This window comes from Georgenia sp. Z1491 (assembly GCF_057652395.1).
The window spans coordinates 1,530,934-1,987,564 of record NZ_CM172729.1 but is presented as its reverse complement, the minus strand read 5'-3'; the positions used below and the strand labels follow the sequence as shown (position 1 = coordinate 1,987,564).

402 protein-coding genes, 7 tRNA genes, 1 other RNA gene and 4 pseudogenes (2 of these 414 running past the window's edge) are annotated in these 456,631 nt (G+C 72.9%); 161 read left to right on the top strand and 253 right to left on the bottom strand.

All coding sequences use genetic code 11. The annotated features are described in order from the left end of the window. The 7 genes from AC24HA_RS09275 to AC24HA_RS09245 all read right to left on the bottom strand — a co-directional run. Positions 1-74: the 5' end (the start) of a cytochrome c oxidase subunit 4 gene (locus tag AC24HA_RS09275; RefSeq protein WP_425708893.1), read on the bottom strand. It extends 406 nt beyond the left edge of the window; 74 of the gene's 480 nt are visible here — the first part of the coding sequence; it begins with the start codon at positions 72-74; its stop codon lies beyond the left edge, outside the window. Then, complete coding sequence (gene ctaD, locus AC24HA_RS09270) at positions 71-1,822, bottom strand: aa3-type cytochrome oxidase subunit I (protein WP_425708894.1); 1,752 nt, start codon at positions 1,820-1,822, stop codon at positions 71-73. Before ctaD ends, AC24HA_RS09275 begins: the two co-directional genes overlap by 4 nt. Continuing rightward, complete coding sequence (ctaC, locus tag AC24HA_RS09265) at positions 1,822-2,718, bottom strand: aa3-type cytochrome oxidase subunit II (protein WP_425708895.1); 897 nt, start codon at positions 2,716-2,718, stop codon at positions 1,822-1,824. The genes ctaD and ctaC overlap by 1 nt, the downstream gene beginning before the upstream one ends. Positions 2,719-2,918: 200 nt before the next feature. Continuing rightward, a complete protein-coding gene (locus AC24HA_RS09260) occupies positions 2,919-3,944 on the bottom strand; it encodes an FKBP-type peptidyl-prolyl cis-trans isomerase (RefSeq protein ID WP_425708896.1) in 1,026 nt (341 codons plus the stop codon). Between the two features lie 86 nt (positions 3,945-4,030). Beyond that, positions 4,031-4,381: a HesB/IscA family protein gene (locus AC24HA_RS09255; RefSeq protein ID WP_425708897.1), complete on the bottom strand. Its 351-nt coding sequence runs from the start codon at positions 4,379-4,381 to the stop codon at positions 4,031-4,033. 167 nt (positions 4,382-4,548) lie between these two features. After that, positions 4,549-5,736 carry a glycerate kinase gene (locus tag AC24HA_RS09250; protein ID WP_425708898.1) on the bottom strand — a complete coding sequence of 396 codons (1,188 nt, stop codon included), beginning with the start codon at positions 5,734-5,736 and terminating at the stop codon, positions 4,549-4,551. 2 nt (positions 5,737-5,738) lie between these two features. After that, positions 5,739-7,100, bottom strand: coding sequence for a dipeptidase (locus tag AC24HA_RS09245; RefSeq protein ID WP_425708899.1), 1,362 nt, complete (start codon positions 7,098-7,100; stop codon positions 5,739-5,741). Between the two features lie 230 nt (positions 7,101-7,330). Between AC24HA_RS09245 and AC24HA_RS09240 the strand changes: the two genes are divergently transcribed. Continuing rightward, entirely contained in the window at positions 7,331-7,963 is a 633-nt protein-coding gene (locus tag AC24HA_RS09240; protein WP_425708900.1) for a DUF3043 domain-containing protein, read from the top strand. 9 nt (positions 7,964-7,972) lie between these two features. Here AC24HA_RS09240 and AC24HA_RS09235 read toward each other — a convergent pair whose 3' ends face one another. Both AC24HA_RS09235 and AC24HA_RS09230 read right to left on the bottom strand, forming a co-directional pair. Further along, entirely contained in the window at positions 7,973-8,890 is a 918-nt protein-coding gene (locus AC24HA_RS09235) for an AEC family transporter (protein ID WP_425708901.1), read from the bottom strand. Beyond that, positions 8,887-9,921: a quinone-dependent dihydroorotate dehydrogenase gene (locus tag AC24HA_RS09230; RefSeq protein WP_463648725.1), complete on the bottom strand. Its 1,035-nt coding sequence runs from the start codon at positions 9,919-9,921 to the stop codon at positions 8,887-8,889. The genes AC24HA_RS09235 and AC24HA_RS09230 overlap by 4 nt, the downstream gene beginning before the upstream one ends. Before the next feature lie 56 nt (positions 9,922-9,977). Between AC24HA_RS09230 and AC24HA_RS09225 the strand changes: the two genes are divergently transcribed. From AC24HA_RS09225 to AC24HA_RS09200, 6 genes and pseudogenes are all read left to right on the top strand, one after another. Continuing rightward, positions 9,978-11,441, top strand: coding sequence for a leucyl aminopeptidase (locus AC24HA_RS09225; RefSeq protein ID WP_425708902.1), 1,464 nt, complete (start codon positions 9,978-9,980; stop codon positions 11,439-11,441). Positions 11,442-11,621: 180 nt separating this feature from the next. Next, positions 11,622-12,998, top strand: a complete 1,377-nt coding sequence (gene lpdA / locus AC24HA_RS09220; protein ID WP_425708903.1) for a dihydrolipoyl dehydrogenase — start codon at positions 11,622-11,624, stop codon at positions 12,996-12,998. 28 nt (positions 12,999-13,026) lie between these two features. Continuing rightward, complete coding sequence (gene sucB, locus AC24HA_RS09215; RefSeq protein WP_425708904.1) at positions 13,027-14,868, top strand: 2-oxoglutarate dehydrogenase, E2 component, dihydrolipoamide succinyltransferase; 1,842 nt, start codon at positions 13,027-13,029, stop codon at positions 14,866-14,868. Positions 14,869-14,994: 126 nt separating this feature from the next. After that, positions 14,995-15,567: pseudogene (gene lipB / locus AC24HA_RS09210) on the top strand (lipoyl(octanoyl) transferase LipB); the annotation flags it as partial. Between the two features lie 357 nt (positions 15,568-15,924). After that, positions 15,925-16,905 (top strand): lipoyl synthase, encoded by a 981-nt coding sequence (locus tag AC24HA_RS09205; RefSeq protein WP_425708971.1) that lies wholly within the window; start codon positions 15,925-15,927, stop codon positions 16,903-16,905. A gap of 1 nt (position 16,906) precedes the next feature. Then, complete coding sequence (locus tag AC24HA_RS09200; protein ID WP_425708905.1) at positions 16,907-17,866, top strand: TIGR01777 family oxidoreductase; 960 nt, start codon at positions 16,907-16,909, stop codon at positions 17,864-17,866. A 10-nt stretch (positions 17,867-17,876) separates the two neighbouring features. Here AC24HA_RS09200 and AC24HA_RS09195 read toward each other — a convergent pair whose 3' ends face one another. From AC24HA_RS09195 to AC24HA_RS09185, 3 genes are all read right to left on the bottom strand, one after another. After that, positions 17,877-19,238, bottom strand: a complete 1,362-nt coding sequence (locus tag AC24HA_RS09195; RefSeq protein WP_487563626.1) for an MFS transporter — start codon at positions 19,236-19,238, stop codon at positions 17,877-17,879. A 75-nt stretch (positions 19,239-19,313) separates the two neighbouring features. Then, complete coding sequence (locus AC24HA_RS09190) at positions 19,314-20,864, bottom strand: protein kinase domain-containing protein (RefSeq protein WP_425708907.1); 1,551 nt, start codon at positions 20,862-20,864, stop codon at positions 19,314-19,316. A gap of 22 nt (positions 20,865-20,886) precedes the next feature. Next, a complete protein-coding gene (locus AC24HA_RS09185) occupies positions 20,887-23,268 on the bottom strand; it encodes an MMPL family transporter (protein ID WP_463648728.1) in 2,382 nt (793 codons plus the stop codon). A 110-nt stretch (positions 23,269-23,378) separates the two neighbouring features. Here AC24HA_RS09185 and AC24HA_RS09180 point away from each other — a divergent pair, with 110 nt between their 5' ends. The 4 genes from AC24HA_RS09180 (at position 23,379) to AC24HA_RS09165 (ending at position 26,204) form a co-directional block, all read left to right on the top strand. Next, positions 23,379-23,870, top strand: a complete 492-nt coding sequence (locus AC24HA_RS09180; protein ID WP_425708909.1) for a MarR family winged helix-turn-helix transcriptional regulator — start codon at positions 23,379-23,381, stop codon at positions 23,868-23,870. Between the two features lie 33 nt (positions 23,871-23,903). Next, on the top strand, positions 23,904-24,632 hold the full coding sequence (locus AC24HA_RS09175) for a DUF4191 domain-containing protein (RefSeq protein WP_425708910.1): 729 nt from the start codon (positions 23,904-23,906) through the stop codon (positions 24,630-24,632). Positions 24,633-24,783: 151 nt separating this feature from the next. Further along, complete coding sequence (locus AC24HA_RS09170; protein WP_425708911.1) at positions 24,784-25,338, top strand: ArsR/SmtB family transcription factor; 555 nt, start codon at positions 24,784-24,786, stop codon at positions 25,336-25,338. Continuing rightward, positions 25,335-26,204, top strand: coding sequence for a M23 family metallopeptidase (locus AC24HA_RS09165; RefSeq protein WP_425708912.1), 870 nt, complete (start codon positions 25,335-25,337; stop codon positions 26,202-26,204). The genes AC24HA_RS09170 and AC24HA_RS09165 overlap by 4 nt, the downstream gene beginning before the upstream one ends. A gap of 19 nt (positions 26,205-26,223) precedes the next feature. On the opposite strand, the gene AC24HA_RS09160 is transcribed toward AC24HA_RS09165, so the two are convergent. Continuing rightward, positions 26,224-26,691, bottom strand: coding sequence for an RDD family protein (locus AC24HA_RS09160; RefSeq protein ID WP_425708913.1), 468 nt, complete (start codon positions 26,689-26,691; stop codon positions 26,224-26,226). Between the two features lie 147 nt (positions 26,692-26,838). Here AC24HA_RS09160 and glnA (AC24HA_RS09155) point away from each other — a divergent pair, with 147 nt between their 5' ends. The 3 genes from glnA (AC24HA_RS09155) (at position 26,839) to AC24HA_RS09145 (ending at position 30,720) form a co-directional block, all read left to right on the top strand. Beyond that, positions 26,839-28,263, top strand: a complete 1,425-nt coding sequence (gene glnA, locus AC24HA_RS09155; protein ID WP_425708914.1) for a type I glutamate--ammonia ligase — start codon at positions 26,839-26,841, stop codon at positions 28,261-28,263. A 280-nt stretch (positions 28,264-28,543) separates the two neighbouring features. Continuing rightward, positions 28,544-29,377 (top strand): restriction endonuclease, encoded by an 834-nt coding sequence (locus tag AC24HA_RS09150; protein ID WP_463648732.1) that lies wholly within the window; start codon positions 28,544-28,546, stop codon positions 29,375-29,377. A 311-nt stretch (positions 29,378-29,688) separates the two neighbouring features. Then, positions 29,689-30,720 (top strand): NAD(P)-dependent alcohol dehydrogenase, encoded by a 1,032-nt coding sequence (locus AC24HA_RS09145; RefSeq protein ID WP_425708916.1) that lies wholly within the window; start codon positions 29,689-29,691, stop codon positions 30,718-30,720. 73 nt (positions 30,721-30,793) lie between these two features. On the opposite strand, the gene AC24HA_RS09140 is transcribed toward AC24HA_RS09145, so the two are convergent. The 3 genes from AC24HA_RS09140 to AC24HA_RS09130 all read right to left on the bottom strand — a co-directional run bounded on the left by AC24HA_RS09140 (position 30,794) and on the right by AC24HA_RS09130 (position 32,716). Beyond that, positions 30,794-31,483, bottom strand: a complete 690-nt coding sequence (locus AC24HA_RS09140; RefSeq protein WP_425708917.1) for a DUF981 family protein — start codon at positions 31,481-31,483, stop codon at positions 30,794-30,796. A 148-nt stretch (positions 31,484-31,631) separates the two neighbouring features. Beyond that, positions 31,632-31,967, bottom strand: coding sequence for a hypothetical protein (locus AC24HA_RS09135; protein ID WP_425708918.1), 336 nt, complete (start codon positions 31,965-31,967; stop codon positions 31,632-31,634). Positions 31,968-32,020: 53 nt separating this feature from the next. After that, complete coding sequence (locus tag AC24HA_RS09130; RefSeq protein ID WP_425708919.1) at positions 32,021-32,716, bottom strand: histidine phosphatase family protein; 696 nt, start codon at positions 32,714-32,716, stop codon at positions 32,021-32,023. A 60-nt stretch (positions 32,717-32,776) separates the two neighbouring features. On the opposite strand from AC24HA_RS09130, the gene AC24HA_RS09125 reads away from it, so the two are divergent. Beyond that, the gene (locus tag AC24HA_RS09125; protein ID WP_425708920.1) at positions 32,777-32,929 is read left to right on the top strand and encodes a hypothetical protein; all 153 of its coding nucleotides are present in this window, start codon (positions 32,777-32,779) and stop codon (positions 32,927-32,929) included. A gap of 27 nt (positions 32,930-32,956) precedes the next feature. On the opposite strand, the gene AC24HA_RS09120 is transcribed toward AC24HA_RS09125, so the two are convergent. Both AC24HA_RS09120 and glnA (AC24HA_RS09115) read right to left on the bottom strand, forming a co-directional pair. Then, on the bottom strand, positions 32,957-36,022 hold the full coding sequence (locus tag AC24HA_RS09120) for a bifunctional [glutamine synthetase] adenylyltransferase/[glutamine synthetase]-adenylyl-L-tyrosine phosphorylase (protein WP_425708921.1): 3,066 nt from the start codon (positions 36,020-36,022) through the stop codon (positions 32,957-32,959). Then, positions 36,022-37,359 carry a type I glutamate--ammonia ligase gene (gene glnA, locus AC24HA_RS09115; RefSeq protein WP_425708922.1) on the bottom strand — a complete coding sequence of 446 codons (1,338 nt, stop codon included), beginning with the start codon at positions 37,357-37,359 and terminating at the stop codon, positions 36,022-36,024. The genes AC24HA_RS09120 and glnA (AC24HA_RS09115) overlap by 1 nt, the downstream gene beginning before the upstream one ends. 67 nt (positions 37,360-37,426) lie before the next feature. Between glnA (AC24HA_RS09115) and AC24HA_RS09110 the strand changes: the two genes are divergently transcribed. Together AC24HA_RS09110 and panB are read left to right on the top strand one after the other, a co-directional pair. Continuing rightward, positions 37,427-39,094, top strand: coding sequence for an NAD+ synthase (locus AC24HA_RS09110; RefSeq protein WP_425708923.1), 1,668 nt, complete (start codon positions 37,427-37,429; stop codon positions 39,092-39,094). Positions 39,095-39,144: 50 nt separating this feature from the next. Continuing rightward, the gene (panB, locus tag AC24HA_RS09105) at positions 39,145-39,912 is read left to right on the top strand and encodes a 3-methyl-2-oxobutanoate hydroxymethyltransferase (RefSeq protein WP_425708972.1); all 768 of its coding nucleotides are present in this window, start codon (positions 39,145-39,147) and stop codon (positions 39,910-39,912) included. Positions 39,913-40,009: 97 nt separating this feature from the next. Here the strand turns inward: panB and AC24HA_RS09100 are convergent, their stop codons facing one another. Beyond that, complete coding sequence (locus AC24HA_RS09100; protein ID WP_425708924.1) at positions 40,010-40,213, bottom strand: hypothetical protein; 204 nt, start codon at positions 40,211-40,213, stop codon at positions 40,010-40,012. A 52-nt stretch (positions 40,214-40,265) separates the two neighbouring features. Between AC24HA_RS09100 and map (AC24HA_RS09095) the strand changes: the two genes are divergently transcribed. The 3 genes from map (AC24HA_RS09095) (at position 40,266) to AC24HA_RS09085 (ending at position 43,511) form a co-directional block, all read left to right on the top strand. Beyond that, a complete protein-coding gene (gene map / locus AC24HA_RS09095) occupies positions 40,266-41,138 on the top strand; it encodes a type I methionyl aminopeptidase (RefSeq protein WP_425708925.1) in 873 nt (290 codons plus the stop codon). Positions 41,139-41,180: 42 nt separating this feature from the next. Further along, on the top strand, positions 41,181-41,942 hold the full coding sequence (gene ppgK, locus AC24HA_RS09090) for a polyphosphate--glucose phosphotransferase (protein ID WP_425708926.1): 762 nt from the start codon (positions 41,181-41,183) through the stop codon (positions 41,940-41,942). 297 nt (positions 41,943-42,239) lie between these two features. Beyond that, complete coding sequence (locus AC24HA_RS09085; protein WP_425708927.1) at positions 42,240-43,511, top strand: hypothetical protein; 1,272 nt, start codon at positions 42,240-42,242, stop codon at positions 43,509-43,511. A 16-nt stretch (positions 43,512-43,527) separates the two neighbouring features. Here AC24HA_RS09085 and AC24HA_RS09080 read toward each other — a convergent pair whose 3' ends face one another. Both AC24HA_RS09080 and rnpB read right to left on the bottom strand, forming a co-directional pair. Next, positions 43,528-43,806 (bottom strand): hypothetical protein, encoded by a 279-nt coding sequence (locus tag AC24HA_RS09080; protein WP_425708928.1) that lies wholly within the window; start codon positions 43,804-43,806, stop codon positions 43,528-43,530. Between the two features lie 57 nt (positions 43,807-43,863). Then, positions 43,864-44,223: RNase P RNA component class A (gene rnpB / locus AC24HA_RS09075), an RNA gene on the bottom strand. 69 nt (positions 44,224-44,292) lie between these two features. Here rnpB and AC24HA_RS09070 point away from each other — a divergent pair. Next, complete coding sequence (locus tag AC24HA_RS09070) at positions 44,293-45,135, top strand: YaaA family protein (RefSeq protein WP_425708929.1); 843 nt, start codon at positions 44,293-44,295, stop codon at positions 45,133-45,135. A gap of 4 nt (positions 45,136-45,139) precedes the next feature. Here the strand turns inward: AC24HA_RS09070 and AC24HA_RS09065 are convergent, their stop codons facing one another. From AC24HA_RS09065 to AC24HA_RS09040, 6 genes are read right to left on the bottom strand one after another with little or no spacing between them, the layout of a single operon-like run. Beyond that, positions 45,140-46,387: a histidine phosphatase family protein gene (locus AC24HA_RS09065; protein ID WP_425708930.1), complete on the bottom strand. Its 1,248-nt coding sequence runs from the start codon at positions 46,385-46,387 to the stop codon at positions 45,140-45,142. Next, positions 46,384-47,124, bottom strand: a complete 741-nt coding sequence (locus tag AC24HA_RS09060; RefSeq protein ID WP_425708931.1) for a zinc ribbon domain-containing protein — start codon at positions 47,122-47,124, stop codon at positions 46,384-46,386. The genes AC24HA_RS09065 and AC24HA_RS09060 overlap by 4 nt, the downstream gene beginning before the upstream one ends. A gap of 1 nt (position 47,125) precedes the next feature. Further along, positions 47,126-48,283 (bottom strand): Nif3-like dinuclear metal center hexameric protein, encoded by a 1,158-nt coding sequence (locus AC24HA_RS09055; RefSeq protein WP_425708932.1) that lies wholly within the window; start codon positions 48,281-48,283, stop codon positions 47,126-47,128. 41 nt (positions 48,284-48,324) lie between these two features. Continuing rightward, the gene (locus AC24HA_RS09050; protein ID WP_425708933.1) at positions 48,325-48,897 is read right to left on the bottom strand and encodes a thymidine kinase; all 573 of its coding nucleotides are present in this window, start codon (positions 48,895-48,897) and stop codon (positions 48,325-48,327) included. 10 nt (positions 48,898-48,907) lie between these two features. Beyond that, positions 48,908-49,819 carry a GNAT family N-acetyltransferase gene (locus tag AC24HA_RS09045; RefSeq protein WP_425708934.1) on the bottom strand — a complete coding sequence of 304 codons (912 nt, stop codon included), beginning with the start codon at positions 49,817-49,819 and terminating at the stop codon, positions 48,908-48,910. 46 nt (positions 49,820-49,865) lie between these two features. Then, positions 49,866-50,636 (bottom strand): IclR family transcriptional regulator, encoded by a 771-nt coding sequence (locus AC24HA_RS09040; protein ID WP_425708935.1) that lies wholly within the window; start codon positions 50,634-50,636, stop codon positions 49,866-49,868. A 116-nt stretch (positions 50,637-50,752) separates the two neighbouring features. Between AC24HA_RS09040 and AC24HA_RS09035 the strand changes: the two genes are divergently transcribed. The 5 genes from AC24HA_RS09035 to AC24HA_RS09015 all read left to right on the top strand — a co-directional run bounded on the left by AC24HA_RS09035 (position 50,753) and on the right by AC24HA_RS09015 (position 55,205). Then, a complete protein-coding gene (locus AC24HA_RS09035) occupies positions 50,753-51,457 on the top strand; it encodes a class II aldolase/adducin family protein (protein WP_425708936.1) in 705 nt (234 codons plus the stop codon). A 31-nt stretch (positions 51,458-51,488) separates the two neighbouring features. Beyond that, positions 51,489-52,454 carry an ABC transporter substrate-binding protein gene (locus tag AC24HA_RS09030; protein ID WP_425708937.1) on the top strand — a complete coding sequence of 322 codons (966 nt, stop codon included), beginning with the start codon at positions 51,489-51,491 and terminating at the stop codon, positions 52,452-52,454. Beyond that, on the top strand, positions 52,451-53,437 hold the full coding sequence (locus AC24HA_RS09025; protein WP_425708938.1) for a substrate-binding domain-containing protein: 987 nt from the start codon (positions 52,451-52,453) through the stop codon (positions 53,435-53,437). Before AC24HA_RS09030 ends, AC24HA_RS09025 begins: the two co-directional genes overlap by 4 nt. Positions 53,438-53,494: 57 nt before the next feature. Next, positions 53,495-53,860, top strand: coding sequence for a DoxX family protein (locus AC24HA_RS09020; RefSeq protein ID WP_425708939.1), 366 nt, complete (start codon positions 53,495-53,497; stop codon positions 53,858-53,860). A gap of 115 nt (positions 53,861-53,975) precedes the next feature. Further along, on the top strand, positions 53,976-55,205 hold the full coding sequence (locus AC24HA_RS09015) for a YibE/F family protein (RefSeq protein ID WP_487563492.1): 1,230 nt from the start codon (positions 53,976-53,978) through the stop codon (positions 55,203-55,205). Here the strand turns inward: AC24HA_RS09015 and AC24HA_RS09010 are convergent. After that, on the bottom strand, positions 55,162-56,007 hold the full coding sequence (locus AC24HA_RS09010; protein WP_425708941.1) for an HAD-IIB family hydrolase: 846 nt from the start codon (positions 56,005-56,007) through the stop codon (positions 55,162-55,164). The genes AC24HA_RS09015 and AC24HA_RS09010 overlap by 44 nt on opposite strands. A gap of 134 nt (positions 56,008-56,141) precedes the next feature. Between AC24HA_RS09010 and AC24HA_RS09005 the strand changes: the two genes are divergently transcribed. The 3 genes and pseudogenes from AC24HA_RS09005 to AC24HA_RS08995 all read left to right on the top strand — a co-directional run. Then, positions 56,142-56,726, top strand: a complete 585-nt coding sequence (locus AC24HA_RS09005; RefSeq protein WP_425708942.1) for an ArsR/SmtB family transcription factor — start codon at positions 56,142-56,144, stop codon at positions 56,724-56,726. A 10-nt stretch (positions 56,727-56,736) separates the two neighbouring features. Continuing rightward, positions 56,737-57,453 (top strand): SRPBCC family protein, encoded by a 717-nt coding sequence (locus tag AC24HA_RS09000; RefSeq protein WP_425708943.1) that lies wholly within the window; start codon positions 56,737-56,739, stop codon positions 57,451-57,453. 11 nt (positions 57,454-57,464) lie between these two features. Further along, positions 57,465-57,557 (top strand): annotated as a pseudogene (locus AC24HA_RS08995) (AAA family ATPase); the annotation flags it as partial. A gap of 174 nt (positions 57,558-57,731) precedes the next feature. Here AC24HA_RS08995 and AC24HA_RS08990 read toward each other — a convergent pair. The 4 genes from AC24HA_RS08990 to AC24HA_RS08975 all read right to left on the bottom strand — a co-directional run bounded on the left by AC24HA_RS08990 (position 57,732) and on the right by AC24HA_RS08975 (position 62,575). Continuing rightward, positions 57,732-58,166, bottom strand: a complete 435-nt coding sequence (locus AC24HA_RS08990; RefSeq protein WP_425708944.1) for a VOC family protein — start codon at positions 58,164-58,166, stop codon at positions 57,732-57,734. A gap of 239 nt (positions 58,167-58,405) precedes the next feature. Continuing rightward, a complete protein-coding gene (locus AC24HA_RS08985; RefSeq protein ID WP_425708945.1) occupies positions 58,406-59,419 on the bottom strand; it encodes an ABC transporter substrate-binding protein in 1,014 nt (337 codons plus the stop codon). 70 nt (positions 59,420-59,489) lie between these two features. Beyond that, complete coding sequence (locus AC24HA_RS08980; RefSeq protein ID WP_425708946.1) at positions 59,490-61,097, bottom strand: phytoene desaturase family protein; 1,608 nt, start codon at positions 61,095-61,097, stop codon at positions 59,490-59,492. Between the two features lie 5 nt (positions 61,098-61,102). Further along, positions 61,103-62,575 (bottom strand): aldehyde dehydrogenase family protein, encoded by a 1,473-nt coding sequence (locus tag AC24HA_RS08975; RefSeq protein WP_425708947.1) that lies wholly within the window; start codon positions 62,573-62,575, stop codon positions 61,103-61,105. A gap of 153 nt (positions 62,576-62,728) precedes the next feature. Between AC24HA_RS08975 and AC24HA_RS08970 the strand changes: the two genes are divergently transcribed. Together AC24HA_RS08970 and AC24HA_RS08965 are read left to right on the top strand one after the other, a co-directional pair. Beyond that, positions 62,729-63,547, top strand: a complete 819-nt coding sequence (locus AC24HA_RS08970) for an SDR family NAD(P)-dependent oxidoreductase (RefSeq protein WP_425708948.1) — start codon at positions 62,729-62,731, stop codon at positions 63,545-63,547. Next, complete coding sequence (locus AC24HA_RS08965) at positions 63,544-64,545, top strand: substrate-binding domain-containing protein (protein WP_425708949.1); 1,002 nt, start codon at positions 63,544-63,546, stop codon at positions 64,543-64,545. The genes AC24HA_RS08970 and AC24HA_RS08965 overlap by 4 nt, the downstream gene beginning before the upstream one ends. A gap of 1 nt (position 64,546) precedes the next feature. On the opposite strand, the gene AC24HA_RS08960 is transcribed toward AC24HA_RS08965, so the two are convergent. Next, positions 64,547-65,341, bottom strand: a complete 795-nt coding sequence (locus AC24HA_RS08960; protein ID WP_425708950.1) for an IclR family transcriptional regulator — start codon at positions 65,339-65,341, stop codon at positions 64,547-64,549. 388 nt (positions 65,342-65,729) lie between these two features. Between AC24HA_RS08960 and AC24HA_RS08955 the strand changes: the two genes are divergently transcribed. Beyond that, positions 65,730-66,104: a nuclear transport factor 2 family protein gene (locus AC24HA_RS08955; protein WP_425708951.1), complete on the top strand. Its 375-nt coding sequence runs from the start codon at positions 65,730-65,732 to the stop codon at positions 66,102-66,104. Between the two features lie 73 nt (positions 66,105-66,177). Here the strand turns inward: AC24HA_RS08955 and AC24HA_RS08950 are convergent, their stop codons facing one another. Both AC24HA_RS08950 and AC24HA_RS08945 read right to left on the bottom strand, forming a co-directional pair. Beyond that, positions 66,178-67,410 (bottom strand): RuBisCO large subunit C-terminal-like domain-containing protein, encoded by a 1,233-nt coding sequence (locus AC24HA_RS08950; RefSeq protein ID WP_425708952.1) that lies wholly within the window; start codon positions 67,408-67,410, stop codon positions 66,178-66,180. Next, complete coding sequence (locus tag AC24HA_RS08945) at positions 67,407-68,243, bottom strand: HAD hydrolase family protein (protein ID WP_425708953.1); 837 nt, start codon at positions 68,241-68,243, stop codon at positions 67,407-67,409. Before AC24HA_RS08945 ends, AC24HA_RS08950 begins: the two co-directional genes overlap by 4 nt. A gap of 153 nt (positions 68,244-68,396) precedes the next feature. Between AC24HA_RS08945 and glpK (AC24HA_RS08940) the strand changes: the two genes are divergently transcribed. Further along, on the top strand, positions 68,397-69,893 hold the full coding sequence (gene glpK / locus AC24HA_RS08940) for a glycerol kinase GlpK (RefSeq protein WP_425708954.1): 1,497 nt from the start codon (positions 68,397-68,399) through the stop codon (positions 69,891-69,893). 31 nt (positions 69,894-69,924) lie between these two features. Further along, positions 69,925-70,953 (top strand): alcohol dehydrogenase catalytic domain-containing protein, encoded by a 1,029-nt coding sequence (locus AC24HA_RS08935; RefSeq protein ID WP_425708955.1) that lies wholly within the window; start codon positions 69,925-69,927, stop codon positions 70,951-70,953. Between the two features lie 73 nt (positions 70,954-71,026). On the opposite strand, the gene AC24HA_RS08930 is transcribed toward AC24HA_RS08935, so the two are convergent. Together AC24HA_RS08930 and AC24HA_RS08925 are read right to left on the bottom strand one after the other, a co-directional pair. Then, positions 71,027-72,460, bottom strand: coding sequence for a 2-oxo acid dehydrogenase subunit E2 (locus AC24HA_RS08930; protein WP_425708956.1), 1,434 nt, complete (start codon positions 72,458-72,460; stop codon positions 71,027-71,029). 30 nt (positions 72,461-72,490) lie between these two features. Continuing rightward, on the bottom strand, positions 72,491-74,662 hold the full coding sequence (locus tag AC24HA_RS08925; RefSeq protein WP_425708957.1) for an alpha-ketoacid dehydrogenase subunit alpha/beta: 2,172 nt from the start codon (positions 74,660-74,662) through the stop codon (positions 72,491-72,493). A 246-nt stretch (positions 74,663-74,908) separates the two neighbouring features. On the opposite strand from AC24HA_RS08925, the gene AC24HA_RS08920 reads away from it, so the two are divergent. Then, positions 74,909-75,643, top strand: a complete 735-nt coding sequence (locus AC24HA_RS08920; RefSeq protein ID WP_425708958.1) for a GntR family transcriptional regulator — start codon at positions 74,909-74,911, stop codon at positions 75,641-75,643. A gap of 21 nt (positions 75,644-75,664) precedes the next feature. On the opposite strand, the gene AC24HA_RS08915 is transcribed toward AC24HA_RS08920, so the two are convergent. The 8 genes from AC24HA_RS08915 to AC24HA_RS08880 form a co-directional block, all read right to left on the bottom strand. Then, positions 75,665-76,429, bottom strand: a complete 765-nt coding sequence (locus tag AC24HA_RS08915) for an HAD-IA family hydrolase (RefSeq protein WP_425708959.1) — start codon at positions 76,427-76,429, stop codon at positions 75,665-75,667. After that, the gene (locus AC24HA_RS08910; RefSeq protein ID WP_425708960.1) at positions 76,429-77,289 is read right to left on the bottom strand and encodes a class II fructose-bisphosphate aldolase; all 861 of its coding nucleotides are present in this window, start codon (positions 77,287-77,289) and stop codon (positions 76,429-76,431) included. Before AC24HA_RS08910 ends, AC24HA_RS08915 begins: the two co-directional genes overlap by 1 nt. Positions 77,290-77,407: 118 nt before the next feature. Then, the gene (locus tag AC24HA_RS08905; protein WP_425708961.1) at positions 77,408-78,175 is read right to left on the bottom strand and encodes a triose-phosphate isomerase family protein; all 768 of its coding nucleotides are present in this window, start codon (positions 78,173-78,175) and stop codon (positions 77,408-77,410) included. Positions 78,176-78,224: 49 nt separating this feature from the next. Further along, positions 78,225-79,940, bottom strand: a complete 1,716-nt coding sequence (locus tag AC24HA_RS08900; protein ID WP_425708962.1) for a dihydroxyacetone kinase family protein — start codon at positions 79,938-79,940, stop codon at positions 78,225-78,227. Between the two features lie 119 nt (positions 79,941-80,059). Beyond that, positions 80,060-81,406, bottom strand: a complete 1,347-nt coding sequence (locus AC24HA_RS08895) for an iron-containing alcohol dehydrogenase (RefSeq protein ID WP_425708963.1) — start codon at positions 81,404-81,406, stop codon at positions 80,060-80,062. Beyond that, entirely contained in the window at positions 81,403-82,947 is a 1,545-nt protein-coding gene (locus tag AC24HA_RS08890; RefSeq protein WP_425708964.1) for an FGGY family carbohydrate kinase, read from the bottom strand. Before AC24HA_RS08890 ends, AC24HA_RS08895 begins: the two co-directional genes overlap by 4 nt. A gap of 104 nt (positions 82,948-83,051) precedes the next feature. Continuing rightward, entirely contained in the window at positions 83,052-83,492 is a 441-nt protein-coding gene (locus AC24HA_RS08885) for a VOC family protein (RefSeq protein WP_425708965.1), read from the bottom strand. Positions 83,493-83,612: 120 nt separating this feature from the next. Continuing rightward, complete coding sequence (locus AC24HA_RS08880) at positions 83,613-83,924, bottom strand: hypothetical protein (protein WP_425708966.1); 312 nt, start codon at positions 83,922-83,924, stop codon at positions 83,613-83,615. 192 nt (positions 83,925-84,116) lie between these two features. On the opposite strand from AC24HA_RS08880, the gene AC24HA_RS08875 reads away from it, so the two are divergent. Next, positions 84,117-85,466: an IS256 family transposase gene (locus AC24HA_RS08875; protein ID WP_463649307.1), complete on the top strand. Its 1,350-nt coding sequence runs from the start codon at positions 84,117-84,119 to the stop codon at positions 85,464-85,466. Here the strand turns inward: AC24HA_RS08875 and AC24HA_RS08870 are convergent. Both AC24HA_RS08870 and AC24HA_RS08865 read right to left on the bottom strand, forming a co-directional pair. Beyond that, the gene (locus AC24HA_RS08870; protein WP_425710240.1) at positions 85,436-85,756 is read right to left on the bottom strand and encodes a MerR family transcriptional regulator; all 321 of its coding nucleotides are present in this window, start codon (positions 85,754-85,756) and stop codon (positions 85,436-85,438) included. The genes AC24HA_RS08875 and AC24HA_RS08870 overlap by 31 nt on opposite strands. Then, on the bottom strand, positions 85,756-86,985 hold the full coding sequence (locus AC24HA_RS08865; protein WP_425710239.1) for an MFS transporter: 1,230 nt from the start codon (positions 86,983-86,985) through the stop codon (positions 85,756-85,758). The genes AC24HA_RS08870 and AC24HA_RS08865 overlap by 1 nt, the downstream gene beginning before the upstream one ends. A gap of 302 nt (positions 86,986-87,287) precedes the next feature. Here AC24HA_RS08865 and AC24HA_RS08860 point away from each other — a divergent pair, with 302 nt between their 5' ends. The 5 genes from AC24HA_RS08860 (at position 87,288) to AC24HA_RS08840 (ending at position 89,747) form a co-directional block, all read left to right on the top strand. Next, a complete protein-coding gene (locus AC24HA_RS08860) occupies positions 87,288-87,515 on the top strand; it encodes an SDR family oxidoreductase (RefSeq protein WP_425710238.1) in 228 nt (75 codons plus the stop codon). After that, positions 87,512-88,117, top strand: coding sequence for a hypothetical protein (locus AC24HA_RS08855; RefSeq protein ID WP_425710237.1), 606 nt, complete (start codon positions 87,512-87,514; stop codon positions 88,115-88,117). Before AC24HA_RS08860 ends, AC24HA_RS08855 begins: the two co-directional genes overlap by 4 nt. 133 nt (positions 88,118-88,250) lie before the next feature. Then, positions 88,251-88,670 (top strand): hypothetical protein, encoded by a 420-nt coding sequence (locus tag AC24HA_RS08850; RefSeq protein WP_425710236.1) that lies wholly within the window; start codon positions 88,251-88,253, stop codon positions 88,668-88,670. Positions 88,671-88,775: 105 nt separating this feature from the next. Next, positions 88,776-89,342 (top strand): hypothetical protein, encoded by a 567-nt coding sequence (locus AC24HA_RS08845; RefSeq protein WP_425710235.1) that lies wholly within the window; start codon positions 88,776-88,778, stop codon positions 89,340-89,342. Between the two features lie 240 nt (positions 89,343-89,582). After that, positions 89,583-89,747 carry an SDR family oxidoreductase gene (locus AC24HA_RS08840; protein WP_425710234.1) on the top strand — a complete coding sequence of 55 codons (165 nt, stop codon included), beginning with the start codon at positions 89,583-89,585 and terminating at the stop codon, positions 89,745-89,747. 39 nt (positions 89,748-89,786) lie between these two features. Here the strand turns inward: AC24HA_RS08840 and AC24HA_RS08835 are convergent. Next, positions 89,787-89,860, bottom strand: a tRNA-Val gene (locus tag AC24HA_RS08835). Positions 89,861-89,910: 50 nt separating this feature from the next. Here AC24HA_RS08835 and AC24HA_RS08830 point away from each other — a divergent pair. The 4 genes from AC24HA_RS08830 (at position 89,911) to AC24HA_RS08815 (ending at position 93,070) form a co-directional block, all read left to right on the top strand. After that, positions 89,911-90,627: an IclR family transcriptional regulator gene (locus AC24HA_RS08830; RefSeq protein WP_425710233.1), complete on the top strand. Its 717-nt coding sequence runs from the start codon at positions 89,911-89,913 to the stop codon at positions 90,625-90,627. 228 nt (positions 90,628-90,855) lie between these two features. After that, positions 90,856-91,806 (top strand): thiamine pyrophosphate-dependent dehydrogenase E1 component subunit alpha, encoded by a 951-nt coding sequence (locus AC24HA_RS08825; RefSeq protein ID WP_463648784.1) that lies wholly within the window; start codon positions 90,856-90,858, stop codon positions 91,804-91,806. Further along, complete coding sequence (locus tag AC24HA_RS08820; RefSeq protein WP_425710231.1) at positions 91,803-92,837, top strand: alpha-ketoacid dehydrogenase subunit beta; 1,035 nt, start codon at positions 91,803-91,805, stop codon at positions 92,835-92,837. The genes AC24HA_RS08825 and AC24HA_RS08820 overlap by 4 nt, the downstream gene beginning before the upstream one ends. After that, the gene (locus AC24HA_RS08815) at positions 92,834-93,070 is read left to right on the top strand and encodes a biotin/lipoyl-containing protein (protein ID WP_425710230.1); all 237 of its coding nucleotides are present in this window, start codon (positions 92,834-92,836) and stop codon (positions 93,068-93,070) included. The genes AC24HA_RS08820 and AC24HA_RS08815 overlap by 4 nt, the downstream gene beginning before the upstream one ends. Positions 93,071-93,166: 96 nt before the next feature. Here AC24HA_RS08815 and AC24HA_RS08810 read toward each other — a convergent pair whose 3' ends face one another. Beyond that, a complete protein-coding gene (locus AC24HA_RS08810) occupies positions 93,167-93,583 on the bottom strand; it encodes a DUF3052 domain-containing protein (protein WP_425710229.1) in 417 nt (138 codons plus the stop codon). A 230-nt stretch (positions 93,584-93,813) separates the two neighbouring features. Between AC24HA_RS08810 and aceE the strand changes: the two genes are divergently transcribed. The 3 genes from aceE (at position 93,814) to AC24HA_RS08795 (ending at position 98,108) form a co-directional block, all read left to right on the top strand. Continuing rightward, positions 93,814-96,555, top strand: a complete 2,742-nt coding sequence (gene aceE, locus AC24HA_RS08805; protein WP_425710228.1) for a pyruvate dehydrogenase (acetyl-transferring), homodimeric type — start codon at positions 93,814-93,816, stop codon at positions 96,553-96,555. A gap of 482 nt (positions 96,556-97,037) precedes the next feature. Then, positions 97,038-97,385, top strand: a complete 348-nt coding sequence (locus AC24HA_RS08800) for a TlpA family protein disulfide reductase (RefSeq protein WP_425710227.1) — start codon at positions 97,038-97,040, stop codon at positions 97,383-97,385. 105 nt (positions 97,386-97,490) lie between these two features. Continuing rightward, positions 97,491-98,108 (top strand): hypothetical protein, encoded by a 618-nt coding sequence (locus AC24HA_RS08795; protein ID WP_425710226.1) that lies wholly within the window; start codon positions 97,491-97,493, stop codon positions 98,106-98,108. Positions 98,109-98,316: 208 nt separating this feature from the next. Here AC24HA_RS08795 and AC24HA_RS08790 read toward each other — a convergent pair whose 3' ends face one another. From AC24HA_RS08790 to AC24HA_RS08780, 3 genes are all read right to left on the bottom strand, one after another. After that, the gene (locus AC24HA_RS08790) at positions 98,317-99,180 is read right to left on the bottom strand and encodes a hypothetical protein (protein WP_425710225.1); all 864 of its coding nucleotides are present in this window, start codon (positions 99,178-99,180) and stop codon (positions 98,317-98,319) included. 11 nt (positions 99,181-99,191) lie between these two features. Continuing rightward, on the bottom strand, positions 99,192-99,896 hold the full coding sequence (locus AC24HA_RS08785) for a DUF6318 family protein (protein ID WP_487563491.1): 705 nt from the start codon (positions 99,894-99,896) through the stop codon (positions 99,192-99,194). Positions 99,897-100,117: 221 nt separating this feature from the next. Beyond that, the gene (locus AC24HA_RS08780; RefSeq protein ID WP_425708974.1) at positions 100,118-100,777 is read right to left on the bottom strand and encodes a hypothetical protein; all 660 of its coding nucleotides are present in this window, start codon (positions 100,775-100,777) and stop codon (positions 100,118-100,120) included. A gap of 176 nt (positions 100,778-100,953) precedes the next feature. Between AC24HA_RS08780 and AC24HA_RS08775 the strand changes: the two genes are divergently transcribed. From AC24HA_RS08775 to AC24HA_RS08760, 4 genes are all read left to right on the top strand, one after another. Further along, positions 100,954-101,886, top strand: coding sequence for an ACP S-malonyltransferase (locus tag AC24HA_RS08775; RefSeq protein ID WP_425708975.1), 933 nt, complete (start codon positions 100,954-100,956; stop codon positions 101,884-101,886). Then, positions 101,883-102,899 (top strand): beta-ketoacyl-ACP synthase III, encoded by a 1,017-nt coding sequence (locus tag AC24HA_RS08770; protein ID WP_425708976.1) that lies wholly within the window; start codon positions 101,883-101,885, stop codon positions 102,897-102,899. Before AC24HA_RS08775 ends, AC24HA_RS08770 begins: the two co-directional genes overlap by 4 nt. A gap of 61 nt (positions 102,900-102,960) precedes the next feature. Then, positions 102,961-103,209 (top strand): acyl carrier protein, encoded by a 249-nt coding sequence (locus AC24HA_RS08765; RefSeq protein WP_425708977.1) that lies wholly within the window; start codon positions 102,961-102,963, stop codon positions 103,207-103,209. 140 nt (positions 103,210-103,349) lie between these two features. Beyond that, entirely contained in the window at positions 103,350-104,555 is a 1,206-nt protein-coding gene (locus tag AC24HA_RS08760; RefSeq protein ID WP_487563625.1) for a beta-ketoacyl-[acyl-carrier-protein] synthase family protein, read from the top strand. 10 nt (positions 104,556-104,565) lie between these two features. Here the strand turns inward: AC24HA_RS08760 and AC24HA_RS08755 are convergent, their stop codons facing one another. Next, positions 104,566-104,856 (bottom strand): hypothetical protein, encoded by a 291-nt coding sequence (locus tag AC24HA_RS08755; RefSeq protein ID WP_425708979.1) that lies wholly within the window; start codon positions 104,854-104,856, stop codon positions 104,566-104,568. A 15-nt stretch (positions 104,857-104,871) separates the two neighbouring features. Here AC24HA_RS08755 and AC24HA_RS08750 point away from each other — a divergent pair, with 15 nt between their 5' ends. After that, positions 104,872-105,246, top strand: a complete 375-nt coding sequence (locus tag AC24HA_RS08750; RefSeq protein ID WP_425708980.1) for a VOC family protein — start codon at positions 104,872-104,874, stop codon at positions 105,244-105,246. Positions 105,247-105,307: 61 nt separating this feature from the next. Here the strand turns inward: AC24HA_RS08750 and AC24HA_RS08745 are convergent, their stop codons facing one another. The 5 genes from AC24HA_RS08745 to def form a co-directional block, all read right to left on the bottom strand. Next, positions 105,308-106,141, bottom strand: a complete 834-nt coding sequence (locus tag AC24HA_RS08745; protein WP_425708981.1) for a mycofactocin-coupled SDR family oxidoreductase — start codon at positions 106,139-106,141, stop codon at positions 105,308-105,310. Between the two features lie 155 nt (positions 106,142-106,296). Then, positions 106,297-106,797, bottom strand: a complete 501-nt coding sequence (locus tag AC24HA_RS08740; protein ID WP_425708982.1) for a DUF3145 domain-containing protein — start codon at positions 106,795-106,797, stop codon at positions 106,297-106,299. A 173-nt stretch (positions 106,798-106,970) separates the two neighbouring features. Then, positions 106,971-107,633, bottom strand: coding sequence for a TetR family transcriptional regulator (locus tag AC24HA_RS08735; protein ID WP_425708983.1), 663 nt, complete (start codon positions 107,631-107,633; stop codon positions 106,971-106,973). After that, positions 107,633-109,147: an MFS transporter gene (locus AC24HA_RS08730; RefSeq protein WP_425709123.1), complete on the bottom strand. Its 1,515-nt coding sequence runs from the start codon at positions 109,145-109,147 to the stop codon at positions 107,633-107,635. Before AC24HA_RS08730 ends, AC24HA_RS08735 begins: the two co-directional genes overlap by 1 nt. 95 nt (positions 109,148-109,242) lie before the next feature. Continuing rightward, entirely contained in the window at positions 109,243-109,734 is a 492-nt protein-coding gene (def, locus tag AC24HA_RS08725; RefSeq protein WP_425708984.1) for a peptide deformylase, read from the bottom strand. 152 nt (positions 109,735-109,886) lie between these two features. On the opposite strand from def, the gene AC24HA_RS08720 reads away from it, so the two are divergent. Both AC24HA_RS08720 and AC24HA_RS08715 read left to right on the top strand, forming a co-directional pair. Further along, positions 109,887-109,958 (top strand) — tRNA-Asn (locus AC24HA_RS08720). A gap of 243 nt (positions 109,959-110,201) precedes the next feature. Further along, on the top strand, positions 110,202-111,857 hold the full coding sequence (locus AC24HA_RS08715) for an MDR family MFS transporter (RefSeq protein ID WP_425708985.1): 1,656 nt from the start codon (positions 110,202-110,204) through the stop codon (positions 111,855-111,857). 100 nt (positions 111,858-111,957) lie between these two features. Here AC24HA_RS08715 and add read toward each other — a convergent pair whose 3' ends face one another. The 3 genes from add to AC24HA_RS08700 form a co-directional block, all read right to left on the bottom strand. Continuing rightward, complete coding sequence (gene add / locus AC24HA_RS08710) at positions 111,958-112,962, bottom strand: adenosine deaminase (RefSeq protein ID WP_425708986.1); 1,005 nt, start codon at positions 112,960-112,962, stop codon at positions 111,958-111,960. A 58-nt stretch (positions 112,963-113,020) separates the two neighbouring features. After that, the gene (locus AC24HA_RS08705) at positions 113,021-113,521 is read right to left on the bottom strand and encodes a hypothetical protein (RefSeq protein WP_425708987.1); all 501 of its coding nucleotides are present in this window, start codon (positions 113,519-113,521) and stop codon (positions 113,021-113,023) included. 66 nt (positions 113,522-113,587) lie between these two features. Continuing rightward, complete coding sequence (locus AC24HA_RS08700; RefSeq protein ID WP_425708988.1) at positions 113,588-114,058, bottom strand: SRPBCC family protein; 471 nt, start codon at positions 114,056-114,058, stop codon at positions 113,588-113,590. A 288-nt stretch (positions 114,059-114,346) separates the two neighbouring features. On the opposite strand from AC24HA_RS08700, the gene AC24HA_RS08695 reads away from it, so the two are divergent. Continuing rightward, positions 114,347-114,420: transfer RNA gene (locus AC24HA_RS08695), tRNA-Ile, on the top strand. Positions 114,421-114,497: 77 nt separating this feature from the next. On the opposite strand, the gene rbsK is transcribed toward AC24HA_RS08695, so the two are convergent. Further along, entirely contained in the window at positions 114,498-115,424 is a 927-nt protein-coding gene (gene rbsK / locus AC24HA_RS08690) for a ribokinase (RefSeq protein WP_425708989.1), read from the bottom strand. Positions 115,425-115,638: 214 nt separating this feature from the next. On the opposite strand from rbsK, the gene AC24HA_RS08685 reads away from it, so the two are divergent. The 4 genes from AC24HA_RS08685 (at position 115,639) to AC24HA_RS08670 (ending at position 120,246) form a co-directional block, all read left to right on the top strand. Beyond that, on the top strand, positions 115,639-116,667 hold the full coding sequence (locus AC24HA_RS08685; protein WP_425708990.1) for a septum formation family protein: 1,029 nt from the start codon (positions 115,639-115,641) through the stop codon (positions 116,665-116,667). Between the two features lie 206 nt (positions 116,668-116,873). Then, on the top strand, positions 116,874-117,848 hold the full coding sequence (locus AC24HA_RS08680; RefSeq protein WP_425708991.1) for a hypothetical protein: 975 nt from the start codon (positions 116,874-116,876) through the stop codon (positions 117,846-117,848). Between the two features lie 166 nt (positions 117,849-118,014). Further along, positions 118,015-118,998, top strand: coding sequence for a hypothetical protein (locus tag AC24HA_RS08675; RefSeq protein ID WP_425708992.1), 984 nt, complete (start codon positions 118,015-118,017; stop codon positions 118,996-118,998). Between the two features lie 120 nt (positions 118,999-119,118). Beyond that, a complete protein-coding gene (locus AC24HA_RS08670; RefSeq protein WP_425708993.1) occupies positions 119,119-120,246 on the top strand; it encodes a hypothetical protein in 1,128 nt (375 codons plus the stop codon). Positions 120,247-120,296: 50 nt separating this feature from the next. On the opposite strand, the gene dnaG is transcribed toward AC24HA_RS08670, so the two are convergent. The 3 genes from dnaG to AC24HA_RS08655 all read right to left on the bottom strand — a co-directional run bounded on the left by dnaG (position 120,297) and on the right by AC24HA_RS08655 (position 127,155). Beyond that, on the bottom strand, positions 120,297-122,402 hold the full coding sequence (dnaG, locus tag AC24HA_RS08665) for a DNA primase (protein WP_425708994.1): 2,106 nt from the start codon (positions 122,400-122,402) through the stop codon (positions 120,297-120,299). Then, positions 122,403-123,707, bottom strand: a complete 1,305-nt coding sequence (locus tag AC24HA_RS08660; protein ID WP_425708995.1) for a deoxyguanosinetriphosphate triphosphohydrolase — start codon at positions 123,705-123,707, stop codon at positions 122,403-122,405. 448 nt (positions 123,708-124,155) lie between these two features. After that, positions 124,156-127,155, bottom strand: coding sequence for a metallophosphoesterase (locus AC24HA_RS08655; RefSeq protein ID WP_425708996.1), 3,000 nt, complete (start codon positions 127,153-127,155; stop codon positions 124,156-124,158). 313 nt (positions 127,156-127,468) lie between these two features. On the opposite strand from AC24HA_RS08655, the gene AC24HA_RS08650 reads away from it, so the two are divergent. Further along, positions 127,469-128,713, top strand: a complete 1,245-nt coding sequence (locus tag AC24HA_RS08650; RefSeq protein ID WP_425708997.1) for an alpha-amylase family protein — start codon at positions 127,469-127,471, stop codon at positions 128,711-128,713. Positions 128,714-128,889: 176 nt separating this feature from the next. Here the strand turns inward: AC24HA_RS08650 and AC24HA_RS08645 are convergent, their stop codons facing one another. Then, positions 128,890-129,651, bottom strand: coding sequence for a transglycosylase family protein (locus AC24HA_RS08645; protein WP_425708998.1), 762 nt, complete (start codon positions 129,649-129,651; stop codon positions 128,890-128,892). A gap of 613 nt (positions 129,652-130,264) precedes the next feature. On the opposite strand from AC24HA_RS08645, the gene AC24HA_RS08640 reads away from it, so the two are divergent. Further along, positions 130,265-131,263, top strand: coding sequence for a dihydroxyacetone kinase subunit DhaK (locus AC24HA_RS08640; RefSeq protein WP_425708999.1), 999 nt, complete (start codon positions 130,265-130,267; stop codon positions 131,261-131,263). Positions 131,264-131,266: 3 nt separating this feature from the next. After that, positions 131,267-131,899, top strand: coding sequence for a dihydroxyacetone kinase subunit DhaL (gene dhaL, locus AC24HA_RS08635; RefSeq protein WP_425709000.1), 633 nt, complete (start codon positions 131,267-131,269; stop codon positions 131,897-131,899). 86 nt (positions 131,900-131,985) lie between these two features. Here the strand turns inward: dhaL (AC24HA_RS08635) and map (AC24HA_RS08630) are convergent, their stop codons facing one another. From map (AC24HA_RS08630) to AC24HA_RS08590, 9 genes are all read right to left on the bottom strand, one after another. Continuing rightward, a complete protein-coding gene (map, locus tag AC24HA_RS08630; protein WP_425709001.1) occupies positions 131,986-132,753 on the bottom strand; it encodes a type I methionyl aminopeptidase in 768 nt (255 codons plus the stop codon). A 12-nt stretch (positions 132,754-132,765) separates the two neighbouring features. Then, positions 132,766-133,809 (bottom strand): zinc-binding dehydrogenase, encoded by a 1,044-nt coding sequence (locus tag AC24HA_RS08625; RefSeq protein ID WP_425709002.1) that lies wholly within the window; start codon positions 133,807-133,809, stop codon positions 132,766-132,768. 185 nt (positions 133,810-133,994) lie between these two features. Further along, positions 133,995-134,654, bottom strand: a complete 660-nt coding sequence (gene deoC / locus AC24HA_RS08620; protein WP_425709003.1) for a deoxyribose-phosphate aldolase — start codon at positions 134,652-134,654, stop codon at positions 133,995-133,997. Beyond that, complete coding sequence (locus AC24HA_RS08615; RefSeq protein WP_425709004.1) at positions 134,651-135,649, bottom strand: sugar-binding transcriptional regulator; 999 nt, start codon at positions 135,647-135,649, stop codon at positions 134,651-134,653. Before AC24HA_RS08615 ends, deoC begins: the two co-directional genes overlap by 4 nt. 51 nt (positions 135,650-135,700) lie before the next feature. Next, positions 135,701-136,747 (bottom strand): galactitol-1-phosphate 5-dehydrogenase, encoded by a 1,047-nt coding sequence (locus AC24HA_RS08610; protein WP_425709005.1) that lies wholly within the window; start codon positions 136,745-136,747, stop codon positions 135,701-135,703. A 74-nt stretch (positions 136,748-136,821) separates the two neighbouring features. Further along, positions 136,822-138,372, bottom strand: a complete 1,551-nt coding sequence (locus AC24HA_RS08605) for an FGGY-family carbohydrate kinase (protein ID WP_425709006.1) — start codon at positions 138,370-138,372, stop codon at positions 136,822-136,824. A 178-nt stretch (positions 138,373-138,550) separates the two neighbouring features. Next, positions 138,551-139,477, bottom strand: coding sequence for a sugar ABC transporter permease (locus AC24HA_RS08600; protein WP_425709007.1), 927 nt, complete (start codon positions 139,475-139,477; stop codon positions 138,551-138,553). Continuing rightward, the gene (locus AC24HA_RS08595) at positions 139,477-141,102 is read right to left on the bottom strand and encodes an ABC transporter permease subunit (protein WP_425709008.1); all 1,626 of its coding nucleotides are present in this window, start codon (positions 141,100-141,102) and stop codon (positions 139,477-139,479) included. The genes AC24HA_RS08600 and AC24HA_RS08595 overlap by 1 nt, the downstream gene beginning before the upstream one ends. 274 nt (positions 141,103-141,376) lie before the next feature. Beyond that, positions 141,377-142,735, bottom strand: coding sequence for a sugar ABC transporter substrate-binding protein (locus tag AC24HA_RS08590; RefSeq protein ID WP_425709009.1), 1,359 nt, complete (start codon positions 142,733-142,735; stop codon positions 141,377-141,379). A 258-nt stretch (positions 142,736-142,993) separates the two neighbouring features. Here AC24HA_RS08590 and AC24HA_RS08585 point away from each other — a divergent pair, with 258 nt between their 5' ends. After that, the gene (locus tag AC24HA_RS08585) at positions 142,994-144,115 is read left to right on the top strand and encodes a LacI family DNA-binding transcriptional regulator (protein ID WP_425709010.1); all 1,122 of its coding nucleotides are present in this window, start codon (positions 142,994-142,996) and stop codon (positions 144,113-144,115) included. After that, on the top strand, positions 144,112-145,992 hold the full coding sequence (locus AC24HA_RS08580; protein ID WP_425709011.1) for a glycoside hydrolase family 13 protein: 1,881 nt from the start codon (positions 144,112-144,114) through the stop codon (positions 145,990-145,992). Before AC24HA_RS08585 ends, AC24HA_RS08580 begins: the two co-directional genes overlap by 4 nt. Positions 145,993-146,205: 213 nt before the next feature. Here AC24HA_RS08580 and AC24HA_RS08575 read toward each other — a convergent pair whose 3' ends face one another. From AC24HA_RS08575 to AC24HA_RS08510, 14 genes are all read right to left on the bottom strand, one after another. After that, the gene (locus tag AC24HA_RS08575; protein ID WP_425709012.1) at positions 146,206-147,897 is read right to left on the bottom strand and encodes a dihydroxyacetone kinase family protein; all 1,692 of its coding nucleotides are present in this window, start codon (positions 147,895-147,897) and stop codon (positions 146,206-146,208) included. 143 nt (positions 147,898-148,040) lie between these two features. After that, on the bottom strand, positions 148,041-149,096 hold the full coding sequence (locus AC24HA_RS08570) for an alcohol dehydrogenase catalytic domain-containing protein (protein ID WP_425709013.1): 1,056 nt from the start codon (positions 149,094-149,096) through the stop codon (positions 148,041-148,043). A gap of 169 nt (positions 149,097-149,265) precedes the next feature. Beyond that, positions 149,266-150,051, bottom strand: a complete 786-nt coding sequence (locus tag AC24HA_RS08565) for a DeoR/GlpR family DNA-binding transcription regulator (protein ID WP_425709014.1) — start codon at positions 150,049-150,051, stop codon at positions 149,266-149,268. 46 nt (positions 150,052-150,097) lie between these two features. Further along, positions 150,098-151,132 carry an NAD(P)H-dependent glycerol-3-phosphate dehydrogenase gene (locus tag AC24HA_RS08560; protein ID WP_425709015.1) on the bottom strand — a complete coding sequence of 345 codons (1,035 nt, stop codon included), beginning with the start codon at positions 151,130-151,132 and terminating at the stop codon, positions 150,098-150,100. A 162-nt stretch (positions 151,133-151,294) separates the two neighbouring features. Further along, positions 151,295-152,806, bottom strand: coding sequence for a xylulokinase (locus AC24HA_RS08555; RefSeq protein ID WP_425709016.1), 1,512 nt, complete (start codon positions 152,804-152,806; stop codon positions 151,295-151,297). Then, positions 152,803-153,867 (bottom strand): NAD(P)H-dependent glycerol-3-phosphate dehydrogenase, encoded by a 1,065-nt coding sequence (locus AC24HA_RS08550; protein ID WP_425709017.1) that lies wholly within the window; start codon positions 153,865-153,867, stop codon positions 152,803-152,805. The genes AC24HA_RS08555 and AC24HA_RS08550 overlap by 4 nt, the downstream gene beginning before the upstream one ends. 32 nt (positions 153,868-153,899) lie before the next feature. Next, positions 153,900-154,604: an L-ribulose-5-phosphate 4-epimerase gene (locus tag AC24HA_RS08545; RefSeq protein WP_463648221.1), complete on the bottom strand. Its 705-nt coding sequence runs from the start codon at positions 154,602-154,604 to the stop codon at positions 153,900-153,902. A gap of 41 nt (positions 154,605-154,645) precedes the next feature. Beyond that, complete coding sequence (locus AC24HA_RS08540) at positions 154,646-156,331, bottom strand: ribulokinase (protein WP_487563624.1); 1,686 nt, start codon at positions 156,329-156,331, stop codon at positions 154,646-154,648. Between the two features lie 103 nt (positions 156,332-156,434). Then, positions 156,435-157,802: a sn-glycerol-1-phosphate dehydrogenase gene (locus AC24HA_RS08535; RefSeq protein WP_425709020.1), complete on the bottom strand. Its 1,368-nt coding sequence runs from the start codon at positions 157,800-157,802 to the stop codon at positions 156,435-156,437. A 44-nt stretch (positions 157,803-157,846) separates the two neighbouring features. After that, on the bottom strand, positions 157,847-159,412 hold the full coding sequence (locus tag AC24HA_RS08530; protein ID WP_425709021.1) for an FGGY-family carbohydrate kinase: 1,566 nt from the start codon (positions 159,410-159,412) through the stop codon (positions 157,847-157,849). A gap of 98 nt (positions 159,413-159,510) precedes the next feature. Beyond that, entirely contained in the window at positions 159,511-160,365 is an 855-nt protein-coding gene (locus tag AC24HA_RS08525) for an HAD-IIA family hydrolase (protein WP_425709022.1), read from the bottom strand. A 114-nt stretch (positions 160,366-160,479) separates the two neighbouring features. Beyond that, positions 160,480-161,466 (bottom strand): DUF7973 family transport facilitator, encoded by a 987-nt coding sequence (locus AC24HA_RS08520; protein ID WP_425709023.1) that lies wholly within the window; start codon positions 161,464-161,466, stop codon positions 160,480-160,482. A gap of 164 nt (positions 161,467-161,630) precedes the next feature. After that, positions 161,631-162,116 carry a ribose-5-phosphate isomerase gene (locus AC24HA_RS08515; protein ID WP_425709024.1) on the bottom strand — a complete coding sequence of 162 codons (486 nt, stop codon included), beginning with the start codon at positions 162,114-162,116 and terminating at the stop codon, positions 161,631-161,633. 220 nt (positions 162,117-162,336) lie between these two features. Beyond that, complete coding sequence (locus AC24HA_RS08510) at positions 162,337-163,335, bottom strand: sugar-binding transcriptional regulator (protein WP_425709025.1); 999 nt, start codon at positions 163,333-163,335, stop codon at positions 162,337-162,339. 185 nt (positions 163,336-163,520) lie between these two features. Between AC24HA_RS08510 and AC24HA_RS08505 the strand changes: the two genes are divergently transcribed. Next, the gene (locus AC24HA_RS08505) at positions 163,521-165,209 is read left to right on the top strand and encodes a glycerol-3-phosphate dehydrogenase/oxidase (RefSeq protein WP_425709124.1); all 1,689 of its coding nucleotides are present in this window, start codon (positions 163,521-163,523) and stop codon (positions 165,207-165,209) included. 127 nt (positions 165,210-165,336) lie between these two features. Next, positions 165,337-166,857: a glycerol kinase GlpK gene (gene glpK, locus AC24HA_RS08500; RefSeq protein ID WP_425709026.1), complete on the top strand. Its 1,521-nt coding sequence runs from the start codon at positions 165,337-165,339 to the stop codon at positions 166,855-166,857. A gap of 164 nt (positions 166,858-167,021) precedes the next feature. Here the strand turns inward: glpK (AC24HA_RS08500) and dusB are convergent, their stop codons facing one another. Further along, positions 167,022-168,179 carry a tRNA dihydrouridine synthase DusB gene (dusB, locus tag AC24HA_RS08495; protein ID WP_487563623.1) on the bottom strand — a complete coding sequence of 386 codons (1,158 nt, stop codon included), beginning with the start codon at positions 168,177-168,179 and terminating at the stop codon, positions 167,022-167,024. 389 nt (positions 168,180-168,568) lie between these two features. Continuing rightward, positions 168,569-169,234, bottom strand: a complete 666-nt coding sequence (locus AC24HA_RS08490) for a TetR/AcrR family transcriptional regulator (RefSeq protein WP_425709028.1) — start codon at positions 169,232-169,234, stop codon at positions 168,569-168,571. Positions 169,235-169,269: 35 nt separating this feature from the next. Between AC24HA_RS08490 and AC24HA_RS08485 the strand changes: the two genes are divergently transcribed. Then, complete coding sequence (locus AC24HA_RS08485; RefSeq protein WP_425709029.1) at positions 169,270-169,839, top strand: GNAT family N-acetyltransferase; 570 nt, start codon at positions 169,270-169,272, stop codon at positions 169,837-169,839. A gap of 81 nt (positions 169,840-169,920) precedes the next feature. Here AC24HA_RS08485 and AC24HA_RS08480 read toward each other — a convergent pair whose 3' ends face one another. From AC24HA_RS08480 to AC24HA_RS08470, 3 genes are all read right to left on the bottom strand, one after another. Next, positions 169,921-171,309: a glycine--tRNA ligase gene (locus tag AC24HA_RS08480; RefSeq protein WP_425709030.1), complete on the bottom strand. Its 1,389-nt coding sequence runs from the start codon at positions 171,307-171,309 to the stop codon at positions 169,921-169,923. Positions 171,310-171,514: 205 nt separating this feature from the next. After that, a complete protein-coding gene (locus AC24HA_RS08475; protein WP_425709031.1) occupies positions 171,515-173,644 on the bottom strand; it encodes a serine/threonine-protein kinase in 2,130 nt (709 codons plus the stop codon). Between the two features lie 89 nt (positions 173,645-173,733). Next, positions 173,734-175,566, bottom strand: coding sequence for a serine/threonine-protein kinase (locus tag AC24HA_RS08470; protein ID WP_425709032.1), 1,833 nt, complete (start codon positions 175,564-175,566; stop codon positions 173,734-173,736). 235 nt (positions 175,567-175,801) lie between these two features. Here AC24HA_RS08470 and AC24HA_RS08465 point away from each other — a divergent pair, with 235 nt between their 5' ends. From AC24HA_RS08465 to AC24HA_RS08435, 7 genes are all read left to right on the top strand, one after another. Beyond that, positions 175,802-176,851, top strand: a complete 1,050-nt coding sequence (locus AC24HA_RS08465) for a metal ABC transporter substrate-binding protein (protein WP_425709033.1) — start codon at positions 175,802-175,804, stop codon at positions 176,849-176,851. Continuing rightward, the gene (locus AC24HA_RS08460; RefSeq protein WP_425709034.1) at positions 176,844-177,668 is read left to right on the top strand and encodes a metal ABC transporter ATP-binding protein; all 825 of its coding nucleotides are present in this window, start codon (positions 176,844-176,846) and stop codon (positions 177,666-177,668) included. The genes AC24HA_RS08465 and AC24HA_RS08460 overlap by 8 nt, the downstream gene beginning before the upstream one ends. Beyond that, a complete protein-coding gene (locus AC24HA_RS08455) occupies positions 177,668-178,606 on the top strand; it encodes a metal ABC transporter permease (RefSeq protein ID WP_425709035.1) in 939 nt (312 codons plus the stop codon). Before AC24HA_RS08460 ends, AC24HA_RS08455 begins: the two co-directional genes overlap by 1 nt. Before the next feature lie 108 nt (positions 178,607-178,714). After that, positions 178,715-179,395, top strand: coding sequence for a DedA family protein (locus AC24HA_RS08450; RefSeq protein ID WP_425709036.1), 681 nt, complete (start codon positions 178,715-178,717; stop codon positions 179,393-179,395). A gap of 158 nt (positions 179,396-179,553) precedes the next feature. After that, entirely contained in the window at positions 179,554-179,859 is a 306-nt protein-coding gene (locus AC24HA_RS08445; RefSeq protein ID WP_487563622.1) for an ArsR/SmtB family transcription factor, read from the top strand. Beyond that, complete coding sequence (locus AC24HA_RS08440) at positions 179,856-180,350, top strand: SRPBCC family protein (protein ID WP_425709038.1); 495 nt, start codon at positions 179,856-179,858, stop codon at positions 180,348-180,350. The genes AC24HA_RS08445 and AC24HA_RS08440 overlap by 4 nt, the downstream gene beginning before the upstream one ends. Next, positions 180,347-180,934: a TIGR03086 family metal-binding protein gene (locus tag AC24HA_RS08435; protein WP_425709039.1), complete on the top strand. Its 588-nt coding sequence runs from the start codon at positions 180,347-180,349 to the stop codon at positions 180,932-180,934. Before AC24HA_RS08440 ends, AC24HA_RS08435 begins: the two co-directional genes overlap by 4 nt. 116 nt (positions 180,935-181,050) lie before the next feature. Here the strand turns inward: AC24HA_RS08435 and AC24HA_RS08430 are convergent, their stop codons facing one another. The 6 genes and pseudogenes from AC24HA_RS08430 to recO form a co-directional block, all read right to left on the bottom strand. Further along, entirely contained in the window at positions 181,051-181,866 is an 816-nt protein-coding gene (locus tag AC24HA_RS08430; protein ID WP_425709040.1) for an ABC transporter ATP-binding protein, read from the bottom strand. After that, a complete protein-coding gene (locus AC24HA_RS08425) occupies positions 181,863-182,972 on the bottom strand; it encodes a FecCD family ABC transporter permease (RefSeq protein WP_425709041.1) in 1,110 nt (369 codons plus the stop codon). The genes AC24HA_RS08430 and AC24HA_RS08425 overlap by 4 nt, the downstream gene beginning before the upstream one ends. Further along, a pseudogene (locus tag AC24HA_RS08420) lies at positions 182,969-183,933 on the bottom strand (FecCD family ABC transporter permease). Before AC24HA_RS08420 ends, AC24HA_RS08425 begins: the two are co-directional and overlap by 4 nt. A gap of 110 nt (positions 183,934-184,043) precedes the next feature. Beyond that, positions 184,044-185,228, bottom strand: a complete 1,185-nt coding sequence (locus tag AC24HA_RS08415; RefSeq protein WP_425709042.1) for an iron-siderophore ABC transporter substrate-binding protein — start codon at positions 185,226-185,228, stop codon at positions 184,044-184,046. Between the two features lie 220 nt (positions 185,229-185,448). After that, on the bottom strand, positions 185,449-186,237 hold the full coding sequence (locus tag AC24HA_RS08410; protein WP_425709043.1) for an isoprenyl transferase: 789 nt from the start codon (positions 186,235-186,237) through the stop codon (positions 185,449-185,451). Then, positions 186,234-186,965 carry a DNA repair protein RecO gene (recO, locus tag AC24HA_RS08405; RefSeq protein ID WP_425709044.1) on the bottom strand — a complete coding sequence of 244 codons (732 nt, stop codon included), beginning with the start codon at positions 186,963-186,965 and terminating at the stop codon, positions 186,234-186,236. Before recO ends, AC24HA_RS08410 begins: the two co-directional genes overlap by 4 nt. Before the next feature lie 91 nt (positions 186,966-187,056). Here recO and AC24HA_RS08400 point away from each other — a divergent pair, with 91 nt between their 5' ends. Continuing rightward, positions 187,057-187,266, top strand: coding sequence for a type II toxin-antitoxin system VapB family antitoxin (locus AC24HA_RS08400; protein WP_425709045.1), 210 nt, complete (start codon positions 187,057-187,059; stop codon positions 187,264-187,266). Between the two features lie 57 nt (positions 187,267-187,323). On the opposite strand, the gene AC24HA_RS08395 is transcribed toward AC24HA_RS08400, so the two are convergent. Continuing rightward, positions 187,324-187,923: an SDR family NAD(P)-dependent oxidoreductase gene (locus tag AC24HA_RS08395; RefSeq protein WP_425709046.1), complete on the bottom strand. Its 600-nt coding sequence runs from the start codon at positions 187,921-187,923 to the stop codon at positions 187,324-187,326. Between the two features lie 65 nt (positions 187,924-187,988). On the opposite strand from AC24HA_RS08395, the gene AC24HA_RS08390 reads away from it, so the two are divergent. Continuing rightward, complete coding sequence (locus AC24HA_RS08390; RefSeq protein WP_425709047.1) at positions 187,989-188,627, top strand: HD domain-containing protein; 639 nt, start codon at positions 187,989-187,991, stop codon at positions 188,625-188,627. 48 nt (positions 188,628-188,675) lie between these two features. Here the strand turns inward: AC24HA_RS08390 and AC24HA_RS08385 are convergent, their stop codons facing one another. Both AC24HA_RS08385 and leuA read right to left on the bottom strand, forming a co-directional pair. Then, positions 188,676-188,990: a putative quinol monooxygenase gene (locus tag AC24HA_RS08385; RefSeq protein WP_425709048.1), complete on the bottom strand. Its 315-nt coding sequence runs from the start codon at positions 188,988-188,990 to the stop codon at positions 188,676-188,678. Positions 188,991-189,052: 62 nt separating this feature from the next. After that, the gene (leuA, locus tag AC24HA_RS08380; protein WP_425709049.1) at positions 189,053-190,849 is read right to left on the bottom strand and encodes a 2-isopropylmalate synthase; all 1,797 of its coding nucleotides are present in this window, start codon (positions 190,847-190,849) and stop codon (positions 189,053-189,055) included. Positions 190,850-191,135: 286 nt separating this feature from the next. On the opposite strand from leuA, the gene AC24HA_RS08375 reads away from it, so the two are divergent. After that, the gene (locus AC24HA_RS08375) at positions 191,136-191,981 is read left to right on the top strand and encodes an SGNH/GDSL hydrolase family protein (RefSeq protein WP_425709050.1); all 846 of its coding nucleotides are present in this window, start codon (positions 191,136-191,138) and stop codon (positions 191,979-191,981) included. 64 nt (positions 191,982-192,045) lie between these two features. Here AC24HA_RS08375 and AC24HA_RS08370 read toward each other — a convergent pair whose 3' ends face one another. Genes AC24HA_RS08370 through AC24HA_RS08350 form a run of 5 tightly spaced genes read right to left on the bottom strand, consistent with a single transcriptional unit; the run spans position 192,046 to position 195,806 of the window. Beyond that, positions 192,046-192,552 (bottom strand): mycothiol transferase, encoded by a 507-nt coding sequence (locus AC24HA_RS08370; protein WP_425709051.1) that lies wholly within the window; start codon positions 192,550-192,552, stop codon positions 192,046-192,048. Then, entirely contained in the window at positions 192,552-193,508 is a 957-nt protein-coding gene (locus AC24HA_RS08365; RefSeq protein ID WP_425709052.1) for an ABC transporter substrate-binding protein, read from the bottom strand. Before AC24HA_RS08365 ends, AC24HA_RS08370 begins: the two co-directional genes overlap by 1 nt. After that, positions 193,508-194,215, bottom strand: a complete 708-nt coding sequence (locus tag AC24HA_RS08360; protein ID WP_425709053.1) for an ABC transporter permease — start codon at positions 194,213-194,215, stop codon at positions 193,508-193,510. Before AC24HA_RS08360 ends, AC24HA_RS08365 begins: the two co-directional genes overlap by 1 nt. Then, positions 194,212-194,970, bottom strand: a complete 759-nt coding sequence (locus AC24HA_RS08355) for an ABC transporter permease (RefSeq protein WP_425709054.1) — start codon at positions 194,968-194,970, stop codon at positions 194,212-194,214. The genes AC24HA_RS08360 and AC24HA_RS08355 overlap by 4 nt, the downstream gene beginning before the upstream one ends. Further along, entirely contained in the window at positions 194,967-195,806 is an 840-nt protein-coding gene (locus AC24HA_RS08350) for an ABC transporter ATP-binding protein (RefSeq protein WP_425709055.1), read from the bottom strand. The genes AC24HA_RS08355 and AC24HA_RS08350 overlap by 4 nt, the downstream gene beginning before the upstream one ends. Before the next feature lie 174 nt (positions 195,807-195,980). On the opposite strand from AC24HA_RS08350, the gene AC24HA_RS08345 reads away from it, so the two are divergent. Next, positions 195,981-197,405, top strand: a complete 1,425-nt coding sequence (locus tag AC24HA_RS08345) for a dihydrolipoyl dehydrogenase family protein (protein WP_425709125.1) — start codon at positions 195,981-195,983, stop codon at positions 197,403-197,405. Between the two features lie 16 nt (positions 197,406-197,421). On the opposite strand, the gene AC24HA_RS08340 is transcribed toward AC24HA_RS08345, so the two are convergent. From AC24HA_RS08340 to AC24HA_RS08300, 9 genes are all read right to left on the bottom strand, one after another. Next, positions 197,422-199,155 (bottom strand): FHA domain-containing protein, encoded by a 1,734-nt coding sequence (locus tag AC24HA_RS08340; RefSeq protein ID WP_425709056.1) that lies wholly within the window; start codon positions 199,153-199,155, stop codon positions 197,422-197,424. Between the two features lie 35 nt (positions 199,156-199,190). After that, on the bottom strand, positions 199,191-201,818 hold the full coding sequence (locus tag AC24HA_RS08335) for a transglutaminase-like domain-containing protein (protein ID WP_425709057.1): 2,628 nt from the start codon (positions 201,816-201,818) through the stop codon (positions 199,191-199,193). After that, positions 201,815-203,245: a DUF58 domain-containing protein gene (locus AC24HA_RS08330; protein WP_425709058.1), complete on the bottom strand. Its 1,431-nt coding sequence runs from the start codon at positions 203,243-203,245 to the stop codon at positions 201,815-201,817. The genes AC24HA_RS08335 and AC24HA_RS08330 overlap by 4 nt, the downstream gene beginning before the upstream one ends. Further along, positions 203,242-204,249, bottom strand: a complete 1,008-nt coding sequence (locus AC24HA_RS08325) for an AAA family ATPase (RefSeq protein ID WP_425709059.1) — start codon at positions 204,247-204,249, stop codon at positions 203,242-203,244. Before AC24HA_RS08325 ends, AC24HA_RS08330 begins: the two co-directional genes overlap by 4 nt. 87 nt (positions 204,250-204,336) lie before the next feature. Further along, positions 204,337-210,762 carry an Ig-like domain-containing protein gene (locus AC24HA_RS08320; protein WP_425709060.1) on the bottom strand — a complete coding sequence of 2,142 codons (6,426 nt, stop codon included), beginning with the start codon at positions 210,760-210,762 and terminating at the stop codon, positions 204,337-204,339. 377 nt (positions 210,763-211,139) lie between these two features. After that, positions 211,140-211,850, bottom strand: a complete 711-nt coding sequence (locus AC24HA_RS08315) for a hypothetical protein (RefSeq protein WP_425709061.1) — start codon at positions 211,848-211,850, stop codon at positions 211,140-211,142. 3 nt (positions 211,851-211,853) lie between these two features. Continuing rightward, positions 211,854-213,803, bottom strand: a complete 1,950-nt coding sequence (locus AC24HA_RS08310) for a serine/threonine-protein kinase (RefSeq protein ID WP_425709062.1) — start codon at positions 213,801-213,803, stop codon at positions 211,854-211,856. Then, positions 213,800-215,971, bottom strand: a complete 2,172-nt coding sequence (locus AC24HA_RS08305) for an FHA domain-containing protein (protein ID WP_425709063.1) — start codon at positions 215,969-215,971, stop codon at positions 213,800-213,802. The genes AC24HA_RS08310 and AC24HA_RS08305 overlap by 4 nt, the downstream gene beginning before the upstream one ends. A 1-nt stretch (position 215,972) precedes the next feature. Then, entirely contained in the window at positions 215,973-216,914 is a 942-nt protein-coding gene (locus AC24HA_RS08300) for a PP2C family protein-serine/threonine phosphatase (protein ID WP_425709064.1), read from the bottom strand. Between the two features lie 220 nt (positions 216,915-217,134). On the opposite strand from AC24HA_RS08300, the gene AC24HA_RS08295 reads away from it, so the two are divergent. After that, positions 217,135-217,929 (top strand): DeoR/GlpR family DNA-binding transcription regulator, encoded by a 795-nt coding sequence (locus tag AC24HA_RS08295; RefSeq protein WP_425709065.1) that lies wholly within the window; start codon positions 217,135-217,137, stop codon positions 217,927-217,929. 93 nt (positions 217,930-218,022) lie between these two features. Here AC24HA_RS08295 and AC24HA_RS08290 read toward each other — a convergent pair whose 3' ends face one another. From AC24HA_RS08290 to AC24HA_RS08280, 3 genes are all read right to left on the bottom strand, one after another. After that, positions 218,023-219,060 (bottom strand): zinc-dependent dehydrogenase, encoded by a 1,038-nt coding sequence (locus AC24HA_RS08290; RefSeq protein WP_425709066.1) that lies wholly within the window; start codon positions 219,058-219,060, stop codon positions 218,023-218,025. Beyond that, entirely contained in the window at positions 219,057-219,854 is a 798-nt protein-coding gene (locus tag AC24HA_RS08285; protein ID WP_425709067.1) for a class I fructose-bisphosphate aldolase, read from the bottom strand. Before AC24HA_RS08285 ends, AC24HA_RS08290 begins: the two co-directional genes overlap by 4 nt. A gap of 164 nt (positions 219,855-220,018) precedes the next feature. Next, positions 220,019-220,846, bottom strand: a complete 828-nt coding sequence (locus AC24HA_RS08280; protein WP_425709068.1) for an aldo/keto reductase — start codon at positions 220,844-220,846, stop codon at positions 220,019-220,021. Positions 220,847-221,091: 245 nt separating this feature from the next. On the opposite strand from AC24HA_RS08280, the gene AC24HA_RS08275 reads away from it, so the two are divergent. After that, positions 221,092-222,657, top strand: coding sequence for an FGGY-family carbohydrate kinase (locus tag AC24HA_RS08275; protein WP_425709069.1), 1,566 nt, complete (start codon positions 221,092-221,094; stop codon positions 222,655-222,657). Between the two features lie 164 nt (positions 222,658-222,821). On the opposite strand, the gene era is transcribed toward AC24HA_RS08275, so the two are convergent. From era to hrcA, 7 genes are all read right to left on the bottom strand, one after another. Next, positions 222,822-223,835, bottom strand: coding sequence for a GTPase Era (gene era / locus AC24HA_RS08270; RefSeq protein ID WP_425709070.1), 1,014 nt, complete (start codon positions 223,833-223,835; stop codon positions 222,822-222,824). After that, the gene (locus AC24HA_RS08265) at positions 223,832-225,172 is read right to left on the bottom strand and encodes a hemolysin family protein (RefSeq protein ID WP_425709071.1); all 1,341 of its coding nucleotides are present in this window, start codon (positions 225,170-225,172) and stop codon (positions 223,832-223,834) included. Before AC24HA_RS08265 ends, era begins: the two co-directional genes overlap by 4 nt. Positions 225,173-225,179: 7 nt before the next feature. Further along, positions 225,180-225,632 (bottom strand): rRNA maturation RNase YbeY, encoded by a 453-nt coding sequence (ybeY, locus tag AC24HA_RS08260; RefSeq protein WP_425709072.1) that lies wholly within the window; start codon positions 225,630-225,632, stop codon positions 225,180-225,182. Beyond that, positions 225,629-226,726, bottom strand: a complete 1,098-nt coding sequence (locus tag AC24HA_RS08255; protein ID WP_425709073.1) for a PhoH family protein — start codon at positions 226,724-226,726, stop codon at positions 225,629-225,631. The genes ybeY and AC24HA_RS08255 overlap by 4 nt, the downstream gene beginning before the upstream one ends. 74 nt (positions 226,727-226,800) lie before the next feature. Next, positions 226,801-227,730, bottom strand: coding sequence for an RsmE family RNA methyltransferase (locus AC24HA_RS08250; RefSeq protein WP_425709074.1), 930 nt, complete (start codon positions 227,728-227,730; stop codon positions 226,801-226,803). A 16-nt stretch (positions 227,731-227,746) separates the two neighbouring features. Continuing rightward, complete coding sequence (dnaJ, locus tag AC24HA_RS08245; protein ID WP_425709075.1) at positions 227,747-228,880, bottom strand: molecular chaperone DnaJ; 1,134 nt, start codon at positions 228,878-228,880, stop codon at positions 227,747-227,749. A gap of 93 nt (positions 228,881-228,973) precedes the next feature. Continuing rightward, positions 228,974-229,990: a heat-inducible transcriptional repressor HrcA gene (hrcA, locus tag AC24HA_RS08240; RefSeq protein WP_425709076.1), complete on the bottom strand. Its 1,017-nt coding sequence runs from the start codon at positions 229,988-229,990 to the stop codon at positions 228,974-228,976. Positions 229,991-230,308: 318 nt separating this feature from the next. Here hrcA and AC24HA_RS08235 point away from each other — a divergent pair, with 318 nt between their 5' ends. After that, entirely contained in the window at positions 230,309-231,202 is an 894-nt protein-coding gene (locus AC24HA_RS08235; RefSeq protein WP_425709077.1) for a DUF3097 domain-containing protein, read from the top strand. Positions 231,203-231,280: 78 nt separating this feature from the next. Here AC24HA_RS08235 and AC24HA_RS08230 read toward each other — a convergent pair whose 3' ends face one another. Genes AC24HA_RS08230 through AC24HA_RS08220 form a run of 3 tightly spaced genes read right to left on the bottom strand, consistent with a single transcriptional unit; the run spans position 231,281 to position 232,982 of the window. After that, positions 231,281-231,988, bottom strand: a complete 708-nt coding sequence (locus AC24HA_RS08230; RefSeq protein WP_425709078.1) for a VOC family protein — start codon at positions 231,986-231,988, stop codon at positions 231,281-231,283. Positions 231,989-232,026: 38 nt separating this feature from the next. Further along, complete coding sequence (locus tag AC24HA_RS08225; protein ID WP_425709079.1) at positions 232,027-232,602, bottom strand: SRPBCC domain-containing protein; 576 nt, start codon at positions 232,600-232,602, stop codon at positions 232,027-232,029. Next, positions 232,599-232,982, bottom strand: coding sequence for an ArsR/SmtB family transcription factor (locus AC24HA_RS08220; RefSeq protein ID WP_425709080.1), 384 nt, complete (start codon positions 232,980-232,982; stop codon positions 232,599-232,601). The genes AC24HA_RS08225 and AC24HA_RS08220 overlap by 4 nt, the downstream gene beginning before the upstream one ends. Before the next feature lie 356 nt (positions 232,983-233,338). Between AC24HA_RS08220 and AC24HA_RS08215 the strand changes: the two genes are divergently transcribed. Beyond that, the gene (locus AC24HA_RS08215; protein ID WP_425709081.1) at positions 233,339-234,871 is read left to right on the top strand and encodes an HNH endonuclease; all 1,533 of its coding nucleotides are present in this window, start codon (positions 233,339-233,341) and stop codon (positions 234,869-234,871) included. Between the two features lie 118 nt (positions 234,872-234,989). Here AC24HA_RS08215 and hemW read toward each other — a convergent pair whose 3' ends face one another. From hemW to lepA, 4 genes are all read right to left on the bottom strand, one after another. Then, positions 234,990-236,270, bottom strand: a complete 1,281-nt coding sequence (gene hemW, locus AC24HA_RS08210) for a radical SAM family heme chaperone HemW (RefSeq protein ID WP_425709082.1) — start codon at positions 236,268-236,270, stop codon at positions 234,990-234,992. Further along, the gene (gene trmB / locus AC24HA_RS08205; protein ID WP_425709083.1) at positions 236,263-237,066 is read right to left on the bottom strand and encodes a tRNA (guanosine(46)-N7)-methyltransferase TrmB; all 804 of its coding nucleotides are present in this window, start codon (positions 237,064-237,066) and stop codon (positions 236,263-236,265) included. The genes hemW and trmB overlap by 8 nt, the downstream gene beginning before the upstream one ends. A 113-nt stretch (positions 237,067-237,179) precedes the next feature. Then, positions 237,180-237,998 (bottom strand): MOSC domain-containing protein, encoded by an 819-nt coding sequence (locus AC24HA_RS08200; RefSeq protein ID WP_425709084.1) that lies wholly within the window; start codon positions 237,996-237,998, stop codon positions 237,180-237,182. Between the two features lie 3 nt (positions 237,999-238,001). Next, the gene (gene lepA, locus AC24HA_RS08195; RefSeq protein WP_425709085.1) at positions 238,002-239,864 is read right to left on the bottom strand and encodes a translation elongation factor 4; all 1,863 of its coding nucleotides are present in this window, start codon (positions 239,862-239,864) and stop codon (positions 238,002-238,004) included. Between the two features lie 228 nt (positions 239,865-240,092). Here lepA and AC24HA_RS08190 point away from each other — a divergent pair, with 228 nt between their 5' ends. From AC24HA_RS08190 to AC24HA_RS08180, 3 genes are all read left to right on the top strand, one after another. Further along, positions 240,093-241,181, top strand: coding sequence for a YeeE/YedE family protein (locus tag AC24HA_RS08190; RefSeq protein ID WP_425709086.1), 1,089 nt, complete (start codon positions 240,093-240,095; stop codon positions 241,179-241,181). A 181-nt stretch (positions 241,182-241,362) separates the two neighbouring features. After that, on the top strand, positions 241,363-241,587 hold the full coding sequence (locus AC24HA_RS08185; RefSeq protein ID WP_425709087.1) for a sulfurtransferase TusA family protein: 225 nt from the start codon (positions 241,363-241,365) through the stop codon (positions 241,585-241,587). A 257-nt stretch (positions 241,588-241,844) separates the two neighbouring features. After that, positions 241,845-242,531: a hypothetical protein gene (locus AC24HA_RS08180; protein ID WP_425709088.1), complete on the top strand. Its 687-nt coding sequence runs from the start codon at positions 241,845-241,847 to the stop codon at positions 242,529-242,531. Positions 242,532-242,552: 21 nt separating this feature from the next. On the opposite strand, the gene AC24HA_RS08175 is transcribed toward AC24HA_RS08180, so the two are convergent. The 3 genes from AC24HA_RS08175 to AC24HA_RS08165 are packed head-to-tail and all read right to left on the bottom strand — an operon-like array spanning position 242,553 to position 245,895. Next, on the bottom strand, positions 242,553-243,386 hold the full coding sequence (locus AC24HA_RS08175; protein ID WP_425709089.1) for a transglutaminase family protein: 834 nt from the start codon (positions 243,384-243,386) through the stop codon (positions 242,553-242,555). Then, entirely contained in the window at positions 243,383-244,312 is a 930-nt protein-coding gene (locus tag AC24HA_RS08170) for an alpha-E domain-containing protein (protein ID WP_425709090.1), read from the bottom strand. The genes AC24HA_RS08175 and AC24HA_RS08170 overlap by 4 nt, the downstream gene beginning before the upstream one ends. After that, the gene (locus tag AC24HA_RS08165) at positions 244,306-245,895 is read right to left on the bottom strand and encodes a circularly permuted type 2 ATP-grasp protein (protein WP_425709091.1); all 1,590 of its coding nucleotides are present in this window, start codon (positions 245,893-245,895) and stop codon (positions 244,306-244,308) included. Before AC24HA_RS08165 ends, AC24HA_RS08170 begins: the two co-directional genes overlap by 7 nt. Before the next feature lie 51 nt (positions 245,896-245,946). On the opposite strand from AC24HA_RS08165, the gene AC24HA_RS08160 reads away from it, so the two are divergent. Beyond that, positions 245,947-246,657: a type II toxin-antitoxin system PemK/MazF family toxin gene (locus AC24HA_RS08160; protein WP_425709092.1), complete on the top strand. Its 711-nt coding sequence runs from the start codon at positions 245,947-245,949 to the stop codon at positions 246,655-246,657. Positions 246,658-246,828: 171 nt separating this feature from the next. Further along, positions 246,829-247,089, top strand: a complete 261-nt coding sequence (rpsT, locus tag AC24HA_RS08155) for a 30S ribosomal protein S20 (RefSeq protein ID WP_425709093.1) — start codon at positions 246,829-246,831, stop codon at positions 247,087-247,089. A gap of 190 nt (positions 247,090-247,279) precedes the next feature. Here rpsT and AC24HA_RS08150 read toward each other — a convergent pair whose 3' ends face one another. The 8 genes from AC24HA_RS08150 to AC24HA_RS08115 all read right to left on the bottom strand — a co-directional run bounded on the left by AC24HA_RS08150 (position 247,280) and on the right by AC24HA_RS08115 (position 257,351). Continuing rightward, positions 247,280-248,434: a glycosyltransferase family 4 protein gene (locus AC24HA_RS08150; RefSeq protein WP_425709094.1), complete on the bottom strand. Its 1,155-nt coding sequence runs from the start codon at positions 248,432-248,434 to the stop codon at positions 247,280-247,282. 239 nt (positions 248,435-248,673) lie between these two features. After that, positions 248,674-250,071 (bottom strand): MFS transporter, encoded by a 1,398-nt coding sequence (locus AC24HA_RS08145; RefSeq protein WP_425709095.1) that lies wholly within the window; start codon positions 250,069-250,071, stop codon positions 248,674-248,676. Between the two features lie 109 nt (positions 250,072-250,180). Continuing rightward, the gene (holA, locus tag AC24HA_RS08140; RefSeq protein ID WP_425709096.1) at positions 250,181-251,158 is read right to left on the bottom strand and encodes a DNA polymerase III subunit delta; all 978 of its coding nucleotides are present in this window, start codon (positions 251,156-251,158) and stop codon (positions 250,181-250,183) included. A gap of 97 nt (positions 251,159-251,255) precedes the next feature. Continuing rightward, the gene (locus AC24HA_RS08135; protein ID WP_425709097.1) at positions 251,256-251,876 is read right to left on the bottom strand and encodes a septum formation family protein; all 621 of its coding nucleotides are present in this window, start codon (positions 251,874-251,876) and stop codon (positions 251,256-251,258) included. A gap of 328 nt (positions 251,877-252,204) precedes the next feature. Beyond that, entirely contained in the window at positions 252,205-252,906 is a 702-nt protein-coding gene (locus tag AC24HA_RS08130; protein ID WP_425709098.1) for a septum formation family protein, read from the bottom strand. Positions 252,907-253,073: 167 nt separating this feature from the next. After that, positions 253,074-253,661, bottom strand: coding sequence for a septum formation family protein (locus AC24HA_RS08125; protein ID WP_425709099.1), 588 nt, complete (start codon positions 253,659-253,661; stop codon positions 253,074-253,076). A 158-nt stretch (positions 253,662-253,819) separates the two neighbouring features. Continuing rightward, the gene (locus AC24HA_RS08120) at positions 253,820-256,303 is read right to left on the bottom strand and encodes a ComEC/Rec2 family competence protein (protein ID WP_425709100.1); all 2,484 of its coding nucleotides are present in this window, start codon (positions 256,301-256,303) and stop codon (positions 253,820-253,822) included. A gap of 64 nt (positions 256,304-256,367) precedes the next feature. Next, the gene (locus AC24HA_RS08115) at positions 256,368-257,351 is read right to left on the bottom strand and encodes a ComEA family DNA-binding protein (protein ID WP_425709101.1); all 984 of its coding nucleotides are present in this window, start codon (positions 257,349-257,351) and stop codon (positions 256,368-256,370) included. A gap of 106 nt (positions 257,352-257,457) precedes the next feature. Between AC24HA_RS08115 and AC24HA_RS08110 the strand changes: the two genes are divergently transcribed. Next, the gene (locus AC24HA_RS08110; RefSeq protein WP_487563595.1) at positions 257,458-259,431 is read left to right on the top strand and encodes a helicase HerA-like domain-containing protein; all 1,974 of its coding nucleotides are present in this window, start codon (positions 257,458-257,460) and stop codon (positions 259,429-259,431) included. 165 nt (positions 259,432-259,596) lie between these two features. Here the strand turns inward: AC24HA_RS08110 and leuS are convergent, their stop codons facing one another. Together leuS and AC24HA_RS08100 are read right to left on the bottom strand one after the other, a co-directional pair. After that, entirely contained in the window at positions 259,597-262,473 is a 2,877-nt protein-coding gene (leuS, locus tag AC24HA_RS08105; protein WP_425709103.1) for a leucine--tRNA ligase, read from the bottom strand. 155 nt (positions 262,474-262,628) lie between these two features. Continuing rightward, positions 262,629-263,141 carry a MarR family winged helix-turn-helix transcriptional regulator gene (locus AC24HA_RS08100; RefSeq protein ID WP_425709104.1) on the bottom strand — a complete coding sequence of 171 codons (513 nt, stop codon included), beginning with the start codon at positions 263,139-263,141 and terminating at the stop codon, positions 262,629-262,631. 100 nt (positions 263,142-263,241) lie between these two features. Between AC24HA_RS08100 and AC24HA_RS08095 the strand changes: the two genes are divergently transcribed. Further along, positions 263,242-263,691, top strand: coding sequence for an HIT family protein (locus AC24HA_RS08095; protein WP_425709105.1), 450 nt, complete (start codon positions 263,242-263,244; stop codon positions 263,689-263,691). 139 nt (positions 263,692-263,830) lie between these two features. Here the strand turns inward: AC24HA_RS08095 and AC24HA_RS08090 are convergent, their stop codons facing one another. After that, positions 263,831-265,183, bottom strand: coding sequence for a GntP family permease (locus tag AC24HA_RS08090; RefSeq protein WP_425709106.1), 1,353 nt, complete (start codon positions 265,181-265,183; stop codon positions 263,831-263,833). Positions 265,184-265,269: 86 nt separating this feature from the next. On the opposite strand from AC24HA_RS08090, the gene AC24HA_RS08085 reads away from it, so the two are divergent. Next, positions 265,270-266,883, top strand: a complete 1,614-nt coding sequence (locus AC24HA_RS08085) for a sensor histidine kinase (protein WP_425709107.1) — start codon at positions 265,270-265,272, stop codon at positions 266,881-266,883. Then, positions 266,876-267,565, top strand: a complete 690-nt coding sequence (locus tag AC24HA_RS08080; RefSeq protein WP_425709108.1) for a response regulator — start codon at positions 266,876-266,878, stop codon at positions 267,563-267,565. The genes AC24HA_RS08085 and AC24HA_RS08080 overlap by 8 nt, the downstream gene beginning before the upstream one ends. 145 nt (positions 267,566-267,710) lie before the next feature. On the opposite strand, the gene AC24HA_RS08075 is transcribed toward AC24HA_RS08080, so the two are convergent. From AC24HA_RS08075 to AC24HA_RS08060, 4 genes are all read right to left on the bottom strand, one after another. Continuing rightward, positions 267,711-268,592, bottom strand: coding sequence for an anti-sigma factor (locus tag AC24HA_RS08075; RefSeq protein WP_425709109.1), 882 nt, complete (start codon positions 268,590-268,592; stop codon positions 267,711-267,713). Between the two features lie 14 nt (positions 268,593-268,606). Further along, positions 268,607-269,182: an ECF RNA polymerase sigma factor SigK gene (gene sigK / locus AC24HA_RS08070; RefSeq protein WP_425709110.1), complete on the bottom strand. Its 576-nt coding sequence runs from the start codon at positions 269,180-269,182 to the stop codon at positions 268,607-268,609. Between the two features lie 79 nt (positions 269,183-269,261). Continuing rightward, a complete protein-coding gene (locus AC24HA_RS08065) occupies positions 269,262-270,032 on the bottom strand; it encodes a vitamin K epoxide reductase family protein (RefSeq protein ID WP_425709111.1) in 771 nt (256 codons plus the stop codon). Positions 270,033-270,085: 53 nt separating this feature from the next. Beyond that, entirely contained in the window at positions 270,086-271,942 is a 1,857-nt protein-coding gene (locus AC24HA_RS08060) for a metallophosphoesterase family protein (protein ID WP_425709112.1), read from the bottom strand. 137 nt (positions 271,943-272,079) lie between these two features. Between AC24HA_RS08060 and AC24HA_RS08055 the strand changes: the two genes are divergently transcribed. Both AC24HA_RS08055 and AC24HA_RS08050 read left to right on the top strand, forming a co-directional pair. Continuing rightward, positions 272,080-273,561, top strand: coding sequence for a glutamate-cysteine ligase family protein (locus AC24HA_RS08055; RefSeq protein ID WP_425709113.1), 1,482 nt, complete (start codon positions 272,080-272,082; stop codon positions 273,559-273,561). A gap of 80 nt (positions 273,562-273,641) precedes the next feature. After that, the gene (locus tag AC24HA_RS08050; protein WP_425709114.1) at positions 273,642-274,898 is read left to right on the top strand and encodes an amidohydrolase; all 1,257 of its coding nucleotides are present in this window, start codon (positions 273,642-273,644) and stop codon (positions 274,896-274,898) included. A 97-nt stretch (positions 274,899-274,995) separates the two neighbouring features. On the opposite strand, the gene AC24HA_RS08045 is transcribed toward AC24HA_RS08050, so the two are convergent. The 6 genes from AC24HA_RS08045 to uxaC all read right to left on the bottom strand — a co-directional run bounded on the left by AC24HA_RS08045 (position 274,996) and on the right by uxaC (position 284,253). Continuing rightward, positions 274,996-275,937, bottom strand: coding sequence for an NAD-dependent epimerase/dehydratase family protein (locus AC24HA_RS08045; protein ID WP_487563621.1), 942 nt, complete (start codon positions 275,935-275,937; stop codon positions 274,996-274,998). A 29-nt stretch (positions 275,938-275,966) separates the two neighbouring features. Then, complete coding sequence (locus AC24HA_RS08040) at positions 275,967-278,687, bottom strand: alpha/beta fold hydrolase (protein ID WP_425709116.1); 2,721 nt, start codon at positions 278,685-278,687, stop codon at positions 275,967-275,969. Beyond that, complete coding sequence (locus AC24HA_RS08035; protein WP_425709117.1) at positions 278,684-279,718, bottom strand: 3-oxoacyl-ACP synthase III; 1,035 nt, start codon at positions 279,716-279,718, stop codon at positions 278,684-278,686. The genes AC24HA_RS08040 and AC24HA_RS08035 overlap by 4 nt, the downstream gene beginning before the upstream one ends. 118 nt (positions 279,719-279,836) lie before the next feature. Beyond that, positions 279,837-281,420, bottom strand: a complete 1,584-nt coding sequence (locus tag AC24HA_RS08030; RefSeq protein ID WP_425709118.1) for a gluconokinase — start codon at positions 281,418-281,420, stop codon at positions 279,837-279,839. Further along, positions 281,411-282,823: a mannitol dehydrogenase family protein gene (locus AC24HA_RS08025; protein ID WP_425709119.1), complete on the bottom strand. Its 1,413-nt coding sequence runs from the start codon at positions 282,821-282,823 to the stop codon at positions 281,411-281,413. The genes AC24HA_RS08030 and AC24HA_RS08025 overlap by 10 nt, the downstream gene beginning before the upstream one ends. After that, the gene (uxaC, locus tag AC24HA_RS08020) at positions 282,820-284,253 is read right to left on the bottom strand and encodes a glucuronate isomerase (RefSeq protein ID WP_425709120.1); all 1,434 of its coding nucleotides are present in this window, start codon (positions 284,251-284,253) and stop codon (positions 282,820-282,822) included. Before uxaC ends, AC24HA_RS08025 begins: the two co-directional genes overlap by 4 nt. Before the next feature lie 96 nt (positions 284,254-284,349). Here uxaC and AC24HA_RS08015 point away from each other — a divergent pair, with 96 nt between their 5' ends. After that, positions 284,350-285,669, top strand: a complete 1,320-nt coding sequence (locus tag AC24HA_RS08015) for a nickel-dependent putative hexonate epimerase (protein ID WP_425709121.1) — start codon at positions 284,350-284,352, stop codon at positions 285,667-285,669. 280 nt (positions 285,670-285,949) lie between these two features. Here the strand turns inward: AC24HA_RS08015 and AC24HA_RS08010 are convergent, their stop codons facing one another. From AC24HA_RS08010 to AC24HA_RS07995, 4 genes are all read right to left on the bottom strand, one after another. Further along, the gene (locus AC24HA_RS08010) at positions 285,950-287,299 is read right to left on the bottom strand and encodes an IS256 family transposase (protein ID WP_463649307.1); all 1,350 of its coding nucleotides are present in this window, start codon (positions 287,297-287,299) and stop codon (positions 285,950-285,952) included. A gap of 357 nt (positions 287,300-287,656) precedes the next feature. Then, complete coding sequence (locus AC24HA_RS08005) at positions 287,657-290,722, bottom strand: glycoside hydrolase family 3 protein (protein WP_425708435.1); 3,066 nt, start codon at positions 290,720-290,722, stop codon at positions 287,657-287,659. Between the two features lie 352 nt (positions 290,723-291,074). Beyond that, complete coding sequence (gndA, locus tag AC24HA_RS08000) at positions 291,075-292,523, bottom strand: NADP-dependent phosphogluconate dehydrogenase (RefSeq protein ID WP_425708436.1); 1,449 nt, start codon at positions 292,521-292,523, stop codon at positions 291,075-291,077. Between the two features lie 96 nt (positions 292,524-292,619). After that, positions 292,620-293,669: a LacI family DNA-binding transcriptional regulator gene (locus tag AC24HA_RS07995; RefSeq protein ID WP_425708437.1), complete on the bottom strand. Its 1,050-nt coding sequence runs from the start codon at positions 293,667-293,669 to the stop codon at positions 292,620-292,622. A gap of 136 nt (positions 293,670-293,805) precedes the next feature. Between AC24HA_RS07995 and larE the strand changes: the two genes are divergently transcribed. The 8 genes from larE (at position 293,806) to AC24HA_RS07955 (ending at position 302,741) form a co-directional block, all read left to right on the top strand. Then, positions 293,806-294,702, top strand: coding sequence for an ATP-dependent sacrificial sulfur transferase LarE (larE, locus tag AC24HA_RS07990; protein ID WP_425708438.1), 897 nt, complete (start codon positions 293,806-293,808; stop codon positions 294,700-294,702). Further along, the gene (gene larB / locus AC24HA_RS07985) at positions 294,692-295,483 is read left to right on the top strand and encodes a nickel pincer cofactor biosynthesis protein LarB (protein ID WP_425708439.1); all 792 of its coding nucleotides are present in this window, start codon (positions 294,692-294,694) and stop codon (positions 295,481-295,483) included. Before larE ends, larB begins: the two co-directional genes overlap by 11 nt. Positions 295,484-295,717: 234 nt before the next feature. After that, entirely contained in the window at positions 295,718-296,707 is a 990-nt protein-coding gene (locus tag AC24HA_RS07980; protein WP_425708440.1) for a TRAP transporter substrate-binding protein, read from the top strand. Between the two features lie 37 nt (positions 296,708-296,744). Further along, complete coding sequence (locus AC24HA_RS07975) at positions 296,745-297,401, top strand: TRAP transporter small permease (protein ID WP_425708441.1); 657 nt, start codon at positions 296,745-296,747, stop codon at positions 297,399-297,401. Then, positions 297,398-298,708, top strand: coding sequence for a TRAP transporter large permease (locus tag AC24HA_RS07970; RefSeq protein ID WP_487563594.1), 1,311 nt, complete (start codon positions 297,398-297,400; stop codon positions 298,706-298,708). The genes AC24HA_RS07975 and AC24HA_RS07970 overlap by 4 nt, the downstream gene beginning before the upstream one ends. Positions 298,709-298,804: 96 nt before the next feature. Then, positions 298,805-299,863 carry a glutathione S-transferase family protein gene (locus AC24HA_RS07965; RefSeq protein ID WP_425708443.1) on the top strand — a complete coding sequence of 353 codons (1,059 nt, stop codon included), beginning with the start codon at positions 298,805-298,807 and terminating at the stop codon, positions 299,861-299,863. Between the two features lie 606 nt (positions 299,864-300,469). Beyond that, the gene (locus AC24HA_RS07960) at positions 300,470-301,366 is read left to right on the top strand and encodes a sulfurtransferase (protein WP_487563620.1); all 897 of its coding nucleotides are present in this window, start codon (positions 300,470-300,472) and stop codon (positions 301,364-301,366) included. 100 nt (positions 301,367-301,466) lie between these two features. Further along, positions 301,467-302,741: a YeeE/YedE family protein gene (locus AC24HA_RS07955; protein ID WP_425708445.1), complete on the top strand. Its 1,275-nt coding sequence runs from the start codon at positions 301,467-301,469 to the stop codon at positions 302,739-302,741. Between the two features lie 17 nt (positions 302,742-302,758). Here the strand turns inward: AC24HA_RS07955 and AC24HA_RS07950 are convergent, their stop codons facing one another. From AC24HA_RS07950 to AC24HA_RS07935, 4 genes are all read right to left on the bottom strand, one after another. Continuing rightward, positions 302,759-304,738 (bottom strand): prolipoprotein diacylglyceryl transferase, encoded by a 1,980-nt coding sequence (locus AC24HA_RS07950; RefSeq protein ID WP_425708446.1) that lies wholly within the window; start codon positions 304,736-304,738, stop codon positions 302,759-302,761. 65 nt (positions 304,739-304,803) lie between these two features. Beyond that, entirely contained in the window at positions 304,804-305,568 is a 765-nt protein-coding gene (locus AC24HA_RS07945) for an HAD-IIB family hydrolase (RefSeq protein WP_425708610.1), read from the bottom strand. A gap of 130 nt (positions 305,569-305,698) precedes the next feature. Next, a complete protein-coding gene (locus tag AC24HA_RS07940) occupies positions 305,699-306,022 on the bottom strand; it encodes a type II toxin-antitoxin system PemK/MazF family toxin (RefSeq protein WP_463648140.1) in 324 nt (107 codons plus the stop codon). Next, on the bottom strand, positions 306,019-306,240 hold the full coding sequence (locus tag AC24HA_RS07935) for an antitoxin MazE family protein (RefSeq protein WP_425708448.1): 222 nt from the start codon (positions 306,238-306,240) through the stop codon (positions 306,019-306,021). The genes AC24HA_RS07940 and AC24HA_RS07935 overlap by 4 nt, the downstream gene beginning before the upstream one ends. Positions 306,241-306,388: 148 nt before the next feature. Here AC24HA_RS07935 and AC24HA_RS07930 point away from each other — a divergent pair, with 148 nt between their 5' ends. Together AC24HA_RS07930 and AC24HA_RS07925 are read left to right on the top strand one after the other, a co-directional pair. Continuing rightward, positions 306,389-307,213 (top strand): hypothetical protein, encoded by an 825-nt coding sequence (locus tag AC24HA_RS07930; RefSeq protein ID WP_425708449.1) that lies wholly within the window; start codon positions 306,389-306,391, stop codon positions 307,211-307,213. 20 nt (positions 307,214-307,233) lie between these two features. Further along, positions 307,234-308,016, top strand: a complete 783-nt coding sequence (locus AC24HA_RS07925; protein ID WP_425708450.1) for a class F sortase — start codon at positions 307,234-307,236, stop codon at positions 308,014-308,016. Between the two features lie 73 nt (positions 308,017-308,089). Here AC24HA_RS07925 and dhaM read toward each other — a convergent pair whose 3' ends face one another. The 5 genes from dhaM to AC24HA_RS07900 all read right to left on the bottom strand — a co-directional run bounded on the left by dhaM (position 308,090) and on the right by AC24HA_RS07900 (position 313,149). Next, positions 308,090-308,824 carry a dihydroxyacetone kinase phosphoryl donor subunit DhaM gene (dhaM, locus tag AC24HA_RS07920; RefSeq protein ID WP_425708451.1) on the bottom strand — a complete coding sequence of 245 codons (735 nt, stop codon included), beginning with the start codon at positions 308,822-308,824 and terminating at the stop codon, positions 308,090-308,092. Then, positions 308,824-309,462 (bottom strand): dihydroxyacetone kinase subunit DhaL, encoded by a 639-nt coding sequence (gene dhaL / locus AC24HA_RS07915; protein ID WP_425708452.1) that lies wholly within the window; start codon positions 309,460-309,462, stop codon positions 308,824-308,826. Before dhaL (AC24HA_RS07915) ends, dhaM begins: the two co-directional genes overlap by 1 nt. 117 nt (positions 309,463-309,579) lie before the next feature. Further along, entirely contained in the window at positions 309,580-310,572 is a 993-nt protein-coding gene (dhaK, locus tag AC24HA_RS07910) for a dihydroxyacetone kinase subunit DhaK (RefSeq protein ID WP_425708453.1), read from the bottom strand. Positions 310,573-310,657: 85 nt separating this feature from the next. Further along, the gene (locus AC24HA_RS07905; protein WP_425708454.1) at positions 310,658-312,463 is read right to left on the bottom strand and encodes a bifunctional folylpolyglutamate synthase/dihydrofolate synthase; all 1,806 of its coding nucleotides are present in this window, start codon (positions 312,461-312,463) and stop codon (positions 310,658-310,660) included. Positions 312,464-312,627: 164 nt separating this feature from the next. Beyond that, the gene (locus tag AC24HA_RS07900) at positions 312,628-313,149 is read right to left on the bottom strand and encodes a GNAT family N-acetyltransferase (protein ID WP_425708455.1); all 522 of its coding nucleotides are present in this window, start codon (positions 313,147-313,149) and stop codon (positions 312,628-312,630) included. A gap of 49 nt (positions 313,150-313,198) precedes the next feature. Here AC24HA_RS07900 and AC24HA_RS07895 point away from each other — a divergent pair, with 49 nt between their 5' ends. Continuing rightward, entirely contained in the window at positions 313,199-313,417 is a 219-nt protein-coding gene (locus tag AC24HA_RS07895) for a nuclear transport factor 2-like protein (protein WP_425708456.1), read from the top strand. Here the strand turns inward: AC24HA_RS07895 and AC24HA_RS07890 are convergent. After that, positions 313,390-313,917 carry a DUF2087 domain-containing protein gene (locus AC24HA_RS07890; protein ID WP_487563593.1) on the bottom strand — a complete coding sequence of 176 codons (528 nt, stop codon included), beginning with the start codon at positions 313,915-313,917 and terminating at the stop codon, positions 313,390-313,392. The genes AC24HA_RS07895 and AC24HA_RS07890 overlap by 28 nt on opposite strands. 146 nt (positions 313,918-314,063) lie before the next feature. Beyond that, on the bottom strand, positions 314,064-315,332 hold the full coding sequence (locus AC24HA_RS07885) for an alpha-amylase family protein (RefSeq protein WP_425708458.1): 1,269 nt from the start codon (positions 315,330-315,332) through the stop codon (positions 314,064-314,066). Positions 315,333-315,452: 120 nt separating this feature from the next. Here AC24HA_RS07885 and AC24HA_RS07880 point away from each other — a divergent pair, with 120 nt between their 5' ends. After that, on the top strand, positions 315,453-316,349 hold the full coding sequence (locus AC24HA_RS07880) for an NUDIX hydrolase (RefSeq protein ID WP_425708459.1): 897 nt from the start codon (positions 315,453-315,455) through the stop codon (positions 316,347-316,349). An 81-nt stretch (positions 316,350-316,430) separates the two neighbouring features. On the opposite strand, the gene AC24HA_RS07875 is transcribed toward AC24HA_RS07880, so the two are convergent. Beyond that, complete coding sequence (locus AC24HA_RS07875; protein ID WP_487563592.1) at positions 316,431-317,486, bottom strand: hypothetical protein; 1,056 nt, start codon at positions 317,484-317,486, stop codon at positions 316,431-316,433. A gap of 59 nt (positions 317,487-317,545) precedes the next feature. Between AC24HA_RS07875 and nadA the strand changes: the two genes are divergently transcribed. Genes nadA through nadC form a run of 3 tightly spaced genes read left to right on the top strand, consistent with a single transcriptional unit; the run spans position 317,546 to position 320,870 of the window. Next, positions 317,546-318,523 carry a quinolinate synthase NadA gene (nadA, locus tag AC24HA_RS07870; protein WP_425708461.1) on the top strand — a complete coding sequence of 326 codons (978 nt, stop codon included), beginning with the start codon at positions 317,546-317,548 and terminating at the stop codon, positions 318,521-318,523. Next, entirely contained in the window at positions 318,520-320,028 is a 1,509-nt protein-coding gene (locus tag AC24HA_RS07865; protein WP_425708462.1) for an L-aspartate oxidase, read from the top strand. Before nadA ends, AC24HA_RS07865 begins: the two co-directional genes overlap by 4 nt. Then, a complete protein-coding gene (nadC, locus tag AC24HA_RS07860; protein ID WP_425708463.1) occupies positions 320,025-320,870 on the top strand; it encodes a carboxylating nicotinate-nucleotide diphosphorylase in 846 nt (281 codons plus the stop codon). Before AC24HA_RS07865 ends, nadC begins: the two co-directional genes overlap by 4 nt. Before the next feature lie 88 nt (positions 320,871-320,958). Here nadC and ileS read toward each other — a convergent pair whose 3' ends face one another. After that, positions 320,959-324,243, bottom strand: a complete 3,285-nt coding sequence (gene ileS, locus AC24HA_RS07855; protein WP_425708464.1) for an isoleucine--tRNA ligase — start codon at positions 324,241-324,243, stop codon at positions 320,959-320,961. A 422-nt stretch (positions 324,244-324,665) separates the two neighbouring features. Here ileS and AC24HA_RS07850 point away from each other — a divergent pair, with 422 nt between their 5' ends. Beyond that, complete coding sequence (locus AC24HA_RS07850) at positions 324,666-325,424, top strand: hypothetical protein (protein WP_425708465.1); 759 nt, start codon at positions 324,666-324,668, stop codon at positions 325,422-325,424. Positions 325,425-325,546: 122 nt separating this feature from the next. Next, positions 325,547-326,401 (top strand): hypothetical protein, encoded by an 855-nt coding sequence (locus tag AC24HA_RS07845; RefSeq protein WP_425708466.1) that lies wholly within the window; start codon positions 325,547-325,549, stop codon positions 326,399-326,401. 14 nt (positions 326,402-326,415) lie between these two features. Here the strand turns inward: AC24HA_RS07845 and AC24HA_RS07840 are convergent, their stop codons facing one another. Together AC24HA_RS07840 and AC24HA_RS07835 are read right to left on the bottom strand one after the other, a co-directional pair. Further along, positions 326,416-327,111, bottom strand: a complete 696-nt coding sequence (locus tag AC24HA_RS07840) for a response regulator transcription factor (RefSeq protein ID WP_425708467.1) — start codon at positions 327,109-327,111, stop codon at positions 326,416-326,418. Next, the gene (locus tag AC24HA_RS07835) at positions 327,108-328,094 is read right to left on the bottom strand and encodes a sensor histidine kinase (RefSeq protein ID WP_425708468.1); all 987 of its coding nucleotides are present in this window, start codon (positions 328,092-328,094) and stop codon (positions 327,108-327,110) included. Before AC24HA_RS07835 ends, AC24HA_RS07840 begins: the two co-directional genes overlap by 4 nt. A 130-nt stretch (positions 328,095-328,224) precedes the next feature. On the opposite strand from AC24HA_RS07835, the gene AC24HA_RS07830 reads away from it, so the two are divergent. Both AC24HA_RS07830 and AC24HA_RS07825 read left to right on the top strand, forming a co-directional pair. Beyond that, a complete protein-coding gene (locus tag AC24HA_RS07830; protein WP_425708469.1) occupies positions 328,225-328,926 on the top strand; it encodes an ABC transporter ATP-binding protein in 702 nt (233 codons plus the stop codon). After that, positions 328,923-330,323 carry an ABC transporter permease family protein gene (locus tag AC24HA_RS07825; protein ID WP_425708470.1) on the top strand — a complete coding sequence of 467 codons (1,401 nt, stop codon included), beginning with the start codon at positions 328,923-328,925 and terminating at the stop codon, positions 330,321-330,323. The genes AC24HA_RS07830 and AC24HA_RS07825 overlap by 4 nt, the downstream gene beginning before the upstream one ends. Before the next feature lie 159 nt (positions 330,324-330,482). Here the strand turns inward: AC24HA_RS07825 and AC24HA_RS07820 are convergent, their stop codons facing one another. Genes AC24HA_RS07820 through AC24HA_RS07780 form a run of 9 tightly spaced genes read right to left on the bottom strand, consistent with a single transcriptional unit; the run spans position 330,483 to position 340,152 of the window. Beyond that, positions 330,483-331,190 (bottom strand): hypothetical protein, encoded by a 708-nt coding sequence (locus AC24HA_RS07820; protein WP_425708471.1) that lies wholly within the window; start codon positions 331,188-331,190, stop codon positions 330,483-330,485. A gap of 49 nt (positions 331,191-331,239) precedes the next feature. After that, a complete protein-coding gene (locus AC24HA_RS07815; protein ID WP_425708472.1) occupies positions 331,240-332,358 on the bottom strand; it encodes a polyprenyl synthetase family protein in 1,119 nt (372 codons plus the stop codon). After that, positions 332,351-332,914, bottom strand: a complete 564-nt coding sequence (idi, locus tag AC24HA_RS07810) for an isopentenyl-diphosphate Delta-isomerase (protein ID WP_425708473.1) — start codon at positions 332,912-332,914, stop codon at positions 332,351-332,353. Before idi ends, AC24HA_RS07815 begins: the two co-directional genes overlap by 8 nt. Then, the gene (locus AC24HA_RS07805; RefSeq protein WP_425708474.1) at positions 332,911-334,326 is read right to left on the bottom strand and encodes an alkaline phosphatase family protein; all 1,416 of its coding nucleotides are present in this window, start codon (positions 334,324-334,326) and stop codon (positions 332,911-332,913) included. The genes idi and AC24HA_RS07805 overlap by 4 nt, the downstream gene beginning before the upstream one ends. Then, positions 334,323-335,552: a metabolite traffic protein EboE gene (eboE, locus tag AC24HA_RS07800; protein ID WP_425708475.1), complete on the bottom strand. Its 1,230-nt coding sequence runs from the start codon at positions 335,550-335,552 to the stop codon at positions 334,323-334,325. Before eboE ends, AC24HA_RS07805 begins: the two co-directional genes overlap by 4 nt. Beyond that, positions 335,552-336,436 carry a TatD family hydrolase gene (locus tag AC24HA_RS07795; protein ID WP_425708476.1) on the bottom strand — a complete coding sequence of 295 codons (885 nt, stop codon included), beginning with the start codon at positions 336,434-336,436 and terminating at the stop codon, positions 335,552-335,554. Before AC24HA_RS07795 ends, eboE begins: the two co-directional genes overlap by 1 nt. Before the next feature lies 1 nt (position 336,437). Next, positions 336,438-338,021 (bottom strand): EboA domain-containing protein, encoded by a 1,584-nt coding sequence (locus tag AC24HA_RS07790; protein WP_425708477.1) that lies wholly within the window; start codon positions 338,019-338,021, stop codon positions 336,438-336,440. Next, positions 338,018-338,881 (bottom strand): SCO3242 family prenyltransferase, encoded by an 864-nt coding sequence (locus AC24HA_RS07785; RefSeq protein WP_425708478.1) that lies wholly within the window; start codon positions 338,879-338,881, stop codon positions 338,018-338,020. Before AC24HA_RS07785 ends, AC24HA_RS07790 begins: the two co-directional genes overlap by 4 nt. Further along, entirely contained in the window at positions 338,878-340,152 is a 1,275-nt protein-coding gene (locus AC24HA_RS07780; RefSeq protein ID WP_425708479.1) for an inositol-3-phosphate synthase, read from the bottom strand. Before AC24HA_RS07780 ends, AC24HA_RS07785 begins: the two co-directional genes overlap by 4 nt. A gap of 270 nt (positions 340,153-340,422) precedes the next feature. Between AC24HA_RS07780 and AC24HA_RS07775 the strand changes: the two genes are divergently transcribed. Both AC24HA_RS07775 and AC24HA_RS07770 read left to right on the top strand, forming a co-directional pair. Then, positions 340,423-341,109 (top strand): hypothetical protein, encoded by a 687-nt coding sequence (locus tag AC24HA_RS07775; protein ID WP_425708480.1) that lies wholly within the window; start codon positions 340,423-340,425, stop codon positions 341,107-341,109. Positions 341,110-341,252: 143 nt separating this feature from the next. Further along, positions 341,253-342,086: a hypothetical protein gene (locus AC24HA_RS07770; RefSeq protein ID WP_425708481.1), complete on the top strand. Its 834-nt coding sequence runs from the start codon at positions 341,253-341,255 to the stop codon at positions 342,084-342,086. Between the two features lie 37 nt (positions 342,087-342,123). Here the strand turns inward: AC24HA_RS07770 and AC24HA_RS07765 are convergent, their stop codons facing one another. After that, complete coding sequence (locus AC24HA_RS07765; RefSeq protein ID WP_425708482.1) at positions 342,124-342,903, bottom strand: SDR family NAD(P)-dependent oxidoreductase; 780 nt, start codon at positions 342,901-342,903, stop codon at positions 342,124-342,126. Between the two features lie 51 nt (positions 342,904-342,954). On the opposite strand from AC24HA_RS07765, the gene proC reads away from it, so the two are divergent. Then, positions 342,955-343,773 carry a pyrroline-5-carboxylate reductase gene (proC, locus tag AC24HA_RS07760; RefSeq protein WP_425708483.1) on the top strand — a complete coding sequence of 273 codons (819 nt, stop codon included), beginning with the start codon at positions 342,955-342,957 and terminating at the stop codon, positions 343,771-343,773. A gap of 125 nt (positions 343,774-343,898) precedes the next feature. Here the strand turns inward: proC and AC24HA_RS07755 are convergent, their stop codons facing one another. After that, complete coding sequence (locus AC24HA_RS07755; protein ID WP_425708484.1) at positions 343,899-345,866, bottom strand: ABC transporter ATP-binding protein; 1,968 nt, start codon at positions 345,864-345,866, stop codon at positions 343,899-343,901. 123 nt (positions 345,867-345,989) lie between these two features. Between AC24HA_RS07755 and AC24HA_RS07750 the strand changes: the two genes are divergently transcribed. The 5 genes from AC24HA_RS07750 to AC24HA_RS07730 all read left to right on the top strand — a co-directional run bounded on the left by AC24HA_RS07750 (position 345,990) and on the right by AC24HA_RS07730 (position 353,077). Next, a complete protein-coding gene (locus tag AC24HA_RS07750; RefSeq protein WP_425708485.1) occupies positions 345,990-346,556 on the top strand; it encodes a MarR family winged helix-turn-helix transcriptional regulator in 567 nt (188 codons plus the stop codon). Positions 346,557-346,568: 12 nt separating this feature from the next. Further along, positions 346,569-347,474, top strand: coding sequence for a MauE/DoxX family redox-associated membrane protein (locus AC24HA_RS07745; RefSeq protein WP_425708486.1), 906 nt, complete (start codon positions 346,569-346,571; stop codon positions 347,472-347,474). A gap of 162 nt (positions 347,475-347,636) precedes the next feature. After that, positions 347,637-350,291 (top strand): valine--tRNA ligase, encoded by a 2,655-nt coding sequence (gene valS / locus AC24HA_RS07740; RefSeq protein WP_425708487.1) that lies wholly within the window; start codon positions 347,637-347,639, stop codon positions 350,289-350,291. Between the two features lie 87 nt (positions 350,292-350,378). Beyond that, the gene (locus AC24HA_RS07735) at positions 350,379-352,220 is read left to right on the top strand and encodes an AMP-dependent synthetase/ligase (protein ID WP_425708488.1); all 1,842 of its coding nucleotides are present in this window, start codon (positions 350,379-350,381) and stop codon (positions 352,218-352,220) included. Positions 352,221-352,357: 137 nt separating this feature from the next. Then, positions 352,358-353,077 carry a hypothetical protein gene (locus AC24HA_RS07730; RefSeq protein ID WP_425708489.1) on the top strand — a complete coding sequence of 240 codons (720 nt, stop codon included), beginning with the start codon at positions 352,358-352,360 and terminating at the stop codon, positions 353,075-353,077. A gap of 20 nt (positions 353,078-353,097) precedes the next feature. Here AC24HA_RS07730 and AC24HA_RS07725 read toward each other — a convergent pair whose 3' ends face one another. The 8 genes from AC24HA_RS07725 to tig all read right to left on the bottom strand — a co-directional run bounded on the left by AC24HA_RS07725 (position 353,098) and on the right by tig (position 359,964). Further along, the gene (locus tag AC24HA_RS07725; RefSeq protein WP_425708490.1) at positions 353,098-353,712 is read right to left on the bottom strand and encodes a hypothetical protein; all 615 of its coding nucleotides are present in this window, start codon (positions 353,710-353,712) and stop codon (positions 353,098-353,100) included. 67 nt (positions 353,713-353,779) lie between these two features. Continuing rightward, a complete protein-coding gene (locus AC24HA_RS07720) occupies positions 353,780-354,103 on the bottom strand; it encodes a chorismate mutase (RefSeq protein WP_425708491.1) in 324 nt (107 codons plus the stop codon). A gap of 79 nt (positions 354,104-354,182) precedes the next feature. Beyond that, positions 354,183-354,731 carry a Clp protease N-terminal domain-containing protein gene (locus AC24HA_RS07715; RefSeq protein WP_425708492.1) on the bottom strand — a complete coding sequence of 183 codons (549 nt, stop codon included), beginning with the start codon at positions 354,729-354,731 and terminating at the stop codon, positions 354,183-354,185. A 13-nt stretch (positions 354,732-354,744) separates the two neighbouring features. Continuing rightward, positions 354,745-354,954, bottom strand: coding sequence for a helix-turn-helix domain-containing protein (locus AC24HA_RS07710; protein ID WP_425708493.1), 210 nt, complete (start codon positions 354,952-354,954; stop codon positions 354,745-354,747). A gap of 183 nt (positions 354,955-355,137) precedes the next feature. Next, a complete protein-coding gene (clpX, locus tag AC24HA_RS07705) occupies positions 355,138-356,406 on the bottom strand; it encodes an ATP-dependent Clp protease ATP-binding subunit ClpX (RefSeq protein WP_425708494.1) in 1,269 nt (422 codons plus the stop codon). 281 nt (positions 356,407-356,687) lie between these two features. Beyond that, positions 356,688-357,398, bottom strand: coding sequence for an ATP-dependent Clp protease proteolytic subunit (locus AC24HA_RS07700; protein ID WP_425708495.1), 711 nt, complete (start codon positions 357,396-357,398; stop codon positions 356,688-356,690). A 26-nt stretch (positions 357,399-357,424) separates the two neighbouring features. Then, positions 357,425-358,066, bottom strand: a complete 642-nt coding sequence (locus AC24HA_RS07695; RefSeq protein WP_425708496.1) for an ATP-dependent Clp protease proteolytic subunit — start codon at positions 358,064-358,066, stop codon at positions 357,425-357,427. Between the two features lie 284 nt (positions 358,067-358,350). Continuing rightward, complete coding sequence (tig, locus tag AC24HA_RS07690) at positions 358,351-359,964, bottom strand: trigger factor (RefSeq protein ID WP_425708497.1); 1,614 nt, start codon at positions 359,962-359,964, stop codon at positions 358,351-358,353. A gap of 233 nt (positions 359,965-360,197) precedes the next feature. Between tig and AC24HA_RS07685 the strand changes: the two genes are divergently transcribed. From AC24HA_RS07685 to thpD, 3 genes are all read left to right on the top strand, one after another. Next, a complete protein-coding gene (locus AC24HA_RS07685) occupies positions 360,198-360,734 on the top strand; it encodes a hypothetical protein (protein WP_425708498.1) in 537 nt (178 codons plus the stop codon). Between the two features lie 645 nt (positions 360,735-361,379). Beyond that, the gene (locus tag AC24HA_RS07680) at positions 361,380-361,658 is read left to right on the top strand and encodes a DUF1540 domain-containing protein (protein WP_425708499.1); all 279 of its coding nucleotides are present in this window, start codon (positions 361,380-361,382) and stop codon (positions 361,656-361,658) included. Positions 361,659-362,028: 370 nt separating this feature from the next. Continuing rightward, on the top strand, positions 362,029-362,928 hold the full coding sequence (gene thpD, locus AC24HA_RS07675) for an ectoine hydroxylase (protein WP_425708500.1): 900 nt from the start codon (positions 362,029-362,031) through the stop codon (positions 362,926-362,928). 134 nt (positions 362,929-363,062) lie between these two features. Here the strand turns inward: thpD and AC24HA_RS07670 are convergent. After that, a tRNA-Pro gene (locus tag AC24HA_RS07670) sits at positions 363,063-363,135 on the bottom strand. Positions 363,136-363,346: 211 nt separating this feature from the next. Here AC24HA_RS07670 and AC24HA_RS07665 point away from each other — a divergent pair. Continuing rightward, positions 363,347-363,420, top strand: a tRNA-Gly gene (locus AC24HA_RS07665). A 19-nt stretch (positions 363,421-363,439) separates the two neighbouring features. On the opposite strand, the gene AC24HA_RS07660 is transcribed toward AC24HA_RS07665, so the two are convergent. The 3 genes from AC24HA_RS07660 to rpmF form a co-directional block, all read right to left on the bottom strand. Next, positions 363,440-365,929 carry a serine/threonine-protein kinase gene (locus tag AC24HA_RS07660; protein WP_425708501.1) on the bottom strand — a complete coding sequence of 830 codons (2,490 nt, stop codon included), beginning with the start codon at positions 365,927-365,929 and terminating at the stop codon, positions 363,440-363,442. 169 nt (positions 365,930-366,098) lie between these two features. Beyond that, entirely contained in the window at positions 366,099-367,313 is a 1,215-nt protein-coding gene (gene manA / locus AC24HA_RS07655) for a mannose-6-phosphate isomerase, class I (RefSeq protein ID WP_463648214.1), read from the bottom strand. 203 nt (positions 367,314-367,516) lie between these two features. Continuing rightward, entirely contained in the window at positions 367,517-367,684 is a 168-nt protein-coding gene (rpmF, locus tag AC24HA_RS07650) for a 50S ribosomal protein L32 (RefSeq protein WP_425708503.1), read from the bottom strand. A 185-nt stretch (positions 367,685-367,869) separates the two neighbouring features. Here rpmF and AC24HA_RS07645 point away from each other — a divergent pair, with 185 nt between their 5' ends. The 7 genes from AC24HA_RS07645 to epsC all read left to right on the top strand — a co-directional run bounded on the left by AC24HA_RS07645 (position 367,870) and on the right by epsC (position 373,895). Further along, the gene (locus AC24HA_RS07645; RefSeq protein ID WP_425708504.1) at positions 367,870-369,063 is read left to right on the top strand and encodes a sensor histidine kinase; all 1,194 of its coding nucleotides are present in this window, start codon (positions 367,870-367,872) and stop codon (positions 369,061-369,063) included. Continuing rightward, entirely contained in the window at positions 369,060-369,560 is a 501-nt protein-coding gene (locus AC24HA_RS07640) for a response regulator (RefSeq protein ID WP_425708505.1), read from the top strand. Before AC24HA_RS07645 ends, AC24HA_RS07640 begins: the two co-directional genes overlap by 4 nt. Next, on the top strand, positions 369,557-370,291 hold the full coding sequence (locus AC24HA_RS07635; protein WP_425708506.1) for an IMPACT family protein: 735 nt from the start codon (positions 369,557-369,559) through the stop codon (positions 370,289-370,291). Before AC24HA_RS07640 ends, AC24HA_RS07635 begins: the two co-directional genes overlap by 4 nt. A 233-nt stretch (positions 370,292-370,524) precedes the next feature. After that, positions 370,525-370,878 (top strand): GntR family transcriptional regulator, encoded by a 354-nt coding sequence (locus tag AC24HA_RS07630; protein ID WP_425708507.1) that lies wholly within the window; start codon positions 370,525-370,527, stop codon positions 370,876-370,878. Further along, positions 370,875-371,981 (top strand): DUF1648 domain-containing protein, encoded by a 1,107-nt coding sequence (locus tag AC24HA_RS07625; protein ID WP_425708508.1) that lies wholly within the window; start codon positions 370,875-370,877, stop codon positions 371,979-371,981. The genes AC24HA_RS07630 and AC24HA_RS07625 overlap by 4 nt, the downstream gene beginning before the upstream one ends. A 380-nt stretch (positions 371,982-372,361) precedes the next feature. Beyond that, complete coding sequence (gene cysK / locus AC24HA_RS07620; RefSeq protein WP_425708509.1) at positions 372,362-373,297, top strand: cysteine synthase A; 936 nt, start codon at positions 372,362-372,364, stop codon at positions 373,295-373,297. A 16-nt stretch (positions 373,298-373,313) separates the two neighbouring features. Next, on the top strand, positions 373,314-373,895 hold the full coding sequence (gene epsC / locus AC24HA_RS07615) for a serine O-acetyltransferase EpsC (protein ID WP_425708510.1): 582 nt from the start codon (positions 373,314-373,316) through the stop codon (positions 373,893-373,895). Between the two features lie 151 nt (positions 373,896-374,046). Here epsC and ptsP read toward each other — a convergent pair whose 3' ends face one another. The 4 genes from ptsP to AC24HA_RS07595 form a co-directional block, all read right to left on the bottom strand. Further along, complete coding sequence (gene ptsP / locus AC24HA_RS07610) at positions 374,047-375,762, bottom strand: phosphoenolpyruvate--protein phosphotransferase (RefSeq protein ID WP_425708511.1); 1,716 nt, start codon at positions 375,760-375,762, stop codon at positions 374,047-374,049. Then, positions 375,759-376,025 carry an HPr family phosphocarrier protein gene (locus AC24HA_RS07605; RefSeq protein WP_425708512.1) on the bottom strand — a complete coding sequence of 89 codons (267 nt, stop codon included), beginning with the start codon at positions 376,023-376,025 and terminating at the stop codon, positions 375,759-375,761. The genes ptsP and AC24HA_RS07605 overlap by 4 nt, the downstream gene beginning before the upstream one ends. Before the next feature lie 116 nt (positions 376,026-376,141). Next, positions 376,142-377,161: an Fpg/Nei family DNA glycosylase gene (locus tag AC24HA_RS07600; protein ID WP_425708513.1), complete on the bottom strand. Its 1,020-nt coding sequence runs from the start codon at positions 377,159-377,161 to the stop codon at positions 376,142-376,144. Beyond that, positions 377,154-377,522 carry an MGMT family protein gene (locus AC24HA_RS07595; RefSeq protein ID WP_425708514.1) on the bottom strand — a complete coding sequence of 123 codons (369 nt, stop codon included), beginning with the start codon at positions 377,520-377,522 and terminating at the stop codon, positions 377,154-377,156. Before AC24HA_RS07595 ends, AC24HA_RS07600 begins: the two co-directional genes overlap by 8 nt. Positions 377,523-377,543: 21 nt before the next feature. Here AC24HA_RS07595 and AC24HA_RS07590 point away from each other — a divergent pair, with 21 nt between their 5' ends. Continuing rightward, on the top strand, positions 377,544-378,248 hold the full coding sequence (locus AC24HA_RS07590) for a hypothetical protein (RefSeq protein ID WP_425708515.1): 705 nt from the start codon (positions 377,544-377,546) through the stop codon (positions 378,246-378,248). Here AC24HA_RS07590 and AC24HA_RS07585 read toward each other — a convergent pair. The 3 genes from AC24HA_RS07585 to AC24HA_RS07575 are packed head-to-tail and all read right to left on the bottom strand — an operon-like array spanning position 378,217 to position 380,328. Beyond that, on the bottom strand, positions 378,217-379,101 hold the full coding sequence (locus AC24HA_RS07585; protein WP_425708516.1) for an alpha/beta hydrolase: 885 nt from the start codon (positions 379,099-379,101) through the stop codon (positions 378,217-378,219). The genes AC24HA_RS07590 and AC24HA_RS07585 overlap by 32 nt on opposite strands. A gap of 4 nt (positions 379,102-379,105) precedes the next feature. Further along, positions 379,106-379,888: a hypothetical protein gene (locus tag AC24HA_RS07580; protein WP_425708517.1), complete on the bottom strand. Its 783-nt coding sequence runs from the start codon at positions 379,886-379,888 to the stop codon at positions 379,106-379,108. Then, positions 379,885-380,328, bottom strand: a complete 444-nt coding sequence (locus AC24HA_RS07575) for a ribose-5-phosphate isomerase (protein WP_425708518.1) — start codon at positions 380,326-380,328, stop codon at positions 379,885-379,887. Before AC24HA_RS07575 ends, AC24HA_RS07580 begins: the two co-directional genes overlap by 4 nt. A 45-nt stretch (positions 380,329-380,373) precedes the next feature. On the opposite strand from AC24HA_RS07575, the gene AC24HA_RS07570 reads away from it, so the two are divergent. After that, positions 380,374-382,437, top strand: a complete 2,064-nt coding sequence (locus AC24HA_RS07570) for a M13 family metallopeptidase (protein WP_425708519.1) — start codon at positions 380,374-380,376, stop codon at positions 382,435-382,437. A gap of 43 nt (positions 382,438-382,480) precedes the next feature. On the opposite strand, the gene AC24HA_RS07565 is transcribed toward AC24HA_RS07570, so the two are convergent. From AC24HA_RS07565 to AC24HA_RS07530, 8 genes are all read right to left on the bottom strand, one after another. Further along, on the bottom strand, positions 382,481-383,188 hold the full coding sequence (locus tag AC24HA_RS07565) for a hypothetical protein (protein WP_425708520.1): 708 nt from the start codon (positions 383,186-383,188) through the stop codon (positions 382,481-382,483). Positions 383,189-383,346: 158 nt separating this feature from the next. After that, the gene (locus AC24HA_RS07560) at positions 383,347-384,090 is read right to left on the bottom strand and encodes a hypothetical protein (RefSeq protein ID WP_425708521.1); all 744 of its coding nucleotides are present in this window, start codon (positions 384,088-384,090) and stop codon (positions 383,347-383,349) included. A gap of 145 nt (positions 384,091-384,235) precedes the next feature. Next, positions 384,236-384,970, bottom strand: coding sequence for a hypothetical protein (locus AC24HA_RS07555; RefSeq protein ID WP_425708522.1), 735 nt, complete (start codon positions 384,968-384,970; stop codon positions 384,236-384,238). 89 nt (positions 384,971-385,059) lie between these two features. Further along, a complete protein-coding gene (locus AC24HA_RS07550; protein ID WP_425708523.1) occupies positions 385,060-385,677 on the bottom strand; it encodes a hypothetical protein in 618 nt (205 codons plus the stop codon). A 220-nt stretch (positions 385,678-385,897) separates the two neighbouring features. Beyond that, positions 385,898-386,635: a hypothetical protein gene (locus AC24HA_RS07545; RefSeq protein WP_425708524.1), complete on the bottom strand. Its 738-nt coding sequence runs from the start codon at positions 386,633-386,635 to the stop codon at positions 385,898-385,900. 158 nt (positions 386,636-386,793) lie between these two features. Next, complete coding sequence (locus AC24HA_RS07540) at positions 386,794-387,567, bottom strand: hypothetical protein (protein ID WP_425708525.1); 774 nt, start codon at positions 387,565-387,567, stop codon at positions 386,794-386,796. A gap of 117 nt (positions 387,568-387,684) precedes the next feature. Beyond that, positions 387,685-388,437: a hypothetical protein gene (locus AC24HA_RS07535; protein ID WP_425708526.1), complete on the bottom strand. Its 753-nt coding sequence runs from the start codon at positions 388,435-388,437 to the stop codon at positions 387,685-387,687. A gap of 70 nt (positions 388,438-388,507) precedes the next feature. Continuing rightward, the gene (locus AC24HA_RS07530) at positions 388,508-389,134 is read right to left on the bottom strand and encodes a mycothiol-dependent nitroreductase Rv2466c family protein (protein WP_425708527.1); all 627 of its coding nucleotides are present in this window, start codon (positions 389,132-389,134) and stop codon (positions 388,508-388,510) included. A gap of 160 nt (positions 389,135-389,294) precedes the next feature. Here AC24HA_RS07530 and pepN point away from each other — a divergent pair, with 160 nt between their 5' ends. Further along, complete coding sequence (gene pepN / locus AC24HA_RS07525; protein ID WP_425708528.1) at positions 389,295-391,895, top strand: aminopeptidase N; 2,601 nt, start codon at positions 389,295-389,297, stop codon at positions 391,893-391,895. 217 nt (positions 391,896-392,112) lie between these two features. On the opposite strand, the gene malQ is transcribed toward pepN, so the two are convergent. Beyond that, positions 392,113-394,257: a 4-alpha-glucanotransferase gene (gene malQ / locus AC24HA_RS07520; RefSeq protein WP_425708529.1), complete on the bottom strand. Its 2,145-nt coding sequence runs from the start codon at positions 394,255-394,257 to the stop codon at positions 392,113-392,115. 135 nt (positions 394,258-394,392) lie between these two features. Here malQ and AC24HA_RS07515 point away from each other — a divergent pair, with 135 nt between their 5' ends. Beyond that, positions 394,393-394,809 (top strand): globin, encoded by a 417-nt coding sequence (locus AC24HA_RS07515; protein WP_425708530.1) that lies wholly within the window; start codon positions 394,393-394,395, stop codon positions 394,807-394,809. Between the two features lie 98 nt (positions 394,810-394,907). Continuing rightward, complete coding sequence (locus AC24HA_RS07510; protein ID WP_463648213.1) at positions 394,908-395,819, top strand: acyl-CoA thioesterase; 912 nt, start codon at positions 394,908-394,910, stop codon at positions 395,817-395,819. A 19-nt stretch (positions 395,820-395,838) separates the two neighbouring features. Here the strand turns inward: AC24HA_RS07510 and AC24HA_RS07505 are convergent, their stop codons facing one another. From AC24HA_RS07505 to AC24HA_RS07470, 8 genes and pseudogenes are all read right to left on the bottom strand, one after another. Further along, positions 395,839-396,411 (bottom strand): acyl-CoA thioesterase, encoded by a 573-nt coding sequence (locus AC24HA_RS07505; RefSeq protein ID WP_425708532.1) that lies wholly within the window; start codon positions 396,409-396,411, stop codon positions 395,839-395,841. Positions 396,412-396,529: 118 nt separating this feature from the next. Further along, positions 396,530-397,057 (bottom strand): DUF4282 domain-containing protein, encoded by a 528-nt coding sequence (locus tag AC24HA_RS07500; RefSeq protein ID WP_425708533.1) that lies wholly within the window; start codon positions 397,055-397,057, stop codon positions 396,530-396,532. 180 nt (positions 397,058-397,237) lie between these two features. Beyond that, positions 397,238-398,920 carry an energy-dependent translational throttle protein EttA gene (ettA, locus tag AC24HA_RS07495; protein ID WP_425708534.1) on the bottom strand — a complete coding sequence of 561 codons (1,683 nt, stop codon included), beginning with the start codon at positions 398,918-398,920 and terminating at the stop codon, positions 397,238-397,240. A 268-nt stretch (positions 398,921-399,188) separates the two neighbouring features. Then, the gene (locus AC24HA_RS07490; RefSeq protein WP_425708535.1) at positions 399,189-399,761 is read right to left on the bottom strand and encodes a single-stranded DNA-binding protein; all 573 of its coding nucleotides are present in this window, start codon (positions 399,759-399,761) and stop codon (positions 399,189-399,191) included. Positions 399,762-400,011: 250 nt separating this feature from the next. Further along, a complete protein-coding gene (locus AC24HA_RS07485; RefSeq protein ID WP_425708536.1) occupies positions 400,012-401,559 on the bottom strand; it encodes a GTPase in 1,548 nt (515 codons plus the stop codon). Next, the gene (locus AC24HA_RS07480) at positions 401,556-403,196 is read right to left on the bottom strand and encodes a GTPase domain-containing protein (RefSeq protein ID WP_425708537.1); all 1,641 of its coding nucleotides are present in this window, start codon (positions 403,194-403,196) and stop codon (positions 401,556-401,558) included. The genes AC24HA_RS07485 and AC24HA_RS07480 overlap by 4 nt, the downstream gene beginning before the upstream one ends. An 80-nt stretch (positions 403,197-403,276) precedes the next feature. Then, on the bottom strand, positions 403,277-403,894 hold the full coding sequence (locus AC24HA_RS07475) for a glycosyltransferase (RefSeq protein ID WP_425708538.1): 618 nt from the start codon (positions 403,892-403,894) through the stop codon (positions 403,277-403,279). Between the two features lie 143 nt (positions 403,895-404,037). Beyond that, positions 404,038-404,562 (bottom strand): annotated as a pseudogene (locus tag AC24HA_RS07470) (glycosyltransferase); the annotation flags it as partial. A gap of 192 nt (positions 404,563-404,754) precedes the next feature. Between AC24HA_RS07470 and AC24HA_RS07465 the strand changes: the two are divergent. The 4 genes from AC24HA_RS07465 (at position 404,755) to AC24HA_RS07450 (ending at position 409,057) form a co-directional block, all read left to right on the top strand. Beyond that, positions 404,755-405,738: an ABC transporter ATP-binding protein gene (locus AC24HA_RS07465; protein WP_425708539.1), complete on the top strand. Its 984-nt coding sequence runs from the start codon at positions 404,755-404,757 to the stop codon at positions 405,736-405,738. A 19-nt stretch (positions 405,739-405,757) separates the two neighbouring features. Next, complete coding sequence (locus AC24HA_RS07460) at positions 405,758-406,906, top strand: ABC transporter permease (RefSeq protein ID WP_425708540.1); 1,149 nt, start codon at positions 405,758-405,760, stop codon at positions 406,904-406,906. After that, a complete protein-coding gene (locus tag AC24HA_RS07455) occupies positions 406,903-408,066 on the top strand; it encodes an ABC transporter permease (protein ID WP_425708541.1) in 1,164 nt (387 codons plus the stop codon). The genes AC24HA_RS07460 and AC24HA_RS07455 overlap by 4 nt, the downstream gene beginning before the upstream one ends. Positions 408,067-408,199: 133 nt before the next feature. Next, the gene (locus AC24HA_RS07450) at positions 408,200-409,057 is read left to right on the top strand and encodes an HAD family hydrolase (protein ID WP_425708542.1); all 858 of its coding nucleotides are present in this window, start codon (positions 408,200-408,202) and stop codon (positions 409,055-409,057) included. A gap of 48 nt (positions 409,058-409,105) precedes the next feature. On the opposite strand, the gene AC24HA_RS07445 is transcribed toward AC24HA_RS07450, so the two are convergent. Together AC24HA_RS07445 and AC24HA_RS07440 are read right to left on the bottom strand one after the other, a co-directional pair. Further along, positions 409,106-409,531 carry an NUDIX hydrolase gene (locus tag AC24HA_RS07445; protein ID WP_425708543.1) on the bottom strand — a complete coding sequence of 142 codons (426 nt, stop codon included), beginning with the start codon at positions 409,529-409,531 and terminating at the stop codon, positions 409,106-409,108. Positions 409,532-409,668: 137 nt separating this feature from the next. Then, a complete protein-coding gene (locus AC24HA_RS07440; RefSeq protein ID WP_487563591.1) occupies positions 409,669-410,697 on the bottom strand; it encodes an FUSC family protein in 1,029 nt (342 codons plus the stop codon). A gap of 307 nt (positions 410,698-411,004) precedes the next feature. Here AC24HA_RS07440 and AC24HA_RS07435 point away from each other — a divergent pair. Further along, a tRNA-Arg gene (locus AC24HA_RS07435) sits at positions 411,005-411,077 on the top strand. Positions 411,078-411,220: 143 nt separating this feature from the next. Next, entirely contained in the window at positions 411,221-411,556 is a 336-nt protein-coding gene (locus AC24HA_RS07430; protein WP_425708545.1) for a YtxH domain-containing protein, read from the top strand. Between the two features lie 118 nt (positions 411,557-411,674). On the opposite strand, the gene AC24HA_RS07425 is transcribed toward AC24HA_RS07430, so the two are convergent. The 3 genes from AC24HA_RS07425 to AC24HA_RS07415 form a co-directional block, all read right to left on the bottom strand. Continuing rightward, positions 411,675-411,923, bottom strand: coding sequence for a hypothetical protein (locus tag AC24HA_RS07425; protein WP_425708546.1), 249 nt, complete (start codon positions 411,921-411,923; stop codon positions 411,675-411,677). A 385-nt stretch (positions 411,924-412,308) separates the two neighbouring features. Further along, entirely contained in the window at positions 412,309-413,079 is a 771-nt protein-coding gene (locus AC24HA_RS07420) for a response regulator transcription factor (protein ID WP_425708547.1), read from the bottom strand. Continuing rightward, the gene (locus AC24HA_RS07415) at positions 413,076-414,332 is read right to left on the bottom strand and encodes a sensor histidine kinase (protein WP_425708548.1); all 1,257 of its coding nucleotides are present in this window, start codon (positions 414,330-414,332) and stop codon (positions 413,076-413,078) included. Before AC24HA_RS07415 ends, AC24HA_RS07420 begins: the two co-directional genes overlap by 4 nt. 110 nt (positions 414,333-414,442) lie before the next feature. Here AC24HA_RS07415 and AC24HA_RS07410 point away from each other — a divergent pair, with 110 nt between their 5' ends. Further along, positions 414,443-415,288 (top strand): GAP family protein, encoded by an 846-nt coding sequence (locus tag AC24HA_RS07410; protein ID WP_425708549.1) that lies wholly within the window; start codon positions 414,443-414,445, stop codon positions 415,286-415,288. Between the two features lie 38 nt (positions 415,289-415,326). On the opposite strand, the gene AC24HA_RS07405 is transcribed toward AC24HA_RS07410, so the two are convergent. Further along, a complete protein-coding gene (locus tag AC24HA_RS07405) occupies positions 415,327-415,917 on the bottom strand; it encodes a helix-turn-helix domain-containing protein (protein ID WP_425708550.1) in 591 nt (196 codons plus the stop codon). Positions 415,918-416,044: 127 nt separating this feature from the next. Between AC24HA_RS07405 and AC24HA_RS07400 the strand changes: the two genes are divergently transcribed. After that, positions 416,045-417,100, top strand: coding sequence for an NAD(P)/FAD-dependent oxidoreductase (locus AC24HA_RS07400; protein ID WP_425708551.1), 1,056 nt, complete (start codon positions 416,045-416,047; stop codon positions 417,098-417,100). 7 nt (positions 417,101-417,107) lie between these two features. Here AC24HA_RS07400 and AC24HA_RS07395 read toward each other — a convergent pair whose 3' ends face one another. The 4 genes from AC24HA_RS07395 to AC24HA_RS07380 all read right to left on the bottom strand — a co-directional run bounded on the left by AC24HA_RS07395 (position 417,108) and on the right by AC24HA_RS07380 (position 423,770). After that, positions 417,108-418,853 carry a pyruvate dehydrogenase gene (locus AC24HA_RS07395; protein WP_425708552.1) on the bottom strand — a complete coding sequence of 582 codons (1,746 nt, stop codon included), beginning with the start codon at positions 418,851-418,853 and terminating at the stop codon, positions 417,108-417,110. A gap of 142 nt (positions 418,854-418,995) precedes the next feature. Further along, positions 418,996-419,832 carry an HAD hydrolase family protein gene (locus AC24HA_RS07390; RefSeq protein ID WP_425708553.1) on the bottom strand — a complete coding sequence of 279 codons (837 nt, stop codon included), beginning with the start codon at positions 419,830-419,832 and terminating at the stop codon, positions 418,996-418,998. Between the two features lie 56 nt (positions 419,833-419,888). Next, the gene (locus AC24HA_RS07385) at positions 419,889-423,500 is read right to left on the bottom strand and encodes an efflux RND transporter permease subunit (RefSeq protein ID WP_425708554.1); all 3,612 of its coding nucleotides are present in this window, start codon (positions 423,498-423,500) and stop codon (positions 419,889-419,891) included. 132 nt (positions 423,501-423,632) lie between these two features. Next, the gene (locus tag AC24HA_RS07380; RefSeq protein WP_425708555.1) at positions 423,633-423,770 is read right to left on the bottom strand and encodes a hypothetical protein; all 138 of its coding nucleotides are present in this window, start codon (positions 423,768-423,770) and stop codon (positions 423,633-423,635) included. A 129-nt stretch (positions 423,771-423,899) separates the two neighbouring features. Here AC24HA_RS07380 and AC24HA_RS07375 point away from each other — a divergent pair, with 129 nt between their 5' ends. Both AC24HA_RS07375 and orn read left to right on the top strand, forming a co-directional pair. Then, the gene (locus tag AC24HA_RS07375; protein ID WP_425708556.1) at positions 423,900-424,784 is read left to right on the top strand and encodes an NAD(P)H-binding protein; all 885 of its coding nucleotides are present in this window, start codon (positions 423,900-423,902) and stop codon (positions 424,782-424,784) included. Positions 424,785-424,861: 77 nt separating this feature from the next. Next, complete coding sequence (gene orn / locus AC24HA_RS07370) at positions 424,862-425,536, top strand: oligoribonuclease (RefSeq protein WP_425708557.1); 675 nt, start codon at positions 424,862-424,864, stop codon at positions 425,534-425,536. A 20-nt stretch (positions 425,537-425,556) separates the two neighbouring features. Here the strand turns inward: orn and AC24HA_RS07365 are convergent, their stop codons facing one another. Both AC24HA_RS07365 and AC24HA_RS07360 read right to left on the bottom strand, forming a co-directional pair. Beyond that, complete coding sequence (locus tag AC24HA_RS07365) at positions 425,557-426,954, bottom strand: MFS transporter (RefSeq protein ID WP_425708558.1); 1,398 nt, start codon at positions 426,952-426,954, stop codon at positions 425,557-425,559. A 169-nt stretch (positions 426,955-427,123) separates the two neighbouring features. After that, positions 427,124-428,308 (bottom strand): epoxide hydrolase family protein, encoded by a 1,185-nt coding sequence (locus AC24HA_RS07360; protein WP_425708559.1) that lies wholly within the window; start codon positions 428,306-428,308, stop codon positions 427,124-427,126. A gap of 270 nt (positions 428,309-428,578) precedes the next feature. On the opposite strand from AC24HA_RS07360, the gene AC24HA_RS07355 reads away from it, so the two are divergent. From AC24HA_RS07355 to AC24HA_RS07345, 3 genes are all read left to right on the top strand, one after another. Then, a tRNA-His gene (locus tag AC24HA_RS07355) sits at positions 428,579-428,654 on the top strand. Between the two features lie 584 nt (positions 428,655-429,238). Beyond that, complete coding sequence (locus AC24HA_RS07350; RefSeq protein WP_425708560.1) at positions 429,239-429,706, top strand: SRPBCC domain-containing protein; 468 nt, start codon at positions 429,239-429,241, stop codon at positions 429,704-429,706. 151 nt (positions 429,707-429,857) lie between these two features. Beyond that, positions 429,858-431,105 carry an AI-2E family transporter gene (locus AC24HA_RS07345; protein ID WP_425708561.1) on the top strand — a complete coding sequence of 416 codons (1,248 nt, stop codon included), beginning with the start codon at positions 429,858-429,860 and terminating at the stop codon, positions 431,103-431,105. A 31-nt stretch (positions 431,106-431,136) separates the two neighbouring features. On the opposite strand, the gene AC24HA_RS07340 is transcribed toward AC24HA_RS07345, so the two are convergent. From AC24HA_RS07340 to AC24HA_RS07310, 7 genes are all read right to left on the bottom strand, one after another. After that, positions 431,137-432,303, bottom strand: coding sequence for a Gfo/Idh/MocA family protein (locus AC24HA_RS07340; RefSeq protein ID WP_425708562.1), 1,167 nt, complete (start codon positions 432,301-432,303; stop codon positions 431,137-431,139). A 2-nt stretch (positions 432,304-432,305) separates the two neighbouring features. Then, the gene (locus AC24HA_RS07335; RefSeq protein WP_425708563.1) at positions 432,306-433,805 is read right to left on the bottom strand and encodes a tripartite tricarboxylate transporter permease; all 1,500 of its coding nucleotides are present in this window, start codon (positions 433,803-433,805) and stop codon (positions 432,306-432,308) included. 9 nt (positions 433,806-433,814) lie between these two features. Then, positions 433,815-434,294, bottom strand: coding sequence for a tripartite tricarboxylate transporter TctB family protein (locus AC24HA_RS07330; RefSeq protein WP_425708564.1), 480 nt, complete (start codon positions 434,292-434,294; stop codon positions 433,815-433,817). A gap of 90 nt (positions 434,295-434,384) precedes the next feature. Further along, positions 434,385-435,407, bottom strand: coding sequence for a Bug family tripartite tricarboxylate transporter substrate binding protein (locus tag AC24HA_RS07325; RefSeq protein WP_425708565.1), 1,023 nt, complete (start codon positions 435,405-435,407; stop codon positions 434,385-434,387). An 11-nt stretch (positions 435,408-435,418) separates the two neighbouring features. Further along, positions 435,419-436,447: a LacI family DNA-binding transcriptional regulator gene (locus tag AC24HA_RS07320; RefSeq protein ID WP_425708566.1), complete on the bottom strand. Its 1,029-nt coding sequence runs from the start codon at positions 436,445-436,447 to the stop codon at positions 435,419-435,421. Between the two features lie 207 nt (positions 436,448-436,654). Further along, positions 436,655-437,164 (bottom strand): hypothetical protein, encoded by a 510-nt coding sequence (locus tag AC24HA_RS07315; RefSeq protein ID WP_425708567.1) that lies wholly within the window; start codon positions 437,162-437,164, stop codon positions 436,655-436,657. A 79-nt stretch (positions 437,165-437,243) separates the two neighbouring features. Then, on the bottom strand, positions 437,244-438,200 hold the full coding sequence (locus AC24HA_RS07310; RefSeq protein ID WP_425708568.1) for a bile acid:sodium symporter: 957 nt from the start codon (positions 438,198-438,200) through the stop codon (positions 437,244-437,246). A 147-nt stretch (positions 438,201-438,347) separates the two neighbouring features. Between AC24HA_RS07310 and AC24HA_RS07305 the strand changes: the two genes are divergently transcribed. Then, positions 438,348-439,181, top strand: coding sequence for a siderophore-interacting protein (locus AC24HA_RS07305; protein ID WP_425708569.1), 834 nt, complete (start codon positions 438,348-438,350; stop codon positions 439,179-439,181). Positions 439,182-439,303: 122 nt separating this feature from the next. Here the strand turns inward: AC24HA_RS07305 and AC24HA_RS07300 are convergent, their stop codons facing one another. Further along, the gene (locus AC24HA_RS07300; protein ID WP_425708570.1) at positions 439,304-440,113 is read right to left on the bottom strand and encodes an AraC family transcriptional regulator; all 810 of its coding nucleotides are present in this window, start codon (positions 440,111-440,113) and stop codon (positions 439,304-439,306) included. 71 nt (positions 440,114-440,184) lie between these two features. On the opposite strand from AC24HA_RS07300, the gene AC24HA_RS07295 reads away from it, so the two are divergent. The 3 genes from AC24HA_RS07295 (at position 440,185) to AC24HA_RS07285 (ending at position 441,674) form a co-directional block, all read left to right on the top strand. Next, entirely contained in the window at positions 440,185-440,733 is a 549-nt protein-coding gene (locus tag AC24HA_RS07295; protein ID WP_425708571.1) for a VOC family protein, read from the top strand. A gap of 84 nt (positions 440,734-440,817) precedes the next feature. Next, a complete protein-coding gene (locus AC24HA_RS07290; RefSeq protein WP_425708572.1) occupies positions 440,818-441,000 on the top strand; it encodes a hypothetical protein in 183 nt (60 codons plus the stop codon). Between the two features lie 11 nt (positions 441,001-441,011). Next, positions 441,012-441,674 (top strand): class I SAM-dependent methyltransferase, encoded by a 663-nt coding sequence (locus AC24HA_RS07285; protein ID WP_425708573.1) that lies wholly within the window; start codon positions 441,012-441,014, stop codon positions 441,672-441,674. A gap of 77 nt (positions 441,675-441,751) precedes the next feature. Here the strand turns inward: AC24HA_RS07285 and AC24HA_RS07280 are convergent, their stop codons facing one another. Beyond that, positions 441,752-443,113, bottom strand: coding sequence for an MFS transporter (locus AC24HA_RS07280; RefSeq protein ID WP_425708574.1), 1,362 nt, complete (start codon positions 443,111-443,113; stop codon positions 441,752-441,754). Between the two features lie 274 nt (positions 443,114-443,387). On the opposite strand from AC24HA_RS07280, the gene AC24HA_RS07275 reads away from it, so the two are divergent. Continuing rightward, entirely contained in the window at positions 443,388-443,933 is a 546-nt protein-coding gene (locus AC24HA_RS07275) for a winged helix-turn-helix domain-containing protein (protein ID WP_425708575.1), read from the top strand. Positions 443,934-443,977: 44 nt separating this feature from the next. Here the strand turns inward: AC24HA_RS07275 and AC24HA_RS07270 are convergent, their stop codons facing one another. Genes AC24HA_RS07270 through AC24HA_RS07260 form a run of 3 tightly spaced genes read right to left on the bottom strand, consistent with a single transcriptional unit; the run spans position 443,978 to position 446,820 of the window. Further along, positions 443,978-444,940, bottom strand: coding sequence for a 1-phosphofructokinase family hexose kinase (locus AC24HA_RS07270; protein WP_425708576.1), 963 nt, complete (start codon positions 444,938-444,940; stop codon positions 443,978-443,980). After that, complete coding sequence (locus AC24HA_RS07265; RefSeq protein WP_425708577.1) at positions 444,937-445,704, bottom strand: DeoR/GlpR family DNA-binding transcription regulator; 768 nt, start codon at positions 445,702-445,704, stop codon at positions 444,937-444,939. The genes AC24HA_RS07270 and AC24HA_RS07265 overlap by 4 nt, the downstream gene beginning before the upstream one ends. A gap of 57 nt (positions 445,705-445,761) precedes the next feature. After that, complete coding sequence (locus tag AC24HA_RS07260) at positions 445,762-446,820, bottom strand: zinc-dependent dehydrogenase (protein ID WP_425708578.1); 1,059 nt, start codon at positions 446,818-446,820, stop codon at positions 445,762-445,764. Between the two features lie 184 nt (positions 446,821-447,004). Between AC24HA_RS07260 and AC24HA_RS07255 the strand changes: the two genes are divergently transcribed. Together AC24HA_RS07255 and AC24HA_RS07250 are read left to right on the top strand one after the other, a co-directional pair. Next, on the top strand, positions 447,005-449,074 hold the full coding sequence (locus AC24HA_RS07255; protein WP_425708579.1) for a PTS mannitol transporter subunit IICBA: 2,070 nt from the start codon (positions 447,005-447,007) through the stop codon (positions 449,072-449,074). A 97-nt stretch (positions 449,075-449,171) separates the two neighbouring features. After that, positions 449,172-449,705: a putative glycolipid-binding domain-containing protein gene (locus tag AC24HA_RS07250; RefSeq protein ID WP_425708580.1), complete on the top strand. Its 534-nt coding sequence runs from the start codon at positions 449,172-449,174 to the stop codon at positions 449,703-449,705. Between the two features lie 21 nt (positions 449,706-449,726). Here AC24HA_RS07250 and AC24HA_RS07245 read toward each other — a convergent pair whose 3' ends face one another. The 3 genes from AC24HA_RS07245 to AC24HA_RS07235 all read right to left on the bottom strand — a co-directional run bounded on the left by AC24HA_RS07245 (position 449,727) and on the right by AC24HA_RS07235 (position 451,352). Beyond that, entirely contained in the window at positions 449,727-450,179 is a 453-nt protein-coding gene (locus AC24HA_RS07245) for a hypothetical protein (RefSeq protein ID WP_425708581.1), read from the bottom strand. A gap of 201 nt (positions 450,180-450,380) precedes the next feature. Beyond that, on the bottom strand, positions 450,381-450,917 hold the full coding sequence (locus AC24HA_RS07240) for a DUF6506 family protein (protein WP_425708582.1): 537 nt from the start codon (positions 450,915-450,917) through the stop codon (positions 450,381-450,383). Positions 450,918-451,004: 87 nt separating this feature from the next. Then, complete coding sequence (locus AC24HA_RS07235) at positions 451,005-451,352, bottom strand: hypothetical protein (RefSeq protein ID WP_425708583.1); 348 nt, start codon at positions 451,350-451,352, stop codon at positions 451,005-451,007. A 14-nt stretch (positions 451,353-451,366) separates the two neighbouring features. Between AC24HA_RS07235 and AC24HA_RS07230 the strand changes: the two genes are divergently transcribed. Further along, positions 451,367-452,647 (top strand): glutaminase, encoded by a 1,281-nt coding sequence (locus AC24HA_RS07230; protein WP_425708584.1) that lies wholly within the window; start codon positions 451,367-451,369, stop codon positions 452,645-452,647. A 72-nt stretch (positions 452,648-452,719) separates the two neighbouring features. Here the strand turns inward: AC24HA_RS07230 and AC24HA_RS07225 are convergent, their stop codons facing one another. Beyond that, positions 452,720-453,343 carry an SRPBCC domain-containing protein gene (locus tag AC24HA_RS07225; RefSeq protein ID WP_425708585.1) on the bottom strand — a complete coding sequence of 208 codons (624 nt, stop codon included), beginning with the start codon at positions 453,341-453,343 and terminating at the stop codon, positions 452,720-452,722. A gap of 89 nt (positions 453,344-453,432) precedes the next feature. After that, positions 453,433-454,350: an ATP-grasp domain-containing protein gene (locus tag AC24HA_RS07220; protein WP_425708586.1), complete on the bottom strand. Its 918-nt coding sequence runs from the start codon at positions 454,348-454,350 to the stop codon at positions 453,433-453,435. Between the two features lie 198 nt (positions 454,351-454,548). Between AC24HA_RS07220 and AC24HA_RS07215 the strand changes: the two genes are divergently transcribed. After that, on the top strand, positions 454,549-455,454 hold the full coding sequence (locus tag AC24HA_RS07215; protein WP_425708587.1) for a MetQ/NlpA family ABC transporter substrate-binding protein: 906 nt from the start codon (positions 454,549-454,551) through the stop codon (positions 455,452-455,454). 95 nt (positions 455,455-455,549) lie between these two features. Next, a protein-coding gene (locus AC24HA_RS07210) for a methionine ABC transporter ATP-binding protein (RefSeq protein WP_425708588.1) crosses the window boundary here: on the top strand, positions 455,550-456,631 show its 5' portion. 70 nt of this gene lie beyond the right edge of the window; the window shows 1,082 of its 1,152 coding nt (coding positions 1-1,082); its start codon is at positions 455,550-455,552; its stop codon lies off the right edge, out of view.

Sequence of the window (456,631 nt, the reverse complement as noted above, 5' to 3'; positions counted from 1 at the left end):
GGCCGGATCCTCGTCTGCTGCTCCTCGACACCGATCGGATGCGTGTCGCTGCCGTCGGGCATCTGTGCGGTCATCGCCGCTCCTCCAGTCGGGTGGTGGACGGCCCGCCCCTGCCGGCGGCCGCCAGCACGGCCTCGTCGGGAGCGGTGTGCTCCATCGCCGTGACCTCGGGGTGGTGGAGGTCGAACGCCGGCCGCTCGGAGCGGATACGGGGCAGGGACGTGAAGTTGTGCCGCGGCACGGGCGAGCCGGTGGCCCACTCGAGGGAGTTGCCGAAGCCCCACGGGTCGTCGACGAAGACGGTGCGCGGCCCGCGCATCGTCACGTACACGTTGATGAAGAAGAAGATCGTCGAGCTGGCGAGGATGAACGCGCCCACGGTCGAGATCTGGTTGTAGAGCTGGTAGCCGTCCTCGACCATGTAGTCCGCGTAGCGACGCGGCATGCCCTGCGCGCCCAGCCAGTGCTGCACGAGGAACGTCGTGTGGAAGCCGATGAACGTCAGCCAGAACGTGATCTTCCCGAGCGTCTCGTTGAGCATCTTGCCGGTCCACTTGGGGAACCAGAAGTGGATGCCCGCGTACATCGAGAACACGACCGTGCCGAACACGGTGTAGTGGAAGTGCGCGACCACGAAGTACGTGTCGTGGAGGATGAAGTCCAGCGCCGGGGAGGCGAGGATGACGCCGGTGACGCCGCCGAAGACGAAGGTCGTCATGAACCCGAGCGCCCACAGCATCGGCGTCTCGAAGGTGAGCTTCCCGCGCCACATCGTGCCGACCCAGTTGACGAACTTCACGCCCGTGGGCACGGCGATGAGCATCGTCATCAGTGAGAAGAAGTCGAGCATGACGCCGCCGGTCGTGAACATGTGGTGCGCCCACACGGTCATCGACAGGGCGGCGATCGCGATCGTCGCGTAGACGAGGGTCTGGTACCCGAACACCGGCTTGCGGGAGAAGACGGGGATGACCTCGGAGATGATGCCGAAGAACGGCAACGCGATGACGTAGACCTCGGGGTGGCCGAAGAACCAGAACAGGTGCTGCCACAGGAGCGCGCCGCCTGCCTCCGGGTTGAAGATCTGGCCGCCGAGCACGCGGTCGAAGCCGAGGCCGAACAGTGCGGAGGCGAGCACCGGGAACGCCATGAGCACGAGCAGCGAGGTCACCAGCGTCGTCCACGTGAAGATGGGGACGCGCATCATCGTCATACCCGGCGCGCGGTAGCAGATGATCGTCGCGATGAAGTTGACCGACCCGAAGATCGTGCCGAAACCGGTCATCGCGATGCCGACGACCCACAGGTCACCGCCCAGGCCGGGCGAGAAGGCCTCCGTGGACAACGGCGTGTAGGCGGTCCAGCCGAAGCTCGCGGCGCCCTGCGGGGTGAGGAAGCCACCGATCGCGAGGAGCCCCCCGAACAGGAAGAGCCAGTAGGCGAACATGTTGAGCTTGGGGAACGCGACGTCCGCGGCACCGATCTGCAGCGGCACCATGATGTTGCCGAACGCCGTGAACAACGGCGTCGCGAACAGGAACAGCATGATCGTGCCGTGCATGGTGAAGAACTGGTTGTACTGCTCGGCCGACTGCAGCATGAGGCCCGGCGAGAACAGCTCGAGCCGCATCACCAGTGCCAGCAGTCCGCCGATCGCGAAGAACGCGAACGACGTGACGAGGTACATGTAGCCGATGACCTTGTGGTCGGTCGACGTGATCCAGGAGACGAAGAGCTTCCCCATCGACTGCTTCCGCGGCCTCAGGCCGGGGACACCCTCACCCTCGCCGGCGTGGGCCGGCTGCTCGATCGTCGTTGCCATCAGTTGCCCTCGCTCGCGCTCTCGACCGGGTACCGGGGCAGGTCGTAGTTACGTCCCAGCTCCGGGGGCAGGTCGCCCTCCCACCCGTTGTCCCGGTACTCCTGCATCATCGCGTCGTACTCCTCCTGGGGCACGACCGCGACGTTGAACAGCATCTCGCTGTGGAACTCGCCGCACAGCTCGGCGCACTTGCCCGAGTACACGCCCTCACGGGTGGGGGTGACCTCGAAGCTGGCGGTACGGCCCGGGATCATGTCGACCTTGTAGAGGAAGGCCGGGATCCAGATCGAGTGCGCGACGTCGCGCGAGTGGACGACGATCTCGGCCGTCTGGCCCTCGGGCAGGTACAGGGTCGGGAGCGTCTCCTCGACCCCCTCCTCCCCCGTGAGGCTCATCCGGTCCCCGGAGAAGTAGACGCCGTCGGTCGTGTAGACGAAGTCCCAGCTCCACTGCTTGCCGTAGATGTTGACGACGAGGTCCTCCTCGCCGTCCGTGTCCTGCATCGTCGCCGTCGAGGCCTGCGAGAAGTAGAAGAGCGTCCCGACCAGGAACACCGGGATGACCGTGAACATCATCTCGAGCGGCACGTGGTACCGGGTCTGCACCGGGAGGCGGTCGTCGTTCTTGCGCTTGCGGTACACGACGATGCAGACCAGCGTCATGATCCAGACGGCGGCGCCGACGGCGAGCGCGGCCAGCCACGTCCCGTTCCAGAGGCTGATGAGCTGGTCGGTCTTGTCCGTCATGTCCCGTGTGGACGGCAGGAAGCCGACGTCGAGACCCATCCCCTCCTCCGAGGGCCCGCGGTCGCCCGCACAGCCGGCGAGCAGCACGCTCACGAGCACGGCGGCGGCGAGGAGCGGCGTGCGCCGCTTGTGGGACTGAGTACTGCGCACGGTGGACCTTTCCCGACGTCTTGACAGCTGGGCCGGCCGTCCACGCGCAGGTGGGCTGGGCAGCCCTTCGGCGCGTGAAACCTCGGCCCGTAGCCGCCACCTTACCCCGCCGTCACGACGGCGCGTCGCCATCGACCGAATGGTCCGTTCCCGCGTGTTGCACCCGGTGGGAGGGGCCGCCCGGCTCCGCGACGCTCGCGTCAGGAGGCGCTCTCGGACGGGCTCTCGCCGGACCCCGACTCCGAGCCCGACTCGCCGGGCATCCCCTCGATCGGGGGACCCTCGACCGCGCCGACGACGTCGAAGACGAAGGCCGAGGCCGGGACGCCCTGCTCGGCCAGCGCCGGGGCGAGGACGACGACGCGCGAACCGACCGGGACGCCGGTGAGCTGGTCCGCGACGCTGCCCGCGCCGACGGCCTGGGACATGACGGAGCCCAGCTCCCAGGTGGACTCGGTGGTGGTGCCGTCCCACGAGGCGGCCGCGTACTGCATGACCACCGTGCTGCCCGGTGTCTCCGGGACGGGCTCCCCCGTGCCCTCGGCGATGACGTGCGTGGTCATCTCGGAGGGCTCCTCGGCGCCCTCCTCGACCGTGATCGTGGCGGGGCCGCCGAGCTCGCCGTCGATCGTCACCGGCAGGTCGGGCGCCGGCTCCACGGGCGTCGCGTCGGCCTGCCCCTGCGCGTCGGGGGCGAACGTGTCGACGACGTCGACGACGAAGAGCAGCGTGTCGTCACCCTCGATGCCCGCGCCGGGCTGGCCCTGCTCCCCGTAGCCGTCCTCCGGCGGGAGGGAGAGGACCACCCGGTCGCCGACGTGGGTGCCGGTCAGGCCCTCCTTCCAGCCGGGCACGACCTGGTTGAGGGAGAACGCGCTGGGCGCGCCCCGCTCGTAGGAGGAGTCGAACACCTCGCCGTCCCAGATCTGGCCCTGGTAGTGCGCGACGACGACGTCGTCCGTACCGACCTCTGCGCCGTCGCCCTCGACGATCACCTCGGACTGGAGGGTCGCGGGAGCACCGCTGCCCGGGAACTCCACGACCGGGGTCTCGCCGATCTCGGTGCTCACGGTCGGCAGGTCCTCGCCGGGCGGTGTCGCCGCCTCGCCGTCGCTCGCCTGCTCCGACCCGGACTCGTCGGAGCCCTCGTCGGAGCCGGAGCAGCCGGCGAGCACGAGGGACGCCCCGAGCAGGGCTGCGGTCACGAGTCGGGTGGGTCGGCGCACAAGGTCTCCGTCGGGTTCGGTGTCGTGGGGTCGTCCGGGCAGCACGACGGCGCGCCGACCTGTGCGTCGGCGCGCCGTGGCCGTTGTCAGTGGAAGGAGTCGCCGCAGGCGCAGGAGCCGCCCGCGTTGGGGTTGTCGATGGTGAAGCCCTGGCGCTCGATGCTGTCGGCGAAGTCGATCGATGCGCCGTCGAGGTACGGGGACGACATCTTGTCGACGACCACCTCGACACCGTCGAAGTCGCGGAGCAGGTCCCCGTCGAGGACACGCTCGTCGAAGTGCAGCTGGTAGATCAGTCCGGAGCAGCCGCCCGGCTGCACCGCCACGCGCAGGCGCAGGTCGTCCCGGCCCTCCTGGTCGAGCAGGCTCTTGACCTTGGCGGCGGCGCCGTCGGTCAGGATGACCCCGTGGGTGGCGTCGATCGTCGTGTCCGTCATGGCACGTCCTTCCTCAGGTTCTCGTCCCGGGCCCACCGGGGCGTGGCAGGGTCAACGCGGATCGGTCCCGCGCTGTTCCCGCGGTCCCAGGGTACGTCCACGCCTGCCTCCTCCGGGAGAGGCGGATCCGTCACGTCGCGCGCGGCAGCCCCCGCGCGCCGCGGGCCTCAGGGCCGCGACCACGTCCGAGCAAGGCGGGTGCCCCGGTCGACGAGCGCCGACCGCAGGGCCGCCGGGTCGTCCGCGGCGGGCGGCTCGTCCGGGTGCCGGCCCGGGACCAGGGCGGCGCTCGCGGACACGCCGGCAGGCGCGAGCTCCCGACGCGAGGACGTGACGGTGCGCCCGACGGCCACGACCGGGAGCGCCCGGGTCGCGGCGGCGCGTCCGACGGTGGCCATGACCGACCGCCGAGCCTCGTCGGGGCCGACCTCGCCGGCCGAGGTCACCACGAGACCGACGCCCGCCAGCCGGTCGAGCGCCACGCCGAGGCCGAGCTCGCTCGCCACGACGTCGGCGCCGTCGAACGCCCGCGCACCGAGAGCGAGGAGCGCGAGCGCGGTGCCCCCGCCCGCGCCGCCTCCGTCTGTGCGCGTGGTCAGCCGGCTCGCGGGCGCCCCCTCCCCCGTGGTCCCGTGGCCCGCGTGGCCGCCGCCCGCGTGTTCGTGGCCCGCATGGCCGTGCCCGAGCAGCGGCAGGGCGGTGCGCCCGCGACGATCACCGGCGGACCGGAGGATGCGGTCGGCCGTGCGACCGGTGCGTCCGTCGAGCTCCTGCGCCCGGGCGGGATCGATGCCGTGCCGCTCGGCCAGCTGCGCTCCTGTGCCGTGCAGTCCGGTCAGGGGCTCGTCCACGGCGAGGGCGAGGACGACGTCGAGCCCCTCGAGCCGCTCGGCCGCCCGCGGCACGTCGTCAGGGCCGCCGCCGAGCTCGGTGAGCAGCCCGGCACCGGCGTCGTGCACCCCGGCCACGCCGAGCCCGACGACGACCCGGCCCGCTCCCGAGTGTGCGGCGTGCGCGAGCAGTGCCCCGAGCCCCGCGCTCGTCCCCTCCTCCAGGCACTCCGCGACCCGGCCGGGGGCGAGGCGGGCGCCGAGGACGTCGTCGGCGTCGATCCAGACGGTCCGCCCGGCACGGACCAGGCTCGCGGGGACGGGCTCGCCGAGGGGGCCCGGAACCACGACGATCTCCCGCCCACCCGGCGGCAGCACGTCCAGGACACCGGCGGAGCCGTCGGACAGGGCCAGCTCCTCGAGCTCGTCGTCCGGGCGCTCCGCCGCCCAGCCCTGCGTCAGCGCGGCCGCCACCTGCACGGCCGGCAGCGCCCCGACCCGGTCGACGGCGAGCAGCACCCGCACGGCTAGACGACCCCGCCGAGCCGCGCGAGCAGGAGCGCCTCGGCGAGGACCGCCCGCGCGTGCTCGCCCACGTGCAGCGACTCGTCCTCCGAGTGGGCGCGGGACTGCGGGTCCTCCACGCCGGTGACGAGGATCTGCGCCTGCGGGAAGACCTCCTTGAGGTCGGCGATGAAGGGGATCGACCCACCCATGCCCTGGTGGACGGGACGGGTACCCCAGGCGCGGGCGAGCGCCCACTCGGCGGCCTGCAGCGCCGGACCGTCGCCCGCGCCGTCGAACCCGGGTCCCGCCTCCACCACGGTCGTCGTCACCTGAGCGCCGAGCGTGGCGTGGGACTGCAGGTGGTCGGTGAGGGCGCGGGCCGCCTCGGCGGGGGCCTGACCGGGTGCCACCCGCAACGAGATCGCGGCGCGCGCCGCCGGGATGAGGGTGTTCGACGACGTCGCGACGGGCGTGGCGTCGAGGCCGATGACGGCGATCGCCGGCATGTTCCACAGCCGGCCGGCGAGCGGTCCTGAGCCGGCGAGCCGCACCTCGTCGAGCATGCCGGACGAGGCCCGGAAGTCCGCCTCCGGGTAGTCGACGAGCTCCGCGTCCGAGGTCTGCAGCCCGGTGACGGCGACGTTGCCGTCGTCGTCGTGGAGCGTGGCGATCAGGCGGGCCAGGGAGGTGACGGCGTCGAGCGACGGTCCGCCGAAGAGACCGGAGTGGACCGCGTGGTGCGCCACGCGGACCTCGACCTCGACCTGGACGACGCCGCGCAGGCTGGTCGTCAGCGCCGGTGTACCGATCGCCCAGTTCGACGAGTCGGCCACGGCGATGACGTCGGCGGCGAGCGCGTCGCGGTGCTGCTCGAGGAAGTCACGGAAGGTCGGGGAGCCGATCTCCTCCTCGCCCTCGACGAACACGGTGACGTTGACCGGCAGGTCGTCGCCGAGGATCCGCAGCGCCCCGACGTGGGCCATGATCCCTGCCTTGTCGTCGGCCGCGCCCCGGCCGTAGAGGCGGTCGCCGCGGACCTCGGGGACGAACGGGTCCTCCGTCGACCAGGCGGCCGCGTCGCCGGGGGGCTGCACGTCGTGGTGCGCGTACAGCAGCACGGTCGGTGCCCCGGGGACGCCCACCTTGTGCCCGAGGACGGCGGGGCGGGAGACCGCGCCACCGGGCGTGGTCGCCTCGGCGATCCGCACGTCCTGCATCCCGGCACCGCGCAGCAGGCCCGCCACCGCCTCGGCGCTCACGCGCACGGCCGACTGGTCGAACGCGGGGTTGGAGACCGAAGGGATGGTCACGAGCTCCTGTAGCTCGGCGAGCACCCGGGGGTAGTCCTGCTCGGCGCGGGCGATGAGGTCGTCGATGTTCACCCCTCGAGGTTAGCGACCCAGCGCCGGTCCCCCACGCGCCGTGCCTCGAGCAGAGACGTACCCTCCCCGCTCGATCCGTCCCTCGAGCTGCGACCTGCCCTCCCCGCTCGATCCGTTCCTCGAGCTGCGACCTGCCCTCCCCGCTCGATCCGTCCCTCCCGCCCCGAGCTGTGCCTCGGGCCACCGGGCCGCCCGGCCCGGCGCCGGCGGGCGTCCACTATCCTGCTGGGGTGAGAGTCCGCCGCACCGACGCGTCCCCCGAGGCACCCGAGCACAGCGAGGGCGCCGACGACCTGGCCGCGGACGAGCGGTCGGCGCCGGGCGCCACGCCACGCAAGGGCCGCCCCACCCCGACGAAGGCCGAGGCCGCCGCGCGCAACCGCCAGCCGCTGGTCGTCAACGACCGCAAGGCGGCCCGCAAGCGCGCCAAGGAGCAGCGCAACAAGAACTTCGCGCTCCAGCAGCAGGCGATGCGCACCGGCGACGAGCGCTACCTGCCCGCCCGTGACCGCGGCCCCGTGCGCCGCGCCGCGCGCGACTGGATCGACTCCCGCTTCCTGCCCTCGCAGATCTTCCTGCCCGGCGCGTTCGTCATCATGCTCGCGATGCTCGTCGTCGGGCAGTTCCTGCCCGGGTACGAGGCCGCCATCGTCATGGCGATGTACCTCCTGCTCGTCCTGTCGATCATCACGTCCGTCATCGCGGTGCTCATCCTCAAGCGGCGGCTCGTCGCCGAGCACGGCGACCGGTACGTCAAGGGCACGGTCTGGTACGCCTTCATCCGCTCGATGTACCCGCGCTTCCTGCGCCAGCCCAAGCCGCAGGTGCGCATCGGCGGCGGGCCGGTGCAGCCCAGGCAGTAGCGGGCGGGCTCAGCCCAGGATCGCGGCGATCCCGACGATCGCCGGGAACGAGAGCAGGGTCGTCACGACGATCCCGTCGCGCGCGAGGTCCTCGCCGCGGCCGTACTCGCCGGCGATGACGAAGACGTTCTGCGCCGAGGGCAGAGCACTGACGACCGCGACGGCGAGCGTGGCCGAGCGGTCCAGACCGAGGGCGAGAGCGACCCCGACCGCCACCGCGGGCATGGCCACGAGCTTGACGACCGTGATCCAGGCCACCTCGCGCCAGCGGCCCGCACCGATCGACGGGCCGAGCCGCAGCGAGACGCCGAACCCGATGAGGATCGCCGGGATCGTCATCGACCCGATCATCTCGAGCGGGGTGGCCAGGACCGTGGGCAGGTCCCAGCCGGTGGCGGACAGCACCACCCCGAGGGCCGTCCCCAGCAGGAGCGGCTGGACGAGGGTGCGCGCCGCCGCACGCACCGGACCTCCCCCGGTCCCCGGCCGGGACCGCTCGAGGACGGCGATCATCAACGGCTGCACGAACAGCAGCTGGATCAGCACCATCGGCACGATCGCGGACGCGTCACCGAGCGCGAGGATCGCGAGCGGGAGCCCGAGGTTGAGGGCGTTGACGAACCCCACGAGCGAGGAGGCCACGGTGGTGCCCACGAGGCCGTGACCCCACACGAGCCGTGCAGGAACCGCCACGAGGGCCATGCCGATGACGACGGCCAGCAGCTGCGCGAGCGCGCCGACCGAGACGATGTCGGCAAGGTCCGAGTCCCCGACGACCCCCACGAGCAGTGCAGGGGCCGCCACCCAGAACACGACCTTGCCCAGCGCACGCTGGACGGAGACGTCGACGATCCGCAGGTGCGCGAGCAGGAAGCCCGCGCCGATGATGACGCCGATCGTGCCGAAGGCGTTGAGGACCCCGGTCATACGAGTCGGGAGAGCCGTCCCGGCAGCAGCGGTCCCTGCTCGACGAACGCGGAGTAGACCTGGATGAGGTCCGCCCCGGCGCCGAGCATCGCGCGGGCGTCGTCGACCGAGCCGATGCCGCCCGTGCCGATGATCGTGGGCCCCGGTCCCAGGCGGTCGCGCAGCCGCGCGACGACCGCGCGCGACCGGAGCGTGAGCGGCGCTCCCGACAGCCCGCCGGGGCCGAGGTCGTGGTCGATGGTGGTGTTCGTGGCCGAGACGCCCGCGAGGTCGAGGTCCCCGGCGAGGTCGGCGACGGCGTCGACGTCCTGGTCCGCGAGGTCGGGGGCGATCTTCACCAGGAGCGGCACCCGCCGGTCCGCCGCGTCGTCGGCCACCGCCCGGACGCCGCGCAGGATCGGGCGCAGCTGCTCGACGGACTGCAGGCTCCGCAGGCCCGGCGTGTTCGGCGAGGACACGTTGACGACCAGGTAGTCGGCCCAGCGCGCGAGCACCCGGGCGGAGCGCTCGTAGTCGTGGGCCGCGTCGTCGACGGGCACCACCTTGGACTTGCCGATGTTCACCCCGACGACGACGCCACGCCCCCGGCGGGTCGACCGCAGCTCGCGCAGCCGGGCGGCGAGCGCGTCGGCCCCGAGGTTGTTGAAGCCCATGGCGTTGCGCAGCGCGTGCAGCTCGGGGTGGCGCCAGGCGCGGGGCCGCGGGTTGCCCGGCTGCGGGTGCGCGGTGACGGTGCCGACCTCGACGAAGCCGAAGCCGAGCGCGTCGAGGCCGAGCACCGCGCGACCGTCCTTGTCCATGCCGGCGGCCAGTCCCACGACGGAGGGGACCTGGCGCGCGAGCGGGCCGTGCGGTGCCGGGGCGACCGGGACCGCGGGCCGGCGCCCGAGCGTCGCAGCGAGCAGTCGTCGGGCGGGCTCGAGGCGACCGGCGAGTCCGATCGCCCGCACCGCGGCGACGTGGGCGTCCTCGGCGTCGATGCGGGAGATGAGGTGGCGGTAGGCCGCGGGGTACGGGTCGGGCAGGGGCACGCGCGCAGCGTAGGCGCCACGTCACCGGGGGCGCATCGGCGTCCTACCCTGGGGCGGTGACCACACTCGATCTCAGCCACAAGTCCGCGACCTCGATCACGGCCGACGTCGTCGTCGTCGGGGTCGGCACCACCGCCGACGGACCCGCCCTCGTCGGGGGCGACGCGCTCGGCAGGCACGCCGGGGCGCTGACCGGCCGGCTCGCCGCGCTCGGCGTGACCGGCCGAACCGACCAGGTCGTGCGCGTCGCCGCGCCCGACGCGTGGAAGGCGCCCGCGGTCGCCCTGACCGGCGTCGGTCCGGTCGACGACCTCGACGCCGAGGCGCTGCGCCGCGCGGCGGGTGCCGCCGCCCGCTCGCTGACCGGCGTCGCGCACGCCGTGCTCGCCCTGCCCGCCGACGAGCCGTCCCGCGCGGGCGCCGTCGCCGAGGGGGCGCTGCTGGGGGCGTTCGCCGTCGGTTCGTACCGCTCTGAGCCGGAGGCCCCGGTGGCCCGCCTGACGCTCGTCGCGGGCAAGGGCAAGGAGGTCGACGCCGCCGTGTCCCGCGCCGGCGTGGTCGCCGCCCACGTCAACGCCACCCGCGAGCTCGTCAACGCCTCGCCGGGCGAGCTGTTCCCGGCCTCGTTCGCGGACCGCGCCAAGGAGCTCGCGAGGAAGACCTCGATCAAGGTCCAGGTCCTCGACGAGGCCGCGCTCGAGGCGGGCGGCTACGGCGGCCTGGTCGGCGTCGGCAAGGGGTCGCCCCGCGGGCCGCGCCTCGTCACCCTCACGTACTCGCCGAGGCGTCCGAAGGGCCGCTACGCGCTGGTGGGCAAGGGCATCACCTTCGACTCCGGCGGTCTGTCGCTCAAGCCGCCGAAGTCGATGGAGACGATGAAGTCCGACATGGCCGGGGCGGCCGCGGTGCTGCACACGGTGCTGGCTGCCGCCGAGCTCGGGCTGCCCGTCGCCGTCACCGGCTACCTGCCGCTCGCCGAGAACATGCCGAGCGGTACCGCGCAGCGTCCCTCCGACGTGCTCACCCAGCGCGACGGGACGACGGTCGAGGTGACGAACACCGACGCCGAGGGCCGTCTCGTGCTGGCCGACGCCCTCGTTGACGCCGTGGCGGCCTCCCCGGACGCGGTGCTCGACATCGCCACGCTCACCGGCGCCCAGGTCGTCGCGCTCGGCGACCGCACCGCGGGGGTCATGGGGACCGACGCCGCGCGCGAGCAGGTCGTCGCCGCGGCCCGGGCGGCCGGCGAGGACGCCTGGGCGATGCCCCTGCCGCCGGAGCAGCTGGACGGGCTGAAGTCCCCGGTCGCCGACCTCAAGAACTCCGGCGAGCGCGCCGGGGGCATGCTCACCGCGGGCGTGTTCCTCCAGCAGTTCGTCGGCGAGACCCCGTGGGCGCACATCGACATCGCGGGCCCCAGCTACAACTCCGCCGCCGCGTACGGCTACACGCACGTGGGCGGTACGGGGTACGGGGTGCGCACGATGCTGTCCTACCTCGAGGCCCGCTCGGCCGCCTGACTCCGACGCAGCGGGCCCTCGCCGAGCGTCGGGGGCCCGCTCCGTGACACGATCGACCCGAAGGCGCCCCGAGGCCCGGCTCCCGCGTGCGAGGCGGGCCGCGCCGGGCGACTACGGTTGGACCTGTTGACATGGCGGTCCCGTCAGGTGGACCGCCGAGCCTGCGGCAAGGAGAGGCACGTGGCAGACCAGGAGTACGACATCGTCATCCTCGGAGCGGGCAGCGGCGGTTACGCCGCAGCCCTGCGCGGGGCGCAGCTGGGGCTGAGCGTCGCGCTCGTCGAGGCGGACAAGCTCGGGGGCACCTGCCTGCACCGCGGCTGCATCCCGACCAAGGCGCTGCTCCACGCGGCGGAGGTCGCGGACGAGATCCACGGCTCCGAGCACGTGGGCGTGAAGGCCTCCTTCGAGGGCATCGACATGCCCGGCGTCAACGGCTACCGGGACGGGGTCGTCGGGAAGCTCTACAAGGGCCTGCAGGGCCTGGTCTCGGCGTCGTCGATCGAGTACGTCACCGGCTGGGGCACGCTGGTCGCGCCCAACACCGTCGAGGTCGACGGGCGTCGCCTGGTCGGCCGCAACGTCATCCTCGCCTCGGGCTCGTACTCGAAGTCCCTCCCGGGCCTGGAGCTCGGCGGCCGCGTCATCACCTCCGAGCAGGCCCTCACGCTCGACCACGTGCCGAGCTCGGTGGTCGTCCTCGGCGGCGGCGTCATCGGCGTCGAGTTCGCGTCGGTCTGGAAGTCGTTCGGCGCGGACGTCACCATCATCGAGGGGCTGCCCAACCTCGTGCCCAACGAGGACCCCGCGGTCTCCAAGGCCCTCGAGCGCGCCTTCCGCAAGCGCAAGATCGCGTTCCACACCGGCGCCCGCTTCTCCGGCGTCACGCAGACCGACTCCGGCGTCACGGTGACCACCGAGGACGGGAAGTCGATCGAGGCCGACTACCTGCTCGTCGCCGTCGGCCGCGGCCCGGCCACCTCGAACCTCGGCTACGAGGAGCAGGGCGTGGAGATGGACCGTGGTTTCGTCCTCACGAACGAGCGCCTCGCCACGAACCTGCCGAACGTGTACGCCGTCGGCGACATCGTCCCCGGTCTGCAGCTGGCCCACCGCGGATTCCAGCAGGGCATCTTCGTGGCCGAGGAGATCGCCGGGCTCGACCCGGTCGTCATCGACGAGGCGGGCATCCCCAAGGTCACCTACTGCGAGCCGGAGGTCGCCTCCGTGGGGCTCACCCAGCCGCAGGCCGAGGAGACCTACGGCAAGGACAACGTCGAGATCGTCGAGTTCAACCTCGCGGGCAACGGCAAGTCACAGATCCTGCGCACCACCGGGTTCATCAAGCTGGTCCGCGAGAAGGACGGGCCGATCGTCGGCTACCACGCGGTCGGCACCCGGGTCGGTGAGCTCGTCGCCGAGGGCCAGCTCTTGGTCAACTGGGAGGCCTACCCGGAGGACGTCGCCGCGCTCGTGCACGCCCACCCCACCCAGAACGAGGCGGTCGGCGAGGCAGCGCTCGCGCTGGCCGGCAAGCCGCTCCACTCGCACAACTGAGCCCGCGCCCTAGGAGAAAGCACACATCATGTCTGAAGCCGTGAAGATGCCCGCCCTGGGCGAGTCGGTCAGCGAGGGAACGGTCACCCAGTGGCTCAAGGCCGTCGGGGACACCGTCGAGGTCGACGAGCCGCTGCTCGAGGTCTCCACCGACAAGGTCGACACCGAGGTGCCCTCCCCCGTGGCCGGCACGATCGAGAAGATCCTCGTCGAGGAGGACGAGACCGTCGAGGTCGGGACCGACCTCGTGATGATCGGCGACGGCTCCGGCGGCGGGTCGGACGACGCACCCGCCGACGAGGCCCCCGCCGAGACCGACGAGGCCCCCGCCGAGGCTGAGGAGCCTGCCGAGCCGGAGTCCGAGGAGCCTGCCGAGGAGCCCGCTGAGGAGGCGCCCGCCGAGCAGGAGGCCGAGGAGGCCTCGGAGTCCGCTCCGGCGTCCGCGTCCACCGGTGGTGGTGGGGGCCAGGAGGTGACGATGCCCGCGCTGGGCGAGTCGGTCAGCGAGGGAACCGTCACCCAGTGGCTCAAGGCCGTCGGGGACGAGGTCGCCGTCGACGAGCCCCTGCTCGAGGTCTCCACCGACAAGGTCGACACCGAGGTCCCGTCCCCGTTCTCGGGCACGCTCACCGACATCAAGGTCGGCGAGGACGAGACGGTCGAGGTCGGGGCCGTGCTCGCGATCATCGGAGGCGACGCCGACTCGTCCGCCGCCGCGCCGGCCGAGGAGGCCGCCCCGGCACCGTCGAAGCCGGCCGAGGACAAGCCCGCCGAGCAGCCGGAGGACGAGCCCGAGCCCCCGAAGGAGAAGGCCGCTCCGCCGGCCCCGCCGGAGGACAAGCCGGAGCCCCCGAAGGAGAAGGCCGCTCCCCCGGCCCCGCCGGAGGACAAGCCCGAGCCCCCGACGGAGAAGCCAGCCCCGCCCGCGGACGCCGCCGGCGCGACCTCCTACGTGACGCCGCTGGTGCGCAAGCTCGCCCGCGACCTCGGCGTCGACCTCGACACGGTCTCCGGGTCCGGCGTCGGCGGCCGCATCCGCAAGCAGGACGTCGAGGCCGCCGCCGAGGCGGCCAAGGCACCCGCGGCCGCGTCCGCCGCTCCGGCCGGTGCGCCCGCCGCCAAGGCCCCGACGACGGTCCCGCCGGCGTCGACCCTGCGCGGCACCACGGAGAAGATGTCCCGCACCCGCAAGGTCATCGCCAAGCGGATGATGGAGTCGATGCAGACGACCGCGCAGCTGACGACGGTCGTCGAGGTGGACCTCACCCGCATCGCCGACCTGCGCACGCGGGCGAAGTCGACGTTCCAGGCCAACGAGGGCGTCAAGCTCACGTACCTGCCGTTCCTCGTCAAGTCCGCGACGGAGGCGCTCAAGGCGCACCCGAAGCTCAACGCGCAGATCGACGGCGAGAACGTGATCTACCACGACGTGGAGAACGTCGGCATCGCGGTGGACACCGAGAAGGGCCTCATGGTCACGGTCGTCAAGGACGCCGGCGACCTCACGCTCGGCGGCATCGCCAAGCGCATCGCCGAGCAGGCCGACCGGGCCCGCACCGGCAAGGTCACACCGGACGACGTGAGCGGAGCGACCTTCACGGTCACCAACACCGGCTCCGGCGGCGCGCTGTTCGACACGCCGATCGTCAACCAGCCCGGCGTCGCCATCCTCGGCACGGGGACCATCACGCGCCGCCCCGTGGTCGTGAAGGACACCGACGGCAACGAGGCGATCGCCATCCGCTCGATGATGTACCTGGCGATCAGCTACGACCACCAGCTGGTCGACGGCGCCGACGCCGCCCGGTTCCTCCAGACCATGAAGGCACGCCTCGAGGAGGGCTCCTTCGAGGGCGACCTCGGTCTCTGACACCGGCAGCACCGGCGGGCCCCGTCACCCCTGCGCAGGGGGTGACGGGGCCCGCCGTCGTCCGCCCTGCGGCCACGGTCTGTCCAGGTGGACGCGGAGCTTCGCCGCACGGTTAGCATCGAGGGTATGGATCTGCGCAGGCTCGATCTCGGCACCACCCTGACCGACTACGGCACGGCGTGGGACCTGCAGCGCGAGGTGCACGCCCGGGTCGCAGCGGGCGAGTCCCGCGACACGCTGCTCCTGCTCGAGCACGCCCCCGTCTACACCGCCGGCCGGCGCACGGCTCGGTCGGACCGGCCCACCGACGGCACCCCGGTCGTCGACGTCGACCGCGGGGGCCGCATCACCTGGCACGGGCCCGGCCAGCTCGTCGTCTACCCGATCGTCCGCCTCGCCGAGCCCGTCGACGTCGTGGCCTACGTGCGGGCCCTCGAGGACGCCGTCGTCGAGGCGTGCGCCGAGCTCGGGCTGAGCACCACGCGCGTGCCGGGCCGCACCGGCGTGTGGGTGCCGGGCACGGACGGTGGCGTCGACGCGAAGATCTGTGCGATCGGCGTGCGCGTGGCCCGGGCCACGACGATGCACGGCATCGCCCTCAACGTCGCCCCCGATCTCACCTCCTACGACCGGATCGTCCCCTGCGGCATCCCGGACGCCGGCGTCACCTCGCTGAGCGAGGCCCTCGGCCGGTCGTTGACCCTCGCCGAGGTCGCCGACGTCGTGGAACGTGCGCTCGTCCGGCACCTGCTGCCGATGACGGCCGCCCACACCCTGCCCGACGTCGCGGCCGACGCCGTCACCGCCCCGCCCGCACCGGCCCCGGCCGCGTCCCGGTCCGGCGGGAACGGGGAGTACGTCAAGGTCGACCTCGGCCTGCAGGCCGTCGGCGCCACCGGGGGCCCGTGCGGCTCGGGTGGCGGCTCGTGCGGCTGCGGGGGCGGCGGGTCGTGCGGCTGCGGCGGGCACGGCGACGCGAAGGTCGACGCCCAGCCGGCCCCGGCCGCCTCGGCCCCGCCGGTGCGCCCGCGAAGGACCGCGCCGGGCGAGCGCAAGATGCTGCGCGTCGAGAAGCGCAACGCCGAGACGCCCATCGGTGCGAAGCCGGCGTGGATCAAGACGCGCGCGACGATGGGACCGGAGTACAACGAGCTCAAGGACCTCGTGCACGGCCAAGGACTCAACACGGTCTGCGAGGAGGCGGGCTGCCCCAACATCTACGAGTGCTGGGAGGACCGCGAGGCGACGTTCCTCATCGGCGGGTCCCAGTGCACGCGCCGCTGCGACTTCTGCCAGATCGACACCGGCAAGCCGGCCCTGTTCGACCGCGCGGAGCCGCTCAAGGTGGCGAGCTCGGTGCGCCGGATGGGCCTGAGGTACTCGACTATCACCGGCGTGGCCCGCGACGACCTCGACGACGGCGGCGCCTGGCTCTACGCCGAGACCGTGCGGCAGATCCACCGTCTCAACCCGGGCACCGGCGTCGAGCTGCTCATCCCCGACTTCGACGCGGACCCCGACCAGCTCGCCGAGGTCTTCTCCTCGCGCCCGGAGGTGCTCGCGCACAACGTCGAGACCGTGCCGCGCATCTTCCGGCGCATCCGTCCCGGCTTCCGCTACGACCGCTCGCTCTCGGTCCTGCGCGCCGCACGCGACGACGGCTTCGTCACCAAGTCCAACATCATGCTCGGCATGGGTGAGACGTTCGACGAGGTCGTCGAGGCCCTGCGCCTCATCCGCGAGGCAGGCACCGACCTCATCACCATCAACCAGTACATGCGGCCCTCCCTGCGGCACCACCCGGTCGACCGCTGGGTCAAGCCGCAGGAGTTCGTCGAGCTGTCCGACATCGCCACCGAGCTGGGCTACCTCGGCGTCATGGCCGGACCGCTGGTCCGCTCGAGCTACCGGGCCGGGCGCCTGTGGGGCCAGGCGATGACGAGCCGCGGCGAGGAGGTCCCCGAGCAGCTCCGCCACCTCACCGAGGAGGGCAGCTCCCGCCAGGAGGCATCCTCCCTGCTCGCGCGGCTGGGCTGACGTGACCACCCGCCGGGAGGACCAGGACGGCCGGCTCGCCGTCGTCGCCGGTTCGTCCGGGCTCGTGGGGAGCGCCCTCGTCGATGCGCTGGACCGGCGCGGCTGGCGGGTACGTCGGCTGCTGCGGCCGTCGTCGGGACGCGCCGGACGGGACGACGCCACGTGGGACCCGGCGAACGCCCTCCTGGATGTGGCGGCGCTGGACGGCGCGGACCTCGTCGTCAATCTCGCGGGGGCGGGGCTCGGCGACAAACGGTGGACCGAGGCCTACAAGGGCACGGCCCTGCTGTCCCGCACGTCGAGCACCTCGCTGCTGGCGACGACGCTCGCCCGCGCCCTCGAGGCCGGTCGGACGGCCCCGGGGGTGCGCTACCTGCAGGGCAGCGCGGTCGGCTGGTACGGGGACCGCGGTGAGGAGGTCCTCACGGAGGACTCCCCCGCCGGACGCGGGTTCACGGCCGACCTGTCGGCCGCCTGGGAGGCCGCGGCGGCGCCCGCCGTCAAGGCCGGGGTGCCGACCGCGTTCCTGCGCACCGGGATCGTGCTGGCCCCCCGCGGCGGCGCGCTCGGCCGGATGCTGCCCCTGCTCAGGGCCGGCCTGGGCGGGCCGCTCGGCGGCGGGCAGCAGTGGTGGCCGTGGATCACGCTGGAGGACCACGTCCGGGCCCAGCTCCATCTCGCAGGCTCCGCGCGGGTCGGCCCGATCAACCTCGCGGCGCCCGGCGAGGCGCGCCAGCGCGAGGTGCTCGCTGCCCTCGCGCACGAGCTCCGCCGGCCGTTCGGGCTCCCGGTGCCGGGCCTCGCGCTGCGCGCCGTGCTCGGCGAGTTCGCTGCCGACGTCCTCGCCTCCCAGCGCATGCGCCCCGAGACGCTCGTCGCTGACGGCTTCGAGTTCGCGCACCCGGACGTGGCCTCCGCCGCGCGGTGGCTGGTCGGTCCGGGCGGCTCGCGAACGAGCTGACCCCGGCGACCTACCGGCCCTCCGGCATGGACGCGTGCTCGCCGGCGTGGCGGCGCGGGGGCGGGACGAGGCTCGCGAGAACGGCGGAGACCAGGGCGCTGACCAGCCCGAGCACCAGGGCCGCACGGAAGCCGTCGATGCCGGGCGCCTCCACGCCGTCCACGCTGGTCGTGGACCGGGCCAGGACCGCCGCCACGACGGTGGCGGCCGAGGTGGTGCCGAGGCTGCGCATGAACTGGTTGAGGCCGTTGGCCGCGCCGGTCTCCGTCGACGGCACCGCGCTCATGACGAGCGAGGGCATCGCCGCGAAACCGAGGCCGATCCCGACACCGGCGAGCAGATTGACGAGCAGCACGAGGCCGACGTCCAGGGGCGCCACGACGGAGAGGCCGTAGCCGAGCGCGATGACGAGGGCCCCGGAGACCAGCAGCGGCTTGGGGCCGAAGCGGCCCATGAGGCGTCCTGCGACGGGTGACATGACGAGCATGGCCAGACCCAGGGGCATGAGGACCAGCCCCGACTGGATCAACGACAGCCCGAGTCCGCCGCGCTCCCGGGGCAGCTCGAGCAGCTGGGGGAAGACGACGTTGGCGGTGAACAGGGCGAACCCCATCGCGACGGACGCCAGGTTGGTCACGAGCACGGTCCCGCGGGCCGACACCCGAAGGTCGACGAGCGGGTTGGGGACCCGTAGCTCGAACACGCCCCAGGCAAGCAGGACGGCGACGCCACCGAGCGTGAGCCAGATCGTGAGCGGGGACGTCCAGCCCCAGTCGTTCCCGCGTGAGACAGCGAGCAGTACACCGGTCAGCCCGGCGGTGAGCCCGACGATGCCCACGACGTCGAGCCGGCCGCCCGTGCGCAGCGTGCTCGGCGGAACGACCCACGCCACCAGTACGAGCAGGACGAGACCGAGTGCGGAGGCTCCCCAGAACAGCACGTGCCAGTCGGCGTACTGGGTGACGGCCGCGCTGATCGGCAGGCCGAGCGCGGCACCGACGCCGAGGGTGGCGCTGACGAGGGCGATGGCCGACGGCAGACGGTCGGGGTGCAGGACGTCGCGGAGGACGGAGATGCCGAGGGGAATGACGCCGAGACCCGCCCCCTGGAGCGCGCGACCGACGATGAGGGGGACGACCGAGTAGGCCAGCGCGGCGACGACCGAGCCCGCCACGAGCGCACCCACGAGGAGCAGGAGGACGCGCCGCTTGCCGTACATGTCGCCGAGCCGTCCCGAGATCGGCGTGCAGATCGCCCCGGCGAGGAGCGTGCTCGTGATGGCCCAGGCGGTGTCGTCGCGGGTGGCGCCGAGCAGCTCCGGCAGCTCCGACTGGATGGGGATGAGCAGCGTCTGCATGAACGAGGCCGTCATGCCCGCCAGGGCGAGGACCGCGACGACACCTCCGCCGCTCGGCGGCGCCAGTCGTCCTCTCGTCACCGTGGCAGGCTATCCGCCCTGGTCGGCGGGGCCGCACCTGTCCGCATCGGCCACCGCCCAGCGGTCGTCGACCCGCTCGAGCGTGAGGAGCCGGCACGTCTCGGCAGAGGGATAGACGCGTTCCCCCGTGGCGTCCGAGGCGCGCCACTCCTCCTGACGCAGCGAGACCTCCGCCACGAACCTGTCGTCCGTCGCCCCGCCCTCGGTGAGGACGACGGACGTCACGTCGGTCGACAGGTCGGCGATCGTCGTCGTTCCCAGGGCACGGGTCAGAGCGGCGTCGGCGGCCCGCGCGGGCGAGCCGTCGACGGTGGCGTCGGCGAGGGCGGCCGCGTCCCCGGCGAGCAGCGCCCGCTCCCGGGCGTCGACGACCTCGGAGACGACGTCGAACGCGTCCGCCGCGGTGCCGCGCGCGCTCTCGGTCGTGACCTCCGGCGATGTCCCCGTCGTCGACCCCGAGGGCGCCGGGGCCTGCGACTGACCCGCGGAGGGCTCCTGCGTCGCTGCGGGTGTCCCTGCGCCCGTCGCGTCGGGCGCCTCGGCCTGGGAGAGGATCGTCCGCGTCGTGACGAACCCGCCCAGTACGAGGACGACGGCCGCGACGCCGAGCACGGCGACCTTCCCCCCAGCCGTCAGCGCGGGGAGCCGGCCCGCACCGCGTGCCCGCTGCTCGGGCCGCACGGACCGAGCTCGACGCCCGCCCCGGGCACCAGGTCCGCCTCGCGCCCGCCGGCCGGCCCGGCCTCCCGAGCCCGGACGGACCCGGGACCTGCCCGCCGGCACGTGCGCCGTGGCCTCGCGCAGCGCACCCTCGCGAAGGAGGGCGCCCGCCATGTCCGCACCCGCGGGCAGCCGCACGCCCGAGCGCCCGCCCAGCTCGGCGGCACGCGCCGCGAGCGCGCGGGCGGTGGGCCGCACGGCCGGCTCGTCGCTGCACGCCTGGGTGGTCAGCTCCTCGACCTCGAGGTCGCCGGGGGCCAGGCCGCGCACGAGCATGCCGAGGGCGTAGACGTCGGACGCCGTCGACGCCGGACCCCCGGCGATGCGCTCGGGCGCCACGTGCCCCGGCGTCCCCTCCTCGTGCCGCACATCCCCGACGAGGTCGACGAGGACGACGGTCCCCGTGGTGTCCACCACGACGTTGGCCGGAGAGACGTCGCCGTGCACGATGCCGGCGGCCGCCAGGTGGGCCAGCGCGGAGCCGATGTCGGTGAGGACCCCCGCCACCTCCGGCACCGAGAGCGCGCCGCGGGCCACCCGCACGGCCGCGAGGGACGCCCCCGGCACGACCTCGGTGACGAGCGCCGCCCGCCCGTCGGTCAGGTCGACGACGTCGAGCACCCGCGGCAGGTGAGGGTGCGGGGACGTGCGCAGGCCCGCCAGGCGCCGGCGCATCGCGTCGCCGGAGCGCCCCTCGGGCAGGTCGACGACCGAGACGATGACCGGCGAGCCGCGCTCGTCGGACGTCGCGCTGTACACCCGTCCCGATCCGCCGCCCAGCGACCGAGAGATCCGGTAGCCCGGCACCCGCACGCGTCCGTCGTCGTCTGCCCGCCCCATGGACCGAGCGAACCAGGTCCCCTCAGCCCGTCGCGGAGTTCTCCACAGGTGCGGCCACGGCGGTGGTCGCGGGGTCGGGCGTGGCCTCACCGCGCTCCTCGTCGTCGTCGGGGAACCGTCCGTGGCGCGGCCACCAGACGGTCTTCCCGATGTCGTGGACGAGCGCCGGCACGAGGAGGGTGCGGACGACGAGGGTGTCGATGAGTACGCCGAGCGCCACGATGATCGCGAGCTGGAGGAGGAACAGCAGCGGGACCACGCCGAGCGCGGCGAACGTCGCGGCCAGCACCACGCCGGCCGACGTGATGACCCCGCCGGTGACGGACAGGGCCCGGCGCACACCCCTCCGGGTCCCGATGCGCAGCGACTCCTCACGGGCGCGGGTCATGAGGAAGATCGTGTAGTCGATCCCCAGCGCCACGAGGAAGACGAAGCCGAACAGCGGAACGGTCGGATCGGCCCCGGGCAGGTCGAGGACGTGGTTGAACACCACCGCCACGATCCCCATCGCGGTGGCGAAGCTGAGCACGTTCGCGGCGAGCAGCAGCAGCGGTGCGAGGACCGAGCGCAGCAGCACGACGAGCGTGAGCAGGATGACGAGCAGGACGGCGGGGATGATGACCCGCAGGTCGCGCTCGGCCGTGTCCCGGGTGTCGAGCGTCTCGGCCGCGGCGCCGCCGACGAGCGCGGCCGGGTCCACCTCGTGCACCGCTGTCCTCAGGTCGGCGGCCGCGCGGACGGCCTCCTCGGTGTCCGCCGACGCCTCGGTGGTCGCCTCGACGTGGACACGGCCGTCGACCACGAGCGGCGGTGCGTCCTCGGCGGGCGGTCCCCCCGCACCGTTTCCGTCCTCGCTCCGGCCGCCGTCGCCCGGCCCGCCCTGCTGCGACCCGTCCTCGGCAGGCGGGCCACCCGGCTCCTGGCCCCCCTGCGCAGCCTCCGTGACCACGGTGGCGGACGCGATGCCGTCGGTCGCCTCCGCGGCGGCCACGACGTCCTCGGCCAGGTCGGCATCGGCCACGACGTCCAGCGGCTGGACCGCGCCCGCGGGGAAGTGCTGCGTGAGCACCTCCTCGCCGTCCACGGCGTCGGACTGCGCGAGGAAGACCTCGGAGTCGGAGGTGCCATCGGCGTCGAGGGTGGTGACGAGCCCGGCCGCGGCGAGCAGGGCGACAGACGTGATCACCCAGGTGCGCCGGTCCCGCCGTCCCACGAGCCGCGCGATCCGGCCCCAGATCCCGGACGCGTCCTCGGGCGCCCGCCGCACGTCCTCGGCCCCGCCGGCCTCCACCTCCTCGTCGGGCACGCGGGGGATGCGCGGCCAGAACACCGCCCGGGAGCGGCGGCCGCCGAGGAGCAGGAGCGCGGGCAGCAGGGTGAGCGCGGCGACGAATGCGGCGGCGATCCCGACCGCGGCGACCGGTCCGAGCGCGGCGTTGGACCCCAGGTCCGAGAGCAGGAGGCACAGCAGGCCGAGGGCCACGGTTCCGGCGGAGGCCGAGATGGGCGCGAGCGAGGCCCGCCACGCGATCCGCATCGCGTCGAACGGGTCGCGGTGGCGGCCGAGCTCCTCACGGTGCCGGGCGACCAGCAGCAGGCAGTAGTCGGTCGCTGCACCGATGACGAGGATCGACATGATGCCCTGCGTCTGGCCGCTCAGCTGGACGACGCCGGCGTCCGCGAGGAGGTAGACGACCAGGCCCGCCAGCGCCAGCGCGAGCACGGCGGTGAGCAGGACGGTCAGCGGCAGCAGCGGCGAGCGGTAGACGAGCAGCAGGATGACGAGGACCACGACGAGCGCCGTCGCCAGGAGGACCAGGTCGACGGACCCGAACGCCGAGCTGAGGTCGGCCGCGAACCCGCCGGGACCGGTCACCCAGCCCTGCAGCCCGGCCGCCTGGAGCCCGTCGCCGACGGCGGCCCGTACCTCGGTGACCACGGATCCGACGAGGTTCTCGCCGTCGGGCAGCAGTTCGTCGGTGAGCGAGGTGTCGATCCCCAGCACCACCATGGCGGCCTCGCCGTCCTCCGAGGGCACGACGGCGGTCGGGGCCGTGAGCACCTCCTCGACCGCGCGGCCGTCGCTCAGTGTGGCGGAGCCCGCGGACCGGGCGAGCTCGTCGGCCGCCTCGAGGTCCTCGGGGCTCATCGGTCCGCCGTCGGCGGGTCGCAGCACGAGCAGCACGGGAAGGGTCGAGGTGTCGGTGAACCCGGCGACGGCGTCGGACGCCCGGACGGACTCGGCCGAGGTCGGCAGGAACATCGACGCGTCGTTCTCCTGGACCTCGGAGAGTCGACCCAGGAACGGTCCGCCGATCCCACCGATGGCCACCCAGAGGAGAACGACCACGGCGGTCACGAGGCCGCGTCCCCGGTACGCCGTGCGACTGCCGTGCCCTGCCATGCGATACCCCGTCCTCGAGAAAGTACTCAGCATGCTGAGTAACTGGGTCAGTATGGGGGCTCGTCCTGCGAGCCGCAAGAAGGATCGTGGTGCTCTGCCACCATGAGGGGGTGTCCGAGGCCGAGGAGAACCACAGGGCCCTGAGCGGCGCGTCCGGGCAGGGCCCCGGAGTCGCCGAGGATCCCTCCAGGTGGCCGACGGGTCGGCTCCTCTCCTCGGTCGCCCGCCAGGCGGAGCGCGAGCTCGACGAACGGCTCGCCGTGTTCGACCTCAGCCACGCGACGATGCCGGTTCTCGCCGTCCTCGCACCGGGTCCGCGCAGCCAGCGGCAGACGGCGCAGCTCGTCGGGGTCACCGAGCAGACGCTCGCCCGGCACCTCGTCACGCTCGAGCGTCAGGGCCTGCTCGTCCGACGCGCGGACCCGCACGACGGCCGGCGCCGCGTCGTCGCGCTGACGCCGGAGGGCCTGGGCGCCATCGCGTCCGTCGTCGAGTCCCTGAGCGAGCCGACGCCGATCGAGGCCACTCTCGACGCCGAGGAGGAGGCCGCGCTGCGTCGACTGCTGCTGACGATGATCCGTCGCACGCGCGGCGGGACCTAGGCGGGCCACACCGGCCGGTACCCTGACCCCATCATGGCCCGCACCAAGAAGACCGCCGACGACGGCGCACCCACGACCCCGAAGCCCAAGAAGAAGCGCTGGTACCACAGCTTCGCCGAGGCGTACCGGATCACCGCCGAGCACCGTCCGGCGACGCCGGTCATCCTCCTCGGTGTGTTCGTCGCCGTGCTCGGCGTCATGGTCGGCATCGGCTTCGTCATCGGCCACCCGATCTACCTCGGGATCCTCGGGGTGCTCATCGGCATCATCGCCGTGCTCATCGTGCTCGGCAGGCTCACCCGAGTCGCCGCCTACGCGCGGGTCGAGGGCCAGCTGGGGGCCGCGTCCGCCGCACTCGGCCAGCTGGGACGCGGCTGGTACGTCGAGGAGGAGCCCGTCGCCTTCACGCCGAAGCACCAGGACCTCGTGTTCCGGTCGATCGGCAAGCCGGGCATCGTGCTCGTCTCCGAGGGACCACCGCACCGCGTGACGCGCCTGCTGGAGGAGGAGCGCAAGAAGGTCACCCGCGTGGCTCCCGGCGTCCAGGTCCACCTCGTCCAGGCCGGCCGTGCCGAGGGGCAGGTGCCCCTGCCCGACCTCGTCCCCACGATCAAGAAGCTGGGTGGCGCCAAGCTCACGTCGGCCGAGATCGCCGCCGTCACCAAGCGCCTCAACGCCCTGGGCGGCATCCGGCAGTCCGTACCGAAGGGCATCGACCCCAACAAGGCGCGCCCCGACCGCAAGGGCATGCGCGGCCGCTGACCACGCCACCGCCAGCCACCGCGCTCCGCACCTCGCTCCGAGGGCCCCGTCGTCGACGGGGCCCTCGTGCATGACGCCAGGGCCACGGCCCCGCCCACGGAACGACGACTATTCTGTTGGACGCATTTACGTTCTTCCGTATGATCGACGTATGAACGTCATCGACGAGCTCCGCGCCACGGTGGAGGCGCTCGAGGCCCGGGTGGTCGCCCTCGAGGCATCCGCTTCGACCGAGCCACCTGCCACCCCTGACGCCTCCGCCTCCACGAACCCCCAGGGACCGGACCCCGAGACCTTCTGGGCCCTCACCGGCCTGCGCGAGCGGCGCGCCGCGCATCCCGTGACCGAGTCCGGCGCCGTCATGCTCGTCGGGTCGCTCACGCTGCCGGACGGAGCCCCTGTCGAGTGGCAGCAGGCCGGGGCCACCGACGCCCTGCTGGAGTCGGACTGGTCCGAGGTTGCCGAGACGCTCGGTGCGCTCGGCCACCCGGTCCGCCTCGAGCTGCTCCGACTCATCCTCGGCGGCACCGCCACCACGGCCGAGCTCGCCGAGGCCGACGGGCTCGGCACCACCGGACAGCTCCACCACCACCTGCGCCAGCTCGTCTCGGCCGGGTGGGTGCGTCAGGCGGGCCGGGGCCGCTACACGGTCCCGGCCGCACGCGTGGTGCCGCTGCTCGCCACCGTGGTGGGGGCCGAGCGATGACCGCACTCCTGCGCGCCCTGTACCGCGTGCGCGTCCCGTTGTTCTACGCCGCCGTCCTCACGACCACCGGCACCGTCCTGCTGCGACGCCTGCTCCCCGAGGGGCCGGCCGATCCCGCGCTCGCCTGGATCATCCGTGCCGGCCTGGCGGTGATGGCGGTCTGGCTCCTCGTCGTCGTGCTCGGCGGACGCGTCCGCACCGAGCGCGGCCTGCGCGTCGTGCACTCCCCCGTGACCGGGCGCTGGCTGGCGATCAACAGCCCGGCGTCGAAGGTGCCGAGCCACGGGGTGCGCGGCTACGGGCAGGCGTACGCGATCGATCTCGTGGCCGAGCCGGAGGGGGCGCTCCGCCCGCAGTTCGGCGACGGACCCGGGATGCGCCCCAACGCCGACTACCCCGCCTTCGACGAGCCGGTCCGGGCGATGGTCGACGGCGTCGTCGTGGCCGCCACGGACCGGCGCCGAGACCACCTCTCGCGCTCGAGGGCGTGGGCGCTGTACTACATGCTGCTCGAGGGGATGGTCCGCGAGCTCGGCGGGCCGGGCAACGTCGTCGGCAACCACGTGACGATCAGGGCCGACGACGGGACGTACGCCCTCGTCGCCCACCTGAGGCAAGGCTCGGCCACCGTGCGGCGGGGCGACACCGTCCGCGCGGGCGACGTCGTCGGCCGGTGCGGGAACTCCGGCAACAGCTCCGAGCCGCACGTCCACGCCCAGCTCATGGACCGCCGCTCGCTGTGGACCGCCGCCGGAGTGCCCATGGCCTTCGCGCGCATCTCGATCGGCGACGCCGACTCCCCCGTCGACGCACTGCCGGGCAACGAGGAGCACATGACGGCGACCGAGCCGGTGACCTCCGCCTAGCAGCGGCAGGACGCGCGTCCTAGGCACGCACGAGCCTCGTGCGCGCCAGGTCGTCGTGCAGCGGCACGCCCTCGACCGTGCGCCAGAGCGCCGGCAGGACCAGGCACAGCAGGATCGTGCGCACGACGACTGCCACGAACGGGGCGCGGCCGCGGCTCACGTGGACGAGGCGCAGGCCGGTCAGGCGGTGGCCGATCGACGCGCCGGCCAGGCCTCCCACCAGGGCGCGCTCCGCGGCGAAGATCCCGAGGATCGCCATCGCGTCCCCGCCGGCGAACCCGTAGGCGATGGCCATCGCGATCGCCCAGTCGATGAGGAGCGCGCCGAGGCGCCGCCCGAACGGGGCGAGCTCCGAGGCCCGGACGGGACCGCCCGCCGAGCCCGGTCGCGCGGCACCAGGTCGCGTGGCACCGGGCCGTCCCCCCGATCGGGGTCCGCCCGCCCGCGCGGCCGCGGAGCTCGCGGGGGCGGGATCGACGTCGGGCACCGGTCCAGTCTAGGTGGCGTCGCATCCGGCGTAGCACTCGCCCCGTAACATGACCGACACGCCCGGGAGACGGCAGGGAAACTCCGCGGGTCTAGCGTCACACCCGTCCAGCCGGCACCGCCGGTGCACGCGAACGAGGAGCCACGGATGTTCTCAACCCCCGAAGAGGCGATCGCCTACACCCGCAACGAGGACGTCAAGTTCGTCGACGTCAGGTTCTGCGACCTGCCAGGGGTGATGCAGCACTTCAACATCCCGGTCGAGACGTTCGACGAGGACGCCTTCACCGACGGCCTCATGTTCGACGGCTCCTCTATCCGCGGGTTCACCGCCATCCACGAGTCCGACATGAAGCTCGTGCCGGACATCGGGTCGGCCTTCATCGACCCGTTCCGCGCGCAGAAGACGCTCGTGCTCAACTTCGCGATCGTCGACCCCTTCACCTCACAGGCCTACGACCGCGACCCGCGCACCGTCGCCTCGAAGGCCGAGGCCTATCTCCGCTCGACCGGCATCGCCGACACCGCCTTCTTCGGCGCCGAGGCGGAGTTCTACCTCTTCGACGACGTGCGGTTCCAGACCTCGGCCCAGTCGAGCTTCTACCACATCGACTCCGAGGAGGCCGCGTGGAACACCGGCCGCCGGGAGGAGGGCGGCAACCTGGGGTACAAGACCCGGTTCAAGGGCGGCTACTTCCCCGTCCCGCCGAACGACCACTTCGCCGACCTGCGCGACGAGATGGTGCGGGTGATGACCGACGTCGGCCTCAAGGTCGAGCGCGCCCACCACGAGGTCGGCACCGCCGGCCAGCAGGAGATCAACTACCGCTTCGACTCCCTGCGCGCCGCCGCCGACGACGTCATGAAGTTCAAGTACATCGTCAAGAACGTCGCGTGGGAGCACGGCCGGTCGGCGACCTTCATGCCCAAGCCGCTGTTCGGCGACAATGGCTCGGGCATGCACTGCCACCAGTCCCTGTGGAAGGACGGCGAGCCGCTGTTCTACGACGAGCAGGGCTACGGCGGGCTCTCGGACATCGCCCGGTGGTACATCGGTGGTCTCCTCCACCATGCGCCCTCGCTGCTGGCCTTCACCAACCCCTCGCTCAACTCGTACCACCGCCTCGTGCCCGGCTACGAGGCGCCGGTCAACCTCGTCTACTCGGCGCGCAACCGCTCGGCCTGCATCCGCATCCCCGTCACGGGATCCTCGCCGAAGGCCAAGCGCGTGGAGTTCCGCGTGCCGGACCCGAGCTCGAACCCCTACCTCGCCTTCTCGGCGATGCTCATGGCCGGCATCGACGGCGTGAAGAACCGCATCGAGCCGCCGGAGCCCATCGACAAGGACCTCTACGAGCTCCCGCCCGAGGAGCACGCGCAGATCGCCCAGGTCCCCGAGTCGCTCGGTGCGGCGCTGCGCGCGCTCGAGGAGGACAACGACTACCTCACTGAGGGCGACGTCTTCTCCCCCGAGCTCATCGAGACGTGGGTCGACTACAAGCGCACGCACGAGATCGACCCGATCCGCCTGCGCCCGCACCCGCACGAGTTCGAGCTGTACTACGACATCTGAGCCGATTCGCTCTCAAACGAAAGGCCCCTGACCTGCATGTCTGCAGGATCAGGGGCCTTTCGGCTGCCCGCGTCCCCCGCGAGAAGACACTGTTGGGAGGTCAGCTTCCTAGGGAGGCTCTTTTGGTCGTGGCAGGACGACCCACACATCAGTCCGTTCGAATGACGACCTCCCGGTTGGCGCCCACCCACTGATTCCCCACCTAACCTGGAGAGCGACGATCGGCTCGCGAACGATGGCGATCCTCTCGTGGCACTCGCTGGCTACCCCGTGGAGGCGGATGATGACCGTCCCGACGTGGGACCAGTACATGGCACCGTCCCTCCGTGTTCTCCTCGACGGCGGGACCCACCGGTCTCGGAACATCATCGCGGCCGCTGCTGACCTGCTAGGTCTCACCCAGGAGCAGCGCCAGGTCCTCATCCCTTCCGGTCAGGAGCAGTTCCGCAACCGTGGTGCCTGGGCGCTGTCCTACCTGGCGCGAGTAGGCGCGGTCGAACGCCCGAGCCGCGGCAACTATCGGATCACCGAAGTCGGACGCCGACTCCTGTCCGATCACCCGGAAGGTGTGACGGAGAGGCATCTCCGCGCTCTCTCGGGCAATCCTGACGCACCGCACACCTGGAAGGCGTTCCCGACACCCTCGTCACGAACAGCAACTGCCATCGAAGAGGTGTCAGCACTGGATCCCGAGGAGCAGATCGCAGCAGGCGTCGCGAGAATCAACGAGGATGTCGCCGACCAGCTCCTGACGTTAATTCTTGCCCGCGAACCGGTGTTCTTCGAACAAGCGGTGCTCGACCTGCTCATGGCGATGGGATATGGGGGTGCCGAAGGAAACGCGACTCGCACGCAGCTCTCCAGCGACGGAGGGATCGACGGCATCATCGACCAGGACGCCCTCGGCCTCTCCCGCATCTACGTGCAAGCCAAACGCTACGCGCGCGAGAATACTGTCGGCAGAGAGGCGATCCAAGCATTCGTCGGCGCGCTGGCAGGTAATCAGGCGAACCAGGGTGTCTTCATCACCACTAGCCAGTTTGCGCGTACAGCGACCGCGTACGCCGAGTCCGCGTCGCTACCCGCGTCATCCTCGTCGACGGTGAACGTCTGACCCGGCTGATGATCCAGTACGGAGTCGGTGTGCAGGTGAAAACGCGCGTCGAGGTAGTCGAGATCGACGAAGACTTCTTCGAGTAACTATCGGGCCAGCGACTGACTGACAGGGCACTGAGCCTTCCAAACGCGAAAGAGCACCTCGACGAGGACGATTCCGGCCACCGTGCGCTACCACGACCCAGGACTCGACTATCGGCCGTAGGCTTCACCTGCGCAGGCGCCACGCTCGGGCCCCTTGTGCCCCGCATCACCCGGTCATACGGTTAGCGCACGCTGTCCCGTCAACGTCGACGAAGGGTGATCGCCATGAAGGCAGTGCGCGTGCACGCGTACGAGGAGATGCCGAAGCTCGATGACGTCCCGGAACCCGAGATCACGGGCCCGTGGGACGTCATCGTCAAGATCGGGGCGGCCGGCCTGTGCCGCACCGACCTGCACATCATCGAGGGTCAGTGGGACCCGATCCAGAACCCCACGCTGCCGTACACGATCGGGCACGAGAACTCGGGCTGGGTGCACGCCGTCGGCTCGGCCGTGTCGAACGTGGCGGTGGGCGACACGGTGATCATGCACCCGCTCGTCACCTGCGGGCTGTGTACCGAGTGCCGGCGAGGCAACGACTCGCACTGCTCGAACGCCTCCTTCCCGGGCCTCAACGCCGAGGGCGGGATGGCCGAGTACATGAAGACGAACGCGCGGGCCGTCGTCAAGCTCGACCCCTCTCTCCAGCCCAGGGACATCGCCGCCCTCGCTGACGCGGGCCTCACCGCCTACCACGCGGTCCGCAAGGCGGCCCCGCGGCTGCACCCGGGCACGCACGTCGTCGTCATCGGCTCCGGCGGGCTGGGGCACATTGGCATCCAGTCCCTCGTGGCTCTCACCCCTGCGGAGATCACGGTCCTCGACCGCTCCGAGCAGGCCCTCGAGCTCGCGACGTCGATCGGCGCCCACCACACGGCCCTCGCCACCGACGACACCGACGCCGTCACCAAGCAGATCCACGACATCACCGGCGGAGGCGCGCACGTCGTGCTCGACTTCGTCGGCGAGCAGGGCATGGAGCTCCTCGGGCCCAACCTCATCCGCAACCAGGGCGACTACTACGTCATCGGCTACGGCGGCATGGTCCAGCTCGAGACCATCGGGATCATCTCCCGCGAGATCAACGTCATCGGCAACCTCGTGGGCACCTACGAGGACCTCGACCAGCTGATGATCCTCACCGCCCAGGGCAAGATCTCGCTGCACACGTCGGTCTACGACCTCGCCGACTACGCCACCGCGATCGACGACCTCGACAACGGCCGGCTGGTCGGTCGCGGGATCCTCGTCCCGTAGCGACCTCGCGCAGCGACGCACCACCGACGGCGGCGGGCACCCGGTCCGGGTGCCCGCCGTCGTCAGGTCTGGATCACCAGCGGTAGTTCGTGTCGTACGCGAAGTTCGTGTACATCCCGATGTGGGTGTAGAAGTTGATCGCACCGAACAGCAGGAGCGCCACGCCACCGAGCAGGAACGCCCAGGCCGACCACCTCAGCAGGCCGGGCCGGCCTGCCAGGTAGGAGATCGCGAAGAGCAGCGCGCCGAGGGCGATGACGCCCCAGAGCCCGCCGAGGAACAGTGCTTCGATCCAGGGAAGGTGGCCGAACCGACCGGTGATCGGCTCCTCCGGCGGGGCCGCACCGAGCTGGAAGCGGACGAACGTGATCGCCAGCACGCCCATCGCGAGGCCGACCGCACCGACGAAGATGCTCACCGGGCGGAAGGCGCGCAGCGCGGTCTCGCGGGCGATCTCCTGATCGCCGGCGAACAGGCTGCGGCTGCGCCACAGGTAGACGGCGGCGACCAGGAGCAGCGCGCCGAAGGCGGCGGCCGGCTGGCCGAACGCGATGTTGTAGTACTCGAACCCGGGCTCCTGGTAGGGCCAGGTCACGGTGAGGTGCAGGCCGAGCGCGAGCAGCAGGAGCCCGGTGACGCCGAAGAACGCGGCCCACCCCTCGCTGTCGACCGCCTTGCGGCGGAGGAGGACACCCAGGAACTGGGCAAACCCGATGAGACCGGCCCCCGCCGTGATGGCGATGAGCTCGTTGTAGACGACCATGCCGCCCACCCTTCTTCGTCAGCTGGTCCGGGCGCGGGCGGATACGGCGCGCGCACGCGGAGGGAGTGGCACGCGCTCCCTGCGTCACCAACGTCCTGGGCAGTGAGGTATTCCCGACGATGAACGAACGCAATCCGCCGCGGGTGGCTCATCGCACGCGGCGGAACTCCTCGGCGCTCGGGCTCAGCCCCGGGGCCCATCCCGTGGCCGCGATCCGGTCGAGAGCACTCATCTCGAACTCGTACGCCCCGGGCGTGAAACCGTCCGCCACCCGCGCTGCGGTGTCGGCCGTGACGCCGCCGGTGTAGACGACGGTGCGGCAGTCCTCGGTCTCGACGAGCACGCGCCATCCCGCGCTGTGCACCCGCTCTCCCTGCGCAGCGGACGCGCCGACCACCTCGCACCGCACACCGTGCACCCCCACGCGTCCGAGAACGGGCATCGACAGCAGCACGAGGACCACCACCGAGGTGGCGATGATCACGACGCGCCATGCCCGCGTGGACGTGGTCTCTCCCACTCCAGGGCGGCGCGTCCTCACTCCTGGGCGGCGCGTCCCGCCACGCCGAGCGCCTCCGGGTGGTTCGCGTCCGGGTACCCCGTCGGCCCGTCGTGCTCGACGTCGGACACCGACGGTCCGCCCAGCGCGTGGGACTCCCAGCGCACGAGCTGCCAGCCGTCGTCCGGGTTCCCCTCGATGATGACGACCCCGGTGTTCGAGATCGAGCGGCCGAGGAACTCGCGCGGCACCTCGACGGTCGTGGCGGCCCACGAGACGATGACGGCCCCGTGCGAGACGATGACCGCCGTCTCGTGGCCCGTCGCGGCGATCTCGGCCACGACCGCGTCGTAGCGGTCCTTGACCTCGCGGCCCGTCTCGCCTCCGGGGATGCGCGAGTCCGGGTCCGCTACCCAGCCCATGATGCCCGCGAGGTACGTGCGCACGGCCGCCTCGCTGGTGGCCATCTCGAGGTCGCCGGCGCGGATCTCGCGCAGCCCCTCGCGCTCGATCGGGGTGAGCCCCGTGGCCTGGGCGAGCGGCTCCGCGGTCTGGTGCGTGCGCACGAGGTTGGACACCCAGATGGACTCCACGTCCTCGTACGCGAGCTCGGGCACGAGGGCCTCCGCCTGCCGGCGGCCGAGCTCGGTGAGATCGGCGCCGGGCGCCTCGGTGTCGATCGCGTGGATGACGTTGGAGTCGGTCTGACCGTGCCGGACGAGAATGAGCCGCATATCGTCCAGTGTCCCAGGTGTGCCGTGCGGGCGCTGTGACGCGTCACGTACATTGCACGGATGCCGCCCGACGAGGACGTCCCGACGACGACCGACGAGCAGGACCCCAGCCCCAGGCCGCCGAGCCGCTGGCGGTTCGTCGTCACCCTCCTGGTCGCGGCGGTCGTCTTCGCCGTGGTCGTCTGGCTGGTCGACCTCGCCTTCGACTCCTGAGCATCTGCTCCCTGCGCCCGTGAGGGCCTACTCCCAGAAGAGCCGCTCGACGACCGCCCGGGAGCGCCGCGCCGCCCGCAGGTAGTCCTCCTCGAGCTCCTGGCGGTGTCCGGACGGGTAGCCGAGCATGCGCGCCACCGTCTCCAGCCGTTCGACCCCGTGGGGCAGGACGTCGGTCTTCGGCCCCGTCGTGCGCCCGGAGACCTGCACGACGGCGTCGCGCACCTGCCCGGCCAGCGTCCAGGCGTGCAGGAGGGTCGCCGCATCAGCGTCGCCGACCAGCCCCTCGGCGCGCAGCGCCTCGAGGGCCTCCTCGGTCGAGGTCACCCGCAGCGCGGGCACGTCGCCGGCGTGCCGCAGCTGCCACAGCTGGACGGTCCACTCCACGTCCGTCAGCGCGCCGGGGCCGAGCTTGAGGTGCCGGTTGGGTGGCACGCCGCGTGGCATGCGCTCCTGCTCGACCCGGCCCTTGACCCGGCGGATCTCCCGCTCGGCGGCCGCACCGATGCCGCCGGGCACGTACCGCACCGCGTCGACGAGCGCCATGAACCGCTCCCCGAGCGCACGCGAGCCCGCGGCGGGGCGGGCCCGCAGGAGCGCCTGCCGCTCCCACACCTCCACCCACCGCTCGTAGTACTCGGCGTAGGAGGCGAGGGTGCGTACGAGCGGGCCGGAGCGCCCCTCGGGCCGCAGGTCGGCGTCGACCGGGAGCGCGGGCTCGTCGCTCGTGGCGCCGAGCAGCTCCTGGACCGACGTCGCGACGTCGCGGGCCCAGTCCGCAGCCACCTTCTCGTCGACCCCCTCGGCGGGGTCGTGGACGAAGAGGACATCGGCGTCGGAGGAGTAGCCGACCTCGCGGCCGCCCAGGCGGCCCATGGCGACGACGAGGAACTCCCCCGGCGGCTCGTCGAGGCCGGCACGGGCCGTGGCGTCGCGGGCGGCTACCCTCACCGCCGCCTCGAGGGCGAGGTCCGCGACGTCGGCCAGCTCCCGGCGCCGCGACCGCGGGGCCTGCTCGAGCACGTGGGCGATCGCAGCGCGCGTGGTCTCGCGCCGACGCAGGTAGCGGGCCTGCCCGACGGCGTCGGTCGCGTCCTCGCGGCGACGCAGCATCGCGTCGATCTCGCCCTCGAGGTCCTCGCGGCGGCGCGGGGCCAGGCCCTGATCGCCGTCGAGCCACTTCACCGCCTCGGGCAGCTGGAGCAGCAGGTCGCCGACGTACCGCGACGTGGCGAGCACCGTGGCCAGCGCCTCGGCGGCAGCGGAGGAGTCGCGCAGGAGGGCCAGGTACCAGTGGGTCGTGCCGATCGTCTCCGACAGCCGCCGGAAGGCGAGCAGGCCGACGTCGGGCATGGGCGCGTCGGCGAACCAGCCGAGCATGACGGGCAGGAGCTGGCGCTGGATCGTCGCGCGCCGGGACACGCCTTCGGTGAGGGCCGCGATGTGACGCAGGGAGCCCTTCGGGTCGGCAAAGCCGATGACCTCCATCCGTGCCGCGGCCGCGTCGGGGGCCAGGGAGGCCTCGGCCGGCGACAGGCGCGCGGTCGCGGGCAGCAGCGGTCGGTAGTAGATCTCCTCGTGCAGCCGGCGGACCTCGCGGCTCACCGCGCGCCAGGCCTTCTCCAGGGCGTCACCGTCCGTGATGCCCTCCGCGCCGAAGGCACGGCCGAGGATCTCGAGGTCGCCCGCCGAGCTCGGCACCACCTGGATGCGGTGGAGGCGCCACAGCTGCATGCGGTGCTCGAGGACGCGCAGGAACCGGTAGTGGTGGTCCAGGGTCGCGGCGTCGGTGCGCGCGACGTACCCGCCCTCGGCGAGGGCCTCCAACGCCTCGAGGGTGGTCCGCGACCGTAGGGTCTCGTCGGTGCGGCCGTGGACGAGCTGGAGCAGCTGGACGGTGAACTCGACGTCCCGCAGCCCGCCCTTGCCGAGCTTGAGCTGCCGCTCCGCGTGGCGGGCCGGCACGTGCGCCTCCACGCGGCGGCGCATCTTCTGGGTCTCCTCGACGAAGTTCTCCCTCGAGGCCGCGCTCCAGACGAACGGCGCGACGGCGGCGCAGTACTCCTCACCGAGCGCGAGGTCCCCCGCGACCGGGCGCGCCTTGAGCAGGGCCTGGAACTCCCAGCCCTTGGCCCAGCTCTCGTAGTAGCTGACGTGGCTGGCGAGCGTGCGCACGAGCGGTCCGTCCTGCCCCTCCGGCCGCAGGTTCGCGTCCAGCGGCCACAGGGCCGGCTCGGGGCCGACGCCGCCGACCGCGTCCGCGAGCGTGCCGGCCAACCGGGTCGCCACCTCGATGGTCTCGTCCTCGTCGCGGACGGGGGCGCCGTCGGCGTCGAGCTCGGGATCGGCCACGTAGACGACGTCGACGTCGGAGATGTAGTTGATCTCCCGCCCGCCCGTCTTCCCCATCCCGATCACCGCGAGCCGCACACCCGCACCGTGGTCGGGCAGGCCGGCGCGGGCCACCGCGAGGGCGGCGTCGAGCGCACCGGCGACGATGTCGGCGATCGACGCAGCCACCAGCGGGAAGCTCTCCAGGGAGTCCTTACCCGTGAGGTCCGCGGCAGCGATCTCCAGGAGGCGGCGGCGGTAGGTGCGCCGCAGCGCCGCGATGCCCTCCTCGCCGGTGACCGTGGCGACGGGGTTGGTCTGCGCCGGGTCGGCGCCGACGGCCTCGAGCGCCTTGGCCCGCTCGTCGCGCGGCTCGAGGTGGAGCACCGGGACCTCGCCGTGCCGGTCGTGGAGATGGGCGACGTCCCCCGGCCGCGCGACCAGCGAGTCACCGAGCGGCCGGGAGGCTCCGACCACGGCGACGAGCCGACGCATCGCGACGTCGTCGCCGGTGAGGGCCGTGCGCAGGGCGGCGTCGTCCCCGCTCTCCTGCGCGCTCTCGGCGATCCGCACGAGGGTGAGCAGCGCGTGGTCGGGGTTCCCGGCCGAGGCGAGGTGGCCGAGCAGCCGCTCCGCCACGCCCTCGGCGGCCAGGTACGGGGCCAGGGCCGGGTCGTCGAGCAGCGCCTCGGCGCGGCGCGGCTCGTGGATGCCGACGCGCCGCAGCTGGGTGAGCCGGGAGACGACCCGTCCGCCGGCCATCAGTGCGAGGGGATGAACTGGGCCAGCTCAAAGTCCGTGACCTGGTCGCGGTAGGCCTCCCACTCCTCGTGCTTGTTGCGCACGACGAAGTCGAAGGTCTCCTCCCCCAGCGTCTCCGCAACCAGCTCGGAGCCCTCCATCGCGTCGATCGCGTCGGCCAGGGAGGCCGGCAGCGAGACGATGCCGAGCGCGCGGCGCTCGCCGCGGGACAGCGTCGAGACGTCGGTGTCCGCCGGGTCGGGCAGGTCGTAGCCCTCCTCGATGCCCTTGAGCCCGGCCCGCAGGATGATCGCGAACGCGAGGTAGGGGTTCGCGGCGGCGTCCAGCGCGCGGAACTCCACGCGGCTGGACTGCGGCTTGCCCGGCTTGTAGCCGGGGACCCGCACGAGCGCGGAGCGGTTGTTGTGGCCCCAGCTGACGTAGCTGGGCGCCTCGCCGCCGCCCCACAGGCGCTTGTAGGAGTTAACGTACTGGTTGGTGATGGCGGCGAACTCCCGGGCGTGCGTGAGGACGCCGGCGATGAACCTGCGTCCCGTCGTGGAGAGCTGGTACTCCCCCGCCGGGTCGTAGAACGCGTTGGAGTCGCCCTCGAACAGCGAGAAGTGGGTGTGCATCCCCGAGCCCGGGTGGCCGGGCATCGGCTTGGGCATGAAGGTCGCGGTCAGCCCCTGCCGCATGGCGACCTCCTTGACCACGGTGCGGAACGTCATCACGTTGTCCGCCATCGACAGGGCGTCGGCGAAGCGCAGGTCGATCTCGTTCTGCCCCGGGCCGCCCTCGTGGTGGGAGAACTCCACCGGGATGCCCATCTCCTCGAGGGTGGTGATGGCCTCGCGGCGGAAGTCGTGGCTGGACCCGCGGGCGACGTGGTCGAAGTAGCCCGCGCGGTCGGCCGGGACGAGCGGCTGCCGGGGGTCGTTGATCTCGTCGAACAGGTAGAACTCGATCTCGGGGTGCACGTAGGGCGTGAAGCCGGCCTTGGCCGCGTGCTCGACGGCGCGGGCCAGGACGTTGCGCGGGTCCGATCGGGCGGGCTCGCCTCCGGGGGTGAGGACGTCGCAGAACATGCGCGCCACGCCGTGGTGCTCGCTACGCCACGGCAGGACCTGGAAGGTCGTCGGGTCGGGCCGCACGAGCATGTCGGACTCGAACACGCGGGTGAGGCCCTCGATGGCGGAGCCGTCGAACCCGATGCCCTCCTCGAACGCGCTCTCGAGCTCGGCCGGCGCGATGGCGACCGACTTCAGCGTGCCGAGGACGTCGGTGAACCACAGCCGGATGAACCGGATGTCGCGTTCCTCGACGGTTCGCAGCACGAACTCCTGCTGGCGGTCCATCCCGCCTCCTCCCGGTCGGATCAGTGCTCCCACATTGTCACCCACGACGCCCGACTACCCTGACAGCATGCCGCTGCCGATCGCGATCGCCCAGGTGGACCCGTGCGCCGGGGACCTCGCCGGGAACTCCGCCCTCGTCCGTGACGCGGTGCGGGGAGCGGCCGGGAGCGGCGCGCGTCTCGTGCTCCTGCCGGAGATGACGCTGCCCGGCTACCCGGTGGAGGACCTCGCGCTGCGCGCCTCGTTCCGTAGCGCCACCGAGCGGTCGCTCGAGACGCTCGCCCGGGACCTCGCGGACGACGGCCTGGGCGACGTCGTCGTCGTGCTCGGCACGCTCGGCACCTCGGCCCAGGGCCGTCCGACGAACTGCGCCGCCGTGCTGGCCGGCGGCGAGGTGGGACCGACCTACGTCAAGCAGCACCTGCCGACCTACGGGGTGTTCGACGAGATCCGCATCTTCGAACCCGGCGCGGATCCGGTCGTCCTCGAGGTCGATGGCCGCCGGCTCGGGCTCGCGATCTGCGAGGACATCTGGGTCGACGGCGGGGCGGTCGACGCGTACACGGGCGCCGGCCTCGACGCGCTGCTCGTCCTCAACGGCTCGCCGTACGAGTACGGCAAGGGCGCGGTGCGGCTCGGGATCGTGCAGACGCTCGCGGGCCGGCTCGGCTGCCCCGTGCTCTACGCGAACCTCGTCGGCGCCCAGGACGACCTCGTGTTCGACGGGCACTCGTTCGTCGTCGACGCCGGCGGCGCCGTGGTGGCCCGCGCCCCGGGGTTCGAGCCCGGGACCGTGCAGGTGGAGCTCACGGGCGGGGCCGGCCAATCCGGCGTGGTCGCGTCCGGCGCACCCGCCGAGGAGGCCCCGGACGCCGCGCAGATGTACGCCGCGTGCGTCCTCGGGCTGCGCGACTACGCGCGGAAGAACGGCTTCCGGTCGGTCGTGCTCGGCCTGTCCGGCGGCATCGACTCGGCGCTGGTCGCCGCGATGGCGGCCGATGCCCTGGGCCCGAAGAACGTCGTGGGCGTCTCGATGCCGTCGAGCTATTCCTCGGAGCACTCCAAGGACGACGCCGCTGCCTCCGCCGACGCGATCGGGCTCGACTACCGGGTGCAGCCGATCGCGCCGATGGTCGAGACGTTCCTGACGAACGTCGAGCTCACCGGCGTAGCCGAGGAGAACCTGCAGGCGCGCGTGCGCGGGGTCATCCTCATGGGCCTGTCCAACATGGAGGGGCACCTCGTGCTCGCCACGGGCAACAAGTCCGAGCTCGCCGTGGGCTACTCGACGATCTACGGCGACGCCGTGGGCGGGTTCGCACCGATCAAGGACGTGCCGAAGACGAAGGTGTGGGAGCTGGCGCGGGCCCGCAACCAGGTCGCGCTCGACGCCGGCGAGCCGGTGCCGGTCCCGTGGAGCTCCATCGAGAAGCCCCCGTCGGCCGAGCTGCGGCCGGGTCAGCAGGACTCGGACTCGCTGCCGCCCTACGACGAGCTCGACCCGGTCATCCAGGACTACGTCGAGCGGAACCTCGGCCGGGCCGAGCTCCTGGTGGCGGGTCACGCGCCCGAGGTGGTCGACCGGGTCCTCGGTCTCGTCGACCGCGCCGAGTGGAAGCGTCGGCAGTACCCGTTGGGGCCCAAGGTGACGGCGCTGGCGTTCGGCCGCGACCGCCGCCTGCCGGTCACCTCGCGCTGGCGGGAGCAGGACGAGCGACAAGGAGACGAGCAGTGAACGACAGCCCGAGCCGACCGAAGCGGGTCCGCGTCCACCACCTCGCGCAGATGAAGGAGCGCGGCGAGCCGATCACGATGCTCACCGCGTACGACGCCATGACGGCCCGCGTCCTCGACGCCTCGGGGATCGACGTGCTGCTGGTGGGCGACTCGATCGGCGACAACATGTTGGGTCACCCGACGACTCTGCCGGTGACCGTGGACGAGATGGTCGTGGCGACCCGGGCGGTCGCGCGCTCCGTCACGCGCGCGCTCGTGGTGGCCGACCTGCCGTTCGGGAGCTACGAGTCCTCGCCCGAGCAGGCGCTGGCCACGGGCGTGCGGCTGATGAAGGAGGGCGGAGCGCACGCGGTGAAGCTCGAGGGTGGAGCCCACCGCGCCCCCCACGTCCACCTGCTCACGCAGGCGGGCATCCCCGTGGTGGGACACGTCGGCTTCACCCCCCAGGCGGAGCACCTGCTGGGCGGCAAGCGCATCCAGGGGCGCGGCGAGGGCGCGGCGGAGCGACTCGTCGCGGACGTCCGTGCGCTCGAGGAGGCGGGCGCCGTGGCCGTCGTCCTGGAGATGGTGCCCGGACCTGTCGCCGAGCAGGTCACCCGCTCGGTCGCGGTACCGACGATCGGCATCGGGGCCGGCTCCGGGACCGACGGGCAGGTGCTCGTGTGGATCGACATGGCCGGCATGTCCGACTGGTCGCCGAGCTTCGCCCGCCGCTTCGCCGAGCTCGGCGAGGCCCTCGGTCGCGCCACGGGCGAGTACGTGGCCGCCGTCAAGGACCGCACCTTCCCCGGCACGGAGCACACGTTCGACTCGTAGGCCGCCGCGCGCCCACGACTCCCTGGTGCGCTCGACGCCGACTTTCAGGAGGCTCGGCCGTGCGACGCCCCCGCCGGACTCCCCGACGCACCGTCCGTCAGCCGGCGTCGTCGCCCTCGCCCCAGGTGCGCCACTCCTCCTCCGCCTCGTCGACCTCCTCGTTGCGCTCCGCGGCGCTCTGCAGGGCGGCCGCGGCGGCCGCGGGCGTGTCGTAGGGGCCCATCCGGTCCGCGACGGGCGAGACCTGTCCCCTCTCGACCTGCTTGGTGCGCAGGTTGAACCAGTAGTCGCCGGTGCTCATGTCTGCTCCTCGGGGCTCGGACTCTCGTCCACGATCCGTAGACTGGGGCACCATGCTCGCCGATCGCGCCCCGCGGGGCACCCTGACCAAGGGCACCGTCTCCCCCGTCCGCGAGGTCCCCGCCTCGATCGAGCGCCCCGAGTACGTGGGGCGCACCGGACCCGAGCGCGTGACGGCGGGCGAGGTCAAGAGCCCGGAGACGATTCTGCGGATCCGCCGGGCCGCCAGGATCGCGGCGCAGGCGCTCGAGCTCACCGCCGAGGCCGTCCGACCGGGCGTCACCACCGAGGAGATCGACCGGATCGGCCACGAGTTCCTGATCTCGCAGGGTGCTTACCCGTCCTCGCTGCACTACCAGGGCTTCCCGAAGTCGCTGTGCACGTCGATCAACGAGACCATCTGCCACGGCATCCCGGACTCGACTGTCCTGACCGAGGGCGACATCGTCAACATCGACATCACCGCCTACATCGGCGGCGTCCACGGCGACGCCTCGGTGATGGCGCTCGTCGGCGAGGTCGACGAGGAGTCCCGCCTGCTGGTCGAGCGCACGAAGGAGGCCATGCTCCGCGGCGTCAGGGCGGCGCGGCCGGGCCGCCAGGTCAACGTCATCGGCCGCGTCATCGAGTCCTACGCCAGGCGGTACGAGTACGGCGTGGTCCGCGACTACACGGGGCACGGCGTCGGCGAGGCGTTCCACTCGGGGCTCATCATCCCGCACTACGACTCTGCGCCCCACTTCGACGACGAGATCGTGCCCGGCATGGTCTTCACCGTCGAGCCTATGCTCACGCTCGGTGACCCCGACGGCGAGCAGTGGGACGACGGCTGGACCGTGGTGACGAAGGACCGCTCGCGCTCGGCCCAGTGGGAGCACACCATCCTCATCACGAGCGACGGCCCGGAGATCCTCACGGTCGTCTAGAGTCCTGCACGTCCCCCTTCTTTTCGACGACGAAGGAAGTCCATGCCCACCACTGACCACCTCGCCTTCGGCATCGACATCGGCGGCTCCGGCATCAAGGGTGCCCCGGTCGATCTCACCACCGGTGAGCTGACGACCGACCGCGTGAAGATCCCGACCCCGCAGCCCTCCACGCCGGCCGCCGTCATCGAGGTCCTCGGGCGCCTGCTCGCGGAGTTCGACGAGGACGACGACGCGCCCGTCGGGCTCACCTTCCCCGCGCCCGTGCTGCACGGCGGGTTCCCGTTCGTGGCGAACCTCGACCAGAGCTGGGTCGGCATGAACATCGAGGACGAGGTGCGCAGGGAACTGGGCCGCGAGGTGGTCGCGATGAACGACGCCGACGCCGCCGGCGTCGCGGAGGCCCACTACGGCGCCGCGAAGGGCGTGCCCGGCGTCGTCCTGCTCACCACGCTCGGGACCGGGATCGGCTCAGCACTGCTCGTGGACGGCACGCTCGTGCCCAACACCGAGCTCGGCCACCTGGAGATCGACGGCCGCGACGCCGAGTCGCACGCCTCGTCGGCGGTCCGCGAGCGCGAGGACCTGTCCTACCCGAAGTGGGCGAAGCGGTTGCAGCGCTACTACGAGGTCGTCGAGAAGCTGTTCTCCCCGGACCTCATCGTGGTGGGCGGCGGCGTGAGCCGGAAGCACGAGAAGTTCCTGCCGCTCCTGACGACCCGGGCGCCCATGGTCCCCGCGAAGCTCCGGAACAACGCGGGGATCGTCGGGGCCGCCTACCGGGCCGCCGAGCTCACTCGCTGACGTCCCATCGCCGGTGCCGGCATCAGGACAGGGCATCCGGGCCCGGCCGAAGCGTCACGCCGTGGTCAGGGGACCTGTCCCCGCCGGTTCCTGGCCCCTGCGCGCCCGTCACTTGTAACCTCGTGATCGGCCGGGCGCCCGCCCGGCCGTTCCAGGTTCCGCGCTCCGCACCGAGGCAGAGGAGGCGCCGTGCCGCGGTTCAACCCGCCCCCTGGCTGGCACGTGCCTCCGGGCTTCGCGCCGCCGGTCGGCTGGCGCCCTGACCCACGCTGGCCCCCGGCTCCTCGGGACTGGCAGATGTGGATCGTGGACCCGGTGGAGCCCGTCGGCGCCGACGACGACCCCGAGGACACGACCCGACGCTCCGCCCGGCTCGAGCAGGACGACCTGCGCGAGACCCACGCCTGGTCGCCGGACCAGGGACGCTCGTTCGTCGGTACGTCCTCCTCGGCCGCCTTCGGGATGCAGGCCGCGGCCGGCCACCCCACGGCCTCCCCGCCGCACGCGCCGTCCGCGCCCTCCGGGCCACCGATGGCCTCCCCACCGTCCGCGCCCTCCGGGCCACCGATGGCCTCCCCGCCGCACGCACCGTCCGCGCCCTTCTCGCCCTCCGCACCACACGCGGCGGCGCCGTACGGACCGTCTCCCCCTGCTCCGCCGGCTCACCCCGCCGCCCCCTACGAGCCATCGCCCTACGCGCCGTCGGGCCACTCCGCCACGCCGCCGACAGCCACGTCCTCACCTCCGCCCGCTCCCGAGCGCCGCGGACCCTGGTACACGCGGGCCGCACCCGCGGCGGTCGCGGCCTCCACCTGCGTGGCGCTCGTGGCGGTGGCGATCTGGGCGTTCGTTCTGCGCGAGCCCGCCGCGCGCGAGGAGGACGGTCCGGGGAAGTTCGACGTCGAGCCCCCGCCGGAGCCCGGAGGCGACCAGGCCGGGGGCGGCCACGCCGACGGGCAGCCGACGGACCCGTCCGACCTACCCGACGAGACCGGCACGGACGACGCCGGTACACTGGCCGGGCTCCGGCCCGAGGACACATTCCCGCGCGGGCAGGACCAGAGCGCGCACACCGGTCCCGACGGCGTCCCCACCAACACCGAGCCACTCGCCATGCTCGGGGAGCTCGAGCTCGAGAACGCGACGCCGTTCGGCCGCTCCTCGGTCATGCCGTGGACGTTCGACGACACCGGTGAGCGGATCGACGCACAGCTCGTGGGCCCCACCGACTGGGACGCGACCGACGAGGTCATGGCCCACGAAGCCGGTAACCCCCCGCCCCCGGACGGGCACGTCTACGTCACCCAGCGCGTCCGCGTGACGGCGGAGACCGCGGACCCGTTCGTGCCGTTCGCCTCCCTGCTCGTCTACTGGACGACGAGATCCGGCGATGTGTACGGCGCCACCTCCGCGGTCGCCCCCGACGATCTTTTCCACGCCGAGGCGATCAGCGGCGGCGAGTCGGTCGAGGGCAACCTCGTGCTGTGCCTGCCGGAACGGGTCGTGGAGGACGGCAACTGGATCATCGCGTTGAACCACTCGTCCAACGGGTACGTGCTCACGCCCTGACCGCCCGTGCCGCGGGTCAGCGGTCCGACATCTCGCCGCCCAGGGCGCGGAACATGCTGTAGACGACGCCGGCAGCGAGGACCGCGACAGCCACCCAGGCGGCGGTACCCACGGCGCTCGAGCGCTCCTGGCCGACCGCGAGCTCCAGCACCAACCAGGTGAGGAGCCCCAGCACTATCGCCACGCCGGTCGAGGCGCCCATCACCGCCAACGACTGCTGGATCGGTCCCGGGCGCTTCCCGCCGGTACTGTCGTCGCTCGTCACGATCGCCTTCTCCTCGCCGTGGCTGCACATGCCCTGACCTGGTCGAACATGACGATAGCAACGTTGCCGCGAGCCGGCTCGCGGGGGCGGAAGAGTCGGCCTGTACGCCGGGTTCTGTCCCGACGGGTTGCCCCGCCGGTGGCGACCATCCATCTACGACGCACGTTGCCGTACGCCTCCAGCGACCTACCCGCAGGCATCGGACGGGCCGTCCTCGAACGCCTGCTGTCTGGTCTTGCTCCAGGTGGGGTTTGCCGAGCCGCCACGGTCACCCGTGGCGCTGGTGGGCTCTTACCCCACCGTTTCACCCTTGCCCCTTGCGGGGCGGTCTGTTCTCTGTGGCACTGTCCCGCGGGTCACCCCGGGTGGGCGTTACCCACCACCTTGCCCTTCGGAGCCCGGACGTTCCTCGGGGCGCGAGGGCCACGCGGCCGCCCGACCGACTCTTCCGCAACAGGTGAGTCTACCCGTCGGACCTCCGCGGGGACGAGCATCGTGCCCGGTTAGGCTCCCGTGGTGCTCGTGCTGCTTCCCCCCTCCGAGGGCAAGACCGCCCCCGACGACGGACCCCCGCTCGACCTGACCGCCCTCGCGTTGCCCGGGCTGACCCGTGCGCGCTCCACCGTGCTCGACGCCCTCGTCGCCGTCAGCAACCGGCCCGACGCGCTCGAGGTCCTTCGGGCACCGGCATCGGCCGGCGAGGAGGTGGCGGCGCAACGGCGGATCCACGAGCTGCCGACGGCGCGCGCCGACCGAGTCTTCACGGGCGTGCTGTTCGACCGTGCCGGGATCGCCGACCTCGACGGGGCCGCACGCGAGCGGGCGGACCGCGACGTCCTCGTCATGTCGGCCGCGTTCGGCGCGCTCTCCCCGGCCGACCGGATCCCCGCCCACCGCCTCGGGGCGACCGCCACGCTCCCCGACCTCGGCGGGCTGGGCGCCTTCTGGCGCGGGCCGCTCGCGGCCGAGCTCGACGATCGGGCGGCCGGCACACTCGTCGTGGACTGCCGCTCGGGCGGCTACCGGGCGATGTGGAAGGTCCCGCCGACGGCGCAACACGTCGAGGTGGGAGCGGTCACGGTGCGCGGGGGCCGCCGCTCGGTGGTCTCGCACGACGCGAAGTGGTTCCGCGGCCTGCTCGTCGGTCACCTCCTGCGCCGGGGCGGCGCCGCCCCGGCCACACCGGACGAGCTCGCGGCCGCGGCGGGAGAGCTGGTGGGGACCGTCCGCGAGGCCGCCGCACCGCCCCGCAAGGGGGCGGAGCGCACGACCTGGACGCTCACCGACGTCGAGCTGACGCCCCCGGCCCGCACGGGCGGACCGACGGACCTGACCATGGTGCTCACCCAGCGGCCGTGAGCCGTCAACCGACGCCCTCGCTCGGGGCGCCGACGTAGTTGATCTGTCCCTCGAACCGGCCGTCGGGGTCGATGCCGCTCACGCCCAGCATCGTCACCGACCCCGGGCGCACACGCACCCGCCCCCAGGCGCGGGGCTCGATGCCGGCCACGAGCGCGACGGCCGCGCGGACGACGACGGCGTGCGCGACGAGCACGACCGTGCGCCGCTCGGTGCCCGCCACCTCTTTGAGCACCCTCGCCACGCGGGCCCCGACCTGGCGGTGGGACTCCCCGTCCGGGGCCGTGACGTCGATGTCGGCCCGCCACCGCGCCCACTCGCCCGGCCAGCCGTCCTCGATCTCCGCGGTGGTCAGTCCGTGCCACCGGCCGAACTCGACCTCGCGGAGCCGGTCGTCGACGACGGCCTCGCCGAGGCCGGCCGCGGCCGCCACCTCCTGCGCCGTCTGCCGCGTGCGCACCATCGGCGAGACGCGGACCTCGGCCGAGGACAGGTCGGCGTCGTCGTCCGTCGCGAGTGCGCGCAGGAGCGCGCCCGCACGGCGGGCCTGCTGCCGGCCCAGGTCGAGCAGGTCCGGCCCGGGGGTGTCCGAGCCGGACTGCCGGCCGCCGACGGTCCACTCGGTGACGCCGTGCCGGACGAGGTACACGCGCGTGGCCCCGCCTGACCGGTCGACGCCGGCGGGGCGGGTCGCGGAAGCCGGCGCCGCGGCGGGCGCGGCACGTGTGCCGTCGGTAGGCGCCGGCTCGCTGATCTCGAACAGTGCGGTCGCCGGTTCGTCGGACTCCGAGCCGAGCTCGGCCGTCGGGGTGCGGCTCGTGAGCCACTCGTCGGTGTCCGCGTCCTCGCGCGCGTCCATCGCCTTGTTCGCCAGGGCGTCGGCGGCGGAGTTCTGCGCGCGCGGGATCCACGTGTAGCGGACCCGGGGGGCCGGGAAGGCGTCGCGCGCCTCGAGGGCGAGCCTGCGCATGTCCTCGTGCTTGATCTTCCACCGGCCGGACATCTGCTCGACCACGAGCTTGGAGTCCGCCCGCACCTCGACCTCGGCGTCGGGGTCGATGCGCGCCGCGGCGCGCAGGCCCTCGACGACCGCGGTGTACTCGGCGACGTTGTTCGTCGTCTCCCCGAGCCAGCCGCTGCGGCTCGCGAGCCGCTCGCCCGTCCCGGCGTCGGTGAGCACGGCCCCGTAGCCGGCGGGCCCGGGGTTGCCGCGGGCGCCGCCGTCGGTGTGAAGGACGATCCGGCGGGTCACCGGCGGTCCCCCACCCGCACGAGGATGAAGCCGTGGTCCTCGCTGACGAGGATCTCGTCCTCGGCGGCCCGGTCGATCATCGACTGCTCGGCGAGGGTGAAGTCGACCGCGACCCCCTCCGCCCGGTGCCCGCGGACGGCCACCGCCCCGAGCCCCCCGGTCTGGCGGCGCGCCGCCTCGTACTCGTCGAGCAGCGGCCCGGGCAGCGTGCCGGCGAGCTCGTCGCGCTCGGACCGCCGGGCGGCGACGTCGGCGTCGATCCGGGTGAACGCCGCGTCGCGCTCGGCGCCGAGCGACTCGAGGTCGGTCGCCACGGAAGCGGACTGCTCCTTGAGCGCCGTTACCCGGGCGTCGGTCTCCTCCGCAACCTCCATGGCCTCGAGCTCGGCCTCCTCGAGGGTGGCCTGGCGGCCGGCGAGGTGCTCGAGCTCCTCCTGGAGGGCAACGAGCTCGCGGGAGAGCCCCTGGCCGGAGTCGAGCCGCTCCTGGTTGCGCCTGGCCCGCGACCGGACCTGCTCGACGTCGGCCTCGGCCTTGGTCAGCGCACGGCGTGCGTCGCCGGCGGCGGAGGCGGCGAGCACGAGCTCGTCGTGCAGGTCGTCCGCGCGGCCGGTGAGCTCGGCGATCTGGGTGAGAACCGGGAGCGAGCGCCGCTCGTGGCCGAGCCGAGCGATCGTCGTGTCGAGGTCCTGCAGGTCGAGCAGCCTCAACTGGTCGACGAGTGGTGCGGTAGGCATGTCAGCTCCCTTCGGTTCGGTCGGCCCCGTGGCGCGCCGCCCACGGGTCGGTGACGAGGTCGGAGACCGTGATCTCGAGCCCCGCGTCCTCGCGCCCCATGTCCTCGCGCAGCAGGCGGGCGGCGACGTCGAGCCACGGACGTTCGGTCGCCCAGTGGGTCGCGGAGACGAGGTACGGCCGGCCGCCCGCCAGGTGCTCGGAGGCCGGGTGGTGGCGCAGGTCGGCGGTGAGGTAGACGTCGGCCCCGGACCGCCGGGCGTCAGCGAGGAACGCATCGCCCGAGCCGCCCGAGACGGCGACCGTGCTCACCTCGGCGGCCAGGTCACCACCGACGGTGAGGCCGGCAGGCGTACCGGGCAGCCGCTCGGCGGCGAGGTCGGCGAACTCGTCCAGCGTGAGAGGTGCGGGCAGTCGTCCGACGCGTCCGTGGCCGGTCGTCGGGGCGGGTGACGCCCCGTCGTGGCGGAACAGCGCGTAGGAAGGCTCCTCGTAGGGGTGCGCCTCGCGCAGCGCCCGCAGCACGTCGCCCTCGCGACCGGCGGGCACGAGGATCTCGAGGCGGTCCTCCTCGACCTCCTCCACGTCTCCGACGGCGCCGATCGTCGGGTGCGCACCCGGCAGCGGCCGGAAGGTCCCGGTGCCCCGGGAGGTGAACGCCGCCCGCTCGTAGTCGCCCTGCCGCCCCGCGCCGGCGCGGGCGAGCGCGTCGAGCAGGAGGCGCGTGTGCGTGGCCGGCACGTGGACGACGAGGGTCGCGGCCGGTCCGTCGGTCGGCACGAGGGGCCGCTGGTCGACGAGCCCGAGGAGGTCGGCGAGCGCGTGCGAGACGCCGGCGACGGCGATGTCCGCGTTCGTGTGCGAGGTGAGGAGCGCGCAGCCGCCGGTGATGAGCCGGTGCACGAGGCGACCCTTGTCGCTCGTGGTGGCCATCGTCGTCGTGCCCTTGAGGAACAGGGGGTGGTGGACCCACAGCAGGTCCGCGCCGAGGGCGAGTGCCTCGTCGACGACCTCCTCGGTCGGGTCGACGGCGAGGTGGACGCGACGCACCGGCGCGGCGGTGTCGCCGACGACGAGCCCGACGGCGTCCCACGCCTCCGCGGTCCCCGGCGGGTAGCGCCGATGGACGGCGTCGACGACGTCGGCGAGCGTGGAGGGCATGGGCCGAGACTACTCGGGACGGCCGGGTGGGCCGGGTCGGGTCAGGGCTCGTGGTGGCGCCGGCAGCGCGCCACGTAGGTCTCGGTCCCGCCGACGTGGGCCGGCGTGCCCTCGAGCGGATCCGCGCCCGTGCCGCCGCGGAGCCGTTGGTGGAAGACCGCGTCCGCGCCGCAGACCGCGCACACCGCCGTCAGACGGGTGACGTCCTCGGCGATGGCCATGAGCGTGGGCAGGGGCTCGAACGGGCGGCCGTCGAACGTCACGCTCAGGCCCGCGACGACCACGGTGGTCCCCCGGCGCACCAGGGTCTCGACGGCCGGGACGAGATCGGGGCCGAAGAACTGGGCCTCGTCGACGGCGAGCAGGTCGAGCTCACGGTCCCCGACGGCCGCGAGCAGGGCCGCTACGTCGGTAGCCGACGTCGACCCGAGCGAGAGTCCCGCGTGGGAGGTGACCTCGCCCGTGCCGTATCGCTCGTCCCAGGCGTGGTTGACCAGGGCGACCTCGAGACCGGCGAGCCGTGCACGCCGGACCCGGCGGAGCAGCTCCTCGGACTTGCCGGAGAACATGGGGCCGGCGACGACCTGGAGGCGGCCGTACCCGTCGGTGCGCATGCCCGTGAGCCTAGGTCCGGTCAGCCGTCCGCCCAGCCGGGTCGAGGTACCGGACGAAGTCCGCGCGACGTGATCGCACCGTGAAGCCCTGTCGCCCCAGCGTGGCGCGCACGGGCGCGTTACCGACCGCGACGCTGGCCGTCGCCAGCGGCACCTCTGCCTGCGCCGTCGCGGACAGCATCGCGGAGGTCAGCGCCGCCCCGACTCCCCTGCGGCGGCCGGCCGGGACGACGCCGAGGTAGCCGAGGCACCAGTCAGTGTCGAAGCCCTCGAGCGCGGCCACGCCGTCGAGGCCGGATCCGGTGCTGTGGCCGAACCAGGGCACGGGGCGACGTCCGGAGGAGGCGAGCATGTCGCGGTACGCGAGGGCTGCCGCGACGGGGCCGAGCTCGGCGACCTGGACCCGGTCGTAGTCGTCGAGGCTGTCCGCCATGGCAGCGCCGAGCACCTCGAGCACAGCAGGGTCGGACGGGTCGACCTCCACCACCCCGGCCGGCAGGTCGCGCAGCACCGGGACTGCGGAGAGCTCGAGCCGGTCGCCGTCCGGCAGCCAGCCGGCCGCGGCAAGCGCGGTGCGTCGGGCGTCCGGCGCAGAGTCGTCGTCGGTGACGACCGCGTGCACGCGCACGGCCCCGGTGGCGGTTGCCCGCGCCGCGACGGCGTCGAGCAGGAGCCGGACGAGCTCGACGACGTCCGGGTGAGCGGCGTCCAGACGGACGGCCTGCATGACGCGCGTGCCGTCCTCGAGCGTCATGAGGAACGCCCGGCCGACGTCTGCCGCATCGTCCGTGACGACGAACAGATCGTCCGGCGTGACCCGGCCGGAGTCGATGACCCGCCGCACGCGGGCGAGATCCGCCTCCGGGTCAGGGCCAAGGCGGCTGAACCGGTGGGGTGACGACGTCGTCACTCGAAGTGTCATGCGGCGAACCGTAGGGGCGCCACCCCGGCGCCACCACGACATTTCCTCACCCGGCGAGAGTGCCCTCGAGGGCGGCGCACTCCTCAACCAGCACGTGCGCGAGGTCGGCGACCCGCTCAGCCGGCATCCGGGTGCTCGGCCCCGAGATCGACAGGCCGAGCCGGCCGGCCGACCCGTGGACGGCCACGGCGACCGAGGAGACCCCCTCCTCGACGTCGCCATGGTTCTCCGCCCAGCCGCGCGCACGTATGGCTGCAAGCATGGCGTCGAGCTCGCTGCGGGAGTAGTGGACACCGCTCGGGAGTGCCGGTGGCCCGGTGCCGGGGTACATCGCATCAAGATCGTCCGGGTCGAGCTCGGCGAGCATCGATCGCCCCATCGAGGTGCCGTGCGCCGGCTGCCTGATGCCGACGCGCGTGGTCACGCGGAGCACCGCAGGCGAGTCGATCGCGTCCGTGTAGAGGATGTCGGTGCCGATGAGAGACCCGACGTGCACGGTCTCCCCGCACCTCGCCGCGACTGCCGCCATCGCCGTCCGTACCGGTTCCGGGGTGTCTCGCCTCAGCACCGTTCCGCGCGCGAGCGCCGACAGCGCGGGGCCCTGCGCGTATCGGCGGTCGTCGAGATGGAGGGCATAGCCGTGGAAGACGAGCATCGCGAGCAGACGGTGCGCCGTCGACGCCCCGATCCCCAGGGCCTCCCTGAGCTCGGCGACCGAGACGCTCTCGGCGGCGGCGAGGACCTCGAGTGCGCCGAGCGTGCGCGACACGCCGGCTACGGGGTAGCCGGGGACGTGATGGCCCGGTTCATGAGTCACGGTCGGGGCTCACCTCCTTGAGATTCCTCTGAGGAGAATACGTCGGTTGGCCGTTGCCTGTCCCAGCCCTAGCGTCCTCATCACACATCGACGTGTGACCGATACGAGGGAGCGCCGTGACCAGGACCGACCCGAGCGCGAACGAGCTGCGTAGGCAGATCGTCCAGGCGAACCACATCCTCGTACGGCACTCCGTGCTGGATGCCTTCGGGCACGTCTCGGCCCGCCTGAGCGGGGACTCGTTCCTCCTGTCCCGCAACCTTGCGCCGGGGCAGGTCTCCACCGACGACCTTCAGGTCCATCACCTCGACGGCACCGTCGACGACGACCGTGCCCCGTACCTCGAGAGCCACATCCACACGGAGATCTACCGTGCCCGTCCCGACGTCGCCGCGGTCGTGCACTCGCACTCGGCCGCGATCCTGCCGTTCGGGCTCACGGACGTCCCGTTCGTGCCGGTCATGCACATGGCCGGTTTCCTCGGCTCTCGCGCTCCGGTCTACGACCAGCGCAACGAGGTGGCCGACGGAACCGATCTGCTCGTCACCGATGGGGACCGGGGGGCTGCCCTCGCGCACGTGCTCGGCGATCGGCCGCTCGTGCTCATGCGGGGGCACGGGTCGACGGCGGTCGGCGGCTCGGTCCCGGAGGTCACCTATCGGGCGATCTACGCCGAGGTCAACGCCTCCGTGCTGCTCGCCGCTCTGCCGCTCGGCTCGCCCGTCCACCTCACCCGCTCCGAGGCGGCCACCGCCACGACCTCGATCGGCGGCCAGATCCGCCGTGCCTGGGACGTCTGGTGCGCCCAGATCCAGAGCTGAATCCACTCTCCACACCGATCAAGGACATGACATGACCACTCCACGACGCGTCCGGGCCACCGGCATCGCCCTGGCCTGCCTGCTCGTCCTCTCCGCCTGCGGGAGCAACGATGAGTCCGATTCGCCCGACGGCCAGGACGGGCCGACACCGGTGACCATCTCGACGCAGCCGATCGTCGACTCCGCACCGCTCCACCTGGGCCTCGAGCAGGGCTTCTTCGAGGAGGAAGGCATCGACCTGACGATCGAGTCCGCCGCGGGCGGCGCCGCGGTCATCCCCTCGGTCGTCTCCGGCGAGCACGAGTTCGGCCGCGGCAATCTCCTGTCGTCGATGATCGCTCGCGAACAGGGCCTGGACATCCAGTGCATCGCCAACGCCAACACCGCGCAGGGCGACCCGGACTTCTCGGCGGTGCTCGTCATGCCGGACTCGGGCATCGAGTCGCCGGCCGACCTCGAGGGGCGGACCGTCTCCGTCAACACGCTGAACAACATCGGCGACACCATCATCCGCACCGCGATCCAGCGCGACGGCGGCGACGAGTCGACGGTGGAGTTCATCGAGGTCCCGTTCCCCGAGGCGCCCGCCGCGCTGGAGACCGGTCAGGTCGACGCGGTCTGGGCGGTCGAGCCGTTCGTCACCGAGGCGCTGGACATGGGCGCGACGGTGATCTCGTGGCCGTTCGCGGAGATGCACCCGGATCTCGACGTCAGCTGCGTGTTCACCTCCGGCGCCCTCATCGAGGACGACCCCGAGCTGGTCGACGCCTTCGCTCGAGCCGTCGACCGGTCGCTCGAGTTCTCCGAGGAGAACCCGGACGAGGTGCGGCGCATCACCGGCACCTACACCGAGATCGACGAGGATGTCCTCGAGCGGATGGTGCTGCCACGATTCGTTCCCGAGATGAGCCGCGAGGCCGCCGAGTTCCTCGCCGAGAAGGCGATCGAGTTCGGCACGATGTCCGAGCAGCCCGACCTCGACCTGCTGCTGCCGTGAGCCGGCTGCACCTGTCCTTCGCCGCCACGCGCTGCGACCGGTTCGCCGCGCTGCGCGACGAACGAGTCCGACCCGAGGGCATCGAGCTCACGATGCTGTCCATGCCGGTCGAGGAGGTCTTCTTCCGCCAGCTCGGGCACGCCGAGTTCGATGTGAGCGAGATGTCGCTGTCCTCCTACACCCTCGGGCGGGACGGGGGCGACGACCGGTTCGTCGCGCTGCCGGTCTACCCGTCGAGGTACTTCCGGCACCAGAACATCTACGTGCGCACGGGATCAGGGATCACTCGGCCGGAGCAGCTCGACGGCCGGCGGGTCGGGGTCCCCGAATATCAGATGACCGCACCCGTGTGGCAACGCGGGATCCTCGGCGAGCACCATGGGGTCGACCTCGACTCGATCACCTGGGTCACCGGTGGGGCCGAGAGCCCCGGCCGCACGGAGAAGATCGCGCTCGACCTCCCGGACCGGGTGCAGCTGGAGACGGCTCCGCCCGACCGTTCGCTGACCGACCTGCTCGCCACCGGGGAGCTCGACGGGCTGATCACGGCGCACTCCCCCGGGGCGCTCGCGGACGGCCTCGTCGAGCCGCTGTTCCCTGGCCACCGGGACGTCGAGGTCGCCTACTTCCGCGCCACCGGGATCTTCCCGATCATGCACGTGCTCGTCGTGCGCCGGGAGATCCTGGAGCGGAACCCGTGGGTGGCCACCTCGCTCGTCGACGCGTGCCTCGCTTCCCGCGACGCCGCGATGGACGACCTGCGCTACCGATCCGCCCTGCTCGTCGCGCTCCCCTGGCTCGCCGCCGAGCTCGACCGGACGGTCGCACTGCTCGGCGAGAACTACTGGAGCTACGGCGTCGAGGCGAACCGGCACGTGCTGGAGACCTTCCTGCGATACTCCAGCGAACAGGGACTGGTCAGCGGGAGACTCACGGTGGAGGACCTGTTCGACATGTCCACCGAGGCCCGTTACTCGATCTGAGCACGCACGCAGCCGCGGCACGGTTCGTCCGTGCCGCGGCGCGGGTAGCGTGTCCGGATGAGTCGCCGGACCGCCCGCTTCCTCACGGTGCTCCTCGCCGGAGCGGGGACGATGCACTTCGCGGTTCCCGGCACGTTCGACCAGATCGTTCCGCCCCGGCTGCCGGGCAGCCCCCGGGCCTACACCTATGCCTCCGGCGTGGCCGAGCTGGCCGTCGCCGGGCTGATCACGCTCCCCCGGACACGCCGGCTCGGCGGCGCCGCGGCCGCCGCCCTGTTCGTCGCGGTCTTTCCGGCGAACGTCCAGATGGCCGCGGACTGGCGGCGCCGGTCCCCGCCGTGGCGCGCCGTCGCCGACGGGCGCCTTCCGCTGCAGGCGGTCCTCGTCGCACAGGCCGTGCGCGTGGCTCGCGGCCCCAGATAGCGCACGGTCGCTCGGCTCCCCCTCGACCCGGATCCCCCTCGACCCGGAGCGGTGACCCGCGCGACCACGCCTGACGCGGCGCGCCCGTCGAGGCGTGCGCCTGGCCTGTACGACCATGTCCCACGTGTCGCACTCCCACTCCACTGTCACGTCGGAGCTGCCCGAGGGCCGCCGCAGGCGCGTACGCAGGCTGCTCGCCGCACTCGTCCTGCCCCTGCTGGTGGCAACGATCGTGGGGCTGGTCGCGCTGTGGCCGCGCGGCGAGAGCCCGATGGGTTCGCTCCCGTTGCTCCAGGACGGGACGCAGATCGTCTCGGCCGAGGTGATCGAGGCGCCCGACCCGGACGACCCCGCGAGCGAGATGCTCGCCCGGGTCACGGAGGGCGGACACGACGGGCACGAGACCGCCGTGGCCCCGCCGCACCCGTCGGTGGCCGCGCACATCGACGTCGGCGACCGGGTCCAGCTGCTCTACGTCCCGAGCAACATCGGGACGGGAACGCTGTACTCGTTCTGGGAGTTCGAGCGCACGGTCCCCGTGGCCTGGCTGACGGTGCTCTACCTCGCCGCGGTCCTCGCCGTGGCGCGCTGGAAGGGGCTCGCCGCCGTCGTCGGCCTGCTCGGCTCCCTCGCCGTCGTGGCGCTGTTCATCCTGCCCGTGCTCATGCTCGGGTCCTCGCCGGTCCTCACCGCGCTGGTGGGCTCCTCGGCGATGATGTTCCTCGCCGTCTACCTCGCGCACGGGGTATCGATCCGCACGACGACGGCGCTGCTCGGCACGTTCGTCGGGCTCGCCGTCACGGTGCTGCTCGCGATGTGGGGCACCGGGGCGGCGAACCTCACGGGGGCCGCCGAGACGGGTCTCATGCTGTTCCAGCAGTTCCCCGGGATCTCCCTGGGCGACCTGCTCATGTGCGGCATCGTCATCGCGGGGCTCGGCGCGCTCAACGACGTGACGATCACGCAGGCGTCGGCCGCGTGGGAGATCGCGGCGGCCGACCCGGGGGTCTCCCGGCGTCGCCTGTTCGTCCGGACGATGCGCATCGGGCGGGACCACATCGCCTCGACGGTCTACACGCTCGCGTTCGCCTACGTGGGGACGGCGCTGCCGCTCATCATGCTCGCGTCGCTCGTCGAACGGCCCGTGGCCGACACCCTGCTGTCCGGCGAGATCGCCGAGGAGGTCGTGCGCACGCTCGTGTCGTCGATCGGCCTCGTCCTGGCCATCCCCGTGACGACGGCGATCGCCGCGCTGCTGGCGAGCTCGGGGACCGGGGCGGACGACGAGACGGACGCCGAGGTCAGTCGTCCGTCGTCGCGGTATCCGGCTCGTTCGTGCGGGTGAGCTCGTCGGCCAGCGCCTCGAGGACGAGCGCGACGCCGTGCTCGACGTTCGTCGCCGTCTCGTCGACGGCCACCTCCTTGACCTCGGGACGCGCGTTGCCCATGGCGATCGGGACGCCGATGCGGCCGAGCCACTCGACGTCGTTGCCGCCGTCGCCCATCCCGAGGCAGTGCTCCGGGTCGACGCCGTGGCGGGCGAGCATCTCCGTCAGCGCGTTCCACTTGGTGGCCGCGTCGTCGACGAACTCGAAGAAGGTGTCCATCGACCGGGTCGCGTCGGGGAAGCGGGAACGAATCGTGTCCGCCGCGTCGTCAAGCTGCTCGCGTGTGCCGAACAGCATGACCTTCGTGACCTTCTCCGGGAGGTCCTGCGTGTCGCCGACCTCGACGAGGTCGCCGTTGAGCCGGCGCAGGAGGTCGGCCGCGGCGCCCTCGTGCTCGACGTAGATCGCCTCCGTCGTCCACCACGTGATGTCGAGGTCGAGCTCGGCGGCAAGCTCGACGAGGCTGCGGACGTGCTCGCGGGCCATCGGTCGCACGGCGACGTCCTCGCCGCGCACGGGGTCGAGCAGGACTGCGCCGTTGTCACTGGTGACGATGTTGGGGATCCTCAGGTCCCGCGCCAGGCCGAGGGTGTTGGCGCGCGCCCGCCCGGTGAGGAGGAAGACCGGCAGGCCGAGCTCGACGATGCGGGTGACGGCGGCCGCGGTGCGGGGCGCGACGGCGTGGTCGTCGCCGGAGATCGTGCCGTCGACGTCGAGACTGACGGCGCGGACGGTACGAAGGATCGCGGGCGCGACCATGGGGCCTCCTCGAAGATGGCGGGCGGCGTCAGTCTAGGCAGCGCCCCCGGTACCGGGACGCCCGGTTCCACGGATGGACAACCTCGTCGACGTCGCTCTTGACAGATCTTTTTGTCAAGCGCACGATCGCTCCCGTGCTCGACATCGACCTCATCGACGACGCGGCCACCGCCGCGGCCGCCCTGGACCCGGTGCGCTCCCGGGTCCTTGCCGCCCTGGTGGAGCCCGGATCGGCGACGACGCTCGCCGCCCACCTCGGCCTGCCGCGCCAGAAGGTCAACTACCACCTGCGCGTGCTCGAGGAGCGCGGCCTCGTCGAGCTCGTCGAGGAGCGCCGACGCGGCAACTTCACCGAGCGCGTCGTGCGCTCGCGGGCCGGGTCGTTCGTCATCTCGCCCGAGACGCTGGCCGAGGTGCAGCCCAACCCCGACCGGCACCCGGACCGGGTCTCGGCCGCGTGGCTGCTCGCGCTGGCCGCCCGGCTGGTCCGCGACGTCGGCGCGCTGGTCACCGGTGCGCGCCGGACGGGCACCCGGGTGGCGACCTGGGCCGTCGACGGCGAGGTCCGGTTCGCCTCGGCCGCCGACCGGGCCGCGTTCTCCCGCGAGCTCGAGCACGCCGTCACCGACCTCGTGCGGCGCTACCACTGTCCCGACTCCGACGGGGCGCGCACCCACCGCCTCGTCGTCGCCGTCCACCCCCACGTCCCCACCACCTGAGGAGAACGTCATGTCCGACCGGTTCGAGATCCGCAAGGAGGTCGTCCTCCCGGCGACCCCGGCCCAGGTGTGGCACGCCGTCGCCACGCGCGAAGGGCAACGCTCCTGGTCCCCCGACCCCGACGCCATGGAGGCCGAGGGGATGCAGGTCGAGCGGCAGGAGAACGAGCGTCTCTTCGTCCGTACGCCCGACGGCCCCGACGGGGCGTTCCATGCCTACGAGTACCTCATCGAGGCGCGCGACGACGCGACGACGGTCCTCACGTTCGTGCACAGCGGCTTCCTCGGCGACGACTGGGGCGGCGAGTACGACTTCGAGACGATGACCGGGTACGGGTGGGACCTGTACATGGTCAACCTCGCCCAGTACCTCACCCACTTCGCCGGCCGGGACGGCACGTTCGTCACCGGGCAGGGCCCGCAGTCGCAGACCTCCCCCGCGGCCTGGGCGCCGGTCGCGGCCGCGCTCGGTGTCACCGGCACCCTCGCCGTCGGTGACGAGGTGACACTCACGCCCGCGGGTCTCGAGCCGATCGTGGGCGTCGTCGACTGGGTCGTCCCCACCGACGACTTCGTCGGCGTCCGCGCCGCGGACGGCCTCTACCGCTTCCACAACAACACGGTGATGGGCATGCCGGTCGCGTTCGGGCACTACCTCTTCACGGACGCCGACGCGGAGGCAGAGACGAAGAAGTGGGAGGACTGGCTCGCCGCCGTGTACGCCTGAACGGACGACTGATGGTGCGGATCCTGCTCACCGGGATGTCCGGCGCCGGGAAGTCGACTCACTTGGCCGAGATGTCGCGGCGAGGGCACCGCATGGTGGACACGACCCACGGTGGTTGTGAGGTGACCGCCAACACCTACCGCCAGTCGCCGAAGCACCGGGTCGCGATCTGGCGTTACGTCGACGAGGCGGATCCCCTGCTGACGCGCGGTGCGAGCGTCGAGCTCGACGGGTGCCTTCCGGCCACGGAAGTCGCCGACGCCGTAGGGAGCCCGTTGTCAGACGGGGATGTCAATGGTCCCGTCGTCGGGTATTGGAAAGAACGGGTTGTGCGCGACCTCCCAGAGGTGGCCGTCCGGGTCGGCGAAGTAGCCGGAGTATCCGCCCCACTCCGTGGGCTCGGGCACCTTGACGGGTCGTGCGCCGACGCCGACTGCATGGGCGAACGCCGCGGCCGCCTCGTCGACCGAGTCGACGTTGATCGCCAGCGTGATGCCGCGGTAGGTGGTCGGCGGATCCGCGGGGAGGCCGACGTCATCGGCCAGTGCGTCGTGGTCGAGCAGGCCGATCCACGTGCCCGACGTGCGGAACCAGGTGATGCCCGCGGACTTGTCGCCGCGCTGCTCCCAGCCGAGCGCCCTGTAGAAGTCGACACTCAGGTCGAGGTCGGCGACTCCGAGCGTGACGATTGCGAACTGGGCTGGAGTGGTCATGACGCCAGGGTCCAAGACCGGGCTCCGCGGGACAAGGCGCGCGTCGCCGGATAATGACGACACGCCGTGCCGAGACTGTTCTCACCCACTTCTTGGTGCCACCGGGGATCGACTGGCTGCGCACCGTGATCGTCGCCGCATCGCGCGATCTCGTGCCGCCCGCTGCGGGACGAGCGTGACCGAGGTTGCGGGTGCCCACACCCGCGCTCATCGCGGACGTGGGCACCCGGACCCGGTTCTCACTCGTTGAACAGCATTTCCGCCACGTCGACCGCACCGTTGGTGATGCCGAAGTCGTTGGCCAGGTCGGCCTGCCACTGCAGCTCCTCGATGACGAACTCGCCGCCGAACCGGGGTAGGTGCATCCGGTTGAGCACGTCCTCATCGATCTCCGTGTAGGTGCCAGTTATGCGTCGAACCTCGTCGGGGTTCTCGTCGGCGTAGGTCCGGGACTCGTCGAGCGCGGCGACGAACGCCTCGACGGTCTCGGGGTTGTCTGCCTGGTACTGCTCCGTGGTGAAGTAGCCCGCGACGAGGAAGTTCGGGTCGGTCTCGACCCAGTGCCATAGGACGACCTCGGCACCCTCGTCCTCGGCGAAGGTGACGAATGGCTCGACGACGACGCCTGCATCGACCTGCCCGTTCGCCACGGCTGCCGGCATCTCGGGCCACGGGATCTCGACCCACTCGATAAGGTCCGGATCGCCCCCGTCCTCCTCGACCGCGTGGCTGATCGTCATGACGAAGTTGTTCGCCAAAGTGTTGGTGGCGATCGTCAGGCCCTCCAGGTCGGCGGCACGTTCAATGTTGGCTTCGGGCAGGGCGACGACCCCGGCTGCGTCGTCGCCCTGCTCGCCCGTGGTGAAGACGCCCGGACTGACGGAGAGCAGCGGGAGATCCTGGCTGACGGCGTTCACCTGCGAGGTGAAGTTGGAGAATCCGAACTCGTTCTCGCCCGAGATCACTGCCGGGATGAGTGCCGCGCCTCCCTGCCCGGTGACGAGCTCGACGTCGAGCCCTTGCTCCTCGAAGAACCCCTGCTCGACCCCGAGGTAGATCGGGGCGACGTCGACGATCGGCAGGACTCCCACGGTGATCTCGGTGAGCGCCTCCGAGGCGCCGTCGCCACCCTCGCTGCCACCCTCGCCCTCGCCGCCGCCTTCGTCGGCGTCGTCAGTCGTGGCGTCGTCATCGCCTCCCCCGCAGGCCCCGAGCAGCAGGGCGGCGGCCGTCGCGACGGGGAGGATTCGCATACGCATTCGTGTGTTCATGGAGTGACTTCCTTGTCAGGGGGAGATGAACGGGAGAAAGAGTGGCTTGAGTTCAGTCGGTGGCGGCCTTGAGGACGGATCGGACGTCCATCGGGGTCCACCAGGGCGTGAGGCCGAGGTCCTCGGCGATGACGCGCGAGGCGATGTAGCCACCACCTCCGGAGATACCGCCACCGGGGTGGGTGGGAGACCCGGCCATATAGAGGTTCTCGATGGGCGTGCGGTAGCCGAAGTGGTTCCACATGGACTGCTCGCCGGCGAAGGAGCCGACGAAGATGTCGCCGTTCACCATGTTCGTGAACTCGCGGTGGTAGTCGTTCGCGGTGTAGGTGTAAACGTGCAGGATGTTGTCAGGCGTCAGGTTTGGCGCGTACTTCCGCCATTCGTCGAGCACCTTCTGCGCGATGTCTGCCTTGACGGCCTCGATGTTGTTCGGGTCCCCGCCGGGTGCGAACGGCATCGGGTACCAGGCGTAGGCAGTGTGATTGCCGGGGGGTGCCTGGCTCGGGTCGAACTGGGTGATGTGCCCGGTTCCGAACGAGACCAGGTCTGGGATCTGGCCGGCGGCCACCTGACTGTGCAGGCCGAACAGGTCCTCCATCGTCTCGGCGCCCACGTTGTACTTCAGCGACTTGTTGATGTTGGGGTTGAAGTCTGCTCCGACGTACTGCGGAGCCTCCTTGAGCGCGAGGTGAACGCCGAACAAGGTCCAGGCGGTCTGCTTGAAATTGTCGACCTTGGTGCGGTACGCCTGCGGAAGCTGGTCCTGGCCGACGAGCTTCGTGAACGTCTGGGGGACGTCGATCGTGCTGGCCACGAACTGGCGGGCCTTGAAGGAGCGCCCGTCCGAGAGCTCGACGCCGGTCGCGCGTCCGCCATCGACCACGATGCGCGAGACCTCGGCGTGGTTGATGAACGTGCCGCCGGCCTGGAGGAATCGCTCGTGCAGGCCGCGCGCGAGGTTCCAGCTCCCGCCGACGCACACCTGGTAGCCGGCGCTGAGGTCGAACCCTCGGACAGCCGAGCCCATCGGGCTCTTCTCCGAGACGGCGTCGTAGAGCACGGTGCCGAACAGAGAGAGCTTGAACAGCATGAGGAGCTGGATCCGCTCGTTGTCGAACAGCTCCTTGACGAGGTCGAGCGGCTGGTGGTCGATGATCTCGAGGAAGTCCCGGCCGATCGCGGTGCGGGAGAGGAGCTCGTTGCGCTCCGCCTCGGCCAGCGGCTCGGAGTAGCGTTCAGCGAGGAACACCATGTTACTGATGGCGTCGGCGCGTCGGTTCCAGTCGCGGAAGGTCTCGGCGTCCTTCTTGGACATCTGGGCTAGGGACGCGATGGTCTCCTCGGCGTCGCGGGAGATGACGAGCGATGTGCCGTCGAGGTGGGGTTGGGCGAACTCGTAGCGCGGCGTCACGTAGCGGACCGTGTCCGCAAGTCCGAGGTCCGTGAACCAGGGGCTGTCCGTGATGTTGAAGTGGTTGATCGAGTGCGGATTCTGGTAGAAGCCCGGCGGCCCCGGCTCGACCGTGCTCAGGCCGCCGCCGAACATGTTGCGCCGCTCGAGCACAGCGACCTTGAGCCCGAGCCTGGCCATGTAGGTCCCTAAGATGAGGCCGTGCTGACCCGAGCCGATGATGAGTCCGTCGTACATGTCCGTCATGTCGGTCAGTTCTCCGTCCGGATGAAGATGTTCTTGGTCTGGGCGTAGGAGTAGAGCTCGCCGAGGTCCTCCTCGCGCCCCACGCCGCTGTTCTTGGCGCCCCCGAACGGCGCACCGGGGATGTGCTGCGAGCTCGCGTTCACCCACACGTAGCCGGCCTCGAGGTCGCGCACTGCCGCGGTCGCGATGTCCAGCGAGGACGTCCATACGCTGGCGGTCAGTCCGAGCGGGAGCGCGTTGGCGTGGGCGATCACGTCTTCGTAGGTGTCGAAGGGGACGACGGCGAGGACGGGGCCGAAGATCTCCGTGTCGAGGATGCGGGAGTCGTGGGCCGCATCCGGGAACGAGAGCACCGTGGGTCGGACGAACAGACCGGACTCCGGCAGTTCCCCGTCTCCGGCGATGACCCTGGCGGCGGGGTCCTCCCGCCCCTCCGAGATGAACCGGCTCACGCGCTCGTGGTGCGACCGACTGACAAGGGCACCCATCTGCGAGTTCGGGTCGAACGGGTCGCCGACTACGAAACTGTTGAGCGCCTCGCTGAGCCCCGCCTCGACCTGCTCCACCAGAGAGCGGTGGACGAACAGGCGGGAGGTCGAGCCGCAGGACTGGCCCTGCCAGGTGAAGTTCATGCCATTGATCGCGCCGCGGACGGCCTCGTGGACGTCGGCATCGGGGAAGACGATGAGCGGGTTCTTGCCGCCGAGTTCAAGGGTGACGACCTTGACGACCTCCGACGCCGCCTGCCGCTGGATCTGCAGGCCCGTCTCGACGCTGCCGGTGAAGGCCACACGCGGTACGCGCGGATGCGCGGTGAGGCGGGCACCGACGTCGGCGCCAAGACCGGTGACGACGTTGACCACGCCCGCGGGCAGGATCTCCGCGGCCAGCTCGCCGATCCGGAGCGCGGAGAGCGAGGTGTGCTCCGACGGCTTGAGCACGACGGTGTTGCCGGCTACGAGCGGGGCACCGACGCCGCTCGCCGCGAACATCAGCGGGTGGTTGAAGGGGACGAGTCGGGCGACGACGCCGTACGGCTCCATCCGGGTGAAGTCGATCCCGCCGTCGGCGGGGATGGACTCGCCACGCAGCTGGAGGGCGAGTCCCGCGTAGTAGCGCAGGCGCTGGACGGCGAGACCGACGTCCTTGCGTAGGAGGTGGAGCGGGGTGCCGTTCTCCAGGGCGTCGATCGCCGCGAGCTCCTCCCCCGCGGCCTCGACGGCGTCGGCCAGCCTGGAGACCAGCCGGCCGCGTTCGATCGCGGGCACCCTGCGCCACGCGGCGAAGGACGCGTGCGCAGACTCGACGGCGCGGTCGACGTCGATGCTCGTCCCGTGGGGGAACGTCGCGACGATCTCGCCGGTCGCCGGCGCGACGACGTCGAGCTCTCGCCCGGACTCCGACGGCGTCACACGCCCGTCGATCACCATCCCCCAACGGCGCCGCACCAGTGCCCGCGCTTCCTCCAGGGTCGTCATCGACCCACCTCCGGTTCATCGAACGCGATCTGTTCGGCTAGACCGAACCTTGTACCGCTTGAACGAACATGCGTTACCGTACGCATCGAGAACAGCGACGTCAACCACATCTGAGCGACGCCGCCACAGCACCGCTCAACGACGGGAGACACCATGACCGCGACGACGCACGACGCCGCATCGGGCGGCGACGCTCGCACGGGCGCGCCACCGCCCTTGCCCCTCGAGGGGCAGGCAGCGATCGTCACCGGTGGCGGGCAGGGCATCGGCCGCGCGTTCGCCCATGCGCTCGCGAACGCCGGCTCAGCCGTGGCCGTGGCGGACGTCGACGAGCGGGCGGCGCGTTCCGTGGCCGCGGAGCTCGCCGGCCTCGGGAACGGCTCCCTCGCCATACAGGTCGACGTCACCGACGAGGAGGCCGTCGCGATCGCCCTTCGCCGGGTGCTCGATGAGTTCGGCCGGATCGACACCCTCATCAACAACGCCGCGGTGTTCTCGAGCCTGACGATGAAGCCGTTCGAGGAGATTGCCGCCGACGAGTGGCGTCGGGTGCTCGACGTCAACCTCACCGGAATGTTCCTCACGACCCGCGCGGTCGCACCGGTCATGCGCGCGCAGCGGCGCGGATCGATCATCAACGTGTCGTCCGGGACCGTGCTGAACGGACGGCCGCTCTACCTGCACTACGTGACGTCGAAGGCCGGCGTCATCGGCATGACCCGGTCGCTCGCCCGCGAGCTCGGGACCCACGGCGTGACGGTCAACTCGATCTTGCCGGGCTCGGTCGACACCGGGATCGAACGCGCCTCCGCCCCGCCGGGCCCGAACGAGGGGATCCTCGCCGCACAGTCGCTCAAGTGGCGGCTTGGACCGGACGACATCACCGGCACTGCGGTCTTCCTCGCGAGCGACGCGGCTCGCGCCATGACCGGCCAGAGCCTCGTCCTCGACGCAGGATCGAGCTTCGTGTGAGCGCCGTCGCCGGGCCGGTCGAGCTCACCCTGGCCATCAACGACTCCGACCAGATCCGCGACCTGGCGACCGGACGGGTGCGCGTCGAGGGCGTCTCGCTGCGCACGGTCCACCACCCCGTCGAGGAGATCTTCTTCCGGCACACCCGGCATCGGGAATGGGACGTCTCCGAGCTCTCGATGGGTAAGTTCGTCGCCCTACGCAGTCGCGGGGACGACTCGCTCGTCGGGCTGCCCGTGTTTCCGTCGCGCGCGTTCCGCCACTCGGGCATCTTCGTGGCAGCCGACGGCCCGGTGGACGCGCCCGAACGGCTTGCCGGCGCGAGGATCGGGTTCCCCGAGTGGACCGTCACCGCCACGATCTATCAGCGCGCGCTGCTCCAGCACGAGTTCGGCCTGGACCTCACGGTGATCGACTGGGTGCAGGGCGGGATCAACGCACCTGGACGGATCGAGACCCTTCCGGTCCAGGTGCCCGAGGGAATCCGCATCCGCCCGGAGCGGGAACGCACGCTCAACGACCTACTGATCGACGGCGAGCTCGACGCGATCATCGTGCCGCACCCGCCGGAGGGCGCCACCGACGGAAGTGGGAAGCTCGTGCAGCTGTTCAGCGACAGCGCGACCGTGGAGGCCGAGTACTTCACTCGCACCGGGATCTTCCCGATCATGCACGTGGCAGTCCTCGACGCCACCGTCCACGAGCGCCACCCATGGGTGGCGGGCAACCTCGTGTCGGCCTTCACGAGGGCGAAGAACAACAGCCTCGCTCGGCTGCTCGACCCGACCGCACCGCAGTTCCCGCTGCCGTGGGGCGCCGACAGGGCGAGACAGGCTGCCTCCGTCGTCGGGGATGACTTCTGGCCCTACGGCGTGGCAGCCAACCGCACCACTCTCGAGGCCTTTCTCTCATACACCCACGAGCAGCGGCTGACGGAACGGCGGCTCGCGGTGGAGGACCTGTTCCCGGCGTCGCTACTGGAAACGTTCCGGGTGTAGGTCAGCGTCCGGCGGGCAGCAACTCGCCGATGCGCCGGGCGGCTGTTGCGAGGACTGCGGCTCGAGTGGGCGCCATGTCCTCGCGGAGACGCGCGGGCGGCGCCGACAGGGCAAGGGCAGCGAGCGGAGCGCCAGCAGCGTCCAGCACCGGGACCGCCACGGACGCGACGTCCTCCTCCGTCTCTCCGAAGCTCGTCGCGTAACCACGGTCGCGAGCCTCGTCGAGCAGGTGCTCGATACGTGTAGCGTCGGTGATGGTCCGGCTCGTCACAGCCGTCCAACCGGATCGGGGCGGACGACGTCGATCGTCGTCGTCGGGAAGGAACGCAAGCGCGACGCGTCCGGCGGCCGTCGCGTAGGCCGGCAGGGTGCCGCCCGTGCGTATGCCGACTCGGAGGGTGCGCGAGCTCTCCACGGAGTGGACGAAGAGGATCTGCGTGCCCTGCAGCACCGAGAGGTGCACGGTCTCGCCCAGCTCTTGAGCGAGGTCGACCATGATCGGGGCTGCTACGGACCGCAGGTCGAGACCGTCCACGAGCGTGACGGCAAGACCGACAAGGGCGGGCCCCGGGCGGTATGCGCGTCCCTCGTCCTGGACGGCGAAGTCGTGTGCGCTGAGCACCTGAAGGAGCCGATGGGCGGTCGACCGCGCGACGCCGAGCTCGGCCGCGGCATCAGTCACCCGTACGACCTGCTGGCCCCGGAACATCTCGAGAAGGCGCAGCGCGCTACCGACCGAACCCGTCGAGGCACGCGAACCGCTGCGCACACCGTCCACCCCGTCGTTCGGCGTCATCTGTCTCCCTTGCGTATTCGGCACAGCGGGCCGCCGTGCTCTCGCCGAGCGTAATGGCGCTGATCGCGCAGCATCCGGTCGACGATGCTTCAGAAGCCAGACCCGTCGGAGGTCGAGCACTGTGCGAACCTTGCCTACGATCTCGACGCGCGAGCTCTCGGGGTTCTCTCGAACCTTCACCGGACCGACATCGCGGGCCTGACCTCCTGGAACGTGCTGCACGACTACGTCGCGCCCCCTTCCGGAGGGCGTCGGCTCGACGACGTGCCGGCCGAGGTATCTCTGGCCACGCCGGCGCCGGGTGGAGGACACGCGCACTCCTGCTTTCCCGTCGTCTTGAACGGCACCTCAGGGGTGGATGTGGTCTCGTACAGGCCTAACCTTGACCATGAGCACTCTCACGACAGACCACCTGCTCGCCCTCGAGCATCGGGGCTGGGACGCCCTGTGCAGCTCGACCGGCGGGAGCTTCTACGGCGAGCTGATGACTCCCGAGGCCGTGATGATCCTCGTCAACGGCATGGTGCTCGACCGGGCGACCGTCGCGCGGTCCCTCGACGAGTCACCTCCGTGGTCCTCCTACTCCCTCACGGGGGCGCGCGTCGTGCCGACGGGCGAGCGGTCGGCCGCCCTGGTCTACACGGCGACGGCGTCCCGTCAGGGCGACGAGACGCCCTTCGTCGCCCTCATGGCGAGCCACTACTGCGTGGTCGACGGTGAGACGCGGCTGGCGCTCTACCAGCAGACGACCGTCACGCACTGACCAGCGGCAGGTCCTCGGCGGCTCTCCCGCCGCAGCCCGTACTCGCAGTTTGGGCAGCGGAAGCGGCAAGGGGTTACGGCTCGAGCGTGCCCCAGCGCTCGATCGCGACCCGCAGGTCGTCGTCCTCGGCCGCCGCCTCGTGGACGTCCAGCCCGGCGACGGCGGCCTCGATCGCGGCGTGCATCGCCCGCACCCCGGCCGCCGCTCCGCCGGGGTGGCCCTGGATGGCACCCCCGACGCCGAGAACCACGTCGGCGCCGACCTCGTCGACGTAGCGTCGGACCGTCCCCGGGTGAACGCCACCGCCGATGATCGGCGCGGTGCGGCGCAGTCCCGGGCGGTCGGACGTCAGCTCGGCCGCGGTGCGCCGGTAGGCCACGGGTGAGATCGGGTAGCCGCCGTACGGGGTGTTGACGAGCGAGAGGTCGGCCCCGGCCAGTCGTGGCAGCAGGCCGTTGGCGAGGTCCGAGGACATGCCCGTCGTCGGGTTCTCGTAGTACGGCGCAGAGCCGGCGAAGTGGCCCAGCACCGGGACCTCGACGGCCTCGGCGAGCGCCTGCATCGAGCCGTAGCCGGCGTTCGCGTAGGCCACCATCACGCCCTCGGCGCCGGCGTCGACGGCCCGCCGGGCGGTGTCGAGCATCCGGTCGGGCCGGTCGGTGACGTTGACGAAGTACAGGGCGCGCCGACCGGTCTCGTCGGCGGCCCGGTCGATGGCCGCGGTGTAGGCGCGGACGCGGTCGACGACCGGGGAGAACTCGGTGTTCCCGAGCAGCTCGTCGTCCTTGATGAGGTCGACGCCGCCGAGCGCGGTGCGGTGGACGATCTCCGCCCCGGCCTCCGGGGTCAGCCCGGTGCACGGCTTGACCATGTTGAGCAGGAGCGGGCGGTCGTGGATGCCGACGCGCTCGCGCAGACCGTCGATCCCGTGGCGCGGGCCGGCGAACCGGGCGAGCAGGTCGGGCGGCAGGTCGAGCCCGACGAGCTTGGCCTGGACCGACGTCGACGCGTCGTTGCCGATGACCGTGGTGAGCAGCTGCGGGATCGAGTCGCCGACGTTGACCGACGGCACGGCGATGGTGGCCAGGTACCAGCTGCCGGCCGACCCGTTGTCGACGAGGTCGGCGGCGGGGACCGGCTGAAGGTCGAGCACGCGGGCCTCGTGCGCCGCTCGGAGCTCGTCGGTCAGGCCGGGCACCGGCAGCCAGGTGCCGGTGGACTGCCCGACGGCGAACCGACGCACCACCTCGTACGGGTCCGTGCCGGCGTCGATCCACAGGACGTAGGACGCGCCGACGTCGCTCATCGCGGGCTCCTCGCCGTCAGCTCGCCGCTCAGCTGGTCCGCGAGCGCCTCGAGCACCACGGCCACCCCGTCCTCGCTGTTGGCGGGGGCGACCGCGGACGCTACTACCTTGACCTCCTCGCGGGCGTTGCCGACCGCGACCGGGATGCCGATGCGCGTGAGCCAGGGGACGTCGTTGCCGCCGTCGCCCATGCCGAGGACCGCCCCGGCCGCGATGCCGTACCGCCCGAGCAGGTCCTCGAGGGCGTGCCACTTGTTCGCGTCCTCGGCGACGAACTCGAAGAACTCGTCCATCGATCGTGTGCCGCGGGGGTTCCTGGCAAGGATCACGGGGGTCGCGGCGTCGAGCTGCGCGGCGGTGCCGAAGAGCATCGTCTTGGTGACCACCGGCGGGACCGAGCTCGTGTCACCGACGACGACGCCGTCCTCCCCGAGCATCCGGAGCATGTCCGCGCAGTCGCCCTCGCGGCTGACGTAGATGTCCGTCGTCGTCCACCACGTGACCTCGAGGCCGAGCTCGGTGCCGAGGTCGAGCAGGTCGCGCACCTCGCCGCGGTCCATGGGGCGCAGCGCGACGTCGGCGTTGGTGACCGGGTCGAACGTGATGGAGCCGTTGTTGCTCGCCACGAGGTTGGTCAGGCCCAGCCGCGTGGCGAGCTCGAGGGTGTTGCGCCGCGCGCGACCGGTCAGCAGGAACACCGGCACGCCCAGCTCGGCGACCCGGGAGATCGCCGCCGCGGTCCGGGCCGAGACGGTGTGGTCGTCCCGCGAGATCGTGCCGTCGACGTCGAGCCCGACGGCGCGGACGCCGGCCAGGGTCTCTGGGGCGAGCATGTGAACCTCCTTGGTCACTCCCACGACGACAGGCTAGGCCGTCGCTCCTGCGCCTAGACAACCATAGACAGGCGTTGACATGCCAGGTCGGACGCACCTACCTTGCGTTCGGACGCAACGAGGCGACCGCCATCGACAATGAGGTGAGTGAGCATGGCCAGGTACATTCTCGGGATCGACGAGGGCACCACCAGTGCACGGGCGTTCGTCATCGACGACGACACCAACGTGGTGGGATTCGCCCAGGCGGAGATCACCCAGCAGTACCCACGACCGGGCTGGATCGAGCACAACCCCAAGGAGATCCTCAGTACGCAGCTCGAGTCGATCCGTGCGGCGCTCCGGGACGCGAACCTGCAGCCCTCCGACCTCAGCGCGGTCGGGCTGACCAACCAGCGCGAGACCGGCATCGTCTGGGACAAGGAGACCGGGGAGCCGATCTACAACGCCATCGTGTGGGCCTCCCGCCACTCGGTGGAGGTCGTGGAGAGGTGGGTCGCCGACGGCCTCGGCGACCTCATCCAGCAGCGCACCGGCCTCATCCCGGACGCCTACTACACGGCGTCGAAGATCCGCTGGATCCTCGACCAGGTGCCCGGCGCCCAGGCGCGCGCCGAGGCGGGCGAGCTGCTCGCCGGAACGGTCGACACCTGGCTGATCTGGAACCTCACCGGCCGCAAGGAGTTCGTCACCGAGACGTCGAACGCGTCGCGGACCATGATGATGAACCTCGAGACGCTCGACTGGGACGACGAGCTCCTCGGCCACTACGGGATCCCCCGCCACATGCTCGCCCGCATCGCCTCCAGCGGCGAGGTCTTCGGCGACATCAGCGCCACCTTCGGCGCGCCGGTGCCGATCGGCTCCAACCTCGGCGACCAGCAGGCCGGACTGTTCGGTCAGGCCGCCTACCGCGAGGGCCTGTCGAAGATGACCTACGGCACGGCCGGCGTGCTCAACATCAACTCCGGCTCGAAGCCGCGCCCGATCGAGGGGCTCACCCCGTCCGTGGGCTGGACGATCGGCGGGGAGACGACCTACGAGATCGAGGGCGTCCTGTTCGCCATGGGCAAGACGATGCAGTGGCTGCGCGACGACCTGCAGCTCATCCACTCGGCACCGGACTCGGAGTGGTACGCCGGCCAGGTGCAGAGCACCGAGGGCGTCTACCTGGTCCCGGCGTTCACCGGACTCGCCGCCCCCAACTGGGACCCGCACGCCCGCGCCGCGATCATCGGCATGAGCAACGCAACCACGCGGCTGCACGTCATCCGCGCCGCCGTGGAGTCGATGGTCTTCCAGACCCGCGACGTCGTCGAGGCGGCCGCCAAGGGCGAGCTCGGGGTGAGCATCTCCGAGCTGCGCGTCGACGGCGGCGCGGTACGCAACAACCTGCTGTGCCAGATGCAGGCGAACATCCTCGGCATCCCGGTGGTGCGCCCGAAGAACGCCGAGGCGACGATCTTCGGCGCCATGCTCCTCGCCGGCCTCTCGACGGGCATCTACGCCGACCTCGAGGAGCTGGAGTCGAAGTGGGAGGTCGACCAGGTCTTCGAGCCGACCATGTCCCGCGACCAGGCCGACTCGCTCTACGAAGGCTGGCAGCGGGCGGTCGAGCTCACCAAGGGCTGGAACCGCCCCCGGTCCTGACCAGGAAGGCACTCAGCAGGAAGGCACTCAGATGCGCGCACTGGTCAAGTACGCGTCCGGCCCCGGGAACGTCGAGCTGCGCGACGTGCCAGCACCGACCCTCGCCCCGGGCACGGTCCTGCTCGACGTCGACGCCGTCGCGGTCTGCGGCACCGACCGGGCGGCGATCGAGGGCGGTCACGACTTCCGTGTGCCGCGCATCCTCGGCCACGAGGTCGCCGGCACCGTCGCGGAGATCGGTGCCGGCGCGGACCGTCCGGACCTCGCGGTGGGCGACCGGGTGACGGTCGAGACCGACGCATACCTGTGCATGCGCTGCGCGTACTGCCGGGCCGAGCAGTACAACCGGTGCCCGCACCGGCTCGGTATCGGCACCACCACCGACGGCGGGCTCGCCGAGCAGCTCGTCATGCCGTCCCGGGCGCTGCATGCGCTGCCCGAGAACGTCTCGCAGGTCGTGGGGGCGCTCACCGAGCCGACGGCGGTCGCCGTGCACGGGGTCGTCGAGCAGAGCCCCTCCCTGGCCGGCGAGGTGGTGGTCGTCGTCGGCCCGGGGGCGGTCGGCATGCTCACCGCCCAGGTGGCCCGGGCGGTCGGCGCCACGGTCGTCCTCGTGGGCCGAGCGCGGCACGCGGACAAGCTCGCCGCGGCGAGTCGGACGGGTATCCAGCACGCCGTCGACGCCGACACCACCGACCTCCCGGAGCTCGTCTCCCGGCTCACCGGCGGCTACGGCGCGCACAGCGTCTTCGAGTGCAGCGGCGGCGAGGGCGTGATCGAGTCGTTGCCGCCGCTGCTGCGCCGCGGGGGCCGGATCGTCCTGCTCGCCTTCTACCGGACCCCGCCGACGCTCGACATCGACCGGGTGACCAACCACGAGCTGGAGGTCGTGGGGTCCCGCGGCAAGCGCGCCTCGAGCTTCCGCACGGCGCTCCGCCTCATGGCCTCAGGCGCGGTCGACCCGGGTGCGGTCGTCGAGGAGGTGCTCCCGCTCGAGGAGTGGGAGCGCGGGATGGAGCTCGTCGGACGGGGAGCCAAGGTGGTGCTCCAGGTCCGCTGAGCGGACCGCCCGGCACACGGCAGCATGGCGAGGGGCCCGACCGGTCGGTCGGGCCCCTCGCCATGTCCACCCGTCACACCAGCATGGTCAGCGGATTCTCGAGGAGCTCGCGGAGCCGGGCGAACCAGGTGGCGGCCAACGCCCCGTCCACGGGCCGGTGGTCGACCGACAGGGTGAGTCCGACGACGGTCGCCGGCTCGAGCCCACCCTCGTCGGTGACGGCCGCGATCTTCCGCGCGGCGCCGACCGCGAGGATCCCCGCCTGGGGCGGGTTGATGATCGCGGAGAACTCGTCGACGCCGAACATCCCGAGGTTCGTCACGGTGAACGACCCGCCCTCGAGCTCGTCCTGCTTGAGACGACCCTCGTTCGCCCGCTGCGCGAAGTCCTTGACCCGGGCGGAGACGGTCGTGAGCGGGAGCTGGTCGGCCCCGCGGATCACCGGGGTGACGAGGCCCTTGTCGCTCGCGATCGCGACGCCGACGTCGGAGCGCTCGTAGGACCGGACGTAGTCGTCCGCCCACGTGACGTTGACGTCCGGGACGTCCTGCAGCGCGCGGGCGACGGCCTTGACGAAGAAGTCGTTGACCGAGACCCGCACCGGTGCGCCCTCGTTGATCTCCGCGCGGAGCGCGAGCAGCCGGTCCACGCGCACGTCGCCGCGCAGGTAGAAGTGCGGGGCGACCTGCTTGCTCTCCTGCAGGCGGGCGGCCACGAACCGGCGCAGCCGGCTGTGCGGGACATCCGTGTACCCCTGCGCACCCGCCGCGGCGGGTCCCGCCGGTGCCGCTGCTGCCGACGGAGCTGCGGCGGCGGGTGCCTCCGCCTGCTGTCTCGCCTGCGACAGCGCGGCCTCGACGTCCTTGCGGACGATACGGCCGCCCGGACCGGTCCCGGTGAGCGCACGGATGTCCAGGTCGTTCTCCCGGGCGATCTTCCGGGCGATCGGGCTGGAGAAGATCCGCCCGTGCTCGTTGCCGCCGGTCCCCCGCCCAGTGGCCGGGGCCGTGGGAGCCGCCTCGGCCGGCGCCGGTTGCCCCGACGCGGCCTGCGCGTCCGCCGCCGCGGGCAGCGCGGCGGGCTCGGCCCCGTCGGCGTCGGTCTCGGGGGCGATCGCCTCGGCGGGCACCTCGACGTCCGTCGGGGCGGAACCGCTCGGGGCGGCCTCGTTCGCGGCCCCCGGGCTCGCGTCGTCGCCCTGCGCTGCGCCACCGGCCGGCGCGCCGCCGAGCTGCGCGAGCAGGTCCTCGGCCGCGGAGGCGTCCTCGCCGACGTCGAGGAGGACCGCGATGGGGTCGCTGACCCCGACCGTGGCACCGCCGTCGACCAGGAGCGTGTGGACGACCGCGGCGTCGTCGGCCTCGATGTCGACCACGGCCTTCTCGGTCTCGACCTCGGCCACGACGTCGCCGGCGGCGACGGTGGCCCCGGCCTCGATCGACCACTGACTGAGTATCGCGGCGTCGGCGTCGGCGGAGACGCCGGGCATCCGGAGGAACTTCGCCATGAGTTCTCGCCCTCTCTCGTCGGTGGCGGGTCAGACGGACCTGAGTGCGGACACGATGGCGTCCGTGGACGCCAGCGCGGCCCGCTCGAGGATCTTGGAGATGCTCGGCGAGGACTCGCTGCCGTGCACGCGGGTGACCGGGGCGTCGAGCCAGTCGAAGAAGCGGCGCTGGATCTCGTCGCTCAGCCAGCCCCCGTAGGAGGTGCCGATCGGCCCCTGCTCCACGATGACGACGCGGTTGGTCTTGCGGATCGACTCGCCGATCGTGCTCCAGTCGATGCTCGCCATGTCGAGCCAGCGCAGGTCGATGACCTCGCCGTCGACCCCGGCGGTCTCGACGGCCTCGAGCGCCCGGCGGACCATCGACAGGTAGCTGATGACCGTGACGTCGGACCCGGTGCGCCGCACGGCGGCCTGGCCCACCGGGAGGCAGAAGTCGAGGTCGTCGACGGGCGCGGGCCCCTCGGTCTTGTACAGGTCGGCGTCGTGCTCGAGCACCGCGACCGGATCCTTGAGGCGCATCGCGCTGTTGAGCAGCCCGACGTACTCCAGCGGAGTCGACGGCGCGATGATCCGCCAGCCGACCGACGTGGCGAGAATGCCGGCGGGGTCCATCGAGTGCTGCGACCCGTAGCCGGTGCCCGTGCCGATCTTGATGCGCATGAGCAGCGGCATGTCGTGGTCGCCGCCGAACATGTGGCGGGCCTTGCCGATCTGGTTGAAGATCTGGTCGGCCGCGACCCAGATGAAGTCGGCGTACATGAGCTCGACGACCGGGTAGTAGCGACCGTCCAGCGCAACGCCGCCGCCGAGGCCCGTGAAGGCGGCCTCGCTGATCGGGGTCCCGAGCACGCGGTCGGGGAAGTCGGTGGCCAGGCCCTTCGTGGCGCCGCGGGACCCTCCGTTGAGCTTGTGGACGTCCTCGCCGAGCACCATGATCGACTCGTCCTCGGACATCCGCCGGTGCATGACCTCGGCGACGACCTCGACGAACTTGCGGTCCTCGACCTCGTCGGGGCCGAAGTCGGCGGTCTCGCGCACCTTGGCCGACCCGAGGTCCTCCGGGCCGCGGATGCCGACGTCGATGAAGTCCGTGTCCGGCCACAGCTCGGGCCGGATGCGCTGCGTGCCCGGCTTGCCGTCCGGGTCGGGCTCGACGAGCTCGGCGGAGATCTCGGCCATCGTGCTCTTGGCGCTCGACCGGAGGGCCGCGGTCTCGTCCTCGGTGAGGATGCCGCGGCGCAGCAGCTGGGCGTCCATCTGCCGGATCGGGTCGCGGTCCTTCCAGTGGGTCTCCTCCTCCTTCGAGCGATACCCGAAGGCGCTGCCCGGGAACGGGCCGTTCTGGTGGAAGTGCCGGTAGGTGTCGACCTCGATGACCGTGGGGCCGCCGCCGGAGCGCATGACCTCGAGGGCCTCCTGCATGGCCAGGTAGACGGCGACGGTGTCCATGCCGTCGACCTTCCAGCTGGGGATGCCGAAGCCGGGGCCGCGCCCGGAGAGCCGGGGCTCGCCGGTGGCCTCCTCGGCCGTGGTCGAGACGGCGTACTGGTTGTTCTCGATGAAGAAGCACACCGGGAGCTTCCACGCGGCGGCCAGGTTGAGCGTCTCGAGCACGGAGCCGATGTTGACTGCGCCGTCGCCGAAGTAGGTGACGGACACGTTGTCGGAGCCCGCGTGCTTGTTCGCCCAGGCGAACCCGGAGGCGAAGGGGACGGCGCCGCCGACGATGGCGTTGGTGCCCATCGCGCCGGCCTCCTTCCACTGCAGGTGCATCGACCCGCCGCGCCCGCGGCAGTAGCCCTGCGCGAGGCCGGCGATCTCGGCGAGGCTGCGGCGCAGCACGGTGCGGATGTCGTCCGGGACGCCGTCGCGCAGGTCGAACCCGTCGGGACGCACGAAACCGAACGCCTTGGCGAGGAACTGGTGGTGGCCCCGGTGCGAGCCGTTGATGTGGTCGGCGCCCACGAGCGGGAAGATCGAGCCGACGGCCCCGCCCTCCTGGCCGATGCTGGAGTGCGCCGGACCGTTGATGAGCTTCTGCCCCGCGAGGTCCAGCACCTCCTCCTCGAAGGCCCGCACGAGGTGGAGCTGGGTCGCCATCGCGACCAGGACGTCCGGGTCGATCGCGTCCCAGTCGTCGTCCGTGCTGGTCAGCTCGACCCAGTCGACCGAAGGCTCGAGAGCTGTCTTCTTTGGCATGGTGCACTCTTCTCGATCTGCTCGTGGTGCCGTCGTTGGCCGGTCGCACGCCGCCGCCTGGCCGTAGCATGGCGTTCCGAGGAGGCCCGTGGAACCGGGTCGCCCCGGCACCGCGGCCGCCTCGGTCGCGAGCGCGACATTACCTTCACTATACATCTCTAGACAAGTTGTAAGGAGTGCGTGACGCTTGACCTGTAAGGACACGTCCTGCCCGGCCGTCGTGGGCCGTAGAACTGGAACCGAGAGATGACCGAGACCCTCAGCCGTACCGGCCCCATCCCGATGTACGTGCAGCTGACGAACATCCTGCGCGAGAAGATCGAGGCCGGCGAGTGGCAGTCCAACGAGAAGATCCCGTCGGAGAACGAGCTCAACAGGCTGTACGGGATCTCCCGGATGACGGCCCGCCAGGTGCTCGCCCAGCTCGTCAACGAGGGCCTGCTCTTCCGCGTCCAGGGCAAGGGGACGTTCGTGGCGCCGAGCAAGATCGCCACGCGCTCGCCGTCCTACAAGGGCATCCGCGAACAGCTCGAGCAGATGGGGTACACGACCAGCACCCGCCTGCTCAGCGAGGAGCTCGTCGTCGCCGACCGCCACCTCGCCGAGCGGCTCGCCCTGCCCGACGGCGCCCCGGTGCACAAGATCCGCCGGCTGCGCACGGTCGACGACGAGCCCATCAGCCTCCACGAGTCCTACATCCCCCAGCGCCTGGCCGAGGACCTCCTCGAGCACGACGCCGCCCAGCAGCAGCTGTGCGTCATCCTCGAGCAGCACTACGACCTGGTCATGGGGCGCATCGTCGAGACGCTGGAGTCCGGGACGCCGAGCCCGGCCGACGCGAAGCTGCTCGGCGTGGGGCGCAACGCTCCCCTGCTCGTGCTGCGCCAGGAGATCTCCACGCCGTCGGGCCAGCGGTTCGAGTACTCCAAGGTCACGTTCCGCGGCGACAAGGTGCGGCTCACCTTCGAGTACGAGATCTGACCCCCATCTCGCCCGACCGCCTCAGGGGGCGAGGAGCAGCGCCTCGAGGGAGGCGACGTCGACGACCCCGAGGTTGAGCACGTCCGCGCCCGCACGCACGGCGGTCGCGTCGTCCGGCTCGCCCAGGTGGTCGACGACGACAGAGGCCGCGGGGAAGTCGTCGTCGCGCGTGAAGTGGCTGAGCGTGACGACGTGGGTGAGTCCCGCGGCTGCGGCGGCCTTGGCGCCCGCCTCGGAGTCCTCGACGACGACGGCCTCGCCGCGCTCGACCCCGAGCTCGCGCACGGCGAGCTCGTAGATGTCCGGCGCGGGCTTCTTCGCGGGCACGACGTCCCCGGCCCACACGCCGTCGACGCGCGCGTAGAGGTCCTCCCCGACGACGGACCGCAGGACGGCGCGCACGCTCTTCTCGGCCGAGGTCGAGGCGACGGCGACCTTCCAACCGGCGTCGAGCGCCTCCCCGATGAGGCGGCGCACGCCCGGCCGGCCGGGCAGCGCCCCGGCCTCGACGAGCTCGACGTAGATCTCGCTCTTGCGCCGGTGCGCGGCGGCGACCGTCTCGTCGACGTCCGGCGCGGACGCGACGTCCAGCTCGGGGTGCTCGGCGAGGTAGGCGCGCATGCGCTCCTTGCCGCCGCCGACCTTGAGCAGCCGCGCGTACTCCTCGGCGCTCCAGCGGAAGGGCAGGCCCAGCTCCTCGAAGGTCTGGTTGAAGGCGACGAGGTGACCGTCGAGCTCGGTGTCGGCGAGGACGCCGTCGCAGTCCAGGATCAGCGCGCGGGCCATCACGCGGCCCTCCCCGCGGAGCGGAAGATCTCGGCGTGCTCGGTGAGGACCTTCGCCACGTCCTCGGCGATCGCGGCGAAGAGCTTGACCGGCTCCCACTTGCCCGTGCGCTCGCACTCGGCGAGGTGCGCCTGCGCGCCCTTCATGTAGGCGAGCTTGAGCGCCGTGGAGATGTTGATCTTGGCCACGCCGGCGTCGATGAACGCGTGGAAGTCCGCCTCGGTCAGGCCCGTGCCGCCGTGCAGGACGATCGGCACCTCGGTCTTCGAGACGAGCTCGGCGGCCCGGTCGACGCGCAGCTCCGGGGACGCCGTGTACAGGCCGTGGGCGGTGCCGAGCTGCGGGGCCAGGGTGTCGACCCCGGTGTCCTCGGCGACCTCGATCAGCTGGTCGACCGTGTAGGCGTGCACGGCCTCGTCGGAGCCGACGCCGTCCTCGACCCCGATGATGTTCTCGATCTCCGACTCGACGGCGACGCCGGCCGCGTGCGCCTCGGCGACGACCTCCGTCGTCTCCGCCCAGGCGGTCTCCAGGGGGCGGTCCGAGGCGTCGAACAGGACGGAGTCCCAGCCGTGCCGGATGCACTCGGTGATGACCGCGCGGTCCGGGCAGTGATCGAGGTGCAGGGAGACCGGGACCGACACGTTGCGCGCCGCGGCGTGCGCGGCGAAGGCGAGCTGCTCGGCGCCGATGAGCTTCACGGTCTTCACCGACGTCTGGAGGATGACGGGCGAGCCGACGGACTCGGCCGCGTCGACCACGGCGCGGATCGAGTGGTCGTCGACGATGTTGACCGCGGGGACCGCGTACCCGCCCTCGCGGGCGGCCCGCACGAGATCGAGCGTCTTGGCGATGGTCATTGGAGTTCCTTCCCGATGGCGCCGGTGCCGGCGCGGCGTCGAGCCGACCCGAACGTTGCCCGACCTCTTGGACTATACATGTCCATACAACTCTGTGGCACCGTTTCGCACCGCCGGGTCAGGGGCTCGGGGCGCTCGCCCGCACCTCGTCCACGCTCGCGAGGAACTGGGCGGGGTCGAGCCCCCCGCGCCCCAGGAAGATCCCGTCCGGCTCCTGCGCGCGGTTCCGGGCCGCGGCGACGATGTCGGCGTACGTCCCGGGCACGGCCGAACCCCCGTAGACGATCCGGAACGAGGACACGGTCGCCTCCAGGACCCCGCGCAGCGCCTCGACCGTGGCGGCGACGTGCTGCGCGGGGGCCGGCTCGGGCTGGCCGATCGCCCACGTGGGCTCGTAGGCGGCGATCACCTCGGCGCCGTCGGGCAGGCCGCCGAAGTAGGTGGCGACCTGCTCGGTGAGTGCGGGGACCGGGTCGTCGTCGCGGGTGGTCTCCCCGCACACGAGGATCGGGACGATGCCGGCGTCGACGGCCGCCTCGATCTTCGCCCGCACGACCTGCTCGGACTCCCCCAGGTGACGGCGCCGTTCGGGGTGGCCGACCATCGTGTAGCGCGAACCGAGCGCCGCGAGGAGCTCCGCAGTGACCTCGCCCGTGTACGGCCCGGCGGGGAAGGCCGAGACGTCCTGGGTGCCGATCTCGGTGCCCAGCGGTCCGAGCGCGTCCCGGAAACGCTCGACGAGCGGGAACGGCACGCAGATGTAGGTCCCCTCCCCCGCACCCCGACGTATCCCCAGGCCCCGTGCCACGGTCTCGATCCATGCCTCGGCCTGCTCGAGCGTGAGGTAGCTCTTCGAGCTGAAACCGGTCAGTCTCTCGGGAAGCACGGGTCGGGTCCTTTCGGGCGGGACGACGGGTGGGAGGAAGGGGCCTCGGTCAGCTGACGAGCGCCTCGGCGATGACGTCGACGACGATGCCCGCGGAGACGGCGCCGGGGTCCGGCGTGCCCACGGAGCGGTCGGCGAGCGGGCGTGCGCGGCCGATCCTCGGCCGCATCGGCGCGGTCTGCTCGGCGAGCTGCCGGGCCTGGACGGCGGCCCGGGACCAGGCGGATCCCGGGTTGGCGCCGTCGGCGACGGCCTTCTCGAAGGCATCGACGACGGGCACGACGACGTCGACCATCGTCTTGTCGCCGAGCTCGGCCCCGCCGACCCGCAGGAGCGCGTCGGAGGCGGCGCGCAGGGCGGCGACGGCGTCGTCCGAGGCGGGCGCGCCGGTGTCGCTCAGGCTGCCGCCGGCGGCGAGGATCATCGCACCCCACAGGGCGCCGGAGGTGCCGCCCGCGTCGTCGGACCACGCCTGCCCGGCGCGGGTGATCACCGTGCTCAGGCCGGCGCCGGCCTCGGACGCGGCCCGGGCGGCGGCGAGGGCCGAGGTCGCGCCGCGCGACATGCCGATGCCGTGGTCGCCGTCCCCGGCGACGGCGTCGAGACGGCCGAGCTCGTCGGACTCCCGTCGCAGGCGATCGGCGATGGCCGAGATGGCGTCGACGGCGACCGCCCCGGCGGCGCGGGAGGCGTCGTCGGACTCGGGGATCGCGGCCACCTCGTCCTCGGCGACGGCGCGCTCCTCCTCGCTGAGCACCTCGTGCTGCGCCATCGACCCGAGCTTGAGCGCGGGGGTGTCGACGGGGGCGAGCCAGAACTTCTCGAGCTCGTCGTCGAGCCAGACGAGGGTGAGCGAGACGCCGCCCATGTCCAGCGAGGTGACGAGCTCGCCGACCACCTGGTCGACGATCGTCACGCCGGCCTCCTCCAGGGCGTCGCGCACCCCGTTGTAGGTGACGAACAGCTCCTCGTACTTCGCCGTCCCGAGCCCGTTGAGCAGGGCGACGACCCGGCCGTCCGCCCCCTCGGGGCGTTCCTTGAGCAGCTCGGTGACGAGCAGGCGGGCGACCTCGTCGGCGGTGCCCATGTCCATCTCGTCGATGCCGGGCTCGCCGTGGACGCCGAGGCCGAGGGACAGGCGCCCCTCGGGGACGCTGAACAGGGGTTCCTTCGAGCCGGGCAGGGTGCAGCCCGAGTAGGCGACGCCGAGCGTGCGCGTCGCCTCGTTGGCCTTGTCGAACACGCGGCACACGCCGTCGAAGTCCAGGCCCGCCTCGGCCGCGGCTCCGGTGATCTTGAAGACGGGGACGAAGCCGGAGATGCCCCGGCGCCTGGACTTCTCGTCGGGCCCGGCCGAGGCGACGTCGTCGGTGAGCACGAGCACGCTGGCCTGGTGCCCCTCGGCCTTGAGCTGCTCGACGGCCGCCCCGAAGTGCAGGACGTCGCCGGCGTAGTTGCCGAAGCAGATCACCGTCCCGCCGCCGTGGTCGGCGGCCTTGGCGACGCTCACGGCCTGGGAGGCGGACGGGGAGGAGAAGATGTTGCCGGTCACGGCACCGTCGGCCATGCCCGGGCCGACCCAGCCCATGAAGGCCGGGTAGTGGCCGGTGCCGCCGCCGACGAGCACGGAGACCTTGCCGGGGGTCGACCGCGTGGCGCGGGCGACGCCGCCGGGGACCGCGCGCACGTGGCGGCTGTTCGCGGAGACGAACCCGGAGACCAGCTCGCGGGGGAAGTCGTCGGGGTTGTTCACAAGCTTCGTCATCGTCAGTCCTTCGGTGAGGGGTGGCCGGGCGTCGATGCCCGAGGGCCGGGTCGTGGAAGCTGGGTCCTGGAGGCTGCGCGGCGGGGGCGCGGTGCAGCGGGTGGGAACGGACGGTCGGGCTACGCACCACCCCCGGCCCGTGCGGCGCGGTCGAGGACGGCGTCGAGAAGGTCGTCGTCCCACGCGTCGTTCATGACGAGCAGGTCCGCGAGCGTGACGCGGTTGCGCATGAACGGCAGGGCGGAGAGGACCCAGCGGGCGCGCTCGGGCGCGACGGCCGGCTCGAGCTCGCCGAACCGGGTGGGCGCGCCCCACGCGCGCAGTGTGGCCGCCACCTCCTCCGGCGGTCGCAGCAGCGCGCGGAGCCGATCGAGGAACGCGTCGTCGAGCGGGCGTCGCGTCGCCCGGCCCTGCTCCCAGGCCGCGACCTTCTCCCCCACCGAGGCCCGGCAGGTCGCACCCAGGCGGCCCGTCGGGTCGACCACGCGCCACGTGCGCTCGACCCGGTGCTCGACGTCGTCGGGGAAGGCCGTCGCGTCGTCGATCCGCACGAGGTCGCGCTCGAGGGCCTCCTGCCACAGGGCCGTGGACAGGACCGTGGCGACACCGACCTGCCGGCCGTGCAGGTCGTGCGGGGCGTCGGCGGCCATCGCCGCCATGTCGAGGATGTGGCTCGTCAGGTGCTCGCAGCCCGAGAGCGGTGCGGTGCTGCCGACGACCCCGATCGACAGGCCCCCGTAGGTCAGGGCGTCGACGAGCGCGGTCATCGACCCGTCGGCCGACCGGCCCGTGCGGAGGTCCGCGACGGCGCCGAGCAGGTCCGCGAGCACCGCCGGGTCGGCGGGCCCGCCGGCGCCGAGCCGGGCGGCGAGCACCCAGTCGGCGACCGAGGAGGCCACGGCCACGGCGTCGCCGACGCCGGCCCCGACGAGCAGGTCGGGCGAGTGTTCGAGCGCGCCGGCATCGACGAGCAGCGCGTTCGGCCACCGGGTCGGCACCGTCGACTTCGCCCCGCCGCGCACGAGCACGCTCAGCGGGTCGGCGTATCCGTTGACGGACGGCGCCGACTGCACGGCGACGAGCGGGACCCCGGTCGGCGTCGCGGCCTTCGCGAGATCGGTGACGGTGCCGGAGCCGACCGACACCACGGCGCCGGCACCGGCGAGCGCGGCAGCCGCCTCGTCGACGGTGGACTCGTCGAGGACGACGCCGTGCGGCCCCGTGCACGGCGTCGCCCGCGCGACGTCGTACCCGGCGCGGCGGACGGCTGCCACCGCGATCTCCAGGAGGTCGCCGTCGCCGGTGGGTTTGGGCACCGTGTCGGCCAGCACCGCCACCGTGCCCCGGGCCCCGAGCGCGGCGAGCACCTCGCCGGCCCGGGCACCCGCGTCGACCCCGTACTCGAGGTGCTCGAGCTCGCCGCCCGAGGCGGCGGCCGCGACCTCTCGCCTGTGCTGTGCCGTCACGAGACCTCGAGGGCGGTGACGTCCTGCAGGTCGTCCCACAGTGGCTGGAGCGCCTCGCGGGTGCGCCGGTAGAGGGCGAAGTACCGGTCGTACACCGCGGTCTTCGCGCGGTCGGGCTCGTAGGTCCGGACGATCGTCACCGTGGCGTCGACTCCCGCCGCATAGCTCTCGAAGACACCGGACCCGACGCCGGCGACGATCGCCGCCCCCTTGGCGCCGAACTCCGTGCCCGCGGGGACCACGATCCGGCGACCGAGGACGTCGGCGAAGATCTGGCACCAGGACTCGGAGTTCGCCCCGCCTCCGGCCATCCGCACCGTCTCGACGGTGGTGGGGATCGAGTCAAGACAGTCGCGGATGCCGTAGGCGACGCCCTCGTAGACGGCACGGAGCATGTCGTGCCGGGTGTGCGAGCCGCGCAGCCCGAAGAAGGAGCCGCGTGCGCTGGGCTTGACGAACGGCGCCCGCTCACCGCCCGGCGCGAGGTACCCGTGGAAGATGAGGCCGCGCGCCCCGACGGGGGTGTCGGCGAGGACGTCGTCGAGGTACTCGAACAGCTCCATGCCGCGGGTGCGCGCCTCGAGCCGGAGGACGTTGCCGGGCTCGTCGAGGAACCAGTCGAGGTTCGGGGTGCAGAAGTTCATGCCCATCGACCGGATCCACGTGTCCGGGCTGTGCGGGATCACCCAGCCGGAGTCGGCCGGTGCGAACCCGTTCTCGAGGGAGTCGGTGGCGACGGTGACGATGCCGGCGGTCCCGATGACGGCCATGCAGTCACCGGGCCGGGCCACGCCGACCCCGAGCGACGAGGCGGTGATGTCCATCTGGCCCTTGTAGACGGGGGTGCCCGCGACGAGCCCGGTCTGGCCGGCGGCCTGCGTCGTCACCTCACCCGCGAGGTCGGTCGCGGCCTTGATCGGGGGCAGGACGTCCTTGATGCCGTCGATGCCCCACGTCCGCAGCACGTGGTCGGACCACGTCCGCGTGCGGACGTCGATGCCGGCGAGGCTCGCGTCGGAGGCGTCGGTCGACACGTCTCCCGTGAGGTTGTACTCGACCCAGTCCTTGCACCACAGCTGCGTGGCTCCCTCGAGGATCTCCGGCTCGTTCTCCAGTCGCCAGCGCAGGATCGCCGATGCGGTACCGGCGTACGGGCCGAGCCCGCTCGTGTCGAACTGCCTGCTGACCGTGCCGTCCTCGTACCAGGTGTCGATGACCTTGCCCGTGCGCCCGTCCGTCCAGAGGATGGCGTTGCCGGCCGGCCTGCCGTCCTTGCCGATCAGCCAGCTGCCGTCCCCCTGACCGGTGACCGACACGGCCACGATCTCCTGCGGACGGACGGACGAGCCGGTGATGGCGTCCCGGATGGCCTTGGCGGCGGCCGCCCAGACCGTGTCCATGTCCTCCTCGGCCCTGTCCGGGTCCGGCGAGATGATCGGGACGTTGCCCGCACCTCGGCTCATCTCCGTCCCGGTCTCGTTGAACACGGCAGCCTTGATGACAGACGTCCCGGCATCGATGCCGAGCAGGTATCTGGACATGTGCCCTCCACGGTGAGTGCTGATTCGTCAGCGAATCGTGGGTGGACCGTATCGCCTCATGTCCGTACTTGTCTACGCATGTCTGGCAGACCGGACCCGACGCCTCACCGTCGGGCCGGAACCTCGATCGTGCCGTCGTCCGTCACCGGGAAGAACGGGTTGAACGCGACCTCCCACAGGTGCCCGTCCGGGTCCGCGAAGTAGCCCGAGTAGCCGCCCCACTCCACCAGCTCGGGCTCCTTGACGAGGCGGGCGCCGACGCCGGTCGCGTGCGCGAGCGCGGCGTCCACCTCCTCGGCAGAGTTGACGTTGATCGCGAGGGTGACACCGCGGTAGGGCGGGGGCGGACCGGCGGGGATGCCGACGTCGGCGGCGAGGTCCTCGTAGCCGAACAGGCCCACCCACGTGCCCGATGTACGGAACCAGGTGATGACCGCATCGTTGTCCCCGCGCTGCTCCCACCCGAGTGCGCGGTAGAACGCGATGCTCCGCGCGAGGTCGGCGACACCGAGGGTGACGATGACGAAGTTGGCCGGGATGCTCATGCGGTCAGCCTCCACCCGTCGCGCCCGCGGCACAACGGTGTCGGCGCTGATCCGTAGCCTCCGCGGGAGGGGCCGACGCCGGATCTCCCGGAGGGGTCGTGGGCGACCCGACCTCCGCCGCTATGACGGCGGCCTGATCTCACTGCGCAGGAAGTCCTTCTGCCGGTCGTTCAGGTCGCGTTCGGCCAGGTCGAGGATGACCTGCAGCTGCTCCTCGGTCAGCGACGGCAGTCCGGCGGCGACCTCGCCGACCAGTGACTGTGCCTGCGACATGAGCTCGCGGAGCTCGCCGTCGGAGGTGGCCTCGTCGATGGCGTCGAAGCGCTCCTGCAGGGCCACCAGCTCCGACCGCACCTGCGGGTCGAGCAGTGCATCGGTGAGAACCTCGGTCTGCGGATGCTCCCGGAGGAGATGGGCGACCACGACGGTCACCGGGATGTCGGCGGGCGTCAGGCTCAGAGCTGCTGCTGTCCTCGAGAGCCCGACGTGGTGTCCGGCGCGTGCCCGGGCCAGCCGATCGCGTTGTTCGGTCAGGGCCGCGATCTTTGCCTCCAGGCCCGCGGGCGTGTCAGATGGTTTGTGTAAGGGGTGGGGTCAGCGTTCGAAGGAGAACATGCTGTGACCATGACCAAGGAGAGTCCGGAGCGTGCGGAACGCAGACGGCGGCAGAAGGAGATCGCGGACGGTCTGAAGGGCTCTGGAGCGTTGGACGACATCTTCGCCAAGATCGATGCCGGCGAGCCGCTCACGGGTGAGCAGGGCCTGCTCGGCGGGATGCTCAAGGCCGCGCTCGAGCGGGGTCTGGGTGCCGAGCTGACCGAGCACGTGGGCTACGACCGTGGCGACGCGGACGCTGCCGAGCACCCGAACTCGCGTAACGGGACCAGCCCGAAGACCGTGGCGACCCAGATCGGGGACGTCGATCTGGCCGTCCCCCGGGACCGGGACGGGACGTTCACGCCGATGCTGGTGCCCAAGGGGCAGCGCCGTCTCGATGGCCTGGACGGCATGATCATCAGCCTCTACGCAGGCGGGATGACGTTGCGGGACGTCGAGCACCACCTCGCGACCACGATCGGCACCGAGATCAGTTACGAGACGATCTCCAAGGTCGTGGACCAGATCAGCGAGGAGGTCCTGGCCTGGCAGCACCGCCCGTTGGAGGCGCTGTATCCGGTGATCTACCTCGACGCGATCGTGGTCAAGATCCGCGATGGCGGACACGTGCGCAACAGGTCCGCCCATCTCGCCATCGGCGTCGACATGGACGGGATCAAGCACGTCCTGGGTATCTGGGTCCAGGCCAGCGAGGGAGCGAAGTTCTGGGCCGGCGTCTGCGCCGAGCTGGCCAACAGGGGCGTGCGTGACGTGCTGATCGTGTGCTGCGACGGGCTCACGGGGTTCCCCGAGGCCGTCGAAGCGACCTGGCCCCAGGCGACCGTGCAGACCTGCGTGGTCCACCTGATCCGGGCCGCGACGAGGTTCGTGAACTACAAGGACCGTAAGGCTCTGACGGCCGCGCTGCGGCCGATATACCAGGCGCCCAGCGCTGAGGCCGCCCTGGAGGTGCTGGAGGCCTTCGAGGCCAGCGAGCTCGGCCGTCGCTACCCCTCGGCGGTCAAGACGTTCCGCGCCGCGTGGGAGCGGTTCACCCCGTTCCTGGCGTTCCCGCCCGAACTCAGGCGGGTCATCTACACGACCAACGCGATCGAGTCGCTGAACTACCAGCTCCGCAAGGTCACCAAGAACCGGGGCCATTTCCCCAACGACGCCGCGGCAGTGAAGCTGCTGTGGCTGGCGATCTGCAACATCGAGGACAAAAGAGCGCGCGAGCGAGCCAAGGAACGAGGACGACCCGCCGCCGAGCGACGAGCCTCGGGCCGGCTCGTCGAGGGCGCTGTCACCACGAACTGGAAGACGGCCCTCCAACAGCTCTCACTGGTCTACCCCGACCGAATCAACCCCCACCTCTGACCCGGCCCCCTTACACAGACAACTTGACAGGCTCGGGCCCGCGCCGCCTCGTCCAGCTCCTCCTCGGTGGAGGAGGAACCGGGCTCAGCCGCCAGGACTCCGGCCTGCGCCAGCGACAGACCGGAGCTCGTCAGCTGGCTGATCCTCAGCAGGGCCACCAGATGATCCGCGGTGTAGTCCCGATATCCGTTGGACCCACGCGGCGGCTCCTCCAGCGCGCCCATCTGGTGGTAGTAGCGGACGGCCCGGACCGTCACCCCCGCGAGCTCGGCCAGTTCTGAGATGCGCATCAGGGTGAAGCGTGCCCTAGTCGGCGGATGCTCGGACTCAGCAGGGTCGCGGCGGCCGCGCCGATCCACACAAGGACGAGCGTCGTCGTGGCCACGTGCAGGGTGCCGATCTCGATGAGCACAGCAGCCATGCCGATCCCCACCGACGGAACGAGGGTCATGATGGCGTTCTGGCCGCCCAGCACCTTCCCGCGCTGGGCATCTACGACGTTCTCCACGAACGTCAGCCCGACGACGGCGTTCATGCAGCCACCGCCCAGGCCAACGATCGCAGCTCCGGCGAAGACCGACCACACCGGCCCCAGAACACCGACGACGACGAAGCCCACGGCGACGACGGTGACACCGGCGGTGAACCACCCCCGGCGCGGGATCCTGGCGCCGAACCAGGCAAAGAGTCCGCCGCCGACGAGCAGGCCCCCGGCCAGCGCGCTGAGCACGAACCCGACGAACCCGGCCTCACCCTGGAACGCGAAGTGCACCGGTATCACCATGCCTTGCAGGGCAGCGAGCACGACCGCCAGCGCCAGACCCAGCAGGACGACGACGCGCAGGAGCGGTGTGCGGAAGATGACCACCAGGCCGGAGAAGACGGACCTGGGGGCCTCGGGCTCGGAATCGTCCTGCGGTGCACGATCCTCCTGCTCTGCACGCGGAAGTCGAGTTGACCGGGAGGGGATGACGAGGGTCAGCAGGGCTGCCGATGCTGCGATGCCCGAGGTGACCCACATGACCGCCACGGGCTCCAGGGAGGCCACGAGGATGCCGGCGATGGCGGGGCCGACCAGCAGCGAGACCCCTGCCAGGGACTCCCGCAGGCCGATCAGCCGTGACGGGTCCATCCCTGCGGCCTGGGCGACGGCGGGGAGCATGGCCTCCCGCGCGGTGATGCCGGGAACGTCACCGAAGGAGTTCAGCACCGCCACGGCGATGAACCAGCCCAGGTGCAGTCCGACGGTGAGTTCGATGACGGGCAGGATGACCAGCGCTACGGCCGAGATCACGTCGGAGAGGATCGCGACGGTGCGGCGGTTGATCCGGTCCATGAGCGAGCCCATCAACAGCCCGGCGACGGCGGACGGCACCGCCGCCGCGATGGCAACGGCTCCGGCCCCCATCGGACTGCCCGTGGTGAACAGGACCAGGAGCGGGAGTGCGATCGCGGTGATCGAGTTGCCGAGCAACGACGTGCCGAAGGCAGCCAGGTAGAAGAAGACGATCCGAATCATGCGCCGAGTCCAAACGATGACGTCGCGTCATGGTCAAGCCGCGTATGCGTTCCAGCGCGTAGCGGCGATCCGGTCGCGAACGGCCCGTGTGCGCTCGTCAGGCTCGCACCGGCTGCGGAGCCTTCGCGTCGGTAGAAACCCCTGAGGTCGTGCCCGACCCGGACATAGGTGGCTTCCACCGACGCGAACGGAGCACCGCCGGCAGAAGTCTGTGGGCACGGCGATGACCGGCAGCGACCGGTCGGCCGACCCTCGTACGTCCGCTACCGCCCGCGGTCGTACAGCCAGTGGAAGGTCTCGCCATGACATCCCGACGACAGCGCGTCGCCATCATCACCGGCTCGGACCATGAGCGGGCGATGGGCGCGGCCACACCTGTCGGCAGGTCCGGCACCGCGGACGAGGTGGCGTACGCGATCGCGTTCCTCGCCGGCGAGGGCGCGTCGTACATCACGGGTCAGCTCATCACGGTCGACGGAGCGAACTCCACCAGCGAGGAGCACGGTAGAGAGGGAAGGTACCGACAGTGATAGACGGATCCGACGAGTTCCTGCTCGCCCTCGCGAGCATCGCAGCGACCCTCGTCGGAACGTTCATCGTGGCGGTGTTCTTCTACCTCGACTCGGCGCTCCACCGGGCCCGCGGTGCCGCAGGCAGCTCGCCGGACCGGTACATCCGGGCAGGCACCCGGTGGGTGCTCATCGCGTACAGCCTGCCCCTGATCGTCCCTCTCGCCCTGGTCGGTGCGGAGCCGGTCTGGGCGACCGTCACGTGCGTGGTGTGCGCAGCGGCGCTGGTGATCGCCACCGTCGACACGTCCCGTCGAATCGTGAAGAAGGGCGCGACGAGGAGGTCTCTCGCGCTCGCCGCGAACGAGATCGTCACCTCGCTGGCCGTAGTTGCCCTGGTGGTCCTGCCGTGGATCCTCGGCGGCTGGATCCCGTCGCCGAGCGACCTCGTCCCTTCTCTCCTTCTCGCCCTCGCCATCGGCTTCACCAGCACCGCGGCGGTCATCATGTCGGTCGTCGACGCCGGGGAGACGTCGACCCCCGCTTCGCAGCCGACAGCGCTGTCGCGACGCTCCGCGACACGTCGCCGGCGACGGTCGGCGACGGCTCACCTCGTGCGCTGATCGGCCAGCACGGCGTTCCCACCCGTGAGCTGCTCGACGTGCGGCCGGGTACGGCCCGACCTCCGCCACCGGTGGGCAGGCGGTTAGTGTGAAGCGACCGCACCCCCGTCTGACTCTGGAGATCGGACCTCTCATGGCCTTCAACGCAATCGCCAACATCGCCCTCCGAGGGATCCCGGGCGCCTTCATCCTCAACTCGGGCATCAGCAAGATCGGCATGGACGAGGAGACCGCCGGCTACGTGCAGGCCGAGGCCGAGAAGGGCATCCCGCAGCTGGGTTCGCTGGAGCCGACGCAGTTCGCCAAGCTGCTCAGCTACGGCGAGATCGGCGTCGGAGCGGCGCTGCTGGCGCCGTTCGTCCCCAACCGCCTGGCCGGACTCGCGCTCGGCGGCTTCTCCGCCGGCCTGCTGAGCATCTACTTCCGCGACCCGGCCAAGACCACCGACGACGGCGTGCGCCCGTCCGGCGAGGGAACGTCGCTGGCCAAGGACTCCTGGATGATGGCCATCGCCATCGCGCTCATCGCCGGGGGCTCGCGAAAGAAGGGCTGATCCCGACGAGGGGGCGGCATGTGGTCGGAGCGGCGGCGCAGGCGCCGGCCGGTCAGGACCGAGCCGGGAGACGGCAGTGCGCTGAGGCCGCACCGTCCCTGGCAGATGCTGACCCGTTCGGTCTTTCAGGTCGAGCTCACCGACGAGGACGGAGTCGCACGCGACTACGCCGTCGACGTCAGGTACTTCAGCTGGGACGGCACGGTCCACTTCTACGTGGACGGTCGACAGGAGCTGGTGTCCGAGCAGCCCACCGCCTTCCCCGTGCCCGGCGGCATCCTCGAGGTCGCGGTCGGGGCCTCCGGGCTCCGGCGGATACACCTGGTGCCCGACGACGGCGGCCAGGAGCGCACGCTGAGGCCGGTCCGGCACAGCGCGGAGTACTGGCGCGCGGTGGCCGAGCATCGGCACCCCGCCCTCAGCAGGTGGATCGGGCGCGCAGCCGTCGTGATCCTGCTGATCGGGCTGGTGCTCTTCGGGCCGCAGCTGCTCGAGGCGGTGACCCAGTGGGACGTCGTCGGCGACCGTGTCGGCACCTACACCTCGCCGATCTCGTTGCCCGCCTGGCTCAACACCACCCTGCTGATCGCCGGCACCGCGGCGTCGCTCGAGCGTGCACTCACGCTGCGCAGTCACTGGTTGATCGACCTCAAACCCTGGTGGCTCGGGTGAGGGAGTCGCGCCGGACCGGGTGGACCTCGGTCGGCCGCACACCTTGTCGTCCGGTACGCGCCGCCCGACGGCGCCGATAGGACGGTCGACTGCGTACGTTCACGGCACGAGTCTCGACAGCAGGTCCTCCAGCTGGTCGAGCTCGTCGAGCGTCAGGCCCGCGGTCGCGGCGTCATCCGCAGCGAGGACACTGTCGACGACGCCCGGCGAGACGACGGCACCGACCTGTTCGGAGGGCAGATGAGCGACGAGCGTCGCACCGCCCTGGTCGAACGGACCTACGACAAGCGCGCCGGCCACCCCGAGGAGGTCGCGTCCCTCGTCACCTTCCTGGCGTCCGACGGGGCGCGCCACCTCACCGGACAGCACATGCACGTCAACGGCGGCGCCCACACCACGCGGTGAGAGGGGGATCCCGGGCGACGCAGGTCGACCCTCGACGAGTGGGCCCGGCCGGGTTCGAACCGGCGACCTACGCGGTGTAAACGCGGCGCTCTGACCAGCTGAGCTACGGGCCCGCGCCGAAGCCTAACCGGCGCCGCGGCGCTACCCTGGCAGTGGAGGCGAGATGGCGACGAAGCCGACACTCATCAACTCGGTCGTCCGCGCGACGCACCTGCTCGACGCGCTCGGGGACGCCCGGTCGCCCCAGCCCGCCAAGAAGCTGGCCCGCGCCGTCGGGATCCCGCTGCCGACGGCCTACCACCTGCTGCGCACGCTCGTGCACGAGGGCTACGTCGAGCACACGAACGAGGGCTACGCGCTCGGCGACCAGGCGGCGGCGCTCGGCCGCGGGGCGGAGCCCCACCGTGTACGGCGCGTGCTGCGCGGGCTGCACGACGCCTTGCACGCGGCCGCCTATCTCTCGACGTACGCGGATGGCGAGGCCCTGCTCACCGAGGTCGTCGACTCGCCCGAGGCGCCACGCATCGACATGTGGGTGGCGTTCGACGAGGCCGCGCACGCCACCGCCCTCGGCAAGGCCCTGCTCACGTCGTTGCCCGACGACGACCGGCGCGAGTTCGTCGCGCGGCACACCTTCGCCGATCTCACTCCGCACACCCTCACCTCCCCGAGGGCGTTCATGGCGCAGATCGGGCGGCAGGTGCCGTTCGCCGTCGACCGGGAGGAGTACCTGCTCGGTGTCGTGTGTGTGGCCGTGCAGGTGCCCGGTCGCGCGCAGGCGGTCGCGGTGTCAGTCCCCGCGGGGCGCGCCGAGCAGGTGCTCGCGCGCATCGACGAGCTGCACCGCACGGCGGGCCTCGTCGCCCTCGCACCCTCCTGATCCTGCTCGGTCCGGACCTCCACCGCGCCGCGGCCCGCGGATTATCACCAACTGAAAACTCGGCGTTGCGACGCGCCCGGGCCAGGCCGATGGTGGGCACCAACGGCACACGAGCCAACGGAGGCACACATGTCGACGACGACGAACCCACCCCCGCAGCCGACGACGGACGAACCACCGGCCGCGGCCCCACCGCCCGACGAGGTCCGCCTCGAGCTGTTCGAGACGATGGTCCGCTCCCGCACCTACGAGGAGGCGATCCTGCGGGAGTACCACGTGGACAAGGGCCCCGGCTTCGACATCGGCAAGGGGCAGATCCCCGGCGAGATGCACCTCTCGGCCGGACAGGAGCCGGTCGCCGCCGGCATCTGTGCGCACCTCACGTCCGACGACGCCGTGACGGCACCCCACCGGCCCCACCATTTCGCGGTCGCCCACGGCGTGGACCTGAGGAGGATGACGGCGGAGATCTTCGGCCGGGAGACCGGCCTGGGACGCGGCCGTGGCGGCCACATGCATCTGTTCGACCCGGCGGTGCACTTCTCCTGCTCCGGGATCATCGCCGAGGGGTACCCGCCGGCGCTCGGAGCCGCCTTCGCGTTCCGGCGGAAGGGCACCGGCGGCATCGCGGTGGCCGTCACCGGGGAGGGCGCCGCCAACCAGGGTGCCTTCCACGAGTCGCTCAACCTCGCCGCGCTCTGGCAGCTCCCGGTCGTCTTCGTCGTCGAGGACAACGAGTGGGGCATCTCCGTGCCCCGCACGGCATCGACGTCCGTCGCGTCGAACGCCGAGCGCGCCGCCGGGTACGGCATTCCCGGGGTACGAGTGGAGGACAACGACGTCGACGCGGTGCACGCAGCGGCCGAGACCGCTGTCGCCCGCGCCCGCGCCGGAGACGGGCCGAGCCTCATCGAGGTCGCCACCGTGCGCATGTGGGGCCACTTCGAGGGCGACGCCCAGGGCTACCGCCCCGAGCTCGCCTCGGTCGCCGACCTCGACCCGATCCCCCGCTATGCCGAGCGGCTGCGGGGCGCCGGCGTCCTGGACGACGCCACGGAGGAGAGCATCCGCGCCCGGGCGAGCGAGCAGGTCGAGGATGCCGTCACGTTCGCCAAGGACAGTCCGATCCCGGACCCGGCCGAGGTCCACCGGTACGTCTTCGCCGAGGAGCAGTCATGACCGCCACCGACACCACCCAGCCCGCCACCACCCGCCGGCTCAACACGTCCAAGGCGATGGTCGAGGCCGTCGCGCAGGAGATGGACCGCGACGACACGGTGGTCTACCTCGGGGAGGACGTCGGCTCCTACGGCGGCATCTTCTCCTCCACCACCGGGCTCCTCGACCGGTTCGGCCCCGACCGCATCATCGACACCCCCATCTCCGAGACCGCGTTCATCGGTCTCGGCATCGGGGCGGCGACCGAGGGGATGCGGCCGATCGTCGAGCTGATGTTCGCCGACTTCATGGGCGTCTGCCTCGACCAGATCTACAACCACATGGCCAAGATCCGGTACTTCTCGGGCGGCCACGTCTCCGTGCCGATGGTGCTGGCGACGGCCGTCGGCGGCGGCTACTCCGACGGAGGCCAGCACTCCCAGTGCCTGTGGGGCACGTTCGCCCACCTGCCGGGCATGAAGGTCGTCGTCCCCTCGACCCCCGCCGACGCCAAGGGTCTGATGACGTCGGCCATCCGCGACGACGACCCCGTGGTCTTCATGTACCACAAGGGAATCATGGGCCTGCCCTGGATGAAGAAGAACTCCCGGTCGATCGGCGACGTCCCCGCCGGCGAGCACCTCGTGCCGATCGGACGGGCGAACGTCGTCAAGGAGGGCAGCGACGTCACCGTCGTCACCCTGTCACTGTCGGTCCACCACGCCCTCGACGTCGCGGAGAAGCTCGAGGGCGAGGGGATCAGCGCCGAGGTGCTCGACCTGCGCTCGCTCGTACCGCTGGACCGCGAGGCGATCCTCGCCTCGGTCGGGAGGACGGGGCGGCTCGTCGTCGTCGACGAGGACTACCTCTCGTTCGGGCTCTCGGGCGAGGTCTCGGCGACGATCACCGACGAGGACCCGCGGCTCCTGACGGCGCCGGTGCAGCGCGTGACGATGCCGGACATCCCCATCCCCTACGCCCACGACCTCGAGTACGCGGTGCTCCCCCTGCACGCGCGCATCGAGGACGCGATCCGCAGGGTCGTGGCATGAGGGAGGTGCTCTTCCCCCGGGTCGACGAGGACGACCCCAGCGCCGAGGGTGTGGTCGCCACGTGGTACTCCTCCGACGGCGAGCAGGTCGCCGAGGGGCAGTTGATCGCCGAGGTGCAGGTGGCCAAGGTCTCGGTCGAGGTCACCGCGCCGGCCGCAGGGGTTCTGCGCGTCGTCGCCGAGGAGGACGCCGCCGTCCACCAGGGCGACGTCATCGGTCGGATCGAGGGATAACCAGCTCGACGAACACCCGCCTCGAGGAGCTGCCACGCCGGGGCCGTCCCAGCCCCGGGGGCGTCGCCGTTCCGGGGGCCGTCCCCGCCCCGGGCGCTACTTCCCGCGGGACCGGGAGACCACCCGGGTGCCCGACCACTCGCTCCCCGCCGCGACGGCGGACGTCGCGTTCATGCCGGCGATCTGGGCGGCCTCGGAGATCTCGGCCGGGCCCACGTGCTCCGGCGAGGTCGGCTTGGGCGTGAGCACCCAGATGGTGCCGCCGTCGTCGAGGTTGGCCTGGGCGTCGACGAGCAGGTCGGTCAGGTCCCCCTCCTCGGTGTCCGACCTGCGCCACCAGATGATGGCGCCGTCGCACACGTCGGAGTGGTTCTCGTCGACGAGCTCGGTGCCCGTGTGCTTCTCGACGGCCTCCCGCAGGCCGTCGTCGGCGTCCTCGTCCCACCAGAACTCCTGGACGACCTGGCCGGGCGCGAACGCTCCGGCGACTGCCTCGTACGCACTGGCGTGCACAGCCCGACTACTCCTCCCCGGGCTGACGCCCGAACGATGCGCCCCCGGGGTCCCGGAGGTCGCTGCGGACGCCCCGCGAGCGCGCGACGTCACCCCGCACGGTATCGGGCATCTCACCTCATCGGGTACAGGCGGGAAGTTGGGCCCGCCCACACGGGGCGGCCTACGATGGTGTGGCCCATATGCAGGCGCCGGAGGCCTCGGCGCACACACCCGGGAAGTGAGATGACGTGACTGCCACTGATCACGGACGGCCGCTGATCGACGGCCTGCTGAGCCAGGTACCGGACATCGACAAGGACGAGACCGCCGAATGGCTCGAGTCCCTGGACGGCCTCATCGACGACCGCGGGGGACCCCGCGCCCGCTACATCCTGCTCAACCTGCTGCGCCACGCCCGGCGTCGCGACATCGCCGTCCCCGGCAACCTCACCACGCCGCACGTCAACACCATCGGCGTCGAGGACGAGCCGTACTTCCCCGGCGACGAGCACGTCGAGCGCACCTACCGCGGCTGGATCCGCTGGAACGCCGCCGTCATGGTGGCGCGGGCGCAGAAGCCGGACGTCGCCGTCGGCGGCCACCTGTCCTCCTACGCGTCCGTGGCGACCCTCTACGAGGTGGGCCTCAACCACTTCTTCCGGGGCAAGGACCACCCGGGCGGCGGCGACCAGATCTTCTGGCAGGGCCACGCCTCGCCGGGCAACTACGCCCGCGCCTACGTCGAGGGTCGCCTGACCGAGGCCGACATGGACGGCTTCCGCCAGGAGTACAGCCACCGTGAGGACGGCCGGGGTCTGCCCAGCTACCCGCACCCGCACCAGATGCCGGACTTCTGGGAGTTCCCCACGGTCTCGATGGGCCTGGGCCCCTCCGGTGCGATCTACCAGGCGTGGTTCAACCGCTACCTGGCCGAGCGCGGCATCAAGGACACCTCCGACCAGCGGGTGTGGGCGTTCCTCGGCGACGGAGAGATGGACGAGCCCGAGTCGCGCGGCATGCTCCAGCTCGCCGCCCACCAGGGCCTGGACAACCTCACGTTCGTCGTCAACTGCAACCTGCAGCGCCTCGACGGACCGGTGCGCGGCAACAGCCAGATCATCCGCGAGCTCGAGTCGTTCTTCCGCGGCGCCGGCTGGAACGTCATCAAGGTCGTGTGGGGCCGCGAGTGGGACGCTCTGCTGCAGGCCGACAAGGACCGCGCGCTGGTCAACCTCATGGACTCGACCAACGACGGCGACTACCAGACCTTCAAGGCGAACGACGGCGCGTACGTCCGCGAGCACTTCTTCGGCCGTGACCCGCGCACCAAGGCGCTGGTGAAGGACATGACGGACGACGAGATCTGGGCGCTCAAGCGCGGCGGGCACGACTACCGCAAGATCTTCGCCGCCTACACGGCCGCCACGAAGCACACCGGCCAGCCGACGGTGATCCTCGCGCACACGGTCAAGGGCTACGGCCTCGGCCCGCACTTCGCCGGTCGCAACGCCACGCACCAGATGAAGAAGATGCAGGTCGCGGACCTGAAGATGCTGCGCGACTCGGTGAAGATCCCGATCAGCGACGAGCAGCTCGAGGACCCGTACGACGCGCCGTACTACCGCCCCGACGAGGACGACCCGACGCTGCAGTACATGCTCGAGCGCAGGCGCGAGCTCGGCGGGTTCGTCCCGGAGCGCCGGGAGCCGGAGCCCTCCCTGGAGATGCCCGGGGACAAGCCGTTCGAGGTTCTCGCCAAGGGCTCGGGCAAGCAGGAGGTCGCCACGACGATGGCGTTCGTCCGGCTGCTCAAGGAGCTCATCAAGGACAAGGGCTTGGGCCGCCACATCGTCCCGATCATCCCGGACGAGGCCCGCACGTTCGGCCTGGACTCGATCTTCCCGACGGCGAAGATCTTCAACACCTCCGGTCAGAACTACACGCCGGTCGACGCCGAGCTCATGCTCTCCTACAAGGAGTCCGAGCAGGGCCAGATCATGCACACGGGCATCAACGAGGCCGGCTCGGCGTCGCTGCTGCAGGCCGTGGGCACCTCGCACGCGACGCACGGCGTGCCGATGATCCCGGTCTACATCTTCTACTCGATGTTCGGCTTCCAGCGCACCGGTGACCAGTTCTGGGCCGCGGGCGACCAGCTGGCCCGGGGCTTCGTCATCGGCGCCACCGCGGGCCGGACGACGCTCGCCGGCGAGGGCACCCAGCACATGGACGGGCACTCCCCCGTGCTGGCGTCGACCAACCCCGCGTTCGTGCACTACGACCCCGCGTACGGCTACGAGATCCGGCACATCGTCCGCGACGGCCTGACCCGCATGTACGGCGAGGACGAGCGCGACCCGAACGTCCTGTACTACCTCACGGTGTACAACGAGCCGCTCGTCCAGCCGGCCGAGCCCGACGACGTCGACGTGGAGGGCATCCTCAAGGGCATCCACCGGGTCTCGCCGGCCGAGGGTGACGGGCCCTGGGTCCAGCTGCTCGCCTCCGGCGTTGGCGTGCCGTGGGCGCTGCACGCCAAGGAGATCCTCGCCGAGGACTGGGGCGTGCGCGCCGGCGTCTGGTCCGTGACGAGCTGGTACGAGCTGCGCCGCGAGGCCCTCGAGGTCGAGAAGCACAACTTCCTCAACCCCGAGGACCAGAAGGTCGCGTACCTGACCACCAAGCTCGAGGACGCCGGGGGCCCGTTCGTGGCCACCTCGGACTACGAGCACCAGGTGCAGGACTCGATCCGCCAGTGGGTGCCCGGCGACTACCACACGCTCGGGGCGGACGGCTTCGGCTACTCCGACACCCGGCCGGCCGCGCGCCGGCAGTTCCTCATCGACTCCCACTCGATGGTGGTCAAGGCGCTGCAGGCCCTCGTCAAGCAGGGGTCGATGGACGGCTCCGTGGTGCGCGAGGCGATCGAGAAGTACGACCTGCTCAACCCGCGGGCCGGCCAGTCCGGCACCGCCGGCGGCGACTCCTGACGCACGCTCAGCACACCAACGGGAGGGGCGCCCGGCCGACCTGGCCGGGAGCCCCTCCCGTCGTTGCGCACCCCCTTCGTCGAGCGTGCGGTTTCCGGTCGTCGAGCGTGCGGTTTCCGGTCGTCGAGCGTGCGGTTTCCGGTCATCGAGCGTGCGGTTGGCGCTGGTCGAGAGTGCGGTCGGTCGAACCGCGCTCGCTGTGGGAGCGGTGGTGCGACCTGGTGATGCCTGCTGGCACCTCTCGAGCAGTAATTCCGGCCCCGTGCGCGACTGCCGTGGCCGGAGCGGTCGGCCGGCCGATCCGGCGATCGGATCCCGGGGCGTGGTGACGTTCCGGCCAGGTGGTCTGAGCAGCTGCCCAGCGGTCGGGTGGGGCCGGTCGTGACGCGGAATTCTGCGCGTCCGCGACGGTTGAATCTGACGTTGAACCAGGCGGAGCGCGATCCACACCCCGCGCCCCTCGACAAGGAGCACGTCATCGCATGAGCACGTCACCGGGCAGGGCACCTGTTCTCACTGCCGAGGAGCTCGGCATCCGTGGACCGCTGGGCGGGCGTGCCACCCTGGTGCAGTTCTCGTCGAACTTCTGTGCGCCCTGCCGGTCGACGCGCGGACTGCTCGCCTGGGTCGCCGGCAAGGAGCCCGGCGTGCGGCACGTCGAGCTGGAGATCACCCGGCACCTCGAGCTCGGCGAGGCTCTCGGCGTCACCCGGACCCCGACGTTCTTCCTCCTCGACCCCGACGGCGCGGTGCTCGCCCGCCAGGAGGATGCGCCGAGGCTCGCGGGTGTGCGCGAGCTGCTCGACCGGCTCGTTCCCGCACGCGGGTAGCTACCACGCCGGTCCTGCCACACGGGCGGGCTTGCGCGCGAGACACTGGGGTGGCAGCCCGTACGCCGGGCGGCCGACCCGACCGCGAGAGGGACGGAGAGCCGTGTGAGTGACGTCGTCGTAGGTGTGCTCGCCCTTGTCATCGGGCTGCTGCTGTGCTTCCGCGGGCGCGGGGCTATGCGCGTCCTGCTCGCCCTGTGGGGCGCGCTGGTCGGGTTCGGGCTCGGCATGGTGGTGGTTGCCGAGGTGACCGGCGAGGGGTACCTCGCGAGCACGGCCGGCTGGATGGCAGCGGTCGTCCTCGCTCTGGTCTTCTCCTGGTTGGCCTTCGTCTTCTTCTCGATCGCCGTCGTGCTGGGGTTCGCCTCGATGGGATTCGTGCTCGGCCGGACCGTCGCCGGGGCTCTGGGCGTCTCCGAGCCGTGGGTGATCATGGCAGTGGGCGTGGTCAGCGGCGTCGTACTGGGCCTGCTCGCGGCCGTCACAGACATGCCCGACCTGGTGCTCGTCGTCATCAGTGCGCTGGCCGGTGCGAGCGCCGCCGTCGGCGGTCTCCTGCTGCTGCTCGGCAACGTCGACCTCGACCACTACGTCGACACCCGGGTCGCTGTCGTCGACGAACCGCTGTGGTACGTCGGTCAGTTCGTGCTGGCCGTTGTCGGCATCGTCGTACAGGTCCGCCATACCCGTCGCGCACGTTCGCTGCGCCAGTCGTGGGGGTAGTGCCGGCAATGCGGTGAGCGTTACGGCGTCCGTCAGACGTCCGGCCCGATCGTCGACGACGACGCACCCCGTCCCTGACGTAGCGCCTGCCGAGCTCGCGAAGATCGAGAGCTCGTAAGCTCGAGGAGGCGCACGACCGCGACTCCGGCCCCCTGCTCGATCGCTGCAGGCGATGAACTACCCGATGGGGCCCCTGACCGGGATGGGGTCAGCAGCGGCCGTGGACGGCGCACTCGGGCACGAGACGCACCTGGCGCTCACGTACCTCGAAGTCCTCCGTGCGGGTGGTGATCGGGATCGTTCCGTCGATCGGCTCCCACACGCCCGTCCCACCCACCTGGAACTCGGCCTCCCAGACGGTGGTGAGCTCGACATGAATCGCCTCATGGCCGTCGGAGTACGGATAGGACACCGTGTGCGCGGGATACGGGGCGCCCGGATCGTCCCCGCTGGAGAACGGTGCGCTGCCGTCCATCGGGTCCCACACGTGCTCGGCCGGCGTGAACCGCACATCCACCTGTTGTCCGAGAAGCTCGGTGGACACGGTGTGCTCGGCCGCCGTGGTCCAGAGCAGGACGGGCATGTTCGCCAACTGCCACCGACCGTCCATCATCGCCTCCCCCGTGTTGACCAGCAGACTCGCCGCCTCGGACCGGGACACCGTCACGACGACGGGGTCCTCCCCGGGTGCGGCAGGCACGTCGGCCTGCGGACGGGAGACCGACCAGGGCGCCTCGAGTGCGCACGTCGAGCCTGTCCCCTGCTCCATCACGCTCGTGCACTGCCCGATCTGCGAGCCGTAGAACCCCGGGTTGCCCTTGCCGAGACCGAGCGCAACGAACGCGCGCTGGGCTTCGGCAGGGGCGCCGTGTCCGCGATCGGTGGCATGCCCGCTCTCCGCGACTTCACTGTTGGTCGTGCCGCGGGCCGATGCCAGCTGCTCGGACGCGGCGACATCCACACCCTCGTCAGAGATTCCGGTACCGATTCCGCCGTGCTCTCCATCGTCAGCACTAGCCACGGGTGTAACCCATATCAATGCTAGAACGGTGGTGAGACTGCCCAGCGTCACGGTGTACCTCCTCATGACGCGGTCTCGTCCGAACTAGCTTCATATGCTCCAGCAACGAACTGCCACTCTCCGTCGTGATGTCGGAGAACGATATGCATGATGAAGGGTGCTTCCTCCACTGCTTCGATCTGCTCACCGTGGACGTCGACGACTGAACGAGGCTCCTCGGACCCCCTGAACTCGACGATCCAATCAGGATGCTGTTCAGTTGGTGCGCCGACGATCGACTCATCGATCCGTACCACGTACTCGTCGATATATCTGCCATCGATCGCAAGTTCTTCGGTCGAATCAACCAATGACGAGCAGTATCCGCAGTCGTCACCCGACACTTCCACGAACGGTCCGGTTACGCCGGTTTCAGTCAGGTGCTCGATGAGCTCGAGGAAGTGATGAGCCGCCGCCAGCGCGCCGGCCTCGCCGTCGTCGTCCATCTCCGGGGGCGCTTCGGGCGCGGGCCGCGCACGGCGCTCGAGCTCCCACTCGGTCCACTCGATGTCCTCGGTGCTGACCTCGGCCCCGGCTGAACCGGACTCACGACCGCTCGACGACTCCGACGGTGTCTCCGTCATCCCGTCGGACGGTGTCTCCCCGGACTCGGCCTCGTCGTCGGGTCCGACACGCACCGGTGGTCGCTGCGTCTCGTCCGCGTCGTCGTCGCCCTCGCCACCGCAGCCGGCCAGTCCCATCGCACCGACGAGCAGCAGTGCGGTCAACCGACGCCGACGGCGCCCCCCTGGTCGCGTCATGCAGCCGAGGCTAGCGGCCCGGCCCACGCGGTGGGCGGTTACCGCTCACCCTGTGCACAACCTGGGCCGTCCACACCCGCAGGCGCCCGCGCCGTCCCCGCCGAGATGGAGCCCCGACGAACCGCAGGTTCGACAAGCCCAACCGCACGCTCGAGGGTCGAGAACCGCACACTCGATGACGTCGAGGGCTACTGGTTGCGGGCGTCCTCGAGCACCGAGCGCAGCTCGGTCACGACGGCGGCGCTCTCCTCGTCCTCGTGCGCGTCCAGGAGCTCGAGGTACTTCTCGGCGTCCTCGTAGCGCTCGGACTCGATCGCGGCCAGCACGATCTGGCGGCCCGCTGCCGGCACGTGCTGCTCGGCGTCCCAGTGCGCGGTCGCCAGCGCGTGCGCATGCGTGGGGTGGCCGGACTCCCGCAGCACCCACAGCGACTCGGCGAGCGCGAGGCCGGTCTCCTCGCGCGCGCACGCCGCACCGAGCCTCCGGTTCGCGCCGTCGAGGTCGTCCTCCACGGAGAGCCGGGCGAGCTCGATGAGCGGGTACCAGGCGTTCGGCCGACCGGCGAGCTCCTCGGCCAGCGCCCACACGGCGAGGTCGGCCGAGCGCGGGTCCGACTGCGGGACGTCCGCGGTCAACGGGTCCGCCGCGCGGGACTGGGAGCCGTGGCGGCGCACGATCTCCGCGAGCTCGTTGAACGCGACCGTGTCGTTCGGGTCCTCCTCGAGCCGCGCCCGCAGCTGCTCCTCGCGTGGGTCGGGCGCCTGCTCGTGGGCGGGCCGGTGGTGGCCGTGGTCGGTCGTGGCGAGCAGCAGTGCGAGCAGGAGAGCAGGACGGCGCGCGAGGGACATGCTCCTCAGGATAGCGGCCACGACCGAACTCGCTCGGTGAGCGAGTGCTCCCGGTCTCACCCACGGTGTCGCCCGTTCGGAGGCCCGTACCGGTCCCCGCGGCGCAACCCCCTGCGAGGCGTCCGACACGTAGGCGGAGCCCTGACCTGCCGTCGCTCCGGCGGTAGGTTGGCCCGATGATCGCTGTGCTCGCCCCAGGCCAGGGGGCCCAGACGCCGGGCATGCTCGCCCCGTGGGTCGAGGACCCCAGCTCCGCCGCTCTGCTCGACGAGCTGTCCTCCGCCGCGGACCTCGACCTCGCCGACCTCGGCACGCACGCCGACGCGGAGACCATCAAGGACACGGCGCTCGCCCAGCCGCTCATCGTCGCCTCCTCGATCCTCGCGTTCCGGGCGCTCGAGGCCCGCTCGCCAGGGTTCGTGCCGTCACTGACCGCCGGCCACTCCGTCGGCGAGCTCGCCGCACTCGCGATCGCGGGCGTCCTGTCCGACGTCGACGCCGTGCGTCTCGTCGCGGTCCGCGGCCGGGCCATGGCCGACGCCTCCGCCGTCACGCCCACGGGCATGTCCGCCTGCGTGGGAGGCGACGCAGAGGAGGTCACCGCCGCCATCGAGGCGGCCGGGCTGACCGCCGCCAACGTCAACGGGAGCGGCCAGATCGTCGCGGCCGGCACCCTCGAGCAGCTCGCCGCGTTCGCCGAGCAGCCGCCCGCCAAAACCCGGGTCGTGCCGCTCGCCGTCGCCGGCGCATTCCACACCGAGCACATGCGTCCCGCCGTCGACGTCGTGGGCTCCGCCGCGGGCGGCCTCGCCGCGGCCGACCCGCGCGTGACGCTCCTGTCCAACCGGGACGGCGTCGAGGTCACCTCGGGCGTCGAGGCGCTCGAGCGCGTCGTCGCCCAGATCGCCCACCCGGTCCGGTGGGACCTGTGCTGCGAGACCATGCTCTCCCGCGGGGTGCGCGCCGCCGTCGAGCTCGCCCCTGCCGGCGTGCTCACCCGACTGGCCAGGCGCACCCTTCCGGGCGTCACCGCCCGCGCCCTGTCCACCCCGGACGACCTGGCCGCCGCCGTCGAGCTCGTCGACACGGACACCGAAGGAGCCTCATGAGCCGCCCCGCACTCAGGACCGCACCGCCGAACCCTCACGCGAGGATCCTCGGCGTCGGGGGCTTCCGCGGCGAGAACGTCGTCCCCAACGACGACATCGTCGAGCCGATCAACTCCTCCGACGAGTGGATCCAGCAGCGCACGGGCATCGTCACGCGCACCTACGCGAACCCCGGCACCACGGTTGCCGACATGGCGTCGTCGGCGGCCGAGGCGGCCCTCGCCTCGGCCGGCGTCCCGGCGACGAGCGTCGACGCCGTCATCGTCGGCACCGTCACCTGGTTCACGCAGACGCCGTCGCTCGCGGGCATCGTCGCCGACCGGATCGGCGCGAACCCGGCGGCCTCCTACGACATCTCCGCCGCGTGCGCCGGGTACGCGTACGGCATCGCCCAGGCCGACGCCCTCGTCCGCTCCGGCACCGCCGAGCACGTGCTCGTCATCGGCGTGGAGAAGATGAGCGAGTACATCGACCCCACCGACCGGTCGATCAGCTTCATCCTCGGCGACGGTGCCGGCGCCGCCCTCGTCGGCCCCTCGGACACCCCGGGGATCGGTCCGACGGTGTGGGGCTCGGACGGGTCCAAGGCCGACGTCATCGCCCAGACCCACCCCTGGTCCACGTTCCGCTCGGACGACCCGGACGCGGACCGCTCCTGGCCGACGCTGCGCCAGGAGGGGCCCACCGTCTTCAAGTGGGCGAGCTTCGAGATGACGAAGATGGCGGGCCGGGCGATCGAGGCCGCGGGTCTGCGCCCCGAGGACATCGACGTGTTCGTCCCTCATCAGGCGAACATGCGGATCATCGACCACATGGTGAAGTACCTGGGGCTGCGCGACGACGTGGTCGTCGGACGGGACATCGCCGACACCGGTAACACCTCGGCCGCCTCGATCCCGCTCGCGCTCGAGCGCCTGATCCGCGAGGGACAGGCGAGCAGCGGCGACATCGCGCTGCAGATCGGCTTCGGCGCGGGCCTCGCCTACGCCGCACAGGTGGTGGTGGTGCCGTGATCCGGTGCCCGCGCCTGCCACACTGACCCCCGTCCACGTTCAACCCAACCAGGAGAAGCACATGGCACACACGGAGGAGGAGGTCCTCACGGGCCTCGCCGAGATCGTCAACGAGGAGACCGGGCTGCCGGTCGAGGACGTCAAGCCGGAGGCGTCGTTCACCGACGACCTGGACGTCGACTCCCTGTCGATGATGACGATCGCGACCCTCGCCGAGGAGCGCTTCAGCGTCACGATCCCGGACGACGAGGTCGCGAACCTCAAGACGGTCCAGGACGCCGTGAAGTACATCGTCGGGGCCCAGTCCTGACCACCGGTCGGGGGCCCCGCCAGGCGCCCCCGACCGCTCCCCCGCGAAGGGGGCCGAACCATCGCGCCGCTCCGGCGCGCACCCGAGGAGGAACCGTGCCCGAGCAGTCCACCGCACGCCGCCAGGTCGTCGTCACTGGCATGGGGACGACGAACCCCATCGGCGGCGACGTCGCGTCGACGTGGTCCGCCGCGCTCGCCGGCACCTCCGGCGTGGCGACCCTCGACAACGACTGGACCGAGACCTACGGGACGACCGTCACCTTCGCCGGCACCGTCAAGGTCGACCCCCTCGAGGTCCTGCCGCGCCCCGAGGCGCGCCGGCTCGACCCGTCGGGCCAGCTCGCCGTCGTCGCGGCGGACGAGGCGTGGGTCGACGCCGGCGAGCCCGACGTCGAGGGCGAACGCCTCGGCGTGGTCGTGGCCACCGGCATCGGCGGAATCCACACGTTGCTGAACGCGTGGGACACCGTCCGGGAGAAGGGCGCCCGCCGCGTCCTCCCGCTCACCGTCCCGATGCTCATGGCCAACTCCCCCGCGGCCAGCATCTCCGTCAAGCGCGGCGCACGCGCCGGTGCGCACGCGCCCGTGTCCGCCTGTGCGTCCGGCGCCGAGGCCGTCGCGTACGGGGTCGACATGATCCGCAAGGGCATCGCCGACGTGGTCATCGCCGGCGGCACCGAGTCCGCGATCCACCCGGTCACCATGGCCTCGTTCGGGAAGATGCAGGCGCTCTCGACGCGCAACGACGACCCGCAGGCCGCCTCACGCCCCTACGACGTCGACCGCGACGGCTTCGTCATGGGCGAGGGCGCCGGCATCGTCGTGCTGGAGTCGGCCGAGCACGCGGCCGCCCGCGGCGCGACCGTCCACGCCGAGGTGCTCGGCGTGGGGATGACGGCCGACGCGTTCGACGTCGCTCCCCCCGACCCGTCGGGCCAGGGGCAGGAACGGGCGATGCGCATCGCGCTGGAGGACTCCGGGCTCGCGGCGTCCGACGTCGTGCACGTCAACGCGCACGCCACCTCCACCCCGGTGGGAGACACCATCGAGGCAGAGGCCGTCCGTCGGCTCTTCGGCGAGCAGGTCACGGTCTCGGGGACGAAGTCGATGACCGGGCACCTGCTCGGCGGGGCCGGGGCGCTGGAGACGATCTTCGCCGTGCTCGCGGTCAAGGAGCGCACCGCTCCCCCGACGATCAACATCGAGAACCTCGACCCCGCCGTCAACGTCGACGTCGTCCGTGACACGCCCCGCGATCTGCCCGGCACCGGCCGACTGGCTGCCCTCAACAACGCGTTCGGGTTCGGGGGCCACAACGCCGCGCTCCTCGTCGGCAGCGTCTGACGGCCGGCGCTCACCGCACCTCGCTGTCCGTCCCGACGTCGAACGCCAGTCGGGGCGGCTGGCCGTTCACCACCCCGACGAACCGGACCTCACCGGACGGTGACCGGCCGAGCCGGCAAGCGCCCTCGACGGCCTCGTCCTCCAGGGCGCGGTCGCGAGCACCGGCCTGATAGAGCGCGAGCACCTTCGGAGCGGCGACGCGCGTACTCGGAAGCTCGATCCGGATGACGGGGATGACCGACCGCCCTTCCTCCTCGAGTTCCGGTCGCACGTCTTCAGGTCGCGGGACGACGTACCGCATCGTACGCTTCCCGGCATGGCCGTCAGAAGCGGTTTTCCCATCCTCACGAGCGACGCCATCGAGCCGCTCGTCGCCTTCTACGAGGCAGCGTTCGAGGCGACGAAGACGTACCGCTACCCGGGCGAGGACGGCCGGGACGTCTACGTCGCGCTCGACGTGGGTGGCATGCAGCTCGGCATCGGCGTCAGCACCGAGCTACCTCCGCCGGACCGGCGCACGGAGCTGTGGTTCTACGTCGACGACGTCGACGAGAGCTATCGCCGGGCTATCGACGCCGGTGCCGGCGACGAGGGCGCACCGAGCGACATGCCCTGGGGCGAGCGCGTCGCCCACGTGCGTGACCCTGACGGCCTGGTCATCCACCTCGGCGCACAGACCGCACCGGCGTGAGGTGCGGAGCGGACCTTCGGACCCGTGGACTCACGACGGCGCCGGCTCCGTACCGACGAGCTCAGCCCAGGCGCGCCCCGGCGTCGAGGGCGTGCTCGATGCCCGTGACGTACCGCCCGCTGTCGGAGACCAGGTAGAGCACCGCCTCGGACGAGTCGTCCGGCTCGAGCGCGGCCGTCGGCATGATGTTCATCTGCCGCGCCGCCTCCTCGAAGTCCTCGCGCGTGGGGCTCTCGAGATCGGGGCGGAAGAGCTTGTACGTCGGCTCGTTGAGAATCATCGGGCTCGCGAGCGTCGTCGGGTGGATCGTGTTGACCCGGATGCTCTGCGGGGCGAGCTCCTTTGCGAGGACCTTCATGAGCCCGACGACGCCGGCCTTCGCCGCCGTGTAGTGGGCGATGTTGGCGTTCGCCTTCATCGACGCGAGCGAGCTCGTGATGACGATCGCCCCACCGTTGCCGCCGGCGACGATGTGCGGCGCCGCGGCGCGGACCGTCTTCCAGACGCCCGTGAGGTTGATGTCGATCATCGTCTGCCACATGTGCTCGTCCATCTCGAGCGTGGGCGACATCGTGTTGATGCCGGCGTTGGCAAGGATGATGTCGAGGCGGCCGAGCTCGGCCACTCCCTCGTCGACGACGGCGGTCAGCGCCGCGAGGTCGCGGACGTCGACCTCGCGAGCGACGATGCGCCGGTCGAGCGCCTCGACCTGACGCACGGTCTCGGCGAGGTCCTCGGCGGTCGCGGTCGGGTACGGGACCGTGTCGATCTGTTCGGAGACGTCGACGGCGATGATGTCGGCGCCCTCCTGCGCGAGACGGACGGCGTGGTTGCGGCCCTGTCCCCTCGCTGCTCCGGTGATGAAGGCGACCTTGCCCTCGAGACGGCCTGCCATGGCGTGCTCCTTCCGTCGGCCCGGCGGGCGTCGGTGCCTGCCGAGGCATGTCCCAGCAGGCTATGGCACGCGGTGCCATTACGGAAGGGCGTCGGCCGCTGGTGCCGGTGCGCTCCGGGCGGCACGCGGCGTCCGGCGGGTCGCCTCACCCGGGGTCACCCCACCCGGTGCAGCCAGCGCACGGGCGCACCGGCGCCCGCGTACCGGAACGGCTCGAGCTCGTCGTCCCAGGCCTGGCCGAGGGCGAGGTCGAGCTCGTGCCGCAGCCGGGAGGGGTCGGTCCCGTGCTCGAGCGCTGCGCGCACGCGGTTCTCGGGCACCACGACGTTCCCGTGTGAGTCCGTCTGGGCGTAGAAGATGCCGAGCTCGGGTGTGTGCGACCACCGTCCGCCGTCGGAGCCCGGTGCGGCCTCCTCGGTGATCTCGTAGCGCAGGTGCTGCCAGCCGCGCAGGGCGGAGGCGAGGCGCGCGCCGGTCCCGACGGGGCCGACCCAGGACCGCTCGGCGCGCAGGAGTCCGGGCGCGGCGGGCTGCTCGGTCCACTCCAGCGCCACGCGCGCGTCGAGGACCTGGCCGGCCGCCCACTCCACATGGGGGCACAGCGCACGGGTCGCGGAGTGCACGAAGACAACGCCGCGGGTGTAGGCACCACTCATGTCGAGCCTCCTGGTTCGTGTGCGAGGGACGTCTTCCCCAACGGCCTCACGAGGAACCGGGCTGAACATGATCCACGGCGGAACAGCACCAGGATGCACGAGTCGGCGGCATTGCGCCAGAGTCGGGACGGACGGGTGTGGTAGATGGGGATAGTGCGACGCGAGTGACGAATTCAGGCCTCCGAGCGCCCCCGGTCGCTCGGGACGTCGTCCCGTGCCCCCGCCACGTCGATGATGCGCGCGACGAGCCGCTCCCGCACCGGGGGCAGGAGCTCCTCGGAGGTCAGCGCCTCGTAGAGCCAGAGTCCGTCGGCGGCGAGGCGCGCCACGAACCGATCGACTGTTGCGTCGTCGTCCGGGTCCGGGGCGGCCGGCGCCCACTCCTCCAGCACACGCCGCCACGGCAGCAGCAGGCCGTCCTCGTCGGCCGCTTCCAGGAGCAGGCGCAGCTCGGCGCGCGTCGCCGACGCCGCCGTGCTGCGGACGTAGGCGGCAAGCCGGGCCTCCTCGGCGCGTGGGGCACCGGTGGTGCCGGCCGGCGCGTCACCGACAACCGTGCCGGCCGAGTCACCGGCGGCACGACCCTCCGACGCCTCACCGGCCGCTCCGGCGCCGCGTCCCGCGTGCCGGCTCATCTCGGTGTGCCACTGCTCGCCGACCCTCTCGTGCATCGCCTCGAGGAGGGCCTCTCGTGAGGGGAAGTGGTAGAGCAGGCCGCCCTTGGTCAGGCCGGTCTCGACCGTGAGCGCCTCGTAGGTGAGCGCACGGACGCCGTCGCGGCCGACGATCGCGAAGGCGGCGTCGAGGACGGCGGCACGCTTGCTGGACCGGGACATCACTCGTTCCCCTCGTAGGTGCTGGCGCGGGAGCCGCGGCCGTGGTGACGCAACATCCGCGCCGTCGCGACCGCGGTCGTGGCGAGGGCCAGGGTGACGACGGCGAGCACCACGGCGTAGGCGTGGTCGAAGGCGGCGGAGGCGGCCTCCATGAGGCCGGGGGTCGTACCGGCGACCTCTCGCGCCTCTCCGATGCTCGATCCGGCCGCCTCGGGCGCACCGGCGGGCAGGGAGACGCGCGCCGTGTAGAGCAGGGAGGACAGGCTGCCGAGCACGGCGACGGCCACCAGTCCGCCGAACTCGTAGCTCACCTCCTCCACGGAGGCGGCCATGCCGGCCCGCCGCGGCGGGGCGTTGCCGAGGATCGCCGTCGAGGCGACGGACATCGAGGCGCCGAGCCCGAGGCCGGTGATCACGAGGCCGACGACGAGCAGGGCGAGGCTCGAGCGGGCCCCGGCGAGCGTCACGACCAGGCCCAGGGTGGCGATCGTGAAGCCGCCGGAGATCAGCAGCCGGAGCCCGGCGCGGTGGAGGATCATGCCGCCGAGAAGCCCGGTCGGCAGCGAGCCGGCCGCGACGGCGGTGACGAGCAGCCCGGCCTCCAGCGGCGAGTAGCCCGCGACGAGCTGGAAGCGCTGCGTGGTGAGCAGCTGGACGCCGCCGATGACGAACATGGCGGTGACGGCCGCGAGCACCCCGGCGGAGAAGGCCGGGTTGCGGAACACCGTGAAGTCGAGGAGCGGGTCGGCGAGGCGCCGCTGCCGGCGGACGAACAGCACACCGCCGACGACGGCGACGGCGGCCGCCGCGGCGACAGTCCCCCAGGCCTGGGGCTGGTGGAACGCCTCCTTGATCGCGAGCACGGCGCCGCTGAGCATGACCAGCGCCAGGATCGAGGAGGGGACGTCGAACGACTTCGACGGGTCCCGCGGCGCGCGCGGGGCCACGAGCGGGGTGACGATCAGCGCGACGACGACCACGGGCACGTTGATGAGGAAGACCGATCCCCACCAGAAGTGCTCGAGCAGCAGGCCACCGATGATCGGGCCGATGCCGAAGCCGATGATCGAGATGCTGCCCCAGACGGCGATCGCGAAGTTGCGCTCTCGGACGTCGTCGAAGCCGAGGCGCACGAGCGCGAGAGTTGCCGGCATCATCCCCGCGGCGCCCACCGCGAGGAAGGCCCGCGCCGCGATGAGGACGCCCGCCGTCGGGGCGAAGGCGGCCGCGAGGGAGGCGACGCCGAAGACGACGAGGCCGCCGAGGAACATCGTCCGGTGGCCGATCCGGTCCCCCAGCGCGCCGGAGCCGAGGAGGAGGCCCGCGATGACGAGCGGGTAGGCGTTGATGATCCACAGCGCCTGCGATGCAGACGCGTCGAGCTCGGCGGTCAGGGTCGGCAGCGCCGTGTAGAGCACCGAGTTGTCGAGCGTGATGAGCAGCAGGCCGACGCTCACGGTGGCCAGCAGGAGCCAGCGCCGCGAGGCTGCGGTGGTGGAGGTGCGTCCGGTCATCGTCACGACCCAAAACTGTACCGTCCGTACGGTTCAAGTCACCGTGTGGACCCAGTCACGGAAGCCGGGGGCGGGCCCGGGCGACACCGGGCTTGTCAGACCATCATCTCGCGCACGGCCTTCATGGCCTTCTTCTTCACCGAGCGCTCGAGGCGGTCGAGGTACAGCATGCCGTCGAGGTGGTCGAGCTCGTGGAGGATGCAGCGCGCCATGAGCTCCTCCCCCTCGACGACGACCTTCTTGCCGTCGACGTCGATGCCCTCGGCACGCGCGTACCAGGCACGCTCGGTGGGGTACCAGAGGCCGGGGACCGACAGGCAGCCCTCCTCGCCGTCCTGGTAGTGCTCCTCGTCGACGGCGACGAGCGTGGGGTTGAGGATGTAGCCGATCTCGTCCTCGATGTTCCAGGAGAACGCCCGCAGGGAGACCCCGATCTGGTTCGCGGCCAGGCCGGCGCGCCCCTCGTCGTCGACGGTCTCGCACAGGTCCTCGACGAGCTGCTTGACGGTGTGGTCGATGTCCGTCACGGGGTCGCACACGGTGCGCAGCACGGGGTCGCCGACGGTCCTGATCTCACGCATGGCCATGGGGCTCATTGTTTCACCGGCGCGGGGGCGCGCCCGGCGCTCGTCCCCCACCCCCTGGGTCCGGCTCGGTGAGTCTGCCCACAGGTCGCCCGCGGGGCGGGATTCTGCCCCTGGGGCCGCCCCCGGGTTTGTTAGAGTCGGTCGTCGCACGATCCCGCGTAGCTCAATGGCAGAGCATTCGACTGTTAATCGAACGGTTGCTGGTTCGAGTCCAGCCGCGGGAGCCGAGAAGGCCCGGGACCACCACGGTCCCGGGCCTTTGTCGGTGCCCGGCCCGGAATGTTCTCGCCCCGCCATCGGTTCGGTCGTAGGGTCGTCCGCGGCCCGCCGGTCCGTGCCCGGCTCACGCCCCGCACCTATCGGGCCACCACCGTCCGTCGACGTCCCGCGCCGACCTCCGACGCCTTGCCGCTCCCGGCCACGAGCGGCGAGCGCCGCTCCGCACCGCCCGTCCTCCTGGAGGTCCCATGTCACCCGCCGCCACCACCTCCTCACGCCCGGACGAGGCCATCGACCCGCAGGGCATGAAGGTTATCTGGCTGCTGCTCGTCGCCGCCTTCGTCGCCATCCTCAACGAGACGACGATGGGCATCGCCGTGCCCGACCTCAACAGGGACCTCGGCCTGGACCCCGAGCTCGGGCAGTGGCTGACCAGCGCGTTCATGCTGACGATGGCGGTCGTCATTCCCACCACGGGGTTCGTGCTCGAGCGGTTCACCACCCGCCAGGTGTTTCTCGCGGCGTCGAGCCTGTTCGCGCTCGGCACCCTGATCTGCCTCGTGGCACCCGGATTTCCGCTGCTGCTCACCGGCCGCGTCGTACAGGCCACCGGCACCGGCATCATGCTCCCCTTGCTGATGACGACGATCATGAACGTCGTCCCGCCGGGCTCCCGCGGGCGGATGATGGGCCTGGTCGGCATGGTCATCTCGCTCGCCCCGGCGATCGGCCCCACCCTGTCCGGCGCCGTGCTGGAGGCGCTGAGCTGGCGCTGGCTCTTCGCGATCGTCCTGCCCATCGCCCTCGTCTCGCTGTTCCTCGGCGCCCGCTGGATGACCAACCTCGGCGAGACGTCGAGGCCGTCGTTCGACCCACTGTCCGTCGTTCTCACGGCCCTCGGTTTCGGCGGCACCGTGTTCGCGCTCAGCCAGTTCGCGGCCGAGGGCGAGGCGGGGCTCGCCGCTCGGGTCGGGATGTCGACGACCGGGTTCGCGCTGACGATCCTCGCCGTCGGGCTCGTCGTGCTCGCCCTCTTCGTGTGGCGCCAGCTCGCGCTCCAGCGGTCGGACCGGGCGCTGCTCGACCTGCGGGTGTTCACCTCGCGGAACTTCACCGTGGCCGTGGCCATCATGGCGATCGTCGCGCTGGCCATGTTCGGCACGCTCAACCTGCTGCCGCTGTTCCTGCGGGACGTCGCCCAGCTCGACGCCCTGCAGTCCGGCCTCGTCCTGCTGCCGGGCTCGCTCGTCATGGGGCTGCTCGCGCCGGTCATCGGCCGGGCGTACGACGCGCGCGGCCCCCGCGCGCTGCTCGTCCCGGGCACGACCCTGCTGACGGCCGGGCTGCTCTTCTACGGGACCATCGGCCAGGCCACGCCGGTGTGGCTGATCGTCGTGGTCCAGACCGGCATCTCGCTGGGCCTGGCCATGTCCTTCACGCCGCTGTTCTCGGCGTCGCTCGGGTCGCTCCCCCGCGCGCTGTACCCGCACGGTTCGGCGGTGCTCAACACTCTGCAGCAGGTGGCCGGTGCCGCGGGCGTCGCGGTGCTCGTCGGCCTGTACTCCGCCGTCCTCGGCGCGGGCACGGACGACGGGCTCCCGAAGGCCGCCGCAGGCGAGCCGGGCGCCCAGACGGGCTTCCTCGTGGCCTCGGGCTTCGCGCTCGTCGCCGCGGTGCTGGCCTGGTTCATCCGGACCCCCACGGACCAGGAGGAGCACGACGACGCCGGACGAGGCGAGGGATCGCCGATCGCGGAGGGCGGCCCGGCCCCGACGACGGGCCCCGCCGGGAACGCGGACGTCCCGCACGGCCCGACCGATCGAGCGCGTGCTGACCGTCCGCGCGACCCGACCGACCGGGGGCCGGCCGACGAGCGTCACGTGCCGGCCGACGTCGTCGGCTGACCTCCCGAACGCAGCGCGACGGACGGCCCTCGGTGCTCCGGTTTCTACCGGGGCACCGAGGGCCGTCCGCTTGCCGGCCGCCCAGCTGACCGGTCGCGTGCTACGCCAGGGCGTCGAGCCGCGCGCGGATGTCGTCCTTGACGGCGGGCGGCGCCCAGGAGATGTCCACGGCGTTGCGCTCCAGCTGGAGGAGCTCGGCTGGCGTGAACCCGGCCTCCTCCGCCAGCACGGCGAGGTTCTCCTGGACGTAGCCGCCGAAGTAGGCCGGGTCGTCGGAGTTGATCGTGATCCTGATGCCGAGCTCGAGGCAGCGCCGGATCTCGGCGGCCTTGGTGCCGTCGCCGCAGAAGGTGTTGGAGATCGGGCACGAGGTCAGCCCGATGCCGCGCACGATCACCTCCTGCGTCAGCTCCTCGTCCTCGAGCACGTTCGTCCCGTGGTCGATGCGCTCCACGCCGATCTCGTGGAGCACCTGACGAATGTGCTCGATCGAGTTCTCCTGGTCGACGTCGCAGTGCATCGTCAGCCGGTACCCCTCGCGGCGTGCGCGAGCGAACACCTTTGCGAACTTCTCCGGAGGGTTCCCCTTCTCGTCTGAGTCCAGGCCGACCCCGACGATCCACTCGCGGTACGGCAGCGACTCGAGCAGCGTCGCCATCGCGTAGCCCGCCTCGAAGTCCCGCAGGAAGCACATGATGAGCGCGCTACGGACGCCGAGACGGTTCTCGGCATCCATCTGCGCACGCCGCAGACCCCGGATCACGACGTCGAACGGCACGCCCCGCGACGTGTGCGCCTGCGGGTCGAAGAACATCTCGACGTAGGCCACGTTCTGCGCGGCGGCGCGTTCGAGGTACTCCCGTGCCAGGTCGTAGAAGTCCTCCTCGGTGAGCAGCACGTTCATGCCCTCGTAGTAGACGGCGAGGAAGGACGGAAGGTCGTCGAAGTCGTAGGTCTCGCGCAGCGCCGCGGGGCTCTCGAACGGGTTGGCCAGGTTGTTGCGCTCGGCGAGCCGGAAGCGGAGCTCGGGCTCGAGGGTGCCCTCGATGTGCAGGTGAAGCTCCACCTTGGGCAGGGCGGTGAGGAAGTCGTCGTCGACAGTCATGCCTCGTACTTTCGCGCTCCCGCGAGCCGGTGTCGAGCCGACACGACAGGTGGCAGCCTCACTCACCCAGGCCGACGGCGCCGCGCGCCTCCGCCTCCGCCGCGAGGATCGCCTCGGCCTCCGCGGTGTCACCGGCAAGCGGGCCGGTGGTCGTCGTCTGGGAGATCAGCTCGCCGGCCTCCCCGCGCCGGACGTGGACCTGGACCTCGGAGCGGTTGGGCAGCTCGCGGCGGACCGTGTGCACCAGCGAGGAGGTCACTCGTTCGCGGAGAGCGTCGGCGAGGGCCTGGACGTCGTCGTCCTTGGTGCGCAGCTCGGCGGCCGGGGTCGTGGTGTCGACGTAGGTCACCGTGAAGACGCGTGTCTCTCCGTCCCAGCGGGCGTGGAGGATCTCGTGCCACGGCGTGCGCGAGCGGACGGCCTCGGCGTCGACGAGCGTGAGGGCCGACGGCGTGGCGACGGCCCAGGTGCCGTCCTCGAGCTCGGCGGCCGAAAGGACGGGGGCCTTGGTCAGGTGGGCACGGATCTCGGCGGGCGGGAGCGGGCGACGACGGCGCATGGTCCCAACCTACGTGGCGCCGGCGTTGCCGGCGGTGCCGGTGCGGCGCCGCACAGCGCCGGGACCTCACGACGAGGGGCGGGCCTCCGCCGCGGCAGCGATGTCCACGAGGTCCTGCCTCATCATCTTCTTCGCCATCATCAGGCCGAGCCGGTTCGGCACCGTCATGAGGACGCGCTTGATCAGGCCCCCGTCCGTCTCCTCCCCGCCGAACTCCATGGTGAGCCGCGTGCCCGTAGGGATCGGCTCGAGGTGGAAGGTCGTCCCGTAGGTGGCGCCGCGCGCTTCGGCGGCGAGGACGGTCGAGCGCGGCTCGTCGACCGCCGTCACCCACATCTCCTCAGTCTCCGAGCCGCCCATGAAGGAGCGGGTCTCCTTCCAGCGGGTTCCCACGCGATAGGGACCGTCGGTGAGCATCTCGATGGAGCTGACGCCGCTGAGGACCTGCTCGCTGCCGGCGGGGTCCGTGAGGATCTGCCAGACGGCGTCGGGCGGCGCGGCGATGTCGCGCGTGAGCGTCAGGGTGCGGGTAGCCATGTCGGTCTCCGTCCAGGTCTCGGGCGCTCTCGCGTGGACGCCCGGCGCTCAGAGTAGGCCCCGACGACGGACCGGAGCGGGCCCGCGTGGCCGGACGTGGCGCGGGGCCAGACGTGGCGCGGCGTCGGACGTGGCGTGCAGGGCCGGGGTCACCGCGCGGGGCCGGACGCGGTGCGCAGGTCGTCGCACAGGAGTCCGTCGAGGTGGGCGCCCGGACCTCCGTCGCCGAACTAGGATGGGCCGCCGTGGCCGACGAGGTCCGCTCGCGCGGATCGGTGGCGGCCATGCGCCCCTGTAGCTCAGCCGGTCAGAGCAGCGAACTCATAATTCGTCGGTCGCGGGTTCAAGCCCCGCCGGGGGCACCGGTTTCTACGACCCGCTGTAGCCACCGGTATAACCACGGCGCGTCCGCGGCCCTCGTGTCGGCCACGGTCGACCGCTACGACCGCTCGAGCAGGCGGTCGAGCCCCTCGCCGCGGGCGTAAGAGGCCTGAGTCCCACGGCGCGTGACGGAGTCCGACGCCAGCGTCGTGCCCAGCCTGATCGCGTCCGCCGGCGAGGCGCCCCCGGCGAGCGCGTACGCGAACCCGCCGCAGAAGGCGTCCCCGGCACCGGTGGTGTCCACCGCGCGGACCGCGGGCGCCTCGAACCTCTCGGCCACGCCGTCGCGGACGAGCAGCGCGCCCCGCTCCCCCAGCGTGACCACCAGCGACGCGTCGATCCGGTCGGCGAACGTGAGGGCGTCGGCCTCGAGGTCGCCCACGGTCCGCCCCGTCTCGGCCTCGAGGAGGATGGCGAGCTCGGTCTCGTTGGGCACCACCCAGTCGGTCACCCGCAGCAGCTCGGGATCGACCGGGGCGGCGGGGGCGGGGTTGAGGACCGTGGTCGCACCGCTTCGACGGGCGCGCTCGAAGCCGCGGCAGATCGTCTCCTGCGGGACCTCGAGCTGGCTGAGCACGAGATCGGGGGCCGGCGAGCCGTCGAACGCGGCATCGACGTGGTCCGGGGTGAGCAGCTCGTTGGCACCGGGCGCGAGCACGATCCGGTTGTCGCCGTCGGGGTCCACGAGGATCATCGCCAGCCCGCTGTGGGTGTCGTCCACCTCGACGATGAAGTCCGTGCCGATCCCGGACGACCGGAAGTTCTCGATCGTGTCCCGGCCGAAGGAGTCCGTCCCGACGGCACAGACCATCGTCACCTGCGCGCCGAGGAGCGCGGCCATCACCGCCTGGTTGGCACCCTTTCCGCCGAAGCCCTGCGCGAAGTCCTTGCCGAACACCGTCTCCCCCCGGTCCGGCATGCGATCGAGGTAGGAGACGAGGTCGGTCATCGTGCTGCTGACGATCATGATCCTTGGTCCGGGCACGGCGTTCTCCTTGTCGTCGTCGACGATCGATGCACCTCGCACGGTAGCCGCGGCGGGGGCGGGCCCGCAGCGCGACGAGACCCACGGGACCCCGGACGGGAACATCCCTGCGGCGCTGGTCAGCGGCACATATCGTTGGCAGGCATCCGTTGCCGACGGGGGCCGACCGGAGGGCCGGGCTCGGGTGCAGCACACGACGACGTAGGAGGGCACGATGTCGAACGACGGGTCGTGGGGCCAGCCCGGCGGGAACCCGCAACAGGGCGGCTTCGACCAGGGGGCCGGGTACCCGGCCAACGGTGGATGGGACCAGGGCGCGGGCGCTGCCGGGCAGGGCGGCTACGGGCAACAGCCCGGGTCCGGCCAGCAGCCCGCGTATGGCCAGCAGCCCGGGTACGGCCAGCAGCCCGCGTACGGCCAGCAGCCCGCCTACGGCCAGGCCGGAGGCTATCCGGCCCAGGGCGGCTACGGGCAACCCGGCTACGGGCCCGGACCTGGTGGGCCCGGTGGCCCCGGCAGCCCTGGTGACGACGGGCCGGATTCTGGGGGCTCAGGCGGCAAGGGCTGGCTGTGGGCGATCATCGGCCTGCTCGTCGCGGCCGCGCTCGCCGTCGGCGCGTACTTCCTGTTCTTCTCCGGCGACGACGACGAGAGCGCGACCGGCGGGCCGACCGACGAGGCCACCTCGTCGGCGCCACCGGAGGAGGGCACGGACGAGCCGACCGACGAGACCGAGGAGCCCACCACGGAGGACACCGAGGAGCCCACCACGGACGAGACCGAGGAGCCCACCACGGACGAGACCGAGGAACCGACCACGGAGGACACCGAGGAACCCACCACGGAGGAGACCGACGCACCGCAGGGCGGCACGTCGACCGTCCAGCAGTTCGAGGTCGGTCAGTGCCTCGACATGGACGCAGCAACCAGCGGCGGGGAGGGCACCGTCTCCGAGCTCCCCGTCGTGGACTGCACCGAGGAGCACACCGGTGAGGTCTACGTCGTCCACACCTTCGAGGGCGACGAGTTCCCGGGTGCGGAGCAGGTCGCCAGCGAGCTCGAGGCCGAGTGCGAGGCGGCGTTCGAGGAGTACGTCGGCATCGACTACGCCACCAGCGTCTTCGCGGCTCAGCTGCTCACCCCCACCCAGGAGACCTGGGACCAGGCGAACGACCGTGAGGGCATCTGCATCCTCACCACCCCCGCGGGAACGACCGGTTCGGCCGAGGGCAGCGCACGCTGACCCGTACCCGACCATGACATCGGCGCCGCACGCCCAGCGTGCGGCGCCGACGTACGTCCGGGCCCGCCGCGGGTGAGGACTCCCCATCGGGCTCCGGCCCCCGCCACCCGGCGCAGACATACCGTGGCGCTGTCCGCCGGGAACGGTGGGCGGCGTGCGACGGGCCGAGGCCCGGCCACGGCACGACGAGGTGTGGAGGACCAGACGTGTCGAACGACGGCCAGTGGGGCCAGCAGGGCGACTACCTGCAGCAGGGCGGGTATCCCGACCAGAGCGGCTATCCGCAGCACGGCGGCTACCCGCCGCAGGGCGGCTATCCGCCGCAGGCCGGGCCGGGCGGCCAGCAGCCTCACGGGTACGGTCCCCCGCCCCAGGGCTACGGGCAGCCCAGCGGCTACGGGCAACCCGGCGGCTACGGGCAACCCGGCGGCTACGGCGGACCCCAGCAACCCGGAGGTCCCGGGTCCGGCGGATCGAAGAGCTGGCTGTGGGTGCTCGTCGGGGTCGTCGTCGTCGCGGCCCTCGGCGTCGGGTCGTACTTCCTCTTCTTCGCGGGTGACGACGAGAGCGCGCAGGAGCCGCAGCAGGAGGGCGGTCTCCCCGCGCTGCCGGAGGATGGGGTGCCGGAGGGCGAGATGCCGGAGGGCGGGATGCCGTCGATGCCCGACGACCTGCCGACCGACATCCCCGAGCTGCCGGGCGGTGACGGAGGGGACGGCAGCGACGCCCCGTTCCCGGAGATCCCCGGCGGCAGCGGCGAGTCCGAGGCCACCGTCGTCGACGTCGAGGTCGGCGCACCCTTCGAGACCGCCGAGGGCCACACCATCACCCTGAACTCGTTCGAGCGGGACTTCCAGTGCGACGGCCAGCCGCTGACGACCGACTCCTTCGTGGCGCTGGAATTCACCGTCACGGCCGCGGGCTCGACCCAGGCGACCTCCCCGTCGGCGGGACTCACGCTGCAGTCGCCCGAGGGCGACATCAACTCCTTCGACGCGATCGGATGCCTGAGCGACACGAGCCAGGAGCTCGAGCCGTTCGTCGACCCGGGCGCCACCGAGACCGGTCTCGTCCTCCTCGTCCCGCCGGCCGACGGGCCGTTCACCCTCGAGTACGACCCGATGATGGGGATCGCCATGCCGGGCACCGACCTGTCCGTCGCCCGCTGGACGATCGACTGACCCTGCGCCGTCCAGAGCCGTCCAGGAGCGTCGAGATCCGGTCGGACCAGGCCGGTCCCCGGCCCCACGTGAGCCACACCGGGCTAGCGTGGCGGCGCCACCCGCCGCCCGGCGGGCCGCACTGCGAGAGGATCGCGGTGCCGGAAGCGTCGGCGCGGAGGTCGGCATGGTGGACGAGGAGCACCGGCTGGCCCGGGCCGGCTATCTCGAGGAGTTCTTCCACGACCAGGACGGGCCCGGACGGTACGCCGACGGCCGGTTGCCGCCCCACCTCGACTTCCACGAGGGCCACCTGACACAGACCGGTCCCGACCGAGCACGCCCGGACCCCGCCACCGCCACCGCCCCTGTGGGAGCGGGGGGTGGTCGGCACGTCGCTCGTTCGCACGACTGGCCCTGGCTCGTCGTCGGGGCGGCGACGGTCGTCCTCGCGGCCGTGGTCGGCTACTGGGTCGTCGATACCGCCGAGCGCGACGGGCTCCCCCTGGACGCCGTACGACCGCCACCCGCCATGACCGCGAGTCCCGCGCCGACAGTCCCACCCACCGCACCACCGACCACGCCCGCGCCCGTCCCCTCACCGACGCCGTCGCCCACGCCCCCGCCGGACGGCCCGGACTCGCCGTTCCCCTTCCCCTTCCCGCTCCCACCGGGGACGCCCGGAGCCGGGGGCGACCTGCCCGCCGGCATCGCCCACGCGTTCCCTCTCACGCAGGGCTCGGCCGCCGCCGGGGACGACGCCGTCGTCGACGTCGTCGCCATCGGCGAGACGTGGACCGGGCCGGACGGGACCACCCTCACGATCGACGACGTCGAGCGCGACCTGCAGTGCTCCGCCGCCTGGGCGCCGTCCGGAGAGGTCGTCGCGCTCGAGGTGACGATGACCGTGCCTGCCGACACCCGGGCACCCGCCCTCACCCTCGTCCCCGGCGTCACCCTGAGCTCGCCCGGCGGCACGCTCACGGCCGTGACGCCCGCATGCCTGGCCGGCGGCTCGACGGCCCTCCCGAGCACGGTCTCCCCCGGCGAGACGGTGTCGGGCACGGTCCTCGTCCTCGCCCCCGGGCCGGGGCGGTTCGACGTCGAGCTCGAGCCCGGCATTCTCGACGACGCCGGCCCGCAGACCTTCGTCCGCTGGACGATCGACTGAGATCGGTCCTCCGACAAGAACCCGGGCACCCCTCCCCGTTTCCGGTCGCGCTGCCGGGGCGCACCGCGCCCGTAGGCTGACGCGCATCGCCCGGCCGGGCGGCAGACCTGGGAGGACACGATGAGCAACGAGGGACGCTGGCGCCACGAGGGGAACGCGTTCGAGCAGCCTGGGGCCGACGCCACCCGGCCCGTCCACGCGGGCGACGCGCCGCGCGCCGACGGCCCCGGCGCCTACGGTCCGGTCTCCGGCAGCCAGGGCTCCGCGGGGCACGGCACCTCGGCGTACGGCTCCGACCACGGGCGCGGAGCCCAGGGCGCGTCGGCTTACGGCTCCGACCGCACGGGCGGAGCCCAGGGGGCCTCGGCCTACCGCGGTAGTGAGTACACGGCCGGCGGGGCCGGAGCTGCCCCCACCTACCAGCCCTCCTACGGCGGCGGATCCGGCGGCGACCTCCCCCCGGGCGACGGCGGGAGGACCCCGCGCGGCGGAGGATTCCCCTGGCTGGCCGTCATCCTCGGCGTCCTCGCCGTGGCGGCGGCCGCCGTCGCGGTGTGGTTCTTCCTCCTGCGCGACTCCGGCAACGAGGAGGCCGCGACCGACGATGCCGACGTCGAGGTTCCCAGCGGGGAGTCCGGCTCCGACTCCGCCCCGCCGACCGACGAGGACCCCTCCGGCGACGAGACGCCGAGCGACGACCCGACCGAGGAGGGGACCGGGCCCGGGGACGAGTCCGACACCGACTCGCAGGACGAGTCCGAGACCGACGACGGGTCGGAGGACGACACCGGCGGCGCGGAGTCCCCGAGCGACGACGACGCCGACGGGCCTGGCACCCCCGACGACGCGACGCTCCTCGAGATCGGCGAGACCCACACGCTTGAGAACGGCATGGAGGTCACCCTCGACGCGGTCGAGCGCGACGCCGAGTGCGCCACCTCCCCGGGCGACCCGTTCACCGCCCTGACGTTCACGGTGGTCGCGCACGACGACGAGCTCGTCCCCGCCGTCCCGCCGCTGCCGGGCATCACGGTGTCCACCTCAGAGGGCGACATCAACGCGGTCGACGTCCTCGGGTGCATCGACGACTCCGAGTCCCTGCCCCCGGTGGTCGGCCCCGGCGAGGAGGCCACCGGCACCGTGCTCGTGCCCGATCCCGTCGAGGGTTCCTACGACGTCATCTACCAGCCCGTGACGAACATCGTCTCGGGCGGCGAGACCGAGGCCCTGGCCTGGACGATCGACTGACGCTCCCGACCGCGACGCTCGCCGGGTGCGCTACTGCGGGCCGCGGCGGGCTACGGCGGGCCGAGCGAGCGTCGCCTCGACTCCAGCTCCATGAGGGCGGCGAACCGCTCCGCGTAGGCAGCGTCGTCGGGGTCGGTGCGCTGCAGCGCACCCTTGGCGTCACCGATGAGCCGGGTGAGCCCCATGCGTACCAGCGCGACGACGACGCCGCGCGCGTAGTCCTTCAACGCCTCGGGGCGGTCCTCCGGGAGCGGGGCCACCGCCATGCCGGTCACCGAGTCGGCCACCGGTCCGACCGCGTTCTCCCGCACGGCCTCCACCCAGTGCGCGGCAGCCTCGCGCTGGGCCGCCTGCTCGCCCGCCCCGGCGCCGCGCCGCTCGGCGAGGTGCGTCGCGAAGGTCGCGACCCCGCCGGCAGCCCGGATCGCGTCGTGCGCGGCACGGTAGGAGGGGACGGTGAAGGTGTCGGCCGAGAGTGAGTCGAAGCCGGCTGCGGCCGCGTCGGCGGGCAGCTGGAGCGCGACCTCGAGGACCTGTCGCTCGAGCCGCGCGACCGGGTCCTCCGGGCCACGGTGCCCGACGGCGCCGCCCGCCGTCGCCCCCCACGAACCACCCTGACCGGCGAGCTGCCCGTCGGGACGGCCTCCGCCCGGTTGCCCGGGCCCGCCGTCGTACGCGGGCGAGGCTCCGCCGTCGGGGCCCGGTCTTCCTTGTCCTCCCTGTCCCCCCGGTCCTCCTTGTCCTCCCGGGCCTGACCGTGCCGGCGGGGCCGCGCTGCGCCGCGCGCTGCTCTCCGCGGACCGGACGGCCTGGCGGACGCTCACGTCGTCCATCCCCAACCAGCCGGCGAGCTGCCGGGCGTACTCGCCGCGCAGGGCGCGGTCGCGGATCGCGGCGACCACCGGCGCGGCCGAGCGCAGGCCCGCCACGCGTCCCTCGGCGGTGCCCAGGTCGAGGGAGGCCAGCGAGGAACGGATGACGAACTCGAACAGCGGCTCGCGGCCGGCGACCAGGTCACGGACCGCGGCGTCGCCACGCTCGAGCCGCAGGTCGCACGGGTCCAGGCCACCGGGCGTGACGGCGACGAAGGTCTGGGCGGCGAAACGCTGGTCCTCGTCGAACGCGCGGATGGCAGCCTTCTGCCCGGCGGCGTCGCCGTCGAACGTGAACACCACCTCACCGCCGCGCGCGGACCCGGCGGTCATCACGCCGGACGCGGCGTCGCCGACGTCCCCGAGCAGGCGGCGCACGATGCGCACGTGGTCCTCGCCGAACGCGGTGCCGCAGGTGGCCACGGCCGTGGTCACGCCGGCCAGGTGCGCGGCCATGACGTCGGTGTACCCCTCGACGACGACGACCTGCCGACCGCGCCCGATGTCCTTGCGCGCGAGGTCGATGCCGTACAGGACGTGCGACTTCCGGTACAGCTGCGTCTCGGGGGTGTTGAGGTACTTCGGCCCCTGGTCGGACTCCAGCAGCCGGCGCGCGCCGAAGCCGAGTACCTCCCCCGAGGTGGAGCGGATGGGCCAGACCAGGCGGCCCCGGAACCGGTCGTACACACCCCGCTGCCCCTGAGAGACGAGGCCGGCCGCGAGGATCTCCTGGTCGGTCAGCCCGCGGCTGCGCAGGTGCTTGAGCAGGTGGTCCCAGCCCTCGGGGGCGAACCCGACGCCGAAGTGCGCCGCGGCGGCCTGGTCGAAGCCCCGCTCGGCGAGGAACGCGCGGGCGGGCGCGGCGCCGGGCGAGGAGAGCTGGTCGACGAAGTACTCGGCCGCGATCCGGTTGGCCTCCACGAGACGGCGACGACGGCCGGGCTCGGTGCCGGACGACTGACGGGAGCGACCCTCGCCGTCCTCCCGGCGCAGCTCGAGGCCGACCCGGTCGGCGAGCATCTCGATCGCCTCGGCGAACGACAGGCCCTCGATCCGCTGGACGAAGCTGACGACGTCGCCACCCTCGCCGCAGCCGAAGCAGTGCCAGACGCCCACCTGCGGGCGGACGTGGAACGAGGGGGTGCGCTCGTCGTGGAACGGGCACAGGCCCTTCATCGACCCGACGCCGGCGGACCGGAGCGTGACGTGCGCGCCGACGACCTCCTCGATGCGGACCCGCTCCTTGACCGCCTCGATGTCCTCGCGGCGGATCATGCCCGCCACTCAGTACACCTCGGAGAGCATCCCGCACAGCCGGGCGTGCCACTGCTGCGCGGACGTGTCGGTGAGCGACGCGATCTGGTCGACGACCACGCGCAGGCGCTCGGCGTCCGAGCCGACGGTTCGCCAGCGCTGCGCCAGGTGCGGCTCGAGATGCTCGGCCCCGCCCGCGCTCAGCGCGTCCGCGAGGTCGAAGAGGATCGTGCGCTGCGCCAGGTAGAGCGGCTCGGTCTCCCGCGGCGCCATGACGTAGTGCGCCGCGACCCCCTTGAGCGCGAGGATCTCGGCCTCGGTGCCCGGCGGGACGACGAGGTCGGCGGCGTACCGGGTGAGCGGGTCCTCGCCGTGGCGCTCCCGGGTCGCGTCCTCGGCCGCGGCACAGAACCGGCCGATGAGCTGGCTCGCCATGTCCTTGAGCGCCGCGAGGCCCGCCCACGAGTGGTCGAAGCTCCGCGGGACGACCGGAAGTGCGAGGACGCGGTCGAGGGCGGCGCCGATCTCGTCGTCGCTCAGCGCCGGGTCGTACCAGGAGCGCACCTGGGCGACGACGCCGTCCTGCACGCGGTCGGCTCGGACGCCCGCGATGTCGACGCGGCCCCCGGCCACGGCATCCTCGACGTCGTGCACCGAGTACGCGACGTCGTCGGCCAGGTCCATGACCTGGGCCTCCAGGCAGCGGCGCCGATCGGGGGCCCCGTCGCGCAGCCAGGCGAACGTCTCGGCGTCGTCGGCGTAGACACCGAACTTCGCCGTCGTCGTGCCGTCGGCGCGGCGCGGGCCGGCACCCGTGGCCCACGGGTACTTCACGGTGGCGTCGAGCGTGGCGCGGGTGAGGTTGAGGCCCACGCCGGTGCCGTCGTCGGTCATGATCTTCGGCTCGAGCGAGGTGAGCAGCCGCAGCGTCTGGGCGTTGCCCTCGAAGCCGCCGATGCCGGCGGCCACCTCGTGCAGCGCGCGCTCGCCGTTGTGGCCGAACGGCGGGTGACCGAGGTCGTGGGAGAGGCAGGCAGCGTCGACGACGTCCGGGTCGCACCCCAGCGCCTGACCGAGCTCGCGGCCGACCTGCGCGACCTCGAGGGAGTGCGTGAGACGCGTGCGGACGAAGTCGTCCGAGCTCGGACCGAGGACCTGGGTCTTTGCGCCGAGACGGCGCAGCGCCGAGGAGTGCAGCACGCGGGCGCGGTCCCGCTGGAACGGGGAGCGACGCGGATTCTTGCCCTCCTCGGGCCACCATCGGTCGGCGTCGGTGGCGGTGTACGGGGCCGGGACGGACCTCGTCCGTGCGACCTGCTCCGCCGATGCGCTCACGGATCAAGTCTAGGTGGCCCGGTCCCGCGCTGCTCCCGCCCTCCCCAACCCGGCGAGTGAGCGCGGTACTGCCGGCGCTTATGACGAGTGAGCGGACCTCTGCCCGTTCCGTGTGGCGAGTGAGCGGACTTCTGCCCGCTGGGGAGCGGATTCCGGTGTCGCGCCGAGGCGCCGTTGCCCAGTCAATCGGGTAACCGTCGAGGCAGTCCCCCGGGGGCACTGCCTCGATGGTTACCCCATTGACTCACCGACCACACCGAGCCGAGCACCGAGCATCGCGACGACGACGGGCGGGCCCCGCACCCCATCAGGGTGCGGGGCCCGCCCGACAGGTGAGCGCCGCCCGGACCTCGGTCCGGGCGACGCTCACCGGCGGAGCAGAACTCCGCTCACTCGTGGAGCAGAGCAGAGGTCCGCTCACTCGCCGATGATCGGCATCAGGTTCTGGTCAGCGGCGGACTCCGAGGGTGTCGGAGCCGTCGCCGTCCCAGTCACCGACGTACACCTCGTCGCCGGCCCGGCCGTACCGGACCTCGGTGTCGGCCACCGTGGAGGTCAGCGAGTTCGACACCAGGTAGAGGTTCCCGCGGCGCACGGCGAAGGTGTCGACCGCGTCGCCGTCCCAGTCACCAACCAGCACGTCATCACCGGCCCGGCCGTAGTCCAGCTCGACGTCCGCCCAGCCCGTGCTGAGCGAGTTCGAGACGAAGTAGGTGTTGCCGCGGCGGACGGTGAAGGTGTCGACGGCGTCGCCGTCATAGTCCCCGACCAGCACGGTGTCGTCGGCGCGGCCGTAGTCCAGCACCGCATCCGCGTTCCCACCGGTCAGGGAGTTCGACAGGAAGTAGCTGTTCCCACGACGCACCGCGAACGAATCCGCGCCGTCCCCGTCCCAGTCACCCACCAGCACCGCATCGTCCGCACGCCCGTAGGTCAGCTCGACCTCCGCCGCACCGCCATACAGCGAGTTGGACAGGAAGTAGGCGTTACCCCGACGCACGGCCAGCGTGTCGGACCCGTCGCCGTCCCAGTCACCGACCAGCACCTCATCACCCGGACGACCGAAGCTGAACTCGTGATCGGCCCAGATCCCCCACCCGTCGTTCAGGTAGAACCCACGCCCCGGTGACGGCGGCACCGGCTCAGGCTCCGGCTCGGGGTCCGGACGAGGCTCACCCGGCTCCTCGTCGTCGCCCGGCACCGTCACCTGGCCGGCCACGGCCTCCGAGCGACGCTCGCCGAACCCGTGGGTGAGGCCGAACTCGTGGGTGCCGGTCGCCGTCGGGTCCGCGAGGGCACCCTCGAGGGTCCAGGAACCGTCCTCCGCCACGACGGCCTCACCGGTGACCGCGCCGGTGGCGACGACGGTCGCGCCCGGCTGCCCGGTGCCAGTGAGCGCCGGGAGGACGCCGTCGGCGCCGGACTCGAGCTCCGCCGTCGGGGCCGTGAAGGCCTCGACCTCCGGGCGGTCGATGAGCCACTCGCCGGGCTCGGTGGCGCGGTCGATGACGCGGACCTCACCGACGCCGCCGTGCCAGCCGGCCCCGACCTCGTCGTCGCTCAGGGCGGCGCCGATCATCCACGGGTAGCCCTCCTCGAAGGACATGCCGTTGCCGTCGCTGATGTTGCGCAGGATCGGCATGCCGTCCACGTACATCGTCACCGAACCGTCCTCGGGGTCGTTGACCATCGCGAGGTGGTACCAGTCGTCGGAGGTGATCTCGCCGGACCATGCGGTGCGGTCGCCGGTGGTGGGGTCCTCGGGGACGACCGTCCACTGGAACTCGCGCAGGTTGGAGAAGCCGATCGACGCCGGCGAGTCGGTGTAGTCCCAGATCTGCGCCATGTCCGGGATGCGGGAGCGGTTGCCGGAGCGGGCCAGCGCGCGGGTCCACGCGTTCTCCTCGGCGGTCCACTCCTCCGAGATGTTGATGAACGCCTCGATCGTGTAGCCGTCGTCGAACTCGACGTTGGTCACGGGCACGCCGTGCTCGGTGCTGAAGTAGCTGAACCGGTCGTCGCTGTTGGACGAGTTGTCGAAGCAGATGCCGCTCGCGGAGGAGGAGAAGGCGTGTCCCTCGCACAGGGAGACGTCCGCCTCCTGCGCCGTCGGGGAGGTGTCGATCGGACCGCGGGTCATCGCCTGGTCCTCACGGATGACGTCGGGCAGGATCGCGCCCTCGGGAAGCACCTCCCCGATCTCCGCGTCGACGAGGTTCGGCCGCCAGTGCGCGACCGTCCCCTCGGTGCGCACGAAGTCCTCGGTGGAGCCCGGAACCGCACGGTCGACCGGCGGCACGCCCTCGAAGCCGTCGAGGATGAGGCTGCGGGCGCGCTCCGTGAGCGAGGTGTCCTCGCCGTCGCCCGGCTCCCAGTCCGGGTTGAAGCCGGAGAACCGCTCGGCGAAGTCGATGTCGACCGTGTACTCCTCGTTGGGAGCGTCGAGCATCGGGCGGTCGTGGACGGTCAGGTCCTCGGGGTCCTTGCCGACGACCCACGGCGAGGGCGCCGACACGTGGATCGCGTCGCTCTCCAGGTCGAACTCGAGCAGGCCCAGGTAGCCGTTGCCGCCCTCGTAGTGCATCTGCCAGTCCTGGAGGATCTGGATGACCCCGTTGCCGTTGTCGTTCTCCACCACCCGGTGCGTCGACCCGTGGTTGTGGCCCGAGAGCGTGAGGAAGATCTGGTCGTTGTCACGGATCAGCCCGTCCCACAGCCGCTCCCCGTTCCCGCCCGTCACAGCGGTCACGCCGTCCGAGTCGACGCCGAGGATCTCGTGCGAGACGAGGATCGTCGGGAGCGTGGGGTGCTCCGCCATGACCTGGTCGGCCCACTCGAGCGTCTCGTCCGAGGTGCGCCAGGCGAGCGAGAGCACGAGGTACTCCTGCCCCTCGGCCTCGAAGACGTGGTACTCGCTGAAGCCGGTGGCGTCGCGGCCCGAGTCCGGGGACTGCGCGGCCGAGCGCTCCGGGGAGAACCACTGCAGGTAAGGCTCGTCGGGACTCAGCTCGGTGTCGTTCGACCTCGAGTCGGTGAGGTCGTGGTTGCCGGGCAGCACCGAGTACGGAAGGCCGGCGTCTTCGAGCACCTGGTGGGCAGCGTCCGGCGTCTCCCACTCGCGCTCGACGCCCGCACGGTCGACGACGTCGCCCACGTGCGTGACGAACGGGATGTTGAGCTCGTCGCGCACCTCGGCGAGCCACTCGGTCTGCGCCTGGTACGGGTTGCTGCCGTAGCGCGGCTCGAACTGGTCGGCCGCGTAGCGGGAGTAGAACTGGGTGTCCGGCAGGTTGGCGAGCGTCCAGCGGGACCCCTCCGCCGCCTGGTCGTTCTCGTCGGTCTGATCGTCCTGTGCCGCCGGGTCCGGGGGCGCCGGCTGCGCGAGCGCAGGTGCGGCGAGCGTCGCGGCGAGAGCGGCGGCGAGCATTCCGGCCGCCGCGGTGGACATTCTTCGAGCTCGTGCGCGCACGACTCTCCTCTTCCTCGCGTTCAGGGGGATGGTGGGTGCGCCGAGGGCGCATCCCTGCGGAGCAGACCAGCGCCCGGTGAACGGTGGCTGGATCTCCGGCGGCCGCCAGGTGAATCGCAGCCGCCGGTGCCGGGATCGCTCATCTGCGGGTACGCCGTGATGTCCGAGCACGACGGGCATGCCGGCGGCTGCTCGCTCGCCGGGCAGAACCACGCTCGCTCGCCGGGCAGAACCGCCCTCTCGCGCCGTGTGGGCTTGGTGGGCCGCCCGGGCGGGGCCACAATGTCCGTCTATGGCTCTCGCGACGATCACCACCGACGCCGCCACGACCGGTTCGCGCGCCACGCGGATGCTCCACCGCAGGCCGACGGACCCGCTGCCGTGGTGGTCGACGGCCGCGGTCTACGAGACCGCCGAGGTCCGCACGGTCGACGCCCTCGACGACGTCGCCGCTCACGTGCCGCACGTCGCCTCGCTCGGGTGCGACGCGCTCCTGCTCACGGCCCCCGAGCTCGATCCCCGGCACCCGCTGGTCGCCGAGGCGGTGGCCGCCGTGGTCCGCCGCGCGCACCGTCGCGCGCTGAAGGTCGTGGCCTCGGTGCTGCCGATCGAGATCTCGGACACGAGCGCCTCCCACCTCGCGCGGGTGGAGCGCTGGCTCGCCCTCGGGGTGGACGGGATCGACCTGGGCATCGCACGCGGCACCACCGACGCCCGCGCGCTCGGCCTGGACGAGCGGGAGACCGCCTCAGCCGGCGCACCCGCGCCCCGGACCTTGCTGCGCCACCCCCGCGGAGCGACCCCCGGTGCCTTGCACGCGGTCGTCGCCGAGCACGACGGCGCGCTCACCGGCGGCGTCCGGGCCCTCTCCCTCGAGGCCTACGCCGAGGTCCTGCACGAGGACTGGCTCCACGCCACGCGGGACGACCGGCTCGCGCGCACCGGCTGGGACACGGCCGCGATGGGTGAGGCGCTCACCGGGGTCTTCGGCGTCCACGAGCCGCTCGGCGCACGCCCGGCCTGGGCCCTGGCCACCGGTCGCGCCGCGGCCCCACCCCCGACCTGGGCCCACGCGCGCGACGCAGCCGAGAGCGCCCGGCGGGTCCGCTCCATGACGGCGCTGACGCTCATGCTGCCCGGTGCGGTGTACCTGCGTCAGGGCGTCGAGCTCGACCCGGACGACTCCCCCGCCGGCGGCTCCGCCGAAGCGGGTAGCTCGACCGGATCGCTCGGGGACCTGGTGGCGGCCCTCGCGCCCGTGCGGCACCAGGACGACTCGACCTACGAGCGCCTGCGCGCGTGGCTACGGCTGCGCCGCGAGCTGGGCACGGCGTCGGGCTACCTCGGGCTGCGCGACGTCGACACCGACGCGTTGGTGCTCGTGCTCGACTCCCGTCACCTCGTGCTCGCGCTCGGTCCGGATCCGGTCGAGCTCCCGCCCAACGCGCACGTCACCCACGCGTCGGCCGACGTGCGCGACGTCGACGGGGGGCATGTCCTCGAACCCGGCACGGCCGCACTTCTCCGCCTCGGCTGACGCGGCTCCTCGCCCGGAGGCCGAGACGGCTCGGACCGCCCACGCCGCCCGGCCCGCCCAGGCCGCCCACACGGAGGGAACAGCCGGGGAGAGCTGCCGGCGAGGGCAGCCGGAGACACGCGAAGGGCGGGCGAAGGACCCGTCAGGTCCTCCGCCCGCCCTCGGCTCCGCCCGCGTTACTCGGCGGGAAGGACGAGCTCCTGGCCGACGTGGAGCAGGTCGGGGTGGGCGACCGTGTCCTGGTTGACGGCGTAGATGCCCTGCCAGCCGCTCTCGATGCCGTGCGCCTCGGCGATGTCGAACAGGGTGTCGCCCGCGACGACCGTGTAGGTCTCGTCGGACGGCGCCACGTCGGGCAGCGCCGGAGCGGGCTCGGCCTGCTCCTGCGGGGCGGGCTGGGCCGGTGCCTGCTGCTGCGGAGCCGGCTCGGCCTGCGGTGCCTGCTCCTGCGGGGCGGGCTGGGCCGGTGCCTGCTGCTGCGGAGCGGCCTCGGCCTGCGGTGCCTGCTCGGCCGGTGCCTGCTCCTGGGGCGCCGGCTCGGGCGCGGGCGTGTCGCGAGGCTCCGCCTCGCCGGTGGCCCCGATCTGTGCGGAGCACGCCGGCCATGCGCCCCAGCCCTGTGTGGCCAGCACGTTCTCCGCGACGCGGATCTGCTCGGCGCGCGACGCGTCGGCCGGGTTCCCGGTCCCGCCGTTCGCCTCCCAGGTCGACTGGAGGAACTGGAGGCCGCCGTAGTAGCCGTTGCCGGTGTTGATCGACCAGTCGCCGCCCGACTCGCACTCGGCGAGAGCGTCCCAGGTGGCGTCGTCAGCCGCGTTCGCGGCCGTCGGCATGAGCATCGCCCCGGCGAAGGCCGCGGCACCCGCGGTGGTCATCAGTCCGCCGCGCAGGAATCGCTTCGATCGCCGTGCGCCGCTGGTGGTGGTCTGCTGCTGCATCACACTGAACTCCACGGCCCCGTCCCGGGATGCGCCGTCGACGCGCCCGACCGCCCGACCGGATCAGATCGATTCCATGTCACGAAGGACTCGCGGGGCGGATGCGACGGCCGTCCTTCGCAGTTCAAGGTCCCGACGCTACCCGCACATCACGAAATGGCAACAGTCGGCCGGCAGCTCCACGCGCACCCGGTCCGGGGCCTCGGACACGTGCCGCGACAGCAGGTCCGCCCGCTGCCGGTCCGCGGGGCGCAGCGCCGTCGGCCCTCGAAACGGCGCGGTGGCGCGGCGTATGCCGGTCCGGCCGCCCCCTGCCTGCTGCGCCCCCGCCCGCTCCCCGAGGCACTCGTGCGGTCCGGTCGAGCGAGTTTCCGTGAGGATGAGCACGCCTGTGCCCGTCCACCGCGAATACCACCCGCCCCACTCCGCTCAGATGAGCATCTCTTCCCGGCCCACTGCACCGCCCCTCTCCCCCGGACAGCACCCCGCGTAGGCTCAGACTCGCAGCGCACGGCGCTGAGAACTTCTCACATCGCGGTGAGCACGCGCTCATCGGGGTCGGTCCCCTCGCCCCCGTCGACGCCGCCTCCGCACGACGACGACGAGGTGTGGAATGACCAAGGCGAAGAAGATCATCAACGACCCGGAGAACCTGGTCGACGAGGTGCTCGACGGGCTCGTGCTCGCCTCGCACGGGTCCCTCACGCGCGCTCCCGGCTCCCGGGTGCTCGTGCGCGACTCGATCGAGGACGGCAAGGTCGGGCTCGTCATCGGCGGCGGCTCGGGGCACGAGCCGATGTACACGGCCTACGTCGGCGAGGGACTCGCCGACGCGAGCGTGGCCGGCAACGTGTTCGCCGCCCCCGCGCCGCAGCACGTCCAGGAGGCCATCGCGGCCGCCGACCGCGGCAAGGGCGTCCTCCTGCTGTACGGGAACTACGCCGGCGACGTCCTCAACTTCGACATGGGTGCCGAGCTCGCCGAGGACGACGACGAGATCGACACCCGCACGGTCCTCGTCAACGACGACGTCGCCACCGACGACCCGGACACCCGCCGCGGCATCGGCGGCGCCTTCTACGTCGTCAAGATCGCAGGCGCGGCGTGCGCACAGGCGGACTCACTGGAGGAGGCCGAGGCGCTCGTCGTCAGGGCCCAGCAGGCCACGCGCACGCTCGGGGTGGCCGTCCGTGCCGGCTCCCTGCCGGAGACCGGCGAGCCGACGTTCGAGCTCGGCGACGACGAGATCGAGATCGGCCTGGGCATGCACGGCGAGATGGGCGTCGAGCGCTCGGCGATGATGACCGCCGACGAGCTCACCGAGAAGATGGTCGACAAGCTGGTCGCGGACCTGCCCTTCTCCTCCGGCGACCGCGTCGCCCTGCTCGTCAACAACCTCGGGGCGACCACGCTCATGGAGCTCCTCGTGGTCAACCGCAGGGCCCGTCAGCTCCTCGAGGACAAGGGCATCGAGGTCGTGCGCACCGACGTCGGCTCGTACTTCACCTCCCAGGAGATGGCCGGCTTCTCGCTGACCCTCCTGCGGCTCGACGACGACCTCGAGCGTCTCCTGGCCGCGCCCTGCCGCTCGCTGCCCTACTCGCAGGCCTGAGCGATGGCGGACCAGCTGACGACTGCCGAGGTGACGGCCGTGCTCACCGCCGCGTGCGACGCGATCGTCGCGGCGAAGGACCGGCTCACCCAGGCGGACCAGGCCATCGGCGACGGCGACCACGGCGTCGGCATGGCGCGCGGGTTCACGGCCGGGAAGCAGGCCCTGGCCGAGGCCTCGCCCGGCTCCGCGGGCGAGGCGTTCAAGGCCGTGGGCTCCGCGGTGCTCGCCACGAGCGGCGGGGCCTCGGGCGCGATCTTCGGCACCCTGTTCCGGGCACCGGCCAAGGTCCTCGACGGCGACACCCTCGACGCCGAGGGGTTCGCCTCGGCGCTCGAGGCCGGTGCCGAGCAGGTGATGCGCCGCGGCAAGGCGCAGGTCGGGCAGAAGACGATGCTCGACGCGCTCGTGCCCGCCGCCGAGGCCGCCCGCTCGGCGGTCCCGGACGGGCTCACGGCGACCGCGCGCGCCGCGGCCGACGCCGCCGCGGAGGGCGTGGAGCGCTCCGCCGAGCTCGTCTCCGGGTTCGGCAAGTCGAAGTCGCTGGGCGAGCGCAGCGTCGGCCATCCGGACCCGGGCGCGATCTCGGTGTCCGTGCTGCTGGCAGCGATGGCGGACGCGATCGACGCGAGCTGACCCTGAGGAGCACGACGCCGGGGGGCGAGGTCCGTACGGACCTCGCCCCCCGGCGTCGTGCGGGCCCGTTCTTCCGGCCGGACGGATCAGGGCAGCGTGAGGATCTCGGCGCCGTGGTCGGTGATGGCGATCGTGTGCTCGGTGTGCGCGGTGCGGCAGCCGGTGGCGCTGCGCAGCGTCCAGCCGTCGTCGTCCATCGCGAGCTCGTCGGTGTCGGTCATCACCCACGGCTCGAGCGCGAGCATGAGGCCGGGCCGCAGCGGGAAGCCGCGGCCGGGCCGGCCGGTGTTCGGCACGTGCGGGTCCTGGTGCATGGTGCTGCCGATCCCGTGGCCGCCGAACTGGGTGTTGACGGGGTACCCGGCGTCGGACAGGACGGTACCGATCGCGTGCGAGAGGTCACCGATCCGCTGCCCGGGGCCCGCCGCGGCGATGCCGGCGTCGAGCGCGCGCCGCGTGGCGTCGATGAGGCGTTCGCTCTCGGGGTCGGTCGACTCCCCGACGACGAAGCTGATCGCCGCGTCCGCCGCCACGCCGTCCTTGAGGACCGCGAGGTCGAGGGTGAGCAGGTCGCCGTCGGCGAGGACCTGGTCGTGGGGCAGGCCGTGGAGCACAGCGTCGTTGACGGCGGTGCAGATGTGGTGGCCGAACGGGCCACGCCCGAAGGACGGCGCGTAGTCGACGTAGCAGGACGTCGCGCCGGCCATCGCGATGAGGTCGCGCGCCCACTCGTCGATCTCGAGGAGGTTCGTGCCCGGCACGGTCCGTTCCCGGACGGCGCCGAGGATCCCGGCGACGATCGCGCCGGTCACCCGGCCGCGGGCGATCTCTGGGGGTGTGAGGATCTCGATCATGTGCTCGCGATCCTACGGCTCAAGCACGAGCTTGAGGCTCTCCCCCGCCGCCGCACGGGCGAACCCGGCGGGCGCGTCGGCCAGCGGCACGCGGTCGGTGATGAGGCGGCGGAAGCGCCGCGGGTCGGAGGACACGATCTTCAGGGCCTCCGCGTTGTCCTCGGGCGTGTTCGCGGTGGACCCGGTGACGATCAGCTCGCGGTAGTGGACGAGGTTGGCGTCGAGGGCGATCTCACCCTTCCCCGAGGGCAGGCCGGCGAAGAAGTTCACCCGCCCGCCGACGGCGGCGGCGCGCAGGGCGTCGCCGAAGACCTCGGCCACCGGGGTGGCGACGACCACGCAGTCCGCGCCACGACCGCCCGTCAGCTCGAGCACGCGCTCGGTGAGGTCCTCGGCGCGCGGGTCGACGGTGTCGTCGGCGCCGAGGGCGGCGGCCAGCTCCCGGCGCGGCGCGGACGTCTGGCTGACGATGATGCGCTCGGCCCCGCGCATCCGCGCCAGCAGCACGGTGGTGAGCCCGATCGGGCCGGCGCCGCAGACGAGCACCGTGTCGCCCGGTCCGGGGTCGAGGGGGCGCAGGCCCCGCACGACGGCGGCGACGGGCTCGGTCATGACGACCTCGACCGGCTCGAGGCCCGCGTCGACCACGAGGACGTTGCCGGCCGCCACGCCGCGCGCCGGCACGCGGACGACCTCGGCGAACCCGCCGTCGAAGGTGAGGCCGACGCCGGCGTAGTCCGTGCACAGGTTGCTGCGGCCGCCCGCGCAGGCGTGGCAGGTCCCGCACCCGACGTTCGGGGCGAGGGCGACGAGCGTCCCGGGGGCGAACCGGTCGTCGCCGGAGCGGTTCTCCCGGACGTGGCCGACGACCTCGTGCCCCGGGACGCGCACCGTGCCGGGCGGGAAGAGCCGGTGCTGCCCGCGGGCGATCTTCAGGTCCGTCCCACACACACCGGTGGCGGCGACGTCGATCGTCACCTCGCCGTCGTCGGCGACCGGGACGGGCCGCTCGACGAGCCGCAGCTCGCCGTCAGACTGGAACTCGTAGGCCAGCATGCGCTCATCCTCTCGCGGCCCTACGGCCGTGGTGACCGGCGACGCCGGGACGCCGCCTGTCGTCGGGCCCCCGACGCCGTGACGCCGCCAGTCGTCGAGCCGGCGACGCCGTGGTACGCCGGTTGGTCGGCCGTCCGGCCGCCGCGTTCCTCGCAGCGGCCAAACAGCCCGTCGTGGGGTCCGGGTCAGGCGTCCAGTCCGTCGAGGACGGCCGCGGTGCCGGACAGGCCGAGGCGCGTGGCGCCGGCCTCGATCATCGCCAGGGCCTTCTCCGTGTCGCGGATCCCGCCGGAGGCCTTGACGCCGAGGCGTCCGCCCACCGTGCGCGCCATGAGCTCGACGGCGTGGGTCGTGGCCCCGCCGCTGGAGTGGAAGCCGGTGGACGTCTTGACGAAGTCGGCGCCGGCGCGCTCGGCGGCCTCGCAGACGGCGACGATCTGCTCGTCGTCCAGCGCGCCGGACTCGATGATGACCTTGAGGACCACGCCCGGGGCGGCGTCCCGGACCGCCCGGATCTCGGCCTCGGTCTCGTCGTAGCGGCCCGTGAGCGCGAGGGCGAGGTTGATGACCATGTCGATCTCGTCGACCCCGTCGGCCGCGGAGCGGGCGGCCTCGGCCGCCTTCACCTCGGCGGCGTGGGCGCCGGAGGGGAAGCCGCACACGACGGCGACCTTGAGGCCGGCGGGCACCTCGAGCGGGACGAGGTTCGGCGACACGCACACGGAGTAGGCGCCGAGCTCGGCGGCGTCGCGGACGAGGGCGGCGACGTCGTCGGGAGTGGACTCGGGCTTGAGCAGCGTGTGGTCGACGAGCTGGGCGACCTCGGCGCGGGTACGGGTGGTCATGACGTGCTCCTTGTCGTTCGGGATGGTCGTGGGGGTTCGGGTGGCAGGGAGGCGAGCAGGCCGGCGGCGAGGTCCTCGTCGGTGACGAGGATCTTGCACAGGCCGTTGGTGACGGCTGCGAGCGCGGCCGGGGTCTTGGCGACGCCGGCCGCGACGGCGATCGGCAGCCGGGACGCGCGCACCTCGTCGAGCGTGAGCCCGACCGTACGCGCGTCGATCGCCGGGTCCGCCGGGCGGCCCCGGGAGTCGATGAACCGGCCGAGCACGTCGCCGACGGCGCCCTGGGCGACGAGACGCTCGACCTCGGCCGCGCTGAGGTAGCCGGCCTCCACGAGGACGGACGTGCCGACCGGCTCACCGAGGGAGAACAGGAGCGCGTCGGCCTCCCGCGCCTGGTCGAGGACCCGCCTGAGCGAGGCGTCGCCCATGAGCGTGGCGGCCAGGTCCGGCGACTCGACGATCGCCGGGGCCTGGAGGAACACGGCCGTGCCCCGTGCCTGGCGGGCAAGCTCGGCGACGACCTGCCCGGGGTTGCTCGCCCCGGGCAGGGGCAGGCCGGCGTTCGCCTGCACCACCACCGTGCCGTCGGACCACGACGGCGGGATCTGCTCGGCGAGGTCGATCATCGTGCGCCCCCAGGACACCGCGAGCGTGCCCGGGGACTCCTTGAGGTCGGCGAGCAGCTCGCCGGCGGCACCGGCGACCCGGGCGCGCGTGGCGACCGGGTCGCGCTCGGGCGGGACGACGACGGCGGCGGTGAGGCCGGTGCGCGAGACGAGCTCGGACTCCAGGGCGTGCGAGCGCGCCCGTGGATGCACGATCTCGATCCGGACGATGCCGGTGCGGCGCGCCTCCTGCAGGAGGCGGCCGACCTGCCAGCGGGTGAGGTGAAGCCGTTCGGCCACCTCCTGCTGGGTCAGCTCCTGCTCGTGGTAGAGCGTGGCCACCCGCAGCAGGAGCAGGTCGCGCTCCTCGTCACCGCTGCGCACCGGCACCGTGCCTCCCCGTCGTCGTCGTCCTCGTCCGCGTCCGTGGTCCTGCCGGGCTCACAGCCCGTGCGGCAGGAACAGCACCTTCGAGCTGTGGATCGTGCGGTTGTACATCGCCTCGATCGTCTCGCCGACCTTCTCCAGCGGGAGCTCGTGGGTGATCATGAACTCCCACTTGAGCAGGCCCTGGTGCATGGCCTCGACCGTGGTCGTCCACTCGGTGCCCGGGAACGGCGCCGAGAACGAGTTCCACGAGCCCAGGATGTTGATCTCGAGGCGCATCATGCGCGCCCAGTTCGTGTCGCTGATCGTCACGTCGGCGTTGGGGATGCCGATGAGCACGACCTCGCCGTGGCGTCCGGCCAGGCCGACGGCCTGGTTCTCGGCGATCGGGTTGCCGGAGCACTCGACGACGATGTCGTAGCCGAGCCCGGCAGCCTCGGCGGCCTGCTCCGGGGTGGTGGCCGTGGCGGTGGCCCCGGCCTCGCGGGCGAGCTCCGCCTTCTCCGGGGAGACGTCGACGGCGAGGACGTCGAGCGCGCCGCCGAGACGTGCCCACTGGATGGCGAACAGGCCGATCGGGCCCCCCGCGCCGACGACGGCGACCCGCTTGCCCGGCGCGAGCTTCGTCCGCAGCAGAGCGTGCAGGGCGATCGCCGACGGGTCCACCATCGCCGCGGCCCGCGGGTCGAGGTCCGAGGGCACCTTGAGCAGGAGCCGCGCCGGGCCCGCGACGTACTCGGCGTAGGCGCCGTGGCGGCGCGAGCCGTAGTAGTCGTAGTCCTCGCACAGGCTGTAGTGGCCGGCCACGCAGGGAGCGCACTCGAAGCAGGGCAGCATCGGCGGGACCGTGACGAGGTCGCCGACGGCCACCTCGGTGACACCCTCGCCGAGCTCCTCGACCCACGCGGAGAACTCGTGGCCGCAGATCAGGGGGAGCTTGTGCGCCCCCTTCTTGAACATGCGGTCCAGGTCGGACCCGCACACGCCGCACGCGGCGACCTTGAGGAGGGCCTCGCCGGGTCCCGGGGTGGGCTTCTCGACCTCCTCCAGGCGTGCGTCGCCGACGGCGTGGAGCTGGACGGCCTTCATCGTCTCGGTCATGTGTGGCTCGGGTTCCCTTCTGGTGGTCGGGCGCTGCCGCGGGCGCGGCGCTGCCGGTGGTTCTGCGGTGGGCGTCAGGCCTCGTCGACGTGACGCGACATCGAGTTGGTCAGCTCCTTCATGGCCTCGTACGTGTCGATGTACGCCTCGAGGTTGTACTGGTAGGCCTCGTGCGCCTCGGTGTCCGGCTCGATGACATCCACGGTGCGGACCATCTCCCGGGCCGCGGTCGGGAGGTCGGCGTGGACGCCGGCGCCGACGGCGGCCATCATCGCGGAGCCGAGCAGGGGCCCCTCGCTCACGTCGGTGAACGTGATCGGCACGTTCGAGACGTCGGCGTGCATCTGCATCCAGAAGCGGCTCTTCGTGGGACCGCCGGAGACGACGACCTCCTGCGGCGGGAAGCCGCCCGCGCGCATGGTGCGGAAGATGTTCTCCGTGCCGAAGCAGATGCCCTCGAGGATCGCGCGGAACATGTGGCCCTCGGTGTGGCCGAGCGTGAGGCCCCAGAACACGCCGCGGGAGCGCGGGTCGGAGTAGGGCGAGCGGTTGCCCTGGAAGTGGTCGAGCAGGACGAGGCCCTCCGAACCGATGGGGACCTCCGCGGCGAGCTCGTCGAGGACCTCGTAGGCGGAGCGGTTCTCCGCCGCCGCGCGGTCGTTCGCCTTGCGGGCGAGGTGGTCGCGGAACCAGGCGACGACGGACCCGGTCGAGACCTGTCCGGCCTCGACGGTCCACTCGCCGGGGATGACGGCGTCGGTGTAGGAGCCCCACAGGCCCTTGGCGTGCAACGGCACCGGGGACTGGCCGATCATCACGTGGCTGGAGCCGGTGATGAGGGCCATCTTGCCGGGCTCGACGACGCCGAGCCCGATCGCTCCGGCGTAGGCGTCGATCGCGCCCTCCGCCACGGGCGTGCCGGCGGCGAGGCCGAGCTCGTCGGCGATCTGCGGGCGCAGGCCGCCCACCGCGGTGCCGACGGGCAGGACCCGCTCCGGGAACTTCTCGAGCAGGTCGGCCGCGCCGACCGCGTCGTAGAGGGACGTGGGCCAGCCCCCGACGGAGGTGTCGTAGAAGTACTTGCCCGCCGCGTGGTTGAGGGACATGGTCCACTCGCCGGTCAGGCGGTGGACGAGCCAGTCCGTGCAGTCCACGAGGAGGTCGGCCTCGGCGAAGATCTCGGGCTCGTTGTTCTTCAGCCACATCGACTTCGGGGTGCCCCACTCGGCGGACACGGCGCCGTGCCCGGAGTACTTCAGGGCCGGGTCGCCGGCCCGGGAGAGCTCCTCGGCCTCGGCGGCGGCCCGGACGTCCATCCACAGCAGGGCGGGTCGCAGGTGGCGGCCGTCCTTGGTGGCGGCCACGAGCGTGGAGCTGGTGGCGTCGACGGAGATGCCCGCGATGGCGTCGGCGGGGACCTTGGCCTCGGCCAGCGCGCCGCGGACGGAGGTGACGATGGACGACCACCACGTGTCGGGGTCCTGCTCGGCGCGGCCGGGCCGCGGGAAGGACGTCTTCCACTCGGTCGAGGCGACGCCCTTGAGCGCGCCGGCGGCGTCGAAGATCCCGGCGCGCGCACCGCCGGTACCCATGTCGATGCCCAGCAGGTAGGGGCCGTCAGTCATCGGGAACTCCCATGTTCTCGGGGGCGCACCGCGTCATCGACTTATCGACGACCGGTGCTCGGGTGCGTTCAGCCTGCCAGCGGCTCGCGCATGCGCGCAAATGCGGCGCGCTGTTCGCTCATCTGAGCACCAGGAGTGCGGGGAGTGCTGGGCCTGCGCCGGCTCGTGTCCCGGCGCGCTACCCCTTGACCGAGCCGGCCGTGAGCCCGCCGACGATGTAGCGCTGAAGGAAGAGGAACAGCAGGAGCACCGGGACCGCCGAGATGACGGCGCCCGCGGCGAACACGCCCCAGTTCTGGTTCGTCAGCGAGGAGACCAGGCCGTACAGCCCGAGCGCGAGGGTCCAGTTCTGCTCGGACTGCAGCACCACGCGGGCGATGACGAAGTCGGAGAACGTGGCGACGAAGGACAGCAGGCCGACGACGGCCAGCACCGGAGAGACCATCCGCAGGATGATCGTCCAGTAGATGCGGGCGTGGCTGGCACCGTCGATCTTGGCCGCCTCGTCGAGCTCCTTGGGGATCGTGTTGAAGAAGCCGTACATGAGGAAGGTGTTCGTGCCCAGCGCCCCGCCGAGGTACACGCAGATGAGCCCGACCCGCGAGTTGAGCCCGAGCGCCGGCACCACCTCGCCGAGCGAGAGCAGGAGGAGGAAGACCGCCACGAACGCGAGGAGCTGGGGGAACATCTGCAGCACGAGCAGGGTGTTGAGGCCGAACCCGTGCCCCCGGAACCGGAACCGGGAGAACGCGTACGCCGCGGCGGCGGCCATGATCACGGTACCGATCGCCGTCGAGAGGCCGACGAACATCGTGTTGCGGAACCAGGTCCAGAACAGCGTGGTGTCGGACAGCTGCGCATAGCTGCCGACGTCGAGGGACGTGAACAGCGAGTTCGAACCGGTCAGCGTCGCGCCCTGCCCGGCGAGGGAGGCCGAGAGCACGTAGACGATGGGGAACGCGGCGTAGACGACGAAGACGATGCCGACGACGTGCCGCACACCGAGCTCGGCGAACCAGCGACCGAAGCCCATGCGGCGCTGCGGGGCGATCTCCTGGCCCTTCCGGTCGACGACCGGGTCGGCGTCGGGGGTCGTGGTGGTCATCAGTTGTACTCCTCGAGCTTGCGGGCCTGTCGGAAGCCGATGACCGAGATCACCGCGACGATGACGAAGATGAGGATCGAGAGCGCGGACGCGAGCCCGTAGTCCTTCTGCGCCCCGCCGTCGATGCCGGCGATGTTGTAGACCATCGAGATGAGGATGTCGGTGTGCCCGACCGGCACGCTCGCGTCGTCCATGCGCGGACCGCCGCCGGTGAGCATGTAGATGAGGTTGAAGTTGTTGAAGTTGAAGGCGAACGAGGCGATGAGCAGCGGGGCCGTCGCCACGAGCACGAGCGGCATCGTGATGGACCGGAAGTGTTGCCACACGCCCGCGCCGTCGATCCGCGCGGCCTCCTTGAGGTCGCCGGGGATGGACTGCAGCGCGGAGGTCGCGATGAGGAACATGTACGGGAAGCCGAGCCAGAGGTTGACGCCGAGGACCGAGAGCTTGGCCAGCCACGGATCGGTGAGCCACGGGATCTCGGCGCCGAGCAGGAGGACGTTGTTGACGAAGCCGAAGCGCTCGTTGAGCAGACCCGACCACAGCAGGGCCGCGAGGAAGCCCGGGAACGCGTACGGGAGGATGAGCAGCGTCCGGTAGATCTTCTGCCCCTTGAGGCGCGGCTCGTTGAGGACGACCGCCAGGAAGAGACCGAGGAGGAAGGTCGTGACCACGGACAGGGCGGCGAACGCGACCGTCCACGCCAGGACCTTGAGCAGCGGGCCGGAGTACCTCGAGTCGGCGAACGCGTCGATGTAGTTCTCGGGGCCGACGAGCACCCGCCAGCCGGGGGTCAGCGCCTCGCCCTCCGCGGAGACGAAGCTGCCCCGGTCGTCCGGCCGGTACTCGACCCCGGACTCGACGTTCGTCACGACGTCGGCGTCCTCGTCGTAGACCAGGCGCGAGGTGGCCTGGAACGCGTTCGAGGCGTCGGTGGTGCGCAGCGACCCGTCGTTCGGGTCGTCCGAGAACGGGATGCGGATCTCGAGGATCTCGGCCTGATGGTCAGAGATCTGGTCGCGCGGGAGGATCTGTGCGCCGGGCACCTCCGTGATCAGGGGACGCGTGGCGTCCAGGTCGACGACGGCGTCCGGCACGTCCTCGAGCTCGCCCTCGTGGACGCCCATCCGTACGGTGCCCGACGCCTCGTCGTAGATCGCCAGCCCGAGACCGTCATCGGTCTCGACGACGACGGCGGGGAACGTCGTCGCGTCCGGGAGCCGTCGCTCGTTCTGCTCGAGCATCCGCTCGATCGCCGTCGGCTTGTCGAGGATGTGGCCGTCGCCGTAGTTCGTCAGCGAGACGTACCCCGTGTAGACGATGGTGAACACCTGGTAGATCGCGAGGAAGATCAGTCCGGGCAGGAGGTACTTCAGCGGGACGACCCGGCGCGAGAAGTACACCCAGTTGACGACGACGAGCACGACGACGGTGCCGCCCAGCAGCCACCAGGACTCGGCACCGACCGCCTGGATGACGATCGTGATACCGAGCGCGTCGACCAGCGCGACGAGCGCGAGCTTGACGAAGAACCAGACGTTGACGTCACCGCCGGCGGCGGGACGGGTGCGGGTGCCGCCGGTGCCGGGCGACGGGGCGGCCACCGGGAGCTCTGTCGCGGTCATGGGGCCCTTTCGGGGACGTGGGCACGACGTCGTGCCGACCTACGGTGCGGAGAGGAGTGCGATGCGCCGTGGGGCGCGAGGTGGGAGCGGCGCCGTGGCGCGCGGGGTGGAAGCGGCGCACCGCATGGAGCGGAGGTGGGAGCGGCGCACCGCGGGGCGCGGGGTGCGAGGTGGAGAGGTGCGAGGTGGGAACGGCGCACCGTAGCGACGCGTGGCGGGCGGGGCCATGCTGCGGGGCGGCGGCAGGTCGGCCGCCGCCCCGCACGGGCAGGGTCTAGCCGGCGTCGATCGCGCCCTGGATGTCGGCCACCATGGTCTCCCAGGCGGCGGCCGGGTCGGCCTCGGCGCCGGAGACGATGCCGGCCTCGGTCACGCCCCAGAACTGCCAGACCTGACCCATCGCGGGCAGTGCGGGCATCGGGGCCGCGTCGGCGCCGACCTCGCGGAAGCCGGCCTGGATCTCGTCCTCCGCCGCGGCGTCGGCCGACGCGGTCAGCGCGGGCAGGCGACCACCGGTCTCGAAGATCGTGGTCTGCGCCTCCTCGGTCGACATGTAGTTGACGAGGAAGTCGTTGGCGTTGAGCGCGTCCGCGGACTGCGCGTTGACGAAGAACGCCTGGACGCCGGCGAACGGCGTGGCGGCCTCGGGACCGGGCGCCGGGATCGGGTCGATCGCGACGTCGATGTCCGCGAAGGACTCGAGCATCCACGGGCCACCGACGATGAAGGGTGACTCGCCGTTGGCGAAGGCCTCGACGGCGACGTCGTAGGTGACGTTCGTGTCGAGGGCGCCCGTGCCGTTCTCGCCCTGCTCGGCGAGCCACTGCGCGAACGCCGCGCCGCCCTCCCCGCCCAGGCCGAGCTCCTCGGTGTACGCGCCCGCGTCGTCGGTCTCGAAGACCGGGGCGCCGAAGGACATCTGGAGCGGGTAGTACGTGTAGGGGTCGCCCTCGGTGCTCGTCTGGATGAGGATCGGGAACTCGGTGCCCGCCTGCTCGCCCGCTGCGAGCGCGTCGTCCCACGTGGCCGGGGCCTCCGGGGCGAGCTCCGTGTTCCGGATGAGCGCGATGTTCTCGATGGCGAACGGCAGCCCGTAGACCTGCTCGTCGTACGTGACGGCATCGATGGCCACCTGCTCGAACACGTCGGCGTTGGTCAGCTCCAGCGGCGCGACGACGCCGTTGACGGTGAGCTCGCCGAGCCAGTCGTGCGCACCGACGGTGATGTCCGGGCCCTCGCCCGTGGGCACCTGCGTGACGAAGTCGGCGCGGATGTCCTCGAAGTTGCGCAGCACGGTCTGGACCTCGATGCCCGTCTCCTCCTCGAACGCCACGGCGGCCTCCTCGACGGCTGCCTGGCGCGTCTCGTCGACCCAGACGACCAGGGTGCCGTCCTCGTTGGGCGTGACCTCGCCGGCCTCGGCGACCTCGTCCCCACCTGCGTCGTCGGAGGACGCCTCGTCGGAGGAGGACTCGCCACCGGCGTCGTCGGAGGACGCCTCGTCGTCGGTTCCGCCGGCGTCCTGGGCGGGCTCCTCCTCGGTACCGGTCGACTCGTCGTCACCGCCTCCGCAGGCGGCGAGGGTGAGGGCCACGGCAGCTGCTGCCGCGAGGGTGGTGATGCTCCGTCGCATCTCGGTCTCCAGGTGTGTGAAGGTGACGGGGATGTCTCCGCGGACGTGCTCATCGCTGCGCACCTCGCGGATCGAGGCACACAGTACGCAGCCGACTGGCGATCTGCAACCACTTGCAGTAACTTTCAGGAATCCAGACGGTGCCGTTGCACCTCTTCCCCACGACCGCGCGAGCGGGACGCTCGACGAGGAGCGCACGATGACCCTCCACCGCCCTCCACGGGGCCTACCGACCACGTCGACGACGGAGAGCGTCGCATGACGCCCCGGACGCGGCTGACCGACGTCGCCGACCAGGCTGCCGTCTCCACCGCGACGGTCTCCCGGGTGCTCAACGGTCGTCCGGGGGTGGCGGAGGCCACCCGGCGCGAGGTGCTCGCCGCCCTCGACGTCCTCGGCTACGAGCGGCCCTCGTCGCTCCGGCAGCGCTCGGCCGGGCTCGTGGGCCTGATCGTCCCCGAGCTCTCGAACCCGATCTTCCCGGCGTTCGCCCAGCAGATCGAGACGCTGCTGAGCAGCTCCGACCTCACGCCGCTGCTGTGCACCCAGTCCCCCGGTGGGACCACCGAGGACGACTACGTCGAGATGCTGCTCGAGCACGGCGTCGACGGGATCGTCTTCGTCTCCGGCCTCCACGCCGACACCTCTGCCGATCCCGCTCGCTACCACCGGCTCGTCGACCGGCGCGTCCCGTTCGTCCTGGTCAACGGGACGAACCCGGACATCTCGGCGCCGGCGTTCGCCGCCGACGACGCCGACGCCATGGATCTGGCCGTGCGGCACCTCGCCGCGCAGGGGCACCGTCGGATCGGCCTGGCGGTCGGTCCGACGCGCTTCGTACCGGTCGCCCGCAAGATCGACGGCTTCCGTGCGGCGGCGGCCCGGTACGTCGACGACCCGGACCCGGCGACGGTCTCGACCCTGTTCACGGTCGAGGGGGGCCGCGCCGCCGGCCTCGAGCTTCTCCAGGCCGGCTGCACCGCCGTCGTCGCGGCGTCGGACCTCATGGCGCTCGGGGTCGTGCGCGCGGTCCGCGCGGCGGGCCTGCGGGTGCCCGAGGACGTGTCGGTGGTGGGCTACGACGACTCGCCGCTCATGGGGTTCAGCGACCCGCCGCTGACGACCATCCGTCAACCGGTGCCGGCGATGTGCCAGGCGGCGGTGTCGACGCTCGTCGCGATGATCCGGGGCGGTTCGCCGAGCGCCGCCGAGCTGACGTTCGTCCCTGAGCTGGTGGTGCGTCGTTCGACCGGCGCGGCTCCGCCGGAGTCGCCGGCCGCGGCGACCGCCTCCCCGTCGCCCGCGTACCCGTCGCCCGCACCGGGCGCCGAGGCCCCACCCGCACCACCGACGAACCCGGCACAGGACGAGGACGGATGACCGACGCAGCCGCACCCCACGACCGCCCGGCGGGCACCCTCCTGCACGCCGCCGGCTCCGGCGGCGGTGACCACTGGTGGCGCGACGCCGTCGTCTACCAGGTCTACCCGCGCTCGTTCGCGGACTCGGACGGCGACGGCATGGGCGACCTGCCGGGGATCACCGCCAGGCTCCAGCACCTGGCGGACCTGGGCGTCGACGCGATCTGGCTCTCGCCCTTCTACCGGTCGCCGCAGAAGGACGCGGGCTACGACGTCGCCGACTACCGCGACGTCGACCCCGTGCTCGGTTCGCTCGACGACGCCGAGATCCTGCTGGTCCGGGCGCACGAGCTCGGGCTGCGGGTGATCGTCGACCTCGTCCCCAACCACACCTCCGACCAGCACTCGTGGTTCCGCGCGGCCCTCGCCGCGGGTCCCGGTTCGCCGGAGCGCGACCGGTACCTCTTCCGGGACGGCAGGGGCGACGACGGCGACCTGCCCCCGAACGACTGGACCTCGGTGTTCGGCGGCATCGCCTGGACCCGCGTGCGCGACCGGACCGACGCCCCGGGCTCCGCGTGGGCCAACGACCCGCAGTGGTACCTCCACCTGTTCGACGGCTCGCAGCCCGACCTCGACTGGGACCACCCGGAGGTCCGCGCGGAGTTCCTCTCGATCCTGCGCTTCTGGCTCGACCGGGGCGTGGACGGGTTCCGGGTCGACGTCGCACACGGCCTGGTCAAGGAGGCGGGGCTGCCCGACTGGCCCTGGCACCTGCGCATGGTCTCGGGCTCCGACGTCGACCCGGCCGACGTCCCGCCCGCGCCGATGTGGGACCGCGACGGCGTCCACGAGATCTACCGGACCTGGCGGCGCGTCCTCGACGAGTACTCCCCCGCGCGCATCCTCGTGGCCGAGGCCTGGGTCGACGACGACGAACGTCTCGCGCGGTACGTGCGGCCCGACGAGATGCACCAGGCGTTCAACTTCCGCTTCCTGTCCACCCGCTACGACTCAGGGTCGTACGCCGCCGCGATCCGGGGGTCGCTCGCCGCGGCGGACCGCGTGGGCGCGCCGTCGACCTGGGTGATGTCCAACCACGACGTCGTGCGGCACGCGAGCCGGCTCGGCCTCGCCCGCGAGGACACGGGCAAGGGGCCGAACGGGATCACGGCGGACGACCCGCAGCCCGACGCCGCCCTGGGGCTGCGCCGCGCCCGCGCGGTCACGCTGGTCATGCTCGCTCTGCCCGGCTCGGCGTACCTCTACCAGGGCGAGGAGCTCGGCCTGCCCGAGCACACCCACCTGCCGGCGCAGGCCCGTCAGGACCCGGCGTACGCGCGCACCGCCGGCGCCGAGGCCGGGCGCGACGGCTGCCGTGTGCCGCTGCCCTGGGAGGCCGACGCACCGGCATTCGGCTTCTCGCCGTCGGGCGCCTCGTGGTTGCCCCAGCCCGAGGAGTTCCGTGCGCTGGCGGCGGACCGGCAGGCGGGCGTGGCCGGCTCGACGCTCGAGCTCTACCGCGAGGCGCTGCGGCTGCGCCGCAAGCTCGGTCTCGGCCGCGCGTCGCTCGAGCTCGTCGACGCCGGTGGGCCGGGAGCGGTCGAGCCCATCGGCGCCGCTGGGCCGGGAGCGGTCGAGATGCCCGCGTCGGGCGGCGCGGAGGGCACGGCCGCCGGCGACCTGGACGGGCTCGACGCCCACGGCGTGCTCGCTCTGATCTCCCGAGGAGCCGACGGCCGGGAGGTCCTCGTCGTGCTCGTCACCGGCGGCGAGCCGGTCCACCTTCCCGAGGGCTGGCGGGTGGTCCTGGCCTCGCAGCCCGGGGCCGGCGAGGACGGGACGGTCCCGGTCGACACCGCCGTCTGGGCGGTGCGGGAGAACAGCGCGGACTGAGTACTGCCGGCTCCGGCACGTCGACGACGCGGTCGGAACGCCGAGGGCGCGGTTCGTCGTCGACGACGCGGTCGGGACGCCGAATGGACCCCCGGCGGGTGTCCACTCGGCGCCCCGACCTGACTCTCGGCGCGTCAACCGCGCTCTCGGCGCGAGGTCCGTCTCCTCAGCTCGCTCCAACCACGATCTCGGCGCCGAGTCCCGCGCCTCGCCTCAGTGCGCCGTGCCCGCGTGCCGAGCGATCGTGCGGACGACCAGCGCCGCGGAGACCGCGCCGGGGTCCGCGTGCCCCACGGACTTCTCCGCGAGCGGACGCGCGCGCCCGAGCTTGGGCCGCATCTGCTCGGTCGACTCCGAGCCCTGCTGGGCAGCCACCGCGGCGGCCGCCCAGTCGCCCTCGCCGAGGGCGTCGATCGCGGGCAGCAGTGCGTCGAGCATCGTCTTGTCACCCGCGACCGCCCCGCCCACGCGGGCGACGGCGTCCACCGCGGCCTTGGCGGCCCGAACGAGGTCGGCGTTGCTCGGCGACCCGGTGTCGGACAGCTCGCCTGCGGCCGCGTTGAGCAGTGCGCCCCACAGCGCGCCCGAGGTGCCGCCGGCTCGGTCGGACCAGGTCTCGCCGGCCCGGCCGAGCGCGGTGCGCAGGCCCGCTCCGGCGTCGACGGCCTCCCGTGCCGAGGCGAGCGCCTCGCTCGAGCCGCGCGCCATCCCCGTGCCGTGGTCGCCGTCGCCCGCGAACGTGTCGAGCTCACCGAGCTCCTCCTTCTTCGCGGCGAGCGCCTCGGACACCGACGAGAGCACCTCGACGAGGCGTGCCGCGGCGGCCTTCCCGGCGTCGTCGGCGTCGGGGATCGCCTGCTCGGCGGACTCGACCTGCTGGATCTCCTCGGCGCTGAGCTCCTCGCCGGCGATCTGCCCCATCTTCACGGTCGGCGTGTCGCAGGGGGCCTTCCACAGCCGCTCGAGCTCGTCGTCGACCCACACCAGCGTCAAGGAGACCCCGCCCATGTCCAGCGAGGTGACGAGCTCGCCCACGAGCCGGTCGACCACGGTGAGGCCGGCGGCCTCGAGCTGGCTCTCGATGGTGCGGTAGGCGACGAACATCTCCTCGTACTTCGCGGTGCCGAGCCCGTTGAACAGGACGACGACGCGTCCGTCGGCGCCCTCGGGACGCTCCTTGAGCACGGTGTCGACGAGGGTGGTGGCCACCTCGTCGGCGGTCCCGAGGTCCGTCTCGTCGATGCCGGGCTCGCCGTGGACGCCGAGGCCGATGCCGAGCCGGCCCTCTGGCACGGTGAACAGCGGCTCGGACGAGCCGGGCAGGGTGCAGCCCGAGAACGCGACGCCGAGGGTCCGAGTGCGGTCGTTGGCGTGGCGGAACACGCGCTCGACCTCGTCGATGTCCATGCCCTCCTCGGCCGCGGCGGAGGCGATCTTGAATACCGGGAGGTCGCCGGAGATGCCGCGGCGCTTGTCGATCTCGTCCTCGGTCGCGGAGGCGATGTCGTCCGTGACGACCAGCGCGCGGGCGTCGATGCCGTCGGCACGCAGGCGCTCGACGGCGTCGCCGAAGTGGAGGACGTCGCCGGCGTAGTTGCCGAAGCCGATGATGACGCCGCCGCCGCGCTCGGCCGCCTTCGCGACCGACACGGCCTGGGCGGCCGACGGCGACGCGAAGATGTTCCCGGTGACGCCGCCGTCGGCGAAGCCCGGGCCGACCCAGCCCATGAACGCCGGGTAGTGGCCCGTCCCGCCGCCGGTGAGGACGGCGACCTTGCCCTTCGGGGTGCGGGTGGCTCGGACGACGCCGCCGTACACCTCACGGACGTGGTGGGGGAACGCGGCAGCGAATCCGGCGACGAGCTCGGCCGGGAAGTCCGACGGGTCGTTGACGAGCTTGGTCATGACAGCTCCTTCGGTGTCGATCTGGTGGGGGTGATGGGTAGATGGGTGGATGGGTGGACGGACGTGCGGGGGCGGGACGTGGCTGGTCGGGGCGGGTCTGGTCAGGTCGGGTGTGCTCGGGTCGGTCAGGGCGCGGCGCCGGATCAGGTCGCAGCGGCGGTCGTCCCGCCGGGGACGACGGCGACCTTGAGCCCGCCCCGCTGAGCGGTGAGCTCGACGGCGTCGAGCGCGTGGTCGAGGTCGAACCGGTGGGTGACGTAGCGCGAGCCGTCGACGGCGCCGGACGCCAGCAGGCCGACGGCCTCGTGGTAGTCGGACCGGCGGCAGTTCGAGCCGCCGGTGACGGTGAGCTGGCCGTAGTGGATGTCGTTCGGGTCGATGACGGCGGTCCCGCCCTTGGGGAACCCGGCGAACGCGCTCACGCGCCCGCCCACGCGCACGAGGCGGGAGGCCTCGTTGAACAGCTCGGGCGCACCGATGGAGATGACGGCGACGTCGGCGCCGCGGCCGTCGGTCAGCGCCCGCAGCTCGGCGTCGAGGTCGTCGGTGGCCGGGTCGAGGGCGAGGGTCGCGCCCATGTCGAGCGCGACCTGGCGCCGCTCGGCGGAGCGGTTGGTGACGACGACGTGGCGCGCGCCACGCAGGAGCGCCACCTGGAGGTGGAGCAGCCCGATCGGGCCGGCCCCCATGACGAGCACCGTGTCGCCGAGCTCGACGGTGTACTCGCGCAGCCCGTTGAGCACGCAGGCGAGCGGCTCGGCCAGCGCGAGGTGTGCGGGGTCCATGCCCGACGGGGCCGGCACGAGGTTCCCGCGCGCGACGGCGTCGGCGGGCACGAGCTGGTACTCGGCCAGGCCGCCGTCGACCTGGTAGCCGAACAGCCGGGCCTGCTCGCAGTGGTGCTCGAGGTCGCGGCGGCAGTAGAAGCACGAGCCGCACGAGATCGTCGGCAGGACCGCGACCAGGTCGCCGGCCTCCACCGCGGTCACTCCGTCGCCGACCTCGGCGACGACGCCGGCCGCCTCGTGGCCGAGCACGACCCCGGGCCGGGCGTCCTTCTCCCCCCGCAGCAGCCGCACGTCGGTGCCGCACACGGTGTTCGCGGCGACCCTCAGCAGCACCTCGCCGGGGCCCGGGCTCGGGGTCGGCACTTCCGTGAGGACGACGTCCCCCTTCCCGCGCAGGACGACGGCCCTCATCGGGCGGCCCTCGGGTCGGTGAGGATCTGGTGCGTCGTCGGCATCGGGATCTCCTTGGGTGACGGGGACGGGGCGGACAGGATGGTCAGGGCCGGCGGTGCGCCGGTGGTCGGCGGTCCCGCGGTCGTACCGTGGCCAGACGGCGCCGGGACGGCCCTTCGTGCGGCGGTCATGACACGTGGACCCGCAGGCCGAGGTCGCGCAGGTGCTCGACCCGCTCGGCGGACAGGGCGGAGGGGACGACCACGTCGTCGACCTGGGCGAGGTCGGCGACCCGGTGCATCGCGCGCCGGCTGAACTTGCTCGAGTCGACCACGAGGATCTTGCGCACCGACCGCGCGAGCATGGCGCGCTTGACCTCCGTGACGTCGCCGTCGGGGTGGTGCATCGCGTCGTCCCAGATCGCGGTGGCCGACATGACGCAGCAGTCGGCGCTGAGCTCGCGCAGCGCCGCCACGGTCGACGGGCCGTGGTAGGCCTGCGCCCACGGCGTCCAGCGTCCGCCGACCATGTGCAGCCGCACCCCCTCCATCGCCTGGGCTGCGGTGGCGACGAACTGGCAGTGGGTGATGACCGTGAGACCGCTCGTGGCGCCGAGCGCGCGCAGGACGTGCAGGCCGGTCGTCGAGTCGTCGAGCATAAGCACGCTGTCCGGGGCGACGAGCCGGGCCGCGACGGCGCCGAGCTCGTCCTTGACCTCCGTGTCACGCGCGAGCCGGTAGGCGGCCGACGCCTCGACGAGCGAGGTGACCACGGACGTCACCGTGCCGCGCGAGCGCGCGAGCAGGCCCAGCTGCTCGAGCGCCGCCAGGTCCCGGTAGACGGTCATCGCCGAGACGCCCAGCTCGGCGACAAGCTCCTCGACCTGGACGGAGCCGCGCTCGACCACGATGTCCGCCAGGCGGTGGCGGCGGCGGTTGAGCTCGCCGGCGCCCCGCGCGTCCTCCTGCGTCATCGGCCGCGCGCACCGGTCGCCGGCGGGCCGTCCGCGAGCACCCCGCTCACGGCAGCACCGCGGCCGCGACGCGTCCGGCCGGGTCGTCGGCGCCGTCGATGACGTCCGCGACGGCGGACAGCAGGGGCATGCGCTCGGTGAGGCCGCCGCCGACCTGCCGGGCGAGCCGGACCGCGAGACCGGCGGCGGGCACGCCCTCGACGGTCTGCTCGGCGGCCTCCATCGCGGCGAGGGCCTCCGTGGCCTCCTCGCCGGCGCCGATCCGGGAGCCGTAGACCTTGTTGCGTCCGGACAGACCGGTGACCTCGAGGTCGCCGACGCCGGCGAGCCCGTAGACGGTCTCGGCGCGGCCGCCGAGAGCCTGACCGAGGAGCGCGATCTCGCGCACCGCCTGGGCGAAGGTGGCGGCCTTGAGGTTGTGGAACGGCTCGCCGTGGGCCTCCTGGAGACCGTCGGCGAGCCCGAGGGCGATCGCGTAGACGTTCTTCATCGGCGCGCTGACCTCGAGCCCCACCTCGTCCGCGGACGGCTCGATCCGGTAGGTGGTCGAGCTGAGCGCCGCCGCCACCTCACGGACGACCGCCTCGTCCTTCCCCGCGTAGAGGGTCGCGGTCCAGCGGTCGGCGGCGACCTCGTTGGCCTTGCACGGGCCGCCGACGGCGACGATCGGCGGCAGGGGCGTGCCACTCGCCGCGGCGACGCGCCGCACGGCGTCGGGCAGGAGCTCGATGCGCCCCTCGGCGTCCGGGGCGAAGCCCTTGGAGGTGAGCAGGAGCACCCGTGCCCGTGCGATGCCGGACAGGGCCAGCTCGGCGACCTTCTCGACCCCGACGGACGCGACGGCGAGGACGACGTACTCGGCCCCGTCGAGGGCGGCCTCGATCTCGCCGGACCGGAAGAGCCGGGTGCCCTCGGCCACGGGGACCTGCGTGCGCGGGTGGGGCTCGCCCGCCTCGACGGCGTCGAGCAGGTGGTCGTCGAGCCAGGTCCCCCACAGGCGGACCTCGTGGCCCTGGGCGCGATAGGGCGTGGCGAGCGCGGAACCCATGGCCCCTGCGCCGAGGATGGTGATCGTCGTCATGTCGCTGCCTCGATTCGTCGGTGAACCTCGTCGGCCCAACCGCGAGCCGCCCGCATCATCCCACACTTCGGATGTGACAAACAACAGGCATCCCGTGAATCGGGTGGGCCCGTGGAGGCCGAAGCCGCGGGCCGGGACACTCCTGCCCCGGCCCGCGTCCGTTCACTCGCCCCCCAGCTCCCAGAGCCGCTCGTAGACCGGCTCGAGGTGCTCGTAGAGCGTGGCCTGGGCGTCGCCCCAGCGCGCGTACTCCTCGCCGCGACGCTCGTCGGGCTCGGTGACGTGGCCGGTCCTGGCCATGGCTCGGGCGGTGGCCGCGACGTCGCCGTGGACCCCCGTGTGGGCCATCGCGAGCACGGCGGCGCCCTGGGCGGAGACCTCGTCGACGCCGGAGGCGACGATCGGCAGCCCGACGGTGTCCGCGAGGATCTGCGTCCACAGGTCCGAGCGCGACCCGCCGCCCGTGGCCCGCAGCTCGGTGAGCCGCGTCCCGGTCCCCCGCTGCATGCCGGCGAGGTTCTGCCGCAGCTCGTAGGCCGTCCCCTCGAGGATCGAGCGATACATGTGGGCGCGCGTGTGGCTGCCGCCGAACCCGACCATCGCCCCGCTCGCCACGGGGTTCCACCACGGCGACTGCACGGCGTTCCAGTACGGGAGCGTGAGCAGGCCCTCGGCGCCGATCGGGACCTTGGCGGCCGCCGCCTCCAGCTCGGGGTCCGGCCGGCCGTCGAGCTCGGGCCGACCGAGCTCGGAGCGGAACCAGTTCGCGAGCACCGAGCCGGAGTTCTGCACGATCTCCAGGACGTACTGCCCGGCGAGCCCGGCGGCAAGGGTGCGGTACTCGCGCCCGTAGCGGTAGTCCGCGGAGTGCACCCCCGCGACGATCGACGTGCCGATGTTGATGTACGCGACCTCGGGCTCGATCGCGGCGGTGCCCAGGCCGGAGCCCTGCCCGTCGCCGAGACCGGAGATCACCGGCACGGTGTGCTTGAGCCCCCAGTGCTGGGCGACCTCGAGGTCCAGCTCGCCGACCACCTCGCCCGGCGCGGCCAGCTCGGCCATCTGCTCGCGCGTGACGCCGGCGAGCTCGAGCAGCTGCTCGGAGTAGTCGAGCGCCTCGATGTCGAACAGCGCGAGCGTGTCGGCCGACGCGTGGGAGGAGACCCACCGTCCGGTCATCGCATGGACGAGGTAGGCGTGCACGTCGACGACCTTCGCCGCGCGCTGAAAGATCTCCGGCTCGTTCTCCTTGAGCCAGATCATCTTGTACAGCGCGGGCGTCGTGTCGCCGGGTTTGCCGGAGAGCCGGTGGATCTCGTCCGAGCCGTGCTCGCGGATCTGCTTGGCGGCGCGCGAGTCGAGCCACAGCACGGCGTTGCGGATCGGACGGCCGGACGCGTCCACCGGCACGAAGCTCTCGCGCTGGTGAGTGATCGCGACGGCCGCGACGCGTGCCTTCTGATCGGCGCTCAGCCCGCCGACGGCCTTGCCGACCGCCGCGTCGGTGGAGAACCACCACTGCCGCGCGTCGTGCTCGTAGTGGTTCATCCTGGGCTGGAGCAGGTCGATGTCGGCCCGGCCCTCGCTGACGGTGGTGCCGCTGGGGTCCACCACCACGGCCTTGGTGGCCGACGTCGAGGAGTCGATGGCGATGACCAGCGGGTCGTCGGTCATGACCGGCCCCCGAAGAACTCGTCCCAGGGCAGCGAGATCGGCTCGTCGCGGGCGATGATCCCGTGGAGGTGGCGCAGCAGCGGGAACTCGTGCGCCTCGAGGACGCCCCGATCGATCTGCTTCTCGATCGCCGCGCCGACCACGCGGATGGCGTTGACGCCCTCGAGGGTGACGCCCTTCATCAGGGAGTCGCGCACCTCGGAGAACGGGACGCCGGAGCCGACATAGGTGCCGGCCTTGACGTTGCGCCCCCCGGCCGAGGTCACGTGCATGTCGCCCACGCCGGGCAGCCCCCACACCATCTTCGGGTCGCCGCCGAGGATCTCGTAGAACCGGTGCATCTCCTGGGCGCCCTGGGCGAAGATCGCCGCCGTGAGGTTGAGGCGGCGGTAGCGGTCGTTCGCGTCGTCGCCCTCGGCCCGCTGGAGGCCCTCGCCGAACCCGGCGGCGAACGCGTAGATGTTCTTCGTGGCGGCGCCGATCTCGGCGCCGAGGAAGTCGGTCGACGTCCACACGTGGTAGTAGTCCGTGCGGAACATGTCCGCCAGGCGCTCGACGACGTCCTCCTTGTCGCCGCAGAACACGACGGCGGTGTCGTGGCCGACCGCCAGCTCGCCGGCGATCGACGGGCCGACGATCGCGGCCCAGTCCACCTGGCCGGCGAGCTCCTCGCCGACGATCCGCTTGAGGGCGTCGGGGATCATCTCCAGGTTGCCGTCGTCGTCGGCGAGCATGCCCTTGGTGACCGACAGGACGGTCTGGCCGGGCCGCAGGAGCCGGGCCAGCTGCTCACCCACCCAGTCGACGCCGAAGGAGTTCACCCCCGACATCACCACGTCCGCGCCGTCGAAGGCCTGCTCGGCCTCCTCCAGCTGGTAGGCGGCGATCCCCTCCTCGACGACGAGGTCGAGGTCGGGGTGCCGGCCCGTGGTCCGGATCGACTCGATGATGTCCCGGTCCAGGTGCGTGCCGACGAGACGGACCTCGTGGCCGTTCTGGCGCAGCGGGTAGGTCAGCGCCGTGGCCATGATGCCGGACCCGAGGACGACGACGGTGGTCATGTGGGTGCTCCTTCGCGCGGGTGGTGGGGTTCTCAGTTCTGACCGTAGACGCCCTGGTAGCGCTCGTAGAGGCGCGTGACGGCGTCGTCGGGCACGGGCACGGGCTCACCGAGCTGGCGCGACACGTGGACGGTGCGCGCCACCTCCTCGCACATGACGGCCGCCTTGACGGCCGCCCGTGCGTCCTTCCCGATGGTGAACGGACCGTGGTTCTGCATGAGCACGGCCGGCGAGCGGTGGTCGCGCAGGGTCTCGACGATGCCGCGACCGATCGAGTCGTCGCCGATGATCGCGAACGGCCCGACGGGGATCTCCCCGCCGAACTCGTCCGCCATCATCGTGAGCGCGCAGGGCACGGCCTCTCCCCGGGCGGCCCACGCGACGGCGTAGGTCGAGTGCGTGTGCACCACTCCCCCGACGTCGGGCATGTGCCGGTAGACGTAGGCGTGCGCGGCCGTGTCCGACGACGGGCTGAGCACTCGGGACGCGTCCGGCTCGCTCAGCGCCCGGCCCCACAGGTCGGTGACGACCATGAGCTCCGGAGCGAGCTCGTCGTAGCTGACGCCGGAGGGTTTGATGACCATGAGGTCCTCGCCCCCCTCGACGGCCACACGTGCCGAGACGTTGCCCGCGGTCCACACGACGAGCCCCCAACGGGGCAGCTCGGCGTGCAGGGCGGCGACCTCCGCGCGCGCCCGGGCGACGTCGTCGCGCACCTCGGCCGGGAGGTCCGCCAGGGCGGGGACCTCCCCGCGCGGGGTGTCGACGTCCGCCACGGTCACCTCGTGGCGCCCCGGGCGGCCGCCCGGGCGCGGATCGCCTTGAGCCGGTGCATGAGCTCGTTGCCGCCCCGGCCGAAGTAGTCGTGCAGGGTGACGTACTCGGCGTAGAGCTCGTCGTAGAGCTTCGCGCGCGCCTCGCTGGGCAGGTAGGCGTTGCGGACCTTGCCGCCCATGGCCTCCGAGGCCTCCTGGATGGTGCCGTACTCACCGGCCGCGACGGCCGCGTGGACCGCCGAGCCGAGTGCCCCGGCGTGCGCCGCCGTCGCGACCGAGATCGGCAGGCGGGTGACGTCGGAGAACAGCTGCATGAGGAACTTGTTCTTCAGCAGGCCGCCGGCGGCGACGAACTCGGTGAGCTCGACGCCGTGCTCCTTGAAGGTGTCGACGATCATGCGGGCGCCGAACGCCGTCGACTCGAGCAGCGCGCGGTACTGGTCCTCCGGGCGCGTGGTCAGCGTGGTGCCGATCATCAGGCCGGACAGGTCCGTGTCCACGAGCACCGACCTGTTGCCGCCGTGCCAGTCGAGGGCGACGAGACCGTGCTCGCCGATCTCCTGCTTCGCCCCGAGGTCGGTGAGGTAGTCGTGGACCGACTTCTTCGCCTTCTTCGCGGCCTCGTGGTACTCGGGCGGGACGCTGTGGTCGACGAACCAGCCGAAGATGTCGCCGACGGCGGACTGGCCGCCCTCGAAGCCCCACAGGCCGTCGACGATGCCGCCGTCGACGACGCCGAACATGCCGGGCACCTCGACGAGCTCCGGTCCAGAGACGACGTATACGGCGGAGGTGCCGAGGATCGCGGTGAGCTGGCCGGCCTCGACGGCCTTGACCGCGGCGGCGGTGACGTGGGCGTCGATGTTGCCGACCGCGACCGCGGTCCCGGCGTCGAGGCCCATGAGCTTCGCGAACTCCTCGTTCAGCTCGCCGGCCTTCGACGCCAGCGGCGCGACGGGCGCGGACATCTTCTCCTCGAAGACACCGCCGAAGTCGGGGTTGAGCGCCTCGAGGTACTCGCGCGAGGGGTACTGCCCGTCCTGGTACATGCGCTTGTAGCCGGAGTCGCCGGCGGACTGGACGAGCGTGCCGGTCATCTTCCAGACGATCCAGTCCAGGGCGTTGACGAAGACGTCGGTGGCCGCGTAGACCTCCGGGTCCTCCTCGAGGGTCTCCAGGACCTTGGGCAGGAGCAGCTCGGAGGAGATGGTGTTCCCGTAGCGTCCGAGCCAGGTCTCGCCGCGCTCCTTGGCCACCTCGACGATGCGCGTGGCCTGCTCCTGGCCGCCGTGGTGCTTCCACAGCTTGACCCAGGCGTGGGGCCGGTTGCGGAACTCCTCGAGCGTGCACAGCGGGGTGCCGTCCTCCTTGGCGGCGACGACGGTCGCGGAGGTGAAGTCGATGCCCACCCCGACGACCTGGTCGGGCGTGATGTCGGCGTCGTTCATGGCCGCGGGCACGGCCTTCCTGAGCACGTGGATGTAGTCGTCCGGGTCCTGCAGCGCGAACTCGGGCGGGAGCTTCGAACCGTCCGCGGCGTCGAGCGTGCGGTCCATGACCGCGTGCGGGTAGTCGACGATGATCGAGGAGCCCTTCTCGAGGCCGTCGCTGACCCGGATGATGCTCGCGCGTCCGGAGAGCGTGCCGAAGTCGATACCGATGACGAACTTGCTGTCCTTGGTCACGATGATGCCTTCCTCCCGGCGCTCAGGATGACGCCGACGTGGGTGGCGGGAGCGGACGAGCGCGGTCGGCGGGGCCCGGCTCCCGCCGGTCCGGGCCCCCGACCGTTCAGCGTGCGTCGTCCCGGGCCCAGTAGCCGTCCGGCCCGAAGAGCTCCTCGACGCACTCCTCGAGCAGGCCGACCTCGAGCAGGAGGTCGAGGATCGTGTAGCGCGAGCGGATCGTCTGCGCGCGGTAGTAGGTCAGCCGGAACCGCTCCATGTCGATGTCGATCTGCTCCGGGTGGTAGACCGCCCCGACGGCCCGGAGCATCTCGCGGGCCTCGGCGGCCGGGACGAGCTGCTCGCGGCAGCGGCTGACGATGGTCGGCCACTGCTCGACGACGAGCTCGAGCCGCGCGCGCAGCTCCTCGGGCTCGAGGTACTTCTTCAGCGTCTGCTCCACGGCCGGCTCGACGAGCGGCGCGGCGCGCTCCGCCGTGTGCATGGCGCGCACCCGGGCCTCCATCTCCTCGCGCGAGGGCCAGGCGGTGACCAGGGCGTCGATGTTGATGCCGGGAACGTCCTTGGTGAGCGCCACCTCGAACAGGGCGCAGATGGCCACCGTGCCGAGGCCGACCTTGAACCCGTGCGAGAGGGGCGGCTCCCAGTCCAGGCCGTGGCCCTCCATCTCCCAGGTGTGGGAGAACTGGTGGCCCGCGCCGGAGGCCGGCCGTGAGCTCTGGTGGGCCTGCATCGCCAGACCGGACATCAGCAGGCCCTCGGCGAGGCCGGCGAGCGCGTCGGGGTCGGAGGTGGCCAGGTCGGCGGGACGCGAGAGGGACTCGCGCAGCGGGCCCTGGACCAGGCCCCACACGTACTCGTCGACGGGCTCGACCCCGAGGATGTCGGAGACGATCCAGTCGGCGCCGGCGGGGACCTTCTCGACGAGGTCGCCGAACCCGGTGGCGGTGAGGCGCTGCGGGGCCGTCGCCATGAGGTCGAGGTCGGCGACCAGGGCCGTCGGTGCCGGGCAGTTGCGGGTGATCTTGAAGCCGTCCTTGGTGATGGACGAGCCGAACGCCGCGTAGCCGTCCATCGAGGCGGCCGTGCAGACGTTCATGTAGGGGCGCTCGAGCTCGCCCGAGGCGAGCTTGACGATGTCGTTGAGCGTGCCCGCGCCGATCGAGCAGGCGACCGCGTCGGTGCCCCGCAGGTGCTCACGGATCAGCTCGACGTTCTCGTAGCCCGCGTACAGGGTCGGGACGCCCGGGAACACGTAGGGCTCGTCGAGGTCGATACCGGCGGCGCGCAGCGACGCCGTCACCGCCTCCCCGGCGAGGTCCCACGTGTTGCCGTCGGCCACCACGATGCCGCGCCGGCCCGGGAACTGCTCGGCGAACACGTCCCCGGTCCGGTCCACCACCCCTCGTCCGTGGACGATCGCCTTGGTGTCGGTGGCGGTGCTCAGTGCGGTGGCGATCAGGTCCTCGGTCATGACAGCTTCTCCTTCTCGGCGTGGGCTTGGTGGTGCGCGGCGGTTCAGCCGGCGACGTGGTCGACGGTGTCGTGGATGAGCCCCTGCAGCGCCGGGTACTGCTTCGCGTACTGGTCGACGTAGAAGGAGTACTCCTCGTGGCGGGCCTTGTTCGGCTCGAGCCGCGCGCGCGTGTGCACCATCGCCTCGGCGGCCTCCTGGACCGAGGGGTGCAGGCCTGCGCCGGTCGCGGCGAGGATGCAGGAACCGAGGGTGACGGCGTCGCCGACCTCGGTGAGCGTGATCGGCACGCCGGTGACGTCGGCGTGCATCTGGATCCAGTCCCCGGACTTCAGCGCGCCGCCGGCGGCGACGAACTCCTCGACCTCGAGGCCGCCCTCGCGCAGCCCCCGCATGTTGAGCTCGACGCCGTAGGCGACCGACTCCTGGACGGCCTTGTACAGGTGTGCCCGGGTGTGGGAGAGCGACAGGCCGGAGACGGTGCCGCGCGCCTTGGAGTCGGAGTACGGCGTGCGGTTGCCCTGGAAGTACTCGGTGAAGATCACGCCGTCGGACCCGGGCGGGATGTCGCGCGCCTGGGCGTTGAGCACGTCGTAGGGGTTGAGGCCGGTGCGCTCGGCGGCGTCGACGATGTCCTGGCAGAACTCGTCCCGGAACCACTTGAGGACGGAGCCGGAGGACGTCAGCGAGGTCTCGACCGTGTACTGGCCGGGGACCACGCCGTCGACGTACCCGCCGAAGAACCCCGGTCCCGAGATCGGCTCGGCGCTCTGGCCGGACATCACGTGGCTGGAGCCCGTCACGAGGGTCATCTTGCCGGGGCTGAGGACGCCCAGGCCGATCTGGCCGTGCCAGGCGTCGCCGCCGCCCTGCGCGACGGGCGTCCCCGGCGTCAGCCCGAGCTCCTCGGCGGCGTGGGAGGTGAGGCCGCCGACTGCCACGCCCAGGTCGTTGACGGTCTCGGGGAGCTTGTCGAACACGTCGCCGGCGCCGGCCGCCTCGTAGAGGTCCACCGGCCAGCCGCCGTTGTCGCGGTCGTAGTAGGACCGGTGCGCGGCCGTGTTGATGTTGAGGGTCCACTGGCCCGTGAGCTGGTAGGTCAACCAGTCGGGCGCGTCGATGAGACGGTACGCGGCGTCGTACGTGTCGGGCTCGTTCTCCTTGAGCCAGGCCGCCTTGAACGGGTACCACTCGGCGGTCGGCGGGAGCGTGCCGTCACCGGTGTACCGCGTGGCCGGCGAGGGGTGCCCGACGACGCGCTGGGCCTGCTCGGTGGCCCGCACGTCCATCCACATGATCGCGGGGCGCAGGGCCTTGCCGGTCCGGTCCATGGCGACGACCGTCATCGTCGTCGCGTCGTAGGAGATGCCCTTGATGTCGCGACCGGCCAGGCCGGACTCGCGCATCGCCTTGGCGGTCGACGCCTTGAGCGCCTCCCACCAGTCGGTCGGGGACTGCTCCGCCCAGCCCGGGCGGGGGTGGGTCGTGCGGTAGGTCGTCGCCGCGAAGACGACGGGCCGACCGACGAGGTCGAATATCCCGACCCGGCAGCTCTCGGTGCCGAAGTCGATGCCCATGACGAACGGGCCGGTGGGGGTACGAGCAGACATCGTCGCCTCTCTTCGCTGGACGTCCTCCCGCGCGACCTCGCGCGGGCGGTCGGTGGGGGTCGGCGCGGCCGCGCCGGATCTGGTCGGTCGGTGCCTGGTCAGTCGGTGTCGTCGTCGGTCCAGCCGAGCGCCTCCCGTTCGGCGGCGGGGATCAGGTGGTCGATGCGGCTCAGCGCGAAGGTGGGCTGCTCCTCGGCCGGCAGCGCCTCGGCGTCGTCGAGGGTGTTGTCACCGGTGAGGACGAGCGTGGACGCCATCGACGTGCGCACGGCCATGCCGATGTCGGTCGCGAGGCGGTCGCCGACCATCATGCAGCGCGACGGGTCGACGTCGAGGCCCACGAGGGCCGCCTCGAGCATCGCTCCCTCGGGCTTGCCCATGTTGGCCTGCAGCGTGGCCCCGGTCGTCGCCTCGATGGCGGCGACGATGCCGGCGGCGTCGGGCTCGCCACGGCCGCCCGGGAACGGGCAGTAGCGGTCGGGGTTCGTCGTGATGAGGAACGCCCGCTCGTGGAACCAGATCGCGTCGAACGCGATCTGCAGCTTGCGGTAGTCGAAGGTCCGGTCGTAGGACGCGATGACGATGTCGATCTCCGCGGGATCCTCGGATCGCCGGATCCCGGCGGCGTCGAGCGCCCGCAGGAGCGGGGGCTCCGCGATGGGGAAGACGGTCGCGTCGGGGTGGTGGGCCTGGAGCCACCGCACGGTCGTCACGACCGTGTTGGCGATCTCGTCGACCGGGGTCGGCAGCCCGAGGCCCTCGAGCTTGGTCGCGTACTCGGCGGGGTCCTTGGTGGGGTTGTTCGACAGGAACCGGACCGGGAGCTCGCGCCGGTGGAGCTCCTCGATGAGTCGCTTCGCACCCGGGAGGAGGTGGTCGCCCAGGTAGATCGTCCCGTCCATGTCGAAGACGTAGGCCTCGTAGAAACCGGTGGGACCGGCCTGGTCGATCATGTGGTGCTGCCCTTCTGCGTGTGCGGTACGGCGGACGTGGCCCGGCGGCGCGCGTCCCTGCGGTGCCGGGACGACTCCGGGGCGAGGGCCTCGGCCCCCGCCCCGGAGCGGTGATCAGATCGTGGTGACCAGGTAGATGAGCGTGGTCCCGATGAAGATCGCACCTGCCGGCGGGTCGATGTGCGTGTCGCCGCGGGCGTTGAAGATCCGCGAGAACGCCTCACCGAGGACACCGCCGAAGAGGCCGGCGAGACCACCGACGACGACGGCGACCCATGGGTCCGTGCCGACGACGGTGAGCAGCTGGACGGCCGCGAGGCCGGCGAGGATCGTCATGTGGTGCGTGACCGGGGTCTTCAGCCCCAGGCTGAGGAAGATCAGCGAGATGGCCGAGATCGCCCAGCCGATGAGGAACACCTGGCTGACGATGTTGGTGTAGGCCGGGTTGTCCGTGGGGACGTTGCCGATGAGCCACACGGCGACGAACGCGAAGAGCAGACCGGAGGTCAGGCCGTGCAGGGCCGACATGCTCCACTTCTCCTGGTGCTCGACCCAGTGCGTGCCGTCCTTGAGCGAGAGCGGGCTGTGCCCCTTGAACGGACCGACCAGCGAGCGCGACTTCACGCCGAACACGAGACGGGCGACGACGGCGACACCCACGACCGACAGGGCGACCGTGTCCGTGGTGAACAGCAGTCCCTCGCCCTCGGGGGCCCAGAGGCCGAAGAGCCAGATGAAGAACTGGTTCATGACGTAGCCGAGGATGCCGAAGACACCACCGACGATGAAGATGTCGGCCTTCGGGTAGCCGGCGAGCGGCGTGACGATGTCGCGGCCGTTCACTCCCTCGGGGAAGTATCCGCGCTTGGCCGCGTAGGCCGCCGCGGCCGCACCGCCGGCGAAGGCGATGTGCGGGCCGAAGACCGGGCCGAACGCGAACACACTGATGAAGTCCTGCGCCACCGGCACGCCGCCGAGCAGGGCGGAGAACCCGAACAGGAAGGCGAAGCCGGTGAAGATGAATGCGGTCTGCCCGCCGATGGCGGCGCCGAACGCACCTCCGGCAAAGGCGACGATCAACCAGACGATGTCGATTTCCACGTCGGTGGTACCTCTCTCTTCCCCCACGGCGTCGTGGGGAGTGTCGTGACTGCGGTGTCGGACCGCCGACGTCGGACGATGACGATGGCGGATCCGGGCCGCGCGGGGGGACCCTGCGACCCGAGGTCCGCGCCCCGACCGGTATACCGGTCGGGGCGCAGGGGTCAGGAGGCGGAGGAGCCCGCCTGCTGGTTCTTGCTCTCGTAGTCGCTGAGCACGGCGACCTTGTCGGCGGACGCCGAGCTCTCGTCGAACTCGTGGCCGAGCCACTCGCCGGCGAGCTTGCGCGCCAGCTCGAGACCGATGACGCGCTGGCCGAAGGTGAGGACCTGCGCGTTGTTGGACTTGATGAGACGCTCGACGCTGAACGAGTCGTGGGCGACCGAGGCCCGGATGCCCGGGACCTTGCCCGCGGCCATCGCCACGCCCATCCCGGTGCCGCACACCAGCAGCGCGCGGTCGGCCTCACCGCCGGCGACCTTCTCGCCGGCCGCCGTACCGATGTTGGGGTAGGGGTTCGCGTCGGCGTTGTCGCCGACGCCGACGTCGATCACCGAATCGACCCTGGGGTCCGCCTCGAGGTCGGCCTTGAGGGCCTCCTTGTACTCGTACCCGGCGTTGTCCGAACCGACAACTATCCGCCAGCCCATGTCGCCTCCCGTTCCGGCGCCTGCGCGCCTCTCGGGTGACGGTTCTCGGGCTCCGTCACCCGTCGCACCCGTGCGGCGCGATCTGCTTCGGGACCCTACCAAAGGGCTCGACAGATGCTCACCCATGGTGAGCGGAAGTGCACGGGTGTCGTCGATGCGTGCGAATCTGCGCGTGCCCCGTCCCTTCGGGGGTGCGGTTCGTGCCCGTCGGACCCCTCCCTCACACCGGGGGCAGCGGCCTGCCGCGCGCCAGCCCGGACCTCGAGATGCGCTCGGCGAGCGCCCGCAGGGTCGGCTCGTCGATGACGAGGTCGGTCACGGCACCCGCACGCAGCGCCCCGAGCGTGGGGCGGACCTTCGCACTGCCGGAGACCACGCACACGCGGCGGCCGATGCGCCGCAGCGCCGCGGGCGACGGCCCCGACGCGCGGGCGTTCGTCGCGATGTCCGCGTACGTACCGTCCTCCCGCAGCAGCACGGTGCAGATGTCGCCGACGACGCCGGCCGCCTGCAGGCTCGCGATCTCCGTCTGGTCGAGGTAGCCGCCCGCGTAGACCTGGGAGCTGAGCGACCCGGTGAAGGCGCCGACGCCGAACAGCGCGACGTCGGTCCGTGCCTGGAGCGCGCGGACCGCGGCGAGCGACCGTTCGCGCCACATCGCGAGCTTGGTCTCCGGGTAGTCGAAGAAGGCCGGCACCGGGAAGTGGTGCACCGAGGACTCGAAGGCCCGCGCAGCTGCCTCCATGATGGCGCCAGCGTACGGAATGCCCGTCGTCGTCGGGTTGGCCGCGCCGTTGAGCTGGACGACCGCCGACCGCGGCGCGGCGCGGGCGACGAACTGCGCGACCACGGCGGCGATGGTGTTCCCCCACGCGATGCCGAGCACCGAGCCGGGCTGCATCCAGCCCGACACCAGCCGGCCGGCCACGCGGGCCACCTGCTCGAGCCGCTGCACCTCGGTGGACGCCGGCCGCACCGTCACCACGTGCGTCTGCACGCCGAACAGGTCGCGCAGCACCATCGACTCCCGCGTCCCCATCTCGGCGGGCGGGTGCAGCTCGATGCGCACCATGCCCGAGGCGCGCGCCTGCTTGATCAGTCGCGAGACGGTCGAGCGCGACACGCCCGTGCGCCGAGCGATCGTCTCCATGGTCTCGTCCTGCAGGTAGTACATCGAGGCAGCCTCGAAGACCTCCCGCTCGCGGTCACGCTCGTCCACCGGTCCTCCGTCGTCGTGCACGTCCGCCCACCTGAGTTGTGCGGATGTGCGATGGCGACCATCCTAAGGATCAACACGACGCGGTGGACGCGATCCTCAGGCGTCGACGCACGAGCCGATGGAGGAGCGAGCACGTGAACACGACAGCACTCACACCCGAGTCGCGCCAGGACGCTCTGGAGCAGATGGCCACCAAGGAGCTCGACGTCCTGGTCATCGGGGGTGGAGTCACCGGGGCGGGTGTCGCCCTCGACGCCGCGACCCGCGGCCTGACGACGGGCATCGTGGAGATGCGGGACTGGGCGTCGGGCACCTCGCAGTGGTCGTCCAAGCTCATCCACGGCGGCCTGCGCTACCTGTACCAGCTCAACTTCGCCCTCGTGTCGGAGGCGCTGCGCGAGCGCGGCATCCTCCTCACCACCACGGCCCCCCACCTCGTCTCGGCCCAGCCGTTCCTCTGGCCGCTCAAGCAGCGCGTCATCGAGCGCGGCTACTCGGCGGTCGGCGTCGGCATGTACGACGCGTTGTCGATCATCGGCAACCGCGGCGCGACCGTGCCCATGCAGAAGCACTACTCGCACAAGGGTGCCCTCGACCTCGTCCCGAGCCTGGACCCCGAGACCCTCATCGGCGGCATCCGCTTCTACGACGCCCGCGTCGACGACGCCCGCCTGGTCATGACCCTCGTGCGCACGGCGCAGGGCTTCGGCGCCCACGCCGCGAGCCGCTCGCAGGTCACGTCGATCGTCACCGACGCCTCCGGGCGGGCCACCGGCGCGATCGTCCGTGACCTCGAGACCGGCCGGGCGATCACCGTCCGCGCCAAGCACGTCATCGGTGCGACCGGCGTGTGGACCGAGGAGACCGAGAGCCTCGGGGGTGCCGAGGGCGGGCTGCAGGTCCTCGCCTCGAAGGGCATCCACATCGTCGTGCCCAAAGAGCGCATCAAGGGCCGGACCGGTGTCTTCCTGCGCACGGAGAAGTCCGTCCTGTTCATCATCCCCTGGCAGCGCTACTGGGTGATCGGCACGACCGACACCAAGTGGACGGAGCAGGTCGACTCCCCCGTCGCGACGTCGGAGGACATCGACTACGTCCTCGAGCAGGCCAACGCCGTGCTCTCCGACAAGCTGACGCGCGAGGACATCATCGGCACCTACGCCGGCCTGCGGCCGCTGCTGCAGCCGGTGGACAAGGGCGACGGCGAGTCGACCAAGGTCTCCCGCGAGCACACCGTGACGAACCCGCAGCCAGGGCTCACGGTCATCGCGGGCGGCAAGCTCACCTCCTACCGGATCATGGCCGAGGACGCGGTCGACCACGCGCTCGGCAAGGCCCGCGCGAAGGCGAAGCCGTCGATCACCGCGACCACCCCGCTGGTCGGCGCACCCGGCCTGGAGGCCACCCGCCGCCAGCTGCCGCGCCTCAGCGCCCAGTACGACCTCAGCCGCGAGCGCGCCGAGCACCTCGTCTCGCGCTACGGCTCCGAGCTCCCGGACGTCCTCGCGACGATCGACGCGGACCCCACCCTGGCCACGCCCCTGGAGCACGCGCCGGACTACCTGCGCGCCGAGGTCGCCTACGGCGTCACGCACGAGGGCGCTCTCCACCTCGAGGACATGCTCCTGCACCGGGTCCGGCTCGACTTCGAGCTTCCGGACCGCGGAAAGGCGGCGGCCCCCGAGGTCGCCGAGGTCATGGGCGCCCTGCTCGGCTGGGACGACGCCCGGCGCGAGCGCGAGGTGCAGAGCTGGGTCGACCAGGCGGACGCGATCCTCGCCGCCCAGCAGACCGACAACGACGCGGCGGCCTCGGCCACGCGCACGGCGGTGCCCCAGCTCGTCCCCGTCGTCGAGATCGATCCGGCACACTGACCCCAGAGCGGGCGGGCGAGGGCCCTCCGGCCCCCGCCCGCCGTCGAACCCCCGAAGGACCGGTCGCCGGAAACCGCCGACGACCGGAAGCACATCGACATCGCCGTCGAAAGGAAACGCCCCCACCATGAGCGACCAGAAGTACGTCCTTGCCATCGACCAGGGCACGACGTCGTCCCGGGCCATCATCTTTGACCACTCGGGCCAGATCGTCTCGGTCGGCCAGCTCGAGCACGAGCAGATCTTCCCCCGCGCGGGCTGGGTCGAGCACGACCCCAAGGAGATCTGGAACAACGTCCGTGAGGCCGTGGGACTCGCCCTGTCCAAGGCCTCCCTCAACGCCGGCAACATCGCCGCCGCCGGCATCACCAACCAGCGCGAGACCACCGTCGTGTGGGACAGGAAGACCGGGGAGCCGGTCTACAACGCGATCGTCTGGCAGGACACCCGGACCGACAAGATCATCAAGGAGCTCGCCGGGGACGAGGGCGAGGAGAAGTACAAGTCGCGCGTCGGCCTGCCGCTCGCGACCTACTTCTCCGGCCCGAAGATCAAGTGGATCCTCGACAACGTCGACGGCGCCCGCGAGAAGGCCGAGGCCGGTGACCTCGTCTTCGGCAACACCGACGCCTGGGTGCTGTGGAACATGACGGGCGGCGTCGACGGCGGCCTGCACGTGACCGACGTGACCAACGCGTCGCGCACCATGCTCATGGACGTCACGACGCTCACGTGGGCCGAGGACATCGCGGCCGACATGGGGATCCCCGTCTCGATGCTCCCGGAGATCCGCTCCTCCTCCGAGGTCTACGGCAAGGGCCGCCAGCAGGGTCTGCTCGCCGACGTGCCGATCTCCGGCATCCTCGGCGACCAGCAGGCCGCCACGTTCGGCCAGGCCTGCTTCCAGGTCGGCATGGCCAAGAACACCTACGGCACCGGCAACTTCATGCTCATCAACACGGGCACGGAGCCGGTCTTCTCGGAGAACGGGCTGCTGACGACCCTCGGGTACAAGATCGGCGACCAGCCGGCCGTGTACTGCCTCGAGGGCTCGATCGCCGTCACCGGCTCGCTGGTCCAGTGGCTGCGGGACAACCTGGGGATCATCTCCTCGGCGCCCGAGGTCGAGGAGCTCGCCAAGACGGTCGAGGACAACGGCGGCGCCTACTTCGTCCCGGCGTTCTCCGGCCTGTTCGCGCCTTACTGGCGGTCCGACGCCCGCGGTGCCCTCGTCGGCATGACCCGGTTCGTCAACAAGGGGCACATCGCCCGCGCGACCCTGGAGGCCACGGCCTTCCAGACGCGCGAGGTCCTCGACGCCATGAACGCCGACTCCGGGGCCGAGCTGGCCGAGCTCAAGGTCGACGGCGGCATGGTCGCCAACGAGACGCTCATGCAATTCCAGGCCGACATCCTCGGCGTGGACGTGGTCAAGCCGGTCGTCGCCGAGACCACCGCCCTCGGCGCGGCCTACGCGGCCGGCATCGCCGTCGGGTTCTGGAAGGGCGAGCAGGACGTCATCGACAACTGGGCCGAGGACAGGCGCTGGAAGCCGCAGCTCGACGAGGCGGAGCGCGAGCGCACCTACCGCCTGTGGAAGAAGGCCGTGACGAAGACCTTCGACTGGGTCGACGACGACGTCAGCTGACCTCTGGCGAGCGACCCCCGCTCGACGAGTGAGCGGAGTTCTGCTCGACGGTGAGCGGAGTTCTGCTCGACGGGTGAACGCACTCGTCCAACGTGCGAGGGGCGCGCGGTCTTCACGGCCGCGCGCCCCTCGTGCGTGTTCGACCCGACCTCGTCGTGCCGGTCTCAGCCTCCTGAGACGGACAGCTCGGCCTGGGCGAGCACGGCGGCCCAGGCGTCGTCGACGTCGCGCGAGGCGAGCCAGGCGTCGGGCAGGTGGGCGCGCTTCGGCCCCCCGGCGCGGCCTCGCTGCCCCTCCGCGCCCTCGCCGGGATAGGGCGAGTCGAGGTCCAGCTCGGCGACCAGGGCGTCGAGCTCGGCGAGGGTCGAGACGAGGGCGAAGGCGCGCCGGGCGTCGCCGCCCACCGGGTAACCCTTGAAGTACCAGGCCACGTGCTTGCGCATCTCGCGCAGCGCGCGGTCCTCGTCGCCGAGGTGCTCGACCATCAGCTCCGCGTGGCGGCGCAGCACGCCCGTCACCTCGCGCAGCCCCGGTCGCACCCGGGCGGGCGAACCGGTCGCGGCCGCGACGAGGTCGGTGAACAGCCAGGGACGGCCCTGGCAACCGCGTCCGACGACGACGCCGTCCGCCCCGGTCGTCGCCATCATCTGCGCGGCGTCCTCGGCGGACCACAGGTCGCCGTTGCCGAGCACGGGCACCGTCCGCACCGCCTCCTTCAGGCGCGCGATCGCCTCCCACCGCGCGCTGCCCGAGTAGTGCTGCTCGAGCGTGCGCGCGTGAAGTGCCACGGCGGCGGCGCCGGCCGACTCGGCGGCCCGCCCGGCGTCGAGGTAGGTGAGGTGGTCGTCGTCGATGCCCATCCGCATCTTCACGGTCACCGGCACCTCGTGGCCGCGCCCCCTGCTCGCCGTGCGTGCGGCGTCGACGGCGCCGCGCACGATGTCGGTGAACAGGTCGGCCTTCCAGGGCAGCGCCGCTCCCCCGCCCTTGCGCGTGACCTTGGGGACCGGGCACCCGAAGTTGAGGTCGACGTGGTCCGCCCGGTCCTCCTCCACGAGGATCCGCACGGCGGCCGCGACCGTCACCGGGTCGACGCCGTAGAGCTGGACCGAGCGGACCGGGTCGGTGGGGTCCGGGGTGATCATGCGCATCGTGTCCGGCGTGCGCTCGACGAGCGCCCTGGACGTGATCATCTCGCAGACGTACAGGCCCGCGGGAGCATGCGTCCCGACGGCGTCGCTCACCCGGCGCTCGGGCGCCAGCGCAGCCTCGCCCGCCTCGCGGCACAGCTGCCGGAACGGCGGCAGGGTGACGCCGGCCATGGGGGCCAGGACGACGGGCACGCCGACGCGAACCTCCCCCACCTGGAGTCCCACCCCCTCGTCGAGGGTGCGGTTCGTCGTCGTCGACCGTCGGGTCCCCGACGGGGCACCCCCACCTGCCTCGGTCACCGTGCCGGTCATCCGCCCGCTCCTGCTCGTCCGTCCTCCGGGTCCGTCGCGCCCGACGGGCTCTCCATTGTGCGGCACCCCGCCGGCGCCCCGGGTGGGACGGTGCTCACGGCTCGTTGCTCACGGCTCGGTGCCCACGGCCACGCGGTCCTCACCTCGGTGCCCACGGCCGCGCGGTCGTCACCTCGGGTGGACGGCCACGCGGTCGTCGCGTCGCGCCGACCGCAGCCGGTTCGTGGGGCCGGGGCGGCACCCGGCGCTCATGTGCTCGTGGCCGCCGCCCGCCCGGCGTCGGGTGCGGCCAGGAGTGCGCGCAGCGCGGCGTCGAGCACGGCCTCGGGGTCGACCGCAGCGCGGTCGTGGTGGCGCGCATACGTCGGGGCGGCATCGTCGTCGACGGGGGTCGTCGGCTCCGTCCGGGCAGCGCCCGCGGTGAGGGCGCTGCCCAGCACGAGATTCGACACCGCGTAGGCGAGCGCGAGCGGGTCGCCCCGACCGCTGCTGCGCAGCCGGCGTACGAGCTCCTCCGACAGGGCCAGGTACGCGGGGCCCCGGGGCGGGCGGGCGGCGAGCACGTGGATGGCCCACGGGTGCCGCAGCAGGTGCCGGTAGAGCGCCAGCGCGAGCTCACGTACCTCGCCGGCGCCATCGACGGCCTGCCGCACCTGACCGGCGCCATCGACGGCCTGCCGGACGTCGGCGTCACGGGCGAGGGCGTCGTCGAGGGCGAGATCGTGGGCGTCGGCAAGCCCGTCGAGCCGCGAGTACAGGCTCGCGGGCGCCACCCCGAGCGCCCCGGCGAGCCCGCGCAGCGTGAAGCCGGCGAGGCCCGACTCGTCGAGCAGCCGGACCGACGCGGCCGCGATCGTGCCCGGGTCGATCGATCTGCGCCGCTGCACCGTGCGGACCTGATCCCAGTAACCCATCTCACCCCTTAACCATCGCGTGTTAGTTTAGCAGGATGATCGACGCACGGACCCTCCCCCTGGGCGACGGCTCCCGCACCCTGCGACCGCTCGCCGAACGGGACGCCGCGCGTTACGCGGAGGGCACGCGCGACGAGGCGGTGATCAGGTGGGCGCACCTGCCCGAGCCCACCTACACGACGACGTCGGTGGCCCGGATCGCGCGTGACGTCGTCCCCGCGGGACTCGCCCGCGGGGACCTCGCCCTCCTCGCCGTCGTCGACCAGGACGACCTCCTGGTCGGCAGCCTCGTGCTGTTCGGCGTCACGTCGACGACCGGCGAGGTGGGCTTCTGGCTCCGCGCGGACGCCCGCGGAACGGGGCACGCGGCGGGCGCACTCGCGCTGGCCCGCACCCTGGCGGTGCGCTGCGGTCTGACGACGCTGACGGCGCGTACCTCGCCGGACAACGCCGCTTCCGGCCGTGCGCTCGCACGCGCGGGGTTCATTCCCGTGCGCACGGACGTCGACCGGGCTCCGTCCGGCGCGTCGGTCCCCCTGATCCACCACGAGCTGAGGCTGACGGCGTCGTCGGACCAGGCACCGTCCGACGACGTCGCGGGATGAGCGCCGGGGTTCACTCGCCGGGCATGGGCAGAACCCCGCTCACTCGTCGGGCAGAACCCCGCTCACTCGCCGGAACGTGCGTCAGGCGCCGACGAGGCGCTGCGCGAGGTAGCCCGCGACCTGGTCGAGTGCGACCCGCTCCTGGGTCATCGTGTCGCGGTCGCGCACGGTGACCGCCCGGTCCTCGAGCGAGTCGAAGTCGACGGTGAGGCAGTAGGGCGTACCGATCTCGTCCTGACGGCGGTAGCGGCGCCCCACGGCGCCGGCGTCGTCGAAGTCGACGTTCCAGCTCTGGCGGAGCTCGGCCGCGAGGTCCCGCGCCATCGGGGACAGGTCGGCGTTGCGGGACAACGGCAGCACGGCGGCCTTGACGGGCGCGAGCCGGTGGTCGAGGCGCAGCACGGTGCGCTTGTCGACCCCGCCCTTGGCGTTCGGGGCCTCGTCCTCGGTGTGCGCCTCGACGAGGAAGGCCATGAGCGAGCGCGTGAGCCCCGCCGCCGGCTCGATGACGTAGGGCGTCCAGCGGGTGTCCTTCGTCTGGTCGAAGTAGGACAGGTCCTTGCCGGAGTGCTCCGAGTGCGTCGAGAGGTCGAAGTCCGTGCGGTTGGCGATGCCCTCGAGCTCGCCCCACTCCCCGCCGGCGAAGCCGAACCGGTACTCGATGTCGACCGTCCGCTTGGAGTAGTGCGAGAGCTTCTCCTCGGGGTGCTCGTAGTGCCGCAGGTTCTCCCGGGCGATGCCGAGGTCGGTGTACCAGGCGGTGCGCTGCTCGATCCAGTACTCGTGCCAGTCCTCGTCCGTGCCGGGCTCGACGAAGAACTCCATCTCCATCTGCTCGAACTCGCGGGTGCGGAAGATGAAGTTGCCGGGCGTGATCTCGTTGCGGAAGGACTTGCCGATCTGGCCGATGCCGAACGGTGGCTTGCGGCGCGCGGAGGTCATGACGTTGGAGAAGTTGACGAAGATGCCCTGGGCGGTCTCGGGCCGCAGGTAATGCAGGCCGGACTCGTCCTCCACCGGGCCGAGGTGCGTGCGCAGCATCATGTTGAAGTCGCGCGGCTCGGTCCAGCGCCCGCGGGTGCCGCAGTTGGGGCAGGGCAGGTCGGTGATCGCGACGTCGTCGGGGTTGTCGATGCCCTTGCGCTGCGCGTACTCCTCCTGCATCTGGTCCACGCGGTAGCGCTTGTGGCACTCGAGGCACTCGGTGAGCGGGTCGGTGAAGGCGCCGACGTGGCCGGAGGCGACCCACACCTTGCTCGGCAGGATGATCGACGAGTCGATGCCGACGACGTCGTCGCGGGACGTCACCATGCGGCGCCACCACTGGCGCTTGATGTTCTCCTTCAGCTCGACGCCGAGAGGTCCGTAGTCCCAGGCGGAGCGGGTACCGCCGTAGATCTCGCCGGACTGGAACACGAAGCCCCGTCGCTTGGCGAGGGCGATGACGTTGTCGAGTGCGGTGGCGGCCATGTGGTCTCCGTACTTCTGCCGCGCCGTGCGCGACGGTCGAGCCGCACCCGGGTGGTGCGGACGGGGACCACCGTAGACGCCGGGGCCGGGTGGGGCGACGCGCGTCCGGGCATCGCCGTCCCGTCCGTGCGTCACGCGCGGCAGCGCACCCGCCGCGTGCAGCTCCGGCGCGGGTAGAACCGCGCGGACGCGGATCGGACCGCCGCTACATGTCCTGGTACATCGACGGCACCTCGTCCGGGACGGCCAGCACCCGTCCGTCGCCGATCGCCAGCGTCGCGGGCCCACCGTCGGTCGAGGTGAAGGCGACCTGGAGCACGTCGACACCGGTCACGTCGAGCTCCAGCTCGACCGCCTCGCTGAGCGTGACCTCGCCGCTCCACAGCGTGGCGCCGTCGCCGATGACCTGGACACGGACGACGCGGGCGTCGAAGGCCGCCTCCTCGTCGGGCAGGACGTTCTCGTCGTCCCACCGGCCGATCGTGCCGATGAACGTGCGGAAGCCGCCGTCGAGGTCCCAGGCCAGCGTGTCCGCATCACGGCCGGCGCTCGTGAGGATGCCGTACGGGAAGTTCTCGCCGGCGATCTGGACAGCATCCGTCCTGGGGTAGCCGTAGCTCTCGCCGTCGGCGGGCTCCTCGAGCGACTCGAGGTAGAGCCGCGTGCTCGGCTGCGCCACCTCGACCTCCACCGTGCCGTGGTGGGTCTCCCCCGCCGCCGGCTCCTGGCCGACGATCGTGCCGACCGCCTGGCCGTCGGCCAGCACCTGGGTCGGGACGATGTCTGCACCGCCGAGCTCGCTCTGCGCCTGCTCGACCGTCTGACCCGTGAGGTCGGGCGTCTCGCCACCGCGCAGGAACACCAGCCAGACCACCAGCACGACGACGAGGAGCGCCACCAGAGCGCCACCGATGATCACCGGCATGCGCGACCGGGTGGCGCCCCCGGAACCACCGGTGCCCGTACCGCCCGCCGCACCCGGTCCGCCGTATCCGGTCGCGCCGTAGCCCGCGGCACCGCCGGGTCCGCCGGGTCCGCCGGGTCCGGACGGACCGCTCGTGCCGTACACCTGGCCGGTCGTGCCGGGTCCCGGCCCGCCGTACGGGGCCGATGCCGGCGAGCCGGCACTCGTGGCTCCCGGGCCCACCCACGGCTGGCCCGCCGCGCCCGGACCGGCCTGCCACGGCGCCGCCTGGCCGGGCATCCCCTGGGCCGGCCCACCCTGCGCAGGCTCCCCCTGGCCGGGCGTCCCGTGGCCAGGCACCCCGGGTCCGGGCGCGGCCTGAGCAGGCATCCCGGGCCCTGGAGCGACCTGCCCCGCGGGCGCGATGCGAGTCTGCCCCTCGCCCACCCGCTCCACGAGGGCGGGATCGACCTGCCTGGTCTCGTCGCCCCCGGTCGCCGCGGCGGCGGTGCGCCGGCCGAGGTCCGTCGTGCCATCCTCCTGCGGCCGCCGCGGGGCGGTCGGTCCGGGCGGTGGGGCGTCGAGCTTTCCCAGCGCAGGCAGGCCGCGGAGCTCCTCGGCCAGGTGTCCGAGCTCCTCCGCCACGTCGGCGGCGCCCGGCCGGTCGGCCGCGTCCTTGGCGACCATCCGCCCGACGGCGGTCCACAGCTGGTCGGGGAATCCCTCGGGCCGCCCCGGCAGGTTCTCGGAGTGCCGGCGCAGCACCCCGTACGTCCCGCCGGGCCCGGCGAACGGCGTCACGCCGACCACCATCTCGTAGAGCATGACGCCGAGCGCGTAGACGTCGGTGGCCGGGCCGGGCGGCTCCTCCTCGATGATCTCGGGTGCCATGTACAGCGGGGTACCGAGCATGGCGGTGGAGGTGGTGGCGTGGAGGGCCTGCGTGACGCGGGCGACGCCGAAGTCCGACACCTTGGGCACCATCGTCCCGTCCGCGCCGCCCTCGGCGAGCAGCACGTTGCCGGGCTTGACGTCGCGGTGAATCACGCCGCGCCCGTGGATCGCCTCGAGGCCGCGGGCGATGAGCCGGCCGTACCAGCAGGCCTCGCCGGGTGGGAGCGTGCCGCGCTCGTCGAGCAGTCCGCGCAGGTCCCCGCCGGGGACGTACTCCATGACGATCGCGAGGGTGCTGCCCTCGACCACCAGGTCGTGGACCTGGACGACGTTCTCGTGCAGGACCCGGACGAGGAAGGAGCGCTCCTGGATGAAGCGGTGGACGATCTCGGCGTCGTCGGCGTACTCGGAGCGCAGGATCTTCACGGCGACCTGCTTGCCGTCCTCGTTGCGGTGCCCCGCCCACACGGCGCCCATCGCGCCCTTGCCGACCTGCCGGTCGAGCGTGTAGCGGCTGCCGAGCGGCCGTGACGTCATGGATCCTCGAGTCTCGCTGGAGTGGGTCGGGTTCAGGCGAAAGGGTACCGATGCGCCGCTGCGGTCGCGGCGCGCCGCCACGGCGCGGCTCAGCCGTCGCCGTACCGCGCCGGCAGCTCGCCGGGCGGGGTGAGCACGCGGCCGTCACCCACGGCGAACGCCGCCGACGTCGAGTCGCCCCCGCTCGTCAGCGACCAGCTGATGACGAGCTCGTCGACCCCCTCGACGTCGAGGGTCACGTTCCTCGGCTCGTCGACGGTCACGGAACCGCTCCACAGGATCTCGCCGTCACCCGTGACCTCGACGGCGACGACCCGCGACTCGAACCTCTCCTGCTCCTCCGGGTCGGAGAAGCTCGCGGGCCACCGCCCGAGGGTCGCACTGAAGACGTGGAAGCCGGAGTCGAGGTCCCAGCCCCAGCTCCCCGACGGCTCGCCGGGCTCGGAGGTCACGCCGTGCAGGAACGAGTCGTCGCCGATGTCGACGGCCTCCTCCTCGAACCCGGAGTACTCCTCGCCCGTGAGCGGGTCGAGGTCCTCGACGCCCCGGCGGGCGCTCTCCCGGGCGATCGTCACCTCGACCTCGCCGTCGTGCTGCTCGTCGCGACGGGGCGACTGACTCATCACGGTGCCGACCTCGTGAGAGTCGGCGAGACCGTCCTCCACGACGACGTCGACGTCGCCCAGCTCCTCCTCCGCCTCCTCGAGCGTCATGCCCCACAGGTTCGGCGTCGGGCCCGGCTCGGGCTCGTCGAGGTACCGGGTGAGCCAGACGGCGCCCAGCGCGACGATCGCGACGACCACCAGAGCGAGCACCGCCGGCATCACGAGGCGTCGGCGGCTGCGCACGGGCGCGTCGTCGGGCGCCTGCACCACCGTGCCGCGCACCGGAAGGCGCGTGGCTGCCGCGGGGACGGACCCGGACGGCTCCCGCAGGACCGTCGCCTCGTCCGCGTCCTCGGGGACGGGCTCGCGCATGCCGCTCGCCGACGAGGTCCGGGCCAGGTCCGTGCCGGGCGACGGCGCACCGGACGGACGTGAGCCGGACGACGGCGTCCCCGTCGGCGGGTGCACGAGCCGCGTACGGGCAGGAAGGTCGGCGAGGGGGGCGACCAGGCCGTCGAGCTCGTCGGCGAGCCGGGCGGCGTCCGGCCGGCTCCCGGGCTCCTTGGCGAGGGTCCGTTCGATGACGTGCCACAGCTCGTCGGGCAGTCCGTCCGGACGCCCCGGCATCATCTCGGTCTGGCGCCGCATGACCCCGTAGGTCCCGCCGTCGCCCGTGAACGGGGTGATACCGGTGAGCATCCGGTAGAGCAGGATCCCGAACGAGTAGACGTCGCTCGCCGGGGTGGGCGTGCGCTCGTGGATGACCTCGGGCGCCATGTACAGGGGCGTCCCGACCACCATCGTCGCGCTCGTGGCCTCGGTGATCTCGCCGTGGGTCACGCGGGCGACGCCGAAGTCCGTCACCTTCGGCACCACCTCGTGCTCGGTGCGCTCAAGGAGGATGTTGGCCGGCTTGACGTCACGGTGGACGACCCCGCCGTCGTGGATCGCCGCCAGCCCGCGCGCCACGCCCGCCCCGTACGCGGCGGTGTCAGCCGGCGTCAGCGTCCCGCGCCGGTCGATCTCCTGACGCAGGTCTCCCCCGTCGACCAGCTCCATGACGATGGCGAGCGTGCTGCCCTCGGCCACGAGGTCGAGCACCCGCACCACGTTCGGGTGCACGACGTTCGTCAGCAGGGTCCGCTCCTGGATGAAGCGGCGGACGATCTCCAGGTCCTCGGCCACCTCCGCCCGCAGCCGCTTGATCGCGACCACAGTCCCGTCGTCGGTGCGGTGACCTCGCCAGACCGATCCGACGGCCCCGCGGCCGATCTCCCGATCGAGCGTGTATCGGCTGCCGAGCGGCCGACCGGACATGCAGCCTCTTCTCCGTGCTCCGAGGGCGCCCGCGTGCGCGGGCGATTGAATCGTGGACAGGGTAGCGACCAGGTCCGCAGGTCGCAGGCGGGGAGGTCGGGCGGCAGGGCCCGTGGGCGGGTGGCATGTGGCGGCGACGGGGCCCGATCGGTGCGGCGGCCGGAGGCGGAGAGGTCGGACACACGACGGTCCGTCAGATTGACACCCGTTCTCGAGCCTCATGAGAATGAGTCTCATGCTCCGTCCCTCCCGCGTGGTTCTCGCGTCCGCCGCGGCTGCGCTCGTGCTCGCCGGCTGCTCCGGCGCGGACCCCGACGACGACGCGGCGGTCGAGGTCGGCACCGCCGCGTACGCCTTCGAGTGGCTCGTGGAGCAGGTCGGCGGCGAGCGCGTCGCGGTGACGAACGTGACCCCGCCGGGCGCGGACGCGCACTCCCTCGAGCTCGCACCCGCGCAGGTCGTCGATCTCGAGCAGGCCGACCTCGTCGTGCACCTGCCGCAGTACCAGGCGGCCATGGACGACGCCGTCGGCCAGCTCGGAGAAGGCGCCGTGCTCGACGCCGCAGGCCCCACCGAGCCGCTCGCGCCCGAGGAGCTCGCGGAGCAGGGCGGCGACGACGCCCATGACCACGACGACGAGGACGAGGGCCACGACCACTCCCACGCCGACGCGGCCGACGACCACGCGGCCGACGACCACTCCCACGACGCCGAAGGTCACGACCACTCGGACCACGGCGCGGCCGACGACCACGCGGGCCACGACCACGGCGCGCTCGACCCGCACGTGTGGCTCGACCCGGAACGGATGATCGCACTGGCCGAGACCGTCGCGGACCGGCTGACGGAGATCGACCCCGACGGCGCCGACGCCTATGCGGACGGCCTCGACGCCGTGGTCGCCGACCTCGAGGACCTGCGCGAGCAGATCGCCGACCGGCTCGGGAGCTGCTCGGTGGAGACCGTCGTCGTCGGGCACCAGGCCTACGGGTACCTGCTCGCCCCGCACGGGTTCGTCGAGACCGGCCTCGCCGGGATCGACGGCGGCACCGAGGTCAGCCCGGCCCGCATCGCCGAGCTCTCGGCGCTCGTCGAGGAGTCGGGTGCCACGGCGATCTACCGCGACGCCAACGCGCCCGACGACGCCGTGCGCGCCGTCGCCGAGCAGACGGGCGCGGACGTCCAGGTCCTCGATCCGCTCGAGATCGCGCCCGCCGACGGTGACTACCGTGACGCCATGCAGGCGAACATCGACGCCCTCGCGACCGGACAGCAGTGTGGCTGAGGCGCCCCCCACCTCCGTCCGACCCCTCGAGGTCGACGACGTCCGCGTGACGATCGACGGCCAGCGCATCCTGCGTGGCGTGTCCCTGACCGTGGCAGCCGGTGAGTGCGTCGCCCTCATGGGGCCCAACGGGTCGGGCAAGTCGACGCTCGTCCGATCGATCGTCGGCGTGCGCCGACCGACGTCCGGCGCGGTCCGTCTCTACGGCCGGGACATGGCCGGACGCCGGAGCTCCGTCCCGTGGCCGCGCCTCGGGTACGTGCCGCAGCGCGCCTCCGCGGGCTCCGGCGTGCCGGCCACGGCGCGCGAGGTCGTCGCCGCCGGCGACCTCGCGGGCTGGCGCTGGCGACCGCGCAGCGGTGCGGACGCGCGTGCGCGGGCGGCCCTCGCACGCGTCGGCCTCGACGACCGCGAGAACGACCCGGTCCACGTGCTCTCCGGCGGCCAGCAGCAGCGGGTCCTGGTCGCACGGGCGCTCGTGCGCGACCCGGACCTGCTCGTCCTCGACGAGCCGCTGTCCGCGATGGACTCCGCGTCCCAGCGGGCCACCACCGACCTCCTCGCCGACTTCACCGCCCGGGGTGGCGCCGTCGTCGTCGTGCTGCACGAGCCCGGCCCGCTGGCCCCCCTCCTCGACCGGGCCGTCGTCCTTCGCCACGGGGCCGTCGTGCACGACGGCGCTCCACCACCGCCGGCCCCCGGGCACGACGAGCCCGACCACCGTCACCACCACCACGAGGACACCACGGAGGACGCACCTGCAAGGGCCGTCCTCGAGCCGGGTGCACCACTGCCCGCACCGAGAGGGGCGATCTGATGGGGATCGTCGAGACGCTGAGCGAGATGCTCGGCAGCCCGCTCATGCGCCGGTCGCTGGTCGTGGCGGTGCTCGTCGGGGTCGCGGCCCCGGTCATGGGCACCTACCTCGTCCAGCGCCGGCTCGCGCTGCTCGGCGACGGCATCGGTCACGTAGCGCTCACGGGCGTCGCGCTCGGCTGGCTCGTCGGGTCGCTCACCGGCGTCTCCCCGATCGACCGGTTCGCGGTACCGGGGGCGATCGTCGCCTCGGTCGCCGGGGCGCTGCTCATCGAGCTGGTCCGGGCCCGCGGCCGGACGTCCGGCGACGTCGCGCTGGCCATGCTCTTCTACGGCGGCATCGCGGGTGGCGTCCTCATCATCACGATCTCGGGCGGGTCGAGCTCGACCCTCACCGGCTACCTGTTCGGCTCGATCGCGACGGTGTCCTCGCTCGACATGTGGCTCGCGCTCGTGCTCGCGGTCGTCGTCATCGGGGTCGGGGTCGGGCTGCGACCCGCCCTGTTCGCCCTGTGCCACGACGAGGAGCTCGCCAGGTCGTCGGGCCTGCCCACGTGGCTGCTGTCCGCACTCGTGTCGGTGATGGCAGCCCTCACGGTATCCGTGTCGATGCGCGTGGTCGGCGTCCTGCTCGTCTCCGCGCTGATGATCGTGCCGGTGGCGGCCTCGCAGCAGCTCACGCGGTCGTTCGCCGGCACCATGCGCCTCGCGATGGGGATCGGCCTGGTCGTCACCGTCGCCGGGCTCGTCGTCACCTACGTGCGGCCGTGGTCGCCGGGCGCCACGATCGTCGTCCTCGCGATCGGGGCCTACGCCCTGGCGGCGGTCGCGCACCCCGTGGTGGAGGCGCGCAGGCGCCGCCGCGAGGCTCCGCGGGACCCGCACCCCGAGCACGACGACGACGTCACGGTCGGCGACGCGGCACCGGCTGCCGGCTGACCGGGTCGGCGACGCGGCACCGGCTGCCGGCTGACCGGGTCGGCGTTGCGGCGGTGGATCTCCTCACGTCGGCGTCCGGTGGGCGGCTCGACGGGTGACAATGACCGGGTGCCCGACTTCCTCAGCGGATGGCCCTTCTGGGTCGTCTTCGCCTTCCTCTACGCGGGGGCGACGCTGCGCGGACAGTCGATCTACTGGCTCGGCCGGTGGGCCACCCACCTGACGGTGAACCACACCCGCCCGACGAAGGGCTGGCAGCTGCGGGCGCACGGCTGGCTCTCCGGCGAGGGGCCGCAGCGAGGGATCGATGCCCTGCGCCGCTGGGGCCTCGTGATGGTCCCCCTCGGCTATCTCACCGTCGGTTTCCAGTCGATGATCATGGCCGGCGCCGGAATCCTGCGCATCGCCTGGTGGAAGTTCTCGCTCGCACAGATCCCCGGCTCGCTCGCGTGGGCGGCGATCTACTCGACGATCGGATTCGCCGTCTGGGGCGCCGTCATCGCCGCCGCGGCCGGATCGCCGCTCGGGATCGCGGTGATCGTCGCCGTTGTCGTCCTCCTGGTCGCGACGTTCGTCGCCCACAGGCTGCGGCGGCGGACAGCGACTCCGACGACCGGGGCGACGCTCGAGACCGAGGCCGGCACCGTGGTGAGCGCACCGGCCGCTCGGACCGAGACCACGGCCCTGGACGGCGCCGTGGCGAGCACGCCGGCCACTCGGAACCAGACCACGGACCTGGACGGTGCCGAAGCCGTGGTCGACGTCGACGAGAACGCCGCGGCCTCCTGACGCAGCCGCCCGCGCGCCTTACTCAACCTTGTGGTTGACAGCGGCCCCTGCACACCCCTAGCGTCTTCTTCAACCATACGGTTGACAAAGGAGTGCACGTGCAGGACGACAGGCTCGACAAGGTGTTCGCGGCGCTGGCGGACCCGACCCGGCGCGAGATGGTCGCCCGGCTCGCGGACGGCGACGCCACGCTCACCGAGCTCGCCGAGCCCCACGCGGTCTCGGTCCAGGCGATCTCCAAGCACCTCAAGGTGCTCGAGGAGTCCGGACTGGTCTCGCGCACCCGTGAGGCGCAGCGCCGACCGGCCCACCTCGAGGCGGAGGTCCTCTCCCTCATGACGAAGTGGATCGAGCGCTACCGCCGAGCGGCGGAGGAACGATTCCAGCGTCTCGAGGAGGTGCTGGCTGCCATGGACGACGACACCACCCGACACGCAGCAACCACGAAGGAGCAGGCATCATGACCACGCAGATCCACCACCCCGAGACCACCATCGAGGCGAACCCCGACCTGCCGACGATCCGGATCGTCCGCGAGCTCGACTTCCCGGTCGAGAAGGTCTTCCGCGCCTACACCGACCGCGAGCTGTTCGCGCGCTGGATCGGCCCCCGCTCGCTCACCACCGAGATCGAGCACTGGGACTGCACCACCGGCGGCGCCTACCGGTACTCGAACGCGGACGGTGACGAGAGGTACCGCTTCTACGGCTCGTTCCACGAGGTGCGCAAGGACGAGCGCATCGTCCAGACGTTCACCTTCGAAGGCTTCCCGGACGGGGTCTCGCTCGAGACCGGCACGTTCGAGGACATCGGCGACGGGCGCACGCGTCTCACGCTGCTCTCGGTCGTCGACTCGATGGAGATCCGGGACGCCATGCTCGCCTCCGGCATGGAGGTCGGGGTCGTCGAGGGCTTCGAGAAGCTCGACGAGCTGCTCGCCGAGGGCGCCACGTGAGGGACGACGATGCTCCCGCGGACCTTCACCGACAGGTGGCGGCAGGCTTCTCCGCCGTGGTCGACGGCGTCGCGCCGGGCGCGTGGGATGCGCCGTCCCCGGTGGAGGGCTGGGCCGCGCGCGACGTCGTCGGGCACCTGACGACCTGGTTGCCGACCATGCTCGCCGCGTCCGGCGGTCCGGCGCTGCCGGAGGGCCCGGACGCGGACATCGACCCGGCCGGCGCGTGGCACCACCAGCGCCGGGCCGTCCAGGCGATCCTCGACGACCCGGCCTCGGCCGACCAGGTCCTGATCAACCCCAACTTCGGCGAGGTCCCGCTCCCAGGGGCGATCAGCCGGTTCTACGTCGGCGACGTCTTCATGCACACGTGGGACCTCGCTCGGGCCACCGGCCAGGAGCCCGGGCTCGACGCGGAGCTGTCGGAGTCGCTGCTCGCCGGCATGGCGCAGATGGAGGACGTCCTGCGCTCGTCGGGCCAGTACGGCCCCCCGGTGCCGGTGCCGGGCGACGCCTCCGCCCAGGACCGGCTCGTCGGGTTCATCGGACGTGACCCGGCGTGGGAGCCGCCCGCCGACCGGTAACGGATTGCCGCCGACGCTCCCGTTCGCCCACCTGGACCGTGCCGGGTCGAGCTCGACGTCGCACGGTCATGCTCGACGTCGCACGGTCGTGCTCGACGCCGCACGGTGCGTGACGCTCAGGCCGACAGCTGCTCCGGACCGTTGTGGTGCCGGCCGATCGGCACCATGAGGGGCCGCCCGGTCACCGGGTCGGGAACGATCGTCGAGCCGATCCCGAACACCGACTCGACGCACTCCGACGTGAGCACCTGCTCCGGGCTTCCGGCGGCGTGCACGCGCCCGCCGGCCACCGCCACGAGGTGGTCCGCGTAGCGGGCGGCGAGGTTGAGGTCGTGCAGCACCATGACGATCGTCGTGCCGCGCTCGAGGTTGAGGTCCGTGAGCAGGTCGAGGACCTCGACCTGGTGGGAGACGTCGAGGAACGTCGTCGGCTCGTCGAGGAGGAGCACGTCGGTCTCCTGGGCGAGCACCATGGCGATCCACGCGCGCTGACGCTGGCCGCCAGAGAGCTCGTCGACGGGGCGGTCGGCGAGCTCGACGGTCTGCGTGGCGGTGAGCGCACGGGCGACGGCCCGGTCGTCGGCCTCGCTCCAGCGCGCGAGCATGCCCTGGTGCGGGTGCCGGCCACGACCGACGAGATCGGCCACCGTGATGCCCTCGGGCGCCACGGGGGTCTGCGGGAGCAGGCCGAGGACCTGGGCGAGGCGGCGGGCGGGGATGCGGTGGACGTCCTTCCCGTCGAGCACCACCTGGCCGCGGCTGGGGGCGAGCAGCCGGGACATCGCGCGCAGGAGGGTCGACTTGCCGCAGGCGTTGGCGCCGACGATCGCGGTGATCCGCCCCGGCGGGACCGCGAGGCTGAGGTCCTCGATGACCCCGCGGTCGCGGTACCCGACCCACACGTGGTCGGCGGTGAGCTGTCGGTCGGTCACAGGGAGCCTCCGGCCCGGTCGGTGCGTGCGATGAGATATACCAAATACGGCGCCCCGAGGACGCCGGTGATGACGCCGGCGGGGAACCTCGTGCCGAACGCGTACTGCCCGGCGAGGTCGGCGACGAGCACGAGGACCGCGCCGACGAGTGCGGCAGGGACGAGCAGGGAGCGCCCCGGCCCCACCACGCGCGCCGCGATCGGGCCGGACAGGAAGGCGACGAACGCGATCGGGCCGGCCGCGGCGGTCGCGAACGCGATGAGGCCGACGGCCGCGACGACCAGGGTCAGGCGCGTGCGCTCGACCCGCACGCCCAGGGCGCGGGCCGCGTCGTCACCGAGCTGCAGGGCGGAGAGGTTGCGGCCCCGGGACAGCAGCACCGGGCCGAGGACGGCCAGGGCGATCGCCACGGGGACGACGGCGGACCACGTGGTGCCGTTGAGGCTGCCGACGAGCCAGCGCATGGCCTCCTGGAGGTCCCACTGGGCCGCGTTGTCCAGCAGGTAGCTCGTCACGGAGTCGAGCATCGCCGCCACGCCGATGCCGATGAGGACGAGCCGGGTGCCGGCCACCCCGCCGCGGTAGGACAGCAGGTAGATGAGCACCGCGATGCCGAGACCCGCAGCGACGGCCACGACCGACACCTGCCCGCCGTCGAGGTCGAGCACGATGATCGCGAAGGCTGCGGCCGCGCTCGCGCCGGCGCTGATGCCGATGATGTCCGGGCTCGCGAGCGGGTTGCGGAGCATGGTCTGGAAGGTGACGCCGCCCAGTCCCAGGCACAGGCCGGCGACGACGGCGAGGGTCGCCCGCGGCAGGCGGAGCCGTCCGACGGTGAAGCTCGCGCCCTGGACCTCCTCCCCCGTCAGCACGCGCCACACGTCGGCGGGCGGGTAGAACGTACGGCCGACCACGAGGGACGCGCACCACAGCCCGACGACGACGGCGAGCAGGACGAGCGCCACGACGAGCCCACGGCGCGCGCGACGTCGGCGTGCGGCGGCGAGCGCTGCCACGGCGTCGTCGGACGGCGGACGGGTCGGGTGGTCCGCAGAGCCGGTCCGGCGTGCGGTCCGGACCTCTGCGTTCTCGGCGAGGGCGCTCATAGCTCGCGGATCCTCGTGCGGCGGACGATGGCGATGAAGACGGGGCGCCGACGATCGCGGTGATGATGCCGACGTCGATCTCGCCGGGGCGGGCGACGATGCGGCCGAGGACGTCCGCGGCCACGAGCAGCCCGGCCCCCGTCAGGGCGGAGAACGGCATGAGCCAGCGGTGGTCGACGCCCACGAGCAGCCGGCACAGGTGCGGGACCACGAGGCCGACGAACCCGATCGGTCCGGCGACGGCCGTCGCCGCCCCGGTGAGCACGACCGCGCCCACGGCGGCCACCAGTCGCGTGACGCCGACCCGGACGCCGAGGCCCGCCGCCACGTCGTCGCCCAGGGCGAGCGAGTTGAGGCTGCGTGCCGAGGCGAGGCACACGAGCAGGCCGACGACGAGGAACGGCAGCACCTGCGCCGTGGCCTCGTGGCTGGCCCCGCCGACGCCGCCGACCTGCCAGGAGCGGATGCTGCCGGCGATGTCGCCGCGCGGCAGGGCGACGGCGGTGATGAAGGAGGCGAGGGCCGCGGAGGTGGCCGCGCCGGCCAGGGCCAGGGTGAGCGGCGTGGCGCCGCCCCGGCCGACCGAGGCGACGACGTAGACGAACACGGCCGCGAGGCCGGCCCCCAGGATGGCGGTCCAGATCATGCCCGTCCGGGTCCACAGGCCGAACCAGGCCATGCCGACGACGACGGCGAGCGAGGCACCCATCGTCACGCCGAGGATCCCGGGGTCGGCGAGCGGGTTGCGGGTGACGCCCTGCATGGCGGCGCCCGCGACGCCGAGCGCGGCCCCGACGAGCAGGGCGAGGAAGGTGCGCGGCACGCGCGTGTAGACGGCGGCCTCGCCGATCGAGTCGGTCGAGCCCATGATCCCCGCGACGATCTCGGGCACCGTCACGCTGCGCGAGCCGATCGCGACCGACGCCATCGTCAGGACGACGACCGCGCCGAGCACGACCATGAGCCAGAGCAGGCGCGTCCGGGCCGGACGGCGGAGGACGCCGACGTCCGGCCCGGCACCGGGTGAGGAGGATGGAGTCCCCCCGGCCTCCTCGCGGGCGGGGGCCTGGGTCACTGGGACCCGGCTGCGGCCTCTGCGAGAAGCGCGACATAGTCCTCGAGGACCCAGGAGATGGACAGCGGCGTGGGGTTCGCCGCGGTGCCCATCGGGCCGGATCCGTCGAGGAAGACGATGGCACCGGACTCGACGGCCGGCATCTGCGACAGCAGGGGGTCGGCCTCGAGCGTGTCGACGAGCTCCTGGTCGCCGTAGGTGACGATGAGCTCGACGTCCTCGAACATGTCGACCTGCTCGGCGCTGATCGAGCCGGAGAACTCACCGGAGGCGGAGGCCTCCTCGACCGCGGCCGGCGTGCTCAGGCCCAGGTCCTCGAAGAAGGCGGCGCGGGTGTCGTTGGCCGTGTAGAAGTTCACGGTGCTGAGGTCGGAGACGTCGACGTGCGTCATGAACATGGTCGAGACGCCCTCGAGCTCGGGGTGCGCGGCGACGGTCTCGTCGATCTCGCCCTGGAGCTCGGTGATGAGCTCCTCGCCCTCCTCGACCATGCCGAGGCCCGCGGCGTTGTAGGTGATGACGTCCTGCCAGGAGGTGCCCCACGCGGTCTCGGGGTAGGCCACGACGGGCGCGATCTCGGTGAGCGTGTCGTAGTCCTCCTGCGTGAGCCCGGAGTAGGCGGCGAGGATGACGTCCGGCTGGGTGTCGGCGACGGCCTCGAAGTCGATGCCGTCGGTCTCGTCGAACAGGACGGGCGGCTCGGCGCCGAGGGTCTCGAGCTCCTCCTCGACCCAGGGCAGCATGCCGTTGCCGTCGTCGTCGCCGAAGTCCGCGGAGGCCATCCCGACGGGCACGACGCCGAGGGCGAGCGGCACCTCGTGGTTCGCCCAGTTGACGGTGGCCACGCGCTCGGGGACCTCCTCGATCACGGTGGTGCCGAAGGCGTGCTCGATCTCGATCGGCAGCTCGGCGCCGGAGATACCAGTGGCGCCCGCATCGCCGGAGTCGTCCGCGGCGTCGTCGCCGCCGTCGCCGGACGCGCTCTCGGAGCCGGACTCGGCGTCGTCGGAGGCGGACTCCGAGCCGGACTCTTCGTCGCCCACCGCCGGCCGGTCATCACTCTCTTCTGTCGTCGGCTCGCCCGTCGCGTCGTCGGAGGACTCGTCGGAGCCGCCGCAGGCGGCGAGGGTCAGTACCGCGACCGTGGCAGCAGCAAGGACGCGGAATCGGTGGTGACGCAAGTGGACCAGCTCTCGTTCGGGGCGGGCGCGGTGCCTGACGACGCCACGCCCGCGCATTACGCTAGGTTTGCGTGTCGAAAAGTTACCGACGCACAGTAGATCAGGCAAGCCTTACCTGCGTGATCCACCCCATAGGCGGGGGGCCGAGCCGGCGATTCACTCGGCCCGGTCCTGCGCTCGGAATCCCACAGCCCGGGCGCCCATGCTCCCCGAACGATTGTCAGCCGCCGGGCCGGGCCGCCGCGTCGACCGCCCCGCCCCACCGCCGGTCGCGGCGCGCATACTCCTCCACGACGCGCCACAGCGAGCGTCGGTCGACGTCGGGCCAGGCCTCGTCGGTGAAGACGAGCTCGGCGTAGGCGGACTGCCACAGCAGGAAGTTGCTCGTCCGCTGCTCCCCGCCGGTGCGCCACAGGAGGTCGACGTCCGGGACGTCGGGCTCGTCGAGATAGCGGGCCAGGGTCCGCTCGGTCACCCGATCGGGGTTGACCCGCCCCGCCGCGACGTCCCGGGCGAGGCCCGCGGCGGCGTCCGCGAGCTCGGCGCGGCCACCGTAGTTGACGCACATCGTCAGCGTCGCGGTGGTGTTGCGTCGGGTCATCTCCTCGGCGGTCTCGAGCTCGCGGATCACCGAGCCCCACAGTCGCGGCCGGCGTCCGGCCCACCGCACCCGCACGCCCCAGGAGTGCATCTCGTCGCGTCGCCTGCGGATGACGTCCCGGTTGAAGCCCATGAGATAGCGGACCTCGGCGGGCGAGCGCTTCCAGTTCTCTGTGGAGAACGCGTAGGCACTGATGTGGGTCACGCCGATCTCGATCGCACCCGCCACGACGTCGAGGAGCGACGCCTCCCCCGCCGCGTGCCCCTCGGTCCTGGGCAGCCCGCGGGCGTTCGCCCACCGGCCGTTGCCGTCCATGATGACCGCGACGTGCGCGGGCACGAGCTCGCGCGGAATCGCGGGCGGACGGGCACCGGACGGGTGCGACGGCGGCGGGACGGGCGAGGTCATGCGCGCTCCACGAACGGCAGGGAGCGCAGCCGGCGCTCGAGGTGGTACTGCAGGTGGGCGGCGACCAGGCCGGACGCCTCGGTGCGGTGGCGTGACACGGAGGCGTCGGCGACGGGCCAGTCGCCGGAGAGCAGGGCACCGAGCAGGGTCATCGTCTCCTCCGCGGGCGAGGCCGACCCAGGGGGCCGGCACGAGGAGCACATCGCACCGCCCATCTGCGTGGACCAGGCGCGGTGCGGCCCCTCGGTCCCGCAGCGGGCGCAGTCGTAGCAGCTGGGGGCCCACCCGGCGACCGCCAACGAGCGCAGCAGGTAGGAGTCGAGGACGAGGGTTGCCGCGTGCCGGCGCATGCTCATCGCGTGCAGGGCGCCGACGAGCAGGATGTACTGCTGCGGCGCCGGGACCTCCTCCGCCTGCGTGAGCTGGGTCGCGGTCTCGACCATCACGGTCGCGGACGTGAACAACGAGTAGTCGGCGGCGAGCGAGCGCCCGTAGGGAGCGATCGTCTCGACCTGCGTGACCGTGTCGAGGTTGCGGCCGCGGTGCAGCTGGACGTCGACGACCGTGAACGGCTCGAGCCGCGCGCCGAACCGCGAGCTCGTGCGCCGCACGCCCTTCGCGACGGCGCGCACCAGGCCGTGCTCGCGCGAGAGCATGGTGACGATGCGGTCCGCCTCCGACAGGTCGTGGGAGCGCAGGACCACCGCCTCGTCCCGGTAGAGCCTCACCGGTCCATTCTCCCCCCTCGGCCCGACATACCGGAGGACCACCACGGCACGCACCGCGCGTATCGATCACGCGAGGTGCATGGCTGGGGGTATGGCGCGTACAACGTTCGACCTGGACGACGACCTGATCGCTGAGGTCATGCGCAGGTACGACGTGCGGACCAAGAGTGAGGCGGTCGATCTGGCACTTCGCCGGCTCGTCGGACCGGTGATGAGCCGCACGGAGATGCTGTCGCTCGAAGGAACCGGCCGGGAACGTGACCTCCGGCCGATGCGGACCGACCGCGTGGCTCGTCAGTGATTCTGGTGCTGCGTGCAGGGTCGCCACGATCGGCGCCCCTGCACGCGGCACCGCGAGTCAGGCGGTGTGCCCACCCAGCTCCCGCACGTCCGCCACGATCGGCGACACCTCCGTGATGCCGCCGTCGACCGGGATCACGTGGCCGTTGACGAGCGCGGCCTCGTCGGAGGAGAGGAACACGACGACGTCGGCGATGTTCTGGGGTTCCGCGCCGCTCGTAGAGACCATGTGACGGAGATAGACGTCGGCGAACTCCTGCGAGGCGTACTGCTTGTTGTTACGCGTGTTGACGAAGGCAGGCGCGATCGCGTTGCAGCGGATCCCCTGCTTCCCGTACTGCACGGCCACCTGCTTCGTGAAGTGGATGACCGACGCCTTCGACATGCCGTACGCGCTCAGCGACGACTCGCCCGCCATACCGGACACGGACGCCATGTTGACGATGCTGCCCGCGCCCTGGTCGAGCATCGTCGGGAGCCCGTGCTTGGTCACGAGGAACATGCCGACCAGGTTCGCGCGGAACGTCTCCAAGAGGACATCGGGGTCGAGGCTCGAGATGTCCGCGTCGTTCGCCGTCAGGTCGAGGCCCGCGGCGCGGATCTCGGACTCGACGAGCAGCGAACGCTCCGCACGACCGACCGCCCACCCGGGTCGCACCTCCCGACGCCCGGACGCAGGATGGAGGAGGACCACCGAACGACGGCCACGAGAGGCGGCACCTCATGACCGAGACCATCGCCGGTATCGAGATCCCCGACAGCACGATGACGAAGGACGCCACCCAGCTCGTCCGCGACGTCGCCACTCCCGTCGTCTACCACCACTGCCGACGCGTGTTCCTCTTCGGCTCCCTGCGCGCCCAGGACCAGGGACTGAACCACGACCCCGAGCTGCTGTACGTCGGGGCCATGTTTCACGACCTCGGCCTCACCGAGACCTACCGCCGGACGGATCAGCGCTTCGAGATCGACGCCGCCGACGAGGCCCGCCGCTTCCTTCGCGGGTACGGCGTCGACGGCGAGGCCGCGGACCGGGTATGGACAGCCATCGCGCTGCACACCACCCCGGAGATCCCCCTGCACATGGCTCCCGAGATCGCGCTGGTCACCCGCGGTGTCGAGCTCGACGTCCTGGGTGTCGGCTACGACGCGATCACCGACGAGCAACGCGCGGCCGTCGTGGCGGCCCACCCGCGCCCGGACTTCAAGAACCAGATCCTGGCCGCGTTCACCGAGGGGCTCCAGGACCGGCCGGAGACCACGTTCGGGAACGTCAAGGCCGACGTGCTCGCCCACTGCCTGCCCGGTTTCGAGCGGATCGACTTCGTGGAGACCATCCGCGGCTTCGCCTGGCCCGAGTGACCGCGATCCGGCCCTGACGATCGAGCAGCCGCCGGTCGAGGAGCGCGCTCACCGACGCTCCGCCAGTTCGACCGTGTAGCGGCGTTCGATGTGGGCCGTGGCTCGGCCCCACTCGCTCGCCGCCGCACGCTCCTGATGGCCGGCGAACCCGGCCTCGTCGGCGAACAGCTCGACGACCTGCCAGACGAGTGGATCGCTGGTCGGGCGTACCTCGAACGAGAGGCAGGCGGGCCCGGACCGGGTGAGCGCCGTGTGCCCGGGCAGGTACCGCTGCACGAGCTCCGCCTCACCGGCGGACGCGCACACCAGCAGACCGCTCAGGCGCACCTGCGCCGTTCCACGCACCCGTTCCGTTCCGCTCACACCGTCGCGATCCCCCCGCCCGGCTCCGCCCGGACACTCGCGTGCGCCCCGTCCCCGCCCCGTCAGCGCGGCTCGCCGTCGACCGGGACTCCGCCCGTCACCCCGCGTGCCGCGCGGTTGACCGCGGAGATGATCGCCTGGAAGGAGGCGGTCATCGTCGACGGGTCCACGCCGACGCCCCACACCACCTGGTCGCTCGTCTCGACCTCGAGGTAGGCCGCCGCCATCGCATCGCCGCCCGCGGACAGGGCGTGCTCGGCGTAGTCGAGGACCTCGACCCCGACGTCGATGGTCGCCAGTGCGTGGACGAACGCGTCGATGGGGCCGTTGCCGCGGCCGGAGAGCAGCCGCTCCTCCCCACCGTCGTCGAGGACGACCGTGAGGTCGGCGTCCCCGCCCTCCCCGTGGGAGGTCAGCGAGGTGCTGCGGAGCGTGTAGCGGCCCCACGGCGCCAGGCCGTCGGTGGTGGTGTAGGGCAGGTACTCGTCGACGAAGATCGACCACAGCCGCTCGGCGTCGATCTCGCCGCCGTAGGCGTCCGTGTGCTTCTGGACGATGCCGGCGAGCTCGATCTGCAGGCGCCGAGGCAGGTCGAGGCTCCGCGTGGAGTGCAGCAGGTAGGCGACGCCGCCCTTGCCGGACTGGCTGTTCACTCGTACGACGGCCTCGTAGGTGCGGCCGACGTCCTTGGGGTCGATCGGCAGGTAGGGCAGGTCCCATACGACGTCGGCGTCCGCGCCGCCGGCCTCGGCGACCTTGCTCTCCCGGACCTGGAATCCCTTCTTGATGGCGTCCTGGTGCGAGCCGGAGAACGAGGTGTAGACGAGGTCGCCGCCGTAGGGGTGGCGGGCGTGCACGTCCATCTGGGTGCAGCGCTCGACCGTGCGTCGGACCTCGTCGATGTCGGACAGGTCGATCATCGGGTCCACGCCCTGGGAGTACAGGTTCATCGCGAGCGTGACGAGGTCGACGTTGCCGGTGCGCTCGCCCTGGCCGAACAGACAGCCCTCGACCCGGTCGGCGCCGGCGAGCATGGCGAGCTCGGCGGCGGCCACGCCCGAGCCGCGGTCGTTGTGCGGGTGCACGGACAGTGCCACGTGCTGACGGCGGGACAGGTGCCGGCTCATCCACTCGATCTGGTCGGCGTAGACGTTGGGCGTGGCCCGCTCGACGGTCGCCGGCAGGTTGAGGATGATCTCCCGGCCGTCCTCGGGCTGCCAGACACCCATGACGGCCTCGCTCACCTCGAGCGCGAAGTCGAGCTCGGTGTCGACGAAGATCTCCGGGCTGTACTGGTAGCCGAACACGGTCTCCTCCCCGAGCACCTTCTCCGCGTGGGCGAGGACCTCGCGGGTCCCGTCGACGGCGAGCTCGCGCGTCCCCTCGCGGCCGGAGCGGAAGACGACGTCGCGGAACACCGGGGCGGTCGCGTTGTACAGGTGCACGGTGGCCCGCGGGAACCCGACGAGCGACTCGACCGTGCGGTGGATGAGCTCGGGCCGCGCCTGGGTGAGCACGGAGACGGTGACGTCCTCCGGCACGGCGTCGTCGTCGACGAGTGAGCGGACGAAGTCGAAGTCGGCCTGCGAGGCGGCGGGGAAGCCGATCTCGATCTCCTTGTAGCCGAGGCGGACGAGCAGGTCGAACATCTCGCGCTTCTTCTCGGGGCTCATCGGCTCGATGAGGGCCTGGTTGCCGTCGCGCAGGTCGGTCGAGAGCCACCGGGGAGCGACCGTGACCTGCTTGTCGGGCCAGGTGCGGTCCGGGAGGTGGACCGGATTCGTCTCGGCGAACGACCGGTACTTGGTCACCGGCATGCCGGAGGGGCGCTGGAGGTTCGTGGTGCCGCGGGTCTTCATCGTCTGGGTCTCCTCGTCTGGGTCACGTGCGGCCAGCACGACGTCTCCCGCGACGAGGAGCCGGCCTCAGGAGGCCTCGCCGCGGCAGATAAGGAGCAGGAGCCCGGTGCGCACGGTCGTCACCCTACTCCTTCGGACGGCCGGTGGTCGGCGCGTGCCGGTGCCGCGCGGATGCGTGCCGGCGCCACACGGATGTGCACCGGCGCCGCGCACCCGGCCGCGAGGGGTCGCTCGGCGGGTCCCGCTCCCCTGGCCTGTCGGCCCGTCCGCCCATAGCCTGGCGGGCATGCCTTCGGAGTTCTCCCCGTCCGCGCGTGGCCCCTGGGGCCCGCTCACCGTGACGGTCGGCGCCGTCGCCGCCGGTGCGGTGGCCGCCTGCGGGGCCGCGGCCGCCTACCTGCAGCAGCGCGGGATCGTCAGCCGCCAGGTCCCGGTACACCGCGAGTACTGGGCGCGGCGCACGCACGAGGTGCGCGCCTCCGCCGTGCCGCACGCCTTCCACCTCGTGGTCGTCGGCGACTCCGCGGCCCAGGGCGTCGGCGTCCCGGACCCGGAGCACGGCTGGGTCGCCCGGGTCGAACGACGCCTCGCCGAGCTGCTCGGCCGGCCCGTGGTGACGACCAACCTGTCGGTCTCCGGCGCGACGACGAGCGACCTCATCGACGACCAGCTCCCCCTGCTCGAGGGTCTCGAGCGTGAGCCGGACCTCGTGATCTGCGAGATCGGTGCCAACGACGTCGCGCGTCGCCAGGTCGCGCTCCCCGGGTTCACCGAGCGGGTCGGGGCGATCGCCGACGCTCTCCCCCACGGGAGCGTCGTCGCCGACGTGCCCAGCTACGGGTACGGCCCGCACGAGATGTGGGTGCGTCGTGCCAACACCGCGATCCGGGAGACGGCCGAGGCCCACGACCTGCACGTCGCGCCGCTGCACGCGGCCACGCGCCCGCTGTGGCCGAGGATCGTCTTCACGCACATGGCGCAGGACCTGTTCCACCCGAACGCCGCCGGCTACGAGGTGTGGGCGGACGCCCTGTGGGAAGGCGTCGCGGAAGCGCTGCACGACCGTGGGCTGGTCGGCGCGGACCGGCTCCGGCACGACGCCGAGGAGCGTGCGCGGGCGCTGTCGGCCTGACCGCGCACAGCCGACCGCCACCGACCGCCACCACCGGTGCCGGGTCGTCTCCCACGGCCCCGACTCAGCGCCGCTCGAGCACCCCGCGGACGAACGCCGCCTGGCCGGCGTGCTCGAGGCAGTCGTCGATGACGCTGACGAGCCGCACGCCCATGGTGGTCGGCGGGTCCCAGCTCTCGTCGACGACCGTGCCCAGGTCCGCCTCGGTGAGCCCGCGGACGCACCGGAGCGTCTGCTCGTGCACGGCGTCGTGGTAGGCGAGCACGAGGTCGGCGTCGAAGCCGACGACCTTCGCGACGTCGTCAGCGGAGTGCCCGTAGCCGATCCCGGACACGTCCAGGCCGAAGCGGTCCGCCCAACCGCCGCTCGTCCACAGCTCGTCGACGCCGAACGCGCCGGCGACGTGGTCGTCCTGCACGCGCGTGAGGTGCCACAGGAGCCAGCCGATCGAGTTGGCGCCGGGGTCGAGGCGGGCCTCGAGCTGCTCGCGGGTCAGCCCCTCCCCCGCCCGGTGGACGGAGCCCGACACCCGTGAGAACGCGTCGAGCAGGAGATCGTGGACGGCGGCCATCAGCTTCCTCCCAGGTCGTTGTCGGCGAGCCACTCGGTCGCGATGGTCGCGGAGTCGAGCTGCTCGTCGACGCTGCGGGCGTTGAGCTCGATGAGCTCCTCGGTGGTGAGCACCTCGCTCACCGGGTCGAGCACCTCGCCGAGCTCGCCGGCGAGGTCGTCGGTCACGAGCGGGACGACGTTCTGCGCGAGGATCATGTCCTCGGGGTCCTCGAGCGTGACGAAGTCGCCGGACGCGAGGTCGGGGTCCGCGGTGTAGATGTCGCCCATCGTGATCGTTCCGTCGAGGATCGCCCCCTTGGTGAGCGGGCCGCCGCTGTCGCCGATCGCGACGAACTCGACGTCGACGCCGTAGAGCTCGGCGAGCCCGTCGGGCCCGTAGGGGCGGCTCTCGAGCTCGGCGTTGCCGCCGATCGTGATCTCGCCGTCGTGGTCCGCGAGGTCGGCGAGGCTCGTGATGCCGTGCTCCTCGGAGAACTCGGTGGTGACGTTGTAGGAGTCCGCATCCTCGGCGTCGGCGTACTCGAGCACGGCCATGCCGTCCGGGAGCGCGTCGGCGAGCTCGGCGGCGACGTCCCCGCTGGACCGCGCCTCGGTGTCCGGCGCGTAGAACTGCAGCAGGTTGCCCGTGTACTCGGGCAGGACGTCGATCTCGTCGTTCTCCATGGCCTGGAGGTAGACGTCGCGCTGCCCGATCTGGAACTGCCGCTCGACCTCGTAGCCCGCCTCCTCGAGGACCTGGGCGTAGATCTCGGCGACGATCTCGTTGGAGTAGTAGGCCTGCGAGCCGACGACGACGCTCCCGCCGGAGTCGTCGGAGCCCGACTCCGCCCCGTCACCGGCCGAGCCGGAGGTCTCGTCCTCCCCCTCGTCGAACGGGTCGTCCGACCCGCACGCGGTGAGCGCGACCGCGGCGACGAGGGACAGTGCCGCGGCGCGGCGGGTCGAGGAACGCATCAGGTACGTCCTTCCGTCGGGGATGTGGCCCCCAGTGTGCCTCGGCCTCCGCTCACCCGCAGCGCGAGCCGGGCGAGGAGCGCGAACACACCGTCGACGGCGAGGGCGAGGGCGACGATCGCGATCGCCGCGCCCAGCATCTCGTCGTAGCGCTGCAGCGAGATGCCCCGCTGGATGTAGATGCCCAGCCCGCCGAGCCCGACGTAGGCCGCCAGGACCGCGGTGGCCACGATCTGCAGGGCGGCGCTGCGCATCCCGCCGACCAGCAGCGGGAGGCCGAGCGGCGCCTCGACCCGGGTGAGGACCTGCCAGCGGGTCATGCCCTGGGCGCGGGCGGAGTCGACGACGGCGTGGTCGACGTTCTCCACCCCCGCGTAGGCGCCCGCGAGCACGGAGGGGACGCCGAGGACGACGAGGACCGCCGTCGCGGCGAGGGCGGCGTCGCCGACGCCGACGAGCAGCGTGAGGACGGTGAGCAGGCCGAGCGAGGGAAGCGCGCGGCCGGCCCCGGACAGGGCGACGACGAGCTGCCTGCCCCGGCCGGTGTGCCCGACCAGGTAGCCGAGCGGGACGGCGACGACCGTCGCGATCGCGAGCGCGAGCAGCGTGAGGACCAGGTGCTCGCCGAACCGCTCGGGCAGCGCCCCGGAGCCGGACCACTGCTCGGGCGCGGCCAGCCAGGCGAAGGCGTCGGCGAACAGGTTCATGCGCCCACCTCGGCCGGCCGGTGGGCGTCCGGGCCGACGCCCCCGCCGGCGCCCCGCTCGTCCTCGCGGCCCGCCCCCTTCGGCAGCCGGAGCGCGCGTCGCACCGAGCCGCCCCGGGCACCTCCCGACCGGTGCCACGGCATGAGCAGGCGACCGAGCACGACGAGCACGAGGTCGAAGAGCAGGGCGACGACGACGGTCGCCACGATGCCCGCGACGATCGAGGCGACGATCCCGCGCTGCAGTCCGTCCATGAACAGGTCGCCGAGGCTGCGGATGCCCACCAGGACGCCGACGGTCACCATGCTCACGGTGCTCACGGACACCACGCGCAGCCCGGCCAGCAGCACGGGACCGGCCAGCGGCAGCTCGACCGACCAGAAGCGCCCCGCGGTCGAGAACCCCTGGGCGGTCGCTGCGGAGCGCACGGCGGGATCGACGGCGTCGAGCGCGTCCGTCACGGAGCGGGTCATGAGGGCGACGGCGTAGATCGTCATGGCGATGACGACGTTGAGCTCGCTGAGGAACCCGATGCCGAGGACCGGCGGCAGCAGGACGAACAGGGCCAGCGACGGGATCGTGTAGAGCAGCCCGACAGCGGCGAGCACCGCACCGCGTGCGGCCGGGTAGCGCCACGCGAGGACGCCCGGCGGGAGCGAGAGGAGGAGTCCCGCCACCACGGGGATCACGCACAGGAGCGCGTGCCGCAGGGACAGGTCGACGATGAGGTCGATGTTCGCGGCGACCCAGGTCATCCGGCGCCGCCGTCCTGCACCGCGCCGTCGTCCAGCACCCCGGCGGGGCGGCCCTCGGCGTCGACGACGAGGCGCCGCCCGCCGCGGTGTTCGATCCGCAGCGCGCGCCTGCCCCGGTCCGCCCCGATGAACGAGGCGACGAAGTCGTCGGCGGGCTCGGCCAGCAGGTCGGCCGGGCTGCCCTGCTGCACGATGCGCCCGCCGTCGGCGAGGATCACCACGTGGTCGCCGAGGCGGAAGGCCTCGTCGATGTCGTGGGTGACGAGGACGATCGTCTTGGCGAGCGTGCTCTGCAGCCGCAGGAGCTCGTCCTGCAGCTCGGTGCGGACGATCGGGTCGACCGCCGCGAACGGCTCGTCCATGAGCAGGATGTTCGGGTCCGTCGCGAGCGCCCGGGCCACGCCGACGCGCTGCTGCTGGCCGCCGGAGAGCTGCGCCGGGTAGCGGCCCGCGAGGGTCCGGTCGAGCCCGACGGTGTCCATGAGCTCGAGCCCTCTCGCGGACGCGGCCGCCCTCGGGGTGCCGGTGAGCCGCAGGACCGTGGTGACGTTGTCGAGCACGCGTCGGTGCGGGAGCAGGCCGGCGCTCTGCATGACGTAGCCGATGCTGCGGCGCAGGGGCACGGGCGACCGGGTCGCGACGTCGGTGCCGTCGATCGAGACGGTGCCCGACGTCGGCTCGACCATCCGGTTGATCATCCGCAGGATCGTCGTCTTGCCGCACCCCGACGAGCCGACCAGGACGGTGATCTCGCGGGGGCGGATCACGAGGTCGAGGTCGTCGACGGCCCGGGTACCGCCCGGGAAGGCCTTGTCGACCGACCGGAACTCAATCATCGCGGCGGCCTCGTGCGTGTGTCATCTCCCGAGCGTAGGCTCGTGACCACCTCCCCGTCCCGACGAAGCGAGGGCCCCGTGTCCGATCCGCACCGGTCAGAGCAGCACCCGCCACCGTCGACGGCCCCCGACCCTCCCGCGGCCGGGCCGCACGGAGCCGGGGAGCACCCGGGCCTGGACGACCACGCCGACACGTGGGACGTCGTCGTGCTCGGCGCCGGCCCGGTCGGTGAGAACGTCGCCGACCAGGCCGTGCGGGGCGGGTTGTCCGCGGTGGTCGTCGAGGCCGAGCTCGTCGGCGGCGAGTGCTCGTACTGGGCGTGCATGCCCTCGAAGGCGCTGCTGCGCAGCGGGGAGGCGCGCCGGGCCGCCCTGGCCGTCGACGGTGCGCGGCAGGCCGTCACCGGAGGGCTGGACGTCGAGGCCGTCCTGCGGCGGCGGACCTCCTTCACGTCCGACTGGGACGACGCCGGGCAGGTCGACTGGCTGCGCTCCGCCGGCATCGACCTCGTGCGCGGCCGCGGGCGGCTCAGCGGCGTGCGGGAGGTGACGGTCGCGGCGCCGGGCGGCGAGGAGCGCGTCCTGCGCGCCCGGCACGCCGTCGCGCTCGCCACGGGCTCACGCCCGCACCTCCCGGACGTGCCGGGCCTGGCGGCGGCGCGGCCGTGGACCAACCGCGAGGCGGTGTCGGCGCAGGAGGTCCCGGGCAGTCTCGTCGTCGTCGGCGGGGGCGTCGTCGGTTGCGAGCTGGCGGTGGCATTCACGGACCTGGGGGCCGAGGTGACGGTCCTCGCGCGCTCCGGCCTGCTCGGCGGCTACGAGCCGTTCGCCGGTGAGGCCGTGGCCGAGTCCCTCGCGGAGCTCGGGGCAGACGTCCGCACCGGGGTCTCGGCGACCGAGGTGAGCCGCGGGTCCGACGGCGTCACGGTCCGGTGCGACGACGGGCGGACCGTGACCGCGGAGCAGATCCTCGTGGCGACCGGGCGCGAGCCGCAGCCGGACCTGGGTCTCGACGTCGCCGGCCTGCCCGAGGGCTGGGTGGAGGTCGACAGCACCCTCCGCGCCCTGGGTCCGGACGGCGACCCGCTGGCGTGGCTGTACGCCGTGGGGGACGCCAACCACCGCAGCCCGCTCACCCACCAGGGCAAGTATCAGGCCCGTGCGGCGGGCGCGGCGATCGTCGCTCGCGCGGCGGGCGTCGCGGTGGAGGACGAGCCCTGGGGCATGCACGCCGCGACGGCGGACGACGCCGCCACACCGCAGGTGGTGTTCACCGACCCCCAGGTGGCGAGCGTGGGCCGGACGGCGGCGCAGGCCGAGCGGGACGGGGTCCCCGTGCGCGTGGTGGACCAGGACCTCGGCACGGTCGCGGGGGCGGCGCTGCACGCCGACGGCTACGCCGGGCGGGTGCGGATGGTCGTCGACGAGGAGCGGGAGGTGATCGTCGGCATGACGTTCGTCGGTCCCGACGTCGCCGAGCTCCTGCACGCCGCCACGATCGCGGTGGTCGCCGAGGTGCCGCTGGACCGGCTGTGGCACGCCGTGCCCGCCTACCCGACGATGAGCGAGGTCTGGCTCCGGCTGCTCGAGGCCTGGTGAGACGGCTGCCGGGCGATCAGCGCAGGATCGTCTGCCCGGCCTCGTCCTCGTCCTCCGACCACGGGTCGTCCCACTCCAGGAGCGACTCGCCGACGCGCAGCACGGCACCCTCCGGCACCACGACCTCGCGCCACGGCTCGAGCCTGCTCACCGACCCGTCCTCGGCCACGTAGAAGGTGCCGTTCGTGGAGGCCCGGTCGATCGCGTGGAGGCCCGCGCCGGTGAGGCGGACCGACAGGTGCGTCTTGGACATCGACGGGTCCGGGACGACCATGAGGTTGTCGACGAGCTCCCCCGCCCTCGGCTCCGGGTCGCGGCCGACCAGGGTGATCCCGCCGTCGAGGAGGTAGCCGCCGACGCGCACGTCCGGCACCTCCTCCCACTCCCCCGTCTCCCGCCACGCCGGCGCGGAGTGCGCGCCGAGCGCGGCGTGGGTGCCCGTGGTGCGCGGGCCGGGCTCGGCGGTGACCGGCGCTGCGTCGGGGCTGACCGCGCCGGGCGGGGTCGCCGCGCGCGGCTCGCCCATCGGGCCACCGACCGGAGGGCCCGGGTACGGGTGGCCATGACCGTGCCCGTCGTAGGACGCGGCGGCGTGCGCGCCGGACGGCGAAGGGTCCTGCGCGCCGTGGCGCGCGGGGGCGTGCGAGCCGCTGCCCGGCGGGGTGACGTGCGGCTGCGGGTCGTAGCCTCCCGCGGGCGGCCACCCGGTGCCGGAGCCCGGGCCGCCGTGTTCCGCCGGGCCGCGGCCCGGTGCGCCGTAGCCGTCCGCGCCGTACCCAGGTGCGTAGCCGTGCCCGTGGTCACCGGGCCCGCCGTACCCGGCCGCGTAGCCGTGCCCGTGGTCACCGGGCCCGCCGTACCCGGCCGCGTAGCCGTGCCCGTGGTCACCGGGCCCGCCGTGATGGCGCTCCCCGTGGCCCTCGACGCCCGAGACCGGCGGCGCCAGCACGGGCGCGTCGTCCGACCACCGGTCCCCGGCACCGTCCTCGCGGGCGGAATCCCCGGCCCCGGTCACGTCGATGCCCGCGCGGCGCAGGGTCCACACACGGGCGCCCTGACCGCCCGGACCGAGGCCGCCGTTGCGAGCCACGGTGAGCCGCCATGCGCCCAGTCCTGCCGCGACGGCGAGCCACCAGCAGGCCACCGCGCGCACCAGCGCGGCCACCATGGCACCGAGGATGGCCTCGTTGGCGTAGGGGCGCGTCTGCTCGACGACCGGACCGATCGCCATCGCCGTGGCTGCCACGGTCGCGAGGATCGCCAGCCCCGCCCCGACCTGGCGCAGCCGCACCGGGCCGGGAGGCAGCAGCCGGCCGACCTCCTCGACCGCCTGGTGCTGCCGCGCGGTGAGCGGCCCGGCGCGCCGTTGGCGCCGGCCGTCCTCGGTCACCACGGTCGGGAGGACCGCCCAGGCGAGCGTGCCGGCGATCGCCGGGTTCCCGGCCCGCATGAGCAGGATCGCCAGGACCGCGGCGGCCAGGACGAGGACGATCCCGACGATCACGAGGACCGGTGCCTGGAGCGGGCCCCACGGCTCTCCGGCGATTCCCGGGCGCAGCATGAGGCTCCCGACGACGGCGAGCGCCAGCGCGAGAAGCCCACCGAGCGCGCGCGGGACCGACGTGGCGGCCGGGTACAGGTCTCGCAGCGCCGTCTGGCGCTGCATGAGGACCGAGCTGAAGGTGGCCCAGTCGCGCCGGACGGCGGACGGGTGGGCGGCACGGCGGACCGCCGACGTGGAACCAGGCATGGGATCAGTGTGCACCGACCTGCCCGCGTGCACGGTCAGGGCCTGGACCCCGGCTGCCGCCGGCCGCGACGCCGGCGCAGCGAGCGCGTGGACAGCCGCGAGCGCCACCAGCGCCGACGCCCCGCCGCCGCGCGCATGCGCTCGAGGGTCTCGTCGACCTCCGCCCACAGCTTCTCGACGTCGCGGTCGTCCGGCTCGCGGTACCCGAAGGCCTGTGCGTCCGTCCGCCTGGCCAGGCCGCGAAGGTCGACGGCGCTGAGGTCGATCGGGTTGGCAACCGCGGACCCGTCGCCGGCCGCGCTCCCGGGTTCTGCGTCGCCGTCCGGTGCGGTCTCGCCGCCGCCCGGGGCGGTCGACCCCGGGGGGCGCACCCGGTCGGGGTCCTCCCCGCCGCGACGTCGCGCGCTGCGACCGGGGTCCGAGACGGGCCGTCCCGTGCCCCAGGCCGCTCCCCCGGGACCGGTGGCGGTCCGACCGACGCTCGACGCCGCACCTGCGGAACCGGCTCCGACGCCGCCTGCTCCCGCCGCGGCAGCGCCCGGGCCGGTCGAGCCGGCGGGACCGGCTCCACCCGACCCCCCGAGCGAGCGCTCGACGGCTCCGGCCGCGACGGACCGGGTGGCGCCACCGGGCACGAGGGCACCGAGGTCGCGGGTGACGTCGACGATCTCGGACCACCCCCCGACCGCGCGGTGCGTGGTCGTGCCGCGGGTGCGACGGCGCCTGCGCCGCGTGGCCTTCCACGCGAGGATGACGACGACGGGCGCCAGCAGCAGGAGCAGCAGTCCGCCCCCGGCGGCGGCGACGATCACCCAGACGATCGACAGCCGGCTCTCCCGCTCGTCGGGCTCCTCGCGCACGTCGACGTCCTGGCGGGCGGCCGGCGGGGCGTCGGGCGGCTCGAGCACGGGCGGCGGCGGCTGGAGGACCTGCGGCTGGGGCTGCTCCTGCGGCTCGAGGTTCTGCTCCTGCCAGATGCGGTCCTCGTCCGGCGTGGGGAAGAAGGGCACCCAGCCGTACTGCTCGAACGGCACCTCGACCCAGGCCGTGACGTCCTCGCCGGCGACCTGGATCGCGCCCGTCCCGTTCGGCACCTCGAAGCCGATGACCACGCGCGCGGGGATCTGCATCGAGCGCAGCATGAGCGCCATGAGCGCGGCGTACTGCTCCTGGTCGCCGACCATCGCCGGCCCGGTGAGCATGGCGTCGAGCCGCGCGGCGCCGTGGCCCGCGAGCGACGGCGTGTCCCCCTCGAGCCCGTGGCTGAAGTAGCCCTGCCTAAGGCCGGACTCGACGGCCTGGATGCGGGCGAGTGTCGTCGTCGCGTCGGCGGCGAGGATCGAGGCCTCGGTGGCGATCGAGTCCGGCACCGTCACGGGCGGCAGGGCCCGGTCGTCGACGGGGGCGGCCGAGAGCGCGCCCAGGTCCGGCCGTTCGACGGGCGCCGCCAGGAGCGTGTACCGGTCCCCCGGGCGCAGCCCGGCCTCGACGAGCCCGACGCCGGCGACCGGGTTGACGTACAGCGACCGCGCGAGGTCCGTGGAGCGCTCGGAGGTGAAGGTGATGTCGGAGATCCGGCCCGCGACCGGCACCCACACGTCGCGGTACTCCCCGATCGTCACGTCGATCTCCTCCGCGCCGGGCAGTCCCTCCTCGACGGCGGCGCCGATGCGCTGGAACTCCCCGGTGCCCGCCTCGCCGCCCGGGGCCACCGTGAAGGCGGTGCCGTCGTAGGAGTCCATCGCGGCGAGCCGGACGAGCTCGCCGGGCTCGAGCCCGTCGACGGTGAGCACCGTGTCGGTGAGGTGGTCCTTGAGGTAGGCGCGGAACCCGGCGAGCGGGCTCGGGTAGTCGCGCAGATCCGGCGGCGGGGCCACGTGGTCCCGGACGACCGTGCGCCGGTCCTCGTCCTGCCAGAGCAGGCCCGTGACACCGCCCGCGACGAGCGCGACGACGAGGAGCACCGCCGTGGCGACCGGCCGCTCCGTGTGCAGCCGGTTCGACCGGCGCGACGCCCACACGAGCGCGACGACGGCGAAGGCGAGTCCGACCGGGACCGCGAGCCCGGTGTCCCGGGTGCCGAGCAGGACGCTGCCGGGCAGCACGGCCAGCGGCACGAGCGCGGCGAGCGTGGGCCGCCGGGTGCGTTGCGCGATCGTCATCGCGAGCGCCGAGCCGACCACGCCGACCACGAGCGGGACCGTGAGGACGGCCCCGGTCGCGCCGACGGGCGCGAGGATCGTCACCAGGTCCTTCCAGGAGGTGACGACGCCCTGGCCGACGGCCCCGATGCTCGCCGGGGTGGGCAGCCAGCCGACGAGTGCCTCCACCGGCGCGGCCACCCCGGTGAGGAGCACGAGGGCCAGCAGCACGGCGAGGAGCGTGACGAGCGCGCCCCAGCGCCGCCACGCGGACAGCAGGGCGATCCCGGACCCGGCGGCGACGGCCAGGAGCGCGAGCACGACGAACCGGCCGACCCCGTAGGCGGGCCAGAGCGGCGCGAGCGCGAGCAGCATGAGCAGCGGGACCGCGACGGCGTCCCATACGCGCATCCGGGCCCGACGCCGAAGTGCCGCACGGGTCGGTGCGTCGCCCCGGTAGGCGAGCGCCTCGCTGGCCTCCCGGGTCCGACGGCCCTCCTCGAGGGCGGAGGGGGCGTTCACAGCGCCGCCATGTGCAGCCCGCGGGTGAGCTCGTCGAGGTGGGGCACGGTGACGACCGTGACCGGCCCGACGGCGGCCACGCTCGGCTCGACGTAGGGGTCGGCGCGCACGGCGAGGGCCCGCATGCCGACGGGCAGCACGGAGCCGGCGGCCCGGATGTCCCGCAGCGGCACGGGCGAGCCGCACACCAGGACGGCGAGCGTGGCACGCGCGTGGGACAGGGCGATCTCGCGGGCCATGTCGACGACCTCGGTGCGGGTCGGCGTCATCGTCAGCCGGGTCAGGGCGTCGAGCAGCGCGCGCGGCGACACCGTCGGCAGCGGGCTGCCCGTGGTGAGGACGGTGAGCTCCTTGTCCTCGGTGATCGCCTGGAGCCCGAGCGAGCCGACGGTGGACACGACGGTCTCGAACTCGTCGGGCTCGTCGTAGTCGGCGGCCGAGGTGCTCAGGGCCACCACCACGTGGCTGCGCCTGGACTCCTCGAACTGGCGGACCATGAGCGTGCCGGTGCGGGCGGAGGTGCGCCAGTGGATGTAGCGCCGGTCGTCGCCCGGGGCGTACTCCCGCAGCGCGTGGAACGACAGGTCGGACTCGGTGAGCTCGGCGGTGGGGCGCCCCTCGAGGTCGTGCAGGAGTCCCGCCGACGCCGGCGCGAGGCGGACGGTGCGCGGGTGGACGTACATCTCGAGGACCTCGGTCCACGTGCGCGCGGAGCGCACGAGGCCCAGCGGGTCGCCGCGGACGGTGCGGGCCGGACCGATGTCGACCACTGAGCGCCGCTGCGTGGGCACGGCGAGGAGCTCCTCGACGGAGTCCCGCGCGGCGAGCCCGGGCAGCGGGATGGCGACCTGGCCGGGGCCGACGGGGATTTCCAGGCGCGCCGCCGAGGTGGAGCGCGCGCCGGTGTTGGTGACGATGACGCCGGCCAGCGCCCGGTCCCCCACCGTGACGCGGCGGTCCGAGAGCCGCAGGTCCACCGAGTAGCTCTGCCGTCCCACGGTGAAGGCGACCGCGACGGCGAACAGCGCCAGCAGCGCCACCCCGCCGGCCATCGCCTCGCCCCAGCCGAGCACGAGGGCGACGACGAGTCCGGCCAGGCCCAGGCCGAGCGCCGTCCAGCCGAGCGCGGAGACGCCGCCGAGGACGCGGGCGACCTCCCGGCGCGGGCCGATGGTGCGCTCGAGCGCCGTCGTCAGCCCGGGGATCGCGCCCACCCGGGCGCGGGCTGACGTGCGCCAGCGGCCCGTGGTGGAGCCGCCGGAGGTCATCGACCCGATCGAGTACGGCGAATGGGCCGAACCGGGCGAGGGACCGGTGGGCGGCAATCCGGTGTACGGGGAGGCCGCGGAGCCGGGACGTTCGGCGGGGTCGTGGACGACCGCGTGCCGCTCGACCGCCTCCGGGACGTCGGGGCGGGAGTCGTTCACGAGCGGTCGTGGTCCCCGGCGACCTGTCGGTGGGCGGGCGGCTCGACCTGCTCGAGGACCGTGCCGAGCGCGCCGGCCGCCGTCGCCCCGTCGAACTGGGCCTCGGCCTCCATCACCATGCGGTGACCGAGCACGGGCTCCGCGAGCTCGCGGACGTCGTCGGGCAGGACGTAGCCCCGGCCCTGGGAGGCGGCCCAGGTCTTGGCGCAGCGCACGAGCGCGAGCGCGCCGCGCACGGAGACGCCGACCTCGACGCCGGGGGCCGTCCGGGTCGCGGTGACGAGTCGGGAGATGTAGTCCGCGATCGCGGGGTCGACGTGGACCCGGCCGGACATCCGCACCATCTCGGTGACGACCTCGGCGGTGACGACGGCGCGCAGCTCGGCGGCCCGGTCGCGCACCGAGGCGCCCGTGAGGATGGCGACGGTCGAGTCGTGGTCCGGGTAGCCCACGGACGTCTTGATGAGGAAACGGTCGAGCTGGGCCTCGGGCAGGGCGTACGTGCCGGCCTGCTCGATGGGGTTCTGGGTGGCGAGCACGATGAACGGGTCGCCGACCTCGTGGGTGCGGCCCTCGGCGGTCACGCGGCCCTCCTCCATGACCTCCAGGAGTGCCGACTGGGTCTTCGGGGAGGCGCGGTTGATCTCGTCCGCGAGGACGACGTTGGCGAAGATCGGTCCCGGGTGGAACTCGAAGGTCTTCTTCTCCTGGTCGTAGATCGACACGCCCGTGACGTCGGACGGGAGGAGGTCGGGCGTGAACTGGATGCGCGAGCTCGTGGCCCGCAGCGTCTGGGCCAGCGAGCGGGCGAGCTGGGTCTTGCCCGTGCCCGGGTAGTCCTCGAGCAGGACGTGGCCGCCGGCCAGCAACGCGGTGACGACGAGCCGGACGACGCCGGTCTTGCCGACCACGGCCCGGCCGACGTTGTCGACGACGCGGTCGAACGTGCTCGCGTACCAGGCGGCCTGCTCCTCGGAGAGCTGCTCGAGGGTGACGGCGGTCATGGGGTCCTCTCGGTGGTGCGGGGAAGGGACGGACGGGGCGGCGGGCGGGTCAGCGGGTGGCGATGCGGGACGACCCGCGGCCGCCCGCTAGGGGACGACCCGGTGGGTATCTCGCGCCACCACGGCGCCGCTCGCGTTCTCGATCTCGAGCGTGAGGGTGACCGGGTTGCCCTGGTAGCGCTGGGAGTTCTCGCGCCCGCTGTCCCCGCTCGGGGTCCACTGCGACGGGTTCGGCCAGCCGTCCGTGGGCCTGATCGGGCCGTAGCTGCCGTCGTCGTCGTACCAGGTCACCGTGTACGGCGCCTCGTCGCCCCAGTGCTCGAACCCGTCGAACGTGAAGTCGAGGAACGCGCAGTCGTTGTTGTCCGGGAGGCACGGCGGCGTGCCCGGTTCGCCGCGGGCGTCCCGGTCGCGGACGATCGTCACGGTGCGGGTGGGCCGGTCCGGCTCGGCACCGGTGCGGGCGTTCGCGGTCGCCTCGCGCGTGGTGCGGGAGCCGTCGTCGCGCACGACCGTGATCGTCGCCCGGTAGTCGGTGCTCCAGTCGGCGGGGTTGATCGTGATGCTCGTGCGCTGGCGCGCGTCGATCCGGCTCTGCCCGGTGATCTCCACGTAGGCCTCGACGATCGGCCGGCCGTTGCCGTCGGGGACGCTCCAGCTGACGTCGACGGTGGCGGGCGTGCCGTACTGGGAGGGGGTGCTCGCGCTCGCCCGGATCGTCGGGTCAGCCATCGGCCCGAACGGGACCGCCGAGGACGAGGCGCCGGACGGGTCGCCGCAGTACGTGTTGCAGGCGCGCACGCGGAAGGTGTAGCTGCTGCCGTTGGTCAGGCCGGACACCGAGTCACCGGACAGGGTCTCCCAGCCACCGCCGTTCATCGAGTACTCGTAGCGCGAGATCTCGTCGCCGCGCGGGTCGGCGGCGCCGTAGTCGAGCGTGACCTGGCCGTCGCTGCCCGTCGCGGTGACGGTCGGGGTCCCCGGGGCCGTGGGCTGGATGAACGAGCGGACGGTGCCGGACCGGGGGCTCGCGGGCCCCTGGTCGACGTCGTTGGTCGCGGCGACCGCCACCGAGTAGTCGTGGCCCTCGGGCGCGTCCTGCGTGAAGGAGGTGTCCTGGGTCGTGAACCGGGAGAACTCCGCGCCGTCCTGGTAGATGACGACCTCGTAGCCGGTGATCGGCGAGCCGTTGGCGTCGGCCGCGCCGAACGAGCCCGTGATCTGGGCGGCGACGGGCGAGTCGACGCGCTGCACCTGCGGCGTCCCCGGCGCGCTCGGCGGGCCGGCCGGCACGACGGCCTGCGACCACGGCGACCATTCCGACGGCTCGTCGGCGCCGTTGTGCGCTCGGACCCGGAAGGTGTAGCTCGTCCCGTTGCTCAGCCCGCTCCACGTGTGGCTCGTCGAGGTGGCGGACACCTGGCCGCCGCCGGTCGACGGCGTCACCTGCACGTCGTACCGCTCCACCGGTGTGCCGCGCGAGACCGGGGTCTCCCAGGACAGCTGGACCTGGCCGTCGCCGCGCTCGGCGGACGGTGCCGCCGGCCGCTCGGGCCGCACGTCGGGGATCGCGGGGCCCGACGGCGCCGACGGCTCGGAGTCGCCGACGGCGTTGGTCGCGATGACCGTGAACGTGTACTCCTGGCCGTTGGTCAGCCCGGAGACGGTGCACGTCGTCGTCGCGCACTCCTGCCGCTGGCCCGCCGTGTCGACGGTGTACCCGGTGATCGGCGAGCCGTTCGCGACCGGGGCGGCCCAGGTGAGCACGACGGCCCCGTCCTGGGACTCCTGGACGCGCGGCGGCGCGGGCGTGCCCGGGACGCCGACGACGTTCATCGAGATGCGCGCCTCGGCCTGCCTGGTCGGCAGGCCCGTGGCGTCCTCGACCGTGACCCGCACGGTGAGCGGCCCGACGAAGTCCTCGCCCGGCGTCACCGAGACGTCGGTGAGCGAGTGCTCGACGCGCGCCACGCCCTGCTCGGCGGCGGCGGAGACCACGGTCAGCGGCTCGCCGTCCTCGGCGTACGGGTTGAACGCGCCCTGGAGGATGTCCACCACCTCGGTCTCGCCCTGCTCGACCTCGCCGAGGTCGACGTCGGGCACCGACGGCATGTCGCGGTTCGACGCGGTGACCTCGACGCGCACGACCCCGGGGACGGGATCGTTGACGGGGTCGGAGACGGTCATCGGCAGGTCGAGCGTCTGGCCGGGCACGACGTCGACGTCGGCCTCCACCGTGAGCGTGTGCCCCTCCACGGTCGCCGTCAGGCCGTCGGGCACGCCGTCCTCGACGACCTCCAGGCGCAGCGCGGAGAAGTCCTCCGGGTCGTCGATCGCCGAGCGCAGGTTGACCGACTCCGGGTCCTCGCCGGGGACGACCTCGATCTCGCCGCCGCGGAAGGTCGGCGGGATGTTGACGCCGTCGGGCACCACCGTGATCGGCAGCGTGAGCCGCGAGCTGAGGCCGTCCTGGGCGGTCTCGCCGTCGGTGACCTCGAACGTGATGGACGCGGGCCCGTAGTAGTCGGGCGCGGAGGTGAACTGCAGGGTCGTCGCGTCGACGACCGGGCTCGAGCCGTCCGAGCTCGTCGCCGTCACCTGGGTCTCGTCGGTCAGCCGGATGTCCCGGCCGGACGGGGCCACGACGTAGTGCTCGAGGTCGATCTCGATGCGCTCCCCGGAGTGCACCTCGATCGGGTCCACGTTCGTCCGCAGGACCGGACCGGTGTCCTCGGAGCCGGGCACGTCGATGAACGCGTAGCCCTCGAGGCCGTCCGGGTCCGTCACCCGGTAGGTGACGACCTGCCGGGTGGGCAGGACCGGGACCTGCACGTCGTTTCCCGCCACGCGCGCGCCCTCGGGCGGGTCGACGAGGGAGACGGTCAGCGCGTCGGCCGTGCCGTCGGGGTCCTCGTCGTTGGCGAGGACGGGGACGGTGACGATGTCGTGGCCGATGATGTCGGCCGGCGCGACGAGGTCGTCCCGCGCGAGCGGCGGCAGCAGCGGCGCGTCGGGCGTGACGTCGATCGTCGCCACCCCGGAGTCCAGCCCGCCGCGGCGGTCGGAGACCCGGTAGATCAGCGAGAACGTGGCCGGATCGGCCGGCGTGGACACGCGCACGCGCTGCTGCTCGGTGGCCTGCGGCGAGAGCTCGGGGACGTCGTCGAAGGGCCCGCCGTCGGGGTCGTCGGCGAGGTAGAGCGGGTCGCCGTCGGGGTCCGTGTCGTTGGACAGGACGTCGACGTCGACGGTGCGGCCGGGGCGCACCTGGACGGAGTCGTCCTGCGCCTGGGGGCGCGAGTTGCTCATGGGCGGCGGGACGACGGCGACGCGCACCTGCGCGGAGCCCACGGCGCCGAGCCGGTCGCGCACGGTGTAGGTGAAGGTGTCGGTGCCCGAGGACTGGCCGTAGGCCTCGTAGTCGAGGTAGCCGGAGCCGACCTCGACGATGCGGCCGAGCTGCGGGGCGGTGCCGGCGCCGAGGAGCTGGACCGAGTCGCCGTCCGGGTCGATGCCGTACATCGGCACCTGGATGCGCACGCGCTCGCCGCCGAAGGCCCTGGTCTCGACAGGCTCGGGCAGGGGCGCCGAGTTCGCGTCCGAGGCCGCCTGGACGCGGACCGTGATGAGCGCCGACGCCGAGTTCCCGTTCTCGTCGGTCACCGAGTACACGGCGTTGACGGTCTGGGGGGTCTCGGGTGCCCGGAAGCGGACCACCTGGTCGGAGGTGAAGAAGTGGCCGCGGGAGGACTCGGGCTCCTCGGACAGCTCGGCGTCGAGGGTGTACTCCAGGCCCTGCGGGTGCGAGTCGTTCTGCAGGACCGGGATCGTCACGTAGTCGCCGGCGCGCACGTCGACGACGTCGGGCTCGGCCACCGGCGGCTGCGGGGCCACGTCGGACATGATCGGCAGGACGACGACCTCGCCGGTGGCTGTGGCCGTGCCGTTGGAGACGGTGTAGGTCAGTCGCTGCGGTCCGGTGAGGGTCTGCGCGGCGGAGATCCGCAGCATCCGGTGCTCGAGCACGGCGACGACCAGCGGCGAGTCCTGCGGGACCTCGATCTGCTGGACCGCGAGCAGGCCGCCCGCGGGGTCCTCGTCGTTGGCGAGGACGTCGACCAGGACCGAGCCGCCGGCCGGCAGCAGCGCCGTGTCCCGCACGGCCACCGGGGGCGCCTCGGTGTCCGGGGCGACGACGTCGACGCGCACGAGGCCGGTGGTGTCCTGGCCTCCCGAGTCGGCCACCACGTACTCGAGGTAGTTCGTCCCCTCCGAGAGTCCCGTGAGGTGGACCTGCCCCGTGTCGTAGTCGGGGCGGACGTCGGCGACCTCGGCGGGGGTGACGGAGCCGAGCCGCAGCGGCTCCCCCTCGGGGTCGACGTCGTTGGCCAGCACCTCGACGACCGTCTCCTCGCCCACGCTGAGGGATACGTAGTCGTTGACCGCGCGGGGCGGGAGGTTCTCGGCGTCGTGCACCTCGACCGGGACGATCACCTCGGTGACGTCGGTGCCGTCCGAGACGGCGACGGTGACCTCCTTGACGCCGGAGCTCGTCCCGGTGTCGACGAACGTCAGCCGCCCGTCGGGCGTGAAGTGGACGACGTCGTCGGAGTCGGTCTCGGCGCGGGCGAGCAGCATCTCGTCGCCCTCGGGGTCGATCATCGACGCCAGGACGTCGATCTCGCCGGTGCCGCCGAGCGCGAGGTCCATGCGCGGGTCGCGGTCCTCGCGCACCTGCGGCGCGCTGTTCTCGGTGTCCGGGACGACCCGCAGGGTGATCGTGCCCTCGGCCTCGCCGTTCTCGCGGCCGTCGGTGATCGTGTACGGCACCGAGACCTGGCCGGTCGCCGTCTCGGGGACGGCGATCTGGAGCGCGCGGCCGCCCATGATCGAGGACAGCACCCCGGTCTCCTCGGGGACGTCGCCGAAGTCGGTGACGGTGAGCAGGTCGCCGTCGGGGTCGGTGTCGTTGGCCAGGACCTCGAGGACGGTGACCGACCCGGGTCGCACGCCGAGCGCGTCGTCGACCGCGCGCGGTGGCCGGTTCTCCTCCTCGCGGTCGAGCGGCTGGTCCTCGAGGCGGTCGTCGGTGGACTCCGTCTCCTCCTCGGACTCGCCCTCGGGCGGGGTGGTGTCGTCCCAGTTGTCGACCATCATCATGTCCTCCTGCGGGAGGTACACGGTGCCGGTGAGGGTGTCGTTGAGGACGACGAGGTCGTGGTTGGTGCGCAGGCGCAGCTCGTTGTCCGAGCCCTGCAGCGGGACCTGGGCGTCGACGGCCTCGGCGTCCCCGCACCGGACGAGGTAGGAGCCCTCGGCACCGGCCCACGCGCCGTGGACGCAGTCGCCCACGGCGATCGGCTCCGCGGGGACGCCGGCCATCTCCGAGCGGATGATCGTGGGCTCGTCGCCGTCGACCGGGAGGAGCACGAGGGCGTCGCGGGTGGCCAGGGCGACCTGTCCGGTGGCGGCGGACGGCTGCTGGAGGGCCACCTCGGTCAGGTCGAGGTCGTAGGAGGTGAGGTCGAGGGGCTCGCGGTCGGGGCGCAGGACGAGCAGCTGGGCGTGGTCCTCGGTGACGACGGCGCCCATGGGCTCCTCGCCGACGGCGGTCAGCGCCACGTGCTCGGCCTCGGCGAGCCGGTCGGGGCCCACGCCGAGGTCCACGGTGGGCAGTGCCTCGGTCGTCTCCTCCTCGCCCTCCTCGGCCTCGGGGGGCCCGGGCTCGTCGCTGGGTGCATCGCTGCCGGACTCGGCCGGGGCGGGGCCGCCGCCGGCGGGCTCGGTGCCCGCCGGGATCGTCACGACCGTGCCGTCGGTGACCGACATGCCGTGGACGGCGCCGTCGCGCCCGACGGCGAGCTGCCCGTCGGCACCGACGTGGGCGTTGGGGGCGGCCTCCGCGTCGCCGAGGAGGCCCACCTGGTCCACGGGGACCGAGCGCAGGGCGCCCGAGCCGGGCTCGAGCATGCCCACCGTGTCCCCGCCGAGGCCGAGCTCGGCGCCGCGCGGCAGGGTGACGGCGCCCGTCCCGGTGGACACGGTCGCGGGGTCGAGGGTCTGGAGGAGCGCGGCGCCGTGGTCGACGACGAGGACGGTGCTGCCCTCCTGGAGCACGTCGACGTCGGCGGAGGCGGCCGTCACCGAGCCGTCGAGCTCCTGGACCGGGTAGTTGACGCGTCCCACGAGCAGCTCGTCGGAGTTCGTCACCCACACGCCGCCGTCGTGCAGCTCGATGTCGGCGACGGGCTCGCCGTCGTAGGCGAGGGCGGCGGCGACGATGCCCGTGGAGGCGACCGCGAGGGCGGCACCGGCAGCGACGGAGCGCCGACGACGCCGCACCCGTTCGGTGCGCCGCGCGTCCGCGTCCGCGGCCTGCGAGGCGACGCCGCCGGTGGCACCCGCTGCGCGGGCGCCCGCTCGGCTGGTACCCGCTCGGGTGGTGCCGGCCGCCCGCCTGGCGGACCGGGTGGCGGGTCGGTGGGCGGGGCCGCCGTCGGTCTCGGCGGCCATCGTGGCCTCCGGCTCGGCCGCGGCCGACCCGCTCGCAGGGGCGGTGCGGTCTGCGGCCTCGGGACCTCGGGTGTCCCGGGCACGACGACGCCACCACGCCATGCCGGAGCCTCCCCGTGTCCGCCTCGTCGACCGGGCGCGAGGGCGCGCCGGACCGTCCTGGCGCAGACTATCGCCGGACCGCCGGCCGCGGCGCGGGGTGGACGACCTGCTCCGGTGAACCTGCCCACCTCGATCCGACCGCATGGGTCCGGACGGACAACACCGGGTGAACGCCCGGGATGGCCGGTGCCGTGGTCGCGAGAGCCGGCGTCACGACGGTCGACGTGGCAGGCGCCGATGTCAGGAGGGGCAGGGACGACGACCGGCCCCGGCCGTCACTCCGCGGCGGCGGCGTCCGCGTCCTGCGGTGCGTCGAGGAGCTCGAGCTCGTCGACCGTCACGAGCCGGGAGGCGACCGCGTGCTCGACGAGCCGGGCGCGACGGTTGACGGCCAGCTTGCCCTGTCCGCCGCGCAGCCCGCGCACTCCGTAGCGGGCGAGCTTGTCGCAGACGTTGTCGAGCTTGCGGTTGAACCGGGTCAGGGTCCAGCCGAGCCGGTTGGCGGCCTCGGCGGAGGTGGGGATCGACGTCGTCGTGCCCCGGCCCGACAGGACGGGCTCGGACAGGGCGAGGACGAGCAGCCGCTGCGAGGGCGTGAGGGAGACCGGACCGATGGTCGTCTCCCCCACCTCCATCTCGTCCTCGGGCCGGGTCGGGAAGTACGCGGGGTCGTCGTTGGCGACGAGCACCTCGTAGGTGGTCGGGCCCGCGGTGAACATCAGGGTCGTGCGCGCGTACACGAGCGGCAGCCGGGCACCCGGCGAGAGCCAGGCCTGCGTGTTGCCGTCGGGGTCGGCGACCGTCGCGGTCAGCCGCGTGCCGACGTTGGAGACCCACCACAGACCGCCCGACCGGGCGATCGTGAGGAACCGGCGGTGCAGGTAGGGGTTGTCGTCGAGCTCGAGCGGCCCCTCCCGCCCGACGACGAACGGCTCCTCGTCGTCGACCGGGAACCAGTCGCCGCAGAACTCCACCTGGATACCCATGGGTCATGCCTCCTCGTCGACGCACGTCGTCGCCGGCTCGTTCGACGTCCGGCCGTTCGTGAGCCGGATCTTCACCTCGATGCAGACCTCGCCCGGCTCCTCCACCGATGCTACGGGCTCCTCGGCCGAGGCGAGCGGGAACGATCCGTCCGTACGTTGCCACACGTAGGTCACGTCCTGCCCGTCCAGCTCGTCCGGGGCCGCCCACGTGAACTCGACCGTGGAGCCCGCACGGGTGCCGACCAGGTCGACCGGGGTAGGCACGAGGTCGGGGACGTCGATCGTCGTGGGGCCCGAGGCGTCCGCCGTGACCTCGCCGTCGCCGCTGCTCGTGTCGTCCCCGGTGAGCGTGCCGAACGCCCAGATCAGGGCGACGACGACGGCCATCACGCACGCGACCGCAGTGATGACGACGCCGGAACCGGCCCGTCGGGAGCCCGCCGGACCCGGCTGCGTGCCCTGACCGTGGCCGGGCGGGTGCATCGGCCCGCCGACCCCCGCGCTCGCCGGGCTCCCGGCGCCGGGGCTCATCGGCGCGCCGACGCCCGCGCTCGCGGGGCTCCCGGCACCGGGGAAGGCGCCGCCCGGGTGGCCGCCCTGGTCCGCGCCCTGCATGCCGGCCTGGAGACCGGTCCGGTGGCCCGCCCAGGCGGCGGCGCCTGCGTTGTCCGCCGACGCCGCCGCCGGGGGCCGGGCATCGGTCGACCGCGCGGGCGGCGCCTGCGGCGGCACGGCCCGGATGGAGTTCACCCGGGTGGGTTCCGCGGGCGGACGCGCCGCACCCTGCTGGGGGGTGCCGGCTTCCGGGCGCCCCTCGGATCCTCCGGAAACGGTCCCGCCGGCACCGGTCCCGGGCCCTGGTGGCGCAGAGGCACCTCGATCGCCCGAGGTGCTCTCGGGCGCCGAGGCTGCGCCCGCGGCGCGGCGCGAGCCGGTCGAGGGACGCGAGGACCCGGAGGACGTGCCTGCCGACGAGTCGGCGGAGGCCCCGGAGGCGTCGTCGGCGCGACGCGAGCCCTCCCGGTTCTCCAGCGCCGCCCGCGGTGCCTTGCGGCGGTCCTGCGGGTCGGGTGCCAGCCACGAGGTGTCCGGCATCTCGATCTCGGTCATCGGCAGGCGCATCTCCTGCTCGACGATCTGCAGCGCTCGACCGAGGTCGGCGGCGCTGCGGTAGCGCTGCGCGGGCTGCTTGGCCATCGCCTTGTCGAGGACGCGCTGCAGCGAGTCGGGCAGGTCCTCTCGCTCGATGCGCGGCACCGGGTCGCGCCGGATCCGGGTCGTGTAGTCCAGGCGCGTGTTCGGTCCCCCCGGGCGGGTGAACGGCGAACGGCCGACGAGCAGGGTGAAGATCGTGGCGCCGAGCGAGTAGACGTCTCCCTCGACCCCGGTGACCTGTCCGTCGATCGCCTCCGGGGGCGCCCAGGGGATCGACAGGCCCGCGGTCTCGGTGAGGGTGTTCGAGAGCAGGCCGGCGATGCCGAAGTCCGTCAGCGCCGGTCGGCCGTACTCGGTGGTCAGCACGTTGGCCGGCTTGATGTCGCGGTGGACGATGCCGGCGCGGTGCGCGGTCTCCAGCGCGCCCGACAGGCGCACGCCGATGCCGACCGACTCGGCGACCCCGAGCGGGCGGCGGCGGGTGCGCTCGGCGAGGTTGGGCAGCGGGCAGTACTGCATGACGAGGAACGGGCGCCCGTCCGGCGAGGTGCCCGCGTGGTAGATCGACACGATCGAGGAGTGCGAGGACAGCTGGGCCATGAGGTTGGCCTCGGCCGTGAACTGCTCCCGCGACTGCCCCTCGGCGGCCTCCTCGGTCATCACCTTGACGGCGACGTTGCGCCGGGGCAGGTGCTGGCTGTACAGGAAGACGTCGGCGAAGCCGCCCGAGCCGAGGAGACGGACGTGCTCGTACCCGTGCAGCTCGGGAGGCTCTCCCGCCGGACGCTTCTGGCTCACTGCTCGGGCACCTGCCCGGCAACGTCGACGTGGAACCCTGCATCCGTGCCCAGCTCGACGTACGCGCCCGGAGGCACGGGGACGCCCGTGCGCGGGTGCAGGCGGAATGCCGGCTGGTCGGGCAGGACGATGACCGTGCCGTTCGTGGAGTCCATGTCCGTGACCACGACCGTGTCGCCGGCCGGCCGGACCTCCACGTGCGTGGCCGAGACGTCGCGCTCGGGGCTGCGCACCTGGACGATCCGCGGGGCGTCGTCGCCGCTGAACCGCGCGGCGTCGGGCGCGCGACCGAGCAGGACCGGGCGGTCGACGAGGACACTGGTCCCGTCCGGCAGGACGAGGATCAGGCCCTCGGCGTAGTCGCCGACGGCGACCATGCTCGTCGCACCGTCGTGGTCCGGGCCGGCGACGCCGTCACCGGCGCCCTGGTCGTCGCCCTGGTGCTCGCCGTAGCCGTGCTGGTCGTAGCCCTGCTGGTCGTAGCCCTGCTGGTCGTAACCCTGCTGGTCGTAGCCGTCCTGGTCGGCGTGGGCGCCGCCCTGGTCCTGATGGTCGAGCTCGTACCCGCCGGCGGCCGGGGCCTGCTCAGCGGCGCCCTCGAGCGCAGCTCCGGATCCGGCGTCGACGGCGTGCGCGTCGACGGGCTGCTCCTCGACCGCGGGGACGTCGCGGCCGAGGCCCTCGTCCGCGGCGTCGTCGTAGATCTGGGTGTGCTCGGCGTCAGGGGCGTCCGTCGGTCCGAGGTCGTCACCCGCGCCCTCGGCTCCCGGCTCTGCTCCCGCCCCGGTCGCCGACGCTTCGTCGGACCAGGTGGGGACGTTGTCGATGAGGCCGTCGGCGTCGCCGTCAGTACTCGTGTCCTCCGGCCCCTCTCCCACGTAGCCGTCGACGGCGGTCGGCTCCGCCGTCAGCGCCACGTCGTCCTCCGCGGCGAGAGCCTCGGCCAGCTCGGCGTCGTCCGGGCGTCCGGGCTCGTCGGTGTGCGCGTCGACGTCCTCGCTCTGCTCGAGGGCCGCGCCCTCGTGGAACGGGTCGGCGAAGCCCTCACCCTCGACCTCAGCGGCCTCGGGGGCGTCGGGCGCACCGGCTCCCGGGGCGCCCTGCTCGTCGGCCTGGAAGGCGTCCTGGCCGCCGGACGTGGCGGCCCCTTCCTCGACGGCGTCCGGCTCCGTCTCCGTCGACGCCTCCACCGGCGCCTCGGGAGCCCCGGCCTCGGGGCTTCCCTCCGCGACGGGCTCACCCTCGGGGCCACCGTCCGCGGCACCCGCGTCCGCGACGGGCTCGCCCTCGGGGCTACCACCTTCGGCGGGCACGTCGTCCGGGACGTCGACGTCGGTCGGCACCGACTCGATCGGCTCGCCCGCGATCGCATCCGCGTCCACGAGCCCGGCGCCCTCGGCCGCCGCCTCTGCCTCCGCGTCCGACCGCGCCTCGTCCTGCGCCTCGACGGCGGTGACGCCCTGCGCTTCTGCGTCGACGTCGGCACCGGCGTCGTCATCGTCGCCGGAGGCGAGATCGGCGGCGACGGCCGCCCCGGCACCGGCGAGCCCCGCTCCGGCGAGGCCGGCGGCCGTAGCACCCGCGGCACCGCCGGCGTCAGCGACGTCCGACTGCGCGGGCTCGGCGGGCGCGCCGCCGGTGGTGTCGTCATCGGCGGTGCCGGCAGCGACCGCCGCGGCACCGGACCCACCGGACCCGGCCTCGTTCCCGTGCTCGTCCTCGGCGACGGTCAGACCGGCGTTGGTCTCCCCCGCCGGCGCGTGCGACGCGACGCGGGCGGCGAGGACGATGCCGGTCGTGACGGGCAGGGTCTCGTCGTCGTCGGAGGCCTCCGGCGCCGTGATCTCGAAGTCGGTGGCGCCGTGGACGACCTCCTCGTACCAGGTCGAGTAGCCGCGGCCGGTGACGGTGCGGGCGCCCGCGCGCACGGCCAGGTCGCCGCGCACGAGGACGAACAGCCCGTCGTCGCGGGCCTCGACGAGCGCGAAGGGCGGCAGAGCCGTGATGCCGCGGGCCGCGAGGACCTCGATCCATCGGCTCAGCCGGGATCCGTCCCGGTCGTTCTCCCACAGCCGCCGCGCGTCGTCGACGCCGAGGGACGGGTCCAGGAGCGCCACCGCGCTCTCCCCGACGACGGCGATCCAGCGTCCTGAGGTGTACTCGTGCATGTCAGCTCTCCGCGGTAGTGGGTGCCGGCGTCGGGGCCGGGAATGGTGTCTGTTCCGTGGGCGGCGCGTCGGGGCTCGGCGCCGTGAGGGCGTGGCTGCGCTCGCTGCGGGCGATCTCGTCGGCCTGCGTCGGCGGCACCACCTCCGCGCGCCCGTACCCGCTGCCGGTGGCGGTCGTCCCGACCGCGTCCTCGTTGTCGACGTCGACGACCACGGCGGTGATGTTGTCCCGCGCGCCGCCGTCGGCGACCGCCCGCTCGATGAGCTCCTCGGCGGCGGCGGTGGGGTGCATACGGGTCCGCAGGACGTCGGCGATCTCCTCCTCGCCGAGCTCGCCGAACAGGCCGTCGGTGCACACGAGGAGGCGGTCGTCGGCGCCCACGTGCAGCATCCAGTAGTCGACCTCGACGTCGAGACCGGTGCCCACGGCGCGGGTGATGACGTTGCGGCGCGGGTGCGTGCGCGCGGCGTCCGGGTCGAGCTCGCCCGCATCGACGAGCTCCTGGACGAGGCTGTGGTCGACCGAGACCTGCTCGAGGCGGTCGCGGGAGAAGCGGTAGACGCGCGAGTCGCCCACATTGAGCACGAGCCAGTACGGCTCGCCCCCGGAGTGGGTGAGCACGACCCCGGCCACGGTGGTGCCCGCCATCACGTCCTGCAGGTCCGGGCCGAGGCCGCCCTGCCGGGCCTCCTCCTCCATCGTCTGCCGGATCTGCTCGGCGCCGGCGCGGACCGCGGCCGTCACGTCGTCCGGCGTGATGGATCCTTCGTGGTCCGCGAGCGCCCCGAAGGCGGCGACGACGGTGCGCGACGCCATCTCGCCCCGGGCGTGCCCGCCCATGCCGTCGGCGACGACGAACACCGGATGACGCGCGAACGCAGCGTCCTCGTTCATCTTGCGCCGGCCGCCCGCGTCGGAGGCGGAACCCCATTGCACCTGCATGCTCACCTCTCTCGGGCCTCGTGCGGAGTCCAACCTACCGGCCCGAGCCCGCCCCGCCCGCGCGGGGGCGGGGCGGGGTCCCCATGCCTGCGCGGTACGCCGGGCACCGGGACAAAGCACGACGTCGACTCTCCACCGCTACCACGAGAGCCTCGACGTCTTCCACACTCATCAGTGTTGATTTCACAGTGCGGTGTGATCGCCATGACAGTATCGGGGCATGAACGCCGCACCCGTCCCGATGAAGGACCGCCGGCAGCGCCTGGCGACGATGGCGGAGCTGGTGCTCGAGGCGGGCACGCTCTCCGTGGACGATATGGCCCAGCAGTTCGGCGTCTCGACGATGACCGTCTACCGCGACCTCGCCGAGCTCGAGCGCAGCGGCATCGTCACGCGCACGCGCGGCACCGTCACCGCGCGCGCCACGTCGATGTCGGAGGCCTCGGCCGCGTTCCGCAGCACCCTCAACCAGGCGACGAAGCGGCAGCTCGCCGCCCGCGCCGTGGAGGAGGTGCACGCCGGGTCCACGATCATGATCGACGACTCGACGACGCTGCTCGGCATGGTGCCGCTGCTCGACGACCGCGGGCCGGTGACGATCGTGACGCACTCCCAGGCCGTGGCCCGCGAGGCCGCGGCGCTGCGGTCCGTCCGCCTGTTCGTCACCGGGGGCCGCTACCGGCCCGAGCTCGACTCGCTCTACGGCTCGACCACGCTGACCACCCTGCGCTCGGTGCGCGCCGACGTGTGCTTCATGTCGACCACGGCGCTCGTCGGCGGCGAGCTGTTCCACCCGCTCGAGGAGAACGCCGACGTCAAGCAGGCGATGCTCGCCTCCTCGACCCGCGCCATCCTCGTGGCGGACGGCTCGAAGTTCCGGCACGCCGCCACCCACCGGGTCGCCTCGGTCGCCGAGTTCGACCTCGTGGTCGTGGACACCGACGCGCCCGCCGACGAGCTGGCGATCATGGCCGAGGCCGGCGTCGAGATCGCCCAGGTCGGCGGCGACGGCTGAGCGCGCAGGCCGGTCTCCGCCCGCCTGCACCGGACCACTGGCGGCACCCGGGGCGTCGGGCCGGGCGTGGACGGCCCAGGCGCGGACAGCGCCTCAGGGGTGGACGGCGACCTTGATGCCCTCTCCCCCGGCGGAGAACTCGATCGCCTCGACGGCGTCCTCGAGGGCGAACTCGTGCGTGACGAGGGAGGCGACGTCGATCGCACCGGAGGCGATGAGCGCGAGCGCGCGCTGGTGGTCGACCCGGCGCGAGTTCGACGCGCCCGTGACCACGAGCTCGTTGTAGTGCACGAGGTTCGGGTCGACCTCGGCGGAGACCCCCTTGGGGAAGCCGGCGAAGGCGTTGACCCGACCGCGCTTGCGCACGACCGTCAGCGCCTGCGCGAACAGGGCGGGGATCCCGATGGCGACGACGGCGACGTCCGCGCCGAGGCCGTCCGTGAGTGAGTGGACGTGCTCGCGCAGGTCGGTGACCGTCGGGTCGACGACGTCGGTCGCGCCGAGCGCGGACGCCACCTCGCGGCGGCCCGCCGACGGGTCGGACACGACCACCCGGCCGGCCCCGGCGAGCCGGGCGACCTGCGCGTGGAGCAGGCCGATCGGCCCGGCGCCGAGCACCACCACGGTCTCCCCCGGCGCGACCCCGTAAGACTCGGCCCCGCCGAGCACGCAGCCCAGCGGCTCGGCGAGCGCGATCGAGGAGTACGGGACGTCCGCCGGCGCGACGAACACGCCACCGCGGGAGATCGCCTCGGCCGGGACGGCGACGTACTCGGCCAGACCGCCGTCGAGCGCGTACCCGAAGATCTTCGAGTCGCTGCACAGGTTCTCCCGGCCGAGCCGGCAGTAGGCGCAGCGCCCGCACGGCACGGTCGGATTGATCCCGATGCGGTCGCCCACGGCGAACCCGTCCACGCCGGCGCCGAGCTCGACGACCTCGCCGGCGATCTCGTGACCGAGGACGACACCGACGTCGATGCCCGCCGACTTCTCGCCGCGGATGATCCGCACGTCGGTACCGCACACGGTGTTGGCGCCGGTGCGCAGGAGCAGTCCGCCCTCCGGCGCGGTCGGGGTCGAGACCTCCCGCAGCTCGACGATGCCGGGACCGCCGAAGACCGCCGCCCTCATCGGGCGTCGCCGGCCTGGTGCGTGATCCGGCCGAGGGTGGACAGGCGCTCCTCGAGGTCGCCGGCCTGCCACACGTTGCGGCCGAAGATCAGGCCGCGCGCGCCGGACTCGATGGCGCCGGCCGCGGCGGCCGCGACGTCGGCGTCGTCACCGGGAGCCCCACCCAGGGTGAGGACGGGGACGTTGCCGACCTCCTCGATGATGGTGCGCTGGGCCTCGACGTCGCCGACGTACTCGGTCTTGATAGCGTCGGCGCCCAGCTCGGCGGCGATGCGGCAGACCTGGCGCAGCCCCTCGGGGTCCTTTTGGTCCTCGTTGCGCAGCCCCCACAGGGTGCCCTCGACGATGACGGGCAGGCCGACGGCGTGGGCGCGGTCGATCGTCTCCGCGACGTTCGCGATGTTGTCGTAGAACATGCCGTCGGACTTCGGACGGGCGATGAGGTACATGCACAGGGCGTCGGCGCCGAGCGCGATCGCGTCGGCGGGGTCGACGAGCGGCCGGTAGCCCTCGCCCTGCTCCTCCTTCATCGCGGGGTCGAGCGTGGTCCAGTCGGCGCGCAGGATCGCGGCCGGTGCGCCGCGGTGGGCGAAGACGTGGGAGGCCTGCGCGAGCATGCCCTTGTTGAGCAGGATGCCGTCCGCGCCGCCGGCGGCCACGCGCTCGAGGAGCGCGACCGGGTTGCCGAGGCCGCCCGGGATGCGCAGCGACTGGCCGTGGTCGAAGGCCACCGTGAACGAGCGGCGGGTGTCCTTGTCGAACATGCGGCCGAGACGGATGTCGATTCCACTCATGGTGGGAGCTCCTTGGTTCGAGGTGGTGGTGCGGTTCGTGCGGTTCGTGCGGTTCATACGGTTCATGGGTGGTGCGCCGTGCGGGCGCGTGGCGGGGCGGTCGGGACGTCGGCGGTGCGGTGCGCCGTCGTCGGCCGTGCGCCGTCGCGGGACGAGGTCCTGCCTCAGTACTCCTCGTTGACGGCGGGGTCCTTGCCGAGTGCTACGCGGGGCATGGCGTCGATGCGCGCGATCTGCTGCTCGGTCAGCTCGATGCCGGGGGCGGCGAGGTTGGCGCGCTGCCGGCCGGCGTCGGCGGACTTGGCCAGGGCGGCGACGCCCTTGCCGACGGTCCAGGCGAGCGAGACCTCGATCGGGCTGACGCCGTGGTCGCGCCCGATCTCCTCCAGCGTGCCGTCGTCCATCATCCCCTTGCCGCGTCCGGCGACCCCCCAGCCCTGGGTGACGATGCCGTGCTCGGCGTCGAAGGCCCTGATCTCGTCCTGCGGCCAGCCCGGGTGGAGCTCGACCTGGTTGACCTCGGGGTACTCGCCGAACCGGTCGTGGACCGCGGCGAGGTGCTCGGGCAGGAAGTTCGACACGGCGATCGCGCGGATGAGGCCCTCGGCGCGCAGCTCCATGAGGATCTCGTAGGACTCGAGGTACTTCCCGAGCATCGGCAGCGGCCAGTGGATGTAGTACAGGTCGAGGCGGTCGGTCGCGAGGCTCTCCAGCGAGGCCATGAACGAGCGCCGCGTCTGGACGGCGCCCTGGTCGCCGCCGCGCAGCTTGGACACGAGCAGCAGCTCGTCGCGCGGGACGCCGGACTCGCGCACGCCCGCACCGACGGCCCGCTCGTTGTGGTAGCGCTGCGCCGTGTCGATGAGCCGGTAGCCCGCGCGAATCGCGCCGGCGACGGCGGTGCGGCCGACGTCACCGTCCATCTGCCAGGTCCCCAGCCCCACGGGCGGGATCTCGATGCCGGACCGTGTGACGAATCGACTCGTCGGCACGTGCCTCACCTCTTCGTCTCGAGCGACCGTGCGCTCCGGGCCTCCCGCCGCGCGGGACGATCCGGTGCTGACACCTGAACGTCTCAGACACTAACATGGTGTTGTGTTGATTTAACACCCCATAATGTTGCGTCGTCGGCGGTGCTGCGCCGCCACGACGCCTCGCACGGCGTACGCTCGGGGCCCGCGGTCGGGTTCGCGACGACGCCGCCCGGCAGGTCCAGCACGCTCAAGGGAGAGAGACGATGACTGCATCCACCCGCCCCGACGGTCCGTTCGTCATGGGCATCGACTTCGGCACCGAGAGCTGCCGGGTCGCGATCTTCAACCTCGTCGGCGACCCGGTCGCCTTCGCGGCCACGCCGTACAAGACCACACACCCCCGACCCGGCTGGGCCGAGCAGACCGAGGACGACTGGTGGGGCGCCATCGCGACCTCCAGCCGGCAGGCCCTGGAGAAGGCCGGCCTCACGGGCGCGGACATCTCCGGCATCAGCTACGACGCCACGACGATGACGGTCCTCGCGATGGACGACAGCGGCCGCGCGATGCGTCCGGCGATCATGTGGATGGACGTCCGGGCGGTCGAGCAGGCCGAGCGCGCGAGCAGCTCCAGCTCGAAGGCGCGCCGGTACAACGGCGGCGGCACGATGCCGGCGACGGCGGAGTGGTTCCCCTTCAAGACGGCGTGGCTCAAGGAGCACGAGCCGGAGACGTTCAACGGCGCGAAGTACCTCGTCGACGCCCCGGACTGGATCACCTACAAGCTCACGGGCGAGTGGACGATCAACATCAACTCGGCGTCGGCGCGGATGTACTACGACCGGGACAACGGCGGCTGGCCCGTCGACTTCTACGAGGACATCGGCGTCGCCGACGTGCTCGACAAGATTCCCGGGACGGTCAACGACCTCGGCGTGGCCGTCGGCGGGCTGACCGGCGCCGCGGCCGAGCACCTGGGGCTCGCCGAGGGCACGCCGGTGGCGCAGGGCTGCGCGGACGCCTTCGCGGGGCAGATCGGGCTCGGCGTCGTCGCGCCGGGGAAGATGGCGCTCATCACCGGGTCCTCGCACGTGTTCATCGGGCAGACCGACCAGGCGATCTCCGGCGAGGGATTCTTCGGCGGCTACACCGACTCGGTCATGCCCGGGCAGTACACGGTCGAGGGCGGGCAGGTCTCGACCGGCTCGGTCGTCAAGTGGTACCGGGACAACTTCGCCAAACACCTCGTGGCCGAGGCGGAGGAGGCGGGCCGCACGGCCTACTCCCTCATGGACGAGCGTGCGGCGGCGATCCCGCTGGGGTCGGAGGGGCTCATCGTCAACGAGTACTTCCAGGGCAACCGCACGCCGTACACCGACGGCCGCGCGCGCGGCATCCTGTGGGGCCTGTCGCTGCACCACGGACCGGCGCACTTCTACCGGGCGATCCTCGAGGGCGTCTGCTACGGCACGGAGCACATCGCGCGCACGATGCGGGCCGCGGGGCACAAGGTCGACGAGATCGTCTCGTGCGGCGGTGCGACGAACAGCCCGTTCTGGATGCAGATGCACGCCGACGTCACCGGCACGCCGATCACGCTGACGAAGGTGCCCGACGCCGTCGCGCTCGGCTCGTGCATCCTCGCGGCGACCGGCGCGGGGCTCTTCGACGACGTCACGGCCGCGGCCGACGCCATGGTCCACACGGCCGACACGATCGAGCCGGACATGGACGCCCACGAGGAGTACCAGTTCTACCTCGACAGCTACATCGACACCTACCCGCGCATGCAGGAGCCGATCCACAAGATGGTCGACCACATCAGCTGACCGTTCACCCCCGGTCGTCGAGCGTGCGGTTCTGACACCTCGAGCGTGCGGTCCGCGGCCACGTGGGCCGCACGCTCGACGACCGGGAACCGCACGCTCGACGACGAGGGGCCGCACGCTCGACGACCGGGAACCGCACGCTCGACGACCGGTGCGGCGCGCTGTCAGAAGCCCAGGCGGCCGAGCTGTCGGGGGTCGCGCTGCCAGTCCTTGGCCACTCGCACGTGCAGGTCGAGGAACACCCTCCGACCGAGCCGGGCCTCGATCCCGGCCCGTGCCCGCGTGCCGACCTCCCTCAGGCGGGACCCGCCGCGGCCGATGACGATGGCCTTCTGCGAGTCGCGCTCGACCACGACCGACGCGTGGACGGCGAGCACGGGCGGACGGTCGTCGCCCTCGGCCCGCTCGCGCTCGACCATCTCGTCGACGACGACGGCGATCGAGTGCGGCAGCTCGTCGCGCACACCCTCGAGCGCGGCCTCCCGGACGAGCTCGGCGATCGTCAGCTCGACCGCCTCGTCCCCGGTGGCGCCCTTGGGGTACAGCGGCGGGGACAGTGGCATGCGGGCGAGCAGCAGGTCCGCCAGGAGGTCGACCTGGTCGCCGGCCACCGAGCTGACCGGCACGATCTCCGCGAAGTCGGCGAGCCCGCTCACCTCGAGCAGCTTCTCCGCCAGCGCCCCGCGCCCGACCCGGTCCGTCTTCGTCACGACGGCGACGAGGGCGCCACGCATGCCCTCGACCTCGGTGAGCAGGTGCCGGTCGCCGGGGCCGATCCGCTCGTCGGCCGGCAGGCACAGCGCGACGACGTCGACGCCGGTGAGGGTCTCGCGCACGACGTCGTTGAGCCGCTCCCCCAGCAGCGTGCGGGGACGGTGCATGCCCGGGGTGTCGACGAGGACGATCTGGCCGTCGCCGCGATGGACGATGCCCCGCACGGCACGCCGGGTGGTCTGCGGGCGGTCCGAGGTGATGGCGACCTTCTCGCCGACGAGCGCGTTCGTCAGGGTCGACTTGCCGGTGTTGGGCCGCCCCACCAGGGCGACGAAGCCCGCGCGGTGGTCGTCGGGCCAGTCCTCGTCGACGAGGTGGCCGAGGTCGAGGTCCGCCAGGGCGTTGGTGTCCTCGCCGAGCTCGGTGCCCGACCCCGGTTCGCCCGGGAACGGGACGTCCGTCATCGCTCCTCCTCCTCGTCGGGGTCGGACCGGCGCGCGAGGATCGTCGAGACGCGGCGCCGCCGGCCCTCCACGCGCTCGGCCTCCAGGTGCACGCCGTCGACGTCCACCGACGCACCGGCCAGCGGTACCTTGCCCAGCACCTTGGCGAGCAGCCCGCCCGCGGTGTCGATGTCGTCGTCGTCGAGCTCGAGGTCGAACAGCTCGCCGAGGTCGCTGACCGGGGTGCGGGCCGGGACGCGCCAGCGACCGTCGCCCAGGTCCTCGACCACGGTCTCGGCGCGGTCGTGCTCGTCGACCATCTCGCCGACGAGCTCCTCGAGCAGGTCCTCGATGGTGACGAGGCCGGCGATGCCGCCGTACTCGTCGACGACCATCGCGATGTGCACGGCCTGGGTCTGCATCTCGCGCAGCATGTCGTCCACGAGCTTGGTCTCGGGCACGAAGAACGGCTCGCGCATGACGTCGGCGCACAGGACGTGCTCGGTGTCGGTGCGGCGGTGCACCCGCCGCATGACGTCCTTGAGGTAGAGGATGCCGCGCAGGTCGTCGAGGGAGTCGCCGTGCACGGGCACGCGCGAGAACCCGGACCGGGTGAAGAGGTTGAGGGCCTTGGTCAGCGGCTGGTCGCCCTCGATGGAGACCATGTCGGTGCGCGGGACCATGACCTCGCGGACGTAGGTGCGGCCGAGCTGGAACACGGACTCCAGCAGCTCGCGGTCCTTCTCCTCGAGCCGCTCGGCGTCGTTGACCCGGTCGACGAGCTGCTGGAGCTCGTCGGCGGACTCCTGCGCGAGATCCTCCTCGGAGCGCTCGCGCTCCGGGGCGAACGCGCGGCCGAGGCGACCGAACGCACCGGCGACGGCGGTCACGGCCGCCACCAGGACGGAGAGCCGCGCCAGGGTGCGCCCCGGGTGACGGCGGCCGAGGCGCCGCGGGCCGATCCCGGCCACGACGACGACCACCACCGCGCACGCGCCGACCGCGGCGAGCACGACGAGACCCCAGGGTTCGATCACCGTCGTGGCGGCGACCGTCAGCAGGACCGCGGTGGTCATCTCGACGAGCACGCGGACGAACATCAGGCCCGCGAGCCCGGTCTCGCGGCGCTCGACGAGGCCGGCGACGCGTGCCGCCGCGGGGTGGTCGTCGTGCTCGAGCTCCGAGACGCTCGACCGGCTGATGCGCGTCAGTGCCGCCTCCGCGGCAGAGAACAGCGCGGCGACGACGAGCAGGAGGGCCGCGGCTCCGAGCACGACGACCAGCGGTGCGTCGGACGCGGTCGCGGCCCCGGACGGGGCGGTGGCGAGCAGGGAGCCGCCGGTATGCGGAGGGGTCATGGCCGGGTCACCGCCCGGCCAGGAACGTCAGCAGGAGCCGACGCTGGAGGTCGAACATCTCCTTCTCCTCCTCCGGCTCGGCGTGGTCGTAGCCGAGCAGGTGAAGGATGCCGTGGACCGTGAGGAGGCCGAGCTCCTCGGCCGTCGAGTGTCCGGCCGTGCGGGCCTGGGCGGCCGCGACGCTCGGGCAGAGCACGACGTCGCCGAGCGTGCCCTCGACGGGAGGTTCGCCGTCGGCGCCGGGACGCAGCTCGTCCATGGGGAAGGACAGGACGTCGGTCGGTCCGGGCTCGTCCATCCAGCGCACGTGGAGGTCGGTCATGACGTCCTCGTCGACGAGCATGATCGACAGCTCGGCCTGCGGGTGCACGCGCATCTCCTCGAGCACGTAGCGGGCGAGCGCGGCGAGCTCCTCGGCGTCGGCACCGCTGCCGGACTCGTCGTTGACCTCGATGCTCACTGCTCGACTCCTCGGCGTCGGACGGGACGAGTGGTGCCGGCTCGCCCGCCGGCACCGCGGGTGGACCGGGCGGCCGCACGCCGCTCGCGCTCGCCGTCGGCCTCGGCCTGGGCGTCCCAGCGCTCGTAGGCGTCGATGATGTCGCTGACCAGGCGGTGCCGCACGACGTCGCGGGAGGTGAGGTGGCACATCGCGATGTCGTCGACCCCGGTCAGGATCTCCTGGACGACCTTCAGACCGGAACGGGTGCCCGAGGGCAGGTCGATCTGGGAGACGTCCCCGGTGACGACGATCCGCGAGCCGAAGCCGAGCCGGGTGAGGAACATCTTGATCTGCTCGGGCGTCGTGTTCTGCGCCTCGTCCAGGACGATGAAGGCGTCGTTGAGGGTGCGACCGCGCATGTAGGCCAGCGGGGCGACCTCGATGGTGCCCGCGGCCATGAGACCCGGCATGGAGTCGGGCTCGAGCATGTCGTGCAACGCGTCGTACAGCGGCCGCAGGTAGGGATCGATCTTGTCGGTGAGCGTGCCCGGGAGGTAGCCCAGCCGCTCGCCCGCCTCGACCGCGGGGCGCGTGAGGATGATCCGGGTGACCTCCTTGCGCTGCAGCGCGAGCACGGCCTTGGCCATGGCGAGGTAGGTCTTGCCGGTACCGGCCGGCCCGATGCCGAAGGTGACCGTGTGGGCGTCGATCGCGTCGACGTAAGCCTTCTGCCCCAGCGTCTTGGGCCGGATGGTGCGGCCGCGCGAGGAGAGGATGTCGGCGGTGAGCACGTCGGCGGGCCGGGTGTCCCCGGCGGTGAGGATCGCGGTGGCCCGGTCGACGGCGTCGGCCGTCAACGGCTGCCCGGCCGACGCGATGTCGACGAGCTCCGCGAGCAGCCGCTCGGTCAGGGAGACGTCGCCGTCCGGTCCGGTCATCGTCACCACGTTGCCGCGCACGTGGATGGCCACCTGGGGAAAGCCTCGCTCGACGGCGCGCAGCACCTCGTCGTTCGCGCCCAGCAGGAGCATGGGGGGCAGGTGGTCGGGGATCGTCAGGTGCCGGGTGTCGTCGCCCGGCGCGGGGCTTCCGTGGTCGGTGGTGCGGTTCATGGGTCGGGGACGGTGCCCTCGAGACTCCTGGGGGTCGGCGGGTGCGGACTCGGCCATCGTAGCGAGACCGGCGCTCACCAGCGGCCGAGGGCGGCGCCGAGCGCCGCGAGGGCCGCGGGCCCGGCGCTGGAGGTGCGCAGGACGTGCGGACCGAGCCTGACCGGGACCGCGCCGGCGGCCACGAGGGCGTCGAGCTCGGCGTCGGAGATCCCGCCCTCCGGCCCGACGACGCACCACACCTCGCCGGGCGCGGCCGCCGCGTGCTGGACGGGGACCTCCGGGGCGGCGGGACCGGGCGCGACCGCCGCGGGCCGGACGGGGACCTCCGGGGCGGCGGGACCGGGCGCGACCGCGCCGGCTGCGAGGAGCGCGGCGAGCCGCTCGGTGGCGGACTCGTGCAGGACGAGGACGGTGGCTCCGGATCCGGCGGCGCCGGGCGCGCCCGCCCCGTGCCCTGCGGTCCCCCCGGGCCCCGAGGCCTCCGCGGCCCCCGCCCCGGTGGCCCGCGCGACGGCGTCGGCGAGGCTCGCGGTGGTGACGACGGCGTCGACGGCGGGGACGCGGGCCCGCCGCGACTGCTTCGCCGCGCCCTCGGCGACCGAGGTCCACCGCGCACGGCCCTTGTCGGCCTTCGCGTCCCACCGGGACACGCATCGCTCGGCCTGCCAGGGCACGACCCGGTCGACGCCGAGCTCGGTGGCGGACTCGACGGCCTGCTCGTCCCGCCCGCCCTTGCCGAGGGCCTGGACGAGGACGAGCCGCGGCGTCGGGGCCGGCTCGTCGACCACGGTGGTGACCGAGACGGTGAGGCGGTCCTTCGCGGCGTCGGTGACGGCGCCGGTCACGCGGCGGCCCCGCCCGTCGACGACGTCGACCTCCTCGCCGCTGCGGATGCGCCGCACGCTCGCCGCGTGGTGCGCCTCCGGGCCGCGGACGTGCGCCACGCCGCCGGCACGCACGTCGGCGAGCTCGGCGGGCTCGGCGAGGAACACGGGCCGCGTCATGGGCGTCGCGGGCGGGTCAGCGGCCGACGAAGCGCTCGCGCAGGCGCGAGAACATCGAGCTGTCGGCGCTGGTGAGGCGGGCCTCCGGACGCTCCTCGCCCCGCGCGCTGGCGAGGTTGCTGAGCAGCTCGCGCTGCTCGTCGTCGAGCTTGGTCGGGACCGTGACCTCGACGTCGACGTGGAGGTCGCCGCGGCGTCCGCGGGCGCGCAGCCGGCCGACGCCCAGTCCCTCGAGCGTGATGCGCTCACCGGGCTGGGTGCCCGGCACTACGTCGATGTCCCGCGGCCCGTCGAGCGTCTCGATCGAGGCGAGGGTGCCCAGCGCGGCGGCGGTCATCGGGATGGTCAGGGTGCACAGCAGGTCGTCCCCGTGCCGCTGGAACACGGGGTGCGGACGCTCGCGCATCTCGACGAACAGGTCGCCGGGAGGACCGCCCGCGGGACCGACCTCGCCCTCGCCCTGCAGGCGCAGCTGCGTGCCGGTGCTCACGCCCGCCGGCACCTCGACCGAGATCGTGCGGTGCGAACGGACGCGGCCCTCGCCGGCGCACTCCTGGCACGGCTCGGGGATGACGGTGCCGTGCCCGGAGCAGGCCGGGCACACCGACGTCGCCATCATCTGGCCGAGGAACGAGCGGGTGACGCGCTGGACGGAACCCTGCCCGCCGCACGTGGTGCACGTGGTCGGGGAGGTGCCGGGCCGGCAGCAGGTGCCGTTGCAGGTCCCGCAGACGATGGCGGTCTGGACGGGGATCTCCTCGGTCGAGCCGAACACGGCGTCGACGAGGTCGATGTCGAGCACGATCTGGGAGTCGCGTCCGCGGCGGGCGCGCGGGACGGGACCACGCATCCCTCCCCCGGCGGCGCCGCCGAAGAACTGGGAGAAGATGTCGGCGAAGTCGCCGAACCCGGCCGCACCGGCCCCGGCACCACCGCCCCGCAGCGCGTCCTCGCCCCCGGCGTCGTACATGCGCCGCTTGTCCTGGTCACGCAGCACGTCGTAGGCGCGCTGCACGTCCTTGAACTGGTCACCCGCCTCCGGCCCGGCGACGTCCGGGTGCAGCTGGCGGGCGCGCTTGCGGTAGGCACGCTTGATCTCGTCGGGGCTCGCGTCACGGCTCACGCCGAGGATCGAGTAGTAGTCGCTCACAGGTCGCAATCTGTCGCAGTGGTTCGGTTCGGTGCTGGGTGCGGCGGGCCGGGTGCCGCGGCGTGCGGCCCGGCGCCGGTCGGTGGCCCGGGTCTACCCGCCGAGGAAGCGGGAGAGGTAGCGGGCGACGGCGCGGACCGCCGCCATCGTGCCCGGATAGTCCATGCGCGTGGGGCCGAGCACGCCGACCCGCGCGACGACCTCGCCGGAGGCACCGTACGCCCCCGCGACGATCGACGCCTCCGTCAGCGAGTCGTGGTGGTTCTCCGAGCCGATGCGCACGGTGAGCCGGTCCGCCTCCATCTCGGCGAACAGGCGCAGCAGCACGACCTGCTCCTCGAGCGCCTCGAGGACGGGGCCGATGGTGCGGCTGAAGTCTGTGCCGGCGCGCGCGAGGTTCGCGGTACCGCCCAGCACGATGCGCTCCTCGGAGTCCTCGGCCAGCACGCGGCTGAGCTCGGAGGCGACGACGTCGAGCAGCGGGCGCCGGCTCGGCTCGAGCAGCTCGGCGAGGTCGACGAGCGCGGGGCCGATGTCCCGGGCGGGCAGGCCGGCGCACACGAGGTTGAGCCGGGCACCGAGCTCGGCGATGTCCACGAGGTCCGACTCGGACGGGATCTCGACGGTGCGCTGCTCGACCCGGCCCGCCGCGGTGATGATGACGATGAGCAGCCGGCGCTCGTCGAGCGGGACGAGCTCGAGGTGGCGCAGCGAGGTGCGGCTGAGCGACGGGTACTGGACGACGGCGACGTTGTTGGTCAGCTGCGCGAGCAGGCGCACCGTGCGCTCGACCACGTCGTCGAGATCGACAGAGCGGCCGAGGAGTGTCTCGATGGCCGTACGCTCGGCCCCGGACAGCGGCTTGAGGGTGGCGATCTCGTCGACGAAGGCGCGGTACCCCTTCTCCGTGGGCACTCGGCCCGCGGACGTGTGGGGCTGTGCGATGTGGCCGGACTCCTCGAGGGCGGCCATGTCGTTGCGGATCGTGGCCGGCGAGACGTCGAGGTGGTGGCGCTCGACGAGCGCGCGCGAGGCCACGGGCTCCGAGGTGCGCACGAAGTCGCTGACGATGGCCTGGAGCACGCGCAGGCGGCGGTCCTCGGTCGACATGGCACCTCCTCGATCGACGTCCTCCCGGTCGGGCCGCCGACCGGCGCCCGCTCGGGTCGCTGAGGGTCGCGGGCCCGGCTCGACGCGGCTGCCGGGGGCGCGCCCGGCACCGTCGAGGTAGCACTCGACACCTCTGAGTGCCAATCGTACGCGGTGAGCGGCGGATGCCGCCGTGAACCGCACCACCGGGCTGGCGCCGCGGGGCGGGCTCCGCCACAGGTCCGCGGCGCGGCTCGTCCGGCACTCCCCCAGCGCGTGGCGACCCGCCCCGTGGGCGGGCTCCGCCGTCGGGCGGTGGTTGATACGTACCCTCGGCCGGTGACCGACCGATACGGACCCGACGTCCTCGCCTCCCCCCGTCCCGACCCGCGCCGGCGACCCGTCACGCGAGACGTCCCCGCCGAGCGGGGCCTCGTGGTGGAGGACGTGGAGACCGGGTTCGTCGGGGCGATCACCCGGATCGAGAAGTCCGGCGGGATGCACCTCGTGACCCTCGAGGACCGTCTCGGCAGGCGCCGCTCGTTCACGCTCGGTCCGGGGTTCTGGATCGACGGCGCACCGGTCCGTCTCGTACCGCCGCAGGTGTCGGCCGCTCAGGCACGGCCCGACGTCGCGCGCACGGCGGGCGGTCGCAACCTCACCGCGTCGGGCTCCCTCAAGGTCGAGGGCGGTCGCGCCCGGGTGGCGCGGGCGTCGCGGATCTGGGTGGAGGGCCGGCACGACGCCGAGCTCGTCGAGCGCGTGTGGGGCGACGACCTCCGGGTCGAGGGGGTGGTCGTCGAGCAGCTCGAGGGCGCCGATCACCTCGCGGACGTGCTCGCGGCGTTCCGGCCAGGACCGGCCCGACGGGCGGGCGTGCTGCTCGACCACCTCGTGGCGGGCTCGAAGGAGACGCGGATCGTCGACGACGCGCGCCGCCGGCTGGGCGGCGCCGCCCAGCACGTGCTCGTGCTCGGTCACCCCTATGTCGACGTCTGGCAGGCGGTGCGGCCCGAGCGGGTGGGGCTCACGGAGTGGCCGCACGTGCCGCGCGGGACTGACATCAAGGTGGGCACGCTCAGGGCCCTGGGGTGGCCGCACGCCGACCAGGGCGACGTCGCGCGCGGCTGGCAGCGCATCCTCGGCTCGGTGCGGACCTACGCCGACCTCTCTCCCCAGCTGCTGGGGCGCGTGGAGGAGCTCATCGACTTCGTCACCGGGGTGCCGGAGTAGGTGACGCAGGACGGTCCTCGGCCGGCCGCGCGGCCCTCATCGCGCGGCGCTCCTCGTACACCGCGCAGCGCCCGGGCCTCAGTCCGGGCCCACGGGGCCGACGGATGACGTGTCGGCGCAGAGGACGCCCCGGTTGCCGTCCTGGTCGGCGATGACAGTCAGGGCGGGAGAGGATGCGTCGTCGACGACGGTCCCGCCGGCGGCGAGGGCCGCGGCGATCCGTTGCTCGACCACGTCGGGCGCGACGTAGACCTCGAGGTGGAACCGCTGCTGCGCCTCGCCGTCGCCGAACCACAGGTTCGGCACCCGCCCGGTGGCGTCCCGGATCTCGTCGCCCGACGGCGTCCCGCGGCCCCGGTCCTCGGCGTTCCCGGTCAGCAGGGCGGTCCACACGGGCGCGACTGTGGCGGACCGGGTGGTGTCGAGACCGAGCTCGAGCTCCCCGACGGCGGTGGGGTCGGCCGTGACGGCGTGGCCGCCGGCGATGTCGGTGATGCGCCGGGCCAGGTCGAGGTCCTTGTTCGTCACCCACTCGACGACGTGCTCCTCGCCGTCGTCGTCACGAAAGACGGCGTCGTCGCTCACCAGCTCCAGATCGACGTAGCCCCTGCCGATCGAGACGCGCGGGTGGTGGCCGACCGCGTCGCCCGCCTCACCGATCGCGGCCACGAACCGCACGGCGGTACCGAAGTCGTCGACCAGGTAGCGGGCGTGCAGCCCCTGGGCGAGCTTGCGCCACTGCGCGAGGTCGGCCGCGGCGATCTGCTCGCCCATGAGCATGTCCATGCGGGAACGGTAGCGGCCGCGAGCGTGGGGCGCAGGGTCTACCTCAGACGCTGCTCGACGTAGACGGCCAGGTTGCCCAACGTCTGCCGACCGCCCTCGATCGCGCCGTGGCTCTCGACCGCCTCGTCGCGCAGGGCCGTGGTGGGGAACACCGTGCGCATCTCGATCAGCGTGTGCTCGACGTCGCCGTGCTCGGTGTCTGCACCTTCGGCATCGGCGCCGGTGCGACCGGCGGCGTCATCGACATCCCCGCCCCCACGGCCGAGCTGCGGCGTGAAGGTGAGGACGGACGTGAAGGAGCTCGGATCGTCGCGGTACTCGCCGTGGAGCAGCACGATCCGCGCCGGCGGGTCGATCTCGGTCCAGGTGATCCACTCGGGGTAGTCGGTCCCGTCCGGGCCGTGCATGACGAAGTCCCAGACGCCGCCGACGCGGAAGTCGAACGACCGGGTGGTCGTGGTGAACCCGTCCGGGCCCCACCACTGCGCGAGGTGCCGTACGTCGGAAAACGCTCGGAACACCAGCTCGCGCCGTGCGTGGATCAGGCGGGAGATGGCGACCTCGCGGTCGGCAGTGTCGGATCGTGCGGTCCCTGCGTCATCGGTGCTGCTCACGTCTGCTCCTCGTCGTTGTACGGCATCTCCGGTCGGACACGCTCCTCGTGCTCCGTGCGTTCGAGCTGCTGGACGTACGAGTCCAGCCGATCGAAGGACTCCTGCCAGAACTGCTCGAACCCGCCCGTCCACTCGTGCACCGGTCGCAGCCCGCGCGCATCGAGGGAGTAGATGCGCTGCTGCCCCGAGCGTCGGTCCCGCACGAGGCCGACCTCGCGGAGCACCCGCAGGTGCTTGGACGCCCCGGGCTGCGTGATGTTCAGCTCCGAGGCCAGCTCTGTCACCGGTCGTTCGCGCGTGCGGAGGAGCCCGAGGATGGCGCGGCGCTGCGGCTCGGCGATCGCGTTGAACACGTCCGACGTCGTCGCTGCTCGGGCCATGAGGTCGAATATATACCCGTATCGGCATGCATTCAAGGGGTGGCGACGTCGAGCGGGACGACCCTGCCTGCCGGAGTGCTACCGCACGGGGCGACCGCGCGTCGCGGGATAGTCAGCGCACGGGTCGACCGCGCTCCCGGAGCACCACGCACAGGCTCGAGCCGGCCTCGTGAGGCGCGTCGCACACGGCTCCTCTTCCGCTCGAATGATCGCGGCGGATCCACAGGCACGACTGCTGCAGATCCGTCCACAGGCGCGGAATTCCGGGGCTCCGATGTCAGTGGTGGTCGATAGGTTGGTAGCAGTTCGAACAGAGATTCGGCGTCTTGCAGCTCGAGGGTGAGGAGGTGATGGCGATGTCGACGACAGACGTGGACGAGCCTGACATCGACGACCCGCCTGCCCGCCGCTCCCCGACCGACGCCTCCGCCGCGGACGACGCCGCAGCGGTCGAGCACCTCACGGCCCACGACACCTCCGCGACGGGCACCTCCACGTCTGAGGACGGCGTGCCGCCGGGGGCGTCGTCGTCACCGGGCGCCGGTGAGATCCGCGGGATGCGGACCGTGCTGGCGGGGCTGCGTCGGGAGGACGAGGCTGACGCGATCGATCAGATCACCGCGCTGGAGGAGCTGGTCTCGGCCGCGCGTGCCGCCCAGGCGCGGGCCACGGCGGATCTGTGGCAGATGCGCACCGACCACGAGAAGGCCCTGGAGGTCCCGGCCGCGAAGCAGGGCCAGGGGGTCGCCGGTGAGATCGCGCTGGCCCGCCGGGAGTCCCCGGGCCGCGGCGCCCGCTACCTGGGACTGGCCAAGGCCCTCCAGGCCGACCTGCCGCACACGCTGGACCTCATGGAGAAGGGCCTGGTCTCGGAATGGCGGGCCACGATCCTCCTGCGCGAGACCGTGACCCTGTCCGCGGACGACCGGCGCGAGGTCGACGCGCGCATGGCCGTCGACCTGCCGACCATGGGCGACGGCCAGATCCACCAGCACGCACGCCGGCACGCCATGGAGCTCGACGCGGACAACGCGGCCGCCCGCCGTGCTCACGAGAACTCCCAACGCCGTGTCTCCCTGCGCGGCGGCCAGGGATCGATGGCCTACCTGACCGCGCACCTACCGATGACCGACGCCGTGCGCGTCCACGCCAGCCTCACCGCACAGGCCGCCACCCTGACTACCGACGGCAAGGCCGGCGGCCGGACCCGTCACCAGCTCGCCGCGGACCTGCTCGTCGAGCACGTCACGGGCACCGCCACCACCGAACCACGCGACGTGGCCCTGACCATCGTCATGCCCGCCGACACACTGGCCGGGGCCGACGTGCCCGCCTGGCTCACCGGCCACGGCCCCCTGGCCGCGGAGAGCGCCCGCGAGCATGTCCGCCACGCACGGACGGTGTGGTTCAAGAGACTGTGGACCGACCCCGACACCGGCGGCGTGGTCTCGATGGAGTCCCGCTCGAGGGTGTTCACCGGCGAGCTGCGCAAGCTGGTGCTCATCCGCGACGACATCTGCCGCACGCCGTACTGCACCAACCCCGTCGAGCACATCGACCACACCACCGACCACGCGCTCGGCGGCGCCACCAGCGCCGCGAACGCCACCGGGCTGTGCGCGTCGTGCAACTACGCCAAGCAGCACCCCGGGTGGCGCTACGCCACGAGCGACGACGGCCGGATCGACGTCCGCACCCCGACCGGGCACACCTACAGCGTCCCCCGCTCCCCCTTCCCCTACCAGCACCGCCCCGGCCCGGAGATGACCACGGACCGCTACCAGGCGCTCCGACGACGCGTCGCCGAGCGGGTCACCCGCAACCGGCGTTCCGAGCGCGACCCCCACGACGACGGCGGCAGCGACCCACCCACCGACCCGGACCCGTGAGCAGGCTCGCGCATGCCCATCGAGCCGCCTCGTTCAGGTACCCGATCACCCGACGTGAACCGACAACGCCCTCACCCGCGGGCGCGCCGCATCGCGCCCGCCTGCCCGGAGCTCGCTGTCAGTCGGTCAGCTCACGCACGACCGCGTCCGCCAGGAGACGCCCGCGCAGCGTGAGTCGCGCGCGCCCCTCGGCGGCGGGCCCCGGTTCGCACAGTCCCTCGGCGACGAGCCCGGCGAGGCGCGCGCCGGCGTCGTCGGGGGTGAGGCCCCCCTGCGAGGCGACCTCGACACCCTCGGCGAGCCGGACCCCCAGGAGCAGCCGCTCGAGCTCGCGCGACCCGTCGGACAGGACCTCCCGGCCGACGGCCGGCGAGAGCCCCTCGCGCAGCCGGGCCGCGTAGGGCGTGGGGTGCTTCCCGTTCCACCACCGCACGCCGCCGACGTGGCTGTGCGCGCCGGGGCCGACGCCCCACCAGTCGCCACCGCGCCAGTAGGCGAGGTTGTGCCGGCTGGCGTGGACGAGCCCCCCGGTCTCCGGGGAGTCCCCCGGCTCGACCCGCGCCCAGTTCGACACCTCGTACCAGCCGTAGCCGGCGCCGTCGAGCATCGCGTCGGCGAGCTCGTACTTCTCGGCCTGGTCGTCGTCGTCGGGCAGGACGAGCTCGCCGCGCCGCACCTGTGCGCCCATCCTCGTCCCGCGCTCCACGACCAGCGCGTAGGCCGACACGTGGTCCGGCTCCATCTCGAGCGCCGCCTCCATGGAGGTCCGCCAGTCGGCGACACTCTCCCCGGGGGTGCCGTAGATGAGGTCGACCGACACGTCGAGGCCGGCCTCCCGCGCCCACGCCACGGCACGGGGGACGCGGGCAGGATCGTGGGTCCGGTCGAGCGTCGCCAGTACCTCGGGCACGGCCGACTGCATGCCGAAGGAGACGCGCGTGACGCCGGCGGCCGCCAGGTCCTCGAGCGCCCTCGCGTCGACCGAGTCGGGGTTCGCCTCGGTGGTCACCTCGGCACCGTCCGCCAACCCGACCGTGTCCCGCACGGCACCGATCATCCGCGCCAGGTCCTCGACCGGCAGTCGCGTCGGCGTGCCACCACCAAGGAAGACGGTCGACGCCGGACGCGACACCATCCCGGACGCCGCAAGCTCGGGGTCGGCGAGCACGCGGCCCGCGAGCTCGACCTCCGCCACGGCGTTCCCGGCGTACTCCGCCGCCGAGCCACCCCCGCCGAGCTCGGCGTTCGTGTAGGTCGTGAAGTCGCAGTACCCGCAACGCACGGCGCAGAACGGTACGTGCAGGTAGACGGACAACGTCCGCTCCTGGGCGCCCGTTCCCGCGCTCGCGGGCAGTCGTCCGTCGTCGGGTGCGGGGTCACCCAGGGGCAGGTCAGCCATCGGGCATGTCCTCGACGCGACGGCGCACGGCCGTGAGGTCCGTGACCTCCCGCCCGTCCTCGACGCCGCGTCGCTCGAAGCGGGTGAGCGTGCGCCCGGGCCACCGCCCTGCCTCGACCGTCAGCTCGAACGCAGGGGCCGCGTCGAGGACGGTGATCATCTGCTGGGCATAGTTGGCCCAGTCCGTCGCCAGGCGCCAGGTCCCGCCCGGCGCGAGCAGGCCCGCGACGACCGCGGCGAACTCCGGCGAGACGATCCGTCGCTTGTGATGCTTGGACTTGCGCCACGGGTCGGGGAAGAAGGTCCACAGCTCGTCGACGGAGCCGGCGGGCAGCAGGATCGGCAGGGCCTGCTCGGCGTCGACGCCGAGGAGCCGCACGTTCGTCGCCCCCTCGTCGAGGACGCGGGCGAGCGTGCGCGCCAGCCCCGGCTGCCACACCTCGAGGCCGAGGAACCGCGTGCCGGGCTCGGCGAGCGCGGCGTGCACGATCTGCTCCCCCGCACCGCAACCGATCTCGACCACGAGGCGGCCTCCCGTCGTGAGGCCGTTCCCGAAGGCCCCGTCCAGGTCGAGGCGGGCATGGTCGGCCACGCCCGTCTCCGTCATCATCGGGACGTCCAGCACGACGTCGCCGCGCTCCTCCCAGACCTTCGCCAACCTGGGCTTGAGGCGGGTCCCGCGTCGGGTGAAGGACCGCACCCGTGCGTCGACGAACGCGGGTCCGTGCTCGCCGTCGCGCATCGTCCGGTCCGGTCCCGGCCCGCGGGAGGAGGCGACCGGCGGCTCGGTACGCACGCCGTCGTCGTGACGCCCGGAGTGTGCCACCGAGGCACGCCCGCCGTCGTCGTGACGCCCGGCAACTCCCGCCACCGCGCGCCCGTTGTCCGCCGAGCGCCCGCCGTCCCCCGTCACCGCGCGCCCCCGCCGAGGCCGCGGCCGGTCGAGCGCAGCTCACCGGGAAACTCACGCTCGTGGCCTCCGCGGCTCAGCGCGTCGAGCGCCCGCCGCACCAACGTCTCGTAGAGCACGGTCCCGCTCGCCTCGGCCCAGTCGAGCAGCGCCCCGGCCCGGTCGGCGTCCAGCCCGCGGAAGGCGTCGCCGACGCTCACGCCGTGCTCCGGCACGTCCTCCACGAGAATGTCGTCGCCGGCAGCGATCTCCCCGGTCTCCTCGACGCCCAGGTACGCCCCGCAGCGCCCGCCCGCGGTGAAGCGCCGCGACCAGTCCGGCTCGCCCATCCAGGCGGCGAACGTACGGCAGGGGGTGCGCGGCGACGTCACCCGCAGCACCGTGGTCCCGACCCGCCAGCGGGTCCCGATGACGGCCTCGTCGACGTCGATCCCCGACGTCACCAGGTTCTCCCCGAACGCCCCCGGCGGGTACTCCGTGCCCACGGCGTCGGCCCACGCCTGACGGGTCTCGCTCGCGTACGCGTACACGGCCTTGAACAGGCCGCCGTGGTTCTCCCGGTCGCCCTGCACGTCTCCCCACACGCCGTGCCGCAGCACGGTGAGCGGACGGTCGACGGGGCGCTTGTCGATGCCGCTCATCAGACCGCGCGAGCCCACGTGGAACAGCTGCGCCACCGAGCAGACGGCGGCCACGGTCGCGGGACCGTCCGTGAGGACCACGGGACCGAGCTCTGGACCGAGCTCACCCGCCGGCCGCGGCACCTGCGCGCGCGGGGAGGCGGTGGCCACGCCCCGCGGCCGAGGATCGTCGACCACGACCTACTTCTTGCCCGTGGGCGCGTCGGTCTGCAGCGCGGCGACGAAGGCCTCCTGCGGCACCTCGACCCGTCCGATCGACTTCATGCGCTTCTTGCCCTCCTTCTGCTTCTCCAGCAGCTTGCGCTTGCGCGAGATGTCACCGCCGTAGCACTTGGCGAGCATGTCCTTGCGCAGGGCACGGATGGTCTCGCGCGCGATGATCCGCGACCCGACGGCCGCCTGGATCGGCACCTCGAACTGCTGACGCGGGATGAGCTCCTTGAGCTTGCCGACCATCGCCACGCCGTAGCCGTAGGCCTTGTCCTTGTGTACGACGGCGGAGAACGCGTCCACCGGGTCGTGGTTGAGGAGGATGTCGACCTTGACGAGGTCCGAGGGCGCCTGACCGTCCTCGTCGTAGTCGAGCGACGCGTACCCCTTGGTCCTCGACTTCAGCTGGTCGAAGAAGTCGAACACGATCTCCGCCAGCGGCAGGCGGTACCGCAGCTCGACCCGCTCCTCCGAGAGGTAGTCCATGCCCAGCAGCTCTCCGCGCTTGCCCTGGCACAGCTCCATCACCGCGCCGACGAACTCGCTGGGCGTGAGGATCGTGCCCCGCACCATCGGCTCGGAGATCTCCTTGAACTTCTCCCCCGACGGGAACTCCGACGGGTTGGTCACCGTCACCGGGTCACCGTTCTCGAGGACCACCTCGTAGACGACGTTCGGCGCCGTGGAGATGAGGTTGAGGTCGAACTCTCGCTCGAGCCGCTCCCGCACGATCTCCAGGTGCAGCAGGCCGAGGAAGCCGCAGCGGAAGCCGAACCCGAGGGCGACGGAGGTCTCCGGCTCATAGGTGAGGGCCGCGTCGTTGAGCTTGAGCTTGTCGAGCGCCTCGCGCAGGGCCGGGTAGTCCGAGCCGTCCACCGGGTACAGGCCCGAGAAGACCATGGGCAGCGGCTCGCGGTAGCCGGCCAGCGGATCGGCGGCGCCCCGAGTGTGCGTCGTCACCGTGTCGCCGACCTTCGACTGCCGCACGTCCTTCACGCCCGTGATGAGGTAGCCGACCTCGCCGACCCCCAGGCCCGACGACGGCTTCGCGTCCGGTGAGATCACGCCGAGCTCCTGGAGCTCGTGGGTCGAGCCCGTCGACATCATCGAGATGCGCTCGCGCGGGTCGAGGCGCCCGTCGACGACGCGCACGTACGTGACCACGCCCCGGTACGTGTCGTACACGGAGTCGAAGATCATCGCCCGGGCCGGCGCCTCGGCGTCCCCCACCGGGGGCGGGATGTCACGGACGATCGTGTCGAGCAGGTCGACGACGCCCTCGCCCGTCTTGCCGGAGACCTTCAGGCAGTCCTCGGGGTCGCCGCCGATGAGGTTCGCGAGCTCCTCGGCGAACTTCTCCGGCTGCGCGGCGGGCAGGTCGATCTTGTTGAGCACCGGGATGATGGCGAGGTCGTTCTCGAGCGCCATGTAGAGGTTGGCGAGCGTCTGCGCCTCGATGCCCTGGGCGGCGTCGACGAGCAGCACGGCGCCCTCGCAGGCGGCGAGCGACCGGTTGACCTCGTAGGAGAAGTCCACGTGGCCCGGGGTGTCGATCATGTTGAGCGCGTACGCCGTGTCGTCGACCTGCCAGGGCATGCGCACGGCCTGGGACTTGATGGTGATGCCGCGCTCGCGCTCGATGTCCATCCGGTCGAGGTACTGGGCCCGCATGTCACGGTCCGCGACCACCCCCGTGATGCCGAGCATCCGGTCGGCCAGCGTCGACTTGCCGTGGTCGATGTGCGCGATGATGCAGAAGTTGCGCAGCTGCGCGGGCGGCGTCGCGGCCGGCTGGATCGTCGCGGCCTGCGACTCGTCGGGGATCGGGGGCACTGCTCACCTTCACGGGGTCGGGCGGGAGGGCCCATCGTCGCACACGGAGCCTCGCGGGCCGCGGGCCGTGCCGGTGCGTCCGGGCACCTCGCACAGCGCCTCGACGACGCAGCCACCCGCCCGAAGAACCGCCCGGTCTCGCATCCTGGACGCTCGTCGTCACCGCCGACGCGGCGGCCGCTCCCGTCCCTAGCGTCCCGAGCGTCATCGAGACCCAGGGGGGACAGCATGATCCTGACAGGACTGATCGTCGGCGGAGCGCTCGGCTTCGCCATGCAGCGTGGGCGATTCTGCGTCACCGGCGCGTTCCGGGACGTGTGGATCGGCGGACGGACGCGATGGCTCACGGCGTTCCTCGTCGTCGTCGCCGTGCAGAGCGTGGGGATCTTCGCCCTCGAGGCCGCCGGGATCATCCAGCTGGGCGCAGGCGAGCTCGCGCCGGTCGCCACCGTCGTCGGGGCCTTCATCTTCGGCTTCGCCATCGTCCTCGCGGGCGGGTGCGCCACGGGGACCTTCTACCGCTCGAGCGAAGGGCTCATCGGCTCCTGGTTCGCGCTCATCTTCTACGCCGGCTTCGCCGCCATCATGAAGTACGGGGCGTTCGCGGACCTCACGACCGCCGCCCGCGCGCAGACGGTGAACCTGACCTCCGTCCACGAGTCGCTCGGCGTCTCGCCCTGGTGGCTCGTCGGGATCCTCGTCGCGGCCGTCGGCTACGCCACGTACCGCCACCTGTCCGCCGAGCCGCGCACGGTGCTCGCCACCCTGCCGCCGCGTCGCAGCGGCCTGGCCCGCGTCCTGTTCGAGAAGCCGTGGCACGCCTTCGGCACCGCGGTGGTCATCGGGATCATCGCCATCGTCGCCTGGCCGCTGAGCACGGCTGCCGACCGCCCCGCGGGCCTGGGGATCACGACGCCGTCGGCGAACGTCGTCACCTTCCTCGTCACCGGCGACGTCGAGCTCGTGGACTGGGGCGTCTTCCTCGTCCTCGGGATCCTCGTCGGCGCGTTCCTGGCCGCGAAGGGTTCGGGCGAGTTCCGGCTCCGCGTGCCCAACGCCACCACGCTCGTGCGCTCGATCTCCGGCGGCGCCCTCATGGGGGTCGGCGCCGCGCTCGCCGGCGGCTGCACGATCGGCAACGCGATGGTGGGCACCGCCCAGTTCTCCTACCAGGGCTGGCTCTCGCTCGTGTTCATGATCCTCGGCACCGGCGCCGCCACGCACCTGTTCATCCTCCGGCACCGCGGCAGCGCCGCGTCGGGCGGCGATCAGGGCTCGTCGACCGGCGGCACCGCGAAGGTGCTGACGAACGCCTGAGCCGGCGGCAGCGCGAAGCTGCCGACCGACCACGGGCCAACGACCAACGACCAACGACCAACGACCAACGACCAACGACCAACGACCAACGACCAACGACCAACGACCAAACCAACCGCACCTGAACGAGAACCAGCACCAGCACCAGCACCAGCACCAGCACCGACGACAGGAGACATCCGTGCCACTGACGCTCGAGACCGACGGCCAGGTCTGCCCCTTCCCGCTCGTGGAGGCCAAGCAGGCCATGGCGAGCCTGGACGACGGCGACCACCTCGTCATCAACTTCGACTGCACGCAGGCCACCGACGCGATCCCGCGGTGGGCCGCGGAGAACGGCTACCCGGTCACGCACTTCGACCGGGTCGGCGACGCCGCCTGGACCATCACGGTGCAGAAGGCGTAGCGGCTCCCACCGCGCCGGACGCGGCGCCCGCCGACGCGCGCAGCCGCACAGCACGCGGCGCCCGACGACACGCGCAACCGCACAGCACGCGGTGCCGCACGACACGCGCAGCCGGACAGCACGCGCCGCCGCGCAGGTGTCGGGGCAGCATGCCCGGGTCGTCCGCCGTTCCCGCGGCGGACACCCGGGCTGTGTACCGTCGTCCGGTCGGAGGCGTCCTCCCGGACCGGCCGTCTCCCCGACCTCAAGGAGACCAGGTGCTTCCCGCCACGTTCCGCCGCCGGGCCTCGGCCCTCACCGCCGCGCTCGCCCTCGCCACCGTGCTCGCCGCCTGCGGAGGGGACGGCGACGAGACCACGTCGGGCACCGGGACGGCCGAGCCGGAGACGACCTCGGAGTCGGGGACGGGCGCGGAGTCGGACTCCGCGTCCGCGACCGAGCGCCCTGAGGTCCCCACGAGCGGCGCCATCCCGCCGAACGACCCCGGCCCGCTGCCCGAGGGCGTCGACCACGTGACGAACACCTCGAGCACCAACCGGATCGTCGCCGGCACCGCCGAGGCCGAGGGTGAGATCAGCGTCGAGTGCCTCGGCAACGACGAGGGCCTCGTCGTCTCCCTCGCCGGGACGAGCCCGGACCACGGTGAGCTCTCCGCCGTCGTCTCGTTCCAGCAGCAGGAGCTGACCTCCGTCGTCGTGCAGTCGAGCGAGTCCCCCGACGACGGCGGACCCATCATGTGGATGACCAGCGCCGGCGTCGGCGAGGAGCTGACGGCGAACGCCGTCGAGGAGGCCGGCGTCTGGACCGTCACCGGACCCGTCGACGGCTTCGACGGCATGACGCAGACGCCGATCGAGGGCGCCGAGGTCGACATCGTCGCCGACTGCTCCACCAGCGACGGGTCGACGTCCGGCGAGGCCGGCTCGGAGGCCGCGACCGACTAGCCGACGGCCCTCGTTCGTGGACTACGACTCCCGGGTGGTGCGGACCTCGACGGTCTGCCGCGACGTCCCGCCACCGGAGTAGACCCCCCGCAGGGGCGAGACGTCGGCATAGCTGCGACCGTGCGCGACACGCACGTGCAGCTCGCCGACGTCGGTCCGGTTGGTCGGGTCGTGCTGCGTCCAGCGACCGGCCGAGAACTCGACCCACGCGTGGGACTCGCCGAGCACCGGCTCGCCGACCTGCGCACTCTCCGGATGGATGTAGCCGGAGACGTATCGCGCCGGGATCCCGACCGAGCGCAGAGCGCCGAGCGCGAGGTGCGTGATGTCCTGGCACACGCCCTTGCCCGCCCGCCACGCGTCGGCGGCCAGGCCGTGCACGGACGTCACGCCGCTGCGGTACTCGACCCGGTCGCCGATGTGCTCGCAGATCTCGATCGCGGCGTCCTGCGGGTCCAGGCGCGCAGCAGCGTCGGCCGCGAACCTGGCGAGCTCCTCGGGCGGGTCCGTCACCGGGTCGGGCTGGAGCCACTCCCCGAGCGCGTCGACGGCCTCCGGACGGCGCACGTCCTCCCAGGACGCCCCCTCGAACCGCTGCGCCGGGTCGCGCTCGACGAGGCACTCGGCGCGCACCGTGAGCGTCTCGTGCGGCGCGAGCACCTCAACGACGTCGACCGTGGTGCCGAAGTAGTCCGTGTAGGCGGACAGGTGGGTCGCGGTCGGCACGTGCAGCTCGGTGTCCAGCACCCGCTGCCCGGCGGTCGCGGCCGGCCGCATGCGCGCCTCGTTGTATGAGGCGAGGACCGGCTGGTCGTAGCTGAAGGTCGTGCGGTGCACGACTCGGATGACGCTCACGCGCTCTCCCCCTTCCAAGCGGCCGGCTCGCCGACGAAGAACTTCGCCCGCACCGCGTCCGCGGCGCTCTGACAGGCCACCTGGATCGTCTCCATCTCGTCGAGCAGGTTCTCCTGCACGTCGTTCATCGCCATGTACTCGATCCGGGACCTCGCCCGGCCCAGGATCCTGCCGCCCTCGTCCGGCACGGCCACCTGCTCGCCGATCGTGCTGCGCAGCTCGACCAGGCACCGCTCCGCCTGGTCCAGCGAGTGCACCACGGAACGCGGGAACAGCCGGTCGACGAGGAGGAACTGCGCCGCCTGACGGTCCCCGGCCCGCCCGCGCGTGGAGCGCAGGAACGCCTCGAAGGCGCCGGTCGAGCGCAGCAGGGTCGTCCAGTCCGGCGCGCCGGCCGTCGTCACGGCGCGCGTGGCGACCAGCCGCGCCGTCATGTCCGCGCGCTCCAGGGAGCGTCCGAGCACGAGGAAGCTCCACGTCTCCCCGCGGCTCATCGTCGAGTCGACGAGCCCGGACACGATCGCGCTGCGCTGCCGCACCCACCCGAAGTAGTCGTGCGCGGAGCGCAGCAGCGCCATGTCCTTCTGGGAGTTGTACGTGTGGTTGAGGACCTCCCACAGCTCCGAGGAGACCGTCTCGCGGGCGCGCCGTGCAGCCTCGCGGGCCGACCAGATGGTGCCCGCGATCGACGCCGGCGACGTCCGGTCGTAGGCGAGGCGGTCCAGGACGTCACGGCGAGCCACCTCGTCCTCGTCCGACGTCGACTGGCCCATGATCGCCAGCAGGCCGCGGCAGGCGGTGTCCTCGTCGACCCACGGGTCCTCCAGGAGGAGCTGCAGGTGGGTGTCGAGCAGCCGGGCCGTGGCGTCCCCGCGCTCCACGTAGCGGCCGATCCAGAACAGCGACTCGGCGATGCGGCTCAGCACGTCGTCACCCCCGTCGTCGGGCCGGACTGCTGCTGCTGCTCGTGCTGCACGCGCACCGTGCCCTCCCGGTCGGAGTCCAGCGGGACGCCCTGCGGCACGGGAGCCGTCGCGCGCTCCTCCTCGCCGGCGTCCGCCGGCGGTCGCCTCAGTCTCGGTCGGCCACCCACCACCCAGGTGTCCTTCGAGCCGCCGCCCTGGGAGGAGTTGACGACGAGCTGACCCTCCTGGAGCGCGACCCGGGTCAGGCCGCCGGGCAGGACGAAGACGTCCTCCCCGCCGTGCACGGCGAACGGACGCAGGTCGACGTGCCGCGGCCGCGCCCGGCTCTCGACCATGGTCGGCACGGTCGAGAGCTGGACGACCGGCTGCGCGATCCACCCGCGCGGGTCCGCCCGGAGGCGTCGACGTGCGGCGTCGAGCTCCTCGCGGCCGGCCGCGGGGCCGATGAGGATGCCCTTGCCGCCCGAGCCGTCGACCGGCTTGACCACGAGCTCGTCGAGCCGGTCGAGGACCTCGGCCAGCGCGTCGGGCTCCTCGAGGCGCCACGTGTCGACGTTCGCCAGCAGGGGCTCCTCCCCGAGGTAGAAGCGGATGAGGTCGGGGACGTAGGTGTAGACGAGCTTGTCGTCGGCCACCCCGTTGCCCACGGCGTTGGAGATGGTCACGTTCCCCGCGCGGGCGACCGACATGAGGCCGGGGCAGCCGAGCATGGAGTCGGAGCGGAAGACCACCGGGTCGAGGAAGTCGTCGTCGACCCGGCGGTAGATGACGTCGACCCGGCGCCTGCCGGAGGTGGTGCGCATGTACACGCGCCCGCCGGCGACGAACAGGTCGCGGCCCTCCACGAGCTCGACGCCCATGAGGCGCGCCAGCAGCGAGTGCTCGAAGTAGGCGGAGTTGTAGACGCCCGGCGTGAGCACGACGACGGTCGGGTCGTCCACGCCGTCCGGTGCCGTCGCCGTCAGGGCGGCGAGCAGTCGGCGGGGGTAGTCGACGACCGGGCGCACGCGCAGCGCGGCGAACAGCTCGGGGAACGTCTGCGTCATCGCGCGCCGGTTGGACAGCACGTAGCTCACGCCGGACGGCACGCGGACGTTGTCCTCCAGGACCCGCCAGCCCTGCGCGGAGTCCCGCACGACGTCGATCCCGGAGACGTGCACCCGCACACCGCCCGGCGGGCGGAACCCCATGGCGGCCCGCGTGAAGTGCTGCGAGGTGACGACCACGCGGCGCGGGATCACGCCCTCGTCGATGACGCGCTGGTCGGTGTAGACGTCTTCGAGGAAGGACTCCAGCGCCTTGACGCGCTGCGCGACGCCCGGGGCCAGCAGGTCCCACTCCTCGGCCGCGACGACCCGCGGCACGGTGTCGAGCGGGAACGGCCGTTCCTCTCCCCCGTAGTCGAACGTGATGCCCTGGGCGAGATAGCTGCGTGCCAGGGAGTCCGACCGGGCGGCGAGCTCCTCGGTGCTCAGCTCCGTCAGTGCCTCATGGACCGGCCGGTAGGGCGCGTTGACCTCCGAGCCGTCGATCATCTCGTCCCATGCCGCGCCCGGCGGGTACCCGTCGAAGAGATCGGTCATGACCCGATCGTATGTGCTGGCGTGCAGCGGCTCACACGTAGGCTCCGCTGCATGAGCATCGCCAGCCGACTCGGCCGCCTCGCCCGCTCCGTCGCCCACGACGTCGCCACCGAGGGCAGACGCCGCCTCGAGCAGCGCCTGCGCGGCCGGTCCGGGGGCGCGGGCCCCGCCGGACGCGGCGGAGCTCGACGCGACGACGACCGGCGTGCCGGGCGCGGCGGCGCCGGTGGGAGCGGCGTCGGTTCCCGGCCCGGCGGACGGGACGGCACGGGCTCGGCACGGGCCGGCGCCGGCTCGGACGGTGCCCGGTCGGCGTACGACGCCGGCCGGGCGGAGCAGCGGCGGCTGGACGTGGCCGTCGCCTACGACGTCGACCGGCTCGGCCTTCCGGAGCTCGCCTACGACCCGCGGCGCGACGACCGCGCCGACCCGGGCGAGGTCGTGTGGGCGTGGGTGCCGTACGACGAGGAGGACGGCCGGGGCAAGGACCGGCCCGTGCTCGTGCTCGCGCGGCTCGACGGCGACCTGCTCGGCGCACAGATGACGTCGAAGGACCGCGCCGAGGGCGGCGTGCACACCGACCGGCACGGCCGGTCGTGGATCGACGTCGGTACCGGCGCCTGGGACGGTCAGGGCCGAGACTCGGAGGTGCGGCTCGACCGCTTGCTCCGCCTGCCTCACGACGCGGTCCGCCGCGAGGGCGCCGCCCTCGACCGACGCATGTACGAACGTGTGACCCATGCCCTTGAGTCGAGGTACTGACCACCGCTGACGGCACACGACCCCGCTGGTAGGCTGGGCCGCTGGGTCGGAGCCCCCCTCTCGGCGACGACCAGGGGATCCGTCGGCGCCCGCTCGCCCGGACGGCCCCGACCGATCGTCAGCACTCCCGCCGCGGCGGGCACGCATCAGCCGAACCGAAGGATCATCCACGTGGCGAACATCAAGTCGCAGAAGAAGCGCAACCTGACCAACGAGAAGGCACGCGTGCGCAACCGGGCCGTCAAGACGGAGCTGCGCACCCACGTGCGTCGCGTCCGCGAGGCCATCGCGGCCGGCGACAAGGAGAAGGCCGGCACCACGCTCGCCGCCGCCTCCCGCAAGCTCGACAAGGCCGCCTCGAAGGGCGTCATCCACGCCAACCAGGCCGCGAACCGCAAGTCGAAGCTCGCGAAGCAGGTCTCCGCGCTCTGACTCGTCCCGCCGCGCGGCGGACCGACGATCGACAGGGGCCCCTCCGGGGGCCCCTTCGTCGTCTCTCGCGGCCGGCGACGTCGCAGCCGACCAGCGCCACCACGGGTCGGGAGAGCAGCACCGGTCGCTCGGTGTCGCACCCGCCGAGCGCCACCACGGGCCGCGCGAGCGGTGCCCCTGCGCCCGGGGTCTAGCGGAAGAGCCCGGCCAGCCTCGAGGACCGCGAGGTGGGCCGGGCGGCGTCGATCGCGTCCTCGTAGTGACCGAGCAGCTGGTCGCCGAGCGCCTCCCACGAGCGGGGCAGGACGCGCCGCCGGCCCGCCTCCCCCATGCGTGCGCGCAGCGCGGGGTCGCCGGCCAGGTGCGCGACGTGGGCGACGAGCTCGTCGTCGTCCTCCGCACCGTAGAGGTAGCCCGTCTCCCCCACGGCGACGATGTCGAGCGGGCCCCCCGAGGCCGGCGCCACGACCGGCACGCCGGTGGCCATCGCCTCCTGCAGCGTCTGCCCGAACGTCTCGTGGATGCCGGTGTGGACGAAGACGTCGAGCGCCGCATAGGCGTCGGCCAGCTCGTCACCGGAGAGCTTGCCGGTGAAGTGCGCCGACGCACCCAGGGCTCGCTCGAGCGACGGGCGCGACGGGCCGTCCCCGACGACGAGGAGCCGGACGTCGCTGCGTCCCCCGAGGTTCGCGAGCCGCTCGACCCGCTTCTCCGACGCCAGCCGCCCGACGTACCCCACGACGGCCGCACCCTCCGCGCCGTCGAGCAGGCGCTCGCGCAGCCGCGCGACCTGCGGCGTCGAACGGCGCCGCGGGTGGAACAGGACGGCGTCGACCCCGCGCGACCACTCGCGCACTCGCTCGATGCCGTTGTCCTCCAGGTCGGCGATCGTCGGGCGCGACGGCGCGAGCGTCACGTCGGCCCGGTTGTGGACCGTGCGCAGCCACCGCCAGATCGCGGGCGAGGTGGCCGCGAGCCCGTGCTTGCGCGCGAAGCCGGCCACGTCGGTCTGGAAGACCGCCACCGTGGGGATGCCCCGCCACCGCGCCTCCGCGACCGCCTGGGCGCCGAGACCGAACGGGGCGGAGGCGTGGAGGACGTCCGGGTCGAACGCGTCGAGGATCCGCGAGATCGACGACGACACGAGACCCACCTGCAGGCCGCCGTACTTGAACGACGGGACGGTGACGACCGGGAAGCCGTTGTACTGGCGCGGCGCCGGGCCGGGGCAGACGACGATCGCCTCGTGCCCGCGCAGCCGGAGGTGGTCCAGGACCCGCAGCACGGAGTTCGTCACTCCGTTGGTGGAGGGGATGAACGACTCGGTGACGATCGCGACGCGCATCGGGCCATGCTCATGTCTCTTGGTGACCGCCCGGCTTCGCACACGCCCGATCCTGGTGTCCGTCCGGTGAACGGACGAGTCTTTTCCCGGGGAGTCCTGCCCCGCCGGCCAGTTCCGGCGGCGCGGCCCCACCGGTCTGTCCCGCCCCGTCGGCCAGATCCGGCGGCGCGGTCCCGCCGGCGCGTCCCGTCCCGTCGGCCCGTCTCCTCTCGCCGGCTCACCCGGCGCGTCCCGTCCCGTCACTCGAGCGCCTGACCCCGCTTCTCCGCCAGCAGCAGGGCACCGACCGCGGCGAGCGCGAACGCGACGGCGAACACCGTGAACGCCAGGGCCGCACCGCCGGCTCGCAGGAAGAAGGGGACCGCGAACGGGGCAGCGATCGACGCGAGGCGTCCGAACCCGGCGGCCCAGCCCGCACCCGAGCCCCGCACGACGGTCGGGTACATCTCGGGCGTGACCGCGTACAGCGCGCCCCACGCACCGAGGCAGAAGAACGACAGCAGGCAGCCCGCCGCGATGATCTGCCACGGGTCCTCGGCCAGCGAGAAGAGCCCGGCGGCCAGTCCGGAGCCCACGAGGAACGAGGCGAGCGTCGCGCGCCGCCCCCAGGTCTCGATGAGGATCGCTGCAGCCGCGTAGCCGGGCAGCTGCGCGAGCGTGATGATGACGACGTAGCCGAAGGACCTGGTCAGTGAGCCGCCGTCGGCGCTGAGGATCGTCGGCAGCCAGGTGAACGCGCCGTAGTAGGCGAAGTTGAGGAAGAACCACGCCATCCACAGGCCGATCGTGCGCCGCCGCAGGCGCCCCGCGAAGAGCGAGGCGACGCCCGGACGCAGGTGCTCGTCCTCGGGCGCGGGTTCCGGCTCGAGGATCGCCGCCGACGCCCGCGCCCGCCCCCGGCCCATGTTCATCGGCGGCGAGTCCTCGAACTGCCGGACCGCGGCCTCCGCCTCGGCGTCACGGCCACGGGCCTCGAGGAAGCGCACGGACTCGGGGATCCTGGCGCGGACGTACAGCGCGTACACGGCGGGGACGGCGCCGATCGCGAGCGCCCACCGCCAGCCGGAGTCGTACTCGGCAACGATGAAGTAGCCGATGAGCGCGGCGAGCAGCCAGCCGACGGCCCAGAACGCCTCGAGGACCACGATGACCCGGCCGCGGATCCGGGCCGGCGAGTACTCGGAGACGAGCGTCGAGGCGACGGGGAGCTCCGAGCCGAGGCCGAGCCCGACCACGAACCGCAGCACGACGAACAGCGCCAGCGAGCTCACCAGCGCCGAGGCTCCCGTGGCGAGCCCGTAGACGAGCAGCGTGAGCGCGAACACGGTGCGCCGGCCGATCTTGTCGGCGAGGAGACCGCCGAAGGACGCCCCGATCGCCATGCCGGCGAAGCCCATCGACAGCGCGAGGCTGATCTCGCCGTCGCTGAGGTGCCACTCGCGCGCGAGCGCGGCGATGACGAACGAGATCATGCCGACGTCCATCGCGTCGAGCGCCCAGCCGATGCCGGACCCGGTGAGGAGCCGCGTGTGCCGTCGGGTGAACGGCAGGCCGTCGAGGCGCTCCGAGCGTGTCTGCGCGGGGCGTCGCCCGTCGGACTCGCCGCGTCTGGGCCCGGCCCCCGTGGGGTCGACCATCGAGTGTCCCTTCCCCCGGGATCGATCGGTCCCGGAACCCCGACAACCTACTCCGCGACGACCGTGGGGTGCGCCGCAGCGCCTACGGACGGTCAGCGCCTGAGGACGGTCAGCGGCTGCGCGCCTCGGCGATCCTGCGCACCGCCCGCTCGGTGGCGAACACCGGGTCGCGCGAGAGGCCCTTGACCTCGGCGTCCGCGGCGGCGACCGCGCTGATCGCCGCGGCCAGGCCGTGCGGCGTCCATCCCGCGAGGTCGCGCCGCGCACGGTCGGCCTGCCAGGGCGCGAGCCCCTTGGGAGCACCACCACCCCTCGACGCCGAGACGATCGCCATCGTCCGCAGCTTCGACGCGAGCGCCGCGACGACGGGCACGGGCCCCGTCCCCGTGGCGACGGCGTGCCGCAGCAGCGCGATGGCGGGCCCGAGGCGGCCGGCCACGGCGGCGTCGGCGACCTCGAAACCGGTCGCCTCCACCCGTCCCGCGTGGAACCGCCGCACCTGCTCGGCGGTGATGTCGCCGCCCGAGTCGGCGAGGAGCTGGGCCACCGAGGAGACGAGCTCCGCGACGTCGGAACCGAGCGCGTCCACGAGGTCCTTCACGGCCCCCGGCTCGATGCGCCCCCGTGCGCGACGCACGTCGGCCCGGACGAGGTCGGCCTTGTCCGAGTCCCGCTTCAGGGCCTCGCACCGGACGACCGGGTGCCCGGCCGCGGCCACGGCGTCGAGCAGCTTCTTCCCCCGCGTGCCGGTGTGGTGGCGCATGAGCAGCACCACGTCGGGGGCCGGGTCCTCGAGGTAGGCGAGCGCCTCCTCGAGCAGCGCGTCGGTCATCGCCTCGAGGTGCTCGACGTGCACGAGCCGTGGCTCGCCGAACAGCGAGGCGCTCGTGAGGAGCAGGAGCCGGCCCTTCTCGTAGGCCGCGGCGTCGATGCGGGTGATCTCGACGTCGGGGTCGCTCGCGCGGACCTGGTCGATCACGGCCCGCTCGGCGCGCTCGGCCAGGACCGCCTCGGGCCCGCGCACGAGGACGACCGGGGCCGGCTGGACGGTCTCCCAGGTCAGGTTCGCGGAGCGGCGGGCAGGCACGGGTCCACAGTGCCACGGCGCGCCCACCTCGGGCCCGCGTCGTCCACCGGCCCGGCGGATCCGGGTACCGGGTCGGCCGCGGCGGAGGTGCCCGCGGTCAGCGCTCCGACTGGAAGGCCGAGCCCTGGACGTCGTTCTCGGTGGTGAGCAGGCACAGGACCTCGGTGTCGTCGTCGTCCTCCCAGGTCGCGCGCGACGGCGTGAGTGCCGCGACGGAGTACGTCCCCTCGCTGTCCTCGCCACCGAGGTAGGCCGCGAGCTGGGAGTCGCACTGGCTGGTGGCCTCGGAGTCGACGACGTCGTCGCCCGGGTAGTCGCCGCTGGGCAGGTTGAAGGTGTAGAAGACCTCGGCGCGGTGGGCGCCGTCGCAGGAGATCGGCGAGCCGGGCTCGGGCGCCGTCAGGCACTGGCCGGGGTCGGCGGTGAACACTCCGTCCGCACCCGTGACGGGGTCGCCCATGTCGAAGTCCTCGAGCGAGAGCTCCGGCACCCGGGTCGGCATCCCCGTCTCGTCCTCGCCGCCGGACTGCGTGGTTGCCTCCTCGGTCGGGGCCTCCGGCTCGACGGGCGCGATCGTGATGTCCTCCGCGTCGCCGCCCGCCCCCGGCGCGCCGTCGTCCGTGCCGCGTCCGCACGCCGCGACGAGCAGCCCCGCGATCGCGACGACGGCGAGGCGTCGGCCGGTCGTGCGGTCTCCGTACGGTGGTCGTGCAGGCATGCGTCGTTCCTCTCGTCCGCCGGTCGGCCCGGCATCGGCCCCACAGGGTACGCACCCGGGCCGCCCGCACGACCGAAGTGCCCGACGCGACCGACGCGCTCGAGGCGCCCGCACCACCGAGGTGCCCGACGCGACCGACGCGACGCACGCGACCGGCCGAACGCGACGGAGGTGCCCGTCGCGACGGAGGTGCCCGTCGCGACGGACGTGCCCGGCCAGGCGCACGCGACCGGGGGCCGGCGCTGTGCGCCGGCCCCCGGAAGGTTCAGGTGCTCAGGACCTGGCCAGGGCCAGAGCCGTCGGGACCACGACGGTCCCGACGAGACGATCAGCCGTTGCTCTGGTAGCCGGAGCCGGTGGTGAGCTCGGCGGACTCGAGCATGCAGATGACCTCGGTGTCGCCGGCCTGGTCCCAGGTGGTCTGCGAAGGGCTCAGGGCGAACATCGCGTACTCGGAGTCCTCGGGGGCGCTGCCCACGTAGGCCTCGAAGTTCTCCTCGCAGGTGGCCTGCGCCTCCTCGCTGACGACGTCCTCGCCCGGGAACTCGTCGGCCTCGATGTTGTAGGTGTAGAACACCTCGAGGTCGTGCTCCTCGTCGCAGCTGATGATCTCGTCGGTCGCCACGCTGTCGAGGCACTCGCCCGGGTTCGCGGTGAACACCCCGGGTGCGCCCTCGCCGTTGTCGAACTCGGACAGGTCGGCGGACGCGCCGGTGTCGCCACCGTCGGTCCCCTCGCTCTCGTCGTCCTCCGACCCGCCCTCGGTGTCGCCACCGGTGCCGGCGCCGTCCGACCCGCCCTCGGTGTCGCCACCGGTGTCGCCGCCGTCGGACTCACCCTCCGTGTCGCCACCGGTGTCACCACCGGTGTCACCATCGGTGCCGCCGCCGTCCGGCGTCGACGGCTCCGACTCCTGCTCGGGCGGGGCGACGGGCTCGTCGTCCCCACAGGCCGCGAGGCCGAGTGCGAGGAACGGCAGGGACGCCACCAGGGCCATCTTGCGTCGTGCGGTCGTGGTCGTGCGCTGCATAGGAACCTCCAAGAGTCCGGGTGAACATCATGCTCACCGCACCGGGGGGCGGTGCTGAGGGAAGACGTTAGACCCGCAGGCACCCACCACCGCACCACATCCGATGGGAAGTGCTCCCCCCGAGAGATCTCCCCGGGTCCGCCGGGGGCCTCCCGTGTCCGTCGGGCTCAGGCGACGAGCTCGGCCGAGCGGAAGGCCGAACCCGTCGTCGGCTCGCTCGAGGTGAGCAGGCAGATCACCTCGCGGTCACCGGCGTCCTCCCAGGTCGTCGGGCTGGGGACGAGCCAGCTGAGCCCGTACCCGGACGCCTCGGGGGTCGTTCCGACGTAGGCGCCGAACCTCTCGAGGCACGCCTCGGTGTCGAAGCCGTCGTGCGGGAACTCGGTCTCCTCCACGGTGAACGTGTAGTAGACCTCCGCCTGGTGCGGGTGGTCGCAGGGGACGACCCGCGTGTCGTCCGAGCTGATGAGACAGTCCCCGGGGGCTGCGGTGAAGATGCCCGGCGCGCCGTCGCCGTGGTCGAACTCGCCCGGGTCCGGGCGCCGGTCGGACGGGCCCGGGTCGTCCTCGTCCTCGGGCAGGTCGGTGCTCGGGGTACGCGGGCCGGTGGGCTCGGGCGGCAGGTGCTCCCCGGCGTCGGGCGGGAGGAGACGGTCCGGGCCGAACCCGATCGCGCCGGTGTGGGCACCGAGGGCGAGCACTCCGATCACGAGGCACGCCACGACGGCGAGGGCTGCGGCACGGATGCGTGTCATCGCTGCTCCTCGGCGCCGTCGGTGGACGAGCGATCCGCGCCCCGCGCGGTCGTCGGTGGTCCGCCCAGCGTATTCGTCTGCATCGGAACGGTCCTCCCCGGTCGCGGGGAGGCCTGCCCGGTCACGGGGAAACCTGCCAGGTCCGGTCGCAGCGCCGCTCACCCGCACCCGACGAGCGTGAGCGAGCCCCCGGACCCAGGGACGAGCCACAGGTCGCCGCACTCGTCGGTGCGCGCCACGCGTGCACCGACGGCGGACCAGGTCTCGACGGCCCGCGGCGCGGGGTGCCCATGGTCGTTGTCCGCCCCGGAGGACACGAGCGCCACCACCGGTGACGTGACCTCGGCGAGTGCGGGGTCCAGGTTGCCCGAGCCGTGGTGCGGGACCACGACGATGTCGACGCCGGACGGCGCACGCTCGACCAGCACGCGGGCGAGCCTGCCCTGCCCCGCCTCCTCCAGGTCACCGGCGACGACGAGACGAACGTGGGAGTCCGGCTCACCGGTGTCGCCACCGCCACCGCCACCGGCCCGTGCCGCCGGCAGCTCGACGAGCAGCGCCATCGACGACTCGTTGACCGCGGACGAGTCGTCCGGCGAGGCGCGCGTCCCGACCCGCGGCAGCAGCACCTCGGCGGTGACGCCGCGCCAGTCGAGCTCCGCCCCCGTACCGACCTCGCGAACCCGGGCCGTGGCTCCCGAGTCCGCTACCGCCTCGAGGGCATCGGCCAACGGGCTCGCGCCGTCGACGGCCGGCACGAGGATCTCGTCGACCTCCGCCACGTCGAGCACCGCCGGAAGGCCCGCGGTGTGGTCGGCGTGGTCGTGGGTGAGGACCACGGCGTCGAGCGTGTCGACCTCGGCGTCGGCCACGCACGTCGCCGCCGAGCCGTCGGCGTCACCGGTGTCGACGAGGACGGCGGATCCCTGCCCGGTGCGGACGAGCAGCGCCGAGGCCTGGCCGACGTCGCACTGGCGGACGACCCAGCCCTGCGGCGAGCCCGCTCCCGGGGCGGTCGGGGCGACCGAGACGATGCCCGGGGCGACCATGACGACGACGAGCGCCCGTACCCGCGCCCCCGTCGTGGCGGTGCGCGCGACGGCGACGCAGCAGAGCACCGTGCAGGCGGCGAGCAGGACGACGCCGAGCGCGCCGCCCGGCCACGGGACCGTCGCGGCCGGGGCGCCCGCCAGGGTCAGTGCCACCCAGGCGATCCACGCGGTGTGCCAGGACGCGACCGTGGCGAGGGCGTGCGCGGCATCGGCGGACAGGGGCGACACCAGTGCGGCCCCGAGCCCGAGGACGGTCGCGCCCGGTACGGCGGGGGCGGCGAGCACGTTGGCGGGCACGGCCGTCATCGCGAGCCGTGGGTCCAGGAGCGCGAGCACCGGAGCGCAGGCGAGCTGCGCGGCCGCCGGGATCGCGAGCCCGTGCGCGAGCCACCGTGGCACCCCTGCCGAGAGCAGCCGGGCGAGCGGTCGGGCGAGCAGGATGATCGCGGCCGTCGCTCCGGCCGAGAGCACGAGCCCGTAGGACCTGGCCAGGGCCGGGTCGGCGAGGAGCAGGACGACCACGGCGGTCGCTAGCGCCGGAAGTGCGCGCGCCGGTCGGCCGAGCAGCCCGGCGAGCAGCACGACACCCCCGGTCGCTCCTGCACGCAGCACCGACGGCTCGGGCCGGACAAGGACGACGAGAGCGACGACGACCGCGGGCCCGATCAGGGCGGCGAGCCGCGGGCGGCCACGGCCGACGATGCCGAGCACCGCGGCCAGGACGAGGGAGACGTGCGCTCCGCTGACCGCCGTGAGGTGGGTGAGCCCCGTGACCCGTGCGGCGTCCTCGAGGTCGGCGGGCAGGGCGCGATCGTCGCCGAGCGCGATGCCCGGCACCAGGCCGCGCGCCTGCGGCGGGAGCGTGTCGGTGGCGCCCCTCAGTCCTTCCCGCAGCACGTCCACGGCCCCCAGGGCGCCCGTCGGCGGCGCGGTCTCGCGCACCGGGTCGTCGGCGAAGATCAGGGCGACCTCTGCCTCCGCGCGTCCGGTGGGCCGTGCGTCGCCGACGACCTCGACGGTCGCGCCGACCCGCAGCCGGTGCTCGCCGGGCGGCGCGAGGACGAGGACCGTGCCCCCGGCGTCCGCGGGCGCGGGGTCCCGGGCGGACGCAGGCTCCCGCGCGGGCGCGACCGTGCGGAGGTCGAGGACGAACCGTTCCTGGCCCCGGCCTGCCGTGTCGGGGTCACCGAGCACCACGCCCTCGACGACGACCTCCGACCCCTCGGCAGCGAGCAAGGTCAGCGGGTGCGCCTCACGGTCCGCGTGGTGGAACGTGACCACCGCGAGGGCGGTGGCGAGGCCGCCGAGCACGAGCGCCACCTGTGGCACCCACGAGGCAGCCAGATAGCCCCGGAGCCGCAGCGCGACCAGCAGGGCGACCAGGGCTCCCGTGCCCGAGAGAAGGCCGGCGGTCGCCACGACGGAGGTCGGCGCGCCGAGCCCGATACCGACGGCCGCCCAGGTCGCCAGTGCGAACGGGACCAGCCGGATGTCGTGCGGGTCCGCCGGCCGGTGCCCGGCAGGGTCGAAGTCTCGGCTCGCGGCAGGGTCGATGTCTCGGCTCCCGGCGGGGTCAGCCGTACGGTGCACCCCCGACCCCGACGAGCCCGTCAGACGATGCGCAGAGGAGCCGGCCGGCCTGGCTCGTGCGTGCTCAGACCGTGACGAGGTCACGCAGCTGGTCCATGAGGACGGGACCGATCCCGGAGACGTCCTGCAGCTCCTCGACGGAGACGAAGGCGCCGACCTGCTCCCGATGGGCGACGATGCGGCCCGCGAGCGCCGGCCCGATCCCCGGCAACGTCTCCAGCTCGCCCGGCCCCGCCGTGTTGAGGTCGATGGGCTGCGCGCCGTCGGCCGCCCCGACCGGTCCAGCCCCGCCCGTGGCGTCCCCGCCCGTGGCACCCGAGCTGTCCCCCGCTCCCGGCGGCGCGCCCTGCGCTCCGGCCGGTGGCTCGCGCGGCTCCTCGCCCTCCACGGGCACGTACACCTGCTCGCCGTCCACGAGCGGGCGGGCCAGGTTGACCGACATGAGATCGGCCTCGGCTCGGGCGCCACCCACGGCGTCGACCGCATCACCCACCCTGGAACCGGGAGCGAGGGAGACGACGCCCGGTCGGGCCACCGCGCCGGCGACGTGCACCACGACGTCGGTTCCGGCTCCGTCACCGGACCCGCCGACCGGTCCTGCGTTGTGCCCGATTCCGTCCGCGCCAGGGGCCGACGGGTCGCCGCCCACCGCGTCGGGGGCTCCGGGGTCGTCCTGCACGCCCGAGCCGGAGCGGTCCGGATCGGCGGCGCCCTCGTCCGCGGCGGCGACCCCAGCGTCGGCCCCGGCGCCCGCCGGGTCACTCCCAATCGCGTCTGCCGGTGAGCTCGCGGTCGCCTCCTCGTGCCCGCCGGCCGCGAGCTCCTCGCCCGGACCCGGGCGGGAGAGCAGGTGGCGAGCACCGAGCGCAGCAACGACGAGCGCGAGGATCACCAGCACCGCCACGACCGCCCGGCGCGAGGGCCAGGCGCGCACGGCCCGGCGCTCTCCCTCCTCGGGATCGACCTCGAGATGACCGGCCGCCGCGGTGTAGGCGACGCGCGTGAGGTCGCGCAGCCGCCGGGTCGCCTCGCTCCGCGCCGGGTCCATGCCAGGGACGCTAGGGAGCGGATCGGTACGACGTCGGCCGGGCACCGCGCGGCTGTGGATGCGGGCGCTGAACCTATCGGTGTGGACCGGGGTTCGCCGTCGCGCGATGGGGTGTCGCGCCGCCGACGCGCTCTACGCTGTCCCCGTGACGGACACCACGGACGACAGCGCGTCGGTCGAGATCGCGCGCCTACGGGCAGAGGCGGCCCAGGCCGAGGCCGAGGCGGCGGAGGCACGGGCGGCGGCCGCCCGAGCAGCCCTCGAGGCGGCCCTCGCGGGCGAGGCCGGCGGCACGCCGGCCGGCACGACGCAGGGCAACGCGACGCAGGACGCCGTCACCGAGGCCGACGCCGGACCCGTCGCCACCACTCAGGCCGACACCACGCCGGGCAACGCCCCGCAGGCCGACGCCACGCAGGCCGCGGCCGCGCCGGCCGACGACACCCAAGCTGACGTCACCGAGACCGCCGCCCCGCAGGCCGCGCTCTCCGCCCACGCCGCCGAGATCCGCGACGGCTACGCGGCCGAGGGTGCCCTCCTGCCCGTGGGCGTGCTCCTGGAGGACGGCGCGCCGGTCCCGGACGTCCGCGTCGGCCTCCCGCTGGCGACCCTCAACCGGCACGCGCTCGTGGCCGGCGCCACCGGAACCGGCAAGACTCGCACCCTCCAGCTCATGGCCGAGGGCCTCTCCGCGGCGGGCGTCCCGGCCCTCGTCACGGACGTCAAGGGCGACCTCACCGGCCTGCTCCAGCCGGGCACGGGCGGCGAGAAGCTGCGCGAACGTACCGACCCGCTCGGCCAGGACTGGGCGGGTACGGGATTCCCCGTCGAGCTCCTCCGCGTGGGCGAGGGACCGGGCGCGGTCCCCGTCCGGACCACGGTCTCGGACTTCGGCCCGCTGCTGCTGGCCAAGGTCCTCGGCCTCAACGACACCCAGGAGTCCGCCCTCCAGCTGATCGTCCACTGGGCCGACACCGAGGGACTGGCGCTCGTCGACCTCGGAGACCTGCGCTCGGTCGTCGACCACCTGACGTCGGACGCCGGGAAGGAGGAGCTGCGCGGGATCGGCGGCATCGCCACCTCGACCGCCGGCGTCATCCTGCGTGAGGTCTCCGCGCTCGCGGCCCAGGGCGGCGAGGAGTTCTTCGGCGAGCCCGCCTTCGACACGGCCGACCTCCTGCGCACCGCGGCGGACGGGCGCGGCGTGCTCTCGGTGCTCCGGCTGCCCGACCTGCACCAGCGCCCCGCCATGCTCTCCACGTTCGTGATGTGGTTGCTCGCCGACCTGTTCGGCTCCTCCCCCGAGGTCGGCGACACCGACCGCCCCCGGCTCGTGTTCTTCTTCGACGAGGCCCACCTCCTCTTCGCCGACGCCTCGAAGGAGTTCCTCTCCCAGGTCGTCCGCACGGTCCGGCTCATCCGCTCCAAGGGCATCGGCATCGTCTTCGTCACCCAGTCGCCGACCGACGTTCCCGAGGCCGTGCTCGCCCAGCTCGGCGGCCGCGTCCAGCACGCGCTGCGGGCCCACACCCCCAAGGACGCCCGCGCGCTCAAGGAGGCCGTGACGACCTTCCCGACGTCGCCCTACGACCTCGCCGAGGTCCTCACCTCGCTCGGCACCGGCGAGGCAGTCGTCACGGTGCTCGCCGAGGACGGCGCGCCGACGCCGGTGGCCGTCACCCGGGTCCTCGCCCCCGCCGCCGTCATGGGACCCGCGGACGACGAGGCCGCCACCGCGGCCCTGGCGGCCTCTCCCCTGGCGGGTCGCTACGCCGAGCGGGTCGACCCGGAGTCCGCCACCGAGCTGCTCGCGGCTCGGATGGAGGCGTCCGCCCGTGCGGCGGCCGCCCAGGCCGAGGCCGAGCGGCTCGCCGAGGAGCAGGCGCGGATCGAGGCGGAGCGCCAGCAGGCCGACGACGAGCGCCTCGAGGAGATGGAGAAGGAGCTCGAGGCCGCCCGGCGCCGCGAGGAGCGCGAGGCCGAGCGGCGTGCCCGGCAGCGCGAATCGGTGCTCACCTCGATGGCGCGCACCGCCGGGACGTCGATCATCCGCTCGATCCTCGGCAACCGGCGCCGCTGAGCACCACCTGCCCGGCCAGGAGACCCGGCCGGCCCAGAGACCCGTCCCACGAGGAGACCCGGCCGACCGGGAGGCCCGTCCCACCAGGAGACCTGACCGTCCAGGAGGCCCGTCCGGCTACGGGCCCGTCCGGCTACGGGCCCGCCCGGCTACGGGCCCGTCCGGCTACGGGACGACGTTGACCAGGGACGGCGGGCGCACGATGACGCGCCGCGGCTCGGCGCCGTCGAGGTGCTTGACCACGGCCGGTTCGGCCAGCGCCAGCTCACGCAGCTCGTCCTCGCCGATCGACGCCGACACCTCGAGCTTCGCCCGCACCTTGCCCTTGACCTGCACGATCGCGGTCACCGTCTCCTCGACCAGCAGGTCGGGGTCCGCCTCGGGGAACGGCTCGTAGGCCAGCGACCCCGGGTGCCCGAGACGCTCCCACAGCTCCTCGGCGACGTGGGGGGCCATCGGCGCGAGCATGAGCACGAGCGGCTCGATCGCCGCGCGCGGCACCCGCTCCAGGGTCGTCAGATGGTTGTTGAGGACGATGAGCCGGGCGATGGCGGTGTTGACCCGCATGCCCTCCAGCTCGTCGGTGACCTCGGCGACGGTACGGGCCACGAGGCGGGCGGTCTCCTCGTCGGGCGCGTCGTCCGTGACGGTGACCTCCCCGGTGGTCTCGTCGATCGCGTTGCGCCACAGCCGCTGGAGGAAGCGCAGCGACCCGACGACCGCGCGGGTGTCCCACGGGCGCGAGTCGGCCAGCGGCCCCATCGACATCTCGTACAGGCGGAAGGTGTCGGCGCCGTAGGACGCGTACATCTCGTCGGGCGTCACCGCGTTCTTCAGGGACTTGCCCATCTTCCCGTACTCCTGGGTGACCGGCCGGCCCTGCCAGGTGAAGCCGGCGGTCTCGTCGCCCTCGACCTCGTCGGCCGGGACGTGCTGACCCCGGGAGTCGACGTACGCGTACGCCTGGATGTAGCCCTGGTTGAACAGCTCGTGGAACGGTTCCGAGCTCGACAGGTGGCCCAGGTCGAACAGGACCTTGTGCCAGAACCGCGCGTACAGCAGGTGCAGGACCGCGTGCTCCACGCCACCGACGTACAGGTCGGTGCCACCGACCCCGCCCTGCGTGCGCGGGCCCAGCCAGTACTCCTCGATCTCGGGGTCGACGAACCTCTCGGAGTTCGTGGGGTCCAGGTAGCGCAGCTCGTACCAGCACGAGCCCGCCCACTGCGGCATCGTGTTGGTGTCCCGGCGGTAGGTCTGCTCGCCGCGCCCGTCACCCAGGTCCAGGCGGACGTTCACCCACTCAGGCACGCGCCCCAGCGGGGGCTCGGGCGTGGAGTCGACGTCGTCGGGGGCGAAGGTCCGCGGCGAGTAGTCCGCGACCTCGGGCAGGTCGACGGGCAGCATCTCGTCGGGCAGCGTGTGCGCGACGCCGTCCTCGTCGTAGACGACCGGGAACGGCTCGCCCCAGTAGCGCTGGCGGGAGAACAGCCAGTCGCGCAGCCGGTAGGTCACCGCCTGCTCGCCCAGGCCCTTGTCGGACAGCCAGGTGGTGATCGTCGCCTTCGCGTCCTCGACCGTCATGCCGTCGAGGCTGATCTCCTCGTTCGCCGACGCCGTGACCAGGCCGTCTCCCGCCCACGCGCCACCCTCGTGGTCGGCCGGCGGCTCGACGGTGTGGATCACCGGCAGCTCGTAGGCCGTCGCGAACTCGAAGTCCCGCTGGTCACCGCCCGGGACCGCCATGATCGCGCCCGTCCCGTAGCCCATGAGCACGTAGTCGGCCGTGAACACCGGCACCCGGACGCCGTTGACGGGGTTCGTCGCGTACAGGCCGGTGAAGACACCGGTCTTGGTCCGCGCGTCGTCCGTGCGCTCGTCGTCGGTCCGCGCGGCGGCCTGGGCCCGGTACTGCCCGACGGCGGAGGCCGGGTCGGGCGCATCTGACGTCCACACCGCGGGGACGTCGGCGGGCCAGGCGGCCGGCAGCTCGCCGTCGAGCATCGGGTGCTCGGGCGAGACAACCATGAACGTCGCGCCGAACAGCGTGTCCGGACGGGTCGTGAAGACCTCCAACTCGCCGCGGCCGGGAACGTCGAAGCGCACGTTGGCGCCCTCGGAGCGCCCGATCCAGTTGCGCTGCATCGTCTTGACCTTGTCCGGCCAGTCGATGTGGTCCAGGCCCTCGAGCAGGCGGTCGCCGTACGCGGTGATCCGCATCGTCCACTGCAGCAGGTTGCGAGTGAAGACCGGGAAGTTGCCGCGCTCGGAGCGGCCGTCGGCCGTGACCTCCTCGTTCGCCAGGACCGTGCCCAGGCCCGGGCACCAGTTGACGGGCTGCTCGGAGACGTAGGCCAGCCGGTACCCGGCGACGACCTCGGCCCGCTCGACGTCGGTGAGGTCCGCCCAGGCGCGCCCGCCCGGCACCTCGCGCTCGCCGGACTCCAGCTGCGCGACGAGGTCGGCGACCGGCCGGGCGGAACCGGTGCCGCCGTCGGGCCGGACGTGGGTCGGGTCGTACCAGGAGTTGAAGATCTGCGTGAAGATCCACTGCGTCCAGCGCACGTACTCCGGGTCGGTGGTGGAGATCGATCGGCGCTCGTCGTGCCCCAGGCCCAGGCGCCGCAGCTGGCGGCGCATCGTCGCGATGTTCTCCTCGGTGGTGACCCGGGGGTGCTGCCCGGTCTGCACGGCGAACTGCTCGGCGGGCAGGCCGAACGCGTCGTAGCCGAGGGTGTGCAGGACGTTGTCGCCGCGCATGCGCCGGAACCGCCCCACGACGTCGGTCGCGATGTAGCCCAGCGGGTGCCCGACGTGCAGGCCCTTGCCCGAGGGGTAGGGGAACATGTCGAGGAGGTAGAAGCGCGGGCGGTCGGCGCGCGGACCGGCCAGCGGGCCGGTCGGGTTGTGCGCGTGGAACGTGCCCTCGGCCGCCCAGCGGTCCTGCCAGCGCTGCTCGATCTCGCCGGCCAGGGCCGCCGTGTAGCGGTGCGGCGGGGTCGAGTCGTCGGTGGGGTGCGCGGCGGTGGTCTCGGTCGTCATGGTCCTCAGCTCATCCGGTGTGGGGTGCTCGCCTCCGGGCAGAAAAAAACCTCCCGACATGGGAGGTCCGCCGCGCCGAGTCACCGGCCCGCGTGGGGCGGTGGACTGCTCAGCGCGGCCCGGGAAGGAGCAGCACGAAAGCCATGTCGGGCAGGTTACCACCGCCCTGATCGCCGAGAGCGCGGGTCGGCCGGGCGCGCCTCGGTCCGGACCTTGCGCAGGAGACGACGGAGCTCGCGCTGCTCGTCCTCGTCGAGGACGGACATCTCGGCGTGGATGGTCCGCACGTGCCGTCGCCCGACGGCGCGCTGCATCTCGAGCCCCTCCTCGGTGAGGACGAGGTTCGTCCCCCGGGCGTCGTTGACGGCGGGCGTGCGCCGGAGGTAGCCCTTGGCGGCCAGGCGGTCGGCCATCCGGCTCAGGCTCGGCTGGGCCATGAGGACCTGCTCGTTGAGGTCGCGCATGCGCAGGCTGCGGCCCGGCGCGGTGGCGAGGATGAACAGCACGTCGTACTCGGTCTTCGACAACGGCTGGAAGTCCCCGGACGCCTCGAAGGTGCGCATGAGGGTGACCTCGGCGCGCAGCAGCGCCTCCCAGGTGGAGCTGCTCAGGCGCATGCCCGTGTCCGGGGGCGCGTCGCCCCCGGCCGCGTCCCGCGTCGAGTCCACCCGTCGTATCCCTTCGCCGTCCCCGTGGCGCACCATAGTGCAGCGGTCCTGCGCGCCGTCGCCCGCAGCACGGGCACCGCCCAGGCCCTAGCCTGGCGGCATGGCCACCATCTTCTCCCGCATCATCGCCGGCGAGATCCCCGGGCGCTTCGTCTGGTCCGACGACCTGTGCGTCGCTTTCCTCTCGACCGGCCCCCACACCGAGGGGCACGCGCTCGTCGTCCCGCGCGCGGAGGTCGACAACGTGCTCGACGCCGACGAGGAGCTCGTCGCGCACCTCGCCGTCGTCGCTCGCCGCATCGGCGCGGCCCAGCGGGCCGCGACGGGTGCGCCGCGGGCGATGATCGTCGTCGCCGGGTTCGAGGTCCCGCACCTCCACGTGCACGTGTACCCGGCCTGGGACGAGACGGTGCTCGACCCCGCCGTCGCGCGGTCCGACGTCCCGGACGAGGAGATGGACGCCGCGGCCGAGCGCCTGCGCGCCGCCATCCGGGAGACCGGGTTCCCCGCGAACGTCCCCGCGGAGCCGGGCACCTCCCCGACCGTCTGACCCGGGCGGCGCAGAAGCGGCAGCCGCCCCGACTGGAGAGGCGTCCGCCCCGAGGGCGACACTCGTCCCGCCGGAGGCCCGACGCAGGCGCGGCGGCAGCGGGCGCCCACCCGTTGCCGCCACCACCGGAGCCCTCCGCCTAGCCGATGGGCACGAGGGACGCCCCGAGCACCGCCACGAGGGACACGACCGACGCGATCGAGGTGACCGTCGTCATCGTCTTGAGGGTGCCCTTCGTCGACAGGCCGAGCAGCGCCTTGAACAGCCAGAAGAAGTTGCTGTTGACCTGCAGCGCGAACAGCGAGCCGGACGCGATCGCCAGGCCGATGATCACCGCGGGCACCTCCAGGGTGCCGAGCACCGGGGCCACGATGCCGGCCGCCGCGATGGCGGCGACGGACACCGACCCGATCGCCAGGTGCATGAGGGCGGCGACGACCCAGGCCAGCAGGATGCTCACGATCACCGTGACGCCCTGCCCGACGGAGAACAGCCCGCCCAGGATCTCGGCCAGGCCGGTGGCCTCGATGACGGCCCCGAGCGAGCCGCCGACGCCGGTGACGAGCAGGATCTCACCGCTCGTGCGCAGGCCGTCGCCGACGGCGTCGTTGGTCCGCTCGGTCCCCACGACCACGCGGCTCATGACGAACGCCCCGAGCAGGCCCACGAACAGGGCGACGGTCGCGTCACCGATGAAGCTGACGACGGCGTTCTCCACCCCGGCCAGCCCGGCGAAGGCACCGAAGGCGATCATCAGCAGCGGCACGACGATGGGCGACAGTGCCAGCCACAGCGGGGGGCGCCGTTCGCCGTCGGCCTGCTCCTCGGCGGCGGCCTCCTGCTGCTGCAGCGCCTCGGACTCCTCCTCGTCGGTCGCGGGCCGCCACCAGCCGGCGCCCAGCATGCGGTGGAAGAGCCAGATCGTCCCGATCGCGGTGGCGGGACCGATGATGATGCCGTAGATGAGGTAGGTCCCCATCTCGACGCCGAGCAGGGAGACCACCGAGACCGCTGCCAGCCCGGGGACGACGAAGACGTAGCCGCAGAAGATGCCGGTGCCCAGGGCCCCGGCCAGCCGCGCGAGTCCGTGCCTGCCGACGAGCCCGGCCGACGACCGGGCCACGGGTGCGGCGAGGACCACCTGGACGTCGACGTAGATCGACGGGGCGATGGTGCTGAGCGCGACGCCGAGCGCGTACGGCAGGCGTCTGGCGGGCACGATCCGCACGAGCGCTTCGACCATGCTGCGGAAGGCGCCCATCCGGTTGAGCAGCGACCCCATGAGGACGCCGAAGCCGATGAGCAGCCCGATGTCGGCCATGATCTCGCCGAACCCGCCGGTGATCGCCCCCACCGTGCCGCCGAACCCTACCCCGGTGGCCAGCCCGAGGTAGAAGCTGCCGAGGACGAGGGCGATGACGGGATCGACCGTGAACCTGATGATCAGCAGGATGATCGCCACGATGGCGATCGCGGTGTGCACGGCTATCATTCCGACCTCCTTGTTCGGTGCCGCATCGGTGCGACGCCGGCCAAGGCTGCCGACCAGGTCCAGGGGGGTGCACGCTTGTGTTCACTATGTCCACGAGGACGCGCAGCGTCGCCACCGAGGTGCTGGTGGTGCTCAGCGTCGTCGCGGCGGTGATGATGGGTCTGTCGCTGGCGTCCGCGTACGACTATGCGCGGCGCGGCGTCGAGTCGACCGCGGCCACGAAGGTCACCACGGTGGCCGAGACGATCGCCGCCACCGACGACGTGGTGGAGGGTCTGGCCTCCCCCGACCCGGCCGCCGCGCTCGAGGAGGTCGTGGCGCGCGAGCTCGAGCGCACGGCCACCGACTTCATCGTCGTCATGGACCCCGACGGCACCCGGCACACCCACCCCACCGCGAACCTGGTGGGCGAGGAGTTCATCGGGAACATCGACGGGGCCAGGGCCGGCGGGATCGTCCTCGAGCAGTACACCGGCACGCTCGGACCCTCGACCCGCGCGGTGGTGCCGGTACTGCACGACGGCGAGGTGATCGGCCTGGTGGCGGTCGGCATCACCCGCGACCGCGTGGCGGACAACCTGCGCGACGTCCTGCCCCGGGTGCTGCTGACCGGCCTGGCCGCGGGTACGGTGGCCGCGGGAGCGGCCCTGGTCGTGGCCCGTCGGGTGCGCCGGGGGACGCTGGGGCTGGGCGCCGTCGAGCTGCGCCGCCTGCACGACCACCACGAGGCCGTGCTGCACGCGGTGCGCGAAGGACTGATCATCACCGACCGCGACGGGCGGGTCCAGGTCGCCAACGACGAGGCCCGGCGGCTGCTCGGGCTCGACGAGCAGGCAGTCGGACGGCCGGTCGACGAGCTGGACATCCCCTCGGACCTGGCGGGCATGCTGACCGGTGCCGACCGGCACGACGAGGCGCAGGTCCACGGGGGCCGGATCCTCCTGGTCTCCTCGGCCGAGGTCACCCGCGACGACGACCGGATCGCGACACTGACGACGCTGCGGGACCGCACCGAGCTGGAGGAGCTGACCGGCCAGCTGGGCACGGTGCAGAGCCTCGTCGACGCGCTGCAGGCACAGACCCACGAGGCGTCGAACCGGCTGCACACCGTCATCACGCTCATCGAGCTGGACCGCACCGACGAGGCCCTGCGCCTGGCCACCGAGGAGCTCCGGGCCACGCAGCACCAGCGCGACGCGATCAACGCCGCGATCGAGGAACCCGCGGTCGCCGCGCTGCTGCTCGGCAAGGTGGCCCAGGCCGCCGATCGGGGCGTCACCCTGGAGCTGGACCCGGACGCCCACCTGGCGGCGGGGCTGCTGCCACCCCGGCAGGCGGTCACCGTCCTGGGCAACCTCGTGGACAACGCGATCGACGCGGCGGCCGCCCTCCCGCCCTCCGCCGAGCGCAGGGTGGCGGTCGACATCCAGACGTCGCCGCGCGAGGTGCTGCTCACGGTGGGCGACACCGGGCCGGGGCTGACCGGCGAGGCCGCCGAGCACGCGTTCGACCGGGGCTGGAGCACGAAGGAGGGCCCGCACGCCGCCCGCGGTATCGGGCTGTCGCTCGTGCAGCAGACGGTCGGGTCGCTCGGCGCCCGCATGGTGGTGCACGACCCGCCGGGCGCCACCTTCGAGATCAGCGTCCCGGTGCCGGGTCGGGCGCCCGGGCAGGCGTCGAGGGGGGCCGACCGTGGATGACCTCCGCGTGCTGATCATCGACGACGAGGACGTCGCCGTCACCGGCCACAGCGAGTACGTACGACGCGTCCCCGGCTTCGCCGTGGCGGGCACCGCCTCGACGACGCAGGAGGCGCTCCGCTTCCTGGCCGGGACGCGGGTGGACCTCGTGCTCCTCGACCTCAACCTGCCGGACGGTCACGGCCTCGACATCGCGCGGGCGCTGCGGGCCGGCGGGCACCCGGCGGACGTCATGGCGATCACGGCGGCCCGGGAGATCGAGCTGGTGCGCGCCGCCGTCTCGCTCGGTGGGGTCGGGTACCTGCTCAAGCCCTTCACGTTCGCCGACCTGCGCGACCGGCTCGAGGCCTACCGCCGGTACCGGGAGGGGCTGGCGGCCGCGGACGCCGCCAGCCAGTCCGGCGTCGACTCGGTCTTCCGCGAGCTGCGCCGGCCGGTGCTGGCGACCGACAACGCCCCCAAGGGGCTCGTCGGCAGCGTGCTCGACCGGGTGATCGGTGTGCTGCGCGCGGGCGGACCGGAGGGGCTGTCCGCCTCGGAGGTCGGCGGTGAGGTCGACGTCTCCCGGGTCACCGCCCGTCGATACCTGCAGTATCTCGCCGACTCCGGCCGGGCCGACCGCGGGCAGCGCCTCGGCGGGAGCGGGCGGCCCGAGGTGACCTACACGTGGAGCGGGCCCTGAGCCGCCGGTCGGCTCGGGCCCTGAGCCGCCGGTCGGCTCGGGCCCTGAGCCGCCGGTCGGCTCGGGCCCTGAGCCGCTGGTCGCGGGCCGTCGCGCCGGCCCGCGACCGGCCCGCGACCGGCTCGCGACCGGCTCGCGGCCGGCCCTACCCGCCCGCGAGGGTGACGATCGGGTCGCTCGTGGGGCCGTCCGACCCGCCGGCGGGCTCGACAGTCACACCGAGGACGTCCCCGCCTGCGAGCTGCGGGAGCTCGGCCCTGGCGCGACCGTCGTGCGCCGTGAGGACGCCCGCCGACTCCGCGCCCGCCGCATCGATCACCCACAGCTGGTAGTCGCGGTCCTCGCCGAGCTCCGGCAGTCCACCGGCGACGAACACCGCCTCGCCGTCGCCGAGCACCGCGGCCGCGGTCCCGCCACCGGCCACCTCGGCGACCACGAGCTCGCTGCCCGGGCGGGCGAGCAGGTCGTGGATCGCCGCGATCTCCTGCTGCGTCTCCTCCGCGCGCCGGTACTGCTGCACGGCCACGGTCCCGGTCACGGCGATCGCGAGGACCGCGGCGGCGGCCACCAGCACGCGGGGCCAGCGACGGCTGCGGCGGGCCGCGCCGACCTCGTCGACGGCTTCGGCCGGCTTCCCGACGCGGCCGAGTGAGTCAACCGTTCCGCCGACGCCGTCGGCAGCGGCGCCCCCGAGCCCGCCCGCGGCACCGGCGCCGTCGACGTCGGTGCCGGGACCCTCGTCGGGGCCCGCACGGCGTTCCTGCGGCGTCCGCGCGACCGCCCCGAGCACGCGGGCACGCATCCCCTCCGGCGGGGCGATCGCACCACCCTCGGCCAGCAGGGCCGCCGTCTCCCGCAGCGCGCGGGCCTCAGCGGCGAGCTCGGGGTCCTCCCGCACCGCACGCTCGACACGCGCACGCTCGGCGTCGTCGACCGCGTCGAGCGCCCAGGCGTGCAGCAGGGCGTCGACCTCGGCCCGCTCGTGAGCCGCGTCGTCCCGCCCGCGCCGCGACGGGTCGTCGTCCATCGGCCTCCCCTCCATCACGCCACCCCCAGGCAGGTCCGCAGCCGCGCGAGGCCGTCCCGGATCCTCGACTTCACGGTCGGCAGCGCCGCCCCGAGGTCGTGGGCGACCTCCCGGTAGGTGCGTCCACCGAAGTAGGCGCGCTCCACGGCGTCGCGTTGCACGTCGGTCAGCGTCCCGAGGCACGAGACGAGCCGCTCGCGATCGCTGGAGCGCTCGACGCTCTCGCTCACGTCGTCGTAGGGCCGTCCGTAGCCCCGCACGCCCGCGACCTCGTCCCGGTCCCGCTGCGCCTGGACGGCGCGTACCCGGTCGATCGCACGACGGTGAGCCATGGTCGCGATCCACGCCGGCACGCTCCCCCTGGAGGGGTCGAAGCGGTGGGGCCTGGTCCACACCTCGATCATCACCTCCTGGGTGACCTCCGCGGCCAGGTCAGGGTCGCGCAGGACCCGCACGCACGTGCCGTGGACCATCGGCGCGGTCGCGTCGTACAGATCGGCGAACGCCGCCTCGTCACCGGTCGCGACCCTGGCCACGAGGTCGGCGAGCCGGCGCGCGCGGTCCGCGCGGCTCGTGGTCGTACCGGTCATGAGCGGCTCCTCGGAGCTGGGTCGGCAGGCGTCGTCGGCGGGGGTTCGGAGCCGACGGTCCGCCGGACTGCCCCGGCGCTCAGCGCGCCATCAGCATCCACTGGTCCCAGAAGTGGACCAGTGCGTACAGGACGATCGCCGCGTAGAGCACGCCGGTGATGATCCACCGGTCGAGGACGAGCGTACGCGTCAGCCGCTCCCCCAGCCGTAGGTGGCCCGCCTGGGCCGCCCGGGCGGGGACGTGGACGATGACGGGGATGATCGCCGCCCAGACCACGAGACAGTAGGGGCACAGCGCCCGGATCTCGTAGAACGCCGTGTAGACGAAGAACACGAGCGCGACGAGGGCGAAGGCCGCCCCGGCGGTCAGCAGCCACCAGAACCAGCGCCCGAGGCGCCCGCCGGAGAGCAGGATCAGTCCGGTCGCCAGCAGCGCGCCGAAGGCGGCCGTCCCGAGGAGTGCGTTCGAGATGCCGAGGGCGTGCGCCTGCCAGGTCGACAGGAACGTGCCGCAGCCGATGAGCGGGTTGATGTCGCAGCCGAGCGCCGCGCCCGGGTCGGCCGCGACGATGAGCTCGGAGCGGACGAGCTCGATCGAGGCCCACAGGCCCGCGAGCCCGGCGAGCACGAGCAGGATCGACAGCTCGCGCGGTGCGCCTCCGGCCCTCTCGTGCTCGCTCGGCTCCGCGCGGTCGACGACGTCCTCCCAGCCGTCGTCGTCCGTGTGCTCGTCGAGCGCCGCGTCGCGGTCGTCGTGCGGGACATGCTCGTCGAGCTCGGCATCGACGACATCGGCCCCACGGTCGGGGGTCGGGTCGTCGGGACGACGGCGGGGGGTTCGTCGGGTCACGCGTTCAGTATGACTGCCGGCGCGGGCGGGCACGGTTCGCGGTCGCGACCGGGTCAGCCGCCGTCCGGGCCCTCGTCCGCCCCGTCAGCACCCTCGTCCGCGCCATCAGTACCCTCGTCCGCGCCGTCGGTGGGCGGCGGCCCCTCCGAGGGCACCTCGTCGCCGAACCCGCTCGGGCTCTCCCCCGGACCGCCGGAGCGGCTCTCGGGGTCCACCTCGTCGCCGTCGATGTCCACCTTGGGAATGGGCAGTGCGTCGGGCATCTCCTGCCACTGCCCCACACCGACGGTCGCGTCCGGCTCGAGGACGATCCTCCGGTAGCGCAGGGCATCGCCCGTCTCGGAGTCGAACTCGATCTGCCCCATCGGCGCCGGCTCCCGGACGGCCCCGAGGGTGGGCACACCCTGGCCCTGCCCGCCGGCCGCGCCCTCGACCCAGCGCACGCCCAGCCCGTCGATCTCGGGGCCCACGTGGGTGTGGATGTGGCCGGATAGCGTGAGCGGGACGCATCCTGTCCAGGCCACGCGGCGCCCGCCGAAGGCGTCGTGGAGGACGGCCAGGTCGACCGGGTCGCCGTCGGCCAGGGCCTCGCAGGAGTCCTCGCCGATCCGAAGGGCCGTCTCCTCCCAGGTCTCGGCGCGCTCCTGGACGGTGGGCTGGTCGAGCGTGGTGATCCGCGGGTCGGTGTCGCCGATGATCCGCAGGCCGGCGACCTCGATGATCGACCCGTCGAGCACGGTCCAGCCGGCCCGCCGCATCTGGTCGACGGTGACGATCGAGTCGTGGTTGCCGGCCGCCACGACGTAGGTGGCCTCGTCGGGCATCGAGCTGTCGATCGCGTCGACGCAGAACTGCTCGATGGCGGTGCCCGCGATGGTCGTGTCCCCGCCGTCGACGACGAGGTCGGCCTCGACGAGCTCCGCGGCGTGGCCCACGACCTCGGCCGCGCCGACGTTGCAGTGCACGTCCGTGTAGAACATCGCGGTCGTCACGTTCTCGGGCCGTTCGCCGTCGGGCCCGGTCGACCACCTGCCGGCCTCCTCGAGACCTGCCTCGAGAGACGCGCGGGCCTCCCCGGCGAACTCGGTGTTGCCGTCGTAGAAGAGGCGGATGGTCGGGCCGTACGCCTGGAGCAGATCGCCGAGCCGGCCGGAGATCGTCGCCTCCTCGAGCGGGGTGCCCCGGAAGGACGCGATGGTCACGCCGGGCGGCGCATCGTTCCGGGTCGCCGGGACGATCGCGGCGAGCAGCCCGACGGCGACGGCGCACGCGACCAGGGAGCCGACGACCGGCCGGTCGGTCACCAGGCGGAACGACCGCGACCAGGTCCCGTGCAGGCCGGTGTGGACGGCGGCGACGGCCGTCAGCGCGACGGCCGCGATCAGCGTCGAGCGGGCCAGCACGTCGTCGATCAGTGCGCGGGTGGGTTCCGCGAACGCGGCGTCCGGGTAGGCCAGCAGGCGGGCGTAGGACTCCGCGTCGGCGAGCAGCCCCGGGACGAGGCCGCCCTCCACGCCGACCGTCGCGTCCGCCGGGAGCTCCTTGACGACCGCAGTGACGCCGAGCTCGGCGGGCAGCGGCGAGTCGAGCACGACGTTGCCGGCAGGCCCCAGGTCGATGGTGAGGTCGGAGTCGAGGGTGATCTCGACGTCCGCGCGGTGCGGTCCCACCGTGGTGGTCACGTGCGCCGTCGCGACCCCGACGACGGCGGACCCCACGGCCACGAGGAGGACGACGACGCCGATGACCCACCACGGCATCCGGCGGTGCAGGACCCGGCCCCGGCGAACGGCGGGCTGCGCGGTCACGTCGAGGGAGTCGTCGGTCTCCGCCTCCGCCTCGACGCGTGCGGGATCGGGACCGGGTTCGGACGGTGACCGGCGTGCGGGATCCACGTCGTCCGAGGTCATCGCTGCAGTGTACGGGCGGCGCGGGCACACCCGAGGACCGGGGCGGACCCGGCCCACGACCGACGCGGTCCGACCGGATGCCGGGCGCGCACGAGGTCGGACGCGCGCGGCGCCGCCCCGGGTGCGAGCATCTGGTCATGGGACGCGAGATCACGCAGACGAGCTACTCCGGCGCGGACCGGACCCGGTACCGCGCGAAGGTCGCGCAGTGCCTCGACGCGCTCGAGGTCATGCTCGCGCGCGGCCACTTCGCGGAGGACGTCTCGAGCACCGGCCTGGAGATCGAGCTCGCCCTCGTCACCGGCGACGGAGCCCCCGCGAGCACCAACGCCGAGGTCCTGGCCGGGATCGCGGACCCGAGCTACCAGAGCGAGCTGGGGAAGTACACGATCGAGCTCAACGTCGAGCCACGGGTGCTGTCCGGCACCACGCTCGCCGACCTCGAGACGGACGTGCGGGACACGCTCAACCACGCCCGCGACCGCGCCCGCGAGCTCGGCGTCGACATCGTCATGACCGGCATCCTGCCCACGCTGGGCCCCGAGCACGCCGAGCGGGACTGGATCTCCGACGACGACCGGTACCTCGCGCTCGACGCCGCCATCCGGATGGCGCGCCACGAGGAGATCACGCTGGAGATCGCCGGCCCGGAACCCCTGTCCGCCACGTTCGAGTCGATCGCCGTGGAGTCCGTGTGCACGTCGACCCAGCTGCACCTCCAGGTGCGCCCCGAGCAGTTCGCGCGCTACTGGAACTCCGCCCAGCTCCTGGCGGGCCCCCAGCTCGTGCTCGGAGCCAACTCCCCCCTGCTGTTCGGCCACAAGCTGTGGGCCGAGACCCGACCGGTGGTGTTCCTCCAGGCCACCGACACCCGAGCGCCGGAGCTGCGGCACCAGGGCGTGCGGCCCATCGTCACGTTCGGCGAACGCTGGATCACCTCGATCTTCGACCTGTTCGAGGAGAACGTCCGCTACTACCCGGCCCTGCTGCCGGAGACCACCGACGCCGACCCGTTCGAGGTCCTCGCCGCCGGCGGCACCCCCACGCTCGACGAGCTCACGCTGCACAACGGCACCGTCTACCGCTGGAACCGCCCGATCTACGCCGTCTCTGGCGGACGACCGCACGTCCGGGTGGAGAACCGCGTGCTGCCGGCCGGACCGACGGTCGTCGACACGGTGGCCAACGCGGCGTTCTTCTACGGCGCCGTCGAGGCCCTCGTGCGCGAGGACCGGCCCACCTGGACGCGGATGCCGTTCTCCGCCGCCCGCGACAACTTCGAGGCCGCGGCGCGGCACGGGATCGACGCGCGGCTCAGCTGGCCGGGCGAGCTCGAGATCGACGCGCTCGAGCTGATCGAGGGCATCCTGCTACCGATGGCACGCTCCGGGCTCGCGAGCCTCGGCGTGGACAAGGACGTGGCCGACCACTACCTGGGGATCATCGCCCAGCGGGTGGAGCGCCGGCAGAACGGGGCGTCCTGGCAGGTCGCAGCGGTGGACGCCTACGAGTCCGGCGGCGTGACCCGCCAGGTGGCGATCGGCCGGATGCTCCTCGACTATCGCCGGAACATGGACACCAACACCCCCGTGGCGCTCTGGCCGGTGCCGGAGCCGTAGCGCCGGTCCGTGCTCGGCGCCCCGGGCACGGCCGCGGCACCGACCGTCGACGCCGCCGTGCCGGTGGGATGATCGGTGGCATGACCTCGATCAGCCCCTTCTTCCCCGTCCCCACCGCCGACCGCCCCGGTGCGTCCGTCGCACTCGTGGGAGGCCTCGTGCGCCCGGTCGCGAGCGCCGACGTGCCCGACGGCGTCGTGCTCGTCTCGGACGGCGTCATCACCGCCGTCGGACCGGTCGGCTCGGTGACGATCCCCGACGGCGTCGAACGGGTCGACACCACCGGCCAGGTCGTCCTGCCCGGCTTCGTCGAGTCCCACGCCCACCTCGGCGTCTCCGAGGAGGGGCGGGGCTGGGCCGGCAACGACGTCAACGAGATGACCGGCCCCAACCAGGCCGGCGTCCGTGCGATCGACGCCATCGACATCGACGAGGAGGGCTTCCGCGACGCCCTCGCCGGGGGCGTGACGACCGCCGTGGTCAAGCCCGGCTCCGGCAACCCGATCGGCGGCCAGACCGTCGCCATCAAGACCTGGGGCGGGCGCACCGTCGACGAGCAGGTCATCTCCGACGCCGTCTCCGTGAAGTCGGCCCTCGGCGAGAACCCCAAGCGCGTCTACGGCGAGCAGAAGGTCACCCCGTCGACCCGCCTCGGCGTCGCGAAGATCATCCGGGAGGCGTTCACCGCCGCGCAGAACTATGCCGCGCGCCGCGCCCACGCCGCGACCGAGGGCAAGCCGTTCGACCGGGACGTGACGATGGAGGCCCTCGCCGCCGTCCTCGACGGGACGCTGGCCTGGGACCAGCACTCCCACCGGCACGACGACCTCGCGACCGCCGTGCGCCTGGCCGACGAGTTCGGCTACCGGCTCGTCCTCAACCACGGCACGGAGGCCCACAAGATCGCCGACGTCCTCGCCGAGCGGGACATCCCCGTCATCTACGGTCCGATGATCACCAGCCGGTCGAAGGTCGAGATCGTCGACCGGGCCACCCCGCACCTCGCGCAGATCGCGGGCGCGGGCGTCCGCGTCGCCATCACCACCGACCACCCGGTGGTGCCGATCAACCTCCTCGTCCTGCAGGCCAGCCTCGCCGTGAAGGACGGTCTCGACCCGCGCACCGCGATCGAGGCGCTGACGACGAACCCGGCCGCGTTCCTGCGCCTCGACACCCGCGTGGGCGCGCTGGAGGCCGGGCGCGACGGCGACGTGGTCGTGTGGAGCGGCGACCCGCTCGACACCACCGCGCACGTGGAGCGCACCTTCATCGCGGGCCGCGAGGTCTACAGCCGCGCGGGCGGGGTGGTCGAGCGGTCCGAGCGCTTCGCGGACTGACGGCGGCGACGAGCCGGTCAGGCGCGTCGGGCGGCGCTCAGGCGCGTCGGGCGTGCGCGGCGCTCAGGTGCGTCGGGCGTCGGGCGTCGGGCGGCGCTCAGGCGCGTCGGGCGTGCGCGGCGAGGCGCGCCAGGCCCTCGTCGATGCTGACGGCCGGCCGCCACCGGAGCTCGGCTCGGGTCCGTCGCTGGTCGAACCAGTGCGCCGTCGAGAGCTGCTCGGCGAGGAAGCGCGTCATCGGTGGTTCGTCGGGACCCGGGCGTACCGCCCAGAGGGTCTCCACGACCGTGCCCGCCGCGCGAGCCAGCACCGCGGGCACGCGCCACGCGGGCGGCGCCACACCGGCCGCGAGACAGATCCCGGCCAGGAGGTCACCCACCGGCCGGGGCTCGCCGTTGGTGACGACGAACGCCTGACCGTGGACGTCCTCGGCACGGTCGAGGGCGGCCACGAGGGCGTCGGCGGCGTTGTCGACGTACACCGAGTCGATGAGCGCCGCACCCTGGTCGAGCAGCGGGAGCCGACCCGCCCGGGCTCGCTCGACGATCCGTCCGACGAGCTGGGTGTCCCCCGGTCCCCACACGAGGTGCGGTCGTACCGCCACGACGGCGAGGCCCGGGCCGTCGGCCGCGAGCGCGAGCCGCTCGGCCGCCGCCTTGGTGCGCGCGTAGTGGCCGCGTGCGAGCCCGGGCTCGGCCGGACCGGCGCCCGCACCGACGAGGGCGTCCCCGATGTGCGCGACGGACGGCGAGGAGACGTGGACGAACCGGGTCACGCCCGCCGCCCCCGCCGCGGCCAGCAGGCGGCGCGTCCCCTCGACGTTGACCTGCTCGTAGTCCCGGCGCGGTCCGCTGACCGAGACCTTGGCGGCGAGGTGGACGACGGCGTCGCGCCCCTCGGCGGCGCGACGCACCGCCTCGTCGTCGGTGAGGGACCCGAGCGAGTCGGCCGCGCCGGCGACCCCGGCGGGCCGGCGCTGGAACGTGCGCACGTCGTGGCCGGCCGCCACGAGCCGCTCGGCCGTGGCCCGGCCGAGCATGCCGCTGGCGCCGGTGACGAGGACGCGGCTCACGGCGCGCCCATCCGTCCGCCGCCCAGCGCACGCTCGGCCCACCGCCCGATCCTTGCGCGCTCCACCTTCGCGTTGTGCCGCACGTCGGTGGGGAGCTCGGGGACCCTGAGCACCGCAGCGACGTCGCGGCCGCACCTCGCCCCGACGGCGGAGCGCACGGCCCGCGTGAGTCCGGGCGTGGCGAGCGAAGGTTGAGCGGCGGACCGCGGGTCGACCTGCGGGTCGGTCTCGAGGACGACGACCACCTGCTGCGCCCCGTCCGGGCCGACGCCGACCGCGGCCGCGCGACGCACGCCCCGCACGGCCTGTGCGGCGTGCTCGATCGCCACGGGCGTCACGACGCCGTGAGCCGTGCGGACGACGTGCCCGAGGCGCCCCTCGATCCACAGGCGTCCGGCGGAGTCGAGGTGCCCGACGTCGCCGGTGCGGTGCCAGCCCGGGTGGTCGGCGCTCGCGGCCTGGGTGGCCCACAGGCGGTCGTAGGTGCGCTTGAGGTGCGGACCGGTGACGAGGACCTCTCCGGTGACGCCGGGGGCCGACGTCGCCTCGCCGGTGGCCCGGCCGTCGGCGTCGAGCCCGGCGATCCGGACCCGTGCCCCGCTCGCGGGTAGGCCCACGCACGTCCCCCCGCCCGCACCGACGACCAGGTCCTCTCGGGCGGCGTCGTCGGCCGCGGCACGGATGCCGTCGAGGTCGATGTCGGTGACCGGGAGCATCTCCGTCATGCCGTACGGGGTGTGCGCGGCGGCCGCGGGCATGATGCGGCCCACCTCGGCGAGCAGCTCGGGCGCGATCGGGGCGCCGGCGGAGAGGAAGAGTCCCACGCGTGCGAGCGCACCGCGACGTTCGTCGTCGAGCTCGTCGGCCGTCCGGAGCACGTTGACCAGCGCCGACGGCGACGTGAAGACCGCAGTGGCCTCGCCCGCGGCGACCGCGTCGGCCAGGGCCGAGGCCGTGAGCGTGGCCGGCGCGGTGACGTCCATGTCCGGCGTGACCGCGAGCGAGCCCAGGGCGGTGCCGATGAGGGCGAACGGCGCGAAGCCTGCCACGAACGAGGATCCGGGGCCGAGGTCGTAGGTCGCGGCAAGCGCGTCCCGCATGGCGGCGAGGCGGCGGTGGCTGTAGACGACCCCCTTGGCGGGGCCGGTCGAGCCGGAGGTGAACAGGATCGCGGCGTCGTCGTCCGGGTCCGGACCCGCGGGCGGGGTCGCGCCGGTCCGCTCGAGGTGCGCGCCACGTGCGACGAGGTCGTCGACGGTGGTCTCCGCACCGAGGGCACGTGCCCGCGCCTGTCCGGGCGCGGCGGCGACGCGGCGGCCCGGCCAGCGCAGGAGCCGCGCGCCGACCAGTCCGCGCTCGATGCCGACGACGACGCTCGGGTCGGCGCCGCGCAGCGCCCGGCTCATGCCGCGCAGGCCGAGCCCCTGGTCGGCGAGGACGACGACGGCGCCCAGGCGCAGGCAGGCGAACAGCGCGGTGGTGAGCTCGACCCCCGGCGTGATGAGCAGGCTGACGCGTTGCCCCGGCCGGACGCCGAGGTCGTGGAGCCCGAGGGCCAGGTGGCGGGCCCGCGCGGCGAGCTCGCGCCAGCTCACCGTGTCGGTGCCGTCGGCGGACAGTGCGACCACGGCGGCGGCGTCGCTGTCGGCGTTGTCCTCGAGGACCGCGCTGAGCGGGCGGTAGGGGGCCGGTCGGTCCGCGGCGGTGGGTCCCTCGGTGGCGCCCGCGTCGGGTGTGCGTCCCTCGGTGGCGCCCGCGTCGGGTGTGCGTCCGCCGGCCCGGTGCCGGGGTCCGTGCGTCTCGTCCGTGTCGGCGAAGGTCTCGCCCAACCAACGCACGACGGTGCCGGCGACGTCGGCGTCCTCGGGCAGCAGGTGGCCCGCTCCCTCGAACCGGTGGACGTCGGCGTGCGGCAGGCGGGCGAGCAGGTCGCGCAGGTAGCGTTCCAGGAACACGGGGTCTCGCGGTCCCCACATCACGAGCGCCGGCACGTGCAGCCGTGCGGTGCCCTCGGCGATCCGGGCGAGCGCGGGGTGGCTCGGGTGGTCGGGGGACGCGGGGATGTCGGCGACGAAGTCGGCGATCGCGCGCCGGTCGGCGGCGCGGCGGTAGGGCGCGCGGTAGGCGCGGCGGACGTCCGTCGTCAGCCCGGGACCGGCCAGGGCGAGCGTGGCGTCGAGAAAGGCGGTGGTCCCGCTCGTGGCCCATCCGTGCACCGCCGGGTGACCGGCCAGGCGAAGCAGCCCGGGGATCGGCGTGGCGCCGTCGTGGTGGACGGCGGTGTTCATGACCACGACCCCGGCGAGCAGCTCGGGGTGCTCGGTGGCCCACCCCAGCGAGACGACCCCGCCCCAGTCGTGCCCAACGGTGACGACCGGCGCGGTCAGACCGAGCTGGTCGGTGAGTGCGCCGAGGTCCGCCACGCGCTCGGCCAGGCGTCGCCGACGCCCGTCCCGCGGCGAGTACCCCATGCCGGGCTGATCCACGGCGATCACCCGCCACCCGGCGCCGGCCCCCGCGTGCAGGAGTTCCCGCCACAGGTAGGACCAGGTGGGGTTCCCGTGGACGGCGAGCAGCGTCCCGCGCGCCGGTGCGACGAGGTCCGCCTCGTTGTCGAGCAGGTGCCAGGTGGTCGGCCGGTCTCGGCCGCCGGCCACGGTGACGTGGCGGCTCCACCGCTGGTCGAGGCCGGACAGACCCGGCGGCGGGCCCGTCACCAGGCGAGCTCGAGCATGGCGGTGTTGAGGCCGGAGCCCACGCCCATGCACAGCACGCGGTCGCCCGTCTCGAGGCTCTCGGCCTGGGCGGCCAGGGTCATCGGCAGGGAGGCCGGCCCGACGTTGCCCCAGTGGGAGAAGGTGATCGGCACGCGGTCGGCGGGCAGGTCGATCGCATCGATGACCGCCCTGGTGTAGGGGGTGGAGATCTGGTGCGTGACGTAGCGGTCCATGTCGGTCCAGTCGAAGCCGGCACCGTTGTGGGCCTCCCGCCAGGCGTCCGTCACGAGGGCGAGCCCGCCGTCGAGCAGACCCTTCGTGTCGGTGAACATCCCGTCGAGGTCCCCCACGCACAGCTCGTGGTGCTCGGTGCCGGCGCGGCTCACGCCCCCGACCACGCGGTGGCTGCCGGGGTGCCGCCCCGCGGGACCGAGCACGGCTGCCGCGGCGCCGGCGCCCAGCGTGAGGGACGCGAACTCGCGGCTGTAGTCCTCGCGCGTGGCGTCGGACCGGCCGAGCCGCTCGATCGTCGTCCGCTGCGTCTCGCGCGGATCCTCGCTGTTGACGATGACGGCGTACTCGATCTGGCCGGAGTCGATCATGGTGGCGGCCAGCATCATTCCGTTGACGAACCCGAGGCACGCGTTCGCGAGGTCGAAGTTCAGCGCCGAGCTCGGCAGCGACAGCCCGTGGTGGATCCGGACCGCGACCGAGGGCTCGAGGTGGGTGCGGGTGACCGAGGTGTTGACGAGGAGCCCGACCCGCGACGCGTCGACGCCGGCGTCCGCGAGTGCCTTCGCGCCGGCCTCGATCGCCGGGTCGTCGAACCTCGTGCCGGGCTCCCACCAGCGCCGTTCGACCACGCCGGAGACACGCTCGAGCATGTGGTCCGGGATGCGCAGGCGCCGGCGCGTGTCGGCCAGCCGGTCCTCGAAATCGGTCGACGGCACCCGCACCGGGGCCTCGATGTGCGTCACCGACAGCACCGCGGTGTCGCGGTACCGAAAGCTCGCATTTCCTACGTCCGTCACCTCCCAAACCTAATCGGGCACCGCCGGTCCCGCAGGTCGGACCGCTCTCGGCGAACACCGCTTGCGCCGGCGCGGGCGGTGCGCCAGGTATCCGGCGTGTCACCGGGGCGCATCGCCCTCAGCCCCGCGCGTCGGCCAGGTCCGCGAGGTGCTCGGCGAGCTCGCCGTAGCCGCGAAGGAGGTCCAGGGTCCGGCCGCGCACGCGCGCATAGGTCGCGCGGTCCGCTTCCGGGACCTCGACGGCCTCGTCGGCCCCGCCGGCGGGGGCCACCTGCGCGAGCGCGCCCGTCAGGTCGTCCGCCCGGCCGGTCGCCAGGAGCGCGAGCGCGACCGATCCCAGGGCGGATCCCTCGGCGTCGTCGGTGGGGACCAGGGGTCGCCCGAGGGCCGCGGCCATGACGCCGCGCCAGAGTCCGGACCGGAAGACCCCGCCCGTGCACCGCACCTCGGTGACCGGGGTGACGCCGTCGAGCACGTCGACGAGGTCCGCCATCTGCAGGCACACGCCCTCCAGGGCGGCGCGCATGAAGTGCTCCCGGCCGTGCGCGTGCCGTACGCCCAGGTAGGAGCCGGAGAGATCGGGGTCCCACAGGGGCGCCCGCTCCCCCAGCAGGTAGGGCAGCATGACGAGGCCGTCGCTGCCTGGCGGCGCCTGGGCGGCGAGCGCGAGGGCCTCGGCGTCTCGGGCCGTGCCGTCGGCCTGCGGGAGGAAGGTCTCGGCCGCCCAGCGCATGACCAGGCCGCCGTTGCTCACGGCGCCGCCGAGCACCCACGCGTCGTCGGTCAGCGCGTAGCAGAACAGCCGGCCGCGGGAGTCCGTGCGCGGCTCCGGCACGACCGTGCGCACCGCGCCGCTCGTGCCGATCGACATGCCGGCGACGCCGGGGGCGATCGCTCCCGTCCCCAGGTTGCCGAGCGGGCCGTCGGTGGCGCCCGAGTTGACCGGCAGGCCCGACGGTAGCCCGGTCCGGTCCGCGGCTGCGGACGAGAGCTCGAGCAGGGCCGTCGTGGGCAGGATGTCCGGCAGCTGCTCGCGGGACACGCCGGCGAGATCGAGCGATCCGGGCGACCAGTCACGAGCAGCCAGGTCGACCAGGCCGGAGGCCGACGCCGTGGACAGCTCGGTGACGACCCGGCCCGTGAGGTGGAGCAGGACGAGGTCCTTGAGCCCGATCCAGTGGCGGGCGGCGTGCAGCGTGGACCGGTCGTGGCGGCCGAACCACATGAGCTTGGTCAGGGGGCTCATGGGGTGGACGGGCGTGCCCGAGCGCTCGAGCAGCTCGGTGGCGCGCCCCTGCGCGCGCAGCTCGGCGGCCTCGGCGTGCGCGCGGGTGTCCGCCCACGTGATGAGCTCGGTGACGGGTCGCAGCTCGGCGTCCATGCCGATCAGCCCGTGCATGGCGGTGCCGACCCCGAGGACCTCCAGCTCGCCGGTGGCACCGGTGGGGCGCGCACGGGAGGCGCCGCCGGCGCTCCGGGAGCTGCCGGCGCCTCCGCCGCGGTCACCCACGGCCCGGGCCACCTCGGCGAGCACGGTGTCGACGGCGGCGAGGACGGCCGACGGGTCCTGCACCTGCCACCGGGGCCGCGGCGCGTCGAGCCGATACTCGGCGTTGGCGGACGTGCGCCATCCGGACGCGGTGTCCACGGCCACCGCCTTCGCCGCCGTCGTGCCGACGTCGAGTCCGACGATCACGCCCACGGCTGCGGACCCCTGCCCGCGGAGGTGTCTCCCGGGCCGCCCGGCACCTCGAACGCGTCGAGTCGATCGACGACGGCGTCGCGCAGCTCCTCGTCGCCCGCGAGCTCCGGCACCAGCTCGCCGAGGACCGCGGCCACGGCCTCGCCGGCCGACCCGGCGGCCAGGGACCGCCAGCGGTCCCCCTGGACATCGTTGACGGGGACGCCGCAGCCGCGCAGGTGCGTGATCCAGGCCGCCAGCGCCACGACGACCCCGGCGGGCAGCCGACGGGCCGACCGCGCGGCCCGCAGCACGGGGACGTGGCGGACGGGGAGCTTCTGGGAGCCGTCCATCGCGATCCGCGCGAGCGAGTCGCGCATGCGGGGGTTGGCGAAGCGTCCCCGGAGCGCCTCGCGGTAGGCGTCGAGCTCGTCGGCGGGGAGCTCGAGGATCGGCGCGGCGTCGTCCCAGAGCTGCTCGACCCACGCCCGGACGCGGGAGTCGTCGAAGGCCTGGTCGACCCGCTCGTGCCCGAGGACCGGACCGGCGTAGGCCATGAGCGAGTGTGCGCCGTTGAGCAGCAGCAGCTTGCGCCGCTCGTAGGGCTCGACGTCGTCGACGAGCGTCGCTCCGGCCTCCTCCCAGCGGGGCCGGCCGGCCGGGAAGGACCCGGCGACGACCCACTCGCTGAACGGCTCCGTCGTCACCGGGGAGCTGTCGGCCACGCCGAGCTCGCGCTCGACGAGGGCCGCGTCGTCGTCGGTGGCGGCGGGGGTGATGCGGTCGACCATGGAGCCCGCGAAGTCGACGTCGTCGGTCGTGGCGGGGTCCGCGCCGACCGCGGCGAGCAGGTCCGTGACGACCCGGCGCAGGACCTCACCGTTGTGCGGGAGGTTGTCGCAGGACAGCAGGGTGATCGGCCCGGCGGCCGCGGCGCGGCGGGCCAGCAGGCCGGACGCGAGGCGCGCGGGCGCGGTGGTCACCGGGGCGGTCGGGTCCGCGCGCAGTGCCTCGACGTCGGCGGCCACGCCCTCGTGGGCGAGGTCGAGCCCGCCGTCGGGGCCGCGCAGGTAGCCGGCCTCCGTGACGGTGAGGGTGACGACGGCGACCGCGGGGTCCCGCAGGTACCCGAGCCAGGCCTCGTGCTCGGTCGACCCGTGGACGGCACTGATCGAGCCGACGATCTCCAGCTCGTCCCGCTCGGGGCCCCGGGTCACGAGCGTGTACAGACCCTCCTGCGGGCCGAGCGCCTCGGCCGCCGCGGGGTTGCGTCCGGTGAACGCGGCGTACCCCCAGTCCGCGGCGTCCGGGCTGTGCTCGGTGTACCAGGCCTGGTGGGCACGGAAGAAGTTCCCCAGGCCCACGTGCACGAGCCGGATGGGGGCGGCCGGCCGGTCCGGGCCGCGGGAGAGCCGGTCAGTCACAGCTTGAACACCTGCTTCGGGATCGTCGTCACGAGGTCGAGAGCGGTCGCCGCAGCCTCCTCCTCCGTGAGCCGGTGGGTGGCCACGAGCTCGGCGAGGTAGGCGGCGTCGAGCCGGCGGGACATGTCGTGCCGGGTGGGGATGGACAGGAACGCGCGCGTGTCGTCGATGAACCCGGACGTGCGGTAGAAGCCGGCCGTCTCGGTGACGGCGCCGCGGAACCGGCGGATCGCCTCGGGTGCGTCGATGAACCACCACGGTACGCCCGCGTAGAAGGACCGGTAGAAGCCGGCGAGGGGGGCGACCTCGCGGGAGTACACCGTCTCGTCGATGGTGAACAGCACGAGGTGGAGGTTCGGGTGGTTGCCGTAGCGGCCCAGGAGCGGGCGCAGGGAGTCGGTGACCTCGACGGAGACCGGGATGTCGGAGCCGACGTCGTGCCCGTGCGCGGCGAGGTTGTCCGGGTCGTGGTCGCGGCGGACGCCGGGGTGCAGGGTCATGACGAGGCCGTCCTCGGTGGCCATGCGGGCGGTCTCGCTCATCATGTGCCGGCGGAACGCCACGGACTCGTCGGTGGATGCCTCGCCGCGCAGTGCGGCGGCGTAGATGCGGCTCCCTTCGGTCTCGGACAGGGGCTCGGTGCCGAGGTCGAGGTGGGAGTGGTCCGAGGAGACCGCCCCGTGGTCCTTGAAGTATCGGCGGCGGGCCTCGATCGCGGCGACGTAGCCGGCGTAGGACCCGGTGTCGATGTCGGCCACCTCGCCCAACGAACGGGCGAGCCCCGGCCAGTCCGGGCGGCCGAGCTCGAGGAACCGGTCCGGCCGGAACGTGGGGACCACGCGGCCCGTGAAGCTCTCGTCCTCGGCGAGGGCACGGTGCGCCGCGAGGTCGTCGAGCGGGTCGTCCGTGGTCGCCAGCACCTCGATGCCGAAGCGGTCGAACAGCGCGCGCGGCCGGAACGCCGGGGTCGTCAGGGCCTCGGCGATCTGGTCGTAGAGCGCGTCGGCGGTGGCGGCGGACGGGGCCGCGGTGATCCCGAAGACGTCGGCGAACGTGGTGTCGAACCAGTACTTCACCGGTGTGCCGCGGAAGAGGTGGTAGTTCTCGCACAGGATGCGCCACGCCTTGCGGGCGGCCGCCTCGTCGAGCTCGACCGGCCCGTCCGGGCCGCGCCCGAGGTCGGCCAGGTCGGCGCCGTTCGCGTGCAGCAGACGCAGCACGTAGTGGTCCGGGACGATGAGCAGCGACGCCGGGTCGGGGAAGGGTTCGTCGTCGACCAGCCACGCGGGCGGCACGTGGCTGTGCGGGGAGATGATCGGGAGGTCCTTCGTGGCGTCGTACAGGCGCCGGGCGACGTCCCGCAGAGCCGGCTCGGCGGGGAGCAGTCGGTCGGGATGCGCAAGCTGAGAGGGGTGGGCGTCGTCGCTCATGGGCTCATCGTCCCGAAGGCGCCCGGGACGGCCACCACGTTGCCAACCCTTGCCAACAGGTGGCTGCGCGAGTCACTTCCCGTCATGCTCTGTGCCATGACGTGGTTCACGGACGAAGCCCGATTCCTCTCCCGCGAGCGCATCGAGGAGGCGTGCGACCGGCTGCTCACCGAGGCCGCCGAACGCCTGTCGATCGCGGAGTACCGCCGGGTCCTGCTGCTGCCGCCGGACCTCACCCGCGCGCACTCCGGCACGGGCTGGATGACCGAGTACCTCTACCGGCGGCTCGACGACGCCGGGGCCGAGGTGCACGTCATCCCCACGCTCGGGCAGCACGTGCCGCACACCCCGGAGGAGAACCGGTGGATGTTCGGCTCGATCCCCGAGGAACGGATCCATGCCCACGACTGGAAGAACGGCGTGACGAACGTCGGGACCGTGCCGGCCGAGGTCGTGCGCGAGGCGACCGGTGGCGCCGTCGACTGGGAGATGCCGGTCGACCTCAACACGATGCTCGTCACCGAGCGGTGGGACCTGGTGATCAACGTCGGCCACGTGGTGCCCCACGAGGTGCTCGGCTTCGCCAACCACAACAAGAACTACTTCATCGGCCTGGGCGGGAAGCGGCTGCTGGGCGCCTCCCACATGGCGTCGGCCGTGTACGGGATCGAGAACAACCTCGGCAACCTCCTCACGCCGGTGCGCCAGTGCTTCAACTACGCCGAGGACCACTTCCTCGGCGACCTGCCCGACGTCTACCTCCAGGTCGTCATGGACTACGACGACACCGGCGCGCTGCGGCACACCGGTCTCTACGTCGGTGACGACCTCGAGACCTACCTGGACGCCGCGCGGGCCTCGCAGGAGCAGAACATCACCCAGTTCGACGAGCCGGTCGACAAGATCGTCGCCGTCATGCAGGCGGACGAGTTCCGGGCGCTGTGGGTCGCGAACAAGGCCGTGTACCGCACGCGCATGGCGATCGCCGACGGCGGCGAGCTCCTCGTCATCGCCCCCGGCGTGGAGCGGTTCGGCGAGCAGCCCGAGGTCGACGCGCTCATCCGCAAGTACGGCTACATCTCGCAGTCCGAGGCGGTCGAGCTCTACCAGAGCGAGGCCGACATGCAGGACATCCCGCACGGCACCGCGCACCTCCCGCACGGATCGAGCGAGGGCCGCTTCACGATCACCTACGCGCCGGGGCATCTCACGCGCGAGGAGATCGAGGGCGTGGGCTACCGGTACCTGGACGTCGACGAGGCGCTGCGGCGCTACGACCCGGACGTCATGACCGACGGGTGGAACACCATGCCCGACGGCGAGCGGGTCTTCTACATCTCCACGCCGTCGGCCGGCCTGTGGTCGACCAAGGACAAGCTCGACCAGCGCGCCGGTCACGAACGCCACCCCTCCTGATCCTGCCGATCCTGCCGATCCTGGCGAGTGAGCGGGGTTCTGCTCGCTCCGTGCGGCGAGTGAGCGGACTTCTGCTCGCTCCGTGTGACGAGTGAGCGGGGTTCTGCCCGCTCCGGTCCGTGTGGCGAGTGAGCGCGGTTCAGTCCGTTGCGGTCTGTGTGGCGAGTGAGCGCGGTTCTGCCCGTTGCGGAGCGGGTCGCGGTGTCGCGCCGTCCCGCCGTCGCCGTTGCCGTTGCCGTTGCCGTTGAGCCTGTCAAGTTGTCTGTGTAAGGGGGCCGGGTCAGAGGTGGGGGTTGATTCGGTCGGGGTAGACCAGTGAGAGCTGTTGGAGGGCCGTCTTCCAGTTCGTGGTGACAGCGCCCTCGACGAGCCGGCCCGAGGCTCGTCGCTCGGCGGCGGGTCGTCCTCGTTCCTTGGCTCGCTCGCGCGCTCTTTTGTCCTCGATGTTGCAGATCGCCAGCCACAGCAGCTTCACTGCCGCGGCGTCGTTGGGGAAATGGCCCCGGTTCTTGGTGACCTTGCGGAGCTGGTAGTTCAGCGACTCGATCGCGTTGGTCGTGTAGATGACCCGCCTGAGTTCGGGCGGGAACGCCAGGAACGGGGTGAACCGCTCCCACGCGGCGCGGAACGTCTTGACCGCCGAGGGGTAGCGACGGCCGAGCTCGCTGGCCTCGAAGGCCTCCAGCACCTCCAGGGCGGCCTCAGCGCTGGGCGCCTGGTATATCGGCCGCAGCGCGGCCGTCAGAGCCTTACGGTCCTTGTAGTTCACGAACCTCGTCGCGGCCCGGATCAGGTGGACCACGCAGGTCTGCACGGTCGCCTGGGGCCAGGTCGCTTCGACGGCCTCGGGGAACCCCGTGAGCCCATCGCAGCACACGATCAGCACGTCACGCACGCCCCTGTTGGCCAGCTCGGCGCAGACGCCGGCCCAGAACTTCGCTCCCTCGCTGGCCTGGACCCAGATACCCAGGACGTGCTTGATCCCGTCCATATCGACGCCGATGGCGAGATGGGCGGACCTGTTGCGCACGTGTCCGCCATCGCGGATCTTGACCACGATCGCGTCGAGGTAGATCACCGGATACAGCGCCTCCAACGGGCGGTGCTGCCAGGCCAGGACCTCCTCGCTGATCTGGTCCACGACCTTGGAGATCGTCTCGTAACTGATCTCGGTGCCGATCGTGGTCGCGAGGTGGTGCTCGACGTCCCGCAACGTCATCCCGCCTGCGTAGAGGCTGATGATCATGCCGTCCAGGCCATCGAGACGGCGCTGCCCCTTGGGCACCAGCATCGGCGTGAACGTCCCGTCCCGGTCCCGGGGGACGGCCAGATCGACGTCCCCGATCTGGGTCGCCACGGTCTTCGGGCTGGTCCCGTTACGCGAGTTCGGGTGCTCGGCAGCGTCCGCGTCGCCACGGTCGTAGCCCACGTGCTCGGTCAGCTCGGCACCCAGACCCCGCTCGAGCGCGGCCTTGAGCATCCCGCCGAGCAGGCCCTGCTCACCCGTGAGCGGCTCGCCGGCATCGATCTTGGCGAAGATGTCGTCCAACGCTCCAGAGCCCTTCAGACCGTCCGCGATCTCCTTCTGCCGCCGTCTGCGTTCCGCACGCTCCGGACTCTCCTTGGTCATGGTCACAGCATGTTCTCCTTCGAACGCTGACCCCACCCCTTACACAAACCATCTGACACGCCCTTGCCGTTGCCGTCGCCGTTGCCGTTGCCGTTGCCGTTGCCGTTGCCGTTGCCCAGTCAATCGGGTAACCATCGAGGCAGTCCCCCGGGGGCACTGACTCGATGGTTACCCCATTGACTCACCGACCAGTCCGAGCCGGCGACGGGCACGACGACGGCGAAGGGCGGGCCCCGCACCCCCATCAGGGTGCGGGGCCCGCCCGTCAGGTGAGCGCCGCCCGGACCGAGATCCGGGCGGCGCTCATCCGTGGAGCGGAAGTCCGCTCACTCGCGAACTATCGGCACCAGCTCCTGGTCAGCGGCGGACTCCGAGTGTGGCGGAGCCGTCGCCGTTCCAGTCACCGACGAACACCTCGTCGCCGGCCCGGCCGTAGCGGACCTCGATGTCGGCCCACCCACCGGTCAGGCTGTTCGACACCAGGTACAGGTTCCCGCGACGCGAGGCGAACGTGTCCGCCCCATCACCGTCCCAGTCCCCCACGAGCACCTGATCACCGGCCCGCCCGTAGTCGAACTGAGCATCCGCCCAACCCGAGGACAGGCTGTTGGACACGTAGTAGGTGTTCCCCCGGCGCACCGCGAACGAGTCCGCACCATCGGCGTCGTAGTCACCCACCAGCACCTGGTCATCCGCCCGGCCGTAATCCAGCTCGGCCTCCGCATTCCCACCAGACAGGGAGTTGGTGAGGAAGTAGCTGTTCCCACGACGCACCGCGAACGAATCCGCGCCGTCACCGTCCCAGTCACCCACCAGCACCGTGTCGGATGCACGACCAAACGTCAGCTCCACATCCGCGTTGCCCCCGTACAGGTTGTTCGACAGGAAGTAGGCATTCCCACGCCGGACTGCGAGCGTGTCGCTGCCGTCGCCGTCCCAGTCACCGACCAGGACCTCGTCGCCCGGGCGACCGAAGGAGAACTCGTGGTCCGCCCAGATCCCCCAACCATCGTTGAGGTAGAACCCACGACCCGGCGTCGGCGGCACCGGCTCACCAGGCTCACCCGGCTCCTCCGGGTGCTCCTCCTCGTAGGTGAGGCCGTGGCCGAACGGGTACAGGGCGCCGTCGGTGGTCTCGTCGTAGCCCGGTGCGTCGGTGTCCTGCTCGACGATCGCCTCCGGCGTGCCGGCCAGGGCGAACGGCATCCGGCCCTGCGGCGCGTGCTCGCCCGTGAGGACGTCCATCAGCGCGGTGTCGGTCACGCCGAAGCCGGCGAGGATGGCACCGGCGTCACGCAGGCCGCTGGCCTCGTCGAGCACGTAGGGCTGACGGAAGTAGACCTGCAGGACGACCTGGCTCGGGTCGTCGACCTCGGCCATGACCTCCTGGATGGTCTCCAGCGAGGGGGTCACCTCCCAGGACTCGGCCGCCTCCATGCCGGTGAAGTCGAGGGTGTCCGACTCCCAGGGGTAGGCGCCGCCGAAGCGCAGACCGTCGTCGGTGCAGCCGTCGGTCCCGTGCGTGACGCAGGCATCCGCCGCGCCCCTCAGACTCTGGCCGTCCAGGCCCTCGATGCCCGCGATGATGCTCGGGTTGACGCCGTGCTCGGGGTTGAGGCCGAAGCCGTCGCTGTTGCTGACGTAGTCGCTGCCGTCGGCGCTGGCGGTCATGGAGATGAGCACGTAGTCGCTGTCTTCGGCGCTGGGCCGCTCCTCGCCCTCCTCGACGTTGCCGTCGGTGACGTCGAAGCCGTACTCGGCGACGGTCTCCTCGGTGAAGTCACCGAGGATGTAGACGTCGGAGTCCGGCTGGAGCGGCAGCACCGGGCCCTCCTCGGTCTCCTGGTTCTCCAGGAGCACGAGCGAGTCGCGCTGCTGCTCCAGGCCGACCTCGCGGTGTGCCTCGTTGCCGATCGTCGCGGTGGCGACGTCCGGGTCGACGTAGGGGTCCTCGAACAGGCCCATGCGGAACATCGGCTCGAGGAGCCGCTCGGCGGCCTCGTTCACGCGCTCCTCGCTGACGAGGCCGTCCTCGACGAGGTCGGTGATCACTGTGACGTCGCTGAAGCCGGACAGGGTGTCGGTGCCGCCGTTGATGGCCGCCGCGACGCGCTCCGGCACGGTCGCGTCCTCGAGGCCCCAGGCACGGTCGTTGATGATGCCCGTGTCGGAGTTGACGTAGCCGCCGAAACCGAGCTGGTCGCGCAGCAGCCCGTTGACGATGGAGTCGGAGAAGGCGAAGCCCGTCAGCGGGTAGTTCTCGTCCTCGTTGCCCACCTCGGGCACGTCCACCGGGATGCCGTAGTACGGCATGATCGAGGAGACACCCGCGTCGATGGCCGCCTCGAAGGGCAGCATGTGCTCCTCGAAGAGTCCCTGGGGGTAGACCTGCGCCTTGCCGAACGCGTAGTGCGGGTCGAGGCCCAGCTCCTGCGGACCGCCGCCCGGGAAGTGCTTGAGCGTGAGCGCGACCCGGGTCTCCGGGCTCAGCGCCAAGCCGTTCTCGCTGTCAGCCGGGATCTCGCCCTGCAGCGTCCCGACGAGCGTCGACATGATCGCCGCCGCGTGCTGGGCGTCCTCGGTGAAGGTCTCGTGGGTGCGGTACCAGCGAGGCTCGGTGGAGAGGTCCGCCATGTAGCCGTACATGCCGCGCAGGCCGATCGAGGCCCATTCGTCGCCCATGACCTCGGCGAACTCCTCGACCACCGCCATGTCGCCCGTCGTCGGGTCCTCACCAGTCGCTGCGGCCTCGGCGCCGAGGGAGGCCGCCGCGATGCCGGCCTCCTTGGGGAACGCGGTGAACGCGCCAGCCGACTCGTTGATGCCCGCGCGGGCGTCGGGGTCGATGTGGTTCCGGGCGTTCGACTTGAACAGCGACGGGATGCCGAGCCTGGTCGACTCGGACATCTCCTGGACGGTGTTCGTGAAGGTCGCCGCCTCCGCGGGCGTGACGGTGGTGGAGGCCTGGAATCCGCCACCCGCCTCGCCGCACTCGGCGTCCTCCGGGCCGGCCACGGTGTTGCGGAAGATGAACCGGTGCATGTGCTGGTTCTCGATGAAGTCGGTGCCCGACTCCGGCACGACGCCGCGCACGCCGTCGACGCACGCCGCGTTGAGCGTGTCGATGAGCATGAGTCCGGCGCGCTCCTCGAGCGTCATCTGCGCGACGAGGTCATCGGTACGGTCCGCCACGGACAGCCGCCAGTCCTCGTACGGGTCGAGCTCACCGTTGTCGTTGAGGTCGCGGAACTGATACCCGTCGACCTCGATGATCTCGGTGGTACGGCTCTCGAGCTCCGGCTGCTCGAACTGGTCCGGCTGCTCGGCAGGAGCCGAGTCGTCCGGTGCCTCCGGCGTAGCGCCGGCACCACCGGCCAGCGCGACCGTGAGCGTCAGCGGGACGGCCAGCACCGCTCCCAGCACAGCTCACCTACGCCCCTTCTTCGGGGATCTGGACATCGTGTTCCTCCTGCAGTCGTCGTCGACCTCGGACGCCGTGCTTGGTCACGGCGCACACCGGCGGGGGCGATCCGTCGTCGGTGTGCCCCTCACCGGTGCGTCGACCATCGCCGGGAGCGATGGAGCAGGTCACCCGGTTGCCGGATGTTGCCGACGACGACGTTCCTCTGACGCGAGATCGCCCTCCCACCGGCGTACCGGTGGGAGGGCGATCTCGCGACGGGTCGATGCCCGCTCACTCAGGAGGCGGAATCCCGTTCGCTCGACGGGCGGAACCGTGCTCACTCGTGACGAAGAATCCCCTCACTCGTCGGGGTTACTGGGGGGTCTCGCTGCGGTCGCCCGACCACTCCGTGTGGAACGTGCCCTCCTTGTCGGTGCGCCGGTAGGTGTGCGCGCCGAAGAAGTCCCGCTGTCCCTGCACGAGGGCGGCCGGCAGGTGCTCGGCCCGCACGGTGTCGTAGTAGGACAGCGCGGCGGAGAAGCCCGGGACCGGGACGCCGGAGGCCACCGCGTGGGCGATCGCGCCGCGCCAACCGGCCTGGCTGGCCTCGAGACCGGCGACGACGGACGGCGCCTCGAGCAGAGTCGTGAGGTTGCCGGCGGCGTACTCGGAGCGGATCCGCTCGAGGAGACGCGCCCGGATGATGCAGCCGCCGCGCCAGATCTTCGCGACCTCGGCGATGTCGATGTCCCAGCCGAACTCCTCGGACGCCGTCCGGATCTGGTCCAGCCCCTGCGCGTAGGCGACGACCTTCGATGCCCACAGCGCCTGGCGCACCTGCTCCACGAGCTCCGCCCGCTGCTCGGCCGGGACCTCGCCGCGCGCCGGGCCGGGCAGGACCCCCTTCGACGCCGCCCGCAGCGCGGCGTGGCCCGAGGTCGACCGGGCGAACACCGACTCGGCGATGGTGCTCACCGGCACGCCCAGCTCGAGGGCGATCTGCACCGTCCACCGCCCGGTGCCCTTCTGCTCGGCCGCGTCCTGGACGATCGACACGAACGGCCGGCCGGTCTCGGCGTCGACGTGCCCGAGCACCTCGGCGGTGATCTCGATGAGGTAGGAGTCCAGATCGCCGGTGTTCCACTCCCGGAACACGTCCGCCAGCTCGGCGGGCGTGAGCCCGGCGGAGTGCAGGACGTCGAAGGCCTCGGCGATGAACTGCATGTCCGCGTACTCGATGCCGTTGTGCACCATCTTGACGAAGTGGCCGGCGCCGTCGGGGCCGATGTGCACGCAGCACGGCTCGCCGTCGACCTTCGCGGAGATCGCCTCGAGGATGGGCCCGAGCGTCTCGTAGGACTCGGCCGGGCCGCCGGGCATGATGCTCGGGCCGTTGAGCGCACCCTCCTCGCCGCCGGAGATCCCGGCGCCGACGAAGTGCAGTCCGACCTCGCGCAGGGCCGCCTCCCGACGGCGGGTGTCCTCGTAGTGGGCGTTGCCGCCGTCGACGACGATGTCGCCCTCCTCCAGCAGCGGGACGAGCTGCTCGATGACCGCGTCGGTGGCACCGCCGGCCTTGACCATGATGACCATCTTGCGCGGCCGCTCCAGGCTCGCGACGAAGTCCTCCAGCGTGGTCGACGCGACGAACGTACCGTCGCCGCCGTGGTCGGCGATGAGCTCGTCGGTCTTCGACGTCGTGCGGTTGTACAGGCCCACTGCGTAGCCGTTGCGGGCGAAGTTGCGGGCGAGGTTGCTGCCCATGACGGCGAGCCCGATCACCCCGATCTGCGCGCTCGCGGTGGTGTCGTTGACGGTCATGCGGTCGTCCCTTCCTCGGCGACTGGGCGGTGCTCCTCCCCCAGTATGTCCGCGGCGCGCCGCAGGCCTCAGTGGTGGCCAGATGTTGTCAACGGCTCAGCCGACGTGGGGCGACGCCCCGCCGGCAGGCCCGCCGGACGCCCCGCCCACCGGTCCGGTGGACTCCCGCGGCACGAGCTTGACCGGGAGCAGCACCGGCTGCCGCGGCGGCCGGGCACCCTTGACGATGGCGAGCAGGTTGCCCACGGCTGTGCGGCCCTGGAGCGCCAGCGGCGAGGCCACCGAGGTGATCGCCGGCGTGGCGAGCGCCCCGAGGCGGCTGTTGTCGAAACCGACGACGCTGACGTCGGTCGGGACCTCCAGGCCCTGCGCCCGCAGGCCGCGGACGAACCCGATGGCCATGACGTCGTTGAAGGTGACGACCGCGGTCACCTGGCTCCGGGACCACCGGGCGGCGACCAGCTCGCCGCCGACGACGGTCGGCTCGTTGGGTCCGATGCGGCGCACGCGCAGGGCCAGCTCCTCGCCGGCCTCCTGGAGCCCGCGCCAGCGCACGCCGTCGGCCCACGACGCCTCCGGACCGCCGATGTAGGCGACCTCCCGGTGTCCGAGGGAGCCGAGGTGCTCGGCCACCCGACGCACGCCGCGCGCGCCGTCGGTCAGCACGCTCGGCAGGCCGCTGACCATGCGGTTGAGCACGACGACGGGGCGCTGCTTGGCCAGCCGCAACAGCGCGGAGTCGGACATCCGGGGGCTGGCGAGGATGAACCCCTCGACGAAGTCGAGGAAGGACTCGGCCGCGGCGCGCTCACGGGACTCCGCCTCGCGGGCGTCGAACAGGAGCATCGTGTAGCCGGCCCGGCCGGCGGCGACCTCGGCACCGCGGAAGACGTCGACGAACAGGGGGTTGCCGATGTCGGCGACCACCATCGCCAGGAGCTTGCTCGGGACGACGCCGAGTGCGGGCGCGACGGCGGAGCGTCGGTAGCCGATCTCGGCGGCCACCTCGCGCACACGTTCGGCCGTCTCCGCGCTCACCCGGCCCGGGCGGGCGAGCGCCCGGGAGACCGTCGACGGCGACACCCCGGCGGCCGCGGCGACGTCGTAGATCGTGGGGATCCTGCGTGCCTCCCCGTCGGTGCTCATGGCCCCACGGTAGCCGCGCGCCGCGTGGCAACCCGTGGCAACGAGGTCCGTGCGGCCGCCGGTCTCGGTCACGATGCGACCCTGGGTACCGTGGCGCGACCGGCGACGTGCGCGCCGAGAACGAGGGAGAACAGCGATGAGCACCCGTGCGACGACGACGTCCGTGCCGCCGGTCACCGAGCAGCCGACCGGCGGCGACACACGCCACGACGACGCCGGGCCGGCCGACCGCGTGGCCCGGCTCCTCGCCGGACACGGCCTGCTCGGCGTGGCCTACTCCGGCGGCGTGGACTCCGCGACGCTCCTCGCGCTCGCGGTCCGCACGCTGGGGCCGGACGGCGTCGTCGCGATCCTCGGCGTCTCCCCCTCGCTCGCGACCGACGAGCGGGAGGCCGCCCACGCGACGGCCCGCGAGATCGGCGCGCGCGTCGTCGAGGTCGAGACCCACGAGGGCGACAACGCCGAGTACCGCGCCAACGGCCCGGACCGCTGCTTCCACTGCAAGGACGAGCTGTTCGCCCGCATCTCCGACGAGCTGGTCGCCGAGCTCGGTCTCGCGGCCGTCGCGTACGGGGAGAACGCCGACGACGCGCGCCGCCCGGACCGGCCCGGGGCGCAGGCCGCGTCGAACCACCGCGTGCTGCGCCCGCTGGCGGAGGTCGGCCTGACCAAGGCGATGGTCCGGCAGGTGGCACGCGAGCTCGGCGTGCCGGTCGCGGACAAGCCCGCGGCGCCGTGCCTGGCCTCACGCATCCCGCACTTCGAGGAGGTCACGCCCGAGAAGCTGGCCCAGGTCGACGCCGCGGAGGGCGCGCTGCGCCGGCTCGGCTTCTCCGACGGCCGCGTGCGCCACCACGGGGACGTCGCCCGGATCGAGCTGCCCGCGGCCGAGATCGTGCGCGCGGCCGAGCTGCGCGACGAGGTCCACGCCGCCATCACCGCGGCCGGCTTCCGGTTCGCCGCCGTCGACCTGCGCGGCATCCAGTCCGGCGCGTTCACCCTCCCGCTCGTCGACATCAGCCATGGCCGCTGACCAGGACGGCCGGCAGGACGACAGGCCCGGCGACGCACACGCCGGTGCGCCCGGCGACCCGCAGGACGGCACGCCCGGCGACGCACAGGGCGGCGAACCGGTCGCTCCCTCGGCCTGGCGTCCGGGACCGGAGCTCGAGGCGTTAGCCAGCCTCGACCACGACCGGGCGGCCCGGCGCGGCTACCCCGAGGCAGTCCTGTGCGAGCCCAAGAGCGTCGCGCAGGTCGCGGCCATCGCGGCCGCCGTCGCCGAGCGCGGCGCGCCGACGCTGTTCACCCGCGCGAGCCCCGAGCACGCACGGGTCGTGCTCGAGGCGCTCCCGGACGCGGCCCACCACGAGGAGGCAGGGCTGCTCGCCTGGCCGGCTGCCCCGCCCGCGCCGAGCGGTGGCCTCGTCGTCGTCCTCAGTGCGGGGACGTCCGACCTGCCCGTCGCTCTGGAGGCACGTCTCACGGCCGAGCACCTGGGGCGCAGGACGGAGCTCGTCGTCGACGTCGGGGTCGCCGGTCTCCACCGTGTGCTCGGCCGCCTCGACCTGCTCCGTTCGGCGTCGGCGATCGTCGTGGCCGCGGGTATGGACGGAGCGCTCCCCAGCGTCGTCGCCGGCCTCGTGGCAGCGCCCGTCGTGGCGGTCCCCACCTCGGTGGGCTACGGCGCGTCGTTCGGCGGGGTCGCCGCTCTCCTCGCGATGCTCAACGCCTGCGCGCCCGGGGTCGCCGTCGTCAACATCGACAACGGCTACGGGGCCGGCCATCTCGCGGCGCAGATCACGGCGCCGTGATCCGGCCCGCCCTGGCAACTCGTGGCAACCAGTGTCCGGCGGACGTACCGACCTGACTCAATGACTCCACCAACAACAGCGGCACCTCCGCCGGACGGCCGCCCCTCCGATCGGGGCACGGCATGGCTGCCCGCCCGGGACGCACGACGTGGCAAGGAACGCCACATCCCAACGGTCTGACGACGGAGTCTCCCCCGAGGCAAGGACGGAAATCATAAGAACTCGGTCATCGCCGTGGCAGGCGCCGCCGGCGCCGCGCTGCTCCTGGCGGCCTGCGGTGGCGGCGACGACAACGGCGGGGGCGGGGGCGGCGGCACCACGATGCGGCTGGCGCTCAACCAGACCGAGGACCACCCCTCGTACGTGGCGCTCGACAACTTCGGCACCGCCCTCGAGGAGAACGCCGACGGCTGGGGCATCGAGGTCTACCCCAACGAGACGCTCGGCGCGCAGGCAGAGGCACTCCAGCTCGTCTCCGACGGCAGCGTCGACATGGCGATCGTCTCCGGCACCCAGCTGGAGAACCTCAACGACGACTTCGTCACCTTCAACCTCCCGCGCGTGTTCGACGACGTCGAGCACCAGATGAACGTCATCCACGACCCGGAGATCACCGGCGACCTGTACGCCTCGCTCGAGGAGTCCAACGGCTTCACCGTGCTCGGCGGCTTCACGCAGGGTGCGCGGTCGATCTACACGACCGAGGGCCCGGTCGAGACGCCCGAGGACCTCGCCGGCATGGACACCCGCGTCCAGGAGTCGGACCTGCACATCGCCATGGCCGAGGCCCTCGGCGGCAACGGCACGCCGATGGCCTACGGCGAGCTGTACACGGGCCTGCAGTCCGGGGTCGTCGACGCCGCGGAGAACAACGAGGTCTCCTACTTCACCCAGCGCCACTACGAGGTGGCGCCGCACTGGTCGTACACCAACCACCTCGTCGGCCTCGACTACCTCATCATCAACACCGACCTGCTCGAGAGCATATCGGAGGAGGACCGGGCCGCGTTCGACGAGGCCTGGACCGCGGCCTACGAGGAGCACACCCAGCTCTGGGCCGACGCCACGCAGGAGGCCATCGACGGCGCCACCGAGGGCGGCGCGACCTTCACCGAGGTCGACGACGCCGCCTTCGCGGAGCCGCTCGAGGCCCTGGCCGACGAGTTCATCACCACCGACTCGCAGCGCGAGCTCTACGACGCGGCGCGCGCAGCGGCCGAGTGATCCGGACAGGCCGAGTCATGACCGAAGGAGGTGACGCATGAGAGCCATCAAGAGGGTGCTCGACACAGCCCTGTGCTGGATCACGGTGGTGCTGTTCGCCCTGCTCGTCGTGGTCCTCGTGTGGCAGATCTTCACCCGGCAGGTGCTGGGCGACCCCGCCACCTGGACGGAGGAGGGCGCCAGGCTGACCTTCGTCTGGCTCGGCCTGTTCACCTCGGCGTTCGTGTTCGGCGAGCGCGGGCACATCGCGGTCGAGTTCCTCGCCCGCAAGCTGCCCGGCGGCGCCGAGCGCGTCCTGGCCATCGTCGTCCAGCTCGTCGTCCTGGCGTTCGCCGTCGTCGTCCTCATCTGGGGCGGGATGCGTGCGTCGGACAACGCGTGGCTGCAGAACCTGTCGGCCCTGCCGTTCACGCTGGGTCAGATGTACCTCGCGCTGCCGATCTCCGGCGTGCTGATCGCGTTCTACTCGATCTACTACATCCTCCAGGTCGCCACCGGCGCCGAGGCGCCCTACGGCGACCACACCGACGAGGACGACCCCGACGTCCGGGTCGGTGCCGATGACGTCGAGTCGATCGTCCTCCCGGACGACGGTTCCGACGCGCGCCGGCCGGAGGCCGACGACACGGCCGGCCCGAACCACGGTCCCCCCACCCGCGGCGGCGCGTCCGCCCGACCGACGACGGAGGCGTGATGGACCCGACAACGCTCGCAGCGCTCATCCTCGTCGGCGGCATCGTCATCGGCATCGTGCTGTCCGTGCCGATCGCCGTCGTCATCGGCGTCTCGTCCTTCCTCGCGACGATCCCGATCCTCGGTTCCGAGCAGGCGGTGCTCATCTCCGCGCAGCGCATGTTCACGGGGATCAACAGCTTCCCGCTCCTCGCGATCCCGATGTTCGTGCTGGCGGGCGTCATCATGAACTCGGGCGGTATCGCCGGGCGGCTCGTGGACGCCGCGAAGGTGCTCATCGGACGCATGCCGGCCTCGCTCGCCCAGACGAACGTGGCGGCGAACGCGATGTTCGGGGCCGTCTCCGGCGCCGCGGTCGCTGCGGCCGCCGCCGTCGGCAACGTGATGAACAACCGGATGGTCGCCGAGAAGTACGACCGCGGCTTCGCGGCTGCGGTCAACGTCGCCTCCGCGCCGTCCGGCATGCTCATCCCGCCGTCGAACACGTTCATCGTCTACTCGCTGGTGTCCGGCACGTCGATCGCGGCGCTGTTCATGTCGGGCCTGATCCCGGGGCTCCTGTGGGCTGCCGCCTGCATGATCGTCGTCGCGATCTATGCCGTGCGCCAGCCGGGCAGGCTGAAGACGGCGGACCGGGTGACGTTCCGCCAGGCCCTGCTCGTCTTCTGGCGTGCGCTCCCGTCGCTGCTGATGATCGTCATCGTGGTCGGCGGCATCCTCGCCGGCTACTTCACGGCCACCGAGTCCGCGTCCGTCGCAGTCGTCTACTGCCTCGTGCTGTCGGCGATCTACCGCACGGTCAAGGTCCGTGACCTGCCGGGCATCCTCGTCGACGCGGGCCGGACCACGGCCATCGTCATGCTGCTGGTCGGCGTCTCCACCGCGCTGTCCTTCGTCATGTCGCTCGCGCGGATCCCGGACCTCATCTCGGACGCGGTCCTCGGGTTCACCGACTCGAGCACCGTCGTCCTCCTGCTGATGATGGTCGTGCTGCTCATCGTCGGGACGTTCATGGACCCGACGCCGGCCATCCTCATCTTCGTGCCGATCTTCCTCCCGATCGTCACCGAGTTCGGGATCGACCCGATCCACTTCGGTGCGATGGTGGTGATGAACCTGTCGATCGGGACGATCACACCGCCGGTCGGCAACGTGCTGTTCGTCGGGTCACGCGTGGCCCGACTACGGATCGAGCCGGTCATCGCCAAGCTGTGGCCGTTCCTCCTCGCGATCATCGCCATGCTGTTCCTCGTGGTGTTCGTCCCGCAGCTCTCGATGTGGCTGCCACAGCTCATGGGCCTGGTGTAGGAACGGGCACCGCACGGTCCGGAAAAGGCGAGGGCCGCGGTCCGGGGAGCTCCTTCTCCCCGGACCGCGGCCCTCGTCGCGTCCTAGGCTGGGGCGATGAGCGACCAGCAGTCCGAGAGCCGGCCCGAGCACTCGACCGGCGGCACCTACTCGGTCCCGGGCAAGGAGTTCTCGCGGGACACGAACTACATCACCACGCGGATCGTCCGCGAGCCGGAACCCGGCTCCGGTGACTACCCCGTCGAGCCGAACCGCTACCGCCTCGTGGCCGCGCGGGCGTGCCCGTGGGCGAACCGTACGGTGATCGTGCGACGGCTCCTCGGCCTGGAGGGCGTGATCTCGCTGGGGCAGCCCGGCCCCACCCACGACGCCGACTCGTGGACCTTCGACCTCGACCCCGGCGGCGTCGACCCGGTGCTCGGCATCCCCCGGCTCAAGGACGCCTTCCTCGCGCGCGACCCCGACTACGCGCGCGGCATCACGGTGCCCGCGATCGTCGACGAGCGGTCGGGCGCCGTGGTGACGAACGACTTCGCCCAGATCACGCTCGACCTGTCGACGGAATGGACCGAGCACCACCGCGAGGCCGCCCCCGACCTGCTGCCGACGGCCCACCGCGACGAGATGGACGCGGTCATGCGGCACGTCTACACCGAGGTCAACAACGGCGTGTACCGCTGCGGGTTCGCCGGCTCCCAGGAGGCCTACGACGCCGCCTACGACCGGCTGTGGACCGCCCTGGACCAGCTCGAGGACAGGCTGACGGAGCGGCGCTACCTCGTCGGCGACACGATCACCGAGGCCGACGTCCGCCTGTTCACCACGCTCGCCCGCTTCGACGCCGTCTACCACGGGCACTTCAAGGCGAACCGCAACCTGCTGCGGGAGATGCCGGCCCTGTGGGGGTACGCGCGCGACCTGTTCCAGACCCCGGGCTTCGGCGACACGATCGACTTCGTCCAGATCAAGGAGCACTACTACGTGGTGCACACGGACATCAACCCGTCGGGCATCGTGCCCGCCGGACCGGCGCTGTGGAGCTGGCTGACGCCGCACGGCCGCGAGGCCCTCGGCGGACGCCCGTTCGGGGACGGAACCCCGCCGGGGCCGGTGGCCGCGGGCGAGGAGGTCGCCGAGGGGCACGGCGCGGTCTGACCCGGGCTCTCGCGGACCCGCGGGACCGCGGAGCTGCCGGCCTGCGGCCCTGCAGTCCCGCGGGTCCACAGGCCTGCAGACCCGCGGCCCCGAGCACCCGCAGCCCAGCGGCTCCACATACCTGAGGTCCCGGGATCTCAGCATGTGGATTCTGCGCACCTAGCGATACGACGCGGTCGGATTCCCTTTAACTTTCCACTACCGAGAGAGGCGCGGCACAGACGGCGCACCCGGCACGGAAGCCACCAAGGAGAGTCCCCCATGAGCGAGCAGAACACGCCCACCGAGCGCCCAGAGCCCACCGACGACGCGGGCTCCACCGGTTCGCCACCCGCACCCGAGGAAGCCACGTCTCCGCCCGCCGGCGGGCGCAAGACCTGGCAGACCGTCGTCGCCGTCGTCGCCGTGGCGGCCCTGGCCGGCACTGCCGGCCTGCTGATCGGCCGCGGTGGCACGGCGGAGGCGGACGCGGACACCCCGGGCAGCGGCGCCGGCCAGGCGGGTGCGGTCGACGGGGACACCGTCGTGGCCGACACCGTCTCCCAGAGCTTCGCCGAGGGCGAGCACCGCGGTCTCGACTCGGTCCACCAGGGCGGCGACGAGGACATCGAGAACGTCCTGGTCTCCACCGACTGGCTCGCCGAGCAGATCGGGTCGGGGCTGGAGGAGAACAACATCGTGCTGGTCGACGTCAGCGAGCAGCTCGCCTCCTCCGAGCTCACGCCCTACGTCGACGGCCACATCCCCGGCGCACAGTTCCTCGACTGGGCGACCTCCTTCACCCAGGACAACACCCGCGAGTTCATCGACGCCGACCAGTTCACCGAGGTCAGCCAGGGCCTCGGCCTGGACGAGGACTCCACCCTGGTGCTCTACGGGGACAACAACAACTGGTTCGCGGCCTACGCCGCCTGGGTGTTCAACCTCTACGGCTTCGAGGACGTCCGCCTGCTCGACGGCGGCCTGCACAAGTGGGAGCAGGTCGACGGGCGCGAGCTCGTCCAGGAGGTCCCCCAGCCCGAGCCCGGCACGTGGGTCGCCCAGCCGCAGAACTTCGACATCCGCGCGTTCCAGCCCGAGGTGCTCGACGCCGTCGACACCGGCAGCCACACCCTCATCGACATCCGCTCGACCGAGGAGTACAACGGCGAGGTCGGCGTCGACCCGGCGATCTTCGGGGGCGAGTCCACGGTGATCTGGGGGCACATCCCCGGCGCGATCAACGTCCCGTGGGGCTCCATCGTCAACGAGGACGGCACCTACCGCAGCGCCGAGGAGATCCGCGCGGTCTACGAGGAGGCGGGCGTGGACCTCGACGGCCCGATCATCACCTACTGCAGGATCGGCGAGCGCTCCTCGCACACCTGGTTCGCCCTCTCCCAGATCCTCGGCCTCGACGTGCAGAACTACGACGGCAGCTGGACCGAGTGGGGCAACACCGTCGGTGTGCCGGTCACCAACGAGACCGGCGACCGCGGCGGCGTGTGGGGCACGAGCCGGTAGTCCTCCCGCCCGGCACGGGCGACCCCACCGATGCCCCCGACGGCGGACGCGCCTCGCGCCTCCGCCGTCGGGGCACGCCACCGAAAGGACGACGACGACCGTGAGCACAGCACCCGTGGCAGCCCCTGCGGCCGGCCCTGCCCCCTCGCCCCGGGCGACCCCCGAGGGCGAACGACCGCTCGGCTGGACGCCGGCCGACACCGTACGGACCGTGATCGCGCTGACGGTGGCCGTCGCGCTGCTGGCGACGGCCGGCTGGCTCGGGTCCGTGCGCGGCGACGGGGTCGGGGGCAGCGCGGCGAGCTTCGCGCTGCTCGCCGGCACCGGTCTCGGCATCCTCTTCGAGCGCGGCCGGTTCTGCTTCTTCTGCATCTTCCGCGACGCCTTCGAGAAGAAGAACACCCGGGGCGTCTACTCGATCCTCACCGCGATCGGCGTGGGCACCGTGGGCTACGCGCTCGTCTTCTCGATCCGGCTGCCCGACCCCACGTCTGGCACGCTGCCCTCCGGCGCGCACATCGCGCCGGTCAGCATCGCGCTCGTCGTGGCCGGCCTCGTGTTCGGGGCCGGTGTAGTGATCTCCGGCGGCTGCATCGCCGGTCACCTCTACCGCCTCGGCGAGGGCAGCCTGCGCTCGATCCCCGCGCTGCTCGGCGCGCTGATCGGGTTCGGGCTCGGCTTCCTCACGTGGAACCCGATCTACTCGCACGTCGTCGTCGGCGCGCCTGTGCCGTGGCTGCCGGCCGGCGCCGGATACGGGATCGCCGTCGCCCTGCAGCTCGGCGTGCTCGCCGCGGTGGCCGTCGCGCTGCTCCGGTGGAACCCGCCGATCGCGGCGCGGCCACGACGCACGCTCGACGCCGACACCCTCCGCCGCCTGGTCTTCTTCAAACGGTGGCCGGCCCTGGCCACGGGCGCCGGCGTGGGCGTCATCGGTTTCCTGGCGTTCCTGCGCGACCGTCCGCTCGGCGTGACCTCGCAGCTGTCCAGCCTGACCCGCACGACGATGGACTCGGTCGACGCCCTGCCCCACACCCTCCTCGGGCTCGACGTCAGCCTGGGCGGCTGCGTCGCCCTCGTGGTCGACACGATCACCTCCAACGGGTGGCTCGTCATCGGGATCGTCGCGGGCTCCTTCGCCGCGGCGCTGCCGGGCAGGCGGTTCTCGATCGAGCCGCTGACCCTGCGCGGCTCCGGGACCGGGCTCCTCGGCGGTGTGCTCATCGGCTGGGCCTCGATCATCGGCCTGGGCTGCACGATCGGCGTCTTCCTGTCCGGGACGCAGGCGCTGGCCGTGTCCGGCTGGGTGTTCGCCGGTGCCGTCGTGCTCGCGCTCGGCGTCGGGTTCCGGCTCGGTCTGCACCGCGGAACCTGACCCGCACCCGGCACGAGCTACTGGTAGGTGACCAGGTCCGGGGTCGGCTCGACCGCCATCGTCCCCTCCGGGGTCAGCATCGGCGTGTCCTCGTCGTAGAAGTTCTTCCAGCCCCACGCGGTCACGGACGGTGCGTTGTCGAGCAGCGTGCGCCACGTCGTCTGCTTGTCGCCCTGCGCGCCCTGGCCGTCGGCATGGATGAGCACCTGGACCTCGTCGCGCGACTGGTCGACCTGGTCGACGTCGGGGATCATCCGCACCTGGAACTGGTGCAGGACGAGGAGCTTCTGCGGCAGGTCGTGCTCCGACGTGAGGTCGGCGAGGTAGGTGACGACCTCGTTGACCTCCTCGACCGGGACCTGCCCGATCTGGGTGAGGTGGACCTGGTCCGGCGTGAGCCGCCACTCCGGGTCGAGCGCGAGCCCGACGTGCGGCTCGAGCAGCAGCTCCTCGTAGATCTGCGCCTGCGTGACGAAGTCCGTGCGGCCGGGCTGCAGGTCGAGCACGACGTACAGCCCGTGCTCGCCGGCGAGGTCGACGAGGGGGCGGATCCGCTCGACCGGCGTCTCGTTGGAGTAGTCGCCGTCGTCGCCCGGCTCACCGGAGGCCACGGTCGCGATGATCTCCAGCGTGGGCACCACCGTCTCGTCGGTGAGCCCCTCGTACTCGGCGGCGACCTCCTCCGCCCTGGCGATCGTCTCCTCGGGCCCCTGCTCGCCGAGCACGCCGAGGGCGGAGGAGTCGGGGCTGCCGTAGAGCGCGACGTAGAGCGCGCCGGTCTGGTCGCCGTCCGGCTCGGGCAGCACGAGCTGGCCGCCCGCCGGCAGCTGGACACCGGTGGCGGCACTCCTCGTCCGGGTGGCCAGCTGATCGGCGTCGCCGAGACCGGGCGAGAGTCCGACGACGACGAGACCCGACTCCGCCTCGGCCTCGCCCTCGGCGGTGGCCGGGTCGGAGGGCGACTCGCCGGGGGCACCGTCGGACTCGTCGGACTCGGCGGACTCGTCGGACTCGTCGGAGTCGCTCCCGGCGCCGTCGCTCGACGCCTCCGGCCCACCTGAGGCACTCTCCTCGTCCGGTGCCAGGCCCAGGTCGGTGGCCAGCGCATGGACGGCCTCGACGCCGGCCGCGCTCGCGCGCGGGTCGCCGCCGCTCGCCACGACGACGTTGGCTCCGGCCGCCCGTGCGGTGGCGGCGACGGCGAGCTCGTCGAGGGTGCCGCCCCCGAGTGCGACGGTCTCGCCGGCGGAGGCCTCGGTGTCACCGAGGTCGGGCAGCTCGGTGACGACGTCGTGCGAGCCCGTCTCGGCGGCGCCGTCGCTCGCCGGCTCCGTCGGGCCGTCCGAGGTCGTCCCTGCCGGACCGTCGCTCGCCGGCTCGGCCGGGCCGTCCGTGGTCGTCTCGGCGCCGGCAGCGCCGGGACCCCAGTCCGCACCGGCCACGACGAGCGCCTCGGCGCCGGTCCCGGCCACGGCGCTGACGGCCTCCGAGGACTCGACCTCCTGTACGTCGGGCCCGCCGAGCAGCTCGGCGAGCGCGGCATCGTCGGCCGGGGCGGCGACATCGACGCCGACGTCCCCGGGGACCGACACCGGCCCGACGGCGAGGACCGTGGTCGCGCCGAGGCGCTCGATCTCGGCGGCCTCGGCCGCGTCATCGCCGTCGACCAGGACGGGCACCCCGAGGTGCACGCCGGCGGAGGCCGCCTCGACGGAACGGGGTCCGCCGTCGGGCGCGAGGACGACGACCGGGGACGAGTCGAAATAGGTGCCGGCGGCCGCGACGGAACGCGCGGTGCCCTCCCCCTCGAGCACGAGCGACTCCCCCGGCGCGGCGGCCTGCGCGACGTGGGCGGTGGAACCGTCGGCACCGCCGTCGCCGTCCTGCCCGCCGTCCCCCTCGGCGTCGTCGCCGCCCGAGCCGCAGGCAGCAAGGACGAGCGTGCTGGTGGCCAGCGCGGCGAGCGCAGCGCGCCGCGGTGATCGAACGGTGCTCATGTCACCCCTCCCGGTCGGAACCCGACCACGGTAGGCGCATCTGGACCGATGGTCGCCAGGAGAGCTCAGGACGTGGCGGGCCCGTCGGTGTCGAGGTCGGCCACCAGGGCCGTCACCAGGTCGACCGTCTCCTCCCAGCCGGTGACCGCCCGGCAGGGCACGCCGAGGTCGAGGACCGGGCGGTCGTTGCCGCCCTCGTCGAGGCGGTCGCCGACGAAGAGCATGTCCGCCAGCGCGACGCCGGTCCGCTGTGCGAGCCGCTCCATGCCGTACGCCTTGTCGATGCCGGTGGCCGTGATGTCCACGGAGGTCGAACCGCCGGAGCGGACCTCGAGGTCCGGCAGGTCGGCGGCGACGGCGGCGCGCAGGCGTTCCTTCTTCTCGCCCGTGGGGTCCCACGCCTTCTTCGCGTCCACGGGGGCCCGCTGGCCGAGGGCGGAGAACGTCATCTGGGTGCCGCGGTCCTCGATGATGTCGCCCCACGTGTCCGGCTCCCACAGGCCGAGCTCGCGGGCCCGGCGCTCGAGCGAGGCGGCCGCGGCCGAGCGCATGGCCTCGGGAAGCTCGTGGGCGTAGATCTCGACCAGCTGCTCGCCCTCGACCCGGAGGTAGCGGGTGCCGCACGTGGGCAGGAGGTGGAGGTCGGTGAGGTCGTGGCCGGCCATCCGCTCGACCACCTGGGTGCGGAACTGCGAGACGTCGCCGCCCGAGATGAGGCAGACGGGCACGCGGGCGAGGAGGTCCGCGAGCGCGCGGACCATCGGGTCCGGCAGGGGCTGCTTCGACGGCGCGAGCGTGTCGTCGAGGTCGAAGGCCACGAGGGCTGGCATGGGCACGGCGGCTCCCGGGGTCGGTGGCGGAGCCTCGATCGTAGGCTCGCTGCCCGGGTCTGTCGGGAGCGGTTGTCCTGCACCACGTCGGTGCCGATGGCCTCCGCAGCCCCGGGGCGAACCGGGCCGGTCAGCCCGCGAGGCCGAGGAAGGCGAGCAGTGCCCGGTTCAGCCGCACGAGCTCGTCGTCGGGCAGCCGTCCCACCCGCTCGCGCACGCCTGCACGCGGCACGGTGGTGACCTTGTCGACCATGATCCAGCTGGACCGAGCGATGCCGACGGCGGGGTCCACAGGAATCCTCAGCAACGGGGCGTCGACAGCGCTGGTGGTCATCGGGCAGACCGTCACGGACCCGGTCGCATCGAAGCGGTCGTCCTGGACGATCACCACGGGCCGTGGCTTTCCGGAGTAGCTGCCCCGCGCAGCAGCGGTCCATATCTCGCCGCGTCTCACTCGCCCTCGTCCTCGTCGCCCCACTCCACCGATATGGCGTCGACGAAGGCCTGGTCGTCGCTCTCGTGTGCGCTGCCGGCCACGAGAGTCGACTGGCGATGCGCCTCCGCCACGAACTCGGGTGCGCGCACGTCCGGCACCCAGATCTGCACCGGTCGCAGCCCCTGGTCACGGAGACGCTGGCGATACGCCTGGACCCTCTCGCGCGTGCTCGCCATGCACCGATGTTACATGTCACGCACTCTCGCGAGCAACGGTTCGGCAGAGCGACGACGGAATCTCGGCGTCGTCGAATCCGCACCCATCCGATCGCCCACCGGCTCCGAACCCTGCGTGTCCGACCGACGGATCACGAAGGAGCTCATCATGCGAACGACGAAGTTCTTGGCAGCACCGGCCCTGGCGCTCGGTGCCCTGACCCTGGCGGCCGGCCCGGCGCTGGCGCACGGCCACGACGACGGGCACGACGACGGCGGTCACGACGGCGGCAGCCACGCCGAAGGCACCTGGTCCGGCCAGGCCCACCTGGGAGAGCTCAACAACAGCGGGACGACCGGCGACTTCTGGCTCGAGCTCGACGGCCACGAGGCGACCGTGTCGATGAACGTCTCCGGTGCGGCCGAGACGTTCATGGACGCACCGTTCCCGCACGCGCAGCACATCCACATCGGCGCGGAGGGGACCTGCCCCGGGCCGGAGGCCGACATGAACGGCGACGACGCGGTCAACGTCGAGGAGGGCCACCCCTTCTACGGCATGATCGCCACCTCGCTGACCACCGAGGGCGACACGAGCCCTGACTCCGGCCTGGCCGTCGACCGCTTCCCGGGCGGCTCGGCCTACACGTACGAGCGGACCCTCGAGCTCGACGACGACACCGTGGCGGCCCTCGCGGACGGCACCGCCGTCGTGGTCGTCCACGGCGTCGACCCCGCGAACCTGTCCGACGCCGCGGCCGGCGCGCAGAGCGAGCTCGACCCGTCGCTGCCCCTGGCCGCGACGCTGCCGGCGGCCTGCGGACCGGTGACGGTCTCGCAGGTGGGCGAGATGCCGCACGGCGGCGCCGACACCGGCTCGCCGGTGCAGCAGTCGGACGACGGCACCGCGCTCGCGGTCGGCGCCGGCGTGCTCGGGGTCGGCATCCTCGGCGGCGGAGCCTGGGCGCTCAAGCGTCGCGCCGCCACGGCCTGACGGGTCGGGAGCACCCCGTGATGCCTCGCATCCACGGTCGCCGCGCGGGCCTCACGGCCGGCGCGGCGGCCGTGCTCCTGGTCCTCGGCGCCTGCTCGGGGACCGACGAGCCCGACTACGCCGACCCGGTCGGCCCCTCGGCGTCGAGCACTCCTGACGGGGATCGCGGGTCGACCACCCCGAACGGGGAGCAGGTCCCACCGTCGGACGGCGCGGCCCCCGACGCGCCCACGGACGGCCCGGGGCCTGCTCCCTCCCCCGGTGACGGGTCCAGTTCTCCGACCGACGCGCCCGCTCCGCAGGAGGACGGCGCGCAGGAGGCGGAGGAGGTACCCGTCGCCGATGCCATGCCCGCCTCGGAGCCGGCCCGGATCGAGATCCCGAGCCTCGGCGTCTCCTCGGAGGTCATGGACCTCGGTCGCCAGGAGAACGGGGTCATCGAGGTCCCGCCGTACAACCTCGGGTCGCCGGCCGGCTGGTACGTCCACTCGCCGACCCCCGGAGAGGCCGGTCCGTCCGTCGTCCTCGGGCACCGCAACGGCAGCGAGGGCGGGCCCGGGATCTTCGCGGACCTGCCCCGGACCGAGGTCGGAGACACCGTGGAGGTCACGCGGGAGGACGGTTCGGTGGCGACGTTCACCGTCTACCGGACCGAGCAGTTCTACCAGCAGGAGTTCCCCACGCTGGACGTCTACGGGAACACGGCGGGGCCCGAGATCCGCCTCATCACCTGCGACGGGCTCAACCCTGAGACCGGGCAGCTGGAGGACAACTTCATCGTCTACGCCGCCCTGGACGCCTGACGGGACCGGCCGGTCGCCGGCGGCGTCGGCCCGTGGTCAGGCGAAGGTCCGTCGTCGGGTGCCGGTCCGCGGGTCAGCCCTTGGCCTCGGCGATCACGCGCACGACCGCGGCCACGGCCTCGGCGGCGTCGGCGCCGGTGGCCGCCACGGTGAGCTCGGTGCCCGGCTTGACGTTCTTCGCCATGAGGGCGAGGACGCTGCGTGCGTCGGCGCCGTCGATCGTCACGGCCGCCTCGAACGTGGCCGCCGTCGTCGCGACGGCCGCGGCCGGCCGGGCGTGCAGGCCCATCGGGTCCTCGATGACGACGGTCTCCCGGACAGCGTCGGCGGCCGAGGCGTCGCCTGCTCCGGGGGAGGTACCGCCCTCCGCCGCGGTCGCGTCCGGCTCGCCCTCCGCCGCCGCACCCGCGGCACCGTCGACGAGGCTGCGCCCGGCCGCCGCGACCGCGCCGGCGACCGCCGTCAGGTCCCCGCCACCCTGCGCCTCGACCGCCGCGGCGACGACCCCCTCCACGAGCGGACCGGTCGCGTGACGGGCGGGCTCGTCGTCGTGCAGCTCGAGGACCGAGTCGATCGTCATCGCCGCCGACCCTAGGTCCGCGACGAGCACCACGCCGGACACCTCGTCCTCGGCGAGCAGGTCGGTCAGGGCCGTCTCCAGGGCGTCGAAGCTCGTCCCGATCCGGCCGTCGTCGGTGCCGCCGACACCGACGATCCGCACGTCGGGCGCCATCTGCGCCGCGAGCTCGACCAGCCCGTCCGCGAGCGCCCGCGAGTGGGACACCGCGACGAGCGCGACCCTGGACATCAGTTCGCCTGGGCCGCGGCGGCGTCGGCGGCCGCGCGCAGGAGGAGCGCGGTCGAGCGGGCCCCCGGGTCCATGTGGCCCGCGGAGCGCTCACCCAGGTAGGAGGCGCGCCCCTTGGTGGCCACGAGCGGGACGGTGGCCTCGGCGCCCTCCTGAGCGGCGGTGGCGGCGGCCTCGAGCGCGGCGGTGGCGTCCCCGCCGTCGGACTGCACCTTCTTCGCCGCCTCGAGGGCGGGGGCGAGGGCGTCGACCATCGTCTTCTCCCCCGGCGTCGCGCGGCCGCGGGCCTTGACGCCCTCGAGGGCGGCCTCGAGGAACGCGGCCACGCCGGCGGCGTCGACCTCCTCGCCGATCTGCTTGGAGCCCCGCAGGAACGCGGTGCCGTAGAGCGGGCCCGCCGCTCCCCCGACGACGGACATCAGCGTGCTGGCCACGCCCTTGAGGACGTCCGGGACCGTCGCGGGTGCGGAGGTCTCGAAGCGCGGCGCGATCGCGGAGAAGCCCCGGTCGAGGTTCTCGCCGTGGTCGGCGTCGCCGATCGCTCGGTCGAGGTCGATGAGCTCGATGCGGTGCTCGGCGATGGTCGCCGTCGCCCTGCTCACCCAGTCCAGCGCCCAGTCCGTGCCCAGCGTGCTCATGTCTCTCCTCAGGTCGTTCTCGGTGTGCGTATGTCGGTCGGTGTGCGTGCGCGACCCGTCAGGGCCTGCGCCGCCCGCGCCGACCCGGCCGCACGGGCGGCCGGGTCGGCCTACGGATCAGCCCTGCGTCCAGGCGACCGTGCGGGCGGGGGCGTCGTACAGGGCGAGCAGCTCGTCGTCGACCTTGAGCACGGTGACCGAGGCACCCGCCATGTCGAGGCTGGTCACGTAGCTGCCGACCTTCGAACGGACGACCTCGACGCCCTTCTCCTCCAGCCGCGCGCGGGCGCGGCCGTAGATGAGGTAGAGCTCGGAGTCCGGGGTGGCGCCCATGCCGTTGACGAGGAGGACGACCTTCTCGCCGCCGGTGAGCCCCAGGTCCTCGACCACCGGGTCGGTGAGCTGGTCGGTGAGCTCGTCGGAGGTCGTCATCGGGATGCGACGGCGGCCGGGCTCGCCGTGGATGCCGATGCCGATCTCGACCTCGTCGTCGCCCAGGTCGAACGAGTGCTCGCCCGTGCTCGGCGAGACCGGCGAGTCGAGCGCGAGGCCCATCGACCGCACGTTGTCGGCGGCGCGCTGCGCGAGAGCGGTGACGCCCGCGAGGTCGTCCCCGCGCGCGGCGGCGGCCCCGGCGATCTTCTCCACGAGGATCGTGCCGGCCACGCCGCGCCGGCCCGCGGTGTAGAGGGAGTCCTCGACCGCGACGTCGTCGTTGACCAGGACGGTCGTGATCTCGACGTCGTCCGCGAGCTCGGCGGCGGTCTCGAAGTTGAGCACGTCGCCCGTGTAGTTCTTGACGATGTGCAGGACGCCGGCGCCGGAATCGACCGCACGGCTCGCCGCCTCGATCGGGTCCGGCGAGGGCGAGGTGAAGACGGGACCGGGGACGGCGGCGTCGAGCATGCCCTCGCCGACGAACCCGGCGTGCATCGGCTCGTGTCCGGAGCCGCCGCCGGAGATCACGCCGACGCGTCCGGCCACCGGGGCGTCGTTGCGCACGACGTACAGGGGGTCGGCGTTGACCCCGAGGATGTCGGAGTGGGCGAGACCGAACGCGCGGACGGACTCGTCGACGAAGCGGGCCGGGTCGTTGAGGAACTTCTTCATGGCATCTCCCTCGATGGCTGGTGGGCACCATCCTGCCGCGTCGTGCGTGCGGCGTCACTCCCGTCCGCCGGCCGTGGACGGATTCTCAGCCCCGGGTGTGCCCGGTGACCTCGCGGGCGCGGCCGGCGAGCACGACTGACCCGACGACGAGGACCGCGGTCCGCGTGACGAGCTCCGACTGGTCGGCCTCGGCGAGGGTGGCGGCCCGGTCGATGGCCTCGTCGAGGCGGGGCACGAGATGGACGCGCTCCTCACCGAACACCTCGCGGGCGATCTCGGCGAGCTCCTCGGCGGGCATCGCGCGGTCGGTGCCGGCGTCGGTGATGACGACCTCCTCCAGGAGGGGCTCGAGCTCGCCGAGCATCGCCTCCGCCTCCTTGTCGTACATCACTCCCACGACGCCGACGACGTGCTCGAGGTCGAACGCCTCCGCCAGGCCCTCGCGCAGGGCCTCGATGCCGGCGGGGTTGTGCGCGGCGTCGACGATGACCAGCGGCGAGGCGCGGACCACCTCGAGGCGGCCCGGCGAGGTCACGCCCGCGAAGGCCTGCTCCACGACGTCGCCGGCGAGCGCCGCCCCGCCGAAGAACTGCTCGACGGCGGCCAGCGCCAGGAGCGCGTTGCGGGCCTGGTGGGCACCGTGCAGCGGGAGGAAGATCCCCTCGTAGACGCCGGCGGGGGTGCTCAGGGTGAGGACCTGGCCGCCGACCGCGGTCTCCCGGTCGACGACCTCGAGCTCGACGTCCTCGCGGACGAGCCGGGCGCCCGCGGTGGCCGCGGCGGACAGCACGATGCCCTCGACCTCCTCGTGCTGGCGGGCCACGACGACGGTCGCGCCCTCCTCGATGATGCCGACCTTCTCGTTGGCGATGTCGGTGAGGGTGGAGCCGAGCCAGCGCATGTGGTCGCGCTCGATGGTGGTGAGGACGGCGACCTGGCCGCGCGCGACGTTGGTGGCGTCCCAGCGACCCCCCAGGCCGACCTCGACGACCGCCACGTCGACGGGGGTGTCCGCGAAGGCCGCGTAGCCCAGGACGGTGAGGAGCTCGAAGAAGCTGAGGCGCGCGCCGCCGTCGGCGACGTTCCGCTCGTCGATGAGATCGAGGTACGGGGCGACGTCGTGGTAAGCGGTGAGGAAGTCCGGCGTCGAGATGGGGGCGCCGTCCAGCGCGATGCGCTCGCGCACCGAGTGCAGGTGGGGGGAGGTGAACCGGCCGGTGCGCAGGCCGCGCTCGCGCAGCAGCGCCTCGATCATGCGGGCGGTCGAGGACTTGCCGTTGGTGCCGGTGAGGTGGATGACCGGGTAGGAGTCCTGCGGGTTCCCCAGGAGGTCGAGCGCCTCGCGGACGCGCTCCAGGCTCGGCTGCGGGGCGTGCTCGGGGGCGCGGGCGACGATCTGCGCGGCGAGCTCGGCGAGCGCCGCCTCCTCCTCGGGGGTGCCCTCGCCGGTGGGGTTCTCCGACGACGCCGGGTCGCCGGTCGGGTCGCCGGCGCCCGCGTCGTCGGTGCCCGCGTAGGGGGCGTGCGGGTCGTCGTCGGGGCGATGGGCGTCGTCGGGGTCGATCCGCTCGTCGTCGCTGACGAACAGCTCGTCGTAGTCGTCGTCGAAGTCGGCGTCCCGACCGGCCTCGCCGGCGACCTCCCGGACGACGTCGTCGTCGGGTCCGCCGAACAGGCCGGAGCGCAGGACGACCTGGAGGTCGGCCTCGCGCTCGTCGTCCTCCGCCCGGGCCTCGGCCAGGCGTTCGGCCAGCTCGGGGTCGGCCTCGTCCTCCGCGGCGGCGAGGGCCTCGTCGATCGTCGGGAAGGACTCGCTGATCGCGGGCTCGTCGCCGCGCATGTCGTCGCGCGCGTCGTCGTCGGGCCGCTCGTTACCGCCGGGAGTCGTCACCGTCCGATCCTCCCACGCGCCGGGGGCTCGCCGCCGGGGCGATCGGCTCTACCACCGCTCCACCCGAGCTTCACCGACTTCGTGCCTGAGCCGTCGAGGTCGTGCTTCGGAGGCACGACCTCGCCACACCAGGCACGACCTCGCCACCGTGGGGCGAAGCCGCCTCAGTCCAGCGGCAGCTTGTAGCCCTCGTGGGTGGCTCGGTAGCCGAGTCGCTCGTAGAACCGGTGCGCGTCCGCGCGCGACCTGTCGGTCGTCAGCTGGACGAAGCGGGCGCCCCGGCTGCGGCCGTAGGCGTGGGCCCAGTCGAACATCGCCCCGCCGAGGCCGGAGCCGCGGGTCGTGGCCGCCACCCGCACGCCCTCGATCTGGAGGCGGAGCGCGCCGCCGCGCGAGAGGCCCGGCAGGAGCGTGAGCTGCATGACGCCGACGACCTGCCCCTGAGAGTCGCGCGCGCACGCGAGGTAGTGGCTCGGGTCGCGATCGATCGCCTCGAACGCGCGCTCGTAGGCGGCGAGGTCGTGGTCCTCGCGCTGGGCGCCGAGCACGTCGTCCCGGAGCAGGTCGACGATCGCCGGGACGTCCTCCGCCCTCGCCCGGTCGACCCGGTAGGTCACCCCGCCGGCCTCGAGCACGCCGTCGGGCGTCACCGCTGCTGGGCTCTGGGGTCCTCCGGAGGTGCGCACGCACCGATGCTGCCACGCGCGCCCCACCCCTTGTCCGGATTCCCGTCGCGTGCTGCAGGAGTTCTTCCGCGGCGCGATGAGCTCGCTCCGGCCCCGACTGACCCTGCATCGGGTGATCGACGGTGGGCGGGCGATCGCCATGGAGATGACCGAGCGGTGGACGCATGACGACCAGGAAAGGACGGCCGCGCTCGTGGCCGTCCTCGACATTGCCGACGGTCGCATCTCGGGGGCGAAGATCTACCGCGAGGGGTCGGCCGAGCCCTGATCGCCCCCGCCGCCGTTCGTGTCACATCTGGATGGACCCGCGACGACGTCCGCGCTCTCGTTGTCGAGGACTCGTGCGTACTCAGACCCTGACGGGGTCCTCTCCATCACCTCGTGGTCGATCATCTCGCGTCGCAGTCGCGCCGTATCGTCTGCGAACGCTGTCAGACGCTCGCTCAGCTCCCGCTCCGGGAGCACCTCGCCCTCGCCGATCGTCTTTCTCGCGAGGAGGTGGAGCAGTGCGCGACGCTCGTCGAGATCGGTGGGGTAGCGATCGATGCGACCTTCGCCGTCGAGGAATCTCTCGGGGCCTTGCGGTCGGTCGGAGGCACCGGCTGCGAGCGCATCGGCGAACACGTCACTGCAGGCCACGAAGGTGCCTTCCTCCTCACGAACGAGACCGGATCGCACGAGGGCATCGAGCGTGCGCCGCCGCCGTGTCGGACCGAGGTCGGAACCGATCACCTCCGCCGACTCGCCGACCACGATCTGTGAGAACACGAGTCGGCAGTGCGGATTCGCAAGTGCCGCGATGAGTGGCCGCCAGTCCGCGTGCTGAGGCGATGCGCGCATGCCACCAGGCTAGGTGGACCTGTCACGTCGAGCCCGCGCATTCTTGCTCGGACCTTCGCGGTCCGCGGGCGGGCTCAGCGTCCGACGACGAGCAACGTCTGGTCGCCGTCGCGGATATCCGCCCACGGCACGCCGCCGATGTCGAGGGTGACGCGCAGCCGCTCGTCGTCGGCCCCGACGGCGTCGTAGGCGTACCGGGTGTTGGTGAGCTCGACGGTCTCGGTGCGGGCGGTAGTCAGCCACGGGTGCCGCCGGCGCAGCGCGATGAGGTCCTGGTGGACGCGAAGCATCGTCTGCTGCTGCGGGTTCAGCCCGTCCGGCTCCGGCGGGTCCGGCGGGAAGATCGGGCGGACCTCGTCGTCGCCGCCGAGCCGCTCCTCCTTGACGCCCTCCCAGCCGTACTCGTCGCCGCCGTAGATCGACGGGATGCCGCCGACCGTCAGCAGGACGACCGCGGCGAGCGCCGCCTTCTCGGCCCCGACCTGGCTGGCGATGCGGGTGGTGTCGTGGTTGCCGACGAACGTCTGGGGCACGAAGGCCTCGAGGAACTCGTCGTGCCGCTGGAGCGTCCAGTCGAGCTCGAAGAAGTTGCCCTCCTTCAGCGAGCTCCAGGTCGCCTTCCACAGCTCGTACTGGGTGACGGAGTCGATCGTGCCGTCGACGACGAAGCCCGCGTAGTCGCCGTGGATGACCTCCCCGAGGAACCAGGTGTCCGGGAACTCCTCACGCACGCGCGGCAGCACGCGTGCCCACAGTTCCGTGGGCACCGAGTAGGCGGCGTCGAGTCGCCAGCCGTCGACCCCGCGCGCCAGCCAGTGCGTCATCACCTCGACGAGCAGGTCCTCCACCGCCGAGCTGGCGTGGTTGAGCGCGACGAGCGAGCCGTGCCCCTCGAAGTCCTCGGCCACCGGCTCGTCCCCGGAGAAGTCGATGCGGAACAGCTCGGCCTCGGCCGACCCCTCGCCCCCCTCGAGCGCCGCCGTGTAGAGCGGGTGGGTGGCGCCGACGTGGTTGAAGACGCCGTCGAGGAGGACACGGATCCCGCGCGAGCGACACTCGGCCACCAGGTGGTCGAGGTCGTCGTCGTCGCCGAGGCGGGGGTCGATGCGGAAGAAGTCGGTCGTGTCGTAGCCGTGCGTCTCGGACTCGAAGACCGGGCCGAGCAGCAGGCCGTTGGCCCCGAGCTCGACGACGTGGTCGAGCCACGCGGTCAGGTGCCGCAGGCGGTGGACCGGCTCGGCCTCGACGGCGGCACGCTCCTCCTCGGTGGGGCGCACCGGGGCGCCGGTGAACCCGAGCGGGTAGACGTGCCACCAGATCGCGTGCTCGCTCCAGTCGCTCATGGGGTCACTCTTCCGTCAATCCGGCGAACATGCGACCAGGTGGCACAGGTGCACGGTCAGTCGGGCCGACGACGGCGCACCAGGCGGCATGATGGTTCCGGTGCGACGACAGGAGGGTCCATGGCCGACGTGGCCGAGCAGGTGGAGGCCGAGCTGGTCGCCGTCATCACGGCGGTGCACGACGGCGAACCCCTGGCCCTGACCACCGAGGACGGGCGACGGCTGCCGTCGGGGCCCCTGCAGACCGAGCACCGGTCGATGCAGGCCGGGATGCGCTCGTGGGTGACCCGGCAGACCGGTCACGACCTCGGGTACGTCGAACAGCTCTACACGTTCGCCGACCGGCGGCGTGCGCCCCACCCGGCCCTGGAGATCTCCTACCTCGGGCTCACCACCGTCGCCTCCCCCACGGACTCGTGGGTGAGCTGGCTGGAGTACTTCCCCTGGGAGGACCGTCGCGCGGGCGACGACCTTATCGAGGCCCACCTCGCGCCCGCGCTGAGCCGCTGGGCGGACGAGCCGCCGGACCGTGAGCTGGCCGTGCGCCGGCGCCTGCGGTGCGCCGTCACCTTCGGCCTGGAGGGCCAACCGTGGTTGCCCGGCATGGCGCTGCAGCGCTACGAGCTGCTGTACGAGGTCGGGCTGGTCCCCGAGGCCGGTGCGAGCGCCGACCCGGAGGTGACCGGGCGGCCGATGGACCGCGACCACCGGCGGATCCTCGCCACCGGGATCGGTCGGCTGCGCGCCAAGATCCAGTACCGGCCGGTGATCTTCGAGCTCGTCCCGGAGTCGTTCACGCTCGGCCGCCTCCAGTCCACGGTCGAGGCGGTGGCCGGCCACCAACTGCACAAGCAGAACTTCCGCCGGCTGGTCGAGCACCAGGAGCTGGTCGAGGAGACCGGCGAGGTGGAGCACTCCACAGGCGGGCGTCCCGCCAAGTTGTTCCGGTTCCGCCGCGAGGTCCTCGACGAGCGCGAGGCCGCGGGGACGAAGCTGCCGATCGTCCGCTCGCGCTGACGCCTGCGACCTGCACGGTCCGGCCGAAGCGCTCCGGTCAGTCCCGGACCCAGGCGCTCCGTCACGCCGTTACCTGTGCGCTTATAGGTCGGGTCGACGAGCGGATGTCTCGGCATTCAGAGTGTCGCCGTCCCAGGTGAGGTCCGAGTCCTCGTCCACCTCGTACGCCTCGAACTGCGGGTCGGCGAGGACCTCCTCGACGAGCGTGCGGGAGCCGGCGACGATCGTCGAGTCCCAGTCGATCTCGCTCGCCACCACCCACGACCGGTCCGCAGGCCACAGCAGCTGGGGCAGCACTCCTCCGATCCCCCAGCCCGGATCACACTCGCCGGCACTCACCCGCCTCAGGTCGGCGAGCTCGGTCAGACTCGTGCCGAAAAGCAGGAAGTCCCGGCCCGGCCATTCGAGGAACGGCCCCGTCACCGCCGCGCGACGGACGTCAGCGCAGACGGAATCCCTCCGCTCCGCCTCAGCTCGAGCACGCTCGGTCGCCCTCTCGACCGGGTCTGCGTCGGCGTCGACGAACACGTAGACGGCACCGTTGCCGTGGAGCTCGCCCCACCCGTTCCAGACGCCGGCGGTCACATCATCGGCAGCGGCGGTGGAGAGCCTCAGATGCTCCGTCAGGGCGGCGAGCTGGTCGGGCTCGAGCATCCCCTCGACACTCGGCGAGACCTGCCAACCGTCGGCGAAGGACAGGGCCGTCTCGTCGTCCGTGAGGCGGCACCACTGCACGAGCGGGTGCATCACCCGGCCGTTGCGGGCGGCGACCTCAGCCCACGTCCACCGGGCAGCGTCGATCGCCGCGCGCTCGCCCGGCTCGTCGGCGTCCGGCGAGACCACACGGCGTGCGTCGACGGGGTGCAGGATCCGTGCGTACGCCTCGAACCCGGTTCCCGCGGAGCCCCCGACCCTGCCCCAGCCGCCGACGCGCTCGAGCAGCCACGCCCCACGCCCGATTTCGCCCGTCAGCTCCACGCCGCGAGCGTAGCCATCTGCCGAGCCGGCACGGCTGATGGCCGGCCGAGCGGCGGTCGGCCCGTCCGACTCCGCGGACCCACAGAGAACGCCGCGGCACGACACGACGCCGAGTCGTTTGCACCGCGCTACCGCTCTGGTTATGCTCACCTCGAGCATCACTAATGCTCACTCTGAGCATCACTAGCGGTCACCGACGACCAGGCAGGGAAGGCACCATGACGACGGTCAGCATCAGCACCGACGCCCTCTACGAGCGGGTCCGCGGGTCCGTGCCGCGCGTGGAGTGGGCGACGATGGAGGACGACGTCGCGGCGATCTGGCGGCTCAAGGCCGAGCGCAACGCGGTGATCCTCGCGCACAACTACCAGACCCCGGAGATCTTCCACGGGGTGTCCGACATCGTCGGGGACTCCCTCGCCCTGGCGCGCGAGGCCCAGGACGTCGACGCCGACGTCATCGTCCTGGCAGGCGTCCACTTCATGGCCGAGACCGCGAAGCTGCTCAACCCGTCCCGGACCGTGCTCGTGCCCGACCTGCGCGCCGGCTGCTCGCTGGCCGAGTCCATCACCGCCGCCGACGTGCGCGGCCTGCGGGCCCAGCACCCCGGCGTCCCGGTCGTCACCTACGTCAACACCTCGGCCGCCGTGAAGGCCGAGTCCGACATCTGCTGCACGTCCGGCAACGCCGTGAAGATCATCGAGTCCCTCGGCGTGGACCGGGTGATCATGATCCCCGACGAGTACCTCGCCCAGAACATCGCCCGGCAGACCGGCGTCGAGGTCATCACGTGGGCCGGCCGCTGCGAGGTGCATGAGCGCTTCACGCCCGGCGACATCGCCCAGGTCCGCCGCGACCACCCCGGCGTCGTCGTGGTCAGCCACCCGGAGTGCCCGCCCGACGTCGTCGACGTCTCCGACATGTCCGGCTCCACCGCCCAGATGATCGACTACGTCCAGGACCGCCGGCCCCGCCAGGTCGCGCTCATCACCGAGTGCTCGATGAGCGACAACATCGCCGCCGCCTCCCCCGGCGTGGAGTTCGTCCGCCCGTGCAACCTGTGCCCGCACATGAAGCGCAACAACCTCGGCAACATCCGGGTCGCGCTGGAGGAGATGCGCAACGAGGTGACGATCGACCCCGACGTCGCAGAGCGCGCCCGCGCCGCCGTCGAGCGCATGCTCGCGGTCCGATGAGCGCCGATCGGCCGGTGATCGTCGGCGCCGGGCTCGCCGGCCTGCTCACCGCGCTGCGCCTGGCCCCGACGCCGTGCCTCGTCCTCAGCGCCGGAACGCTCGGCGCGGACAGCTCGACCGCGCTCGCCCAGGGCGGCATCGCCGCGGCCGTGGTGCCCGGTGACTCGGCGGCGCTGCACGCACTCGACACGCTGGCCGCGGGCGCGGGGCTCGGCCAGCGTGGGGCGATCGACCGGGTGACGAACGGGGCCGCCGAGGCCCTCGCGTACCTCGTGGAGCTGGGCGCGGAGCTCGACCGGGACGACGACGGTGCCCTGGTCCTCGGCCTGGAGGGGGCGCACAGCCGGCATCGCATCGCGCACGCGGGCGGCGACGCCACCGGACGCGAGCTGCTGCGCGCTGCGACGGCCGCCGTGCGGCGCACGCCGTCGGTCACGGTGCTCGAGCACGCGCGAGCGGTCCGGGTCGTCGTCGAGGACGGGACGGTCCGCCGCCTCGAGGTCGTCCTGCAGGGCGACCAGCCGGCGTTCCTGCCGACCGACCGGGTCGTGCTGGCCACCGGCGGGATCGGCGGCCTGTTCGCGCACTCGACCAACCCCTCGTCCTCGCGCGGCCAGGGCCTCGCACTCGCGGCGCGTGCCGGCGCGGTGCTGCGGGACCTGGAGATGGTGCAGTTCCACCCCACCGCCCTCGACGTCGGCCTGCGGCCCATGCCGCTGGTCAGCGAGGCGCTCCGTGGCGCCGGCGCGCGCCTGGTGGACGCCTCCGGCCGCGACCTGCCGGGTGACCCGCTCGCGTCGCGCGACGTCGTCGCCCGCCGGGTGTGGACGCACCTGGCCGACGGCGGACGCACCTTCCTCGACGCCCGCGACCTCCAGGACGTCGCCGACCACTTCCCCACCGTCACCGCCGCGTGCCGGGCGGCGGGGATCGACCCCGCCCGCGATCTGCTCCCCGTACGGCCGGCCGCGCACTATCAGATGGGCGGCGTCGTGGTCGACGAGCACGGCCGCAGCACGGTGCCGGGTCTGTGGGCCGTCGGGGAGGTCGCGAGCACCGGTCTGCACGGCGCCAACCGGCTCGCGTCGAACTCGCTCCTCGAGGCGGCGGTGTGCTCCCGCTGGGTGGCCGAGGACGTCGCGGGGGGCGCCCCTCCCACGCTCGCCCACACCACGCCCCACCTCGGGCATCGCGGGCCGGCGCAGCAACATCCCGAGGCGCTCGATCTCGCCAGGGTGCGCGACCTCGTGTCGTCCGCCGTCGGCGTCGTGCGCTATGGCCCCACCCTGACTGCCGCCCAGGACCGGCTCCGCGCGGCCCATCTCACCGATCCCGATGACGACGACACGCTCGTCGCCCTCCTGCTCGTCACCGGTGCGCTTCGGCGCGAGGAGAGCCGCGGCGCGCACCACCGCACCGACCACCCCTCCCCCGCACCGGCGGCCCACCAGGACCTCACCCTGGCCGACGCCTACCACCACGCCCTGGAACGGAGCTCCGCATGAGGCACCTGCCGACCGTCCTGATCGAACCGCTCGTCCGCGACGCCCTGCGCGAGGACCTCGGCCGCGCCGGCGACGTCACCACCGACTGGGTCGTCCCCGCCGACCGGGTCGCCACCGCGGAGCTCGTCGCGCGGGACCCGGGCGTCGTCGCAGGCACGGACCTCGTCGTCCTCGCCTTCGGCCTGCTCGACGCGCGGGTGACGGTCGACGTCGAGAGGCCCGACGGGACCGCCGTCGCTCCCGGCGACCGCGTCGCCACGGTCAGCGGTCCCGCCCGCGCGCTACTGACGGCGGAACGGGTGGCACTGAACTTCCTGGGTCACCTGTCCGGGGTGGCCACCGCGACCACCCAGATCGCACGAGCGATCGACGGGACCGGCACGCGGGTGTGCTGTACCCGCAAGACCACGCCGGGTCTGCGGACGGTGGAGAAGCACGCCGTGGTCGCGGGCGGGGGCGTCAACCACCGCTTCGGCCTGGACGACGCGGTACTCATCAAGGACAACCACGTCGCGCTGGCCGGCGGCGTCGGCGCAGCCGTGGCCCGGGTGCGCGAGGCGGCCGGCCACCTCGTGCCGATCGAGGTGGAGGTCGACACGCTCGATCAGCTGCGCGAGCTGCTGACCACCCCGGTCGACGCCGTCCTGCTGGACAACATGACGCCCGCCCAGCTGGCGGAGGCGGTCGCGCTGGTCGACGGCCGAATGGTCACTGAGGCGTCGGGGCGGTTGACCGCCGAGACAGCGCCCGCCGTGGCCGCCAGCGGCGTGGACCTGGTGTCGGCCGGTTGGCTGACGCACTCCGCGCCGGTCCTCGACATCGGCCTGGACCTCAAGGTGTGACCCGCGCCGGGAGGCGGCGGAACCGTGAGCCCCCGCAGCTCAGCCAGCCTCCGGCGCCCGCACCACCCCCCGGCGCCGACTGCCGGCGTCACCCGACCTTGCGCACCTGCGGCACGATCGCGTCGCCCTCCCCGGCGGACACCGTCAGCCCGATGGACAGCGTCTCGTCCATGACGAGCTGCCGATGCGCTTCGACCACCGCGACCCGCCCCGCAGGCACGGCGAGCTCCAGCGCGATCCGGTCGGACACATGCAGGCCGGCGTTCTTGCGCTCGTCCTGCACGGCGCGCACGACGTCGCGGGCGTACCCCTCGGCCTCGAGCTCGTCGTCGATGGAGGTGTCCAGCGCGACGAAGCCGCCGGCCGGGAGCACGCCCGCCGTCACGTCCTCGGAGGCCCCCTCGGCCCGGTCGACGGTCGTGGTGCGCTCGACCTGCTCGGCGCCCAGCGTCACCGGTGCGCCGGCTCCCTCGAGGCCCTCGGGGACGAGGACGCCCGGGAACGTCGCTCCGCCGTCGTCGATCTCCTGCCACTCCCCTGCCTTCGCGGCGGCGAACAGCTGGGACGTCAGCCGGCGCAGCTCCTTCGGCAGCTCGCGCGGCAGCACGGCGAGGTCGGTGCGGACCTCGAGGGCGGCGTCCTCGGGGCGGACGAGCTCGACTGCCCGCACATTGACCTCGCGGGCGATCAGCGACGCGTACGGCTCGAGGGCCGCCGGGTCGTCGACGGCCACGGTGAGGGTGCGCAGCGGCTGGCGCACCCGCAGGGACGCCGCCTTGCGCAGCGCGTGCGCGGCGGAGACGGCCTCGCGGACCTGGTCCATCGCCGCGACGATCTCCGGCGCCACGACCGACTCACCCAGGGAGGGCCAGTCCGTGAGGTGCACGGAGCGCCCGCCGGTGAGCCCCCGCCAGACCTCCTCGGTGACCATCGGCGCGAGCGGAGCCATCACGCGGGTGAGCACCTCCAGGGCCGTACGCAGCGTGTCGAACGCCCCGCGCTCCTCGGCCCAGAACCGGTCGCGTGAGGTCCGCACGTACCAGTTGGTCAGCAGGTCGAGGTGCTCACGGACGAGCTGGGTCGCCCGCGGCACGTCGTAGGCCTCGAGCGCGGCGCCCACCTCGTCGGCGAGCGTCCCCGTGCGGGCCAGCAGGTAGCGGTCCATGACGTCGAGCGCCTCGAACGCCTCCCGGTCGCCCAGGTCCACGCCGTCCGACACGTAGCCCGCCCCGCCGTCGAGCGTCCCGGCATAGAGCGCGTAGAAGTACCAGGCGTTCCACAGCGGGAGGTGCACCTGCCGGACGACCTCGCGGATGCCCTCCTCGGTCACCACGAGGTTGCCGCCGCGCAGGATCGGGGAGGCCATGAGGAACCAGCGCATCGCGTCGGCGCCGTCGCGGTCGAGGACCTCGGAGACGTCGGGGTAGTTGCGCAGGGACTTGCTCATCTTGCGGCCGTCGGAGCCGAGCACGATGCCGTGGCTCACCGAGGTGCGGAACGACGGCCGGTCGAAGATCGCGGTCGCGAGGACGTGCAGCGTGTAGAACCAGCCGCGCGTCTGCCCGATGTACTCCACGATGAAGTCGCCCGGGTAGTGGTGCTCGAACCAGTCGGCATTCTCGAACGGGTAGTGCACCTGCGCGAACGGCATCGACCCGGAGTCAAACCAGACGTCGAGGATGTCGGGGATGCGGCGCATCGTCGCCCTGCCCGACGGGTCGTCCGGGTTGGGGCGGGTGAGCTCGTCGATGAACGGGCGGTGCAGGTCGGGGTTCCCGTCCCGGTCCGTCGGCAGGCGGCCGAAGTCGGCCTCGAGCTCGGCGAGGGACCCGTAGACATCCGTGCGCGGGTACGCGGGGTCGTCGCTCACCCACACGGGGATGGGGGTGCCCCAGTAGCGGTTGCGGGAGATCGACCAGTCGCGGGCACCGGCGAGCCAGTTGCCGAAGATGCCGTCCTTGATGTGCTCCGGCACCCAGGTGATGTCCTGGTTGAGCTCGACCATGCGGTCCCGGAACTGGGTGACGCGGACGAACCAGCTGGTCACGGCCTTGTAGATGAGCGGGGTGCGGCACCGCCAGCAGTGCGGGTAGGAGTGCACGTAGGACGCGCGGCGCACGAGCAGCGCGCGCTCGGCCTCGGGCCGGCGGGCGAGCGGTCCGCTGCCGTCGCGCAGGTCGGTGAGGATCGACTTGTTGGCGTCGAAGACCTGCTGCCCCGCGTAGTCGCTCACCTCGGCGGTGAAGCGGCCACCGGCGTCGACGGGCACCACGGGTCGGATCCCGACGGCGTCGCACACCGCCATGTCGTCCTCACCGAAGGCGGGGGCGAGGTGGACGAGGCCGGTGCCGTCCTCGGTGGTGACGAAGTCGCCGAGGATGATCTGCCACGCGTGCGGACCGGGGGCGGCGTCGTCGTCGCGGCCGGTGAAGTAGTCGAAGATCGGGGCGTAGCTGCGCCCGGCGAGGTCGCGTCCCGTGAGCCGCTCGACGATCTCGGGCTCCTCGCCGAGCTCCTTGGCGTAGGCGCCGAGGAGGGCCTCGGCGAGGATGACGCGCTCGCCGGCGGCGGGGCCGTCGGCCGAGCGCACCACCACGTAGTCGATGTCCGGCCCGACGGCGATGGCCAGGTTCGAGGGCAGCGTCCACGGGGTGGTGGTCCAGATCAGGGCGAGCTCGCCGGTCTCGAGCCGCACGCCGACGGTGGCGGTCTCGTCCTGGCGGTCGGAGTAGACGTCGTCGTCCATGCGGAGCTCGTGGTTGGACAGCGGCGTCTGGTCGTTCCAGCAGTACGGCAGGACGCGGTAGCCCTCGTAGGCCAGGCCCTTGTCGTAGAGCTGCTTGAACGCCCAGATCACCGACTCCATGTAGGTGACGTCGAGGGTCTTGTAGTCGTGCTCGAAGTCGACCCAGCGGGCCATGCGGGTGACGTAGTCCTGCCACTCGCCGGTGTAGCGCAGCACGGAGTCATGGCAGGCCTTGTTGAAGGCCTCGATGCCCATCTCGTCGATCTGGGACTTGTCGGTGATGCCGAGGATCCGCTCGGCCTCGAGCTCGGCGGGCAGGCCGTGCGTGTCCCAGCCGAAGCGGCGCTCGACGCGGCGGCCGCGCTGGGTCTGGAAGCGGGCCACGAGATCCTTGACGTAGCTCGTCAGCAGGTGCCCGTAGTGGGGCAGTCCGTTGGCGAACGGCGGGCCGTCGTAGAAGACGAACTCGTTGTCCCCGTTCTCGCCCGGCTCGCGGTTGTCGATCGAGGCCTGGAACGTGTCGTCGGCACGCCAGTGCGCGAGGACGTCCTCCTCGATGCGGGGCAGGCGCGGCGAGGGGTCGACGTCGCCGTCGCGGTGGAGGGGGTAGTGGCCCTGGGTGCTCATCGCGGTCCTTCTCGTCACGGGTTGCCTGCCGTGCGAGGACGACGCTCCTTCCGCGCGTCTCCGCGCGGCCGGTGCCGCGGTACCACCCCGCTTGCCGCTCCCCCGCTCTTGCGCGGGTGCGGCCGCTCTGCTCCGGCTGTCACGGGCCTGCCCCGTCCGGGTCTACTGGGGCCCCCGCTGACGGGGAACGCCTGTTCTTCCGGAGGCTCGCCGGTGATGCCCCCACGGACGGGGCCGGGTCGATGCCTGTGCGACGAGTGTAGCGGCCCCGCAGATTCATCGAGCGTGCGGTTTCCAGGTGTCGAGTGTGCGGCTCCCGAGGTGCGATCGGGCAGCTCCCGACCTGCACGTATCTCCGCCGAGGATCGACCTACCCATGCGCGTGCGGTGCAGACCGGCCACACGAGGGCCACGGTGGTGGTATGAGTCACTCACTGAGCAGACAGGTCGTACCCGTATCGGCCGTGGCTCTCGCGCTGAGCCTCGCCGCGTGCTCGTCCGACGACGACACCGATGCCACCGAGCCCGAACCGCCGGCCACGTCGGAACCGGCGCCCGAGCCGACCGAAGAGCCGTCCGAGGAGGCCCCGACGGAGGAGGCGCCGTCAGAGGATCCGACCACCGAGGAACCGCCCGCGGAGGAGACCCCGTCCGACGAGCCGCCCGCCGAGGAGGCCCCATCCGACGACGAGGAGGACGACGGCGAGGACGCCGGGAGCGCGCACCCGACCGACGTCCCCGGCTCGGCTGAGCTGTTCGGGGCGATCGCGACCGTCCAGGCCACATACCCGGATGCCGAGGTCGTCGCCGTCTCCCACAACGACACCACCGAGTTCCCCGAGGAGCCGGAGGGCAACGGCACCGTGGTCGAGGCCGTCAGCGGTGACCAGCTGCTGACGATCACGCTCGACCCGTCGGGTGCAGTCGTCGACGAGACCTCGGCGCCGGCCGACGCGGAGATCCTCGGTCACCTCGACGTCGCGACGCTGACCATCGACGACGCCATCGACCTCGCGATCGAGGAGACCAGCCTCGGTGGCGGCGAGTTCATCCTGCACAGCCTGTCCCTGACGGAGGTGTGGGAGGGCGACGCGGCGTGGAACTTCCTGTTCTACGGCGCCCACGACTTCTCAGTCGTCTACGACGCCGTCACCGGGGAGAACGTCAGCCCGGTGGGATGACAGGCACCGACGTCGGCCGGCCGCCCGCATTCGTTCGAGTCCGACAAGGGGAGGGCTTCCCGGGGCAGTGCTCCCCTCGTCCGCCCCGGCAGATCGCACTGCGGCACGGCTACGGTCGCGACATGTCCCCCCACCGCACCACCTGGTCCCTCGCCGCCGTGGCCGGCATCGCACTGACGCTGGGCGCCTGCGCCGGCGACCCGATCCCGCCCTCCGGCACCCCCACCGGACCGGCCGGACCCACCGAGGTGCCGTCGGACCCCTGCCCGGCCTGGCCGGAGTGCGACACCATGCCCGCACCGCCGGTCGACCTCCCGACGACCGACGACGGGCTCGGGCTGCCCGACCGTGCGTTCGACACCGTCGATCGTGCGCTGCGCGACGCAGACGACCAGAGCCCGACGCTGAGCATCGCCGACATCGCAACTCTCGAGGAGCTCTCCCTCGGCGAGACCGGGCAACGGATCGCCTGGGTGGTCGAGCACTCGACGATCGCGGGTACGGAGGACCACGGCACGACCGACGGTACCGAGGGCCGGTTCGATCAGGACGTGTGGCAGGTCTACACGGCCGATGCCGACGAGGTGAGCATCGTCAGCTGGCCGGCCCCGCTCGACCCTGACCCGCACGCCTGGGAGCCGCTCGAGGTCGAGACATTCGGCAACGAGGAGCTGGATACCGGCGCCGAGGACCAGCTGGCCGCCCACGAGGTAGGACTGACGGATACAGCGGCGGCAGCGGTGACCGCACGCCCGGGCAGCGTCCTCATCGTCGCCACGACGGACGACGTGTCGGCCCGCTCGCTCCTCGCGGTAGGGATCCTCCAGGACGACGGGACCGCGTTGCGGGTGACCGTCGACGCCGCCACCGGTGAGGTGCTCAACGCGGTGCCGGTCGGCAACGGTGCCTCGGACGGCGGGTCCCGGGGCGACCGCGGCGAGACCGAGGAGCCCGACGAGGGCGGCACCACCACCTGACGGGTGGTTCCGGCTCAGGAACCGACCGCGGTGAGGTAGGCGAGCACCGCGCGCACACGGCGGTTCTCCTCGTTCGCCGCCAGCCCCAGCCCGCTGAACACGTTGGCCACGTGCTTGGCCACCGCCCCGTTCGACAGCACCAGCCGCTCGGCGATCTGGGAGTTGCTCAGCCCCGAGGCCATGAGCTCGAGCACCTCCCGCTCTCGGACGGTCAGCGCGTCGACGGCGGTGCGACGGCCTGCCACGAGACGCGAGACGACGTCGGGGTCCGCCACCACTCCCCCGGCCGCCACGATGCCGAGCGAACGCATGAAGTCCGCCACCCGCGCCACCCGCTCCTTGAGCAGATAGCCCAACCCGCCGACGTCGGGCCGGGACGAGGCCGCGGCCGCCGGGTCCGACAGCGGCGCGAACAGCTCTGCCGCGTACGCCGGGGCCGCGTACTGGGACAGCACGAGGATCCCGATCTCCGGGTGCGCGGCGCGGATCCGGGCTGCGGCGCGCAGGCCGTCCTCGCCGTCGCCGGGCGGCATCCGCACGTCGGTGACGACGACGTCGATCGCCTCCCCGCCGCCCGCCACCTTCTCGACGACGGCCTCGAGCTCGGGCGCCGACGCCGCCTGCGCCACCACCTCGTGCCCCTGCCGCTCGAGCAGCCCGACCAGGCCCTCCCGCAGCAGCGCCGCGTCGTCCGCCACCACCAGTCTCACGGCCGACCTCCCAGCTCGACGACGACGGCGGCGTCCCCCTGGTCGAGCAGCAGGGGGACGTGGGCGGCGACGATCGTCGGCCCGCCGGAGGGGCTGGAGACCTCGAGCCCGCTCCCGACGGCGGCGAGCCGCTCGGCCATCCCGGCCAGCCCGCGACCGGGCACGATCTCGGCCCCGCCGGGACCGTCGTCGACGATCGAGACGTGCAGGGCGTCGTCGACGACGAGCAGCACCGTCACCGACGCCTCCGGCGCGTACTTCGCCACGTTGGTCAGCGCCTCGCTGATGACGAAGTAGGCCACCGCCGCCACGCCCTCCGGGAGCGCGGGCAGTGCGTGCGGGACCTGGACGGTCACGGGCACGACGGCGCGCTCGCCGAGCTCGCGGACGGCTGCCTCGAGACCACGGTCGGACAGCACGGTGGGGTGGATGCCGGAGACGGTCTCGCGCAGGGCGGCGAGCGCCCGGTCGGCGTCGTCCTGCGCGGCAGCCAGCAGCTGGGACACGTTCGCGAGGCGGTCAGGGCCGGGCGGGACGGCGTCGTCGTCGGGGGCGTGGACGGGATCCGAGGTGGCGCCGGTGTGCTGCTCGACGAGCATCGCGGCCTCCCCCAGCTTCATGCCGGCGGTGACGAGGTGCTGCTGGGCGCCGTCGTGCAGGTCACGTTCGATGCGGCGGCGCTCGAGCTCGAAGGCGGCGACGATCTCCCGGCGCGAGGTGCGCAGGTCGGCGACGCGCTGCGCCCACTCCGGCACGTCCGCGACGTCCTCGGCGAACGGCTTGCGCCGCTCGAGGGCGAGCAGCGCACCGACCAGCACACCGAGGCAGGCCAACCCGAGCACGGCCCCGTAGGCCCACCACGAACCGGCGCTCAAGCTGGCGAGGACGGCACCGAGCAGGACGACCCCGCCGACCAGCCCGACGGCCACCTGGAGCCAGAACAGGCGGCGCGCACCGCGCTCGGGCCTGCTCAGGGACGACATCCCGCTACCGTACCGAGGCACGGCCGATCCGCCCCGAGTGCCACCGCCCGCTCGGCGGTGGTGCCAGCACCACCCCAGGTCGGCACCGGGCACCATGGGAAAGCGACCCGGCACGCAGTGAGGTGGAGGCATGACACAGAACAACGGCCCAGCGTCCCTGCTCGCCACCGACCTCACCACCACGTACGGGCAGGTCCGCGCCCTGGCCGGCGTCAGCCTCGCCGTCCCGGCCGGCCAGACCCTCGCCGTCATGGGCCCCTCCGGCTCCGGCAAGACCACCCTCCTGCACTGCCTCGCCGGCATCCGCGTGCCGGACTCCGGCGAGGTGCGCCTCGGCGACGTGCCGGTATCCGCGCTGGGCGACACCGCCCGGTCCCGGCTGCGGCGCGAACGGCTCGGCTTCGTCTTCCAGGACGGACAGCTCGTCCCCGAGCTCTCCGCCCGCGAGAACGTGGCGCTCCCCCTCCTCCTGGGTGGCACGCGCAGGGGCGAGGCGCTCAGGACCGCCGACGAATGGCTCGAGCGGCTCGGCATCGGGCAGGCGGCGGGGCGCCGTCCCGGCGAGATGTCCGGCGGGCAGGCGCAGCGGGTGGCCGTGGCGCGAGCGATGGTCCACGGCCCGTCGGTCGTGTTCGCCGACGAGCCCACCGGTGCGCTGGACCAGGCCACCGGCCACGAGGTCATGCAGGTGCTCACCACCACGACCCGGATGTCCGGCGCCACGCTCGTGGTCGTCACGCACGACACCCAGGTCGCGTCCTGGTGCGAGCGGCTCGTCGAGCTGCGCGACGCCATGATCCACGCCGACCGGAAGCTGGAGGCCGCGCGATGAACCAGGTCCTCTCCCTCGCTCCCCGGCTGGCCGTGGCACGCATGCGCGGCGCGCGGGCCGGCGCCACGCTCGACGTGCTCGCCGTCGTCACGTTCGCGGTCAGCTCGTTCCTCGCGCTCACCGTGGTGGGCGGCACGTGGATGTTCATCACCCGCTTCCAGGAGGCGCCGCAGTCCGTCCTCACCGCCATGGCGCTCGATCCCGAGTGGGCCGACAACCAGCTGCAGGTGTACGTGGTGCTCGCCGCGATCGCCTGCGCGCTGCTGGTGCTGCCGGTCCTCGGCCTCGGCGCCGCCGCCGCCCGGCTCGGCGCGCGCGGCCGCTCCCGCCGGCTGGCCTCGATGCGGCTCGTCGGCATGACCGGGGGCGAGGTCGTGTCCCTGTCCGTGCTCGAGACCCTCGTCCAGGCCGCGGCCGGCACGATCGTCGGTGGCGCGCTGTGGCTGCTGTCCCTTCCCCTGTGGCAGGCCGTGTCCTTCCAGGGCGTTCCTATCGGCGCCACGGAGATGCTCGTGCCGCTCTGGCTCGGCCTCGCCACGGTCGCCGGTCTGCTCGCTCTCGCCGCGCTGTCCACGGTGGTCGGACTGCAGCGCGTGCGGATCAGCCCCCTCGGCGTGGCCGCCCAGCAGGTGCCCCCGCGGCTCAAGGCCTGGCGGCTCGTCATCATGGTCGCGGCCGTGCTCGCGTTCGCGCTGGTGTCCCAGTCGTTCGGGGACGCCGTCGCGGCCTCGGAGCTGTTCGGCTACGCGTTCCTCGTCGGGATGATGCTCGTGGTCATCGGCGCCCTCAACCTCGTGGGCCCGTGGGTGCTCCAGCTCGTGGCCCGGCCGCTCGCCCGCACCTCCTCGGTGCCGCGGCTGCTCGCCGCGCGCCGCATCGTCGACGACCCGCGGGCCGCGTGGCGCAACGTCTCGAGCGTGGCGCTGCTCGGCATGATCGCCGCGTTCGCGGCACTGCTGCCCTCGGACGCCGACTCCCTCGGCGCGGACCGCGCGAGCCTCATCATGGCCACCGACATGCGCACGGGCGTGGTCATCACGCTCGCCGTGGGGCTCGTCGTCGCCGCGACGTCGACGCTCGTCAACCAGGCGTCCACCGTGGTCGACCGGGCCGAGGAGTCGGTCGCCATGGACCGCGCGGGGACGCCCCGGCCGGTGTTCGCGGCGCTGCGCCGGCACCAGGTCCTCGTGCCGCTCGTGGTCACGCTCGCGATCTCGATCGGCGTGGGCGTGCTGCTGTCGGTGCCGTTCCTCGCCTTCTCGAGGCCGAGCGCCACCGGGATCCTCGTCGTGCTCGCCACCGTGGTGCTCGGCGTGCTGCTCACCCTGCTGTCCGCGGAGGCCTGCCGGCCGCTGCAGTCCACGGTGCTCGGGGATCAGCGCCGCCGCAACGACTGATCGCTCCCGCACCTGCCCGGTTCGCCGAGTGTGCGGTTCTTTATCGCCGAGTGTGCGGTTCGGGATCGCCGAGAGTGCGGTCGGGGCCCTCCCCGACCGCACTCTCGGCGTGGGGTCTGCTGAACAGATGAGCGACACCTGATCTGCGCACCAGCACCCTCAGTCTCGGGGTTCGGCCGACTTCCGTTCTGGGGCCGGGGGCGGGGCCGGACGGGACCGGTCGGCGATCCGCTCGGCCTCGTCGGCCACGTGAGGATGCAGCTCGCGCAGCACCGAGAGGACCTCGACGGGCAGCGGCTCCCTGGCCAGCACTGCGGACGCGACGTACATCGAGTCGTCCCGAGCGATCTCGACGAGACGGGCAAGGGACGTGGCCGGGTCCACCACTTCCTTGTGCAGACGATTCATGTGCCAGGTCTCGTCCTGCATGGCGCGATGCCTCGCGGTGGCCGCGCGGTGCGCGACGTCGTCGTGCTCGTGTCGGATCCGGTACTCGCGAGTGATCTCACCGAGCGGGGGGCCACCGGTCGGCGGGTACGCGCGCTGGGCGGAAACGAATCGACGCCACAGGTCGTCGTCGGCCCCGATCCGCCACATGTAGTTGAGGATCGCCCCACCGACGCGATTCACCGGCTGCGCCTCGATAACCTCCAGCGGCGCGTTCTTCTCGCTCGCGATCGACTCGGCCATGTCGGGGCGCGCCTCAACGAGACTGCGGAGCACGGCTTCGCTGAGACTCGGGTTCATCAGGACGGAGACGACGACGTTCATCGAGTCGGACCGGGTGAGCTCCAGGAGACGCCACTCGGGCGTCTCCCCGCTGCTCGCCTCCAGGGCATCGCGGTCACTATCGGAAATCTTCATCATCTCACCGACAGGAGTGTCGTTGCCGACGCGTAGTCATGAGTTCTCGAGGCTACCTCTCGCGGTCGCGCAGCGTGGCCGTGAGGCCGACCAGGTAGGTGGACAGCGCGGGCGGCAGCCCTGCCTCGGCGGCCTCCAGGGCCTGCCCGAGCAGGGCGTCGACCTGCTCGAGGACGGCGGCCCGCGCGCCGGTGGAGACGATGATCGTGCGCAGGACCTCTGCCCCGTCGTCGTCGAGGTCGGGATCGCCCAGCAGCCGGTCGAGGTCCCTGCGCTGGTCCGGGTCCGCCCGCTGAGCCGCCAGCCGGACGTGCTCGGTGCGCTTGCCGTCGCGCAGGTCGGAGACGACGGACTTGCCCGTCGTCGCCGGCTCGCCGAACAGCCCGAGATCGTCGTCCCTCAGCTGGTAGGCCACACCGAGCGGCTCGCCCACCTCGGCGAGGACCGCTCGGACGGGCTGGTCGTCCATGCCGGCGGCCACCGCACCCAGCACGAGCGGCAGCGTGATGCTGTACGACGCCGTCTTCAGCGCCGCCACCACGAGCGGCCGGGACGTCGCGGGCTCCGCGGTCTCGGACCAGACGTCGAGCGTCTCGCCGGCGATCGCCTGCTCGAGCGCCGCCAGCGCGGCCTCCGCGAGCCGCAGCCGGACGGCCGTCGACGCAGGGGCCGAGACGAGCGCCGCGACGGCCGTGCTCATCGCGAGGTCCCCGGACAGCACGCCGGCCGCCATGCCCCGCCGCCCCGCGTCGCCCGCATCCTCGCCCGCCTCGCGGGCCGCGTCCTCCACCCGGGCGACGACACCGACGCGGCCATGGCGCACGCGGTCACCGTCGATGAGGTCGTCGTGGACGCAGAGCCCGACGTGCAGGAGCTGCTGGGCGGCCGCGACCCGGCGCAGCAGCTCCGGGTCCGTCCCGCCGAACGCGTAGTAGGCCGCGGCAACGAGCCGAGGCCGGAGGTACTTGCCGCCGTCGGCGGCGCGTGCGGCCTCGACCAGCTCGGTGAGGGCGTCCGACGCCGAGGGGCCGCCCGACACGCCGGCCCACAGCTCGTCGGTCAGGGTGTGCGCGCCGGCCATGAACTCCTCGACGCGCGCCATCACCTCCTCGAGGCCGATGACAGTCACCGGCGAGGCCGGCGCCGTCGCGGGCGAGGCGGCGCTACCCATGGGCGGGCCGCACGCCTCGGGCACGCATCTGCTCGACCTGCAGCACCGACCACGGGCTGAAGACCATCGGCGCGGCCGCGATCGCGGTCAACATGTCGTCGATCTCGATCCACGCCCACTCCTCGACCTCGTCGGGGGCCGGCACCGGGTCGCCGACGACCTCCCCGACGAACACCGGGCAGATCTCGTTCTCGACGATCCCGTCGCTCGCGACCGCCCGGTAGCGGAAGTCCGGCAGCAGTGGCCGGACCCGCGCGACCTCGAGGCCGAGCTCGTCGCGCATCCGGCGCACAACAGCGTCCTCCGACGTCTCCCCCGGTCCGGGATGCCCGCAGCACGCGTTGGTCCACACGCCCGGCCAGGTCGTCTTGCTCAGCGCGCGGCGAGTGAGGAGCGTCCGGCCGCGCGCGTCGAGCACGTAGCAGGAGAAGGCGAGGTGCAGCGGCGTGGCGTCGGTGTGGATCTCGGCCTTCGGGGCGGTGCCGACGGGGGTCCCGTCCTCGTCGACGAGGACGACGAGCTCCTCCCCGGTCGCGCCGGCCTCCCCCGCGGTCACCCCGTTCCTCCCGCTCCCGCGCCGCCCAGGCCCTGCGCGGCGAGGACGAGGTCGCGCACGGCGGTCGCGCGGACCGACTCCACGTCGTCCGCCAGCAACGACGGGTCGGAGGTGAGCAGCATCGGGCCGTCGGCGGCACTGTCCGGCAGCCGGCCGTGCGTCCCGCGCACGAGTCGCGGGTCCAGGGGAACGGTGCTCATCGCGTACCTGAGGCCCACCTTCTTCTTCACGAGGTTGAGCCCGGCCTTGGCCTTGGCGAGCCGGTCCTCGGGGTCGAAGAACAGCTCGGCGGGGTCGTACCCGGGCTTGCGGTGGATGTCGACGCCGCGGGCGTACTCGGGCGCGCGGTCGTCGTCGAGCCAGAAGTAGTAGGTGAACCAGGCGCCGGGCTCGGCGACGGCGACGAGGTCGCCCGCGCGCTCGTGGTCGAGCCCGTAGCGGGCCTGCTCGCTTCGGTCGAGCACCTCGTCGACCCCGGCCAGCCCGCCGACGATCGCCCGCACCCGTGGGAGGTCGGCCGGGTCGGGGACGTAGACGTGGGCGACCTGATGGTCGGCGACGGCGAACGCCCGCGACGTCCACGGGTCGAGCTGCTCGCGCCGCTGTTGGACGTACACCTCGAGGAGGCCCTCGCGGCGCAGCGCCCGGTTGATGTCGACCGGCCGGTCGGCGTCCGCGATCCCGTACTCGCTCAGCGCGATGACGGAGTAGCCGAGCTCGAGCGCGTCGTCGAGCAGCGGGGCGAGCGCGGCGTCGAGGTCGGCGGCGGCCCGGTCGGCCTCGGGCGAGTCCGGGCCGAAGCGCTGCAGGTCGTAGTCCAGGTGCGGCAGGTAGGTCATCACCAGGTCCGACTCCGGCTGGCCGAACCGGCCCCGGAGCTGGCCGCGAGTGGCCTCGATGAGCCAGCGCGAGGAGACGATCGACGCGGTGGGCCCCCAGTACTGGAACAGCGGGAACTCCCCCAGCTCGCCGACGAGCTGATCGTGCAGGGCGGGCGGGCGCACGTAGGCGTCGGGGCTCTTGCGGCCGTCGGCGTGATAGATGGGCCGGGGGGTGACGGTGATGTCCGTCGTCGCGCCCATGGCGTACCACCAGCCCATGTTCGCCACCCGGAAGGCAGGTTCGGCCCGGCGGGCGGTCTCCCAGACCTTCTCGGCCTCGACGAGGCGGTTGTGCTGGCGCCACAGGAGCGGGTCGCCGAGGCCGCGGAAGTACCAGCCGTTGCCGACGATCCCGTGGTCGCGCGGCATGCGGCCGGTGAGGATCGTCGACTGCACGCTGCACGTGACGGCGGGCAGGATCGTGTCGTGCCGGACGGCCCGCCCCTGCTCGCCGAGGGCGCGCAGCCGGGGCATGTGGGCCAGGGTCTTCGGGGTGAGGCCGACGACGTCGAGAAGCAGGACGCGGTTCATCGGGCCACCTCCTTCCTCGTGCGGGGGTCGCCGGCGGGGATCATCTCCGGCGGGAGGGCGTCGGCGAGGTGCTCGGTCGCCCAGCGGAGCTCGGCGGCGATCCCACCGACGAGGCTGTCCGGCTGCAGCGCGTCCGGGAGCACGTGCCAGGTGTAGGTCTCGACGTCGAGGTGTGCCTCGTCCCCGTGCGGGGCGTCGAGCACGGCGTCGACGGCGGACGCGAGCACCTCGGTCGTGGCCCGCAGCGGCTCCGCGGGTCGTGCGTGCAGCGGGATGTGGACGTGCACGCGCCACGGGCGGTCGACCGGCCAGGCGGGGTCGGCGCGCAGGACGTCGATGAGGTCGTCGGCCGCGAGCGCCTCCCACTCGTCGGCGGGCGGACCGTCGCCGGGGCCACGCGCCTGGTCGGCGCCGCCCGGCCGCGCCCGGACCTGGTGGACGTAGCGGGCCTCGGCGAACGGCTCGAGCGCCGCCATGACGCCCGGCGCGGACGGGTCGGGCACCTCGAGCGCGACGGAGGCCTGGACCTTGACGACCCGCACCCCGGCCGCGTTCGCGGCGGCGACCGCGCCGGCGGGGTCGGCGAACGAGACCGCGAGGTGGCAGGTGTCCAGGCACAGCCCCACGTAGCCGTCCTCGATCAGCGCCGGGCGGGCGCCGAGCCAGGCGACGACGTCGGCAACGTCGTCGAGGATGCAGCCCGGTTCCGGCTCGACGGCGAGGCGGACAGTGCGTCCGGTGCTCGCCTCGAGCTCGCGCAGGTGGGCGACGAGCGCGGTGAGGTTGTCCTCGGCCTCGGCGTCGGCGGCCGCGTCCCAGCCGGTGCGCCAGCCCAGCGGCAGGGTGGAGATGCTGCCCGAGCCGCCCGCGGGCAGGAGGTCGGCGAGCGCCGTCGCGCAGTCCTTCGTGTAGGCCAGCCGCTCTGGGGTGGTCCAGTCCGGGCGGTAGACGGCGAGCTTGACGACGTCGTCGTGGAAGCCCGCGAAAGGGAACGCGTTGACGGTGCGCAGCTCGAGTCCCTCGGCCGCCAGCACATCGCGGAGCCGGTCGCGCGCCGCGGGGTCGCCGGCGAGCTCGGCGGCGGCGCCGACCGGGAGCCAGAGGCCCACGCCGAGCGTGTCGAGCCCGGCCTGGCGGCGGACCGGTCCCGCGTGGCGGCGGAGCTGGTCGATGATGCCGTCGAGGTCCTCGGCAGGGTGGACGTTGGTGCAGTAGGACAGGTCCATCAGGCCTCCCGGCGCGACTTCATGCCGCGCAGGACCGAGTTGCCCTCGAACAGGTCGGGGCCCTGCCGCTCGGGCTCGAAGCCGGGGATCGGTTCGAGCTCGAGGCGGCCGGACTGGCCGTAGAACTTGACGGGGTTGCGCCACAGGACCTTGTCGACGTCGTCCTCGCTGAAGCCGGCCTCGAGCATCGCGTGTCCGGTCTTCAGGGTCTTCAGCGGGTCGGAGCGGCCCCAGTCGGCGGCGGAGTTGACGATGATCCGGTCCAGGCCCAGGCGCTGCATGATCGCGACGACGCGGGTCTCGTCCATCTTCGTGTCGGGGTAGATGGAGAAGCCCATCCAGGCGCCAGTGTCGGCGACCATGTCGACGCACGTCTCGTTGAGGTGGTCGACGAGCACCCGCTCGACGCTCAGGCCCGACTCGGCGACGACGTCGAGGGTGCGCTGCGTGCCCGGCGCCTTGTCGCGGTGCGGGGTGTGCACGAGGGCCGGCAGCTCGAACTCGATCGCGAGCGCCAGGTGGCGGGCGAGGATGTCGTCCTCCTCCGGCGTCATCGAGTCGTATCCCGTCTCCCCGACGGCGACGACCCCGTCCTTGCCCAGGTAGCGGGGCAGGATGTCCATCACCTCGGTCAGGCGGGGGTCGCCGGCCTCCTTGGGGTTGAGCGCGATCGTGCAGTGATGCCGGATGCCGAACTGCGCGGAGCGGAAGCGCTCCCAGCCGATGAGGGAGTCGAAGTAGTCGACGAAGGACCCGACGTTGGTGCGCGGCTGGCCGAGCCAGAACGCCGGCTCGACGAGGGCCCGCACGCCCGCGGCATACATGGCCTCGTAGTCGTCGGTGGTGCGGGAGGTCATGTGGATGTGGGGGTCGAAGATGCGCATGTCACGCCTCCTGGGGGCGGTCGTCGATATGGGGCTGCTCGTGCGTCTGGGGCTGCTCGTCGATGAGGTGCAGGTCGTCGGGGACGGTGCGGCCGGCCGCGCGGCGCTCCTCGGCGAACCGGGCGGCCATCGCGGCGAGCTCGGCGTCGCGCCGGTCGTCGAGGCCGGCGACGACGCTCAGGGGGACGCCCATGAACACGAGCTTGAGGACGCCGTGGCGCCACGCGTGGGCGTCGAGGTGGGCCGCGGCCAGCGGGCCCATGGCGGCGGCGACGAGGCGGGGGTCGTTGGTGCGCAGGGCGTCGGCTGTGAGGTCGAGGCCGGTGGCGCGCCAGTCGTCGTCGAGCTCTCCGGACGCGGTCAGGGTGCCGAGACCGCGCAGGACGCCGCGGCGCTCGGAGTCGTCGCCGTGCTCGTAGAGGGCGCGGACGGTGTCCGGTCCCGCGCCGGCGTCCTTCAGCGCGCGGACGATCGTGGCGCGGGCCTCGTCGTCGGCCGTGCCGCCGAACCCGGCGGTGTCGGTGGGGTCGAGGGGCGCACGGCCGACCTTGCGGCCGGCCTCGGCGAACAGCCGGGTCGCCCGGGCGGGCTCCTCGGTGACCGCGGCGACGGCGGTGGCGGTCCACGGGTCACGGGCGGAGGCGTCTCGCGCGGCGGCCGCCCCGGTCGTGGCACCGGCCTCGACGGCGGGCGCTCCGGCCGTGCCGTCGGCTGTCGCTGCCGCCCCCGGGGCTTCGGCGGCGGCCTCCCATGCCACGAGGGACGTGCGGGCGAGCCGCGGGGCGTCGTGGGAGTGCCGGGGCAGCTCCACGGCGGCAACCCCCGCGTACCCGATCTCGCGCAGCGTCGCGATCGCGGCGATCAGGTCCAGCTCGCCGGCGCCGAGCTCGAGGTGCTCGTGGACGCCAGGGAGCATGTCGTCGACCTGCACGTTGCGCAGGAGCGTGCCGGCCGCCCGCAGCGCGCCGACCACGCCGTCCGGCTCCACCGCCACGCAGTGGCCGAGGTCGACGGTGATGCCCACGCCCTCCGGCTCACCGAGTGCGGTGCGCAGCCGGAGCGCGTCGGCGACGGTCTCCACCAGCATCCCCGGCTCGGGCTCGATCGACAGGACCACGCCGCGCTCGGCGGCGAACGGCACGAGCTCGGCAAGGCGCCCGACCATCAGGTCCCAGCCCTCGTCGGCGGTGACGTCCTCCGGCAGCACCCCGCTCCACAACGAGACGCAGTCGGCCCGCAGGACCTGTGCGATCTCCACCGCGCGCCGTAGGAAGGCCGTTCGGGCGTCGGCGTCCCGGTCGACGAGGGTGGGGCGGTGCTTGCGCCGCGGGTCGAGGAGGTAGCGGGTGCCGGTCTCGACCACCGAGCGGAAGCCGCGCCGGTCCAGGTCCGCGGCGAGCGCCTCGGCGGACTCCCGCCACCCGTCCGCGAACGGGTCGAGGTGGGGGTGGCCGATCGTCAGGGCGACGGCCTGGTAGCCGGTCTCTGCCATGACGTCGAGCGCGTCGGCCAGTCGGTGGTCGGCGAACCCGTTGGTGCCGTAGCCGAGGGCCCAGGCGTCGCTGGTCGTGTGGCGCGTGGTCATGTGACGTCTCCCTTCGTGCGTGCGCGCGCGACCAGGCGGCTCGCGCCCTGGACGGCGAGGAGAGCGGCCGTACCGATCGCGTGCCCGGTGCGGGCGACGAGCGCCGTCTGCAGCGGGACCATCCCGCGTATGCCCTGCCTCGTAGCGGTACGGGCGTGGTCCGCGGTGGGCTCGCGCGCCGCGTCGACCTGCGGGGGCAGGACGGCGCCGGCGTAGGTGGCGGCGCCCAGGACCGCCCCGGCGGCGGCTCCCCGGCGGGCGCCGACGGGGACGAGCGCGGCGGTGCCGGTGGTGACGGCGACGGCGGCCGAGGCGGCGGCGCGGCTCGTGCCGTGCACCTCACCCATGGACACGGTGGTGACTGCGGCGGTGTGCGCGGCCATGAGCGCGGCCGGCAGCGCGGCCCGGCGCCAGCCCGGGCCGGCGGCGCCCATGAGGACGTCCAGCCCGCGGCACACGGCCATGACCGGCGGTCCCGCCGGCGTCGACTTGGCCAGCAGGTCGTAGATCCACACCGAGGCGGCCAGCGCGAGCGCGACACGGCCGTGCGGGCGGCCCGCGCCGAACGCCAGGCCGACGCCCGTGGCCGTCAGGCCGGCGCCCACGACCAGGGCCGTCTCGCGCGGCACGCGCCCGGAGGGGATGGGCCGCTCGGGCCGCTCGACGGCGTCGAGGTCGGCGTCGGCGTAGTCGTTGAGGGCCATGCCGGCCGCGTAGATGCACGCGGAGGACAGGGCGAGCGGCACGGCGCGGCCGCCCACCCGCCCGCGCGCGGCCGTGGCACCGACGAGCGTGTCGCCGACGACCGTCAGCGCAGCGGGCGCCCGGACCAGCTCGAGGACATCGGCCGGCGCCGTCATCGTCCGGCGGAGACGCGCGTGTCGGCCGCGGGCGTGCCGGCGTCGTCGTGCGTGCCCTCGTGTCCCGGCGCGGCGCCACGAGCTCCCGTCGCCGCGAACAGCGAGGTCTGCTCGACCCACGCGGCGAACCGCCTGGTCTGCTCGGCGAACGCGTGCACGTCGCTGCCCCACGGATCCTTGAAGAAGCAGCCGAGCTCGGTGACCGCGCCGGCCACACCGGCGTCGGAGGCGAGGGCGAGCGAGCGGACGAGGTCGATGACGAGCGGCGCCGCGAGTGCGGAGTCGTGGGCGCTCCACGTGGTCTGCAACGTGATGCGGCTGCCGAGGAAGCCCACGGCGTGGACGTGGTCCCAGGCGGTCTTGACGTTGCCCATGTCCGGCACGTTGTCGATGTGCAGGGGCGTGTGCACGTCGTCCCCGACGAGCGCGTGCAGCCCACGGTTCTTGGAGGCGAGCTTGGAGCTCACGGCGCGCGGGTCCGCGAGCGTCGCGCCGTCGCCGCCCCCGAGGATGTTCGTGCCGGCCCAGGACAGGACCTTGAGGTTGCGCGCGGCGAACATCGGGGCGATGACCGTGCGGAGCAGCGTCTCGCCGGTCTTGCCGTCCTGCCCGGCGTACGGGACGCCGGCCAGCTCGGCGCGGGCGCGCAGCACGGGCAGGCTCAGGGCGGCGGACGGGGTGAATCCGGCGTAGGGCGAGCCGGCCTGGACGGCCGCGGCGGCGGCGACCGCGCTCGCCGGCAGCACGTCGCCGTCCGGCGACTTCAGCGCCTCGAGCAGGTCGTCCTCCGAGTGGAAGGCCGGGTGGTCGTCCGGCAGGGCCTCGGTCGAGGAGATGTCGACGACGACCACGGTGCGCAGGCCGTGGCGGTCCTTGAAGGAGGTGATGTCGGCGGCCATCGCGTCGATCGCCTCCTGCTGCGTGGCGGCGGCCAGCGGGACAGGACACAGCTCGTCGTCGATCTCCGCAAGGTCCTCGGCGACCTGGTCGACCAGCTCGCGCGGGAACAGCCCGCCGGCGGCGAGTGCGGCGGCCTTCGTCGCCAGCGGGGTCGTCTCGACGTCGTGCCCACCGACGACGATGTCGCCGAACCCGACGAAGGGGGCGTCGGCGAGGTCGCCGGCCGCGGTGGTGACGCCGTGCGGCTCGACCAGCTCGTGGGCCAGCGCCCGCAGACCGACCGTCGCGGTGGTCGCGAGCGAGCCGCGCGCTCCGATGAACCACGCGCCGACGGCGCCCTGGTGGTTCGTGGAACGGGTCCTGTCATTCATTGAAGATCCTTCTCGATTCGCCTGCCCGAGCGACATCACCGGGGGGACGGTGCGGAAGCGCTCGTTGATCCCGCGTCTTGCACTCTATGTCACCTGTTGGCCCATGCAACTCGCCACGGCTGCACTTATGTTCATTGCGATAAGAAGGCGCTCACCTGCGCGTTCTCCATCGGGGGACCACCCCGGCGCCGCGGCCGCCACCGGCGCCGCTGAGAACGCTCTCACCGGCACCTTGACCACTGCCTCATGCCGGCGCGCGATCATGGAGACATGCGAACGAACCGACTCACCGCCACCCTGTCCGCCTCGACGCTCGCCCTCGCGCTCGTCCTCGCCGGGTGCTCCTCCTCGACCGACGACGGGTCGGGCGCCGAGGACCAGACGGGGTCGGCCGACACCGGCACCGGCGATGACGCCGGCACCGACGACTCCGGCGAGGCGGGCGGCCAGGACGACTCCGGCGAGACCGGGTCCGAGGGCGCGGATGGCCAGGACGACTCCGGCGAGTCGGGCTCCGCCAGCTCTGGCGAGGCCGGGTCCGACGGCGCCGAGCTGCCCGGCGTGGCCGAGCTCGCCGCCGCCGTCAACGCGGCCCTCGAGGTCGCCCCGGAGGGCGACGTCGTGATGGTCGAGCGGGACGACACCGGGTACGAGGTCGACGTCGTCGACGGCTCGACGCTCATCGACGTCACGCTGCGCGCCGACCACTCGATCGTCGAGCAGGAGTCCGACGACGTGGACGACGACACGGTCGCCGAGCTCGAGACCGCCGAGCTGACGATCATCGACGCGATCACGGCCGCCGCCGAGGAGGGCGCGATCAGCGACGACCCGATGGTCGAGGAGATCGAGCTCGACACCGAGGACGGCACGGTCTACTGGGAGTTCGACCACGACGAGGACGACGAGGTCGACGTCTACGTCGACGCCGTCACCGGTGAGGTCCGCGTCGGCTGACGCCCCACGGGCCGGCCGGCCTCACGGGGTGCGCCTCACGGGTGCGCGCCGGCCGACCCCACCACTGCGGGGAGCGCTGCCCCAGGTAGCGCTCCCCGCCGTCGGCCATGGCCGTGCGGCGCCCGGCTCCCTAGCCTCCGACCATGACCACGACCCGCCCCCGGCGCTCCCCCCTCGCCGCCGCCGCAGCCGCCCTGCTCCTCGCGCTCGTCGGCGGGTGCGCCGGCGGTGAGGTCGTCGGCACCGCACCGCCGACCGACGGCACGGACAGTCCCGAGCCGCCTATTCCCACGACCGACGACGTCCTCGACGTCGACCCGATCTCGCTGGTCACGGTCGACACCCTCCTCCTCGAGTCCACGGCGACGTCACCCGCCCTCACGCTCGACGAGGTCCGGTCCCTCGAGGACGCGACCCTGGACCACACGGGGCACGACGTCGCCCTCGGCCTCCACCCCGAGGACACCAGCGGGGGCGAGGCATGGCAGGTCTGGTCGGTCGGCGACGACGAGATGGCGCTGACCGAGCTCCTGAACGGCCGGGTCGACACCGGGCGGTCCGAGTCCTTCCCGTTGACGGAGGACGAGGCCGGCGGCACAGAGGCCCTGGAGATCGTCCTGGGCTGGCAGGTCCGGGTGTCCGACGCCGTCGAGAACGCGCTGCAGGTCCTGCCCGGCGAGGTCCTCGTCGCGATGCCGCCCGACGAGCCGGCGTCGATCCTGCTCGTCGGCATCCGCACCGACGACGGCGACTTCGCACGCGTCGGCATCGAGGCGGTGACCGGCGATGTTCTCAACGTCGTCACCCCCGATCCGACCACGGGCGACCACGACGACCAGCTGTGCGAGCAGGACGGGACCGGATGTGACGGCGACACGGAGACCCCGACCCCGCACGCGCCCGACGCAGCCCCGGACCACGCACCGGGCACCACTCGCGACACGGCACCCGGCGAGCCGCGCGGGCCGGTCGCGTGACCGAGACGTCCCGGGCCGGTGACCCGGCCCCTGAGACTCAGGGCTCCCGGTGCAGGAGGGTGTGGGTGGCCTGCGCGCGCGGTCGGATGACGATCGAGTCGAGGTTGACGTGATGCGGACGGGTGAGGGCGAACGTGATGACGTCGGCCACGTCGTCGGCGGTGAGCGGCTCGGCCACGCCCTCGTAGACCTTCGCGGCCGCCTCGACGTCGCCCCGGTAGCGGTTGACCGAGAACTCGGGCGTGGCGACCAGGCCCGGCTGGATGTCGAGCACGCGGATCGGCTCGCCCATGAGCTCGAGCCGGAGCGTGTCGACGATCATCCGGGCCGCGTGCTTCGCCCCCGTGTACCCGGCGCCGCCGGGGTAGGTCCCGGTCGCGGCGGTCGAGGTGACCACGAGGACGTCCCCGCCTCCGTCGGCGCGCAGGTGCGGGAGGAGGGCCCGGGTGACCCGCAGCGTGGTGAGCACGTTGAGGTCGTACATCCGCGCCCAGTCCGCCGGGTCGCCGTCCTCGACCCTGTCGGCCCCGACGGCTCCGCCGGCGTTGTTGACGAGCGAGGTCAGCGGCCCGCCGGCGATCACGTGGTCGGCGAGCGCGTCGACGTCGGCCTGCACGGTGAGGTCGGCGACGAACGTGTCGCAGCTGATCTCGTCGGCGAGGGTGGCGAGCCGGTCGGCCCGGCGGGCGGTGGCGACGACGCGGTACCCGGCCCGCGCGAGGTGCTGGGCGGTCGCGCGGCCGATGCCGGACGATGCTCCGGTGACGAGGGCGCGCGGGGCGCCCGGGGCGGACGGCGCTGGGTGGTCGGTACTCATGGGTCCATCATGTAGTCACTGACCACGCAGGACCGGCGGGAGGACACACACGTGCGCATCGGATTCATCGGGGCCGGGGCGATGGCCTCGGCCATCGCCCACGGGGTGGCCGCCTCGGCAGGCGGGCACGAGATCGTCGTCACCGACGTCGTCGCGGCCTCGGCGGAGCGGGTCGCCGCCGCGGTGGGCGGCACGGCGGTGCCCGACGCCGACGCCCTGGTCCGCGAGGTCGGTCCGGACGGGCTCGTGGTCGTCGCGGTCAAGCCGCACGTCGTGCTGGGCGTGCTCGAGGGGGTCCGCGAGTCGCTGGCCGAGACCGGCGCACCCGTGGTGTCGATCGCCGCCGGGCTGCAGCTGGCCACGCTGACGTCCGCGGTGCCGGACGGTCACCCGGTGGTACGTGCGATGCCGAACGTGGCCGCCCAGGTCGGCGTCGGCGCCGCGGCCGTGTGCGGGAACGACGCGGCGACCGAGCAGCAGGTCTCCGCCGTCGTCGAGGTCTTCGAGGCCGTCGGCACCGCGGAGGTGCTCGAGGAGCGGCACTTCAGCGCGTTCACCGCCATCGCGGGCTCCTCACCCGCATTCGTGTTCCAGCTCGTCGACTCCCTGGCGCGCGCCGCCGTGGCGGCAGGGCTCCCGAAGGCGCAGGCCGTGCGGATCGCCGCGCAGGCCGCCGCGGGTGCGGGCACGCTCGCGCGCGAGCTCGCCGCCGAGGGCACGAGCCCCCAGGACCTCGTCGACCGGGTGTGCTCGCCTGGTGGCACGACGGTCGCCGGCATGGTCGCGCTCGACGCCGCGGGCTTCCCCGCCGCCGTCGTGGCCGGGGCGAACGCGGTGATGGCGCGCGACGCCGAGCTGGCCGGGGACTGACCCGGCCAGCTCGCCGGCCCACCACGCCGAACTGGACCATGCCCGGTCGAGACTGACCACGCAGAGGTCCAGCTCGACCGCTACCGGTCCAGCTCGCCGGCGGTCGGTCCGACGAGCACCCGGACTCAGGCGTCGACCAGCTCCTGCGAGCCGGCGAGCCCGGCGAAGACTCCCCCGCGGGAGACGAGCTCGGCGTAGGTCCCCCGCTCGACGACCCGGCCGTGGTCGAGGACCGCGATCTGGTCCGCTCCTGCGATGGTCGACAGGCGGTGGGCGATGGTGATCGTGGTGCGCCCCTCGGCGAGCGCGTCGAGCGCCTCCTGGACGGCCCGTTCCGTGCTCGTGTCGAGCGCGGAGGTCGCCTCGTCGAGGACGAGGACGCGGGGGTCCCGCAGGATGGTGCGGGCGATGGCGATGCGCTGCTTCTCACCGCCGGAGAACCGGTGGCCGCGGGCGCCGACCACAGTGTCGTAGCCGTCGGGGAGGTCCTCGATGAGCTCGTGGACCTGGGCGGCGCGGGCCGCGGCGACGATCTCCTCGTCGGGCGCGTCGGGCCGGGCGTAGCGCAGGTTCTCGCGGATCGTCGTGTGCAGCAGGTAGGTCTCCTGGGAGACGACGCCGACCACCGAGGCGAGGTCGGCGAGCGCCATGTCGCGCAGGTCGACGCCGTCGATCGTCACCCGGCCGGCGGACGGGTCCGCGAGGCGGGCGACGAGCGAGCCGAGCGTGGACTTCCCCGAGCCGGTGTGCCCGACCAGGGCGAGCGACCGCCCCGCCGGCACGTCGAGGTCGATGCCGTCCAGCGCGGGCACGGAGGAGCCCGGGTAGCTGTAGCCCACGCCCTCGAGCCGCACATGGCCGCTGACGGCCCCGGGGTCGATCTCGGCCGGGTCGGCCGGGTCGTCGATCTCGACCACGAGGTCCAGGTACTCGAAGACGCGGCTGAACAGGGCCATGGAGGTGACGACCTGCACGCCCACGTTGAGCACGCCCATGAGCGGGCGGAACAACTGGGACTGCAACGCGGTGAACGCCACGAGCGTCCCGATCGTCATGCCGCCGGACGTAGCCGGGAGGCCCGCGACCAGGTAGATGAGCGCCGGGATCGCGGCGAACACGATGCTCAGGCTGGCCATCCGCCAACGTCCGGCGAGCTGGGAGCGCACCTCGAGGTCCGCGAGGTCGCGGGACGTGCCCGCGAAGGCCGCCGACGCGGTCGGTCCGGTGCCGAGGATCTTGCCCAGGGTGACGCCGCTGACGGACAGCGACTCCTCGACCTGGCTCTGCAGGTCGGCCATCGCGCGCTGGCGCCGCGTGGTGATCTCCCGGCGCAGGAGCGCGACACGTCGGGTCAACCAGATCGCGGGCGGCAGCACGGCGAGCGAGAGCAGCGACAGCTGCCAGGACAGGGCGACCATCGCCACCGCGGTGCCGACCGCCGTCGTCACGTTGGTGGCCATCGAGGTGGCGGTCGTGGTGACGACGGACTGCATGCCCTGGATGTCCTGCGTGAGGCGGGCCTGGACCTCGCCGCCTCGGGTGCGGGTGAAGAAGTCGACGGACTGACGCTGGAGGTGGGTGAAGACGTCGGTGCGCAGCCCGTGCATGACGCGCTGGCCGACGGTCGTGGACATCCAGGTCTGCACCACCCCGAGAACGGCGGTGACGATGGTGACGGCGAGGAGCCCGCCCACGAGCCACAGCAGGAGCGGGACGTCCTGGTGCGGGATCGCGTCGTCGATGAGGTGCTTGGTGATGAACGGGGTCGCGAGGCCGACGAGCGAGGTCGCGACGATGAGGATCATGACCACGGCGATCGTGCCGCGGTGGGGAGCGAAGAGCGCGCCGATGCGGCGCAGGCTGACAGGGTGCTCGGCGAGCTGGGCCCTGTCGGCCGGGTCGACGGTGGCGACCCTGCCGCCCGGGCCGCCAGGTCCACCGGGTCCGCCAGGTCCACCCAGGCCACCGGGGCCGCCAGGTCCGCCCGGGCCACCGGGCACGCCGGTTCCGTCGGACGCGCCGCCGCCCTGATGCGTGTGGCGCGAGGGGCCACCACCTCGGCGGCCGGAGGAGAAGTTGTGGGGTGCTGCCATGGCGCACCACCTCCTGTTCGTCGGAGTCGTCGGGCTCGACGGCGCGACCGGGCGACCGGCCGGAGCCATATAGTGAGGTTACCTCACGATGAGGGTAACCGCGACGGGCAGTACGCTATTCCGGTGAGCCGCCAGTCCGCCTCCCCCGCGCACCCGCACGACGAACGGGCGCGGGCCGACGTGGCAGGCGACGGCCGGGCGAAGGCCGAGCACCGGCACCGTCCGGACCACGCACACGGCACGGACCGGCCGCACGGTCCCGACCACGCGCACGAGCCCGACACGTACGAGCTCATCGTCCGGGCGGCCCGCCAGGTCAGGCGCCGGTGGATGGAGGCGCTCGAGTCGGACGGCCCCTCGCCGCACGAGTTCCGCGCGCTACGCGCCGCCGTCGCGGCCGACGGCGGCGCCCGACTGGCCGACATCGCCGAACGGCTGCGCATCGCCCCCCGCTCGGCGACCGAGGTCGTCGACTCCCTCGAGGCCAAGGGCCTCGTCCGCCGGACGCCGAGCCCCACCGACCGGCGCGCGATCCTCGTCGAACCCACCGGTTCCGGGCGCGCGCTCGCCGAGGAGGTCGCCGCGGCCCGGGCGGCTCACGGGGCCGCCCTGCTCGCCCCGCTCGACGAGGACGAGGCCGCCCAGCTGCACGCGCTCCTCGCCCGGGTCGTCGACGCCGCCGGCTGCTGACCCGGGTCGTCCATGACCGACGTCGTCCTCGGCGCAGCCGTCCTCTCCCTCACCGTGGTCCTCCTGGTGGCGGGCGCCGGGAAGCTCGCGCGGCCGCCGGACCCGGTCCACATGGACGTCCTCGGGCTGCCCCGCGGCCTGCAGCGGTACGGGTTCGTGCGCACCCACGCCGTCGCGGAGATCGTCCTCGCCCTCGCGCTGCTCGGCGCGCCGGGCCCGTGGCTCGCCGGCGTCGGCACGGTCGTCCTCCTGCTCACCGTCGCCTACCTCGTCGTCGCCCTGCGGGCGTGGCGGTCGCCCGAGCCCCTCGCCTGCCACTGCTTCGGGCAGGACGACGACCGACCCGTCGGCCCGCTGCACGTCGCCCTCAACGCCCTGCTCGTCCTCGCCGCGGGGGGCGCCGTCGCGGCCGGGGCGACCGGTTGGTGGGCCGTCGACGACCTGCACCCGGCGATCCTCGGCGCGGCCGGGGCGATCGCGCTCGTCGTCCATCTCTGGGGCAGCGGCGAGGAGGGCTCCGGCCGGGTGCAGCCCTACCTGCGCCGGCCGATCCCGGCGGGACAGGTCGTCGTCGACGGGGTGCGACGCGACCTCACCGAGCTGGCCGCGCAGCGCGCCCAGCTGCTCGTGCGGATCCCCCGCCTCGGGAAGGACGCCGAGCACCTGCGCACGGCGCTGCCCGACTGGCGGCGCCGGCTGCCGCACGTCGACGTCCGGGTCACCCAGGGCGACGCCGGTGGCGCCTACCGGCGCCTCGGGCTGACCGGCGCGCCCTCGGCGGTCGTGCTCGGGTCGGACGGGCTGCTGGCCGGCGGGCCCGTCGTCGGCGCCGACCTCGTCCGCGATCTCGTCGACGAGCTCGCCCGCACCGCCCCGGCGAGGGGCCACACGGGCCCGGCGGAGCGGCCACGGACCTGACCCGCGCCTCCCGCCACCGACAGTCGAGCGGGAATCGACGCGAGGTCACGCGGGTGAGCCGCAGGCCGACGCCGCAGACCTCCTCCACGGGCCCGCGAGAGTCGCGCCCGCCACCGTTCGGCCCACCCGGGCAGCGCCCTCACCGTGGAACAATCGGACACCATGAGCACCCCGTCCTCCACCTCGCGACCCACCCGTCTTCCCGCCCCCACGGCGCCGGACAAGGTAGGGACCGACGGGCTGGAGGATCGGCACGACGCCCGCTGGAGCGAGCTCGGCACGTACGCGTTCGACCGCACGGCCGACCGGGCCGACGTCTTCTCGATCGACACCCCGCCGCCCACGGCGTCGGGCTCCCTGCACGTGGGCCACGTCTTCAGCTACACCCAGACCGACGTGCTCGCCCGCTTCCAGCGGATGCGTGGTCGCTCGGTGTTCTACCCGATGGGGTGGGACGACAACGGGCTGCCCACCGAGCGTCGCGTGCAGAACTACTACGGCGTGCGCTGCGACCCCTCCCTGCCCTACGAGCCCGGCTTCACTCCGCCCCAGGAGGGCGGGGACGGGAAGTCGGTCCGGGCCGCCGACCAGGTGCCGGTGAGCCGGAAGAACTTCGTCGAGCTGTGCCTGCGCCTGGCCGCCTCGGACGAGGAGGCCTTCGAGCAGGTGTTCCGCCGCCTCGGCCTGTCCGTCGACTGGCGGCAGACCTACCAGACGATCGGGGCTGACGCCCAGCGCGCCTCCCAGACCGCGTTCCTGCGCAACCTCGCCCGCGGCGAGGCCTACCAGTCCGAGGCGCCAGGGCTGTGGGACGTCACCTTCCAGACCGCCGTCGCCCAGGCCGAGCTCGAGGCCCGCGACTACCCCGGGCACTACCACCGGCTCGCGTTCCACACCGACGAGGCGGCCGACGTCGTCATCGAGACCACCCGCCCCGAGCTGCTGCCCGCGTGCGTGGCCCTCGTCGCCCACCCCGACGACGAGCGGTACCGCTTCCTGTTCGGCCGCACCGTGCGCACGCCGCTGTTCGACGTCGAGGTCCCCGTGCTCGCCCACCCCGCCGCCGAAGCGGACAAGGGCACCGGCATCGCGATGGTCTGCACGTTCGGTGACCTCACCGACGTCATCTGGTGGCGCGAGCTCGACCTGGCCACCCGCGCCGTCGTCGGGCGCGACGGCCGCCTGCTGCGCGCCACACCCGAGTGGCTCACCGGCTCCGGCGCCGAGCTCTACGCCGAGCAGCTCGCCGGGAAGACCGCGTTCTCCGCCCGCGAGGCGGTCGCCGCGGCCGCGCGGGAGTCCGGCGAGATGCTCGACGACCCCACGCCCACGCAGCGCAAGGCGAACTTCTACGAGCGGGGCGACAAGCCGCTGGAGATCGTCACCTCGCGCCAGTGGTACATCCGCAACGGCGGGCGCGCACACGAGGACACCAACGGCGTCGACCTGCGCACGAACCTCCTTCAGCGCGGCCGCGACCTGCGCTTCCACCCGGGCTTCATGCAGTCGCGCTACGAGAACTGGGTCGACGGCCTCAACTCGGACTGGCTGGTCAGCCGCCAGCGCTTCTTCGGCGTGCCGATCCCGCTGTGGTACCCGCTCGACGAGCACGGCGAGGTCCGGCACGAGTCCCCAATCGTTCCGGACGAGTCCGCGCTGCCGGTCGACCCCACCTCCGACCCGGCGCCGGGCTACGAGGAGTCCCAGCGGGGGCAGGCCGGCGGGTTCGTCGGGGAGGCCGACATCCTCGACACGTGGGCCACGTCCTCGCTCACCCCGCAGATCGCGGCCGGCTGGCTGCGCGACGAGGACCTGTTCGACCGCGTGTACCCGATGGACCTGCGCCCGCAGGGGCACGACATCATCCGCACGTGGCTGTTCTCCTCGGTGGTGCGCGCGCACCTGGAGTTCGGCGCGCTGCCGTGGTCCGACGCCGCGATCTCGGGGTGGATCCTCGACCCGGACCGCAAGAAGATGAGCAAGTCCAAGGGCAACGTCGTCACGCCGATGGCGCTGCTCGAGGAGCACGGCTCCGACGCGGTCAGGTACTGGGCGACGTCCGCGAAGCTCGGCGTCGACACCGCCTTCGAGGTCTCACAGATGAAGATCGGCCGGCGCCTGGCGATCAAGATCCTCAACGCCTCGAAGTTCGCCCTGACGATGGGCGGCGACGCCGACCTCGAGCTCGACCCGGCCCTGGTGACGCACGAGATCGACCGGGCGATGCTCGCCGGGCTGACCGACGTCGTCGCCCAGGCCACCCGCGCGCTCGACGCCTTCGAGCACGCCAAGGCGCTGGAGGTCACGGAGTCCTCGTTCTGGACGTTCTGCGACGACTACCTCGAGCTCGTCAAGGAGCGGGCCTACGACCGGGACGGCACCGCCGAGCCCGGTGCCAAGGAGTCCGCCCGCGCGGCGCTCGCGCTCGCCGTCGACACCTACGTCCGGCTGCTCGCGCCGTTCCTCCCCTTCGCCACGGACGAGGTGTGGACCTGGTACCGCGAGGGTTCGGTCCACTCCGCCGACTGGCCGACCGGCGACCAGCTGCGCGCCGCGGCCGGGGACGCGGACGCCGGGCTCGTCGGCGCGGCCGGGCGCGCCCTGGCGGCGCTGCGCAAGGTGAAGTCGGAGGCCAAGGTCTCCCAGAAGGTCCCGTTCGCCTCGGTCACGCTCGCGGTCCCGACGGCGGACGCCGCCTTCGTCCGGTCGGTCGCCGGCGACCTGCGCGACGCGGCCAAGATCCGCGGCGAGCTGACCATCACCGACGGCGTGGAGACCACCGCGGTCACCGACCACCTGCTCGAGCCGGCCGCCTGAGCACGTACCCTCGTTCCGGGTGCCCAGGACCCCACCGGCGGGGTGCCGGCCTCTCCTGACCCCCCACGCGCGACCACGGAGGATGCGATGACCCAGCCCACGTCCAGCACCGAGGCGCGCGGCGAGATCGACGGCTCGACGACGATCCCGCACCTGCTGCGGGCCCGCCTGGAGAATGGCGGCACGGCCCCGATGTTCGAGGTGGCCACGCCGTCCGGCGGCTGGGACACCGTGTCGGTCGCCCAGTTCCACACGCAGGTCGTGGAGGTCGCCAAGGGCCTGATCGCGTCGGGCGTCGAGGTGGGCGACCGGGTCGCCATCATGTCCGCGACCCGCTACGAGTGGACGCTGCTCGACCTCGCGGCCTGGAGCGCGGGCGCCGTGCCGGTGCCGATCTACGAGACCTCCTCGGCCGAGCAGTGCGAGTGGATCCTCACCAACGCGGGCGTGGTGCTGGCGTTCGTCGACGACGCCGACCGCGCCGCGGTCCTTTCGGAGGCCGCCCCGAACGCGCCCGCCCTGCGCGAGACCCTGACGATCGACGACGGGGCGATCGACGAGCTCGTCCGCCGGGGCGCGGGCGTCGAGGACGGCGAGGTGGAGGCCCGCATCTCCGCGCGCACCGGGTCGGACGTCGCCACCATCATCTACACCTCCGGCACCACCGGCCGGCCCAAGGGGGTCGAGCTCACGCACGGCAACTTCGTGGCGCTCGTGGTCAACGGCGTCGCGGACCCCAACCTGCGCGACGTGGTGGCGAGCGACGGCGCCCGCACCCTGCTGTTCATCCCGCTCGCGCACGTGTTCGGCCGGTTCGTCTCCGTGCTGTGCGTGCACTCGGGTGCGGTCCTCGCCCACAGCCCCGACCTCAAGCAGCTCGTCCCGAACCTGCAGAGCTTCCGGCCCTCCTTCCTTCTCGCCGTCCCGCGCGTGTTCGAGAAGGTCTACAACTCCGCGGACGCCAAGGCCTCCGCCTCGACGGTCCGGCGCCGGATCTTCCGCTGGGCCGCGAAGGTCGCCGAGCGCACCTCGCGCGCCGAGGAGTCCGGCCACGGCGTGGGCCGGGTGCTCGCCGCCCAGCGCAAGGTCGCCGACCGCCTCGTGTTCTCCACGCTCCGCGAGGTCATGGGCGGGAACCTGCGCTACGCCGTGTCCGGCGGCGGCCCGCTCGGCACGCGGCTCGGGCACTTCTACCGCGGCATGGGGCTCGTCATCCTCGAGGGCTACGGCCTGACCGAGACCGGCGCGCCCACGTCCGTCAACCTGCCCGGCCGCATCAAGATCGGCACCGTCGGCCCCGCCTACCCCGGCACCTTGGTGCGGATCTCGGAGACGAACGAGATCGAGATCAAGGGCCCGCACGTGTTCCGCGGGTACCACGACGACGAGGCGGCCACCCGCGAGTCGTTCACCGACGACGGCTGGTTCCGCACCGGCGATCTCGGGACGCTCGACGACGACGGCTACCTCTCGATCACCGGCCGCGCGAAGGAGATCATCGTGACGGCCGGCGGGAAGAACGTGGCGCCCGCCGTGCTCGAGGACCGGCTGCGCGGCCACCCGATCGTCTCCCAGGTGGTCGTCGTCGGCGAGGGTCGGCCGTTCATCGGCGCCCTGGTCACCCTCGACGCCGAGATGCTGCCGCAGTGGCTGACCAACCACGACCTGCCCGAGATGAGCGTGGCCGAGGCCGCCCGGAACGAGAAGGTGCGCGAGGCGTTGGACCGCGCCGTCGAACGGGCCAACCGGGCGGTCAGCCGCGCCGAGTCGATCCGCAAGTTCACGATCCTCGACACCGACTTCACGCTGGAGAACGACCTGCTCACGCCGTCGTCGAAGGTCAAGCGCGCCCCCGTGCACGAGCGGTTCGCCGACGTCATCGACGAGCTCTACGCCGGGCCGAAGCCGGAGCGGTCGACCAAGGCCTAATCGGGAGGTAGCCGGGGCGGACGCCGCCGGTGGGCGGTCCGGTGCCCGACGTCGCCGGGTCTGGTCGTCCGTCCCGCAGGAGGGCAGGGGTACCCCGCCCTCCTCCGCCCGCGGGGCGCGGGTCCTAGCGTCCTGCCATGCGTACCGCCGACCGTCCCCCCGCCCCGATGACGCTCCGCCCGCTGGCTGCAGCCGCGCTGGTGGTGCTCGGGCTATCGCTGGCCGCCTGCGCCGGCGGGCCCGGCGGGCCGGCCGGCGGATCGGCGGGGGCCGGAGGTGCGGGCGGAGCGGCAGGCACCCTGCCGACGTCGGACGACGACCTCGGCCTCCCGGACGACGCGTTCGACCGGCTGGAGCGACACGCGGTCGAGGCGATCAGCGAGCTCGGGAGGCTCACACCGGCGGACGTCGCCCGACTGGCCGAGGACGCGGCCGGCGACGGAGAGCTCACACTGGCGGTGCAGCCCGAGTTCATCCGGGTCCACTACAGCGACGACACCACGGCGCCGGACGAGTTCCACGAGGCCGAGGCGACCGAGTGGGCCGTGCACACGACGGACGGCTCTACCGTCTCGACGGTCGCGTTCCCCGCCGTGGGCGAGCCGGAACGTCATCCGCTGACCCACCCGCACGTCCCGGAGGTCCCGACCGCGGTCCTGGCCGAGTGGGTCGTCACGGCCGAGGACGCCGCACGCACGGCGAGCGAGGTGCAGGACGGCGAGATCGAACGGATCGGGGTGCCGGACGGTATCGACCGACCGCTGACGACCGTGGTCCTGCGGGACGGCCACGATCGCGTGCGCGTGACCGTCGATGGGGTCACCGGCGAGGCGCTCAACGCCGTCACGATCGGCTGACCGCAGCCGGCCGCCGCGGCCTACTGCGGGGGCTGCTGGCCGGGCTGCGCCTGGCCGTAGCCCTGCGGGGGCTGCTGGCCGGGCTGCGCCTGGCCGTAGCCCTGCGGCGGCTGTCCGTAGCCCTGCGGGGCCGGCTGGCCGTGCGGGGCACCAGCACCCTGAGGCGGCATTCCCTGCTGCGGGTAGCCCTGCGCGGACTGGCCGTACGGCGCGCCCTGGTGCGCGGGCATGACCTGCTGCGGGGGCCCCTGGTGCGGCTGACCCTGTTGGGGCTGGCCTCCGAACTGCGCTCGGATCGCTGCGGCGTCGGCCTTGTCGACGCCGAACCCGAGCGTGGTGACCTTCTTGCCGGTCGGCACGTGCCAGAGAGCCTTCTCGTCCGCTCGCAGGTCGGACTGCGCCCGGATGGGGAAGCGCTTGAGGGTCATCCCGAAGAGGTTCTTGCGCTGCGCCTCCCCCTGCTCGACGCGCGCCATCGGGTTGACGAGTGCGAGGAGGCCGAAGAGCAGGAGAAGGAAGCCCGGCAACGAGATCGCCCAACTCCGGCTGAGGAACGTGGTGCCGAGCAGGAGCACCCCGACCACGATCATGGCGATGATGAAGGGCTTGCTGAAGCGGATATCGAGAGCACCCATGGCTGCCAATGTATCTGGGACGAGCTGCACCTGGCGCCGAAGCCGCGCCCGTGCCGAGGCCAGACCGTCAGGACCGGCCGTGCTCCTCGGCGATCGTCTCGTGGTGCTGGATGACCTCGGCGACGATGAAGTCGAGGAACTTCTCCGCGAACACGGGGTCGAGCCCGGCCTCCTCCGCCTTCTCACGCAGCCGCGCCACCTGCCGCTCCTCGCGCCCGGGGTCGGACGGCGGCAGCCCCTGCTCGGCCTTGAGCCGCCCCACGGCCTGGGTGCAGCGGAACCGCTCGGCGAGGAGATGGATGAGGGCGGCGTCGATGTTGTCGATCGTCCCGCGGGCGGACCGCAGCCCCTCGGGCAGATCGTCCGGCTCGGTGCGCGCGGCGTCGGTCATGCGCACCACCGTAGACCGACCGCCCTGGGGATCGGGTGCAACGACCGGGAAGCGGATGCCCCGCAGGCCGTCCGGACCGTCAGGCGACCCGCGAGCCGGCCTCGAGCGCCCGGCGCACGGACGGCCGGTCGGTCGCCTGCGCGAGCGTCTCGGCGACCGGGCCGCCGGACCTGAGCACCGCCAGGAGGATGTGCCGCTCGTCGATGGCCTTGTCCCCCAGGCGTACCGCCTCGCGCAGCGCGAGCTGGAGGACCTTCCGCGCGGCGGCGGTGAACGGCAGATGATTCCCACGGCGCCCGCGGTTGCGGGCGATGAGGTCGGCGCGCGCGAACGCGCCCTCGCCGAACGTCGCGTCGGTGGCACTCCGGACGGCGTCGACGTCGATCCCGAGCCCGGCAAGCGCCTCGCCGTCCAGGCCCGGACCGCTCAGCCGGGCCGCGAGGCCGGCCCTGGCCCCGTCGACGTCCACGCCCCCGGCACCCAGGGCACGGGCCGCCTCCCCGTCCGTGGTGAGGGCGGCGCGTGCGACGTGCACGACCTCGATCTGCGGAGCCCCGGCCCGGCGGGCCAGCTCCTGCGCGTGCACGACGGCAGCCCGTGCCTCGCTCGTGAACCGGTTGACCTTCATGCGGAGCTCCTCCTCAGCGTCCCCGGCCGTGCTTCTTGTGCGCCGCCTGCCTGCTCACGCCCAGCTGGTCGGCGATCTCCTGCCACGACCAGCCCTCGTCCCGGGCGCGCTCGACCTGGAGGATCTCCAGCCGGTCGGCGAGCTCTCTGAGCGCGCGCACGCCGCGGAGCCCGCGCCGGGGGTCCGGGTCCTGCGCGGCGACTGCGGTGTCCTTGACGGCCATGCGTCAACTTTGGTTGACAGCGGACAGTCTGTCAACCCAGATTGACACGTGGGGTGTGGCGGGACGGCCAGTGTGAGGTGCGGGCAGCCCCGCGGCGCCGGTCGGGCGGACAAGCAACGTTCGGGACGGTGCGTAGCGGGGAGGTCAGGGCATCCCCGGGGAGTCGCGGAGCGCCGCGGAGCGTCAGGCGGAGCGCTGCTGGCGACGCCGGGTCTTGCTGCGCAGCGCCAGGGTCGGCGCCTGGCCGCTGCGCACCGACTCGGCGGTGACGACGACCTTCTCGACGTCGTCGCGCGAGGGCACGTCGAACATGGTCTCGCGCAGGGTGTTCTCCATGATGGCGCGCAGCCCGCGCGCCCCCGTCCCGCGCTCGAGCGCGAGCTCGGCAATGGCCTCCACGGCCTCGTCCGTGAGCTCGAGCTGCACGCCGTCGAGGTCGAAGATCTTCTGGTACTGCTTGACGAGCGCGTTCTTCGGCTCCGTCAGGATCGTCACCAGGTCGGACTGGGTGAGCGCATTGACCGTCGCCGTGACGGGCAGGCGCCCGACGAGCTCGGGGATGAGCCCGAACTTGTGCAGGTCCTCGGGCGAGACCTTGGTCAGCAGGTCGGCCTCGCTCTCGGTGCCCTTGAGGGCGGCGCCGAAGCCGATGCCGTGCCGCCCCACACGGCTGCTCACGATGTCCTCGAGGCCGGCGAACGCACCGGCCACGATGAACAGCACGTTCGTCGTGTCGATCTGCAGGAACTCCTGGTGGGGGTGCTTGCGCCCGCCCTGCGGCGGCACCGCCGCGGAGGTGCCCTCGATGATCTTCAGCAGCGCCTGCTGGACGCCCTCGCCGGAGACGTCGCGGGTGATCGACGGGTTCTCGGCCTTGCGGGCCACCTTGTCGATCTCGTCGATGTAGATGATGCCGGTCTCGGCCTTCTTCACGTCGAAGTCGGCGGACTGGATGAGCTTGAGGAGGATGTTCTCCACGTCCTCGCCGACGTAGCCGGCCTCCGTCAGCGCCGTGGCGTCCGCGATGGCGAACGGGACGTCGAGCATCTTCGCGAGCGACTGTGCGAGGTAGGTCTTGCCCGTACCCGTCGGGCCGATCATGAGGATGTTGGACTTCTGGATCTCCACGGCGTCCGGCGCCGGCTTCTCCTCGGCCGACCGCACCCGCTTGTAGTGGTTGTAGACCGCGACGGCGAGGCCACGCTTCGCCTCGTCCTGCCCGACCACGTACTCGCCCAGGAAGTCGAAGATCTCGCGGGGCTTGGGCAGGTCCTCCAGGGAGGACTCGCCGAGCTCGGCCAGCTCCTCGTCGATGATCTCGTTGCACAGCTCGACGCACTCGTCGCAGATGTAGACGCCCGGGCCGCCGATCAGCTTCTTGACCTGCTTCTGGCTCTTCCCGCAGAACGAGCACGTGAGGAGGTCCGCCGTGGCGGGTCCAGTGCGCACCATCGGGTCCTCCTTGTCTCGTCGCGGTCCGGGGCCGCTCGCCGCTGGGTACGGCTCTCGGCTCAACCTTCGCACACGCGCGACCCGGTAGGCATCTGCGTTTGCCCGGCGCGCCTCGTCGTCCGCGCCACGGTGCACGGTCCGTACGGCAGGTGCGCGACGCCGTCGGGCCGCGCCCATGCGCCACGGCGCACCGTCCGTACGGCAGGTGCGAGACGCCGTCGGGCCGCGCCCACGCGCGACGGCGCCCCCGGACCGTTGGTCCGGGGGCGCTGTGCGCGAGGCTACTTCTGGATGGTTACCGGCTCGGTGTTCTTCCGGGACTCCAGGACCTGGTCGACGATCCCGTACTCCAGCGCCTGCTGGGCGGTGAGGATCTTGTCGCGCTCGATGTCCCGCGAGATCGTCTCCGAGTCCTGGGACGTGTGGTGCGCGAGCGTCTGCTCGAGCCACTGGCGCATCCGCTGGACCTCGTTGGCGTGGATCTCGATGTCCGAGGCCTGCGCGTAGCCGCCGCCCTCGAGGGCGGGCTGGTGGATCATCACGCGCGCGTTGGGCAGCGCGAGGCGGCGCCCCGGGGAGCCGGCCGCGAGGAGCACGGCAGCGGCCGAGGCGGCCTGCCCGAGGCAGACCGTCTGGATCTCCGGCTTGATGTACTGCATCGTGTCGTAGATCGCGGTCAGCGCCGTGAACGAGCCGCCGGGGCTGTTGATGTACATGGTGATGACGCCGTCCGGGTCCTGCGACTCCAGGACGAGCAGCTGGGCCATGACGTCGTCGGCCGAGGCGTCGTCCACCTGCACGCCGAGGAAGATGATGCGGTCCTCGAAGAGCTTGGCGTACGGGTCCTGGCGCTTGTAGCCGTAGGCGGTGCGCTCCTCGAAGGACGGGAGGATGTAGCGCGAGGTCGGGCTCTGCGGGGCGGTCCCGCCGGGCATCGGGGCGGTGGCGCCGTTCGGTGCGAAGCCGGCGCGGCCCATCATGGGGAGGTTCATTCGGACTCCTTCGGTGGTCGCGGGGCTCAGGACGTGGAGGACGGGTCGGACTCGTCGTCGGACGCGGTGCCACCCGAACCGGTGACGGCGGCGGCGCTGGCGACCACGTGGTCGATGAAGCCGTACTCGAGCGCCTCGGCGGCCGTGAACCACCGGTCGCGGTCGGCGTCGGAGTTGATCCGGTCCAGCGGCTGGCCGGTCTGCTCCGCCGTGAGCTCGGCGAGGACCTTCTTCATGTGAAGGATGAGCTCGGCGTTGATCTTGATCTCGGTGGCCGTGCCGCCGATGCCGCCCGAGGGCTGGTGCATCATCACGCGGGCGTGCGGCGTGGCGTAGCGCTTGCCCTTGGTGCCCGAGGTGAGCAGGAACTGCCCCATCGAGGCGGCCAGGCCCATGCCGACCGTGGCGACGTCGGGCTTGACGTACTGCATCGTGTCGTAGATGGCCATGCCCGCGGTGATCGAGCCGCCGGGGCTGTTGATGTAGAGGAAGATGTCCTCGTCCGGGTCCTCGGCGGCGAGGAGGAGCATCTGCGCGCAGATGGCGTTCGCGTTCTCGTCGCGCACCTCCGAGCCGAGCCAGATGATGCGCTCCTTGAGCAGCCGGTTGTAGATGCTGTCGTTCAGACCGAGGTTGCTCGCCTCGGCGCGCGCGATCGGTTCGCTCACGTGCAGCTCCTAGATCGAAGGTGGGGGCGGCGGTGCGGAGTGCCTCCGCCGCGGGTAGTCACTGGACCCTAACCGCGCGCGGCCGAGGTTCCTGCCCCTGTCCGGGGCCTTTTCGCTGTCGGCGCACGGGCAGCCGCGCCGGGGCCGCCAGGGCAGCCACGCCGGGCGTACACACGCCTCTGGGCGTACACGCGCCGAGGGGCGTACACGGGCCAAGGGGCGTACACGGGCCGAGGGGCGGCCGACCGGTGGTCGGCCGCCCCTCGTGGCGGATGGTGCCCGGGTCAGGCGTCCGAGTCGGTCGTCGCCTCGTCGGACTCCTCAGCGGCCGCCTTCTTGGCAGCAGGCTTCTTCGCGGCCGGCTTCTTGGCGGCAGCCTTCTTCTCAGCGGGCTTCTTGGCGGCAGGCTTCTCGGTCTCGGCCTCTGCTGCCTCGTCCGCGCTGTCGGCGGACTCGGGGCTGTCCGGGGAGTCCGCCGAGTCGGCGCTGTCGGCCGAGTCGCCGGAGTCCGCGCTGTCGGCCGACTCCTCGCTCTCCTCGGCGTCGATCTCGTCGAGCTCCGCCTCGGCCTGGTCGGTCTCCTCGGAGCCGAGGTACTCGGAGAGGTCGAGCTCGGTGCCGGAGCCGTCGACGACCTTGACGTCGCGGAGCACCACGGCGAGGGCCTTGTTGCGGGCGACCTCACCCATGAAGGCGGGCAGCTGCCCGGTCTGGCCGGCGGCCTGGATGAAGTTGTTCGGGTCCATGCCGTACTGCTGGGCCTGCTCGACGAGGAACTCGAGCAGCTCGTTCTGCGAGACCTGAACCGAGACCTGGTCGGAGATCGTGTCGAGGATGATCTGGTCGCGCAGGAGCTCCTCGGTCTCGCCGCGGATCTCCTCGCCGTGCGGGTCGCCCTCGGGCTTGCCCTCCGCCTCGAGGTGACGGGCGATCTCGGCGTCGACGACGCCCGAGGGGATCGGGACCTCGAGGTTGTCGCGCAGGTGCGCCAGGAGCAGGTCACGGGCCTCGACGGCCTGGTTGCCGGCGCGGTCGGAGGCCACCTGGGTACGCAGGTCGGCGCGCAGCTCCTCGAGCGTGTCGAACTCGGAGGCGAGCTGGGCGAAGTCGTCGTCGGCGTCAGGGAGCTCGCGGACCTTGACGGCGGTCGGCGTCACGGAGACGTCGGCCTCCTTGCCGGCGTGGTCGCCGCCGGCGAGCGTCGTGGTGAAGGTGCCCTCCTTGCCCGCGGTGAGGCCGACGAGGGCCTCGTCCTGGCCGGGGAGCATCGAGCCGGAGCCGACCTCGTAGGAGATGCCCGACGCGGTGTCGACCTCCTCGCCGTCGACCATGGCGGACAGGTCGAGCGTGACGAAGTCGCCGGTCTCGACGGCGCGGTCCACGCCCGTCAGCGTGCCGAAGCGCTCGCGCAGGGCGGTCAGACGCTCCTCGACGTCCTCGTCCGAGACCTCGGAGTCGGCCACCGTCAGGGTGATCGTGGAGAAGTCGGGGAGCTCGATCTCGGGGCGCACGTCCATGGTGGCCGTGAAGACGAGCTGACCGCCGAGGGGGCCGGTGACGGCAGGGAGCTCGGTGACCTCGATCTCCGGCCGGCCGAGCGGGTTGACGCCCGACTCGCCGACGGCCTCGCGGTAGAGGGAGTCCATCTGGCTGTTGATCGCCTGGTCGAGGACCGCGGCACGGCCCACGCGCTGGTCGATGATCCGGGCCGGGACCTTGCCCTTGCGGAAGCCGGGGATGCTCACCTGCTGGGAGACCGTGGCGTAGGCGGAGTCGATCGCCGAGCTGAGGTCCTCGTACGGGACCGTCACGGTCAGCCGGGCCCTGGTGGCCTCGAGGTTCTCCACGTCCGTCTTCACTGCGGGGTACTCCAACTCGTCGGTAGCTGACTTGAGCACGGGGCAGCGCGCACGGCGGCGCGGTGGGACCCGTGGGGTGGCGCCGCACGCCTCGTCGAGCAGGCGTGGGCACGCACGATCCTCACGATCCTACGGCACACCGCGGCTCGCGTAGAGGGTGAACGACCCAGGGACAGCGTCATCCGGGCCACACCACACCCGGAGCGCGACCCGGCTCCTGGGCCGGCGCCTACGCTCGGCTGCGACACACACGCCCCGACGACGGAGCCGCCATGACCACCGATCCGAGCGCCACCGACCTCCGCCGCGAGGTACGCAGCCTCGAGGGGCGGGTGCTCGAGCTCGAGACCGCCCTCGTCCGGTTCGTCATGGCCACGGCGAGCGCCCTGCTCGTCGCGGGGCTCGTCCTGCCGTTCATCCACTACACGCACGACGGCGAGGAACGATCCTTCGCCCTCGCGTGGGCGGCGCTCCAGGCGACCGCCGAGGGGGCACTGGCGACGGACGGCATCGTCGTGGTGATCGTGCTCTGCCTGCCCGCGCTCGTCTCGTTCCTCGCGCTCGCCTCCCTCGCGGGCCACGGTGTGCACCGGGACGCCGGTCGACGCAAGGCGTTCGACACTGCGGTCGGCGCGCTTCTCTTCCTGTCCACGCTCGGTGTCGGGGCCCTGGTGCTGCTCGCGCGGAGCACGGCCGAGGTGGACGACCCCGTCGGCCCGGCGATCTGGCTCTACGTGCCGGGCGCGATCGCGGTGGCCTGGGTGCTGTCCGAGCGGTCCGCGCGCCGGTGGTGGGACGCGGGGAGGTGATCCGGCGCGCCGGGCCGGCAGGCGAGCGTGCGGACGAGCGGCCGCTCTCCGCGCCGGCGGAGCGGCGTCAGGCCACGTCGGCGGCAACGACCCGGTCGTGCGCATGTACGCAAAGAGGCGGTCGACGAGGATCGACGGCTTGCCTGCCTCGAGCTCCCGGACGTACCTCTGGGTGGTGCCGGGCTGGTCGGCCGGCTCGCTCTGCGTGAACCCCTCGAGCAGGCGCGACTGCCGGATGATCCGTCCGAGCGACTCGGGCCGGCAATCCTGCCGATGTACGCCATTCGATCCTCCGACGACGATATTGACGTCAAGGTGTCCGACTACGTTTTCGACGTCAACGGCTGCGACGTCGATACGCGGCTCATCCGCAGGCGGCGCCATAGAGCGCCGACCGACCGTGGCGCGCCTCGTGCCGGGGGCGACAGAGGCGGCCACGCCGCCGCGCGGTCGATGCGCGCGCCTGGACGCCGGGTTCCAGAAATAAGTGACACGGACGAATAAGAAAACATTAGCCACGCACAAATCAATGATTGCTCGAAACAAGCGGTAAGGCGTGCCATACCTTTCTAGACGCGCATTCGATATCGTTCTACATTCTTCATAAGCGGCGCGATCAACGTGCCTCGGTCGAAGGAGATGGTCATGAGTGTCATGGAGATGCCCCACGTCACCGAGTGCTCGGTCGGCGCCTGCTCGTACAACCACGACGGCTGCACCGCGTTTGCCGTCACCGTCGGGCAGGACGCGCAGTGTGCGACGTTCCTGCCCCTCAACATCAAGGGTGGGCTCGACAAGATCGTCGCCCAGGTCGGTGCCTGCCAGCGCACGTCCTGCGTGCACAACAAGGACCTCGAGTGCGCGGCCGAGTTCATCAGGGTCGGCGGCGCCGAGGCCGACTGCCTCTCCTACGAGGCGCGCTGACCCGCCTCCGAAGAGCGCTGACCCGACCGACGACCGACGCCTCCCGCCCGCAAGGGCCGGGAGGCGTCGTCGTGCCTGTGGCCGGCGTCGTCGCGCTCGGGACATGGGGCGTCGTCGTACCCGGGGAGCGAGCGTCGTCGTCCCCGCGGGGCGAGACCCAACCCTGGCTGTCCACAGTCACGACGTGCAGATCTGGCGACGATGCGTACGGTGGGAGTGAGCCACCCGCCCACGTCGGCCGGGGTGGCGGACAAGAGCACAGCGTGCAACCGCTGGTGACCGAGCAGAGCGGACGACCGGGCCGAGCCCGGCGCCGCCGCGCGCGGGACCCGTCCACGGACGGTCTCGTCGCCCGAGGAAAGGGAGACTCATGACCACAGCCCTCGATCCGACCACCGACCACTACCGCACCCGCCTCGCGACGCCGGGCAGCTTCGCCGACCGTGCGCACCCCACGGTGTGGGGCACGGAGGCGGACGGGCCGTTCGATGCGGCCGCGCTCGAGGCGCACGAGTCCCGCGGCTTCACGATCCTCGAGGACTTCGTCACGCCGCAGGAGGTCCGGGCCTTCAGCGCCGAGCTCGACCGGCTCGCTACGGACCCGCGCCTGACCGACGACGCACGGCTCGTCACCGAGAAGGCCACCGGCGAGGTCCGGTCCGTGTTCGAGGTGCAGGCCCTGAGCGAGGTGCTGGACGCGCTCAGCCGCGACCCCCGCCTGCTCGACCGGGCGCGGCAGCTCCTCGGCTCGGAGGTCTACCTCCACCAGACCCGGGTGAACTACATGCCCGGCTTCAAGGGGACGGGCTTCTACTGGCACTCGGACTTCGAGACCTGGCACGCGGAGGACGGCATGCCCGCGCCGCGCGCCGTGAGCTGCTCCATCGCCCTCACGCCGAACTACCCCTACAACGGCGGTCTCATGGTCATGCCCGGCTCGCACCGCACCTACGTCCCGTGCGTGGGCGAGACGCCCGACAACAACCACGCCTCCTCGCTCAAGGAGCAGCGGATCGGCGTGCCGTCGGAGGACGACATCACCGCGATGGCCGAGAAGCACGGGATCGACCAGTTCACCGGCCCCGCCGGGTCGGCCCTCTGGTTCGACGCCAACATCATGCACGGGTCGGGCAACAACATCACGCCGTACCCGCGCTCCAACGTGTTCCTCGTGTTCAACAGCGTGGACAACGCGCTGACCGAGCCGTACGCCGCCTCCGCGCCGCGACCGGAGCACATCGCGAGCCGCGACACCACGCCGCTGCGGTAGGACGCGCCGGGGCCGTCGACGTCGCGGGCCGGTCCGCCCGGGTGGCCTGCACCCGGGCGGGCCGGCCCGCGCGCCCCCGGGACCACATCCCTGGGGCGACGGATTCGTTCACGATGTCCTGGGACATCACACGGTCGGGGTGGCGGGACTTGAACCCACGGCCTTCCGCTCCCAAAGCGGACGCGCTACCACCTGCGCCACACCCCGTTCGCCCCGGTCCCCCGGAGGCGGCGGCCCGCCGTCCGGTACGCCGAGGGCGCGGTCCGATCGACGGTCGCTCGCTCAGGGTACGCACGCGCTCGTCCGCGGGGTGCCCGCGACCCGGCTGCGAGAGACCGATCACTCACCGCCCGGCCCGCTTCGGCGCGGGCCGTCCACCTTGCTAACGTGGGCGCCGCCCCGGTCACGACCGGGGCGCGCGGGTGTAGCTCAATGGTAGAGCCTCTGCCTTCCAAGCAGATTACGCGGGTTCGATTCCCGTCACCCGCTCCACAGCGCGGCGGGCCGTGCGTCAGAACGGCGAGGCGTTCCACCAGTCGTCGTGCAGCGACTCCGAGCCGATGCCCTCCCCGTACACGGCGACCACCATGTTCTGCCGCTCGGCGTCGTGGAAGGTCGTGTAGTGCTCGCCCGGGTCGGTGACCTCCGGCGGGGTCCGGAAGAGGATTCCGGCCTCCTCGTCCGGGTTGCTGTTGTAGTTCCAGGTCGAGTTCTGCCAGCCACGGTTCTGGTCCCCGTCCGTGGTGAAGGCGTCTCGCGAGGCGCTCCCGTCGAACTGCAGCACCGAGTACTCGATGCCGTCCGACTGGGTGCAGGTGACCGCCGTGACGAGGCCGTCGGGCTGGGTGTCCATGTGCGCGGAGACGCCGTTCGCGCAGGTGGCCGAGTTGTAGCCCTGGCCGCCCTCCTGCGTGGAGACCAGCTCGGTGAAGGTGGCGGGGATCGAGGACTGCTCGCCCCAGGCGTCGGCGAGCTCCGCTGCCTCCTCGTCGCCACCTCCGCGGACGAGAAGCCAGATCCCACCACCGACGACGACGAGACCGACGACGATCGCCACGACCACCACGAGCGGGTTCAGGCCGCGACGCTTCTGCGCCTGCGACGGTCCGCCGTACGGAGCCGGTCCGGGCCCGCCCACCGACGCAGGCGAACCCGCGAACGGAGCAGGACCACCCGTCGACGCGGGGGAACCTGCGAACGGCGCAGGACCCGCCGCGGGGCCAGGCGACCCTGCGAACGGTGCGGGCCCGCCCGACGACGCAGGGGAACCGGGGAACGGCGCGGGACCCGTCGCGGAGCCGGCCGACGTGCCCGGTCCGCCAGGTCCTTGCTGAGGCGATCCGCCGGGACCGGGCACCGGGTGCGGGCCGGTGGCACCGGACGCGGCCGAGACCGGGACACCGTGGCTGCCCGTGGCGCCGGACGCCGCGGAGGGGGCACCGCCGGGCACGCCGCCCTGACCAGGAGCGGGCCCACCGGCAGGTGCCCCACCGGGCCCACCGGCCTGCTCGGACACGGGGACAGCGGCGGTCGGCTGCCACTGCTGCATCCGCGCGAGCCGCTGGCCGATCCCGTCGAGGACCTCGGGGTGCCGAGCCCCCTGGAACTCGTACGCCACCGTCCAGGTCCGACCACCGCTGCCCACGGTGATCTCCTCGAGGTGGTCACCCTGGACCACCCGCTCGAGCGGGAGGCGGGGCGGCAGGTCGAAGAACTGGGAGTCGCGCAACAGCTGTTCGATCGCGCCGCGATCCTGGGGCGATACCTGGCGCGTGTCCACCGGACCGACCTGAAGCGACTGGGTCCCGGGGCCGAAGAACCGACGCACCATGACCGTGAAAGGCGGGCGTGGGCCCGTGTGGGACTCGCTCGGGTACTGCACGCCGCCCGTGGGGCGCCCGGGCATCACCTGGGAGCCCGCGCCGGGGGCCGCGGCCCGCCCGGTCCCGGTCCGCTCGCCGGGGCCTGCGACGCGCCTGCCGGTCGGCGGCCCGGCAGTGTGCAGGCCGCTCGGCCCGCCCGACGTCGACGACCCCGCCGCGCCGGCACCGGCTCCCGCGCCGGCACCTGCTCCTGCACCGCCGCCCGCGGACCCGGCCCCCGCACCGGCACCCGCACCGCCGTCCACGTTCTCGCCGGCCCGCTGCTCACGCAGCGCGGCGTACGCCGCACGGCTCAGCGCGCGGCAGCTCTCGAATCGCTCGGCGGGATCCTTGGCCATCGCCTTCGCGACGACGTCGTCGAAGGCCGTGCCCAGCCCCGGCACGGCGGCGGACGGCTTGGGCGGCTCCAGCGTGAGGTGCGCGTTCATCTTGTTGAACGGCGTCTCCGCGGGGAACGGGATGCTGCCGGTGAGCAGCTCATAGAGCACGCAGCCCAGGGCGTAGACGTCGACCTTGTGCGAGAGGTGGTGGGCCTCGATCTGCTCCGGGGCGGCGTAGGCGAGGGTCGCCAGCAGGTTGCCGGTGCCGGTGAGGTTCTCGCCGTCGTCGACGGTCTTGGCGATGCCGAAGTCGGTGAGCAGGACCTGCTCGGGCTCGTCCTCGTCGTCGGGGTCGAGCGGGGGCGCGAGCAGGATGTTGGCCGGCTTGACGTCTCGGTGCAGCAGCCCGGTGCGGTGGGCGAAGTCCAGGCCCGCGGCGACCTCGTGGACGATGTGGACGGCGCGGGCGGGGTCGAGCCCGCCGTCCGCCTCCTTGAGGGCGGCCGCGGCGTCGGTGCCCTCGACGTACTGCATGGCGATCCAGAGCTGGCCGTCGTGCTCGCCGCGGTCGTAGACGGCGACCACGTTGCGGTGGAAGATCTGGGCCGCGAGGTCGGCCTCGCGCTCGAAGCGGTTGCGGAAGCTGTCGTCCTTGGCGAGCGAGGTGCTGAGCATCTTCAGGGCGTCGTACCGGGGCAGCCGAGGGTGCTTGGCGAGGTACACCGACCCCATGCCGCCGCGGCCGAGCTCGCGCACGATCGTGTAGCCGGCGAACTGCTGGCCGGGCTCGTGGTCCACCGATGGACTCCGCTCTGGTCGGGGTACGCCCTCGCGGGCGCGGGTGAGGCTGCCGACACGCTATCGCCGTGGCCCCGGGCCGGCGCGCACGAGACGCGGCCAGTTCTCCCCGGGTACGCGCCGGGCGCCGAGGGCCGGGCACCAGGAGCCGGGTGCCGGGGCCGGTCGGTCAGGGCACGTCGGCCTGGACCAGCCGCCCGGCGCCGCTGACGCTGACGGGCCCCAGGTCGCCGGCGACGAAGGCGGCCTGACCGCGGCGCAGCGTCGTCGTGCGACCGTCGATCGCGACGTCGATCTCCCCCTCGAGCGCGAGCAGGATCCGCGGGCCACGACCGGGGACGAGGGCCCGGCCCTCGCCGTCGAGGGTGACGACGGCGAGCTCGAAGTCGTCCACCGGCGCGTAGTAGACGCCGACGCTGCCGCTCACGGTCTCGGGCGCGATCCGCACGGGCGGTGCCGCCACGTAGTCGAGCGCCTCGAGGACCTCGGCGACGTCGACGTGCTTGGTCGTGAGCCCCGCCCGCAGCACGTTGTCCGACGAGGCCATGATCTCCACCGCGAATCCCGAGAGGTAGGCGTGCACGGCGCCGGCGGGCACGAACATCGCCTCGCCCGGGTGGAGGGTGACGGGGTTGAGCAGGAGCGCGACGACGACGCCCGGGTCTCCCGGGTGCTCCCCTGCCAGCTGGCCGACGATCCGGTCGACGCGCGGCGACGGCGAGGAGCCGCTCGCGAGCCGCCGCGCGCACGCGCTCGCCACCGCATCGACCTCGTCCGGGCCCGGGCGCGTCTCGTCCCGGAGCAGCCGCTCGACGACGTCGCGCACCCCGTCGGCCGACGGCGCGCGCCGCAGCGTCTCCTCGAGCTCGGTGGTCAGCGTGGTGCCGAGCCCGGCGAGGACCTCGATGGCGCGGCGCGGCGCGCGGAACCCGCACACCGCCTCGAACCGGGTGAGGGCGTAGACCATCTCCGGCTTGTGGTTGGGGTCGCGGTAGCTGCGGGCGAAGTCGCCGCGCGGGATGCCCGCGGCCTCCTCCTCGGCGTATCGGCGCCGCGCGCGCTCGAGGTCGGGATGGACCTGCAGCGAGAGGGCGCGGGCGGGGGCGACGAGCTTGAGGAGGTAGGGCAGCTGCTCGCCGTACCGGCCGACGACGTCGGGGCCGAGGGTCCGGGAGGGGTCCGCCGCGATGTGCTCGCCGAGGGTGCGGCCCGTCGCGGCGTCGTCAGGCGTTCCGCAGGGGCGCGTGCGCGCCTGTGCCTCGGGGTGCGCGCCGAACCAGAGCTCGGCGACGGGGCCGCCGTCGGGGGTGGTCCCGATCATCTCGGGGATGAGGTCCGCCGAGCCCCACGCGTAGCGGCGCTCGGCGCCCTCGACGCGCACCAGTCCCGGGACGGCGGACATGCTCACTCCTTGCGACTCACGCCCGCCCGGACCGGCGGGACCCGTCATCCTCCCCCGGCCGCGACTCGGTGGTCGAGCGCCGGACGGGCAGTTCGCCCCGGTCCGCGCGGCGATCGGGTGTCCGGCCCCGGGCACGACGACGGCCCCGGACCCTGGCGGGTACGGGGCCGTGCGGAACGGGCTCGTCAGTCGGTCTCGACGAGGCCCTTCTGGTAGGCCTTCGCCAGACGACGGGGGACCTTGATCTCGCGACCCTTGACGCGGACGGTGACGAGCTGCGTGAGCTCGGCCTTCCACTGGGACCGGCGAGAGCGGGTGTTGCTGCGGGACATCTTGCGCTTGGGAACTGCCATGACCCTGCCGCTCCTTTCTCGGGTGGACGATCAACGACCCCCAAGGATGCCAGAGCGTGCAGGACGGGGGCCAACCTGCACAGCCTACGCGTCGTGTGAGATCCCTCGCCAGACGGGTGGGCGCGCGACGCGTCACACCGGCCGTCTAGGATCGTTGCACTGCCGAGCCCGAGGAGGCGACGACCGTGCCGAACCCGCACGCGGGTACCGACGACGGCGCGGCCGACCCCGCGATCCCGGACGACAGCGCGGCCCGGAACGACCACGACCTCGACGGCGCGTCCCCGGACCTCGATTCCCTGTCCCAGGACGAGGCCGCCCAGGCGTCGACCGCCCTGCTCGGCGAGCTCACGGCGGGGATCGCGCACGAGATGACCAACCCCGTCGCGGCGATTCGCAGCGCGCTCGACCATCTCGCCCACGACCTCGACGACCTGCTCGCCTCGTTCGCCGAGGGCACCGCCGACGCCGATGTCCGCGCCCGGGCCGGCGACGCGCGGCGCCGCATCTCGAGCGCACGTGACCGCACGCTGCGTTCGAGCGCGGACGCGCGTGCGCTGCGGCGGGCCATCACGGGCGAGGTGGGAGACGACGTGCTCGCGCGCCGCCTGGTGGCCGCCGGCGCCGAGGACCCCGCCGATGCCGCCGACCTCGCCGCCGGCGGCGAGCCGGCGATCGAGCGGGCGAGGCACGCGACCGCCGTCGGGGATGCGCTGCGCCACCTCGACGCCGCCTCGCGCCAGGTTGGCGCGCTGGTCTCGAGCATCCGCGCGCACGTGCGCCCCCTCCCCCCGGGCGACGAGGTGCAGGCGACGACCGGCACCGAGCCCCCCACGGCCGAGGGTGCCGACGAGACGAGCACCCATGACGCCCGCGCCGACGCCGACCCGCGCCAGAGCGTCGTGGTGGCGGACTCCCTCAGGTCAGCGCTGACGCTCACCGAGCACCGACGTCGCGGGCTCGGCTGCGACCTCTCGCTCGGCGACGTCCCCCCGGTGCGCGCCGAGCCCGGCCACCTCGACCAGGTGTGGACCAACGTCCTCGTCAACGCCGCCGACGCGATGGGCGGCTCCGGCACGCTGACGATCGACCTCACGCAGACCGACGACGGCCTGGTGCGCGTGGTCCTCGCGAACGACGGTCCCCCCATCCCCGCGGGCGACCTCGACCGCATCTTCACCCGTCGGTTCACCACCAGGTCCGGCGGGCGCGGCGGCGGGCTCGGGCTGGGGCTCGCCCTGTCCAAGGACATCGTCGAGCGCGCGGGCGGGACGATGCACGCACGCTCGCGCGAGGGACTGACCGAGATGATCGTGGAGCTGCCGCCCGACCCGGGCGCGCACGTGGCGGCATCGGCCGCCGGGAGGGAGACGAGATGAGCGAGCCGAGGCTGACCGTCGTCGTGCTGGAGGACGACCCCGGGGTGCGCTCCGCCGTCGTGCGTGACCTGGAACCGTTCGCCGCGACGGTGCGGATCGAGGAGGCCGACACCGTCGACGACGCGTGGGCCATCGTCGACGAGGTCATGGCCGACGAGGACCTTCCCGCGCTGCTGCTCGTGGACCACGGGCTACCGGGCCGCAAGGGCGTCGACCTGCTCGTCGAGGCCTGGGTCGACCCGCGCACGTCCGACTCGCGCAAGATCCTGCTGACGGCGGAGGCGGACCAGGCGGCCACGATCCGCGCCGTCAACGAGGGCGGGCTCGACCACTACATCGCCAAGCCCTGGGACCCCGACGTGCTGCGCGCGACGGTCCGCAAGCAGCTGACGGACTTCGTGCTGACGACCGGCACCGCGCCCGACCGCCATGTCGACGCCCTCGACGCCGAGCGCGTGGCGCACCTCCTGGGCCGCGAGGAGCAGGCCGCCGAGTGACCGGCTCGCCCGCCGGGGATCCGGCCGGGGCGCCCGGCGCCGGCCCCGGGACGCCCCGCCCCGACGACGACGCACCCCCCGCCGCCCTGCGGCCCGCGCGCGGCGCACGGGCCGAGTCCGAGCTCGTGGAGAAGCGGTCGCGGTTCCTCGCCTACGCGGCGCGGGCCGACACGGCCGAGGATGCCCGCGCACTGCTGGCCGCCACCCGCGCCGAGCACCCGCAGGCCCGGCACCACTGCTCCGCGTGGATCCTGCCCGTCGACGGCGGCGGCCCGCCGGTGGCCCACAGCTCCGACGACGGCGAGCCCTCGGGGACGGCGGGGCGGCCCATGCTCGACCGGCTGTCGGGCGCGGGGCTCGAGGCGGTGGCCGTCGTCGTCGTGCGGTACTTCGGTGGCACGCTGCTCGGGACCGGCGGGCTCGTGCGCGCGTACGGGGACGCCGTCGGTGGGGTGCTCGCCGGCCTCCCCCTGGTGCGGGTCCGGGTCCTCACGCGGTGCACGGTCGCCGCGGACCACGCGACCGGGGCGCGGATCGAGGCCGAGCTCCGCTCGTCGACGGCCTCGCTGATCTCTGTGCTGGACGTCCGCTGGGGCCCGGACGGGGTCGAGCTCGACGTCACCACCGACGACCCGGCCGGACTCGACGCGCGGACGGCGGAGCTCTCCGCGGGGGCGGCGCGCACCACCGAGATCGGCCCGCACGAGGTCGAGCTGACCCTCGACGAGTGAGGGGCCGTTCGCCTCCTACCCCGACGAGTGCGGTGACCGACCGACGAGTGCGGGGAGCGGATCCCCTCCCTCGTGGGCCGGCCACCGCACTCGTCGTGCTGGCGTCAGTCGGCGGTCGGTCCGTCCCCGCACTCCTGTCGTGGCCCACCGCCAGGAGGAGGTCCCTCATCGCCAGACGAAAGTCCCCTCACTCGCGACTTGTTCTAGTTGCAATAGAACTATAGAATGAAGCCATGCAAGTGGTCATCGACACCGCCTCGGCGCAGCCGCTCTTCGAGCAGGTCGCCGCCCAGGTCCGTGGTGCCGTCCTGGCGGGCGAGGTCGGCCCGGGCGAGAAGCTCCCGTCCGCCAAGGACCTCGCCGCCGGACTGGACGTCAACCAGCACACCGTGCTGCACGCCTACCAGCTCCTGCGGGACGAAGGGTTCATCGAGCTTCGCCGCGGGCGGGGCGCCACCGTCCGCGAGGACCACCCCTACCCCGACCCGAAGCTCCTGCGCGCGATCGAGAACGTGCGCCGTGCCGCGACCGAGTCGGGCGTCCCGCTCAACACCGTCATCCACCTCCTCAAGGAGCCGCAGTCATGAGCGCCACCGGCCGGAACACGACAAAGCCCGGCCGCGGACCGATCCCGCACCGCGGACGTCGCCTGCTTCTCGGCGTCGTGCTCCCGCTCGCCGTGACGGCAGCCGCGTGGATCTACATCGCGGTAGTGGCCGGCGACCTCCCGGACCGGGTCGCGGTGCACTGGGGCACCGACGGGCCGGACCGGTGGAGCTCGGTGACCGAGCTGCTGACGATCCCCGCGGTGATGTGCGGCGTGAGCCTGGCGTTCACCTGCCCGCTCGCGGCGTTCACGGGGCGGCAGTCCATGACCCGCCGGACGATCGTCGGAATCTCGGCGGGGTTCGCCACGATGTTCGCCGGCATCGCCGTCTCGACGGTGCAGGTCAACCTCACCGACCCGCCGGGCGATCCCGTCGCCGGCATCGTGCTCGCCAGCCTTGCGGGTCTCGCCGTCGCGGTCGCGGCAGCCGCGGCGGCCGGCGAGGACCCGGTCGTCCCGGCGACCGATCCCGTGCCCGCCGACGCGGCCCGGGCGGACCTGGGCCCCACCGAGCGCGCCGTCTGGGTCCGCGGGACGGGGGCCTCCGTCAGGACGCTGGTCGTGATCGTGGTGCTGTTGGTCGGCTCCGGCGTCCTCATCGGCGCCCTCAGCAGCTGGTGGTGGGGCGCGGTCTTCGCGGCCCCCCTCATCGCGCTGGAGCTCGCACTGCTGCGCTACGTCGTCCGGGTCGACGCCGACGGCCTGGTCGCACGCTCGGCCCTCGGCGTCACCGTGCTGCGGGCACGCGCGGACGAGGTCGTGCGGGCCGACGTCGTCTCGATCGAGCCGTTCCCCGAGTTCGGCGGCTGGGGCCTGCGCACGGACGTCCACGGCCGCGTCGGCCTCGTCACCCGCAAGGGGGCGGCGGTGCGGATCGAGCGCACCGGCGGCCGCATCCAGGTGATCACCGTCGACGACGCCGAACGGGGCGCCGCCCTGCTCAACACCATGGCGGAGCGAGCCCGGCCGGTGTCGCACATCGAGGACACGCCGCTCGGGAGCGCCACCCGCCCGGGAGCGAGCGAGTCGATCGAGCCGCAGGGACCGGTCGCGGGCGGGCGGAGCGGCACGAGCACCGACTGAGTACCGGCCCGCACCCACATGGCGGACCGGGCCCACCATGCGTACATGCGAGCGGCACCGATCGGGCACCATGGGGACCGGCCACCGGCTAAGGTGGTTGAGAGTTCAATCCATCGGTGGCCACTGACGGCCCGTGCAGGGAGGTGACGCGTGCGCGACGACCTGGTGTCCCTCGCTCCCCCACCGCACTTCGGCTTCTGCACCGAGGGCGGCTGTCGCTAGGGCGTCGGGCCCGTAACCGCCGCCAGGCCTCCCGACCCCCCGCCCCGCCGACCCGGCCCCCACCGCTCGAGCCATGCCCGAGGACGGACCGGGTACGGCCTCGCCGTCATCGGCGCACCCGACCAGCACGCACACCCACCCAACTCTCGGAGGACCCCATGGCCCAGATCTTCGACGACGTCACCCAGGCGGTCGGTCGCACCCCCCTCGTCCGCCTCAACCGCGTGACGGACGGCGCCGGCGCGACCGTCCTCGCCAAGCTCGAGCACTTCAACCCCGCGAACTCCGTCAAGGACCGGATCGGCGTCGCGATCGTCGACGCGGCCGAGGCCTCCGGTGAGCTCACCGACGGCGGGACGATCGTCGAGGCGACGTCGGGCAACACCGGCATCGCGCTCGCGATGGTCGGCGCGGCCCGCGGCTACACGGTCGTCCTCACCATGCCGGAGACCATGTCGAAGGAGCGGCGCGCACTGCTGCGCGCCTTCGGTGCCGAGCTCATCCTCACGCCCGGGCCCGACGGCATGCGAGGCGCGGTGGAGGCCGCCGAGAAGGCCGCCGCCGAGCGCCCCGGGGCCGTCCTCGCCCGCCAGTTCGCCAACCAGGCCAACGTCGAGATCCACCGCACCACCACCGGCCCCGAGGTCTGGAACGACACCGACGGCGCCGTCGACATCTTCGTGTCGGGCATCGGCACCGGCGGCACGATCACCGGCGCCGGGGGCTACCTCAAGTCGCAGAAGCCCGAGCTCCACCTCGTCGCCGTCGAGCCGGAGGAGTCCCCGATCCTCACGGGCGGCAAGCCCGGGCCGCACAAGATCCAGGGCCTGGGTGCGAACTTCGTACCCGAGATCCTCGACACCGACCTGTACGACGAGGTCGTCGACATCAACCTCGACGCCTCGCTCAACTTCGCGCGCCGCGCCGCCACGGAGGAGGGCCTGCTCGTGGGGATCTCCTCGGGTGCCGCCATCGCGGCCGCCGTCCAGGTCGCCCAGCGTCCGGAGAACGCGGGCAAGACGATCGTCGTGGTCCTCCCGGACCTCGGCGAGCGCTACCAGTCGACGGCGCTGTTCGAGGGCCTGGTCGACTGACGTGCACGATTCCGGCGTGCCCTTCTGGGTCCTCCTGCGCGAGGACCTCGAGGCGGCCCAGCGCGGCGACCCCGCCGCCCGTTCCATGGCCGAGGTGGCCCTGGCGTACCCGGGCGTCCACGCCCTGTGGGCGCACCGGGTCGCGCACCGGATGTGGCACGCCGACCGGTCGCGCGGGCGGCTCCGGCTGCCCGCGCGGCTGCTCTCGCAGGTCGCACGCGCCGTGACCGGCATCGAGATCCACCCCGGTGCGGTCATCGGGCGACGCATGTTCATCGACCACGGCATGGGCGTGGTCATCGGCGAGACCGCCGAGGTCGGCGAGGACGTCGTCATCTTCCACGGGACCACGCTCGGCGGGGTCTCGATGTCGAAGGGCAAGCGGCACCCCACCGTCGGCGACCGCGTGACGATCGGGGCCGGCGCCAAGGTCCTCGGACCGGTGACCGTGGGCTCGGACGCCCGGGTCGGCGCCAACGCTGTCGTCGTCAAGGACGTCGAGGCCGGCACCTCCGCCGTCGGCGTGCCGGCGAAGGCGATCCGCCCCAAGGTGACGGCCGACGAGGCCCGCTGGATGGACCCGGCGATCTATATCTGAGGAACCAGCCGCATCGAGCTCGTGCCCGGGGTGGTGAGGTCGTGCTTCGGACGCACGACCTCACCATGTACGGCACGACCTCGACGACGGTGGCGGCCGCACCCGCTGACCAGCCAGCCCTACGGCCACGGGCGCGCACGCTCTCCGCGGCCTAGATGCCCAGGACCTCGCGCACGTCGGCGTGCAGCAGCCGGGCCACGGCCTCCCGTGCGGCGCCGGCGTCGCCCGCGGCGAGCGCCGCCTGCGCCATCGCCTCGCACTCGGCCGACGTGTGGGAGCGCAGCGCGTGCCGCACCTCCGCCAACGCCCCGGTGGACATCGACAGGCTCGTCACGCCCAGACCGGTCAGCACGAGCGCCATGAGCGGGTCGCCGGCCGACTCGCCGCACACGCCGACCGGCTTCCCGGCCGCCACACCCGCCGACGCCGTGCGCGCCACGAGGTCGAGCACCGCCGGCTGCCACGGGTCGAGCAGGTCGGCCAGGCCGCCGAGGAGCCGGTCGGACGCCATCGTGTACTGGGCAAGGTCGTTGGTCCCCAGCGAGCCGAAGTCCACCTCGGCGAGCACGCCCTCCGCTCGCAGTGCCGCGCCGGGGACCTCGACCATCACGCCGACCTTCACACCGGCTCCCTGCAGCCCGGCCTCCTGTGCTGCGGCAGCGAACTCCCGCGCCTCGGCGGCGGTGGCGATCATCGGCGCCATCACCCACAGCTCGGCGGCCCCCTCCCCCGCCTGCTCGCGGGCCTGCGCGAGGGCACGCAGCTGGTCCTGGACGAGGTCCGGCATCGTACGCACGAGCCGGTAGCCCCGGACCCCGAGGGCCGGGTTGTCCTCGTCGTCCTGGTTGGCGAACGCGAGCGGCTTGTCGGCCCCCGCGTCGAGCGTGCGCACCACGACCTTCCGCCCCGAGAACGCGCTCAGCACGGCGGCGTAGGCCTCCGCCTGGTCCTCGACGGTCGGCGCCTCCGCGGCGTCGAGGAACAGCACCTCCGTGCGGAACAGGCCCACGCCCTCGGCGGCGGTCGCCGCGGCCCGCTCGGCGTCCTCGACGGTGCCGATGTTGGCGAGCAGCTGGACGGCGTGGCCGTCGGAGGTCGCTCCCGGTTCGCGGTCGGACTCGAGGGCGTCGAGCGCCGCGGTCCGGCCCTCGATCTCGCGTCGTACGTCGTCGTCGGGGTCGAGGAGCACCCGGCCGTTCGCGGCGTCGACGGCGACGATCCCGCCGTCGGGCAGTCCGGTCGCCCCGGCGGCGCGGACCACGCAGGGCAGGCCGAGCTGGCGGGCGATGATCGCCGTGTGCGAGGTGGGCCCACCCTCCTCGGTGACGATGCCGAGCACGAGCGAGAGGTCGAGCGCGGACGTGTCGGCGGGCGAGAGGTCGCGGGCGACGACGACGGCAGGCTCGCTCAGCTCGGCACCCGGCTCCGGCTGCCCCGTCAGGCGGGCGACCACGCGGTCGCGGACCGAGCGCAGGTCGGTCACGCGCTCGGCCATGTAGCCGCCGATGGACTCGAAGGTGGCCGCGAACTCCTCGACGGCGTCGTGGACCGCGTGCGCGGGGCCGGTCCCGGAGCGCACGAGCTCGGCGGCGCGGGCGGCGAGCGCCGGGTCACCGGCCATGAGCGCCGCGGCACCGAGCACCTCCCCCAGCGTGCTGCCGGCAGCCGCCTCGGACCGCGCCGTGAGGTCGGCGCGCACGTCGCCGAGCGCCTCCTCGACGCGTGCGACGGCAGCCTCCGGATCTGTCGGCGCAGGCTCGTCCGCCGGGAGCTCCGGGCCACCACGGACGTGCCGGACCGGCCCGACGACGCCGCGGCGTCCGACCCCGATCCCGGCCAGCCCGGGGTGGGCTGCGGCGCCGGTCACTTGCCGTCCTCCTTCTCGAGCATGGTGACGAGCTCGTCCAGCGTCTCCTCGGCACCGTCACCGGCCGCCTCGAGCACGACCGTGTCCCCCTGCTTCACGCCGAGGCTCATCACGGACAGGATCGATCCGGCCGGTACCGGCGTCGCACCGTCCTTCGCGATGGTCACCGGAACCGGGCTCCTGGACGCGGCGGCGACGAAGTCCGAGGCCGGTCGGGCGTGCAGGCCCTGCGCGGAGGCGACGACGGCAGTTCTCTGCGACATGCGGACTCCTTCGTCGATGGAGGTGCCCGGGCGGACACCGACGTTCACCGCTCCACGATATCGGCGTCCCAGGCGCGTGCGCCTCCCCCTCGCCCACCGACCGCCCGCAGAGCTGCCTACGCGGCCCTCGCGCGGGACCTCAGCCTGCGCTGGCATCTGGCGCACCAGAACACGGTGCGCCCGGCGAGGTCGTCGATCGAGACCGGGTTCCCGCACACGTGGCAGGGCCGCCCGGCTCTCCGGTAGACGTACCAGCGGAAGTCGGCCTCCTCGTCCGTGGCCCGCTCGGCGGCGCGGGCCCAGGAGTCGGGGCGCGGGGCTCGGCGGTCCTCGGGGCGCGTGGTGACGATCACTCCGTGCTCGACGCCGTCCGCCAGCAGCTCCGCGACGTCGTCCCACATGGCGCGCAGCCGGGCCACGCTCACGGCACGCCCCTCGGTCCGCGGGTGGATCCGGGCGCGGTAGAGGGCCTCGGCCCGGTAGATGTTGCCCACGCCGGCGATGACCGACTGGTCCATGAGCAGCTCGCCGACGCTGCGGCGCGTCCGGCGCACGGCGGCGACGAAGCGCTCGGGATCGGCGTCGCGCCTGAGCGGGTCGGGCCCGAGCCGGTCGTGGACGGAGTCCTTCTGGCCCTCGTCGATGAGGTCGCACCGCGCGGGGCCGGTGAGGTCGGCCACGACGGTGTCGGTCAGGAGCCTGAGACGGACGGTGGGGCGCGGCTCGGGCACGACGAGCTCGGCGCTCGCCTCGGCCTCGATGTCCGCAGGGTCCGCCGGTACGACGGCATCGGCTACAGCTACGGCATCGGTGCCGGTGCCGGTCTCGGGTGCCCGGGAGGTGGGCCGACGCGGAGCGCCGATGGCGTGCGGCCCTGCTCCGTCGGCGGTGACGAACGCCCAGGCGCCGTACAGCCCGAGGTGGACGTGCACGAACCGGGGCTCGCCCCCGGCGGGCGGCTCGAGCTCGACGAACAGGTGCTTGCCGTGCGCGTCGGTCCCGGTCACGCGCCAGCCGTCGACGGCCCCGGCCCCGGCGTCGAACCGCCCCTGCGGGGACGAGGCGCGCACGACCTGACCGGTGAACAGGCTGTCGAGCATGGTGGCGAGCCTGCGGATCGAGTGGCCCTCAGGCATGCGTCTCGGGCGCCTTCCACGCGGTCGGCGCGTCCCACAGGGCGCGGCGGAGGTCGACCATCGTGGGCACCAGCGGCTCCAGCGGCGTCCCCTCGGACCGGTAGCGCACGCTCGCGTCGGCGCGCAGCTGCCGGGGCAGGGTGCCGTCGGCCCGCACGACCCGCCACCACGGCACGCGATAGCCGTGGCGTGCGAGGACGGTGCCGACGTACCGTGCGCTGCCCCGCCCCGTGCGGTCCCGGACGGCCTCGGCGATCAGGCCGTAGGTGGTCGCCCTCCCCTCGGGGACCTGCTGGGCGACGTCGAGCACCAGCTCGGTGAGCTCGGTGGTGGTGATCCCCACGGGCCTGGGTGCGGACATGGTCCTTATGATCGCAGCATCATGTCCTTCTCCACCCTGCCCACGCCCGCCTCCGCCGACGCGCACGGGGCTGGTTGCTCACACTGCGACGACTCCGTGCCCCACGAGCACATCGACGTCCGGGCCGAGCTCACCGCGGCCGCCCGCCGGTCGCGCCGCCGGTCGCTCGTCGTCACCGGGATCGCCGCCGCACCGCTGGTCCTCGGCCTCGTCCTCGCGGTCCTCGACGGCGCCGCGGGCCGCGCGGCGCTGCTCGCGCTCGCGGTGGGGGCCGGGTGGCTCGTCGCCTCCGCCGTCGGGGTGGTCCTCGTGCGCCGGGTCGGTCGCCGGTCCTCCCGGCTCGGCATCGCGGCCGGAGCCGCCACGACGGCGGCGCTCGGCCCCGTCGTCGGGCTCGCTGCCGCGATGGTCACCGGGGCGCCGGTCAGCCTTGCGACGGCCCTCGTCGCGGGCGGTGCCTGGTGGTCGGCCTCCGCGCTCGCCGACACGCTCGCCGCCGTGGCCTGGCGACGTTCCCTGTTCGAGCCCGGCGACGCCGCCGAGGTGGCCCGCACCCAGGCGATCGCCGGACGCGAGGAGAACCTCGCCCTGCCCCTCGCCTGGTTCGTCCAGGGACCTGCGGTCGCCGTGGCGGCACTGCTCGGCGGGCCGCTCGCGGTCGCGGTGATCCTGCTGGCCGCACTGTGCGCCGCCCTCAGCGTCCGGGGGTCGGCCCACCGCCGCTGACGCCCGTGAGCGAACGGGCGAGCTCGTCGAGCACCGCCGCCGTCTCCTCGGGCGCGGTGACCATCGGCCAGTGCCCGGCGTCGATCTCCCGGTAGGACCAGCCCGGGGTCGACGCGGTGACCGACGACGTCGGCGGATCGGTACGCAGGCAGCGCACATACCCGAGGGCCACCCCTGAGTCGGCCAGCTCGAAGTCCGGCGCGGGCTCGGCATAGGTCCCGAGCGGCTGCCCGCTCACGCGGGAGGCCATCCACGCATGGTCCGCGTCGGTCAGCCCGTGCCCCGGGAACAGCGCGTCGATCTCCTGGCGCGTGAACCAGGGCGTCGCCCCGTCGACGGCGAGGAGCGGCATCACCTCGGCCGCCCCGGGGCGCTGCTGGTCGAACCAGGACCGGCCAGGACTCGGCAGGACCGCGTCCACCATGACGACGGCGCGCACGGCACTCGTGCGGGGCGCCGGAGCGTGCGCGGACGTCGTCAGCGGCGTGGACGGACGGGCAGGAGTCCGCTCACTCGTCACGGGTGGGGCAACCGCACGGGCAGGAGTCCGCCCACTCGTCGAAAGGCGGACGAGAGCTCCCGCCGTGACGTAGGCGGCGAACGAGTGCGCGACGACGGTCACGCCCTTGCCGCCCTGGCCGTCCGCCTCGCCCTCGACGGCCGCTGCGAGGTCGTCTGCCCAGTCGCTGAGGGTGACCTCCGCGGCCGGCGTGGGGTCGCCGTCGATGCCGCGCAGGTGCGGCGTGACGACGCGGTGGCCCCGCCGCTCGAGGAGGGGCACGACGCGCTCCCAGACCCAGCCGCCCAGGCCGCTACCGCCGACGAGGACCAGCGTCGAGGGGCTCTCGACCACGGGCTCAGTCCTCGATCGTCACCGAGGCGAGGATCTGGTCGAACAACGGCTCGGCCTCGGCGAGCACGTCGACCGGGGACGTCAGCGTGATCGCGGCCATGCCCCCGCCCTCGAGCTCGAGGGGATAGAAGCGCTGGGTCGCGGGCAGGCCGTGCGGGGTGAGGTCGACCTCGAGCGGGGTGACCGTCTGGCCCGCCACCTCACGCGGCTCGAGCTCGACGAGCTCCTCGGCCGGCGCGCCCTCGGCGGCGACCATCTCCTCGAAGCTCTGCCCGGCGACGAACTCGGGGCTGTAGACGGTGAGGACACCACCGGGATAGACCTCGGTCTCCGAGATGCCGAACATCTCCAGCTCGGCGCCGCTCGGCGTCGCGCCCATGAGGTGCGTGAGCGAGATCCACTCGGCGGGCCAGGTCAGCGACACCGGGTCGATCCCGGCCGGCGTCCCCTCGCCGGCACCGTCGGCCCCGGCATCACCGTCCGCCTCGTCGTCGGCCGCGGCGTCGTCGGCGTCCTCCCCGGGCGAGGCCGAGTCGGCCTCGTCCTCCGAGGTCGCGTCGTCGGAGGCAGAGTCCTCGCCCGCGGTGGCGTCGTCGTCGGAGGCAGCCTCGGAGGTGTCCTCCGGCGGGTCGACCTCCTGCGCCTCGGGCGGCTCCGGACTGCCCGAGTCGGTCGACTCGTCGTCCCCGCCCCCGCATCCGGCGAGCGTGAGCGCGACCGCGAGGACCGCCCCGGCGAAGGCCGACCGGCGGCCGGCTCCGCCCCGACGGCTCGTGCGCGTGCTCATCGCTCGAGCTCCGCGACCTGGTCGATGCGCCGCTGGTGGCGGGCCTCGCCGGAGAACGGCTCGGCGAGGAAGGCGTCCACGATCGCGAACGCCTCGTCCTGCGTGTGCATGCGGGCGCCGATACCGACGACGTTGGCGTCGTTGTGCGCCCGGGTGAGGCGGGCGGTCTCGACGGACCAGGCCAGTCCGGCGCGCACGCCCGGCACCTTGTTGGCGGCGATCTGCTCGCCGTTGCCGGACCCGCCGATGACGACGCCGAGGGAGCCCGGCTCCTCGACGACGGCGCGGCCGGCCGTGAAGCAGAAGCCCGGGTAGTCGTCCTCGGCGTCGTAGGTGTCGGCCCCGTGGTCGACGACGTCGTGGCCGGCCCCCGTGAGGTGGGCGGACAGGGCGGACTTGAGCTCGAAGCCGGCGTGGTCGGCGGCGATGTGGACGCGCATGGCGCACAGTGTGGCACGCACCGTGCCGCGCCTACCCTGGGGGCCATGACCTCATCGACCACCGAGACCCCCGTCGACCTCGAGAGCTACGTCGACACCGACGTGCGCCCGCAGGACGACCTGTTCCGGCACGTGAACGGCCGCTGGATCGCGGAGACGGAGATCCCGGCCGACCGGGCGAGGATCGGCGGGTTCATCGACCTGCGCGACCGCTCCGAGGAGCGGGTCCGCGCCCTCATCGAGGAGCTCGGCGCGGCGGCCGCTGCCGACGGGGACCCGGAGGGTGTCGCCCAGCACGCGGCGGACCCTGCGGTCACCGACGCCGACCCGGCCGGTGCCGCCCCGAAGATCGGTGCGGTCTACGCGATGTTCATGGACGAGAGCGCCATCGAGGCGGCCGGGGCCGAGCCGCTCGCCGCCGACCTGGACCTCGTGCGCGGCGCCGACGACCACGCCTCGCTGGCTCGTGTCATGGGTGAGCTGCAGCGCACCGGGGTGTCCGGGCTGGCCGGGATCGACGTCTCGCCGGGCATCTCTGACCCGGACTACCTCGTGTGGTTCGCGCAGGACGGCATCGGGCTGCCCGACGAGGCCTATTACCGCGAGGCCGAGCACGCCGCCGTGCGCGAGGCGTACGCGGGTCATGTCGGCCGTCTGCTCGAGCTCGTCGGCGCGGTGGGGGCCGGCGAGGGCGCGGGTGCCGCCGAGCGGGTGCTCGCGCTCGAGACCCGGATCGCCTCGAGCCACTGGGACGTGGTCGCCACGCGCGAGGCGGACAAGATCGACAACCCGATGAGCTTCGACGAGCTCGCCGCCTCCGCGCCGGGCCTGGACTGGACCGCCTACCGCGCCGGCCTGCGGCTGCCCGACGGCGACCTCAAGCTGCTGGTGGCCACGCCGTCGGCGCTCGTCGGGGCGGCGGAGACCTGGGCCTCGACACCGGTCGACGACCTCAGGGTGTGGCTCTCGTTCCATGCGGCGGCCTCGCGCGCACCGTTCCTCACGAAGGAGATCGTGGCCGAGCGTTTCGACTTCGCCGGGCGCACGCTCACCGGCGCCCAGGAGAACCGCGAGCGCTGGCGCCGCGGGGTCGGCCTCGTCGAGGGTCTGCTCGGCGAGGACGTCGGGCGGCTCTACGTCGCCCGGCACTTCCCGCCGGCGCACAAGGCCCGGATGGACGAGCTCGTGGCGAACCTCGTCGAGGCTTACCGGGTCTCGATCGACGAGCTGGACTGGATGAGCGCGGGGACGAAGGAGCGCGCCCAGGCGAAGCTCGCCGCGTTCACGCCGAAGATCGGTTTCCCCGAGGTCGTGCGCGACTCCTCGGGCCTCGTCGTCACCGAGGGCGACCTCGTGGGGTCGGTGCGCGCGGGGCGCGCGTACTGGTGGGACGACGAGATGGCCCGCTACGGCACCGCGGTCGACCGCAGGGAGTGGCTCATGACGCCGCAGACCGTCAACGCCTACTACAACCCGGTGTGGAACGAGATCGTGTTCCCGGCGGCGATCCTCCAGCCCCCGTTCTTCGACCCCGAGACGGACGACGCGTTCAACTACGGCGGCATCGGCACGGTGATCGGGCACGAGATCGGGCACGGGTTCGACGACCAGGGTTCGAAGTTCGGTCCCGACGGCCAACTGTCGAACTGGTGGACCGAGGAGGACCGGGAGCGGTTCATGGAGCGGGCGAACGCGCTGATCGCCCAGTACGACGGCCTGGTGCCTGCGCAGCTCGGCGAGGGCTCGGAGGCGTCGGTGAACGGCGCGCTCACGGTCGGCGAGAACATCGGCGACCTCGGCGGCCTGGACATCGGTCTCAAGGCCTACGCCCTCGCGCTGCGCGCGCAGGGGATCGACAGCATCGACGACGCTCCGGTGCTCGACGGCCGGAGCGGCCTGCAGCGCTTCTTCACCGGGTGGGCCCGGGTCTGGCGGTCCAAGCACCGCGACGAGACCCTGCGCACCCAGATGGCCACCGACCCCCACTCCCCCGACGAGTTCCGGGCCAACGTCACGGCCAGCAACCTCGACGCGTTCCACCGTGCGTTCGACGTGCAGCCCGGCGACGGCGGCTACCGCGCCCCCGAGGACCGCGTCGCCATCTGGTGACGCCCGTCGCCCGGTGACACGCGCCGACCGGTGAGCCGCGTCGTCAACCGAGCTCGACGGAGTCGAGGACGGACGCGATGTCGTCCTCGACCTCGTCGGCCCGGTCGGCGGTGACGACGAACGAGAAGAGCGCGACGAGGCCGTCCGGCCCGGGGACCGGGTAGGCGATCGTGTCCCACTCGCCCGACGTGCTGCGGGCCTCCCACCGGGTGGCCGGAGCACCGGAGACGGTGCGCGCCTCGCCCTCGACGACGCTGGCCGGGTCGGCCCCGCGCCCCACGAGCACGGCCGCCCAGTCGGTCGTCCCGGCCGGGTCCTCCTGGAGCACGACCGTCGCGGCGGCGATGGTCCCGCTCTCCGTCACCGTGGCCATGGCCAGCGAGCCGGGCGGAAGGGACTCCGCGGCCGCCGGCTGCTCCGCCCAGGCCTGCGGCCAGGTGATGTCAAGGGTGACCGCGTCCTCGGGCACGTCGGCGGGGTCGGGTTCGGGGCCAGGGGCGGGGTCGGGGTCGGCCGGGGCGGACGGGGCTGACGGCTGCTCTGCGGCAGCGGTCGCGCCGGAGCCGTCGGACCCGTCCGACGCTGCGCCGGCGGAGGCCGACTCGGCGGCGAGCTGCAGCGGCTCCGAGACGGGACGAGCCAGCTCTCCGGTGCCGCAGGCAGTGAGGACGAGCAGCACCGCACCGGCACAGGCGGTCAGTGCGGCGGGGCGGACGGTCGGGCGGGACTCGGGGCGTGTGACTGTGCGCATGCCGACAGCGTTGCCCCGCCGCATGCGCGATACGGAGCCTCGTCCACAGCTCCGTCTCCGACCGTCCGTCGTCCACAGGCGTGGCGACGGCGCCGCCCGCGGTGGGCGACGCCGTCGAGTATCCGCGCGGCGGCCCCCAAGGGCCGCGCATCTGCGGGTCAGCTGATGGTGATGGAGTCGAGGATCGACTCGAAGTCGGCCTCGTGGGTGTCGAACTGCTCCACCGGTGCCTGGAGGGAGACCTCGACGAACGAGCCGTCGTCGAGCGGGAAGCCGTAGGCGCGCTGACGCATCTCCCCCTCGCCCGGGTCCTGCTCGAACTCCAGGCCCTCGGCGTCGTGCCCGGCGATGTCCCGCGGCTCGATCTCGGTGAGCTCCGAGGTGTCCTGGCCGCTCTGCTCGAGCAGCTCGATGTACGAGCCGTCACCGATGGTGCCGGGCGCGTAGCGGGTGACCGATGCCCCGGTCGGGAACGGCTCCGCCGGGTCGAGCGCGTACGAGTGCATCTCCGCGACTCCCTGCGGCAGCGGACCGGCCGCGTCCGCCTGCAGGTCCTCCCAGCCCTCGGGCCAGGTGATCTCGATGCGCTCCTCGCCCGCGGCACCGCTCTCCGACTCGCCGCCGGGGCCGGGGCCGGGACCGGCCGAGCCGGCCTCGCTCTCCGACTCGCCACCGCCGGGGGCGCCCGCGGCATCGTCCGAGCCGGACTCCGACGGGCTCTCGCCGACGCCGGGTTCGTCCGACCCGGTCTCGTCGCCACCGCTGGGAGCCTCTGCCGGAGCGTCCATGGTGGCCGGGGACTCCTCGTCGTCGCCCCCGCCGCAGGCGGCGAGCGTGAGGCCCGCGCCGAGCGCGACAGCCGCGACGAGCGAACGACGGACAGGTGCGTGCGTGATGTTCATGCCTTCCACTGTCGCTGACATGCCGCGCGGACGGGGATCGGGGCGCGCGTGGAGGCACCCGCCACGCACGACGACGGCGCCGCCCGAGGTGGGCGACGCCGTCGTGGAGCCGTGGAACGGTCCGTCAGGACCGTCCGCGGAGGGGTCAGTTGATGGTGATGGAGTCCAGGATCGACTCGAAGTCGGCCTCGTGGGTCTCGAACTCCTCGGCGGAGGAGGACAGGACGACCTCGACGAACGAGCCGTCGTCGAGCTGCACGCCGTAGGCGCGCTGCAGGATCGGGCCGGTGCCCGGGTCCTGCTCGAACTCCAGGCCCTCGGCCTCGTTACCGTCGATGTCGCGCGGCTCGATCTCGGTGAAGGACGACGTGTCCTGGCCGCTCTGCTCGAGCAGCTCGATGTAGGAGCCCTCGCCCATGATGCCCTCGGCGTACCGGATGACCGTCACGTTGGTCGCGAAGGTCTCGGAGTCGGTGAGCCCGTAGGCGTGCATCTCCTCGACGCCGTCGGGCGTCGGCATCTCGGTGACCTCGGTCAGGTCCTCCCAGCCCTCGGGCCAGGTGATCTCGATGCGCTCCTCGCCCGCGGCGTCGCTGCCCGACTCGCCGCCGGCAGCGCCGTCCGAGCCGGCCTCGCTCTCGGACTCGCCGGGCAGGCCCGCGGCGTCGTCCGACTCGGTCTCGCCGCCGAGGCCCGAGTCGTCGGACTCGGTCTCCTCGTCCTCGGAGGGCGCCTCGGGCTCCTCCTCGGCGGGCGGAGCCTCCTCGGTGGTCGTCGACTCCTCGTCGTCGCCCCCGCCGCAGGCGGCGAGCGTGAGGCCCGCGCCGAGCGCGACAGCCGCGACGAGCGAACGACGGACAGGTGTGTGCGTGATGTTCATGCGAACCACTTTCCAGTAGGGGTCTGGTCTGAGCGGGGAGGTTCGACGGGGACATGTCCCCGTGAGGCGTTCCCCACGTGCTTGCTCGCTCAGTCGATGACGACGGAGTCGAGAATCTCCTCGAAGACGGGGATGAGGCCGGCGAACGTGGTCTGCTCGGCCACGAGCGTGATCTCGACGAGGCCGCCGTCGTCGAGCTCGACGGGGTAGAGGTGCTGGACGACCGGCCCGGTGTCGGCCTCGGTGACGCGCTCGTACGGGGTGACCGTCGTCCCGTCGACGTCCCGTGCGGGCAGCTCGAGGAGCTCGGCGAGATCGGTCCCCTGCTCCTCGAGGATCTCGGTGTAGGACCGCCCGTCGACCGTGCTCTCACCGAACGACATGACGACGACGGACGTCGCGTACTCCGTGGTCGGGTCCCCGTACGCCTGGACCTCGGCGCCCTCGGGGGTCGTCGAGATGTAAGGGGCGAGGTCCTCCCACTCGTCGGGCCACGTGATGTCGACCGCGGGGCCGTCGAACGGCTCCTCGGTCTCCGTCTCGCTCTCCGACGCGGACTCGGCATCGGTCGCGGTCTCGTCGGACGGTGTCTCCTGCCCGGACGTCTCCGACTCGTCGTCGCCCCCGCCGCAGGCGGCGAGCGTGAGCGAACCGACGGTCACGGCCAGTGCCGCGGCCGCCCGGGAGCTCGTCGGTCGGATTCTCATCGCCACCACAGTTGCACCACCGGCGCCCGCCCGCACCTCTGCCTCGCGTGAGAAAGCCCGCACGCAGGCGGGACGGGGCGCCGTAGATCGGCGCTCCCGCACCGTTCCACGGCTCTCTTCGCCGAGGGTGAACATCGAGTGCGGCACGCGGCGCCGCACCAGGTCAGACGTTCACAACGGGCCCGGTGTCACCACGCCGGACCCGCTGCCCGAGGAGATCTCAGCCGCCGATGACGATCGAGTCGAGGATCGCCTCGAACGTCCCCACGTGCTCGTCGAACTCCTCGACGTCGGCGGAGTAGACGACCTCGACCGCACTGCCGTCCTCGAGGACCACGCCGTGCATCTGCTGGCGGTAGGTCAGGCCACCGCCGCTCGCGTCGGTCGAGTACCCCGTCGCCGGGTGGCCGCCGATCTCCCGGTCCGGCACCGCGCGGAGCTCGTCGGGCGCGAGCCCCTGCGCCTCGACCATCTCGTCGTAGGAGCCGCCGGTCGCCGTGCCCGGCGGGTAGGCGACGACCACGACGTTGGTCGAGAAGCCGGCCGGGTTCGGGATGCCGTAGGCCTGCAGGTCGTAGGTCGGCGGGACGCTCCCGCCGAGGTCCGAGGAGAGGTCGGTCCAGTCCTCGGGCCAGGCCACCTCGACCTGGGGCACGCCGCCCGGGGCCCCGGCGGGGTCGTCGGTGGGTTCGTCCGTGGGGTCGTCGGCGGGTTCGTCCGTGGGGGCGTCGGACGCGTCCTGGGAGGGTCCCTCCTCGGCCGGCTCGGAGGACTCCGACGAGTCGTCGGGCTCCTCCTCGGCCGGCTCGGACGTCTCGGCCGGTGCGGGGGTGTCGTCGGGCGACGGCGCGATCTGCGAGCTGTCGTCGTCGCCCCCGCCGCATGCGGCAAGGACCAGGGCGGAGGCGAGGGTCAATGACGCGGTCGCGGCCAGGCGCGAGGGCGAAGGTGTCTGCATGCCACAAGTATCGCAGTCGTCGCCCCTCGCGGAGACGACCCCGCCGGTGATTCCCGCCCTGGTGGCAGGGGCGCAGGGCGGTGCCCGGGACGGCCTGAGGCCCGGGACCGAGCTGCTCGGTCCCGGGCCTCAGGTCCGGTCGTCGGTCGGGTCGGAGGTCAGCCGATGACGGCGGAGTCGAGCACCGTCTCGAACAGCTCCATACCCTCGGTGATCTGGTCGACCTCGGCCGAGAGCACGAACTCGACGATGCTGCCGTCCTCGAGCACCACGCCGTACAGGCGCTGACGGAAGGTCTCGCCGGCCTCGGACGCGTCCTGCTGGTAGCCCATCGCGGTGTGGCCGTCGATCTCGCGCTCGCCGACCTCGGCCAGCTGGCCGGAGTCGCCGCCGAGCTCCTCGACGAGCAGGTCGCCGTAGGTCGCGCCCTCGGGGGCGGTGCCCGCCGGGTACGTGGTGACGACGCCGTTCATCGAGAAGCCGTCCGGGTTCGGCTCGCCGTGCACCTGCACCTCGAGGCCCGGCTGCGCGGGCACCTGGTCGGACATGTCGACCCACTCCGAGGGCCAGGAGACCTCGACCTGGGGGAACTCGCCCGAGGCGGCCGCGCCGTCGTCAGCGTCGTCGTCGCCGGGCTGCTCGGCCGCGTCGTCGTCCGCGTCGTCGGAGGGCGCCTCGTCCGTGCCGTCGTCAGCGCCGTCGTCGCCGGGCTCCTCGGCCGCGTCGTCGTCCGCGTCGTCGGACGGCGCCTCGTCCGTGTCGTCGTCGGTGGGCTCGTCCTCGGACGGCTCCGCGGGCTCCGTCGTCGTGGTGTCGTCGTCGGGCGAGGGAGCGATGGTGTCGTCGCCGCCGCACGCCGCGAGCGTGAGCGCGGCGGCGAGGGCGAGGCTGGCAGTGGCTGCGTGACGGGGGGTAACAGTTCGCCTGTTCATGCCTTCACGCTAAACCGCCGACGGCCGTCCCCTGTATCGCCGTCATGGGGATGTCTGACCAGGTAGGGCTACCCGTCGGCCCGGCGCCGGCCAACCTCACTCGACGCCGGACCTGCCTCACTCGATGGTGATCGACCCGGCGACCTGCCGCATGCCCGGCAGGTCCCCCTCCTCGTCGGCGGCGTCCATCGCGAACTGCAGCTCCCACTGGTAGCCGCCCTCGAAGATCGGGTAGGTGTACTGGACGAACCCGCCCGTCGGGGTCGACATCTCGACCCGCAGCCCCTCGACGGTGGCGCCGTCGACGGTCAGCGGATCGGCGTCCGTCATCTCGGCGTCCGGTGGACGCTGCTGCTCGAGCGCCTCCCGGTAGGCCTCGTACGAACCTGCGCCGCCCTCGATGGCGGTGAGCGTCACCTGGGTGCCGTTGGCGGCGGTCGCCAGCGGGGCGGCGCCCATGACGATCGTCGGGTGCCCCTCGTAGGCGAACGACAGGTCGTTCCACTCCTCGGGGAGCGTGTAGCTCACCGTCCCGGCGTCGTGCTCGACGGTCAGCTGCTCGCCGTCGAGCGGCGGAGCCTCCTCCTCGGCACCGTCGGAGGTGGGCTCCTCCTCGGACTCGTCCGTCTCCTCCTCCGGGTCGGCAGGCCCGTCGTCGGCCGCGCTCGGCGCCTCCGGGTCGTCGGTCCCGTCCGTGGTGGACTCCTCGCTCTCCTCGCCGGCGGTGGGCTGCTCGGAGGCGGACCCGGACGGTGACTCCTCGGCCTCGGTGGTCTCCTCGTCGTCGAGGCTCTCGACCGGGCTGCAGGCGGCGAGCGCCGCCGCCAGGGCGAGCGTCGCGCCGACGCCGATGCTGCGACCGTGTCGCATGGGGACTCCTTCGGAGGTGGGGACGAGGAAGGACGCGTCGACGGCCCCGGGGGTGGGGCCGCCGGCGGGGTCAGGAGAAGATCGGGCCCGAGGTGCGGCTGCGCTTGAGCTCGTACATGCCGGGGACGGAGACCACCAGGGCGAAGCCGTCCCACAGCCGTAGGGCGTCGTCGCCGGTCGGGGCGGGCGTGACGACGGGGCCGAAGAACGCGGAGTCGCCGTACCTGATGACGGGCACGCCCACGTCGTCACCCACGAGGTCCTGCGCGGCCTGGGTCGTGGCGCGGAAGGCGGCGTCCAGCGAGGTGTCGTCGGCGGCGTCGAGGAGGTCGGCCGGCAGGTCGAGCTCGGCGAGCGCCTCAGCGACGACCCCCGAGCCCTCGTCCGTGCGGCCGGCCGGGTGGAACCGCGTGCCGACGGCGGTGTAGAGCGCCGCGAACTGCTCGTCGGTCAGGCGCTCCTTGGCGGCCTGGAAGATGCGCACGACCCCCCACTGCCTCTCGAGCCCCGCCCGGTACTCCTCGGGGACGTCCTTGCCCTCGTTGATGATGACGAGCGGCATGAGGTGCAGGTGGAGGTTGAGGCCGCGGACCTCGGCGACCTCGGTGAGCCAGCGGGAGGTCATCCACGCCCACGGGCAGTGCGGGTCGAAGAACAGGTCGACGTCGTTCGGCTGGAAGGAGGCGGAGTCCGACATGACCCCATCGTCACACGTGGTACCGCAGCGGGGCGGGAGCACCGCCGGTCGGCTCGAGCGTCGCAGCGGTCACGGCACCGTTACGCTGCCTGGTGGCGCGACGCGCCCGGCCGGGACCACGGCGGTCCCGGTGCGTCATCCTCGAGCCCCAGGAGCCCCCGTGCCCGCAGAGAACCTCACCCGGGCGGAGGCCGCCGAGCGCGCCTCCCTCGTCGCCACGCAGACCTACCGGGTCGAGCTCGACCTCACCCGGGGGCCAGAGGTGTTCGGCTCGACGACGACACTCACCTTCACGGCGACGCCCGGATCCTCGACGTTCGTCGACCTCATCGCTCCCGCGGTCCACCGGATCACCCTCAACGGCGCCGACGTCGACACCTCCGCCTTCGCCGACTCGCGCATCGCCCTGTCCGGCCTCGCGCAGACCAACGAGCTCGTCGTGGAGGCCGAGGGCGCGTACATGACCACCGGCGAGGGGCTGCACCGCTTCGTCGACCCGGTCGACGAGAAGGTGTACCTCTACTCGCAGTTCGAGGTCGCCGACGCCCGGCGCGTCTTCGCCTGCTTCGAGCAGCCCGACCTCAAGGCCGAGTTCTCCTTCGTCGTCACGGCTCCGGCCCAGTGGACGGTCTTCTCCAACGAGGCGGCCGCCGAGGTCACGGACGCGGCCGCGCAGGCCGGCGAGGTCGACGGGGCCGGTGCGCGGACCTGGACCTTCGCCCCCACCGCCCGCATCTCGACCTACCTCACGGCGATCGTCGCCGGCCCCTACGCGGGGACCACCGGCGAGCTCACCTCCAGCGACGGCCGCACCATCCCCCTGGGCGTCTACGCCCGCGCCTCGATCGCCGAGCACCTCGACGCCGAGACGATCATGGACGTCACCCGCCAGGGCTTCGCCTTCTACGAGGAGGCCTTCGACCGGCCCTACCCGTTCACGAAGTACGACCAGGTCTTCGTCCCGGAGTTCAACGCGGGCGCCATGGAGAACGTCGGGCTGGTCACCTACCTGGAGAACTACGTCTTCCGCGGCCCGGTCTCCGGTGCCGTGCGGGAGCGCCGCGTCATCACGATCCTCCACGAGCTCGCCCACATGTGGTTCGGCGACCTGGTGACCATGCGCTGGTGGAACGACCTCTGGCTCAACGAGTCGTTCGCCGAGTACGCCTCCCACCTGTCCGCCGCCGAGGGGCTGGGGATCGACGACGCGTGGGTGACGTTCACGTCGCTGGAGAAGGCGTGGGCGCTGGACCAGGACCAGCTGCCGACCACGCACCCGATCGTCGCGTCGATCGAGGACCTCGAGGACGTCGAGGTCAACTTCGACGGCATCACCTACGCCAAGGGCTCCTCGGTGCTCACCCAGCTCGTGACGTTCGTCGGGAGGGACGCCTTCCTCACGGGCCTGCGCCGCTACTTCGCCACGCACGCGTTTGGCAACACCGAGCTCTCCGACCTGCTCGTCGAGCTCGAGGCGGCCTCCGGCCGCGACCTGCGCTCGTGGTCGACGGTGTGGCTGGAGTCCGCCGGCGTCACCACGCTCGTCCCGGAGGTCACGACGGAGACCGGCGACGACAGCGTCGAACGGATCGCCTCCGCCGCCGTCGTGCAGACCGTGCCCGAGGCTCATCCCGTGCAGCGCCCGCACCGGCTCGCCGTCGCCGGCTACGACCTCGACGGCGACCGGCTCGTGCGCAGCTGGTCCGACGAGGTCGACGTCGACGGCGAGCGCACCGAGCTGCCCACGCTCGTCGGCCGCCCGTGGCCGGCGGTGCTGCTCGTCAACGACGAGGACCTCACCTACGCCAAGGTCCGGCTCGACGACCGCTCGCTCGCCTCCGCGACCCGCCACGTCGACGCCTTCGCCGAGGCCATGCCCCGCACCCTCGTGCTCGCCTCCGCCTGGGACATGACCCGTGACGGCCAGTGGGCCGCGAGCCGCTACCTCGACCTCGCGCTGCGGGCCCTGGCCTCCGAGACCCAGCCCACCGCGATGCGGGTGCTGCTTGCCAACGTGCGCACCGCCGTCGAGCGGTACTCCGACCCCGCCACCCGGGACCGGGTGCGCGCGGCCGTCGCGGACGACCTCGTGGCGCTGGCCACGGGCGCCGATCCCGGTTCGGACGCCCAGCTCCAGCTCTCCCGCGCCGCCGCCCAGCTCGCCGTCACCGACGAGCAGGTCGCCACCGTGCGCGGGTGGATCGACGGCAGCGGCCCGCTGCCGGGCCAGGAGGTCGACCCGCAGCAGCGGTGGGAGGTCCTGCGCGGGCTCGCGCTGGCCGGCGCCCTCACCGAGGACGACGTGACGGCGGCCCTCGACGCCGACCCGTCCGCGACCGGCCGGGAGCACGCCGTCTGGGTGCGGTCCGCACGCCCCACGGCCGAGGCCAAGCAGTGGGTGTGGGACAACGTCGTGGCGGCGGCCAACCTGCCGAACACGCAGCAGCGGTACGCCGCGCTCGGGTTCGCCGACGTCCGCGACCCGGCGGTGCTCGCGCCGTTCGTGCGGCCCTACCTCGACTCCCTCACGCGCGTGTGGGCGGAGCAGACCAACGAGATGGCGCAGAACGTGGTCACCTACGCGTTCCCGGCCGCCCTGGCGGGCCGGTCCGCAGAGGCGGGCGTCGACGTCGTGACCGAGACCCGGGCCTGGCTGGACGCGCACGCGGAGGCCCCCGCCGCGCTGCGCCGGCTCGTGGCCGAGCGGCTCGACACGGCCGAGCGTGCCGTGCGCGCCCAGGCGGTCGACGCGGGACGCTGAGTGAGCGGGCCGAGCAGGTCTCGCAGCTCCGCGAGCTTGTCGCCACCAGCACACTGCTGCCCGCCTGACCCGGGGGTGGCCGGGTGGCCGGTCGCCATTCTCAACTCGGTGAGATCGGGGGAAGAGCTCGAGATTAGGGGTTGTTTCCCCCGCACTCGTGAATCTTCCCCCGATCTCACGGGTGGCGGGCGGGCCTGCGGGGCCTGCCGGGGACAGATCAGTCGGTGGCGCGCCCCATCGCCTCGTTGACGGTCCGCACGAGCGAACGGACCCGCGGGTGGGCGTGCAGGTCGTCGAGGAGGACCACCTGCTCGGTACCGTCGGCGAGCGGCACCTTCCAGTTCGGGTACTCGGTGTGCGTGCCCGGCTGGTTCTGCGCGCGCCGCTCCCCGACCGCGTCCACGAGCGAGACACCGACCAGGTAGCTCGGGGTGGCCGCGACGTAGGCGTGCAGCGCCTCGAGGATCTCGCGCTCTGAGGGGTCCGCCCCCACGAGCCCGAGCTCGCGCAGCCGCTCGACGGCGCGGCGCCGCTCGAGGGCCGACTCGGCGCGCACCTTCTCCACGGGCTCGACCAGCAGGCCGAGGCGCTCGCGCAGGTCCACGTGCTCGTCGGCCAGGTAGCCGGCCACCGGCGGGAGGTCGTGCGTGTCGACCGTCGCGAGCGCGAGCCGTCGGTACTCCTCGGGCCGCCTGGGCCGTCCGTCGTCGTCCTTCTCGAACCAGAACACCTGCGTGCCGAGCACGCCGCGCTCCTCGAGGTAGTCGCGCACCCAGGGCTCGACGGTCCCCAGGTCCTCCCCGATGACGACCGCGCCCGCGCGGTGCGCCTCGAGCAGCATGACGCCGACCATCGCCTCGTGGTCGTAGCTGACGTACGTGCCCTGGTCGGCGCCGCCGTCGGCCGGGATCCACCACAGGCGGAACAGGCCGGCGACGTGGTCGACCCGGATCGCACCCGCGTGCCGCAGCACGGTGCGCAGCATCTGGCGCAGGGGGGCGTAGGCCGTGCGCGCCAGGGCGTCCGGTCGCCACGGCGGCTGCGACCAGTTCTGCCCCTGCTGGTTGTACATGTCCGGCGGCGCCCCGACCTCGATGCCGGCGGCGAACACCTCCTGGCCGGACCAGCGCTCGGCGCCCTGGGAGTCGACGCCGACCGCGAGATCGTGCATGATCCCGAGCGCCATCCCTGAGTCCTTCGCGGCGCGCTGGGCCGCGGCGAGCTGGTCGTCGAGCACCCACTGCAGCCAGGCGAAGAACTCCACGCGGTCGGCGAGCTCGGACCTCTTGAGCGCGACCTGGGGGCTCGCGGGATCGGTGAGCTCGACGGGCCACGGCCGGCCGGCCTGGTCCTCGATCAGCGCGCACCACAGGGCGAAGTCCTGCAGCCCCTCCCCCTCGGTGGCCCGGAACCTCTCGAACGCCTGCTGCCTGGCCGCGGTCCGGCCGGCCGCGAAGATCACCTCGAGGGCCTGGAGCTTGGCGGCCCAGACGGCGTCGCGGTCCAGCGGCTCGTTGGTCTCGTTCAGCGGCCGCACCTCGTCCGCCGCCCACTGCACGAGCGAGCGCTGGGGGCCCGAGAGGTAGGCCGCCTCGTGGATCTCCTCGGGCCGCAGGTAGATCGGGTTGACGAACCGGCGGGTGACCGGCAGGTACGGCGACGTCGTCATCCCCGCCACCGGCTGCGCCGCGTGCAGGGGGTTGATGAGGACGAAGTCCGCACCGGAGCTGCCGGCGATCGCGGCCAGCTCGGCGAGGTCGGCGGCGTCGCCGAGTCCCCACGAGCGGCGCGAGCGCACGGAGTACAGCTGCGCGGCGAGGCCCCACCCGCGGCCCCCCTCGAGCTCGGGAAGCTCGAGGCGGTCCGGCGTGACGGCGATCGGCGCGCGTCGGCGGCGGGCGCCCGCCGGCTCGGCGACGACGGTGTGCCAGCCGAGCGGGAGGTCGGCCGGGACCACGAACTCGATCCGGGTGTGCGTGCGCCCGTCGACCTCGCGCATCTCGGGCGGCTCGGACGCGGCCGCGAGCTGCCAGCTGCCACCGTCCTCGAGGTGGATCTCGACGCGGACCTCCGAGCCGAGCGGCACGTAGACGGGCAGGCGGGACTCGCGCCCGCGCCGGACGACCACCGAGTCCGGCAGGGTCTCGCGCCAGGGGGCCAGGTCGTGCTCGGCCAGCGAGGCGCTCACGTCGTCGTCGGAGTCGGCGGGCACTCCCAGCGCCCGGAGCGCCGCCCGGATCGTGGCGGCGCTGATCGTCCGGTGCTTCCCGTGGAAGTCCCAGAACTCGGTGGCGACCCCCTTGAGGTCCGCCAGACGCGCGAGGGCCTTCGAGGGTGTCTCGGCGTCGCCGGCGTCCGACATTGAGCTCCTTATCCGTGGCCCGCGCTGGCCGGCCTGCTGATCGTTCGGGACCCCCCGATCCTGCCAGAGCACGGCCGCGGACGACGCGAGGTGGCGCCGTGGTGCCGCACCGGTCGTGCGGGTGACAATGGTGCGATGACGACGAGCGACCGGCCGAGCCAGACGACCCAGCGCGCGGAGCTGTACGCCCGCCTCGGCGGCCACGACACGTTCGAGCGCCTGACCAGGAGGTTCTACGAGGGCGTCGCGACCGACGAGGTCCTCGCCCCGATGTACGAGGGCGACCTCGACGGCGGCGAGGAACGGCTGCGCATGTTCCTCGAGCAGTACTGGGGCGGACCGACGACCTACCAGGAGCAGCGCGGGCACCCGAGGTTGCGGATGCGGCACCAGCCGTTCCGGGTGACGCCGGACGCCCGGGACCGCTGGCTCACGCACATGCGCGCAGCCCTCGACGACGTCGCTCTCGACCCGGAGGCCGACCGCGCCATGTGGGACTACTTCGTGCGCGCGGCCGACGCCATGATCAACACGCTCGAGCCGCGGCCGTGAGCGGCGACGCCCCGTCCCGGGTCGGCGTGCCGTCCGTGCCCCCGCCGCCGGGAGCCCGGCACGGCGTGCTCGACGTCCCGGACAGCGACTCGGCGCAGATGCGGCAGATCCTGGACTCGCTGCGGCTCGAGCGCACCGGCCCGGACTCGTTCGCGGGCGGCTCCCTGCCCCAGCTGTCCGGACGGATCTACGGCGGTCAGGTCCTCGCGCAGGCCCTGCTCGCCGCGGACGACACGCTCACCGACGACGGCCCGCGGTACCTCCACTCCGCGCACGGGTACTTCCTGCGGCCGGGCCGTTCTCAGGACGGGGTGACCCTCGCCGTCGAGCAGCTCCACGACGGTCGGTCCTTCTCCACGCGGCGCACGCACGCGTTCCAGCACGGCAAGCCGATCCTGTCGATCATCTCCTCGTACCAGAAGTCCCAGCCGGGCCTCGACCACCACGACCCCGCGCCGCAGGCACCGGACCCGGAGACTCTGCCGAGCGCCATCGACCTGTTCGAGTCCGTCGACCATCCGGTGGCGCGCTTCATGTCCTCGACGGCGGCGTTCGACATCCGCCACGTGGGTGGCAACCTCTACCTCGGGCCCGACCCGGACCGGGCCGAGCGGCAGATGCTGTGGATGCGGGCCCGCACCCCGCTCCCGGAGAGCACCAGCCAGCTCCTGCACCGCGCCCTGCTCGCCTACGCGTGCGACCAGGTGATGCTCGAGCCTGTCCTGCGCCGACAGGGGCTGGCGTGGCGCTCGGAGGGACTGTCGATGGCGTCCCTGGACCACTCGATGTGGTGGCACCGCGAGGTCCGGGTCGACGAGTGGCTGCTGTTCGTCCAGCGCTCGCCGTCCGCGCAGGGTGGGCGTGGGCTCGGCACGGCCGAGGTCTACGACCGGTCCGGCGCGCTCGTCTCGTCGATCGGCCAGGAGGGCATGGTCCGGGTGCCCGACCCCGACCCGCCGCTGGCTGCCTCCGGTCCGGACGGGGAGTGGCGCCGGCCGTCCCTGCGGTGAGCCGACCCGATGAGGCGGTTCAGGCGCCGTCCTGGGCGGTCGCCGAGGCAGCGTCGGACGTGTCTCGGTCCCGGCGCCGGAAACGTATCGGAGGATCCATGAACTCGGACCAGACCGAACGCTCGTCCGCGGTGAGCCTGCGCGGACGGCCGGTCTCCTCGTCGACGAGGACCAGCGTGGTCGTCGCGCGAGCGGCCGGTCCGTCCGGTCCGGGGATCTCGTAGCAGACGTCGATCGACGCGCCACCCAGGTGCGAGATCCACAGCTCGACCTGCAGCGGCTCGAGGGAGTACGGGACGGGCGCCAGGTACTCGATCTCCTGGCGGGCGATGTAGGTGTTGGTGCCGGAGCCCGGGCCGGTCGCGAGGACCTTGGTGCCCGGCGCGTCGGCGGCCGCCTGGAGGGCGGACATGGTCGGGCCCGAGGTCGCCGGTGCCTCGGCGGGTGGGCCCGCCGGGTCCCCGGGGACGGACGCCCAGAACGCCTGGATGCGGCACTCCTCGAGGATGCCGAGCATCCGGGCGTTGTTGACGTGCCGGTAGGCGTCGATGTCCGACCAGCGCAGGCGCACGGGAATCGTCAGGCGAGGCATGACAGCCATTGTCCTCCGTGCGCCGGGTGCCCGGGGACGACGGCGGGCGGGGAACCGGCATGCAGCCGTGCTCCCCGCCCGCCGACGAGCCCCGGGCCGGCCGGCCCGGTCCACTGACCTATCGGCGGTCGCCACCGCGCGTCACGGCGACGACGATCTCGATGAAACCGCGCAGCAGCGCGATCTTGAGCACGACGACGAGCAGGCTGAGCACCCACGCCACCCAGATCCCCGCGGGCACGTCGCCGCGACCGGCGGTGAGCGTGAAGAGCTGGGCGAGCCACTCGATCGCGAGGACGGCGACGCCGATGTAGAAGACCGTCGAGGCGAACCGCGCCACGGCCGAGCGGGAGAAGTCGCCGGAGAACAGGGCGGCGAAGATGTTGCCGCCGGAGGACTGCGGGGCGAACTGCTGGCCCGGTGCGCCGTATCCGCCGGGAGCCGGGCCGGCCGCCGGCTGACCGTAGCCCGGCTGGCCGTAACCGCCGGGGGCCTGGCCCGACGCAGGCTGTCCGTAGCCCTGTTGCCCGTAGCCCGGCTGCCCATCGCCCTGGTCGTAGTCGGCCGGCCGGCCCTGCGGCTGGCCGGGGCCGGCCGGGCCGCCGGGCCCGGGTGCCGATGCTGCCGAGGGGTCGTACTCAGTCACGTGTGTCTCCTGCGTCGTCGGGAATCGGCCGGAGGGCCGCCCGAGACCATATCGGACGCGAGCGGGCGTGAACCACCGAGGCCCAGGCGTGCACCAACGAGGCCCCCGCGGTCTCGCGGAGGCCCCTGGACCGGCCGGACACCCCGGAGGGTGCCCGGCCGGGTAATCGCCGGTCGCGCGTCAGTCGCGCGTGAGCTTGCGGTAGGTGACCGAGTGGGGACGAGCCGCCTCGGGGCCCAGACGCTGGATCTTGTTGGCCTCGTAGGACTCGAAGTTGCCCTCGAACCAGTACCAGCTCGCCGGGTTCTCCTCCGTGCCCTCCCACGCGAGGATGTGGGTCGCCACGCGGTCGAGGAACCACCGGTCGTGCGTGACGACGACCGCGCAGCCCGGGAACTCCAGCAGGGCATTCTCCAGCGAGCCGAGGGTCTCGACGTCGAGGTCGTTCGTCGGCTCGTCGAGCAGGAGGAGGTTGCCGCCCTGCTTGAGGGTGAGCGCGAGGTTGAGGCGGTTGCGCTCACCGCCCGAGAGCACGCCGGCCCGCTTCTGCTGGTCCGGTCCCTTGAACCCGAACGCCGAGACGTAGGCGCGCGAGGGCATCTCGACGTTGCCGACCTGGATGTAGTCCATCCCGTCGGAGACGACCTCCCACAGGCTCTTGTCCGGGTCGATACCGCCACGCGACTGGTCGACGTAGCTGATCTTCACGGTCTCGCCGATCGTCAGGTCTCCGGAGTCCAACGGCTCCAGCCCGACGATCGTCTTGAACAGCGTGGTCTTGCCGACGCCGTTGGGGCCGATGACGCCGACGATGCCGTTGCGCGGCAGGCTGAAGGACAGCCCGTCGATGAGGACGCGGTCGCCGAACCCCTTGTGCAGGTCGTCCGCCTCGATGACGACGTTGCCCAGGCGCGGCCCGGGCGGGATCTGGATCTCCTCGAAGTCGAGCTTCCTCGTGCGCTCGGCCTCGGCCGCCATCTCCTCGTACCGGGCGAGACGGGCCTTGGACTTGGCCTGCCGGCCCTTGGCGTTGGAGCGCACCCACTCGAGCTCGTCGGCCAGGCGCTTGGCCATCTTCGCGTCCTTCTTGCCCTGGACCTCGAGGCGCTGCTGCTTCTTCTCCAGGTAGGTGGAGTAGTTGCCCTCGTAGGGGTACAGGCGGCCGCGGTCGACCTCGGCGATCCACTCAGCCACGTGATCGAGGAAGTACCGGTCGTGCGTGACGGCGATGACGGCGCCGGGGTACTTCGACAGGTGCTGCTCGAGCCAGAGCACGGACTCCGCGTCGAGGTGGTTCGTGGGCTCGTCCAGCAGGAGCAGGTCGGGCTGCTCGAGGAGGAGCTTGCACAGCGCGACTCGACGCCGCTCACCGCCAGAGAGGTTGGTCACGGGAGCGTCCGGCGGCGGGCAGCGCAGGGCGTCCATCGCCTGGGCGAGCTGGGCGTCGATGTCCCAGGCGTTCGCCGCGTCGATCTCCGTCTGGAGCTTGCCCATCTCCTCCATCAGGGCGTCGAAGTCGGCGTCGGGCTCGGCCATCTCGTTGCCGATCTCGTTGAACCGCTCGACCTTGGACAGGATCTCGCCGACGCCTTCCTGGACGTTGCCGAGGACCGTCTTCTCCTCGTTCAGCGGCGGCTCCTGCAGCAGGATGCCGACGGTGTGGCCGGGCGTGAGGACCGCGTCGCCGTTCGACGGCTGGTCGAGGCCGGCCATGATCTTGAGGATCGTGGACTTCCCCGCGCCGTTCGGACCGACCATGCCGATCTTGGCGCCCGGGTAGAACGACATCGTCACGTCGTCGAGGATGACCTTGTCCCCGTGGGCCTTGCGGGCCCGGACCATGGAGTAGATGTACTCGGCCACGTATCTCCCTCTCGATCGGGTGGTGGGTGTGCCCGGCCGGATCTGCCGGAGCGCTGTCCCCCAGCGTAGGCGAGCCGGGCGGGGCCGCGGCCCCGCACCGCACGTGCCCGGGGACACGAACCACCCGGGCGACGGGCACCGAGCGACGGGCACCGAGCGACGGGGGCCGGGCGCCGGCAGCATCACGGCACGACGCCCGGCATCGCCCGGGGCGGCGTCATGGCGACGTCCGGCCCAGCTCCCCCGCCGGGCCGGACGCCTCCCGATGTCAGGAGTAGGCGTGCTCGAGCTGCGGACCGACCTCCTCGACGTCGGCCACCCCCTCGTCGTCGACGCCATCCGCGACGTCGCCGGCGGTGGAGCTCTCGGCATCCGTCGTCGTGTGCTCGACGACGGACCAGCTGCCCGGGCCGCCGGACGTCACCTCACCGGCGGGCGCGTCGCCGGCCGCTCCGCCGGCCTGGTCGCGCGAGCCGTTGTCGACCTTCATGTAGGTGGTCACCCCGCGGGACATCTCGAGCGCCACGGAGTCGCCGTTGATGACGAGCGAGGTGCGCTCGGCACCGTCCTTGTCCACCCACATCTCGGTGAGCAGGTGGCCGCGGACGAGGACGGGGGTGCCCTTCTTGACGGAGGCACCGATGTGCGGCGCCATTCGTCCGAAGACCTTGACGTTGAACCACTGGGTCTCGGCGTCCACCCAGGAGCCCGTGGCCTGGTCGAACTTCCGTCGCGTCGAGCCGAGCCGGAACGTCACCCAGGGCGAACCGGACTCGGTGTGGCGGAGCGTGGCGTCGGCGGCGGCGTTACCGCGGACCGTCACGTTGATCTCGTTGGACATGGCGTGCTCCTTCGCTGCCGGCGCCGTGCCGACTCGCGCCCACCGTGGCGCGAGGCGCCCCGGCGCCGCACCGGAGCTGGTGCGGGTTGTGGATGGACTGCCGCCGAGCGGCCCTGTGGGGACGCCGGCGTGGCTACCGGTGGGGGGACGCCGGCGTGGCTACCTGTGGGACTCCGACCAGGGCGCCGCGGGGCCGCGAGCTCGGGTCGGAGCGTCGCGTCGAACCGGGTCAGATCACGGTCGGACCAGGTCAGCCCAGGGCCGCGCGCAACGCCTCGTGGTCCTCGAGCACCTGCTCCGCGGGCTCGCGCAGGCCCGAGCGCCCGACCGCGCGCAGCCGGGTCTCGAGCTCGCGGGAGTACTCGTCGGCCCGTTCCTGCGCGGCGGCCGCTCGCACGCGCGGAGCCGACAGCAGCAGGTACGCGCCGACGCCTGCGAGGACGACCGCCACGACGATCCACGCGATCGTGGGCAGGTCGAGCACGAGACCGAGGACGACGACGACGACCGCGAGGGCCAGCGCGACCGCCCCACCGATCTGCAGTCCGCGTGCCCGCGGCACGTCGGTGGCCGGCAGAGGCACCTCGGCGACGGCCGTGTCGACCGAGCGGGCCAGGTCCGGCGCTGCGGTCACGGAGTCGTCGACGGCGCTCGACCATCGCCCGGGCAGCCCGCCGGTGACCTCGGCGAGCCAGTCGGTGCGCACGTCCTCGACCGCGACCGGTCGCACCGGTTCGGGCCGGGCGGCGGCACCGCCCGACCGAACGGCGGTGCGCACGGAGTCGGCAGCGGCCTCGGTGCCCACGGCTCGGGACAGGTGCGCGCCGACGGCGTCGTCTGCGGGCAGCGCGACGGACCTGGCGGCCACCTGGTCGCCGAGCTGCGCGGCGAGCCGGTCGATACCTGCGTCGAGCGTGGCCGAGGACGTCGTGGGGCGCACGAGGGCGCGGGCGAGGAACTCGCGTACGTCGGCGACCCCCTCCCCCGTCAGCGCGGACGCGGTGAGGATCTCGACCCCGCCGAGCCCGTCGTCGGCGAGGACCTGGCTCACGTCCCGCACCACGACGTCGACGTCCTGCTCGCGCAGGTTGTCGATCTGGTTGACGACGACGAGCATGTGCTCCTCGCGGCCCCGCAGGTGCGTGAGGTAGTTGTCGTGCAGCACGTGGTCGGCGTACTTCTGCGGGTCGACCACCCACACGAGGACGTCGACGAGCGGCAGCATCCGCTCCACGATCTTCTGGTTGGACTCGGAGCGGGAGTCGTGGTCGGGCAGGTCGAGGAGGACCAGGCCGTGGAGGAGCTCCTCGTCGGACGCGTCCAGCAGCGACTCACGCGTGACGCGACGCCCGGGCTCGACGAGCAGGAAGTCGAGCAGCCCGCTCGCGTCCGGCCCCCACACGCAGGCCGTGGGCTCCTCGGTGGTCGGCCGGAGCGGACCGACCTCGGCGACCTCGAGGGTGGCGATCTGGTTGAACAGGGACGACTTGCCGGAGCCGGTGCCGCCGACGAGCGCGACGACCGCGTGGTCGACACCCAGCTCGAGGCGGTCGAGCAGCTCGGCGCACCGGGCCCGGGCCGCGGCGGCGGCCTCCGGGTCGACGCGGTCCCCGGCGCGGTCGAGCGCGTCGGTCAGGCGGGTGATGCGGGCGCGGAGCCGGTCGGCGACCGGGCGGTCGGAGGCGGCGGGCATCGCGGGGCGGCCGGTGCCGCTGCCGCCGACAGGCTCGGCGGCCCGGTCGGCGGCGGCCGGGCGTCCGGCCGCCCGGTCGGTGGCGGTCGGTGCGGGATCGGTCACGTGAACTCCTTCAGCTCGCCCGCACGCAGGCGGACGGCGGTGCCGGGATCGACGGCGAGGTCCCTCAGCACGTCGGCGTACGGGCGGGCGACGTCGCGGACGGCACCCTGGGCGAGGTCCGCGAGCCGCTCGCGGGCGGACTGCACGAGCCGTTCGCCGTCGGCGGGGAACAACCCCCGCAGGGCAGTGGCGGGCCCGGCGAGACCGGCGGCCGCGGCCCGCACGAGGCCCGCGACGCCGTCCGCGCCCAGCGCCTCGGCGGCCACCGTCCCGGGCAGGACCGCGGCCACCTCCTCGGCGACGGCGTCCTGCCACCCCTCGACGGCACGCTCGGCGAGCGCCTCCGGTCCGCGCGAGCGGTGCACGCGCTCGCCGGCGAGGATCTCGGCGGCGCCACCGTCCTCCCACCGCGACGTCATCGCGGCGTCCGCGACGCGCACGTGACGCAGGATCGTGTCGTGCACGGGACCGTCCACCTGCGCGCCGACGCTCACGGCGGCGCGCCGACGCTCCTCGCGCACGCGTGAACGGCCGGCGCGCAGCCGTGACGGCCTGGCCGCGAGACGTGCGAGGGGGCCACCGGTGGAGGCGAGCGCGAGCCAGCGGGTGGTGGGCGAGCCGTGCGCCAGGGCGGGGTCCGCGACGTCGGCACGCACGCCCTGCAGCGGGCCCGCGACGGCGTCGTCGACCAGTCCGGTCAGATCCTCGGCGCGGCGGACCTGGGCGTCTGCGGCGTCGGCGATCGCCAGGAGGTCCTCGCGCAGGGCCGCCCACGTGGTGCGGGTGGTCTGGCGGCGCAGCATCGACCCGGCGCGCGAGCGCGCGACCAGGGCGAGCCACTGGCGCAGCTCCGCGACCCGGGCGGGCGGGAGCGGTCCGTGGTTCGGTCCGACGTCGGGGACCACGAAGATCGGCGCGTCCGAGGCACCCAGCGCCTGGAGGCGCCGCGTGAGGTCCTGCTCCACGTCGCGCCGCACCCGGTCGCCGGCCCGGTTGAGCACGACGGCGACGGTCACGCCGCGCGCGTGCGCGGCGGCCAGGGCGGACCACGGCAGCTCGTCGCCGTACCGCACGGGCGTGGTGACGAACACCCACAGGTCGGCGGCCTCGACGAGCCGGGCCGACAGCTGTCGGTTCCTCGCCTCGACGGAGTCCAGGTCGGGGGCGTCGAGCACGGCGACACCGCGCGGCACCTCGTCCGTCGGCACGAGGTGCGCGAGCTCGAGGAGCGGGTTGTCCTCGAGGGCGGGGGCGTCGTCGGTGTGGGCGGCGAGGATCGCCGTGCGTGTGGTCGGGCGCAGGACGCCGGCCAGGGAGATCTCCTCACCGACCAGGGAGTTGAGCAGCGTCGACTTCCCGGCCCCCGAGGACCCGCCAAGGACGACGATCGCCGGCGCGGAGTCCTCGCGCAGGCGCGGCAGGAGGCGCACCTCGAGCTCGGTGAGCACGCGCCGGCGGCGCCCCCGCGCCTCCTCGGCGCCGGGGATGTCGAGCGGGAGCCGCAGCTCGCGCAGGTCGCTCAGCGTGTCGGCGATGACGGCCACCCGGGGTAGACGGTCAGGGGCGACGCCCTCCGGCGCGGACCGGTGCGCCGCGGCGTCGGCCGTCGCGGCACGTCGGTTCTCGGAGGTGGGCACATGGCACATTGTGTCTGCCCGCGCGCGGTCGGTGCATGTCCGCCCGCCCGGCGCGTCCCCCGACGGGGCCCAGGCCGCGGTCAGGGCCTGCCGCACCGACCTCGTACCAACGCCGGGGACCTCCGGCCGCCCACCCGTGCGAGGTCGCGTGGCCCGGTGGACGCCCCGCGCCGCTCCCTGGCCCCGGTGCTCTCGTAGATTGCCAGGAGCCTGCGGCCGAAGTCGGCTGCGGAGGCGTTCTCGACGGCCCACCCGGCAGCGCCGGTGCTGACCCGGTCGTGGACGGCCGGGTCGGCCAGGTGGTCCAGCGCGGCGCGGAAGTCCGCCGGGTGGTCGAGCTGCCAGCCGTTGACGCCGTCGGTGACGACGCCGTCGAGCGACGGGTCACGTCGACAGACGACGGGTAGGCCGCAGGCGAGCGCCTCGCTGTAGGTCAGACCCTGGCTCTCGCTGCGCGACACGCTGACGAACACGTCGGAGAGGCGGTAGTAGCGGACTGCCTCCCGCCGGGGCACGGAGCCGGCGAAGACGACCCGGCCGGCGGGCCCGGCTCGTCGCGCCAGCTCCTCGAGCCGGGGCCGGTCCGGGCCGTCGCCGACCACGAGCAACGTGGTCGACGCGGACCCGAGCCCCCCGACAAGGCCGAGGAGCACGTCGATGTCCTTCTCCCGCGCCAGGCGGCCCAGCGAGAGCAGCACACGATCCCCGGGGGTATGCCGAGTCGGTGCCGGATCGTGGCGGCGTCCTCACGGTCGGCACGCGTGCGCACGGGTCGGAAGTGCGTGAGGTCCAGCCCGGTCGGACAGACGTGGATCGGCACCCGCACCCCGTACCCGCGCAGGATCGACTCGACCTTGCCGGTCGGGGCCACGACGGCGTCCACGCCGGCGAGCACCCTGCGGGAGAACGACGCCGCCAGCTTCCGACCCAGCGGACGGGACGGCGAGAAGTAGTGGGTGTAGTCCTCGTAGATCGTGTGGTACGTGTGCACGAGCGGCACCGCGAGAGCCCTGGCCAGCCGGCGGGCCCAGACGAAGGTGGTGAACTCGCACTGCGAGTGGATGACGTCGGGCCCCCACTCCTCGATGGCGCGGCGAGTGGGCCCGCTGGCCAGCGTGCCGAGCCGCGCGCCGTCGTACAGGGCGCTCACCGCCACCGATCCGAGGCGGTAGACGTCGCCCTCGCGGTGGGATCGGAGCCGGTTCGAGAGAGCGAGCACCCGGACCTCGCACCCGAGCTCCTCCGGCTCGGCACGCAGCGTCTGGACCGAGGTGACGACGCCGTTGACTGCGGGCTCGAACCAGCAGGTCGCGATGAGGACGCGCCGAACGGGAGTGTGGCCGGGCGGACGTGCCCGGTCGGTCATGGTTCGAGCCTCTCACACGGATCGGCCCCTGGAGCCGAGGGTCGGCTCACCGGTGCCCGGGCGGCACGACCCGCGACGACGACCGCGCCGCCGGGCGTGACACGTGACCCGGGGAGGCATGACAAATGTCGGAGACCCGGCCGCGCGCCCGCTTCTAGTGTCGTGAGCGTCCCGACACCGGAGGAAGGCACCATGACACTGCACGACGAGCACACCCCGCCGGCCGCGGGCGCTCCCACCGACACCGTCCTCGTCGTCGACGGCCTCGTGCGGCGCTTCGGCGACCTCACCGCCGTCGACGGGGTGAGCTTCCGCATCGGCCGGGGCGAGACGTTCGGTCTGCTCGGTCCCAACGGTGCGGGCAAGACGACGACGATCTCGATGGTCGCCGGCCTCATCCCGGCGGACTCCGGGACCGTGACGATCGCCGGCGAGACGGTCGGCCCGCACGCCGTCGGACCGAAGCGCCACATCGGCCTCGTCCCCCAGTCCCTCGCGATCTACCCCGAGCTCACCGCGCGCGAGAACCTCCAGTACTTCGGCCGGCTCCAGGGCCTGGCGGGCGCCGACCTCAAGGGCCGCGTCGAGGAGGTGCTCGACCTGGTCGGCCTCGCCGACCGCGCGAAGGACCAGACCAAGAAGTACTCCGGCGGCATGCAGCGGCGCCTCAACATCGGCATCGGCCTCCTGCACCGGCCCGAGCTGCTCATCCTCGACGAGCCGACGGTCGGCGTCGACCCGCAGTCGCGCAACTCCATCCTCGAGTCCGTCGAGCGGCTCTCGGTCGAGGGCATGGCCGTGCTCTACACGACCCACTACATGGAGGAGGCCGAGCGCCTCTGCGACCGGATCGCCATCGTCGACGCCGGGAAGATCCAGGCCGAGGGCACGCGCGACGAGCTGACCCGCCTCGTCGGCGGCGTGGACCAGATCGTGCTGACCGGCACGGGGGACACCGAGGCCGCGGCGGCCGCCCTGCGCGAGCTGGACGCCGTCGTCGACGTCGACGTCGAGCGCCGCACGCTGCGCCTGACCGTCCACGACGCGCCGACCGCCGTCGCCGACGTCGTCAACCGTGGGACCTCGACCGGGCTGAGCCTGTCCGACGTCGAGATCTCCCGGCCCGACCTGGAGTCCGTCTTCCTCCACCTCACCGGCAAGGCGCTGAGGGACTGACATGCGCACGATCTGGACCATGACGCAGTCGGACCTGCGTCAACGCATCCGTGACAAGTCCGTCATCATCTTCGCGATCGTCGTGCCGCTGGCGCTCATGGCGGTCCTCAACCTCGTCCTCGGCGGTGCCCAGGACGAGGAGCTCGACCCCCTGACGGTGGCCGCCTCGGTCCCCGAGGGGGACGACTCGGCCACCACGCTCGTCGACACGCTGAGCGGGATCGAGGGGTTCGACGTCACCGTCGAGGAGACCACCGCAGACGACGCCCGCGCCCGAGCCGAGGACGGGTCCGCGGCGCTCGCACTCATCGTCCCGGACGGGTTCGGCGACGGGCTGCGCGGCGGGGACACGGTCGACGTCAGCGTCATCGAGGGCGACGGGGCCGGGATCGAGGGCGACGTCGTCCTGTCGATCCTCCAGGGCACGCTCACCCGGATGCACGCCGCCGGGACCGCGGCCGGGGCCGGCACCTCGCTCGGGCTCGCGCCGGAGGACATCGGCGCGGTCACCGAGCAGGTCGGCCGCGGCGAGTCCGTCATCGCCCTCGCGGCCGGGGAGACCGCCGACGAGCAGCTCGACGCCTCGGGCACCCTCGTGGCCGGCCAGGCCGGGCTGTTCCTCCTGTTCACGGTCGGCTTCGGCGTGCTCGCGCTGGTCACCGAGCGGGAGCAGGGCACGCTCGCCCGGCTGCGGTCGATGCCGATGCCGACCTGGCACATCGTCGCCGCCAAGGCGCTCGCGAGCTTCCTCCTCGGCGTCGTCGCCACCTCGGTCCTGCTGATCGCCGGCAGCCTGCTCTTCGACGTCGACTTCGGCGACCCCCTCCCCGTGGCCGTCCTCATCGTCTGCGTGGCGGCCGCGGGGACCGCCGTCATGCTCGTCATCGCCCGGGTCACCCGGACGAGCGAGCAGGCCGGCATCGCCCAGTCGATCGTCGCCCTCGTGCTCGGCATGGCCGGCGGCGCATTCTTCCCGATGGCCGCGTCCGGACTCCTCGGCCAGGTCCTCGACCTCAACCCGATCGGCGCGTTCACCCGCGGCCTCGGGATCACCTCGGGCGGCGGCGGGATCGGCGACATCGCCGTGCCGGCCGCGATCATGCTCGGGTTCGCACTCGTCATGGGCGCGGTCTCCCGCCTCGTCCCGGACAGGGGGACATCGCTGTGAGAGCCATCCTGACGGTCGCCGGCACGGAGCTGCGACGCTTCCTGCGCGACCGGTCCAACATCTTCTTCGTCTTCGTCTTCCCGCTGCTGCTGGTGCTCGTGCTCGGCTCCCAGTTCGGCGGCTCCGGCTCCCAGGGCGGGGTGACGATCAGCGGTGACGGCGGCGAGCTGCAGGACGAGGTCGTCACAGTTCTGGAGGACCACGACCTCACCGTCGACACCGACAAGGCCGAGGCGGCCCGCACCGCCGTCGCCCGCGGCCGCACCGATGTCGCCCTGGTCGTCCCCGACGACGCCGAGGCGGCCTGGGCGGACGGCGAGCCCGTCACGCTCGAGGTCGTCGCGGGCTCCGCCGGCAACTCAGTCGCCGTCCAGCAGCGCGTGTCCACCGCCGTCGAGTCGCTGTCCCTGGACCGCATCCAGCTCGACGCCCTCGTCTCGGCCGGGGCCGACCCGGCCCAGGCAGACGACGAGCTCGCCGCGGCCCGCGAGGCGGGCGGGGCGCCCGAGGTCGTGGTGACGGACGTCGACGAGATCGCCCAGGAGTTCTCCGGGCTCGGCCAGTTCGACCTGGGCGGCGTCTCCCAGCTGCTGCTGTTCGTCTTCCTCATCTCGCTGGCCGCCTCCGGCACGCTCATCCAGGCCCGCCGCAACGGTGTCGTCGCACGCTCCCTGTCGGCGCCGATCCGCACGCAGCAGATGATGGGCGGGCTCACGCTGGGCCGCTGGGTGATCGCCATGTTCCAGGGCGTCTACATCATGGCGGCCACCGCGCTGCTGTTCGGCGTCGACTGGGGCAACCTCGCCCTGGCGGGTCTCGTCCTCGCCGTGTTCGCTGCGGTGGCGGCGGGGGTCGCGATGCTGCTCGGGTCCCTCCTGGACAACGAGGGGGCGGCGTCCGGGGTGGGTGTGGGACTCGGTCTCGTGCTCGCCGGCATCGGTGGGGGGATGGCCCCGCTGGAGATCTTCCCGGACACGATGCGGCAGGTCGCGCACGTGACGCCGCACGCCTGGGCGTACGACGCGTTCGCCGAGATCCAGCGGCACGACGGCTCGCTCGTCGACATCCTGCCGATGCTCGGGGTCCTCGCCGGGATGGCGCTGCTCGCGGTGCTGCTCGGCACGTGGGCCATGCGGCGCAGCCTCGCCCGCTCCCTGTGACGGGCCTGCTCGTCCGGGCGGGCACCCCTCCGCGGGGTGCCCGCCACGGTGAGCGACATCCACGACGCGTGGGTGGCGCGACTCTCCCGCGACCCGGGGCCACCACCGGTCGCCGGCTGGGAGGATGGAGCACGTGCTCGAGCAGACCTTCCCGGCCCCGATCCTCGACCTCCCGACCGCCGAGGAGGCCCGGGCCCTGCGGCTCGTGGCCCTCGACATGGACGGCACCTTCGTGCGCTCGGACAAGTCCGTGGCGCAGGAGGTGTGGCCCGTCGTCGACGAGCTGATCGACCGCGGCATCGTCCTGGTCGCGGCGAGCGGGCGGCAGCGCGGCGCGATCCTGGAGACGATGGCGCCCGTGGCCGACCGGATCACCGTCCTGTCCGAGAACGGGGCGGTCGTCTGGCGCGGGGAGGACGTCATGCGGGCCGAGGTCCTCGACCGCCAGGTGGTGACCGAGGTCGCGCGTACCGTCCGGGACCTCGCCGCGCAGGGCCGCGACACCGGTCTCGTGGCCGGTGCGCCCTCCCGGGCGTACGTCGAGCGCACCGACGACGACTTCCTCGCCCACGTGCGGCACTTCTACCCCGCCGTGGAGGTCGTCGACGACCTCACGTTGGTGCCCGAGGACGTCGTCAAGCTCGCCACCTGGGACGCGGCACCGATCGTCGAAGCCGTCGTCCCCGCGATCGAGGCCCTCGACCTCGAGGCGGATCTCGTCCGCTCGCACGAGCACTGGGCCGACGTCATGCGGGCCGGAGCCTCGAAGGGGGCCTCGCTCACCCGCCTGCGCACCGCGCTCGGCATCCCGCGCGAGGCGTGCGCGGCCTTCGGCGACCACCACAACGACCTCGCGATGCTGCGGTCCGTCGGCCTGCCGTTCGCCATGGCCAACGCCGAGCCGGAGGTCAAGGAGGCCGCCCGGTTCATCGCGCCCTCGAACGACGACGACGGGGTCCTGCAGGTCCTGCGCGCGCTGCTCGACGCCTGAGGCCGTTGCGGCCGGTACGGACGCCCGCGGCGCGTTCGACCAGGGGCCTCAGAGCCCCGCGAGGACGAGCGCCTCGTCGACCAGCTCCACGCGGTCGAGGTCGACGACGCGGTCCAGGCGGACCCACTCCGCGGCGTCGGTGGTCCCCTCAGCCTCGTGCCTCAGCGTCCCGCCGACGATGCGTGCGGCGTAGACGATGCGGATGCCCTGCAGCGGGATCCCCTCGCGCCCCGCGGCGAGCCGTTCGGCACCGGGCACGACGATGCTGCTGACGCCGAGCACGCGGCCGAGCTCGACCTCGTACCCGGTCTCCTCGCGGGCCTCACGCACGGCGGCGTCGTCCGGGTGCTCGCCGGGATCCAGGCCGCCGCCCGGCATGGTCCAGCCGTACGAGCCGGCGGACTCTCGTCCGCGGCAGAGCAGGATCTCGCCGGGGCGCTCGAGCACGACGTACGACGACACGCGGATGTCCACGTCCCGAGCCCACCAGGCGCGTCCGCCCGGCGCCAGTGAATACCGGTCACCTGCCGGGGACGACGACGGCGGGGGTCTGCACGTCCGGCGCACGCTCCTCGCCGCCCGACGGCGGGGCCCACTCACGCGCCCCGGCATCACGCCCGGGGACTCGAGCTCCCCGCCTCTCGCGCCGCGCGCGCGGACGCGATGTCGTCGACGACGACCGCCACGTGACGGACGCTGGTGATGAGTGCTCCGTAGACGGGCCAGGTGCTCTCGGGCAGCTTCCGGTCCCGGGACAGCTCCCCGGCGAGCATCTCGAGCCGGTCGGCGACCGGCTCGACCTCGGCGTCCGGATCCGCGACCGCTCGGCCACAGTCCCGGACGATACCGACCCACCGCTCGCGGAAGTGGGCGTCCCACTCACCCTCCGCGTAGGTCGCGTTGTACAGGGTGCGGGCCAGGTTCCGCAGGTGGGAGACGCCCTCGTCGAGGCGCGGAAGGATGTCCTCGTACCCGAGGCCACGACCGCGGCTCGCCGGGCTGCGCCGGTCCGGGCGGTACAGGCGCAGGTTGATGCGACGGCTCTCGCGCGCGTAACCGACCGCCCCCCACGCCCGCTCCACCGACCGGCTCATCGACTCCGTGGCACCGAACCAGTCGGACGCCTTGTCGGTGTCCCACGACTCGGAGAACTCGTCGGCCATCTCGACGAGAACCTGTCCCATCTGCCGGTTGACGCTGTCGACGTGCTGGGACGCCTGCCTGTCCCGCAGCGGCGGGATGATCAGCAGGTTGACGACGAGCCCGACGCCGACGCCGACGCCCACCTCCATGATCCGGTCGAGCAGAAGCGACTCCTGGTCGTCGAAGCCGCTGCCGAGCACGAAGATGGCCGTGGTGGCGATCGCGACCCCCTCGTCCCGGATCGTCGGCGTGCGCGCGACGGCCAGCCCGACGAGGATCGCGAGGGCGAAGGTCCAGACACTCACCCCGAGGTAGCTGCCGACGAGGAAGGACAGCCCGACCCCGATCGCCGACGACAGGGTGAGCTGCACGCCGCTCGACATCGACCGGAAGACCGTGGCGTGCACGGTGAGCAGCGCCGTCCAGGGGGCGAGGAACGGCAGGGCCGACTCCAGCACCTGCACGGAGAACCACCAGGCCATGGTCGCGGCGACCACGCCCTTGGCGATCTGGGTGAGCTCCGTGAGGACGTCGGGGCGACGCAGGAGGCCGGCGAGCCGACGGGTCCCCGGGTCCGCCGACCGTCCGTCGGCCTGGATGCATGAACGTTCCCTACTCGAGGCGTCGCGGCGGCGGCTGGACCAGCACCCGCCCGACCGCGGGAGAGGCCAGACTCCCATCTCCCGCCACCGGACGCGCGGCCGGAGGTCGGCATCGGCGCACGTGGCTACGCCGCCGAGATCCGCGGGAACCGCCCCTCGGGCGCACGTAGACTTGCGCGGGCGGCGCGCCGGCGCCGTCCGCGCCTCCATAGCTCAATGGATAGAGCACCGGCCTTCTAATCCGTAGGTTCCCGGTTCGAGTCCGGGTGGGGGCACCGCCTCGTGAGCACCGCTCGTCGAGGAGCGTCACCGCGCGCCGACCGCCCCGCTGCCTGCCCGCCGTCTCGTGCGAACGCGCGCCGAGCGGCCGCGCGCTCTAGGCTCGTACACGTTCCCGAAGCACGAGGAGGATGACGAGATGAGCAAGGTGTCGTTCCTGGCTGGACTGGGTGTGGGGTTCGTTCTCGGCACGCGGGCGGGTCGCGGCCAGTACGAGAAGATGAAGCGGCAGGCCACGCAGATCTGGGAGAACCCCAAGGTCGCCGAGGTCCGCGAGCAGGCCACCGAGAAGGCCGAGGAGCTCGCCAAGCAGGCACCGGGCGCCGCGGCGTCCGTCGCGCGGACCGCCAAGGAGAAGGTCGACGAGCGCCGCGAGCGCTCCGGGTCCGACGACGGCTCGCCCGCGAGCACCGGCCCGTCGCCCGCCGTCGAGGCCGGGATCCAGGACGCGCCCGGGCGCGTCCAGACCGACTGAGCCACACCGCTCCGCAGCAGCAAGGACGAACGACGCCGGGCCCTGCGCGTTGGGCCCGGCGTCGTCGTTGCGCGAAGTCGTTCATTGTGCGAACCGCCCTCTCGCGGGTCACCGGCCCTCAGCGGACCATCGTGCGGACGAGGAAGTAGCCGGCCGCCTCGGTCCATGCCGCGCCGTAGTTCGGGTCGGCCTCCATGCGTGCGCCGACGTCGTCCCGAAGAAGTGCGTCCAGCACGCCGCGCACCGCACGCGCGATGCGCGCGGCTGCTCGTGGACGGGTCGCGGGCGTGATGGACCGTGGCGGCGTGCGCACGGCGTACTGCGGGACGACCGATGGTCCTGCGGTGGTCGTGGGTACTGCGTTCATGCGTCTCCTACCCGTGACGGCGCGCGTCAGGCGCGCCGAGGTGCACTGCCACCCCTGCGGGCGGCGGAAGATGGGCACGACCGGGCCGCGCGTGAGCGCGCAGCGGTGGCGGTCGTCGCCTCGTTCGCGGCCGCGTGGGTGCGGCCGGTGCCGTTCAGCGGTGTCGGCTACGCGAGGCGGGGAGCCCCGTCGTGCGCCGACGCCGGACCGTTGCCTGTGAAGTGCACGGGGTCCTCCTTCGCGTCGTGCGGACGGGTGTGTCACGACGTCGCTGGGCAGGTCGGGCCCGGCCCTCGCTCGTCGTGGTGACCACCTCACCATGGTCGGCCCACGGTGTCAGGTCATTTATCGAGCCGTGCCGGCGTCGTGTCGGGCCGGCGTCGTGTCAGGCCAGGCCGGCCTCACGCGCGACGATCGCCGCCTGCATCCGGGAGGTGACGCCGAGCTTGGCGAGCACTCGTGAGACGTGGGTCTTCACCGTGGCCTCGGCGATGAACAGATCGGCGGCCACGTCGGCGTTCGACAGTCCCCGCCCCAGGGCGCCGAGCACCTCCCGCTCGCGCCCGGTGAGGTCGATCCCGGCGAGCGGGTCGGGGCCCGCGCCACCCCACCCTCGGGTCCGGGCACCGTCCGTCGATCGGCCACCAACGCCTCCTGGTCCCGCGCCCTCCACGCCTGCGTGACCGGACTGGGCGGCCCCACGCACACCTCCACCGGCTCCGACCCCGCCACGCTCGCCCGGACCGACGAACGCCGAGAGCACCCGGCGCGTGACCTCGGGGGCGACGACGCCGTCGCCCGCCGCCACCCGCCGCACGGCGTCGAGCAGGGCCTCGGGCTCCGCCGTCTTGAGGAGGAACCCGGCGGCGCCGGCACGCAGGGCACCGAAGACGACCTCGTCGAGGTCGAAGGTCGTCAGCACGAGCACCTGAGCGAGGTCCTCACCGACGATGGCGCGCGTCGCCTCCACGCCGTCGACGCCGGGCATGCGCACGTCCATGACGACGACGTCCGGGCGCAGGGAGCGCGCGTTGAGGATCGCGGCCCGGCCGTCGGCCGCCTCCCCGACCACCTCGACGTCCTCCGCGGCGTCGAGCAGGAGACGCAGACCGCCACGGATGGCGGCGTGGTCGTCGGCGAGCAGGACCCGGATCATGTCGTCTCCTCCGTCGGGAAGGTCGCGCGGACCTGCCACATGTCGTCGTGCGCGCCGGCGGAGAAGGTGCCGCCGCAGGCCTCGGTGCGCTCCCGCATCGTGTGGAGCCCGACCCCCGGGGACGGTACGGCCGGCGCAGCACCCGGGCCGTCCGCGTCTCCCCCACCACCCTGGCCGACCAGGGCGGGACGGCGGAGCTCGTTGGAGACGGTCAGCGCGAGAGTGCCGTCGTCGGCCTCGAGCTCGAGGTGACCGTCCCCGGCGCCGTGGCGCAGCGCGTTGGTGAGGGCCTCCTGGGTGACCCGCAGGGCGGCCCGGCCGACCGCCGTCGGGACGTCGAGGTTCGCTGCGCCACCCGGGCCGATGACCCCCGGGGCGACCGTGAGGTCGAGGCCCGCCGCCCGTGAGCGCTCGACCAGCGCGGGCAGCTCGGCCAGTCCCGCCGGGGAGGTCCACTCCTCGTCCGCCTGCGAGCGCAGGAGCCGCACCATCGAGCGCATCTCCTCCAGGGACGCCACCGCCTCGCGACGTACCTGCGCGAGGGCCTCGCGGTCGCGTACCGACTCGGGCGGTGCGGCGAGCGCCGCACCGGAGTGGATGGCGATGGCGGACAGGTGCGAGGAGATGACGTCGTGGAGGTCGCGCGCCATGGCGGTGCGCTCCTCGCGCAGGGCTTCGGTCCGTTCCCGCTGTGCGGCGATCTCGAGGGCGTCGGCCCGCTCGGCCTCCAGGCGGGCCTTCTCGGCGGAGACCTCGGCCAGCTCGTGGCCCCGCCGGACCTCGGTCGCCCACCAGATCGGCATGATGCCGACGGCGCCGACCTGGAGCACGGTCGCGATGAGCACGCGCGGGTCGCTCTCCCCCAGCGCGACCCCCACGCCGGCGAGCGTCGCGACCACCCCGACGCCGACGGTCTCCCCGATCCGCGTGCGCCGCGAGCCCACGAGTGCCGCGTGGTGGAGGAGCTCCCAGATGACGAGCAGCATCGCGATGCTCCCGCCGAGCGCGAGGTCGACGGCGAGGAGCGCGGTCCCGGCGACGAGCGCCCCGACCGCGTGGTACCCGCGCAGCGCGACCACGCCGCCGCCCACGGCCAGCGTGAGGACGAACCACCACGGCGAGATCGACGCCGGATCCACCCCGTAGGCCGAGGGGATGTTCGTGATCGGGTACAGCCCGAGTGCGAGCAGCAGCAGCCCGATGCCGACGACGAACGCCGCGGCGCGCACGTCCTTGGCATGGTCGGCTCTCACGGGACCATCCCAGCACGGGTGAGGCGGTGACCAGGTCCGCCGAAGGATGTACTCCGGTGACGGGCCGTCCGACGGACGCGCGAGCGGGGGCGTCCGCGAAGACTGGCGGCATGGACTTCCTAGGCACCCTGCCGGACGGCGGCATGTCGTCCCCCGCGCTGGCCGGCGTCCTCGCCGTGCTCGCCCTCATCGACTCCACCAGCTTCGGCACGCTGCTCATCCCGGTGTGGCTCATGCTCGCCCCGGGGCGCGTGCGGCCCGACCGCGTGCTGATCTTCCTCGGTACGGTCGCCGGCTTCTACCTGGCCGTCGGCGTGGCCGTCATGCTCGGCGCGGACGCCTTCCTCGCGGCGTTCGGCGACGTGCTGTCGGGCCGTCCGGTGGCGGTGGTGATGATCGTCGTGGGCGTCGCGCTGTTCCTCCTCAGCTTCGCCCTGGACTCGCCCGCGGCGAAGCGCCGCGCCGCCGAGCAGGCCGAGCACGGCGGCGGCCGGATCGGCCGGTGGCGCGAGCGCGCGATCGGCGTGGAGAGCGACGACGACGCCGGGACAGGTAGGACCGGGCTGCCCGGGACCGGGACCCTGCCGTCGGTGACCGGGGCGGCGACGCGCACCCGCGGGCGGGGCTCCGTCGGTGCACTCATGGGACTCGCGCTGGCGGCCGCGACCATCGAGGTCGCGTCGATGCTCCCCTACCTGGCCGGTATCGGACTCATCACCACCCAGGGGCCGGGCTGGCCGACGTCGGTCCTCTGGCTCGCTGCCTACTGCGTAGTGATGATCGCGCCCGCGCTCGTCCTGCTGACCGGGCGGCTCGTGGCCGCCCGGCAGCTCGACGGGCCGCTGCGCCGGCTGGATGCCTGGCTCACGCGCAACGCCGCGTCGACCACCGCATGGGTCGTCGGCATCGTCGGGGTGATCCTCGCGCTCAACGGCTTCCAGTCGTTCCAGCGGTGAGGCGGGCGGTCCGGGCCCGAGCTGTCCGGGCCGGCGGTTCAGCCCGGGTCGCCGGGCGAGGTGCGCACGTGCGCGCGCTCGCCCTGCTTCCCGATGAGGCTGAGGTACTCCACGGGGCCGTCCTCCGTGGCGCCGAACCAGTGGGGGGTACGGGTGTCGAACTCGGCCGCCTCGCCGGGCTCGAGCACCATGTCCTGGTCCCCCAGCACGAGCCGCAGGCGCCCGTCGAGCACGTAGACCCAGTCGAAGCCCTCGTGCGTGCGCGGCTGCGGCACCGTGCCGGGACGGGCCGCGGGCCGGACGAACTTGTAGGCCTGGATGCCGCCGGGCCGGCGCGAGAGCGGCAGGACGACGGACCCGGAGTCACCGGCGATCGGCCGCATGTTGATCCGCGGGTCACCCGTCGGTGGCGCGTCGACGAGCTCGTCGATGGTCACGCCGTGCACCCGTGCCAGCGGCAGCAGCTGCTCGAGCGTCGGGCGCCGCAGTCCCGACTCCAGTCGGGACAGGGTGCTCGACGAGATGCCGGTCCGCTCGGCGAGCTCGGCGAGGGTGACGTCCCGCCGCTGACGCAGTCGTCTCAAGCGGGGTCCGACGGCGTCGAGCGTGCGGTCCAGGTCGCGTCCCATCCCCCGATCGTGGACCGGGGTCTTGCCGTTCGGCAACTCCTCTTGCTCACTGGCATCCCCGGGGGAAGGCTCGGTCACGGACAGACCGTCGGGTACCCCGGCGCCGAACGATACGAAGGACGTCACCATGCGCACGCCTGGCCCCGCCCGCCCCACCACCGCACCGTCGACCGACCCGGCACCCCCGTCCGCCACGGCGCCACCGGTGCCGGTCCCGGCCCCCGACTCCCCCGCACCCGAGGGCCAGCCCAGCGAGGCGGTCTGGGACGTCGTCGTGGTCGGCGGGGGCGCCGCCGGCCTGGCCGGGGCGCTGATGCTCGCCCGTTCGCGCCGCCGGGTACTGGTCCTCGACGCCGGGGACCCCCGCAACGCCCCGGCCGACGCCGTCCACGCGCTCCTCGCCCTGGACGGCACCCCGCCGCTCGAGCTGCTCGCCCGCGGTCGCGCCGACGTCGAGCGCTACGGCGGCGTGGTCCGCCCCGCCAGGGTCTCCGAGGCGCGCGCCGACGGCGACCTGTTCCGGGTCACGGCCGCCGACGGCGTGGTCGTCCGCGCGCGGCGCCTGCTCCTCGCGACCGGCCTGGTCGACGAGCTCCCCGAGCTGCCCGGCCTGCGCGAGGGCTGGGGCTCCGACGTCGTGCACTGCCCGTTCTGCCACGGCTGGGAGGTCCGCGACCGGGCGATCGCCGTGCTGGGCACCACGCCGATGGCCGTCCACCAGGCGCTGATGTTCCGCCAGCTCTCCGACCGGGTCCGCCTGCTCACCTGGGAACTCGCGCTCGGCGAGGAGGATCTCGCCCGCCTGGTGGCACGTGGCGTCGAGATCGTGCCCGGCACGCCGGTCGGCGTCGAGCGCGCCGACGGGGCGCTGAAGGGCGTGCGGATGGCCGACGGGAGCCTCGTCGAGGCCGGTGCGCTCACGGTGCAGACCCGCATGCACCCGCGTGCCGAGCCGTTCGGTCCGCTCGGACTGGAGCTCGCGGAGAACGCCATGGGCACCGCCCTGGCGGCCGGTCCCACCGGCGCGACCTCCGTGCCGGGCGTGTGGGTGGCGGGCAACCTCGCCGACGTGTCGGCGCAGGTCGGCGCCGCCGCCGCGCAGGGGGCACTGGCCGGGGGCCACATCAACGGCGACCTCGTGATGGCGGACGCGGACCTGGCCGTCGCCGCGGCAGCCGCCTGACCGAGACCTACGGCCGCGGGATGTTGCGCAGGTTCGACCGCGCCATCGCCACCGCCTCGCCGGCGCCCTTGGTGAAGACGATCTTGCTCATCGCGGTGGCGAAGCCGAAGACCTGCTCGCCGGTGATCTTCGGGGGCAGGGACAGGGCGTTGGGGTCGGTGACGACGTCGAGCAGGGCCGGGCCGGGGTGCTCGAGAACCTCGTCGACCGCTTCCGGCAGGTCGGCCGGGCGCTCGACCCGGACGGCGTGCCAGCCCATCGCGCGGGCGATCTCGGCGTAGTCGGTGCCCGGCACGTCGACCCCGTGGTCCGGGAGCTTGTCGACGAGCATCTCGAGCTTGACCATCCCCAGCGAGGAGTTGTTGAACAGCATGACCTTGACCGGCAGGTCGTACTGGACGGCGGTGAGCATGTCCCCCAGGAGCATCGACAGACCGCCGTCGCCGCTGAACGCGACGACCTGCCGGTCCCGGTCGGTCATCTGGGCGCCGAGCGCGTGCGGGAGCGCGTTGGCCATCGAGCCGTGGAGGAACGATCCGATGATGCGTCGGCGGCCGTTCGGGGTGACGTAGCGGGCCTGCCACACGTTGCCCATCCCGGTGTCGGCGGTGAACACGGCGTCGCCCGCGGCCGCGTCGTCGATGACCGACGCGACGTACTCGGGGTGGATCGGGACGAGGTCCTCGACGTCGCGCGTGTAGGCGCCGACGGTCGAGTCCATGAGCTTCTCGTGGCGGCGCAGCGTCTTCTTCAGGTAGGCGCGGCTCCTCGTCGGACGCAACCGGCCCAGGAGGGCGCGGACGAACGGTCCGACGTCGGAGTGCACGGGCAGGTCGACGCCGGTGCGCCGGCCGAGAACCTCGGCGCGCCGGTCGACCTGGATCGTGGTGGGCCCGTCGGGCAGGAACTGGTCGTAGGGAAAGTCGGTGCCGAGCAGGAGCAACAGGTCCGCGTCGTCCATGCCCTCGGCGGCCGCCCCGTAGCCGAGGAGGCCGGTCATGCCGACGTCGAACGGGTTGTCGTGCTGGATCCACTCCTTGCCGCGCAGGGAGTGCCCCACGGGGGCGGCGAGCACGTCGGCGAGCTTGACGACGTCGTCGTGGGACCCGCGCACGCCGGCGCCGGCGAAGATCGCGACCTTCTTCGCCGCCTTGAGGGCCTCGACGGCGGCGTCCACCGCCGACGGGGCGGGCTCGAGGGTGCCGCGCACGGTGGGGACGTAGGCGGGCGCGTCGGCCGTGGCGGACATGTCCGCCACGTCCCCGGGGAGGGTGACGACGGCGACGCCGGGGGCGGCGAGCGCGTGCGTGATGGCGGAGTGCACGACCCTCGGCGACTGCTCCGGCGTGCTGACGAGCTCGCTGTAGACGGAAGCCTCGGTGAAGAGCCGGTCGGGGTGCGTCTCCTGGAAGTAGGACTGGCCGATCTGGGCGCTCGGGATGTGGCTGGCGATCGCGAGGACCGGGGCGCCGGAGCGGTTGGCGTCGTACAGGCCGTTGATGAGGTGGAGGTTGCCAGGGCCGCAGGAGCCGGCGCAGACGGCGAGCTCCCCCGTGATCTGGGCGTCGGCGGCGGCCGCGAAGGCGGCGGACTCCTCGTGGCGGACGTGGATCCAGTCGATGCCGCCGTTCGCGGACCCGCCGGTGCGGCGGACGGCGTCGACGACGGGGTTGAGGCTGTCGCCCACGATCCCGTAGATCCGGCGGACGCCCACCTCCTGGAGCTGGGCGACGATCTGTTCGGCGAGCTTCACGGCGGTGACCTCCTCGACCCGGCGGTGGTCAAGCCCACGTCGGCGGGGTCGTGCGCCCGGCGTCGGCTCCCACCAGGCTACGGCCGCGCCGCGGCGGGCGCCCGGTCGATAGCGGCGCCGAGGCCCTGGGCGCGCGGACCGGTCAGCGCCCGAGCAGACCCAGCTCCTCGAACGCGGCGACGAGGCCCTCGACCTCCGGGCCGGCTGCGGTCCGGTCGGCAGCGTCGATCACCCGCGGGTCCGCGCCCTCGATCGCGACCCCGAGGCCCGCCGCGCGCAGCATCTCGAGGTCGTTCATGCCGTCGCCGAACGCGATCGAGTCGGCCACGTCGGCGCCGAGGTGCTCGAGCGCGGCGAGCATGCCGACGGCCTTGTGCATGTCGGCGAGGTAGAGCTCGCCGGAGGAGGGGTGGAGCCCGGGCACGGAGGCCTCGAGGGAGAGCACGCCGTCGCCGGCCTCGCGGGCGAGCCGGGTGTTGGGTACCGCGGACTCGACGACCACGGCCTTGGCGAAGGGGCGGCCCCGGAGCTCGTCGGACACCGACAGGGCGGCGAGGATGTCGGACGGACCGGCGTGCGCGGAGCCGTCGTCGCTCGACTCGTGACGGGCGACCTCCGCGCGGATCGCCGCCTCGGCGCGCGGCGTCCCCAGGAGGGCGCGCGGTGTCTCGAGGACGAACACCACGTCGTGGGACTCGAGCACGTCGACGAGCCGGTCGCCGAGATCGGCCGGGAACCGGCGGTCGGCGACGACCTCGCGGCCGACCTCGACGTACGCCCCGGCCATGGCGACGATCCCGTCGAAGCCGGCGGCGACGATGCGCTCGGGGAGCATGGCCTTGGACCGCCCGGTGCACAGGAGCACCCGGTGGCCGGCCGCGCGGGCTGCCTCGACCGCCCGCGCGTGGCCCGGCGGCACCTCGCCCTGGTGGGCATAGGTGCCGTCGACGTCGAGGAAGACGATCTTGCTGTCGGTCATGGTCCGATTCTCCCCGAGACCACCGGGCGAGGTGCGCGCGGTCCGCGCATCGGCCGTCACTCGGCGACGTGCTTCCCGCCTCCCGAGTCGTCGGCGTCGCGCAGGGCGTCGTCGTCGTCGGGCGGGCCGGCGGCGTGCGCCCCGGTACCGGCCGCACCGGCGTCGTGGCCCGTCCCTGCGCCGGCCGCGTCGGCGTGCGCAGGGCGACCCGCGGCGTCGACGTGCATGTCGGCGTCGTGGCCGGCCTCCGCGGCGGGCGCGCCGGCGTGCGCGAGCACCCGTGCGTCGTCGTCGCCGACCCGCTCCTCCTCGCGGACGCGGGCGGCGCCACCGCCGGCGCGCAGCCGCTCCAGCTCGGCCGCCGGTGCGCTCGCGTCCTCGCCGCGTTCCGTCCGTGCGGCGACCACCTTCTCCAGGCGGGCGATCTCCTTGTCGCGCGCGCGCCGCTCGCCGCGGCCCTCGGAGAGCTCGTAGAGCACCGGCACGAGCAGGAGGGTGAGCAGGGTCGAGGTGATGAGGCCGCCGATGACGACGATCGCCAGCGGCTGGCTGATGAACGCACCGCCGCCGGTGATGCCGAACGCCATCGGGACGAGCGCCATGATCGTCGCGGCCGACGTCATGAGGATGGGCCGCAGCCGGTGCCGGCCACCCTCGATCACGGCGGTGCGCAGGTCCATGCCCTGGGTGCGGTACTGGTTGATGAGGTCGATGAGGACGATCGCGTTGGTGACGACGACGCCGACCAGCATGAGTGCGCCCACGAGCGCGGCGACCCCCATCGGGGTCCCGGTGATCAGCAGCCCGAGGATCGCGCCGGTCGCGGCGAACGGGATCGACACGAGCAGCACGAGCGGCTGCACGAGGGAGCGGAACGTCGCGACCATGACGAGGTAGACGAGCAGGACGGCGAGGGCGAGCGCGAGGAACAGGTTGCCGAAGGCGTCCTGCTGCTCGGCGTTGACTCCGCCGATCTCCACGCTGACGCCCTCGGGGGCGTCGACCGAGTCGAGTGCGGCGGCGAGCTCCGCGTTGACGGTCTGCAGGTCGGCGATCTCGGTGGCCGCGGTGATCGAGGCCGAGCGCAGGCCGTCCTGGCGCGTGATCGTCGCCTGCTGCATCGACTCCTCGACGTGCGTGACGTCGTCGAGCACGAGCGGCGACTCCGGGGAGCCGCCCAGGGGAAGTGCGCGGAGCTCCTCGACCGTGGTCGGGGCCTCGTCCGAGAACAGGACGATCGGCAGCCTGCCCTGCTCGATCTCGACGTCGCCCAGCGGGATGCCGTTGAGCGCGCCGTAGGCGAGGCCGCCGACGGCCTCCTCGGTCAGCCCGAGCGCTGCGGCGGCCGGCCGGTCCACCTCGACCTCGATGAACGGCAGGTCGGAGGCGAGCGAGGTCCGGACGTCGCGCAGCCCGTCGATCTCGCCCACGGCGGTGAGGACCTCCTCGGACGTGGCGGCGACCTCGTCGCCGTCGGCGCCGGAGACGATGACCTCGACGCCGGAGGCGAACCCGCCGGACGAGCCGGGCGCGACCGTGATGGTGCCGGCATCCTCACCGAGGCCCTCGAGCCGGTCGCGGACCTCCTGCTCGACGGCGCCGGCGTCGGCATCGACGTCGAGCGTCACCGAGAAGGTGACGTCCTGGGCCATGCCGAACGCCGCCATGGCCGGGTCCGCGACGCCGACAGTGACCTGGTAGCTCTCGACCTCCTCGACGCCGGCGAGCACCTCCTCGACCTGCTGCGCCGCGGCGTCCTGCGCCTCGAGCGTGACGCCGGTGGGGAGCTCCTGGGTCACGGAGATCGCGTTCTCGCCCGTGTCGCCGATGAAGTCGGTGGGCAGGCGGGTGACGCCGACGACGGTGGCCGCCATGAGGACGACCGCGCCGCCGACGGTGAGCCAGCGGTGGCGGAGCACGCCGCCGAGAGCACCGACGTAGCCGCGCTGCAGGACGCTGCGCCGCTCCTTGTCCTCGGCCTCCGTGCGAGCCCTGGCGGCCCGCTCGGGGTCGACGGGCGAACGCAGGAACCAGTACGCGAGGACCGGGACGATCGTCAGCGCGACGAGCAGGGAGGCACCCAGGGCGAGCGCGACCGTGAACGCGAAGGGGCGCAGGAGCTCGCCGACCATGCCGCCGACGAGGCCGAGCGGGACGAACACGGCGGCGGTGGCGACGGTCGCGGAGGTGACGGCGCCCGCCACCTCCTTGACGCCCGTGAGCACGGCCTGGCGCTTGCCGGTGCCGTAGCTCTGGTGGCGGGCGATGTTCTCGATGACGACGATCGAGTCGTCGACGACGCGGCCGACCGAGATCGTCAGCGCCGCCAGGGTGAACATGTTGAGCGAGTAGTCGGCGACCCTGAGGGCGAGCAGCGCGACCAGCAGCGACAGCGGGATGGAGATCGCCGTGACCGTGGTGGCCGCGAACGAGCGCAGGAACAGCAGGATGACGAGGACCGCGAACGCGAGGCCGAGGACGCCCTCGACGGCGAGGTCCTCGATCGACTGCTCGATGAAGACGGCCTGGTCGAAGGCGACGACGAGCTCGCCGCCGTCGCCGAGGGAGGCCTCGAGCTCGGGCAGCAGCTCCCGGATCTGCTCGGAGATCTCGACCGTGTTGCCGTCGGGCGTGGCCGTGATCGCGAGCCCGATGCTGGCCGCGCCGTCCGTACGCGTGAGCGACGTGGCCGGGACGTCCTCGATCGCGACGTCCGCGACGTCGTCGATGGTGGCGACCTCGGCGGGCTCGGTGGGCTCCGTGGGGGCCTGGTCAGTGGGGGCCTGGTCCGTGGGGGCCTGGTCCGCACCCTGGTCGACGGGTGCCTGGTCGCCCGCCGGAGGCTCCTGGCCCGGATCCGTGGGGCCGGTGGTGTCGGTGGGCGTTCCGGCGTCCCCGGCTCCCCCGGCGTCCCCCGACTCCGCGGGATCGGTGACGAGCGGGAGTGCCGCGATCTCCTCGACGGACGTGATCCGGCTGCCGGCCTGGATCGTCAGCTCGCGCCCCTCGGCGTCGATGGTGCCGGCGGGCGTGACGACCCCGTAGGCGTCGATGGCCTCGGTGATGGCGTCGAGCGAGGCCCCCTGCGCGGCGAGCGCCTCGGGGTCGACGTCGATCGTCACCTGCTGCTCGGTGATCCCGGAGAGCTGGACCTGCCGGACGCCGTCGACGCGGGAGAGCTCGGGCACGACGACGTCCTCGACGCGCTGCTGGAGCTCGGCGGTGTCCGAACCTCCGGTTGCCGCGAGCTGGATGACCGGCAGGTCGTCGACGGAGCCCGCGATGACCTGGGTGTCGGCGTCGTCGGGCAGGTCCTGCTCGACCCGGCCGAGCGCGACCTGGAGCTCCTGCTGCGCGGTGAGGATGTCGGTGCCGTACTCGAGCTCGAGCATGACGGCGGAGACGCTCGGGCCGGACTGCGAGGTGGTGCCCTCGAGGCCCGGGACGCCGCGGGCGGCCTCCTCGACCACGCCGGTGACCTGGTCCTCGACGATCTCCGGCGAGGCGCCGGGCATGGTGGTCACGGCGGCGACGATGGGGAGCTCGAGGTCCGGGATGAGCTCCTGCCGCAGCGTCGTGGTGGCCCACAGTCCGGCAAGCACGGCGATGATCGTGGACAACGCCACCAGTGCGCGGTTGGACAGCGAGAAGCGGGCGAGGTTCGCCACGGGCGTGCTCCGGGGGTCGTAGGGGTCGTCGCGCCGGACCGCCGGCCGCGCCGTCGCAGAGTCTAGACGCGGTGTCTCGTCTGGCGGGATCCACCGAAGGTCTGACGTTCGCGCGCCGAGGTGTGGTCGGCGTCAATCCCGGTGTGCGTCCACGAAGTCACGTCGCGCCTGCTCCACCCGGTACCGCTCGTCGAGGAACAGCTTGCGCGTGGTCGCCTGCCACCGGACGCGCTCGGCCGGGGCCGCATCGAACAGCAGGCGCCCCTCCATCGCGACCCGACCGGCTCCTCGGTCGTGCACCCGGTTCCCCCACCGGCCAAGTGGTGGCGTCACCCGGAATATCGGCCCGGGACCGACGGTTGGTCGTCGTTGAAACGTCAACGAATCAAGGAGCGTGTCATGTCGTTCGTCGTCACCGGAGCCACCGGCCAGCTGGGCCGCCTCGTCATCGAGCACCTGCTCGACCGCGGCGTCGCCCCGGACACCATCACGGCCACGGCCCGGTCGGTCGACCGCCTCGCGGACGTCGCCGACCGTGGAGTGACGACTGCGTACCTCGACTACGCGCAGCCCATCGACGGCGCCCTGAAGGCCGGCGACACGCTCCTGCTCGTGTCCTCCAACGAGGTCGGCCAGCGGTTCACCCAGCACTCCGCCGTGATCGAGGCGGCGACGGCCGCCGGGGTCGCCCGCATCGTCTACACCTCGCTCCTCGGCGCGTCGACGTCCAGCCACGTCCTCGCGCCGGAGCACAAGCAGACCGAGGAGGCCATCGCGGCCTCCGGCATCCCCTTCACGATCCTGCGCAACGGGTGGTACTCGGAGAACTACCGCCCGAACTTCGACCAGGCGGCAGCGAGCGGCGCGTTCGCCGGCGCTGCCCACGACGGGCTGGTGTCGCCGGCGGCGCGGGCCGACTACGCCGAGGCCGCCGCCGTCGTCCTCACCACCGAGGGGCACGAGGGCAAGGTCTACGAGCTCGCCGGCGCCCCGGCGCTCACGACCGCCCAGATCGCCCAGGAGTTCGGCGCCGCACTCGGCCGGGAGATCAGCTACGTCGACCTCGACGCCGACGCGTTCGCCGCGCAGCTGACCGAGGCAGGGCTCGACGAGGGACTCGTCGGCTTCCTCGTGGCGGCGGACACCAACACCGCCGAGGGCACGCTCCACTCGACCTCGACCGACCTCCAGGACCTCCTCGGACGGCCCTCCACCCCGCTCAGCGAGACCGTGGCGACCTGGGCCGCCGAGTCAGAGGCCGGCCGGAGCGCCGCCGGCGCCTGACCGAACGCTCGTGGCGGGCGGCGGTCGCGGGACGTCAGGTGCCCGCGACCGTCGCATGTCACGCCTACCATCACCTGGTGAGCCCTTCCTCCCCCGCGGACCCCATCGTCTGGATCGACTGCGAGATGACCGGCCTCGACGCCGAGCGCGACTCGCTCGTCGAGGTGGCCGTCGTCGTCACCGACTCCCACCTCAACCCGCTCGACGCCGGGCTCGACCTCGTCATCGCGCCGCGCCCCGGCACGGTGGAGACGATGGACGAGGTCGTGGTCCAGATGCACACGGCGTCCGGCCTGATCACCGAGCTGGACTCCGGGCTGGAGATGGCCGACGCCGCTGAGCAGGTCCTCGCGTACGTCAAGCGGTTCGTGCCCGAGGTGCGCCGCGCCCCGCTCGCCGGCAACTCCGTGGGCACCGACCGGGTGTTCCTCGCGCGGGACATGCCCGAGGTCGTCGAGCACCTGCACTACCGGATCATCGACGTCTCCTCGATCAAGGAGCTCGCCCGCCGCTGGTTCCCGCGGGCCTACTTCCAGTCGCCGCAGAAGAGCGGCGGCCACCGGGCGCTCGCCGACATCCTCGAGTCGATCGACGAGCTGAGGTACTACCGGGCAGTCCTCTGGCCCGAGGGGGCGGGACCGACGACGAGCGAGGCCCGCGCCGCCGCCAAGCTGGTCAGCGAGCGGCCGACGAGCGCCGCCATCGCCGCGCTCGGCAGGGACACCCCGTCGTCGACGCCGTCGACGGACTGACCGGCAACCGCGCTGCCGTCTCAGGCCTGTTCCGGTGGGGACGACCGCGGCGAGACCCTGCCTCGGATGAAGACCGCCGCGATCACCGCCCCGGCCGCGAGCCATCCGGCGCACCACCACATTGCGGTGGTGTATCCGGCGTCGAACACGGCTGGGACGGTGTAGTCGTCACCGGTCAGCCCCACCATCGGAGGCAGCGCGGCCACCGAGAGCAGGCTCCCCGACCTCGCCACAGCGTTGTTGACCCCACTGGCGACCCCCGCCTGGCGGCCGGGCACCGCGGCCATGACGGTCGACGTCAGCGGCGTGACCATGAGAGTGATCCCGGCACCGAAGAGCACCACCCCCGGCAGCACCCGGGTGGCGTACGGCGCGTCGGCTCCGACCGTCGACAGCACCAGGGCGCCCGCGGCGGCGAGCGCCGGACCGAGCGTCATGAGCAACCGGGGGCCGGTGCGGCGCATCAGGGCACCCACGCGCGGTGAGAAGACGAGCATGAGCAGCGTGAAGGGGACGGTGGCGAGTCCGGCCTGCAGGGGCGAGTAGCCGCTGACCACCTGGAGCTGAAGCACGAGGAAGAACATCAGTGCGCCGAGCGCGCCGTAGACCACGAAGGTCATCGCGTTGGCCGCCGAGAACGCCGGAGAGGTGAAGACGCGGAGCGGGAGCATCGGGTTCCGGGTCCGATGCTCGACGACGACGAAAGCCGCGAGCCCCGCCACCCCGAGGAGCACGATCGGCCAGGCGCCCTCGATGAGCGCGTAGGTGAGGGCGCCCAGTCCGAGCATGGCCAGCGCGGCGCCCGTCAGGTCGAAGCGCGGCCGCTCGCCGCGGGCGACGCCACCGGACTCGGGGACGTGCCGGATCACCACCGCCACCACCGCGGCCGCCACCGGGAGGTTGACGAGAAAGACCCAGCGCCAGGAGCGCACGTCGATCAGCCACCCGCCGAGCAGCGGGCCCGCCGCGCTGGAGATGCCGGACCACGCGGCCCAGATCCCGATCGCTCGCGGGCGGTCCGCCTCGGCGATGGTCGACTGGATGATCGCCAGCGCGCTCGGGGTCAGCAGGGCGGCACCGACGCCCTGGAGAACGCGCGCGGCGATGAGCTGGTCGACCGTCAGGGCCAGCCCGCACCCGAGCGAGGCGACGGCGAACCACACGATGCCGACGAGGAAGACCCGTCGGCGACCGAGCCGGTCACCGAGCGACCCGCCCACGAGCACCAGCCCGGAGAGCGTAAGCATGTAGCCGTTGACGACCCACTGCAGCTGCGGGAGCGAGGCGCCCAGCTCGAGCCCCAGGGGGCGCAGGGCGACGTTCACCACGGTGCCGTCGAGCAGCGCCATCGCCGAGCCGAGCGTCGCCGCCAGCACCACCCATCGGCCCTGCGCGGAGCCGAGCGCGACGTGAGTCACCGGCTCATGGTGTCACTACGGCCAGGGGGTGACTACGGGCCTCCGGCGGCTGGCCGGCAACGTCCGGCCGCGCGTCGACGTCGGCACCGTGCGCTACCGGTCGACGGCCGCGGCGCACGGAGACCCGCGCGATGACGCCTCCGCGTCGTGCGCACGTGACTCCTTCGGACTACGTGAGGTCGCCGATGCCCGCACGGATGTCCGCTGCGACGAGCTCGGGCTGTTCCCAGGCCGCGAAGTGCCCGCCGCGCTCCGCTGCGGTCCAGTGCACGACGTTGTCGGTCGTCTCGACCAGCCGGCGCACGGGACGACCGATGTCGTCGGGCATGACGAGGATGGCCGTAGGCACGGTCGAGGGCTGCAGCGGCTCCGACCAGTCCGGCAAGCCGTACTTGTAGTACCGCGCCGAGGACCCGGCAGTGCGGAAGAACCAGTAGATCGAGACGACGGTGAGCATCTCGTCCCGGTCGAGCACCTCGTCGGGATCGCCCTCGGCGGCCGACCAGTCCCGGAATCGCTCGACGAGCCAGGACATCTGCGCGACCGGCGAGTCGGTGAGCGCGTAGGAGATCGACTGCGGCCGGGTGGACTGGAGCATCGCGTAGCCGCCGACGTCGTACATGTACCGGTACCCGTCGGCGATCGCGGCCGCCTCCTCCGGGACGGACATGTCGGCCGTCTCCTCCGTGAGCTCCTCGCCGCCGAGCATGCCGGTGGTGTGGATGCCTGCGACGTGGTCCCCGTGCCGCAGTCCGAGCTCACGGGCCACGCCGGCGCCTGTGTCGTATCCGTGCACGAGGTAGCGGTCGTACCCGAGGCGCTCCATGAGCTCCGCGAACGCGTCGGCGACCCCGGTGAGCGTCCACCTCGTCACCGGCCCCGACACTCCGAAGCCCGGGATCGTCGGTGCGATGACGTCGAAGGCCTGCCCGCCGTCGTCGGGCTCGGTGAGGAGCGGGATCATCAACAGGAAGTCGGTCGGTCCGCTGGGCCAGCCGTGCACGAGGAGCAGCGGCTTCGCATCCGGTCGGGACGAGCGAACGTGGAAGAAGTGGATGTCGTGGCCGTCGATCCCGGTGGTGAACTGCGGGACGGCGTTGAGCCGCTCCTCCTGTGCCCGCCAGTCGAAACGATCCCGCCAGTACTCGGCAAGCTCCTTCGCGTAGGCGAGCGGGAGCCCGTCGGCCCATCCGGCGTCGGGGGCCTCGTCGGGCCACCGGGTGGCGTCGAGGCGACGGGCGAGGTCGTCGATCTCGGTCTGGTCGACCGCGAGAGTGAGGGGGCGGACGACGGTGTCGGTCTCGGTGGTGCCGGAATCGTTCGTGTCGGTGGCGCGGGTGCCGGTATCGGTCATGGCGGCGACGCTACGGTCCGACCCGGACAGGGCGTGACCTCATTTCCGGCTCGGCCCGAATCAGCGCGTCCGCGCCGGGAGCAGGGCAGCACCCGCCTCCGAATGCCCGGACCGGGCGTCCCGGTCACGCGACCGTGCTTCCGATCGACGCCGCACGCTCCACGCACCTCACGATCCATCTGACGTGATCGAAGGCACCGGCTACGCGTCACGAGGGGCGACGTCGCTCGGATACGATGGTGCGTCGTCACTGCGAGATGGTGACGCATGGTGGCTATAGCTCAGTCGGTAGAGCGCCGCGTTGTGGTCGCGGAGGTCGCGGGTTCAAGCCCCGTTAGCCACCCCACGAGAACGGGCGGGCCCCGGACGAGGATCTTCTCCACGTCCGGGGCTCGTCCGCTGCCGGGACCGTATGCGCTCACCCGCGTAGCGCGGGACCACTTCTGGTCGGCGCGCGTCACGACGTGGTCGAGCGGCTCACCCCCACTGCGCGAGAAGGACAGCCTCCGTGGCAAAGGTGCCCATATGGGACGCGGCTCGCCCCACGCGGCCAAGGAGAGGGCCGCGCCTGGTCGATCCAGGGAGCCCGAAGGTGGGGGTCGCCCCCGCTGCGCGGCGGAGAGACCAACCCGGGACGTAAGTGGCAGGTCACGCGAGGGCCCACCCCCGGTGCGCGGAGAGGACGACTCCTACGGCCAGGTGACCCAGCCTCGGTCACCCGGAGGATGGTTGCTTACGCGTTCTCCGGTCGACTCAGCACGGTTCACGCTGCCCCCAGCGCACCGGTCGTCACCACCCGAACTCGGGAGAGCCCGGCCGGGGCTCGCCCGTCGTGGCACCCGGTCTCGACGTCGAGCAACCGACCCGGCCGCCTGCCATCCCCGACGACGCCGCGCTGCGCGGATCGGCGGATGGGGGCAGAGTTGAGGGATGAGCACCGACCAGACCACTCTGTCAGTCTCCCGCACGATCGACGCGCCGGCCGACGCGATCTTCCAGGTCCTCACCCTCCCCTCGCGCCATCGCGAGTTCGACGGGTCGGGCATGGTCCGCTCCGACGACTACGCCGATCGGATCCAGCAGGTGGGCGACACGTTCGTCATGAACATGCACGCCGAGTCCCAGGGCGGCGACTACCAGATGCGCAACTACGTCACCGCGTACGCCGAGAACCTCATGGTGGGATGGCAGCCCAACAGCCCCGACGCCGACGGACCCGGAGGTTGGGAGTGGCTCTACGAGCTGAAGTCGCAGGGCTCGGACTCGACCGAGGTCACGCTCACCTACGACTGGTCGAAGGTCGAGGACCCGAAGCTGGCCTCCGTCTTCCCCGTGCTGACCGAGTCGAGCCTGGAGGAGTCGTTCAATCTCCTCGCCGCCGCCGTCTCGGACGCGTGACCCGGTGATGGCGCGCATCCGATCGCGACGGGGCGCCCGACGACGTGCGGGCCGCGACGTCCCCCAGGTTCCCGGCCGAGGCGCCCCAGGCACGGCCGGCCATGACGCGGCGCTCGGCGCCGGGGAGGCACGAGACACGACGTCGGACGACGTGACCTCCGACCTGCCGCGACGGCGGGGCTTCCTCGCCGAGTATCCACGCACGCGGGTGGTCATCCTCGCCTCGGTGACCATCGTCCTGGTCGGCCTCGCCGTCCAGACGATCAACCAGGCCGGCGTGCTGCTGAGCTCCGTCCTCATCCCGTCGGCGGTGGCGATCCTGCTCACGGGGCTGCTCATGCCGCTGCAGGTGCTGCTCAACCACCGGCTACGGCTGCCGCGCATGGCGGCGGCGGCTCTGACGATCCTCATCACGCTCGCCTTCCTCGCAGGCATCGGTACGCTCGTCGGCACCCAGCTCGCCGAGGGGGTCGGCGAGGTCGGTGAGCTCGCCTCCCTGCAGGTGCAGGACATCGTCAACGCGATCGCGGGCTCCTCGCTGCCCGTCGACGCCGCCCAGGTGCAGTCCGCGATGGACCAGGCGACCACCTGGCTCCAGGAGAACTCCTCCACGATCGCCTCGTCGGCCATCGGTGTCGGCACCGGTGCGGCGGGCGTGCTCATCGGCGCGCTGCTCTGCCTCATCGCCACGTTCTTCTTCCTCGCGGAGGGCGACCGCCTGGGCACGTGGGCGATCATGCGCCTCCCCCGCCAATGGCACGAGCGGGCCTACGAGGCGTCCCGGCGCGGCTGGGTCACCGTGGGTACGTACACGAAGACGCAGGCGCTCGTCGCCGCGGTCGACGCGCTCGGCATCGGCATCGGTGCGGCGATCCTCGGCGTGCCGTTCGTCATCCCCCTCACCGTGCTGACCTTCGTGCTGTGCTTCATCCCGGTGGTCGGTGCGGTCGTCTCGGGCGCCCTGTTCGTGCTCGTCGCGCTCGGCTCCGAGGGCCTGACGGCGGCCATCATCATGCTGGTCATCGTCGTCGGTGTGCAGCAGCTCGAGTCGAACCTGCTGCAGCCCGTGCTCATGGGCAAGGCCGTGGACATCCACCCGATCGTCGTGCTGCTCGGTGTGGCGGCCGGTTCCTACATCATGGGCCTCGTCGGAGCGCTGTTCGCCGTCCCGGCCATCGCCACCGCCAACACGATCGCGAGCTACCTCGGCGGCCGCGACCCGTTCCCGGGGCTGGCCCGCGGCGGGAGCGCCCTGACCGACCCGCCGCGCAAGCTCCTGCCGGAGGTGTCCGCGGAGTCGATACCGAAGCGGGTCGGCTCCGTGTCGCCCGGGTGGGTCGACAGCCGGAACTCCCGGCGCGACCGGAAGATTCGCGAGGTGCGCCACGGCGACGCCTGACCGGTGACCGTTCGGCCCGGTCGGCGTCGAGTCACTTCTCGAGCCGCACCCTGCGGTCGGTGGCCGCCGACTCGTAGGCGGCGTAGATCGCCTGCATCGATGCGTAGGCCAGCTCGAAATCGGCCTGCGGCGTCCCGCCGTGGACGACGCAGTCGATGAAGTCCTGCATCTCCCCGATATACCCGCGCGCCAGCAGCTCGTCCAGCAGCACGTACTGCCAGCCCCCCTTGTTGTCGACCTTCTCGGTGACGTACACGTCGTCCAGCGCGGCGGCGTCGGAGTGGTAGAGCCGCATCGAGTCGTTCGGGCTGATCTGGCACAGGTGGACGCTGTCCGTGGTGAACACCTGGACGGAGTTGCGCACGCCGCCCACGATCGTGTCGGTCGCCGTCACCACGCCCCGCGTCCCGTCGTCGAAGCCGAGGATCACGTTGGCGACGTCCTCGACGTCGACGGGCCGGGCGTGCAGGTATCGCCGCTGGTCGTCGGCGAGCGTGGGCGTGAGCGCCGTCGTGTCCGCGAGGACGGACTCGACCGCCACGCTCCCGCCCGACGCCCGGGCCTCGACCTGCTTGAGGTACAGCATCGCCGAGAGCGGGTGGCAGCCCTGGCGGATGAGCGCCCCGCCCCCGGTGTGCCGCCAGTACCGCGCGTACTCGGAGTGCGAGCCGTTGTGCGACTCCTCCCCCAGCATCATCGTGATCCGTGAGCCCGTTCGCTCCAGCACCTCGCGGCTCTTCTGGACCGACGGCGCGTAGACGTAGTTCTCCGCGTAGCCGAACACCAGTCCGCTCGCGGCGACGACGTCGCGCAGCCGGTCCATCTCGGCCGTCACGGCGTCGTACATCTGCCGGCGATCCACCTGGTCCGCCCCGGCGTCGGGCACGTCGAAGTAGCCGGTCAGCGGCTTCTCGCAGATCACGTGCTTGCCCGCCTCGAGCGCGCGCGTCACCATGTCGACGTGCACCGACGGCGGCGTGCAGATGTCCACGACGTCGACGTCGTCGTCGGCGAGCAGCTGTTCGAGGTCCTCGTAGACCGTGCCGACGCCGTGCCGCTCGGCGAACGCGTCCCGCCGCGTCGGAGGCGCGGCCACGGCGACGATCCGGACGTCGTGGCCCGCCACCCGGCGATACGCCTCGGCGTGCAGGTCCGCCACGAATCCCGCGCCGACCATCCCGATACCGACTGTGCGCATGTCTAGCGGTCCTTTCCAGAGGTGACGAGCTTCTTGATCCTGCCGAACGCACCGAGCTGCGCGAGGAGGACGACGGCGATCAGGACGAGGAACATCAGGCTGATCGGCCGTTGGAACATGGGCAGCCAGCTGCCCTCGCTGAGGATCAGGGCGCGACGCAGGTTCGAGTCCGCCATGGGCCCAAGGATGACACCGAGGAGGAACGGTGCGGCGGGGAAGCCGAACTCGTAGAGGAAGAGGCCGACAAGCCCGAAGACCAGCATCATGCCGACGTCGAAGAGCGAGTAGTTGATCAGGTACGAGCCGATGACGCACAGCACGTAGATGACCGGCATGAGGATCTCCTTGCGGAGCCCGAGCACGCGCACCGACACCTTCATGACGAGCAGCGCCAGGAACCACATCGCCACCGCGGACGCGGCCAGATAGACGGCCACCTCGTACATGAAGTCCGGGGACTCGCGGCTCAGCAGCGGACCGGGCCGGTACCCGTGCATGAAGAAGGCCGCGAGCAGGACCGCCGCCGGCGCCGACCCGGGGACGGCGAGCGAGAGGATCGGGATCATCGCGCCGCCGATGGCCGAGTTGTTGCCGGACTCCGCCGAGATCACCCCGAGCTCGTTCCCCTTGCCGAACGACTCGCGGTCCGTGCTGGCGCCCTTGGTGGCCGCGTAGGAGAGCCACCCGCCGACGTCCTCGCCGACACCGGGGATGATCCCGACGCCTGTCCCGATCGCGGACGACCGCACCACCGTCGGGGTCCTGCGGAAGACGGTACGGAGCGCGGCGCCGACCCGTGCCTTCGCCATCCTCAGCGCGACGTGGTCCGACCTGCGGAAGGCCTTGACGATCTCGGGAAAGCCGAACAGGCCGATCATGATCGGGATCAGCTGGATGCCGCCCATGAGGTTGACGTTGCCGAAGGCGTACCGCGGTTCGGCACCGATCGGGTCCAGGCCGATCTGGGCGACGAAGAGCCCCAGGAAGCCGGCGATCCACCCCTTGAGCGCGTTGTCCTTGGCGGTGAGCGTGCCGCAGATCGCGATGCCGAACCCCGCCAGGAGGAAGAACTCCCAGGCACCGAAGTTGAGCGCCGCCTGGGTGAGCAGCGGGGTGAGCGTGAGCAGGAAGATGACGCTGATGATCGTGCCGACGGCGGACGCGGTGATGGCGAGGACGATCGCGTACCCTGCCCGGCCCTGCTGCGCCAACGGGAAGCCGTCGACCGCCGTCGCCGCCGACGCCGGCGTCCCGGGGATGTTGAGCAGGATCGCTGTCTGTGCCCCACCGGAGATGGAGCCCACGTAGATCGCCAGCAACGAGATCAGCGCGGTGTCGGTGGGCATGCCGAACGTGAGCCCCGCCAGCAGCGCGATCGCCATGGTCGCCGAGAGGCCGGGCAGGATGCCCATGATGAGGCCGACGAAGGTCGCCAGCACGAGCACCACGAAGTTCAGCGGCTCCGAGACGGTGCTCAGAGCTCCGATCAGATGGTCAGTCATGGCGCGTCCTCACGGGAGCGGGATGTTGAACACGACGGTGAACAGGACGACGATCGCGCCGACGGTCGCAGCGGAGATGACGAGCACCCAGTACCAGCGCACCGCGCGCAGGAAGGCGAGCATGGCGATCGCGAAGATGAGGGACGCGGCCCAGAACTGGAGGACGTGGACGAGCACGAACGTGTAGATCGCCATGAGCAGCAGGCCGACCACGGTCGTCCGGGTGTCCGGGTGCCGGGCGACGCCGGCGAGCCACGAGACCGCCTCGCGCGACCGAGCCCGCACCCCGGCGCCGCGGACCGACTGCCTGAGCAGCAGCAGGCTCGCGACGAGCAGCGCACCGCCCAGGAGCGCCGGCATCAGGGCAGGCGAGGAGTGCAGCGGCTCGGCCGTACGGTTGTGGATGCCGACGCTCCCCGCGAGGATCGCGAGCGACAGGACCGTCAGCAGGGTCGAGCTGATGAGGTTCAGCCTGGGTTCGTTACCCATCGGTGCATGCTCCTGCCCGTGACTGCGCGATGAACGGTGACGATGCGGTGCCGGGCGGGCGCCGTGGACCGGCCGCCCGCCCGGCCCTCACTACGGTCGGGGGATGTCGAAGTCCTCGGGGCTGTTCTCCGCGACTCCGGCGTCGAAGAGGGTCCAGGCGACGATCGACTGCAGCTCGGCGACCCGGTCACCGGAGTCGGCGCGGCCGATCGCCACCGGGTCCATGCCGTTCTCCGCGCAGAACTCGAGGAAGGCCTCGTCCTCCATCGCCGCGTCGAAGCCCTCGTCGAGCGCGGCGAGCACGCCCTCGTCGAGGCCCGTGGGAACAGCCAGTCCGGTGGTCTCGCCCATCGGCAGCGTGTCGCTGATCTCGGGAAGGGCGTCGGACAGCGTCGGGATGGTGATGTCGCCGTCGAGCGTGACCGGCTCGTCCGAGAGCGTCGCCAGGCCACGGAGGTCGCCCGCGATCAGCATGTCCTGCATCTCGACGAGGAGCTGCGGGGCGAAGTCGACCTCGCCCCCGAGCGCGGCGAGGATCGCCGGGTTGCCCCCGTCGTAGGGCACGTGCCGATACTCCACGCCGGCCGCCGTCGCGATGAGCTCGGCCGCGATGTGCCCCGCGCTGCCCGGGCCCGCCGTGCCCGCGGAGACCTCGCCCGGATTGCCCTCCATCGCCGCCAGGAGGTCCTCGATGGACTCGTAGGGCGAGTCAGCGGGCACCGCGATGATGTTCGGGGTGAACGTCGCCAGCCAGAAGTCCCAGTCAGACGGCATGGTCTCGAGCGTGCCCATCACCGGCATCGAGGTGAAGGCGAGCATGCCGTTGGCGAGCAGCGAGTACCCGTCCTGGCCGGCGTTCATCACCGTCTGCGTGCCGACCGACCCCGCGGCGCCGGGGCTGTTGGTCACGACGATCTCGTTGTCGTAGTGGCTGCCCATGGCCTCACCGACCGTGCGGGCCGTGAGGTCCGTCGATCCGCCGGCGTTGAACGGCACCGTCACGTTGATGTCGCGCTCGGGGAAGTTCGCGCCCGGGTCGTCGTCGCCTGCGCAGCCCGCGGTCACGAGCGCCACGGCTGCGGCGCCGGCCATCACCTGGTTGATCCTTCGCATGTCGATCTCTCCTAGTCGGTTCGTATGTCGATGACGGAGCTGCCCTCGTGGAGCCGGCAGCCGATGGTGGTCTGGGCGGGCTCGCCGCCGGATGACGAGAGCTCGCCGAGCATCTGCTCGGCGGCAGCACGACCGACGTCGCCGGAGCGGGGGTCGACGAGGGTGAAGTCGTTCCTGCCGACCGTCGCCCAGTCGGGCGCGCCGATGATGACGACCGAGAGGTCCTGCCCGGGCGTGACGCCCTGGTCCCGAAGGAGGTCGATGCTGCCCCTGGCCGGCACGTTGTAGCCGAGGCACCAGGCGGTGACCTCGGGATGGTCGCGAAGCGTGCGCTCGGCGAGCTGGTACCCGCCCTCGACCGAGAACTCGCCGTCGAGGCTCAGCTCGGTCACACCGGTGCCCGCGGCGGCCTCGAGCCCGTCCCAGAAGCCTCGGCGACGGCTGTCGAGAGTGGCGAAGCCCGAGTCCCACCCGAGGAACGCCGCACGGGTGTGGCCCTTCCGGCCCAGGTGCTCGCCCAGCAGGTACCCGCTGCGGTAGTTGTCCGGGACTACCTCGCTGAAGGATCCGGTGATCCCCTGCAACGGACGGTCCACCAGCACGAGGGGGACGCCGATCTTGCGGATGAACTCGGTGTTCGTCGCGCCGGCGGTGGTCGGCGCGAGGATGAGACCGTCGACGCGCTGCTCGGCCATCTTGATGATGATGTCCCGCTCGCGGGTCGGGTCGTCGAACGTGTTGCTGATCGACAGGACGTACCCCTCGCGCTCGACCACCGACTCGATGGCGACCATGAGGTTGGTGAAGTGCTGGTTGGCGAACTGCGGGACCAGCACCGCGATGACACCCTGCCGCTTGCCCTGCAGGCTGCTCGCCGGGCTGCTCTTGATGTAGCCGGTCGCAGCGACCGCCGCCATGACCCGCTCGCGCATGTCTGCGCTGATGAACCTGCCTTCCTTGCCGCTCAGCACGTACGAGACGGTGGCCGCGGTCGTGCCCGCCTCCCGTGCGACGTCCTTGAGCGTCGGATAGCGCCTCATGCCGCCATCCCCGTCGTCCTCGAGCGCCGCGACAGTGCCGTTCGGGCCGTCGGCGCGCTCGTCCTGCAGTGGTCCACGTTGACCTCCGTACGACAGGCAAACGTTTGCCTATCTGATGCACCGAGCATCGCGGAGGTCAGCTCCTGTTGTCAACCCCTCGACCGGGCCGGGCACGCGGGTGTGCCCCACCTCGGAGGGCCCCGGCAGCTACCCGACGACTCCGCGCAGCACAGCCTCGAGCCGGTCGAGCGCCTTGCCGGACGTGCGCTGCTTGATGAGCCCCTCGAGCCCGTGGGCCGTGAGAACCGCCTGTCGCGGGTGCCACTGGACCTGGATGACGGCCGTGTTCATGTTCATCGCGCCCGAGCCCATGAGACCGATGAGAGCCCGCCGGTCCTGGCGCAGCACCGCGCGCAGCTCGGCGGCCACGGCCGCCTCCCGCTCCGCCGTCGGGGGAATGGGCACGACGCGCTGCGAGCCGTAGACCTTCGTGAACAGCCGGGCACCCAGCCTGCCGCCGCTGCGGCCGCCGGAGCGTCCACCGACACTCCCGCCCAGGGATCCGGCGGCGGCGCCGCCGATCCCGCCGCCGATGGCTCCGCCGACCGCTCCCCCGCGCGCGCCGAGGTCCGCGTTGGCCTCGACGAGGAGGTGCCTGACCTCCTCGGGGGTGAGGATCGGCGTCGGGTGGTCGCGGACGTCGGGGGCCCGGTTCATGCGCGGCGGCCCGGCGTCGGGCCGTCCGCGGGTGGGACGGGCGAGCGGTGTCGTGGCACGGGCCAAGGCTAGCGGCCCGTCAGCGCACGAGCCGCGGCACGAGGCGGACGAGGGCCACCATGACGAGGAGCTCGACGAGCGTCTGCGTGACGACGACGATCGGGGCCACCTCGAAGCCGGCGGGGAGCGCGAGCGCGAGCGGGAGCACCACGAGCGAGTTGCGGGTGACCCCGGAGAACATGACGGCGCGCCGCCCGGGGACGTCGAGCCCGGCGGCCCGGCCCACCCAGGCGCCGACCGGGAGCATGACGGCGGCGAAGGCGACGTAGACCGGGACCACGAGCGGAAGCGCGCCGAGCTCTCCGCGGACGGCCGCGATCTGGGAGGTCACGACGACGCCGAGCGTGAGCATCATCAGCGGCACCATCGCGCTCGCCACTGCGCTCGACCAGGCCGCGGCCGCGCTCGCGCGGGCGGCGATCGCCTGGGTGAGCGCGGCGGCGGCGAGCGGGAGGGCGATGAGGACGCCGAACGCGCGGACGAACGGGGTCAGGTCGACCGCGGCGACGGCGTCGGGGCCGGCGAGCAGCCACAGGTAGGCGGGCAGCAGCGCCATCTGCGCGAGCATGAGGAGCGGGGCCACCGCGAGCAGCCGGTCGTGCGCGCCGCCGGCGAGGCCCGTGAAGACGATGACGTAGTCCACGCACGGGGTGAGCAGCACGAGCAGGACGCCGACGAGCAGCGCCCGGTCGTGCGCGACGACCCGCGAGAGCACGGCGACCACCACCGGCACGAGAAGGAAGTTCACCGCGAGCACGACGACGACGAACCGCACGTCCTGCACCGCCCCGCCGATCCGGGCGAACGGCACGCCCAGGAACGTCGCGTAGAGCAGCAGCGCGATCGCGGGGTCGACCGCGTGGCGCACCGCCCCCGCCGTACCCGGGACGAGGAGGCCGACCGCGGCACCGAGCGCCAGCGCTACCAGGTAGAGCGGCACCTGGTGGCGCTCCATCCCCTCGACGACCCTGCGCATGCCGTCCATCCTCTCGCGGGCATCCCGCCCGGTCCGGGTGATCTCCTCCGCACGTGACGCCCACGCGGGTCGCGGTTAGGCTGGCCTAAGTTGCCGTGCCCCGCGCAACGTGCGCGTTCGGGCAGGCCCCCGAGCCGAAAGGTGCACATGACTGCCCCCACAGAGCGTCCCCGTCGTCCGAAGCGGCCCCAGATCGTCCTCGAGGTGCTCGAGCAGATCCAGCTCACGCCGCACATGGTGCGCATCGTCGCCGGCGGGCCGGGGATCTCCGCGGTCGAGGACGCCGGCCGCACCGACGCCTACACGAAGATGCTGTTCCCCCACCCGGACACCGACCTCACGCCGCCGTACGACATGGAGGCGCTCCGCGAGGAGCTCCCGATCGAGCAGATGCCCGCGCGGCGCACCTACTCGATCCGGCGTTTCGACCTGGACGCCGGCCAGATCTGGATCGACTTCGTCGTGCACGGCGACCGGGGCGTCGCGGGGCCCTGGGCGACGGCGGCACGGCCCGGGGAGGCGGTGGTCCTCGGCGGGATCGGCGGCGGCTACTCCCCCGACCCCGACGCCGACTGGCACCTGCTCGCCGGCGACGACTCGGCCCTGCCGGCGATCGCCGCCGCCCTCGAGGCGATGCCGCGCGACGCCGTGGGCGTCGCCCACATCGAGGTCGACTCGGCCGCCGACCACCAGGAGATCGACGGACCGGACGGCATCGAGGTGCGGTGGTTGCACCGCGACGGCGCCGAGCCCGGCACCACCTCCCTGCTCACCGACGCCGTGCGCGAGACACCGTGGCGGGACGGGCGAGTCCAGGTCTTCGCACACGGCGAGCGCAGCGCGATGAAGTCGCTGCGGCCGTACCTCACGGACGACCGGGCGCTCGATCGCGCCCAGCTGTCGATCTCCGCGTACTGGGCCCACGGCCGGATCGAGGACGCGTTCCAGCAGGAGAAGCGCGAGGACGTCGGGCGGATCTGACGCGGACGGCGTAGGCCGGCGGACCGAATCGCGCTCACTCGTCGAGCGGAAGTTCGCTCACCGGTCAGCCGTGGTGGGGCCCGTCGGGCAGGTTCGCGCTCACTCATCGAGCAGAAGTCCGCTCACTCGCCGGAGCGGGTGCGGCGGTACTCGCTCGGCGTGAGGCCAAGGACCGTGCGGAAGTCGGCGCTGAGGTGTGCGTGGTCGGCGTACCCGAGGTCGGCGGCGACGTCCGCGATGCCGAGGCCCGGCTCCTCCCGCAGCCGGCGGGCGGCCTCCTGCAGCCGGTATCGCCGCACGATCGCCAGCGGCGGCAGGCCCACGTACCTGCGCGCGACGCGCTGGACCGCCCGCACACTCAGCCCCAGCTGCTCGGCGACCTGCTCGACCCGGACGACGTCGGGGTCGGTCGCGACGAGGTCCTCCATCGCGTTGGCGGTGCGACCTGCCGCGTCAGGCGGCGGCAGGTGGGCGCCCACCCAGTCGGCGAGCGCCGCGACCGCCCGGTACCGGCCGGCGTCCTCATCGGGGTCCGCCATCGCCTCGACGACCTCGGCGTACAGCTCCCTCAGTCCCCGCCCGGCGAGGTCGAGGTCGGCCTCGACGTCGCGCAGGGTCCGCGGGTCGTCCGCGAGGGCGGCGAGCCCGGCCGGCCGCAGCAGCGCGCCGACCGCCCAGCCGGTACCGACGAGGTCGCGGTGCGAGACCCCCGTCGTCGGGCCGGCGAGGGTGACGCCGTCGGGCCCCACCACCAGGTTGGACGCGGGGTACGGGAGGATCCGCTGGCGGGAGACCCGCCCGGCGGACAAGCGCCAGCGCGGCACCCAGAACCAGCGCACGCGGTCCCCGAGGTCGGCGGGCACGGGTGCGCGGTGGAAGGTCGGGAGCCGCGCGGGGTAGAGGATCCCGCGCCCGTCCGTCAGGTCGGTCACCGTGCCCCCCGCCTCCGGCGTCGTCGCGAATCTCCAAGCCGCACCCGTCCACGTGAACCTAGCGTCGCCCCGTGACCACCGAGCAGACCACGCCCACGACGACCGAGAACGACGCGCCGCGCCTCGGGGTGAGCGGCGAGCACACCACGGACGGCGTCCCGCACGGCTCGACGAGCCTCACGCCCTTCCTCGCGGTGCCCCGCGCCGGCGCGGCCGTCGAGTTCTACCGCGACGTGCTCAGTGCGCGCGTCGTCGACGTCACCGAGATGGGCGGTGTGGTCGTCCACGCCGAGCTCGACCTCGGCGACGGGCGCCTTCAGATCGGCGAACCCAGCCCGGAGTTCGGCCTCGTCCCGCCGCCCGAGGGCGACGCTGCCTGCTACTCGCTCGGCTACTTCTGCGCGGACGCCGACGCGGTCGTCGCGCGCGCAGAGGCTGCCGGCGCGCGGGTCCGCGAGCCGCTGGCCACGTTCGTCTCCGGCGACCGGTACGCCTCGATCCTCGACCCGTTCGGCGTGCGCTGGACGATCATGAGCCGGGTCGAGGACCTCTCCGAGGAGGAGAGCGCGCGCCGCGTGGCCGCGTGGGCGGCGGAGCAGCAGGCCGCCGCACTGGCCTGAGGTCGGACCCGCGCCCTCCCCGACGACGGGCGGTGACACGGAATGCGGTACCCGCGCGCGCCGCCCGGGTGTCAGACTGGGGCCATGCAGGGACGCAGCACACTCGTCACGGTGCTCATCGTCGTCGTCTTCATGGTCGCGGCCTGGTGGCTGGTGGGCTGGTTGTTCCAGGCGGTGTGGTTCCTCGTGCGGCTCGCAGTCGTCGCGGTCGTCGCACTGGTGCTCTACGTGCTCGTCAGCCGCTGGCTGGCACGCCGCGGCGACTGATCGCGAGCACCATGGACGCACACGCCGCCGGGCACGAGCACGTCGACCCGCACGCCGACCCGCTCGAGCACTGGGAACGGCGCTACTCGGAGTCGGACCGCATCTGGTCGGGCCGGCCCAACGCGACCCTCGTCGACGTCGCCGCTGACCTGCCGCGCGGGCGCGCACTCGACCTGGGGTGCGGCGAGGGGGCAGACGTCATCTGGCTGGCGCAGCAGGGGTGGACGGCCACGGGTGTCGACCTGTCCTCCGTGGCGGTCGGCCGGGCCCGGGCCGCGGCCGCGGATCTCGACCTCCCGACCGGATCGGCGAGGTTCGTCGCCGCCGACCTCGGCACCTGGGACCTCGACGGCGGCCCGTGGGACCTCGTCACGGCAAGCTTCCTGCACTCGACCATCGAGCTGCCCCGCACTCAGATCCTGCGCCGCGCGGCGGACGAGGTCGCGGCGGGCGGCCACCTGCTCGTCATCACCCATGCGGCCCCGCCACCCTGGGCGGACGCCGCGATGCACGAGTACCGCTTCACCACCCCGGAGGAGGACGCCGCCGAGCTGGCTCTTCCCGCCGGCGACTGGAAGACCGTCCGCGCCGAGGTCCGCCGGCGCGCCACCACCTCCCCCGACGGCGAGGATGCCGACCTCGACGACGGCGTGCTGCTGCTCCGCCGCAGGTAGCCGCCGGGCCACCCTGTCCTGTACCCGCCCGGCCGGGCCGTCCGCCCCGGCGGTTCGTGATCGCGGAGGGCACCTGGTCAGGCCACGACGTCGTCGTGCTCGATCTCGTGCGCGGCGACGAGACGGCTGCTGATCCGCGTGGCCACGTAGGCGACGACGACCAGGGCGAGGACGACCGTCCCGACGAACACCGCCGGCAGGCCCCACAGCTCACCCACGAGGCCACCGGCGAGCGCCCCGAGCGGCATGAGGCCGTAGCCGATCATGCCTCCGGCACCGCCGACCCGGCCGAGCGCATCGGCGGGGATCAGTCTCTGCCGGAGGGTACGGGTGACGACGTTGCCGATCATGTTGAGCAGGCCGACGACGACCAGGGCGATGCCGATCGCCCACGGCTCGGGCACGAGGACCGGCACCAGGAGTGCTCCGAACTGGATCGCCCAGGACCCGATGAGGACCGGCACCTCGGGCAGCCACCGCGAGACGTGCTCGGCGAGGAACGACCCGACGATCGCTCCGACCGCGAGGAGCGCGGCGAGCATGGCGTAGCGCTCCGGCGTCATGCCGACCGCCGACTCGGCGCCGACCATCCACAGGACGAACACCGCGAAGTAGGCGGTGCTCGCAAAGTTGAGCACCGACTGAGCGATCAGCAGCGGCCGGAGCACCGGGTGCCGGACCTGGAGGCGCAGACCCTCCAGCACCTGCTGCAGGCGGCCGCCGACCGGCTCCGTCGGCGCCGATCGCCGGGGTCGGAAGTCTCCACGCATGCCCAGCCCGAGGACGAGCAGGAACGCCAGGCCGAGTGCGACCGGTATGCCGAAGACCCAGCCTGCGCCGGCCGCCACGAGGAACCCGGCGACCGGGGCGCCGAGGAAGTTCGTGCCGATCTGCTCCAGGCCCATCACCCGGCCGTTGGCAGCGGTCAGCCGCGAGCGCGGGACCAGCTGCGGCACGATCGAGGATCCGGCGAGGTCGACGAAGACCTGCGTGACGCCGTACAGACCGACCCCGGCCACCAGCAGCGGGATCGACAGGTTGTCCGTGACGGCGAGCGCCGCGAGCCCGGCGACGACCGCCAGCCGCGCGGCACCGCCGACGAGCTGGACGTGGCGCCGGTCCGAGCGGTCGACGACGACGCCGGCAACCATCCCGAGCAGCAGCCAGGGCAGCCAGAAGGCGACCTGGATGAGCGAGATCTGTCCCGGGGAACGTGTGAGCGTGATGGCGACGAGCGGGACGCCGACGAGGATGAGGCCGTCGGCGAGGTTGGCGATCCCGACACCCGTGAGATGGACGGCGAATCGTCGACCGAGCGGCTCGCGCACCGTGGCAGCGATCGCAGGGACCGGTCCGTCGACGCCGCGTTCAGCCGTCCCTCCCGCGACGGTCGCGTCGACATCGTGCGCGGGTGGTGCCGTGGTGTCTCGCGTCGTCATGTCGGTTCTCCCCTAGAGTTGTTACAGACGAACGTCTGCAAAGAAGACTCTGCAAAGGTATCTCTGCATCATGTCGACGCGCAAGAGCCCCACGCCCCCGTCCTCATCGGGCACCGGTCCCGGGGCGGCCACCGGCGAGCCCGGTACGCCCGGTACGCCAGGTACGCCAGGTACGCCAGGTACGCCAGGTACGCCAGGTACGCCAGGAGAGCCTGCCGGGCCGACCGACGGCCGTGATCCCGCGATATTCGCCCCCGCCATCGACGCGGGCGCGATGAAGGCCTTCGCCCATCCCCTGCGCATGGCGATGTACGACTACCTCAACGACCACGAGGCCGCGACGGCGACGACGCTCGCCCGGCACACCGGGGAGAGCACCGGACAGACGAGCTACCACCTGCGCCAGCTCGCGCGGCACGGGCTCGTCGAGGAGGTCCCGGGCCGGGGCACGGGCCGGGAGCGCTGGTGGTCGGCGGTGGGGTTCCGCATGGACACCGACGTCTGGTCGGACCCCCGCAACCGGCCGGCTGTCGCCACGGTGCTCGACCACCAGATCACCCAGCGCGCCCGGGCAGTCGAGGAGTGGCTGCTGCGTGCCGAGACCGGCGACGGCGCGTGGACGGAGGCCTCCGTCAACTCGCGCCACACGGCGACGATGACGTCCGAGGAGACCCGCGCGATGCGCGACGCGCTGATGGCCGTGCTCCACGAGCACTCCGAGGCGGCGAAGGCGCGCCGCGAGGACGGGGAGTCCGCAGCGGCCGGCCCGACCCGACGCGTGCGCGTCTACCTCGACGTGTTCCCGCTGCCCGAGGACTGATCACCCGCGGCCGCGTCGGAGCTCGGGGCTGCGGAGGGCGTCGGTCAGGTGGTCGGCGCGGGCCGGCCGACCTGGAGCCGCACGGGTCGGACGGAGGCGGGCCCGACGTCCGACGGGCGCGGGATCGTGGTGCCCGGGAGACCGGCGGCGGCGCTCCCGTAGGCGACCGCGTGCGCGAGCCGCTCCTCGGGCGGCAGGCCCCGTTCGCTCGCGAGCAGGTAACCGAACAGGCTGGAGTCGCCGGCGCCCACGGTGCTGACGACCTCCGTCGCAGGGGCCGGGGCGTGCCAGGCCCCGTCCGGCGTCGCCAGGACCGCTCCCCCGGCGCCGAGCGTCACCAGCACCGCACCGACGCCGCGCCCGACGAGCTCGAGCGCGGCGTCGGCGGCGGCCCGGTGGTCCGCCTCGAGGCGCACCGCATCGGCGGCGGTCAGGCTGGCCAGCTCGTCGCCGTTGGGCTTCATGAGGTCCGGGGCCGCCGCAGGCAGTGCCGCGGCGAGCTCCGCGAGGGGCGGTCCGCTGGTGTCGACGGCGATCCGGGCACCGGTCGCCCGCAGGTCGACGACGAGCTCCGCGTACCAGGCATCGGGCGCCCCCGGCGGGAGCGAGCCCGCGAGGACCACCCAGTCGGCGTCGCCCGCGAGCGAGACGACGTCGTCCCGCAGACCGTCGAGCAGCCGGCGGTCCGCGACCGGGCCGGGGTGGTTGATCTTCGTCGTCGTGCCGTCCGGCTCCGTGAGCGTGAGGTTGACACGGACAGGACCCGCGGGCAGCCGGGTGCGGCACTCGATCCCCGCGCCACCCAGCTCTGCGACGAACACCTCGTCGGCCGGGAGCACGGCGAGCGTGGGGACGCCGGCCGCGACCGCGGCGCGCGAGATGTTGACGCCCTTGCCCCCGGCCTGCGCGGTGGCCCCGGTCGAGCGAGCGACCCCACCGCGCACCAGCCGGCCGCCGAGGACCACCGTGCGGTCGATCGACGGGTTCGCCGTCAGGGTGACGATCATGCGACCACGAGCTCGACGCCGAGGTCGTCCAGCACGGCGCGCGGGACGGGCGGGTCCGCCGAGTCCGTGACCACCACGTCGACGTCGGCGAGGTCCGCGAAGCTCACCGTGGCGTCGCGCGCGAACTTCGACGAGTCCGCGAGCACGACGACGATGCGGGCCGCCCGCACCAGCGCTGCCTTGACGGCCGCCTCCTCCGGGTCGGGGGTGGACAGACCGTGCTCGGCGCTGATTCCGTTCGTCCCGACGAACGCGACGTCGACCCGGACCCGCTCGAGCGCCTCGGTCGTGGGCGACCCGACGGCGGCCTGCGTGGTGCGGCGGACGCGGCCCGGCAGCAGGTGCAGGTCGACCTCGGGCAGCAGGGCGAGACCCGCGGCGATCGGCACGGCGTGGGTGAAGGCGACGAACCGCGCGCCCTGGGCGACGAGGTTGACGAAGCGGCCGGTCGTGCTGCCGGCGTCGATCACCACCGTGCCGCCGGCGTCCGGGAGGAAGCGCTGCGCCGCGAGGGCGATCCGCTCCTTCTCCCGGGATCGCGTGACGTCGCGCTCGTCGAGGCCGGACTCGATCGCCGAGAGCGACGCGGCAGGCACGGCACCACCGTGCACCCGGCGCACGAGCCGCATCCGCTCGAGCGCGCCGAGGTCGCGCCGCACCGTCTCGCTCGTCACGTCGAACTCGTCGGCGAGCTCCGCGACGGAGACCCGGCCGCGCGTGAGGACGAGCCTCGCGGCGGCCTGCTGCCGTTCCTCTGCATACACGGTGCTCCTCCCTCGCGACCCGACGGTGCTCGCGCCGATGCTATGCGCGCCTGGCGCTCAGGGCTCGACCGTCACCTTGATCCCGGCCCCGGTGCGCACCAGGTCGAAGGCGTCGAGCACGTCGTCGAGCGGCACGCGATGGGTGATGAGGTCCGCGACCGGGACGCGCCCGGACGCGATGTGCTCGAGGGCCCGCCGGTTGTGCTCCGGGGCGGACCCGTTCGCGCCGTGGATGTGGAGCTGCCGGTAGTGCACGACGTTGGAGTCGAGCGCGATCACCGGGTCGTTCTTCGGCAGGCCGCCGAAGAACGAGATGCGCCCGTTGCGGGCGGCCATCGCGACCGCCTGCTCCTGGGCGACCTTCGCCGCGGTCGCCGTGATGACGACGTCGGCCCCCCGCCCGCCGGTCAGCTCGAGCACCCGCTCGACGACGTCGACCGTGGAGGCGTCGATCGTCCCGTCCGGCCGGGCGGCGGCCGCGGACATCGCGAGCCGCTCGGCGTTGACGTCGACGAGGTGGACCGCCCCGGCGCCGTGGACGCCGCGGGCGACACGGACGTGGAGGCAGCCGATCGGACCGGCACCGAACACGACGACCGTGTCCCCCTCCTCGATCCCGAGGAGCTCCTGCGCGTTGATCACGCAGGCGAGCGGCTCGGCCACGGACGCCTCGTCGAGCCCGACGCCGTCGGGGACGCGGTTGAGACCGTCGACGGCGAGGACCTCGCGGGGCACGACCATGTACTCGGCGAACCCGCCCTCGTACTGGTAGCCGACCGACGTCTGGTTCTGGCACACGGCCATCCAGCCCCGGCGGCACTCGTGGCACCGACCGCACGGCACGGCGGCGATCACCTGCACGCGGTCGCCCACCTGCCACGGCCTGCCGTCCGGGGCCGCCGCGTCCGCACCGACCTCGACGACCTCGCCGGCGATCTCGTGCCCGGTGGTCCGTGGGGGGCTGAGGTTCTGGTGCCCGTTGTGGAAGATCTTGACGTCGGTTCCGCACGTCGAGCAGTTCCGCACGCGGATCTTCACCTCGTGCGGTCCGCACGTCGGCTCCGGCACGTCCTCGAGCCGGACGTCCTCGGGTGCGTAGAAGCGCAGGGCCTTCATCGGTCCTCCTGGGTCGACCGTCGGCGCCGGTGCCGGCCGCCGACCCCGATCATAGCCACACGTTCGCAGAATCTGCCAGCGCTGTTTACTTGGCTTCAGTTGGGTTCGTGTGGTTTCATCCTCGCAATAGACGTGTGGCAGCGCGACGGCCGACGTCGGCCGCCGTCGATCTCGAGGAGGAGAGATGTCCGCACCCACTGACGTGAGGCCGGCCGCGGAGGACGCCCGCCCCGGGCGGGGCGCCCGGGTGGCCGTGCAGCGGTTCGGCACGGCCCTGTCGAACATGGTGATGCCCAACATCGGCGCGTTCATCGCGTGGGGGCTCATCACCGCCCTGTTCATCGAGGCGGGGTGGATCACGCTCGTCGGCGACCGCGTCCTCGGGCACGAGGGCGGGTACGGGTTCGTCGAGCACTTCGGCGGCTGGGGTGCCGGCGCCGAGGGCGGCGGAATCGTCGGTCCGACAATCACCTACCTGCTGCCGATCCTCATCGGGTACACCGGTGGTCGGATGATGTACGGCGACACGGCTCGAGGTGGCGTGGTCGGCGCGATCGCGACGATGGGCGCGATCGCCGGTGCCGACGTCCCGATGTTCCTCGGCGCGATGGTGATGGGACCGCTCGGCGGCTGGTCGATGAAGAAGCTCGACGCGCTGTGGGCCGACCGCATCCGGCCCGGGTTCGAGATGCTGGTCAACAACTTCGCGGCCGGCATCTGGGGCATGCTCCTCGCCGTCGTCGGGTTCGTCGCCGCGGGCCCGTTCGTCTCGGCGTTCTCCACCGCCGCGGAGCGGGTGGTCGACGTCCTCGTGGACAACAGCGTCCTGCCACTGACCTCCGTGCTCGTCGAGCCTGCGAAGGTGCTCTTCCTCAACAACGCGATCAACCACGGCGTCTTCACCCCGCTCGGGACGGCCGAGGCGGCGTCGGAGGGGCAGTCGATCCTCTTCCTCATCGAGGCGAACCCCGGACCCGGGCTCGGGCTGCTCCTCGCGTTCACGGTCTTCGGCACCGGCATGGCGAAGGCGTCCGCGCCCGGCGCCGCCCTCATCCAGTTCGTCGGCGGCATCCACGAGATCTACTTCCCGTACGTCCTCATGAAGCCGGTGCTCATCGTCGCGATGATCGCGGGTGGTATGACCGGCGTGGCGACGAACCTGCTCCTCGACTCCGGGCTGCGCGCCCCGGCCGGGCCGGGGTCGATCATCGCGGTGCTCCTGCAGTCACCGGCCGGCAGCCTCCTCGGCGTCACGCTGTCCGTCGTCCTGTCGGCGGCCGTCACCTTCGTGGTCGCCGGCGCCCTGCTGCGGACGGGGCGGTCGGGTTCCGACGACCTCGCCGGGGCGACGGCCGACATGGTGGAGATGAAGGGGCGCAGCTCGATCGCCTCCTCGCTCGTCGCCGGTGCGGGCGGGACGGGCCGGATCCGCACCATCGTGTTCGCGTGCGACGCCGGCATGGGATCCTCCGCGATGGGGGCCTCGGTCCTCCGCAGGAAGGTGCACGCGGCCGGCTTCACCGACGTCACCGTGGACAACCGGGCGATCGCGAGCCTCACGGACGACGTCGACCTCGTGGTCACGCACCGGGACCTCACCGAGCGCGCCCGCGGCCGTACGCCGTCGGCCGTCCACGTGTCCGTCGACGAGTTCCTCGCCAGCCCGCGCTACGACGACGTCGTCGCCCTGCTCCAGGAGCAGGCGGACGGGACCGTGGGCGGGACCGCGGACGGAGCCGGCACCCCGGTCGGCACCGAGCACGGCGCTCCGATCGGTGCCGATCAAGGTGCCGCGGCGGTCGCGACCGCCGCACCCCCGAGGCACGGCCTGCTCGCGCGGGAGTCGATCGTCCTCGACGGCGCCGCACAGAACCGCGACGACGCGATCGACGAGGCGGGTCGGCTGCTGGTCGCCGCGGGCGCGGTCCCCGAGGAGTACGTGGCCGCGATGCACGAGCGCGAGCTGTCGGTGTCCACGCTCGTCGGGAACGGGCTCGCGATCCCGCACGGGACCGACGCCGCCAAGGACCTCGTCCGACGCACGTCGCTGTCCTTCGTCCGGTACACCGAGGGCGTCGACTGGGGCGGGCAGCGGGCGGAGTTCGTCGTCGCCATCGCGGGCACCGGTGACGACCACCTCCAGGTGCTCTCGGCGCTCTCGCAGGTCTTCCTCGACGAGGCGGAGGTGGACCGGCTGCGCGCGGCGGGCTCGCCCGAGGAGGTGCTCGACATCCTCGGCGCGGTCCAGGTCTGACGGGAGGCGGGCTGCCCCCCCGGCTCGACCGGGTTGCGGTCCGCGCCGCCGGAGGCGACGCTCAGGGTGCCCGCCGCCCGTCGTTCGAAGGACCCCAATGCACTCGCTGACCCGCAGGTGGACCCGGCTCGACCAGGAGGGGCACGAGGACCTCGAGCTCCACCACGCGGCGAGCCTGGTCGCCGTCGGTGCCGTCGAGGTCGGCCAGGAGCGCTACTCCTACCGGGCGAGCCTCACCCACGACTGGGACTTCCTCCACCTCACGGTCGGCTCCGGCGACGGCCGTGCGCTGTCGGTCCACCGCTCCCCCGCCGGCGTCTGGAGCGTCGACGCGCAAGACCGCGAGGACCTCGCGGACGCGGTCGACATCGACCTGTCGTTCAGCCCGTTCACCAACACCCTGCCGATCCGGCGACTCGACCTCGACCTCGGCGCCTCCGCGGAGATCGTCTGCGCCTACGTCGACACGCCGTCGCTGGAGGTGACGACCGACCCGCAGCGGTACACGCGGCTCGACACCCACCTGTACCTCTACGAGTCGATGGACTCCGACTTCACCCGCGAGATCACGGTCGACGACCAGGGGCTCGTGGTCGACTACCCCGGCCTCTTCACCGTCGAGCCGGCCTGAGGGGCGTCGCGCCCGTCGGGCTCATCCGTCGAGCACGGCCGGATACACCCACAGCGCCAGGACGGCCGCGACGGCGAGCGACACGAGCGCGGCGACAACAAGAGTGATCCTGGTCGCGGCGCGCCCGCGCACCACCAGGGCCAGGAGCAGCAGCCCCACCCCCAGCACCCCGAGCAGGGCCGCGAGCGCCGCCGCCACCCCGGCGTCGGTCGCCACCTGCTCGTCCGCTCCGCCGTTCGCTGCCTCGACCTCGGCCCAGGTGAATCCGAAGTAGGCCGCCGAGACGGCGGCGGCGACGATGACCGCCACCAACCAGTACCGGTTACGGGTGCTCGCCCGGTCGGCGTCCGCCTGGGTGATGCGCCTGCGCTCAAGGCGAGCGGCGGTCGGGTCCTCGTGCGACATCGGCCCGGCACCCGCGGCCGGGGCGTCCTGGGGGAACTCTGCGTCGTCCCTCGACGGGTCCGTGGTCATGGTGCGCCTCCTCGGCTCCGGTGCGGGCGAAGGTGCCCGCACCACCCCGCGCCGGGCGCCGAGATACCGTGCTCACCCGCCTGACGCGGACACTCCGATCATACCGAGGGCGCCTCGGGCCGTTCCCTTCCGGGAGGGCCGGACCGTGCCCCGCCGGCGGGGCCGACCCGCGCGACGCACGCCCAGGCACGTTCGTCGCGATCAGTCGTCGTAACCGACGAACCCGACGGGGATGCGTCCGCCGGAACCGCGCCACACGGCGGCAGCGTGGTCGGTACCCAGGCCCCCGTAGAGCTCGATCATCCCGACGCCTGCTCCGGCGAGATCGACAGCCAGCCCCTCCGTCTCCCAGAGCGACCCGACGGGGATGATCGTCGCGTCAGGATGCTCCACACGCTCCACGCCGTCGCGCGCGGGGACCAGGAACACCTGCGGACGGACCTCGCCGCGCCCGAACGCCGCCTTGAAGTCGGCGATGAGCTCGAGCGACTCGAAGCCGTACCGGTTGAGGCCGAGCCGCACCGGGTCCGGGCGGTCGTCTCCCGCGAGAGCAGCCCGGACCTCTGCCGCGACGTCGACCGGGAGCCCGCCGCAGAGCTCGAGCCGCGCCCACCCCTCCCCGACGAGTCGCAGGGCTTCGGGGACGACGTCGGCAGCCTCCGCCCCGACGACGGTCAGGCCGTCGGTCAGCAGGCGGTCACCCGGTGTCCCCTCGTACAGCACGGCGGTGGGTTCCATGTGGGGGACAACCGCGGGCGGTACGGACATGTTCCACCGGTCCGCCACCGCGTCGGCGGGTGAGCACTCAGCCGACGGGAGCGTCCGCTACCGCTCGAGCATGACGGGATAGAGCACGAGGACCAGCACGGCGGCGACCACGATGAGCGCCACGGACAGGCCGAACGTGACCCCGGCCGAGATCCGTCGGCCCGGTGCACGGGCGAGCAGGAGCGCCACGATGTTGCCGACGCCGAACGCCCCGACCGCGGCCGCCCCGCCCACGACCAGCGCGGCGGCGCGCACTCCGTCCTCGTCGAGGCCGTGCGCGGTGGCGTCGGAGTGCCCCCACCAGAAGCCGAGGAAGGCGGCGACCGCGGCGAGCCCGACGACGACCGGCACGACCCACGCCCGCCCGTCGCCCCCGTTCGTCGACGGTGCGTAGGGATCGGTCATGTGACGATGGTGCCATGCGCTCCCCGGTCGCCGAGTACCTCGACGAGATCCTCGCCGCGACGGCCATCGGGCCGGCCCGCGGGGAGCAGGCCACCTACATACCCGAGCTCGCCCGGGTCGACCCCGGCCTCCTCGGCCTGGCGCTGACGACCACGGACGGGGTCACCTACACGTCCGGTGACGCCGACACCCTGCTCTCGATCCAGTCCGTGTCCAAGCCGTTCGTGTACGCCCTGGCCCTGCGCGACCGGGGGATCTCCGCCGTCGAGGCGAAGGTCGGCGTCGAGCCCACCGGGGAGGCCTTCAACGAGATGACCCTCGAGGAGGTCTCCAAGCGTCCCTACAATCCGATGATCAACGCCGGCGCCATCGCCACGAACACCCTCGTCGGCGACCCGGGGCTCACGGACGCGGACCGGGAGGCGGTCATCCTCGACGGCCTGTCCGCGTTCGCCGGGCGGCGCCTCGATGTGGAAGAGACGGTGTTCGAGTCCGAGATGGGCACCGCCCACCGCAACTACTCGATCGCGCACATGCTGGCCGGCTACGGGATCCTCGGGACCGACGCGCACGCCGCCGTACGCGGATACGTCCGCCAGTGCGCGGTGCGGGCGAGCGCGCGGGACCTGTCGGTCATGGCGGCCACCCTCGCCAACGGCGGGACGAACCCCGTCACGGGGGAGCAGGTCGTACCGGGCACGGTCGTGCGCCAGACGCTGTCGGTCATGCTCGCGTGCGGGATGTACGACGCGGCCGGCGACTGGATCACCGACGTCGGCATCCCGGCCAAGAGCGGTGTCGGCGGCGGACTCATCGGCGCGCTGCCCGGGCAGCTCGGCGTCGCCTCGTTCTCTCCCCCGCTCGACGAGCACGGGTCGAGCGCCCGCGGCGTGGAGATCTTCGAGCGGCTCAGCCACGACTTCGGCCTGCACCTCATGTCCGTCCCGCCGCTCACGAGGTCCGTGATCCGCGGCCGCCGGACGCTCGACCTGGGCGGCGGCGCCTCGGCGACCTGCTACGAGCTGCAGGGACCGCTGCGGTTCTCGAGCGTCGAGGCCGTCACGCGGGTGATCTCGGAGAACCCGCCGTCGCACCCGGTCGTCGTCATCGACACGAGCTCGACGACGTCGGTCGACCCGACCGCCACCCGCATGCTCGGCGACGTGGTCCGCCGCCTGACCGACGACGGCGCGCGAGTGTGGCTCGTCGGCCCGCCGGGGACGATCCACGAGCACGACCTGGGCGAGGACGCCCACGTGGTGTCGACGATCGACGACGTCGGCCGGGACGCGTAGCTCCGGACGGATCGGGGCGGCACGGGCCGCGAGCCCCGGGGGCCCGTGGCCGGCCGGTCCTCGGGGCCCGGGTCAGCCCGGCTCCTCCTCGCCGCGGTAGAAGGCCGCCGCCCGGGCCGCCGCGTCACGCGCCACCTCGGGGTCGGCCCCGGCGGCGAGATGGGCGGACTCCCAGGCGCGTGCCAGCTCGGTGGCGAACCGCAGCCCGGGCTCGGACGTGCTGAACTCGCCCATCGCCTCCGGGGTCGAGCGCGGGTCGCCGGCGAGGAGAAGCGCCAGGGCGAGGAACGCGCCGTCCCAGCCGATCCCGGTCGCGGCGGGTCCGAACGCGCGCCAGTGGTCGTCGTCGGGCACCGTGTGCCGCAGGGCCACCGTCGTCCCCCCACCGGACGGCACGATCGCCACCGACAGTCGACTGACGTCGCCCTCGAACTCCCAGGTCACGTCGAGGGCGCCCGGCTCGACGCAGCGCTCGATCGTGCCCTCGGTGCCGCTGCCCGTCAGCCGGTAGCGGCCCCCCTCGCGCAGGTCGCCCTCGACGGGCTCGAGCCACCTCTCGAGCCGGGCCGGGTCCGTGAACGCCGACCACAGCTCGGCGGCCTTCGCCGCGAAGGTCTGCTGGAGGAGCACGACGTGCGTACCGTCGCCGGGCTCGAGGGCACGCCCGACGGCTGCGATCTGCTCCGAGAGGTCCACCCCGCCACGGTGCCAACCGGGTCCAGCCTCCGCAACCCGACGGGCCGAGGCGGCCCGGACCGGGGCAGGGCGGTCGGCGAGCGGTCAGGTCACCAGAACGCGCGCACGGCGATGGCGTCCGCGAACGCCTCGAGCCCGTCGTCGACGGCACCGAGGTAGAGCGAGCCGTCGATGAGCGAGATCTCCATGACGTAGAAGCCGCCCTTGCCGTCCCGGACGAGGTCGACCCGGCAGTAGAGCAGCTGCTCGTCGCGGCCGAGCCGGTCCTTGATGTAGCCGTGGATGGCCCGCCGGATCCGCTCGCCCCAGCGCCACTCCTCCTCGGAGGCCTCGCGGGAGGACGCGACCTCCTCGTGGACGTCGTCGACCGAGCGGAAGGACGGGTGGAGCATCGGCTCCTTGACGACCATGTGCTCGGAGAGGCCGTTGAAGTAGATGAGGGAGATCTCGCCCTCGCGGTCGATCTGGTCGAGGTAGCGCTGGACCATGACGGTCCGGCCCTTCCGCAGCTGCCGGTCGACGTGCAGGATCGCCTCCTGCCGGGAGGCGGCGTCGGTGGACGTGTAGCGACCGGTCCCGCGCCCGCCGGAGGAGACCGCGGGCTTGACCACGAAGTCGCCGTCGGCCGGCATCCGCGTATGGATCTGGTGCTTGCTGTAGCCGACGTCGGGCTCGAGCCACTGCGTGGGGATGATCGGCATCCCGCGCTTCTCGAGCTCGAGCAGGTAGTGCTTGTCGGTGTTCCACTCCATGACGTCGGGGTGGTTGAGCACCCGGTGCAACGACTTCGTCCACGTGAGGAACTGGTCGAGCTTCTGCGCGTAGTCGCGCACGCCGCGGACGACGACCAGCCCGGCCTCGGACCAGTCGACCGTCGGGTCGTCCCACACGCGCACCCGCACGTCGATGCCGCGGGCGCGCAACGCGGCCGGCAGCTCCCGCTCGTCGTCGCTGAGCTCCGGCGCTCCGGACCACGTGGCAAGGGTGACTACTGGCGTCGTCGACATGCTCGGCAATCTACCCGCGACCACGGCGCCGCGCGGCCCGGCGCCACGCACGCCGACGACCGGCGTCGCGCAGGTCACCCCGGCGTGACCAGCATGTGAGACATGGGGGGCGGGGGCAGCGCGCACCCCCGGGGACCGCGCAGAGTCCTGCCGTTCCGCCGGGCACCCCCCGGGCCCCACGCACCGACAGGGATCACGATGACCGCACGCCGCACCCACCGCGCAGCCGCTCTGCTCGCGCTCGCCGCCGCACTGCCCCTCACGCTCGCCGCCTGCTCCTCGGAGGACGAGGGCGACGGGGAGCGCGGGTCCTCCGCGGACTCCCCCATCCGCATCGGCGTCGTCGGTGCGGCCGACCCGCAGTGGGACATCTTCACGGACCTGGCCGAGGAGGAGGGCATCTACATCGAGGTCCAGGACTTCACCGAGTACACGCAGCCGAACCCGGCGCTGACGGACGGCTCGCTGGACCTCAACCAGTTTCAGCACATCCTCTACCTCGCGCAGCACAACGAGGCCACGGGCGACGACCTCACCCCGATCGGCGCCACCGCCGTCTACCCGCTCGGCCTGTACTCGACCGAGTTCACCGACGTCGAGGAGATCCCCGACGGCTCCGAGATCGCCATCCCCAACGACGTGACCAACCAGGCGCGCGCCCTGTTCGTCCTGGAGGAGGCCGGGCTGATCGTGCTCAACGAGGACGCCGGCGTCGTCCCCGACCCGACGGACGTGGACGAGGGCGCCTCCAGCGTGACCGTCGCGCCGATGGACGCGAACCAGACGGTCGTCGCGCTCGACTCCGTCGCGGCCTCGATCGTCAACAACGACTTCGTCAGCGACGCGGGGCTCTCCCCCGCCGATGCGATCTTCGAGGACTCCGCCGAGTCCGAGGGCGCCCGCCCCTACATCAACGTGTTCGTCGCCCGTGCCGACGAGGCGGAGAACGAGAACTACGCCCGGCTCGTCGAGCTCTTCCACGACCAGAGCGTCGTCGACGCCCTCCAGGAGAGCTCGGGCGGCACCGCCTCGATCGCGGACCAGGACCCGGCCGAGCTGCAGGAGATCCTCGACGAGGTGCAGGCCTCGCTCGCCGAGGGCTGACCCTGCCACCTGCGAGGCAGGGACCGGAGAACCCTCAGAGCCCACCGTCGGCGGGGCGCGGAGCACCGCGCCCCGCCACCGGCATGAAAGGTGCCATGAGCACAGTCATCTCCTTCGACGACGTGTCGAAGACGTTCCCGAGCAAGTCCGGCGACGTGCGCGCCGTGCGTCACGTGAGCCTGGAGGTCGCCGAGGGTGAGATCTTCGGCGTCATCGGCTGGTCCGGCGCCGGGAAGTCCACCCTCGTCCGGCTCATCAACGGCCTCGAGCCCGTCACCGACGGGCGCGTGAGCGTCCTCGGCACGGAGATCTCCGGCCTGACCGAGCGGCGCATCCGCCCGATCCGGCCCGAGATCGGGATGATCTTCCAGCAGTTCAACCTCTTCAACAGCAAGACGGTCACCGAGAACATCGCCTATCCGCTGCGCCTGGCCGGCTGGTCGAAGGAGCGGCGTACCGCCCGGGTCGCCGAGCTGCTGGACTTCGTCGGGCTGAGCGACAAGGCCCGCTCCTACCCCGACCAGCTCTCGGGCGGGCAGAAGCAGCGCGTGGGCATCGCGCGCGCCCTCGCCCCGGGGCCGAGGATCCTGCTGGCCGACGAGTGCACGTCGGCCCTCGACCCGGAGACCACGCGCGAGGTGCTCGCCCTGCTCCGCCGCATCAACGAGGAGCTCGGCCTGACCATCGTCCTCATCACCCACGAGATGGACATCGTCAAGCACCTGTGCGACCGGGTCGCGGTGATGGAGCTGGGCGAGGTCGTCGAGTCCGGCACCGTCTACGACCTCTTCTCCGACCCCCAGCACGACACGACCCGCCGTTTCGTCGCGACGTCGCTGCGCGACAGGCCGCGTACCGACACGCTCCGCGCGCTCGCCGAGACCCACCCGGGCGCCGTTCTCGCCACCGTGGCCGTGCGGGAGAACCGTGGGTCGTCCGCCGTGCTGGCCCGGACGCTCGGCGAGCACCCCGGCGTGCAGTCGGCCCTCGTCTACGGCGGCATCACCGACGTCGGCAACCGACCGCTCGGGTCGCTGACCTTCGCGCTGACCGGGGACGCCGAGCGGGTGGCGGCGCTCGTGGAGGCCCTCGAAGAGGTCGCCGAGGTCGAGCGTCACGAGCTCGACGCCGGGCCCGACCCGAACGACCTGCCGCCCGCACCGACGACCCCGACCGA

Excerpts from the sequence above, each read along its gene's own strand:
- thpD (WP_425708500.1), top strand. The coding sequence starts at position 362,029 with ATGACCACAGCCCTCGATCCGACCACCGACCACTACCGCACCCGCCTC.
- gndA (WP_425708436.1), bottom strand. The coding sequence starts at position 292,523 with ATGACCGTCAACGACACCACCGCGAGCGCGCAGATCGGGGTGATCGGG.
- AC24HA_RS07845 (WP_425708466.1), top strand. The coding sequence starts at position 325,547 with ATGTCCCCCCACCGCACCACCTGGTCCCTCGCCGCCGTGGCCGGCATC.
- AC24HA_RS08915 (WP_425708959.1), bottom strand. The coding sequence starts at position 76,429 with ATGGCCCGCGCGCTGATCCTGGACTGCGACGGCGTCCTCGCCGACACC.
- AC24HA_RS08580 (WP_425709011.1), top strand. The coding sequence starts at position 144,112 with ATGACCGACGCAGCCGCACCCCACGACCGCCCGGCGGGCACCCTCCTG.
- AC24HA_RS07715 (WP_425708492.1), bottom strand. The coding sequence starts at position 354,731 with ATGAAGGTCAACCGGTTCACGAGCGAGGCACGGGCTGCCGTCGTGCAC.
- AC24HA_RS07405 (WP_425708550.1), bottom strand. The coding sequence starts at position 415,917 with ATGGGACGCGACCTGGACCGCACGCTCGACGCCGTCGGACCCCGCTTG.
- AC24HA_RS08485 (WP_425709029.1), top strand. The coding sequence starts at position 169,270 with ATGATCGACGCACGGACCCTCCCCCTGGGCGACGGCTCCCGCACCCTG.
- AC24HA_RS08735 (WP_425708983.1), bottom strand. The coding sequence starts at position 107,633 with ATGTCCCGGTCCAGCAAGCGTGCCGCCGTCCTCGACGCCGCCTTCGCG.
- AC24HA_RS08010 (WP_463649307.1), bottom strand. The coding sequence starts at position 287,299 with ATGACCAAGGAGAGTCCGGAGCGTGCGGAACGCAGACGGCGGCAGAAG.
- AC24HA_RS09130 (WP_425708919.1), bottom strand. The coding sequence starts at position 32,716 with ATGCGGCTCATTCTCGTCCGGCACGGTCAGACCGACTCCAACGTCATC.
- AC24HA_RS09100 (WP_425708924.1), bottom strand. The coding sequence starts at position 40,213 with ATGAGCACCGGCGACTACTGGTTCAACCTGCGCACCAAGCAGGTCGAG.
- def (WP_425708984.1), bottom strand. The coding sequence starts at position 109,734 with ATGGCCATGCGTGAGATCAGGACCGTCGGCGACCCCGTGCTGCGCACC.
- AC24HA_RS09085 (WP_425708927.1), top strand. The coding sequence starts at position 42,240 with ATGTGGATCGTGGACCCGGTGGAGCCCGTCGGCGCCGACGACGACCCC.
- AC24HA_RS07220 (WP_425708586.1), bottom strand. The coding sequence starts at position 454,350 with ATGTCGACGACGCCAGTAGTCACCCTTGCCACGTGGTCCGGAGCGCCG.
- AC24HA_RS08775 (WP_425708975.1), top strand. The coding sequence starts at position 100,954 with ATGATCGCTGTGCTCGCCCCAGGCCAGGGGGCCCAGACGCCGGGCATG.
- AC24HA_RS07865 (WP_425708462.1), top strand. The coding sequence starts at position 318,520 with ATGAGCGCCGATCGGCCGGTGATCGTCGGCGCCGGGCTCGCCGGCCTG.
- AC24HA_RS07260 (WP_425708578.1), bottom strand. The coding sequence starts at position 446,820 with ATGAAGGCCCTGCGCTTCTACGCACCCGAGGACGTCCGGCTCGAGGAC.
- AC24HA_RS08730 (WP_425709123.1), bottom strand. The coding sequence starts at position 109,147 with ATGACCGGACGCACCTCCACCACCGCAGCCTCGCGGCGCTGGCTCCTG.
- AC24HA_RS07555 (WP_425708522.1), bottom strand. The coding sequence starts at position 384,970 with ATGAACATCACGCACACACCTGTCCGTCGTTCGCTCGTCGCGGCTGTC.
- uxaC (WP_425709120.1), bottom strand. The coding sequence starts at position 284,253 with ATGAGCGACGACGCCCACCCCTCTCAGCTTGCGCATCCCGACCGACTG.
- AC24HA_RS08780 (WP_425708974.1), bottom strand. The coding sequence starts at position 100,777 with ATGTCCCTCGCGCGCCGTCCTGCTCTCCTGCTCGCACTGCTGCTCGCC.
- leuA (WP_425709049.1), bottom strand. The coding sequence starts at position 190,849 with ATGAAGACCCGCGGCACCACGAACCTCCAGCGCCCCTCCGGCATGCCG.
- AC24HA_RS07275 (WP_425708575.1), top strand. The coding sequence starts at position 443,388 with ATGAAGGCCTTCGCCCATCCCCTGCGCATGGCGATGTACGACTACCTC.
- AC24HA_RS08955 (WP_425708951.1), top strand. The coding sequence starts at position 65,730 with ATGAGCACTCTCACGACAGACCACCTGCTCGCCCTCGAGCATCGGGGC.
- AC24HA_RS08220 (WP_425709080.1), bottom strand. The coding sequence starts at position 232,982 with ATGGCCCGAGCAGCGACGACGTCGGACGTGTTCAACGCGATCGCCGAG.
- AC24HA_RS07380 (WP_425708555.1), bottom strand. The coding sequence starts at position 423,770 with ATGGAGGGGCGCCTGCTGTTCGATGCGGCCCCGGCCGAGCGCGTCCGG.
- AC24HA_RS09150 (WP_463648732.1), top strand. The coding sequence starts at position 28,544 with ATGATGACCGTCCCGACGTGGGACCAGTACATGGCACCGTCCCTCCGT.
- AC24HA_RS09080 (WP_425708928.1), bottom strand. The coding sequence starts at position 43,806 with ATGTGCAGCCACGGCGAGGAGAAGGCGATCGTGACGAGCGACGACAGT.
- AC24HA_RS08455 (WP_425709035.1), top strand. The coding sequence starts at position 177,668 with ATGGGGATCGTCGAGACGCTGAGCGAGATGCTCGGCAGCCCGCTCATG.
- AC24HA_RS07885 (WP_425708458.1), bottom strand. The coding sequence starts at position 315,332 with ATGAGCGACTGGAGCGAGCACGCGATCTGGTGGCACGTCTACCCGCTC.
- valS (WP_425708487.1), top strand. The coding sequence starts at position 347,637 with ATGAGCACCCCGTCCTCCACCTCGCGACCCACCCGTCTTCCCGCCCCC.
- hrcA (WP_425709076.1), bottom strand. The coding sequence starts at position 229,990 with ATGTCGACCGAGGACCGCCGCCTGCGCGTGCTCCAGGCCATCGTCAGC.
- leuS (WP_425709103.1), bottom strand. The coding sequence starts at position 262,473 with ATGACGACCGAGACCACCGCCGCGCACCCCACCGACGACTCGACCCCG.
- AC24HA_RS08480 (WP_425709030.1), bottom strand. The coding sequence starts at position 171,309 with ATGGCCGCCACCGCACTCGACAACGTCATCGCCCTCGCCAAGCGACGG.
- AC24HA_RS08570 (WP_425709013.1), bottom strand. The coding sequence starts at position 149,096 with ATGAGGGCCGTCGTCCTGCGCGGGAAGGGGGACGTCGTCCTCACGGAA.
- AC24HA_RS07550 (WP_425708523.1), bottom strand. The coding sequence starts at position 385,677 with ATGAGAATCCGACCGACGAGCTCCCGGGCGGCCGCGGCACTGGCCGTG.
- AC24HA_RS08625 (WP_425709002.1), bottom strand. The coding sequence starts at position 133,809 with ATGCTGGCCTACGAGTTCCAGTCTGACGGCGAGCTGCGGCTCGTCGAG.
- AC24HA_RS08165 (WP_425709091.1), bottom strand. The coding sequence starts at position 245,895 with ATGACCGATCTCTTCGACGGGTACCCGCCGGGCGCGGCATGGGACGAG.
- AC24HA_RS08340 (WP_425709056.1), bottom strand. The coding sequence starts at position 199,155 with ATGCCTGGTTCCACGTCGGCGGTCCGCCGTGCCGCCCACCCGTCCGCC.
- map (WP_425708925.1), top strand. The coding sequence starts at position 40,266 with ATGCTCGCCGATCGCGCCCCGCGGGGCACCCTGACCAAGGGCACCGTC.
- AC24HA_RS07575 (WP_425708518.1), bottom strand. The coding sequence starts at position 380,328 with ATGCGCGTCCACATCGCCGCCGACCACGCCGGCTTCGAGCTCAAGTCC.
- AC24HA_RS07965 (WP_425708443.1), top strand. The coding sequence starts at position 298,805 with ATGAGCGACCAGCAGTCCGAGAGCCGGCCCGAGCACTCGACCGGCGGC.
- ileS (WP_425708464.1), bottom strand. The coding sequence starts at position 324,243 with ATGAGCACCCAGGGCCACTACCCCCTCCACCGCGACGGCGACGTCGAC.
- AC24HA_RS07305 (WP_425708569.1), top strand. The coding sequence starts at position 438,348 with ATGACTGCCCCCACAGAGCGTCCCCGTCGTCCGAAGCGGCCCCAGATC.
- AC24HA_RS08870 (WP_425710240.1), bottom strand. The coding sequence starts at position 85,756 with ATGCGCATCTCAGAACTGGCCGAGCTCGCGGGGGTGACGGTCCGGGCC.
- AC24HA_RS07270 (WP_425708576.1), bottom strand. The coding sequence starts at position 444,940 with ATGATCGTCACCCTGACGGCGAACCCGTCGATCGACCGCACGGTGGTC.
- AC24HA_RS07730 (WP_425708489.1), top strand. The coding sequence starts at position 352,358 with ATGCGTACCGCCGACCGTCCCCCCGCCCCGATGACGCTCCGCCCGCTG.
- AC24HA_RS07425 (WP_425708546.1), bottom strand. The coding sequence starts at position 411,923 with ATGAACGCAGTACCCACGACCACCGCAGGACCATCGGTCGTCCCGCAG.
- AC24HA_RS07680 (WP_425708499.1), top strand. The coding sequence starts at position 361,380 with ATGAGTGTCATGGAGATGCCCCACGTCACCGAGTGCTCGGTCGGCGCC.
- AC24HA_RS07400 (WP_425708551.1), top strand. The coding sequence starts at position 416,045 with ATGCGCACGCCTGGCCCCGCCCGCCCCACCACCGCACCGTCGACCGAC.
- AC24HA_RS09195 (WP_487563626.1), bottom strand. The coding sequence starts at position 19,238 with ATGACGGCCTCGTTCATGCAGACGCTGCTCATCCCCATCCAGTCGGAG.
- AC24HA_RS08215 (WP_425709081.1), top strand. The coding sequence starts at position 233,339 with ATGTCGACGACAGACGTGGACGAGCCTGACATCGACGACCCGCCTGCC.
- AC24HA_RS07505 (WP_425708532.1), bottom strand. The coding sequence starts at position 396,411 with ATGCCTCGCCTGACGATTCCCGTGCGCCTGCGCTGGTCGGACATCGAC.
- hemW (WP_425709082.1), bottom strand. The coding sequence starts at position 236,270 with ATGGCTGACCTGCCCCTGGGTGACCCCGCACCCGACGACGGACGACTG.
- AC24HA_RS07320 (WP_425708566.1), bottom strand. The coding sequence starts at position 436,447 with ATGAGGCGCTATCCGACGCTCAAGGACGTCGCACGGGAGGCGGGCACG.
- AC24HA_RS09020 (WP_425708939.1), top strand. The coding sequence starts at position 53,495 with ATGAGTCGCCGGACCGCCCGCTTCCTCACGGTGCTCCTCGCCGGAGCG.
- cysK (WP_425708509.1), top strand. The coding sequence starts at position 372,362 with ATGGCCCAGATCTTCGACGACGTCACCCAGGCGGTCGGTCGCACCCCC.
- AC24HA_RS08230 (WP_425709078.1), bottom strand. The coding sequence starts at position 231,988 with ATGGACATGCTCATGGGCGAGCAGATCGCCGCGGCCGACCTCGCGCAG.
- AC24HA_RS08445 (WP_487563622.1), top strand. The coding sequence starts at position 179,554 with ATGGTCGCCCGGCTCGCGGACGGCGACGCCACGCTCACCGAGCTCGCC.
- AC24HA_RS08685 (WP_425708990.1), top strand. The coding sequence starts at position 115,639 with ATGTCGAACGACGGGTCGTGGGGCCAGCCCGGCGGGAACCCGCAACAG.
- AC24HA_RS08840 (WP_425710234.1), top strand. The coding sequence starts at position 89,583 with ATGAGCGACGAGCGTCGCACCGCCCTGGTCGAACGGACCTACGACAAG.
- AC24HA_RS09185 (WP_463648728.1), bottom strand. The coding sequence starts at position 23,268 with ATGGCAGGGCACGGCAGTCGCACGGCGTACCGGGGACGCGGCCTCGTG.
- AC24HA_RS09010 (WP_425708941.1), bottom strand. The coding sequence starts at position 56,007 with ATGGTCGCGCCCGCGATCCTTCGTACCGTCCGCGCCGTCAGTCTCGAC.
- AC24HA_RS08255 (WP_425709073.1), bottom strand. The coding sequence starts at position 226,726 with ATGAACCGCACCACCGACCACGGAAGCCCCGCGCCGGGCGACGACACC.
- AC24HA_RS08900 (WP_425708962.1), bottom strand. The coding sequence starts at position 79,940 with ATGACGAAGCTTGTGAACAACCCCGACGACTTCCCCCGCGAGCTGGTC.
- AC24HA_RS08130 (WP_425709098.1), bottom strand. The coding sequence starts at position 252,906 with ATGCAGCGCACGACCACGACCGCACGACGCAAGATGGCCCTGGTGGCG.
- AC24HA_RS08970 (WP_425708948.1), top strand. The coding sequence starts at position 62,729 with ATGACCGCGACGACGCACGACGCCGCATCGGGCGGCGACGCTCGCACG.
- AC24HA_RS08885 (WP_425708965.1), bottom strand. The coding sequence starts at position 83,492 with ATGAGCATCCCGGCCAACTTCGTCATCGTCACCCTCGGTGTCGCCGAC.
- AC24HA_RS09055 (WP_425708932.1), bottom strand. The coding sequence starts at position 48,283 with ATGCCCTCCACGCTCGCCGACGTCGTCGACGCCGTCCATCGGCGCTAC.
- AC24HA_RS09015 (WP_487563492.1), top strand. The coding sequence starts at position 53,976 with ATGTCCCACGTGTCGCACTCCCACTCCACTGTCACGTCGGAGCTGCCC.
- AC24HA_RS07765 (WP_425708482.1), bottom strand. The coding sequence starts at position 342,903 with ATGAGTACCGACCACCCAGCGCCGTCCGCCCCGGGCGCCCCGCGCGCC.
- AC24HA_RS07390 (WP_425708553.1), bottom strand. The coding sequence starts at position 419,832 with ATGACCGACAGCAAGATCGTCTTCCTCGACGTCGACGGCACCTATGCC.
- malQ (WP_425708529.1), bottom strand. The coding sequence starts at position 394,257 with ATGTCGGACGCCGGCGACGCCGAGACACCCTCGAAGGCCCTCGCGCGT.
- AC24HA_RS08800 (WP_425710227.1), top strand. The coding sequence starts at position 97,038 with ATGAGCACGTCACCGGGCAGGGCACCTGTTCTCACTGCCGAGGAGCTC.
- AC24HA_RS08535 (WP_425709020.1), bottom strand. The coding sequence starts at position 157,802 with ATGACCGAGGACCTGATCGCCACCGCACTGAGCACCGCCACCGACACC.
- AC24HA_RS08350 (WP_425709055.1), bottom strand. The coding sequence starts at position 195,806 with ATGATTGAGTTCCGGTCGGTCGACAAGGCCTTCCCGGGCGGTACCCGG.
- AC24HA_RS07945 (WP_425708610.1), bottom strand. The coding sequence starts at position 305,568 with ATGCCAGCCCTCGTGGCCTTCGACCTCGACGACACGCTCGCGCCGTCG.
- AC24HA_RS07215 (WP_425708587.1), top strand. The coding sequence starts at position 454,549 with ATGACCGCACGCCGCACCCACCGCGCAGCCGCTCTGCTCGCGCTCGCC.
- AC24HA_RS08375 (WP_425709050.1), top strand. The coding sequence starts at position 191,136 with ATGCCTTCGGAGTTCTCCCCGTCCGCGCGTGGCCCCTGGGGCCCGCTC.
- AC24HA_RS08560 (WP_425709015.1), bottom strand. The coding sequence starts at position 151,132 with ATGACGACGATCACCATCCTCGGCGCAGGGGCCATGGGTTCCGCGCTC.
- AC24HA_RS08715 (WP_425708985.1), top strand. The coding sequence starts at position 110,202 with ATGTCACCCGCCGCCACCACCTCCTCACGCCCGGACGAGGCCATCGAC.
- AC24HA_RS07595 (WP_425708514.1), bottom strand. The coding sequence starts at position 377,522 with ATGTCCGCACCCAGGCCCGTGGGGATCACCACCACCGAGCTCACCGAG.
- AC24HA_RS08975 (WP_425708947.1), bottom strand. The coding sequence starts at position 62,575 with ATGACGACCCTGGAGGAAGCGCGGGCACTGGTGCGGCGCCGTTGGGGG.
- AC24HA_RS08090 (WP_425709106.1), bottom strand. The coding sequence starts at position 265,183 with ATGATAGCCGTGCACACCGCGATCGCCATCGTGGCGATCATCCTGCTG.
- AC24HA_RS08045 (WP_487563621.1), bottom strand. The coding sequence starts at position 275,937 with ATGCTCGGCCGGGCCACGGCCGAGCGGCTCGTGGCGGCCGGCCACGAC.
- AC24HA_RS08085 (WP_425709107.1), top strand. The coding sequence starts at position 265,270 with ATGTCCACGAGGACGCGCAGCGTCGCCACCGAGGTGCTGGTGGTGCTC.
- dusB (WP_487563623.1), bottom strand. The coding sequence starts at position 168,179 with ATGGCCGGCGTCACCCTGCCGCCGTTCCGGCAGCTGTGCCGCGAGGCG.
- AC24HA_RS07785 (WP_425708478.1), bottom strand. The coding sequence starts at position 338,881 with ATGACGGCGCCGGCCGATGTCCTCGAGCTGGTCCGGGCGCCCGCTGCG.
- AC24HA_RS07605 (WP_425708512.1), bottom strand. The coding sequence starts at position 376,025 with ATGTCGCAGAGAACTGCCGTCGTCGCCTCCGCGCAGGGCCTGCACGCC.
- AC24HA_RS07820 (WP_425708471.1), bottom strand. The coding sequence starts at position 331,190 with ATGATGAAGATTTCCGATAGTGACCGCGATGCCCTGGAGGCGAGCAGC.
- AC24HA_RS07590 (WP_425708515.1), top strand. The coding sequence starts at position 377,544 with ATGTCCTTCTCCACCCTGCCCACGCCCGCCTCCGCCGACGCGCACGGG.
- AC24HA_RS08490 (WP_425709028.1), bottom strand. The coding sequence starts at position 169,234 with ATGGGTTACTGGGATCAGGTCCGCACGGTGCAGCGGCGCAGATCGATC.
- AC24HA_RS07745 (WP_425708486.1), top strand. The coding sequence starts at position 346,569 with ATGACCGACGTCGTCCTCGGCGCAGCCGTCCTCTCCCTCACCGTGGTC.
- AC24HA_RS08465 (WP_425709033.1), top strand. The coding sequence starts at position 175,802 with ATGCTCCGTCCCTCCCGCGTGGTTCTCGCGTCCGCCGCGGCTGCGCTC.
- AC24HA_RS08650 (WP_425708997.1), top strand. The coding sequence starts at position 127,469 with ATGGCTCTCGCGACGATCACCACCGACGCCGCCACGACCGGTTCGCGC.
- sucB (WP_425708904.1), top strand. The coding sequence starts at position 13,027 with ATGTCTGAAGCCGTGAAGATGCCCGCCCTGGGCGAGTCGGTCAGCGAG.
- clpX (WP_425708494.1), bottom strand. The coding sequence starts at position 356,406 with ATGGTGCGCACTGGACCCGCCACGGCGGACCTCCTCACGTGCTCGTTC.
- glpK (WP_425708954.1), top strand. The coding sequence starts at position 68,397 with ATGGCCAGGTACATTCTCGGGATCGACGAGGGCACCACCAGTGCACGG.
- AC24HA_RS08265 (WP_425709071.1), bottom strand. The coding sequence starts at position 225,172 with ATGACCCCTCCGCATACCGGCGGCTCCCTGCTCGCCACCGCCCCGTCC.
- AC24HA_RS09235 (WP_425708901.1), bottom strand. The coding sequence starts at position 8,890 with ATGACCGGGGTCCTCAACGCCTTCGGCACGATCGGCGTCATCATCGGC.
- AC24HA_RS07935 (WP_425708448.1), bottom strand. The coding sequence starts at position 306,240 with ATGGCGAGCACGCGCGAGAGGGTCCAGGCGTATCGCCAGCGTCTCCGT.
- AC24HA_RS08250 (WP_425709074.1), bottom strand. The coding sequence starts at position 227,730 with ATGACGCGGCCCGTGTTCCTCGCCGAGCCCGCCGAGCTCGCCGACGTG.
- AC24HA_RS08305 (WP_425709063.1), bottom strand. The coding sequence starts at position 215,971 with ATGCACGAGTACACCTCAGGACGCTGGATCGCCGTCGTCGGGGAGAGC.
- AC24HA_RS08320 (WP_425709060.1), bottom strand. The coding sequence starts at position 210,762 with ATGGCCGCCGAGACCGACGGCGGCCCCGCCCACCGACCCGCCACCCGG.
- AC24HA_RS08825 (WP_463648784.1), top strand. The coding sequence starts at position 90,856 with ATGGTCCGCTCCCGCACCTACGAGGAGGCGATCCTGCGGGAGTACCAC.
- AC24HA_RS08815 (WP_425710230.1), top strand. The coding sequence starts at position 92,834 with ATGAGGGAGGTGCTCTTCCCCCGGGTCGACGAGGACGACCCCAGCGCC.
- AC24HA_RS08525 (WP_425709022.1), bottom strand. The coding sequence starts at position 160,365 with ATGATCGACCAGGCCGGTCCCACCGGTTTCTACGAGGCCTACGTCTTC.
- AC24HA_RS08860 (WP_425710238.1), top strand. The coding sequence starts at position 87,288 with ATGACATCCCGACGACAGCGCGTCGCCATCATCACCGGCTCGGACCAT.
- AC24HA_RS07460 (WP_425708540.1), top strand. The coding sequence starts at position 405,758 with ATGACGCAGTCGGACCTGCGTCAACGCATCCGTGACAAGTCCGTCATC.
- AC24HA_RS09170 (WP_425708911.1), top strand. The coding sequence starts at position 24,784 with ATGAACGTCATCGACGAGCTCCGCGCCACGGTGGAGGCGCTCGAGGCC.
- AC24HA_RS07720 (WP_425708491.1), bottom strand. The coding sequence starts at position 354,103 with ATGACCGACGCCGCGCGCACCGAGCCGGACGATCTGCCCGAGGGGCTG.
- AC24HA_RS08990 (WP_425708944.1), bottom strand. The coding sequence starts at position 58,166 with ATGACCACTCCAGCCCAGTTCGCAATCGTCACGCTCGGAGTCGCCGAC.
- AC24HA_RS08595 (WP_425709008.1), bottom strand. The coding sequence starts at position 141,102 with ATGACCGCGACAGAGCTCCCGGTGGCCGCCCCGTCGCCCGGCACCGGC.
- AC24HA_RS07240 (WP_425708582.1), bottom strand. The coding sequence starts at position 450,917 with ATGGAACCCACCGCCGTGCTGTACGAGGGGACACCGGGTGACCGCCTG.
- AC24HA_RS07250 (WP_425708580.1), top strand. The coding sequence starts at position 449,172 with ATGCACTCGCTGACCCGCAGGTGGACCCGGCTCGACCAGGAGGGGCAC.
- AC24HA_RS07580 (WP_425708517.1), bottom strand. The coding sequence starts at position 379,888 with ATGAGCACGCGCACGAGCCGTCGGGGCGGAGCCGGCCGCCGGTCGGCC.
- AC24HA_RS08925 (WP_425708957.1), bottom strand. The coding sequence starts at position 74,662 with ATGCCAAAGAAGACAGCTCTCGAGCCTTCGGTCGACTGGGTCGAGCTG.
- AC24HA_RS08135 (WP_425709097.1), bottom strand. The coding sequence starts at position 251,876 with ATGCCTGCACGACCACCGTACGGAGACCGCACGACCGGCCGACGCCTC.
- AC24HA_RS08150 (WP_425709094.1), bottom strand. The coding sequence starts at position 248,434 with ATGCGCGTCGCGATCGTCACCGAGTCGTTCATCCCCTCCACCAACGGA.
- AC24HA_RS07410 (WP_425708549.1), top strand. The coding sequence starts at position 414,443 with ATGGACTTCCTAGGCACCCTGCCGGACGGCGGCATGTCGTCCCCCGCG.
- AC24HA_RS08015 (WP_425709121.1), top strand. The coding sequence starts at position 284,350 with ATGACGTGGTTCACGGACGAAGCCCGATTCCTCTCCCGCGAGCGCATC.
- AC24HA_RS09205 (WP_425708971.1), top strand. The coding sequence starts at position 15,925 with ATGCTGCGCGTCGAGAAGCGCAACGCCGAGACGCCCATCGGTGCGAAG.
- AC24HA_RS09125 (WP_425708920.1), top strand. The coding sequence starts at position 32,777 with ATGCCGCCCGACGAGGACGTCCCGACGACGACCGACGAGCAGGACCCC.
- AC24HA_RS07735 (WP_425708488.1), top strand. The coding sequence starts at position 350,379 with ATGACCCAGCCCACGTCCAGCACCGAGGCGCGCGGCGAGATCGACGGC.
- AC24HA_RS07490 (WP_425708535.1), bottom strand. The coding sequence starts at position 399,761 with ATGTCCAACGAGATCAACGTGACGGTCCGCGGTAACGCCGCCGCCGAC.
- AC24HA_RS09140 (WP_425708917.1), bottom strand. The coding sequence starts at position 31,483 with ATGGTCGTCTACAACGAGCTCATCGCCATCACGGCGGGGGCCGGTCTC.
- AC24HA_RS08770 (WP_425708976.1), top strand. The coding sequence starts at position 101,883 with ATGAGCCGCCCCGCACTCAGGACCGCACCGCCGAACCCTCACGCGAGG.
- AC24HA_RS08275 (WP_425709069.1), top strand. The coding sequence starts at position 221,092 with ATGACTGCATCCACCCGCCCCGACGGTCCGTTCGTCATGGGCATCGAC.
- AC24HA_RS08935 (WP_425708955.1), top strand. The coding sequence starts at position 69,925 with ATGCGCGCACTGGTCAAGTACGCGTCCGGCCCCGGGAACGTCGAGCTG.
- AC24HA_RS09110 (WP_425708923.1), top strand. The coding sequence starts at position 37,427 with ATGCCGCTGCCGATCGCGATCGCCCAGGTGGACCCGTGCGCCGGGGAC.
- AC24HA_RS07805 (WP_425708474.1), bottom strand. The coding sequence starts at position 334,326 with ATGAACCGCGTCCTGCTTCTCGACGTCGTCGGCCTCACCCCGAAGACC.
- AC24HA_RS07925 (WP_425708450.1), top strand. The coding sequence starts at position 307,234 with ATGCCTCGCATCCACGGTCGCCGCGCGGGCCTCACGGCCGGCGCGGCG.
- AC24HA_RS08400 (WP_425709045.1), top strand. The coding sequence starts at position 187,057 with ATGGCGCGTACAACGTTCGACCTGGACGACGACCTGATCGCTGAGGTC.
- AC24HA_RS08985 (WP_425708945.1), bottom strand. The coding sequence starts at position 59,419 with ATGCGAATCCTCCCCGTCGCGACGGCCGCCGCCCTGCTGCTCGGGGCC.
- AC24HA_RS08920 (WP_425708958.1), top strand. The coding sequence starts at position 74,909 with ATGACCGAGACCCTCAGCCGTACCGGCCCCATCCCGATGTACGTGCAG.
- AC24HA_RS07790 (WP_425708477.1), bottom strand. The coding sequence starts at position 338,021 with ATGACCACGCGCCACACGACCAGCGACGCCTGGGCCCTCGGCTACGGC.
- sigK (WP_425709110.1), bottom strand. The coding sequence starts at position 269,182 with ATGACCGGTACGACCACGAGCCGCGCGGACCGCGCGCGCCGGCTCGCC.
- AC24HA_RS08145 (WP_425709095.1), bottom strand. The coding sequence starts at position 250,071 with ATGGTCGACCCCACGGGGGCCGGGCCCAGACGCGGCGAGTCCGACGGG.
- AC24HA_RS07600 (WP_425708513.1), bottom strand. The coding sequence starts at position 377,161 with ATGCCTGAGGGCCACTCGATCCGCAGGCTCGCCACCATGCTCGACAGC.
- AC24HA_RS08910 (WP_425708960.1), bottom strand. The coding sequence starts at position 77,289 with ATGACCATCGCCAAGACGCTCGATCTCGTGCGGGCCGCCCGCGAGGGC.
- AC24HA_RS08850 (WP_425710236.1), top strand. The coding sequence starts at position 88,251 with ATGGCCTTCAACGCAATCGCCAACATCGCCCTCCGAGGGATCCCGGGC.
- AC24HA_RS08960 (WP_425708950.1), bottom strand. The coding sequence starts at position 65,341 with ATGACGCCGAACGACGGGGTGGACGGTGTGCGCAGCGGTTCGCGTGCC.
- AC24HA_RS07815 (WP_425708472.1), bottom strand. The coding sequence starts at position 332,358 with ATGGGTAGCGCCGCCTCGCCCGCGACGGCGCCGGCCTCGCCGGTGACT.
- AC24HA_RS09050 (WP_425708933.1), bottom strand. The coding sequence starts at position 48,897 with ATGCGCACCGACGGGTACGGCCGCCTCCAGGTCGTCGCCGGCCCCATG.
- glnA (WP_425708914.1), top strand. The coding sequence starts at position 26,839 with ATGTTCTCAACCCCCGAAGAGGCGATCGCCTACACCCGCAACGAGGAC.
- AC24HA_RS08110 (WP_487563595.1), top strand. The coding sequence starts at position 257,458 with ATGGGGTGTCGCGCCGCCGACGCGCTCTACGCTGTCCCCGTGACGGAC.
- AC24HA_RS08605 (WP_425709006.1), bottom strand. The coding sequence starts at position 138,372 with ATGACTGACGGCCCCTACCTGCTGGGCATCGACATGGGTACCGGCGGT.
- AC24HA_RS08505 (WP_425709124.1), top strand. The coding sequence starts at position 163,521 with ATGGCCACCAAGGAGCTCGACGTCCTGGTCATCGGGGGTGGAGTCACC.
- AC24HA_RS07700 (WP_425708495.1), bottom strand. The coding sequence starts at position 357,398 with ATGAACCTCCCCATGATGGGCCGCGCCGGCTTCGCACCGAACGGCGCC.
- AC24HA_RS08670 (WP_425708993.1), top strand. The coding sequence starts at position 119,119 with ATGAGCAACGAGGGACGCTGGCGCCACGAGGGGAACGCGTTCGAGCAG.
- AC24HA_RS08390 (WP_425709047.1), top strand. The coding sequence starts at position 187,989 with ATGACCGAGACCATCGCCGGTATCGAGATCCCCGACAGCACGATGACG.
- AC24HA_RS08515 (WP_425709024.1), bottom strand. The coding sequence starts at position 162,116 with ATGGGCTGGCGGATAGTTGTCGGTTCGGACAACGCCGGGTACGAGTAC.
- AC24HA_RS08365 (WP_425709052.1), bottom strand. The coding sequence starts at position 193,508 with ATGCGTTCCTCGACCCGCCGCGCCGCGGCACTGTCCCTCGTCGCCGCG.
- AC24HA_RS08740 (WP_425708982.1), bottom strand. The coding sequence starts at position 106,797 with ATGAGTGGTGCCTACACCCGCGGCGTTGTCTTCGTGCACTCCGCGACC.
- AC24HA_RS07515 (WP_425708530.1), top strand. The coding sequence starts at position 394,393 with ATGACGACGAGCGACCGGCCGAGCCAGACGACCCAGCGCGCGGAGCTG.
- AC24HA_RS08675 (WP_425708992.1), top strand. The coding sequence starts at position 118,015 with ATGGTGGACGAGGAGCACCGGCTGGCCCGGGCCGGCTATCTCGAGGAG.
- AC24HA_RS07930 (WP_425708449.1), top strand. The coding sequence starts at position 306,389 with ATGCGAACGACGAAGTTCTTGGCAGCACCGGCCCTGGCGCTCGGTGCC.
- AC24HA_RS08410 (WP_425709043.1), bottom strand. The coding sequence starts at position 186,237 with ATGACCTCGCCCGTCCCGCCGCCGTCGCACCCGTCCGGTGCCCGTCCG.
- add (WP_425708986.1), bottom strand. The coding sequence starts at position 112,962 with ATGACTGTCGACGACGACTTCCTCACCGCCCTGCCCAAGGTGGAGCTT.
- AC24HA_RS07340 (WP_425708562.1), bottom strand. The coding sequence starts at position 432,303 with ATGCGCACAGTCGGTATCGGGATGGTCGGCGCGGGATTCGTGGCGGAC.
- AC24HA_RS08585 (WP_425709010.1), top strand. The coding sequence starts at position 142,994 with ATGACGCCCCGGACGCGGCTGACCGACGTCGCCGACCAGGCTGCCGTC.
- dhaK (WP_425708453.1), bottom strand. The coding sequence starts at position 310,572 with ATGAAGAAGTTCCTCAACGACCCGGCCCGCTTCGTCGACGAGTCCGTC.
- AC24HA_RS07995 (WP_425708437.1), bottom strand. The coding sequence starts at position 293,669 with ATGAGCACCGACGGGGAGGCACGCAGGATCCCCACGATCTACGACGTC.
- glnA (WP_425708922.1), bottom strand. The coding sequence starts at position 37,359 with ATGGACCGCCAGCAGGAGTTCGTGCTGCGAACCGTCGAGGAACGCGAC.
- AC24HA_RS08290 (WP_425709066.1), bottom strand. The coding sequence starts at position 219,060 with ATGAGGGCGGCGGTCTTCGGCGGTCCCGGCATCGTCGAGCTGCGGGAG.
- AC24HA_RS08950 (WP_425708952.1), bottom strand. The coding sequence starts at position 67,410 with ATGAGCGACGTCGGCGCGTCCTACGTCCTGTGGATCGACGCCGGCACG.
- larB (WP_425708439.1), top strand. The coding sequence starts at position 294,692 with ATGGCCGCTGACCAGGACGGCCGGCAGGACGACAGGCCCGGCGACGCA.
- AC24HA_RS09060 (WP_425708931.1), bottom strand. The coding sequence starts at position 47,124 with ATGCCTACCGCACCACTCGTCGACCAGTTGAGGCTGCTCGACCTGCAG.
- AC24HA_RS08590 (WP_425709009.1), bottom strand. The coding sequence starts at position 142,735 with ATGCGACGGAGCATCACCACCCTCGCGGCAGCAGCTGCCGTGGCCCTC.
- AC24HA_RS07875 (WP_487563592.1), bottom strand. The coding sequence starts at position 317,486 with ATGCTCGAGGTGAGCATAACCAGAGCGGTAGCGCGGTGCAAACGACTC.
- dhaM (WP_425708451.1), bottom strand. The coding sequence starts at position 308,824 with ATGTCCAGGGTCGCGCTCGTCGCGGTGTCCCACTCGCGGGCGCTCGCG.
- AC24HA_RS08050 (WP_425709114.1), top strand. The coding sequence starts at position 273,642 with ATGACCTCGATCAGCCCCTTCTTCCCCGTCCCCACCGCCGACCGCCCC.
- AC24HA_RS08440 (WP_425709038.1), top strand. The coding sequence starts at position 179,856 with ATGACCACGCAGATCCACCACCCCGAGACCACCATCGAGGCGAACCCC.
- rpmF (WP_425708503.1), bottom strand. The coding sequence starts at position 367,684 with ATGGCAGTTCCCAAGCGCAAGATGTCCCGCAGCAACACCCGCTCTCGC.
- AC24HA_RS07315 (WP_425708567.1), bottom strand. The coding sequence starts at position 437,164 with ATGAACCGGGCCCCCGACGTCCGCGACCACCCGACGCCGATCCTCACC.
- glpK (WP_425709026.1), top strand. The coding sequence starts at position 165,337 with ATGAGCGACCAGAAGTACGTCCTTGCCATCGACCAGGGCACGACGTCG.
- AC24HA_RS08865 (WP_425710239.1), bottom strand. The coding sequence starts at position 86,985 with ATGATTCGGATCGTCTTCTTCTACCTGGCTGCCTTCGGCACGTCGTTG.
- AC24HA_RS08610 (WP_425709005.1), bottom strand. The coding sequence starts at position 136,747 with ATGACCGAGACGATGAAGGCCGTCCAGCTCCACGCCGTCGGCGACGCA.
- AC24HA_RS07545 (WP_425708524.1), bottom strand. The coding sequence starts at position 386,635 with ATGCAGACACCTTCGCCCTCGCGCCTGGCCGCGACCGCGTCATTGACC.
- AC24HA_RS08190 (WP_425709086.1), top strand. The coding sequence starts at position 240,093 with ATGATCCTGACAGGACTGATCGTCGGCGGAGCGCTCGGCTTCGCCATG.
- AC24HA_RS07530 (WP_425708527.1), bottom strand. The coding sequence starts at position 389,134 with ATGTCGGACTCCGCCTCCTTCCAGCCGAACGACGTCGACCTGTTCTTC.
- AC24HA_RS08745 (WP_425708981.1), bottom strand. The coding sequence starts at position 106,141 with ATGGCAGGCCGTCTCGAGGGCAAGGTCGCCTTCATCACCGGAGCAGCG.
- AC24HA_RS09175 (WP_425708910.1), top strand. The coding sequence starts at position 23,904 with ATGGCCCGCACCAAGAAGACCGCCGACGACGGCGCACCCACGACCCCG.
- ctaD (WP_425708894.1), bottom strand. The coding sequence starts at position 1,822 with ATGGCAACGACGATCGAGCAGCCGGCCCACGCCGGCGAGGGTGAGGGT.
- AC24HA_RS09120 (WP_425708921.1), bottom strand. The coding sequence starts at position 36,022 with ATGGCCGGCGGACGGGTCGTCTCCCGGCTCACCCAGCTGCGGCGCGTC.
- AC24HA_RS08760 (WP_487563625.1), top strand. The coding sequence starts at position 103,350 with ATGGGGACGACGAACCCCATCGGCGGCGACGTCGCGTCGACGTGGTCC.
- deoC (WP_425709003.1), bottom strand. The coding sequence starts at position 134,654 with ATGACCACCCGTACCCGCGCCGAGGTCGCCCAGCTCGTCGACCACACG.
- AC24HA_RS08700 (WP_425708988.1), bottom strand. The coding sequence starts at position 114,058 with ATGGCTACCCGCACCCTGACGCTCACGCGCGACATCGCCGCGCCGCCC.
- AC24HA_RS09190 (WP_425708907.1), bottom strand. The coding sequence starts at position 20,864 with ATGGGGCGGGCAGACGACGACGGACGCGTGCGGGTGCCGGGCTACCGG.
- AC24HA_RS07310 (WP_425708568.1), bottom strand. The coding sequence starts at position 438,200 with ATGCGCAGGGTCGTCGAGGGGATGGAGCGCCACCAGGTGCCGCTCTAC.
- AC24HA_RS07325 (WP_425708565.1), bottom strand. The coding sequence starts at position 435,407 with ATGCGAAGGATCAACCAGGTGATGGCCGGCGCCGCAGCCGTGGCGCTC.
- AC24HA_RS07420 (WP_425708547.1), bottom strand. The coding sequence starts at position 413,079 with ATGATCCGGGTCCTGCTCGCCGACGACCACGCCGCCATCCGTGGCGGT.
- AC24HA_RS07950 (WP_425708446.1), bottom strand. The coding sequence starts at position 304,738 with ATGAGCACCGTTCGATCACCGCGGCGCGCTGCGCTCGCCGCGCTGGCC.
- larE (WP_425708438.1), top strand. The coding sequence starts at position 293,806 with ATGAGCACCCGTGCGACGACGACGTCCGTGCCGCCGGTCACCGAGCAG.
- AC24HA_RS07245 (WP_425708581.1), bottom strand. The coding sequence starts at position 450,179 with ATGACCACGGACCCGTCGAGGGACGACGCAGAGTTCCCCCAGGACGCC.
- AC24HA_RS08875 (WP_463649307.1), top strand. The coding sequence starts at position 84,117 with ATGACCAAGGAGAGTCCGGAGCGTGCGGAACGCAGACGGCGGCAGAAG.
- AC24HA_RS07755 (WP_425708484.1), bottom strand. The coding sequence starts at position 345,866 with ATGGCAGCACCCCACAACTTCTCCTCCGGCCGCCGAGGTGGTGGCCCC.
- era (WP_425709070.1), bottom strand. The coding sequence starts at position 223,835 with ATGACGGACGTCCCGTTCCCGGGCGAACCGGGGTCGGGCACCGAGCTC.
- AC24HA_RS08600 (WP_425709007.1), bottom strand. The coding sequence starts at position 139,477 with ATGACCACCACGACCCCCGACGCCGACCCGGTCGTCGACCGGAAGGGC.
- AC24HA_RS08300 (WP_425709064.1), bottom strand. The coding sequence starts at position 216,914 with ATGCAGGTGCAATGGGGTTCCGCCTCCGACGCGGGCGGCCGGCGCAAG.
- AC24HA_RS08755 (WP_425708979.1), bottom strand. The coding sequence starts at position 104,856 with ATGCGGTACGTCGTCCCGCGACCTGAAGACGTGCGACCGGAACTCGAG.
- AC24HA_RS08370 (WP_425709051.1), bottom strand. The coding sequence starts at position 192,552 with ATGGCCGCCGTCCACGATCTCCTGCTCGACGCGTTCTCACGGGTGTCG.
- AC24HA_RS08530 (WP_425709021.1), bottom strand. The coding sequence starts at position 159,412 with ATGTCTGCTCGTACCCCCACCGGCCCGTTCGTCATGGGCATCGACTTC.
- AC24HA_RS08890 (WP_425708964.1), bottom strand. The coding sequence starts at position 82,947 with ATGTCCAGATACCTGCTCGGCATCGATGCCGGGACGTCTGTCATCAAG.
- AC24HA_RS08355 (WP_425709054.1), bottom strand. The coding sequence starts at position 194,970 with ATGACCTGGGTCGCCGCGAACATCGACCTCATCGTCGACCTGTCCCTG.
- AC24HA_RS07795 (WP_425708476.1), bottom strand. The coding sequence starts at position 336,436 with ATGCGCATCTTCGACCCCCACATCCACATGACCTCCCGCACCACCGAC.
- AC24HA_RS07375 (WP_425708556.1), top strand. The coding sequence starts at position 423,900 with ATGTCGTTCGTCGTCACCGGAGCCACCGGCCAGCTGGGCCGCCTCGTC.
- AC24HA_RS07350 (WP_425708560.1), top strand. The coding sequence starts at position 429,239 with ATGAGCACCGACCAGACCACTCTGTCAGTCTCCCGCACGATCGACGCG.
- dhaL (WP_425709000.1), top strand. The coding sequence starts at position 131,267 with ATGGCGGACCAGCTGACGACTGCCGAGGTGACGGCCGTGCTCACCGCC.
- AC24HA_RS08980 (WP_425708946.1), bottom strand. The coding sequence starts at position 61,097 with ATGACGGACATGTACGACGGACTCATCATCGGCTCGGGTCAGCACGGC.
- AC24HA_RS08115 (WP_425709101.1), bottom strand. The coding sequence starts at position 257,351 with ATGGACCCGGCGCGGAGCGAGGCGACCCGGCGGCTGCGCGACCTCACG.
- AC24HA_RS09165 (WP_425708912.1), top strand. The coding sequence starts at position 25,335 with ATGACCGCACTCCTGCGCGCCCTGTACCGCGTGCGCGTCCCGTTGTTC.
- AC24HA_RS07710 (WP_425708493.1), bottom strand. The coding sequence starts at position 354,954 with ATGGCCGTCAAGGACACCGCAGTCGCCGCGCAGGACCCGGACCCCCGG.
- AC24HA_RS07725 (WP_425708490.1), bottom strand. The coding sequence starts at position 353,712 with ATGGGTGCTCTCGATATCCGCTTCAGCAAGCCCTTCATCATCGCCATG.
- AC24HA_RS09000 (WP_425708943.1), top strand. The coding sequence starts at position 56,737 with ATGTCCGACCGGTTCGAGATCCGCAAGGAGGTCGTCCTCCCGGCGACC.
- AC24HA_RS07280 (WP_425708574.1), bottom strand. The coding sequence starts at position 443,113 with ATGACGACGCGAGACACCACGGCACCACCCGCGCACGATGTCGACGCG.
- AC24HA_RS08705 (WP_425708987.1), bottom strand. The coding sequence starts at position 113,521 with ATGCGCCGTCGTCGCCCGCTCCCGCCCGCCGAGATCCGTGCCCACCTG.
- AC24HA_RS07535 (WP_425708526.1), bottom strand. The coding sequence starts at position 388,437 with ATGCGACACGGTCGCAGCATCGGCGTCGGCGCGACGCTCGCCCTGGCG.
- AC24HA_RS07430 (WP_425708545.1), top strand. The coding sequence starts at position 411,221 with ATGAGCAAGGTGTCGTTCCTGGCTGGACTGGGTGTGGGGTTCGTTCTC.
- AC24HA_RS07880 (WP_425708459.1), top strand. The coding sequence starts at position 315,453 with ATGGCCGACGTGGCCGAGCAGGTGGAGGCCGAGCTGGTCGCCGTCATC.
- AC24HA_RS07975 (WP_425708441.1), top strand. The coding sequence starts at position 296,745 with ATGAGAGCCATCAAGAGGGTGCTCGACACAGCCCTGTGCTGGATCACG.
- AC24HA_RS08360 (WP_425709053.1), bottom strand. The coding sequence starts at position 194,215 with ATGAACCTGTTCGCCGACGCCTTCGCCTGGCTGGCCGCGCCCGAGCAG.
- AC24HA_RS07640 (WP_425708505.1), top strand. The coding sequence starts at position 369,060 with ATGAGCGAGCCGAGGCTGACCGTCGTCGTGCTGGAGGACGACCCCGGG.
- AC24HA_RS07230 (WP_425708584.1), top strand. The coding sequence starts at position 451,367 with ATGCGCTCCCCGGTCGCCGAGTACCTCGACGAGATCCTCGCCGCGACG.
- AC24HA_RS07465 (WP_425708539.1), top strand. The coding sequence starts at position 404,755 with ATGACACTGCACGACGAGCACACCCCGCCGGCCGCGGGCGCTCCCACC.
- AC24HA_RS08095 (WP_425709105.1), top strand. The coding sequence starts at position 263,242 with ATGGCCACCATCTTCTCCCGCATCATCGCCGGCGAGATCCCCGGGCGC.
- AC24HA_RS08315 (WP_425709061.1), bottom strand. The coding sequence starts at position 211,850 with ATGGGTATCCAGGTGGAGTTCTGCGGCGACTGGTTCCCGGTCGACGAC.
- AC24HA_RS07825 (WP_425708470.1), top strand. The coding sequence starts at position 328,923 with ATGAACCAGGTCCTCTCCCTCGCTCCCCGGCTGGCCGTGGCACGCATG.
- AC24HA_RS07850 (WP_425708465.1), top strand. The coding sequence starts at position 324,666 with ATGAGTCACTCACTGAGCAGACAGGTCGTACCCGTATCGGCCGTGGCT.
- AC24HA_RS07770 (WP_425708481.1), top strand. The coding sequence starts at position 341,253 with ATGACCACGACCCGCCCCCGGCGCTCCCCCCTCGCCGCCGCCGCAGCC.
- AC24HA_RS08295 (WP_425709065.1), top strand. The coding sequence starts at position 217,135 with ATGAACGCCGCACCCGTCCCGATGAAGGACCGCCGGCAGCGCCTGGCG.
- nadA (WP_425708461.1), top strand. The coding sequence starts at position 317,546 with ATGACGACGGTCAGCATCAGCACCGACGCCCTCTACGAGCGGGTCCGC.
- nadC (WP_425708463.1), top strand. The coding sequence starts at position 320,025 with ATGAGGCACCTGCCGACCGTCCTGATCGAACCGCTCGTCCGCGACGCC.
- AC24HA_RS08075 (WP_425709109.1), bottom strand. The coding sequence starts at position 268,592 with ATGGACGACGACCCGTCGCGGCGCGGGCGGGACGACGCGGCTCACGAG.
- AC24HA_RS07540 (WP_425708525.1), bottom strand. The coding sequence starts at position 387,567 with ATGAACAGGCGAACTGTTACCCCCCGTCACGCAGCCACTGCCAGCCTC.
- AC24HA_RS07570 (WP_425708519.1), top strand. The coding sequence starts at position 380,374 with ATGACCTCATCGACCACCGAGACCCCCGTCGACCTCGAGAGCTACGTC.
- AC24HA_RS08060 (WP_425709112.1), bottom strand. The coding sequence starts at position 271,942 with ATGACCTCGGACGACGTGGATCCCGCACGCCGGTCACCGTCCGAACCC.
- AC24HA_RS07360 (WP_425708559.1), bottom strand. The coding sequence starts at position 428,308 with ATGACCGATACCGGCACCCGCGCCACCGACACGAACGATTCCGGCACC.
- AC24HA_RS07835 (WP_425708468.1), bottom strand. The coding sequence starts at position 328,094 with ATGTCGTCCCTGAGCAGGCCCGAGCGCGGTGCGCGCCGCCTGTTCTGG.
- AC24HA_RS08765 (WP_425708977.1), top strand. The coding sequence starts at position 102,961 with ATGGCACACACGGAGGAGGAGGTCCTCACGGGCCTCGCCGAGATCGTC.
- AC24HA_RS08285 (WP_425709067.1), bottom strand. The coding sequence starts at position 219,854 with ATGAGTGGAATCGACATCCGTCTCGGCCGCATGTTCGACAAGGACACC.
- AC24HA_RS07335 (WP_425708563.1), bottom strand. The coding sequence starts at position 433,805 with ATGACTGACCATCTGATCGGAGCTCTGAGCACCGTCTCGGAGCCGCTG.
- AC24HA_RS08750 (WP_425708980.1), top strand. The coding sequence starts at position 104,872 with ATGGCCGTCAGAAGCGGTTTTCCCATCCTCACGAGCGACGCCATCGAG.
- AC24HA_RS09255 (WP_425708897.1), bottom strand. The coding sequence starts at position 4,381 with ATGACGGACACGACGATCGACGCCACCCACGGGGTCATCCTGACCGAC.
- AC24HA_RS08645 (WP_425708998.1), bottom strand. The coding sequence starts at position 129,651 with ATGCAGCAGCAGACCACCACCAGCGGCGCACGGCGATCGAAGCGATTC.
- AC24HA_RS07255 (WP_425708579.1), top strand. The coding sequence starts at position 447,005 with ATGTCCGCACCCACTGACGTGAGGCCGGCCGCGGAGGACGCCCGCCCC.
- AC24HA_RS09030 (WP_425708937.1), top strand. The coding sequence starts at position 51,489 with ATGACCACTCCACGACGCGTCCGGGCCACCGGCATCGCCCTGGCCTGC.
- AC24HA_RS07285 (WP_425708573.1), top strand. The coding sequence starts at position 441,012 with ATGGACGCACACGCCGCCGGGCACGAGCACGTCGACCCGCACGCCGAC.
- AC24HA_RS08575 (WP_425709012.1), bottom strand. The coding sequence starts at position 147,897 with ATGACCAAGCTCGTCAACGACCCGTCGGACTTCCCGGCCGAGCTCGTC.
- AC24HA_RS08055 (WP_425709113.1), top strand. The coding sequence starts at position 272,080 with ATGGGACGCGAGATCACGCAGACGAGCTACTCCGGCGCGGACCGGACC.
- panB (WP_425708972.1), top strand. The coding sequence starts at position 39,145 with ATGAAGGAGCGCGGCGAGCCGATCACGATGCTCACCGCGTACGACGCC.
- AC24HA_RS08930 (WP_425708956.1), bottom strand. The coding sequence starts at position 72,460 with ATGGCGAAGTTCCTCCGGATGCCCGGCGTCTCCGCCGACGCCGACGCC.
- AC24HA_RS07630 (WP_425708507.1), top strand. The coding sequence starts at position 370,525 with ATGCAAGTGGTCATCGACACCGCCTCGGCGCAGCCGCTCTTCGAGCAG.
- AC24HA_RS08325 (WP_425709059.1), bottom strand. The coding sequence starts at position 204,249 with ATGACCGCCGTCACCCTCGAGCAGCTCTCCGAGGAGCAGGCCGCCTGG.
- AC24HA_RS07625 (WP_425708508.1), top strand. The coding sequence starts at position 370,875 with ATGAGCGCCACCGGCCGGAACACGACAAAGCCCGGCCGCGGACCGATC.
- AC24HA_RS08565 (WP_425709014.1), bottom strand. The coding sequence starts at position 150,051 with ATGACGCAGGAGGACGCGCGGGGCGCCGGCGAGCTCAACCGCCGCCGC.
- AC24HA_RS07290 (WP_425708572.1), top strand. The coding sequence starts at position 440,818 with ATGCAGGGACGCAGCACACTCGTCACGGTGCTCATCGTCGTCGTCTTC.
- AC24HA_RS08425 (WP_425709041.1), bottom strand. The coding sequence starts at position 182,972 with ATGAGCGCCCTCGCCGAGAACGCAGAGGTCCGGACCGCACGCCGGACC.
- AC24HA_RS07330 (WP_425708564.1), bottom strand. The coding sequence starts at position 434,294 with ATGGGTAACGAACCCAGGCTGAACCTCATCAGCTCGACCCTGCTGACG.
- AC24HA_RS08830 (WP_425710233.1), top strand. The coding sequence starts at position 89,911 with ATGGCGACGAAGCCGACACTCATCAACTCGGTCGTCCGCGCGACGCAC.
- dhaL (WP_425708452.1), bottom strand. The coding sequence starts at position 309,462 with ATGAGCACGCTGGGCACGGACTGGGCGCTGGACTGGGTGAGCAGGGCG.
- AC24HA_RS08640 (WP_425708999.1), top strand. The coding sequence starts at position 130,265 with ATGACCAAGGCGAAGAAGATCATCAACGACCCGGAGAACCTGGTCGAC.
- AC24HA_RS07510 (WP_463648213.1), top strand. The coding sequence starts at position 394,908 with ATGCGGCAGATCCTGGACTCGCTGCGGCTCGAGCGCACCGGCCCGGAC.
- AC24HA_RS07685 (WP_425708498.1), top strand. The coding sequence starts at position 360,198 with ATGACCACCGATCCGAGCGCCACCGACCTCCGCCGCGAGGTACGCAGC.
- AC24HA_RS07780 (WP_425708479.1), bottom strand. The coding sequence starts at position 340,152 with ATGAATGACAGGACCCGTTCCACGAACCACCAGGGCGCCGTCGGCGCG.
- AC24HA_RS07235 (WP_425708583.1), bottom strand. The coding sequence starts at position 451,352 with ATGACCGATCCCTACGCACCGTCGACGAACGGGGGCGACGGGCGGGCG.
- AC24HA_RS07830 (WP_425708469.1), top strand. The coding sequence starts at position 328,225 with ATGACACAGAACAACGGCCCAGCGTCCCTGCTCGCCACCGACCTCACC.
- AC24HA_RS07560 (WP_425708521.1), bottom strand. The coding sequence starts at position 384,090 with ATGAACATCACGCACGCACCTGTCCGTCGTTCGCTCGTCGCGGCTGTC.
- AC24HA_RS08550 (WP_425709017.1), bottom strand. The coding sequence starts at position 153,867 with ATGACCACCGTCGTCGTCCTCGGGTCCGGCATCATGGCCACGGCGCTG.
- AC24HA_RS08555 (WP_425709016.1), bottom strand. The coding sequence starts at position 152,806 with ATGACCGACGACCCGCTGGTCATCGCCATCGACTCCTCGACGTCGGCC.
- AC24HA_RS09145 (WP_425708916.1), top strand. The coding sequence starts at position 29,689 with ATGAAGGCAGTGCGCGTGCACGCGTACGAGGAGATGCCGAAGCTCGAT.
- AC24HA_RS07565 (WP_425708520.1), bottom strand. The coding sequence starts at position 383,188 with ATGCGCACAGTCACACGCCCCGAGTCCCGCCCGACCGTCCGCCCCGCC.
- AC24HA_RS08820 (WP_425710231.1), top strand. The coding sequence starts at position 91,803 with ATGACCGCCACCGACACCACCCAGCCCGCCACCACCCGCCGGCTCAAC.
- AC24HA_RS08845 (WP_425710235.1), top strand. The coding sequence starts at position 88,776 with ATGCTGACCCGTTCGGTCTTTCAGGTCGAGCTCACCGACGAGGACGGA.
- AC24HA_RS07775 (WP_425708480.1), top strand. The coding sequence starts at position 340,423 with ATGCGAACGAACCGACTCACCGCCACCCTGTCCGCCTCGACGCTCGCC.
- map (WP_425709001.1), bottom strand. The coding sequence starts at position 132,753 with ATGATCGAGATCCTCACACCCCCAGAGATCGCCCGCGGCCGGGTGACC.
- AC24HA_RS08470 (WP_425709032.1), bottom strand. The coding sequence starts at position 175,566 with ATGTCCGGTCGGCCGCTCGGCAGCCGATACACGCTCGATCGGGAGATC.
- AC24HA_RS08475 (WP_425709031.1), bottom strand. The coding sequence starts at position 173,644 with ATGACGTCACGGCCGCTCGGCAGCCGCTACACGCTCGACCGGCAGGTC.
- AC24HA_RS08160 (WP_425709092.1), top strand. The coding sequence starts at position 245,947 with ATGAGCATCGCCAGCCGACTCGGCCGCCTCGCCCGCTCCGTCGCCCAC.
- AC24HA_RS08655 (WP_425708996.1), bottom strand. The coding sequence starts at position 127,155 with ATGTCCACCGCGGCGGCCGGAATGCTCGCCGCCGCTCTCGCCGCGACG.
- AC24HA_RS09045 (WP_425708934.1), bottom strand. The coding sequence starts at position 49,819 with ATGACACTTCGAGTGACGACGTCGTCACCCCACCGGTTCAGCCGCCTT.
- AC24HA_RS08945 (WP_425708953.1), bottom strand. The coding sequence starts at position 68,243 with ATGCTCGCCCCAGAGACCCTGGCCGGCGTCCGCGCCGTCGGGCTCGAC.
- eboE (WP_425708475.1), bottom strand. The coding sequence starts at position 335,552 with ATGGACCTGTCCTACTGCACCAACGTCCACCCTGCCGAGGACCTCGAC.
- AC24HA_RS08125 (WP_425709099.1), bottom strand. The coding sequence starts at position 253,661 with ATGACACGCATCCGTGCCGCAGCCCTCGCCGTCGTGGCGTGCCTCGTG.
- ppgK (WP_425708926.1), top strand. The coding sequence starts at position 41,181 with ATGCCCACCACTGACCACCTCGCCTTCGGCATCGACATCGGCGGCTCC.